Raw genomic sequence first — 453,530 nt, forward strand, 5'->3', positions numbered from 1 at the left:
GGACGCGGTGATCGCGGCGACCAACCTTTTGGTATTTGTATTTGCGACCTCGACCGCGGTGCTGGTCTTCTTTGTCCCGGATGACGCGCAAAACCCGTATATCGATGCGCTCTATTTCACCATGGCGACACTGACGACAACCGGGTTCGGGGATATCACGCTGACAACGCCAGCAGGCAAGCTGTTCTCTGTCTTCATCATGGTGGTCGGTGTGGCGCTGTTCGTGCGTCTGGCCCAGGCGATCTTCATGCCGCAAAAGGTGCGTTACAAATGCCCGAGCTGCGGTCTGTTCCGGCACGACCCGGATGCTGTGCATTGCAAGCATTGCGGCGCGACATTGCGCATCGAAACCGGGGGCGCATCTTAAAGCGATGAGGTCAGCACCAAAAGGAATACAACCTCGGATACCTGTTGAGTGGCGCCCAGAATGTCGCCGGTCTGACCACCGATCTTGATCTTGGCGACGCGCGCCACGATGGTCACGGAGATCAGGGCGCAGAGCATCGGTACGATGGCTGATCCACCCAGCAGCACCAATGACAGTATGAAGGCCAGACTTATACCAGCCAGTACAGCGGGCAGGGGCGGCGCGCCGACCGAATGGCTCAATCCCGATTTGCGGGCATTGGGCAAGGCGCGCATCAAGGCTGGCATCATGGCGCGGGAAAACAGGCAGGCGGCCAGAACGCCCGTCAGCAGACCTGCACCAATCAGGGCAACCACGGCGCTGAGCCGCAGCAGTTGCACAAGCAACAGCGCCAGAACGCCATAGGTGCCGATATGGCTGTCTTTCATGATCTCCAACCGACGCTCGGGCGTGAAACCACCCCAGAGCCCGTCGGCAGTGTCGGCCAGCCCGTCTTCATGCATCGCTCCGGTCGCGATGATCAGCACCGCGATCAGCAGGACAGCGGTCGCGAGCGGGGGCAACTGCGCCCAGATCGCGATCCAGGCAACCCCGCAGGCCAGTGCTCCGACAACGAGTCCCGCCAGTGGATAGGCCCATGCGGCGCGCGACTGCCGGGCAAATGCCGCGTCGGGCAAGCGCGGAAGGGGCAAGCGGGTCAGCAGGACCAGAGCCAGAGGGATATCCCACGCAGAAAACGGGGCGGTGTCGTTTTTGGTCACTCCCAGGCCTTTCAGGGTCTTGTTGCTTTGCCAGCATTGGTTAAACACACACAACCACTCTGATGCAACGAGGCTTTCAATGCTGCCTGAACTCAATGATCTGAACAGTTTCCGCGATGCGCTGACCAGCGCGCCCGGTCCGGACCCCTCTGCTGTGGAGGGCGCGGGCGAGCGCAACGGCCAACTGACCAAGCCGCCCGGCGCGTTGGGTCGGCTTGAGGATCTGGCGATCTGGTATGCGGGCTGGCGCGGGGATGCGCGGCCTCAGATCAATGCGCCTCAGGTCATCGTGTTTGCGGGCAATCATGGTGTCACCGCGCAGGGCGTTTCGGCGTTTCCGCCTGAGGTGACGGTGCAGATGGTCATGAATTTCGAACATGGCGGTGCGGCGATCAACCAATTGGCCAAGGCCGCAGGCGCGAAGATGGACGTGCACGCGCTGGAGCTTGAACGCCCCACCGCAAATTTCACCCAAGGCCCCGCGATGAGCGAAGAGGAGCTTCTGAGCGCCCTGCGCACAGGCTGGCAAGCGGTCGACCCGCAGTCTGATCTGCTTGTGGTCGGAGAGATGGGGATCGGCAACACCACCCCGGCTGCGGCCATTGCCTGCGCGCTTTTCGGCGGAGAAGCGGCGGATTGGACCGGACGTGGGACCGGTGTGGATGACGCGGGGCTGGTCAACAAAACTCGCGTTGTGGCCGAAGGCGTTGCCCTGCACGGTCAGGGCGACGGTCTGCATGTCCTGCGTTGTCTTGGTGGACGCGAGATTGCGGCCATGGCGGGCGCGATTGCCGCCGCGCGGGTGCTGCGCATTCCGGTCATTCTGGACGGGTTCATTTGCACCGCAGCGGCGGCCTGTCTGGCGCAGATTTCCGATACAGCGCTTGACCACAGTGTTGCAGGCCACCAAAGCGCCGAGGGCGCGCATGCGGCCATGTTGGGCAAACTGGGCAAGGAACCGTTGCTGAGCCTCGGTTTGCGCTTGGGCGAAGGTTCAGGTGGGGCGCTGGCGATCAATATCCTGAAAAGCGCAGTGGCCTGCCATTCCGGCATGGCGACCTTCGCCGAGGCCGGAGTCTCGGACGGTTAATCCAGGCGCCTGACCGGGGCAGGGGCCCGGGTCAGGCCGATTTCTTTGCGTGTTCCTCGGCCAACTCCAGCAGGGCCGTTTCCAGATCTTTCTCCAGTTCCTGCGCCCGCTCGATATACTTCTTGTTCTCGGCGGTCGGCATGCCCGGTATCCACAGTTCCGCCAATTGGCGGACTGAGCTGCGATCATGGTGATAGAAGGTTTGCTCTGCCTGTGCCGCTTCGTATTCGCTGAGCCCGATATTCTCCAGAACATACCGACCCGCGCGCAGCGATCCATCGAACATCTCGCGCACGATATCGTTGGCTCCGGCCTGATAGAGTTCGTAGACATGGGTGCGATCACGAGCACGTGCGATGATGTGCAGGTCGGGCCGTTGACGGCGGGCGTAGCCGACGAGCCGGGTCACCTGTTTGTAATCGTCCATCGCGGCCACCAGCACGGCGGCCTTTTCGATGCCGGCCGCGCGCAACAATTCGGGACGTGTGGGATCGCCGAGAAACCCCTTGACCCCGAAGCGGCGCATCAACTGGATGGTTTCGATGTCATGATCCAGAACCACCGTCTTGAACCCGCTGGCTTGCACCAGCCGATTGACGATCTGCCCAAACCGACCGATCCCGGCGATGATGACAGGGCCTTTTTCGTCGATCTGATCGGGCTCGACCTGCGGTTTGCTTTCACCGACAAAGCGCAAAAGCAGGTCGTAGATGATGAACAGAAGCGGCGTGATCAACATGGTCAGGGCGATGATCATCAACAGTTTCTGCGACAGGCCCGGCGGGATCACGTTCTGCTGCGTTGAAAATGCCAGCAGGACAAAGCCAAACTCACCGGCCTGCGCCAGCCCCAGAGTGAACAGCCAGTGATCGCGCCCGCGCAGCTTGAAGGCCCGCCCGACGATGAACAGGATGATTCCCTTGGCCAGAATGACCAGCAAGGCCAGACCGATCAGGTCAAACGGATCGTCGAAGAAATACCCCACGTCGATCCCGGCACCGACTGTGATAAAGAACAGGCCCAGCAACAGCCCCTTGAACGGCTCAAGATCGCTTTCCATTTCGTGCCGGAATTCCGAACTGGCCAGAACCACCCCGGCCAGAAACGCGCCCAGAGCGGGCGACAGGCCGACCAGGGTCATCAGGAACGAGATGCCGACCACGATCATCAGCGCCAGCGCCGTGTACATCTCGCGCAGTCGGGTGGCGTGGATGAAACGGAACAGCGGGCGGGTCAGGTAGATACCTGCCAGCACGACGAAGGCGACCGCACCGATGGTGACAAGCGTAACGGCCCAACCGGGCAGGCCTTCGACCAATGAGAGCGTGGCGTGATAATCCGCGTCCTTGGCGGCACTTACGCCTCGGTTGATCGAACCGTCATCTTCGATGTGGATGCTTGCAGGCAGCGCCAGAAGTGGCAGGAACGCCAATATCGGGATCACCGCGATATCCTGCGTCAGAAGTACCGAGAAGGTGGCCCGCCCGCCGTTGGTTTGCATCAACCCCTTCTCAGACAAGGTTTGCAGCACGATCGCGGTGGAAGACAGCGACAACGTGAGGCCAACCGCCAGAGATACCGACCAGGGTTGGCCGGTATAGAAGGCCACCGCTGCGATGGCGATGGTCGACAGGCCGACTTGCAGCCCGCCAAGACCCAAAAGCTTGTCCCGCATATCCCACAGGGCGCGAGGTTCCAGTTCCAGCCCGATCAGGAACAGCATCATCACGACGCCGAATTCGGCCACGTGCTGCAGGCTTTCGGTCTCGGCGCCGACAAGGCCCAGAATGGGGCCAATGGCGATGCCCGCGGCCAGATAGCCAAGCACCGAGCCCAGCCCCAAACGGGCTGAAAGCGGGACGGCAATCACCGCCGCTGCCAGATAGATCGATGCCTGATAAAGGAACTCGTTCATTATCGTCCTCTTGAAACCGCTCAGGTCGGGAGCGGCGCGTCGCGTTTCAACTGATCCATTACGATCTGGCTTTGCACCCGTGCCACCGCAGGATGCGGCAGGATCACCTGATGAATCAAGCTGTTGAGTGCCGGTAAGTCGTCACAATAGACGTGAAGCAGGTAATCCGCCTCTCCGGTCATCGTCCAGGCGCTGCTGATCTCGGGGCGGGTGTTGACCATGCGGGCGAAACTGGCAGATTGATCGGGGCCATGGGTGCCCAGATGCACCTGAATGAACCCCTGCACCTGCAGGCCCAGCTTCAGCGGATCAAGCCGCGCAGTGTATCCGGTGATGTAGCCTTCGGCCTCCAGCCGCTGTCGGCGACGGCCCGCCTGACTGGCGGACAGGTTCAACATCTCACCCAACTGATGCGCCGTCAGGTGTGCGTCTTTTTGCAAAGCTGACAACAGCCGTGTGTCGGTTGCATCCAGCATGTGCGGAGAATCTCCGGTTTCTGCCCAAATCATGCGGGTTATCCGCGTTTCCTATTAGGTTACACGAAAACAACGCGCAGAAACAGCGTTGTTTAAGGCGTATTTTTGAATCAGCAAAGAAATTCCTGTTTTCCGAGGAGACGCGCCATGGGTCCTTTCCCACACAACGCCCCGAAATCCGTGATCAGCGATGAAAACCCCGCCGGCACCGACGGGTTCGAGTTCGTCGAATTCGCCCATCCCGAGCCGCAGGAGCTGCGTGACCTGTTCGCGCGGATGGGGTTCGACTATGTCGGTTATCACCGCGATACGCCTAAGGTCGAGCTATGGCAGCAAGGCGATGTCACCTATATCCTGAACGCGGACCCCGACAGTTTTGCCGCCAAGTTCGTGGCCGAGCATGGTCCCTGCGCCCCTGCGATGGGTTGGCGCGTGGTGGATGCGCAGAAAGCCTATGAGCACGCCATCGCCAAAGGGGCCGAGCCTTATGACGGTGCCGACAAGACCATGAATGTCCCTGCTATCAAAGGCATCGGCGGTTCGCTGATCTATTTTATCGATCAGTATTACGACACCTCGCCCTATAATGAAGAGTTCGAGTGGCTGGAGCAGTCGAAACCCCGTGGCGACGGGTTCTATTACCTCGATCACCTGACCCATAACGTGTTCAAGGGCAACATGGACAAATGGTTCAAGTTCTACGGCGATCTGTTCAACTTCCGTGAAATCCGTTTCTTCGACATCCAGGGCAAGTTCACCGGGCTTTACAGCCGCGCGCTGACCTCTCCTTGCGGTCGCATCCGCATTCCGATCAACGAAGACCGGGGCGAAACCGGGCAGATCGTGTCCTATCTTAAAAAATACAAGGGCGAGGGCATCCAGCATATCGCCGTGGGCAGCGATGACATCTACAGCTCGACCGACGCGATTGCCGAGAAAGGGCTGAAGTTCATGCCCGGCCCGAACGAGGCCTATTATGACATGTCCTATGATCGCGTGACAGGTCATGACGAACCCAAGCACCGGATGATGAAACACGGTATCCTGATCGATGGCGAAGGCGTTGTCGATGGTGGCGAGACCAAGATCCTGCTGCAGATATTCTCAAAAACCGTGATTGGCCCGATCTTCTTCGAGTTCATTCAGCGCAAGGGCGATGACGGGTTTGGCGAAGGCAACTTCAAAGCGCTGTTCGAATCCATCGAGCGGGAGCAGATTGAATCAGGTGAAATCTCGGCCGCCTGATCACGCCACTGAATCTTTCAAAGCGCCGTGTCTGCCCGACATGGCGCTTTGTCTTTATCCGCGCGGCATCTTGAGCGTGACGTTCTTGCCGCGTTTCTGATAGCGCAACTCACTGTCGCCAATTGCAACAACATTGCCGCCATCAATGCGATCCCCGACCTTCAGCTTTTTGTACCGCCCGCTGGGCAGTCGGACCAAGGCGCGGCGGTTGGCCGGTGTGCCATAGACACCGATCAGGTTGAGCTTGCGCAGGTTGATTGCGTTGTCGATGGTCGCTTGCCGTGCGACCGAAGCAGTTGTCGGGATTTTCGGTTGCACCGCCTTTGGCTGGAATGAACCGGCCTCATCCTCACTGCTGGTAACGTTTGCGGTCGATGCCAGCGGGGCGCTGCCTGTGCTTGGTTTGGGCGTTGCCCGTGCTGTCAGGCTAGCAGGCCGGGTTTTTGGGCGCGGCACGCGCACAACCGCCAGTGCTGTTGGTGTTTCGTCAACCTGCTGGGGCACCTGCAGCGTTTCGGGTCGCAACTTGGGTCGGACCGAAGCCAACTCTTGCAGGGACCGCCCGCCAAGCTGCTGGCGTTCAAACTGGTCGACAAGGTTTTCCGGGCGCGGTCGCGGGCGGATGGCGGCGAGCCGTTCGTCAACCACTTCGACGACGACAGGTTCAGCCTCGAACCGGGTCGGCGGTTCGGGTGGCACCGAAGGTGGGCGGCCCAGATAAACCATCACACCGGCTGGGTTCAGCGTGCCTTCGGTACTCGGCGTTACCAGGCCGCGCTCATCCAGTTCAAACCGCTGCCCGGCCTCACCGGGCAAAGTGATCTGGGCGGGGGGCTCGTCCGTGTCCAGACTGGTGAGCGACGGCAGAGCCACAATGTCGGTTGACAGGTCCGACCGGTCGACCGAGGTCAGATAGAGGTCATCTTCGATTTGTCCGGGTGCTGCGCCAATGTCGGAAGGTTCTGCCGGGGCCGTGCCCGTGAATGCATGAAATTCAGTTCCGTCTTCCAGAGGTTCTGCAATCTCTTCAACCGGTTCCGGCGCGACCTTCAACGCTTCGAGGATGGCCGTATCCGTTGCCGACAGCTCTGGCTCATCCTCTGTTGCGGTGGCTGACGCTTCGGGTTCGGGCGGCAGGTTTGCGACCTGAGTTTCCGGGGCCTCTGGCTGAGTGGTTTCAGGCTCCGCTGCGGCGGTTTGCTCCGGCGGCTCTTCGGTTGCGACTTCTGGTTGCGGTTCCGGCTGTGGATTCAGCGGCTCTGCCACTTCGGCCACTTCCGGTTCTGAGCTGTTGAAGGACCAGACGCCCAACAGCATTCCGACCACAACCGACGCGGCTATCGCGGGAAGAGCAAAGCGTTTCAGGTCAATCCCTGGCTTTGTGGCTGCGGGCAGGGCGTTAGATGCGGGCGCGAAAGCAGGGGCTTCATCCGCGATTGCATGCACAGGGATTTGCGGCGTCTCATCGCTCTCAGGCTCAGGCTCAGGCTCAGGCTCAGGCTCAGGCTCAGGCTGTGGTTCAGGATCGGGCGCCGAGAGCGAAATCTCGGGCGTTTGGGCGGGGGAGGCCACGGTCGTTTCGTCCTGCACGACGGGTATCTCAAAGAACGGCTCGTCCAGCGTGTCTTGACCGGTTGCGCTCAGCCAGAATGCCTCGGGGATAAAACCGTGATCGGTGGCAAATCCGCTGGCCTCATTCAGTGTCTGCTGCGCCACGGCGGCAACGTGGGTCTCAGGGCCATCGACATCTGTGACATAGGCCAGTTCTGACAGTTCATAGGGCGTCGCAGCGGCCAGTGCTTCTTCGACCTTCTGCACCGCTGCGTCACCGTCCAGACCATCGGTTTCAACCGTCAACAGCCGAACCTGATCTGCGGGGATGATCAGCTTGCAGCTTAGATCGTTTTCCAGCGCGAATCCCTGATGGCGCAGGGCCTGGATCTGTTCTTGATGATCGGGCGCATCCAGCGGAACGATACCGATGCAGTACCAGTCTCCGTCCGACTGGTGATGCAGGGCGATACCGCTTTCAGAAAATGATAGCGCAAAGGCGGGTTTCATAATCCGGATGAACCATAATTGTCAGCTTCAATGCAAACGCTTGGATGTCTGCCGTCCGAGATTAGAGCAGGAACCCGCCGAGGGAAAGAAAAAGGCGCGTTTCCCCCTTGCCGTGTATGGGCTGTGATGTCCATCTTGGAGGCAAGTCAACAGGAGGGATCACCTTGAAGACACTTGCTTTTCTGGCTGCGATGACCGCAGCCGTCGCCGCGATGCCAGCCCATGCGGAAGAACGTCGCATCTCGGTCAGTGGCACCGGAACCACCGTGTCTGCCCCCGATATGGCGACGATTACGCTGGGGGTGACGAACCATGACCCACAGGCCTCGGTGGCGATGCAGGCGACTTCGGATGCGGTGGCGCAGATTCTCAAACGGCTTGACGAGATGGGGTTGGAGGCACGCGATGTGCAGACCCGCGATCTGTCACTGTCGCCTGTCTGGTCGGGGCGCAGCAATTCCAGCAATAAGCCCCCCAAGATCACCGGATTTACAGCTTCGAATCGGGTGTTCGTGCGGGTGCGCGATCTGGACAAGCTGGGGCAGATCATGGACGCAGTCATCAAGGACGGCGCGAATGATTTCGGCGGTCTGAGCTTTGGTGTGCAAGAGCCCAAACCGCTTGAAGCCGAAGCGCGGGCCAAAGCGGTTGCGGATGCGACCGCCAAAGCGCAGCAACTGGCGCAGGCCGCCGGGATCACACTTGGCCCGGTGATCTCGATCAACGATCACGGTGGCGGTGTGCGTCCGATGGCCCAGATGCGCGAAATGGCGATGTCCGATGCCGGAGGCGTCCCGGTTGCAGGGGGTGAGATTTCGGTATCGGTCAATATCTCGATGGATTTTGAGATATCCGAGTAACCTCAGACCCGGGCCTGCAGCGATTGACGTTGCTGGCCCGCACCATCGAAATTGTCGGGCGACAGCCACGTCTGAAAGGCCGATTTGATCCGTGGCCACTCACTGTCGAGGATCGAATACCAAGCGGTGTCGCGGTTGCGCCCTTTGTAGTGGGTTGCCTGCCGGAAAATGCCCTCGAAGGTAAAGCCCAAGCGCTCGGCCGCCTGACGAGAGGGTGCATTCAGGGCGTCACATTTCCACTCATAGCGGCGATAGCCCAGCTCGTCGAAGACGCGTTGCATCATCAGGAACATGGTTTCGGTCGCCATGGGCGTGCGCTGCAATAGCGGTGAAAAGTGGATATGCCCCACCTCGATCGATCCTGCCGACGGGGTGACGCGCAGGTAAGAGGCCATGCCGACCGGGGTGCCATCACTGTCGAGAACCGTATGGAACATCGGATCGCCCCCGGTGCAGGTGGCCTGTACCCAGTCAAAGAACTCTGCCTCGGCGGCGAAGGGCCCGTAGGGCAGATAGGTCCAGTTGCGTGCATCCGTGTCGTGGGCAAACGCCCGGAACAATCCGGGCGCATGACGGTTTACGTCCAGGGGCTCGACCGAACAGAACTGGCCCTGCATCGGCGTATAGGGCGGTGTCGGGCGTGGAAAATCGCCCGTCACCGGCAGGCCGATGCGCTGTCCCAGCGCGTTCGTGTGATAGCCCGCAGCCATGGGTCAGGCGCTCGCCTTGGCCAGTGCCTGATCGAGGTCGGCGATCAGATCGTCCGCATCCTCGATCCCGATGGACAGGCGAACCACATTGGGGCTGGCGCCGGCGGCTTCCTGCTGTTCCGGCGTCAGTTGTCGGTGCGTGGTCGAGGCCGAATGGATGATCAACGACCGCGCATCGCCCAGATTGGCCACATGGCTGAAGATCTCCAGCGCGTTGACCAGTTTGATGCAGGCGTCATAGCCGCCCTTGACCGCAAAAGTGAACAGCGCACCCGCGCCGCGCGGGTAATGCGCTTTGACCCGGTCGTAATAAGGCGACGAGGGCAACCCGGCATAGGTCACGTATTCCACCCGGTCATCCGCCTCCAGCCACGCAGCGATCTTCTGCGCGTTTTCAACGTGGCGTTCCATCCGCAGCGACAGGGTTTCGATCCCCATCAGCGTGTAATGCGCCGCCTGCGGATTCATCGTCATGCCCAGATCGCGCAGACCGATGGCGATGCTGTGGAAGGTAAAGGCCAGCGGACCAAAGGTTTCGTGGAATTTCAGCCCGTGATAGGCCGGTTCCGGCGCGCTGAGCGATGGGAACTTGTCATTTGCGGACCAGTCGAACTTGCCCGAATCCACGATGCAGCCGCCGGTGACGGTGCCATTGCCGGTCAGGTATTTGGTGGTCGAATGCACCACCAGCGTCGCGCCCTGTTCGATGGGGCGACACAGATAGGGCGTGGCTGAGGTGTTGTCGACGATCAGCGGAACGCCCGCCGCGTCGGCCACATCCGCCAGCGCGCGAATATCGGTGACATAACCTCCGGGGTTGGCGATGGATTCGCAGAACACCGCGCGGGTGTTTTCGTCGATGGCGTCTTTAACCGCGTCCAGATCGTCGGTGTCCACGAATTTGGCCGACCAGCCGAAGCGTTTGATGGTCTGACTGAACTGCGTGACCGTGCCACCGTACAGACGGGTCGAGGCGACCACGTTGCAGCCCGGCCCCATTAGCGGGAACAGCGCCATGATCTGCGCCGCGTGGCCCGATGAACAGCAAACCGCACCTACGCCGCCTTCCAGTGTGGCTACACGTTCCTGCAGCACCGCAACGGTCGGGTTGGTCAGGCGCGAATAGATAAAGCCCACTTCCTGCAGATTGAACAGCGCGGCGGCGTGGTCAGCATCGCGGAACACATAGGCCGTAGTCTGGTAGATCGGTGTCTGGCGTGCTCCGGTCGCCGGATCGGGGCGGGCCCCGGCGTGAATTTGCAGGGTATCGAAACCGTAGGTGGGGCCGTCTGACATCTTTGAATCTCCAGTTGGAATCTATCCTGCTGAATCTCTAGGACATTGCCGCCGCGCGCACAACTTTGTGATTACCGCAACCACAGCCCCTTGGACTTGATCGTCTTGCGGATGACCTGTTCGCGCGCAGGCAGGTTTTCCCGGTCGAACAGGGCGCGGATCTTGGCGCCCTTGCGCTGGATCACCAGCTTCTTCAGCGGGTCATACCCTTTGAGCACCTTTTTGATCTTGTTCGGGGTCACCACAGTTTCCAGCACCTCGACCACGTGATCGCTTTCGCGGGCATAGAGCATCGGAAACAGGCGATAATGGCAACTGACCGAGCCATCCAGCAAACCGTCGGGCAGAGCGTCGCGCCCGCCGCCGAGGGAATGGATGACCAGAGGCAGGGCGATCTGATCCAGCCAGGGGTCAAGAACCTGCCCGGTCAGTTCGGGAATTTCCTCGTCGCGGATTGTGCAGGCGTAATCCAGAAAGCGTTCGCCAAACAGGCGGGGACATTTGTAGAAGAAGTAGCCTGCGTTGAAATACAGGTAGTGCCGCCAATATCCCGATGGCTGGCCGGGATCGAGCGAGCTTTCGAAATCCAGCCCGAACCGGTCATAAAGCGCGCGCCAGATACCGTCATGGCCGGGACCATAGAGGGTGGGTTTCGGCCACGTCCCCTCGACCCGAAGCGAGGCACCGGGCCGTTCGAAATCGAAGGGAACCTCGCTCAGCTCTCCGGTGATCAGCGTGTCGCTGTCGAAGAAGACAAATGGCTCACCCTCGGGCATTGCCAGCAGGGCTTCGATCTTGTTGCCGTTGGGATAGCTTGCGCCGAATGTGTGTGACTCGAAGGGCAGGATTTCGGCACCCAGATGTTGCAGCGCTTCCAAAACATCGGGGTCCTGAATGCTGGGGTTCTGTGGCCACAGCGGACCGGGCTGCGGCACGCCGACAAACAGCCGCCCCTTAAAGCCGGGCGCGCTGTGGCGCAGCGATGCCGCAAACAAAAGCGCCTCATATTGCAGCCGGTTGTTCTGCCCGATGATGAGGATGTTGAATGTCGCCGGGCTTGCCTGCATCTGGTTGCGCTTTCTGATCGAGCCGATTTTCGGCCTCTGCCTCAACCGGAAGTACAACAAGCGGTGGAGGGCGTCAAAACCCCAAAACCATCCCGGTTTGAAATTCAGATTCCGGGTCCCATCTAATGAGGCAGCAAAGCAGGAGGAATGCAGATGCGGGTCAATGCGGATTTCAGCCAGCGGGTCGCCGTTCACTTTGATCAGACCGAATGGGTGGCGTCGCCAGCCGCCGGGGTCGAACGCAAGATGCTGGACCGTATCGGTGAGGAAGTCGCGCGGGCAACGACCATCGTGCGATTTGCCCCCGGCAGTGCCTTTGCCGCGCATACCCATGACGGCGGCGAAGAGTATCTGGTGCTTGATGGCGTATTTCAGGACGAGACCGGCGATTTCCCGGTGGGCAGCTATGTGCGCAATCCTCCGACCTCATCCCACACGCCCTCGGCCAGCGAAGGGGCGACGATCCTGGTGAAACTGCATCAGTTCGATCCCGATGATCGTACCGAGGTGCGCCGTTCGATCAACGGGGGCGGGGATATCGACCTGTTCAAGGATGCGCACGAGGATGTTCAGGTGCAAAACTGGGCCGCGAGCCAGATCGTCGAGTTGGACGCCAGCAAGGGGCTTGAGGTTTTTGTGATCGAAGGCAGCTTCTCAGAAGCAGGCGAGGATTTCGGCACCTGGGACTGGCTACGGTTGCCGCCGGGATCACGCTCGACCGCCGTTGCGGGCAAAGGTGGAGCCCGCGTCTGGATCAAATCCGGGCATCTGAACGGGATGATCTGACGCAGCGAGGATCGATAAGACTGCAATTATCCTTGAAATCCGGGCCTTTACGTCCGGGTTTTTATTTTTTGACCAGATGATAAAATTTACCAGTTGATAAAAAATGAAATTGTGGCAAGCTGAAGGGTATAACAAACATATCTACAGGGAGTAGAGTGATGGCACAGGGCCAGATGGCACCCGGCATCGTTGCTGGGCGGCTTTCCAGCGATGAGTTGGCATCCAATTTTTCCGATCTGCATCCGCCGCTCGCGCCGCATGAGGCCGCCGTAGCAGCAGATCGTTGTTATTTCTGTTACGACGCACCCTGCGTGACGGCCTGTCCCACGGATATCGATATCCCGCTGTTCTTGCGCCAGATCCAGGCCGGTCAGCCGCAAGCCGCGGCGCGCACGATCTTTGATCAGAACATTCTGGGTGGCATGTGCGCCCGGGTCTGCCCGACCGAAACCTTGTGTGAGGAAGCCTGCGTGCGGGAAACCGCAGAGGGCAAACCGGTCGAGATCGGACGGCTGCAGCGTTACGCGACCGATACGTTGATGGCGACCGGCGAACATCCCTTCGATCGTGCGGCGCCGACGGGCAAAACTGTTGCCGTGATCGGGGCGGGGCCGGCAGGGCTCGCCTGTGCGCATCGTCTGGCGATGTTGGGTCATGACGTGGTGATCCACGAAAGCAAACCCAAGGCGGGCGGTCTGAACGAATACGGCATCGCCGCCTATAAATCGACCAATGATTTTGCACAGGCCGAGGTCGACTGGCTGTTAAAGATCGGCGGGATCACCATTGAGACGGGGTCAGCCTTGGGCGCTGGCGTCTCTTTGGACGGATTGGCTGAAAACTATGACGCGGTCTTCCTGTCCATCGGCCTGGCCGGTGTGAATGCGCTGCGGGCGCAGGGATCCGACAAGGATGGCGTACGCCACGCGGTCGATTTCATTTCGGACGTGCGGCAGGCAGATGATCTGGCGAACCTGCCGGTTGGGCGCAATGTCGTGGTGATCGGTGGTGGCATGACTGCCGTCGACGCGGCGGTGAAGTCCAAGCTGCTGGGCGCGGAACAGGTGACCATCGCTTACCGCCGGGGTCGCGAGGCGATGGGCGCAAGCCGGTATGAACAGGATCTGGCGGCCTCGCACGGGGTGCGCATTCTGACAAATGTTCAACCCGTGGCTGTGCACGGCAACGGATCGGCGGTTGAGATCGAATTGGAATATACTTCAAGCGAAGGGGGCAGCCTGTCCGGAACCGGTGAAACGGTGCGTATCCCGGCCGATCAGGTGCTCAAGGCGATTGGCCAGACTCTGGAAGGCGCGCCCGAAGGGCTGGCGCTGGATGGCAACAAAATCGCCGTGACCGGTGCAGGGCGAACTTCGGTCGCCGGGGTTTGGGCCGGGGGCGACTGCGCCGCCGGTGGCGACGACCTGACCGTGACCGCCGTGGCCGAGGGGCGGGATGCCGCGATGGATATCCATGCCAGCCTGATCGCATGATCCAGCGGTTGCGCCATGAGTATTTGTGAAAAGATGAAGATGCAGAACCGCATCAGGGAGGCCGGATAAATGGCTGATTTGACGACAAACTTTCTGGGAATTTCAAGTCCGAACCCGTATTGGCTGGCCTCGGCGCCGCCCACGGACAAGGAATACAATGTCCGCCGCGCCTTTGAGGCCGGATGGGGCGGTGTCGTTTGGAAGACGCTAGGGGCCGAAGGACCGCCGGTCGTCAACGTGAACGGCCCGCGCTATGGCGCGATTTACGGGGCGGACCGGCGCCTGCTGGGCCTCAACAACATTGAACTGATCACCGACCGCCCGCTGGAGGTGAACCTTGAGGAGATGGCGCGGGTCAAGTCTGACTACCCGGACCGTGCGCTGATCGCCTCGATCATGGTGCCCTGCGAAGAGGCGGCGTGGAAAGCCATCCTGCCGCGCGTGGCCGAAACTGGCGCGGACGGGATTGAGCTGAACTTCGGCTGTCCGCACGGGATGAGCGAACGGGGTATGGGCTCTGCCGTGGGGCAGGTGCCGGAATATATCGAGATGGTGACCCGCTGGTGCAAGCAGTATTACGACCGTCCGGTCATCGTGAAGCTGACGCCGAACATCACCGATATCCGCAAGCCCGCGGCGGCGGCCCGGAATGGCGGTGCGGATGCGGTATCGCTGATCAACACGATCAACTCGATCACCAGCGTCAATCTGGACACGTTCAGCCCCGAGCCTTCGATCGATGGCAAGGGCAGTCATGGTGGCTATTGCGGACCGGCGGTGAAACCTATCGCCCTGTCGATGGTGTCCGAAATTGCCCGGGCCGAAGCGACGCATGGTATGCCGATCTCGGGTATCGGCGGGGTGACCACATGGCGCGACGCGGCGGAATTCATCTCGCTGGGTTGCGGTAATGTGCAGGTCTGTACGGCGGCGATGACCTATGGTTTCAAGATCATCGATGAACTGATCGCAGGTCTGTCGGAATGGATGGACGAGAAGGGCTATACCAGCATCGATCAGGTGATCGGTCGCGCGGTGCCGAATGTCACCGATTGGCAGTATCTGAACCTGAACTACATCGCCAAAGCAAAGATCGATCAGGACCAGTGCATCAAATGCGGGCGTTGCTATGCCGCTTGTGAAGATACCAGCCATCAGGCGATCTCGATGTCGGCCGACCGGGTGTTCGAAGTGATCGATGAGGAATGCGTGGCCTGCAACCTCTGCGTCGATGTTTGCCCGGTCGAGGACTGCATCTCGATGGTGCCGATGGCGGCGGGCGAGGTTGATCCGCGCACCGGGCGCGAGGTTCAGCCGGACTATGCCAACTGGACCACGCATCCGAACAACCCGATGGCCAAGGCAGCCGAATGATCGGAAGATTGCACATCAGGAAGGGGTCGCTTTTGCGGCCCCTTTTTTCAGGGTGTCAACAGCTTGCGATAGAGCAAGTCGACAAAGGGTTCAGCCCCTTCAAACGGATCTTCGTCGCAGAGAATGGCGCGGACCTGAACATCGAAATCGGCATAGTGCTGCGTCAATGCCCAGATCGAGAACATCAGATGATAAGGATGCACCCGGGCGATTTTGCCCTGATCCATCCAACGGGTCAGAATCGCAGATTTGTCATCGACCAGCGCCTTGAGGTCTTCGGACAATGCCGCGTGAATGCGGGGCGCGCCTTGCACCAGCTCATTGGCAAACAGGCGACTTTCGCGGGGCAACTCGCGGCTCATCTGCAGTTTGCGATGGATATAGGCCAGGATTTCTTCCATTGGATCGCCGTCTTCATCCAGCGCATGCAGCGGTGCCAGCCAGATTTCAAGCAGCCCGGACAGAAGAGCGGTGTGAATCGCCTCTTTCGAGGGAAAATAATAGAGCAGGTTCGGCTTGCTCAGACCGGCCTCGGACGCGATCTGATCAACCGTCGCGCCCCGGAAACCATGGGATGAAAACACGTTCAGCGCGGCATCCAGAATGGCAGCGCGGTTCTTTTTCTGAATTCGGGTCGGTGCGCGATCTTTCGGCATGTTTTCAGGTCGTCTCATTCTACGTCAAACGGGCGATGATTATGCTAAAAATTCGGGCTGCGCCACGCAATTTCTTGACTGGTGTAGTCCCCGTGATAGCCTGAGTTTGACCATATGGTCAAATCAAGACACCAAATAGCGAGTTCAATCGCAAGCAACAGGGAACAGTACAATGGCAGCTCCGGCGCAAAATCTCAGGATAAATGGCGACAGGTTGTGGGACAGCCTGATGGAGATGGCGAAGATCGGCCCCGGAATTGCGGGTGGTAACAACCGCCAGACCCTGACCGACGAAGATGCCGAAGGCCGCGCCCTGTTTCAGCGGTGGTGTGAAGAGGCGGGCTGTTCAATGGGGCTGGATCAGATGGGTAACATGTTTGCCCGCCGCGAAGGCACTGACCCCGAGGCGCTGCCGGTCTATGTGGGTTCTCATCTGGATACGCAGCCCACAGGCGGGAAGTATGACGGCGTTCTGGGTGTTCTGGGCGGGTTGGAGATCATTCGCACGCTGAACGATCTTGGGATCAAGACCAAACATCCGATTGTTGCGACCAACTGGACCAACGAGGAAGGCACGCGCTATGCCCCCGCGATGCTGTCTTCGGGCGTGTTTGCCGGGATGCACACGCAGGACTGGGCCTATGACCGTGAAGATGCCGAGGGCAAAAAGTTTGGCGACGAATTGCAGCGCATCGGGTGGCGCGGCGATGAAGAGGTCGGCGCGCGCAAGATGCACGCCTTTTTCGAACTGCATATCGAACAGGGGCCGATCCTTGAGGCCGAGGGCAAGGATATCGGTGTTGTCACCCATGGTCAGGGGCTGAGCTGGACGCAGGTAACGGTGACCGGCAAAGACGCGCATACGGGGTCCACCCCGATGCCGATGCGCAAGAATGCCGGGCTGGCGATGGCGCGTATTCTTGAGAAGGTTGATGAGATTGCATGGTCTCATGCACCGCACGCTGTCGGGGCGGCGGGGCATATCGACGTCTATCCAAACTCGCGCAATGTGATCCCCGGTAAAGTGGTGTTCACGGTCGATTTCCGGTCGCCTGAATTGGACGTGATCACGGATATGGAAAACCGCCTGCGGGTTGCGGCAGAAGATATCGTCAATGAGATGGGTCTTCAGATCGAGTTCGAAAAGGTCGGCGGCTTTGATCCGGTCAAGTTCGACGAGGGCTGCGTGAGTGCCGTGCGCAATGCGGCCGAGCGGCTGGGGTACACGCATACCGACATCATCTCGGGCGCGGGGCATGATGCCTGCTGGATTAACCGGGTGGCGCCAACGGCGATGGTGATGTGTCCTTGTGTCGATGGGCTGAGCCATAACGAGGCCGAAGAGATCAGCAAAGAGTGGGCGGCAGCCGGGGCGGATGTTCTGTTTCATGCAGTCCTCGAGACGGCGGAGATCGTGGGATAGAGGGCGCTGCCCCCGTCGCCCGCAGGGCGACTCCCCCGGGATATTTATAGCCAGATGAAGCAAGCGGCGCAGACCGCATGAGGGAGATTAAAATGAGCACTGTTATCAAGAACGGGACCGTCGTGACCGCCGATTTGTCTTACAAGGCGGATGTGTTGGTCGAAGGTGGGGTGATCACAGAAATCGGGATGGGCCTGAAAGGGGACAAGGAATTGGACGCGACCGGCTGTTACGTGATGCCGGGCGGGATCGATCCGCATACCCATCTTGAGATGCCGTTCATGGGCACCTATTCCAGCGACGATTTTGAAAGCGGCACGCGCGCGGCACTGGCCGGCGGAACCACGATGGTGGTGGATTTCGCGCTGCCCAATCCGGGCGAGAGCCTGCTGGACGCGTTGAAGCGCTGGGATAACAAATCGACGCGGGCGAATTGCGACTACTCGTTCCACATGGCGGTGACCTGGTGGGGCGAGCAGGTGTTCGATGACATCAAGACGGTGATCGAGACGCGCGGGATCAACACATTTAAGCATTTCATGGCTTATAAAGGTGCGTTGATGGTGAATGATGACGAATTGTTCGCCTCGTTCAAGCGTCTGGCCGAGCTGGGCGGCACCGCGCTGGTGCATGCCGAGAATGGCGACGTGGTGGCCGAGCTGAGCGCGAAGCTGCTGGCCGAGGGCAATTCGGGCCCCGAGGCGCATGCCTATTCCCGTCCACCGCAGGTGGAAGGCGAGGCGACCAACCGCGCCATCATGATCGCGGATATGGCGGGTGTGCCGCTTTACGTGGTTCACACATCTTGCGAAGAGGCGCACGAGGCCATTCGACGGGCCAAGATGCAGGGCAAACGGGTTTGGGGGGAACCTCTGATCCAGCATCTGACCTTGGATGAAAGCGAGTATTTCAACCAGGATTGGGATCACGCGGCACGGCGGGTCATGAGCCCTCCGTTCCGGAACAAGCAGCATCAGGACAGCTTGTGGAATGGCCTGCAATCGGGGTCTCTGAGCGTCGTGGCAACGGATCATTGCGCCTTTACGACCGAGCAGAAGCGATATGGCGTGGGTGATTTCACCAAGATCCCGAACGGCACCGGCGGGCTGGAAGACCGGATGCCGATGTTGTGGACGCATGGGGTGAACACCGGTCGGTTGACGCCGAATGAGTTCGTGGCGGTGACATCAACTAATATCGCCAAGATATTGAACTGTTACCCGAAAAAGGGTGCGGTTCTGGTGGGTGCGGATGCGGATCTTGTGGTTTGGGACCCTGAAAAGACCAAGACGATCAGTGCTGACACGCAGCAGTCTTCGATCGATTACAACGTGTTTGAGGGCAAGGAAGTCAAAGGTCTGCCACGCTTTACCCTGACGCGCGGTCATATGGCGGTGCATGATGGAGAAATCCGCACGCAGGAAGGTCATGGGGAGTTTGTCGCGCGCGAGGCCAATACCACCGTGAACAAGGCGCTGAGCACCTGGAAAGAACTGACCGCACCGCGCCCGGTTGAGCGGACAGGTATTCCGGCGACCGGCGTGTGACGCGCCTGAGCCGCCTTCCTGGGCGGCTCCAATCCACTCTTTTCAAGGCGATGGAATGACTACTGAAAGAACGACCCAGCCCGTGATCGAGGCAAGGCAGCTTGACCTGACCTTTCAGACCAATGATGGCCCGGTTCATGCGCTGAAAGATGTGAATCTGACTATCGACAAAGGAGATTTCGTCAGCTTCATCGGCCCCTCGGGCTGCGGGAAGACCACCTTTTTGCGCTGTATTGCGGCGTTGGAAACCCCAACCGGAGGAACGCTGACCGTCAACGGCATGACCCCGGACGAGGCGCGGCGCAAGCGTGCTTATGGCTATGTTTTTCAGGCCGCGGGACTGTATCCGTGGCGGACCATTGCCAAGAATATCAAACTGCCGCTTGAGATCATGGGCTATTCGGCGGCGGAACAGGAAGAGCAGGTTAAGAACGTTCTGAAACTTGTTGATCTTGAAGGATTTGGTGGGAAATTTCCATGGCAGTTGTCTGGTGGTATGCAGCAGCGGGCCAGTATCGCGCGGGCGTTGGCGTTTGATGCCGATATCCTGCTGATGGATGAACCGTTCGGTGCATTGGACGAGATCGTGCGCGATCACCTGAACGAACAGCTTCTGGCCCTTTGGGCGCGGACCGAGAAGACGATCGGATTCGTGACGCATTCGATCCCCGAGGCGGTGTATCTGAGCACGAAGATCGTGGTCATGAGTCCCCGGCCCGGACGGATCACCGATGTGATCGACAGCCCGTTGCCGAAAGAGCGGCCATTGGACATTCGCGATACGCCGGAATTCATCGAGGTCGCGCATCGGGTGCGTGATGGCTTGCGAGCGGGGCATTCCTATGACGACTGATCCGCAAACGCTCGGGATTCGCCGCGCTGTGCCTGACGATGTGTTGGCCTGCGCCGGAGTGGTCCACGCCTGGGCCACCGAAACCGCATGGATGTCCGAAGAACTGCCGGTTGACCTGTTGGCCGCGATGATCGGTGAGGCGTTTGACAGCCGGGAGATCTGGGTCGCGGGTGATCCGGTCGATTGCTACATGTCGGTTGATCCCGCGGAGCAGAAGATCGGTGCGCTGTATTGTCGGCGAACGGGGCAGGGCATTGGCAAGGCGTTTGTCGACAAGGCCAAGGAAAACCGGGATTTTCTATGGCTAACGACGCATGTGCCGAACAGGCCCGCGCAACGGTTCTATCGCCGCGAAGGGTTCGAGGTCACGGCCGAAGAACCCCCGGTTTTGCCGGATACGGTACCGGTCTATCGAATGGAGTGGCGGGCATGAAGCAGTTCCTTTCTGTTATGACCGTTTTGTTTGCCATCGCCGTTTTCTGGTATCTGGCGGTCGCGCCGATGAATATGCGTGTCTCGCTGGATCAGGCGGAACGGGCAGGGGAAACCGTGATGCCCGAGGCGTCGCGTGACCGTCAGCAGGTCTCGGTCTGGGTGCTGATGGTGCAGAACCCCGCGCATATCACCCGCGGTTATGGTCTGGAGCGTCCGCGCCTGCCGACGCCGGTTCAGGTGGGGCAGGAGTTGTGGAAGACCACAGGTGAGATGGCGATGAGAGGTCGGGCGATGTCGAAACGGTCGCTGATCTACCACGGCTGGATCACGCTGCAATCGACGCTTTGGGGCTTTGTGCTGGGCACTGCGGTTGGCATCCTGGGGGCTGTGGCGATTGTCTATTCCCGGGTCGTGGACATGAGCCTGATGCCCTGGGCGATCATCAGCCAGACCGTGCCGATTGTGGCGCTGGCTCCGATGATCATTGTGCTGAGCTCTCAGCTGGGGATCGAAGGGCGCGGGGTGCCCAAGGCGATTATTTCGGCCTATTTATGCTATTTCCCGGTGCTGGTCGGGATGGTCAAAGGACTGCGTTCGCCCGCCGTGTCACAATTGGATCTGCTGAAAACCTATAACGCGACCGGGTTGCAGGCGTTTCTGAAGCTGCGCCTGCCGTCATCGGTGCCTTATCTGTTCACCTCGCTGAAGGTCGGCATCGCGGCGGCGTTGGTCGGGACCATCGTGGGTGAGCTTCCGACGGGTGCGATTTCTGGTCTGGGTGCCCGTATCCTGATCGGGGATCAGTTCGGCACACCGCTGGCTATCTGGGCCGCCTTGTTTGCGGCGGCCATTCTGGCGGGCATTCTGGTGACATTGCTGGATATCCTGCAGCGGGTCACCCTGAAACGTATGGGGATGGGCGCATGAGCTGGGTGATCTTTTCGCTGATCTTCTGGGCCGGGGCCTGGTGGCTGAATGCCTGGCTGGCGCGCTCGATCTATCGCGACTCCAGGGGCATTCGCGTATTTGTCCCCGTGCTGTTCGGCGTCACGCTGTTGATCCTGTGGGAGGGGCTGGTGCGCGGCCTGAATGTCTCGCCGGTCATTCTGCCGCCGCCGTCGATGGTGGCGCAGACGTTTGCGAACTCGACAGATATCCTGTGGCAGGATTTCAAACAGACCGTGTTCAAGGGGGCCTTCACCGGCTTTGCCATCGGCAGCGTTGCGGCCTTTTTGACGGCTGTACTGATCGATCGGTCCGTTTTCCTGACAAGGGGGCTGTTGCCGATCGGCAATTTCGTGGCGGCCCTTCCGATTGTCGGTATCGCGCCTATTCTGGTCAGTTGGTTCGGCTTTGACTGGCAATCCAAAGCGGCCGTCGTGGTGGTGATGGTGTTCTTCCCGATCCTCGTGAATACGGTGCAGGGCCTGCGCGAGGCGGATGCCATGCAGCGCGACCTGATGCGCACATATGCCGCCAGCTACACGCAGACGCTGATCAAGCTGCGCCTGCCTGCTGCGATGCCGTTCATATTCAACGGGCTCAAGATCGCCACGACGCTGGCGCTGATCGGCGCGATTGTGGCCGAATATTTCGGTTCCCCCACGCGCGGTATGGGGTTCCGTATCTCGACCGGGGTGGGCAGCCTGTCCATTGACCTTGTCTGGGCTGAAATCGCCGTGGCGGCTTTGGCCGGAACGGTGTTCTATGCATTGGTGGCGGGGCTCGAAAAATTGGTGACCTTCTGGCACCCCTCGCAGCGCCGACAACGGAATTAACAGACCTCGAAAACGGGGCATCAACAGCAACTAGGAGACTTGAAGATGAAGAAGCTAATCAGCGGGGCGGTCGCCGCCTTCAGCCTGACAGCCACAGCCGCTCTGGCTGCGGATGAGGTGACCTTGCAGCTCAAATGGGTCACTCAGGCGCAGTTTGCGGGTTATTACGTGGCGCAGGACAAAGGGTTCTACGAGGAAGAAGATCTGGATGTGACCATCCTGCCGGGTGGACCCGATATCGCGCCCACGCAGGTGATTGCAGGGGGCGGGGCAGATGTAACGGTCGAATGGATGCCCGCTGCGCTGGCTGCGCGCGAAAAGGGATTGCCGCTGGTCAATATCGCGCAGCCTTTCAAAAGCTCGGGCATGATGCTGACCTGCTGGAAGGATGCCGGGATATCCGCGCCCGAAGACCTGAAGAACCGCACTCTGGGCGTCTGGTTCTTCGGCAACGAGTTCCCGTTCATGAGCTGGATGAGCAGCCTGGGCATCGACACCGGCGGCAAGAGCGAGAATGGCGTCGAGGTGTTGAAGCAAGGCTTCAACGTCGATCCACTGCTGCAGCGACAGGCCGATTGCATCAGCACCATGACCTACAATGAATACTGGCAGGTCATCGATGCGGGCGTCAGCCCGGATGAGCTGGTGACTTTCAAATACGAAGATCAGGGTGTCGCAACGCTTGAGGACGGCCTGTACGTGCTGGAAGACAAGCTGAGCGATGCGGCTTTTGTCGACAAGATGCAGCGTTTCGTGCGCGCCTCGATGAAAGGCTGGAAATATGCCGAAGAGAACCCGGAAGAGGCCGCTCTGATCGTTCTCGACAATGATGCAACCGGTGCGCAGACCGAGGAACACCAAAAACGCATGATGGGCGAGATTGCCAAGCTGACGGCGGGATCGAACGGCGCGCTGGATCCGGCAGATTTTGAACGCACGGTGTCGACGCTGCTGGCTGGTGGGTCCGATCCGGTTATCACCGCCCAGCCCGAGGGCGCATGGACGCACCAGATCACGGACGGTGCTCTGAACTAAGACGGACTACATTTCCGTAGCATCAAGCGCGGCCCTTTTTAGGGCCGCGTTTTTTGTGACGGATGTCGGATTTGTGTCTGTACTTGGCTCGTTGATCGCTTAGTATTTCCCTGTAATTTAGTGCATTTCATGAGGAAATGCAGTCGTACAGGAAAGAAATGCAGGGATTTGCATTAGAATTCAGCAATGCTTTGGGCCTGATCCTGAAAGGGGATGCGGAACTCTGGGCGATTGTGCTGTTGTCCCTGCGGGTTTCGGTCTTCGCGGTGTTGATTTCAGCAGCGATCGGTATGCCAATTGGTGCAGCGCTGGCCGTCGCGCGGTTTCCTGGGCGGCGGGTTCTGATCATCCTCATGAACGCCTTGATGGGGTTTCCGCCGGTTGTTGTCGGATTGCTGGTTTATTTGATGCTGTCGCGCTCGGGCCCATTCGGGGTGCTGGAACTGCTCTACACCCCAACCGCCATGATCATCGCGCAGGTTGTTCTGGTCACGCCCATCGTGGCCGCGCTGACTCGGCAGGTGGTTGAGCTGCTGGCCGAGGAATATTCCGAACAATTGCGGTCTTTGGGCGTCTCCCGTCTGGCGTCGGTTCCGGTGCTGTTGTGGGATGCGCGTCTGGCGCTTGTCACGGCGTTGTTGGCCGGATTCGGTCGCGCCATCGCCGAAGTTGGCGCGGTGATCATCGTGGGGGGCAACATCAACCATGTGACCCGGGTGATGACCACGACGATTGCGCTTGAGACCTCGAAGGGCAATCTGGCGCTGGCCTTGGCGTTGGGGGCGATCCTGATCGGGATTGCCGTTGCGGTAAACGCAATGGTCAGCGCCCTGACCCTGCGGGCCGAGCAGGAGGGGTTGCGCCATGCGTGATGTGGTGGCCGAGATACCGGGTATGATCGAGGCGCGTGATCTGCATATCAGCCGCAAGGGCAAGGTGCTTCTCGATGTGCCTCAGCTTTGTCTTGATGGGCCGGGACCGACCGTCATTCTGGGGCCGAATGGTGCTGGGAAGAGCCTTCTGTTGCGCTGCCTGCACGGGCTGATCGCGCCTGATCGCGGGCGCGTCTGTCAGGATGGGCAGCCATTGGGTGCTGCACAAAAGGCTCGTCAGGCGATGGTGTTTCAAAGCCCGGTTCTGTTGCGGCGTTCGGTTGCGGCCAATCTCGATTTCGTGCTGAAACGCCAGGCCATGCCCCGTGTGCTACGCAAGCAGCGTATCGCAGAATTGCTGGGCGAAGGCGGCCTTGAAGGCAAGGCGCGCCAGTCCGCCCGTTCGCTTTCGGGGGGTGAGGCGCAGCGTCTGGCGATCCTGCGTGCTCTTGCGCTGAAACCCGAGACGCTGTTTCTGGACGAGCCCACCAGCGCGCTGGACCCGAGTGCAACGCAGAAGATCGAACGGATGGTGCTGCGTGCCTCAAAGCGTGGGGTGCGCATTGTGATGGTGACGCACGATATCGGACAGGCCCGTCGGCTGGCTGCGGATATCGTGATGATGCAGGGCGGGCAGGTGGTTGAACACGGGTCCGCAAAACAGGTGCTTGAGGCGCCGCTCAGCGCCGACTCGCGCCGCTATCTGGCTGGCGGGCTGGTAACCTGATTTGAGAAAGATGGAGTTTGGAATGATCCGGAAATTTGTTCTGGCATCGGTGGTTACGCTTGGGCTGACCGTTTCAGCTGCGGCTGAAGAGCCATTCATTGTGGTGCAATCCACCACCTCGACGCAGAACTCGGGTTTGCTGGATTATATCCTGCCGGGATTTGAGGCTGAAACCGGCACCGATGTGCGTGTTGTTGCCGTAGGCACGGGGCAGGCGATCCGGAATGCGGTGAACGGCGATGGCGACGTGCTGCTGGTGCATTCCAAACCTGCGGAAGAGCAGTTTGTGGCCGATGGCTGGGGCGTAGAGCGGTTGGATGTCATGTATAACGACTTTGTACTGGTCGGCCCGACATCTGATCCAGCCGGGGTTGCCGGGGGGGACGACATCGTTGCCGCGCTGACCGCGGTGGCCGAGGCCGAGATGCCCTTTGCCTCACGCGGGGATGACAGCGGTACCCACAAAGCCGAGATGCGTCATTGGGGGGCGACGGGGATCGACCCGACCGAAGCCTCGGGCGATTGGTATCGCGAGACGGGCTCGGGCATGGGGGCAACGCTGAACGTGGCCAGCGGCATGGATGCTTATGTGCTGACCGACCGGGCGACGTGGATGTCCTTTGGGAACCGGGGCAATCTTGATGTGTTGGTCGAAGGTGATCCGCGTCTGTTCAACCAATATGGGGTGATCCTTGTGAACCCCGAAAAGCACCCCGGCGTTCGCGCCGCTGCCGGTCAAAGATTTATCGATTGGCTGACCGGACCCGACGGACAAGCAGCGATTGCGTCCTATGCGCTGGAGGGCGAGCAGTTGTTCTTTCCCAACGCGCAGTAGTTTCGCCTTCGGCGAGAGTATTTGGGAAAAGATGAAGGTTCAGCCGCTGGCACCGTTGTGGTGGATCTGCCCCAGATCTGTGAGGTCATAGCCTCCCAATTCGGCGGCGCGTTCGGCGAAGCGCCCGGATTGCAGGAACTGGATCAGGGTCTGCATCGGCGGTTCAAAGAATGCGCGACGCCAGATGGCGAGGTCCAGACGTTCGGAATGGGTGGGTACATAGCTCAGGCCATAAGGCCGGGCGAGTGCCCCGAGGCCGAAACCGGCCTCGGCCTTGCCGTCGCGCAGGGCGGTGGCCAGCTCTTCCTCGGTACGGGCGCAGATGGGTAGGGGGTTCAGGTCGTCGCGGCTTAGATCGTGTGCGCGCAGTTGTGCATCGAACAGATGTTGGCTGGCGGCGCTGTTCTGACGCAGGATGATGCGTCGGCCTTTCAGGTCGCTGAACCCCGCGATGCCCGAGGTGCCAGGGGCCAGCAGCAAGCCGCGTTGGCGGTGTGCGATCTGATAAAGGATCACAGGTGCGTCGCCGACCGAGTCGCGCAGGGCCTGCGTGTTGAAACCGTCCGGTTCGTGGATATGCAGGGCTGCGGCCTGTGCACTGCGGTCGGCAAGACGGCTGAGCCCGTCGAAGGAGCCGTCATAGTAAGTCGCAAGCTCGGAGCCGCTTTCGCGCAGAGCCCAATCCAGCAGCGGATCATGGCTGCCGGCGACGATCGGGGGCAGGGGCGGTTCAGCCACATGCGGACCAGAACGTGAGGCGTTCAGCCAGGCAATGATTTCGGCCTTGGGGAACAGCAGCTTTCCCATGGCGCGCACGCAGGGAATCTCGCCCGAAGAGGCCAGATCATAGGCCTTCCGCTCGCCAATGCGCAGCAGGTCCGCCAGTTCGCGGGTGGTCAGGTATTGTGACATTCAGTCGAGGCGCACAGCCGAACCAGACGTCGTTTCGGCCGCGCTGAATCCGATCTGTTCCAGAGTATAGGGGGCGGCGACGGTGATCACGACCATCGCGGCGATGGCGGTCAGAAAGGCTTTCATGGTCTCCTCCGGCTCAGTCATGTGCAGCGGTGGCGCGGCGCAGAAACGCGATCAGGTCGATCCGGTCCTGGGGCTGCGTGATCCGCTGCATCGGCATCTTTGACCCCGGAATGTAGTGATCCGGGCCCTCGTCGAAAAGAGCATTTATGGTCTCTTCATTCCAAATGATATCAGAGTCTTGCAGCGTGTCCGAGTATAAATAGCCGGGCAGCTTGCCCGCCGGTCGCCCGAAGATATCGTGCAGGGTGGGACCTGCGCGTCGCTCGCCATCCGGGGTCAGGCTGTGACAGATCGAACATTTCCGCGCGAATTGCCGCTCTCCATTGCTCATCTCGTCGGGGTTTTTCAGAAAGCTCGGCTCGGCGGCGGCCATCTGCTCCTGATCGCCCAGCGAGGAGATCGGCCAACTGTACATCGCCTCGTCAATGCCGCCTGCGTGGATGTTCTGCCCGTCCGACGAAAAAGCCAGTGCCCAGACCGGGCCGCGCAGGGTGGCGCGGAAATCCTGTGCGATGCGCCATTCGTCCGTGTCGATGACCATGATATAGCCCTCGCCATCGCCCACGGCCAGAAGCTTGCGATCAAGGCTGAGCGTCAGGGCGAGGATGGGACGTCGGTCGAGGGTAAAGTCTCGCTCCTCCCCGGTGGTCAGGTTCAGAATGCGGGTCACACCATCAACGGCACCATAGGCGATCCAACCGTCCTGTGGGTTCAGGATCAGCTCGTTGATGCCAAAGCCATGCTCAATCAGGCGATCTATTTCCTGACCGCTGGCGACATCCCATAGGCGCAGCGTGCCATCAACACCCGCCGAATAAAGCTGTTTGCCATCAGGGGTAAAGACCACAGCGTTTACGCCGATGCCGGTAGGGCCAAGCATAGTCGGCTCTGACCCGTCCACCGGCCACAGCCCGATGGTGCCATCCCAACTGGCGGTCGCCACATGGGTTTTCGAGGCTGCGATGCCGACGATCTTGCCTTTGTGGCGACCGACCACGTCGCCTCCGGGCCAGCGGCGCAGGGTGAAATCATCCCCGGCGGAATAGATCGCGGTGCCGTTGAAAGCGACCGAGTTCACCGCCGCCTCGTGCCCCTCAAGCCATTCGGGGGTTTGCCCTGTCCACAGGCCAACTGAATTGTCGAAACTGGCCGTGGCGATGCGCCCGTCCGGGGCGGTCGCGATTCCCATGATCGGTCCGCCATGTCCTTTGAGCGTAAAGAACTCGGACGAGGCGGGCAGGGGGATCAGGGCAAGCGCCAGAGCAAGCCAGCGCATCTATTCAGCAGGCGAGGCCGCCGCCTTGCTGGCCTCTTTTTCCTGGACCTCTTCCAGCCACAGCGAGTGATGCTCGCGCGCCCATTGCTCTTCGACCTCGCCGGTGCCCATGGCGTCGAACGCGCCCTCCATGCCGACCGATCCCAGATAGATATGGGCGATGATGATGGCGATGAAGACGTAGGCAATCATGACGTGCCAGACTTGGGCATACTGCATCTCTTCCTGAGGCGACATCTGTATCGGCAGGTTCAGACCCAGCATCTGCGGAAAGCCGGTGGCGTTGGCGATCTGGAAGGTCTTGGCGAACATCGGCAGTTCAAACGGGAACAGCAGCGACAGGCCCGACAGGCTGATCGAGACGCCCAGCAGGATGCAGGCCCAGAAGATCACTTTTTGACCGGCGTTGAACTTCTTGGCGGGCGGGTGGCTGTTCTTGGTGAACAGACCGCCGCCAGCGGCCAGCCATTTCAGATCAGTCCTGTTGGGGATGTTGTGGGCGATCCAGTTCACCGTGACGATGATAAGCCCCAGCATGAAAGCCCAGGCAAGGTTGTTGTGCAGCCATTTGCAGCCCTGTGCGATGGTGGCAAAGCCATCCTTGCCGAAAATCGGGATCAGGAAATCGCGACCATAGAGCGTCAGCAGCCCGGTCAGGCCGAGGATCAGGAACGATCCGGCAAATAGCCAATGGCCAAAGCGTTCAAAACCGTTGAAGCGGGTGACGGTGCGGCCGGTTTTCTCTCCGTCGATGCGGATTTTGCCGCGGATCAGGAAGAACAGAAGGATGATGCCGACCATCCCGGCAATGATGTAGGTGCCGTATTCGCGCAGCGGCCCGGTGCGAAAATTCAGCCACCACATGCCGCCGTCCTGGATCAGCACATTCGCCGCCGGACCATTGGACGAAACGGTCACGTCCGCCGATCCATAGCGCAGGGCGCGATAAACATCGCTGTCGGATGTTACGCCGCGCGTACCAAGCTGGCCCAGCAGACCCTCGACATTGCCTTGTCCGGTATTGTCAGAGCGATAGCTGTTATCGACCCGCTCTCCGCGCTGGCGGGCGAGGATGTCTTCAAGGGTCGTTGCCCCGCCGGTTTCCACCCTTTCGGGCGCGGCGGTGCCGTCATCGGTTGTTTGGGCCGATGCAGAAAGGGTCAGCCCAAGGGTGAACAGCATTGCGATGAGAAAGCGAAGCATCTGAACCTCGGTCAAATTCCAAGATCGGACAACCCGCACGGGGCGGGTCATCCATTGCTTATGCGAAAGGCGGATCAGCCGTCTTTCTGGTCGTAGGCCGTGCCCCAACCCCATGCGCCCGAGCCAAACCCGCGCGCCACGACGCGTTCGCGGTAGACGGCAGACACCACGTCGCCGTCACCGGCAAGCAGTGCCTTGGTGGAACACATCTCGGCGCAGATGGGCAGCTTGCCCTCGGCGATCCGGTTGCGACCGTATTTGGCGAACTCTGCGGTCGAGTGCGTTTCCTCGGGGCCGCCGGCGCAGAAGGTACATTTGTCCATCTTGCCGCGCGATCCGAAGTTGCCCGCCTGCGGGTATTGCGGCGCACCGAACGGGCACGCATAGAAGCAATAGCCGCAGCCGATGCACAGGTCCTTGGAGTGCAGGACAACCCCTTCTTCGTTCTGATAGAAGCAGTCGACCGGGCACACCGCCATACAGGGCGCATCCGAACAATGCATGCAGGCCACCGAGATTGAGCGTTCGCCCGGGTTGCCGTCATTGATCGTCACCACCCTGCGGCGATTGATGCCCCAGGGCACCTCGTGCTCGTTCTTACACGCGGTCACGCAGGCGTTGCATTCGATGCAGCGTTCAGCGTCGCAGAGAAACTTTGCTCTAGCCATTTATCGTCCTCCTTACGCTGCCGAGATTTTGCAGAGAGTACATTTTGTCTCTTGCATCTGGGTCACTGAATCGTAGCCATATGTCTGCGCGGTGTTGGAACTTTCACCCAGCACATAGGGGTCAGCACCAGCAGGGTATTTCGCCCTGAGGTCCTCACCCTGGAAATGGCCGCCGAAATGGAATGGCATGAAGGCCACCCCGGCACCGACCCTGTTGGTCAGCATCGCCATCACCTTGACCTTGCCGCCTTCGGGACCTTCGACCCAGACCTGTGCCCCGTCACGGATACCAAGGTTGTTGGCATCGCGCGGATTGATCTCGACGAACATGTCCTGTTGAAGCTCGGCCAGCCACGGATTCGACCGGCTTTCCTCGCCGCCGCCTTCATATTCGACCAGACGACCTGACGTGAGGATTATTGGATAATCCTTTGAAAAGTCGTTCTTTTGGATCGAAGCGTAAAGGGTTGGCAGGCGATAGGCCTGACGGTCCTCATAGGTTGGATAGTCCTCCACCAGATCGCGACGGTTGGTGTAAAGCGGCTCGCGATGCAGTGGGATCGGATCCGGGAAGGTCCAGACGACCGCGCGGGCCTTGGCGTTCCCGAAGGGCGCGCAGCCATGCTCGATCGCGACCCGCTGGATACCGCCGGATAGGTCGGTTTTCCAGTTGGTCTCTGGCCCCGCGACAGCGTCGATTGCCGCGCGTTCCTCGGCCGTCAGATCACCGTCCCAGCCTAGGTCCATCAGCATCTGCATCGTGAATTCGGGATAGCCATCCTGAATTTCCGAGCCGACGCTATAGACCCCTTCGGCCAGCAGGTTGTCGCCATCACGCTCCACGCCGAAACGGGCGCGGAAGGTCAGGCCACCTTCGGCCACCGGTTTGGACATGTCATAGAGGTTCGGTGTCCCCGTATGACCCATCTCAGCCGTTCCCCAGCAGGGCCAGGGCAGACCATAATATTCGCCGTCGTTGGGTCCGCCAATGGCTTGCAGCGTGGTTCTGTCGAACGTGTGCTGGTTGGCCATGTGGCTTTTCAGACGTTCCGGCGACTGACCGGTATAGCCGATGGTCCAGAGGCCCGAGTTGAATTCACGCGTGATGCTTTCAACATTCGGGGTTTCGGCGTCTTCCATCTCGATATTGCGGAAGAACCGATCTGCCCAGCCAAACTTGTTGGCGAACTTGGCCATTATGACCTCGTCCGGCAGGCTTTCGAACAGCGGATCAACCACCTTGTCGCGCCATTGCAGCGAGCGGTTCGAGGCCGTGACAGAGCCACGGGTTTCGAACTGCGTACAGGCGGGCAACAGGTAGACGCCATCGGTGCGGTCATGCAGAACGGCGGAAACGGTGGGATACGGGTCGATCACGACCAGCATGTCCAGCTTCTCCATCGCCGTCTTCATCTCCGGTCCCCGCGTTTGCGAGTTCGGAGCGTGACCCCACAGAACCATGGCGCGGACGTTGTTGTCCTGATCCATGTTGGCCGGGTCTTCCAGAACACCGTCGATCCAGCGGGAAACCGGGATGCCGCGTTCATTCATCAGCGGCTTGTCCTTGCCTTCCTTGTCCTTGATCGTGGCGAACTGACCTTTCAGCCAATCGACATCCTCGCCCCAGACACGGCTCCAATGTGCCCAGGCACCGTTGGACAGACCGTAATAGCCGGGCAGGGTGTGGGACAGAACGCCAAGGTCCGTCGCGCCCTGAACGTTGTCATGGCCGCGGAAGATGTTGGTGCCGCCACCCGAGGTGCCCATGTTGCCAAGCGCAAGCTGTAGCACGCAGTAGGCGCGGGTGTTGTTGTTGCCGTTGGTGTGCTGCGTGCCACCCATGCACCAGATCACCGTGCCGGGACGGTTGTTGGCCATGGTGCGCGCTACGCGCTTGAGCTGAGAGCCGGGGGTGCCGGTCACGCGCTCAACTTCTTCAGGAGTCCACTTGGCGACCTCTTCCTGAATCTGGTCCATGCCCCAGACACGGGTGCGGATGAACTCTTTGTCCTCCCAGCCGTTGTCGAAGATGTGCCACAGGATACCCCAGATCAGCGCAACGTCGGTACCGGGGCGGAAGCGGACATATTCATCCGCGTGCGCTGCGGTGCGCGTAAAGCGCGGGTCGCAGACGATCAGCGGCGCGTTGTTCTGCTCTTTCGCGCGCAGAACATGCAGCAGTGAGACGGGGTGCGCCTCGGCCGGATTGCCGCCGATGATAAAGATGGCGCGTGAGTTATGGATGTCATTGTACGAATTGGTCATGGCGCCGTAGCCCCATGTGTTCGCAACACCTGCAACAGTGGTCGAGTGGCAGATACGCGCCTGATGGTCCACGTTGTTCGTGCCCCAATAGGCGGCGAACTTGCGGAACAGATAGGCCTGTTCGTTGTTATGCTTGGCCGAGCCCAGCCAGTACACGCTGTCCGGCCCGGATTCCTCGCGGATGCTCATCATGCCGTCGCCGATCTCGTTGATCGCCTGTTCCCAGCTGATGCGCTTCCACTCGCCGCCTTCCTTTTTCATCGGATATTTCAGGCGGCGCTCGCCATGGGCGTGCTCGCGGACCGAGGCCCCCTTGGCGCAGTGTGCACCCAGGTTGAACGGGCTGTCCCAGCCGGGTTCCTGCCCGACCCAGACGCCGTTCTGCACTTCGGCAACGACGGTACAGCCGACCGAACAGTGGGTGCATACGGATTTGATGTTTTCAACGGCCTGATTGGCCGCTGTCTGGGCGCTGGCTGGCGTCACGGTTCCACCCGTGGCGCTGATCGCGGCAAGTCCGCCGATCGTCAGGCCCGATCCACGCAAAAATGCGCGGCGATCGACGGTTTTCTCGCCGACCTGGGACAGGATACTTGTCCGCTGGGGGCGTCTCGCAACCCCGTTGGTCTTTTTCCTAAGCATTGGTTTCCTCCCTTGCGCGCCGTGTCAGCCACGGCTGGCTTGGTACTTCGAAAAACCGACGTCAGGGCCAATCGCAACCGTCAGTCGGGTGGTGAAGGCGTCCGGTCCTAGAACCGGGTGCTTTCATCGTCACTCAAAAGCGCGTGCTTTCGATGTAGGCGCGTGTATGCGCGGTGTCCTGAATACGGGTCTCATCCGTCGGCAGCTCGGCTGCTTCGGCTTTGCCGGTCAGGCTGGCAGCGGCAACGGCAGCGGGGGCTGCGGTTCCGGCCAGTTTGAGGAAATCCCGGCGTGTGGCGCCGTCTTCCTTGGTCTTGCTCATGGGCTTCTCCTTCCCCATTTGCAGTTTAGCGCCCCAGCGGGCGCTGGCGAATGACAGCGATTCACGCTGCCGTCATTCGGAAGGCTTCACGCTCGATCTCCATGAACACCCGACCGGCTGTCCCGACCGAGGCATAGAGGACCGAGTTTTCGGCACCTTCCAAATCCGAATAGAAATGCGCGGCCCAGGGGCCGATATGCTTGTTCCAGAACGCCCGCTGATCTTCGAGCGATGCAGGTGCGCCGAAACGACCGACGATCATGCCCGCCATCATCTCCATCAAAGATGCGATGTTGTCTTCCGGTTCATACACATTCTGCGCCCGGGTGATGCCGCGCGCGGCCATGTCGTTGCGCAACTGGGCGAGGGGTTTTTCGTTCAGGAACCCGGTCAGGTAGAAGCTGGCATAAGGCAGCAGTTCTCCGCGTCCCAACCCGATGAACAGCGCGTTGAACTCACGCTCGGCGGCGGCGGGTTTGGTCACCTTGGCCACCCGTGCCATCGCCTGAATGGCCTGTCCCAGATCGGTGTCATCCCCGCCAAGCCCGGCCATCTGATCCAGCAGCAATTGATCCGGCGGACCGGCCAGCAGCAGGCCCAGAAAGTTGTAGAAATCAGCGCGCAGGCGATCCTCGGCCGAGATATCAATGGTTTGCGCGTTGTCTGCGGTCATAGAGTTATCCTTCGAATTCAAATTTCATGCGACGCGGGGCCGGGGGAAGGTCGACCTCCTCGGCCTCGTCCACTTCGGCCATCAGCACGGGTTTAGCTTCGGGCTCGGCTGTATTGATCTGTTCGTCATCCGCAGCGATCACCTCGGGCGCATCAAGCTCTGGTTCTGCATCAAGCTCTTCGGTCTCAGCCGCCAGCGCTTCGACATGGGCCAACATGCCTTTGCCAACCTGATAGGCCGTCTGGATGTTTTCGATCACGCAGGCGGCGTCGGTATAATCCTCGCCATAGTCGACCAGCCCGTCGACATTCGCCAGAACGGGGTTCAGCCGCCACAAGCGACGCAGCGCCCGGCGGCGCAAACGGTCCGGCACGGCCTTGGCCATGAAGCCCGAGACATCATCACCGGCTTGCAACGTGTCGGGATCGGGCAGGTTGAATTCGGCCAGAAGCTCGGCGTCGGTCTTTTCTTCCAACTCGGCTTTCTGCGCCGCGATGAACTGTTCTTCAGCGGCCAGCGCTTCGACTTCGGCCTCGGCCTGAACGGCTGCCTTGCGGCGGGACCAGAAATCGCGGGCCCCGCTCATTGCAGCACCCTGCGCGGGGCGCGATAGACATCCGACTCCTGCCGGATGCGGGCGTCGCCTTTGCCGTCTTCCACCAGATCGGTACGCTTCTTGTCGCGGCGGCGTTTCACAAACACCTCGTCGCGGTGATGCTGCAGGGTGAAATCCCGCAGCCATGCGATCAGCCCTTCGGTCATCGGAATTTTTTCGACAATCTCTTCGCCAGTGTCGGCATAGTCCTGCCCCTCGAACGGAGAGGCGGTGATCAGCACCGCGTTCAGCGGCGTGTCGCCCTTCAACTCGTCCCGCAGCACGAGGTAAAGCGACGGCTGACCGTCCGACAGGTTCACCATGTAAGCCTCGGTCTCGTCCGCCCATAATGTCAGGGGCAGGGTGGCGGCGTGGTATTCGACGGCCTCGCCTTCGCGGCGCAACTCCTGCCAGTCGGCCGGTCCGGCCCCCGGCAATAATGCTACTGCGCGCCAGTTCCATCGGGCCCAGCGTGTGAACCCGGGTGTTTTGCGCACGACGACGCCAACCGGCATTTCAATCTGACTTGCGGCCTTGGCCACTGGCTCCTCCCCGAAGGCTCTCCCCTGCCTTCCCTCGATGTACTATGGTACATAAATTGGTGACCTGCCAAGTCCAGTTTGTGCGATGTGTGTCGCAATCACTAACTGTTTATTCGCAAATTTCTTATGCCTGTGCTGGGCACGCAAAGTTGTGATGAATAATAATGCACAAAAATGACCTTTAACCCGGCCTTCACATTGTCACGGCGTGGATTAGGACTAAGGTGCTGACGTGCAGCAAGCAGCGCCGGGAGGGAATATGGCCAGCAAGCTCGTGTTGTGTGATTGCGATGGAACGCAGGCACTAGATGCAGACGGAATTTCTTCTGCCTGTGAGGTGGCGTGCTCGAAAGTCCATACCGCTCTGTGTACGCGGGAATTGGCGGTCGCCGCCGACCTTCTGAAAGCTGATGCGCAGGTGGTGATTGCCTGCGGACAGGAAAGCGCGATTTTCAGCGAACTTGCAGAAGAGCTGGGTGTTGCAGAGCCCGGCTTTGTCGATCTGCGCGACCGGGCAGGGTGGTCCGAGCAAGGCGCGGATGCGATGCCTAAAATGGCAGCATTGGCTGCCGAGGCCCTGTTGCCTCAAGCAATCACCCCCAGTGTTGATGTCATCAGCGAAGGCACCTGCTGCATCATCGGTGCCGGAGAGGTTGCCTATCCACTGGCCGAACAACTGTCCGGCGCGCTGGCCGTGACCGTTATCGTAACGGATGAGGCCGAGCCGCTGAGCCGGGCTTTTGATGTCGCCCGGGCGCGGGTGCGCAATCTGACCGGTGCACTGGGCGGGTTCACCTGGCATCTGGATCAGGTGCAGCAGCTAGAGCCCGGTGGGCGCGGTGGGTTCGGTTGGAGCGCGCCGCGGGATGGCGCAACGTCGCGCTGCGATATCGTCGTTGATCTGACCGTAGGAACGCCCCTGGTCACGGCCCCAGACAAGCGCGAGGGCTATTTGCGGGCCGATCCCCGCGATGCGCTGGCCGTTGCACGTCTTGCCTTCGATGCGGTGCAATTGGTCGGGACGTTTGAAAAGCCGCTCTATGTCCGGCTGGACGAGACGCTTTGCGCGCATTCCCGGGCAGAGCAGACGGGCTGTTCGAATTGTCTGGATATCTGCCCGACCGGCGCGATCACGCCTGCGGGTGATCACGTGGCCATTGATCCGATGATCTGTGCCGGGTGCGGTGAATGCGCGGCCCTGTGCCCGTCGACCGCCATCACCTATGAGGACCCGCCGGTCTCGGCGGTATTGTCGCGGATGCACATTCTGGCCCGCTCGTTCCGGCGCGCAGGCGGCGTAGCGCCGCGCCTGTTGGTGCATGATGCCCATGGGGCGCAGATGATCCGCATGGCGGCCCGGTTTGGACGGGGCCTGCCCGCCGACGTGATTCCACTGGAACTGAACGTGGTTTCAGGCTTTGGCCATGCCGAGATGCTGGCCGGGCTGGCGCATGGTTTTGCCCGCGTCGATGTCCTGATGGGGCCCCGGACGGAACGGGATGCGCTGGATCGGGAACTGGAACTGGCGCGGGCCATCGCGGGCCAAGATGCGCTGAGCCTGATTGATGAGGCTGACCCGGATGCGCTGGCTGATCTGCTTTATGCGCAAGACGTTCCACAGCCTTTGATAGATCCGGTCCTTCCGCTGGGCAACCGACGCCAGATCACGCGTCTGGCGGCACAGGCTTTGAACCCGAACACCGAGGCACCGCTGGCATTGCCCGAAGGCGCGCCCTATGGCGCAGTGGCGGTCAACACCGACACCTGCACCTTGTGCCTCAGCTGCGTATCCCTGTGCCCCTCGGGCGCTCTGATCGACAATCCGGACAAGCCACAGCTGAATTTTCAGCAAGACGCCTGTCTGCAATGTGGAATCTGCCGTACGATCTGCCCCGAGCAGGCGATTACGCTGATGCCTCAGCTTGACCTGAGCGACGCTGCGCTGTCGCAGCAGGTGCTGAATGAGGAAGAACCCTTCGAGTGCGTCGAATGCGGCGCGGCCTTTGGTGTCAAATCGACGGTCGAGCGGATCATCGAGAAACTGTCAGGGACACACCCGATGTTCGCAACCTCGGATCAGGCCAGATTGATTCAGATGTGTGACAATTGCCGTGTGAACGCTCAGTTCCACAGCGTCGACAACCCATTCCAATCGGCCCCCAGACCCCGGGTTGTCACGACGGATGACTATTTCTCGAAACGCAAGGATCACTGAAATTGCAGCGGAGCGCCCAGATCGGCGGCGCGCAGGGCAGCGACAAAGGCCAGAATCGCTTCGAGGTCATCAAGGCTCATCTCGACCGGATGGATGGGCGAGGGGCGCTCGGGCGGGAAAGGCTCGGTCACACCTTCGATCTGTGTGAAGGCGGGATGCGGGTTCAGGGCAAAGAAAGCCTGAAACCTCTCGGACCAGTCGGGCATCGCGCGCAACACGGCAAAAGACGGGGTCGAGCCCAGTCCGTTCATGCGATTCTGCGGGCCGATCACGTGACAGCGGCCACAATGGGTCAACGACAGATCCTCGCCCAGCAGCGCATTGCCGTCGACCTCTGTTTCCTCGGTGATGGCGGCGATTTCGAAACTTGCGCTGAAGGGCGTGCCGTCTGCGGGGGCAAAGCTTTCGACCGTACGTTTTCCGATATCGGATTGCAGCCAGTCGCGGAACCGTGCCTGCCTTGCATTGTCGTCGATGCGCAGGTGATAGATCACCCCATCACGTTCAAAGACCGGATCGCCGGGCGGGGAAGGGGCCAGTGACATGACGCCGCTTTCGTCCGAAACAACACGTATCCCGGTCTTGAGAGAGAAGCGTGGAAGAATATGTTGCAGCAGACCCGAGTCTGTCACCTCATCCGGGGCGGCAAGGCCAAGCGCCTCTTGCGACCAAGAGGGGGTGGCGGTGAGCGTCAGGCTCAGGCACAACAGGACAAAGCGCATGGCCAAGCCTAGCGGCGACAAACCGGATGCGTCAAATAAACAGAAAGAGACGGAGACACATGCAATGAGCGGCGACTACAACCTGTCGATACGCAAGACCCTGAACGCAGGGCTGATCAAGGGAACGATGGCATGAGCATCCGTGACGCGGTTCTGGCGAACCTGAAAAAGATCACAGACCCGGTTTCAGGGCAGGATATCGTCAGCGCGGGCATCGTGCGGGCGCTGAATGTCGAAGGCGATACCGTTCGCTTTGTGCTGGAGATCGACCCCAAGCAAGCCGAAAAGATGGAGCCTGTGCGCGCCACCGCCGAACAGGCGGCGCAGATGGTCGAGGGCGTGTCCAAGGTCTCGGCCATGCTGACGGCGCATTCGGACAAGGCGCCGCCCGATCTGAAGCCGAAACCCAAGCCGTCGCAGACCGGCCCGCAGGCGGTGCCGGGTGTGGACCGGATCATCGCGGTGGCCTCGGGCAAGGGTGGGGTCGGCAAATCGACCGTATCGGCCAACCTCGCCTGCGCTCTGGCGGCTGAGGGGCGGCGTGTGGGCCTGCTGGATGCCGACGTTTATGGCCCGTCGCAGCCCCGGATGCTGGGCGTGTCTGGCCGCCCGGCCAGCCCCGATGGCAAGACCATCCTGCCGCTGCGCAATCATGGCGTCACCATGATGTCGATGGGTCTGATGACCAATGAAGGACAAGCGGTTGTCTGGCGTGGCCCGATGCTGATGGGGGCGTTGCAGCAGATGATGGGGCAGGTGCAATGGGGGGCGCTGGACGTACTGATCGTCGACCTGCCGCCCGGCACAGGCGACGTGCAACTGACGCTGAGCCAGAAATTCAAGGTGGACGGAGCCATTGTGGTATCAACCCCGCAGGACGTGGCCCTGATCGATGCCCGCAAAGGGATCGACATGTTCAACCAGCTCAAGACGCCCATCGTTGGCATGATCGAGAACATGTCGACCCATATCTGCTCGAACTGCGGGCATGAGGAGCATGTTTTCGGTCACGGCGGTGTCAAATCCGAGGCCGAGACGCTGGGCGTTCCGCTGCTGGGGGAAATCCCGCTGCATCTGGATATTCGCGTGGCTGCCGATGGGGGCGCACCGATCGTGGTCAGCAAACCGGACAGCCCGCAGGCCGACGCTTTCCGCAAGATCGCCCGCGACATGATTGCCAAGGGCAACGCATGAACCAGCCGGTCTTCCCGCCTTTGCTGACGGGCCACCCGGCGCAGGGCGGCGAGGACCCGTTCGAACGCGCGCAGGCCATGGCGGCGCTGGGCTGCGATTCAGGTACGGTGGTTTACAACATTCAGGCGGATCGTCTGCGCGTTGCCATCGTCTTTGCGCCTGAGGTTGCGCTGCGGGACGCGATGGCGATGCTGCCGCTCTGCGCGGTCGGGTTCCAGAACGCGCTGGGCGCGCTGGCCCCGCCCGAGGTTGCGGTGCATCTGGGTTGGGACGGGTTGATTTGCGTGAACGGCGCCAAATGCGGGGTGATGAAGGTAGCCGCCGCCTCTGCTGAGCCAGAGACCATTCCCGATTGGCTGATCGTCGGCTGGGATCTGGCGCTGCTGCAAACCAGCGACGCGCCGGGGGACACGCCGGATGTGACCGCGCTTTATGACGAGGGGTGTGCCGAGGTCTCGGCGACTCAACTGGTCGAAAGCTGGTCGCGCCACATGCTGACCTGGCTCAACCGTTGGAGCGAGGATGGCAACGCGCCGCTTCATGCCGAATGGTTGGGGCTGCTGCGCGGCGTCGGAGAACCCGTTGGAGATTTGGGCGTATTTCTGGGCACCGACGAACGGTTCGGGATGTTGATCCGCGACGGTGCCGACACCCATCTGCGCCCGCTAACGGAATTGTTGGAGACCACCTGATGAAACTCGCCCGTGCAATCCATTTCGATGAAAGTGATATGAACGTGTTCCATTCGCCCGCAAGAACCGGCGAATGGTGCATCTCGGGCGGGTTCGAATTCTCGAACTGGGGTGAAGGCGATCTGGAGGGCAAGGCACGTCAGGCCTTCGCCAATGGATGGCTGGGGCTTGAAACCTTCGGGCGCGTGACCTTTGTTGCAGTCACGCAGGTTGAGCTGGCCGAGATTGACCGGATCACGGGGTATCTGGCCGAGCATTTCGTGCAGCTTTATGGTGCGCCATCAGTCGAGGCCGCGATGGAGGTGGCGCAGTCAGAAATCGCGCATATGGCCGAGATGTGCGAGGATCACGCCCCGAACACCTTGCTGACCGTCGCGCGGGAATTGACGGGGGCAGGGGTGCACGAGGCGTTTCGCGTGATCACCCCGCAGGAAACCCAGCTGGAAGCCCTGGCCGTTCACGGATCGCTGGACGATTAAATCAGGTCGGCAAACCCGCCGAATTGTCCGCGCTTGAAGATCAGCCCCTGACCGGGGCGATGCATGACCGTGTCGACCTGACCGACAAGGATCAGGTGATCCCCGGCCTCGTGACGGGCCGATAAACGGCAGTCGAAGCGGGCCAGACATTCCGCAAGATGGGGCCGCCCGGCATCATCTTCCTGCCAATCCGCATGGGAAAAGTCGAAGCCGTTGCGTGCAAACTGCAAGGCCTGATCGTGCTGGTCCTGTGCCATTACATGGATTGCATAATGCTCGCAGGTGCTGAACGCGTCATACCGGTTCGAATTCCGATCCAGACACCACAAGACCAGCGGCGGGTCCAGCGATACGGACGCAAACGAGTTCACCGTGATCGCGGCAGGGCCTTCGGCGGTATTGGTGGTGACGACGGTAACACCGGTGCCGAAACAGCCCAGGGCCTCGCGAAAGGCAAATCTCTGCTCGGGTCCGGGAGTGAAAGTTGTTTCCGTCATCACGCGCTCGTTCAATGGGCCTGTCTCAGGTGCCACGCGGCGCGGGGATTGTCCATGAAAAGCTGATGCAGGTTCTGGAAATTCCGATCAGTTCAGATCTTCCAGCAACCGTCCGTGTTTGCGCGTTTCCACGATGACGTCGCCAAATGTCACCATGCCGCGCGCCGTCAACATTGGGAGCATCCGAACCAGTACCTCGGCGGTGGCGACGGCATCACCCAAAGCCGTGTGTCGCAGGGCTTCGGGGATGGTTATGCCCAACCGCTCGCAGACCGCATCCAGCGTGTGGGTTTCGCTTGCTCCGAACAGCACGGCGGACAGCAGAACGGTGTCGAGAATGGGATGGCTCCACTCCACCTGCATTCGCTCGGCATGGCGGCGCAGGAAGGCCATGTCGAATGGAGCGTTATGCGCAACAATCACCGCATCGCGGGCGAATTGATGAAAGCTGCGACCGGCCTCGGCAATGTCAGGCGCGCCTTGAACCATCCTGTCGCTGACCTTGTGCACCTTGGTCGAGGCGGGCGGGATCGGGATGCCGGGATCGACCAGAGTATCCAGCCGCTCGCCTTCGACGATCTTGCCTTTCACGACGCGCACCGCACCGATCTGCACGATCTCGTCCTTATGCGGCAGAAGGCCCGTAGTTTCGGTATCGAAAACAACAAAGCACAGGTCCAGCAAGGGCTTTTCTTCAAACGCGTCGTCGCCGGACGTATCGAGCAGTTCGAAATCATAAACCAGTGGGCGCGCCTCATTGGGGTCGATCTGGGCAGCGCTGTCATCGAAGACAAGCATATAGCCGGGCGCATCGCCCAGAGGTTTCATCCGGGCCGAATAGGATTGTCGCCCATCGACGCTGGTCAGGGTGCAATGCACGTCCTTTCCGGTCTTGACCAGCTTGGCATAGGAATCCGTCAGGCCCGTCGCTTCGAGATAGTCGAACAGCGAGGCGTTCAGCCGGGGATGCGCGATCTGGGCCAGAACCTCAGCCGCCTGCGCGTCATACAGAACGATCTGGTGCTTGGGACCGGCCAGCAACATGGCAACCGGAATCTCGGTCAACAGCGCCGTGAGCCGTTGCTTTTCCGATGCGAGATGGGCGGTTTCCGCCGCCACCGCCTCGGCCGTGTTCATGGCATTGGCGGCCAGTTGCTCGGCCAGCCCGGCCGCGGCTGGGGCCAGATCGCCCAGATACCGCGCGGCCTGCAGGTCCAGATCGGTGCTGACCCCGGCATGGGCCCGCGCGCGCAGTTGGGCCGAAAGCCGTTCGATCGGTTTTGCGATATTGTCATCGAACAAAAGCCAAACCCCTGCGACCAGCGCCAGCATCCCGAAGGCGATCAGGATCTCGGCAAAGATGAAGGCGTCCATCAGGGCCGGATCACTGGCCCGCTGATAGCCGATCCACAAAGCCAGAGCGCTGATAATCAGCCCTCCCGCCGCCAGCAGCAGGAAGAACAGGAAGATTCTCAGGCGCAGGCTCAGATGGTTCAGCATGGTCAGACCCCGCAGGTGGCCTCGATTACCGGATCATCGGCGTTGGCCTTGATCCAGCTGGCATTCAGCAAGCGCCCGTCATCGGCGAATTCTGCGCCATCGGCCAGATTGGCGCGGCTGTTGTCGGCGCAGTTGACGGCGACTGGTACTTTGGAGACAGGTGCCCAGCGGCCAAAGAAATAGAGATCGACCAGACGCTCATCCGGTACGCTTGAATTGGTGCGCACGGACGCGGCGTCGATGGCGGCAAAGCGGTCGACAAAGGGTACCGCATAGGTCCAGGGGCGATAGAATGTGCGGCTTTCGACCTCCTGCACCACGGTCAGGCTTTCGGGCAGCTGATCACGAGTGCGGTCGTACCAGGAATACTCGCTGGTGATCGTCATCGCGATCATCCCGACACCCGCTGCGACCGGCGCGGCCCATTTGGGCAGGCGGCCTCCGGTCAGCTTGTTTACCACCATCACGACACCCGCAAACGCGAAGCCCGCAAAAATCGTGCCGATCAGTTCCAGAAACATGTGGTTTCTCCGTTCATTCCTGCTGTCTTAGCCCAGCATACCTTTGCCATGTCCGACCGCCGATTGCATCGTTTTTACCACGACAAACGCATCGCGGAGATGACTTCGCTCAAAATCGGACAAATCAGCCGGGGGCAGGTAATTGTCCGGCGCATCACCCGCCTTGACCAGACGGGCCTGATGTTCCAGTCGGGTCTCGGCGATCAGGTCGTAGGCATCCAGCAGATCGCGCGCGCCCGAGGCGCTGAGAACCCCAGCAGCCTCGGCGGCGCTGAGGCGCGCGCGAGTGTTCGCTTCGGTCAGTTGCCCCTGCAGGCTGTAGATGCGGGCCAGGTCCACGATGGGCACGACACCGTTATGCTTGAGGTCCAGCGTATTGCGATGCTCGCCCGACCGGATGGTGGCGAACCCGCGCAGCAGGCCCAGAGGAGGCGTGTGTTTCAGTGAGTTCGAGATCATATGCGCCACGAAGATCGAGTTAGCATTGGCCGCAGCCAGCGTATCGGCCTGCAGATCGGTGAACAGATCGAAAGAGCCACCGATGGGCCGCAGGTCGAACATGACCGACGCCAGCATCTGTGCCTCGGGGTTGGGTTTGGCGATCCAGCCTTTGAAATAGTCGCGCCAGACGCGCACCGGCTGACACCAGCGCGGGTTTGTCGCCATCATGTCGCCGGGGCAATAGAAATATCCGCAGGTGTCCAGCCCGTCCGAGACGAATTTAGCCAGAGCCGCGAAATAGGTCATGTCGTCATCGCTCACGCTGTCATCCAGCATCAGGCAATTGTCCTGATCCGAAACACCGGTCTGTTCCTGCCGTCCCTGTGAACCGCAAGCCAGCCACAGGTAAGGCACCGGCGGCGCACCCAGTTCGGCCTCGGCCAGTGCCAGCAAGCGCCGCGTTGCGGTATCTGCGATGTCGGTGATCAGCCGCGTCACGATCTCGTGCCGGTTGCCGCCCGCGACGAGCTGGACCAGCAGCTGCGGTATCTCGGCGGTGACCGAGGCCATTTCTTCGGCAGTGTCGGCGCGGGCAATCCGGCCCACCAGCTCGGCAGAGTTGACTGCCTGATAGCGGGTGAGATCGGTTTGGGTGACGATACCAACCAGCCGCCCGGCCTCGGATATCGGAATATGGCCGATGCCACGCTCCATCATCACATGCAGCACGTCCGAGCCGATATCGGTGGGCGCCAGCGTGATCGGGTTGGTGGTCATGATGGCCGAAACCGATGTGTCGGCAGGCATCGCCTCGGCGACAAATTTGCCCGAAATATCGCGCAGGGTCGCGATGCCCAGCAGCCGGTCGCCCTCGGTCACGCAAAGCGATGAGATATGGCGGTCGCGCATGATCTGCGCGGCAGTCTGCACCGGCGTGTCGGGCGGGCAGGTAGCGGGGTTATGCGCCATCAACACGTCGACCGCGCTGGTCGCCAGACTGTCTGGTCCGGTCCGGTTGCCACGTGTCCTGTTGAAGAATTTCGAGACCACGTCGTGCCCGTCGATCAACTTACGCACCAGATCAGGGGGCAGAAGGATCAGAACGGAGGGCGTGTGCGCCCGGGCCTTGGTGGCGGCCTTGCCATCTTTCAGCAGCCCACGTTCACCAAAGGAATTCCTGAGCCCGAGATGAGAGACAACGGCGCCGTTCTCATCGGTGATTTCAACCTGTCCTTCATAGATGACGAACACGCCCGGCATTGCATGGCCAAGCTCATAGATCGAGCTGTCCTCATCCAGTTCCCAGACTTCGATCTGTTTTGCCAGATCGTCCAGAACCTGCGCGGGCAGGGCGTCATAGGGGTGTACGGATTTCAGAAACCGGGTGATCTGGTCATGGGACAGGGGCATCAGATATTCCTGCGTCTCTGGGATAAAAATCCCGCCCGGTAGAGTGCCGGGCGGGAGTCGTCGGTCAAAAGACGCGACACATGGGCTTACCCAAGTGCCGCATCATGCTCATTTGTTCTGAGCTGCGCCCGCACCACGGGGAATGCGTACGCTTTCGACCAATTCCACGATCTCCGGCGGAGTCTCTTTGGTCATGCCTGCAACGATGTAGGCAACGCCGAAGTTGATCATCGCACCAATCGCGCCGAACGAGGTCGACTTGATCGGACCCAGCAGAGGATCAGCATCGGTGAACGAGTTGGTGCCCGGAATGAACAGCCAGCCCTTATGCAGGAAGATGTAGACCAGAGTAACGGTCAGACCAGCCAGCATACCAGCAACCGCGCCGGTGTTGTTGATGCGGGTCGAGAAGATCCCCATCATCAGCGCCGGGAAGATCGAAGCTGCCGCCAGACCGAAGGCCAAGGCCACGGTTTGCGCCGCAAAGCCCGGTGGGTTCAGACCCAGATAGGTTGCGACAACGATGGCGACAGCCATTGCGATACGCGCGGCCAGCAGTTCGCCTTTTTCCGAGATCTGCGGGTTGATCGCGCCTTTGACAAGGTCGTGGGACACCGCCGACGAAATCGCCAGCAGCAGGCCCGCAGCGGTCGACAGAGCAGCCGCAAGACCACCGGCAGCGACCAGACCGATCACCCAACCCGGCAGGTTGGCGATCTCGGGGTTGGCCAGAACCAGGATATCGCGGTTGAACTTGGTCAGCTCGTTACCGACCCAGCCTTTTTCTTCCGCGATTGCAGTCATCGCTTCGGACTTGTCGTTGTAGTACTGGATCTTGCCGTCGCCGTTCTTGTCTTCCCAATCCAGCAGACCGGTTTTCTGCCAAGTGGCCATCCAGTCATAGCGCGGATCAGTATCGATTTCCTCGACCGAAACAGCGCCACCTTCGATGCCACCATTAGGCCACATCATGTCGGTGATGTTCAGACGGGCCATTGCGCCAACCGCAGGGGCGGTCAGGTACAGCAGCGCGATGAACACCAGCGCCCAGCCAGCGGACCAACGGGCGTCAGCCACTTTCGGCACGGTGAAGAAGCGCATGATCACGTGCGGCAGACCGGCGGTACCGATCATCAGCGACAGGGTGAACAGCACCATGTTCAACGTGTTCGAGTGGTGGGCCGTATAGTCGTTGAAGCCCAACTCGGTCACGATGGCATCCAGCTTGGTCAGCAGGGGCTCACCGCTGGCGGTGTCACCGAACAGACCCAGCGCCGGAACCGGGGTGCCGGTCAGCTGCAGCGAGATAAAGATGGCCGGGATGGTATAGGCGGTGATCAGCACGCAGTACTGAGCGACCTGAGTGTAGGTCACGCCCTTCATCCCCCCGAACACCGCATAGGCAAACACAACGCCTGCACCGATCAACAGCCCGGTGGTGTTCGATACTTCGAGGAAGCGGCCAAAGGCGACGCCAACGCCGGTCATCTGACCGATAACGTAGGTCACCGATGCCACAATCAGACAGATCACCGCCACGATGCGGGCTGTCTGGCTGTAGAAACGATCGCCGATGAACTCGGACACGGTGAACTTGCCGAACTTGCGCAGGTAAGGTGCAAGCAGCAGCGCCAGCAGAACGTAGCCACCGGTCCAACCCATCAGGAAGGTCGAGTTGTCATAGCCGGTAAAGGCAATCAGGCCCGCCATCGAGATGAACGAGGCCGCGGACATCCAGTCCGCCGCTGTCGCCATACCGTTGGTGACCGGGTGAACGCCGCGCCCGGCGGCGTAGAATTCCGATGTGGAACCCGCACGGGCCCAGATCGCAATGCCGATGTAGAGCGCGAAGGATGCGCCAACAAACAGCAGGTTGATGGTAAACTGGTCCATGGCCGTTACTCCTCGTCCACGCCGTATTCAGCGTCCAGCTTGTTCATGCGCCAGGCGTAGTTGAAGATCAGCACCAAAAAGACCAGGATCGATCCCTGCTGAGCGAACCAAAAGCCCAGATCGGTGCCGCCTACGGCGATGCCGGACAGCAGCGGACGCAGCAGGATGCCGAATCCAAAAGACACCAGCGCCCAGATCGCGAGGCTGATGTAGATGAGGCGCAGGTTGGCCTGCCAATAGCCCTTGTCGGCTTCGGCAGTCTGCGCGGAGTTTGTTGAATGATCCGCCATCGCGGGTTCCTCCTTCGCTTCCTCGTTGGGCGGCCCTGTGCCCAACTCCTCCAGTGCGTCGGGCCGCTTCTCGAATGTGCCGAACGCTCCGTAACGTCAGGCAAAACTTCCCTGTTCCGCCAAGGCGGTCCATTGAAGTATTCTGTTGTGGGGCAGGCCCTTGAGCCTCTCTCCTCCCCTTAATTCATGACTTTGCCCACAAGACCCTGCAGGTCCCGGGCGATGTCGTCGATCTGTCCCATGGCGTCGATGCCGTTCAGCACGCCCTGGCTCTGATAGTAGTCAATCAACGGCGCGGTCTGCGCGTGATAAGCGGCCAGACGCGAGGCGACCGTCTCGGCATTGTCATCGGCGCGGCGCTTGAACTCGGTGTGGCCGCATTTGTCACATTTGCCCTCGACGGCAGGTACCTTGAACGTGTCATGGAACCCTTCGCCGCAGCCCGCGCAGGTGTAGCGGCCTGAGATTCGCGTCACCATTTCAGCGTCTTCAACCTCAAGACTGATGGCTGCGTTGATCTTCTGTTCGGCAGTGGCCAGCAGGCCATCCAGCGCCTCGGCCTGAACCGTGGTTCGCGGGAAGCCGTCCAGAATGACGCCCTTGGCGCAGTCCGGTTCCGCCATCCGGTCCCGCAGGATGTCGATGACGATCCCGTCGCTGACCAGTTCACCGGCCTCCATCACCGCTTTGGCGGCCTTACCGGCTTCGGTGCCCGCGGCGACCGCATCACGCAGCAGATCACCGGTGCTGAGCTGCACCAGCCCGAACTTGTCTTCCAGCATACGTGCCTGCGTTCCCTTCCCGGCGCCCGGAGGGCCGAGAAGGATCAGAACAGCGGGGGTCGTGGTAGTGGCAACGTCCATCACACCCTCACTTATTCGCACGGTTTTCGATCAGGTCTTCGACAACCGACGGATCGGCCAGCGTTGACGTATCGCCCAGCGAGCCGAAATCGTTCTCGGCAATCTTGCGCAGGATACGACGCATGATCTTGCCCGAACGGGTCTTGGGCAGGCCCGGTGCCCACTGGATCACATCCGGGGATGCAATCGGGCCGATCTCGGTCCGGACCCATGTGCGCAGCTCTTTCAGCAGATCATCCGAAGGTTCGCGATCATTCATCAAAGTGACATAGCAATAGATGCCTTGCCCTTTGATTTCATGGGGATATCCCACAACGGCGGCCTCGGCTACGGCGGCATGTGCGACCAGCGCGCTCTCCACCTCGGCTGTGCCCATGCGGTGACCCGAGACGTTGATCACGTCATCCACGCGCCCGGTGATCCAGTAATCGCCATCCTCATCGCGACGGCAGCCGTCGCCAGTGAAGTAATAGCCTTTGTAGTCCGAGAAATAGGTCTTTTCGAACCGCTCATGATCACCCCAGACGGTGCGCATCTGGCCGGGCCAGCTGTCCTTGATGCACAGCACGCCCTCGACGCCGTTGCCGCTGATCTCGACACCCGATTGCGGGTCCAGAACCACCGGTTCGATGCCGAAGAACGGTTTCATCGCCGAGCCGGGTTTCATCGCGTGCGCGCCGGGCAGGGGGGTCATCAGATGGCCGCCAGTTTCAGTCTGCCACCAGGTGTCGACGATGGGGCAGTTGCCGTTGCCAACCACCTCATTGTACCAGTTCCAGGCTTCGGGGTTGATCGGCTCGCCCACGGTTCCCAGCACCTTGAGGTCACTGAGGTCGTGTTTCTCGACCCATTCATTGCCCTGACCCATCAGCGCGCGGATCGCAGTGGGGGCGGTGTAGAATTGGTTGACTTTGTGCTTGGCGCAAACCTCCCAGAAACGGCCTGCATCGGGGTAGGTGGGTACGCCTTCGAACATCAGTGTCGTCGCGCCATTGGCCAGCGGCCCATAGACGATATAGCTGTGGCCCGTGACCCAACCGACATCCGCTGTACACCAATAGATGTCGCCCTCGTGGTAATCGAAGGAAATTTCATGAGTCATCGAGGCATAGACCAGATAGCCGCCGGTCGTATGAACGACGCCTTTGGGCTGACCGGTCGAACCGGAGGTATAGAGGATGAACAAAGGGTCTTCGGCGTTCATCTCAGCCGGGGCGCAGTAATCATCCGCTTCCAGCGCCATTTCGTTATAGTCGTAATCGCGGCCGTCGATCCATGTGGTCTGCCCGCCGGTACGTTTGACGACAAGGCATTTCACACTGTCCTTGCAGTGCAGCAGGGCGGCGTCTGCGTTGGATTTCAGCGGTGTCTTGCGGCCACCACGTGGGGCTTCGTCGGCGGTGATGATTACCTTGGCGTCACAACCATTGACCCGCGCAGCCAGCGCGTCGGGCGAGAAGCCCGCGAAAACGATGGAATGAATGGCACCGATACGGGCACAGGCCAGCATGGCATAGGCCGCTTCGGGGATCATCGGCAGATAGATGACCACGCGGTCGCCTTTGCGCACGCCCATGGATTCCAGAATATTGGCCATGCGGCAGGTGCGGCGGTGCAGCTCTGCATAGGTGATGTGCTGGGCCGAATCCTGCGGATCATCCGGTTCCCAGATGATGGCAGTCTGATCGCCACGGGTTTTCAGATGCCGGTCCAGACAATTGGCCGAAACGTTCAGCGTACCGTCGGAATACCAGTTGATCTTGACCGAGCCGAGATCATAGTTGACGTCTTTGACCTGAGAATAAGGTTTGATCCAGTCTACGCGCTTGCCTTGCTCGTCCCAGAAGGCCTCGGGGTTGTTGATCGAAGCCGCATACATGTCGGCATATTTGCCGGCGTCCACATGCGCACGAGCGACGGTTTCTGCGGATGGCGGATAGGTCTTGGCATCTGCCTGAGCAGCGGTGGTCATTGTTGAGGCTCCTCCCTCTAGAACTGGATTACATTGGATTGATATCGCCGCCGATCAGGCAATGTCGATCCGGTTCCTCCCCACTTCGGATAATACGGGGCTTGGAAAAGAAAGAAATAAATTACGGTAATCCTTGGATTAGTTTGTAAATAAATTTCTGTATCTCTGCAAAATCTGTAAAATAATCCTGCTATGTCATGAATTGCGATGATAAAACAAATAGTAAGCTGTTAGGTGTGATCGCTGAATCGGCAAGGCCGATGTCACTTCTTTCACCTGCCCATAGCGATCTGCATCCGGTCGCCTGTCTGATGCGGGGGTTGGCACATCAGGGACTTAGCGCTAGCTTCCAAATCAAGCGTCTCGTCAAGCGGCGCATCAATGGGAGGATACACTATGAACAAGATGTTGAGCGGTGCGGCCATTGCCGCGCTGAGCCTTGCGTTCGTCACCGAAGCGGCGGCGACCGAGTGGAATGCCTCGGTCTGGGGCAAACGCCGGGCCTTCACCGAACATGTCGAGAAACTGGCCGAACTGGTTAGCGAAAAAACGGGCGGCGATTTCACCATCAATGTCAGCTATGGCGGTCTGTCGAAGCCGCGCGAAAATCTGGACGGAATCGAGATCGGAGCCTTCGAGATGGCGCAGTTCTGCGCGGGCTACCACCGTGACAAGAACCGCGCGATCACCGTGCTGGAACTGCCGTTTTTGGGTGTGAATACGCTGGACGAAGAAGTGGCCGTCAGCCATGCGGTCTATGATCATCCGGCGGTCAAGGACGAGATGGCGCAGTGGAATGCGCGCATCATCATGACCTCGCCAATGCCGCAATACAATCTTGTCGGCACAGGCGATGCGCGCGACAAACTGGCCGATTTCGACGGCATGCGTGTGCGCGCGACCGGTGGTCTGGGGCAAGCTTTTGAGGCCGTTGGTGGCGTACCCACATCCGTTCCCGCAACCGAAGCCTATAACGCGATGGAATCGGGCGTGGTCGACACGGTCGCCTTCGCGCAGCACGCTCATCTGTCCTTCGGCACGATCAACGAGGCCGACTGGTGGACCGCAAACCTCAACCCCGGCACCGTGAATTGTCCCGTTGTCGTCAATATCGATGCCTATGAGGCCCTGCCTGCCGAGCACCGTGAAGCTTTGGACAGCTCAGTCGATGAGGCCATCGCGCATTATCTGGCCAATTACGGCGGGCTGCTGGAACAGTGGGACAGCGTTCTGGAAGAGAAGGGCGTTGCGAAAGTCATGATCGACGACGCCGTGATCGAGGAGTTTCGCGCCAAGGCCGCAGATCCCATTCGCGAGCAATGGATCACGGATATGACAGCGCAGGGCCTGCCGGCTCAGGACCTCTACGATCTCGTCCAGACCACGTTGAAGCAGCAGCGCGGCGGCAACTGATCGGATCAGCCGGGTGCCGTCCGGTGCCCGGCCATACCTGACAGCGAAGGATCACCAGTATGGCAGGACATGCCACTGTGCTGCAGGACGGCAGCCTGATCAGCCGTCTGGACCAGCGTTTGCTAAGGTTGGAACGTTTTCTGGCGCTGATCAGTGGAATGGCGGTGTTCGGGTTGATGGTGCTGGCAGTGATCTCGGTCAGTGGCCGTAACGCTCTGAACGCACCACTGCCGGGTTATGTCGACTGGATCGAGCAGGCCATGCCGCTGATTGCGTTTCTGGGCATCTCCTATGTTCAGCGTGACGGCGGCCATATCCGCATGGATATCGTGATTTCGCGCCTGAAGGGGCGTGCGCTTTGGCTGTTCGAACTGACTTCGGTCCTACTGATCCTGCTGTTGATGCTGGCCCTTGTCTGGGGCAGTTGGTCCCACTTCGACCGATCCTTTGACTTTGGTGCCCCGATGTGGAGCCGCGACAGCTCGATCGATATCGGCATTCCGCTCTGGCCCGCCAAGCTGCTTGCCCCGGTCGCTTTCACGGTCTTGTGCCTGCGTCTGGTCCTGCAAGTCTGGGGCTATGGCCGCGCGCTGATCACGGGGGCAAAGCTGCCGGTCGCTGTGCCGCTGATCCAGGATGCCGCGGCGCAGGCGGCCGCCGAGGCCGAGCAGTACGAAAGGCAGAACTGACCCATGGACACGATCGAAATCGGGCTGTGGGTCACTGCAGGTCTGCTGGTCATGGTCGTTACCGGTATGCGCGTGGCCTTTGCCGCCGGGCTGGCCGGATTGATTGGTCTGATTTGGATATTCTGGGCCAAGTTCGGTTATGATCCCGGCCGGTTCGGCAAGGCCGTCACCGTCGCCGTGAAAACCGCAGGTCAGGTGCCGCACTCGAAAGTGGCGTCTCATACGCTCAGCCTGATCCCGACCTTCATCCTGATCGGCTATCTGGCCTACTACGCCGGATTGACACGCGCCTTGTTCGAAGCCGCCAAGCGCTGGATCGCGTGGGTGCCCGGTGGTCTGGCCGTGTCCACCATCTTCGCCACGGCTGGCTTCGCGGCAGTCTCGGGCGCATCGGTTGCGACCTCGGCGGTGTTTGCCCGCATCGCAATCCCCGAAATGCTGTCTGTCGGCTATAACAAACGCTTTGCGGCAGGCGTTGTTGCCGCTGGTGGCACACTCGCCTCGCTGATCCCGCCCTCAGCGATCCTTGTGATCTACGCCATCATCGTCGAACAGGATGTGGGCAAACTGTTGCTTGCCGGATTTATCCCTGGGGCGTTCTCAGCGGTCGTTTATGGCGTTCTGATCGTTGGAATTGCTGTGGTCTTCAAATCGGTTGGGCCTCCGGTCACCGGGTTTACCTGGAAAGAGCGTTTCACCGCTTTGCCCGGCGCCTTGCCCATTGTCGCGGTGATCCTGATCATCATCTGTTTCGTCTACAATCCGTTTGGCGAAAAAGCGTGGGGCACCCCGACCGAAGGTGGCGCGATCGGTGCGTTCATCGTGTTCTGTTTTGCGCTGTTTCACGGCATGCGCTGGCCCGAGTTCAAATCGGCGCTGTTGGAAACGGCCAAACTGACGGCGATGATTTTTACGATCATCTGGGGTGTTCTGATCTATGTCCGCTTTTTGGGATTTGCGGATTTGCCCGGGGCGTTTTCCGACTGGATCACCTCGCTTGAGATGTCGCCGATGCTGATCCTGATTTGCATCCTGTTGGCCTATGCGGTCTTGGGCATGTTCATGGATGCAATCGGCATGCTGCTGCTGACGCTCCCTGTCGTCTATCCTGCGGTGATGGCGTTGAACGGAGGAGAGACCGTCAGCGCCGCCGACAGTGCTTTCGGCATGTCTGGCCCCATGTGTGCCATCTGGTTCGGCATTTTAGTGGTGAAAATGGCCGAGTTCTGCCTGATCACACCACCCATCGGCCTGAACTGTTTTGTTGTCGCCGGGGTAAGGCCCGACCTGAGTGTTCAGGATGTCTTCAAAGGCGTGACGCCTTTCTTTGTTGCAGATGCGCTGACCATCGCATTGCTGGTGGCTTTTCCTGGAATCGTGCTCTATCTGCCGTCGCTTGCGGGATAGCAGTTTTTTGCGAGGCTCTGCCTCGCGCTCCGGGATATTTTTGGCCAGATGAAGCAAGGGATCCACTCTCCGATTGCAACCGGAGTGCTTCACCTGGTGCGGCCACCGGTACTCCTGCCTGTACCGTACCGTGAGTATCGCAACGAATGGCTAAAGATCCGCTGCTTCATCTGGCTAAAAATATCCCGCGGGGCCGCCGAAGGCGGTGGGGGCAGGGCCCCCTCGGCTGTTTGTCGCTTTCAGGGCGAAATAGACGAATACACGGTCTATTCAGCCCGCATCAGCATTCCGAACAGGTCTCGTGGGTCATCTGGGTCAGCCAGCATATCCAGCGGCTCAAAGAAGTCCGTCCCTGCGATGGCCCGTTTGATGTAGCGCAGGGCAGAAAAATCCTCGATGGCGAAGCCTACACTGTCGAACAAGGTGATTTGGCGGTCATCCGTGCGTCCCTTGGCCTTTCCGGTCATGACCTCCCACATTTCGGTTACGGGATGATCCGGTTCCAGAGCCTGTATTTCGCCTTCGATACGGGTCTGTTCGGGATATTCGACGAAGATATCGGACCGGAGTAGGATGTCGCGATGCAACTCGGTTTTGCCCGGGCAGTCGCCGCCGATGGCGTTGATATGGACACCGGGGCCGACCATGTTGTCGGTCAGGATCGTGGCATATTTTTTGTCTGCGGTGCAGGTCGTGATGATCTGGGCGCCTTCGATTGCGTCTTCCGGTGTCTTGCAGGCGATGACCGTCAGCCCCTTGCCCTGCAGATTGGCTGCGCATTTCGATGTTGCATTCGGATCGGTGTCATAAAGGCGCACGGTGTCGATCCCGCACATGGCCTTGAACGCGAGACACTGAAACTCGGACTGCGCTCCGTTCCCGATCATTGCCATAACGGTTGCGGATTTAGGGGCAAGATAGCTGCCCACCAAAGCCGACGTCGCCGCTGTGCGTAGTGCGGTCAGCATCGTCATCTCAGTCAGCAATGTAGGGTAGCCGGTGTAGACGTCGGCCAGAAGGCCAAAGGCGGTCACCGTCTGCAGCCCCTCGGATGTGTTTTTGGGGTGGCCGTTGACGTATTTAAACCCATAGGCCTCGCCATCCGAGGTGGGCATCAACTCGATCACACCGTGGGGGGAGTGCGCCGGGATGCGGGGCGTTTTGTCGAAACTCTCCCATCGTTTGAAATCGGCTTCGATCTGAGCGGCAATCTGGGTGATCATCTGCTCGACCCCGATATGGTGAATCAGGCGCATCATGTTGTCCACGGATACAAAAGGTACCAGCGCCTTGTCGGAAGGTTGGGTCATCAGAAACTCCGTGTCGGGCGGTCGAAGATGCGGCGCCCCATCAGCGAGGCGGCCAGATCGACCATCAGTTTTGCGGTGCGGCCACGTTCATCAAGAAACGGGTTCAGCTCGACCAGATCCAGCGAGCAGACAAGGCCGCTTTCGTGCAGCAGTTCCATGGCCAGATGCGCCTCACGCTCGGTGGCGCCGCCGGGGACGGTGGTGCCGACCGCAGGCGCGACCGAGGGGTCCAGGAAATCCACATCCAGCGAGACATGCAGGATGCCTTTCGCGGCCCGCACCTTATCGAGGAAGGCCAGAAGCGGCGCTTTGATGCCATGCTCGTCGATACTGCGCATATCAGCCAGCATGGCGTGATCTTTTTCCAGTGCGGCGCGTTCGGCCGGATCGACCGAGCGCAGGCCGATCATACCAACCCGGTCCGTCGGGATGGGCGCGGCGAGGGGCGGGAAGGCCTCGAACCCGGGCTGGCCGGTGACGTAGGCGACGGGTGTGCCGTGCAGGTTGCCGCTGCCGGTGCTGCCGGGCGTGTGAAAGTCGCTGTGCGCATCGAGCCACAGCACAAATAGGGGACGATCAATGCTCTGCGCATGCGCTGCCATGCCCGAGACCGTGCCCATCGAGAGCGCGTGATCGCCACCCATGAATATCGGCAGACCTTGTTGTGCGGCATCCTGTGCCGTCCGGGCCAGCGCTTGCGTCCAGCCCACGCATTCGGGCAGGGCGAACAGATGTGGATGCTCGGCCATATCCACATGGTCCGGTCGAGTGTCGCCAATATCCGTGACCGTGTGGCCCAGATCGGTCAAAGCCTGTGCAAGACCGGCCACGCGATAGGCATCGGGACCCATGCGGCAGCCCTGACGGCGTTTGCCGGAATCCATCGGAGCTCCGGCCAGAATGAGCGTTTTCTTGTCCATATGTTTTTATAGAAATGCGGTACGGGTTGAGAAAAGAGACCAAAATGATCAAACTGGATTGGTGAAATTCGATTTGGAAAGCTCTTATGGACGAACTGGATAACCGATTGCTGAATGCACTGCACCGGGACGCGCGGGCATCGTTGTCGGAACTGGCTGAGGTGCTGGGCGTCACACGGACGACCGTCCGAAGCCGCCTTCAGCGTCTCAAGCAATCGGGTGAGATCGTCGGCTTCACCGTCGTGACCCGTCAGGGCGTGTCGGAAAGCCCGGTGCGCGGACTGATGATGCTTGAGATTGAAGGTCGGGGAACCGAGCGGATCAGATCACGTATCGCGGCGATGCGCGAGGTGGGGGCGGTGCATTCCACCAACGGCAGCTGGGATCTGATCGTCGAGATCGGCACCGACACGCTGGCTGAGTTTGACGACGTGCTGTTTGCAATCCGACGGATGGAGGGCGTCACCCGGTCCGAGACCAACCTGTTGCTGTCGACACGCAAGGGGCGGACATGAATCCGGGCGCAACATGCTTTGACGGCTGGCAATTATATGTAAAGCTTTGACCTGAAACCGAAACCCGCAACAGGGTAGGGATAATCAGAATGACTTCAGAGGCAACAAGCGACGAGTCGCGGGCCCAAAAGCTGGCCGAGCGTGTAACGGGCCTGTTGGAAAAACCTCTGGTTCGGATTGCGGTGCCAGTGGCGATAACGCTGATCGCGTTATTTGTTCTTCACGACCTGTCGGCTCATGTGAAATGGGCGGATGTGAAGACCGACATCGCCGCGACTTCGTGGAAGGTGATGTTTTTCGCGCTGTGCTGGACGGCGGTCAGCTTTCTGTCGCTATCCTTCTATGATGTCCTTGCCGTACAGAGCGTCGCTGAGGGCAAAGTCCCTCTGCCCATCGCAGGCATGGCAGGGGCCAGTGGCTATGCGGTGTCGAATTGTCTGGGCTTTTCCTATATCACCGGCACGGCCATCCGCTATCGCATCTATGCCTCGCTGGGATTGGATCTGGGGCGCGTCGCCGGGGTGATCGCGACCTCTTGGGTGGCGTTCTGGATGGGGCTGATCCTGCTTCTGGGTATACTTCTGACCTTCCATCCCGATGGTATCTCGAAGGTTTTGCCTATCGGAGGGACCACCGAAACCGTCATCGGTCTTTGTCTACTGGCAGGGCTTGTGGCGCTGTTCGTCTGGCTGTCTACCGGGGGGCGGCGATTGGGATACGGCGGGCTTGGCTTTAACCTGCCGGGTGGCAAGCTGGCCAGCCTGCTGACCGTTGCAGCGGTCGGGGATGTATTCGGCGCATCCATGGCGCTTTATGTGCTGATGCCGGATGATCTGGGTGTCGGTTTTCCGTACTTTTTCACCATTTATATCGCGGCCATCGCGGTAGGCATTCTCAGCCACGCGCCGGGCGGGATCGGCGTGTTTGAGGCGACCCTGATCGCAGGTCTGGGGGCCTCGGGGCGTTCGGATGTGATCGCGGCGCTGTTGCTTTATCGGGTCGTCTACACCTTTTGCCCGTTTGGCATAGCAACCCTGTCTATCGCCGGGGCCTCGGCCCTGACACAGCGGGACAAGATCGGAGGGGCGGCGACATGGGTTTACCGCGCCATTCGCCCGATCGTGCCGATGGTCGCCGCAGGTGTCGCGGCGGTGGCCGGGATTGTCCTGCTGGTCTCGGGCGCGTTGCCTTCCAGTTCGCAGAACCTTGGCGTCCTGCGTGAGGTGCTGCCGCTGTCCTTCGTCGAGGCTTCGCATCTGGCGGGCAGCGCGGTAGGGGTGTTGCTGCTGCTGGTCTCTCGCGGTCTGTTCCGCAAGCTGTATCGCGCCTGGGTCGTGGCGATGCTGTTGATGGTGGCGGGGTTCTTTGCCTCGCTCGCCAAAGGTCTGGACACGCATGAGGCGCTTTCTCTGCTCGGCACCATCGCCTTGCTGGCCATGTTCCGTGGTGCCTTCTACCGGGTCAGCGGCGCGTCGATCTTCCGGTTGAACATCCCGTGGCTGGTCAGCGTTATGGCCTTGCTGTTGGTGATCTTCTGGATCGGGTTGTTCGCCTATTCCCATGTCGAATACCAGAACGCGCTGTGGTGGGAGTTTGCCTGGAACGGCGATGCCTCCCGCTTCCTGCGCTCCAGCCTCGTGGTGGCGGTGATCCTTGGGGTGGTGGCGGTGAATTCGCTGTTCGGGCGAGAGATTCCGGCCCCGACCCGGACAGAAATCCCCGAAGTGGTCGAGCGGCTGGTGATGGAATGTGAAGACACCGAGTCCCAGATTTCCCTGACCGGAGACAAGCAGTTCCTGATTTCAGATGATCAGACCGCCTTTCTGGCCTACGCCGATACGGGCAACGCCCTGATCACCAAGGGCGAACCGGTGGGCGACGAAAGGGCCGGGCAACAATTGATCTGGCAACTGCGTGAATTGGCGGATCGCGAAGGCAAGCTATGCGCTTTCTACAGCGTTTCGACCAAGTATCTGCCGACGTTTCTGGACCTCGGCTTGTCGATCCTAAAGATTGGCGAGGTTGCGCGGGTGCCGCTGACCAATTTCTCACTGGACGGCAAGCCGCGCAAACGGTTCCGGCAGGCCAAGAACCGGGCCGAACGCGAAGGCTGTGTGTTCGAGATCATTCCCAAAGAGGAACTGGCCCCGGTGCTGCCGGAACTGCGCAAAATCTCGGACGACTGGCTTGCCAAAAAGGCGGGTGAGGAGAAGGGCTTTGCGCTGGGGGGCTTTGACGAAAAGTACCTGTCCTATTTCGACCATGCGGTTCTGCGGGATGAGAGCGGCAAGATCATGGCCTTTGCCAACCTGTTTCAGGGTGGCAACAAGTCGGAACTGTCACTGGATCTGATGCGCTATGAACCCGACAGCCCCAGCTTTGTCATGGATGCGCTCTTTGCCGAGATGATGTCATGGGGCGCAGAGCAGGGGTTCCACTGGTTCTCATTGGGGGCCGCGCCGTTTTCGGGGATCGAGAACCGGCAACTGGCCTCGCTGTGGAACCGCATTGGCGGCTTTGTCTATGAGCATGGGGAACAGTTTTATCACTTTGAGGGGCTGCGCGGCTTCAAACAGAAGTTCGAACCGGAATGGAGCCCGAACTATTTGGCCAGTCCCGGCGGGTTGGCCGCGCCGCGCATTTTGTACGAAGTGAACATCCTGATCTCGGGCGGGCTGCGCGGGCTGACGAAATAGGGATCAGTTCAGGCTGGCCCCGGTGGGCGTTTTCTGCAGCAGATCCCCCCAATCGGTGCGATAGGCCATCTCGGCCAGCACCGTTTCGGGCAGGAACTCCTGATTTTGTCGGATCTGCCAGCCACCGCCCAAACCTTTGTAGATGGCGACCAGATTTGACGAAACCTCTTGCCGCGCCTCGATCAGGTTCGCCTGCGACCGCAGAAGCGCGGTTTGCGTATTCAGGATGCGCGAGTAACTGGCAATGCCGTCGCGATACTGATCGACGGCAATCTCGGCGGCGCGGCGCGATGCGTCAACGCTGCGTTGATAGAAGGTGACCTGCTTGCGCGCCTGTGCATAAGCGCCCATGGCGCTTTCAACCTCAGAATAGGCGGTCAGGACAGTGTTCTGATAATTCGCTATCAACGCCTGATAGGCGGCGTCCTGCGCGCGGACATTGTTCTTGATGCGGCCATAGTTCAGCACGTTCCAGACAACGCCCGCATTGGCCAGACCCGTGGTGCTGTTGCCGCTGAACAGATCGCGCCCACCCGAGGCCTGCAGGCCGATTGACCCGGACAGAATGAACTGCGGATAGAGATCGGCCAGCGCGATGCCGACCTGGGCCGATTGCGTTGCTGCGGCCAGCTCTGCCGCGCGCACATCCGGGCGGCGTCGCAGCAGTTCTGCGGGTACACCCACGGCCACGTTTGTGCGGGCTGATGGGATACGACCGGACCCGCTCAGCATCCCCGCCATTTGCGCCGGGGTTTTGCCCAGCAGTACCGCCAGCGCATTCTTGGCTTGCAGCAGATCGCTCTCCAACTGGGGCACCAGCGCCCTGGTGTTGTTCAGCAGCGCCGTGGATTCCTGCACGTCCAATTCGGTGGTTACGCCGTTGTTGAAGCGCAACTGGGTCAGGTCCGCCGATACCTGCTGAATCTGGATATTCTCGCGCGCTACGCCCAGGGCCTCCTGCAAGGAGCGGACGTTGATATACAGGGCGGCCACATCGCCGGTGAGCGTTACAAGCGCATCGTCATAATTGGCCACCTGCAGGGCGAGGTTCGACCGCGCCGCCTGTACGCCACGCCGTTGTGCGCCCCATACGTCCAGTTCCCATTGCGCATCGAACCCGACCTGCGAGGTTGAAAACTCGGTATCCAGCGGGATGATCCGCCGAATATCGGAAATCGGGCCAAGGTTGTCGCTGATCTGCCGCCGTTCCAGCGATCCGCCGATGGCTTGCGACTGGGGGTAAAGCTCTCCGAATGCGATACCAAGCTGTGCGCGGGCCTGCAGCACGCGGGCCCCTGCAACCTGCAGGGTCAGGTTCTGGGCATAGGCCTCGGCGATCAGTTTGTTCAATGTAGGATCATTGAACGTCTCCCACCATCGCACCACCGGTGCGCTGCGCGAAGTCAGGCCGCTTTGGCCCGCACTGGGGCTGTTGACCTCGATCCATTGTTTCACGACCGGAGAGTTCGGGCGCACGAAATCCGGCCCTACCGGCGTACAGGCAGCAAGGGTGGCGGCGCAGAGGGCGGTGCCGAGCAGTCGGCGGAGTGTCATGGCGCGCATCCTCAGATATCCAGCGGTCGGATGAAGTTGGCGAAGGAATAGAGGCGGATGTTGATGCGCCTCAGAAACTCGAAGCTTTTGCCCATGCCCGTGTAGATCGCCACCGCCGCGTGGCCGCCAGCGGGGAAGGTATGACCTTCAGGCACATCGACCGAGATTTGTACCGCGATGCGGCCGGGCAGTTTCGGCAGTTCAAACCCGGGCAGGCGGCCCGAGGGCAGATACTGACCTTGACGCGTCGCCCACCAGATCGCCTCGACTTTGCCGGTCAGGATTTCACCGGGATAGAGGTCCAGCGCCACCTCGACCGGCTGGCCGACCTCAACGAATTTCAGGTTCTGCTGCCGGAAGGTGGCGAGGATATAGGGGCTGTCTTCAGTCACGAAGCTTGCAATCGCGCCCAGCCGGATTTCACCCACCACCATGCCCGGACGCGCCTGCTGCGAGACGATCATGCCGTTTTCGGGTGCGTATATCGTTGTGTTATCAAGAAAGTACTCGGCCTCGGCCAGTTGTGACTGGGCCTCGATGATGCCCGTGTTCACACCGTCGACCTGTGAGGCCGCTGCAAGATTGGCCTTCTCCAGATTCGCCTCGGCCTCTTTGACCTTGGCCTGATCCTCGGCCACCTGTTCATTCCAGCGGTCCAACTCGTCCTGCCGCGCGCCACCTGCAGGAACGAGGTTTTCGTACCGGGCCTGTTCTGTCAGGGCATAGGCCAGTTGCGCATTGGCGCGTTCGACGGCTTCGGTCGCGGCAATGACATCCTGTTCCAGGATCAGGGCATTTTGCTGCGCCGCCACCAATTGTGCATTCGCCTTTTCGACGGCCAGCGAAAACACCGTGTCGTCAAAGCGATAAAGCGGCTCTCCCTTCGTGACCCAGGTGTTCGGTTCGACCAGAACCTCGGTCAGAACCGTGGGCTGAGTCAGTCGGGGAACGATCTGGATGGTCGAGCGCACCACGTGACTGTCGGCCGAAAAGGGCTGAAAGAACCGCAAGGCGACAAGGAAGATCAGCAACAGATGCGCCCCGACCCAGAACGAGACGATCCCCCACATGATGTTGAATTTCAGCCATTGCGCCTTGAAGAACACAAACCAGACGAAAATGATGTAAAACAGCGTGATGCCAAGGGCGACTAGCATATGTGTTGATTTCCTCTGACCTTAGCTCTTCTGAGTGTCGTCTGTATCCAGCGGGTCCTGATATTCCGGTTTCACAGTTCCACCCAGCCGCCTGATCTCATCACGAATAGCCTTGCGCTCGTCCTCGGGTCCGCGGCGCATGTCTACGGTGACGCCGTCATGGAAGGCCCAGATGAAGGCGTGCACCCAGGGCACGATGGCCAGAAACCCCATCCATCCCATGATCTTGACCGCCTCAGCGTGGGGGTGGTTGCGCTTGATCGCAATGCGGCCCGGCAAGCCCATGATGAACAGGAACAGCGCCATGACTGCCGCCAATAGCAGGATGAGCGCCACGAATGTCAGATAGTCGTAATAGCCAAGCGGCTGTCCCAGAAGTCCCATTCTCGCGCCTCTCGTCGGGAAGGTTGTCCTATCCTCAGTTGTTGTTGCCCAATTCGTCAATCAGTTTGTAGCTGGTGGGCGGGTCGGCGCAAATGGTCGGCCCGCATTCGATCAGGGTCGACACGGCATTCAGCACCGCCAGAGCGAGTAGGGTGAAGAACGCGGCCTTGGCCAATGTACTGCCGCCGAAACGTGGGCCTCGTTGGCCGTCGCTGACATATTGGCGGTCAAACATCAGCATGACCGAAGTGCCCAGCAGGATCAGAAAGAACCCGATTGCGGCCCAGGTATAATAGTGCAGCCCCAGAACGGGTGAGCCATAATGGCCCGTGCCCGGCACAATATGCAGCAGGATTTGCCGCACGGATACGCTGCCACCATAAAGCGCGGCCAACAGCATCAGCGCGTAGTGTCGCGGACGCGCGCCGTATAGCAGGTTGAGGCCAAGCCCGACGCCCACGGCCACGAATCCAACCCGTTGCAGCAGGCAGAGAGGGCAGGGCAGTTCATCCAGCGTGAACTGATATGCATACGCAAGGATGAGGATGAGGTTGACAGCAAATGCGCCCAGGGCGTTCAGGCTTCGGGACAGGTCTGGTGTCATCATCACGCTCCGCTACAGTTGGATGGTCAAAACGCTGGTGGCGTGAAATTTTAGCCAGTAAACGCTCAACGCCAGCGTGATAAGGAACAAGGTCGTTCCGATACCCGTGCGACCGAAATAGTTCAGCCCCATTGTGACTGTAAGTAGCGAAAACAAAAGCGCGATCATGGCCCGGTACCATCCCTAAAGTGCCTGATGCTGATGATCACAATACTGTCATCTCAAGGGGCATCTGACAAGGTAGAGCAACCAGAAGGTGATAGGCCTCAGGGACATTCGACAATTCGTGTTTGCCAGTCGGTACATCTCGCAGGCAGTTCGTCGGGCAACGGGGCGTCCGAATAAATCACGTCGACATCCGCCAGAGAGGCGATGCGCGCCGGGGCTGTTCGCGCGAATTTGGAATGATCCGCAACAAGACTGGTGTGCCGCGCCTGCGCGATGATGGTTTGGCTGACCAGAACTTCCTGCAGGTCGAAATCCATCAGGTCGCCATCAACATCCAGCGCCGAGCAGCCGATGACCGCGTGGTCAAACTTGAACTGACGAATGGTTGAAACGGCCAGATTCCCGACCAACCCGCTGTCCGACCGGCGCAGCACGCCGCCAGTAACGACGATCTCGCAGTCCGGGTTTTCGGCCAGTATCGAGGCCACGTTCATGTTGTTGGTCACCACCATCAGATTCTTGTGGTGCAACAATTGCCGGGCGACCGCCTCGGTCGAGGTGCCGATGTTCAGGAAAAGCGAACTGCCATCCGGGATGTCAGCCGCGCAGCGTTCGGCAATACGGGTTTTGACCTCGTGATTCAGGGCGCGGCGGTCCTCGTAGCCGATATTCGAAACGCCCGAGCGCAACACGGCCCCGCCGTGTACCCGGTCGAGCATTCCGGCCTCGGACAGGTCGGACAAATCGCGGCGGATGGTCTGGACGGTGACCTGAAAACGGTCTGCCAACCCTTCGACCGTGACGCGGCCGTCTTCCTTGGCGATTTCAAGAATGTCCGATTGGCGGAAGGACAAGGACATGGGTGATCTCCGTCTGCGTGGGTGTTTTCGTTTTTGCTCTTTTTATTCAAAGTGACAAGTTATGACTGATATAATAGCTTATACCATTCGAAAGCGATAAATAACGAAAGCAATTATTGACCAAACGAACATAAATCAGGTTAATGCGCGCAAAGCTGCAGAAATTGGGAATCGCATAACAATGTCATCGGACAGCACTCAGGTAACCGACCTGTTCATCATCGGTGGTGGCATCAACGGCTGCGGTATCGCGCGCGATGCGGCGGGGCGGGGATTGTCCGTGGCGCTGGCCGAGATGAATGATCTGGCCTCGGCCACGTCCTCTGCATCGACCAAACTGTTCCATGGCGGGCTGCGGTATCTGGAGTTCTTCGAGTTTCGTCTGGTTCGCGAGGCGCTGATTGAACGCGAAACATTGCTGCGCGCCATGCCACATATCTCGTGGCCGATGCGCTTTGTGCTGCCGTATCACGCCGACATGCGGTTCGATTCCGAGACGCCGACCTCCAGACTGCTGAGCACGGTCATGCCCTGGATGCGCGGGCGGCGTCCGGCCTGGCTGATCCGGTTGGGCTTGTTTTTGTATGACAATCTCGGCGGGCGAAAAATTCTGCCCGGAACACGGTCGCTGAACCTGCGAAACGGACCTGAAGGTGCCCCGCTGCAGGACAAGTTCGAAACCGCCTATGAATACTCCGATTGCTGGGTCGAGGATTCCCGGCTGGTCGTCCTGAACGCCCGCGATGCCGAGGCGCGCGGTGCGCAGATCATGGTGCGCACCGAGGTTGTCTCGGCCGAGCGGGTCAATGATCTGTGGAAGGTGACCCTGCGCGACCGCGACAGGGATGAAACCAGAATTGTCCACGCAAGGATGCTGATCAATGCGGGCGGGCCGTGGGTGGGCGACATCATCCAGACCAAGATCCGCATGAATTCGCGCGAAGGCGTCCGGCTGGTGCGCGGCAGCCACATCGTGACGCCGAAACTCTATGATCACGACAAATGCTATTTCTTTCAGGGTGAAGACGGGCGGATCATTTTCGCCATCCCGTACGAGCAGGATTACACTTTGATCGGAACCACGGATCAGGATCATTCGGACCCGTCCGAACCCCCGGTCTGTACCGAGGCAGAGCAGGAGTATCTTTGCGCTTTGGCCTCGAAGTATTTCAAGACGCCAGTGACGCGCGCGGATGTCGTCTGGACGTATTCCGGCGTCCGGCCCTTGTACGATGACGGGGCCAGCAGCGCGACGGCGGCAACACGGGATTACACCCTGAAGGTGGATGCCGAGGGCGGCGCGCCCGTGCTGAATGTCTTTGGTGGTAAGATCACGACCTACCGCCGTCTTGCAGAAAGCGCGCTTGAGAAAGTAGGCGAGCATATCCCGGGCGTGTCTGGTCCCTGGACGGCGGGTGTGCCATTGCCGGGAGGGGATTTTCCTGTCGATGGGGTCGATGCTTTGGTGCAAAGCCTGAGGGCCGATTATCCCTTCCTGACGGAACGCTGGGCACATCGTTTGGTGCGCGCTTACGGCACTGAGGCGCGCGCTGTGTTGGGTTCAGCGCAGGAACAATCCGATCTGGGTGAGGATTTCGGGGCCACCCTGACGGCGGCAGAGCTGAACTGGCTGATTGAAAAGGAATATGCCCGCACCGCGGAAGATGTGATCTGGCGACGCAACAAGCTCGGGCTGCGATTGACACCGGAACAGATCACCCGGATCGATAGCTGGATAGCCAATCGCTGAGATCAAAGAGAACGCCCCGCAATTTTGCGGGGCGTTTCTGATTATCCGATCATGCGGCCTCTTCCGAAGGGCCGGGATCATTCTTACTGCCTTTGATCCACTCTCGCAGCCCCTGCATCACGGCATAGAGAACCGGAACAAGGATCACCCCGAACAGCGTCGCGGCGAGCATCCCACCAAAGACGGCAACCCCGATGGCCTTCTGGCTGGCCGCACCGGCACCGTTCGCGGCCAGCAGCGGCACGACGCCCAGCAGGAAGGACAGGGCGGTCATCATCACGGCGCGGAAACGCTGATACGCCGCCTCAGCCGCTGCGTCTTTGATCGACAGGCCTTTGGCCCGCTGCTCCATCGCGAACTCAACGATCAGAATTCCGTTCTTTGAGGCAAGCCCGACCAGCATGATCATCCCGATCTGCGTGTAAAGGTTGATGTCACTGCCCACGATCGCAACCGCTGCGACTGCTCCGAACAAGGCTACAGTCACCGACATCAGGATCGATACAGGCATGGTCCAGCTTTCGTATTGGCCGACAAGGAACAGGTATCCGAACAGGATCGCCAACCCTAGGATCACGACCACCAAATTGCCCGAAGCCAATTGCTGTTGCGCCGTTCCCGTCCATTCGAAGGCATAGCCGGGGGGCAGGGCGGTTGCCGATTCCTCGGTCATGGTGGTGATCGCATCCCCGGTCGAAAGCCCCGGAGCCGGAACAGCGGTCACCGTGGCGGAACGGAACAGGTTGTGCCGTTTCAGAAGCACCGGCCCCAACACGTTCTCGATATCGATCAAAGTGCCCAGCGGCACCATTTCGCCTTTGGTTGAACGCACATAAAGGTCCGAGATGTCATCGACTTTGTTCCGATAGGACCCCTCGGCCTGGATCATCACGCGATAGACCCGCCCAAACAGGTTGAAGTCGTTCACGTAGTACGAGCCGAGCTGCGCCTGCATGGTCTGGAACACCTCGGCGACCGAGACCTGCAGGGTCTTGGCCTTTTCCCGGTCCAGATCGACGAACAGCTGCGGCACGTTTGCGCGGAAGGTGGTGTAAGCCTGCGCAATCTCGGGCCGTTGGTTGGCGGCGTAGACATATGAACCAACCGCCGAGGCCAGATCCTGTGGCGATCCGCCACCGGTTTGCTGAACCTCCATTTCAACGCCCGCAGACATACCCAAACCTTGGATTGGCGGCGGGTTGAAAGCCACGATCGAGGCTGCGGATTCCTGGTTGGCGATGGCCAGCACCTTGCCCAGAATGGCATTGGCGCTGAGGTCGGGTTCCTGCCGTTCTCCCCAGTTTGTAAGGTTGACGAAGATCGCCGCGCCGTTGGTTGTTGTGCCATTCAGCAGAGAGAAGCCGTTCACCAGAACGGTGCTGGCAACGCCCGGTATCTCCTGAATTTGGGCATCGAGGCGGGCCGAGACGGTTTCGGTCCGCTCAAGCGTTGCCGCGTCGGGCAGTTGGATATCGACGAAGAGATAGCCGTTATCCTCAAGCGGAATGAACCCTTGCGAAGTGTTGCCCATGATGGTCCCGGTGCCCATGCCGAAAGCCGCAATGATGCCCAGCGAAATGACAGGCAGGATCAGCAGTTTGCGCACGATTGCCACATACCCGCTGCGTACCGAACCAATGAACTTTTCGAAGACCGCCAGCAAACCCTTGGGCGGGCCCGAGCGCGCCTGAAGTACAAGCCCACATAAGGCCGGGGACAATGTCAGAGCGTTTATCGAAGAGATCACAACAGCGGTCGAGATCGTGACCGCGAACTGCGAATAGAGCCGCCCCGAGATACCGGGCATGAAGGTCACCGGCACGAAGACGGCCAGCAGAACCAGCGTCGTTGCAATCACCGGGCCGGTGATCTGGCCCATCGCCTTACGCGTGGCTTCGGCGGGGGGCAGGCCCTCATCCGCGATGATGCGCTCGACATTTTCGACGACAACGATGGCGTCATCCACCACGATCCCGATGGCCAGCACCAGCGCGAACAGAGAGATCGTGTTCAGAGACATGCCAAAGGCCAGAAGGAAGGCGAATGTCCCGATCAATGACACCGGAATCGCCACCGCCGGAATGATGGTCGCGCGCCAACTGCCAAGGAAGATGAACACGACGGTGATCACCAGAATGAAAGTCAGGATAAGCGTCGAAACCACGTCATTCAGTGATTGTTCAACAAAGTCCGTCGTGTTGAACGGGACAGCGTATTCCACATCCGTCGGGAACGAGCGTGACAGACGCTCAAGCTCGGCCTCGACACGCTCGGACACGGCCAGGGCGTTGGCCCCGGGGGCCTGATAGATGCCGATGACGGTGGCGGGGACGCTTTGGAAATAGCCAGAGGCCGAATAGAACTGCGCGCCGAGTTCGGTGCGTGCGATGTCTTTGACGCGCACAATGGCACCCGCGTCGCCGGTGCGGATTACGATGTTCGAAAACTCTTCAGCCGAGGTCAGGCGGCCCTTGGTTTTGATCGTGTATTGAAAGGTCTGCCCCTCGGGAACAGGCGGTGAGCCGATGGAACCCGCTGATACTTCGATATTCTGCTCGCGGATCGCGTTGATCACATCACCCGGAGAGATCGACAGCGCCGCCATCTTGTCCGGGTCCATCCAGATCCGCATGGCGTATTCCAGATTGGTCAGAACATCCGCCTTGCCAACGCCCTGAACCCGCGCCAGCGCGTCTTTCAGATTGATCGAGGCATAGTTGGACAGAAACACGCTGTCATAGGTGCCATTGGGCGAGGTCAGCGTGACCAGCAACAGCATGTTTGTCGACGCCTTCTGCGTCACAACACCCGACGAGGTGACCTCGGATGGCAGCGACGCCATCGCCTGTGCCACGCGGTTTTGCACGTTCACGGATGCGATATCGGGGTCTGTCCCCACTTCGAACGTAACGTTCAGAGAATACGAACCGTTATCCGATGAGGTCGACGTCATGTAGATCATGTCGTCCACACCGTTGACCTGCGCCTCGATGGGGGCGGCGACGGTGTTCTCGACGGTCTCGGCATTCGCGCCAGTATATGTGGCGGTGACGCTGACGACCGGGGGCGTGATATCGGGGAACTGCGCAACCGGCAGAACCAGATAGCCGATGCCGCCCAGAATGGTCAGCACCAGCGAAATAACAAGCGCCAGCTTGGGCCGGCTGATGAACAGGGCTGAGAACATCGGTTATTCCCCCGGCTGTTCGGCAGCGACAACCGCGTCGACCGCCACGCCCGGGCGCACCCGCTGCAGGCCCTCGACAATCACGCTTTCGCCTTCGCGCAGACCATCCGCGACGATGATGGCCGAGTCGACCGTGTCGCCGGTGGTGATATAGCGTTGTTCGACCATTTGTTTGTCATTGACCACCAGAACGAATTCACCGCGCTGATCGCGCTGCAGAGCCGCCTGCGGAATCAGCACCTGCAGCGTGGGCTCCAGGGCTTCGATCTGGACGTTCAAAAAGGCCCCGTCGATGATCAGCCGGTCGGCGTTGTCGAACTGGGCGCGCAGTGTGATGGCCCCGGTCAACGGATCGATACGGTTGTCGACAAAGATGATCTTGCCGGTTTCATCCAACTCGGTGCCATTGGGCAGCGTCACGTGGACATTCGGGCTTTGATCGCTTTCGGCCAGAGAGGCTGCGCTTTCGCCAACATGTTGAAGAACCGTGGTAAACTGCTTCTCATTGAGTGAGAAGTTCACGTAGATCGGCGCTTCGCTCACCAGATTGACCAGCGGCGGATTGTTCGGGCCGACCACGTCCCCGACGCTTGTCGCAACGCGGCCCAGTCGTCCGGTGAACGGCGCATGGATTTCGGTGTAGCTCAGATCCAGTTGGGCCTGTTGAATAGCGGCGTTCGCGGCCTTGACCTCGGCTTCGGCTACTAGTTCGTTGGCGCGGGCGATGTCGCGTTCGGATTCTGGCGTCGCGTCGCGTTTGTACAGTTCTTCCTTTCGGGCCAGATCGACCTTGGCCAGTTCAAGATTGGCCTCTGCCCGGTCCAGATCGGCCTTGCGCGACTGCAGGGTCGCCTCATACAGGTCCGGTTCGATCTTGAACAGAAGGTCGCCTTCATTCACCAGCGCGCCGTCTTCGACATCCTGACTTTCGAGAAAGCCACTGACGCGCGCGATGATATCGACTTTGTTGATCGCTTCGGCGCGTCCGATAAAGGTCGCCTCTTCCGTGATCTCCTCGGTATAGGCGGCAGCGATCGAAACCTTCGGTGGTGGCGCATCGCCTTGGTCCTGCGCCCACGCGGCCGAGGCCAGCCCGAGGCTGATCAGAAGGGCCAGGGCCCTGAATGATCCGCTGTGGCGATGGATGGACGTAGGAAATGCAAGGGACATGGCGGCGCCTCGTTCGAACTAAGGATTGCCCATCCGGACATGTGCGATGCCGGGACGAGTCGATTGACTTCTCACGCAGGATGGCCGGTTTGCGACAATATCTCAAGCTTCTTGAATGCGAAGCCTGTCGCGACCCGGTCGAGGTTTTTCCCGCAACTCGGCAGACTTAGGGATGCCTGCCAAAGAAAACGGGGGCCAAAACGGCCCCCGTTTGCTGGTGTTCCGAGATGTCGACCGTCAGTCGCGGGTTCCGGCAAAACGGCTTTGCCAGTCCTCGCGCTGTTCGTCGGTGATCTTGGCGAACAGCACGTCAGGCACGGTAAATTCGTGGCCCGCGGGCAGGGCGGCCAATGCAGCGGCCACGTCATCCGGCCAGCTGGTGTCCAGCGTGTTCATCGCGCTCAGCATCCGGGCCGATGTGTCCGGGATAAACGGCGCGCTGAGCACGGCATACAGGCGGATCAGGTTCAGGCCCAAACGTACCTGCGCGGCAGCCTGTTCAGTATCTTCCTTGAAGGTCGACCAGGGCGCTGCGGCCTGCAGGTATTCGTTGCCCGCCACCCAGATCGCGCGCAATTCCTGCGCGGATTTGCGGACATCCATCGCTTCCATATGCGCTTCATAGGCACGGACGCGTTTGGTCAGTTCTTCGATCAGCGCCTGCTCGCGGTCACCGAACGTGCCGCCTTCGGGCACGGCCTCGGCGAATTTCGAACGGCAGAACTTGGTGATCCGGCTGACGAAATTGCCCAGCACATCCGCCAGATCCTTGTTCACCGATTGCTGGAAGTTTTCCCATGTGAACTCACTGTCGCTGCTTTCGGGCGCATGGCTCAGCAGCCACCAGCGCCAGTAATCGGCGGGCAGGATTTCCAGCGCCTGATCCATGAACACGCCACGACCCTGAGAGGTCGAGAATTGGCCGCCGTCATAGTTGAGGTAGTTGAAGGATTTCAGGTGGTCGACCATCTTCCACGGCTCGCCCGAGCCGAGAATGGTGGCCGGGAACGACAGGGTATGGAAGGGCACGTTGTCCTTGCCCATGAACTGGACATAACGCACGTCATCCGCACCTTTGTCAGTACGCCACCAGCGTTCCCAGTCGGCGTCAGACTTGCCATTGGCATCAGCCCATTCTTTGGCGCAGGCGATATACTCGATGGGCGCGTCAAACCAGACATAGAAGACCTTGCCCTCCATCCCCGGCCAGTCCTGGTCACCTTTCTTGACCGGCACACCCCAGTCCAGATCGCGGGTGATGCCACGGTCCTGCAGGCCATCGCCGTCATGCAGCCATTTCTTGGCAATCGAGGTGGTCAGGATCGGCCAGTCTGCCTTGCTGTCGATCCAGGCATCCAGTTGATCTTTCATCGCAGATTGGCGCAGATACAGGTGCTTGGTCTCGCGCACCTCCAGATCGGTCGAGCCACTGATCGCGCTGCGCGGCTCGATCAGGTCAGTCGGGTCCAACTGCTTGGTGCAGTTCTCGCACTGGTCGCCACGTGCGCGGTCATAGCCGCAATTGGGGCAGGTGCCTTCGATATATCGGTCGGGCAGGAACCTTTTATCGGCATTGGAATAGACCTGCTTTTCGCTGACCTCACGGATCAGCCCGGCCTCGTCCAGTTTACCCGCGAAATGCTGTGTCAGCACCTTGTTCTGCTCGCTGGACGAGCGGCCAAAGTGATCGAAGCTGAGCCCGAAGCGCTGCGCAATCTCGGCCTGAACGGCATACATATCCGCGCAGTATTCCGCGACGGGCTTGCCCGCCTTGGCAGCGGCCAGTTCTGCCGGGGTGCCGTGTTCGTCCGTGGCGCACAGGAACATCACCTCGTTCCCCCGGCCACGCTGATAGCGCGCATAAAGATCAGCAGGCAATTGCGAGCCGATCAGATTGCCGAGGTGTTTGATCCCGTTGATGTAGGGGATCGCCGAGGTGATAAGAATCCGAGCCATATTCCGTTTCCGCGTAACTGTCTGCGCGCTCGTCTACATGATGTGACCGCGCAGCAAAAGGCCGGGTTTCGCCTGCATGTCATTTTAGCCACTTGCTGGTCATGTAATCGGACATTCCCGGTGACCGGGATTGTGATTGCGGGACGGGTCAAAATAACCTTGGGTTGAGCTGTGGAATCACAACTTCCTGAATTTTCGTTATGACTACCCATTTATATTGCATACCAAAGTATACAAAAACGGGAACATATCGCTGATGTTCAGCTTTCTGCTTGATGGTGCGTTTGCGCCCTTTACCATTTCACTTGCGCTGCCGTTTGGTCTGCTGGGGCTGGAACTGATCGCGCTGATGTTGGGTGGCAGCCTGTTGGCAGGCGATGGCGAAGCCGATCTGGATATGGCAGATGCCCCCGATCTTGAGGTTGCGGATTTTGATCTGGATCTCGACGCAGATGTCGATCTGGGCGATTTTGAGCTTGCCGAGGTCGAAGCCGAGGTTACCACCAATGCCTCTGCAGGTCCGCTTGGCTGGCTGGGCATCGGCAGGATGCCATTCCTGATCTGGCTTGTGGTTCTGCTGGCAGGCTTTGGGCTGTCCGGTATGGGCCTGCAACTGGCCCTGCGCGATCTGTTGGGCTTTGACCTGCCCGCATGGATGGCCGCGATCCCCGCCGGAGCCTTCGGCATGTGGTTTGCGCGTGGCTTTGGCGGTGTATTCGCCCGGCTGCTGCCCAAGACCGAGACCGAGGCGATGTCCGAGAGAATGCTGTCGCGCCGCCGGGGTTTCATACCGCAAGGAACCGCGTCCCGCGGTCGTCCAGCCGAGGTGCGGGTCATGGATCGCTTTGGCAATGCGCACTACCTGCGGGCAGAGCCGCTGCAAGATAAAGATACGCTTGAGCAGGGCACCGAAGTGCTTGTCCTGCGCGACCGACGGCAGGACCGGTTCGTTCTGGTCGGCCTGTCAGACTAACCAAATTCTAAACCCCAAAAATCGGAGGATTTTGCATGGAACTTGAATTCCTGGCCATCACAGTTGTGACCATTTTAGCAGTCGTCTTATTCATCGGCCTGGTGCTAGGCCGTCTCTATAAACGCGCGACACGCGAGATCAGCCTGGTAAAAACCGGGGCGGGCGGCAAGAAAGTCATCATGGATGGCGGCGTCATCATCGTGCCGCTGCTGCACGAGGTCAGCCCCGTCAACATGAAGACCCTGCGCCTTGAGGTGCAGCGTAGCGGCGAGGCCGCGCTGATCACCAAGGACCGGATGCGCGTCGATGTGGGCGTCGAGTTCTACGTCTCGGTCATGGCCACCGAAGAGGGCATTGCACGCGCCGCACAAACGCTGGGCGACCGTACCTTTGACGTTGAGCAACTGCGCGAGATGATCGAAGGCAAGCTGATCGACGGTCTGCGTGCCGTGGCGGCCCAGATGACCATGGACGGTCTGCATGAAAACCGCGCTGACTTTGTTCAGGAGGTGCAGAATGCGGTCTCCGAGGATCTGCTGAAGAATGGTCTGTCGCTGGAATCGGTCTCGCTGACCGCGCTGGACCAGACACCGTTCGAGGCTCTGGACGAGAACAACGCCTTTAACGCTGTCGGTATGCGCAAGCTGGCCGAGGTTATTGCCGCCTCGAAGAAAGAGCGCGCGCAAATCGATGCGGATGCCGAGGTCGAAGTCCGTCGTGCTGCGATGGAAGCCCAGCGTCAGAAGCTGCTGATCGAGCAGGATGAGGCGCAAGCGCGCATTGAGCAGACCCAGAAGGTCGAAACCCTGCGCGTGGCGCAGGAGGCCGAAATTGCTGCACGGACCGAGGACTCGGTACGCGAAACCGAGCGCGCCCGCATTGCCCGTGAGGAGGCCATCCGCGCAGCCGAGATCGAGCGCGAGCGCAAGATTCGCGATGCCGAAATCGCCAAAGAGCGTGAGATCGAAGTGGCCGAACAGGAACGCCAGATCATCATCGCGCAGAAGTCCGAGGAAGAAAGCCGCGCGCGGGCGTCGGCTGATCTGGCCCGGGCCGAAGCGACCAAGGCGACCGAAGCGGTGGCAACCGCCCGCGAAGTGGCCGAGGCTGAACGTCTCAAGCAGATCGCCCTGATCGAAGCCACGCGTGAGGCCGAACGTCAGGCGACCGCCATCCGTCTGGCCGCGCAGGCCGAGAAAGAGGCCGCCGCCGATCGCGCCGAAGCACGCCGCGAGGAAGCGCAGGCCGAAGCGGATGCGCTGAACATCCGCGCCGAGGCCAAGAAGAACGACATGCTGGCCGAAGCCGAAGGTAAGCGTGCGATTGTCGAGGCCGACAATGCTCTGTCGTCGGCACAGATCCGCATGAAGGTGGATCTGGCGCGGATCGAGACCATGCCCTCGATCATTTCGGAAATGGTCAAACCGGCTGAAAAGATCGACTCGATCAAGATCCATCAGGTTGGTGGTATAGGTGGGTCGACTGGTGGCGGCGCTGCCAACGGTGACAAACCGGTGGTCAATCAGGCGCTGGATTCGATCATGGGTATGGCGGTGCAGATGCCCGCGTTGAAAAAGCTGGGCGAAGAACTGGGCCTGTCGATGGAAAACGGCGTGGCCGGGGTGGTGAACGGCGCGCTAGACGCCTCACCTGAGCCGACAGAGGTCGTCGAAGGGGTGGCGGAAGACACGCCGCCGACCCAGCAATAAGTCAAAGGGCCGGGATTTCCCGGCCCTTTCTTATTCTTCCCGTGAACGTTTCAGCAGCCGCCCGATGGTGAACGAGGTACGAGGTGCGTAGACGTAGTTGGTCCGCTCGTCCGGCGTCGGGCGCGACCGCATCCGTGCCAGGCCGAACACAATCAGAAATACATGCCCCAAGGCGACAAAGGCAAACAACGCGCCGGGGCCAAACTGTTGGATCAGTGTTGAAGAGATATAGGGCGAGGCAATCGCGCCCAGCGCATACCAGAACATCAGAGCTGCCGACAGCTCGACCCGCTGTTCTGCTGTGGCAAAATCGTTGGCGTGGGCCGAGGATACCGAAAAAATCGGGAATGTGGTAAAGCCGAAGAACCAGGCTGCCAGCATGACCCCAAGCGTACCGGTGCCGCTGGCCATCATGGTGATACCGCAGCTCACAACAGCCACTGCAGACAGCCAGATCAGCACCCAGCGCCGGTCGTATTTATCCGCAAGCCACCCCATCGGATATTGCGCCATCGCGCCACCCAGAACGAACGAGGCCAGGAAGAACGCGATCTGATCCACGCCCAGTCCGACCTCTTGCCCGTAAACCGGGCCAACCATTCGGAACGAGGCCGAACTCAGCGCCGCGACAATCACGCCCGCAACGGCCAGGGGCGAACTGCGCCATGCCAGTTTTGGACGCAGGCGCGGTGCATCCGGTGTCTCGGGTTGGCTGGCGCGTGTCAGGGCCAGTGGCAATATCGAGGCGCAGCACATGATGGCCAGCAGATTGTAAGACACATAAGAGGCCGGAGGCAGAACCGCGATGATCAACTGCGCGCAGAGCGATGCACCCATATCCGCAATCCGGTAGGTGCCCATAGCGCGCCCGCGTGTTTCGTTTGTCACCTTCGCGTTCAGCCAGGCCTCGATCACCGTGTAGCATCCGGCGACGCAGGTGCCCGAGGCTATCCGCAGGACGGCCCAGATGCGTGGATCTTCTGTCAATGTGTGCCCCAGCAACCCCATCGCCCCCAACGCGGTACAGACGGCAAAGGCGCGGGAATGACCGACGCTGCCCATCAGGCGCGGGGCCCACCAGCATCCGATGAAGAAGCCAAGGAAATGCGCCGATCCCAAAAGACCGATCTGTTCCGTCGAGAAGTTCAGTGTCAGACCAGATATCGCGTCCAGCGGACCGACGCCGCCGGTGGAAAGCTGCAGCAGAATGACTGAAAGAAACAGGGCGGCGAAGGAAATGATTGTGCGCATAGTGGCTTTAACCTGACGTCATAAGCGAGTTTTTCGCGCGACTATTCGACCTTCGCAAGTCGTTTTTTGTCTTTCTGAGTCAGCTTTCGCGCAGGATCTCGGCATGGATGTTCAGCCCGACGGTGTCCTGCACCAGATCCGGATAGCCCGAGGCACCGAACTCATGCCGGTTCAACGCGCCGACCAGACGTATCGACAAGACATCCAGATCGTCGACGGCGCTTCCGGGTTTCCGGTAGAGGCTGGCCATCAGGGTCACGGGCCGCGTTACGCCGCGCACCGTCAGATCTCCGGTGACCATTGCGCCCTCGGATATGCGACCGGTGGGGCCGAGCTGTATCCTGGTCGAGGTGAAGCGGATCGTCGGGTGGCTTTTGGCATCCAGCACGCTTTGGCCCAGCATCGGACCGCGGGCAAAGGGCAGCTTTGTGCGCGCATCGGCCACGTCCATCACCACATCGACTTGGCTGTTCTGAAGGCGTTTGGTGTCGATCAGAATATCGGCGGACCGGATCGGCATCGTTCCCGATTGCGTCACGCCCGAAAGATCGAAGGTGAATCCGACCGAGGTGCCCTTGGGTGCCAGAACATAAGGAATCAGAGCCGTTTGCGCGACTCCTGCAAGGGGCAGGGCGGCCAGGCCCGCGATCAACGTGCGTCGGGTCAGATTTGTCATGCCATGACCTCTTGTCCTTGGGGGCGCGACCGTTTCAACAGCGTCAGCAGGATGGCGATATTCAGGCCGTTCCATAGGATGCCATTGATAAAGGCCAATTGATAATTTCCGGTTACGTCGTAAATCCAGCCGGACATCCAACCACCCAGCGCCATGCCCATGATGGTCATCATCATGACGAAACCCACCCGCGCGCCCGCCTCTTGCGGGGGCATATATTCGCGCACCACAAGGGCATAGCTGGGCACGATGCCGCCCTGCGCCAGACCGAATAGCATGCTGACGACATAAAGCGAGACCATCCCGTCATATGGCAGGAACAGAAACAGCGCGATGCATTGCAGGACCGAGCCGATCAGCAGGGTGGTCAGACCGCCCAATTTGTCGGCCACAAGGCCCGAGATCACGCGGCTGACCACGCCGCCCAGCAGCATAAGCGACAGCATCTCGGCCCCGACGGCCGGGCCATAACCCAGCCCCACGCAATAAGACACGATATGGACTTGCGGCATCGACATCGCCACGCAGCAACCAATTCCGGCAAGCCCGAGGATGTATTGCAGCGCGCGCGGCGACAGGCCCACGCTCTGCGATCTGATTTGCGCGGCGGCCGCGGCGGTGCTGTGCGCCTCGGTCGGAACTGTACGGCGCAACAGCAGGGACAATGGAATTACAATGACCAGAGTGATCAGCGCCAAAGTCAGGTAGACCTGCTGCCATCCCTCGCGTGCCAGAATGCCCGACAGCAGCGTAGGCCAGATCGCCCCGGACAGGTAGTTGCCACTGGCGACCAGCGCCACCGCGATCCCGCGCCGTCGCATGAACCAGTGCGAGATGTCGGCAATCAGCGGCCCGAACCCGACCGATGTGCCCAACCCAAGCAGCAGATGTGCCAGCGACAGAAGCACCATGTTCGGGGCCAGCGTAGCCAGCAGATAGCTGGTGGCGCTGAGGGCAGCTGCGCCGATCAGCGCTTTGGTGACGCCCAGCCGGTCCACCAATTGCCCCAACCACATGTTACCCAGCGCAAAGCCGATCATCGACAGCACATAGGGCATCGAGGCCTCAGCCCGCCCGGCACCGAACTGCGTCTCGATGGCGGGCATCACCACGATCACGGCCCACATGCCGACATTGACTACCGTGGCAATGGCTAGGGTGATCAGCAGGCGCAGCCAGGAATAGCGGCTATCGTGGATCGCGTGGGTCATCCCGGAACGCTAGGGCGCGACTGCGGTTTTGACCAGTCACAAGTTGCGTGACCGGCCCGCCGTCACTCAGGCGTGTCACTGACCTCGACCCGTTGCAGATGCAGTCTGGTTTGATCTGAAGTCCGCGTCACGATCCAACTGGCAGGCGGTTGCGAGCGGGCGCGGCGGCGGGTCAGGGTCCAGCCTTGGCCCGCGTCGCAATAGGTTGGGGCCAGATGCCAGCGCGTTTCGATCCCTTGCGCGCCTCCGTCATCGGGGGTCAGCAGCAGCCCCAGCGGGGCTTGCCCTGATGCGCCCCCTTGTTCAGCAGCCAGATGCAGGCGCCGGACCGGGGTCAGCCCCGGCGGGCCGGGCAGGTCGCCAATGACCAGCGGGGCTGCACCGCTGCGCAGCGCTTCCTCCATACACCAAAGCAGGTCTTCGGCTTTCGACGGGCGGACCAGCAAAAAGCGCGAGGGATCGGCGAAGGGCAGCATACCTTCGGGATGCAACTGCCCGACCTCCCATTCAGGGCAAATCCACAGCACCGGCCCCTGAGTCTGTCCGGCCAGCCACAGGGCAAAGCTGCGCCGCGCAGGGCCGCAAGCCTCGTGCACGCGGGCCAGTTGCAAGCTGATCTGTGGATGCAGGGCTATCCCGGGCGGGGTACGCGCGGGTTTGCGGCCAAGAAGCTGGGTGGACATGCTGTCAGATTAGCATGTTCTTATTTTGTTCTCAATCGAGGAATGCCGTCAGCGCGACAGAATCAGACGCCCATCGGCAAACTGGATGTTCGAGAAACGATGCAGATACTCCATCCCCAGCAGGGATTGATCCAGCTCACCCTCGGTGATCGAGGCAGGCACATTGCGGTCGGTGATCGGTCCCAGCGCAAGACTGTCCAACCGCACCGGAGCCGTGCGCACCACGCCATTCGCGGTCGCAGCGCGGCCCAGATAGGTCAGCTGCGCGGTATCGATCCCGGCACGCTCGGCGTCCTTGTCGCTCAGGACGATGTCGCTGGCGCCAGTATCAACCAGAAAGGTCACCGCTTTGCCGTTCACCAGCACCGGCAGGTAATAATGACCGTCATAGGACCGAGGCACCTCGATCCGCTGATCGGTCACCGTCAGCTGAGGCGAGGGGCCGACGGTCGAGCGGATATCGTCCCAAAGTCCGATCACAGCGATGACACCGATAAAGATGAATACCCAGGCTGCAGCCTGTTGCATTGTCTTGCCCAGCGATTGGCGGTTCTGGGTGATGAACCACATCAGCAGCGCCGCCGCCAGCAGCACCAGATAAGTCAAGCGCCCGATATTCTCTCCATCCATTCCGTCACCCGAAAATCATTGCTCCACTACATATATGGGGGTTCAGGCGGCGAAGCCAAAGGCCTTGAGCCCATCCAGAATAAACTGCACCGACAGCGCCGCCAGCAACATCCCCAACAGACGGGTCAGCACGTTCAGCCCGGTTTTTCCCAGAATGCGTGCGATTAGTCCCCCGGCCAGAAAGAACGAGAACACCACGACCATGACGGCCAGCATGACGGCACAGGCGGCAGCAATGCCTTGGATGCCCGGGTTCTGGCCCGCCAGCAGGATGATGGTGGCAATCGATCCGGGCCCTGCTATCAGCGGAATGGCCAGAGGGAAGACAGAAGGGTCGGGGTGTTCTTCTTCCTCGGCCCGGTCCTCGCGGCGTTTGGTGCGGCGGTCGAACAGCATGTCCAACGCGGTCAGGAACAGCAGCGCGCCACCGGCGACTTTGAAAGCCTCCATCGAAATTCCGACAAAACCCAGAACCGCTTCACCGAAGGCGGCAAAGGCGATCAGGATGAAAACGGCGGTCAGGCAGCTTCGGATTGCGGTTTTGCGGCGGGTTGCCGCGTCCATGTCCTGCGTCAGTGCGACGAAGATCGGCGTTGTGCCGAACGGGTCGATCACAACGAACATCGTCGTAAATGCGGTGATGAAGAAAGCCAGGTCGATCATGCGGCGTTCTCGGCGTTTTCCAACCGTTCGACAGCGGCGATCCACAGCGCCTCGGCCTTTTGCATCGCTTCGCTCACCTCGGCGAATTTACGGTTCCAGGTTTCCAGATCGTTGATCTTGTCATCCTCGTACAGTGCCGGATCGGACAGCTTGGCCGAGAGTTTCTCGTGCATGTCCGTCAGCTTCTCGATCCGGTCTTCGCATTTGCGTAGATCGGCGCGCAGGGCCAGCATGGTATCGCGCGAGGGGCGTTTGGGCTTTGCCGTGACGGGCTTTTCCTTTGCCGGCTTGTCGCGGGCCAGCAGCTGGGAGCGGTAGGCTTCAAGGTCGCCGTCAAACGGTTTCACCGTGCCGTCCGAGACCAGCCAAAGCCGATCCGCCACCAGAGACAGCAGGTGCATGTCGTGGCTGACCAGAACCACCGCGCCGGAATAGGCGGTCAGCGCCTCGACCAGCGCCTCGCGGCTTTCGATGTCCAGGTGGTTGGTGGGTTCGTCGAGGATCAGCATATGCGGCGCGTCGATGGTGGCGATCAGCAGCGACAGGCGGGCTTTTTGCCCCCCCGACAGGCGCCCGACCAGCGTTTCCGCCTGATCCGCGTTCAGCCCGAACCCGGCCAGACGCGAGCGCCACTTGCCCGGCGCCTCATCCGGACGCAGGCGGCGCAGGTGGTCCAGCGGCGTTTCGTCCACATGCAATTCATCCACCTGATGCTGCGCGAAATAGCCGATGCGCAGCTTGCTGCTGCGGCTCATCTTGCCTGCCATCAGGGGCAGGCGGTCAGACAGCAGTTTCGACAAGGTGGATTTACCCTGACCGTTCTTGCCCAGCAGTGCGATCCGGTCGTCCTGATCGATGCGCAGGTTCAGGCGGCGCAGCACCTCGTTCTCACCATAGCCGGTGATGCCGCCTTCGATCTGGATGATCGGCGGCGACAATTCCTCGGGTTCGGGGAAAGAGAACGCGCGCAGGGCGGCCTCTTGTGGGGTCGAAACCAGTTGGATGCGTTCGATCATCTTCAGGCGCGACTGGGCTTGCACGGCCTTGGATGCTTTATAGCGGAAGCGATCCACAAAGCTCTGTAAATGCGCGATGCGCGCCTTGGCCTTGGCGTTTTCCGATTCTGCCTGTGCCAGTCGTTCCGCGCGACGTTCGGCAAACTTATCGTAAGGAACGGCGTAATAGGTGAGCTTGCGGTCTTCCAGATGCAGGATCGAGCCCACCGCGCGATTCAGCAGGCCCCGGTCGTGGCTGATGATAATGACGGTATGGGGATACTTGGCCAGATAGCTTTCCAGCCACAGCGCGCCTTCGAGGTCCAGATAGTTGGTCGGTTCGTCCAGCAACAGCAAATCAGGTTGCGAAAACAGCACAGCCGCGAGCGCCACGCGCATCCGCCAGCCACCCGAGAAATCCGAGCAGGGCTTTAACTGGTCCTCGTCATCAAACCCCAGACCTTTCAGGATCGAGGCCGCGCGTGCCTCGGCCGACCAGGCGTCGATATCGGCCAGCCGGGTCTGGATCTCGGCAATGCGGGCGGGGTCGGTGGCGCTGTCGGCCTCGGCCATTAGCGCGCTGCGCTCGGTATCGGCCGCCAGTACGGTGTTGATCAGCGAAACTTCGGACGAGGGCACCTCTTGCGCCACCCCGCCAATCCGCGCCCGTTTGGGGACCGCTAAATTACCGGATTCCAGCGACAACTCACCCCGGATCAGGCGGAACAAGGTGGTCTTGCCGGTCCCATTGCGCCCCACAAGGCCAACCTTGTGCCCATCAGGAATGGTAGCACTGGCCCCGTCGAACAGAGGGCGGCCTTCAACGGCATAGGTGATGTCTTCAATCCGTAGCATGAGGCCGCTCTTAGCAGAGCCGGAATGCCGCCGCCAGCGGCTTGGCATGTTCAATGCGCGGGCAATGTGCTAGCGCTGTCTCGTTTGCTTTTCTGAAACGGTTTTCGACATGCGCGCGGCCCGGACGCCCCCTCGTTTGATCACGCTGATCTTTGCCACGGCGCTGTCGGTGCTGTCGCTGAACATGTTTCTACCGTCGCTGGCGCATATGAGCGAGGATTTCGCGGTGGATTACGGCCTCGTGAACCTTTCGGTCGCGGGGTATCTGGCGGTTTCAGCGGTGCTGCAACTGATCATGGGGCCGCTGTCGGACCGGTTCGGGCGCAGGCCGGTCCTGCTGATCTGTTTGACGATCTTTGTCTTCGCTTCGGTCGGCTGTGCTTTGGCCGAGTCGATCTGGCTGTTTCTGGGCTTCCGCCTGTTGCAGGCGGCAGTGGTGGCGGGGTCAGTATTGTCCAGCGCCTCGATCCGGGACCGGTACTCGCCAAATGAAGCCGCCAGCAAGCTGGGTTACATCGCGATGGCCATGGCACTGGCGCCGATGCTGGGGCCGATGTTGGGCGGTACATTGGACATGCTCTTTGGCTGGCGTGCGGGGTTCGTTCTGTACTCGCTGCTGGGGGCAGGGCTGCTGACCCTGCTGTGGTTCGACATGGGCGAGACGAATATCAACCGCGCCTCGACCTTCTCGGCCCAGATGCGCGAGTATCCTCACCTGTTCCGGGCACGACGCTTCTGGGGCTATGCCCTATGCGCGGCCTTTTCGATTGGAGGGTTCTACAGCTTCATCACCGGCGCACCCTTGGTCGCTGCCGCATGGTTCGATCTGAGCCCAGTCATGCTGGGACTAGGCATCGGCATTATCACCGGCGGCTTCATGGTCGGCAACTTCGTCACCGGACGGATCGCGGCACGCACCCGTCTGACCACGATGATCCTGATCGGGCGGATCGTGGCGTCGACCGGGCCGTTTTGCGGGTTGCTTCTGTTCTCGGCCGGCCTGGGCTCGGTCTGGGTATTTTTCGGCTCGGCCATCTGCGTGGGGTTCGGCAACGGTTTGACCAACGCCAATGCGTCCGCTGGGGTCATGTCCGTGCGCCCAAAGCTGGCGGGCAGCGCGGCGGGGCTGTCGGGAGCAATGGTTGTGGCGCTTGGTGCCATCCTGACCTCGATGACGGGCGCTTTGGTCAGCCCTGAAAACGGGCCTTATCTGGTGCTGAGCATGATGTGCGGCAGCAGCTTCATCGGCCTTCTCGCGGTGCTTTATGTCCGTCGCGTGGATCGTCTGGAGCCGCTGCCGGACGCAATCTGATCACCAAAGCGCCGGGCGGGCCATCATTCCACTTTTCATGCGGCAAATACCATGTTAGGCGGCGCGCGATGGATTTCGGCGCATATCCCGCGCCCGACAGAAAAGGAGAGGCCGACATGGCACTGGAACGCACATTCTCGATCATCAAACCTGATGCAACCCGCCGCAACCTGACTGGCAAGATCAACGCCAAGTTCGAAGACGCGGGCCTGCGCGTTGTTGCACAAAAGCGCATCCACATGACCAAAGCTCAGGCTGGCAAGTTCTACGAAGTGCATGCCGAGCGTCCGTTCTATGACGAACTGTGCGAATTCATGTCGTCGGCTCCGGTCGTCGTTCAGGTTCTGGAAGGCGAAGGCGCCATTGCCAAGAACCGCGAAGTTATGGGCGCAACCAACCCCGCAGACGCGGCCCCCGGCACCATCCGCGCCGAGTTCGCTGAATCGGTCGGTGAGAACTCGGTCCACGGTTCGGATGCGCCGGAAACCGCGGCTGTAGAGATCGCCTACTTCTTCTCGGGCATCGAACTGGTCGGCTAAGCCACAGCTTCGGTGAAAAGATTGGGCCGCTCCTGCCGGGGCGGCCTTTTTCGTTTTCAGAGGGGTTTCAGATCAGCCGAAGTCACACGCACGCCCACCGCGTCCAGGTCTGAGATCATCTGGCTTTCGGGCGCGCGGCTGACACCGGCCTTGATCGCATCGAACCGTTTGCGCAGGGCTTTCTTCTCTTCCCCCTTGCAGTCGTTCCACGGACGACCCTGCAGCCCCATCACCAGAACATAATATCCGATGAAATGCGGGCGCGAGCCAGCTTGGAGCAGGCGCGCATAAGCCTCATCCGCACCCAATTCCCGCAATTGCTGCGCAGAATGGATGCCCGCACGGGTGCAGGCCTGCTCGAAGGCGGGTCCAAGATTTCGGATTGAAGAGACCGGATCTGACATGGGCCTTTCTTAGCCTGATCAGCATCCGCTGTCATCCGCGCAGAGTTGTCCGGATGTGTCGCATGCGCTAGGCATGAGATGGACAGGGAGGATGCGATGAGCCGCGTAAGCCATCAATATTTGGTAAAAAATCTGGATCTAACGCACCCGCCGGACGGCTTTGTCGAGGACCCGTTCCCCTTCTATGATGCTTTGCTCGAACATGCGCCGGTGCTGCCGCAGCCCGATGGCTCGGTCCTGTTGTCGCGTCACGCCGATCTGGATCGAATCTATCGCGACACCACGCTTTATTCGTCAGACAAGAAAGCCGCTTTTGGTCCGAAATTCGGCGTGGACTCTCCACTATTCGAGCACCACACGACCTCGCTGGTCTTCTCTGACCCGCCATTGCACACGCGGGTACGCAAGATCATGACCTCGGCCCTGACACCGCGCGCCATTGCGCGGATGGAGCCAGGCCTGATCGAGACCGTGGACGCATTGCTGGATGCCATGGCGGACCGGTATCAGGTGGATTTGATCGAAGATTTCGCCTCGACCATCCCGATCCAGATCATCGGGAATCTGCTGGATGTGCCGATGTCCGAGCGTGGGCCGTTGCGTGACTGGTCATTGGCCATTCTGGGCGCGCTGGAACCGGCGTTGACCGAGGTGCAGTTGGCGACAGGGCACAAGGCGGTGACCGACTTCAAAACCTATCTTGAAGACCTTGTTGCCCGTCGCCGCGCCAATCCGGGCGATCCGGAAACGGATGTGCTGACCCGTCTGATCCGGGGTGAAGGGGCCGATGCGAAGCTTAGCGAAATCGAGTTGCTACAGAACTGCATCTTCATTCTGAACGCGGGACACGAAACCACCACAAACCTGATCGGTAACGGGTTGGCGCTGCTGCATGATCATCCGAATCAGCGGCAGCGTTTGTCCGAGGACGCTGCGTTGATTACTTCGACCGTCGAAGAGGTGCTGCGCTTTCGCTCACCCAACCAGTTCGGCAACCGTGAAACTACGGCGGATGTTGAGTTGGACGGTCTTCACATTGCCAAAGGCACCAACCTGCACCTGTGTATCGGTGCGGCCAACCGGGACCCGGCGGTGTTCGATGATCCGGGGCGGTTCGACATCACGCGCAAACCCAACCGGCATCTGGCTTTCGCCGGGGGGCCGCATGTCTGTGTCGGCCTGACGCTGGCACGGCTGGAGGGACGGGTTGCGCTGGGTCGGTTCTTGCGCAGGTATCCGGATTACAGATTGCTGCCCACGCGCCAACATGGCGGCAGGATCAGGTTCCGGGGATACGCGTCACTTCCGGCTGAGATTTAAAAGCAAATACAATATGTAATGTGGCTTTATTAAACTGCTTTAAGGTTTTCGCGCCAACCTCAGAACAGTCTCAAGCCCCGGCTTGCGGTTCTGCGCGATGAACTTGCCGCCGTGCATGTGCGAGATCGCCGAGACCAGTGCCAGACCGAGGCCCGCGTTGCGCTCGGTGCGGGCGGGATCAAGGGTCACGAATGGCATCTGCAATCGCGGCAGATCGCTATCCGGCACACCGGGACCCCGATCTCGTACGCTCAGCAAGGTAAAGTCGCCATCTTCACGGATATCGATGGTGATCGCGGTGCCCGCAGGGGCATAGCGCATCGCGTTTTCCAGGAGGTTGGACAGCGCCTGTGACAACAGCGGGCGGTGACCCTGGATCGGTTCGGCGCTGCCCTTGACCTCCAGCCGGATGTTCTGATCCGCGGCGACGGGTTCATACAGTTCGACCACATCGCTTACCAATTGCTGCAATTTCACAGGTTCGAACTGCTCACGGCCCAAACCGGCCTCGGCACGCGAGATTTCGGTGAGCTGGCTGAGAACCCGCAGCAGATGATCGATCTCGCCGGTGGCGCGGGCCATGTCGATGTCCCGTTCCTGATCACTTTTTCCCGGCTCGGCCAGCGCTTCGACGCGCTGACGCAGCCGCGACAAGGGCGAGCGCAGATCGTGCGCGATAGAATTCGAGGTCGTGCGCAGATTGCTGATCAGCTCTTCAATCCGGTCCAGCATGTTATTGAGCGTGCCCGAGACCTGATCGAACTCATCCCCGGTGCCGCGCAAGGGCATCCGCAGCGCCAGATCGCCGGAGACGATGTTGTCGGCCGTATCGGCAATATCCTTGAGGCGTGAGAACACCAGACGTGTCAGCAACCATCCGGTCAGCAGGCTGAGCGCCAGTGCGGTGGCAAGCGCCAGAGCGACAGATCGGAACAGGGCGCGGTCGAACTGCTGTCGCGCCAATGCGTCTCGCCCGACCAGCAATCGCTCTCCTCCCGGCAGGCGGAAAGAGGCCGCTGAAATCGGCACGGTCTGGTCGCTGTCCTCGCGACGCAGCTGCAGCTCGACCCAGCCGCTGCCAGGGGTGATTCCGTCTGGCCAATGGGACAGGTTGCCCGCAAGTTTGGTGCCTTGCCGACCGGTCAGCAGATATAGCGCGTCGCGTTGCGCTGCGGTCGGAAGACGGCGGTCAATGGCCGAGATCAACCCAATCATGCCGCGTCGTTCATATTCATCCGCCAGACCGGTAAGCTCGGCCTGAACGACCGAACGCGTCTCGCCCGAGATGGTGCGGTTGGCGGTAAAATAGACTGTCGCCAGCACAGCCGCCGTCAGCAACGTGCTCAGCACCATGCTGGCGATCACCAGCCGGGTGCGTGCGTTCTTCAGCGACAGGCGCAGGTCAGGCATCCGAAACCATGTATCCGGCGCCCCGAACCGTTTCGATCATCGGGTCCGCGCCGTCTTCATCAAGCTGGCGGCGCAGTTTCGAGATATGGACGTCCACCACATTGGTATTCGGGTCAAAGTGATAATCCCACACACCTTCCAGCAACATCGTGCGCGACACGACACGGTTCTTGCGGCGCAGGAAGAATTCCAGAATCTGGAATTCACGCGGCGTCAGTGTAATTTCGCGCCCGCTGCGGGTGACCTTACGGGTCAGCAGGTCCATTTCCAGATCGCGACACGCCAGGGTCGGGGTCTCTTCCGCTTCTTGCGGACGTCGCAATAGCGCTTCGATCCGGGCGTGCAGTTCCTGAAACGAGAAGGGTTTGACCAGATAGTCATCCGCCCCGGCGCGCAATCCCTTGACCCTCTCGTCAACGGCGCTCATCGCGGTCAGCATCAGCACCGGGGTTTTCAGCCCCGCCGCCCGCATCGATTTGATCAGCGATAACCCGTCCAGACCGGGCAGCATCCGATCCAGCACAATGGCGTCGAACCCGCCGTCGGTGGCATGGTACAGACCTTCGCGGCCATCTGATGCGACTTCGACCACATAGCCTTCTTCGCCAAAGCCCTTGGCGATGAAATCCCGGGTCTCCTGGTCATCCTCAACAATCAACAGGCGTCTGCTCATGGTCGGGGCTCCTTTCCCAATCGGATATAAACACAGATACTCTTTGAAAAAAACAGGCCGGGTGCGAGGTCGCACCCGGCTGTCCCAGTGGCGCGTGGACACTTCGCGGCCTCCGGAATAGGCGCACCAGATTTCCCCATCATGTGGCGCGCTTAGGTGTTGTGGTTCAGGCGATCTCGACCGCCACGAAGATCTGGTTGCCGCCGCGATTGATCAGAACCAGCGCCGGATCGGTCTTTTCGCTCTCTAGCGCGCTTTTCAATGCGTCCGGAGTAGCCGTTTCCAGATTGCCAAGACGCACGATCACGTCGCCGCGTTGCAGTCCGGCCTTTGCGGCAGGGCTCTCGGGGTTCAGATCGGTGACGATCACGCCGGTCACGTCCTCTCCGACACCGGTTTCAGCGCGTGCGGTTTCGGTCAGAGGTGCAACGGTCACGCCAAGCGACGTGCCTTTGAATTCCTCTTCCACCACGCTGTCGGTCGCTGCCGAGGTGGCCTGATGCTGACCGATGGTCAGTTCGATCTGTTCTTCCTTGCCGTTGCGAATAACGGTCAGAACGCTGTCAGTGCCCACTTTGGTGGTGCCAACAAGGATCGGCAGATCACTACTGGAATCAACGGGTTCTCCGTTGAAGCTCAGGATGACGTCGCCCTGTTGCAGCACACCATCAGCGGGGCTGTCGGTGACGACATCGGAAACCAGCGCGCCCGCTGCGGTGTCGATCCCCATTGCCGATGCCAGTTCCGGGCTGATATTCTGGATCGAGACGCCCAGCCACCCGCGGCTGACCTGACCGTCATCGCGCAGATCGGTGGTGATGTGATCGACAATGTTCGAGGTCACGGCAAACCCAAGACCCACCGAGCCGCCGCTGGGCGAGTAGATGGCTGAATTCACACCGATGACTTCGCCTTCCATATTGAACAGCGGACCGCCCGAGTTGCCCTTGTTGATGGCCGCATCGGTTTGAATGAACTCGGCATAGGGCCCTTCCGAGATGTTGCGGCCCTTGGCTGAGACGATACCGGTTGTCACGGTCGAACTGAGCCCGAACGGGTTGCCAATGGCCACCACGTCCTCACCCACACGGATTACGTCGCTGTCACCCAACTGAACGGCCTGCAGGTCTTCGCCCGCGTCGATTTTCAAAACGGCGATATCGGTCAGCGGGTCGGTGCCGATGATTTCCGCCTCGAACACACGATCATCATTGAGGCGTACGGTGACCTCGGAGGCGTTGTCGACCACGTGATGGTTGGTGACGATGTATCCGGCCTCATCCAGTACGAATCCCGAACCAAGCCCTTGCGCCGGACCCCGCTGCGGCATCTGGAACCCCTCGGGGCCGCCGAAGCGTTTGAAGAACTCACCAAAGGGCTGGCCCTCGAAATTGAACTCCTGACTCTGCGCCGGGGTCGGTGCCGCATCTTGCTTGGCGATGATGGTGACGACCGACGGCGATACGGTTTCAACCAGATCGGCCAGCGCCTCGTCCGCCATCGCGGGCAAGGCGGTTGTGGCCAACATGGCCGCGCCCAATGTGCAGGCCCCCAGCCAGCTCGATGTGCGGGGGAAAAGCAGTGAGGATTTACGGATGCTCATTTTGACTCCTGTCTGTGTTTGGCGGTTAAGCCCGCGCTTGTGACAGGAGATGCCCCAGCAATCTTGGTGGTTCCTGAGCGAAAAATTAAGAAACCTTAATTTCGCCATTTTCTGGTATTGCTATGCGCCCACCGACTCCGGGCGGATGAGCGGGAATCAGCCAGTCGAAAGCCGCACGAATCGGTGGATTGTTGCCGGTTTTGCCCATGCCGGACCAAAAGCGCCATATTGATTCAGTTTTGTTAACAAACTTAGCGTTCGTGGTGTTGGAGCGCCGATGCTCAGCTTATGGTTGCATGATTGATCAACGCCCTTGCTTCGCGCTGAACAGAGTGACTGTAATAATAACGAAGTCTTACGGTTAGAAAGCTTTTGATGCCGATTTTACCCTGAGTTGCCGCAGGGGAAGTGCAACCTAAGCGGGATTTTTCATTGTTGCATTTTTGCGCAAACGCAAGTCCAATTCCGGGGAAATTTACCATTTCCTCCAATTTTACGTTGTTTGGAAGCATCTGATCGGCGACGATGTAATTGCCCAAGTGAGGGGGGCCCGAGACACTAGGGGGTGTCAAAGGCACATTTCAGTCTCTGAAGCGCAGAGCGGCATGTTAACGAGGGGGTCTTGTTTAGGTTCGGCAGCTGATAGTCAGATAGCCTGTATGGCGATCTGATCGCGCTGGAGAGATTGGTGAAAGTGGTAGTCCTGTTTTTTGGGCAAGCGGCCCGGTCATTTTCGACCGGGCCGCATCTATTTCGGGGGGCGGCTTGATCGCCAGACCGCCCAATCCGATGGGGTATCCAGATCCAGTACGGCGTTTCTGCCCGGCAAGCGCTGCAGGTGCACCTTGTCTTTATTGCGCTTCACCACGTCTTGCGCTCCGCTGTCTCCGCTCAGTTGCGCAAGGTCGCGGAACAGTGTGCGGTCGAAGATCACCGGATGGCCGGGCACGCCATCCCGGGTTGCGCCACGCCAGACCAGATTGTCGGGGTGTTCTGTCACCGAGCGTACCACGGCGTTCAGATCCCCCGATGTCAGGTCAGGCAAATCTGCCAGCAGGATCATGATCGCGGGTGCATCCGCAGGGATCAGGGCCAATGCCCCGCGCAGACTGGCATTCATTCCTTCTGCGGCGTTTTCAATCTCGGCTTCGGTGACACCAAGCCCATCAAGCGCCGCGTACCGGGCATGAGGCTTGGGGGGCAGGGCGGCGATCACCTGACCAACGGCCTGCGCCGTTTGCGCGGATCGGCGCAGCAACGGAATGCCGTCTATCGGCTGCATCAGCTTGTCCACGCCGCCCATGCGGCTGGACTGTCCAGCGGCCAGAAGAATGATCGGAATAGCGCTCATACAGTGACCATGCCGTCTGGCGTAAGCCAAGTCACCCCCGCATTCGGGCACCATCCGCGTCGAACAGGGGTGTGCTGATCACCCGTGCGCTGCGCATCTGACCAAGGATTTCGATCTCGACCGCCTGACCGTCTGTTGCATGTTCGATGGGCAGGAATCCCATGGCGATGGATTTCCGGGCATAGTGAGAATATCCGCCAGAGGTGCAGAAGCCGACCACGTCGCCATCCAGCCAGATCGGCTCATAGGCGTTGACGTCCGCGTCTTCGGCATCAACCTCAAAAGCGACCAGCTTGCGGGTCGCGCATTCAACCTCGGCAGCTTCGCGTCCGATGAACGGGCTGGGCTTCGAGAAGATAATGAACCGGTCCAGACCGGTTTCCGCCGCTGTGTAGTCAGGCGAGAATTCCCGCATCCACGAGCCAAAGAACTTGTCCAGCCGCAGGCTCATCATCGCGCGCATCCCGAAGGGCACCATGCCGTGGGGTTGGCCGGCTTGCCACAAGGTCCACCAAAGCTGCCGCTGCGCCATCGGGTCGCAATAAACCTCATAGCCCAGATCACCGGTATAGCTGACGCGCTGAACGATGCAGTCGGTCATGCCGACCGTCATGCGGCGCACGTCGAGGAAGCGGAGTGTACTGATATCATCGCGCGTGCAACTGGCCAGAACTTCGGCCGCTTTTGGCCCTGCGATCTGGAACCCGTTCAGGCGGTCACTGATATTCTCGACCTCCACACCCTCCTGCGCGTTCTGTTGGAGCCAGCGCATGTGGAAGGCCTGACTGCCGTAAGAGGCGGTCAGCTGGAATTCGGTTTCACTCAGGCACGAGACAGTGAAATCGCCGATCAGCTTGCCCTTCGGCGACAACATCGGTGTCAGCGACAGTCGTCCGGGCTTCGGAATGCGCCCCGCCATGATCCGGTCCAGCCAGGCGCGTGCGTCCGGCCCGGTGATGCGGTACTTGCCGAAATTGTGCACTTCGTTGATGCCGACGCCTTCGCGTACAGCCCGAACTTCGCGCCCTGTGGCGTCAAACGCGTCCGAGCGGCGGAACGAGGGCGTCTCATATCCCGGCTCATCGCCCTGCGCAAAATAGTTCGGCACCTCCAGCCCGTATTGCTGCCCCCAGACCGCGCCCAGATCGTTGAAGATGTCATACATCGGCGTGGTGCGGTTGGGGCGGGCAGCCGGAAGTTCCTCGTTCGGATAGGCGACGCTGAACCGTTTCTGATAGTTCTCGATCACTTTCGGGCGGGTATAGCCGGGGCTGATCCAGTCTCCGAAGCGGGCCACGTCCATCGCAAAGACGTCGCGTTCCGGTTCACCTTCGATCATCCACTGCGCCAGTGTAAGGCCAACACCGCCGCCCTGAGAAAACCCGGCCATCACGCCACAGGCCGACCAATAGTTACGCACGCCCGGCACCGGCCCGACCAGAGGGTTGCCGTCTGGCGCAAAGGTAAACGGCCCGTGGATGACCGATTTAACCCCGGCCTCGGCCAGAACCGGAAAGCGGCGATAGGCGAATTCGATGCTGTCGGTGATCTTGTCATAGTCATCGGGCAGCAGTTCATGGCCGAACTCCCACGGTGTGCCGTCCACGGCCCAGGGCTTGCAGGGCTGTTCGTAGAATCCGATGCACAGGCCGCGTCCTTCCTGCCGCAAATAGCTTTCGCCAGCCGGGTCCATCACGTGCGGATGCTCTCCGCCCGCGTCGATGATCGCTTCGATTTCGGGGATGGCGTCGGTGACCAGATATTGGTGCTCCATGGGGTGGAGCGGGAAGTAGATGCCCGCCATCGCCCCAACTTCGCGCGCCCACAGACCGCCTGCATTAACGATATGTTCCGCGTGAATGGTACCCTTGTCGGTGACCACATCCCATGTGCCGTCCGGGCGCTGATTGGTCTCGCGCACCATGCAGTGGGTTTCGATCGTGGCACCGCCCATCCGCGCGGCTTTGGCATAGGCGTGAGTCGTGCCCGAGGGGTCCAGATGTCCGTCCAGCGGATCGTAGAGCGCGCCGAGGATACCGTCGGTGTTGGTGATCGGGGCGATCTTTTTGATCTCGTCGGGGCCTACGATCTCGGTCTCAAGGCCCATGAAGCGATGCTTGGCGCGTTCGGCCAGCAGCATGTCGAACCGGTCCTGATTGTCGGCCAACGTAACGCCGCCCACATGGTGCAGGCCGCAGGACATGCCGGTGATCTCTTCCAGCTCTTTATACAGCCGGATCGTATAACCCTGCAGCGCGGCCATGTTGGTGTCGCCGTTCAGCGTGTGAAACCCGCCCGCCGCGTGCCAGGTTGAACCGCTGGTCAGTTCGGACCGTTCCAGCAGCATCACGTCCGACCAGCCGAGTTTGGTCAGGTGATAGAGGACCGAACATCCGACAACGCCGCCTCCGATAACTGCGACACGGGTGGTGGTTTTCACGATTGATCTCCCATTATTTGGGGAAAAACTGTCGATCTGATGCAGATATTACTATTCCGTTAGCGACAACAGGTGTCGTATGTCACGTTTTGCACCAGCTTTGGATTTGCAAAGCTTTCTCACGCAACCAAAGTGCATCGAAACCACCGACCAGTCTGTAACCGCGTGAAAACAGATCGGTCGCCTGTGCTTCGTTCAGCGCGACGTTCCCCAGTGGAATTCCAGCCTTGAAGGCAGCTTTTTCCACCTTCTGAACGGCTGAAACAAAGTCCGGGTGATCAAACTGGCCCATCACGCCCAGTTCTGTGCTCAGGTCGAACTGCGCGATGATCAACAGATCGACACCAGGTACAGCGCAAATCGCGTCAATGTTTTCAAGGGCTTCTGCTGTTTCAATCAGTATACAGCAGATCAGTTCCGGCCCAACAGCGCCGGGATAGGTGGCAAGTGTTTCCCCCCAACGCGATTGCGCCAGAAAAGGCCCGAAACCGCGGGTGCCATCGGGAGGATAACGCAGGCTTTCGACGGCGCTCCGGGTATCTTCCACGGTTCGGATCAGCGGGAAAACAATACCTTCTGCGCCCAGATCCAGAGCACGCTTAACATCTGCCGGCTGGTTTTGCGCAACACGCACCAACGGCGCACAGCTTGTTCCCGCGGTTGCTGCGATCATCGCGTGGGCCGAGGCATAGTCGACAGCACCATGTTCAAGATCGATGATCAGTGAGTCGACCCCGCAAGCTGCCAATGCCTGAGTAACGGTTGCCGATGGTATCGTGCACACCACCGAGCTGAGTCGATCTTGTGTGTCCTGCAATTTCTTCTTGAGGCTGGGCATAATCTATTTGTCCTGCAATTCATTGGTATTTTCGATGACAGGCACCCTAGCAGCGCTCGGGTTAATACCGAAAACAAATTGCAGACGTTACAGAGGGCGCACTTTCAGCCCGGTAATCCGGTTCCCCTCGCGCGCGGTGACTTCGAACCGGAAGCCGTGAAACGAGAACACCTGACCGACGATAGGGATCATCTGAGCTTCGTGGATCACCAGACCGGCCAGCGTGTTGGCCTCTTCATCCGGCAACGACCAGTCGAGCGCGCGGTTGGCGTCGCGGATGGTCATCGCGCCTTCGACCAGATACTGGCCGTCGTCGGTGCGGGTGACGGGCACCTCTTCGTCGATGTCGAACTCGTCGGCGATCTCGCCCACGATCTCTTCCAGAATATCCTCGAGCGTGATCAGCCCGCGCAGCGAGCCGTATTCGTCGACAACCAGCGCAAAATGGCTGTGCATCCGAAGAAACTCGCGCATCTGGTCGTCCAGAGTGGTGGTCTCGGGTACGAAGTAAGGATCGTTGGCCACCTTGGCGATGTCGAAATTCTTCAGCCTTTCGGTATCGCCATCCGCGCCGCCGACCTGGGCGTACATTGCGCGAAACAGATCTTTGGCATGGACGACGCCGACGATGTTTTCCTGTTCATCCCGAAACACGGGCAGGCGGGTATGTGGGCTTTCCAGACATTGTTGCAGGATCATTTCGGGCTCGGCATCCGCGTCGATCATCTCGATATTCGAGCGGTGGAGCATGATTTCTTCCACCGCGCGGTCGCCAAGGTCCAGCGCGCCCAGAATACGGTCGCGGTCTTCCTTTTCGACCACGCCTTCGGAATGACCCAACTGCAGGGCGCCGGCGATTTCCTCGCGCACGGCCAGAATGTGGCTGTCCGGGTCGATCTTTACGCCGAACAGGCGCAGGACGCCACGCACCAGCAGCCGTACCGCAGCCACCATTGGTGAGAATACCGTGACCACGATACTGATGACCGGCGCGACCAGTGCCGCGGCTTTTTCGGCATTGGTGATGGCATAGGTCTTGGGCAGCACCTCGGCGAAGATCAGAACCAGAAGGGTCATCACCAGTGTAGCCAGCGCAACGCCGCTTTCGCCGAACAGCCGGGTGAAAAGGGCGGTGGCCAGCGAGGCCGCCAGAATGTTCACAAGATTGTTGCCCAGCAGGACCGAGCCGATCAGACGTTCATTATCGTCGGTGATATCAAGCGCCTTCTGCGCCCCCTTCGATCCCTTGTCTGCCTGTGCCCTCAGCTTGCCGCGCGAGGACGCTGTCAGCGCTGTTTCCGAGCCAGAGAAGAAGCCCGACAGCACGAGCAGAAGAAGAATAGAGCCTGTGGTGATCCAGAAGGCGCCATCAAGCAGAGAAGAGGTGGGTTCCATCGGTCCTTGAATATGTTTGTTGCTGCATTGGTTATGGGGGTGCAGCCCCGTACGATCAAGGGGTTAGTCCTGATCGCCCTTGTCGTCTTTCGCCAATGGATGGTGTTCCAGCACCAGTTCCGACAGGCGTTCGTCCAGCACGTGGGTATAAATCTCGGTCGTTGCCACATCCGCATGGCCCAGCAGCGTCTGGATCGAGCGCAGATCGGCACCGTTGGCCAGCAGATGCGTTGCAAAGGCGTGGCGCAGGGTGTGTGGGGTGACTTTTTCAGGCGAAACGCCGCCCTCGACCGCCAGATCCTTGATCAGCAGAAAGAACATATGCCGGGTCAGATGACCGGATTTCCCGCGTGAGGGAAACAGAAAGCGCGAGGTCTGGCCACCTTTGGCAACAGATTGCTCTTCGGCTTCGTCGCGCTCTGTCAACCATGCGGCCAGCGCATCGCGGGCGTCGGGGGACAGGGGCACCATCCGCTCTTTCCCGCCCTTGCCAAGCACCAGCAGCATGCGCGGGTCGCCACGGGCCGAAGAAACCGGCAGCGAGACCAGTTCGGTCACGCGCATACCCGTGGCATAGAGCAGTTCCATCAGGCAGGTGTTGCGCACCTTGTCGGCTTGCGTCCGGCCGGTTCTGCGTGCCGCCGCCAGAAGCCGGTCAACCTCGGCCACGTCCAGCGTTTTGGGCAGACGTTTGGCGCGGCCCGGACCTTTGATCTGGATCGCCGGGTTGGTTTCGCGCCAACCTTCCTCGAACGCAAAGCGATAGAGCTGCTTGATAGCTGACAATCGTCGCGCCCGCGTCGAGCGGGACAACCCTTGTGCATCGCAATCGATCAGATAGCCTTCGATCCGGTCTCGGTCTGCATCCGCAAAGCTGGCCTTGCGGCGTTCAAGCCAGGCGGAAAAATCCTTCAGGTCGCGCCCATAAGCCAGCAGCGTGTTGGTCGCCGCCCCAAGCTCGGCTGCTTGCGCTTCGAGAAAGGTGGATATCCACAATTCCTGTGAGGCGGGCGCGGCCATGGTCAGGCCCCGTTGAGGATCATCAGCTGCAATGCTGCCCGGCGGGCGGTATCTTCAAGACCCACGCGGCGGAAGGCGGCGATTGCGGCGGTCAGGTCCACCAGATTGCCGCGCGCGCCATGGGCGAACAGTTGCATGGTTTCCAGAATGGCCTCACCCAGCTGATCATTGCTCAGCAGCGCATCGATATCCGACGGGATCGGGGCTGACCAAGCGAACCCTTCCGAAATTGCGTCCGCCAGCGGAGTGGGGGCCTCGGCGCGCCCCGGATCACCCATCGCAAGGGCGGCGAGAAAGGCGTTGGCTTCAAGGCCGTCCGGCACGAATTGCGCGGCCTCTTCGTAGAGTTCGGACAGCAACAAAACCCGCCACCGCAGATTTTCGGCAGACGGGTTCGACAGTGTCAGGGGGGCAAGACGCGGCGCAAACAATTCGGCAAACGCGACCTCTAGGCCGACGGTTTGCATCTGCGACCACGCGGCGGTCAGCGTTTTTGCTATCGCTTCAAGGTTCCCGGTGTTCAGCGTGGTCTCGAACCGCTGGATTGCGGCAACACGGTCCCAAACTGCGCCCGAGGCGGCAGGCGAACGTTCGGTATAGAGACCCAGCAACTGGTTCGGAGTCAGCGCCCCGATCCGGGTCAGACGCTCGGCAGCTTCGATCTGAGCTTTCCAACCGGCGACGTCCCGCAGATCGGCATTGGCAAAAGCCCGGGGCAGCGAGGCGGTGGGCAGGCGCTCCCCAATGGCTTCGAACAGGCGAAATGTCAGCGGATCGGGGTTTTCCGGCTGCGGCAGATATTCGGCGCCTTCAAACAGTTCGGGGCTGAGAAAACGGTCGAGCAGGGCAAGCTCATCATCGGGCAGGACGTGAAGCGCGTGCGCGGCCTCAATCGTCAATGCGGCCGAGGCCCAGTCCCCGCGCCGCGCTTTGCAGAAAATCTGTGCGGCATAGTCCCGTGACAGATGCGGCAGCGCGATCAGCGCGGTGCAACTGCGATCTTCATCTCCGGTCAGCAAAGTGGCATCGAACCAGCGTTTGAACCGGTCCTGCGTGTCGGTTGGCCCGGCCAGTTGCACCAGCGATTGAACCGGGTCCGATGCGCCCAGTTGCATCAGGCGATCCAGCCGCGCATTCAGCAAAACATCCTGCGTTTGTGCGCCTGCGGGCGGGCGTGCCTCGGTCAGCAACAATGTAAACAGCAGCCGCTGCATTGCGGGATTGGCCCTGACCGGAACATGGGCAATCAGGTCCGCAAGCCGCTCGGGCGCACTGCCTTGCCACAAATCGACCGGCAACCCGGTGACCGAGGAGGCCACCAGACCCAATGGGGGCGACAGAGCCTCAAGCGGGGTTACCTGCACGTCGGGTTGCAGCCCGGTCTGTGTGACCGGAGGTTCCAGCAACACGGTGCCCGGCAGATTCTCTGGCGGATCGGTCAGCCAGTCGATGGCCGATAAGGGTTCCGCAGTTTGTGCCTGCGCTGAGCCGGCGAGAAAAAGCGCCAGCAAGGTCGCTCTAGTCAGCATTCAGTGTGACCGGTTCGCGGATTTCGCTTTGAGGCGCAGAGAAGTCTGCGCCAAAGAATGGCCCGACATAGGCATACCCAACCAGCCCGATGAAACACAGGCAAATAAGGTAAATCAGGAACTTGATCAAACGACCCATGGGTGAAGGCTGCCTCAAATTTTGGTTTTGCCCAAGTTATAACTGGCATTTTTTCCAAGATCACGTCATTCACGATGAAATGAGCGAAATTAAGCATAACGCGTCGCGCCCCGGCACCGCCGATCGGTTTCGATTGCACAAAACCGTTGTTTTGGTCGGAATGATGGGCGCAGGAAAGACCGCCGTGGGGCGTGCGCTGGCCGCGCGGCTGGGTGTTCCGTTTCTGGACAGCGATGCCGAGATCGAATCGGCGGCCAACATGACGATCCCGGAAATCTTCGCGCGCGATGGAGAAGTCTTTTTTCGCAGCAAGGAGACTCAGGTCATCGGGCGGTTGCTGGACGAAACGGAGAAGGGCATTCTGTCGACCGGAGGCGGGGCGTTTCTGGCTGCAGGTAATCGCCAGATGATCTCGGACCGCGGGGTCTCGGTTTGGTTGCGGGCCGATCTGAACGTGCTGTGGAACCGGGTCAAGCACAAGGACACTCGGCCCTTGCTGCGCACTGCTGATCCCTATGCGACATTGCGCGATTTGTATAACGCGCGTGTGCCCGTCTATGAACAGGCCGATCTGGTCGCCGATTCGGACGGCGAAACCGCGATCGAGGATATGGTGGGCCGGGTTATCACAGCGCTTGAGACGCGCCCGGATGTTTTGGAACGGAACTAATGCATCAGACCGTACATGTAGACTTGGCCGAGCGTTCCTATGACGTCGAGATCGGACCGAACCTTCTGGCGCAAGCCGGTGCGCGCATCGCCCCATTGCTGCCGCGCCCGCGCGTTGCGGTGCTGACGGATAAGACGGTCGCGGATCTGCATCTGGACGCGTTGCGCGACGGTTTCGCCACATCTGGCATCGAGATGACATCGCTGGCGCTTCCTGCGGGAGAGGCCACCAAAAGCTGGCCGCATTTCGAACGCGCGGTTGAATGGTTGCTGGCCGAGAAGGTCGAGCGCCGTGATGTTGTTGTCGCCTTTGGCGGCGGCGTGATCGGAGATTTGGCGGGTTTTGCAGCTGCTGTGATGCGGCGTGGTGTGCGGTTCGTTCAAATCCCAACCTCTCTGCTGGCGCAGGTCGACAGTTCGGTCGGGGGCAAAACCGGAATCAATGCGCCCCAAGGCAAGAACCTGATCGGGGCGTTCCACCAGCCCTCGCTTGTGCTGGCAGATACTGCCGTGTTGGGGACACTGACCGCGCGCGATTTTCTGGCCGGATATGGCGAAGTGGTGAAATACGGCCTGCTTGGGGATGCCGAATTCTTCGAATGGCTCGAACGTAACGGCCCAAGCCTGTCTTCCGGCGACATGGCGGCGCGTGTTGAGGCCGTGACCAGATCGGTTCAGATGAAGGCCGATATCGTTTCGCGAGATGAGACCGAACAGGGGGATCGGGCCCTGCTGAATCTGGGCCATACCTTCTGCCACGCACTGGAAGCGGCAACTGGATATTCAGACCGTCTGCTGCACGGCGAAGGTGTCGCCATCGGCTGCGCATTGGCGTTTGAACTGTCCGCGCGGCTGGGCCTGTGTTCGCAGGAAGATCCAAGCCGCGTGCGGGCACATCTGCGCGCGATGGGGATGAAAACCGATTTGGCCGACATTCCCGGAGAATTGCCGGGTGCCGAGGCTCTGGTCGATCTGATGGCGCAGGATAAAAAGGTGCTCGACGGTCAGTTGCGATTCATTCTGGCACGCGGCATCGGGCAGGCCTTTGTCACATCGGATGTCCCAAGGGATGCGGTGATATCGGTGCTCGAAGACGCGCTGGAGATGTGTTGATCCGGGCGCTCAACGCCCCTGAATGACCATCAGTTCGCCGATATTCTCGCGGGTGATATATCCGACCATCTTACCGGCCTTGGTGCAAACGGCGATGGCCGGAGCGCCCGAGTGCAACCCTTCGAGCACTTTGTTCAGACTGCTGGTCAGTGAAACCTTCGGAATGCTGGTCTCCATAATCGACACCGCAGGTTCCGATCGTGGGTGATTGCCCGCAAGGGCAGCAAACAGATGATTGCGGGTGACAAAGCCCAGCAGTTCGCCCTCGTGATCCAGCACCGGAAACTCGTGCTGCGTGGTGTGGATGACGGCTTGCGCTGCGGTGGCCAGCGTATCCTCGGGCGAGAGTGCGTGGAATTCGGTGATCATCGCGTCGCGCGCCTGCACCCGCCGCGCGACCGAGCGCATGGCGACATCCTGACTTTCGGCATTGGCCGCGACAAAGACAAAGATCGCGATCAGAACCAATATCGGATTGGCAGACGTCAGCCCGAGGAACCCAAGCCCGACCGCCACCATCTGCCCGGCGACCGCAGCATAGTGAGTCGCCTTGACCCGATCCATCTTCAGGCACAGCAGGGCGCGGAACACACGTCCACCGTCCATCGGAAAGGCCGGTATCATGTTAAAGGCAGCCAGCAGCAGGTTCACATAGGCCAGCCGGGTCAGCAAATCCGAATGTGTCGATTCAATCTGGGCAAAGGTCTCGAGCTGTGTTCCCGCGCCAAGCACCACCAGTATGGCCCAGATCACCACATTCACCGCAGGTCCGGCCAGAGCTACCCAGACCTCTTGCATCGGTTTTTCCGGCATGCGTTCCAACCGGGCTAGCCCGCCGATGGGCAACAGCGTGATGTCGGGGGTACGAATGCCATAGCGCCGCGCCATCAGGGCATGGCCGAACTCATGCGCGACGACACAGGCAAAGAGGGCCAGAACGAACAGAAGATTGTCGATAGCAGCAGGCCAGCCGCCGCGGGAATAGGCGGCGAAACCAACCCATGCCAGCAAAAGAAAGAAGGTGACATGGACCCTCAGTTCCGAACCGAGCAATCGGCCGAGTGAGAAGGACCATGCCATGTTTTATCTCCGTCTGGGTTTAGAACGGAATCTCGTCATCGTCGATTCCGCCGGATGCGGGGGCAGGGGCGCTGGATTGGCCACCATAAGGGTCGCCATATCCACCACCGGCTTGACCACCACCATAGCCTCCGCCGCCGCCACCGCCTTCACCGCGGGCATCCAGCATCACCAGGGTCGAGCCGAACCCCTGCAGCACAACCTCGGTCGAATAGCGGTCCTGGCCGGACTGGTCCTGCCATTTACGCGTCTGCAACTGACCCTCGACATAGATTTTCGAGCCTTTGCGCAGGTATTGCTCGGCCACCCGGACAAGGCCTTCGTTGAAGATCGCGACCGAGTGCCATTCGGTACGTTCGCGGCGCTCACCAGTGTTGCGGTCTTTCCAGGTTTCCGAGGTGGCGATGCGCAGGTTACACACCTTGCCGCCATTCTGAAATGTCCTCACCTCCGGATCGCGCCCCAGATTGCCGACCAGAATCACCTTGTTGACTGAACCCGCCATATATTCCCTCGTTTTTGTTTTGGTGGATCGCGCCCGAATCTGGGCACGCTATGCTGTTGCCGACCCTATACGGGCTGGGTCTTGGTTAAAACATGATTGATGAAGCAACATTGAGTTGGAAAATGTTAGGGCGATCTTTACCAAGCTTTCATTTCTGACTGATTTATCTATAATCTGTCTGGTTATTGAGCGTGCAGGATTGGCTTTAATGCGTTTTCTGGTTGGTGGTCTTTCGATCTTAAGTCTTTGCCTGGTGGCTTCGGTGACACAGGCGCAGACGCTATCCTCCAAGAACCGTAAGGATATCTTCCTCAAGCAATCGAAGGTTCTGGATAACCGCGCGGCGTCGCAATATCGCGGCTCGGAACGGCTCAAACCAAAGACCGAGCGTGGGAAATTCTCGAAACGTTATACCGGTAACTACCGGGGGCAATATCTGGAACATGCACGCAAAGCTGCGCGACAGCACAACGTGCCCGAGGACCTGTTTTTACGTTTGGTACAGCAGGAAAGTGGCTGGAACCCGCACGCCGAATCTCACAAGGGCGCGTTGGGGTTGGCGCAGTTGATGCCACAGACGGCGCGACTGCTAGGTGTAAACCCGCATGATCCGATCCAGAACCTCGAAGGCGGGGCGCGGTATCTGTCGTGGCAATACCGCAAGTTCAAATCCTGGCGTCTTGCGCTTGCGGCTTATAACGCCGGGCCAAAAGCGGTTGAGAAGCATGGCGGTATCCCACCGTATAAAGAGACCCAGAATTACGTGAAGGTGATCTGGGGCGGCTAATCCCACGAAAAAAAGGCCGGTTCAGCACCGGCCTTTTCTTTTGGAGTTCCCGCGATCTATTCCGCCGCGACTTTGATGACCGGTTCCATGCGCGCCAATATGTCTTCTGCCAGATGGCATTTGACCTGATGGCCGTCCGCCAGCGTCTGAACCGGCGGCACATGGGATTCACAGCGCCCGTCGGGCACTTCGGATTTCCACCGGCAGCGGGTCTGGAACGGGCAGCCCGGCGGCGGGTTCATGGCCGAGGGGATGTCGCCTTCCAGAACGATATGCTGTTTTTCAACCGAGGTATCGGCGATGGGAACCGCGCTCAGCAGCGCTTCGGTATAGGGGTGATAGGGCGGGGCAAAGACCTGATCGGTGGTGCCCAACTCGACCACATGGCCCAGATACATCACCATGACCCGGTCACTGAGATAGCGCACAATGGAAAGGTCGTGGCTGATGAACAGCAGCGTGGTCTTCTGCTCTCGCTGGATTTCCATCAGCAGATCGGTCACCGCCGCCTGCACCGATACGTCCAGCGCCGAGACCGGCTCGTCCGCAACAACAATCCGCGCGTCACCGGCAAAGGCGCGGGCGATGCCCACCCGCTGCTTCTGACCACCCGATAGCTGACGCGGCATCCGGTCGGCAAAGGCGCGGGGCAGTTTCACCAGATCAAGCAGTTCCAGCATTCGCTTCTTGCGCTCGGCTTCGGAATTGCCGACGCTGAAGATTTCCAGTGCCCGGATGATCTGACGGCCTACCGTCATCGACGGGTTCAGCGTGTCGAACGGGTTCTGGAATACCATCTGTACTTCGCCCACGGTCTTGGCGTCGCGTTCTTCGATGGGCACGTCTTCGATATTGCGATTGTCCAGCAGAATCTGCCCGTCGGTTGCTGTCTCCAGCCCCATCAGAACCTTGGCAAAGGTGGACTTGCCGCAGCCGGATTCACCCACGATGGCCAGCGTCTCGGATTCGTGCGCCTCGAAACTCAGCGTCTCATTGGCTTTCACAACCTTCTTCTCACCACCACCGAACAGGGCGTTTGCCGCTACTTCATAGTATTTTTTGAGGTTGTCCATCTTCAGAACCGTCCGGCCGATCTCGGCCTTCTCTTTCTGCTCACCCACCGTGATCGGCGCGTTCCAGTCGATCTCCTGGAACTTCAGACAACGCGTGTGGTGCCGGTCGTTGCCGGGCACAGCCTCCATCAGGATATCCTTGGCGTCGCAGCGACCCTCTTCGAAATAGTCGCAGCGCGGGCCGAAGTTGCAGCCCGGCGGACGTTCGTGCGGCAGCGGAAAGTTCCCCGGAATCGCCACCAGCGGACGCGAGTTCTTGTCGGCGCCCGGCAGCGGGATCGACCGGAACAACGCCTGCGTATAGGGGTGCTGCATCTCGTCGAATACATCTTTGATCGAGCCGCGCTCGACCGCTTCACCCGAATACATCACACACAGCCGGTCGCAGGTCTCCAGAACCAGACCAAGGTTGTGCGAGATAAACAGCATCGAGGTGCCGTATTTCTTGCCCAGATCCTTGACCAGTTCGACCACGGCGGCCTCAACCGTCACGTCCAGCGCGGTCGTCGGCTCATCGAGGATCAGCAACGCCGGTTTCGACATCAACGCCATCGCGATCACGATGCGTTGCTGCTGACCACCCGACAACTGGTGCGGGAAGGAATTCAGCATCCGCTCGGGGTCGGGCAGGCGCACATCGGTCACCACTTCCAGCGCGCGCGAATAGGCCTCTTCGGCGCTGACCCCTTCGTGGATCATCGGCACTTCCATCAATTGCTTGCCGATCTTCATCGCTGGGTTCAGCGAGGCCATCGGCTCCTGATAGATCATCGCGATCTCATTGCCGCGCACGTCACGCAGTTCTTCGGTGGTCATCTCGCTCAGATCACGGCCCTTGAACTTGATGGTACCGCCCACGATGCGACCATTTTTGCCCAAATCCTGCATCACACCCAGCGCCACGGTGGATTTGCCACAGCCGGATTCACCGACCAGCCCCACAGCCTCGCCCGGCTGCACGCTGACGGAAAAATCCATCACCGCCGGAATTTCCCTCAGACGTGTGAAAAACGAAATCGAAAGCTTGTCGATCTCCAGAATTGGCCCGTCATAATCCGCCAGTTTATTCATCTTGTTACTCCTCGCGAGAGTCCGGGGGATCCCCTTCATCTGGCTAAAAATATCCCGGGGGTCTGGGGGCAGAGCCCCCAGCCTCGATCTCAATCAGTCCTTCAGACTTTCTTCGCGCAGACCGTCTGCCAGCAGGTTCAGACCCAGAACCAGCGACAACAGCGCCAGCGCGGGCGGCAGGGCGGGGTGCAGATAGATCGACAGCAGCTTGCGCCCCTCGTTGATCGTTGATCCCCAATCCGGGCTTTCCGGTGGCAGGCCCAGCCCGAAGAAACCAAGGGTTCCCAGCAGGATGGTGGTGTAGCCGATGCGCAGACAGAAATCGACGATCAGAGGGCCGCGTGCATTGGGCAGGATTTCCCACAACATGATGTACCACGGACCTTCGCCGCGGGTTTGGGCCGCAGCCACGTAGTCACGGGTTTTGATGTCCAGCGCCAGCCCGCGCACGATGCGGAACACCGTGGGCGAGTTCACGAAGACCACCGAGACAAAGACCACCAGAATACCGCCCGGTATGTCGAACAGATCCAGATAGGTCGGTAGGCCCCAGATGCTGTAGCTGTCGGTGTTAATGACATAGCCATCGGTCGAGATTAGAGACAGGTAGAGCCAGCCCGCAACGCCCAGTACTCCGATCAGCAGCGGCGTCCGGAAGTTCGGTCGCGTGTAGTAGCGCGAGTTCAACAGAACAGCGAGGAAGATGATCGGGAACACGAACAGGATCGCCGCCATATAGTTCGGCACACCGGTCGCAACGATTTCGGGCGTGACCAGCAGATAGAACAGCAGGATCACCGGGAAGGCCAGGATCAGGTTCGCCAGGAACGACAGCAGCGTATCCAGTCGACCGCCATAGTAACCGGCAGGCAGGCCCAGCGTGATGCCGACCATGAAGGCGAACATCGTGGCCAGTGGGGCGATCTGAACAACGATCCATGCCCCTTTGACCATACGGCTGAAAACGTCGCGGGCCAGGTTGTCACCGCCCAGCAGATACCAGGCGTACTGCCCTTCTTCCAGATTGGGCAGTGGTGTACCCGGCACCTTGTTCTTCATGCCCGAGATCTGGGACAGCGGGTCATGCGTCACGATCAGGTCCATGGCGCCGAAGATGCCGGTAAAGACCCAGAACATCACAAGACCAAAGCCAATCATGCCGATGGGGCTGTCATACAGCTTGCCATAAAGGCCCAGCTTGCGTTTGAACGCGATCGACATGGTATAAAGGATGATCAGCGACACCCAGACAGGCAAAAACTGCTGGGAAATGGCTCCGATTATCCCGGCGCTGGTGCCCATCAGGATGCCCAGCACGATATAGGCAACCGCGATCCCGACACTGGCCAGGAAACTATAGCGGAGCGCGGCCTGTATCATCGTCCGCAAGCCCGAGCTTGAGCTTAACGTGCCATCCGGGTTCACCGTCATCTGGTCTTCGGGCAGCACGATGCTGGCCAGCATCCAGACGACAATGGACAAAGCCATCAGCGCAAGCGCCAGTGCAAATAGCGGGTTCAGGAAGGCGATAGAGCCGGTCCAGGTAAGTGGTTCCATGATCTGACCCTCCTTATGAAATGCGAATGCGCGGGTTGAGGTAGACATAGCCGATATCCGATATCAGCTGCGTCACTAGCACCACAAAGACCGACACGACCGAAATCGCCAGCAACAGCTGGATGTCATTGTTGCCTGCCGCCTGAACCAGCGCCCAGCCAAAGCCCTTGTAGTTGAACAGGGTCTCGACGATCACCACGCCGTTCAGCAGCCAGGGGAACTGCAGCATGATGACGGTGAAGGGCGCAATCAGTGCATTGCGCAATGCGTGTTTCATGACGATGTTCGGGAAGGAAACACCTTTCAGCCGGGCGGTCCGGATGTATTGCGCCGTCATCACCTCGGTCATTGAGGCGCGGGTCATCCGGGCGATATAGCCCATCCCATATAGGGCGATGGTCAGAACCGGTAAGAAGAAGTTCTCGAACGTCGGGTTCTCCATCGCCTGCGTGGCGGTGCCCTTGAACCATTTCAAACCGACAGCAGAAGAGGTGAAGATGGCGATAAAGATAACGCCCGAGACGTATTCCGGTGTCGCTGTCGTGGTAATGGCAAAGGTCGAAAGTGTCCGGTCAGTGGCCGATCCTTCTTTCATCCCTGCCAGAATTCCCAGCATCAGCGCGGACGGGACCATCAACAGCATGACCCAGAACATCAGCCGCCCGGTCAGGGCCAGTCGGTTGCCAACAACGGTTGAGACCTCTTCCTTGAAGACAGTAGAATACCCCCAGTACCCCTGCAGAATACCGCAGAAATTCGGAGACTCTTCGGCGGTTTTACCCGGCAGAATGCATCTGCCCTGAACCGTGCCGTCCTCATTCGTGTATCGGAACGAGGGCAGGACACCCAGCCATTCGCCATATTTGATCGGCGTCGACTGGAGGTAGCCGTTTTTCTCCAGATAGCTCTCGACCTGCTCATCCGACATCCGGAAATTGCCCTGCGTTTTCGCAAGCTTTTCCAGGTTCGGATAGAGATTGGTCAGGAAGAAGACCAGGAATGTCAGACATAATGCTGTCAAAAGCATGATGCCGACGCGCCTTAGAATGAAAAGTCCCATATTAGCCCCTGTTGGTCGGCCAGCGTGATTTTCATATGGTTTCACGCATCGCTGTTATTTTTGGTCGCCGCATTTAGGACGAAAAGGCCGCGCCAGAGCGGCGCGGCCTTTGTTTGTTTGGCTCAGGACGTGAGGCCGAACTTGTAAAGTTGCGGCAAGTCCGCGATGTGCTTTTCGACACCCACCATATTGTCGCGGTGGTGACGCATCGCAGTCCGCCAGTACGGCTGGATGATCACGCCTTCGTCGATCATGATCGCCTGCAGCTTGGCCATCACCTCGCGGCGCTGATCCACATCCGCGATCGAGTTCGCCTCGGCCAGCAGCTTGTCGAACTCTTCATTGGCGAAACCGGATTCGTTCCAGGCAACACCCGATTTATAGGCCAGCGCCAGAACCTGAGTGCCCAGCGGGCGGTGGTTCCAGTTGGTCGACGAGTAAGGGTACTTGGTCCAGTCGTTCCAGAAGGTCGAGCCCGGCAGAACCGTGTGCTTGGCCTTGATGCCCGCATCGTTCAGCTGAGCGACAACAGCGGCAGTGGTGTTGCGCCGCCAGTCATCGTCGATCGACTGTACTTCGTGTTCAAAATCGCCCATGCCCGCTTCGTCCATCAGCGCCTTGGCGCCTGCCGGATCATACGGAATGCGGGTCACGGCCGAGTCATGCTCGGGGTGCATGGGACCAACATGGCAGTTGTCAGCCGGAATGCCGTAACCCGACATGCCCAGTTCCAGACACACTTCGTTGTCCACCGCCATGGCCAGAGCCTGACGCACGCGCTTGTCGCCATAGATCTTGTTGCCGTTCTCGTCCTCGGCCAGCTGGTTCGGACGGATAACAATGGTAAAGCCCGACGGGATTTCCGAGCGGACAAGTCCGATGCCGTCGAAGATGTCGACGAATTCGCCAACCGACTCCCAGTTCATGTCGATCTCTTCGGCCTCATAGGCCGCCAGGAACGCCGCCGGATCGGTGCCGTAGTCGATGAATTCGATCCGGTCGATATAGCCGCCTTTGCCGGCCTCATAGCCCCACCAGTCGAAACCTTCGTTGCGGACGAGCACGCCTTTGACCCCAACCTCGTGGCTTTCGGGGATCATGAAGCCGGTGCCAACCGGGTTCGACAATATGTCGTTCGCATCAAAACTGCTGTGGACGATTGCGCCCGGATAGTCGGCCATGCCCGGTATGATGGTGATGTCCGGTGCATTGCACTTCAGTTTCACGGTGTGTGAATCAACAACGGTGATCGCACCGTCTGCCGCTTGCTGGGTGCCTTCGTCGATCAGCGACGCCATGCGCGATGCCATCGAGTTGCCTTCCAGACCGGCATCACACCAACCTGCGATGTTGCGGGCCACATCTTCGGCGGTGAAATCGTCGCCATTGTTCCACTTCACGCCTTTGCGGACGTTCAGAGTGTATTCGGTGGCGTCGTCATTGGCTTCCCAGCTTTCCAGCAACATCGGCTTGAACGAGCCGTCATTGTTGTACTCGACAAGGTATTCCAGCCAACCAGCGGTGAAGGTTGCGATCTGGGTCCAGTCATAAGTCCGCGGATCTTTGAGTGCGCGCACTTCCATCTGATAGCGGATGGTGCCGCCACGCTGCGGTTCTTGTGCCGCTGCGGGCGATTGCAGACCGATCATGCCATAGGCAGCCGGTACCGCCACACCCAGCGCGGTCACGCGGGCCAGGAATTCGCGGCGGCTCAGATTGCCTTCGCGGTATTCCTGAGCGTGCATCTCTGCCGCCCAATGGACCGGTGCTCCGGTAAGGGTTTCTTTGGTCATTAAGGTTTCTCCCTGTGAAACTTGTACGTGTTGAAGAGGATCAGAACCGCTCAGACCGGATCGTGCCGGACAGCAGGTTCTTGGCATTTGTTTTGGACATTGGTCATCCCCATGCCGCTATTCGGCCCCAGAATTCCGGTGACGTCAATGTTCGAAATCGTCATAAGAGGCACAAAAACGACATGACGAGGGGTTGTGAGGCATCCGCCTATCGTTATGGCGAGCCGTCATTCGCCCTTGCTGCAGGCCGGTTTGGATGGATTCGACCACAGGGGAATCGCCGATGTGAATTCAGGCTTAAAATTTCTTTAGAAATTTTTTGTATCATTTTGAGAAATCGACGCGATTCCAGTTTTTCATCCGTGCGCGAAACCATGTGCGTTGCCGCTTCGCAAAGCGCCGGGTTGAGATGGTGGCGCGTTCGCGCGCTTCTTCAAGGCTGATCTCACCGTCCAAATACGACATTAGCTCGGGTACGCCGATTGCCTTGAATGCGGGAAGTGACGGGTCATACCGGCCCCGCATCGCCCTAACCTCATCCAGGGCGCCCGTGTCCAGCATTTGGTCAAAACGACGCTCGATCCGGTCCAGCAACCATGCTTTATCAACATCAAATACGATCGGAACGCTGTCTTCGATCCTCAGAACCGGCGGCGGTGTATCGGCCTGCCACGACAGCAGGCTACGCCCTGTGGCTTGCTGCACCTCCCATGCCCGCTGCACTCGCGCGCGGTTGTTTGTGTCGATATTGGCCAGCGTTTGCGCATCGACGCCTGCGATCAGATCAGGCAAGGGCAACTGGTCCGCACTCAGCCGGACATCGGTCGGGGTCGCGGGGATCTCGGCCATGCCTTGGGTCAGGGCCGTAAAGTACAGGCCCGTCCCGCCAACGATGATCGGGCGTTGCCCGGTAGACAGCAGTGGAATGACCTCGCGCAGCCAATGACCAGTCGAATAAGTCTGATCATAAGCGATATGCCCATAGAGTTTGTGCGCAGCGCGGGATTCCTCTTCGCCGGATGGTCTGGCCGAGATTACCTGCCAGCAGTCATAGACCTGACTGGCATCCGCGTTGACGATGACACCCCCAAAGGTCTCGGCAATCTGCAAGGCAAGTGCGGACTTGCCCGAGGCCGTCGGTCCGGCGATCAGCACCGGTTTGTTATCGGGAATTGGAGGCAGCCGGCCCCAAATCTGTGCTGCTGATCGGTCGGCCATAATCGGAAGCCTCATTCCTTACTATCCGCATTGAACCTGCGGAGCTTTTGCTTCATTTTGCGCCGGAAAATAAACCCGTGCCAGCCCGGAGCGCAACATGAGCCTGACCTCGTCCACCGACATTTCTAAAACCAAGTATGACCGCGTTATGCTGAAGATCTCGGGCGAGGCGCTTATGGGGGATCAGGGATTCGGTCTGCACCCGCCAACCGTTCAGCGCATCGCGCAAGAAGTGAAGTCGGTACATGATCTGGGTGTGGAAATCTGCATGGTGATCGGCGGCGGCAACATCTTCCGGGGCCTCAGCGGTTCGGCGCAGGGGATGGAGCGGACTACGGCGGATTACATGGGCATGCTGGCCACCGTGATGAACGCGCTTGGGATGCAGTCGGCACTGGAAGAGATCGGGGTGTTCACCCGAGTAATCTCGGCCATCCGCATGGATGAAGTGTGCGAGCCCTACATTCGCCGTCGCGCTGTGCGCCACTTGGAAAAGAAACGGGTCTGCATCTTTGCTGCCGGTACCGGCAACCCCTATTTCACCACAGACACGGCGGCGACACTGCGCGCCAATGAAATGGCCTGTCAGGCGATTTTCATGGGCAAGAACGGCGTTGACGGAGTCTATGACAAAGACCCCAAAGAGCACGCGGATGCGGTGCGCTATGACACGGTGACCTATGATGACGTGCTGGCCAAACGCCTGCGGGTCATGGATGCGTCGGCCATTGCGCTTGCACGTGACAACAACTTGCCCCTGATCGTTTTCGGCCTGGACGAGCCCGGTGGCTTCCGGGGAATTCTGGCGGGCGAGGGGACCTATACCAAGGTTCAGGGCTGACGCTTTCCTCACGCAATCGTCAAAAGCCTCGGCCAATCGCCGAGGCTTTTTTAGTTTAAGTTCGGGTTGACCGCCAAAGAGCGTGTTGTCTAAGTATTCTTGCCCTCCGGTCGAAACGACCTGTCTTGTAGGGCTGCCTGCGCTTCGTCATTGCATTGACGACAGCTGCGGCTGGGCTGGAAGACCTGCCATGATTCCTGAGGTGTCCGGAAACATGCGCGGGCATTTCTTTCATTTGAAAAGCATGACTGAGGAGTGAGATGCCATGGCAGCATTGGATATAGATTTCGTGCGGGCTCAGTTCCCGGCTTTTTCCGAGCCCAGTCTGAAGGGGCAGGCGTTTTTTGAGAACGCGGGCGGGTCTTATACCTGCAAGCCTGTCATTGACCGTCTGACGCGGTTCTACACCCAGCGCAAGGTTCAGCCTTACGCGCCCTATACTGCCAGCGAACTGGCCGGAGCAGAGATGGACGAAGCGCGGGCGCGTCTGGCGGCGATACTCGGTGTCGACACGGATGAGCTGAGCTTTGGTCCGTCGACCACGCAGAATACTTACGTTTTGGCGCAGGCGTTTCACCAATGGATGAAGCCCGGCGACGCGGTTGTTGTGACCAATCAGGATCACGAGGCCAATTCAGGCCCGTGGCGGCGCCTTGCCGAAGAGGGGATCGAAGTTCGCGAATGGCAGATTGATCCCGAAAGCGGTTCACTTGATCCAAAGGATCTAGAAAATCTGCTGGATGAACGGGTGCGTCTGGTCTGTTTTCCGCATTGCTCGAACGTGGTAGGTGAGATCAATCCGGTGACCGAGATCACCGCGATTGCCCATGCCGCAGGTGCGTTTGTCTGCGTCGACGGCGTATCCTATGCACCGCACGGATTGCCGAATGTCGGCGATCTGGGGCCGGATATCTATCTGTTCTCGGCTTACAAGACCTATGGGCCGCATCAGGGCTGCATGGTGATCCGGCGCAGTCTGGGAGAGATGCTGCCTAATCAGGCGCACTATTTCAACGCGGATACGCTGTACAAGCGGTTCACCCCGGCAGGACCTGATCATGCTCAGATTGCGGCCAGCGCGGGCATGGCGGACTATCTGGATCAACTTTGTGACCACCATGGCGGGCCTGACGCGGGTGCTGCGGCGCGCGGCGCGTTTGTGCATGACCTGATGCGCGCGCATGAGGTCGCATTGCTGCAACCCTTGCTGGATGCGGTGAAGGATCGCAACACCCTGCGCCTGATCGGCCCGTCAGACGCGGCCCGCCGCGCGCCGACGGTTGCTCTGGCGTTGAACACAGCAGCGGAACCTGTTGCCGCCGAACTGGCCAAGCATGGCGTTATGGCCGGTGGCGGCGATTTCTATGCGGTACGTCCGTTGCAGGCGATGGGGGTTGATCCTGATCAGGGCGTCCTGCGGCTCAGCTTTACGCATTACACGACGCGACAAGAGATTATTCAGCTTTTGGAGGCGCTTGACCGCGTTTTGTGATCCACTATCTGGCCCGTCTCGTAGTTCAGAGAAAACACGGGTCCGATATGGCAACTGAACAGCCAGCAGTCATCTTATGGTTTCGTCGCGACCTCAGGCTCGGCGATCATCCGGCGCTAAGTGCGGCGGCGCAATCCGGCGCGCCTGTTATTCCTGTCTACATACTGGACGATCAAGTACAGATGCTCGGCGCTGCCCCGAAGTGGCGGCTTGAACAGGGCCTGCAGACTTTTTCCCGAATTCTTGAGGATCATGGCAGCCGTCTGATACTGCGTCAGGGAAACGCTCTGGACGTGCTGCACCAGTTGGTGACCGAAACCGGAGCGGTCGCGGTCTACTGGACACGGGCGTACGATCCCGGAGCAATCGCGCGGGATAAGCAGGTCAAATCCACCCTGACCGAGCAGGGGATCGAGGCGCTGTCGTACCCCGGTCACCTCTTGTTCGAACCGTGGACGGTGGCAACCAAGGCCGGTCAGCCCTTTCGGCTCTTTACGCCCATGTGGCGGGCGGTGTTCGGTCGAGATGTGCCGTCGCCCGAGCGAAGCCCCGCACAGATATCGGCACCGCAGGTCTGGCCGCGTTCGGATCGGCTATCCGACTGGCAGCTCGGTCGTCAGATGCAGCGCGGTGCGCGCATCCTCAGCCCACATGTCCGGGCAGGCGAGGGCGCGGCTTTGGATCAGTTGAATAATTTTCTGGATCGCCTCAGCCTCTATCCTGATCAAAGAGATCGACTGGACGCAGCGGGCACCTCAAACCTGTCCGAATATTTGTCACTAGGGGAAATCAGCCCCCGCACGATCTGGCATCGTGTACAGAACGCGACGCAGATGGGGGTCTCAGGGGGCGAACCCTATTTGCGGCAGTTGGTCTGGCGCGAGTTTGCTTATCACCTGATGTTCCATTGGCCGCATCTGCTGAGCGACAATTGGAAACCGGAATGGGATGCCTTTCCCTGGAACACCGATCCGGACAAGCCGGAGGTGCAGGCCTGGAAACAAGCCCGGACCGGAGTGGCCATGGTCGATGCCGGGCTGCGCGAGATGTATGTGACCGGCAGGATGCACAATCGCGCCCGGATGATCGTGGCAAGTTATCTGACCAAGCATCTGGCAACACATTGGAAAATCGGTTTGGACTGGTTCGTCGATTGCCTGATCGACTGGGACCCGGCGGCGAATGCGATGGGGTGGCAATGGGTGGCGGGATCGGGTCCGGACGCAACGCCTTATTTTCGGATCTTCAACCCGGATACGCAACGCGAGCGCTTTGATCCAAATGCCGAATACCTGCGCCGCTGGATCGCCGAAGGGCGAGCAGAACCGTCCGCGACTGCATTGTCTTATTTCGATGCGATACCCCGATCCTGGGGGCTTTCCCCATATGATAATTACCCGGACCCGGTCGTCTCATTGGTCGCAGGTCGCGCCCGCGCGCTCAGCCATTATGAACGCTACAAAAAACCAGTAAGGAACTGAAAACTTGCCAGAAACCGAATCCCGTCCTAGCTTTATCCGGCAACCGCAGAGGGGAGAGCGGATGTTTCTGACGTCCACAGAGGGGCAGGATAACCTGCCGAGATATTTCGCACAGGTCTTCAAGATGCTGCAGCGGATGGAGTCCGGGCGGCTTGACATTGCTTTGCCGGACGGTCGCGTATTCCGTGCGGATGCGCCAAATCCCGGCCCCGTGGCACATGTTGATATTCATGACCCCGAAGTTTTCGCCCGTCTGGTGCGCGAGGGCGAGTTGGGCTTCTCGGACGCATATCTGGAAGGCGACTGGAGCACGCCCGATCTGCGCAGTTTCATGGATCTTGTGCATCTGGGTACAGAAACAGTTTATGATGATTTTACCGGACAGTTTCTGGTTCGCGCCTATGAACGCCTCAGATTCTGGCTGCACCGCAACCACCGGTCTCAGGCAAAAAAGAACATCTCGTACCACTATGATCTGGGGAACGACTTCTATGGAATGTGGCTGGATGACACCATGACCTATTCCAGCGCGATCTTTGAGACCGGGCAGGAGAGCCTGGAGAAGGCGCAGACAGCAAAATACGCCAGTCTCGTGGATGAAATGGGGGCCAAGCCGGGGGATCACATTCTGGAAATCGGCTGCGGCTGGGGCGGGTTCGCCGAATACGCGGCAAAAGAGCGTGGCCTGCGAGTGACCGGCCTGACCATCAGTCAAGAGCAGTTGAAGTTTGCGCAAGATCGTATTGAAAAGGCAGGACTATCCGATCTAGTTGACTTCAAGCTGCAGGATTACCGTGACGAGCAGGGCCAATATGATGGCATCGCGTCGATCGAGATGTTCGAGGCGGTCGGCCAGAAATACTGGCCCGCGTATTTCGACACGGTTCGCGACCGTCTGAAGCCCGGTGCGCAAGCAACGCTGCAGATCATCACCGTCGCCGATCATCGCTGGGATATCTACAAGAACGGCGTTGATTTTATTCAGAAATACATCTTTCCGGGCGGGATGCTTCCGGCGCCGACCATCCTGAATCAACAGATCACCCAAGCGGGGTTGAGCGTGGTTCGGTCAAAGGAGTTCGGCAAAAGCTATGACCTGACGCTGCGGCGCTGGTACGAGACATTCAATTCCAAATGGGACGAGATTTCCGAACTGGGCTTTGATGAGCGTTTCCGCCGCATGTGGAATTATTATTTGACCGCGTGTGGCGCAGCCTTTGACACCGGTAATTGTGATGTGACACAGATCACTGTAGCCAAACCCAGTTGAAGACGGAAAAACCGAATGCCTACAGCCTCACGTCTTGTCGCAGCCTTTTGTCTGCTGGTGGTGGCGTTCATCGTGTCGGGAATGGTGATCTCCAACGGCGAAGAAGGCAGGGATTACGGCTATTTCACTTTTGTGAACATGTTTCTCGGTGTTGTCTGTGGCTGGGTTGTCATGGGTAAACGGGCCGGACGCGGATGGACGGCAGCGGTCAACAACGGTCTGACCGGGGTTACTGCGATGGTGTTCTGGGGCCTTTTTGTCCAGGGGGCGAACGAAATGTTCACCCTTGCCATGCGCCAGCGTTATGGCGGTCCGTTCGAAGCGCTGCTGGCCATCTTCAAGTTGGGAGTTGAAATGGGTGAGCAATTGCTTGTGCCCGAAATACTTCTGACCTTTGCGATCGGTTCGGTCGTCAGCGGTATCTTGACCGAAATCGCAGCGCGCCGCTGGCGCTGAGCCCCTACGATAATACCCGAGTTCCTGAACCATGTCCGATCTGTTTTTCTACGGCACCTTGCGCCATATGCCATTGCTTGAACTGGTGTTGGGGCGGCCTCTGGCCGAATTGACGATTGCCCCGGCCACGTTGAGCGATCATGCAGTATATAGCGTCAAAAACCAGTTTTTCCCCACCATTGCAGCTGAAAAGGGAAGCATTGCCAAGGGGCTGCTGGTTCAGAACCTGAGCATTGAGGACTCGCAAAGGCTGGCCTATTACGAGGGCGGGTTCGACTATGATTTGCGTAACCAACAAGTCGAACGTGCCGACGGCTCGACGGCTGTGGCGCAAGTGTTCCATCCTCAGCACGGTCAGTGGATGCCGGATCAGCCCTGGTCATTGCGGGGTTGGATTGATCGATGGGGTGCAGTCAACCTTCTGGCGGCCGAAGAAGTCATGGCACATTACGGGAAGGTCGAGGCTTCGGTTATTGCCCGCAGTTTCCCGGCCATACGCACGCGGGCTTGGGCAAGGCTGGCGGCCCGGCATCGGGTCGACGGGGGGCAACGCGATCTGGCGCGGGACATAGCCGTTCATCAGTATAGGCGCCCCTATGTCGGCTATTTCGGCATGGATGAGGTTGAACTGCAGCATCGCCAGTATGATGGCTCGATGGGACCGGTTCTGCATCGCAACGGGTTGATGCAAGGCGCGGCCGTCATCGTCCTGCCATACGATCCCGTCCGCGATACGGTCTTGCTGGTTGAACAGTTCCGTACGCCGGTCTTCATGATCGACGACCCGAACCCCTGGCTGTGGGAGCCGGTCGCGGGAATGATCGATCCGGGTGAGACACCGGAACAAGCGGCCCACCGTGAAGCGCTGGAAGAGGCGCAGATCACTCTGAAACATCTGGAAGGTGCCGGAGGTGCCTATTCCTCCAGCGGGTCTTCAACAGAGTATGTTTATCTGTATGTCGGTTTGGCTGATCTGACGGATACGGTCGAAGGCGCAGGGGTCGCCGCCGAAGGTGAGGATATCCGCAGCAAAATCCTGCCCTACGATGCGTTTATGGATCAGGTGGACGCCCATGTTTTCAAGGACCTGCCGCTTTTGACTCTGGCCCATTGGCTGGCACGAAACCGTGATCGCCTGCGGGCATAGCTATCGCGGCTTGTGGTTGTGGCGGGGCGCCTGTAAATCTTCTGCGATACCAAGTGAAAAGAGGGTGCTATGCGCATTGCACGAGACCTTGCCGACGCGGTCGGTAAAACACCTTTGATCCGGCTGCGCCGCATCAGCGACGAAACCGGATGCGAGATTCTGGGCAAGGCCGAGTTCATGAATCCGGGCCAGTCGGTCAAGGATCGCGCGGCGCTCTATATCATCCGCGATGCCATTGCGCGCGGCGATCTGAAACCCGGTGGCACGATTGTCGAAGGTACAGCGGGCAATACCGGGATTGGTCTGGCGCTGGTCGGGGCCTCGATGGGCTTCAAAACCGTGATCGTGATCCCCGAAACCCAGTCGGAAGAGAAAAAGGATATGCTGCGCCTGGCCGGGGCACAGCTGGTGCAGGTGCCCGCCGCGCCCTATCGCAACCCCAACAACTTTGTGCATTATTCACGCCGTCTGGCCGAAGAGCTTGCTCAGACCGAGCCCAACGGTGCCATCTGGGCGAACCAGTTTGACAATGTGGCCAACCGTCAGGCGCATGTGGAAACCACGGGCCCTGAGATTTGGGAGCAGACGGGCGGCAAGGTCGATGGCTTTATCTGCGCCGTCGGTTCGGGCGGGACGCTTGCAGGCGTCGCCGATGCGCTGCAGCCCAAAGGGGTCAAGATCGGTCTCGCCGATCCGATGGGCGCGGGGCTTTATTCCTATTACACCACCGGCGAGATCGCGATGGAGGGGGGCTCGATCGCGGAAGGTATCGGTCAGGTGCGGGTGACGAAGAACCTCGAAGGGTTCACGCCCGATCATTCCTATCAGATCACCGACAACGAAGCGCTGCCCTATATCTTCGATCTGCTGCGCGAAGAGGGGCTGGTCATGGGAGGCTCGACCGCGATCAACATGGCGGGCGCAGTGCGGCTGGCGAAAGAGATGGGGCCGGGACATACGATTGTGACGATCCTGTGCGATTATGGCACCCGCTATCAGTCGAAACTGTTCAATCCTGAATTCCTGCGCGAAAAGGAACTGCCTGTTCCTGACTGGATGACCCAGTCACCGCGCAGCATACCGGGTGTATTCGAGGACGTGTGATGGTGCGACAGGTCCGCCTGTTTCTGATTCTATGCGCCTTGTGCCTGTTTGGGTTGGGCGGGATGGCCTCGGCTCAGCTGACCGACCGGCAGAGCGAATACTATAAGGAATGGATCAGCACAGCGGACCGCGCTGTGTCCGTGATCAGTGCAAATCGGGCGTCGAATGCGGCGCTCGAAAATCTGCGCGCAGAGATCAACGGTTATCGCGAGGACTTCAACAAGGCGCGTGGTGCAAACACGGATCGCATTCAGACGCTGGAAAGTCAGATCAAGGCTCTGGGTGAGCCGCCGGCGGATGGCGAAACGGAACCCGAGGATATTGCGCAGTTGCGCGAGCACCTGGAAACGCAGCTTAACAGTCTGCGGGTTCCGCGCATTATCTCGGAAGAGGCGTTCAGCCGGGCGAACGGTCTGATCAGTGAAATCGACCGGATCATCCGTGACCGTCAGACCAAAGAATTGCTTGAAAGAGGGCCGTCGCCGCTCAATCCGGTCTATTGGGCCCCCGCATGGGTCGATGTCACGGAAGCTGCCCGCAGCCTTATCAACGAGACTACCAAGAATTTCAAAACCGACGTGGTGCGCGAGCGGATCAGTGAACGCAGTCTGGGCATTCTCGCTTTGCTCGCGATTGCGGCGGTATTGCTGCTTTATGGGCGGTACTGGTCCGAGAAGGGCGGCGCGTATCTGCGCTCGCTGGGCGGGCAGGGCAGCGGCGTCTGGACCTTCATCGTCTCACTATTTCGCATATTTCTACCCTGGCTGGGCGTCTGGGCTCTGGTCGAAGCGGTGATGCTGACCGGGGTGCTGGGTCTTCGCGGCACACTTTTGTTCGACAAGATACCCTACTGGGCCGCGATCATTTTCTACTTCGATTGGATCGGCAGACAGATCTATCTGATGGGGGCTGCCCAGAATTTCCAACGCTTGTCTGAAGGCAAGATCAGGGAAATCAGAGTATATATCGATCTGCTGGCAGTCATGCTGATCCTGCACGAATTGGCGCAGTTGTTCGAGCAGATCGAAAATATCTCGGATGCGACAAGGGCTGTGGTTGGTTTCCCGGTCGTTTTGGCGACGGCATTGCTGTTGCTGCGTGTGCGTCAGGTCAGACAGGTTGACCCTGTCGAACAAGACACGCCGCGCCGCGCTGCCGGTTTCAGCCAATTGGTCGAATTCCTGAGACGTGCGCTGTTCCTGCTGGGGATCGCGACGCCTGTACTGGCGGCGTTCGGTTACATCAATGCGGCTGAGGCGATTGTATTCCCGGCGATCAAGACACTAATTCTTATCGCAGCGCTGGTGATCGTGCAGCGATTCTTCAGCATGGTATATGGATGGCTGTCGGGGCAGGGCGAGGCCGCGCGGGATTCCCTGTTTTCGGTGTTGGTCGGGTTTGCGCTGGCCATTCTGGCGCTGCCAATACTGGCTATCTACTGGGGCGCGCGCGAAACCGACCTGCTGGAAGCCTGGTCGCGCCTGCTGCTGGGCTTTGACATTGGCGGCGTCACGATCTCGCCCAGCAACTTCCTGACCTTTGTAGCTGTTTTTGCCATCGGTTACACGCTGACCCGGCTGCTGCAGAGCGGGCTGAGAAACTCGCTGCTGCCCAAAACCAATATCGACCCGGGCGGCCAGAACGCCATCGTTTCAGGCACCGGCTATGTCGGTATCTTCCTGGCTGCGCTGATTGCTATCATGATTGCAGGATTTGATCTGTCCTCGCTTGCGATTGTGGCTGGTGCCTTGTCGGTCGGGATCGGTTTCGGACTGCAGACCATCGTGTCGAACTTTGTGTCGGGCATCATTCTGCTGGTCGAACGTCCGATCTCGAAAGGGGACTGGATCGATGTGAACGGTATGATGGGCTATGTCCGCGATATCTCGGTCCGGTCGACGCGGATCGAGACCTTTGACCGCTCGGATGTGATCGTCCCCAACTCAGACCTGATCAGCGGCGTGGTCACGAACTATACGCGCGGCAACACGATTGGCCGTTTGATTGTGCCGGTCGGTGTGGCCTATGGCACCGATACCCGCAGGGTCGAGACCATTTTGGATGAGATCGCGAATGCGCATCCAATGGTATTGGCGAATCCTGCGCCCAGCGTGGTGTTTCAGGGGTTCGGCGCAGATTCTCTGGACTTCGAAATTCGCGCGATCTTGCGGGATGTGAATTGGGTGCTTTCGGTCAAATCCGACATGAACCACGAGATCAACCGACGCTTTGTCGAAGAAGGCATCGAAATTCCCTTTGCTCAGCGCGATATCTGGCTGCGCAATGCCGAAGTGCTGCGGGCTGGTGGGGGCGCGGAAGAGGTCGGATCACCAGAGTCGGGCACGCCCGCAGAGCGCAGCACGGGCCCGGTTGATCTGACAGAATCCGATCTGGATTCCGCTGACGGGGACGAGCTTTAATTCACCCGTAATCGGGCCTTGCAAATCCGGTTTCGATGGTCCAAATAACGCCGACACGGAGAGGTGGCCGAGTGGTCGAAGGCGCACGCCTGGAAAGTGTGTAGGCGGGAAACCGTCTCCAGGGTTCGAATCCCTGTCTCTCCGCCATATTCCCCAATCGCGCAGCATAATTGTTAATCAACACACCTCTGGCCCTGCCATTTGGCCGGTGTTCTTTCGCCTTATGCGCAAAAAAGTTAACAAAACTGTCAATTTGATATAACCTCATAGTGTTATTGCCACTAATCAGTCGGTTTTGTGTTGTGAGTCAGACGATTTATGAAAAGTATGGTGGCTTCAAAACCATCAGCCGCGTTGTGATGTCATTCTATGAAATGGCATTGGAATCCGATGAGATCGGAGATTATTTCGATGATATCGACTTGCCGCGCCTGATTGATCATCAGACCAAGTTTGTCTCATCCCTGATAGGGGGGCCGGCCTCGTTCAGTGACGACCGGATCGAGGCGGTGCATAGACATCTGAATATTTCACATTCGGACTTTGACGAGATGGCAACGCTGTTCAGCGAGGCCCTAGCCATGCATGGAATGTCCGAGCCGGACATAAATGTGGCGCTGGCCGCGATTGAAGGCAAGCGCGCGATCATCGTAACCCGGAACGCGGCATGAGCATTCTGGCCATCAATGAGCATCTGCTCCGCGCGATTGGCGTAGGTGTCGCCGTTTTGCGCGCGTCGGATCTGACTTTCGTTTTTCACAACAGCCCGTTTGCCGAATGGTTTGGAAAGCCGGAAGAAGGGCAGACGATTTTGGATCTGTTGCCCGATCTCGACCCCAGAGAGCTTGAAGACGTAAAGCAATCCGGTTTGCGCTATTCCGTCGAGCTGCAGATTAAACCCAAGCGGCGCACGTTGATATTCGCAACCACCGTGTCGCTTGCCAACGGGCTTGAGGAACAGGTCCTGGTCGTGGAATGCCAGAACATCACGAAAATCCGCGAATTGGAAAGCATGATCGACAGCTATTCAACCATGGTCGAGCGGAATACGCGTGAACTGGAACGCGAGAAAGAGCGTGTCGAGCGCCTGTTGCTGAATCTGATGCCCAAGGCGGTCTATGAAGAATTCAAAACCTTCGGCGTTGTCACACCGCAATTGTTCAAACAGGTGTCGGTGGTGATGCTTGATTTCGTGGGCTTCACCGATTTCGCGGCCAGAACTGATCCGACGGTCACGCTGAGCGAGTTGAATGACATTTTCACGGCCTTTGACCGGATCGTCGAACAGTTCGGCTGTGAGCGGATCAAGACCATCGGTGATGCTTATCTGGCCGTTTCCGGGATGCCGGATGAGACGCCCGATCATGCCACCGCAGTCGCCCATTGTGCGGTACGGTTCCTGCGATATCTGGAACGTCGAAATGAAAGCCATCCGCATAAATGGCAGGCGCGCATCGGGTTGGGGATGGGGCCTGCTGTCGGCTCGGTCGTGGGTATTCAAAAATACGTCTATGACGTTTTCGGGCCTGCAGTGAATATCGCCTCACGCCTGCAGGTATTTGCCAATCCAATGCGGATCGTGGCGCCAGAAGAGATGAAATATGCGCTGATCGATGAGTTCCAGATCACCGATATCGGGCCGGTCGATATCAAGGGCATGGGGCACATGGACCTGATCAACGTGACATCGCGTTTGAACTCACCCGCAACCAGCCGGGTGTTCTGAACCTTCAGTCGTCCTGCGCCACCAACCCCAGACCCCGTAGATATATGCCGATTCCGGATTCCAGTAGATCCTCGGGCGGAAACGGAGAGCTCGCACCGGTGTTGCGCGCATAAAGTTCGACCACCCCATGGCTCATCGCCCAAATATGTGCGCTGAACATTGATGCAGGTGGGCGTTTTTCTGGTGGAATATGCTGCGACAGATCACTGGCTGCCTTCTCAAGCACGTTTTTGGCGCGGTTGGCCGCAAGGGCAAGCTCGGGCGTCCGGTTGATCGAGATGCCGCTTTCGAACATTGCGATGTAGTGCCCGGGATGTTTGCGGGCAAAAGCCAGATAGGCACGGCCTGTCGCCTCGAACGCGGCGAGGGCCGAGGGTTGCCCTTTGTCATAGGCAAATTGCATCAGGTCGGCGAACATCTCGAATCCTTGGCGCGCGGCCTCGGCGATCAGGTCCTCGCGCCCTTCGTAATGTCGGTAGACGGCGGCCGGCGTGACACCAGCGGTTTTGGCGGCCTCTGACAGCGTGAACCCGGTCGGACCTTTCTGCTCGATCAGCGACAAGGCCGCTTCGATCAGCGCTTGTTTCAGGTTTCCGTGGTGATATCCGCGTTTCGTCATCCCGGCCTCAGGCACGTTTCTTCTTATATATGTATGAGTTGCGTCCGAGACCAGCAGGTTCAGGCATCCCAGATATCAGGCCCGCCACTGATTTTGTCATCGGGTGCGCCAACAACGTCCGTATCCTTCCCCTCATATTCCAGCGCGCCGAGCACCGTGCGAATGGCCGCCAATCGTGCCCGTTTCTTGTCATCCGATCGGATGATCGTCCAGGGACAGTTCTCTGAATGGCTGCGGGTCAGGGTCTCGGCGATGGACTGGCTGTATTCGTCCCACTTGCTGAGACCGGCCACATCGATGGGGCTGAGTTTCCATTGCTTCAGGGGATCCGTCTCGCGGGCGAGGAACCGGTTCAACTGTTCGGCGCGTCCGACATTCAGCCAGAACTTGAACATGTGGATTCCGTCATTCCTGAAACCGGTTTCCAGAGGAAGGACCTGCCGGAAAAACCTCTCACGCTCATCATTGGTGCAAAAGCCAAAGACGTTTTCGACGACACCGCGATTGTACCAGCTGCGGTCAAAAAAAACGACCTCACCAGCCGATGGCAGGTGCGAGATGTAGCGCTGAAAATACCACTGGCTGCGTTCCGCATCCGATGGTTTGCTGAGCGCCACGTTACGTGCGCCGCGAGGGTTAAGGTTTTCGCGGAACCGCTTGATAGTACCGCCTTTTCCGGCAGCGTCACGACCTTCGAACAGGATTGCGACCCGCTGGTCCGTTGCCTTGACCCAGGATTGCATCTTTACCAGCTCGATCTGCAGCGCATCCATCTGCTCGTCATAATCCTTGCCCTTCATCTTTTCAGAATAAGGGTAGGTTGGGTTCAGGATGTCGCCCTTGCGGGAATCCTCAATGGCGGCTCGAACCTCTTTCGGTGCTTCATTCCGGAAATAGCTTTCGATTGCGCCCTGATCTTTTCGGGTCATATAAGCCCTCGCCATAAAATCCAAATCTTACTATGGATTACGGATTGCACTAACGCAAACCCGCGCGTTCTGCGGCGCGGTTTATGGCGGCGGCGACCTCGGCGGCGGCAACGACTTGTGGCATATGTCCGATACCGTCCAGTTCGATCAGTTCCGCGCCCGGGATTTGTTCGATCAGCCGTTCGGAATGCCAACCCAGCCCTACAGTATCATCTGCGGTGCCGTGAACGATTTCCGTCGGGACAGAGATTTCGCCATAGCGCGGCTGAAGTTCGGTCACCTCATCCAGCAGGTTGGCGCGTTGTTTCGCGTTTGCATGCATCGAGGCGCGGCGCATGGTCAGACCCGGGCCGAAATGTTCGGCATACCCCTCGGGCGCTTTCTGCGGCGCAAATACCTTGTCCAAAGCCTTGGTGACATACCAATCAGGTACATAGGCAGCGATCAAGGGCAGGGCCAGCGCATTCCCGGCCGAGGTCGCGCCGATGGTGTTGAACGCATCAAGTGGCGTTTCCCACGGAATGGCAGCTGGGGCGATCAGAACAAGCGCCGAGATATTATCGGGCCGTGTGACAGCCCATGCCAGCGAGACCGATCCGCCATAGCTCTGGCCTGCGACGATGGGCTTTTTCGCCCCGAGTTGCGCCGCCGCTTTCTGAAGGATTTCGGCTTGTTCCACAATGGTTTCACCATCGGGGTTAAAGCTGTCAGAGTACCCAAGGCCCGGCCGGTCGAACACGATAACCCGGTAATTCTCGGCCAGTATCGGTGCCAGTGCAAACGTCATGTCACGGGTATTGCCGCTTGACCCGTGGATCAGCACCACATCGGGGCCTTCACCCATGACGACGGCATGTACCGAGACGCCGTCGACATCGACAATCTGTCCCTCGGGCGGGAACAAGGCTTCGGCCTGTGCTTCGCGCTGCGCGCCGCGCCAAGCGGTGGCCGCAGCGACACCTGCGGCCAGGATGCACAGGGATATCAGCAGCTTACTGGCCAATTTTGTTCAGATCGAACGGGGTTGTCTGGTAAATTGAGTTGATCCAGTTGCCATAAAGCAAGTGCGCATGGCTGCGCCAGCGGTTCTGCGGATCCTGAGTTGGATCGTCGTCCGGGTAATAGTTGATCGGCACATTGATTGGCGTGCCGTTGGCGACGTCACGGTCATATTCCTGCTTGAGCGTATCGCTGTCATATTCGAAGTGATTGAAGATATAGAGCGCGCGATGGTCGGGGTCCTCGACCAGGCAGGGGCCAACGTCGTCGCTGCCCAACAGGGTGATCAGGCCCGGCGCTTCGTCGATCTCGGGCTGGCGCATTTCGGTCCAGCGGCTGACCGGTATGACGCAATCATCAGAAAACCCGCGCAAATATGGCGAAGCAGGTGCCAGATTCCGATGCCGGAAGCAGCCAAACGCCTTGGTGTCCAGCATGTGTTTCCTGACCTCATGGAAATGGTTGATCATCGCCATGCCACCCCAGCAAACGCCAAAGGTCGAATGCACGTTGGTTTGGGTCCAATCAAAGACTTCACGCATTTCGTCCCAATAGGTCACATCGGGGAATTCAAGATGCTCAATCGGGGCACCGGTGATGATCAGGCCGTCGAATTTCTGATCCTTCACCTCCTGAAAGGGGTGATAAAACTCGGCCATATGTTCAGAGGCCGTGTTCTTGGTCTTGTGCTCGGTCATACGGATCAGGGACAGCTCGATCTGCAACGGGGTTGCGCCGATCAGGCGTGCGAACTGGTTTTCCGTCTGAATCTTCTTGGGCATCAGATTTAACAGGCCGATCCGCAAGGGGCGGATGTCTTGCCGTGCAGCCTGATCCTCGGCCATGACCATGACGCCCTCGTTGGTCAGGACATCAAAGGCGGGCAGGTCTGAGGGTATTTTGATAGGCATAAGGTCACGCTGTTGAATCTGCGAAAGAAGTCTGGAACTTAGGTGGGGTTGCGGCGGGTCTCAAGGGTGCGTTCGATCAACTCATCGAAATCACTGCTGTCGCGCACCTTGGCGATGTCATCGGCCGAGATCGTAATACCCCAGTTGCGCGCCATAGCCTCATATCGGGGCTGCCGGTGCGCCAGTGCCTTCGCATAGGTCCAGCGGATGAAGGCGTCTGGGTCGACGTCATCACCGCTGCAGCCCTGTAGCGCCAGATAATCGTCCCAGACACGGGCCAGAAACTCGGCCTGATAGGACATCGGTTTAGGGGCCTTGTCAAAACGGCGGATCAGTTCTTCGGTATGCGCATCGTCGCCCTTGATCCAGATCATCAGGGTCTGACGGGACAGTTCGGACAGGATCTGATCGCCCGGATCGTCGGGTTCGACCCACTCACAGATTGAGCCTCCGGTATCGCAGATGAAATGCGGGTAATGATACAGACGCCGGGCGCGTTCAATAAAGTACTTGGTGTCCAGAAGCGCATGGATTTCAGCCAGCCGAAACTGCTCTTGCCGCATCTGGTATTCAGATATCTCCAGACCGCCCAATTCCGGGTTGCCGGGTTTGCCCAGATAGGCCGAGACCGGGGTCAGGTTTTCAAAGCTGATATTCGATCCGATATAGATCGAGTCCGACAGCAGCAGATCACGCAGGAAGGGAACCTTCATCGCCTCGGCTTTGGCATTGTCGGTGATGTATTCGCCCATGTACCGGGTGCCGATGCGGTAATCTATCGAATAGTGAAACCAATCGCCGGCATCGCGGAGGGTGTTCGAGACATAGGACTTACCCAGTCCGGACATGCCAAAGAACAGCACTTTCTTCCGTTCGGCCTCGCGCCAGTCTTTCGCCGAGCTATAGATCATCGTCCGCCGTCCCTTGTTTTGCCCTAGCTAAAACGGGCGGTTGGCGGCGTCAATCGCGTCTGCGGGATTGGCTGAGGATTAACAGCCCCAATGCCAATATGGCAAAACCGATGAAGGCGCGCGAGGGCAGGGCCTCATCCCGGACCAATGCGCCCAGCAGGATCGAGACCGGCGGGATGATCAACGTCACCAGCAATACATTGCCGCTGCCACCCTGTTGCAGCACGCGGTAGTAGAGCAGATAGGCCCCGGCGGTTGCCACCAGCGCGTAGTAGCCGATGGCGGCCCAGGTCAGGGCAGGAAGGTCAAGTGCAGGAACGCCGTCGATCATCAGGGTGACTGGCAGCATGATGAGCGTCGATGCGGTCAGCATCCCCGCGGCGGCGATTTGTGGCGAGAGGTCGCTGAGATACTTGCGCGCCCAGACAGCAGCGAAGGCATAAGAAAGCGTGCCGGACAGAATGGCCAGTTGCCCCAGATTGCTCAGGTTGAAACTTCCAAACTGTCGAAGGCCGATAGTGACCGATACGCCCAGAAAACCCAGCGCGACGCCCAGAAGGCGCGTCCTGGTCAGGCGTTCATCGCGAAAGAAAATGGCAGCCAGTAATACTCCGAAAATGGCTGTGGTGGCGTTCAGGATCGAGGTCAGTCCGACTTCGACATAAAGCTGCCCCCAGGCCATAAGCGAAAAGGGAAGGACATTGTTCAACACGCCCATCACAAAGAATGCCCCCCAGATGCGTGGATCGCGCGGGATTGGTTGTCTTTGCAGCCAGATAACGACCCAGAGCGCAAGCGATGCCCAGAAGACCCGGTGAAAAACCGAAGTTACGAACGGGATTGTGTCCAATGCGATCCTTATCGCCAGAAAGGATCCGCCCCATATCACGCCCAGCAGGATCAGTTCGGCCCACGCGCGGGGAGAAAGATTTTTTTGATCAGCCATGGCCTGTTCTCGCATCCCGCCAGTGATTGATCGACCCGGAACATGCGAGAAAGCCCCGCCAGACGGGCGAGGCTTTTAAGTTGGTCTTTGGATAGTATCAGTCCAGAGCGTAGGTGATCTGGAAACCAACGCTCCAGGCGCTGTTGCCGGTGAAGGTGGCGCGGTTGTCCGGGCCGGTACCGTTTGCAGTGGCGTCACCGATGTCGGTATAGCGAACGCCGCCCGAAACCTTTGCCTTTTCAAACGAGTAGGTGCCACCAAGTCCGATGCTCCAGAATCCGTCCGTCGGACCTAGGTTGGACACAGAGTTCCCTTGCGAGCTTTCATAGCCCAGCGTGACCGCACCCGAGAATTGTTCCGAGAACTGATATCCCAGGCCGAGCGAATAGGTCCAGGTGGCCTCTTCGTAATCAACCAGATTGATACCTGTCAGGCCGGTATAGACCGGCGGAGCGTAAACCGTCTGCGGCCAGTCGACCCAGCGGACCGAACCGAACAGCAGGGTTTTCGGCGCGACTCCGGTCTGGAAGTCGAGGTTGACCGATTGCGGCGTCACAACCTCGGAGGTTGAGTCTGCGCTTGTGCGGCCAACGGTCGGAATGCCGGGGGGGAAGATGAAACCGTTGACGAAATCATTCGCTTCGGTCTGCGACAGGTCATGGGTGATCTTCGAGTTGTAAGTCAAGGCAACCCGGGCCGCGATATCCGGGCGTTCCCATGCGACACCAACAACATAGCCAAAGTCGATTTCAGCATCTGTTTCGACGCGATACCCGCCTGAGGGGAAAGGCTGGGTGCCCGCACCGGCGATTGGCACCGAGACGCTTGCTTTCAGGCGCTGTGCCCGAACACCGCCGATGACACTGAAGCCGTTATCCAGCTTGTATCGCAATAGCGCAGTGACCGCGTCTGTGTCCGCCTTCGCACGCAAAACATCCGTACTGCCGCCCGGAAATCCAGACAGCAGGTTCTGCGACAGCGGATAGTCGGCATTGTATTCGACATCGGCGCCAAACGGTTGATCGTAAACCAGCGCAAAATCCAGTTTTTCGGTCAAGGCCGTCTTGAAGGCGAGGTGCGGAGTGAAGAAGCTGTTTGCAATATCACCTGAGTCGATGGTTTCACCAAAAGTAGGGCTGACCGGAATCTGGTCTTCCATCGTGCCGCTGACGCTCGGATCCGTATAGCCAAGCCGGAACTGGGCGACGGTGCCTTCCTCAAACAAAATATTGACACCCTGACCGCTTCGGTCAAGACCGCCCGCTTGTGCAGCTGTCGCACCCACACATAGAGCGCACGCTTTGATCAGCGTTTTTTTCATTTATTCCTCCCAAATCCTGTCCTATCGCCTGTTACGTGCACCCTCACATGCACACCCGGCTTCGTTACCGGTTGTTACTGTCTTAATCCTTAAAATAAGGTCAACTGGTGACGGAGCGTTAGTCCGCGTCGGCACGGTGAGCGTGTGTTGCCAAATTGTTACGATTTTCCGACCAGACATTCAGGAAGATGCCCGAGAAAATGACCATTGCGCCCAGCAACGTCCATTTGTCCAGCGGTTCCTGATAGAGGATCATGCCAACAATCGCGATGGTTGGCAGACGTGCGAAATCGAACGGGACAACCACCGTAGCAGGGGCTATGGCCAGCGCGTTGGTGATACAGTAATGCGCCAGCAATCCGGCCAGTCCGATCAGCAGCAGAAACGGGGCAGTGCCAAGCGAAGGCAGAGTTATGTCTCCGTCCAGCCCCGAGGCGACAAGGCCAAGGACCGCTTGCATGACCGTCAGCCAGAGCATGATACAACCGATACTGGCGATGCGCGTCAGGGATTTGGTCGAGATTGTTGTCAACGCAAAGAAAATCGCGCTCAGCGCCGCCGCGATTACGCCGGGACTGATCGAGGCCGCGCCCGGGCGCGCCACGATAAGGATGCCAGCGAATCCGATCAGGGCAGCGGTCAGGCGAATTGCGGTCAGACGTTCCGCCAAGAGCAGTGGCGACAGCAGGATGACCCAGATCGGGTTGGTGAACTCCAGCGCGAAAACCTGCGCCAGAGGGATAACAGTAACTGCATAAAACCAGAGGTTCTGCCCGGTGAAATGCAGCACGTTGCGTATGCCGTGCAATCCCAGCTGCTTGGTCGTGACCTGATGCCAGCTTCGGGTGAGCGACAGCACGAGCGCAACAACGCAGATGCCGACGAGGCTGCGATAGAACATGATCTCGAACGTATCGTGCGTCACGCTCAACTCGCGACCCGCAACAGCCATGGATGAGAACGAGGCAATCGCGCCCGTCATCCAGAGGGCGGCTTTGCCGATCTGAGTTTTGCTCTCATCCATTGATCAATTGCTCTGCCGGGGGTGCAACGCGCTGACTAAAGGGCGTTTTGTGAGGGATTGCAAAACAAAAAAGCCGGGCTGTGACCCGGCCTTTCGTTCATTCCCACTCGATGGTTCCGGGTGGTTTTGAGGTGATGTCGTAAGTGCATCGGTTGATGCCCTTGACCTCGTTGATGATGCGCGTGGCGGTCTCACCCAGAAATTCGTGGCTGAACGGGTAGTAGTCCGCCGTCATGCCATCGACCGAGGTCACCGCGCGCAGGGCGCAGGCATAGTCATATGTGCGCCCGTCGCCCATCACGCCGACGGTGCGCACGGGCAGGATGGCCACGAAGGCCTGCCAGATCTCGTCATACAGGCCGTGCTTGCGAATCTGGTCGATATAGATCGCATCCGCCTCGCGCAGAATCTCAAGCTTTTCGCGGGTAATCTCGCCGGGGCAGCGGATCGCCAGACCAGGTCCGGGGAAGGGGTGGCGACCGATAAAGCTTTGCGGCAGGCCCAGTTCACGGCCCAGGGCGCGCACTTCGTCCTTGAACAGTTCGCGCAGTGGTTCAACCAGTTTGAGGCCCATCTTTTCAGGCAGGCCGCCGACATTGTGGTGGGACTTGATGGTTACCGAAGGGCCGCCCGAGAACGAGACGGACTCGATGACATCCGGGTACAGTGTGCCTTGCGCCAGAAACTCGGCGCCGTCGATGGTGTCGGCATGTTTCTGGAACACGTCGATGAACAGCTTGCCGATGATCTTGCGCTTGGTTTCCGGGTCGCTTTGCCCGCCCAACTCGCCCAGGAACAGGTCGCTTTCATCTGCATGGATCAACTGGATATTGTAGTTGTCGCGGAACATGCCAACGACCTCGGCGGCCTCGTTCTTGCGCAGCAGGCCATGGTCGACAAACACGCAGGTCAGCTGATCGCCAATCGCCTCGTGGATCAGGATCGCCGCGACCGAGCTGTCGACGCCGCCCGAAAGGCCGCAAATAACCTTCTTGTCCCCGACCTGCTCGCGAATTTTGCGGATCATCTCTTCGCGATAGGCGCCCATGGTCCAGTCGCCGGTGAACCCTGCCAGTTTGACAAAGTTCTCATACAGTTTGGCGCCCTTGGGTGTGTGATGCACTTCGGGGTGAAACTGCACAGCATAGAAATGACGCGCAGGGTCGGCGGTGATCGCAAAGGGGGCGTTCGGTGAGGTGCCGAACACCTCAAAGCCCGGGGCGATTTCGCTGACATGGTCGCCATGGCTCATCCAGACCTGCTCGTCGCCGTCCGCGAACCAACCATCAAGGATATCGAGCTTGCTTTGCGGGGTCACGAAGGCGCGGCCAAATTCAGCGGTGCCATGTCCGCTTTCGACCTTGCCGCCCAACTGGTGCATCATCACCTGCTGGCCATAGCAGATGCCAAGGATCGGAACGCCGTAGTCAAAGATCTCTTGCGGGGCGCGGGGTGATCCTTCGCGCGTGACACTGTCCGGCCCGCCCGAGAAGATCACGGCCTTGGGGGCCATTTCCCGGACAAAGTCCATCGTCACGCTTTGATAAGGGTGGATTTCGCAATAGACGTTCAGCTCGCGCAGGCGACGGGCGATCAGCTGGGTTACCTGGCTGCCGAAGTCGATGATCAGAAGGCGGTCGTGGGTGTCTTGGGTCATGACTGGCTATTAGGTCGCAAGCCTTGCTTGTGCAAGCGCAATGACGTCAATTGAGCAAGGAGGCTGACATATGACGACCCTAAAGCTCAGGACTGCCGAAGACGGCGACGCCAAAGCGATACGGGCCTGTATCGCAGACGCCTATGCACCGGCAATGCGTGACATCACCGATCTGCCCGATGTAACGAGCGGGGTCGCCGAAGAAATTGCGGCGCATCAGGTTGTTGTTGCTGAAGAAGCTGGGCGTCTTTTGGGCGTCATTGTCTTTGATCAGCAGGCGGATGCGATGATGATTTTCAACCTTGCCGTTTCGCCAGAGGCGCAGGGCAAGGGCGTCGCGCGACAGCTGCTTGCGGTCGCGGAACTCAGGGCGGCTGAGGCGGGGATTTCGATTCTCCGTTTGCGGACCCATCGGCTGATGCGTGCGACGCGTGCGATGTATACGCATCTGGGCTGGCATGAGGTCCAAACCTCGGGAAACTCGGTCGTGATGCAGAAAAAAGTGACGTAGGGGCCAAACTCAGCAGGGCCGCGATCAGTGGCGGTTCATGTCGCTTTTACCCCTATTGCGCCGTAAACTACCTGCGGCGGTGATTGCCGTTCATGTAACTAATTTACCAAACCAACCAATCACGGGATTTTCTCAATGGCAGAGGCAAACACCCGGCGCAGGGCACGGGGTGGCGGTGGTGCCGCCCGTCGGGCCGAGCGCACGGCGGTCAAGATCGAAACCGCGAAATACATCGAACGCAACATTCCCAATTTCGAGGTTCTCAACGAAGAAGCGTTGCAGATCATCGAAGCCAACGCAGAGACCATATTGGCCGAAGTTGGGGTCAACTTTGTCGACAATCCGGCTGCGCTGGAACGTTGGAAAGATGCCGGTGCCGATGTCGAGGGAGAGCGTGTGCGACTGCCGCGCGGTCTGGCGCGCGAATTGATCAAGACCGCCCCCAGCGAGTTCACCCAGCACGCCCGCAACCCCGAGAAATCGGTGGTCATCGGCGGTCGCAATATGGTTCTGGCCCCGGTCTATGGCCCTCCGTTCGTGCGCGATGCGCAAGGCGGTCGCCGCTATGCGACCATGGACGATTTCAACAAATTCGTGAAGCTGGCCTACATGTCCAAATGGCTGCACCATTCGGGTGGTACCGTTTGCGAGCCGACCGATATCCCGGTGAACAAACGCCATCTGGATATGCTGATGGCGCATATGACCCTGTCGGACAAACCGTTCATGGGCTCGGTCACCGATCCCAGCCGCGCGCAGGATTCGGTCGAGATGTGCGAGATTCTGTTCGGTAAGGAGTTCGTGCAGAACAACACCGTGATGACCTCGCTGACCAACATCAACTCGCCGATGACCTTCGACGATGTGATGATGGGCTCGCTTGAGGTTTATGCTGCCAATAACCAGGCCTGCATCATCTCACCCTTCATCGTGGGCGGCGCGATGGCTCCGGTTTCGGTGGCAGGTACGCTGACGCAGGTTCTGGCCGAAGTCATGGCAGGCGTGGCTTACAGCCAGATCATCCGTCCGGGCGCTCCGGCGATCTTCGGTGCCTTCGTGTCGTCGATCGACATGAACTCGGGCGCGCCGACATTCGGGACCCCCGAGGCGTCGCACGTGACCTATGGCGCAGGCCAGTTGGCGCGGCGGCTGGGGCTGCCGTTCCGTTCGGCTGGATCTTTCTGCGGCTCGAAACTGCCGGACGCGCAGGCCGCTTATGAGACTGCGAATTCGCTGAATATGGGGCTGATGTCGGGCGTGAACTTCATGCTGCATTCCTGCGGCTGGCTCGAAGGCGGTCTGGTGGCGGATTTCGAGAAATTCGTCATGGATGCCGACCAGTTAGGTGTTCTGCACGGATTGGCGAAAGGCGTGGCCTATGACGAGAACGCCCAGGCGATGGACGCCATCCGCGAAGTCGGACCTGGCGGTCACTATCTGGGATGCGACCATACGCAGGCGAACTTCAAAGAGGCGTTCTGGAAGACTGACCTGCTGGACTACAAGCCGTTCGAAACCTGGGAAGAAGAAGGCGCCCGCGATACACGGACGCTGGCTTCGGCGCGGGTTGAGCACTTGCTGGCCAACTACCAGCAGCCGCAGATCGATCCCGATGTGAAGGCCGCACTGGACGCCTACGTGGCCGAGAAAAAGGCATCGATGCCCGACGCCTTTACCTGATCACGGATATCGCGCGGCGCGGCTGGCCTGATACAGCTGCGCCTCGCCAATTACGGCGATCAAAACATCCAGATGACGCACCAGCGAATAGGCTGCGTCATCTTCTTGTCTTTGCTGGTCAATTTCACGTTCCAGTTCCATCAGCCTGATCAAGGCTGATCCTGTTCCCGGTATCGATCCATAGCCCAGAACGCGCTGCAGGTGCCGGTCCCGATTATAATCCTTCGCGCCGATTTTCGCTGCACGGGTCAGCAGGCGCGGACGGCGCAGCGTTGCGATCATGGTCATCAGGTCCTGCATCAGGGCATTCCTTCATTTTTGTTCCGATGCCAAAGATGTTGCACAACCTAAGCGGGTGTTGCCTTGCTGTCACTCACTCCGAACTATGGTTTCACGACTGTTTATCTTTTTGAATCAATTCTGCTCGGTGCCGTCTGTGGTTAACGAACGAGTAACGAAAGCGACTCTAGTTAGATTTGGTTAACTAAGAATCCGACGGCGAAAACTGTCAGTCTGCTTTGTCGACGAGGGCATAGAAATATGGAAAACAGCGTGGCTTTCACCGTACCGGCATGGGTCCCAGAAGGGGCGCAGCGATATCTGGATCATACCGAGGCGGGCCGCTCGATCCGGGATATCGCACGCGCTGCGGGATGCCATGCCTCGACCATTTTGCGGCAGATACGCCGGGTCGAGATGCGTCGCGATGATCCGCTGGTTGACGCCGCGCTGCAATCGTTGGCACAGGATCATTTCGCCCAGAACGGACAAAACGCGCCAATCTATACGACCGATAATTCGCACGATGAGGTCGAAGATCATGTGTTCGAACGCGAAGCCCTGCGGGTGCTGCGCCGCCTGTGTGAATCCGGCTCGGTGCTGGCGGTTGCGGAGGATATGGACAAGGCCGTTGTGGTGCGGGACAACGGCGAAGGTGGCACCACCCGAACCGCCGTGGTGGATTGCAAGATCGCTCAGGCGCTGGCGCTGAAGGACTGGATATCCTGCGACAATCCCGGGCGCATTTCGCGGTACCGGATCACGACCGCAGGACGTTCCGCACTCAGCCACTTGCTGGCCGAGGCCGAGAATGAAGCACGTGCGCAGAATGAGTTCGGCATGGCCGAGGCGCAAACCCCGTTTCAGGCGTTCGGTGCAAAGGCAAGGCCGAAGACTATCGTGCGGGCGCGGTACAGCGCTGCCGAAAGCCCATTGGTTGCCCTAGCGCGCAGGCGGGACCGGGACGGCAGGCCGTTTCTGGACGAAACTCTTGTCGCCGCAGGCGAGCGTTTGCGCGAAGATTTCGAACTGGCGCAGATCGGACCTCAGGTCACGCAGAACTGGGATCGTTTCCTGACTGGCGGCGGCCGCGGGGATTTCGTAGCGGATGCGCAGATCGGGCAGGGCCCATCCGGCGCGCGGGATCGTGTGGCACGAGCGCTTTCGGACCTTGGACCGGGGCTCAGCGATGTCGCATTACGTTGCTGTTGCTATCTTGAGGGGCTGGAACTGGCAGAAAAGCGCATGGGCTGGTCGGCGCGGTCAGGCAAAATTGTGCTGCGGATCGCGCTGCAACGGCTGAAACGGCACTATGAAGAGCAGACCGAGCGTGATCGGATGATTGGCTGATATATCCATCTTGTGGATCTGGTGGTAAGTGATAGTCAAAGGTTATGAATTTCACATTCCGCCAATTGCAGTATTTCCGTGCTGTTGCCGAGCAGCGAAATTTTGGCCGCGCGGCGCAGGTCTGCCATGTCTCGCAGCCTGCGTTATCGGTTCAGATCAAGGCGCTGGAAGAAGCCATGGGCGGGCCGCTGTTTGAACGGCAGGCCCGCGATATTCTGCTGACGCCATTGGGGCGGGATATTCTGGATCGCGCGGATCAGGTCTTGAAAGCGGCTGATCGCTTGGACCGGTTCGCCCGAGACCACTCTGGCGGGCATCGGTCCCTGTCGATTGGCATGATCCCGACCGTGGCGCCCTATCTGTTGCCCGGGGTGCTGGCCGGATTGCGCTCGGGCGATGTTTCGCTGCGGGTTCAGATCCGTGAAGCCCGGACCGAGCGTCTGTTGACGATGCTGCGTGGGGGTGAGATCGACGCAGCGGTGCTGGCGTTGCCTGCCGGGGGCGCTGACCTGCACGAAGAGCCGTTGTTCGAAGATCGTTTTTTGCTGGCGGGCAGTCAGACCCGGCTCAGCCGTCTAACCGTCAGCCCCGAAGCCTTGCGCCCGTTGGACCTGCAGGCGGCGCAGTTGATGCTGCTGGAAGACGGTCACTGTCTGACCGATCAGGCGCTTGAGGTTTGCGGTCAGGACCGGACCAGCGGGCATATCAACATGGGGGCCTCGTCGCTGGCTACATTGTCACGTTTGGTGGCCGAGGGGTTTGGTCTGACCCTGATACCGGAACTGGCAGCAAAGGCTGAGGCGGACGCAGTGCCCGGTCTGCGATTGTTGCGGTTCGCCGCACCGCAACCGGCGCGGACAGTCGGGCTGGTGCGGCGTCTGTCGACCGGCAGCGAAGACTGGTTCGATCGCCTAGCTGAGGTGATCCGGCAGGTTGGGCAGGATGTCGTCGCCCAGACGCGCGCCTGACGAAAGAGGCCCGCCGGTTGGGCGGGCCTTGTCTTGCGATTCAGGATCGGATCAGGCCAGCGCAGGCACGCGCGCCTCATCCAGATGTTTCATCAGGTTTTCGGGTGACGACACGCCATAGGGATCTTCGGGGCAGTTATCCATCAGGCCGGGCTCTTCGAACCATGCCTCGACCACGCCATCATTGACGATGGCTGCATAGCGCCACGAGCGCATGCCGAAACCCAGATTGTCTTTGTCGACCAACATGCCCATTTTGCGCGTGAACTCGCCCGAGCCATCCGGGATCACGTTAACGTTCTGCAGACCCTGATCGGCGGCCCATTTGTTCATGACAAAGCTGTCATTTACCGACATGCAATAGATCGCATCGATGCCTTTGGTGGTGAAATCGGCAAAACCGTTCTCAAATCCCGGCAACTGATAGGTCGAGCAGGTGGGGGTAAATGCACCCGGCAGCGAGAACAGGATGACGCGCTTGCCTGCGAAGTAATCAGCAGTGGTTTTGTCTTCCCAGCGGAACGGGTTCGGGCCCTCGATTGCGGCGTCACGAACGCGGGTGTGGAAGGTCACGTCAGGCAGTTTTGCACCGGTTTTCATCATCAAACTCCTGTGATTCACATTGATTTGAGGCGAGGGTTAAAACGATTCTAAAACGGCTTCAACAATAGATATGCTGCAACTGCCAAATATCTGAAATGCGATTAACCATGTTGGCATTAAACTAGAAAATACTGAAATCGCGCCTGATTTTCTGCGTTTGCGCGGTAGAGGTGCATAGCGGCTATGCGTCGCTGGCCTAACCAGTTCAGTCGGTTTATGTTAGGCGCAAAGCGAATTGACCCGAAGTCAGGAAAGCCAGCCGTGCGTGATCTGAAAATTCCCGAGCAAAGACACCCTGAAAAAGCGCATCGCCCTGACAATGCGGCCCCCCGCAAACCAAAATGGATTCGCGTGAAGGCGCCCGGCGGCGAAGGCTATGCCGAAACCCACAAGATCATGCGTGACAACAATCTGGTCACCGTCTGCGAAGAAGCCGGTTGCCCCAATGTCGGCGAATGCTGGAGCCAGGGCCACGCCACTATGATGATCATGGGCGAGATCTGTACCCGCGGCTGTACCTTCTGCAACATTGCAACTGGTCGACCCGATGAGTTGGATGCGTTTGAACCGGGGCGTGTCGCTCATGCGGTGCAGAAGCTGGGGCTGAACCACGTTGTAATCACCTCGGTTGACCGCGATGACCTTGAAGATGGCGGGGCCGAGCATTTTGCGCAGACCATCCGCGCCGTGCGGCATCGTTCACCCAAGACGACAATTGAAATTCTGACCCCGGATTTCCTCAAATGTGATCCTTCGGTTCTGGAGGTTGTCGTCGAAGCAAAGCCGGATGTGTTCAATCACAACCTCGAAACGGTTCCGGGGCTGTATCCGCAGGTGCGCCCGGGCGCACGCTACTTCCACTCGCTGCGCCTGCTGCAGCGTGTGAAGGAAATGGATCCCTCAATCTTTACCAAATCGGGCATCATGGTCGGCTTGGGCGAAGACGAGCAGCAGGTGCGTCAGGTCATGGATGACATGCGCGCGGCGGATATCGATTTCCTGACGATTGGCCAATACCTGCAGCCAACGCCGAAGCACCATGGCATTGACCGCTTTGTCACCCCGGAAGAGTTTGCGGCTTATGAAAAAGCAGCCTTTGGCAAGGGTTTCCTGATGGTATCGGCCACGCCGCTGACACGATCCTCTTATCACGCGGGGGATGACTTTGCGCGTCTACGTGAAGCACGGCAGCAGAAGCTGGGGCAAGGGTGAGCCCCGAGCTTCAGAACTGGCTTATCGAAAAGCGCCATGAGTTGCATCAGGTGCCCGAGGTTTCAGGTGACGAACGTGGAACAGCTGCCAGCATCGCCAATATGCTGCAGGCCTGCGGACCCGATGCGGTTCTGACCGATATCGGCGGCTACGGGGTCGCCGCAATCTATGACAGTGGCCAACCCGGTCCGACAGTTGGCATCCGGTGCGAGCTGGACGGGTTGCCGATTCAGGAAATCTCGGACGCCACATATGCGTCGCAATACCCCGGCAAGGGGCATCTGTGCGGGCATGACGGTCATATGGCGATGGTGCTGGGCGTGGCTTTCGTGCTGGGTGAAACGCGTCCCGCGCGCGGAAGAGTGGTTCTGATTTTTCAGCCAGCCGAAGAAACCGGGCAGGGGGCCCGCGCCTTTCGCAGCGATGCGAAGTTCGCCGACATCGCACCGGATTATATATTCGCGCTGCACAACCTACCGGGTCTCGAACTTGGAACGGTCGAGATTTGTAGCGGCCCGGCCAACTGCGCCTCGCGCGGGATGCGCGTTGCGCTGACGGGCAAGACGTCTCACGCGGCGGCACCTCAAGATGGGCTGTCTCCTGCGCAGGCGATTTCAGAGCTGTTGCCGGCGCTTGCGGCGCTTGGTGCGGGCGGGACATTGGATGAAAATTATGCGCTGACAACGGTCACGCACGCCCGGCTTGGCGAAGCAACGTTCGGCGTCGCCCCCGGTCAGGCCGAGCTATGGGTGACGCTGCGCACGGTTTCGGATGAGCGGATGGATGGTTTGATCGACGAGGCCGAGCGATTGGTTCACGCGGTTGCGCAGGAACAGGGCCTTGCTGTGGAAATCACCTATGACGACATATTCGAGGCCTGCACCAACGATTCAGAGGCCGCACATATTCTATCAGACGCCTGCGATATACAGAGCGTTTGGCACAGGCTGGCCAAAGATCCGCAGAGGTTCTCAGAAGATTTCGGGCAGTTCGGCAAAAGCGCAAAGTCGGCGATGTTCTGGTTGGGTGCAGGGATGGATCAGCCACAACTGCACAATCCAGACTATGATTTTCCCGACGCGCTGATTCCGGTGGGCACCGGCATTTTCCTGGCTGCGATTGAGCGTACTCTTACGGCCTGAGTTTTCTCGGCTCGCTTCCCGCCCAGTCCGGCCACCAGCCCATAAATTCTATGCCTGCGATCAACAGGCATACCAAGATGGCACCAAAAACCAGCTTCACGCGCCGCTCGGACGGCGGATTGCGCGCCCATAGGGTCATGCGAAGGAAGTGGCGCAGATTCATTTGTGTTGCTATTCGACGAACCGAACCTTGCCGATGAAAGGCAGGTTGCGATTGCGTTGGGCGTAATCGATGCCATAGCCCACAACAAATTCATCCGGAATCTCGAATCCGATCCAGTCGGATCGGAAATCCACTTCGCGGCGGCTGGGTTTGTCCAGCAGCGCGATGGATTTCAATCGCGCGGGTTTGCGGCTTTGCAGCAGCTGGGTGACGTGGTTCAGCGTATGGCCGGTATCGACAATATCCTCGACCACCAGCACATCACGCCCTTCAATTGCGCCGCGCAAGTCTTTGAGAATGCGGACTTCCCGGCTGCTCTCCATTGAATCACCATACGAGGATGCCTCGAGAAAATCGACCTCGATCGGCAGATCAAGCTCGCGTACAAGGTCTGCGATGAACACGAAACTGCCGCGCAATAGGCCCACGACAATCAGTTTGTCGGTGCCGCCGAATTCCTTGGTGATCTCGCGGCACAGCGCCTCGATCCGCGCGGCTATGGCCTTGGCCGAGATCATCTCATCTATCACATATGCGCGGTCGCTCATCGCTGCCCCCTTGATCTTTGGCGCGCAACATACGAAATCACGCGCCATTGTCACCAGTTAATCCCGGATATCATGCCAACCCATTCCGAAACCCGACCGCTGCCTTACACCGCTCAGCAAATGTACGACCTGGTCGCGGATGTGGCGAAGTACCCCGAGTTTCTACCCTGGTGTGCCGCGGCCCGCATCCGCCGCACCTATGCCGCGGGGGAAGGCAAGGTGATGGAGGCCGATCTGGTGATTTCGTTCAAGGTATTCCGCGAACGTTTTGGCAGCCGGGTCACTTTGTTCGATGCGCATAAACGGATTGACACCGAATATCTGGACGGTCCGTTCAAATACATGCGGTCGGACTGGGAGTTCGAGGATACGGAAGAGGGGTGCAACGTTTCGTTTCATGTCGATTTCGAATTCAAGAACGCTGTGCTGCAGGGCATTATCGGCGTTGTGTTCAACGAAGCCATGCACCGGATCGTGCGTGCATTTGAACAGCGCGCCGCAAACCTCTACGGCTGAGGCTTTACGACCCGCCCGCGCGCGCTAGACTGCGTGGCATGAGCAACCTGACCTCCTCGCTTGCCGAATTCGCCGCAGGCCCCGTTTCGACCACGCAACAGGCGCGTATCGTGACTTCGCTGTCCGTTCTGGACTGGATTGCGGTCGGACGCGCGGGGGCCGAGGAGCCGGTCTCACAGATTGTCCGTCAGATGGTGCTGTCCGAAGGCGGGATGGAGCAGGCCCGCCTGTTCGGCGGAGGCGCCGCGCCCTTGCGGGCCGCATCGCTGGCGAATGGCACCATTTCCCACGCGCTGGATTATGACGATACTCATTTCGCCCATATCGGCCATCCTTCGGTAGCCGTTTTGCCTGCAGCGCTGGCCATCGCGGCGTGGGAGGATCGCCCTCTGGTCGATTTCCTCGAGGCTGCGCTGATCGGCATGGAAACCTCGATCCGTGTCGGGCTGTGGTTGGGGCGCGGGCATTATCAGGCCGGGTTTCACCAGACAGCAACCGCCGGAGCCTTCGGGGCCGCCGTCGCTGCCGGGCGCATCATGGGTTTTGACGCGACGCAGATGTCTGCGTTACTGGGTCTGACCGCGACCCGGGCATCGGGCCTTAAGGCGCAGTTCGGAACGATGGGCAAACCTTATAACGCTGGCATTGCAGCATCGAACGGGGTGGAAGCGGCGTTGCTGATCCGCAATGGATTTCTGCCAAACGCAAATGCCCTTGAGGGCGCTTATGGCTTCGGCACCATCCATCTGGGGGCTGACGATGCCGACACTGCGTTGCAGGGCCTAGGTGATGAATGGCTGTTCGAGACTGTCAGCCACAAGTTCCACGCCTGCTGCCATGGCCTTCACGCCGCGTTAGAGGCGGCTCGCGACCTTGATATCGCCGAGCCGGAAGTCGCTGAGATCAAGGTCAAAACCCACCCCAGATGGATGAGTGTCTGCAACCAACCAGAGCCCTCAACGAGGCTCGGTGCCAAATTCTCGTATCGTACCGTTCTGGCGATGCAATCGCTTGGCTATGATACGGCATTGCCGGGCAGCTATTCCGACAAAATCTGCGCCGACCCGCGCCTGCAATCGCTGCGAGACCGGATCACCGTCGATGCGGATGACAGCCTGTCTGAAACACAGGCCCGTCTGTCGCTGCTCCGCCGCGATGGCGCGCGGCTTGAGGCAACACATGATCTGCTGGCCCCGATGTCTCTGTCAGATCGCGAGGATCGTGTGCGGGGCAAGGCGTCGAAATTGATCGGCGGAGATGAGGCTGACGCCATCTGGTCCATGCTGCGCACCGGTGGGCGCGCAGCGGATCTGGCCGACAGACTGGACGATTAAACCACGCGCCAGTGCAGTGGAAAGCCCGGATCGAACACGGTCACGGGCCCATCGCCGGTTTCAATCTTGGACGGGTAGGCGACCGGTTCACCCTTGGTCAGAGTGATCGTCTCATCGTTGACGGGCAGGCCATAGAACGCCGGGCCATTCAGGGAAACAAACCCTTCCAGCTTGTCCAGCGCACCCTCGCGCTCGAACATCTCTGCCACCAGCGACATTGTGTTGGTCGCGGTAAAGCACCCCGCACAGCCACAGGCCATTTCCTTGTTGTCATCGGTGTGCGGCGCGCTGTCGGTGCCCAGGAAATACCGCTTGTCGCCCGAGGTGGCCGCAGCCAGAAGCGCCAGGCGATGCTCCTCGCGCTTGGCGACGGGCAGGCAGTAGTAATGCGGTTTGATCCCGCCGACCAGGATGTGGTTGCGGTTGATGATCAGGTGATGCGCCGTAATCGTCGCGCCAAGGTCGGTGTCGTTGGCTTTGACATAATCCACCCCGTTTGCGGTGGTGATATGCTCCATTACCACCCGCAGACCCGGTGTCGCTTTGCGGATCGGGTCCAGCACGCGGTCGATGAAAACGGCCTCGCGGTCGAAGATATCGATCTCTGAATCGGTCACTTCTCCGTGAACACACAGGGGCAGGCCGATCTCGGCCATCCGCTCCAGCACCGGGCGCACCTTGTCGAAATCGCGCACACCCGAGGCGGAGTTTGTAGTCGCCCCCGCCGGATACAGTTTCACCGCCTTGATCAAACCGCTGGCATGGGCGGCGGCAACGTCGTCGGCATCCGTGTCCTCGGTCAGATACAAGGTCATCAGCGGCTCGAACGACATGCCGTCGGGCAGGGCGGCCATGATGCGATCACGATAGGCCGCGGCCTGATCGCCGCGCACAACCGGTGGCATGAGGTTCGGCATGATGATCGCGCGGGCAAAATGACGCGCGGTTTCGGGCAGGACGGCCTGCAACATGGCGCCATCGCGCAGGTGCAGATGCCAGTCGTCGGGGCGGCGGATCGTGAGGGTATCGGTCATGGCCTCCGGCTAGCACAGCCGGTTCAGAGGGAAAAGCCTTGTCAACCAACCAGATCGTCGTAAATCCCGAAAAAGCCCCGGTCTTGACGCGCGCCCGTTGCCATGACCTGTTGGGCGCAGCGATTGAGGGGGTCACATGACGCAACCAAATTCCATCGACGCGGTGCAGGAAACTCTGGGCGCTCAGGGTTATGTCTGCGGGCGCGCTCTGGCGACTGTCGTGTTTCTGTCGCTGAAACTCGGACGTCCCCTGTTTCTGGAGGGCGAGGCTGGCGTCGGCAAGACTGAGATCGCCAAGGCGCTAGCCGCAGGTCTGAACCGCCGCCTGATCCGGTTGCAATGTTATGAAGGCCTCGACGCATCCTCGGCCGTTTATGAATGGAACTTCCCGGCGCAGATGGTGGCAATCCGTACGGCAGAGGCTTCGGGCGGGGCCGACCGCGCGGCGCTGCAGACCGAGCTTTTCTCGGACGACTATCTGATCGAGCGCCCCCTGCTGCAGGCGATGCGCCCTGATGAAAATGGCGCTCCTGTCCTGCTAATCGACGAATTAGACCGGACCGATGAACCGTTCGAGGCCTTCCTGCTCGAAGCGCTCAGTGACTTTCAGGTCACCATCCCGGAACTCGGCACCGTTAAGGCGCCGGAACCACCCATTGTCATCCTGACCTCGAACCGCACGCGCGAGGTGCATGACGCATTGAAACGCCGCTGCCTCTATCACTGGGTCGACTACCCCGACTTCAACCGCGAAATCGAAATTCTCCACGCCCGCGCGCCCGAAGCTGCCGAGACGCTCAGCCGCGAGGTGGTCGCGTTCGTCCAGCGCTTGCGCACCGAAGATCTGTTCAAGAAACCGGGTGTGGCAGAAACCATCGACTGGGCCAAATGCCTGCTGGCGCTGGATGTGATCAACCTCAGCCCCGAAGTGATCGGCGATACGCTGGGGGCGATCCTGAAATATCAGGACGACATCCAGAAACTGCAGGGGGCCGAGGCCAAACGCCTTCTCGACGAAGCCAGATCCACTCTGGAACCCGCATGAGATTGGGTGGCGTTGAAATTATCAGTCGAGCAACGAGAGCTTCGATGAGGGTGCTATTATCGCTCAGTGTAGCCATATTGCTGGTTCATTACTTGGAAATTGATATCTCAGAAATCACTGTTTTAGGCATCCGATTAAAACTTGATCAAACTGAAGGAGTAATAATATCAGTCCTATTAATCGTATTAGTTTCGCATACCGTCCAATGGTTTGGAGATTTTCTAAGTCTTAGAAATTGGAACGTAGCACTCAAATCTACCGAGGTACAAATTCTTTTCGGTGGTAGAACCACGCTGGTTTCAAAACTAGAGATGTATCTAAAGGATTGGGAAAATCTGAAATCGAACGTTAATGACGACAAATTTGATGTAGTGGAGAAACAAATCGAATCTTTGTTGTCCGAAACTAAGAAACTCAAACGGTTTGTTCTCGGTGATACGTTTTACGCTTGGTTTTACGTCATTTTTTGGAGTTTGGTTTTGCCATTGGGAACTGGAATCTGGGCGTGGAAGGTCGTTTGATGGCCGAAGAACTTCCCCTCGACATCCCCGACAACCCCAAGCTTGCGCAGAACATCACCCATTTCGCCCGAGCCCTGCGCAAGGCGGGCCTGCCCATCGGCACGGGCCGCGTGGTGGATGCGATCCGTGCGGTGCAAGCGGCAGGGTTTACCAAGAAACAGGATTTCTACTGGACCCTACACGCCTGTTTCGTGAACCGCCCGGAACACCGTACGGTTTTTGCTCAGGTGTTCCGGCTCTACTGGCGCGACCCGCGCTATATGGAACACATGATGGCCATGATGCTGCCCGCCATTCGCGGCGTGCAGGAGGAACGCAAGGCGGATGCCGGTGAAAAACGCGCCGCCGAAGCGCTGCTTGATGGCGTCGAACGGGATCAGCCCGAATTGCCCGAACAGGAGGGCGAGACCGAGATCGAGATTGATGCCACCCAGACTGCCTCGTCCGAGGAACGTCTGCGCAATCTGGACTTCGAACAGATGAACACAGAAGAAATGGCGCAGGCCAAGCATCTGCTGGCGCGATTGTCCCTGCCGGTCAAACCCATTGCATCGCGCCGCGCGCAGGCCAGCCATTTGGGCCATCGGATCGACCGGGCGCGCACATTGCGCGCGGCCATGCGTCAGGGCGGAGAACTGCACGAGATCGCCTTACGCAAACCCAAACCGCGCTGGCCGAACCTTGTGGCGCTATGTGATATTTCGGGATCGATGAGCCAGTACAGCCGTGTGATTCTGCATTTCCTGCACACGGTTTCGAACGCCAAGGGGGCGGGGTGGGCCAAGGTGCACGCTTTTACCTTCGGCACACGCCTTACCAATATCACCCGACATCTGCATCAGCGCGATGTCGATGCAGCGCTGGCTGCCGCCGGGGCCGAGGCGCAGGATTGGGAAGGCGGCACGCGGATCGGAGAGTGTCTGCATCAGTTCAACCGCGACTGGTCTCGCCGGGTGATGGGGCAGGGCGCCGTTGTGCTGCTGATCACCGATGGGTTGGAACGCGGTGAACCTGATCAGCTGGAGAAAGAGATCGAGCGTCTCCACCTGTCTTCAAAACGTCTGATCTGGCTGAACCCGTTGCTGCGCTGGGACGGGTTCGCACCCAAAGCACAGGGGGTCAGGATCATGCTACCTCATGTCGACAGCTTCCGCGCCGGGCATTCGATCGCCTCGCTGGAAGATCTGGCCAACGTGATCTCTGCGCCCGACGACCAAGGGCAGAAAGCACGGCTGATGGCCGCGCTTTCCGAAGGGTGATTACGAGAGCTGTTCTTCGTTGCATTTACGCGCCATTTCCATGGCTTTGTAGGTGCCGGTCAGATCGACGGTGAAGGCAAACTCTTTTTCGGGGAACACCACCATGACCTTCTTCTTTGCCAGATCATCGGCGAATTGCGGATCATCCGACAGGACATAACCGCCGGAATAGCCCTTGGTGATATTGCCTTTCATACCCGTGGCTTCGCCAACATAGATGTTGTCACCAATCAGAATGGCGACGCCCTCTTTCTCGCCGCGCTTGATGTTGGTTTTGGCTTTGGTGAAGACGCCAACGTAACCCACGCCGCGGTCCTCGGTCAGACCCATCTGCACCACGTTCTCTGCATCATCGACGGTCTCGATCAAGCAGGACTTCTTCTCCTGATCGATAAATACCTTCCAGCCCTCGACTTCTCCGTATTTCAGAAATGTCTCAGCCCAACCGGCGCTGGCTGTGGCCAGGCCAATAATGGCGCCCAGTGTAAGAATGCGTTTCAACTGTCTGTCTCCGCTTTGAAAATGAAGGGGGATGTTCCGGGTTCAGCCCGGGAACGACGTCAGGCTAAAGGGTGAGGTGGGGACAATCAACATTTTGTGAATGTGAAAATGAAATCGGCTCTTTAGCGCCGGAAACTCTTGTGTCTGACTGCTTTCCAAAGTTGTAAAGCTAACTATGTTGAAGCCGAGCAACGTCGGAGGTCTCGATGGAACGATTCGACAACAGCCCCGAAACTGCATTGCGGTGGTATCGCGCGGGCAAAAAGGCAGCCCTTGCCACCGTGGTCGAGACCTGGGGCAGTGCGCCGCGTCGCGTCGGTGCGCAATTGGTCATCGCGGGCGATGGTCGGATCGAGGGCTCGGTTTCGGGTGGTTGCGTCGAAGGCGCGGTGATCGTGGAAGCGCTGGAGGCAATCGACGAGGGCGAGGCGCGGTTGCTGGAATTTGGCGTCAGCGACGAAGACGCCTTTGCGGTCGGTCTGGCCTGTGGCGGCACCATTCGGGTTCTGGTCGAACCGGTCGGGCAGGTCCTGCCGGAACCCATGCTCGCCGAACTGGTCGCGGCCCGCGCGCGGCGCGAGCCCTTGGCCTATGAGGTGAATGTTGAAACCGGCCATCGTGCCTTGCGCCGCAATGCCTATGCGGAACGGTTGCGGATGGACCGTTCGGGGTTTGAAGAGGACGGGCAAACCTTTGTCGCCGTGCATAACCCGCCGCTGCGGCTGATCGTGGTGGGGGCGGTGCATATCGCGCAGGCATTGGTGCCCATGGCCCGGATCGCGGGCTACGATCCGGCGATCATTGACCCCAGAGATGCCTTTGCGTCGGAGGCCCGGTTCCCAGGCGAGACCATTCTAACGGATTGGCCGGACGAGGCCGTGGCCAAACTGGGTCTGGATTCGCGCACCGCCCTTGTGTTGCTGACCCATGACCCCAAGCTTGACGATCCCGCCTTGCAGGCGGCGCTGGATGCCGGTGTGTTTTATATTGGCGCGCTCGGGTCGACGCGCACGCATGCCAAACGTGTGGAGCGGATGAAGCAGGCCGGATTTTCTGACGCGCAGATCGGGCGGATACACGGTCCGGTCGGGCTCGATATCGGGGCGGCCGGTCCTGCGGAAATCGCGGTTGCCATTCTGGCCCAGATGACCGCCGTTTTGCGGGGCAAGGCGTGAAGTTCGGGCCGGTTCCTCTGTCAGAGGCCAGCGGTGCCATTCTCGCCCATTCGGTCAAAACCGGGGATCAAAAGCTGCGCAAGGGTATCGCGCTGACCCCCGAGCACATCACGCAGTTGACGCAAGCCGGTCTGGACGAGGTCATCGTCGCCCGGCTTGAGCCCGGCGATTGCCACGAGGATGAGGCAGCAACGATGCTGGCCGAGGCGCTGGCCCCCGATCCTGCGGGTGTCAAACTGCGCGTCACTAAGGCCTTTACCGGCAGGGTGAACCTTTTGGCCGATGGGCCGGGTGTCGTTGAACTGGATGTTGAGGCCGTGCAGCGGTTCAATCAGGTTCACCCCATGATCACCGTGGCAACAGTGCCGCAATATCAGCAGATGGGCGCGGGCGGCCTGGTCGCGACCATCAAGGTGATCTCTTACGCCGTGCCGCGGTCCGACGTGCAGCGTGCGGCCGATCTGGCCCGGGGGGCTGTGCAGTTGACTCCACCGAAATTCCGGACGGCGGGCCTGATCGTGACGGATATCGCCGGAGGACCGTCGAACGAAAAAGGGATCGCTGCGATTCGCGGTCGGGTCGAGGCGTTGGGGATGGACCTGAAGGATGTTCAGGTCGTCAGGCACAGGATGGATGATCTTTCGCAAGGGCTTGCGTCTCTGCAAGGCGACGTTGTGATGATCCTGACCGGCTCGGCGACATCCGACGAAAACGATGTCGCACCCGCTGCGGTGCGCCTTGCTGGCGGAAAGGTGGGCAGGTTCGGTATGCCTGTCGATCCTGGCAATCTGCTGTTCCTTGGGGAACTCGGCGCGCGCCCGGTGATCGGATTGCCCGGCTGCGCGCGCTCACCCGCCCTGAACGGGGCCGATTGGGTATTGTCGCGTGTGGCATGTGGAATCGAAACAACCGGATCGGACATCGCCGCAATGGGGGTTGGCGGGTTGTTGAAAGAAATCCCAAGCAGGCCCCAGCCGCGTGCCGCAAAAGTGAAATGACGCAACGGCATCTTTGCCCTTCGCGCGGCGCGCATCATGATTATTGGACTATGTGGCGGGCCATTGAAAAATCGAGCAAATATTTTTGTTCTCAAACAAAATTTCCCGTGTTTAACTCGGGCGCAAAGGAATAATCCAAATAGGGAGGATCTCATGACACAGGTCTCAATGACCGTGAACGGGAAAGCCGTTAGCGGTGACGTGGAAGGGCGGACATTGCTGTCCGGCTTTCTGCGGGATCATTTGTCTTTGACCGGAACGCATGTTGGATGTGACACGGCCCAGTGTGGCGCCTGTGTCGTGCATGTGAATGGCGAGGCGGTGAAATCGTGCAATATGCTCGCGCTTGAAGCGGACGGGGCCGATGTCGACACGATCGAAGGGCAGGCGAACGAAGATGGTTCGCTGAACGTGATCCAGCAGGCATTCCAGGATCATCACGGGCTGCAATGCGGCTTCTGCACGCCGGGTATGGTGATGAGCGCGGCGGCGCTGCTGAAAGACAATCCGCGCCCGACCGAGTCCGAGGTTCGCAAGTATCTGGAAGGCAACCTGTGCCGTTGCACCGGCTATCATAACATCGTGAAGGCGATCATGGCCGCTTCGGGTCAGGACGTTTCCAGCATCGCGGCCGAATAAAACGGCCAACAGGAATTTTCCAGGAAAGTTTTTCCCAGGGAGGAGAACAAGCAATGCCCAAAGACAGCGGCATCGGAGCCAGTTCCAAGCGGCGCGAGGATATGCGCTTTCTGACCGGAGCAGGCAATTATACCGACGACATCAACGTGGCCGGACAGGCCTATGTTTATTTTCTGCGCTCGGATATCGCGCATGGACGGCTGAAGAGTGTTGATACCTCGGCAGCCGAAGGCATGCCGGGTGTGGTCAAGGTTTTCACCGGCAAGGATTTCGAAGGCGTGGGCGGAATGCCCTGCGGCTGGGAGGTGACCGACAAGCACGGCGCGCCCATGCAAGAGCCTCCGCATCCGATTCTGGCGCAGGGCAAGGTCCGTCATGTGGGCGATCCCATCGCCGCCGTTGTGGCAGACAGCCTGGAACAGGCACGCGATGCGGCTGAGGCCATCGATGTGGATATCGAGGAACTGCCCGTCGTGATCGACATGAAGGCCGCCGCGCAAGAGGGCGCGACGCTGGTCCATGACGATCTGAAGAACAACATCTGCTATGACTGGCAACTGGGCGAGACCGACGATGCCAAGGTCGACGAGGTCTTTGCAAGCGCGGCCCATGTGACCACGCTGGAACTGGTCAACAACCGCTTGGTCGCCAACCCGATGGAGCCGCGCGTGGCGGTAGGGGAATACAAGCGTGGCACCGATGAGTACACGCTTTACACCACCTCGCAGAACCCGCATGTGATCCGCCTGCTGATGTGCGCCTTTGTGCTGGGCCTGCCCGAGCATAAAGTGCGCGTGGTGGCCCCGGATGTGGGCGGCGGATTCGGCACCAAGATTTTCCACTATGCGGAAGAGGCGTTCTGTACCTTCGCTGCCAAGGCCTGCAATCGCCCCGTGAAGTGGACGTCCAGCCGGACCGAGGCGTTCATGTCAGACGCCCATGGCCGCGACCATGTCAGCAAGATCGAACTGGCGCTGGATGCGGATAACAACTTCATCGGGCTGCGCACAAACACCTATGCCAATCTGGGGGCGTATCTGTCGACCTTCTCCAGCTCGGTTCCCACCTGGCTGCACGGCACGCTGATGGCGGGCAACTACAAGACGCCGGTCATTCAGGTGAACGTGAAGGCGATGTTCACCAACACGGTGCCGGTGGATGCCTATCGCGGCGCGGGCCGGCCCGAAGCGACGTTCCAACTGGAACGCGTCGTGGACAAGGCTGCGCGCGAGTTGGGTGTGGATCCGATTGCGCTGCGCCGTCAGAACTTTGTCACCCAGTTCCCCTATGACACGCCAGTGGCGCTGACCTATGACACCGGGGATTACAACGGGACCATGGACAAGCTTGAATCTGCCGCCGATATCGCGGGCTTTGCCGCGCGGCGTGCGGAAAGCGAGGCAAATGGCAAGCTGCGCGGTCTGGGTGTCAACTGCTATATCGAGGCTTGCGGCATCGCGCCTTCGAATATTGTTGGCATGTTGGGGGCGCGCGCCGGTCTCTATGATGCCGCGACTGTGCGGGTGAACGCCACCGGTTCGATCAGTGTCATGGTCGGCGCACACAGCCACGGGCAGGGGCACGAGACCGCCTTCCCGCAGGTTGTGGCGGACATGATCGGCATCGACGAGTCGATGGTCGAGATCGTGCATGGCGACACCTCGAAAATCCCGTTTGGCATGGGCACCTATGGCTCGCGGTCTTTGGCGGTCTGTGGCTCGGCCATGGTCAAGGCGACCGAGAAGGTAATCGACAAGGCCAAGAAGATTGCGGCGCACCTGTTGGAGGCGTCCGAGGCCGATATCGAGCTGAAGGACGGTCAGTTCAGCGTCGCGGGCACTGACAAGTCGGTGGCCTGGGGTGATGTCACCCTGACAGCTTATGTGCCGCACAATTTCCCGTTGGAGGTAGAGCCCGGGTTGGAGGAGACGGCGTTCTACGACCCGGCCAACTTTACCTTCCCGGCGGGGGCCTATGCCTGCGAGGTCGAAGTAGACCCCGAAACCGGTCAGGTCACCATCGAAGCCTTCACCGCCGCGGACGACTTTGGCAACATCGTCAATCCGATGATTGTGGATGGTCAGGTTCATGGGGGTATCGGTCAGGGCATCGGTCAGGCGCTGCTGGAGAACTGCGCCTATGACGAGAACGGTCAGTTGCTGAGCGCGTCCTATATGGACTACGCGATGCCGCGCGCCGATGACGTGCCGTTCTATGGCGTCGATCATTCCAGCCAGACACCCTGTACGCATAACCCGTTGGGTGTGAAGGGCTGTGGTGAGGCTGGTGCGATTGGCTCGCCGCCTGCGGTGGTCAACGCGGTTCTGGATGCGTTGAATTCGGGTGGCAAGGCGGTGGATCACATCGACATGCCGGTAAGCCCGTCGCGCGTTTGGGCGGCGATGAACAGCTGAGAGGTTGGGGTGCGAGGGGCCAGCCCCTCGCGCTCCCCGGGATATTTATAGCCAGATGAAGGGCGGATCCGCGCCTTTCGGAAAGGAAATACGAAATGTACAGTTTCGATTTTGAGAAGCCCTCGACCATCGCCGATGCGGTCGCCGCACTGGGGTCCGAGGATGCACAGGCGCTGGGGGGCGGTCAGACGCTGATTCCGACGCTGAAGCAGCGGTTGGCGGCACCATCCAAGCTGGTGTCGGTGAGCGGGATTGCCGAGATGCAAGGGGTTTGCATCGAAGATGACGGCTCGGTTGCAATCGGTGCAGCGACAACGCATGCGACGGTGGCGCGCGAGGCGGCGGGGGCATACCCCGCGCTGGCGGCGCTTGCCGGGCAGATTGGTGATCCGGCGGTGCGCAACCGAGGGACGCTCGGTGGCTCTGTCGCCAATAACGACCCGGCGGCCTGTTATCCGGCGGGCGTCCTGAGCTCGGGCGCAACAATCGTGACCAACACGCGGCAGATTGCGGCGGATGACTTCTTTGAGGGCATGTTCGGCACCGCGCTTGAGGAAGGTGAGATCATCACCTCAATCCGGTTCCCGGTGCCGCAGGCGGCGAGCTATCAGAAGTTCCTGCAACCGGCCTCCCGCTTTGCGCTGGTAGGGGTCTATGTGGCACGCTTTGCTGATGGCGTGCGTGTTGCGGTAACCGGAGCGAGTGAGGATGGAGTGTTCCGCTGGTCCGAGGCCGAAGCGGCGCTGAGCAAGGAGTTCCGGCCGGATGCCCTGATGGGACTGCATATCGACCCGATGAACATGATCGGCGACCTGCATGGCAGTAAGGAATATCGCGCGCATCTGGTCGGTGTGATGACAAAACGGGCGGTCGAAGCCTGTATCTGAGCCGACCCTGTTTGACCTTGGAAAGCCCCGGTCAGTCCGGGGCTTTTTATTTAGTGCGTATTCTGGGTGGTTTGGCGGGTTGCCAATAGGCACCGGTATCTTCCCGCGCTTTTTGGTAACGCTCAACCCGATCGCGCGCGGCGCGTCCGCCGGCGGCAAAGAGATGACTTAATAGAACTTCAAGAACAGCCATGGCGCCGGTGAAGCTGGAGAGGTGGTGCTGTGTTCGGGCACTGATCGGCAGCATGATATCGGGGGTTACGCCGGGGGCGATGACCTCGCTGTCGGACAGCAGGATGATTCTGGCGCCGCGATCACGGGCAAATCGAATGGATTGAATCGTGTCCGAGGAATAAGGGTGCACCGTCAGGGCGAACAGGCAATCATTGTGATCTGCATCCAGAAGGTCGTCGATTGCGGTCCCCATATGACGGGGGATCAACTGAAAGCCCGGATGCGCCATCCGTCCGGCATAATGAAAGTAATAAGCCAGCGCATAGCTGGCCCGTGTTGCGGTGATGAAACAGCGATTGGCTGTGAGCATGTGGTCAATCGCACGCTCGACTTGAACCGGGTCCATCAGACGAAGGGATCGCGACACCACGTTCAACTCATTTTGCACGTATCCTGCCTGCGCCGCGCTGAAGGTATCTCCGGCCCGCATACGGTCCAGCCAATCCTGCCCCAGGCGGTCTTCGCGATCTGTCACCAACGTCTGCCGGAAGGGGACTCGGAACGCGTTGTAGCTGTCAAAACCCAATCGCTGCGCCAATCGGACCAGAACGTTGGAACTGACCCCGATTTTTCCTGCAGTGACACGGATCGGGTCCAGCCCGAAATCTCCGGGGTGATCGATGATGTATTTCGCGGCAGCCTGCATCTGGGGGGGCAGGGTGTCGATTTCCCGGAGCAGGCGCTTGGTCAGGTGGGCGGGGCTGGTTTGCATAGGGTCAGAAAAACATATGTTCTGAAAAATTGGAATTGAAAACGATCAGGCTGACGATAGGTGAGTTGTGCTATTGATGGAATGCTGAAATGAGTGACACAACTTCCTTGTTTAATGCCAGCGACGTCCGGCCGTATGTGCTGGTCGCACCCAATGGAGCGCGGCGCAGGCATGAGGACCATCCGGCGGTGCCGGTCGGGATCGGTGAGATCGTCGAAACGGCGCACGCCTGCCATGCCGCAGGCGCAGATGGAATCCACCTGCATGTTCGAGACGAGGCGGGAAAACACGCGCTGGATGCGGGGCTTTACCGAGAGGCTATTGCGGAACTACGTCAGGCCGTGCCGGGGATGGACGTGCAGATCACCACTGAATCTGCGGGGATATTCGATGTGCAGGCGCAGTATGATTGCCTGCGTTTGGTGCGCCCGGAATGGGCTTCGATCTCCGTGCGCGAGATTGCCCGGTCACCCGATCTGGCCCCCAAGATCTATGCCCTTTGTGCAGAGCACGGGACGCGAGTTCAGCATATCCTATATGATGCGGCGGATGCCGAGCTTTTGACGCGCTGGCAGACAGCCGGTGTCGTGCGCGATAACCAGGTCGACCGCCTGCTGGTTCTGGGACGCTATACCACGGATCAGGAATCAACACCCGACCTTCTGGACACCTTCCCCGAAAGCCCGGCCCCCTGGATGGTCTGCGCCTTTGGTGCGCAGGAGCATCTGTGCCTGCAGCGCGCAGCTCGGCGCGGTGGGGATGTTCGGGTGGGGTTTGAAAACAGCCTGATCAGTGCCGAAGGCACCCGTTGGGCGGACAACGCTGCCTCGGTTTCAGCACTGATTGACCTTCTCAAGAGGACTTGAAAATGAGCCATGTTTTTCCACGCCATACAAAGTCTGCGCTGCCAGTCGCTGCGGGTGGTGACGGCTGTTACCTGATTGATTCAGAGGGGCGGCGCTTTTTGGATTGTGGCGATGCTGCGGTGTCGTGCCTTGGGCATTCGAATGAAGCTGTAATCAAGGCAGTGCAGGATCAGGTGGGTCAGATTGCATTTGCCCATACCGGTTTCATGACTTCTGAACCGGCCGAGGCCTTGGCGGATTTGCTAATCAAAAACGCGCCGGGGGATCTGGATCGGGTTTATTTCGTCTCTGGCGGATCCGAGGCGACCGAGGCTGCCATCAAGCTGGCGCGGCAGTATTTTCTGGAAATCGGACAACCCGAGCGCCGTCACGTGATCGCGCGGCGGCAGAGCTATCATGGCAATACGCTGGGTGCGCTGTCGGCTGGCGGCAATGCGTGGCGGCGGGCGCAATTCGCGCCGATGCTGATCGAGATGACGCATATCGCGCCCTGTTATGAATATGCCGAAAAGCCTGATGGTGAGAGCAGCTTTGAGTATGGCCAGCGCGTTGCCAATGAGTTGGAGGCCGAGATACTGCGCCTTGGGCCTGACACCGTGATGGCCTTTATGGCCGAGCCGGTGGTGGGCGCGACGCTGGGTGCGGTTCCGGCGGTCGAAGGGTATTTCAAACGGATCAGAGAGATCTGCAATCAGTACGGTGTGCTGCTGATCCTTGATGAAGTGATGTGCGGAATGGGTCGTACCGGCCATCTGTTTGCTTGCGATCACGATGGCGTGGCACCGGATATTCTGTGTATCGCCAAGGGGTTGGGGGCCGGATATCAACCTATTGGGGCGATGATGTGTACCGGGAAGATCTATGATGCGATCCGCGATGGCTCGGGTTTCTTCCAGCACGGGCATACCTATATCGGCCACCCGGTTGCGACGGCTGCTGCTTTGGCTGTGGTGCGCGAACTGACCGGGCGTGAACTGCCCGCGCGGGCAGGGGTCATGGGGGACAAGGTGCAATCGGCACTGGTGGCTGCCTTTGGTCAGCACCCACATGTGGGCGATATCAGGGGCCGGGGACTGTTCCGGGGGATCGAGCTTGTGGCTGACCGTGAAACCAAAACGCCATTTGAGCCTAGGTTGGGTATCGCCGCAAAGATCAAAAAGGCTGCCGTCGCCGAAGGGCTGATCTGTTACCCGATGTCCGGCACCCGCGATGGCCGGAATGGCGATCACGTCCTGCTGGCCCCGCCATTTATCATCGAAGATGCGCAGATTGACGAGATGGTGACCAAACTGTCCCGCGCCATCACGGCGGTTATTCCGTAACAGTCATCGCCCGGTGATACAGGGCGTTGAGGGCCATGATCGGATGCTCGGACTGGGATGAGCATGTTTCGTCAACCACAAGGGCGCCATGCGAAATGGCGCCGCTTTGCAACCCGCGTTGAACCGAATCCACGATGGGCGCGTCCTCGGCGAAGGTTGTGGTGCGGTGTTGCAGGATGATTTCGCGTTCGACAGAGTTGGGGGTCGGATGGGGCAGCCACCAGTCAACCTCGATCTTGGTGGTGCCGACCGATAGCGGCTTCCACCGATAGGTGTTCACGATCCCGCCGGGATAGACCTGCAGCGCGAACAAAGGGAAGAACCACCAGGTCAGGAAGCGATCAGTCCGGGCATGGGGGTCGGCCACATAGCCATAGGATTTCTGTCCATCGGGGCGTGCCGGGCTGCAGTGACGGATGCCATAATCGAAGCCTTGAGTGCGGTATTGATGCGGGTCGACAACGCCGGTGGTCAATGTTTTGTGGACCACCGCGCAGTGGTAGCACTCGTTAAAATTCTCGGCCACCACCTTCCAGTTGGCATGGGCCAGCCGTTCGGTGCGGTCGGCCCGGCGGTAGCTGGCCAGATTGGGCGCATAGACCGCAATTTCAGGCGTGGCCAGACGCGCAAGCTCGGCCAGCGGCGGCGCGTTCTGATCCAGATTGATCAGGATCAGCCCGAAGAACAGTTCGATCCGAATGGCGCGCAGTTTGTAGTGGGATGTGTCAAACCCCGGGAACGCACGGGCGTTGGGGGCTGCGCGCAACTGGCCCTGAGTGTCATATGTCCAAGCATGATAAGGGCAGGTCATTTTCTTCGTGCAGCCCTTACCCCGCAGCAATTCGTGCCCCCGGTGGACGCAGACATTGTAGAAGGCCCGAATGCCGCCGTCCTGACCCCGGATGACGATGACCGAGACGTCGTTGACATCCTCGACCACATAATCCCCGAAATTGGGGATATCCGTTGCGTGACCTATCAGATGCCAGGACCGCTGAAAGATGCGGCTTTGCTCCTGGGCGAACACGGTTTCATCGCAATATGCCGAGGCCGGAAGCGAGTGGTACACCCCTCCTGCAAATGCCATCTCACCCATGTCCACCTCGTGGTTTTTCTTCTTTCAGGCTCGGGTTTCACGAAGGTTGAGTCTTGCCTTTTCGCGGCAAGCCACTGTCGAAACCAGAGCGCCCGAAATCGACAGGGCGTCGCTTTCAGACGCCTTTCAGATAAGAAGTAGCAGGGGCCAAGGCCAATCGCGTCGGTTGACGTTCCGGTGAACGAAAAAGCCCTGCCAGAGCGTCTCTGACAGGGCGGTGATCTCTCGATGAGCAGAGGCCTATTTCTGCGGCAGCGGGCCGATCATCATGATCATCTGACGGCCTTCCATCTTCGGCATGTTTTCGACCTTGCCGATATCCTTGATGTCTTCGGCCACGCGTTCCAGCAGCTCACGCCCCAGATTCTGGTGTGCCATCTCGCGGCCGCGGAAGCGCAGAGTGACTTTGACCTTGTCGCCCTTTTCCAGAAACTTGAAGACGTTCTTCATCTTGACGTCATAGTCATGGGTGTCGGTGTTGGGCCGAAATTTGACCTCTTTCACCTCGATGACTTTTTGCTTCTTGCGGGCTTCGCTTTCGCGTTTTTGCTGTTCGTACTTGAACTTGCCAAAATCCATGATCTTGCAGACCGGCGGGTTCGCGTTGGGCGAAATCTCAACCAGATCGAGGCCGGCTTCGGCGGCAAGTTGCATGGCTTTGGCGGGATGAACCACCCCGACATTATCTCCATCAGCGCCAATCAGGCGGATTTCGGGGGCACGGATTCTGTCATTGACGCGCGGGCCGGTATCTCTCTGCGGTGGCGCGTTGTGAGGTCTGCGGGCTATGGGTTCATTCCTTTGATGATTGCAGAATTTCGAGCCCGGAATTTAGACCGGGCTGAGAAGCGTTTCAAGCGGCATAAATCGCAGGCCGCATGAATTTTCCATGAATTCCGGGTGTTTTTGCCGGTCAGGAGGCATTGTGACCCGACCGGCAATGCCGTTTAGCCCACAAAGGCCTTTTCGATCACGAACTCTTTGGGTTCGGAATTTGCACCTTCGCGCAGGCCGAACTCTTCCAGAATGGCCTTGATGTCGTGGTTGAAGGCCAGGCTGCCGCAGACCATGGCGCGGTCAGTGTCGGCGTTGATACCGCCTTCGATGCCCAGATCGGCAAAGACGGTGCCGTCTTTCAGCAGCTCGGTGATGCGACCCATCTTGGGGCTCTGTTCCCGAGTGGTGGTCGGGTAATAGCGGATCTTGTCGCCAAAGCCTTCGCCGATCAGTTCGGCCAGCAACTCGTCCTGCTTGATGCTGTCGATCAGCTCTCGGCCATAATCCAGCTCGGCCACGTCGCGGCAGGTATGCGTGATGATGACCTCGTCGTAATCCTCATAGGTCTGCGGTTCGCGCAGCAGCGAGGCGAAGGGGGCAAAGCCGGTGCCGGTGGCGAAGAACCAGATACGTTTACCGGGCAGCAGCGCGTCATGCACCAGCGTGCCAACCGGCTTGGGACGCAGGATGATCTGATCGCCCTGTTTGATGTGCTGCAGCTTAGAGGTCAGCGGACCGTCCTGCACCTTGATCGAGTAGAATTCCAGCTCTTCGTCCCAGGACGGCGAGGCAATGGAATATGCGCGCAGCAGCGGCTTGCCGTTGTCGCCCAGCAGGCCGATCATAACAAACTCGCCCGAACGAAAGCGCAGCGAGGCGGGGCGCGACACCTTGAACGAGAACAGGCGATCGGTCCAGTGCTTTACCTCGGTGACGGTCTGGGCGTCGGGCAGAACGGGGGCCTTGACGGCGGTTGCTTCACTCACGGATTTCATCTCTGTCATCGTTTCACTGCCGGTCTGCTAAACCGACATCTCCGTTTAATCTTTGATCCAAGTCAGGAAAAGGGGCAGATTGCCCCTTTCATGTCACAAGCTGGCGATTTGCGGGCTCAGCCGCGCAGGCGTGCCTGATAGTTGTTGTCTTGCCAGTTGGCGCGGGCCAGCCATTGATCCTCGGGCTGACGGTTGGCCAGCGTATGATCAATCTCGACCTCGTCAAAGCCGCTGCGCCGGGCCATGGCGTATTGATCGGCCAGCACATGCCCCTTGGCGCGCAGACGTCCGGTATAGCCCTTCAGGCGCAGAACCCGCGCAATGGTAAAGCCACGTCCGTCCGCCGAGGACGGAAAGTCCACACGCACCATCCGGGCGCTGCCCAGCCGTTCGACCAGCTCATCCGGGTCGGTGTCGGATGCGACATCCAGCGCGACCACATCATTCGCGGCATCGTCCAGCGTGACATAGCCGTCAGTCCAATCATCGGGGGCGAACCCCTCGTCGGTTACGATTACGTTCATGTTTTTTCTCCAACGCGGACCATCTTGCCATCGACGAAATGGATGCCGCATTCTTCTTTGTTCTGGTCGCGCCAGCGTCCGGCGCGGGGGTCTTCGCCCTCTTTGACCGGCGAGGTGCAGGGCGCACAGCCGATCGAAGGGTATCCTTTGGCCACCAGCGGGTGCCGGGGCAGGTTGTTCTCGTCCATATAGGTGCGCACATCCTCGGGCGCCCAATGGGCCAGCGGGTTGACCTTGATCCGGCCCGTACCATCCTCGACCTCAAAAAAGTCGAGCGCGGCGCGGGTTCCGGATTGAAACCGTTTGCGCCCGGTAATCCAACCGCAATACCCGGTCAATGCCTGTTGCAGCGGGAAGGTCTTACGCAGTTTACAGCACGCATCTGTGTCGCGCAGACGCAGCGCACCATAGGGATCGTCGCGCTGAATATCCTGATCGTCCGCCCGGATGATATGCACGTTCTTCAGCCCCAGACGCTCGCTCACCTCGTGCTGGTATTCCAGCGTTTCGGCAAACAGCAACTGCGTATCGACGAACAGCACCGGGGTCATCTTGTCGACCACCGCCGCCATGTGCAGCAGCACCACCGATTCCGCACCAAAGCTGGAGACGAGGGCAAGATCCTCGATCTCCTCAAGCGCGCCATGCATGACGTCATGGGCGCTGTGGTGGCGGAAGCGGGTGTTCAGCGCCTCGACCTTTTCGGTCAGTTCGGCGCGGTCAGCCCCCAGTTCCGTCTGGATCAGGTCAAGCGGCATTCGCCCGTGCCTCGGGGTAGAGGGCAGTTTTGAACGGTGCCATGCCGACGCGGCGGTAGGTCTCCAGGAAAGTCTCCTCGGCGCTGTCGCGCTGTTCCAGATAGGTGTCGACGATGCGCTCGACCGCAGGCACGATTTCGTCATAGGCAAAGCCCGGCCCGGTGCGGTCGCCGATGGCTGCGGTCTCGGTGCCGTCGCCACCCAGAGTGATCTGGTAATTCTCGACACCGGCACGATCCAGGCCCAGAATGCCGATGTGACCCACGTGGTGGTGACCACAGGCGTTGATGCAGCCCGAGATTTTGATCTTCAGGTGGCCGATATCATGCTCCAGCTTCAGGTCTTCGAAACGGGTCGCGATTTCCTGCGCAACCGGGATCGAGCGAGCCGTCGCCAGCGCGCAGTAATCCATGCCGGGGCAGGCGATGATATCGCTGATCAGGCCGATATTGGCGGTGGCCAGCTCGTATTCCTTCAGCTTGGCGTGGATCGCGGGCAGGTCCGATTTGTGGACATGCGGCAGGATCACGTTCTGCTCGTGGCTGATGCGCAGTTCGTCATAGGCGAACTCTTCGGCCAGATCGGCCATCACGCGCATCTGCTCGGCAGTCGCATCGCCCGGTGTCTGGCCGTGCTTTTTGATCGAGATCGTGACGATCGCGTGGTCTGCGTTCTTGTGCGGTGCGATGTTGGTGTCGACCCACGACCGGAACACCGGATCGTTGGTATAGGCGCTCTCGAACGACGCAACCGAGCCTTCGCGGAAATCAGGAGCGGCAAAGTGACCCTTGATCTCTTCCAGCAGGTTCATATCCGCGCCTTTGAACTGCGGGCGAACCTGCAGGAAGCGTTCGTTCACCTTGGCGCGGATGGTGTCGATGCCATTCTCGTGCACGGTGATCTTGATGCGCGCCTTGTACTTGTTGTCGCGGCGGCCAATCTGGTTCCACACCGAAACGGTGGCTTCCAGATAAGCCAGCAGGTCGTCAAAGGCGACGAATTCGGACAGCTCTTTGCCGATCATCGGGGTGCGGCCCAGACCCCCACCAACGATAACACGGGCACCAAGAACGCCGTCACGCTCGACCAGCTGCAGGCCGATGTCATGCGCCTTGATCACGGCGCGGTCGTTTTCCGAGCCGGTGATGGCGATCTTGAACTTGCGCGGCATGAACTGGAATTCCGGGTGGTCGGTGGACCACTGGCGCAGCAGTTCGGCATAGGGGCGCGGATCGGCGATCTCGTCCGCAGCGGCACCGGCGAAGTGGTCCGCCGTTACGTTGCGGATAGTGTTGCCGCTGGTCTGAATGGCGTGCATGCCAACCTCGGCCAGCGCGTCCAGCATATCCGGCACGTCATTCAGTTTCGGCCAGTTGTACTGGATGTTCTGACGGGTAGTGAAATGGCCATAGCCCTTGTCCCATTTCTCGGCCAGCAGCGCCAGCTGACGCATCTGCGCGCTGGACAGCGTGCCATAAGGGATCGCCACGCGCAGCATGTAAGCGTGCAGCTGCAGATACAGGCCGTTCATCAGGCGCAGGGGCTTGAACTCGTCCTCAGTCAGCGAGCCGTCAATGCGGCGCTCGACCTGGGCGCGGAATTGTTTGTTGCGCTCTTCCAGAAAAGCTGTGTCGAACTCGGAGTAGCGGTACATGTCTAGCTGTCCTTCATTGCAGCCCCGAAACCGGGGCCTTTAAGGGGAGAAGAGGGCCGTTGATCAGACCCGGGGCTGCGTTGCTGTTTCCTGCTTGCCATGGGCATAGTTGGACGGGCCGGTGCGGCGAAAGTCCTCGCGGAAATGAGTGGGTTCAGGGCCGTTTTCGCCAGCGATGGCATCGGCGAGATAGGCGCCGACGATCTTATCGGCCTGACGCGAGGCATCCAGCAGGCGTACCTGCGCGTGTGCTTCGTCGGTGATTAGCTCGGCCTCGGACAGTTCGCGCGACCAGCGATCATCTTCGGTCAGGTAGATCACATCGCCTTCCAGCAGGTCGTTGGCCGTAACCACTTTGGGTGTAAAAGCACGGGGCATCAGGCAAGTTCCTTGTTAATGACAAGCGTTGGCTCAAAGCCGTCGGGGTTGTTTGACTTGACCTGCAATATAGGAAATATTCCCACCCTAGCGCCATATCCCGCGACAAATAAGGACGTTTGTTTTGGCTGGCGGTGCAATTGGAACCCCTGTTCTGAATAGAGGGAAAAAGTGGAATGTCGGTGCGTATAGATGACACGGATAGGAAAATTCTGGCTGAGCTGCAGCGGGACGCCAGCCAATCACTCGACGAAATCGCGGCCCGTGTCGGCAGTTCGAAGACCCCGGTCTGGAATCGCATTCGCAAACTGAAAGGAGCCGGAGTTATCGGCCAGCAGACCGTTCTGCTGGATGCCGAATCCCTTGGTTTTGAGGCAACTTTCTTTGTGCTGATCCGGACCTCTGAGCATGAGGCCGAGTGGCAAAAACTGTTCCTGAAGGCCCTGCGCGACCGGCCCGAAGTGCAAGAGGCGCATCGGCTGGCAGGCGACATCGATTATATCCTGAAGGTCCGCGTCAAAAACGCCCGCGCTTATGATGCGTTTTATCAGGCGCTGATTTCAGAGGTACGTGTTCACAATGTCACCGCGCTGCTTTCGATGGAAGAGCTCAAGTCGACCACAATGTTGCCATTGAATTCTGCGGGCACCGCTTGATTGGCAACGGCGAGGGGGCTCTGCCTCCGCCGCGGCAAGCCGCGACTCCCCCGAGATATTTTTAGCCAGATGAAGCAGGGGATCCGTTCTTCATCTGGCCTTAACTACTTCTGCCACAGACATTGCGCGGCAGGCGCGATGCGAGCTTCTTAAAGACGTACGGTCAGGTCGGTCAGCCCATGAAAATGATAGCTGTCGGAATAGCTTGGTTTGTCCGCGAGGGTAAGATTCGGGCAGCGGTTGAACAGGATTGGCAGCGCAATCTTCATTTCCAGGCGCGCCAGCGGTGCGCCGACGCAGAAATGCAGGCCACCGCCGAAGCTGGTATTGGCAGAGATCGGACGGGTCGGGTCAAAGGTGTTTGGGCTGCGCCAAACCGCCGGGTCCTGATTGGCGGCACCTAGCAGCAGGGCGACTTGGTCTCCACGACTGAACCGGTGACCCAAGACCTCGACATCTTCATATGCATAGCGCGTGAACATATGCAGAGGTGGGTCGAAGCGCAGGATTTCCTCGACCGCTGTGTCGATGGTTTGGGCGGATTTGACCTGTTCCTGCGTACCGGTTTCCAGAATCGTTTTTGCGCCGTTGCCGATGGCATGGACGGTCGCCTCATGACCGGCGTTGAGCAGCAGGATGCAGGTGGTGATCAGTTCTTCGCGAGAGAGTTTTTCGCCATCTTCCTCGGCGGCAATCAAACGAGTGATCAGATCATCGCGCGGGTCTTTGCGGCGTATCTCGATATAGCTTTCCAGAAAGCGCGTAAACTCTGTTGACGCATTGGCGGCGGCGTCTTCGGTCTGACGCGTGCGGTTGGCCTGATACATGGCCACCATTGCGTGAGACCACTTCAGTAGCTGCGGCGCCATTTCCGACGGCACCCCCAGCAGGCGGCAGATGGTGATTACGGGGACTTGCGTGCAATAGGCCTGCAGAAGGTCGAAAGGCGCGTTCGGAAACCGGTCGATCAGGTCATGGCACAATGTTTCGATCGCAGGTGCAAGCGCCGCGATGGCGCGTGAGGTAAAGGCGCGAAGCACCAGCGCGCGCAGCCGTGTGTGGCGGGGCGGTTCGAGCTCGAGCATCGAATGCGCCTCGACCGCGAGCCACGGGGCGAGGTGATCCGGGCCGGGCTGTGCAAGTTCGGGCGGGATTTCGCGCCCAAAGCGGCGATCTTTCAACAACGCCTGTACCGCGCGGTGGGAGACCGCAGCAACCATGCCGTAGTCCTCCCAGAAGATCAGATCACCGAACGCACGGGCGGTGTCGTAGAACGGGTAGGGGTTTTGTACAAAACCGGGCTGCGTCGGGGATTGGGACAGTGTCTTCATGCGCTGCACACTTGCCACGGGTCGCTGCGAATGCAAGACCCTAAGACATGCAACGGGTTTGGATCATTGCTGGATTTCTGTGTGCGGTTGCCTTGTTGTCGGCGGCAGTCTGGACCTACGGCTATCGTCAGGCGCTGACTCAACTCAGCCAGCAGGCTGAGGCTGACCTGGAGCTGGCGGCCGACCGATTGAGCACTCAGATGCAGGTGTATCAAGAGGTTGCGGCGTTGATGGCGGATCATCCGGCTTTGCGTGAACTTGAGACCTCGACACAGATACAGACCGCGCAATCGGTTCTGTTGGATGTGGCGGACAAGACCGCGGCGGTCAACGTGATCTATCTGGCCCCGGATGGCCGGGTTCTGGCCTCGGCGCAGCCTGTCGCGCAACCGGATATGACCGGTCATCCTGCCTTCGAGCGCGCCATGCAGGGGGCGTTGGGCAGTGCGCATGGGGTCATGCCGGACAGCGGTGATCGCATCTATTCCTATGTGGCTCCGACATTCGGGCCTGCGGGACAGGTAGAGGGTGGGCTGATGGTGGTGGCCGATGTTCAGGATGTCGAGCAGACCTGGCGCGGCAGTACCGAAGCCGTTTTTTTCATTGATGGCAACGGGGTCGTCTTTATCTCGAACCGCTCGGATCTGCTGTTTTGGCAGCGCATCGACGGGCAGGCGGGGCTGATACCTCCGGACGGACAAACCGTCGATTTTGCCTCATCACGGGTTGGCGGGCATGAGGTGTGGCGGCTGGGATGGGGACGCTATTTCCCGCGCCGGGCATTGCATCTGACGCTCACGCTGCCCGTGATCGATATGAGCGCCGAGGTTCTGGTCGATGTCGCTCCGGCACGGCGTCTGGCAGGCTTGCAGGCGGCGGCAGTGGCTGCGATCTGCTTTGCTTTTGGTGCGCTGTTGTTCCTTGCCTCGGAACGGCGCAGAACATTGGCCGAGGCCAATACAGTGCTGGAAAGCCGCGTGGCGCAACGTACGCGTGCGTTGACGGCGGCAAACACGGCGTTGAAACGGGAAGTGATCGAACGGCAAGAGGCAGAAGCGGCCCTGAAGCAGGCGCAGGCGGATCTGGTGCAGGCGGGAAAGTTGAGCGCGCTTGGAAAGATGTCCGCCGGGATCAGTCATGAACTGAACCAGCCTCTGATGGCGATCCGTCAGTTTGCTGATAATGGATCAGCCTTTCTGGAGAGGGGGAAGGGAGAGCGGGCAGGTGAGAACCTGGGCCGTATCTCGGACATGGCGGCGCGTATGGCGCGGATCATCAAGAACCTGCGCGCGTTTGCCCGGAACGAAAGCGAGCCGATGGGCAAGGTTGATCTGGTACAGGTGTTGAACACCGCCGTGGAACTGACCGAAACGCGGTTGCGCGCCGAGGATGTGGCCCTGGATTGGTCGCCGCCGGTTTCGGCGGTCTATGCGTGGGGCGGCGAGGTGCGCCTTGGTCAGGTTTTCGTCAACCTGATCAACAACGCGGCGGATGCGATGATGGATCAGCCGAACCGCCGGATATCGATCCGTCTGATCGAAGGCGAACGAATTCGCGTATCGGTGCGCGATACCGGGCCGGGCATCGAAGATCCGGATCGTGTATTCGAGCCGTTTTACACCACCAAGATGGTTGGAAGCTCGGAAGGTATGGGGCTGGGCCTGTCTATCTCTTATGGCTTGGTGCAAAGTTTCGGAGGCGACATCCGGGGCGCGAACACCGAAGATGGCGCCGAGTTCACGGTCGAACTGGAACCCTATGACGAGGACAAGGCGACATGATCCGTAAGGTTCTTTTGGTGGATGATGATTCTGCTGTGCGCGAAGCTTTGGCTCAAACGCTGGAACTGGCCGAGTATGACCCCATGACCGCAGGGTCCTTTGTGGCGGCCAAGGATCATATTCGGCGTGATTTTGACGGCGTGATCGTCTCGGATATCCGAATGCCGGGGCGTGACGGGTTTCATCTGCTCAACTATGCGCGCGAGGTTGATCCTGAATTGCCGGTGGTATTGCTGACCGGCGAAGGGGATATTCCCATGGCCGTTCAGGCAATGGGGCTGGGTGCTTTTGATTTTCTGGAAAAACCCTGTGCCGCTGCTGATCTGTTGGCGGTACTCGAGCGGGCAATTGCGGCACGTGCCGAAATCCTGTCGTTGCGCCAACAGAAAAGCGAGCTTGAACGCGGTGATCCTGCTGCGCGGATGTTGTTCGGACTGTCGGATCAGGCTGAAGCGTTGCGTGAACGGGTGCGTGTCGTCGCCCCAACCCGGGCCGAGGTATTAGTGACCGGACCGGCAGGTAGTGGGATTTCGAAGGTGGCGGAAGTCGTGCACCTGATGTCGCCGGTCGGGCAGGGACCGTTTGTCAAACGGCCGGCTTCGGGATTGTCGGCGGAGGAGCTGCGGCAAAGCTGTGAAGACGCGTCGGGCGGGTCGTTGTTTCTGGATGAGGTCTCGGCCATGTCTGACGCCACGCAATATGCGGCGCTGGAACTGATCGAGCAGGGCGCGGACGCGCGGATCATTGCAGGAACGACGGCAGACCTGTCCCAGCTTTCGGCGCAGGGACGATTCAATGCGGATTTGTTCTATCGTCTGGATGTAATGCGCGTGCGCATTCCGTCCTTGTCGGAACGGCCCGAGGATATTCCGGTCATCTTCCGGCACTATGTTGCGCAGGCGGCGGAACAGGCCGGGCTCGCCGTTCCTGAGGTGACGCCAGAGCATCTTGCCTCGTTGATGGCGCAGGAATGGCCGGGAAACGCCCGGTCTTTGATGTCGGCCGCCATGCGGTTTGTTCTGGGGATGCCGGATGAGGTGACCGAGGCCGCTGATCTGGGACTGAACGAGCAGCTTGCGCGGGTCGAGCGTTCCCTGTTGATTGCGGCGCTGGGACGTCACAATGGCAAAGCGGCGGATGCGGCAAAGGCGCTGAAACTGCCGCGCAAGACATTCTATGACAAACTGGCACGCTATCAGATTCGCCCCGAGGATTATCGTCGTTAACAAGCGCTCCCGCCTGTTTTGCCAGCATTATCATGCAGTCAAAACAGTTGGGCCGGGCAGTCCGCCTTAGGCGGGCTGCGGTCGCGTGTCAGGTCAGGTCGTACGATTCGGTCAGGATGATTCGTGAGTGTGCGGAAATCCGCACAGGATCGATCCGCGATGTGCGGGAATTCGCACAGAGTTGGAGTGATGCAAGGATGCTGTCTGCGGAAACGTCACTTAAGCGCCAGTAATATATAGATAATTTGAGATATCATAACCACAGAAACAAAACGTTGAGCGAGTGGCGGCGATTCGCTTCACTGCGGTGCAGATGGCGCTGAATGGGCGCCTGATGGAAGTCTCAAGGAAGTCTGGGAGGACGAAACCGATGAAATTCCTGGCAACAGCCGCAACCGCGCTTGCGCTTACTGTGACCGCCACTGCAGGCATGGCCGCCTGTGACGATGGCGAGATCGTGGTCAAGTTCGCGCATGTGACCAATTCCGACAAACACCCCAAGGGCATCGCCGCCTCGCTGCTGGAGCAGCGCGTCAATGACGAGATGAACGGCGTGATGTGCGTGGAAGTCTATCCGAACTCGACCCTTTACAACGACGACAAGGTGCTAGAGGCGATGTTGCAGGGCGACGTGCAACTGGCCGCGCCGTCGCTATCGAAGTTCGAAAAGTTCACCAAGCAGTTCCGCCTGTTTGATCTGCCGTTCATGTTCAAGAACATTGACGCAGTGGACGCGTTCCAGGCTTCGGCTGAAGGTCAGGCGATGAAGGACAGCATGCAGCGACGTGGCCTGCAGGGTCTGGCCTTTTGGCACAACGGTATGAAGCAGATGTCGGCGAACAAGCCTCTGGTCGATCCGGCGGATGCCGAGGGTCTGAAGTTCCGCGTGCAATCCAGCGACGTGCTGGTGGCGCAGATGGAAGCCATCGGTGGCAGCCCGCAGAAAATGGCCTTCTCGGAAGTCTATGGCGCGCTGCAGCAGGGCGTTGTGGACGGGCAGGAAAACACCTGGTCGAACATCTACGGCAAGAAGTTCTTCGAGGTGCAGGACGGCATCACCGAGACCAATCACGGCATCATCGACTATCTGGTCGTGACATCGGTCGACTGGCTGGACAGCCTGGACCCGGAAGTGCGCGATCAGTTCCTGACCATTCTGGCCGAAGTGACCGAGACCCGGAACAAGGAAGCCTTTGCTGTGAACGAAGCGGCCAAAGCCTCGATCACCGATGCGGGCGGTATCATCCGTGACCTGAATCCGGAACAGCGTCAGGCCTGGGTCGATGCGATGAAGCCTGTTTGGGACAAGTTCGCCGACGACGTCGGGCAGGACAAGATTGACGCCGCTCAGGCGATCAACGCCGGGTTCTGATCCCGGACATCAGGCTGCGCGTCCGGGGACTGGGGAGTTATCGACGCGCGTGCCGGGCGGGCCGTTCAAAGGCCCGCCAACCTAATACTCTCATCAAGAAAATGCGGGGACAGAGAAATGTCTGGTGCGAAACCCGGCCCAAGCGGGCTGGCCGACCAAATCGAAGAGACATTGATTGCGCTGCTGTTGGGGCTGATGACGATCATCACCTTTGCCAACGTGATCGCGCGATTTGTGTTCAATTCCAATATTTTGTGGGCGTTGGAGCTGACGGTTTTCACCTTCGGCTGGCTTGTGCTTCTGGGGGCCTCTTATGCGGTGAAGAAACACGCGCATCTGGGGGTAGATGCGATCCTGAACATGCTGGCCCCAGCGCCGCGCCGGATACTGGCGCTGATCGCGGTTGGATGCTGTCTGGTGTTTTCGCTGCTGCTGCTGAAGGGCTCGTATGACTATTGGGCCGTGTTTGCCGACCTGCCGCCCACCTCGGGCCGCTGGTTTCCGACCGGCTTCGACATGAGCGCACGCAGCCAGAGCTTTTATGAAGTCGATGACATTCCCATGGTCGCGCCGCTGCGGTTTCTGGAAGACCTGATCAACTATGGCGAAGGGTACGAGAAACTGCCCAAGGTGGTTCCCTATCTGGTGTTGCCCGTTTCCATGCTGTTGCTCGTGATCCGCTTTACGCAGGTCGGAGTGCAAATCTGGCGCGGTGAGGCGGATCGTCTTGTCGCCAGTCACGAGGTCGAGGACGAGATCGAAGAGGTCCGCGCCCAACAGGGGGAGCATGACTGATGGACGTCGTACTTCTGTTTTCGATGGTTGTTGGCCTGCTGCTGATCGGTGTTCCGATTGCGGTTTCCCTTGGCCTCAGTTCAACTCTGTTCCTGCTGATTTATTCCGACAGCTCTCTGGCCTCGGTCGCGGGCACGCTTTTCGAAGCGTTCGAGGGCCACTTTACCCTGCTGGCGATTCCGTTCTTCATTCTGGCCTCGTCCTTCATGACGACCGGCGGGGTGGCGCGGCGGATCATCCGGTTCTCGATTGCCTGCGTGGGGCATCTGCCCGGTGGTCTGGCGATTGCGGGCGTGTTCGCCTGTATGCTGTTCGCAGCACTGTCTGGCTCGTCCCCGGCAACCGTGGTGGCCATCGGGTCAATCGTCATCGCCGGGATGCGGCAGGTGGGCTATTCCAAGGAATTCGCTGCTGGTGTGATCTGTAACGCCGGTACGCTGGGTATCCTGATCCCGCCCTCGATTGTGATGGTGGTTTATGCCGCCGCTGTCGAGGTCTCGGTCGGGCGGATGTTCCTGGCGGGTGTGATCCCGGGTCTGATGGCCGGTCTGATGCTGATGATCACCATCTACGTCATGGCCAAAGTCAAGAACCTGCCGAAAGGCGAATGGAAAGGCTGGGGCGAGGTCTTTACCTCGGCCCGCGAGGCCGGTTGGGGCCTGTTCCTGATCGTGATCATTCTGGGCGGAATCTACGGTGGTATCTTCACCCCGACCGAGGCCGCCGCGGTGGCCGCTGTCTATGCCTTCCTGATTGCCAGCTTTGTCTACAAGGACATGGGGCCGCTCAGCACCGAAGGCGATGCGCAGAATATCTCGCTGCTTAAGAAGCCCTATGCGCTGGTCACGGCCTTCTTCCACCCGGACACCAAGCACACGCTGTTTGAGGCCGGGAAACTGACCGTCACGCTGCTGTTCGTCATCGCCAACGCGCTGATCCTGAAGCACGTGCTGACCGATGAACAGGTACCCCAGCATATCGCCAGCGCCATGCTGTCGGCGGGTCTGGGGCCGGTCACTTTCCTGATCGTGGTCAACGTGATCCTGCTGATCGGCGGCCAGTTCATGGAGCCTTCGGGCCTGCTGGTCATCGTAGCACCTCTGGTTTTCCCAATCGCCATCGAACTGGGCATCGACCCGATCCACCTGGGCATCATCATGGTGGTGAATATGGAGATCGGGATGATCACGCCTCCGGTCGGGTTGAACCTGTTCGTGACCTCGGGCGTGGCGGGGATGCCGATGATGAGCGTGGTAAAGGCGGCGCTGCCGTTCCTGGCCGTGCTGTTCGTCTTCCTGATCATGGTGACGTACATCCCGTGGATATCGACCTTCCTGCCCAACACCTTCATGGGGCCGGAAATCATAACCAACTAGCGGGCTTGACCCGTATCGCCGGGTGGTTGCAACTGCCCGGCATTTTCATGCCTTGAAACGGCCGCGCGGATGCTTATCTGAAGCGCAGAGGACGACCTCCCCAACACGGGCAGTTCATGCGGGACGACCCGCAATGACAAGGGGTCATCTCATGGCATTGATCATGCTGCTTATTGCCGGAATTCTTGAAGTTGTCTGGGCGGGTGCGATGAAGCAATCCGCTGGATTCACGCGGCTTTTGCCCACTGCGATCATGGGTGTGTCCATGATCGGGTCATTCGGGTTGCTGGCTCTGGCGATGCGGGACCTGCCGCTCAGCACCGCCTACACCATCTGGGTGGGCATCGGTGCTGTGGGGGCTTTCGTGGTGGGGGTCACGCTTTTGGGCGAAGCGTTGACGCCGATGCGTATTCTGGCGGCTCTGCTGATCATTGCAGGGATCGTGACCATGAAGCTGGCCTGATCCGTTGACGGTATGGGCGACATTGGGCAGGCTGTTGGTGAGCGCCCGAACCAAGGATCATTCCTGATGCTGACTGAAACCGACAGCCGCCTGCTGCGTATCGCTTATGATGAAGCAAAAGCCGGGTTTGATGAGGGTGGCTGCCCCATCGGCTCGGTTCTCGCCCGTGGCGGCGAGGTGGTGGCGCGCGGCCGAAACCAGAGGGTTCAGGGCGGCGACCCGATTGCGCATGGCGAGATGGACGCTTTGCGCAAAGCCGGGCGACAGAAAACCTACCGGGATACGGTGCTCTATACGTCTTTGTCGCCCTGCATGATGTGCGCGGGCACCATCGTTCAATTCGGTATCCCGCGTGTTGTGATCGGCGAGAACCGGAACTTCGGTGGCAACGAAGACTTCCTGCGCAGTCGCGGGGTCGAGGTCATTGTCGCGAACGACCCCGATTGTATCGCGTTGATGAAGCGTTTTATCGAAGAAAAGCCTGAGCTTTGGGCCGAGGATATCGCCGAGTAGCGCCGGTTATCAGGCGCCCTCGAGCGCCTGAATAATACCCGAGAAATCGGCGGCCTTCAGGCTTGCGCCGCCCACCAGGGCTCCGTCCACATTCGAAACAGCAAAAATCTCGGCGGCATTGCCGGGTTTCACTGATCCGCCATACAGCAGACGCACCGAGCGACCGACGCCTTCGCCAAAACGCCGTTCCAGACGGGCGCGGATGAAATCATGGACCTCGCCAATCTCTTCCAGCGTCGGAACTTTGCCGGTGCCGATGGCCCAGATCGGCTCATACGCCACGATCAGGTTCTCACCGGTCGACTGATCCGGGATCGAGCCCGACATCTGGCCGCCGATGATATCCAGCGTGTTGGCGGCTTCGCGCTGCTCAAGGCTTTCGCCGACACAGATGATCGCCTTCAGACCGGCATCCATCGCAGCGCGGGCTTTGGCGCGGACATCTTCGTTCTGCTCATCGTGATCCTCGCGGCGCTCGGAATGGCCCAGAATAACCGCGCTTGCCCCGGCATCCACCAACATCCTCGCACTGATATCACCGGTATGCGCGCCCGAGTCCGCCGCGTGACAATCCTGACCGCCCACGGTGATTCCGCTGCCTTCGGTCAGGGCCGCAGCACGGCTCAGCAATGTGGCAGGGGGGCAGATCAGAATATCGATCGACGGGGCAGGGTGATTTGCCGCCAGCGCCTCAAGCTCGCTCAGCGCAGGGCCGGTTCCGTTCATTTTCCAGTTTCCAGCCGCCAGCTTCCGCCGCATGTCCAAATCTCCCAACGTGTTCGGTATGTTGGTGTTCGGATATCATTGTCGGCAAAGGCTGACAATTCGGTTGCGCAGCAGAATCGCTTGTTTCAACCGGGCAGGGCCTTAGGTCCGTGTCGGCAGGCTTTCATCAAACTTGATCGATTCACCGCAGCCGCAGGCATCGACCACATTCGGGTTACGGAACTTGAACCCGGATTCAAGCAGCGAGACCTCATAATCGATCTCGGTTCCGAACAGGAACATCTGTGCCATAGGCGCGATCATCACGCGCGCTCCGTCCTGTTCGACCACCTCGTCATTCGGATCGGCCTGATCGACATAGTCCATGGTGTATTCCATGCCGGCACAGCCGCCTTTTTTCACACCGATGCGCAGACCGGCATGGCCGCCGGACTGCATCAGCCGAACAATCTGTTCAGCGGCTTTTTCTGTCATGGTCACGGCCTGTTTGCCGGGAATGCCAAACATCGTGGGCTCCGTTTTCGCGCGTTGCCCTTAATCTAAGTCCGACAGTCGCCGGGCTCAAGGCATTGCGTGTGCAAATACACTTTCTGATCCGGGTTGTATCCGGGGGTCGCATGCCTTTAGCGTGGCGAGGCGGGCATATCACAGTGAGAGGTCAGAACAGATGGCAGAACGGTGCGGGATCATCAAACCCATAGTGGCAGCCATGATTTGTTGCGGCTTGGCTTACCCGGCGATGGCTGCGGATGATACAAAACGTCATCCGGTCAATTGCGCCGCGGCACCCGGAGATCTGCGTGCGATTGCGGCCGAGAAAAAACATGCCGAGGATCAACAGGTCGAAAGCGTGGTCTCGATTCTGCCCGCAGGTGCCTTGCTGGGCTTGGTTACCGGGACCGAGAACAAGCATCTCAAGATGTTGTCGGGCGACTACATCAAGGAACTGGACGCACGCGCCGCCGAGATCAAATCAACCTGCGGCGTCGAATAGGACGCAAAAAAGACCGCCCTCGGGCAAGGGCGGTCTGAATTCCGGGTCAGATCATTGGGGGACGGTCATCAGTCATTGCCCGGAGCGCAGGCACAGCGGGGACGGCATATGCTTGCGCCGCAAAACTGCCGGTCATTTGTGTCGAAGAACAAACGAAACGATGACAGATAATTAATCGTTTTGCGACGAACCGATGAATATTGTGGATAGAGCAGAGGCTTACATAAAGCCAAGCTCTAGCCGGGCCTCGTCCGACATCATTTCCATGCCCCAGGGTGGTTCCCATGTCAGTTCGACGTCGACTTCCTTGACGCCTGCCACCGGCTCGATGGCCTCAACGATCCAGCCGGGCATTTCACCAGCGACAGGGCAGCCGGGTGCGGTCAGGGTCATGATGACTTTGACGGCGTTCTCGCCGGTGATGTCGATCGTGTAGATCAGGCCAAGGTCGTAGATATTGACCGGAATCTCGGGGTCAAACACCGTCCGGCAGGCTTCGACCACCGTTTCGTACAGCGGATGGTCGATGGTCGAGGGCGCGATCAGAGGGCTGCCTTCGAACTGTTCACTGGGATGGGTCATCTAAGCCTCGGGTCTGTTACCTGAGAAATTATATAGGGAAAGTGCCGGGCAGCGTCCAGAGGGGCCGTGGCGCCAGTTTCGGGCGCCACGCCCGGTCAATCATTTATATCGTGATTGAACGTTTTGACCTGCCCGTGAGGTAGCGCAAACATGCGGCGCAGCACCAGCCATGCGACCAGTGAAAGAACCGCAAAGATCAGCAACAGGACAGGCAGGGATGGCGCAAGGCCGGGGATCAGCAATACCACTCCGGTAATGGCCGCGCCGATGGCGAAGCCAAGGAAGATGAAGCCGGGCAACGCAACTTCGAGGATGGCCAGCGCAAGCGCCCCGGCCAGCCAGATCCACCATGTCAGCCAGAAGGGATCGGCCATCATTTGCCTCCTTTCAGCATGTTAAAGGCATTGCCGAACGCTTCAAGCGCATTTGCGGGCACAACGATGGTCTGCGAGCCGGTGCCATTGCCCAGCGCGTTCAGCGCTTCGACCTGTTTCAGAGCGACCTGATACTGTGCCGCTTCCAAACCGTTGTCCTGAATGGCCTTGGCCACGACCTGAGTCGCATAAGCTTCGGCCTCAGCCGAGATTCGGCGGGCTTTGGCAGTCTGTTCCGCGGCATAGAGCTCGGCATCCGCGTGCAGTTCGACCGCGCGTTTCTGGCCTTCGGCTTCAGTCACCTGCGCGCGGCGGGCACGTTCTGCGTTCAGCTGCTGCAGCATGGCATCACGGGTGGCCTGATCCAGGTTTACGTCCAGAATCTCGGCGCGGGTCACTTCGATACCCCAGTCATCGACAGCGGTCTCGACGCTTTCCTGAATGCGTTCAATCAGTTGTGCGCGGTTCGACTGCACCTCGTCCAGGTCCATCTTGCCGATCTCGGCGCGGACAATACCGGCCACGGTTGTGGCAATCGCTCCGTCCACGTCGCGGATACGGTAGACCGTCTTTTCAGGCTCAAGAATACGATAGAAAACCGATGTATCGATCTGCACCAGCACGTTGTCCTTGGTAATCGCATCCTGCGTTGCATTCGGCAATTGACGTTCAAGGATGGATATCTTGTGGCGCGCAACATCAAGAAAAGGAACGATAAAGTTGATCCCGGGGCCAAGTACCGAATGCAGGCGACCGAAACGTTCGACCACGTATTTCTCGGATTGAGGTACGATCTTGATGCCTTTGAAGATGACAATCGCAACAAGCGCCGCCGCCAGCAGGTAGATGATGTTTGATGTAAGCAGTCCGATAATCTGGTCTTCTGTCATACTGTCCTCATAATTTGTGTACATTGGTATACATTTGGGGATTGAGTCGCCCGATTTCAACTCTGGTATGGATTGTGCGGGTATGAATGCAAGTCTTTGAACGCGTTCATGTCAGCCAGTTTTTCTCTGCTGTGTCCGCTTTGCATCCCGCTGGTGTTTGCGGTATCGGAAGGGATGAAACTGATTATCGATACAGACCCCGGCATCGACGATGCAATGGCCATCGCCTATGCCGCCGCCGCCGATGACATTGACTTGATCGGCCTGACCACCGTGTTCGGCAACACCCATGTGCATCAATCCAGCCGCAACGCGCGCTTTCTGGTGGATAAGCTGGGTTTGGGCATTCCCGTGGCTGAAGGTGCGCCATTTGCGCTTGGAGAGACCACTCATTCCCCCTCAGAGCATGTGCATGGTCCTGAAGGTTTTGGCGATCTGACTGATATTGAAGAGATCGGAGAAAACCACGCTCTGCCCGCCGAAGAGTTTCTGGTCGAAATGGCCCGCGCCCATCGCGGAGAGCTGGTGGTTTGTGCAGTCGGCCCACTTACAAATATCGCAAACGCGATCCGGTTGGACCCCGAGTTTTCGCGCAATCTTGCCAAGCTGGTCATCATGGGCGGGGCTGTGTTCTGTCCGGGCAATATCACCGAGCACGCCGAAGCGAACATTTATCACGATGCCAAAGCGGCGGATGAGGTTTTTGCCGCGCCGCCGCCCACCGTGCTGGTTGGTTTGGATGTCACGCTGAAGACCCTCTATGAGACCGCGGATTTTGAGACTTTGGCCCAACGCTCGCCGAATATGGGGGGCTTCTTGCGGGACATCTCACGCTTCTATCTGAAGTTCTACAAAGAGGTTGGCGGGCTTGAGGGGTGTGGCCTGCACGACTCGACCGCAGTGATCGCCTGTACCCATGAGCCGATGTTCGAAACTGTCAACACCGGCCTGAGCGTGGCGCTTGACGGCCCCGAGATCGGCGCGACGCGACCGGACACTGCGCGCCCTCCGGTTCGGGTATGTCGCGATGTGGATGGGGCAGGGGTTGTGCGCTTGTTTACCGAGCGCGTCGCCTCGCTGCCCTGACGGGTTGCATTGCATCAGCGGATCGGGCAAATCCTGCCCGGTTCAGCGACCCAAGGCGAAATCATGACTCAGCGATTTTCTTTCGACCTGAAAGCCACCGACGGCAAGGCCCGTACCGGCGTGATCAGCACGCCGCGCGGAGACGTGCGCACACCTGCATTCATGCCCGTGGGGACGGCGGCGACGGTCAAGGCGATGATGCCGGAAAGCGTGCGCGCCACCGGGGCGGATATTCTGCTGGGCAACACCTATCACCTGATGCTGCGCCCCACGGCCGAACGGATCGACCGGTTGGGGGGGCTGCACAAGTTCATGAACTGGGAACGCCCCATCCTGACGGATTCCGGCGGGTTCCAGGTGATGTCGCTGGCCGGTCTGCGAAAACTGACCGAGAAGGGTGTGACCTTCAAATCTCATGTGGATGGGTCAAAACATGAACTGACACCGGAACGGTCGATGGAAATCCAGCGGCTGCTGGGCTCGGACATCGTAATGTGTTTCGATGAATGCCCGGCGCTGCCTGCGGATCGGGATCGCATCGCGGAATCCATGCGCCTGTCAATGCGTTGGGCCGAGCGTTCGCGTGAAGCGTTCGGCGACCGCCCGGGACATGCGCTGTTCGGCATCATGCAGGGCGGGTTGGAACGGGACCTGCGCGAAGAAAGCGCCGAGGCGCTGAAACAGATCGGGTTCGAAGGCTATGCCATTGGCGGCCTTGCCGTGGGCGAGGGGCAGGAGGCGATGTTCGATTGCCTCGATTACGCGCCCGAATTCCTGCCGCAGAACAGGCCGCGCTATCTGATGGGGGTCGGCAAGCCCGATGATATCGTCGGCGCCGTCGCGCGTGGCGTGGATATGATGGATTGCGTTTTACCGTCGCGTTCGGGCCGCACGGGGCAGGTGTTCACGCGCTACGGTGTGGTCAATATCAAGAACGCCCGCCACGCCGACGACCCGCGCCCGCTGGATGAGCAATGCAGTTGTCCGGCTTGTTCGAACTATTCCCGCGCTTACCTGCATCATGTGTTCCGCTCGAACGAGATGATCTCGGGCATGTTGCTGACCTGGCACAACCTGCACTATTTCCAGGAAATCATGCAGGGTATGCGCGACGCGATTGCGGCCGGTACGTTCGATGATTGGCAGGCACACTTCCACACGCAGCGCGCGCAGGGCGATATCGACCCGCTCTGAGAGCGGTGACAAACAACGCGTTTTCTGCTATCCTGACGACAGTTTATTTCAATAATTTTCTTGTTTTGTTCAGGAGGGCTTAATGCCTCGTTTCACAGCTATTTTCTTAACATTGTTTCTGGCGTCCGTCGTACAAGCCGATGTTTGGACGTTCGAGACACCATCGGAAAACATTCAGTGCGTTGTGGGAGAGGAACCCGGCACCTCGGACCTGACCTGCACAATTTTCGAACGCTCGGGCGCGCCTGCGTTGCCCAAGCCGGCGAACTGCAATTCGGATTGGGGGCACGATTTCTTCATGACCAATCAAGGTGCGGTTCGCATGTTGTGCCAACCTTTGGTCCGCACCCGCGACGGATTTGACCGCGCGGATTATGGGGTCACCGGACAGTTCGGCGGATTTGTCTGCCACTCGTCCAAAAAGGGGTTGGAGTGCAAAAACGAGGTCGGGCACGGTTTCTTTTTGTCACGCGCCGTCCAAAAGGTGTTCTAGCGCGAGATTGTGTCTCAGGAACCGTCTGTATGGCATACAAACTGCAAAAACGGTGGATATGTTGGCGCGATGCCTTGCAGTCCCTAAATCATCGCGTCATGCTGCCTCACGACAGATGGCGGTAAGGTTGAAATAGGGGAACAGGTGCCCCACCTTTATCGTCCAAGACAGGAGATGGCCGAAGGTTGCCTTGAAAAGGGACCGGTGCCGTCTTGCCAATGATAAGGATAGAGCATGCAAGAGCCTCTGAATTCCTCATACCCCGTTCTGCCGCTGCGCGATATCGTGGTGTTCCCACATATGATCGTGCCGCTGTTCGTGGGCCGTGACAAATCGGTCCGCGCACTGGAAGAGGTGATGCAGGATGACAAGCAAATTCTGTTGTCCAGCCAGATTGATCCCGGTGAGGATGATCCCGAAATCGACGGTATCTACCGCTCGGGCGTTCTGGCCAATGTGCTGCAACTGCTGAAACTGCCCGATGGCACCGTGAAGGTGCTTGTCGAGGGGCAGGCGCGTGTGCAGATCACGGAATTTCTTGAAAACGATCAGTTTTTTGAGGCCCGCGCCGAATATCTGACCGAAATTCCCGGCGACGTCACCACCACCGAAGCGCTGCTGCGCACGGTTGCGGATGAGTTTGAGCGCTATGCCAAAGTGCGCAAGAACATCCCCGAAGAAGCGCTGGCCGCCGTAGGCGAGACAACCGAGCCCGCGAAACTGGCGGATCTTGTGTCAGGTCATCTGGGCATCGAGGTTGAACAGAAGCAGGAATTGCTTGAGACGCTCTCGGTCAGCGAGCGGCTTGAGAAGGTCTATGGCCTGATGCAGGGCGAAATGTCGGTTCTGCAGGTCGAGAAAAAGATCAAGACCCGCGTCAAATCCCAAATGGAGAAGACGCAGCGCGAATACTATCTGAATGAGCAGATGAAAGCCATTCAGAAGGAGCTTGGCGATGGCGAGGACGGCAGCAACGAGGTTGCCGAACTGGAAGCCAAGATCACTGAGACCAAGCTGTCGAAGGAAGCGCGCGAGAAGGCCGAAGGCGAGCTGAAAAAGCTCAAGAACATGTCGCCCATGTCGGCCGAAGCGACCGTTGTGCGCAACTATCTGGACTGGATTCTGTCGTTGCCATGGGGCACCAAATCCCGCGTCAAAAAGGATCTGGGCCGCGCGCAGGATATTCTGGACGCCGATCACTATGGGCTTGAGAAGGTCAAGGAACGGATCGTTGAATATCTGGCGGTTCAGCAGCGCTCGAAAAAGCTGAAAGGCCCGATCTTGTGTCTGGTTGGCCCTCCGGGCGTGGGTAAGACCTCGCTGGGTAAATCCGTTGCGAAAGCGACGGGGCGTGAGTTCATTCGTATTTCGCTGGGTGGCGTGCGCGACGAATCCGAAATTCGTGGACACCGTCGGACGTATATTGGTTCGATGCCCGGCAAGATCATCCAGGCGCTGAAAAAGGCGAAAACCACGAACCCGCTGATCTTGTTGGATGAAATCGACAAGATGGGGCAGGATTTCCGTGGCGACCCGGCCTCGGCAATGCTCGAGGTTCTGGATCCGGAACAGAACAGCACGTTCATGGACCACTATTTGGAGGTCGAATATGACCTGTCCAACGTGATGTTCCTGACCACCTCCAACAGCTACAACATGCCCGGGCCTCTGCTGGACCGGATGGAGATCATCCCGCTGGCTGGTTACACCGAAGAGGAAAAGAGCGAGATCGCTAAGCAGCACCTGATCGACAAACAGGTCAAGAACCATGGTCTGAAAGCCAAGGAGTTTGAGCTGACCGATGAGGCGCTGCAAAAGATCATCCGTACCTATACCCGCGAAGCGGGCGTGCGGAACCTTGAACGCGAAATCGCCAAAGTGGCGCGGAAATCGCTGACCAAGATCATCAAGAAAGAGGCGGAAGAGGTCACTGTTACGCCCGACAATCTGGATGAATTCCTTGGCGTGCCGAAGTTCCGCTATGGCCTTGCCGAACAGGACGATCAGGTCGGTGTTGTCACCGGTCTGGCCTGGACCTCGGTCGGGGGTGACTTGCTGCATATCGAAGCTCTGAAATTGCCCGGCAAAGGGCGGATGAAGACCACCGGTAAGCTGGGCGATGTGATGAAGGAATCCATCGACGCGGCCTCGTCTTATGTGCGGTCGATCTCGCCCCAGATCGGGGTGAAGCCGCCGCAATTCGACAAGATCGACATCCACGTGCACGTGCCCGATGGGGCAACGCCCAAGGATGGCCCCAGCGCCGGTCTGGCGATGGTGACGTCGATCGTCTCGGTTCTGACGGGCATTCCGGTGCGCAAGGACATCGCCATGACGGGTGAGGTTTCGCTGCGCGGCAACGCAATGCCAATCGGCGGATTAAAGGAAAAACTGCTGGCCGCGTTGCGCGGTGGGATCAAGACCGTTCTCATTCCTGAAGAGAACGAGAAGGATCTGGCGGACATCCCCGATAACGTGAAGGAAGGGTTGGAAATCATTGTTGTAAAACATGTTTCCGAAGTTCTGGAGCACGCCCTGATCCGCGAACCGGAGCCGGTGGAATGGGATGAAGCCGCCGAGGAAGCGGCTGCCGCAGCGGCGAAAGCGGCGGAAGGCACAGGGCCATCAGCGACAGCACATTGAAAAGATGAAAAGGCGGGGCACTGACCCCGCCTTTTTCTTTGTGCATCAGTTCATTTCCTCGTCTTTGCTGAAAAAGATGGAAAACGAATGCTGCTCGTAGCACCCTGAATATTCACCAATGTCAGGAGAACGCGAGATGCCCCAGTATAATGACCTGTTTGAGCTGTCGGTTGATGATATGGATCTGATTGAAGAGGCCTTGCGACAGACGATTGCCTCGAAATCCCTGGAATATCCCGATGAAACTGGCGACGACCGGATGACTCGTGAAGATTTCGTCCGCAGAATGCACGAGCTTTTGGGCAGGCTGCATGATCAGAAGATATTCTACCGGCCCAAAACGGGGGTCTATATCGGTGGCTAGAGGCCGGCGACGATGACCGGTGTCGCTTGATTCAAAAAGAAAGAATGGTGGGTGATAAGAGATTTGAACTCCTGACATCTTCGATGTGAACGAAGCGCTCTACCACTGAGCTAATCACCCATGAGGCCGTCTAGTACAGAGACTTTGGGTCGCCCGCAAGGGGGGCGAAAGCAAATTAGCACACCGTGGCTGGCCATCCTGTGTTCCGAGCCGACAGAACGAGGGCGCGTGTTCGAACATGCGCCCCAAAAGCACAGAAATCGGGGGCAGTTAGAGAATGAAATCGTCTGCAGTTAGATTATGCAGACCACTCAACTGGATCATCATCTCGGCAGAACTGTCGGAATCTGTGTCGATGATAACCAGAGTATAGTCATTGTCCTGACCGGGATTGTTCACCCGTTTAAAGTAGATTTCGCCTTCTTCGGACGTACCGGTGCGGGTCTGACCATTGAAAACAAACGCATCATCGTCTTCCGTTGCACTGTTTGCGTCAATCGCACTAAGGTCAATTTTGTCGACGCCAACTTCGAAATCCCTGATAACATCGGTATTCTTCGTTTTCAGAAGCGCGCTGTCTTTTGTAGATCTGAAAACAAAGTGATCAGCGCCATTTCCACCAAACAGGTAGTCTTTTCCGGAGTTACCGATCAGAGTGTCGTCGTCGTTGCCTCCATACAAGCGGTCTGCGCCGCTTCCACCTTGCAGCAGATCATCTCCATTGCCGCCATAGAGTTTGTCGCGACCGCCCTTGCCATGGAGTGTATCTCTGCCTAGGACTCCGCGCAATATATTGGCGCCGCTGGTGCCGCTTAGGTTATCTGATCGGCTACCGCCTTCGACATTCTCGATGTTCAGGATTTTGTCATTACCAGCGGCACCGGTATCTTGTCTGTCCGTTCGGGCGAGATCGACAGTTATTGAGGTATTCCCCGAGAAAACAAGCCAATCGGTGTGATCACCTCCATTAATATGATCGTTGCCATCGCCTTCGGTTACTAGAATCGTATCTTTGCCATTGCCTCCGTAGATCCTGTCGGACCCGAAATCTCCAGATAGCGTATCGTCCTTGTTATGACCTTTGATGAGGTCATCGCCACCGCGGCCATAGATCTTGTCTTCGCCGTTCCTCCCGAACAGTTCGTTGTCGGCGCTGTTACCTTTGATCCGGTCATTGCCCGACCCACCGATGGCATTCTCGATTATAACGCCATTTGCGATCGTAAATCCGCCCTGAATGCCCTTGGCGTAAGAAGGTGAGCCACCCGCGTCGCTTCCACCCAGGTCGGCTGCTTTCAGGTTGATAACAACTTTACGGCTGACACCTTCGGCCGAGATCGTATCTTCACCGTCGGTATCCCAGATCGCTCGCCAGCCGACACCTTCTTGGTTTTGGCCTTTGATATTATAAACGTTGTCACCCGTGTTAAACTGTTTAGAGCCATAAATGGCTTGCAATGCAGCGATGTCCAAGGCCATCGGAGTCGCGGAACTGCCGATGTCGTAGTACATCGGTTCGATCTCAGTGGGATAGCCGCTGTTATAGGACATGATCGTGAACACGCCCTGATTCTGCCCATCTGTTCCGTAGTCGCCGGTGCTGCTGGTAACACCCGGAAAGATTGAGGAAGAACCGCCGTTATCATGTGGATGCGCAAGTCCGAGACCATGCAGGATTTCGTGCATGATCACCTCAAAGCCGAGTCCACCTTTTTGCAGCCCCTCTTCGGAAAAGTATATGCTATCGCCAGCAAATGCCCCGATCAGGGCACCCAACCCAAAACTGTCTTCGAAAAATGGCTCGTCTCCGGGTACCTGATGATATCCCAAACCACCCAAAGCGTCTTCTGTTTCCAATACATAAGTCAGGTTGGCTTGCCTGGGTTGGCCATTGCTTCGCAGGAACCCGACTTCCTGAAAGGTCACCGGGATGTAATTGTCGATAACTTCAAACGCCTTACGTACCGCTTCTTTCATATAACCAGCGAACTTGCGGTTACCCAGCGTTCCATTATCGAACGAGTATGTGATGACACCTTCCGGGCCGCCCTGGTTCGTATCTACATTCCAAGATGTTCCCCAGATCAGGCTATCAACATAAACGTCTCCGGTCGGGTCTTCACCCGGGTAATTCACTGTAACTACTGCCATTTCACTTCGGTACTGTCACTTTTTCTCAGATCATCTCAACGCGCGTGCCGAAGCAGGTCGTGTCGGACGATTTCGTTGGATTTCTTGAGGCAAATTTGGGTCTTCATCCTAAATAAGGATCCTATGGCCGATTCTCAGATTCAATCTTGACCCTTGGAATTGTAAACAGATTCAGCAATGGGTTGCAGCCTGTTTCTCAATGAGAATTGGGGCCGCACCAAGGCAAATAGTGTCGAACTCAACGTTATGTTGCCTTGTTGAAAGGGCTTGAGCATACACTATGCATAAGCCTCAAATAACCTGACTTACTTCGGGCCGTATGAAGTGAATCACAGCATAGTATGGCAACGAACCGCAGCAGGGTAGTTTCAGGGAAAAAACTGCAGTCGATCCAGCAATTTTGAGGATGCAGATAAAAAACTTCAAAACGCCGCTTGACGCTGCCCGAGCGTGGCCATAATACACCCCAACGTTCAGCAACGAACGTGCAGCGGGCGGTTGTAGCTCAGTTGGTTAGAGTACCGGCCTGTCACGCCGGGGGTCGCGGGTTCGAGCCCCGTCAACCGCGCCATCGCTGCAGTCCTTGGTCCAGGATAAAGGCCACGAAAATAGATGCGCGGTTGTAGCTCAGTTGGTTAGAGTACCGGCCTGTCACGCCGGGGGTCGCGGGTTCGAGCCCCGTCAACCGCGCCATTTTCCCCTACAAATTCGAAAATCTGCGCTGACAAGTCGGCAATGTCATGTTGTATTGCCTTCAAAACGACCGAGGGCTGCAGTGACAAGTTTAAACCGGGTGATCATGGCGCGGCGCAGCCGTCAGTGGATTCGCGAGTTGAATCCGTCAAAGCTGGACGCGGTCGAAATTTCTGGTTCGTGGGGCAATCAGTTCGGCTTTCGCAGCTATGAGCAGGCCTGGCGCAATGATCATGACATCTGCACCGGCCCGCTGCTTGATGAGCGGGGGCAGGTGAGGACGTTCGACCTTGTTCTCGCTAATCAGGTCTGGGAGCATCTGGACCGACCATTCGAGGCGACGCTAAACGTGCAAGAGATGCTGCGCCCCGGCGGCTATTTCTGGCTGGCCGTGCCGTTTTTCGTCCCGTTCCATGCGGCCCCTTATGATTGTTCGCGCTGGTCCGAGCGCGGTTTGCGCAATCTGCTGATCGAATGCGGGTTCGATCCCGCTGAAATCCGGGCCGAGCAATGGGGCAACCGGCAGGCAGCGCTGCGAAACCTCGAACCGGACTGGCCTCCGGTCTATGATCCCCAGACGGATGATCTGGAAAATGATCCTGCCTTTCCGATTTGCGCGTGGGCGATCGCGCGCAAATCTGAAGGTTAGCGAGGGATTGACCGAAAATTCGCTTGTTCACACTTTGTTCTAACTTTATGGTTGGAGACTCACCGTCGCTCGCCTATTTCTGAGAGGCGTTGGTTGTTGGGGGCCGAAATGGCTGAGCTGAAGAATATCGAGGTGCGCGGCGCGCGCGAGCATAACCTCAAAAGCATCGATGTGGATATTCCGCGCGATCAGCTGGTGGTGATCACCGGCCTGTCGGGCTCGGGCAAGTCATCGCTGGCGTTTGACACCATCTATGCCGAAGGCCAGCGCCGTTATGTCGAAAGCCTGTCGGCCTATGCCCGGCAGTTTCTGGACATGATGGAAAAGCCCGATGTGGATCACATCAGCGGCCTGTCCCCGGCGATTTCAATCGAACAGAAGACCACCTCGAAGAACCCGCGTTCGACCGTGGGCACCGTTACCGAGATCTATGACTATCTGCGTCTGCTATTCGCGCGCGCCGGAACGCCTTACAGCCCGGCCACCGGCCAGCCGATCGAAGCACAGCAGGTGCAGGACATGGTCGACCGTATTATGACGATGGAGGAGGGCACACGCGGTTATCTGCTGGCCCCCATCGTGCGTGATCGCAAGGGTGAATATCGGAAAGAGTTTCTGGAACTGCGTAAGCAGGGGTTCCAGCGCGTCAAGGTGGATGGTGAGTTCTATGAGCTCGATACGCCGCCCACACTGGACAAGAAGTTCCGCCACGATATCGATGTGGTGGTAGATCGTCTGGTGGTGCGCGAAGGCATGGAAACCCGGCTGGCCGACAGCCTGCGCACCGCGCTGGATCTGGCCGATGGTATCGCCATTCTGGAAACCGCGCCAAAGGAAGGCGACCCTGAGCGGATCACCTTCAGCGAGAATTTTGCCTGTCCGGTCAGTGGCTTCACCATCCCCGAGATCGAACCGCGCCTGTTCTCGTTCAACGCGCCCTTCGGGGCCTGCCCGGATTGTGACGGGCTTGGGGTTGAGCTGTTCTTTGACGAGCGGCTGGTGGTGCCTGATCAGACCTTGAAACTCTATGACGGGGCGCTGGCGCCGTGGCGCAAGGGGAAATCGCCGTATTTCCTGCAAACCATCGAGGCCATCGCGCGGCACTACGAGTTCGACAAGAACACGCCGTGGAAAGGCCTGCCCAAAAAGGTGCAGCAGGTTTTCCTGCGTGGCTCCGGCGATGAGGAAATCCAGTTCCGCTATGACGAGGGTGGGCGGGTCTATCAGGTCACCCGCAGCTTCGAAGGCGTGATTCCCAATATGGAGCGCCGTTATCGCGAGACCGACAGCGCCTGGATTCGTGAAGAGTTCGAGCGCTATCAGAACAATCGCCCCTGCGGCACCTGCGAGGGTTATCGCCTGCGCGCCGAAGCGTTGGCCGTCAAGATTGCGGGTCTGCATGTGGGGCAGGTGGTGCAGATGTCGATCCGCGAAGCGCTGGCCTGGGTCGAGGACGCGCCGAACCATCTGAGCGTGCAGAAGAATGAGATCGCACGGGCCATCCTCAAAGAAATCCGTGAACGCCTCGGGTTCCTGAATAACGTGGGTCTGGAATACCTTACGCTGTCCCGTTCAAGTGGTACCCTGTCAGGTGGCGAGAGCCAGCGTATCCGTCTGGCCAGCCAGATCGGCTCGGGCCTGACGGGGGTGCTGTACGTGCTGGACGAGCCGTCCATCGGTCTGCATCAGCGCGACAATGACCGTTTGTTGGGCACGCTGAAAAACCTGCGTGATCAGGGCAATACGGTGATTGTGGTTGAGCATGACGAAGAAGCCATCCGCGAAGCGGATTACGTCTTTGACATTGGTCCCGGTGCAGGTGTGCATGGCGGGCAGGTGGTCAGCCATGGCACGCCCGAGCATATCGCCGGCGACGCGGCCTCGATAACCGGCCAATACCTGTCGGGTACACGCGAGATCGCTGTCCCTGCCGAGCGGCGCAAGGGCAAGAAGCAGAAGGTTACGGTGGTCAAGGCAACCGGCAACAACCTGAAAAACGTGACGGCTGAATTCCCGTTGGGTAAGTTTGTCTGCGTGACCGGCGTGTCCGGGGGCGGCAAGTCGACTCTGACGATCGAGACGCTGTTTAAAACCGCCTCGATGCGCCTGAACGGGGCGCGGCAGACACCAGCGCCCTGCGAGACGATCAAGGGGCTGGAGCATCTGGACAAGGTGATCGACATCGATCAGCGACCCATCGGACGAACTCCGCGTTCGAATCCAGCGACTTACACCGGGGCTTTCACGCCGATTCGGGACTGGTTTGCCGGGCTGCCAGAGGCCAAGGCGCGGGGGTACAAACCCGGTCGGTTCAGCTTCAACGTCAAGGGCGGCCGGTGCGAGGCGTGTCAGGGCGACGGTGTCATCAAGATCGAGATGCATTTTCTGCCCGACGTTTATGTCACCTGCGAAACTTGTAAAGGCGCGCGCTACAATCGCGAGACGCTTGAGATCAAGTTCAAGGGCAAGTCCATCGCGGATGTGCTTGATATGACTGTGGAAGACGCGCAGGAGTTCTTTAAGGCCGTGCCGTCGATCCGGGATAAGATGGATGCTTTGGCGCGGGTTGGGCTGGGGTATATCAAGGTCGGTCAGCAGGCGACCACTCTGTCAGGCGGCGAAGCGCAGCGGGTGAAACTGTCGAAGGAGCTCAGTAAGCGGTCGACCGGACGCACGCTGTATATCCTTGATGAACCGACCACGGGGCTGCATTTCGAAGATGTGCGCAAGCTGTTGGAAGTGCTGCATGAACTGGTCGATCAGGGCAATACGGTTGTAGTGATCGAACATAATCTGGATGTGGTGAAAACGGCGGATCATATTATCGATATCGGCCCTGAGGGCGGTGACGGGGGCGGTGAAATCGTCGCCGTCGGAACGCCCGAGGATGTGGTTGCAGTCGAACGCAGCCACACCGGGCGTTACCTCAAACCGATGCTGAATGCCGAGCGAGTGGCCGCAGAATAGCGGCCTTAATACAGGATATCGGCAACAGCGCCGATGAGGTTCAGCACTTTGTGAGTTTCGGGATCGATTTTATATACATAGTCGCCCGCGCGCACATAATTGCCACCGCGCCGCAGCCCATAGCGATAAGGATCTTCGATCCAAATGTAGTCATCTAGCCGGTCGCCCGTCCGATAGAGCTTTTTGGCCTGGCCGGGCGGCACACACGGGACTGCCTTTTTGGCCAGACCCGGAGGGCAATGTCCGGCATTGCTACGTGCCACGCCAGATTTCGGCGCGACCCGTTCGACCTGAAAATTAGATTTGTTTTTGCCTTTACCTTTTCCATTGCCGTTCCCGGCCAATGCAACAGCGGGGCTCAATGTGAGCAAAGCAATCATGGAAATGTTGATCAGAGATTTCATAAAGGCGCGCTCCGGCATGTATGTGTTGTCGCGGGTCGACAATACCCAATCACCTAAGGGCGCGCCTCTGGATTTTCCAGAGCTGTGCGGTTTTCCGCCGCAACGAGTTCTAGGAACGGGTGCGTTTCTCAAATCGCGGTAGCATTGCGCTGAAATCCTGGCCCAGTCCGTTTTCTTTCTCGACAAACTGTTCGTAAAGCGCGGTAGCTACCTGACCCATTGGGGTATCGGCATCCGCGCTATCCGCCGCCTGTTGGCTGAGCCGTAGATCCTTGAGCATCAGTTCGGCTGCGAATCCGGGTTGGTAGCCATTGTCTGCCGGGCTTGTCGGGCCGACACCGGGGGCAGGGCAATAGGCGTTCATCGTCCAGCTATAGCCAGAGGACGTGCTGACCACGTCGAACATCTTTTGCCGATCCAGGCCGAGCTTGTCCGCCAGCGCGAAAGCCTCGCAGGTGGCAATCATGGTGACGCCGAGGATCATGTTGTTACAGATCTTCGCGGCCTGACCTGCACCGGCTTCTCCGCAATGCACGGCCTTCTGGCCCATGATGTCAAAGAGGGGGGCGGCCTTGGCGAAGGCGTCGTCCGAGCCTCCGGCCATGAAGGTCAGAGTACCGGCAGCCGCGCCGCCTATGCCGCCCGACACCGGAGCGTCGACGGCCTGAAGTCCTGCGCTTGCCGCTTGCTGCGCGACGGCGCGGGCACTGTCGACATCCACGGTTGAGCAATCGATCAGCACAGCGCCCTCTGTCATGGCCGGGATGATCGCGTCCGCCACGGCGCGCAGGATTTGGCCGTTGGGCAGCATGGTGATGACCGCCTCTGCACCTGACGCTGCCTCGACCCCGGTCGGGGCCATCGTCACGCCATCGACCGATACGTCTGCCATGTCATGGCCGACCACCTCATGCCCGGCTGCTGCCAGATTGGCGGCCATCGGGGCGCCCATATTGCCCAGTCCAATGAATGCGATTTTCATCCCTTACTCCTCTGAAAAGCTCAGCGCGTTGGCACCCAGGGGCTGCAGCATCTTTGAGACTGCTACGGCCGGTACGTTCATATCGGTAAATTGCCATTTGGGGTTGCGGTCCTTGTCGATGATCTGGGCACGGATGCCTTCCAGAAAATCACCGTGTTCCATCGCGCGATAGGTAAAGCGGTATTCCATGTCCAACGCCTTGCGCATCGTAAGGTTGGCCCCCCTCAGCCGGTGCAGCATTTCCACGGTGCAGGCCACCGAAAGCGGAGAGTTGCGTTGCAGGCTGACAAGGGTCTGTTGCGAAAACTCTTCGTCAGAACAGCGCAGGGTATTCAGGATATCGCTCAGGGTTTCGCCGTCGAGCAACGTATCAATCTGCGGTTGGAGATCGGCGAGTTTGCCTTTGGGCGCGGTTTCAGCGTGCTCTTCGATCACCTCTGCGCGGCCTGATGCCTCCAGAAGTTCGATGAGGTCCGGCCAGCGGTCTTGTGGAATGAAATGGTCGGCAAAGCCCGCATAGATCGCGTCTGCGGGGCCCATGCGATAGCCGGTTGTTCCGAGGTATTCGCCCAGACGTCCCGGTGCCAGTGCCAGCATCAATGATCCGCCCACATCCGGGACAAGGCCGATCGAGCATTCCGGCATTGCGATCCTCGAGCTTTCGCCAACGATACGATGACTGCCATGGCAGCCGATGCCTACGCCGCCGCCCATGGTAAAACCCTGTAGAAAGCTGATCACGGGTTTGGGGTATTCGAAGATCAGCGCATTCAGACGGTATTCATCGCGCCAGAACGTGCGGCCATAATCGTAGTTTCCCTTGGTGCCGGTGGCGTAAAGCTCGGCAATGTCGCCTCCGGCGCAAAAGGCTTTTTCCCCTTCGGCGTCAAAGATAATCAGGTCGACCGCATCATCTTCGCGCCAGTTCCGTAGGGCAGTTTCGATGGCCATGCACATCTCATAGCTCATCGCGTTCAGCGCCTTCGGGCGTGTCAGAGTGATGCGCCCGGCGCGTCCGACTGTGCGGATGTCAATGTCAGCCATGAAGTCCTCAGCGGTTGGCAAGCATCTGGCGCGCGACGATGACGCGCATGATCTCGTTCGTGCCTTCAAGTATCTGGTGCACGCGCAAATCACGCACAAGCTTTTCGATGCCATAATCGGCCAGATAGCCGTAACCGCCGTGCAGTTGCAGGCACTGGTCGACCACTTTCGATCCTGTCTCGGTCACGAATTTCTTGGCCATGGCGCAGAACTTGGTGGCATCTGGCGCACCCCGATCCAGCTTCCACGCAGCTTGCCGCAGGAAAGTGCGGGCGGCCTGCATCTCGATCTCCATATCCGCAAGTCGGAATTGCAGCGCCTGGAACTGATCGATGGATTGGCCAAAGGCCTTGCGCTCGGACATGTATTGCAGCGTCATATCCAGCCCGTTCTGCGCGGCCCCCAGCGAGCAAGAGGCGATGTTTAGCCGCCCGCCATCCAACCCCATCATGGCGTATTTGAACCCGTCGCCTTCCGTGCCAACCAGATTGCCAGCCGGGATTTTGCAGTCGTCAAACTGGACCTGCGCGGTGGGCTGGCTTTTCCAACCCATCTTCTGTTCAAGCGCCCCAAAGCTGAGGCCGGCGGTGCCGTCTTCGACATAGACCGTCGAAATCCCTTTGGGGCCATCTTCGCCTGTGCGAACCATGCAGACATAGGCGTCCGAATAACCCCCGCCCGAGATGAAGGCTTTGGACCCGTTCAGGGTATAGCCCTCATTCGTCCGCTCGGCGCGGGTTTTCAAGGCGGCTGCGTCCGACCCGGAGCCGGGTTCCGTCAGGCAATAGCTCAGCACCGTATCGAGGCTGAGAATACCGGGCATGATGCGGGATTTCAGCTCATCGCTGGCAAAGCTGTCCAGCATCTTTGCGCACATGTTGTGGATCGACAGGAAAGCCGCGACCGAGGGGCAGGCCATCGAAAGCGCCTCGAACACCAAGGTGGCGTCAAGGCGGCTCAGCCCCGATCCGCCGCCGTCTTCCGAGACGTATAGCGCGCCGAATCCAAGCTCGCCAATCTTGGGCCAAAGCTCTTTCGGGATGGTGCCGTCAGCTTCCCACTGACGCGCGAAGGGGGCGATATTTTCTTGGCCAAAGGCATAGGCCATGTCGAAGATGGCCGTCTGTTCCTCGGTCAGCGCGAAATCCATGGCTGTGGTCCCTATACTCTGCAGAATTGAACGAGCGTTTTATTCTTCAATCCTTACAGAAATTTTTCAACGGCGGCAAACATTGCGGCCATGTTTGGGGGAATTGAGTGGCTGCGTTATACTGCACGAATTCTACAGATCATTTTTTTGGAGTATTCCGATGGCGTCACACAAACTGGCCGTGGTGGTGATTCACGGTATGGGTAGCCAACATAAGCCGCAGGGCCAGCCTGCATCCACGACCCCGACTTTCTCGAAAGGGCTGAAGCAGCGCGTCTCGAACCGGGTCGGCGCGGATATGAGCGATGTGATCTGGCATGAGGTGGTCTGGGCGCAGATTCTGCAGGGACGGCAGAAAGCCTATCTGAAAAAGATCAAACGCAGTCTGGGATATGACAAGCTGCGCGAATTTGTGGTGTGCAATCTTTCGGATGCAGCGTCGTACCGCCCGACACCGGATGATGGCGACAAGATTTATGAGGCCATACACGAGAAGATCGAGAATGTGATGGGTGTGGTCAAACATCAGGTCGGACCCGAGGGACCGGTTCTGATCCTTGCACATTCGCTGGGTGGACACATCATGTCGAATTACATCTACGACATGCAGCGGCATCTGCGCCCGGGTGGTGGGACCCCGGTGCATCAGACCGATGTCGAGAACATGAAAACAGTGGCTGGGATCGTGACCTTCGGGTGCAATATTCCCATTTTCCTGTTTGCCTATCCCGAGAGTGACATTTTCCCGATCATGGCGCCAAACAGCAAGCTGCCCGCGGCGCTACAATTCCGGACGTGGTGGTACAACTACTACGACAAGCACGATGTTCTGGGCTTTCCGCTGGGCAAGAGCGCTCCACGCTACAAGCAACTGGCCGACAGCCGGGCGCTAAAGGACAAGCCGATCAATGCGGGTAAGATTTTTACCTCGTGGAACCCGTTCTCGCATGGCGGATATTGGACCGACCGTGACCTCTATGAACCCGTAGCCGAGCGGATCAAGGATATTCTGGCGGTTACCTGAGGCTTACAGGTCCGCGTGGAATTCTTCGATCAGGTGTTTCACCACCGCCTGTCCGGGGTCGTCGCCGCGCGCGACGGCTTCGGCATGGGCGCGGCGCTGGCGGGTGGCCGAGGTGCCGCTTTCGGCGATTTGGCGCAGGCGGGCAAGTTCGGTCATGGTGCCCAAGGCTTCGGCATCTTCGGCCAGCATGCCCATCAATTCACCCATCAGTTCGGCCATGGGTTTGATCGACCGGTCGCCGAAATCGATCAGACCCTCGCCCACGCCATAACGTTGCGCGCGCCAGCGGTTTTCGCCGATCAGGAACCTGTCATATTGCCGCCAACGCAAGTTGCGGGCTTTCAGGCGGCACAGCATCCGGGTCAGTGCCTGCACCAGCGCCGCCAGTGACAGAGTGTGCTCCAACCGGGGTTGCACATCCATGATGCGGGTCTCAAGCGTCGGAAAGCGATGCGACGGGCGCAGGTCCCACCAGATCTTCGTTGTATCCTCGATCACGCCCAACTCGACCAAAACGCCCGTTGTACGTTCATACTCGCCCCAGCTTCCGAAGATCGGCGGCAAGCCGGTGCGGGGCAGATTGTCAAACACGGTCAGCCGGTAAGAGGACAGACCGGTATCCTCTCCATTCCAGTAGGGGGACGAGGTCGACAGGGCCAGCAGATGAGGCAGAAAGTAAGACAGTTGCGGCATGAGATCGGCGCGCAGCGCCTGGTCCTGTACCCCCACATGCACATGCATCCCGCAGATCAGCATCCGCCGCGCCACGCCACCCAACGCATGCTGTAACGCATCATAGCGCTCTTTGCGTGTATGATGCTGGTCTTTCCAGTTCGCAAACGGGTGGCATGAGACAGCAATCGGGGCCAGATTGTATTCGGCCGCGCGTTTGGAAACGCAGGATCGCAGGCGTTTCAGATCTTCGCGCGCGGTCTTGACGGTCGCATGCGGGCGGGTGCCCACCTCGATCTGGCATTGCAGGAATTCCGGGCTGACCTGACCTTCGAAATCGGCCTGACAGGTCTCCATCAACGCCTCGGGGGCTTCGGCCAATTGCAGGCTGTCGCGGTCGACCAGAAGATATTCCTCTTCAATACCGATCGTGAATTCCTGCTGCATGGCGGCCCTCGCTGGTCAATTCTCATCAGTGAATACGGAAATTTCCGTTTTGCCAAGGGTTTGACATGCAGGGTTCTTGCGAACGCCCGGCTGGCGCGGGTAAGGAACAAACAGAACCGAATGTGGAGCCTCGCGTGAAACCAAGGAAATTTCCCCAGATCAACGCCGCCCTTGATGAGTTGGGGGTAAAGCTGATCGACAAGGCAACCGAGAATGACGAACGCGCGCGGCTTGAGGCGTTTGAGCGGGCAGGGGGGCTGACCCGTCCGGCCTATGCGCTGTCACCGGGGATGGCCGGGTTCGACATCTCGCAACTGGTTGCGGAGTACGCGCAGCACAAGGCGGCGCTTGACGCGCTGAAAGATCCCGAACGCAACCAGACCGGTTACCAGTTGGGAAATGGCTACTATGACAGCCCGGACGCGGATGCGCTGTATCTGATGATCCGCAGGTTCCAGCCAAAGCGGGTGATCGAAGTGGGCTGCGGCAACTCGACCCGCGTTACGCGGCAGGCCATCATTGATGGCGGGCTGGAGACCGAGATCACCGCGATCGACCCTTATCCCCGCGCCGACATTGCCCATGTCGTGGATCATTTCGAGCAGAAGCGGCTGGAAGACGTAGACCCGTCCCTGTTCGAACAGCTCGAATCTGGGGATGTTCTGTTCATCGATTCCAGCCACGTCGTGCGGATGAGCAACGATGTGGCCCATCTGTTCTGCCGGATCATTCCGACGTTGAAGCCGGGTGTGGTGATCCATGTCCACGATGTTTTTCTGCCCTATGAATACCCCAAGCGGTTCTTTTATGATTGCCCCGGCTGGGGCGAGCAGTACATGCTGCACGTGTTGCTGCAATCTGGTGCATATTCAATGCTTTGGCCGGGGTACTACTTGCAGCAGGACCGCCCGGATGCGGTGGAGGCACTGCCGTTCCTGAAGGATGGCAAGGCGCAGAGCATCTGGGTTCAGCTCAAAGAAAATTGACCTGAATGTGATCCGGGCCGCGCAGTGTCGCGTAACCCTTTCCATAACAAGCTGGAGAGGAGTTAACAGCCATGTTCCGCCGCACATTCATGGGCGCCGCCGCCGCACTTGCACTGGCACTTCCGGTCAAAGCGCAAGCCGCTGACATCGTCGATACGGCCGTTTCTGCCGGATCGTTCAACACTCTGGTCGCCGCGGTGCAGGCCGCGGGTCTGGTCGATACGCTGAAGGGCGATGGCCCGTTCACCGTTTTCGCACCCACGGATGAGGCCTTTGCCGCGCTTCCCGAAGGCACGGTGGAAACGCTGCTGTTGCCTGAGAACAAGGATCAGCTGGTGTCAATTCTGACTTACCACGTGGTTCCAGCAAAGGTCATGTCGGGTGATATCGCTGGCAAACGGGCCAAAGTTCTGACGGTGCAGGGTGACCGCCTGAGTGTCAATGCCAAGAACGGCGTCAAGGTGAATGACGCAAAAGTCGTTCAGGCCGATATCGAAGCCAGCAATGGTGTCATTCATGTTGTTGATGCAGTGATCCTGCCTGAATAAGTCTTCAAGACCCCCGGAAGACAAAGCCCCGGTCCATGTGGCCGGGGCTTCTTGTTGCAAAAGGCAATCTGCTTACAGCAGCCGTACCTGAGTGCCGACCTGCACAAGCGGATACAGCTCTTCCACATGCTGGTTGTAAAGACCGATGCACCCGGATGAACTCTGCCGACCGATTTTCCGAGTGTCATGTGTGCCGTGGACCAGATAGGCGGGCCAGGACAGATACATCGCGCGGGTGCCCAGCGGGTTGCCTGGTTCTCCGCCCTCCATACGGATCGGCAAAGTCGGATCGCGTTCACGCATTGAGGCGGTCGGCGTCCAGCTTGGGTTTTCGCGCTTGCGCACAACCTCGGTATAACCACGCTTGGTCAGTTCTTCGCTCATCGGGACCGAGCTGGGATACAGCTTGTAGGTGCCATCAGCCCCCCAGTAATGCACCGCGCGGCTGGTGATGTCGGCCAACAGGCATCCGACGCCCAGTTCGTCAAAGTGATCCTGCCAGTTCTGTTGTGAGAACGAGGATACATTGCGGCGTACAGGCGCTTGCGTGCTGATCGCCTCTTCATTCTGTGGAAAGGCATCCAGGCTTTGAGCGCGCACCAAAGCGGGTGTCGCAATCACTGATGCAGCCCCCAACAGGGCTGTGCGGCGGGTCATACGGTTTTGGGACAAGGCTGCCTCCGGAAAAATATCAACTGCTCGGTCTTTTGAATTAGCGGTAAAATATTGGTGATTACCTCATTTTTCCAGAGGGGCACCGCTGAATTTCTTGTGAGGTTGGACTTGCGTCAAAACCGGCCTGAAAACTAAAAAACCCGGCCAAATCTGGCCGGGTTTCTGAGAAAGCATCGAAACGATCAATCCATCGCTTTGAAGTTGAACTCGCCACCTTCCTTGATGCCCGAGGGCCAGCGCGCGGTGACGGTTTTGGTGCGGGTATAGAACTTGAAGCTGTCGGGGCCGTGCTGGTTCAGGTCACCGAACATGGATTTCTTCCAGCCACCAAACGTGTGATAAGCCAGCGGTACCGGGATCGGAACGTTGATGCCGACCATGCCGATATTGATCCGGCTGGCAAAGTCGCGCGCGGTGTCACCGTCACGGGTGAAGATCGCGGTACCGTTGCCGTATTCATGGTCCATCGCCAGTTTCAGCGCTTCTTCGTAGGAACCGGCGCGCACGGTCGACAGGACAGGGCCGAAAATCTCTTGTTTGTAGATGTCCATGTCGGGCGTGACATTGTCGAACAGGTGGGGGCCGACGAAGAAGCCGTCCTCATAGCCCTGCAGGCTGAAATCACGGTTGTCGACAACCAGCTTGGCACCCTGTTCGACACCGGAATTGATCAGGCCCAGAATACGCTGTTTCGAGGCTTGGGTGATCACCGGGCCCATATCGACGTCGTCTCCGGCAGTGTAGGGGCCTACCTTCAGCTTTTCGATGCGCGGCACCAGCTTTTCGATCAGCGCGTCTGCGGTATCATCGCCCACCGGTACAGCGACCGAAACCGCCATGCAGCGTTCGCCTGCCGCGCCGAAACCGGCACCGACCAACGCGTCAGCGGCCTGATCCATGTCCGCGTCGGGCATGACGATCATGTGGTTCTTGGCACCGCCAAAGCACTGCGCGCGTTTGCCGTTTGCGGTGGCGCGGGCATAGATATACTGCGCGATCGGGGTCGAGCCGACAAAGCTGACGCCCTGAATGATGTCGCTGTCGAGGATGGTGTCGACCGCTTCTTTGTCGCCGTTCACGACCTGGAACACACCCTTGGGCAGACCGGCCTCGACAAACAGTTCGGCCAGCATCAGCGGCACCGAGGGGTCACGCTCGGACGGTTTCAACACCACGGCGTTGCCACATGCGAGCGCCGGTCCGACATGCCACAGCGGCATCATGGCAGGGAAGTTGAACGGCATGATCGAGCCGACAACGCCCAGCGGCTGGCGCATGGAATACATGTCAATGGCAGGGCCTGCATTGTCGGTGTATTCGCCCTTCAGCATTTGCGGTGCGCCGATGCAGTATTCGATCACTTCCAGACCACGCTGCAGGTCGCCCTTGGCGTCGGGGATGGTTTTGCCGTGCTCGCGGCTCAGCGCTTCGGCCAGCTTGTCCATGTCGCGGTTCATCAGATGAACCATTGCCATCATGACACGCGCGCGTTTCTGCGGGTTGGTGGCGCCCCATGCGGGCTGTGCGGCAGCGGCGGCCTCGATGGCTGCAGTGGTCTCTGCTGCGCTGGCCATCGGGCATTTATACTGCACTTCGCCCGTTGCCGGGTTGTAAACATCATCGAAACGGCCGGACGTGCCCGCAACCATTTCGCCATTCAGAAAGTGGGTCAGATCATTCATCACAAATTCCTCCGCTGAGATTGCGCGCAGAATAGACTTGCAAAAACCCCAAGGACAGAGGCAATGTCTCAAATCTGTTTTGCAAAAATGCAAAGGTTGGGGCTGTGACACCAAACTGGGACGATCTGCGCGTTTTTCTGGCGGTCGCGCGCGAAGAAAGCCTGTCGGCGGCGGGGCGGGTGCTGAAGATCGATCCGGCCACGGTTGGCCGCCGAATTGCAAGGCTCGAGGCCGCATTGGATGCGGTGTTGTTTACCAAATCACAGCAGGGGTATGTGCTGTCGACAGCAGGCCAGCGATTGATGGAGCATGGATTGCAGGCCGAAGAGGCCATGCGCGCGGCGGCGGGTGTCATGACCGGGTCCGCCAAGTCGCTGAGCGGCCAAATCCGCATAGGCGCGCCCGATGGCAGTGCCAACTACCTGTTGCCGCAGGTCTGCGCCCGGATCAGCGACGCCAACCCGGATCTGGATATCCAGATCCTGGCCTTGCCGCGTATCATCAACCTGTCCCGACGCGAGGCGGATATGGCGGTCACCGTCAGCGCGCCAACCGCCGGGCAATTGCTGGTTCAGAAGATCAGCGACTATCGGCTGCATATGGTGGCCAGCCAAAGCTATCTTGATAGCCACCCGCCGATCCATACGATTGCCGATCTGAGCGATCACCGGATGATCGGGTACATCCCCGATATGATCTTTGACCGCGAGTTGGACTATCTCAACGATATCGGCATTGACCGTGTCGCGCTTGCATCAAATTCGGTGTCGGTACAGTTGCGGCAGGTGTCTTTGGGAACCGGTGTCTGCGTGGCGCATGATTTCACCTTGCCGTTTCATCCCGGCCTGCGGAAAATCCTGACGGATCAGGTCAGTCTGACACGCGGGTTCTATCTGGTCCGGCATCAGGGCGATCAGCGAAACGAACGGCTGAACCGCTTTGCCGAGGCGCTGACATCCGGCCTGCGGGACGAAGTAGCGCGGCTTGAGCGCGAAGCTGCATCTTGACACCTTCAGACATTCCGGCAACGCTTTGGAAAACAGTACGTTATACCGGAGGTTTTGCTAATGCTTGTTCAGGCCATTCTTAAATCCAAAGCCACTGACGAGGTGGTGACGGTCGAACCATCAGCAACAGTTTCCCAGGCTGCCGAAATTCTGGCCAGCAAGCGGATCGGTACTGTGGTCATTTCCGAGGATGGCGGGCAAACGGCGGCTGGCATCTTGTCCGAGCGTGATATTGTACGCGAGCTGGCGGACAGCGGCAGCGGCTGTCTGGGCAAACCCGTCAGCGCCTACATGACCAAAGACCTCGTGACGGCGACCCGGCAAGACACGGTTGAGGATATTCTGTCCCGCATGACCGAAGGCCGGTTCCGTCACATGCCGGTCGTGGAAGAGGGCAAATTGATTGGAATCGTCACGCTGGGCGATGCGGTCAAGGCGCAACTGTCTGAACTCGCGATGGAAAAAGACGCGCTGGAAGGCATGATCATGGGTCACTGAGGGGCCGGAATGTATGGCTGACCCTTGCACCTGCGGCAAAGATGTGTTTGCTAGCGCAGAAATATTGTTGCGCAGGAGGCCCTGATGCGGGTTGGATTATATCCCGGAACTTTTGATCCGATCACCATCGGTCATATCGACATTATCCGTCGGGCCTCGGCGCTGGTGGACAAGCTGGTGATCGGTGTTGCGATCAATCGGGACAAGGGGCCGCTGTTTTCGCTGGAAGAGCGTGTGGCGATGATCGAGGCCGAATGCGCTCATCTGTCTGATCAGACCGGCACCGAGATCGTGGCGCATCCGTTCGAAAACCTGCTGATCGACTGCGCCCGCGATGTCGGCGCTCAGATTATTGTGCGCGGTCTGCGGGCGGTTGCCGATTTTGAGTATGAATTCCAGATGGTTGGAATGAATCGAGCATTGGACGATTCAATCGAGACGGTGTTTCTGATGGCCGAAGCACGGCATCAGGCGATTGCATCCAAGCTGGTGAAGGAAATCGCCCGTCTGAACGGGGACGTGTCGAAATTCGTCACGCCCCGCGTCAGAGATGCCTTGCGAGAGCGTTTAGGATAACGCACCCATAGCTGCGGCTGTGTCCAGCATACGGTTCGAGAAACCCCATTCATTGTCATACCAGGCCAGCACGCGCACCAAAGTGCCGTCGGTGACCTTTGTTTCCGCCAGAGAAACGGTTGAGCTGTGGGGGTCGTGATTGAAGTCGACTGAGATCAGCGGACGGGTCTCAGCGGCCAGAACACCCGGGATTTTGGCGGCGGCTTCGACAAACAGGGCGTTAACCTCTTCTTCGGTGGTCGGACGCGAAACTTCGGCCACCAGATCGACGACTGAGACATTGGGAGTAGGCACCCGAATGGCTTGCCCGGTCAACTTCCCGGCCAACTGAGGCAGAACCAGCCCGACGGCCGAAGCCGCACCAGTCGTTGTCGGGATCATCGACAGAGCCGCCGCGCGGGACAGGTATGGGTCTTTGCCCGCTGTATCATGCACCGGCTGGCTGGCCGTATAGGCGTGGACGGTGGTCATGTTGCCGTGCTTGATGCCCAGCCCTGCATCCAAAGCTGCCGCGACGGGCGACAGGCAGTTGGTGGTGCAGGAGGCGTTGGAAACCACGATGTCGCTGGCAGTCAACTCGTGCTCGTTCACACCGAATACCACGGTTTTTACAGCACCATCGCCACGGGCAGGGGCTGAGATCAGAACTTTTTTCGATCCGTTCTTCAGGTGCCGTTCGGCGGCCTCACGGGTGCGGAAGACACCGGTGCATTCCAGAACCACATCCACATCCGACCAATCCAGCGCTTCGGGGTCACGTTCGCTGGTCAGCCGGATCGGGCCGGCACCAACGTCCAGCCCGGCATCGCTGAGCGTGACCGGTTCGGAATAGCGGCCATGAACGCTGTCGAATTCAAACAGATGCGCGTTCATTTCGGGTTTCGCCAGATCGTTGATCGCAACGATTTCGACATCGGTACGACCCGATTCCATAACCGCACGCAGAACACCGCGCCCGATCCGTCCAAATCCATTGATTGCCAGCTTGAGTGTCATGGTGCGCTCCGTCATAGTCGGGTCCAGTAATGGTTAGCGCTAACAATGACAGATTGCGGCGAAAGTCAAGCAAAACCTCTGTCAGCGCCAGAAGGCCAGCCAATCCAGGAAATCATACAGCTTTTTGCCGAGGAACAGCAGGTGTTCGGTGCCGAACAAGGCGACATCCAGCATCAAACCGCCGAGAATGAGTATTCCAAGCCAGATTGCGATTTGATTGGTCATGGATGCGCCCTGAACGAAAATGCCCGCTCAGATAACCTGAGCGGGCATAAGGGTACAAGCGATGTGCGAAGGGTCAGTTAAGGCGGCCCATCGCGACAGCGACGTCGGCCATACGAACCGAGAAGCCCCATTCGTTGTCATACCACGCCAGCACGCGCACCATGCGGTTGTCGACGACACGGGTCTGTTCGGGCGCGAAGATCGAGCTTTCTTCGGTGTGGTTGAAATCGGTCGAGACCAGCGGCGCGGGCTCATAGCCCAATACGCGCTGCATCGGGCCCTTGGCGGCTTCTTCGACGATGGCGTTGACCTCTTCCACGGTGACGTCACGCGACGCGCGGAACGACAGGTCAACCGCCGAGACATTCGGGGTGGGAACACGGATGGCCGAGCCGTCGAGACGGCCTTTGAGGTTCGGCAGAACTTCACCCAGCGCTGCTGCGGCTCCGGTCGAAGTCGGGATCATCGACATGGCAGCGGCACGGGCGCGGTACAGATCGCTGTGACGGCGGTCCAGCGTCGGCTGGTCACCGGTATAGGCGTGGATGGTGGTCATGATGCCATGTTCGATGCCGACACCTTCGTCCAGCACCTTGGCCAGCGGGGCCAGGCAGTTGGTGGTGCACGATCCGTTCGACACCATGTTGTCATTGGCGGCCAGCGTGTTGTGGTTGACGCCGAACACAATGGTTTTGTCCACGTTCTTGCCCGGAGCCGACAGCAGAACCTTGCCTGCACCACGTTCCAGATGTGTTTTGGCCTTCAGACCATCGTTGAACTTGCCAGTGCATTCCAGCACGACGTCGCAGCCTTCCCAGTCCAGCTCGTTCATATCGTAGGTCGAGAACATCTGCATCGGGCCGCGGCCCAGATCCATGGTGTTGCCGTCAATGGTGACATCGCGCGGGAAACGGCCGTGAACGCTGTCATATTTCAGCAGATGCGCCGAGGTTTCCAGCGGGCCGGTGGCATTGACCTTGATCACTTCGATGTCATTGCGGCCCGAGGCGGCAATGTGCGACAGGGTGCAGCGGCCAATGCGGCCAAAACCATTGATACCGACCTTGATGGTCATCTGACGTCTCCAAAATGCGCTTGCGTTGCAGGCCATATAGCCGCGAATATGGAATCTCAAAAGGGCAAAAACGGCATATTTTTAAGGTGTTAGCGCAAACCTCACGCGATTGCGCTAACGCTTGCGCTAGCTGCCGGATCAGGTAGGGTCCCTCTGCGGCGGATGAAAGAAAGGAAGCGCGATGAGTGGTCTGTTGGCCCTGTTGGATGATGTGGCGGGGATTGCCAAGGTCGCGGCGGCATCCGTGGATGATGTCGTGGCGGCGGCGGGAAAGGCCGGGGCCAAGACCGCCGGAGTGATCATCGACGACGCTGCGGTGACGCCGAAATACGTACAGGGCTTTGCCCCGGCGCGGGAATTGCCGATCATCTGGCGTATCGCGCGCGGGTCTATATTCAACAAGATCATCCTGTTGCTGCCGGTTGCCCTGCTGCTGGCCAATTTTGCGCCCTGGCTGATTACTCCGCTGCTGATGCTGGGGGGCTCTTATTTATGTTTCGAAGGGGCCGAGAAGATTTTTCATGTTCTGTTTCCTCATGGCAGCCATGTGATCGAGGAGGATATGAAGAACCGCGATCCCGGCCATCTGGAGGAGCAGAAGGTCAAGGGCGCGATCAAGACCGATTTCATTCTGTCGGCTGAAATCATGACCATCGCGCTGGCAGCCATTGAGGCTCCGAATATCTGGATGCAGGCGGCAACCTTGGCAGTTGTGGGGCTGGGGGTGACTCTGGCCGTTTATGGCTCGGTCGCGCTGATTGTGAAGATGGACGATGTGGGTCTGTTTCTGGCCGGGAACGCGCCGACCCCGGTGGGGCGCGGGCTGGGGCGTGGGCTGGTTCGGGCTATGCCCGTGGTGATGAAACTGCTCTCGACCATTGGGACAGCGGCGATGCTGTGGGTTGGCGGATCGATCATCATTCACGGGCTTGAGGTGTTGGGCTTTGGTGCTTTGCAATATCAGATTTATGACTGGGCCAAGGCGATTGCCTCTTCGGTGCCCGATCAATGGAGCGCTGCGGTCAAATGGCTGTCAAAGGCGACGATGGACGGCATTCTGGGGCTGGCCTGGGGGCTGGTTCTGATCCCGCTGGCGACCAAGGTGTTGATGCCGCTTTTCGGAAAGTCCGCATCGCGTTGATATCCAAATGAAAAGGGCGGCCTAAGCCGCCCTTTGCACGATAAGCTGGGTCTGTTTTACAGCCCCAGCAATTCCTTGACTTTGGCGACGGTCGCCTCGGCGGTGATACCGAAATGCTTGTACAGTTCGCCCGCCGGGGCCGAAGCACCGAAGCTGGACATGCCGATGAATCCGGCCTTGGCCTCACGGCCACGCTCGCCCAGCAACCAGCGATCCCAGCCACCGGCGCGGACTGCGGCTTCGATGCCGACGCGGACCGGACCGGCAGGCAGCACACGCTTGCGGTAAGCCTCGTCCTGTTCGGCGAACAGTTCCATGCAAGGCATTGAGACCACACGGGTGCCGATGCCTTCGGCTTCAAGCATCGCTTTGGCCTCCATCGCCAGCGACACCTCGGATCCGGTGGCGATCAGGATGGCCTGACGTTTGCTTTCGGCATCCGCGAGGACATAGGCGCCCTGCGAGGTCAGGTTTTTACCCTTGTGCTGCGTGCGGACGGTCGGCACGCCCTGACGGGTTAGCGACAGAACCGAGGGGCTGTCCTTAAAGGTCAGCGCCAGTTCCCACGCTTCGGCTGTCTCAACCGTATCTGCGGGGCGGAATACATAGGTGTTCGGTGTCGCGCGCGAGATCGCCAGATGCTCGACCGGCTGGTGGGTCGGGCCATCTTCGCCCAGACCGATCGAGTCGTGGGTCATGACGAACACGCTGGGCACTTTCATCAGCGCGGCCAGACGCATGGACGGACGGGCATAGTCGGTGAACGCCATGAAGGTGCCGCCATAGGGGCGGATACCGCCATGCAGCGCCATGCCGTTCATCGCGGCGGCCATGCCGTGTTCGCGGATGCCGTAATGGATGTAGCGGCCTTTGCGGTTTTCCGGCAGGAACACGCCCATATCGGCCGATTTGGTGTTGTTCGAACCGGTCAGGTCGGCCGAGCCGCCCACGGTCTCGGTCATGATCGGGTTGACGACGTTCAGAACCTTTTCCGACGAAGCGCGGGTGGCCAGTTTCGGCTGATCTTCCGACATCTGTTTCTTGAACGCGCGGATAGCTCCGGCCAGCTTCTTGGGAGCTTCGAACGCATAAGCGCGGTTGAACTCGGCCTGCTTGCGTTCGGATATCTGCGCGAAACGCTCTTCCCACGCAGCGCGTTCGGCGGCACCGCGTGCTCCGATGGCTTCCCAAGCGGATTTGACATTGGCCGGGACCTCGAACGCGTCATGGGGCCAGTCATAGGCCTGTTTCGCCGCTTTCAGCTGATCCTGATCGGTCAGCGCGCCGTGGCCTTTCGAGGTGTCCTGTGCGGCGTGACCCAGCGCGATATGGCTTTCGCAGGCGATCATCGTCGGCTTATTGGATTTCTTGGCCTGCACGATGGCGGCATCAATCGCTTTCGGATCATGGCCGTCAATCTCGATCACATGCCAGCCCGAGGCCGCGAACCGGCGCACCTGATCAGTGCGGTCGGCCATATCAACGGTGCCGTCGATGGTGATGTTGTTGTTGTCCCAGAAAACGATCAGCTTGCTCAGTTCGTGACGACCGGCGAGGGTGATCGCCTCTTGGCTGACGCCCTCCATCAGGCAGCCGTCGCCTGCGATCACATAGGTATAGTGATCAACGATTTTCTTGCCGTAATGCGCGCGTTGGACTTCTTCGGCGATGGCAAAGCCCACAGCGTTCGAGATGCCCTGACCCAGTGGGCCGGTGGTGGTCTCGATCCCGTCGATCAGGAAGTTTTCCGGATGACCGGCGGTCTTCGCGCCCAATTGGCGGAAGTTCTTGATCTCGTCCAGCGTCACATCCGCATGGCCCGTAAGGTACAGCAGCGAATAGACCAGCATCGAGCCATGGCCCGCCGACAGGATGAACCGGTCGCGATCCGGCCAGTTCGGGGCGGATGCGTCGAATTTCAGGTGCTTTTCGAACAGCACGGTCGCGACATCGGCCATGCCCATCGGCATTCCGGAATGGCCGGAATTGGCGGCAGCGACAGCATCAAGGGTCAGGGTGCGGATGGCCGCAGCCTTGTCCCAGTGTTCGGGGTTGGCTTTGCGCAGCGCAGTCAGGTCCACGGGCGTTATTCCTTTGGGTTACGGGCAGATTGGGCGCTGAATACCATCCGCCCGTCAAAGTGCAAGCAGAACCCGGTGTTGGGCCTGTTTGCCGCATGAACTGCGTTCCGCAAGTGGTTGAAACCAAACAGTGGGTATTTTCCGTCACATTCCGTTAGACTAGGGATCAGAACCGCCGCCCTTGATTCGGGCAGGCGCGCAACAAAACGAACCTTGATAAAGAGGTGACAGGGGCATGAGCCAGATCGAAGAATTGCAACGCCGTATCATTGCAGCGATGGAACGGATCGGCAGCGGTGTAGAGGCGCTGCAGACGCCCACGCTGACCGGTGGTGATGACGCCGCATTGCGCACTGCGCTTGAGGAAGAACGTTTGGCCAATGCGCAGTTGGAGGAGCGGATCAAGGCGCTGAATGCGCGGCATGCGCAGGAAATCGATGCACTGCGCGCGCAACCTGCTGCGGATGGTGAGGCAGATGCGCTGCGCGACCAACTGGCCGAGGTCAAGGCGCGGCTTGCGACGGTTGAAGCGGCGCGCGCAGATCTGGCAGAGGCAAAAGCAGCGCTGGAGAGCAATGACGAAATCGCGGCGCTGAGGGCAGAGGTTGAAACGCTGCGGCCTTATGCGGGCGCTGCGGAAGAGGTTGAGTCTCTTCATGCCGAAGTCGAGCAACTGACGCTGGTCGCCGATCGCGCAGAAGAGATGGAAGCAGAGCTTAACAAACTGCGCACTGAACTTGCCGATAGTGAGCGGATGACGGAACTCAGCGCCGAGCTTGAGATGTTACGCGCCGAACGGGCCAGCCATGGCGCGGCGATGTCGCGGCTGGACGACGATCTGCAGCGGTTGCGCAACGCGAATGAGCAGTTGCGCGGCGTTGTTGATGAACTGCGCGCCGCCGCCGAGGATGGCATGACCGACGCAGACATGCTGAACCGGGCAACGGCTGCCGAACTTGAGGCAACGCGCGCTGCGCGGGCCTCGGATGCGGCAGAAGCACATGCTGTTCTGGCCCGGTTGGAGCCGCTGTTGTCCCATGCCAAACTGGCTGAAGGAGAGGTTGAGTAATGCCCGAAGTAACCATTCATATCGGTGGCCGCGGCTTTGATGTCTCGTGCCAGGACGGGGAAGAGGTCTTCCTGCAGGCTGCAGCCAAGCTGCTGGATGACGAGGCGCAGGTGCTGTCGGATCAGATCGGGCGCATGCCTGAATCGCGCATGTTGCTGATGGCGGGCCTGATGTTGGCTGACAAGGCTGCGGCACAGGACGACCGCGTGAAAGTGGCTGAGGCGAAACTGGCCGAAGTTGAAGCTGAACTGAACCGCCTGCGCAATATGCCTCAACCCGCGCCCGAACGCATTGAGGTTGCGGTGGTGCCGCCCTCGGTAACCGACACACTGGCCGAGATGGCGGCGCGCGCCGAAGCGCTAGCCTCTGTCATAGAAGAGAAGACTGCATGATTTCGGGAAAGCGCCTTTCCCTGTGTATCAGCGCGCTGGCCCTGTGGGCACCAGCAGCGTTGGCCGAGATTGATATTCTGTCGGTCACATTCACCTGCGAAAACGCCACCCAAATACCGGTGTCATACTTCAATGCGACGGATGGGACCGGTGCGGCCGCAATGGTCATTGATGGAAAGCTGATCGCGATGCAGCAGGCCGAAAGCGGATCGGGTATTCAGTATGCCTCTGTCGGGGCAGATGGTACCTATACGTTGCGGTCGAAAGGCTGGGAAGCCACGATCAGCTTTCAGGCCGCCGGCGATACAGCCCCCGAACTGGTTTTGTTCAGGGACTGCGTGAGCCGATAGTTTACGCGTTTGCTTCGCGGATTTTGTCGGCCGCTTCCTTGTTGTAGCCGACGCCGTTATCGTCAAACAGCGTGTCCAGTTCGCCCGACAGGGTCATCTCGGTGATGATATCGCAACCGCCGACAAATTCGCCTTTGACGTAAAGCTGGGGCACGGTCGGCCAGTCGGAATAGTCCTTGATGCCCTGACGCACGTCCTCATCTGCCAGTACGTTCACGTCCGTGTATTCCACACCCATATAGTTCAGAACACCGGCCACGCGCGAAGAAAACCCGCATTGCGGCATTTCTTTGGTGCCCTTCATATACAGCACCACGTCGTTGGCTTTGACGGTTTCGTCGATCTGGGTCTTAACGTCGCTCATCTTGCTTTTCCTTTTCATCCGCCTGCGCGGGGGTCTTTCCGTTGTCGGGCAGCTCAGGTGCCCATCCTTCTTCTTCAAGCCTTCGGTGTTCGGCCTGTGCCAGTGTCACCGGATCAAGCCCGTATCGTTCGATGCCGCCAACCTTGCTGAGCTTTTCCGGGTCAGGGCGCATATCCGATAGCCTTCGTTTTCGGTTGCGTTTGACATAGGCTTCGATCAGGGCTGCGGCAATTATCAAAGCCGCGATTGCGCTTATCCAGATCGGCCAGCCGGTCATGTCCGCCGCGCTATCAGATCATCGGTATGGAAGCAGCCCGGCCTCACTCTGGCGCTTTCGTGGTCAACGCCAACGCATGTAACTCGCCAGCGGGGCCGTCCATCTTACCCTTCAGCGCCGCATAGACAGCGCGTTGCTGCTGCACCCGGTTCTTTCCGCGAAAGCTCTCGTCCACGACCATGGCCGACATATGCACGCCATCGCTGCCGCCAACCTGAATTTCCGCATCGGGAAAGGCATCGCGCAGCAGGGTTTCAATCTCGTGGGCGCTCATCGGCATGTAGGTGTACTCCTGAAAGTCTTTCCCAAGATGTAGAGCGATGCGCGGGGGCGTGCAAGATGGGACCGGAGTCTCGAAACGGGAAATCCCGCGCCGGTGTCGGGCGCGGGATTTTCATGCTTGATCCGTGAAAAGGGCAAGCGGTCAGGCAACCGCCGCCGCGAAGCTGGTGCGGAACGTGTCGGCCAGTTCGCTCAGAGGGGCTTCGGACCCGCCGATTTTGACCGCATCACCGGTGAAACGGCCCACCGAGACCAGCGGTACACCCGCCTGACCGGCGGCGATCATTAGCGCCTCGGCCTGATCGAAGTTGCAGGCGACCAGATAGCGGGCCTGATCTTCGCCAAACAGGAACTCGGTCGGGGCGTCGTCGAGGCAGACGCCCACGCCTGCAGCCTCGGCCAGTTCGAACGCGGCCAGTGCAATGCCACCGTCGCCCAGATCGGTGCAGGCCTTGATCATGTCACGGTTGGCGCGGATGAAGTCACCATTGCGTTTCTCAGCTGCCAGATCGACATATGGTGCATCGCCGTCTTCGCGGTTGAACACTTCGGCCAGCAGGGCGGATTGGCCAAGGTGTCCTTTGGTTTCACCGATGATAAGTGCGACGTGACCTTCGCGGACCTCGTTTCCGATGATCTCGTCGGTATGGTTCAGCAGACCGACCGCGCCGATGGTTGGTGTCGGCAGGATCGCCTGACCGTCAGTTTCATTATAAAGCGAGACGTTGCCTGACACGATGGGCATGTCCAGCGCGCCGACAGCTTCGCCAATGCCTTGAATCGCGCCGACGAACTGGCCCATGATCTCGGGCTTTTCTGGGTTGCCGAAGTTCAGGTTGTCGGTGGTGGCCAGCGGTTTGGCCCCGACGGCGGTCAGGTTGCGATAGGCTTCGGCCACAGCTTGTTTGCCGCCTTCGACCGGGTTTGCCCGGACATAGCGCGGGGTCACGTCGCTGGTGAAGGCCAGTACCTTGTCGGTGCCGTGGACGCGCACCATGCCTGCACCCAGACCGGGGGTGCGGGTGCTGTCGGCCATGACCATGGTGTCGTATTGTTCATAGACCCATTGCTTGCCCGCGTAGTTGGGCGAAGCGAGCAGGGCGCGCAACCCGTCGATCGGGTCGATCTGGGGGACATCGTCCAGCGGTGCCGCTTCGGGTGTCGGTTCCCACGGGCGGTCGTATTCCGGTGCGGTTGAGGACAGTTTCGACAGAACCAGATCGGCTTTGACCTCGCCATTGTGCATGATCAGGAAACGGTCTTCGGCGATGGTTTCGCCGACGATGGCAAAGTCCAGATCCCATTTCTCGAACACGGCGCGGGCCTCGGCCTCAAGCTCGGGCTTCAGCACCATCAGCATGCGTTCCTGAGATTCCGACAGCATCATCTCGTACGCGGTCATGTTCTCTTCACGCTGGGGGACGTTTTCCAGATCCAGACGCACGCCCAGACCGCCTTTGTCGCCCATCTCAACAGCCGAGCAGGTCAGACCCGCCGCGCCCATATCCTGGATCGAGATCACCGCGCCGGTCAGCATCAGTTCCAGCGTCGCCTCCATCAGGCGCTTTTCGGTGAAGGGGTCGCCGACCTGAACGGTGGGGCGTTTCTCTTCGATGGTGTCGTCGAATTCGGCCGAAGCCATGGTCGCGCCGCCCACACCATCGCGACCGGTTTTGGCACCCAGATAGACGACCGGCATGCCGACACCAGAGGCTGCCGAGTAGAAAATCTTGTCGCTGTCAGCCAGACCGGCGGCGAAAGCGTTCACAAGGCAGTTGCCGTTATAGGCGGGGTGAAAGCGAACCTCGCCCCCGACACAGGGAACGCCAAAACAGTTGCCATAGCCACCGATGCCTTCGACCACACCATTGACCAGTTGCCGGGTTTTGTGGTGGCCTGGCTCGCCAAAGGACAGGGCGTTCATCGAGGCTATCGGGCGCGCGCCCATGGTGAAGACGTCACGCAGGATGCCGCCAACGCCGGTTGCCGCACCCTGATAGGGCTCGATGTAGGAGGGGTGGTTGTGGCTTTCCATCTTGAACACCACCGCCTGACCGTCGCCGATATCGACCACGCCCGCATTCTCACCCGGGCCGCAGATCACCTGAGGGCCGGATGTGGGCAGGGTGCGCAGCCATTTCTTGGACGATTTATAGGAACAATGTTCGTTCCACATAGCCGAGAAGATGCCCAGTTCGGTAAAAGTCGGTTCATGCCCGATGATCTCGAGGATCATGTCGTATTCCTCGGGCTTGAGCCCGTGTGCGGCAATCAGATCGGGTGTGATGGCGGGCTCTTGCATCTTCTGTCCTGTGTCCAAGTGGGCCGAGATTGCGCGCCTTGTAGGGCAACAGGCGGCCTGAGGAAAGGGCCAAACCCGCGCAGGGGCATTCAGGCAAAGAAAAACGGGACCAGTCTTAAGACCGGTCCCGCCATTTGGTTCGATTACACCTGGTCCAGCCGGCAGGTGGTGCCGACCAAAAACATGCAGGTCAGGCAGGGGCCTCGCCCTTGTTCAACGAGTCCGCAGCAGCTGCGCCAACGGCTGCCTTTTGCTCTTCGGTCAGGTTTTCAGCTTCTTCCAGACCCGGGATCGCAACGCGCACCTCGCGGCGGGCAAAGTCGATGCCGTTTTCCTTGAACGCGGCCTTGACCCGGTTGAAGATTTCCTTGCGCAGGGTGAACTGCTTGCCCGGCTTGGCCATGAACTTGCCGCGGATGATCATGCCGACGTCGTCAAAGTCGAACACGCCCTGCGACTTGAACGGCTGCAGGAAACCATCCTTGTGGATCTCGTCCTCCATCATTTCGGCACCGATCTTCTTGAAGATCTTCTTGACCTTGTTCGGGTCGGTATCGAAGGGCACGGTGAATTTCAGCTTCATGATGACCCAGTCACGGCTGTAGTTGGTCAGCTTCTGAATCTCACCATAAGGAATGGTGTGCACCGGCCCGCGATGGTGGCGCAGCTGCATGGACCGGATCGAGATCTTCTCGACCGTGCCCGTGGTGCCACCCACATCGACATATTCGCCCACCCGGAACGCGTCGTCGATCAGGAAGAAGATACCACCAACAATGTCCGAGACGAGTTTCTGAGCACCGAACCCGATGGCCAGACCCAGAATACCGGCACCGGCCAGCAGCGGGGTGATGTCCAGCCCCAGCGCCCCAAGCGCAAGCAGCAAGAAAATCACCGCAATCGCGACCTGAGCGGTCACCCGCAGCAGCGGCAGAACCGTCGCCAGCCGCGATCCGCCCGAACCGCCACCTTCACCGGCCTCTTCATCGGGGCTTTGATCCGCTGTCATCTCTTGCGCCAGACGACGGTTGATCCAGAGCGAGACGACCTCATTCAGGATGTAACCAATGGCGATGATGATGAAGAACTGGATCACCCGGCTGCCATCTTCCTGACCACCGCCCGCGATCTCTTGCAGGTCCAGATTCCACGCTTTGGCGATCATCAGGATGACCAGAATACCAGCCAGCACGCGGCCAATCCGGATATAGCTGCGCTTGGTCGAGCGATAGGCTTGTTCAGCCACCGGACCTTCACCCAGCATCGGGGGTTGCAAGTGACGCACCAGTCCACGGATCAGGGTGTCAAGCGCCGGAGCGATCAGCAGCCAGAACATGGTGGTGAAATGCGCCCCCTGAACCAGAAGGTACAGCGTTGAGGGGTTGTTCTGCGCCACCAGAAACTCGACCAGCAACCAGGTTGCCGCCGATACGGCGATGGCGAAGTATGGGTAGTAATGCGCGACCTCTTCATCGAATTTGGTGTGATCGGGATCGGTGCCCAGCATCATCTGCGACAGGCCTTCGCGCGCCTTCCATGCGATAACGCCGATATAGATGTGGATCGCCGCGTTCAGCCAGAATCCGATGCGGGTTTCTTCCCCGGTCACTCCGTTCAATGCGTTGAAGCGCACCACAAACAGGGTAATGCCGATCAGGATCAGCAGACCGATCAGGTGGCGGTGCAGATATTGCGCCCAGTGATCGTCAATATTGACCAGACGGTATTCTGCCTTGTTGGGTGCCAGAATAAAGCGCGATGCGGCCGCACCCAGTCGTGGAATCCAGATCAGATAGAATACGAACGGGGCTGCATAGACGATCTGTTCCGGCGTCAATAGCCCGCGCCCGACCGCCCGGATGACAACATAGAAGACGACCAGACCGGCGAGTTCGTTGCAGAAGCGGACAAACAGGTATTTGACTGCGCCCCAAAGATCATTCTCATCTGCGGTGTCAGGCATCGCGTGCCATTTACGCGTCAGGAAGCCAAACAGCTTTTCAGCAATGAAGCCAACGATCAGGACGCCGATCACAAGACCGATCAGGGTCAATGCGCCGCTGCCGCCAAAGGTAGAGACAAAGTTCCCGGCAGCCTTGGCCTGAGCGCTGAATATGTTGGGAACCGTGGTCAGGACATGGGTCCAGGACGCGACCATCTCGGCCCAGATCTCGTTGATCTCGGTGATCGGATCTTCACGCTCTTCCGCTGCGGCTGCGTTTTTTTCGGCGACGGCGTCGAGACGTTCAAGCAGGATGGACCTGACCTGATCATCCGACATCCGCGCGACCAGACCATCGACTTGTTCGGGGGTCAGGTCTTCGGGGATTGAAATCGTCGCGGGGGACGTCGATGATGATGTGGAGGGCACTTGTGCGTGCAAAGGCCCAGCTATCACCACCATAGCGAGAAGCGCCGCAAACAGGCGTAGGGTTTGGAGCATATAACTGTCCTCGATCACGGAAATTTGGTTGATTTTTCGGGATCATATGCACGTATCGCCAGATTTCCCAGCAATTTCGCAACCCAATTTTCAGGCAGTGTGAAAAAAGCCCAAAAAAAAGGCCGAGCACTAAGCTCGGCCATAGTCCAACAGGGAGGTATGAAGATGATAAGCGTTTCAGCATCATCGCCTTCAAGAGCTCATTTAGGGATCACCTTTCGAACGATCAAGGTTTAATCGGGCATCAGGTGGTCATGTCGGCTATGCGGTTGGCGCATAGCTATAGTTTTCCAAGCTGCCTCAGGTGCTTGCGGTGAGCGATGATTTCATCCTGCACAAAGTCCCGAAACGCCGCGATCCGTTTGGAATGGCGCAGCTCTTCGGGATACGCGAGGTAAACCGGGACATCTGCGGTTTCAATATCCGACAGCACCGGAACAAGCTCGGGGAAGTCATCGGTCACATAGTTGGGAAGCACGCCGATCCCAAGGTGATGTATCACGCCCTGAAGTACCCCGAAATAGTTGTTCACCGTCATCAGAGAGCCCGGATTGTAGGTCATCACATGGCGCACCATTGCTGCACTGGCACCGACCTGCGGGGCCGAGGGGGTCTGACAGATCAGCCGATGGTTGGAGATTTCCTCAAGCGACTTTGGTGCGCCTCCGTTCGCCTCAAGATAGGTCGGCGTGGCATAGAGTGTCATTTGAACGGTCATCAGGCGTTTGCGGACCAGATCGGCCTGGCTGGGTTCTTTCATGCGAATGGCGACATCGGCCTCGCGCATGGGCAGGTCGAGAACGCGTTCTTCGAGCATCAGGTCGATATTGAGGTCGGGGTAACGTTCGTAGAGTTTGGGCAGGCGCGGAGCCAGCCAGAGCGTTCCGAAACCAAAGGTCGTGGTTACGCGCAGAACGCCAAAGACCTCATCCTCACTGTCGCGAATGCGCGCGGCGGCAGCGTCCAGACGTTTGGACATGGCCGAGGTTGCGTCAAACAGCAGTTCACCCTGTTCGGTCAGAATCAATCCGCGTGCATGGCGGTGGAACAGGGTGGCATCGAGTGATTCTTCGAGCGCTCGGATCTGGCGGCTCACGGCGGATTGAGACAAATTGAGCTTGTCGCCCGCGTGTGTAAGGCTGCCAGCATCCGCAACCGCGTGAAATATTCTGAGCTTGTCCCAATCCATCGCCGCAACTTTCGTTATCCCCGGGCAGCCCTATATGAAACACATAACAAATTCCACAATCAAACCCGGAAATCGTTACGGAATAGAGTGAATTTACTATACAGGTCAGCAATTGTGACCTAATATACGCAGGTATGAAGCACACTAATCCGACGAGGGGAGACGTCAGATGAGTCAGCCGAAAATATCACTCAATGACCGGTTCGATCTGGATCGGAGCCCGGTTCTGCTGAACGGAACGCAAGCGCTGGTGCGACTGATGCTGATGCAAAAGGCGCGCGATACGGCTGCGGGTCTGAACACCGCAGGTCTGGTCACCGGATATCGGGGGTCGCCCCTTGGCGCGGTGGACCTGCAGATGTCTCGTGCAGAAAAGCAACTGGCTGAAAGCGATGTCACGTTTCAGTTCGGGTTGAATGAAGATCTGGCTGCGACGGCCTTGTGGGGTAGCCAGCAGGCCGGGCTGCGCGGCGATGGCAAGTTCGATGGCGTGTTTGGTCTGTGGTATGGCAAAGGTCCGGGCGTGGACCGGTCCGGCGACGTCATGCGCCACGCGAACATGGCAGGCACAGCGCAGCACGGCGGTGTGCTGATGGCGATGGGCGATGACCACACGGGCGAAAGTTCGACCGTTTTGCATCAGTCCGAATGGTCGCTGGTGGATATGTACATGCCCGTGGTCAGCCCGGCGGGGGTGCAGGAGATACTGGATTACGGCATCTATGGCTTTGCGCTCAGCCGGTTTGCCGGGGTCTGGGTTGGGCTGAAGACGATGAAGGACACGATCGAGGTGACCTCGGTCGTCGATGGCCGCCCGGATCGAATGCAGTTGGTAACTCCGCAGTTCGACATGCCCGAGGGAGGTTTGAACATTCGGCTGGGCGATACGCCGCATCTGCAGGAAACGCGCGTGATCGACCACAAACGCTTTGCGGCCGAGGTATTCTCGCACGTCAACAAGCTGGACAAACGGGTTTGGGGCAAGCCGGGTGCCAAGATCGGATTTGCGGCTGCTGGCAAGAACTGGTTGGACCTGGCGCATGCGATGTCATTGCTGAATATCGACGCGAATGAAGCTGAGCGGCTGGGTATCACCACTTACAAGATCGGCCAGACTTTCCCCTTGGATATGAAGGGCTTCCACGATTGGGCTGAGGGGCTCGATCTGATCGTGATCGTCGAGGAAAAGAGAAAGCTGATCGAAGTGCAGGTCAAAGAGGCCATCTTTGACGACCGGCGCGGGCGCCGTGTCTATGGCTGGTACAAAGGCGGGGCAGGAACGCTGCACCGGGAAGAGCTGTTCCCGACCCGAGGGGCGCTCGACCCCATCATGATTGCCGAGAAGCTGGGCGAGATCCTGATCGAAGAGGGGCGCGATACGGACGGCGTGCGCGCGGGTCTGGCAGCGCTGTCCGAGGCGCGGCGGGCTGACAACGCCCAGGAAATCGCAGCGCGATTGCCGTATTTCTGTTCCGGCTGTCCGCATAACAGCTCGACCAGACTGCCAGAGGGCAGCCGGGCTTATGCGGGGATCGGCTGTCACTACATGGTGCAGTGGATGGACCGTGAGACCACCGGCTTTACCCAGATGGGCGGCGAGGGGGCGAACTGGATTGGCGAGGCTCCGTTCTCGACCACAAAGCACGTGTTCCAGAACCTTGGTGACGGGACCTATAACCACTCGGGCGTGCAGGCCATCCGGGCGGCGCTGGCAGCGGGCACCAACATCACCTTCAAGATCCTCTATAACGATGCCGTTGCGATGACCGGCGGGCAAGAGAATGAAGGCGGGCTGAGCGCCGAGCGTATTGTGGCCGAGGTCAGGGCGATGGGCGTCAGCAACGTGGCCGTTGTCTATGACGAAAAAGAAGATGTGAACTTTGGCGCTTTGCCCTTGGGCGTCGAAACCTTCGAGCGCGCCAAGCTGATGCAGGTTCAGGAAAAATTCCGCGAAACCGAGGGTGTATCGGTCATTGTTTATGTCCAGACATGTGCAGCTGAAAAACGCAGACGACGCAAGCGGGGCACGTTCCCAGACCCGGACAAGCGCGTGTTCATCAACACCGACATCTGCGAGGGCTGCGGCGATTGCGGTATCCAGTCGAACTGCGTGTCCATCGTTCCGAAGGAAACCGAACTCGGCCGCAAGCGGGCGATTGATCAGTCAAGCTGCAACAAGGATTTCTCGTGCCTGAACGGGTTCTGCCCATCCTTCGTGACTGTTGAGGGTGCGAAAATTCGCAAAGAGGCAACGACGGAGATCGACTTGCCGGACTTGCCGGACCCTGTTTTGCCGCAGATTGACGGCACGCATAACGTTGTGATCACCGGCGTTGGTGGTACGGGCGTAGTCACCATAGGCGCGGTTCTGGCGCAAGCGGCCCAGATCGACGGAAAAGGCGCGGGCATGATGGAGATGGCGGGCCTCGCACAAAAAGGCGGGGCGGTTCATATCCACTGCCGTCTGGCCAACCGGCCTGAGGATATCAGCGCCATCCGCGTCGCTACCGGCGAGGCACATGTGCTGATTGGCGGTGATCTGGTGGTTTCGGCAGGGGCAAAGACACTGGGCCTGACGCAGTCCGGTCGAACCGGGGCGGTGGTGAACAGTCATGAGATCATCACCGGAGATTTCACGCGCAATACCGATTTCACCATCCCCAGCGATCAGTTGCAGCTTGCCCTGCAGGCGCGGCTGAAGGACGGGGTGGCTTTGTTCGATGCCACCGATCTGGCGCGCGCGGTGATGGGGGATTCGATCTACTCGAACATGATGGTCTTTGGCGCCGCCTGGCAGCGAGGTCTGTTGCCGATAAGTCATCAGGCGATCTTGGAGGCACTTGAGTTGAACGGCACGGCTGTAGAACGCAACAAGCGCGCGTTCGAAGTTGGCCGCTGGGCCGTGACCCATCCGGACGAGGTTGCAAACATTCTGCGCCCCAACGTGACGGAATTGCCAAAGACGCTTGATCAGGTGATCGATTTCCGCGCTGCGCATCTGACCGATTATCAGGGCAAGCGCCTGGCGAAACGGTATCGCAAGCTGGTTGATAGCACCGAGGATCAAAAGGTTCGTGAGGCGATTGCCAAGGGCTATCATAAACTTTTGTCCTACAAGGATGAATACGAGGTCGCACGGCTGTTGCTGGATACGCGGCAGAAGGCCGAGGCCGAGTTCGATGGCAATTTCAAGATGACCTTCCACCTTGCGCCACCAACGCTGGGCACGAAAGGCGACAATGGGCGCCCGACCAAGAAGGCGTTTGGTGAGTGGTTCCTGGGGCCGTTGAAACTGCTGGCCAGGCTGAAAGGCCTGCGCGGCACCCCTCTGGATGTCTTTGGATACTCGGCTGAACGGAAGATGGAGCGTGCTTTGATCCGTCAATATGAGAAGGACATGAAAGAGGTTCTGCCCAAGCTCACACCCGAGACCCGCGATGCGATTGCGGCACTGGCGGCTCTGCCGTTGGACATTCGCGGCTTTGGCCCGGTGCTGGTGGCGAGCGAAACCAAAGCTGCAAAACGGCGCGAGGAGTTGCTGGCCGTCATCCGCGATGGCGGGCCAGAGTTGAAGGCTGCGGCAGAGTGAAGCTTCACAAGCCTGTCACGTAAGCTATGCAATTTGGTTGTCCGGCCTTATCTAGCAGTCAGCAAACCGGAGGAACCAATGCCCTCGCGCCATCACGTCGCCCGTGACATTTCCTATGCCCATTCCGCGGAAACGCGGAGCGGGCAGATGGTAATCAAGCTGATGGAGAATACGACGGGCCGTATGCGCCTGATCCGCCGTGCCGACGGGTACGAGCAGGAAGTGGCGCAGGGGCGTGATTTCTGGTCCGTGATGGTGGATCGGTATGGGTTGACGTTGGACGTGGCGGGCGGCGCGTTGTCGAACATCCCCAAAGATGGGCCGCTGATCCTGATTGCAAACCACCCCTATGGCATTCTGGATGGGCTGATGATGGGCCATATCCTGTCCCAGACACGCGGAGATTTCCGCATTCTGGCCAACCACGTGTTTCGCATGGCTGAAGATCTGAACCGGATCGTTCTTCCGATCTCGTTCGAGGCCAGCAAAGAGGCGATGAAGCTGAACCTCGACACCCGCAAGACCGCGCTGAACTATCTGGGCGAGGGTGGGGCGATCGGCATTTTCCCAGGTGGCACCGTCAGCACCGCCGCCAAACCATTCTCGCATCCGATGGACCCGGGATGGCGCGGTTTCACCGCCCGGATGGTGGCGAAATCGAGCGCAACCGTGGTGCCGGTGTTCTTTGATGGCCACACCTCGCGCCTGTTCCAGATTGCCAGTCATCTGCACAACACGCTGCGCATGGGTCTGCTGATCAAAGAGTTCAAAAAACGCGTTGATACCCCGGTCCGTGTGGTCGTTGGCGAGCCCATTGGGCGCGACATTCTTGACCCATTGGGCAAGGATACGCGCAAGATGATGGATTTCCTGCGCAAAGCCACGTATGAGCTGTCTCCGAAACCGCTGAAGTCTTATGACTACGGCTATGAATTCGAGGAACGGCATCGCGCCTGAAGGGCAAATGGCAGTAGGTATCTTTGATTCCGGATTGGGTGGTCTGACCGTCCTGAACGCCGCGCAGAAACGTCTGCCCGACGTGGATTTTCTGTATTACGCAGACAGCGCGCACGCGCCCTATGGTGTGCGCGACGCCGAGGATATCTATGAACTGACCCGCGCAGCCGTGCAGAACCTGTGGGATCGCGGATGCAATCTGGTGATTCTGGCCTGCAATACAGCCAGCGCCGCCGCTCTGCGCAGAATGCAGGAGGCTGGCGTACCCGATGGCAAGCGGGTGCTGGGCGTGTTTGTCCCGTTGATCGAGGCGCTGACCGAGCGGCAATGGGGCGACAACTCTCCGCCGCGCGAAGTCGAAGTGCAGCATGTCGCGCTGTTTGCCACACCAGCCACCGTATCCAGCCGGGCCTTTCAGCGCGAATTGGCGTTCCGCGCGATTGGCGTGGATGTCGAGGCGCAGGCCTGCGGCGGTGTGGTCGACGCCATCGAAGAGGGCGACATGATTCTTGCCGAAGCGTTGGTGCGCAGCCATGTGGATGCCCTGAAACGCAAAATGCCGGAACCGCAGGCGGCCATTCTGGGCTGTACCCATTATCCGTTGATGGCAGAGACGTTTCAGCAGGCGCTTGGCGCGAATGTGAAAGTCTACAGCCAGGGCGATCTGGTTGCTGAAAGCTTGTCTGACTACCTGCAGCGCCATCCCAACATGTTGGGTGAAGGCAAGGCCGGGTTTCTGACGACGGGCAAGCCGGGCGTGGTGACGGATCGTGCGACTCAGTTTCTCCGACGACAAATCTCGTTTGAAGCCGCCTGACCTAGGTCAAGGACGGCGCTTTTCCCATTTCGTAATTCGTTGACCGTCACAACGGCGGTCACCCATGTGACACATGAATGAAAGAGGTCTGACATGACCCATAAAATCGCAATTCTGGGTGCTTCCGGCTATACCGGTGCCGAACTTGTGCGGCTGATTGCCGGGCATCCGAATATGGAAATCAAAGCTCTAGCCGCCGAACGTAAGGCCGGGCAGACCATGGCGCAGGTGTTTCCGCATCTGCGGCACATGGATTTGCCGGTGCTGTGCAAGATATCCGAAATCGACTTTTCCCAGATCGACCTGTGTTTCTGCGCCTTGCCGCACAAGACCAGTCAGGAAGTTATCCGCGATCTGCCCAAGACCCTGAAAATCGTCGATCTTTCGGCGGATTTCCGGCTGCGGGATGGTGACGAGTACCAGAAATGGTACGGCAACCCGCATTCCGCGCTCGGGCATCAGGAAGAGGCCGTCTATGGCCTGACAGAATTCTACCGGGATGAGATCCGGTCGGCTCGGCTGGTCGCCGGGACCGGGTGCAATGCCGCGACCGGGCAATATGTGCTGCGGCCTTTGATCTCGGCTGGCGTGATTGATCTGGATGATATCATTCTGGACCTGAAATGCGCGGTTTCGGGCGCGGGTCGGGCACTGAAAGAGAACCTGCTGCACGCAGAGCTGAGCGAAGGCGCGAATGCCTATGCGGTGGGCGGCACTCATCGGCATCTGGGTGAGTTCGATCAGGAGTTCTCGGCAATCGCTGGCCGTACCGTGCACGTGCAATTCACACCGCATCTGATCCCCGCCAACCGGGGCATTCTGGCCACCACTTACGTGAAGGGCGACCCTCAGAGCGTTTATGAAACCCTGCAATCGGCCTATGAGGACGAGCCTTTCATCGAGATGCTGCCTTTTGGTGAAACACCTTCGACCCACCACGTGCGGGGATCGAACTTTTGCCATATCGGCGTGGTCGGAGACCGGATCGAGCGCCGCGCGATCGTGGTCGCGGCATTGGATAACCTGACAAAAGGTAGCAGTGGGCAAGCCTTGCAGAACGCCAACCTGATGTTAGGTGAGGATGAAACCCAGGGGTTGATGATGGCCCCTCTGTTCCCGTGAGGACGGTATGAAAACGCTCAAGAAACGTCGTCGAGTTCAAGTCATTCTGCTGGCTGTCGTGGCCCTTGTGCTGGCGACGGGTCTGATTGGCTATGCAATGCGCGATGGCATCAACTTCTTCCGCTCGCCCAGTCAGGTGATCGCCGAGCCCCCAAAACCGACCGAGGTTTTCCGCATTGGCGGTCTGGTCGAAGAGGGCTCGATCATTCGCGGGCAAGGGGAGACGGTGCATTTTGTTGTCACCGATGGCGGCGAGAGCGTGAAGGTTGCTTTCACCGGTGTTCTGCCTGACCTATTTTCGGAAAATCAGGGTATGGTCGGCACCGGCAGTTATGTGAACGGTGTGTTCGAAGCTACTGAAATTCTTGCCAAACACGATGAGACCTACATGCCCAAAGAAGTGGTGGACGCGCTGAAAGAACAGGGCGTTTACAAGGAGGGCGGCGACAGCTGAATTCAGCTTTGCTGCTTGCCTCCGGCAGAGGTGTTTTTAAACAAAAGAAGCAGGGCGTTGCGTGCGATAGTCGGGCAGCGCCCTTTGATTTGTCGGGGTGTTAATGCCTTTACCTGACCGTTTGGACCATCTGAGCAAGAGGGTGGTTCTATGCAGACGGTTCGACAGATTGCGGATGATATCGTGGCGCGCGAGGGTGGTTTTGTTGATGACCCGGACGATCCCGGTGGTGCGACCAAACATGGTGTGACGATCCACACGATGCGGCGTTTGGGTCTGGATCTGACGGCGGATGGCGTGGTCGACCGCGCGGACGTGCAGGCATTGACCCGGGCGCAGGCGGTCGAGATCTTCCTGAAGCATTATTTCGAGAAGCCTAAGATCGATCTGTTGCCTGAGGCGCTGTGGCCCTCTGTTTTTGATATGTATGTGAACGCCGGTGCGCATGCGGTGCGTATCTTGCAGGAGCTTTTGGGTCAGATGGGCTACGACTTGGATGTTGATGGTATCATTGGCGTCCATACAGCGCGCACCTGCAGCGATGCGGCCAATCCTCAGCCCATAGTGCTGCGGGATGCTTATGGGGTTGCACGCCGAAGCTATTATTTCCAGCTGGCCGACCGCAATGCTGCATTGCGCAAATACGCCCGTACCCGCGCTGGTGGCAAAGGGGGGTGGATCAAGCGTGCCGAGGCGTTCTTGTCACCCGTCTATCATCTGAGCGATGAAGAGTTTCAGCGGAGGATTTCAGAATGGGCCTGATTTCAGGAATTCTTGGGCTACTATTCGGCAGTGGTCGGAACGTCGTTCAGGAAACCGCCGAAGTCTTTCGCGAAAACACCGAGAGCGGGGCCGAGCGTGCGGTGATGTTGCGAGCGGCGGCGATGTCGCAGTTCGGAGCCGAGTTTCAGGCGCCGTCAAAGGGTTACTTCGATCGGTTCATGGACAGTGTGAACCGCCTGCCACGCCCTGCGCTGGCGCTTGGGACTTTGGGTCTGTTTATCGCCGCCATGGTCGATCCTGTTTGGTTCGCGGCACGGATGCAGGGCATATCGCTTGTGCCCGAGCCGCTTTGGTGGCTGTTGGGCGTCATTGTCTCGTTCTATTTCGGCGCCCGCCATCAGATGAAAGCGCAGGATTTCCAGCGTGAAATCAGCACGTCGATGCGCGGAGTTCCGGATGTTATTGCCAATCTCGAAGCGCTGGATGCCCTGCAGCCCAAAGATACCCGCATAGCGGAATCACCGCTTAATCAGGGCGGGGCTCAAGCCGAGGCCAATCCAGCGTTGGACGAATGGAAACGTCTGCGCGCAGGCTGAGGCGCGACACTATGTGCGGTGATCCTTGACGAATGTTAATGGCACATGGCTGGTTGCCGCAGTATAACCGGCCCATGATTACAGAGCTCGGCCATTTCGCACTGATCCTCGCCTTTCTGGTAGCCATCGTTCAGACCGTGGTGCCGCTTGTTGGCGCCGCAAAACGCTGGACCGGATGGATGGTTTTCGCCGAACCGGCGGCCATCACCCAGTTCATTCTGGCAGCATTTGCCTTCGGTGCGTTGATCTGGGCGTTTGTGACCTCGGACTTTTCGCTGCGGGTCGTGGTTGAGAACAGCCATTCCGCAAAACCGATGCTCTACAAGATCAGCGGGACATGGGGGAACCATGAAGGTTCGATGCTGCTGTGGGTTCTGATCGTTGCGATTTTCGGTGCGATGGCGGCTGTGTTCGGGGGCGGATTGCCTCCAACACTGAAAGCGCGGGTGCTGGCGGTTCAGGCGTCGATCGGTGTGGCGTTTTATGCCTTCATTCTGTTCACGTCGAACCCGTTTGACCGGCTTCCGGTTCCTCCGTTTGATGGCCGAGACCTGAACCCGCTATTGCAGGACCCCGGTTTGGCCTTCCATCCGCCTTTCCTGTATCTGGGCTATGTCGGTCTCAGCATGGCGTTCAGCTTTGCAGTTGCCGCGTTGATCGAAGGCCGGGTTGACGCTGCTTGGGGGCGCTGGGTGCGGCCCTGGACGTTGGCGGCCTGGATCTTTCTGACTATCGGCATCGCGCTTGGATCCTGGTGGGCTTATTATGAGCTGGGCTGGGGCGGGTTCTGGTTCTGGGACCCGGTTGAAAATGCCAGCTTCATGCCATGGCTTTTGGCCGCAGCGCTGCTGCATTCGGCCATCGTGGTCGAAAAGCGCGAGGCGCTGAAAAGCTGGACCATCCTGCTGGCCATCATCGCCTTTGGATTCTCGCTGATCGGGACATTCATCGTGCGCTCGGGTCTGCTAACCTCGGTCCATGCGTTCGCCAATGACCCCGAACGCGGGGTGTTCATCCTGTTCATCCTGATCATCTTTACGGGTGGCGCCTTGACCCTGTTTGCCGCGCGCGCGCAGGCGATGGAGGCGAAGGGCGTCTTCGGAATGGTCAGCCGTGAAAGCGCGCTGGTGCTGAACAATATCCTGCTGGCGGTCAGCTGTTTCGTAGTGTTCTTCGGAACGCTCTGGCCGATGGTGGCCGAGATGGCGTTTGACCGGAAGCTTTCGGTTGGTGCGCCCTTCTTCAATGCCGCTTTCACGCCCTTCATGGTGGTGCTTGGAATCGTTCTTCCTGTGGGCGCGATGATCCCATGGAAGCGGGGCAGGTTGGGCAAGGCAGCATGGTCGCTGCGCTATGCCTTCGTTCTGGCCATCGCGCTGGCGATACTAGTCTGGGTCCTGCAGACGGGACGCAGCGCTTTGGGTCCTGTGGGACTGTTCCTTGGCGCGTGGATCACTTTCGGTGCCATTGTAGACTTGTGGAGCCGCACGGGCCGCAAAGGCAGCCTTGGCCGTCTGTTCCGACTGCCGGGTGCCGATTGGGGCAAGGCTGTCGCTCATACCGGATTGGGTGTCACGATGTTCGCCATCGCCGGTCTGACCGCGTGGGAAGTGGAAGATATTCGTGTCGCGCAGCCGGGCCAGCCATTCGAAGTAGGTCAGTTCACGCTGACCCTGCAGGATGTGCGGCGCGTGGAAGGGCCAAATTACTTTTCGACCACCGCTGATGTTGCCGTTGAAAAGAACGGGCGTCAGATCACCACCCTGCACCCCGAGAAGCGCGACTATCCGGTGGCGCGCATGCCCACGACCGAGGCGGCGATTGACTACCGGTTCCTGCGGGATCTGTATGTGGTGATCGGGGATCAGCAAGCAGATGGTGGCTGGGTGATGCGTACATATATCAAACCTCTGGCCAATTGGATCTGGGCGGGATGTATCCTGATGTCTCTGGGCGGCTTGCTCAGCCTGTCGGACCGCCGTTTCCGCGTGGCCGCCGGTGCACGCAAGTCACCAGCAAGCGGAGTGCCTGCGGAATGAAGCGCCTTATTCTGATACTGATGCTGATATCCAGCCCGCTGATGGCGGTGCAACCGGATGAGGTTCTGGACGATCCGGTGCTGGAAGAGCGCGCGCGTGAGCTCAGCACCGGTCTGCGCTGTCTGGTGTGCCGCAATGAAAGCATCGACGAAAGCAACGCAGAGCTTGCGCGCGACCTGCGCATTCTGTTGCGTGAACGTCTGGTGGCGGGAGATACCGATCAGGAAGCGGTGGATTTCATTGTTGCCCGCTATGGCGAGTACGTGCTGCTGAAACCCACAACAACCGGCGCCAATCTGATGTTGTGGCTGGCCGGTCCGATCATGTTGCTGATCGCGGCGGGTCTGGGCTGGAGCTTTTTGCGCAAACGGTCACAGTCGCAGGGGGGCGGGCATACAGACACGCTCAGCGACGAAGAACAGGAACGTTTGCGCCGAATTCTGGAAGACTGACGCGCGGTTCTGCTTTTCCTTCCCTCACATTTGCGTAAGCTTTCGCAAGATGCTGCGCAGGTGAGGTTTTTTAGATGGAATATGAAGCAGTCCAGCTTGAGATTGCAGAAGGTCTGGCGGTTCTGACGCTGAATCGCCCGAACAAAATGAATGCGCTTACGACGCAGATGCGGGCGGAAATCACCTATGCCATGAAAGACGCCGCCCGGAAGGCGCGCGCGATTGTTCTGACCGGGGCAGGGCCGGCGTTCTGCTCGGGCCAGGATCTGGGCGACGCATCGAGTACGGGTTCGATCGATCTGGAACGCGCGTTGCGAGATGAATATGAACCGATGCTCGAAGCGGTCTATGACTGCCCGGTGCCAACCATCGCTGCGGTCAATGGACCGGCTGCCGGGGCAGGGGCCAATCTGGCGCTGTGCGCGGATGTGGTTATCGCGACCGAAAGCGCTTATTTTCTGCAGGCTTTCGCCAGGATCGGCCTGTTGCCAGATGCCGGAGGGACATGGTTCATGCCGCGCCAGATGGGGTTTGCCAAAGCGATGGGTGCGGCACTGTTTGCCGACAAGATCAGCGCGCGGCAGGCAGATGAATGGGGGCTGATCTGGGAAGCCGTGGCGGATGACCAGTTCGACGCGCATTGGCGCAAGCGGGCGGCCTATCTGGCCAATGGCCCGACCGCCGGGTTCCGCGCGATCAAGCAGGCGATCCGGGGGACCTATGACAAGACGCTGCCGCAGCAACTGGCGGCCGAGGCGCATCTGCAGGGGGAATGTGGCCGAACGCGGGATTTTGCGGAAGGCGTCGTTGCATTTCTTGAAAAGCGCCCCGCGAAATTCGAGGGGCGCTGAGTGTCTGATTAAGCCCGGCGACGGCGACGTGCGCGCCGTTCAGGTGCTGCATCGTCCCCGGTTCCATCCGAGGCGGAGGTAAACGGACCAAGCGCGAGCGTGATCTCATCCAAAGTCGGACGGTTACCGCGAGGCCGTGTATCCAGTGCTTTGCGCATCTCCCGCAGGTGCGCTGGCATGGTCCCGCAGCATCCGCCCACGATGGTGGCCCCTGCGTCACGGGCCATCGCCGCGTACTGTCCCATCAATTCGGGCGTACCGTCATAGTGTATGTGACCATTCACATATTTCGGAATGCCTGCATTGCCCTTGGAGATGAGCGGGCGTTCGGTCCCTTGCGCCGCAAACCCCAGAATGGTGCGCAGAATATCCGACGCTCCGGTGCCACAATTGGCCCCGAAGGCCAAAGGTGGATTCTGCAGGGTTTCAACCATCGTCGCCAGATCGGATGAGGTCACGCCCATCATTGTGCGACCGGCGGTGTCAAAGCTCATTGTGCCGCACCAGGGCATATCGGCCAGCGCAAAGGCCTCGGCGGCGGCGCGGAATTCTTCCGGGGCGCTGATGGTTTCCAGCCACAGAACATCTGCGCCGCCCGCCTTCAAGGCGTCCGCCTGTTCGTGGAACATCTCGACCGCTTCGGCATGGGTCAGGCTGCCGACCGGCTCCATGATCTCACCGGTTGGGCCGACCGAACCCGCTACGATCACCGGGCGGCCCGCCTTGTCGGCGACCTCACGGCCCAGCTCGGCACCGATGCGGTTCAGCTCGGCCACGCGATTCTGGGCGTCATGCAGTTTCAGCCGTGCCGCAGTGCCGCCGAACGTGTTGGTCAGAAACAGATCGCTGCCCGCATCGACCGAACCCTGATAGAGCGCGCGAATCTTGTCGGGTGCCTCGACATTCCACAATTCGGGCGCATCGCCGGATTGCAGGCCCATGTTGAACAGGTTGGTGCCAGTCGCGCCATCCGCGAGGATGACATCAACAGTTTCCAGAAGCTTGCTGAGCGCGTTTGTCATTGGGGTATTCCAAAAATAAGGGCCTGAGCCCGTAAAATATGAGACGCCCCGTGTCACACGACCGGGGCGTCAAATCAAACTCATAATTCTCATGAAGATCATGAGTTTTGAATTTCAGGCCATCAGCTTTCGGCTTCCGCCATCACCTGTTCTTTGGCCTCGGCCAGAAGTTCAGCCATTTTCGAACGAATCTTGGCCTCGTCCGCGAGATCGCCAAGATAGCCTTTGACTGCCTCGACAACATCGTCTTCGCTGACATTCTGCAGATCGGCATGGACCAGTTCCTGACCGTATTTCCGTGCCTGTTCAACGGTTTCGCCCTTCAGCGCCGATGCCCATACTGCCATGAACCGGTTGCGGCGCATACGTGCGATGAACTGCATCTTTTCGTCATGGGCGAATTTGCTTTCAAACGCAGCTTCACGTTCGTCGAATGTGGTCATTGGTTGGGGACCCCTTGGATTGCAATCTCTTTCCTGATGATATGACTATACGACGCCTCGGGCGCAAGGTATTTGCGCTGCGTCAAACCCTCTCGGGTCGCTGAACTTGCGGGAAGGCGGGGCTTGCACTATGAGGGCGCCAACGTGAAGGGACTCATTCCCTTTCGCCAGTCTGGAAAGGTCGCTCATGGCGCGTCGCAAGAAGATTTACGAAGGTAAGGCTAAAATTCTGTATGAAGGCCCGGAACCGGGTACGATCGTGCAGTACTTCAAGGACGACGCCACCGCGTTCAACGCCGAAAAGAAAGATGTCATCGACGGTAAAGGTGTTCTGAACAACCGCCTGAGCGAATTCTTCATGACCGGCCTGACACAGATCGGCATTCCCAACCACTTCATCCGCCGCCTCAACATGCGCGAGCAGCTGGTCCGCAATTGCGAGATCGTTCCGCTGGAAGTGATCGTGCGTAACTATGCCGCCGGTTCGATGTCGAAACGTCTGGGCATCGCCGAGGGAACGCAACTGCCACGTCCGATCGTTGAATATTGCTATAAGGATGATGCCTTGGGTGATCCGTTGGTCACCGAAGAACACATCGCCGCCTTCGGTTGGGCCAGCCAGCAGGACATGGACGATATCCTCAGCCTCGCGCTGCGCGTGAATGATTTTATGAGCGGCGTGATGCTGGCGGTCGGCATCCGACTGGTCGATTTCAAGATCGAGATCGGACGGATTTTTGAAGGCGACTATCAGCGCCTCATCGTCGCCGATGAAATCAGCCCCGATAGCTGCCGTCTTTGGGACATCGAAACTGGTCAGAAGCTGGACAAGGACGTGTTCCGCCGCGATCTGGGCAGCCTGACGGATGCCTATTCCGAGGTGGCTCGCCGTCTGGGTGTTCTGCCCAAGACCAACGTGACGAAGCCAACGCTGATCAACTGATCCCGCCCAGTATCGGCGGGGTTGTCCGACAGATCCAAGCGGGATATCCCGCGCGCAATGAAACGGACCGGCTGGCGGTCCTCGACTGGAGTTTTCGACCATGAAGGCACGAGTGCATGTGATGCTCAAGAACGGGGTTCTGGACCCGCAGGGTGAGGCTGTGCGTCACGCATTGGGTGCGATGGGTTTTGATCAGGTCGAAGGCGTGCGTCAGGGTAAGGTGATCGATTTGGAACTCGCCGATGGCGCAACCGAGGCGGATGTGACCGAGATGTGCGAGAAGCTGTTGGCCAACACCGTCATCGAACGCTACGAGATCGAACTGGTCTGAACGGATGCGGGCGGCGCGTCTGATCTCTTATCGACAGCCGCTTGAGGTGACGACGGTTCCCGACCCGGAACCGGCGGAGGACGGCGTGGTCGTTCGGGTTCTGGCCTGTGGCGTTTGCCGGTCAGACTGGCACGCATGGTCCGGTTCGGACCCGGATGTTGTTCTTCCCATAACCCCCGGTCATGAATATTGCGGCGAGGTCGTTGCCGTTGGCCGCCGGGTCAACCGGTGGCGTGTTGGGGATCGGGTCATTGCGCCCTTCATTCTGGCCTGCGGTCACTGCCCGGATTGCGCGCAGGGTCATCAAACGATTTGCGCCGACCAGGTCGTGCCGGGGTTCACCTGCGATGGCGCTTTTGCCGAGTTCATTTCGGTCGCTCACGCTGACGCCAACCTGACCGCTTTGCCTGACACTTTGCCCCCAGAAGTCGCAGCAGCGCTGGGATGCCGGGTGACGACCGCGTGGCAGGCCTTAGTCGGGCGGGCACAGTTGCAGGGCGGAGAATGGCTGGCTGTCTTTGGTGGCGGAGGGGTCGGTATCTCGGCCCTGCTGTTGGGCAAGGCCCTTGGCGCGCGCGTCGTGGTGGTCGATATCGCCGATGACAAGTTGGCCTATGCAGAAAGCCTCGGGGCTGATGCGGTGGTCAATGCGGCCAGCTGCGACGCACCGCAAGCGGTCAGGGATCTGACCTCAGGCGGCGCGCATGTTGCTATCGAGGCCCTGGGTATCGAAGTCACAACCGTCTCGGCCATGCGTTCGTTGCGCAAACTGGGCCGGATGGTGCAGATCGGTATGCCTGCAGGCGATCATGCTACCATGGCGCTGCCCATGGACGTTCTTTATTCCGGCCAGTTAACCGTCTATGGAACGCGCGGTATGCCCAGTTGGCGCTATCCGTCGTTGTTGTCGCTGATCGCGGGCGGAGGCGTTGATCTGAGCCCGCTCGTCACCCGCCAAATCACTCTGAACCAGGCAAGCGCCGAGCTTGCTGCCTTTGACAATCCGACGCCTCCGGGTGTCGCCGTTGTCACCGATTTTGTCTCTTAGGAGGGTCCGCCATGCGCGCAGCCGTCATCGTATTCCCCGGGTCCAACTGTGACCGCGATCTTGCCGTTGCTTTCGAACAGGCCGGGTTCTCGGTTGATATGGTCTGGCACAAGGATGCCACACTGCCCGAGGGCGTCGACATTGTCGGCGTGCCGGGTGGCTTTTCGTATGGTGATTACCTGCGCTGCGGTGCGATTGCTGCGCAATCGCCGATCTGCAAGGCGCTGGCCGCTCATACCGAACGGGGCGGTTATGCTGTTGGCATTTGCAACGGTTTTCAGGTCCTGACAGAAACTGGTATCCTGCCGGGTGCGTTGCTGCGGAATGCCGGTCTGAAATACATCTGCAAGACCATCGGCCTGAAAGTCGAGACCAGCGCCAGCGCCTTTACCGAAGGCTACAATGCCGGGGATGTGATCGATATTCCGATTGCGCATCATGACGGCAATTATTTTGCGGATGATGAGACGCTGGCGGCGCTGAAAGATCAGGACCGCATTGCCTTCACCTATGCCGACAATCCCAACGGTTCGCGCGATGATATTGCGGGTATTTTGTCCCACAACCGACGCGTGTTGGGGATGATGCCACACCCCGAACGGGCGGCGGATTCAGGCCACGGAGGCACGGATGGAACGGCGCTCTTCCGCGCATTGGCCGGGGTGCTGGCGCCAGCGTGACTTGAGGTCATCGGTCGGGACGCGTAGCGTCTGGGCATGAGTGCGGACGATCAATCAAACAGCGCTGGATTTCTGAACCGGCTTCGCGGCTCGCCTATGGGCTGGCGGCTGCGGCTTGCCGTTTTCTTGCTGTTGATCGCAACTGTGGCGACGGTGTGGATCACCAACAGCCTGTTGACCAGTCGTTTCACCGAATCCACCCGCAACCGGGCCGAGCTGCGCCTGGCGTTGTATTCCGGCAACCTGCTGAGTGAATTGCGCCGCAATTCGATTGTCCCGCAACTGCTGTCTCGCGATCCGACGCTGATCTCGGCCCTGCAATCCAGCGACTATACGCTGTCGACCCAGCGCCTGATTTCCTTTGTCGAAGAGATCGGCGCGGCTTCGCTGGTCTTGCTGGACCGTGATGGGTTGACCGTGGCGGCGACTGATCGCAATCGTCTGGGCGAGGGGCATCGCGGCACGCCCTATTTCATCGATGCGATGCGTTCAAACGCGACGATATTCTCAGTCATTCCGCGTGAAGCGGGCGGCTATAGCTTTGTCTATTCGCGCCGGATCGAAGCAAATGCCGAAATTCTTGGCGTGATCGTGGTTGAGGTCGATCTGCAGAAATTCGAACGTGCCTGGGCCGGTATCTCCGATGCGGTGATGGTGAGGGACAGTACCGGTACGATCATTCTGTCGACCGAACCACAATGGCGCGGGCTGGACGAAAGCGGCGCACTTCTGCGGCAGCCGCCACAAGGCGCAATCCAGCGCGCGATCCGGGCCACGACCGATTGGCATGCGCTGCCGCCCGATGCCTATTTGCAGGGCGAGGCCGTGATGCGGATGGAAACGCGCATTCCGTTCCGTGGCTGGCAGATGACGTCGTTCACCACTTATTCTTCGATCCGGGAGAAGGTGAACAGCGTTCTGGCGCTGGAAATCATGGGTTTTGCGATTCTTCTGGCGCTGGCCTTCTATGCGCTCAGCCGCAGGGCCACGTCGCGCATGACTTTGTTCCAACGCGAGTCGGCGGAGCTTCGCGCATTGAACGCAAGACTGCAGCGGGAAATTGCTGAGCGCGAACGGGTTGAAAAGACGCTGGAAGTTGCCGAGCAGACCCTCGCGCAAAGCTCGAAACTGGCCGCGTTGGGCGAGATGTCGGCGGCCGTCAGTCACGAGCTGAATCAGCCTCTGGCGGCGATGAAAACTTATCTGGCGGGTGCCCGCCTGCTGCTGCGCCGGAATCGGCCCGAAGAGGCGCTGGCCAGCTTTGGCCGCATTGACGGGCTGATTGAGCGGATGGGGGCGATCACACGTCAGCTCAAATCCTATGCCCGCAAGGGGGCAGACGCGTTTTCGCCTGTAAATCTTGGCGAAGCATTGGCCTCGAGCCTGTCTATGATGGAACCGCAGCTGCGTCAGCGCCATGTGAAGATCACGCAGATTTTGCCCGAAGAACCTGTTATAGTGATGGGAGATCGGATGCGGATTGAACAGGTTATGGTCAATCTCTTGCGCAATGCGCTGGACGCCACCAAATCTGTACAGGAACCGGATGTCGAGATCATCCTTGCCGCGGGTGAAACCGCAATATTGACCGTGCGCGACAATGGCTACGGGATCGAAGACATCGAAAACCTGTTTGAACCGTTTTACACGACCAAACGCCCAGGAGACGGCGTGGGTCTGGGGCTTGCCATCTCGTCCGGGATCGTGAACGACCATGGCGGACGGCTGACCGCGCGCAACGGCCAACAGGGCGGCGCGGTGTTTGAGATGCAATTGCCCATACTGGGAAGCGACGGCCTTGAGGCCGCGGAATAAAGGAAGTGACTATGGCACAGGCCATGAAAATCGCCATCGTGGATGATGAACAGGACATGCGCCAGTCGATCAGCCAATGGTTGGCTCTGTCGGGATATGACACCGAGACCTTTGCCAGCGCCGAGGATGCGCTGAAGGTGCTTGGGCCGGAATATCCGGGGATCGTAATCTCCGACATCAAGATGCCCGGCATGGACGGCATTCAGTTGCTGAAAAAACTTATGGGCGCAGACAGCACCCTGCCGGTGATCATGATAACCGGGCATGGGGACGTGCCCATGGCGGTTGAAGCGATGCGCGTCGGTGCATTCGATTTCCTGGAGAAGCCCTTCAACCCGGACCGCATGTCCGAACTGGCCAAACGCGCCAGCAATGCCCGCCGATTGACGCTGGACAACCGCGCCCTGCGGCGCGAGCTGTCGGGCGGCACCCAGATCATGAACAAGCTGATCGGGGCCAGCCCGGTGATGGAGCGGCTGCGTGAGGATATTCTGGATCTGGGGCAGGCGGATGGCCATGTCCTGATCGACGGAGAAACCGGGACGGGTAAAACACTGGTCGCGCATGCTCTGCACGCCGTGGGCAGCCGGGCCGGGAAGAAGTTCGTATTGGTCTCATGCGCGGCGCTTGAGGAAGAGGCGTTGTCGAAACGTCTGTTCGGCCCGATGCTGCCCGAGGACACGCAACTGCCCGCCATCGAAGAGGCGCGCGGTGGTACGCTGGTTCTGGAAGATGTCGAGGCGCTGAGCGACACGCTGCAGGCCCGGTTGCTGAGCGTGATGAATGAGCAGGGCACCCCGGCGGAAACACGGATCGTCGCAATCTCGAACCTGCAGGAAGCAGGCAAGACCAGCGAAGACGTGCTCCGCCCCGACCTGTTCTATCGTCTTGCCGCGTTGCGCATCACCATGCCGCCACTGCGTCAGCGAGGCGAGGATATTCTGACCCTGTTCACGCGACTGAGCGAGCAATTTGCCGAAGAATACGGCTGTGACGCGCCGCAGGTCAGCGCGCAGGAAGCGGCGCAATTGTTGCAGGCCCCTTGGCCGGGCAATGTGCGGCAGTTGATCAACATCGCGGAACGGGCTGTGCTGCAGTCACGGCGCGGGTCGGGGACCATCGCTTCGTTGCTGATGTCGGATCACGAGGAAATGCAGCCGGTGATGACGACCGAGGGCAAACCCCTGAAGGAATATGTCGAAGCGTTTGAACGGATGCTGATCGACAACACGATGCGGCGTCATAAGGGCTCGATCGCGTCGGTGATGGATGAGCTTTGCCTGCCGCGCCGGACGCTGAATGAGAAGATGGCCAAATATGGCCTTCAGAGGTCGGACTATCTGTGAGGGCGAGGAGGGGGCCAGCCCCCTCTTGAGCCTTCGGCTCAATTCACCCCCGGGATATTTATAGCCAGATGAAGGGGATCCTGTGGGTCCGGCAGGTGGGGATGCAGTTTGCCCATTGTCTTTTCCACAGGACTGCCTTTATTGTGAGCAGACGGGCCGGGTAAATTGCGCCTGCAAGCCCCGTATTTTTGAGTTTCGCTGCTGAGCCGATGATCAGGAACAATCCCGCGCGGCACGGCAGACCGATTGTGCCCCTAATGGGGCAGATGAACGCCTGAGCCCGCCTGTGCGGGTGAAAGGAATAAATGGGCGGGCCGCGTTCACACGCGCCTGTCGGAGAAGAACCGCGATGACGCGCGCGCAACGATTGAGTATACGGGCAGGGGGCCATGGCGCCAGACCCTGCTGCGCGCCGTCCGATATCGCCCGTACAAGACACCTCCCCAAAAGCGCCTGTCCACCCGGACGGGTCAGGACAACGCGTTTGGCGCGGTGCACCAAGGACACATGGCTAAGAAAATGCTTATCGATGCCACCCACGCGGAGGAAACCCGCGTCGTGGTGGTCGACGGAAACAAGGTTGAGGAATTTGACTTTGAATCCGAAAATAAACGCCAGCTTGCTGGCAACATCTATCTTGCAAAAGTAACACGGGTCGAACCGTCGCTGCAGGCGGCGTTCGTGGATTATGGCGGGAACCGGCATGGTTTCCTGGCATTTTCCGAGATTCATCCCGATTATTATCAGATCCCCGTCGCCGACCGTGAGGCGCTGATGGAGGAAGAACGTGCCTATGCCGAGGCGATGAAGGCGCGTGATGAGGCCGAAGAGGCCAAGCCCAAGAAACGCCGGTCGCGCTCGCGATCGAAGGCGGCTGACGTCAAGACAGACGATCCGGTCGAGACGCTGGAGGTTTCGTCCGAACCGACCGGCATGGAAACCATCGATCTGGATGACGGCGAAGAGACGGAGGTGCCCGAAGGGACATCTCCGATGGAGATCGTTGCCGAGACCCCGGTGGAAGAACCCGATGATGGAGACGCGCCTGTAGCTGAGGATGCGCCAGCCGAAGCGCCTGTTTCAGAAGAGGTATCTCAGGACGAGGAACCCGCTGCTGAGAGCGCCGAGGATTCGGACGAGGACGCTGCCGAAACCGCAGATGACAGCGCGCAAGAGGTCTCTGACGAGGGTGAGGCTGACGCCAAATCCGATGATGAAGAGGCGGCGCCTTCTGACGATGATCAGGACGCGGACGATGACGCCGAAGAGAAAAGCGCCGACGCATCCGCGAAGGATGACACCATCGAATCCGTGGCGGATGAGGATGACAGCGAGGATATCCGTCCTCCGCGCAAACCGCGCCCGCGCCGGTACAAGATTCAGGAAGTCATCAAGGTACGTCAGGTCCTGCTGGTGCAGGTCGTCAAGGAAGAGCGCGGCAACAAGGGTGCTGCGCTGACAACCTATCTGTCTTTGGCCGGTCGCTATTGTGTGCTGATGCCCAATACGGCGCGTGGTGGCGGGATCAGCCGCAAGATCACCAATGCGGCAGACCGGAAGAAGCTGAAAGATATCGCCTCGGAAATCGATGTGCCGACTGGTGCGGGGCTGATTGTGCGCACGGCAGGTGCCAAACGGACGAAATCCGAGATCAAGCGCGACTATGAATACCTGCAGCGCATGTGGGAGCAGATTCGTGAACTGACGCTGCAATCCATTGCGCCCGCGAAGATTTACGAGGAAGGCGATCTGATCAAACGGTCGATCCGCGACCTCTATAACCGCGATATCGATGAAGTTCTGGTTGAAGGCGAGGGCGGGTATCGCATCGCCAAGGACTTCATGAAGATGATCATGCCGTCCCACGCCAAAAACGTGAAACGGTATGAAGACGCGCTGCCGCTGTTCGCGCGCTATCAGGTGGAAAGCTATCTGGCGGGCATGTTTAACCCGACGGTGCAGCTGAAGTCCGGTGGCTATATCGTGATCGGCGTGACTGAGGCGCTTGTGGCGATTGACGTGAACTCAGGCCGGGCGACCAAGGAAGGCTCGATTGAAGAGACGGCACTGAAGACCAATCTGGAGGCTGCCGAAGAGGTGGCGCGCCAGCTGCGTCTGCGCGATCTGGCCGGTCTGATCGTCATCGATTTCATCGATATGGACGAGCGCAAGAACAACGCGGCGGTCGAGAAGCGCCTGAAAGAGAAACTGAAAACCGACCGCGCCCGCATTCAGGTGGGTCGGATTTCGGGCTTTGGCCTGCTCGAGATGAGCCGCCAACGCCTGCGCCCCGGCATGATCGAGGCGACGACTCAGCCGTGCCCTGCCTGTCATGGTACCGGCCTGATCCGCTCGGACGACAACATGGCGCTGTCGATCCTGCGCCAGATCGAAGAGGAAGGCACCCGCCGCCGCTCGCGCGAGGTTCTGGTGCGCTGCCCGGTCAGCATCGCCAACTTCCTGATGAACCAGAAGCGTGAGCATATCGCCCAGATCGAGTCGCGTTATGGCCTGTCGGTGCGGATCGAAGGTGATGTGCATCTGGTCAGCCCCGATTTCTCGATGGAGAAATTCAAGACGGCCAGCCGGGTGGTGCCCGAAGCGACTGCGCCTGTGGTCTCGGTAGATGCAACGCTGATGGATATGGTCGATGCCTCGGAAGAGGAAGAGGCCGTCGAAGAATCCGACGTTCAGACTGAAGATGAGGCGAAGCCCAAGCGCAAGCGGCGTCGGCGTCGTCGTAAGAAGAATGCGGGCAATGCAGAAGCCGCAGAGGGTAGCGCTGAGGCGGCAGAGGGCGACGCGGATGACGCGGCATCGCCGGATGCGGCGAAAGACGATGAAACCGCCGAGGAGAAGCCAGCGGGAGCGGAGCCTGCTGCCGAAGTCGCTGAAGAGGCGGAGAAAGTCGAAAAGCCCAAGAAACGTCGGGCACCGCGTCGTCGAAAGAAGGATGCTGAAGTTGCCGCACCTGTTGAGGCAGAGGCTGTTCAGGCACCTGAGACAGAGGTGGCGGAAGCCGCATCTGATGAGGTGGAACCGATTGCTGATTCTGATGAGGCCGAGGTGACGCAGGAAGCTGAAGCCGAGGGTATAGAAGCCGGAGCGGAGGGTGTTACAGAATCTGAGGCAGTGACTTCCGAAGAAGCCAAAGAAGCTGCCGAACCTGAATCGCAGGTAGAAGAAGTTGCAGAGCCGGTGGCGCAGGAAGAAGAAGCTGCCGGTGAGGCTCCGGCGGAAGAAACCCCGGAACCCGTGCTTGAAACAGTAACGGAAGAGCCTGAACCAGCTCCGGCCAAGCCAAAGCGGCGCGGTTGGTGGTCGCTGGGGCAGTAACACGCGGCAGCGACCCTGCGGGCTTAGCAAACAGGAATTAAGAAAAAGCCAGGCCAATGAATTGGCTTGGCTTTTTCTTTGGCCCGATTACTTCTCAGAATATCTTCGGGGACGACCTATCCAGCGCGGTGTGCGGGCGCAGAAGGATTTGAAAGCGTCGCCATGCTTTTGCAACAGAATGGCTTCTTCCGAACGGATTTGCATCATCGCAGAACTCAGGAACAGCAATACAGAAATGAGGCCCGGAAGTGACGGAACCGACAGAGCTACACCTGTAAGAAGTGCTGCTTGACCCAGAAAGGCCGGGTTTCGAGACAGGGTGTACAGCCCCTCACTGATCAGATCTCCTGTGGCATCCGCGCGAACGCCAACTCTCCACGAAACACCCATCGCAATCTGAGCCGAAAAGGCCAGCATGGCTCCTGCAATGGCGATGAGATGCCCGGGCAAGGCCAGCCATTTAAGGTTTGGGTTCCACAAAGGATCCAGCGCAAACAACGTTGGCACAGTTGCATAAACCAGAGGTCCGCACAGCGTCAGGGCAAAGCTTGCCCGAAATCCGATTGCCGCCAAACGATCCCGCCCACGCGCGCCTGCAAACAACCAGACGGAGTGACCCGCAGCCTTGGCTGCCAAAGTTGAAAAAGCGAAAAACGCAACGAGATACAATGCTACAGTGAGCAGACTTGCAGTTTGAATGACAGACATGAGTGCGTCCAGAGAATGATTTCGTGACCTAAATTAGACTTTAAAAGTTACCGAATTGGGTTAGACCATGCTGTCGAATGCGGGCGCGGCACTTAACCCGTCTTCTGGATCAGATAGACCTGATACCCGCCCGTCGACTCCTGTGAAATCAGCGTATGCCCCGCCTCGCTGCAAAAATGCGGCACGTCGATGATCGCCGCTGGGTCGTCGGCCAGCAGGCGCAGCAACCCTCCGGCGGGCAGGGATTTCAGCCGTTTTCGGGCTTTCAGAACGGGCAGGGGGCATAACAGCCCCAACGCGTCGAGTGTCTCGGTCTCATCTGTCATGTGATTGAGATATTTCCAACACGCGATGCTGTCCAGCATGCAACAGACAGCCACGAGGATGTGACTGAATGGCCCCGTGACGAAACCGACTTGATACCATATGTGCTAATCCATGTTCGGAATAGATATCATCGACGCAGGGCTGCTGCCCGCCATGTTCATCGCCATGCTGGGCGGGTTGATCAGTTTTCTGTCGCCCTGTGTGTTGCCGATTGTACCGCCTTATCTGGCTTATATGAGCGGCGTTTCGATCAATGAAATGAAGGATGAGGCGCGCGCGCGGCGCAAGGCCACACTGGCGGCGTTGTTCTTTGTCATGGGGCTGTCGACGGTTTTCTTGCTGCTCGGCTTTACCGCCTCGGCATTCGGGGCGTTTGTTCTGCAGAATCAGGTGCTTTTCGCCAAGCTGTCCGGTGCCGTGGTAATCGTCTTCGGTCTGCATTTTCTCAACGTCTTTCGCATCCCGCTGCTGGATCGCGAAGCCCGGGTTGAGACCGGAGATTCCGGTGGTTCGATCTTTGGCGCCTATATCCTGGGTCTTGCGTTTGCCTTCGGCTGGACGCCGTGTATCGGGCCCCAATTAGGTGCAATTCTGTCTCTGGCCGCGTCCGAAGCTTCGGTCGCACGGGGCACCTTGCTGCTGGGTGTTTATGCGGCGGGGCTTGGCATTCCTTTCCTGCTGGCGGCCATGTTCCTGAACCGCTCGATGGCGGTGATGAATCGGATCAAACCGCATATGGCGACGATCGAAAAGGTGATGGGCGGGCTGCTCTTGTTCGTAGGCATCATGTTGATCACAGGTCTCTTCACCGAATTCAGCTGGTGGCTGCTTGAAACTTTCCCGGTTCTGGCCACTTTCGGTTAACCCTCTGGCGCTAAACATGGATGTGGCGATGGCGGGTCTTACTCTAGCCATCACTCTGCGCTAATCTACACGGCAGAGGGCCGGGTTAATGAGCAGACAACAAACCTATCCAGAGGTGCGCAGGCGCCGGGTATTCTACATCCCCGGTTACGACCCGTTTCACCCGCGCCGATATCGAGAGCTTTATCGGACCGAAGGGAACGCTCAGGCTGCCATCTCGGGCTATGACATAACCATCCGGGGTCGGACAGGGCGCGACCTTTATGGCTGGCATGTTCGGTCCCAACAGGATGGTGCATTGGTCGAGGCCGAGATTGATGTGCTGGTCTGGTCCGATCTTGTGCGTCAGAGCATGGCGCGTTCGATCCCCGCGACCTATCTGCAGCTTGCCCGAACCGCGTGGATTTATATCTCTACAGGAACGCTCTGGCGTTTGATGCAACTGCGCAAAGGGCCGGTGATCGCGGCGCTATACCCGGTGGGGATGCTGTTGCTGCAACTGATTGCAGCGCTGGGTCTTGCCTGGGTCTTATACGCCTTGTCGCATCCTCTGGTCGGTGGGTGGGGCCTGCCACTCGCGATAGGGGCTGCCTATGCGCTGCTTCATTGGTTTCGAAAGCTCGATAATCGGCTTTTTGCCTATTATTTGATGCATGACTACGCGCATTCTGCCCGGCTGCGTGGGGCATATGCGCCCGAGATGAAGGAACGGCTGGCGCAATTTTCTGATTTGATCTCAGACGCCCTCAGCAGCGATTTGGATGAGGTGTTGGTCGTGGGCCACAGCTCGGGCGCTCATCTGGGCGTCTCGGTTCTGGCAGAGCTGTTGCGACGGCAAAAGGTCCCCGACGGCGGTCCGGTGCTATCTTTCCTGACCTTGGGGCAGGTTGTTCCGATGGTTTCGTTCCTGCCAGCGGCCACCGGCTTACGTGCAGACCTGCGCTATCTGTCAGAGCATCCCGATCTGAGATGGGTGGATGTGTCCGCACCGGGGGATGGCTGCGCCTTTGCCTTGTGCGACCCCGTGTCGGTGAGCGGGGTCGCGAACGCCGACAAACGCGGCCCTCTCGTTTTGTCGGCCGCCTTCACTCAAACCCTGTCAGCCGAGCGTTGGAGGCAACTGCGTTGGCGGTTCTTCCGTCTGCATTTTCAATATCTCTGCGCTTTCAACCAACCCGGAGACTATGACTATTTCCGCATCACCGCCGGGCCCCAAACCTTGGCCAGCCGCTTTCAAGGCCGTGCGCCCTCGCAATCGCGGATCGAAAGGTCGGTATCAAAATACACATCGGTGCGCGCATGAGGCCGCCGAAGCCACAGGCACGCCCGGACAAGGTTTCTTTGTGGCGGTATCTGCGCCTGTTCCGGCAGGACCTGCTATCCGCGCAACCTCAGCGGCTTTATCACGCGTGGATGGCCGAGTTTCGGACGCCGTTCTTTCGGTCATACATGATCAACCAGCCCGATCTGATCCGAACCGTGTTGAAAGACCGGCCAGATGCCTTTCCCAAATCCAACCGTATCAGCGAGGGGCTGCGTCCTTTGCTAGGGAATTCGGTTTTTCTGACCAATGGGGAGACCTGGAAGCGTCAGCGGCGAATTATCGACCCGGCGTTTGAAGGCGGTCGGCTGAAAGACAGTTTTCCGGCCATGGTTGCTGCCGCGCAGGCTTGCGCAGACCGTATGGGCGCACAAACCGGTCAGACGGTGGAATGTGAAGAGATCACCAGTCATGTGGCCGCCGATGTTATCTTCCGCACGCTGTTCTCGGTGCCGATCGACCATGCAGTCGCCGCGCAGGTGTTCGATAAATTCCGTGCATATCAGCGCGCGCAACCACTGTTGAACCTTGCCGCGTTCATTCCGCTGCGGCGATGGATGCCGCGGCTTCATGCCCGCCAAACGCGTCAGACCGCGCAACAAATTCGCGATCTGATCGGTCGACTGACCAGCGAACGCGCGACGGCGATCAAAGCGGGCGAGGCGCCGAATGATCTGGCGACAAAGATCATGACAACGCCGGACCCCGAGACAGGGAAATGCTTTGATACAGAGGAAATGATCGATCAGGTCGCGATCTTCTTCCTGGCCGGGCACGAAACCAGTGCGTCGGCTCTCGCCTGGACTTTGTATCTGATGGCGCTCTACCCCGATTGGCAAGAGAAGGTGGCGGCAGAGGCGCAGGCGCTGGAATTTGCAGAATTCGCGGTGATGTCACAGCTTAAGCTCAGTCGCGATGTGTTCCGCGAAGCGCTGCGCCTTTACCCTCCGGTGCCTATGATGGTGCGAGAAACCACATGCCCGGAACAGTTCCGCAACCGGGACATTCCGCAGGGCGCTCAGATCGTGATCAGCCCTTGGCACCTGCACCGGCACGAGCGTCTGTGGGACAATCCAGACGATTTTGACCCCACCCGCTGGTCCACTGAAAACGGTCGGACTTGCCAGCGAGAGGCGTATATCCCGTTCTCTGCCGGTCCACGGGTCTGCACCGGCGCAGGCTTTGCCATGATCGAGGGGCCGCTGATCCTGTCGATGCTGCTGCGGCGCTATCGCTTTGAAACAATCCGGGGCAAAACGCCCATACCGGTCGCGCACCTGACCGTGCGATCGAAAGATGGCATATGGTTGCGGTTGATTGAGCGCTAACAAACTATCATCGCTCAGCCGCTTGCTGTATGCGGTTGGCAAATGCGGAATCATATTGAACGGGAAAGAGTTATGTCCAAGGCAGAACAGCGCGCGCAGATGTCCGATGGCGCAGGATTTATCGCAGCACTGGACCAGAGCGGCGGTTCAACCCCCAAGGCACTGGCGCTTTATGGCGTTGAGGCATCGGACTACAGCTCGGACGAAGAGATGTTCGGCGAAATCCAGAAAATGCGCGCCCGCATCATTCTGGCGGATGATTTCACCCGTGAAAAAGTGATCGGCGCAATCCTGTTCGAACGTACGCTGGGTGAAGAAATCGCAGGCAAGAAGGTTGCTGATTACCTGTGGTCAGCCAAGCAGATCGTGCCGTTCCTGAAGATCGACAAAGGTCTTGAGGAGCAGGCAAACGGCGTTCAGATGATGAAGCCGATTCCGGGTCTGGCCGAGACACTGGCCAAGGCCGAGGGCGTGTTTGGAACCAAGGAGCGTTCGGTCATTCACGAAGCCAACGCCGAAGGCATCGCCGCGGTTGTCGCGCAACAGTTCGAGGTTGCGCGCGTTGTAACCGATGCGGGCATGGTGCCGATTGTCGAGCCTGAGGTGAACATTCACTCGGAAACCAAGGCCGAGGCCGAGGATATTCTGAAAGCCGAGATCCTGAAGAACCTTGATCAACTGGCCGAAGGGCAGGAGGTTATGCTGAAGCTGACCATCCCGAGCCAGGCGGATTTGTATGATGCGCTGGCCGATCACCCCCGCGTTCTGCGCGTTGTGGCGCTGTCGGGCGGATATTCGACCGAGCAGGCCTGCGATCTGCTGGGTCAGAACGGCAAGATGATCGCTTCGTTCTCGCGCGCTTTGACGGAAGGTCTGTCCAAGCAGCAGTCGGATGCTGAATTCAATGCTGCATTGGGCGGGAATATCGACAAGATCTATCGCGCCTCGGTCTGATCATCAGACAGATTTGGTGAACGAGCGGCGCAACTGCGCCGCTTTTTCACGACCGACACATTCTTCGGCGTGATCATTGATCAGACCCATGGCTTGCATGAAGGCAAATACGGTCGTTGGGCCAACGAATTTCCAGCCCCGTTTCTTCAAATCCTTCGACATGGCGATGGATTCAGCAGAGGTTGAAGCGGTCTGCGGGGGCGGTGGAGTTTCGGGTTCGTATCTCCAGACATAAGCGGCAATTGAACCTTCTTCCGCCACCAGCTCTTGCGCACGGCGGGCGTTGTTGATGACCGCCTCGATCTTTCCGCGATGCCTGATAATGCCGGTATTTTGCAGAAGGCGTTCAACATCTGCTTCCGTAAATGCGGCCATCTTGTTGAAATCAAAGCCGCAAAACGCCGCACGAAAATTCTCGCGCTTGTTGAGAATGGTGCGCCAACTCAGACCGGATTGAAAACTCTCAAGGCACAGTTTTTCAAACAGTCGCCTATCATCCGAAACCGGGTAGCCCCATTCATTGTCATGATAATCAAAGAATTCCGGGGCTGCCTGACACCAGGAACATCGTGGCTGACCGTCCGGACCCAATACCGTTTTGCTCATGAATGTACCCTTTTTGTTCTTGGCGAGGTTACCCGGAAAGAGCTGTGAATGACAACCGTCAATCCTTGTCGCGATACCAGTTCAGAACAAACACGCGAATGGCAGATGCAAGCCCGGTATCCGGGTCGCGATCCACGTCAATTTCAGCGGCCAAAGCGTTGATAGGTCGTTCTTTTTCTTCAGCGATATCGCGAAAAGCGCGCCAAAATTCATCCTCGAGGGATACCGAAGTTCGATGCCCTTTGAGGGTCAGAGAGCGTTTGACAGGCGGCCCGCTCATTCATCCAGCTCATGATTGTCGAGGTCGCGTTTCAGCTTGCCCTGCTGAAATTTAGCAACGTCTTTCTCAGCCTTGGTACGCCCAAAGGCTACAGAGTTCTGGTCTGCACGGGCCTTTTTCTCGGCCCGCGCTTTTTCCTTTCGATACCGGTTCAGATTAACCGGCTTGCCCATCAGTCTTTCGGGCCGATCATCTGTTCAGGGCGAACAACCGCGTCAAAGGTCGCTTCATCTACGAAGCCCAGCGCGATGGCTTCTTCCTTCAGCGTGGTGCCGTTTTTATGCGCCGTCTTGGCGACGGTGGTGGCGTTGTCATAGCCAATGGTCGGTGCCAGCGCGGTGACCAGCATCAGCGATTCCTTCATCAGCTTGTCGATGCGCGGCTCGTTGGCCTGAATGCCCAGCAACATCCGTTCGGTGAAGCTGTCGGCGGCGTCGCCCAGCAATTGAATGGACTGCAGCAAGTTGTAGGACATCATCGGGTTGTAGACGTTCAGTTCAAAATGACCCTGCGACCCAGCGAAAGTCATCGCCGCGTTGTTGCCCATCACATGGGCCGCGACCTGCGTCAACGCTTCGGCCTGAGTCGGGTTCACTTTGCCGGGCATGATCGACGAGCCGGGCTCATTCTCGGGCAGGATCAACTCACCCAGACCCGAACGCGGGCCGGAGCCGAGGAAACGGATATCATTCGCGATCTTGTAGCAGCTGCCCGCAATCGTCGCCAAAGCACCGGACAGGAAGACCATGGCGTCATGGGCAGCCAGCGCCTCGAATTTGTTCGGGGCAGTCACGAAAGGCAGGCCGGTGATTTCGGCCATATGACCCGCTACAGCTTCGCCCCAGCCGTTTTGAGTGTTCAGGCCGGTACCAACGGCCGTACCACCCTGGGCCAGTTCGTAAATTCCCGGCATTGCTGCATGAACACGGGCAATACCCTGACGGATCTGATGCGCATAGCCGCTGAACTCCTGACCCAAAGTCAGAGGTGTGGCGTCCTGCGTATGTGTCCGACCGATCTTGATGATGTCTTTGAACTCGTCGGCCTTCTGTTCCAGCCCCGAGGCCAGCTTTTCAAGGCCCGGCAGCAACACGTCGCGCACGCTGGTTGCGGTGGCGACGTGCATTGCGGTGGGGAACGTGTCGTTCGACGACTGGCCCATGTTGCAGTGATCGTTGGGATGTACCGGGTCTTTCGAACCGATCTCACCGCCCAGAATCTCGATGGCGCGGTTCGCAATCACCTCGTTCGAGTTCATATTCGACTGGGTTCCAGAGCCTGTCTGCCACACGACCAGCGGAAAGTTGTCATCGAACTTGCCTTCGATCACCTCACCGGCCGCCTGAATGATCGCGTCGGCGATTGTGGCGTCCAGTTTGCCGGTGGCCTTGTTTTCCATCGCACAGGCCTTCTTGATCACGCCTAGCGCGCGCACGATGGCCACGGGCTGCTTTTCCCAACCGATGGGGAAATTCATGATCGAACGCTGAGTCTGCGCGCCCCAATACTTATCGGCAGGGACTTCAAGCGGGCCAAAGCTGTCGGATTCGGTGCGGGTCTGAGACATCTGTCACTCCGTCGGGTATGCGATTGTATGCCGTTTAGCCTGAGCGACGCCAGGACGCAATCGGCCAGTTGCGCGCACCTTAAACGCCGCGTGTTCAAAGGTATAGACGAGGCGTTGGTACAAATATTTTCCGTTAGCGAAAACAGTGCCATTGTACGTCAGCGGGTGAAAGCTAAAATAGAAAGGTAACTCGCGTCGGAGGCAGTCATGCGTGTCACTGTAATTGGATCGACCCTTTATGGGGTTTTGTTCGCGCTGGTCGCATCCGCATGGCTGGCCGTGTCGGCGCAACAGGCAGCAGCCAATGCCATCACGCCGTTTGTCGGTGACTATACCGGTTCGGCGGATGTGGTAGATTCCGACGGCACGGCGACCCCCCGGGACATGAGCGTTTCCATTCAGGAACTGAAAGGCGGGTTCAATATCAGCTGGACCACAACCACATATAAATCGGACGGTCGGGTCAAAGAGGGCAAATACTCGGTGGATTTCCAGGCCTCGGACCGCCCGGACGTCTATTCCGCAGCGATGAGGCGCAATGTGTTCGGCCATGAAGTTCCGCTGGATCCGATGAAGGGAGAACCCTTTGTCTGGGGACGGATCGAGGGTGAAACGTTGACCGTATTCTCACTGTTTATTGGTGAGACCGGAGATTATGAACTGCAGCAATTTGACCGGACCCTGGCCGAAGGCGGTCTGGATTTGTCATTCTCTCGGTTCCGAAACGGTGTGAAGTCCCGCTCGGTCGAGACTTTCCTGAAAAAACAGTAAACCCCGCATCAATACGGGGTTTAAGCAGGCTTATTTCCGGAAACTGTCCAGCGACACCACATCGGCATCGTGCTGTGGTTCCGGGTCCTCCTCCGCGTCGACCTCGATCGGGGCTTCGGCGGGCAGATGATCCATCTCGTCCTCGTCTTCGGGGCTTTCGAAGCGCAGACCGAACTCGACCGATGGATCAACAAAGGTTTTGATCGACAGATAGGGGATATAAAGCGGCTCGGGCGCATCCCCGAAGTTCAGCGTGATCGAAAACCCGTCTTCGCCGACCTCAAGGTTTTCGAACCAATGCTGCATGACGATGGTCATCTCATCTGGATACCGTTCACGCAGCCAATCGGCAATTTCGACACCGTCTTGCCGTGTATCGAATGTGATAAAGAAATGATGCGCGCCGGGCAGGCCGGTTTCCGACACGTCCCTCAGGACGGTCTTGATCAGGCCCCGCATGGCCGTGTGCATCAGATTCCCGTAGTCGATGTCTTCCGACATGGTTGATCCTTCGAAAGTGGTTGATCTCAGCATAAGGGATTCGAGCGGAAACGAAAGGCCGTGCTGGGCTGCATTGATTACAAAACCTGCAATCCAATCCCGGCCAGAACCATTATGCACAATGTGGCCGCTAAACCGGATTTCAGACGGAAAATCAACAGCCCGGCCGACAGTGTCAGGATCACGGCGTGGAAATTCAGCGTGCCCGGGTCAGGCAGAGGGATCGAAACCGGTCCCCGGGTCCAGCCAACAATGTCGCCAAACAACACGTTCAGACCAAACCACACGGACAGGTTGAGAATCACCCCAACCACTGCGGCGGTGATTCCATGCATCGCTGCAGACAGGCGCGGTCGGGCGGCAATCCGTTCCAGATGGGGGGCGGCGAGGAAAATCCAGAGGAAACAGGGCACAAAGATCGCCCACAACGCTACCGCTCCGGCTGCCAGGGCCAATGCGGCACCCCCGGCCAACTGGCCGCTCAGCATGGCGACGAACTGTGTCACCAGGATCAAGGGGCCGGGTGTGGTTTCGGCCAGTCCCAGTGCATCGATCATTTGATCGGTGCTGATCCACTGATAAGTCTCGACCACGGTTTGGGTCATGTAAGCCAGGACCGCATACGCACCGCCAAATGTGACCACGGCAAGCTTGGCAAAGAACCAGCCAAGATCGCTGAGCAGTTTCTGATCGCTCAGGTCCAGCAAAACCAGCGGGCCCAGCCATAAAGGCAGCCAGATCAGGCAGGTTCGAATGGGGTTCGACGCCGCAGGCAGCGACTCGGTCGGAGACATCGCAGTGGTTTTCGAGGTGGCGTACCCCCACAGCGCTGCGCACAGGATGATCAGGGGGAAGGGCAGGTTCAGGACAAAGATGCCCAGGAAACCAAGCGCGGCAATCACCTTGTGCTCGGTGTCGGTGAGTGCTTTGCGAGACAGGTTCCGCAGGGCCTGCAAAACGATGATGATGACCGTCGCCTTGACCCCAAGAAAACCGGCCTGAACCAGTGGTAACGTCCCGAATGCAGCATAGAGCGCGACCAGAATCGCGATCACCAGCGCACCGGGCAGGACGAAGAGGGTGCCGGCGATCAATCCTCCGACGACACCGCGCAAACGCCAGCCGGCATAGGTGGCCAGTTGCATCGCCTCGGGGCCGGGCAACAGCATACACAGGGATAGCGCGCGCAGATATGTCTGTTCGTCCAACCATGAGTGACGCTCAACAAGTTCCTGATGCATAAAGGAAATCTGGGCCGCGGGGCCGCCAAAGGACAGCAACCCGATACGGCCGAAAACTCGGATAAGATCGGAAATGCTCGGTGTCATTGCCCGTGTCCAGCAGGCCAGCTGTGGGTTTCCTCGAACCCGTCCCGGGCCCAGCGATAGAGTGCGTCATAGAGATGCAGGCCCGCTTTCAGCTGTTGTTGATCCTCGCGATATTGGCGGGACAATCCGACCGACAGGGCGAGCAACCCGGCAGCTTCGGGTGCCAGATCGTGCCGATCGGTGTCTGCCGCGCGGATCACATTCGCCATGCGGTCCAGCGCGGCAGTACGCAGATTGAATCCGTCCAGCATGGAATCAAACGTGCAGGCATCGCCTTTATGGCTCCATTCGGCACCGTCGATATCGAAAGGCACCGCGCCAAAGTGTTGAACAACGCCCGAGAATTCCGAAGGTGCGACAAACAGGAATCGGGCGCGAGTGTCTACAAATCGGCGGATCAGCCACGGGCAGGCGATTCGGTCAATCTTGGGTCTATGCCGCGTCACCCAGAGCGAACTTTCATCAACTGGAGCAGGCAGGGCCGAGGAGGGCACACTCGGGGCATCCGACAAATCGCGCCACGCGAACATACCGCCTTCCAAGTATTCGGCCTGAAGCCCATCGGCCTGCAGCCATGAGACAACGCCCTGACTTAGCTTTTTGCCTTTCTGGCAGACAACCACGCATTGCGCGCCACCGATACGCTGTCCTATCCCGGCGAGATCCGAATAGCTCAAGCGAATGGCACCCGGGATCAGGTGAGGATCTTCCTCAAAATCCGGGTCGGTGCGAATATCGATGAGAACTGGTGCCTGAGGGGTACCGATCAAGCGGGACAATTGACGGGGTGTAATTGCATTGGGGGCAGCCATAGCATGTTTCCTTTGTGTTTCGGATACATGCGAACTTGGGCTGCCGCCTCACGGGGTGTTCGCAAGCCAACCCCTTGTCCTTCTGCTAGCGTGGAAGGTTGCCATTGGTCAAGGCCCGCATCATGCCCAGTCGAGCCGTTGTCCGGTCATACAGACGGGTAGGGTGTCCTGCGGAAACTGGCCCAATTGCTCAAAGAATGAAATGAAATCAAACTGGTTGTATGCCTCGACCATCTTGTCGTCCTTGAACCGGGCCATGACCTGTCCGGTGACCTCAAGCGGGGCGCCGTTATCGGCGCGGCAGGTGCGGACATGCAGGATTCCGGACACCCAATCTCCGGTTTCGATGATTTTCGGCAGGTCGACCGAGATTTCACCAAGCACATGGCGGAAGGCCATTACCAGATCGCGGAAATCGTCAGCACCGACCTGCATTTCGGGGATCAACCCCTCGGCCAGTGTATCCGGGGCAAAGAACTGATCGATGGCGTCGACGTTGCCCTTTTCCCAAACCTCAGAATACCACGCGCGCAATCTGTCAGATTTCGACATCTCGACCCTCCTGTCTTTCAAGGGGAAGGATGGACCAGAGAGGTGAATAAACTCTGAATCTCAGCTGATTTATGCGCATTAAACAGACATAAGCGGAGAAATGCAGGTTTCTGTTGCCAGGTACCTGCGAACCCCGCCTTACGCGGCTAGGCGCAAGGGCTTAAGTTTCGGTCTTGTTACTGCTTACGCAGCAACTGCAACCGGAGCACGATTGTCGTTTGCAATTGTACTATTTTCGCCGGTAACGGTGGCAGACAGCCGAGACAAAGCTAACCCCTTTAGACGTTCGTCGATCCTGTTTCGGCCCCAAAATCCCCAAACGAAGGATGGTTGGTGGAGCCGCCGGGTACCGCCCCCGGGTCCGATCCGCTTATTACGAGCGCGTTTATGTCCATAGTCCCGAAGGACATCTCATATATAGGTGAGGATCGGGGGCGATGCAAACTCAGATTGGCAATCTGTACCTTTAATCAAACCAATGCTTTACGAAGCTTTGCTCATGTTGGCGAGGATCAACCACAGGGCCAGAACCAATTCGATTCCTCCAAAGGTCAGCGCTTTGACCAGCGGGGGGTTGTCTATCGCCACTGACACGAACCGGCCCAATGCAGCACCGGCATAGACCACGCCCAACATCACGTAAGCCATCGGATTGTTCAGCCATAACACCACGATTCCTGTGACAACAAACAGGCCGCCAACCGACGCGCGCATCTCGCTGAGACCCATGGTGCTGTTCGTGGGGGCCAAATCCAGCGCCGAGGCCGTGTGGGCCGGAGCCAGAAACCCGAAAAGACCAAAGCCAATGGTCAGAACCGCGGCCAGGGCATTCAGTGCATAGATCATATTGCCTCTCCGTCAGGCCGCGTATGCGGCGTCAAAGAAATCACGTTCCAGTTCGATGGCGCGATGAAACAGGCGCGTCACTTCGGCCTGTGCGTCCGCATCCAGCGTCGGCCAGGCCTTGTCCAGTTGCCCGCGCAGATATTCGACCACGCCCTCGAATCCTTCGCCTGCATGTAGCGTAATCCATTCCGCAAACCAGAACGGCAGGTCTTCTTTCGGTGGATTCACCGGGCTGGCCCAGCAAAGATAAGCCCATTCCGCCACCACCAGAACCGCCAGCATATTTTCGTACCGGCCCGAAGCTGCGGCGTGTGCCATCAGGTCTTGAAACGCCTTTGTACTAGGGGCCGGCTCGGTGATGGGGGTCGTGCCCAGCGCCTCCATCGCGCGCAGGAAATAGGTGTTTTCGGGGCCGGTGATCACCGCCAGAAACTGCGCGGCGGGCAGGCTGTCGGCCAGGGTCGGGGCATGAGCGATGGCGCTGGCCAGCAATCGGGCGAACCCGCCGACGAATTGATAATCCTGTTGCAGGTACCAACGCATCTTGTCCTCAGGCAGGGTGCCCTGGGCCAGTTCGCCAGTGAACGCATGGCTGGTGGCGGCCTGCCAATCGACCATCCGGCCTTGTCGCAGCAAATCTGTAGGGCGCGCGGTGTCTGGCATTCGGGAACTCCTGAAATCTGTCCGCTGTCGACAACGCGGCTTTATGGCTGAAATACAAGGTGCTTACAGGAAATTGAAACCTTACAAAGCCGACCACAGGCCCAGAATGCCGACAAGGATCAGGCTGAGCGCCCAGATCACTTCCAGATTGAACCAACTGCGAGACAGGAATTGCAGCCCCAACCAGCGATAGACGGCAAAGGCCAGAAGTCCTCCGCCGAAGATCATCGCCGCAGTATGAAGCGCAGCTACAGCCAGAACGAGGAATCCGTTTGTCGTCATGATTTCAGATATTGCCCTGTGACCGGCATCCAACTCGTCCAGACCACACAGGCCCAGATAGATCGGCACCAGCATCAAGGCGGCGCCATGGGCGAGGGCGACCAGAAAGGACCACAGCGCCAGGCGGCTGGGCGGGATGCGCGACAGGAAACGGGGGTGACTGCGGGTGAGCGCGATGTAGAGGCCCATGGCAATCACGATCAGCGCCGCTCCGATGCGGATCTCTCGCTGATAATCGACCAGCACCGCCATCAGGGCAAAAGGCAGCAACACCCCCAGCATTGCCACGAAATGCCCGCCGGCAAGGGCCGCGAGGGCGCGCCAGAGGGCGGATTGGCGTTGCTCCATCAAGGCGGACGACACCGCCAGCGGCCAACCCATTCCGGGGTTCATCCCGTGATAGGCACCGCTGAGGATAACGGCCAGCCAGAGGCCAGCCGTCGATGTCATCAGAACCTCCAACTCAGACCGATGGGTAGCAGAAGCTGTCGGTAGAACAGTCTCCTCCCTCAAGGCGGATCTGATGGCTGCGATAGCCTTTGGGGAATTCGACCCAGAACTTGGGATCAAGCGTCAGACCGCCGTTTTCGCCCACATCCGCCTTGACCATCGCCGCCCCACCTTCTTCGGGATAGAACTGATCGTCCCATGTGGAATAGAGCGAATTGGTCCAGTAGACGCGCTTGCCGTCTCGACTGATCTCGACCATCTGCGGGCCATAGCCGAAGGTCTGACCATTGGGATGTTTGGTTTTCTTCACGATCCCGCCGATTTCAACCTTGCCGGAAAGCTTGGGATTCATCGGGTCCGACACATCGTACTGGTGCATCTCGCCAATACCCCAGCAGGCGACATAGAGGTATTTGTCATCAAGGCTAAGGTCGATATCCGTGACCAGAGGTGGCACGGCGGCAAAGCCCTTCAGAAGCTCTGGCAGGTCGTCCGGATCAGCGGGTTGGGGATCGATGGTGATGGTTTTCTTGGCCTCAAACGTGCCATCATCATTGCGCCACCACGTGAAAATCGCGCCCTGAAGGTTGGTTGTATCCACGACGACGCCACAGAACCCATGTTGCTTGACCGGGTCGTGAGCAGGCCGGATTTCCAGCGCCATCTGATGGTTTTCACCCAGATCGATGGTCTGGATATTGGTGCGGCTGCGCAGGTTCCAGAAGTGGATGCTGTGGCCGTATTTGTTCGACAGCAAATCCTCGGCCACCAACCCATTCTCGAACTGCGGGGGCAGCGCCCATTCGGAACTGACCATGTAGTCGCGCGGCAGGTTCCACCAGAAATCATAGTGCTTGTCCTGCACACCGCGCTCGATCTCGTACCGGCCGATGATCTCGAAGCTTTCGCAATCCATGATGAAAATACCCGGAGGGCCGTCGGTGCCGTCTGCACCACCGCCGCCAAGCGTGCTGACATAGATACCCTCGGGGCCGCAGTGGATCGTATGGGGGCGAGAATACCCTGTCTTTGCAAAGACTTCCTCGGGTTCGATGATCTTGTGTATCTTGGCCTCAAGCGGGTTTTTCACGTCAATGATGTAGATACGGCTGGACCGGATACCCGGAATGATCAGATACCGGCGCTCCAGAAACGCATGGCCGCTGAGCGGTGATAGTGCCGAAGAACAGGCGTTCCAGCCAAAGTGATGAAATTCATCACCTTTTTCCGGCATGATGACCTGATGAACGATCTTGCCATAGTCATCCGATGTCGGGTCGACGTTCACGACAGCCAGCCCGTCCGGTTGCGAAAAATCGGGGCTGAGCATGAGTGTGAAGGCCAGTGTCTCGGTGGGGCCTTCCATTGCCAGCTTGGCGGATGGGTAAAATGTTGGGTCCGGTCTTTGGTTCATAACGTCCTCCCGTAAGTCATTGATCTTCAATTCATAGTGAGAGTTCCGGTCTTAATGCCGGATGTCATGTAGCCTGCTCGGGGTCCTCTTTGGTTCTTATGCGGGTTTGCGCCGCTGTTCGGCGACATCATGCGCCAGTTGTCTTGTATAGCTTTCCAGTTTGACCAGCGCGGCATCCACGGTCGCCGCATCACCAGCCTCCAGCCCGTCGGCGATGTCGGTGTGCATGGCGATGATCTCTTCGCGCGACCGCGCTGTAAAGGTGATCATGTTCATCAAGGGTTGCATGGCTTCGACTGCACCCGCAAGCTGATAGGACAATACCGGATTGCCCGCCCCATCGACCAGAGCGCGATGAAAGGCCACGTCCGATGCACAGAAGGCCTCATCGGTCAGGCCCGGTTGAGACTGCCGGAAGATCTCGGCCCGCATCGTTGCCAACTGATCTGCGGTGCGGCGCTGCGCCGAGAGTGTTGCACAGGCCCGTTCCAGCGCATAGCGGGCCTCACAGGCCGTATCGAAGCTGACGGCGTTCATCGACAGCAGCAGGGTCGAGGTCGTGATCTGCTGAGAATAGGCGTCCTCAAAGTTCAGCCGGTTCACGAACGCACCGCCCGACGCGCCGCGTTGTGTTCGGATCAGGGACTGCGCCGCAAGCCGTTTCAACGCCTCGCGTACCGTCGAACGCGAAACCTGAAACTGATCGGCGAGCTCTGATTCAGACGGCAGCCTTTCATCCACGATCAACCGGCCAGACATAATTGCATCCCGGATCGCCTGGGCAATTTGGGCCGACAGATCAACAGGTCTTTGCGGGTCGATTTTCATGGTCTTTGTCTGCAGTCGTGAATTTTTATTTGTCTGACATTTAAAAGTCTGACATTTGAAAAGCAAGGGAGTTGAGTCGGGAGAGGCAAGTGAGTCGCTCAGTTTTCCGCAGCGCGCTTTGGTTGGGCTTCTACATCACGATCCTTTGGGCGTGGTGGATGATGTTCAGCATGAGCCGCGATATGGATCTGGACTGGATCGGCAGACCGGGCCCGATGGGGCAGGCCATGGCCGCGATGGACCCGCGCATGGACATGTATATGCCCATGGCCGAATTTGGTCCGCTGTTCTGGATGTGGGCAATCATGATGGCGGCGATGATGCTGCCAACGCTGGTGCCCACCTTGCGCAGCTATGATGACCTGATCCGCAGCGCAAATGGAACGCGGGCAGGGTGGCTGGGCGTGTTGTCCGGTTATTTCATCGTCTGGGTCGGTTTTGCAGCTCTGATCACCGGCCTTCAACTGGCTTTGCTGTTTGGGGGTGCGGTTGACATGCTGGGCATTGCCAAATCACCCTATCTGGCAGGAGGGCTGCTGATTGCGGTCGGCGCATTCCAGTTCACCCGCGCGAAAGAGGTCTGCCATGGGGTTTGCCATGCGCCGATGACCTATTTCCTGGGGCATTGGAAGACCGGTTTCGCGGGCGGCCTGCGTATGGGGCTGGGGCTGGGCGCGTTCTGCGTTGGTTGCTGCTGGGGCTTCATGGCGCTCGGCTTTGTTGGCGGCGTCATGAGCTTGTTGTGGATGGGGCTCGCGACCCTGTTCATGGTGTTGGAGAAGCTTCCCCAAATCGGGCACGCGGTGACGCGGCCGATGGGGTTCGCGCTGATTGCGGGCGGTTTTGGACTGCTGGCGTATCACATTGCATACGGAGGATAAGCCAATGGCAAAAAACAGAAAACCGGAATCGGACAAACTGCCGATCAGTCAGCGGATCGACAGCCGGATGCCAAACCCCAAGCGCCGTGAAATGAGCCCGACCGATTGGGCCATCAAGGGTGAGCTGATCCTGAACTGTTCCTGCGATGTATTCTGTCCCTGCGTGGTGTCGCTGGGCGCGCACCCTCCGACAGAGGGGCATTGCCACGCATGGATGGGTGTCATCATTGATGAGGGCCATTATGAAGGCGAAGACCTGTCGGGCCTGAATGTGGGTTTGCTGGTCGATATCCCGGGCCGTATGGGGGAGGGTCAGTGGAAGGTCGCGGCCTATGTGGACGAGCGCGCAAGCGGCAAGGCCTATAATGGCCTGCTGCAGATATTTAGCGGTCAGGCAGGCGGCACCACCGGTTTGTTCACCATGCTGGTCAGTGAAATCATCGGGGCCGAGCGGGCTCCTGTCGTGATCGAACGTGACGGCACCAAGCGGCGCATCGTGATCGGGCGCAAGATTCAGGGCGAGATCGAGATGCTGGCAGGTAAGGACCCCGAGCATCCGGTGATGGTGTCGAACTCGAAATACTGGATGGGGCCCGATATCATTGTTGCACGCGGCACCAAGTCGAAAGTCCGCGATTATGGCCGGGTGTGGGATTTCGGGGGCAAGTCCGCCGAAATCTGTCCGATCGACTGGCACGGGCCCAAGTGATGATCACCGGGGCCTATGCACGCGAGATGGCCCGCTATGGTCATTGGCAAAACAAGCAGTTGGCGGGATTTCTTCAAGTATTACCCCCCGAGGTTTTGTCTCGGGATCGGGGCGCGTTTTTTGGCTCGATCATGGGGACGGCAAACCACTTGCTATGGGGCGACTGGATCTGGATCTCTCGGTTCGACAAGGGGCAAGGGCCAGGTGGCGGTATTCCCGAGAGTGTCTCGCTCTCCGCTGATCTGGCCGAATGGCTGCCGCTGCGCGACAAGATAGACGCGCGGATCGCTGAATGGGCCGGAACGTTGGGTGACGATCTTCTGACTGGCGATTTCACCTGGTACTCAGCGGCGAAAGATGCTGATGTCACAAAGCCTTACGCGCAATGCGTCATCCACATGTTCAACCACCAGACCCATCACAGGGGCCAGTTGCATCAGATGCTGACCGAAGTCGGCTCGGGCGCGCCGGTGAGTGATCTGGTCTTTTTGCCTCAGGAGGTCTGAGTGCCCCAGATATCGTTATCCCGGCGGTTGCGGCGGACGCCGTTTTCAGATGGCGTAGAAGCGGCCGGTGTCAAAGCTTACACGGTCTATAACCGGATGCTGCTGCCTACCGTGTTTGAAAGCGTCGAGGCGGACTACCGGCATTTGAAAACCGATGTTCAGGTCTGGGATGTGGCCTGCGAGCGACAGGTAGAGTTGCGCGGCCCCGATGCGACGCGCCTGATGCAGATGCTGACCCCGCGCGATCTGCGGGGAATGCTGCCCGGTCAGTGCTTTTATGTGCCCATCGTGGATGAAACCGGGGGGATGCTGAACGATCCGGTTGCGGTGAAATTGTCGGACGACCGGTGGTGGATTTCAATTGCCGACAGCGATTTGCTGCTTTGGGTCAAGGGGGTGGCGAACGGTTATCGTCTGGATGTTCTGGTGGACGAGCCGGACGTCTCTCCGTTGGCGATTCAGGGTCCGAAAGCCGATGATCTGATGGCGCGGGTGTTTGGGGATCGGGTGCGGGACATTCGTTTCTTCAAATTCGATATGTTCCAGTTTGAAGGGCGGGATCTGGCCGTGGCGCGCTCGGGCTATTCGAAACAGGGCGGGTTCGAGATTTATGTCGAGGGCGGCGATATCGGTATGCCGCTCTGGAATGCTCTTTTCGCGCAGGGTGAGGATCTGAACGTGCGCGCCGGATGCCCGAATCTGATCGAGCGGATCGAGGGTGGTTTGTTGTCCTATGGAAACGACATGACCGACGACAACACGCCGCATGAATGTGGCTTGGGCAAGTTTTGCAATACACATACGGCCATCGGCTGCATCGGGCGAGATGCCTTGTTGCGGGTGGCAAAAGAAGGTCCAGTGCAGCAGATCAGGCCGATAGAGATTGCGGGGGACGCCGTGCCCCCCTGCGATCGGCCATGGCCGGTTTATGGCGGCGGGAAACAGGTGGGTCAGGTGACCTCGGCCGCTTGGTCGCCGGATTTCAGCACTAATGTCTCGATTGGGATGGTGCGGCTGAGCCATTGGGACGCGGGCACCGCGCTTGAGGTTGAGACGCCTGATGGGATGCGGAGTGCAGTTGTAAGGGACGGGTTCTGGATTTGACCGGAGGAGGGGGCTCTGCCCCCGTCGCTGCGCGACTCCCCCGAGATATTTTTGGCCAGATGAAGCAGCGGATCTGGTTTTGGGAAACAGGAAGGATGTCAGATGTTTAACGCATTGGTGATGGACAGAGATGAAGAGAGCGGGCTGGCGAGCGCGTCGGTCAGGCAGATCTGCGAGAGCGATCTGCCGTCGGGCGAGGTGACAGTGGCCGTGGAATATTCGACTGTGAATTATAAGGATGGATTGTGCATGTCGCCCAAGGGGGGCGGGTTGGTGCGCAGTTATCCTCATATCCCCGGAATCGATTATGCCGGAACGGTCGAGGCGTCGTCGGATGAACGGTACAATCCCGGCGACAAGGTTGTGCTGACCGGTTGGCGTGTGGGCGAGGCGCATTGGGGTGGCTATTCGCAGAAGGCCAATGCGCGAGCGGATTGGCTGGTGCCTCTGCCGGGTGGTTTGACCGCGCGTCAGGCGATGGCGGTGGGGACCGCCGGTTTTACCGCGATGCTGGCGGTTATGGCGCTGGAGGATCACGGGCTGGAGCCTGGGCATGGTCCCGTCCTGGTAACCGGGGCCGCTGGGGGCGTTGGGTCGGTCGCGACGGCTATTCTGGCGCATCTGGGATATGAGGTTGCTGCGGTTACCGGGCGCCCGGAGACGGCGGAGTACCTCAAGTCTCTGGGGGCGAACACGATTGTACCGCGGGATGAGTTGAATGAGACCACCAAGCGCCCGTTGGAGAGTGAAACCTGGTCAGGCTGTGTGGATGCCGTAGGCGGTGCGATGTTGGCACGTGTCTTGGGGCAGATGAAATATGGCGCATCGGTAGCGGCTGTGGGCTTGGCTGGCGGCGCGGCGCTGCCCGCCACCGTGATTCCCTTCCTGCTGCGTGGAGTGAACCTGCTGGGGATCGACAGTGTGATGCAGCCCTATGACAACCGCGTGCGCGCATGGCAGCGTATCGCGACCGATCTGCCGATGGATAAGCTTGAGGCGATGGTGCATCCGGCGACCCTGTCTGATCTGCCCGGATTGGGGGCTGATATTTTGCAGGGACAGGTCAAGGGGCGGGTTGTCGTCGACGTCAACGCTTGATCAAATACAGACCAAATGCTGGTCAGGCAGTCGCCCTGACCAGCGTTGATAGCAGGGCCAGAGGCGGAATGCAGGAAACAGCTCTGGTCATTGCCACAATTCCTGACCATGATTGCTATACATCCCAATTGTGATGGCTTATGACCCATCTCAACAGCACCTGAATACGGGGAGTGAGCAGCATGTCTGACGATTTCGAACTGGATACCGATGATCTGAAACGCCGCATGGACGGCGCAATGGCCAACCTCAAAACCGAATTTGCCTCGCTTCGCACCGGGCGGGCGTCGGCCTCGATGCTCGAGCCGGTGATGGTTGACGCCTACGGCTCGATGACGCCGATCAATCAGGTTGGAACGGTGAACGTGCCCGAGCCGCGGATGGTGACCGTGAATGTCTGGGACAAGTCGCTGGTGGGCAAGGTTGAAAAGGCGATCCGAGAAAGCGGGCTTGGCATTAACCCGCAGCTGAACGGTACCATTATCATGCTGCCGATCCCTGAATTGAATGAAGAACGCCGGCGCGAGCTTGGCAAGGTTGCCGGACAATATGCCGAAAGCGCACGCGTTTCGATCCGTAATGTCCGGCGCGACGGCATGGATCAGATCAAGAAAGGCAAAGCCGATGGCCTGTCCGAAGATGACCAGAAGCTGTGGGAAGCCGAGGTTCAGGACCTGACTGACTTGATGATCAAGGCGGTTGATGAGGCGCTTGAGACCAAACAAGCCGAGATCATGCAGGTCTGAGCCTGATCATGCCGAAAGATCCTCATACAGCGCTTGAAACAGGGCCGCGCCATGTGGCCATCATCATGGATGGGAATGGCCGTTGGGCGCAGGCACGTGGGCGGCCCCGGCTGTTTGGCCACCATGCGGGCGCACGGCGCGTTCGAGAGGTTGTTGAGGCCTGTCCAGGTTTGGGGATCAAGTATCTGACGGTGTTTGCGTTTTCGACGGAAAACTGGAAACGCACGCAGGTCGAAGTGGCCGGGCTGATGAGTCTGTTTCGCCGCTATATCACCAAAGAAACCAAGACGCTGAAGGATAACGGCATCCGGGTGCGGTTCATTGGGGATCGTGTGCGTCTGGATGCAAAACTGACTGATCTGATGGACTCGCTGGAACGTGAGACACAGGATAACGATCTGGTTCATCTTACTGTTGCGCTGAATTACGGCGGTCGGGATGAGGTAGCGCGCGCCACCAAACGTCTGGCTTGTGACGTGGCTAAGGGGCGTCTGCGGCCCGAAGATGTGGATGAAGAAACCCTGCCTAAGTATCTGGATACACGCGTTCTTCCGGATCCGGATCTGGTAATCCGTACCAGCGGTGAGGCGCGGATTTCAAACTTCCTTCTCTGGCAGTCCGCCTATTCCGAGTATGAATTCATCGACACTCTGTGGCCGGATTTCACGGCTGCCGAGCTTGAACGCCTCTGCCAAAACTATGGTTCCCGCGAGAGGCGGTTCGGAGCGGTTCCGGCATGAGTGACGACCGATGGTCTGATCTGACAACCCGAATTCTGTCGGCTGCGGTTCTTGTTATTGTTGGCTCCGTCGAAGTCTGGCTGGGTGGCCTTTGGTTCGAGATATTCATCGCGTTGGCCTGCGGGCTGATGACATGGGAGCTTGTGCGTATCATCGACCCCGAACGTCAGGGCGTCGCCATTCAACTGGCAATCCTGACGGGGTTTGCGGTCGTCCTTAGCTTTCATCTGCCGCCGCTTTACAAACTGCCATTTTTGCTGGCACCGGCCTTGGTCGGGGCTGGGCAGATGCGGCAGGCGCGTGGTCTTTATGTAGTGTTTGCGTTTTGGATAGCCGCCTCGGGGTTGGGCTTTATCTCGATCCGTGAAAACATGGGGATTGGCTGGATGGTTTGGCTGATCCTTGTGGTGGTCGCCACCGACATAGCCGGGTATTTTGTGGGCAAGACACTGGGCGGCCCGAAATTCTGGCCTAAGGTTAGTCCCAAGAAAACATGGTCCGGTACGGTTGGCGGCTGGGTCGCTGCCGCGTTGGTTGGTACCGTCTTTGCCGTCTACGCAGGGTTTGGGATCGCGTTCGTTCTTGTGTCCGTTCTCGCTTCGATGGCCAGTCAGGCTGGGGATATTGTGGAAAGTGCGGTGAAACGAAAGTTCGGGGTCAAGGACAGTTCGAACCTGATCCCCGGCCACGGAGGATTCCTGGACCGCTTTGACGGCATGATGGGCGCGGCGGTCTTTGTGCTGATCGCAGGTTTGATTTACGCGCCCGGAGGCATGTGATGCGGAAAGTGTCGATATTCGGAGCGACCGGATCGATTGGGCAGAACACCATCGATCTGATCGCAAGGCACCCCGACGCCTATGATGTCGTGGCGCTGACCGGCGGCAGCAATATTGCCCAACTGGCGCAGGACGCCAAGCGGCTGGGCGCAGATATCGCGGTGACTGCATTTGAAGACAGGCTGCACGATCTGCGCACCGCGTTGGCGGGCAGCGATGTGCAGGCTGCAGCCGGGCAGGCGGCCCTGATCGAAGCGGGCGCGCGCCCGGCGGATTGGGTCATGTCGGCCATCGTCGGTGCGGCGGGGTTGGCGCCAGGGATCGAAGCGCTCAAACAGGGCGCGACCCTTGCCTTGGCCAACAAAGAAACTCTGGTCTGTGCCGGGCCATTGGTGTTGGACACCGCCCGAACGCATGGCGCGCGGCTATTGCCAGTCGACAGCGAGCATTCAGCGGTGTTTCAAGCCCTTGCTGGCGAAGACCTCAGCACAGTCGAGCGGATTATCATTACCGCCAGTGGAGGGGCGTTTCGCGATTGGCCGATGGCCGATCTGTCCCGCGCAACAGTCGAACAGGCGTCGAGTCATCCGAACTGGAACATGGGGCAGAGGATCACTATCGACAGCGCTTCGATGTTTAATAAAGCGTTGGAAGTGATAGAAACCAAAGAATACTTTGGCGTCGATCCTGCCCAGATCGAAGTGCTGGTTCATCCTGAATCCATCGTTCATGCGCTGGTCGGGTTTCGGGATGGGGCCTTGATGGCACATTTGGGGGCGCCGGATATGCGCCATGCCATCGGCTATGCACTGCATTGGCCTGAACGGCGCAATCTGCCGGTCGAACGGCTGGACCTCGCCAAACTGGGGCAGTTGCGTTTTGTAACACCGGATGAGGCGCGCTATCCCGCCTTGCGCTTGGCCCGAGAGGTCATGGAGCGTGGCGGCCTGTCAGGTGCCATCTTCAACGCCGCCAAGGAACGGGCACTGGATCACTTCATCAAAGGTCGGATCGGCTTTCTGGACATGGCAGATACGGTGGCCGCGATACTTGATCGTTTTGAGGCCTCGAACGGCCTTATTGATGCCCCTTTGACCCTTGATAACGTACAGCAAACGGACCATCTGACACGGCAATGGGTCGATGAAACCGTATTGCAACGAGCAGGATAAACACCTTTGGATATACTCTCTCTGATTCCGCAATTCGGCAATCTTCTCTATACGATCATTGCTTTTGTTGTGGCCTTGTCCGTGATCGTCGCGGTGCATGAATACGGGCATTACATCGTGGGCCGCTGGACCGGCATCCATGCCGAGGTGTTTTCGCTCGGCTTCGGTCCGGTGCTCTGGAGCCGGGTCGACAAGCGCGGTACCCGTTGGCAGATCGCGCTCTTGCCTTTTGGTGGTTACGTCAAGTTTCTGGGGGATGCCAACGCGGCCTCTGGCAAAGACGAAGAGGCTATGGAAGTGATCGCCGAACGAACCCCGGAAGAGCTGCGGCGGACCATGCATGGCGCCCCGCTTTGGGCGCGCGCGGCAACCGTTGCGGCGGGGCCGGTTTTCAATTTCGCGATGTCCATTCTGGTGTTCGGCCTGATCTATTGGTCTCAGGGTGTCTCGCGTGAACCACTGACCGTTGGTGCGCTGCAACCGCTGCCAGGTACCGAGCAAGGGCTGCAGGAGGGTGATGAGATCATCGCAATCGCCGGCATTCAGACCCCTGATTTCGATGATCAGAGCAATTGGTCGGACTTTATCGATGCTTTGCCCGTACAGCCTGAACTGGATTATACCGTCATCCGTGATGGTGAGACTGTAAATGTTCAGGCACCCTGGCTGTTTCCCCCTCTGATTCAACAGGTTACACCGCGCAGCGCAGCGATGGATATCCAGCTGCAGCAAGGCGATGTGATCACCGCTGTCGACGGTGATCCGATTTTTGCCTTTGGTCAGTTGAAAGAACATGTTGAGGGGTCGGATGGCCGGGCATTGTTACTGACAGTCTGGCGCGACGGGGCGGATCTTGATTTCGCGCTGGCACCACGCCGGACGGATGAGCCGAAACCCGATGGCGGTTTCGTAACCCATTGGCGCATCGGAATCGTCGGCGGAATGATGATCGAGCCTGAAACGGTTCCCGCGGGACTTTGGGATTCGCTGCAGGGTGGAGTGGTTCAGACCGGGCGCATCATTCAGGGCTCACTCTCGGGCATGTGGCATATGATCACCGGCGCGATCAGCACCTGCAACATTTCAGGCCCGATCGGGATCGCCGAGGTATCCGGCGCGATGGCCAGTCAAGGCGCACAAAGCTTTGTTTTCTTCATTGCGGTTTTGTCGACGGCGGTTGGATTGCTGAACCTGTTCCCAATCCCGGCATTGGATGGCGGCCATCTGGTGTTTTATGCCTATGAGGCGGTTTCGGGCAAACCACCCAGCGATAAGGCGCTGCGCGTGCTGATGGGGATTGGGGTAACGCTGATCCTGTCTTTGATGCTGTTCTCAGTCACCAACGATTTGTTCTGCTGAATAAGGCGGAACTGGCACGGTTCGGACGCAATCTTGCCGCAATTCAGGCCTATGCTCTTGGGTGCTTTCGTATGAATGGACTCAAGAGCGATGACCAGAGCGTTACAGAAATCCTATCAGGGCTTCAGCCACCTGTTTCTTTTGAATTGGGATGTCCTGCTTAGCTTCGGGGTGACCGCTTTGGCGCTTGCGGTTGGTGGATATATCGTCGGCTTGTGATTCTTGCAGACTGACAATGACTTCTAAGAACGGCCTGCGGGCCGTTTTTTGCATTTTGCGCTTTTGACATGATGCCACAATCGGGCTACTCAGCACCTAAAGTCTGAAAATTCTGGGTAGTGAAAAAAATGACTGACAGCAGAGGCACGGGCACATACTGCGGCTCACGCGGGCGGCAAAGCAATATTTTGTGGCAGGCACTAGTATTCTTTTTCTTCTTTGCAATCCCGGGCTTGTTGGTTCTTCCACAACCGGTGCTAGCGCAGTCATACACGATCAACAGCTTCGAAGTTGAGGGCAATCGACGGATCCAAACCTCGACGATTATCTCTCGAACAGGAATCGAACCGGGACAGACTGTCACCGCCGGACAACTGAACGACGCCTTTCAGCGTTTGCTTGACAGTGGTGTTTTTGAGACAGTCGAACTGACGCCGCGCGGCAATACTCTGGTCATCGAAGTCGCGGAATACCCTACAATCAACCAGATCAGCATCGAAGGAAACCGCCGCGTCAAGGATGACGTGCTGCTGGATGCGATCTCTTCGGAAACCCGCCGGGTCTTTACCCCTCAGGTCGCCGAGGCCGATGCGGATCTGATTGCCGAGATTTATTCGGCGCAGGGCAGGGTTTCGGCCACGGTTATCCCGCGCATCATCCGCCGCAGCGACAACCGGGTGGATCTGGTGTTTGAAGTCGCCGAAGGGACAACTATCGAAGTTGAGCGTGTCAGCTTTGTCGGTAACCGCGCTTATTCCGACCGTCGCCTGCGTCGCGTGCTGGAAACCAAACAGGCCAACGTTCTGCGCACTTTCCTGCGGGGCGATACCTTCATTGCCGACCGGATCGAATTCGACAAACAGGTGATCCGCGACTTCTATCTGTCGCGCGGCTATGTCGATTTCCGTGTCAACAGCGCCAATGTTGAATTCACCCGCGAACGGGACGCGTTTTTCCTGGTGATGAATATCACCGAAGGTCAGCGCTTCTCATTCGGTCAGATCTCTACGGTGAGTGAGATCCCGGGCGTGGACGCCGCGCCCTATCAGGAAGCGCTTAAGATCAAACCGGGGGTAATCTATTCGCCAACGCTGGTCGAAAACTCGATCGCGCGGATGGAACGTCTGGGGCTGAAGAATGGTGTCGATTTTCTGCGGGTCGAGCCGCGTGTAACGCGCAATCCGCGCGATCTGACGCTGGATGTACAGTTCGTATTGACCCGCGGTCCGCGCATCTTTGTTGAGCGGATCGACATTGAGGGCAACACCACCACGCTGGACCGGGTGATCCGTCGTCAATTCGACACGGTTGAAGGTGACCCGTTCAACCCGCGTGAGATTCGGCAGAGCGCCGAGCGGATCCGCGCACTTGGTTTCTTCTCGGTCGCTGATGTGGACACACGCGAAGGTTCGTCGCCCAGCCAGGTCATCGTTGACGTGGATGTGGAAGAGCAGCCCACCGGCTCGCTCAGCCTTGGTGGTAGCTATTCGGTCTCGGATGGTTTAGGAATCGCGATTGGTCTGAGCGAGTCCAATTTCCTGGGACGGGGCCAGACTCTGGGTGTCACTCTGTCGACCGCACAGGACGCGGAGCAGTATTCAATCAACTTTACCGAGCCATACCTGCTTGGCCGTAAGTTGCGCTTTGATCTTGGGTTGGGGCTGTCTACTACGAATTCAAGCTTCGCCAGCTACGATACGAAAACGGTCTTTTTCAATCCGCAGCTCAGCTATGCGATTGGCGAGCTGTCCTCACTGCGCTTGCGCTATGGCTGGAATCGCAGCGAGATGACGCAGCAAAGCGGTCAGACCAACGGTGCGGTGATCGCATCGGAAATCGATCAGGGAAAACGGACTTCCAGCTCGTTCGGTATCTCTTATGTCTATGATAGCCGTATCGGTGGACTTAACCCGACCGCAGGTGTCTTGTTTGAAGTAGGGGTCGATGCAGCGGGACTGGGTGGTGACAACGAATACATCAAGTCCTCCGCGCGTGCGATTGCGCAGAAGCGGGTCCTGAACGAAGAGGTTGTGCTTCGCGCCAGCTTTGAGATGGGTGCTTTACATTGGACCGGGGATGACTTTAGTCGGACCATCGACCGTTTCGTTCTTGGCCCCAACACCTTCCGTGGCTTCGAACCCGCCGGTATCGGCCCGCGGGATCAGTCGAACGGTCAGGATGATGCTATCGGCGGCAACTACTACTGGGTGGCGCGATTTGAATCGGATTTCCCTTTGGGCCTGCCCGAGGAACTGGGTCTGCGGGGCGGCGTATTCTATGACGTCGGAAACCTCTACAATATCGACAACGTGAATACCTTGGGCGCCGATATCGTTGGAGCGAACGGATCAATTCGCCACGTCATCGGTGTTTCAGTTCTGTGGACCACGCCTTTTGGCCCGCTGCGCTTCAATTTCTCAAAGGCGCTCAAGAAAGAGGAATTTGACAACGAACAGAGCTTTGACCTGACTATTCAGGCTCAGTTCTGATCCGCGAATGAATTTCGGCTTGATAAAACTTCTACAGGGCCCTTTGCGGGCCCTGTGTGTTTTGATTGCTTCGTCGGCACTGCCCGCTGGCGCGCAACAACTGGGCGTGCTGCAGACCGGTGTTCTGACGATTTCCAGCGAGCGTTTGTTTGCGGAATCCGCCTTTGGCCAGCGCGTGTTTCGTGAGATCGAAACGGAAAGTGCATTGTTGGCTCAGGAAAACGAGCGGATCGTCGCCGAACTGAGCAAAGAGGAAAAAGACCTCACCGAACTTCGGGCGACTGTATCTGCTGAGGAATTCCGCCCCCTTGCGCAGGCGTTTGACGAAAAAGTTCAGTCGCATCGAGACAGCCAGCGAGCCAAGCTCGATGTGTTGGCGCGGCGCGGAGAAGAGGCGCGCGGTCAGTTTTTCGAACTGGCGCAGCCGGTGTTGATTGAGTTGTTGCGTGAATCTCAGGCGTCGGTCGTGATCGAACGCTCTACCGTAGTGCTCAGCTCGGACGCCTCGGACATCACCAATGCCGCAATCGAGCGTATCAACGCTGCAATCGGCGACGGGACAAGTCTTGGGGCAGCCAACGGCGACTAGGCTGGCTTGCCCTTACCCAGCGGTATTGCTAACCACGCTTGAAAGAGACATCCAGAACAGGACACCTAAACCATGACCACGGAAACCAAGAGCGCAGACATTCAGCTGATTCAGCGGATATTGCCGCATCGCTATCCGTTTTTGCTGGTCGACAAGGTGGTGGACATTCAGGGCTATCAGTCCGCAGTCGGCATCAAGAACGTGACCATGAACGAGCCGCATTTTCAGGGCCACTTCCCGGGAACACCGATTATGCCGGGTGTCACCATTGTCGAGGCGATGGCCCAGACCGCTGGTGTCATGCTGGGCGTCGGCATGGATGTGATCGACAGCGAGCTGCTGATCTATTTCATGAATATCGACAAATGCAAGTTCCGCCGCAAGGTCGTGCCCGGCGATGTGCTGGAGATGCACGTTGAAACTGTGCGCGGCAAAAAAGGCGGCAAAATCTTCAAGTTCAGCGGTCGTGCAACCGTCGAAGGCGAAGTGGCCGCCGAGGCCGAGTTCTCGGCCTATGTCGATTGGGACATGGAAAAGACGACATGAGCGGCATCCATCCCAGCGCAATTATCGAAGACGGCGCTCAGATCGGGCAGGACTGTACCATCGGTCCGTTCTGTTATGTCGGATCGCAAGTTCGGTTGGGTGACCGGGTCGAGCTGAAATCTCATGTGGTGGTGACCGGCGATACCAGTGTCGGCGAAGAAACCGTGATCTTCAATTTCTCGGTCATCGGAGAAATCCCGCAGGATCTGAAATTCGGCGGCGAGAACACCCGCTTGGAAATCGGCAAACGCAATCGCATCCGTGAACATGTGACGGTCAACACCGGTACCGACGGTGGCGGTGGTGTGACCCGTATCGGCGACGATTGCCTGCTTATGGCCGGTGTCCATGTCGCCCATGACGTGCAGATCGGCAACCGGGTGATCATGGTCAATCATGCCGGCGCGGCTGGTCACTGCATCATCGAAGATGACGTAATCGTTGGCGGCATTTCCGGTCTGCATCAATTTGTGCGTGTTGGTCGCGGTGCGATTATCGGCGCGCTGACAATGGTGGCCAATGATGTGATTCCCTATGGCCTTGTGCAGGCTCCGCGCGGCGAGTTGGATGGTCTGAACCTGGTCGGACTGAAACGGCGTGGCGTGGCGCGCGCCGATATCTCGGCCTTGCGCGCCGCGTTTCGCGAATTGTCCGAAGGTGAGGGCACCTTCATGGATCGGGCCAAGCGGTTGGGAGATGATCACGAAAGCGAATATGTGCGCCGGATCGTCGATTTCGTCACCGGTGAATCCGATCGCTCGTTCCTGACGCCGAGGAAGTAATCCGATGCTGGCTCTGATCGCGGGGACAGGAGTGTTGCCGGATGCGGTTGTCTCGTGCCTGTCCGACCGCCCGCTGATTTGCGCCATGGAGGGGTTCGAACCGGACACTCTGACAGCAGATGTGGTTTTTCCTCTGGAACATCTCGGCAGTTTCATCGCCGACCTCAAAACCCGGGGCGTAACCGAGATCTGCATGGCCGGAGCGGTACGCCGCCCTGTTGTTGACCCGGCGCGGATCGACGCTGCAACGATGCCGCTGGTTCCGGTCCTGCAGCAAGCCATCATGTCCGGAGACGATGGCGCGCTGCGGGCGGTCATCGGCATCTTTGAAGACGCCGGACTGAACGTTCGGGCCGCACATGAGATTGCGCCTGATCTGCTGCCTCCGCTTGGTTGCCTGACCAAAGCACACCCGTCCGAGGCCGATCTGTCTGATGCGGATCGCGCTGCGGGTATCCTGCGCGCGATGGGTGCTGCCGATATCGGCCAGGCTTGTGTGGTTCTGAAGGGGCAGGCACTGGCGGTCGAGAGTATCTTCGGCACCGCATGGATGCTGCAATCCCTGACACAACGGCCCGATGCGGGCGGCGGTGTCCTGTTCAAAGGGCCCAAGCCCGATCAGGACCGGCGCGCGGATATGCCGGCCATCGGCCCCGACACCGTGTCCGGAGCGGTCGCCGCCGGGCTTTCAGGTATCGTGATTGAAAAGGGCGGCGTCATCGTGTTGCAGCGTGATCGTGTCGTCGAGGAATGCAACCGACTGGGCCTGTTCCTTCAGGTCCGAGAGCGCGCGGTCTGATGCGCGTCTTTCTGGTCGCTGGAGAACCTTCGGGCGACCGGTTGGGGGCCGCATTGATGGAGGGGCTGCGCGCGCTGGTTCCCGATGTGGCATTCGACGGTGTTGGTGGCCCCTTGATGCGGGCGCAGGGGCTGAACAGTCGCTTTCCAATGTCCGAGCTTAGCGTCATGGGGTTGGTCGAGGTTCTGCCGAAGTTTTTCCACCTCAAACGCCGGATTACCGAGACCGCTCAGGCAGTGCTTGAGACGCAACCGGATGTTCTGATCACCATCGACAGTCCTGATTTCTCATTGCGGGTCGCCAAACTGGTGAAGGCATCGGGCAATATCCGCACCGTCCACTATGTCGCCCCCAGCGTCTGGGCCTGGCGTCCGGGGCGGGCAGACAAGATGGCGAAGGTGATCGACCATGTCCTTGCCCTGTTGCCGTTCGAGCCGCCCTATATGGAACGCGCCGGGATGGAGTGCGATTTCGTCGGCCATCCGGTTGTGAACGAACCTGTTGCCACAGATCAGGATGTCGTGCAGTTCCGCGCGGATCACGATCTGGGTGATGCGCCGATCCTCCTCGCACTGCCCGGCTCTCGGCGGGGGGAGGTTGAACGGCTGGCCCCGATATTTGGGGACGCTCTCCGGCAATATCTGCAAGACCGCCCGGGCACGCGCGTGGTGGTTCCGACCGTCGCGCATATGGTCGAGGCTGTCACCGAGCAGGTGAAGGATTGGCCGGGGCATCCGGTTATTGTCGATCCGCGGGAATTGCCCACGGATCAGGCTCAGACGCAGAAAAGGGCGGCGTTTGCGGCTGCCGATCTTGCGCTGGCGGCATCGGGCACGGTGTCTCTGGAACTGGCCGCACAGGCGACGCCGATGGTGATTGCCTATAACCTGAACTGGCTGACTACGTTGATCGCGAAACGCATGGTGAAACTGGATACCGTGACGCTGGTCAATCTGGTCTCGGAAACCCGAACGGTGCCCGAATGTTTGCTGGACGACTGCCAACCCGACAGAATCGCCCAGGCGCTAAGACAGGTCGCGGCAACCCCGGATACGCAGCAGCAGGCTATGGCCGAGACGATGGACCGTCTTGGGCGTGGCGGAGAGGCCCCCGGCCTGCGCGCCGCGCGCGCGGTTCTGCAGCGGATGGCGTAGCGACATGTTCGACCACCTCTTGTTTGCCATATCGGCCGGGGTGGCGATGGTGTCGACCAACCTCGACAATCTGGCGGTTTTGCTTGGCCTGATCCTGATCATGGAACAACGCCGCGCCATTGCCGGTTTCGCGATTGCGCAGGCCATTGTCCTGTCGCTTGCCATGACCGTCGCGGTCGGGCTGGACCAAAGTGGCATCCCCGAATGGATCGGCTATCTTGGTCTTGTGCCCTTGATCTTCGGCTTGCGCGGTATCTGGCAGCAAATGCGGGGAACCGAGGCGGAAGATCTCAGCTCCAAAGGGGCCGTCAGCTCGGTCGTCACTCTGTTTCTGAGCCTGTCCATTGACAGCTTTGCGGTAATGACGTCGCTCTTGGCCGATTCTGCGCCCTCATTCCGGTTGGCTGCATTGCTCGGTGCTGCGGGGGCCGCTGCTGCATTGGTCGCGATCGCAACCTGGGGCGCGCCGCGGGCCCAAAGCCTGGGACCTCGGGTGGCGCGAATGGACCGGATCGCGCCCTACATCATGGTCTGTGTCGGGCTTTACATCCTGTTCAATTCGCCTACAGACGCCCTGTAAACCATCCGGCACAATGACCGGATTGTGATCGAACCGCATCTGTCGCAGCACCTTCAGGCATGGGTATGTAAGCCGCGAAGGAGAATGCCTATGACCCGTATCCCGCCTCTGAGCGATGATGACATGACCGACGCAGCCCGCGCGGCCCATACAGCATTGGGTGCCTATGGGCCGTTCGACAACTGGGCACGGGTCGCAGCCTATTGCCCGCCGGTTCTGGAGCATGTCACAGGTATGCTGACGACATTGCGTGCGCAGGAAAACCTGCCGCGCCGGGCGCTGGAGCTGGCAATGGTCACGGTATCGAAACTGAACGCCTGCGACTATTGCGTGTCCCATCATACCCCGTTGCTGACCGTGGCAGGGCTCAGCCCCGAAGGGGCAGCACGCTTGCCGGATGTTGAGGATCATCCCGAGCTCGACGATTGTGACAAGGCGGTGGTGCGCTATGCCGAGGCGGTGACTACCCGTTCAGGCCGGATGCTGGATGCCGAGGTCTCGGGCCTGCGCGAATGGTTCAGCGATGCGCAGATTGTGGAACTGACCTGGCGCATAACGCTCTGCGGTGCGTTCAACCGGTTCAACGATGCCCTGCACATACAAATCGAGGCTGAGATCGAGCCCGTTTCGGCCTAGTAACCGCGCCAGATCCAGCCGCCGCCAAAGATGCGGCTGCCTTCATTCGCATAGAACACACAGGCCTGACCCGGAGAGATACCTTCTTCGGGTGTCAGCAACTCGACCTCGGCGGTGGTGTCGGACAGGGGTCGAATGATCGCTTCGCGCGGGGGGCGGGTCGAGCGGACTTTAACCGACAGGTGCCATTCCTTTTGCGAGGTGAAAGGTTCATCCCCAAGCCAGTTGATCTCGCGTACCGGTACGATGCGGGTGGCCAGCATTTCTTTGGGGCCGACAACGACCTGCTTTTTGTCCACGTCCAGCTTGACCACATACAGCGGCTCGCTAAGGCCGCCGATGCCAAGGCCGCGCCGTTGGCCGATGGTGTAGTGGATCACCCCGTCATGCTGCGCCAATACACGGCCATCGGCATGGACGATCTCGCCCGGTTCCGCCGCGCCGGGGCGCAGCTTTTCAATCACGCTGGCATAGTTGCCATCGGGTACAAAGCAGATGTCCTGACTGTCCGGCTTGTCCGCAACGGCCAGCCCGTATTGCGCGGCCATCTCGCGGGTAGCATCCTTCGAGGGCAGATGGCCAAGTGGGAAGCGCAGGAAATCCAGCTGCTCGGGTGTGGTCGAGAACAGGAAATAGGACTGGTCCCGGTTCGCATCCTCGGCGCTGTGCAGTTCGGCACCGTTCGGCCCCATTTTGCGCTGGATATAGTGTCCGGTGGCCATGCAGTCGGCCTCAAGGTCCTTGGCGGTTTCCAGCAGGTCCTTGAATTTCACCCGTTCGTTGCAGCGGATGCAGGGCACAGGGGTCGCGCCCGCCAGATAGCTGTCGGCAAATTCGTCGATCACTGCATCCTTGAAGATGTTCTCGTAATCCAGAACGTAATGCGGAAACCCACGCTCTTCGGCCACGCGTCGCGCATCATGGATGTCGATGCCTGCACAGCATGCACCCTTCTTGGCCAGCGCCGCGCCGTGGTCATACAGCTGCAGCGTCACGCCCACCACATCGTATCCCTGATCGGCCAGATAAGCGGCCACAACCGAACTGTCCACTCCGCCGGACATCGCGACGACCACCCGTGTTTCCGAGGGCGGTTTGGCAAAGCCAAGCGAGTTCAGCGGGGTCTCGGTATCGAGGGCCATGGGTGGTTCCAGTCCGGGTTAAGAAAGACCGGCAGAATATAGGAAAATTCTACACACTCTCAAGGGGCGGTTTCATGCTGTTTTAAGTAGGCTGGGCGCAGCTTTGTCGCAGTAATAGAAGGTGTGACAGATGTATTTGCACAAAGTCGAAGGGCCAAGGTCGGTTACCTTGCCGGATGGAACTGTTTTGACGCGCGCAGATTTGCCCCCTGCGGATACACGACGCTGGGTTGCCTCGCGGAAGCTGATCGTCGTTCGGGGGGTGCTTTACGGGCTCATTTCTCTCTCGGATGCCAAAAAGCGATATGGGTTGAGCGATGAAGAGTTCAACATTTGGGTCTCGGCTGTTGCCGAGCACGGAACCGACGCCTTAAAGGTCACCGCGCTAAAAAAATATCGACAACTTAAAGGGGAAAGTGAATAAATGAATCAACGGTAACGACAGGTTAACCATTTTTAGCCAGTCTCGATTTGAACCGATGATATTGTACCGAATTGGAGCGGCTGAATGCGTATACTTCTTGTCGAGGATGATCCCACAACGTCCAAAAGCATCGAACTGATGCTGACACATGCTAACCTGAACGTGTATGCGACAGATCTTGGCGAAGAAGGGATCGATCTGGCCAAGCTTTACGACTATGACCTGATCCTGCTGGACCTGAACCTGCCGGATATGAACGGGCATGAGGTGCTGCGGCAGTTGCGCATTGCGCGGGTTGAAACACCCATTCTGATCCTGTCAGGCGCAGATGATACGGAAAGCAAGATCAAGGGGTTCGGCTTCGGCGCCGACGACTATTTGACCAAACCCTTCCATCGCGAAGAACTGGTGGCGCGTATTCACGCGATCATTCGCCGCTCGAAAGGGCATTCGCAATCGGTGATTCATACCGGACAGGTGGCCGTTAACCTGGATGCCAAAACGGTCGAGGTCGGCGGCAAAACCGTCCATCTGACGGGCAAGGAATACCAGATGCTGGAACTTCTGAGCCTGCGCAAGGGGACGACCCTGACGAAAGAAATGTTCCTGAACCACCTTTATGGTGGAATGGATGAACCGGAACTGAAGATTATTGACGTGTTTATTTGCAAGCTGCGCAAAAAACTCAGCAATGCGACGGGGGGAGAGAACTATATCGAGACGGTCTGGGGCCGCGGATATGTTCTGCGTGACCCGCAAGTCGGCAGCGTCGATCAAACGCGAATGGCGGTTGGCGCCTGAAACAATCAACAGATTGCCGCCGTTGGTCCGGGGCGGCATTCCCACTCGCGGCTCAGCACAGCACTGGACCTGACCATGGCCTCGCCCTATCACTGGGGTCCAAGACGACGTGACAGGGCGGGGACATGAGCAAGATCACAGCGGTAGCAGAGTTGAGCGAAGACGAAGCACGGGAAGAACTGGCCCGTCTTGCCGCGGCCCTGCTGCGCGCAAATGAGCTTTATCACGCCAAAGATGCGCCCGAGATTTCGGACGCCGATTACGACGCGCTCAAGCGCCGAAACGCCGAAATCGAAGCCCGTTTCCCAAATCTGAAGCGCGCAGACAGCCCTACGGATCAGGTTGGGGCGCGACCTGCGGACGGCTTTACCAAGGTGGCCCATGCTATGCGCATGATGTCGCTGGGCAATGCGTTTGACGACGAGGATGTCGCCGATTTCGACCGTTCGATTCGTAAGTATCTTGGCCTGAGCGCGGATGCGCCGCTGGCCTACACTGCCGAACCCAAGATTGATGGTCTGTCTCTTTCATTGCGATATGAAAACGGCGCGTTGGTTCAGGCCGCCACCCGAGGAGATGGCGAGGTAGGCGAGAACGTCACCGCCAATGCCCTCACCGTCGCGGACATCCCGCACCACATAGACGGCGCGCCTGACGTGCTTGAGGTTCGGGGCGAGGTCTACATGTCTCATCAGGATTTCAACATATTGAACGCGCGGCAATCCGAGAGGGGCGGCAAAACCTTCGCGAATCCCCGAAATGCGGCGGCGGGCTCTCTGCGGCAACTTGATTCCGAGATCACCCGGGCGCGACCGCTTCGGTTCTTCGCCTATGCGTGGGGCGCGCTTTCCGAGCCTTTGGCGGATACGCAGATGGGAGCAATCGAGAGGCTCAAAGACTTTGGGTTTAAGGTCAATGATCTGACCCGCCTGTGCACCACAACGGATCAAATGCTGGAACACTATCGCAAGATAGAGGCGCAACGGGCGGTCCTGGGCTACGACATCGATGGTGTGGTCTATAAGGTCGATGACCTCGGCTTGCAGGGCCGGTTGGGGTTTCGATCCACGACCCCTCGCTGGGCGATAGCGCATAAATTCCCAGCAGAACTTGCCTGGACACGGCTTGAGGCCATCGACATTCAAGTGGGCCGGACAGGCGCACTCAGCCCGGTTGCGCGATTGCATCCGGTGACGGTTGGCGGTGTCGTGGTTTCGAACGCGACCTTGCACAACGAGGATTACATTGCTGGTCGGGACGCCAAGGGCGGCATGATCCGCAATGGTAAGGACATCCGCGTCGGCGATTGGGTACAAGTCTACCGCGCGGGTGATGTGATCCCCAAGATCTCGGATGTGGACCTGTCAAAGCGGCCCGATGATGCCGAACCATATGATTTTCCATCGAAATGCCCCGAATGTGACAGCGACGCGATCCGGGAAGAAGGCGATGCGGTGCGCCGCTGTACCGGCGGTCTGATTTGCCCGGCACAGGCGGTCGAAAAGCTCAAGCATTTTGTCTCGCGCAAAGCGTTCGACATCGAAGGATTGGGCGCCAAACAGATCGAAATGTTCTATGACGACCCGGTTTTGCCCATCAACACGCCCGCTGACATCTTCACGCTGCAGGACCGTGACGCGGGCAATCTGTCGCGATTGAAGAACCGGGATGGTTGGGGCGATACGTCGGCCAGCAACCTGTTTGCAGCAATCAGCGACAAACGCAGCATCGCCTTCGCAAGATTGCTGTTCGCGCTTGGCATTCGCCATGTGGGCGAAGTCGGCGCGCGCGATCTGGCGCTGTTTTATCGGGATTGGGATGTGATGGCAGCGGCGATTGACACCGCGCGCCCGGCGGCGCTGGCGCAGCGGGCCGCGGATGAGGCGGAGGAAGCCGAACGGATTGCCGCCACTGCCGAGGGTCGGCGTGCAAGGCTTAAGGAATCGCGTGACACTGCGATGTCGCGGCTGGATGTTCCTCCCTCAGCGGCCAGCGCATGGTCCGATCTGATCGGGATTGATGGGATCGGGGCGACTCTGGGCCTGTCGCTGTCTGATGCTTTCGCCAATGCTGACGAACGTAAGGCCTTTGACGATCTGCGCCAATACCTGACGATCATACCGCCCGAGGCCCCGGCCTCGGATAGCCCGGTTGCGGGTAAAACCGTGGTGTTCACGGGGACATTGAAAAAGATGACCCGCGCCGAGGCCAAGGCGCGGGCCGAGGCATTGGGGGCAAAGGTCTCTGGTTCGGTCAGCCAAAAAACCGACCTGCTTGTGGCCGGTCCGGGCGCCGGATCGAAGGCAAAGAAGGCGGCTGATCTGGGGATCGAAACACTGGACGAAGACGGCTGGCTGCAGCTGATCGAGGATGCATGAGCGGCAGACCTGAACAACTCTTTCCACTGTTTGCCGGGCTCGAGACACTGGATGGCGTTGGCCCCAAAACGGCGCAATTGATGGGGCAACTCGGGATCGAGTCGCCGCGCGATGTCTTGTTCGCGTTACCCTATGCGGTGATCGACCGGCGGCGGCGCGATACAATTCAAGGTGCCGACCTGCCGACGACCCTGACGGTCGAGGTGACGGTCGGGACGCATCGTCCGCCTCGGAACAAAGGTGGGGCCTATCGCATTCATGTCGAAGATGCGCAGGCCGATTTCCAGCTGGTGTTTTTTCACGCACGCGGGGAGTACCTGAAGAAAATCCTGCCACAGGGCGCGCGCCGTATTGTGTCGGGCAAGCTGGAGCTGTTCGACGGCATGGCGCAGATGGTGCATCCGGATCATGTCGTTGCACCGGAAAATGCTGGCGAGTTGCCGGAATTTGAGCCGGTGTATCACCTGACTCAGGGTGTCACCCAGAAGACAGCCTATAAAGCCGCGCAAAGCGCATTGGCGCGCGCGCCCGCATTGGCCGAATGGGCGGACCCGGCACAGGTTGCGCAGCAAAGCTGGCCGGATTGGCAGACCGCGATACGGTCAGCGCATCATCCGCAGGGGGCGGATGATGTCGCCCCATTCGCTCCGGCACGCGAGCGGCTGGCTTATGATGAGTTACTGGCCCATCAGCTCACATTGGCCATTGCACGCCAAAGAGAGCGCAAGACACGTGGGATCGTCAGTGTCGGCACAGGTGCGTTGCACTCCAGAGTATTGGCAAGCCTGCCGTACCGTCCGACCGGGGCGCAGACACGTGCGATCGCGGAAATCTCGGCCGATATGGCCTCGGGCAGTCGCATGAATCGTCTGCTGCAGGGGGATGTGGGGGCAGGCAAGACACTTGTGGCATTTATGGCCTTGCTGGTCGCCGTTGAAGCGGGCGGGCAGGGGGTAATGATGGCCCCAACCGAGATTCTGGCGCGCCAGCATCTGGAAGGGTTGCGCCCGCTGGCCGAGGAGGCGGGCGTTGTCCTTGAAATCCTGACGGGACGTGACAAAGGGGCGGAACGGCGCGCCAAGCTGGCGGAATTGAAACAGGGCGACATTCAGATACTGGTCGGCACCCATGCAGTTTTTCAATCCGATGTCGAATTCAACGCCCTGCGGCTTGCCATCGTTGATGAGCAGCACCGCTTTGGTGTCCGCCAGCGGATGGAACTGTCCGAGAAAGGCCAGCGCGCGGATGTTCTGGTGATGACCGCGACGCCAATCCCGCGCAGCCTTGCGCTGGCGCAATATGGGGATATGGATGTCTCGGTTCTGGACGAAAAACCTCCGGGCCGGAAACCGATCAAAACGGCCATCGTCAGTACGCAGCGCATGGATGAAGTTGTGGCCCATTTGCGGGGCGCGATTGATGCGGGCAAGCAATGCTATTGGGTTTGCCCTTTGGTGGACGAATCCGAGGTGTCGGACCTGACAGCCGCCGAGGAGCGGTTTAAACGACTGCGCGCGATACTGGGGGACGGTGTGGTGGGGCTGGTGCATGGACAAATGCCGCCTGCCGAAAAAGACGCGGCCATGGCTGCGTTCCAGTCCGGGCAAACCAAGGTGCTGGTTGCCACAACAGTGATCGAGGTGGGCGTGAATGTGCCCAACGCAACGATTATGGTAATCGAACGGGCCGAGATTTTCGGGCTGGCCCAGTTGCACCAGCTGCGTGGCCGGGTGGGGCGGGGCGAGGATGCCTCGACCTGTTTGCTGATGTACCAGCCACCGCTCAGCGAAGGCGGGCGCAAGCGGTTGGAGGTTCTGCGTGAAACCGAAGACGGGTTTAAAATCGCCGAGACCGATCTGCAGATGCGCGGGGCCGGAGACTTGATTGGTACCGCACAATCCGGGTTGCCAAAGTTTCGCATCGCCGATCTGGAACGGCAGGCCGGACTGATGGCTGTCGCCCAAACGGATGCCCGTGCACTGCTAACTGCGGATCCGAATCTGACAACCGACAGAGGCAAGGCGGCGCGCGTTCTTCTGTGGCTCATGAAACAGGATCAGGCTATCCGTTTGATTTCAGTTGGTTAGCCCCAATAACAGCAAAAAGTTCACGAATGTTCTCATAAAGTTCTTTACTGGTCCGTCGAAATATGAGAACAAAAGGTCAACAAAAGATTAAACCCTGACCGGAGGTGAGACCATGCTGGCCCAGATCAAGACCGCTTTCAGCCGTTCGCAAGCAACGATTTTGCAGGATGCGGTGGGTGCGATTTCGCTGGTTGTCATGCTGCTGGTTGCCCTTCACCTGCCGACGGGGTTTTAAGCTTTTCTGCCTGCGATCTCATGCCGATAACGCCGTGCTTGTTTCCCCATCTCAGTCAAGGGTGACCTGCCTGTCCCAAACCCCTTGAAGGGGCCAGCCTCGGCCCCGCGCGGAAAACCGGACCCTACGTGAGAAACGCATAACCTGCCGCCGCCCTTTCCGCCCGGAAGGCGCGGCGGTTTTTTTTTACAGTTGTCCGGTTTTGATGATCTCGAGCATCGCGGACAGAACGGAATTCACCGCGACCGAAGCCAGAATCATCCCCATGACCCGGCTGATGATGGCAGCCCCGGAATGCCCGATAAGGCGTATGATAGGCTCGGCCAGCAGCATCAGCACAAACGCGATGGCGATCACGGCCAGCATGACCAGCGCCGTTATGCCCTGATCGGCAATGCTGTAGCGGTTGTTGTCAGTCAGGACGACAATGGCCAGCATCGCCCCGGGTGAGGCCAAAGACGGAACCGCCAGCGGAAAGATCGCCGGATTGGTCTTGTGCATCTTGTCATCCAGGTCCTCCTGGGCTTCACGCTGCTCGGTGTCCTGTTTGCTTTCGCCAAAGATCATGGTCAGCGCGAACAGGAACAGGATTATCCCGCCAGCGACTTGAAAGGAATTCAGACCGATATCCAGCGCTTCGATTACCAGCTGTCCGCAGACAAGGAAAAACAGCAGTATGCCAGCACTGACCACGGCCGCCAGAAAGGCCGTTTTGCGGCGGGCAGCTGCCTCAACACTCGCAGTAACTGCGATGAAAACGGGGATCGTGCCAATCGGATCTATGACAACCCAAAGGGTCACAAAATGTTCGAGCAGTTTTTCCACGTCTGAACCTCCCCCGGATTTCGGCAGAGATTACACGGATTTGTCGGAAAATACTACGTTCAGGCGCAGTTTGCCTGTTCTGCCTGTTCCATCGCCTCGGCAGTGGCTTCCAGCGCCAGCAGGATCGACGCATGGCGGTTCTTGTAATCGCGCGCCGGCATCAGCACCTCAAGCCCGTCAAACGGGGCGTCAGGGGCAGGGCCGTCCTTCTTTAGCATCGCTGAAAGCTGATCGCGCGCGGTTTCGACCTGCGCCCGTGTTGCACCAATCACCGCGTTTCCAACCACCGAGGCTGAAGCCTGACCCAGAGCGCAGGCTTTCACATCCTGCCCGAACGCAGAAATCCGCCCATCTTCGACCTGTACATCCACAGTCACCGTCGACCCACAAAGCGGCGCGCGCTTTTTCACGGTCGCATCCGGGTTATCCAGCCGTTCCAGATGAGGGATATCGGCGGCAAGCGCGAGAATGCGCCCGGAATAGAGCTTGATCAGATCGGTTTCGCCGCTCATGGCTTTCCCTCGTTGACTGTTCCCCATACATAGTGGCCATGTTCCGGGATGCAAAAGGTTTTTGCGATGACACAAACTGTCTCGTTCGATCCGTCGACGCTCAAGTATGATCAGGCAGGTCTGGTGCCTGCAATCGCGCAGGACGAAGGCTCCGGCGAGGTGCTGATGATGGCCTGGATGAGCGCGGAATCAGTCAAACGCACGTTAGAGACTGGTCGGGTAACCTATTGGTCAAGGTCGCGACAGGCGTTCTGGGTCAAAGGCGAAAGCTCGGGCCATGTGCAGGAACTGGTGGATTTTCGTGTCGATTGTGATCGGGACTGTCTGCTGGTGCTGGTGCGACAAACCGGGCCGGCCTGTCACACCAATCGGCGCAGCTGTTTCTATACCGCAGTACGTGACGGGACTGAGGTTGAGTTGATGTCGCCCATGGAATGAATGCCGCTGGGCGGTATGCCTTCGGCGAGAGTATTTGGAAAAAGATGAAGCAGGGTCAGAGCCCGATCAGCTTTCGAATCTCGTTGGGCGTGGCGCCTTGCTCTCGGTAAAGCGCGATGGCGCGTGCGTCGTCTCGTTTGGCGAGGCGTTTGCCGTCCTGATCGCGGATCAGGCGATGGTGATGATAGGTTGGCGTCGGCAGTCCGAGCAGGCTTTGCAGCAGGACATGGATCTGCGTCGCTTCGAACAGATCCTCGCCGCGCACGACATGGGTTATGTTCTGATCCGCATCGTCGACAACGACGGACAGGTGGTAGGAACTGCCCATATTCCGGCGCACGAGGATTATGTCGCCCACCGCGCGGATAAGGTGATCAGGACACAGGCGGTGGGTGCCCGAGAATGCTGTTCCGGATTCCTGAAATGACGTAATATCAGCAACTTGAAGCGCTTTGTGCATGTCGAGCCTTAGCACATCATCTTGACCTGCATCTGACAGATTTCTCTGACGGCAAGTACCAGGGTAGATGCGACCATCTGGACCGAACTGAGGTACGCCTTCCTGGGGAGCACCAGCAGCGGCCTCGATATCAGCCCGCTTGCAGGAACAAGGGTAGACTAGCCCTTTGTTCGCCAACGCTTCCAACGCCTTGCGATAGTGCGGAAGCCTGTCCGATTGCCGCATGACAGGCTGCGGCCAGCGCAGGCCAAGCCATGTTAGGTCTTCATAGATCTGGTCTTCCCATTGCGGACGGGATCGGGACTGGTCGATATCTTCGATCCGCAGCAGAAACTGTCCGTTTTCGGCCATAGCCATATCCTGTGCCAAAAGCGCGGAATAGGCGTGCCCCAGATGCAGGGGGCCGGTCGGAGACGGAGCGAAACGGGTGATAAAGGTCAAGCTTTTTCAACAACGTAGACGTCAGATTTCATGTCCATGCCCGGAAGATGGGGGCCGTATTCGCGAAACAACAGCCGCCCGTGTCCCATATCCAGCCAATCGTTCAACCGCGTCGTATACGCTCGATCCGCAAGAGTATAGTCGTTGAATGAAAACGCCAGATATCCGTTGCGGGGCAAGGCGTTCATGAGGAGATCGAACGTTTCTGGTGGTGCCGCGCCTGATCCGATGACTCCGATTGCTGTGATCGCGGTATATGCGCCTGCCTCAATCGGCTTGGGATCGGTAACTTCAAAACCAATGAGGTTGCGGTAAACACCTTTGGCCGCCGCCTGTTCCAGCATCTTCGGCGTTGGGTCCATCCCGTCAATGACACGAAACCCCGCCTTGTGCAGTGCAACGCCCGACAGCCCGGTGCCGCAACCATAATCCAGGATCGGAACCTGATCATCGGGCATATAGGATTTCAGCGCTGCTGCAACGCGATCGGGTGTGACATAGCCATGCTCACCCACCTCGTCGTCATAAGATTCAGCCCATTTTTGATAGTGTTCGCGGGTTTCCCGAGCAGAACTCAGGTCATATGTGTCTTTCAGAAACTTATCGCCCATGGCCTACATGTTAGGCGCTTTGAGAACATAACGTCCAGTCAGCAATGCGTCAGCCACTCGTACCAGGCCGATTTTGCGCGGTCCGTATAGGCTTTGTAGCGATCCTTGCGACCCCGACGGCCGCCTTTCAGACCGTCGACCGGGCGGAACAGCCCGAAATTCACGTTCATGGGCTGGAAGGTCTTTGCCTCCGCTCCACCGGTGATGTGATGGATCAACGCGCCCATGGCGCTGTCTTGCGGGACCTCGGGCAAGGTGCGCCCCTGGATTTCAGCTGCAGCAAGGCGACCGGCCAGCAGACCCATCGCGGCGCTTTCCACATATCCTTCCACCCCGGTGATCTGACCGGCAAAACGGATATGGGGCCGCGACTTCAGTCGCATCTGTTCATCAAGCAAAGTCGGAGAGTTGATGAATGTATTGCGATGAATGCCACCAAGCCGCGCAAAACTGGCGTTTTCCAAGCCAGGAATCATACGAAAAACATCGGTTTGCGCGCCATACTTCATCTTGGTTTGAAATCCCACGATGTTGAACAGCGTGCCCAGCGCGTTATCCCGGCGCAGTTGCACCACGGCATAAGGCTTTACCTCCGGCTGATGCCGGTTGGTCAGGCCGACCGGCTTCATCGGACCATGCCGCAGCGTTTCGCGCCCGCGTTCTGCCATGACCTCGATGGGCAGACAGCCGTCGAAATACCCGGCGGTTTCGCCCTCGTGGAATTCAGTCTTGTCAGCCGCCAGCAGCGCATCGATGAACGCCTCATACTGATCGCGGTCCATGGGGCAGTTCAGATAGGCAGTCCGTTCTTCCTCGGTCTCGCCCTTGTCGTAGCGGGACTGCATCCAGGCCCGGCTCATGTCGATGCTGTCTGCATAAACGATGGGCGCGATTGCATCGAAAAAGGCCAGCGACTCGGCCCCGGTTTCCGTCCGAATGGCATCGCCCAACGCGGGGGAGGTCAGGGGGCCGGTGGCGAAAATCCAGTGCCCGTCAGCAGGTAGCGAGGTGACCTCTTCACCAGTGACCGAAACGCGCGGATGCGCCTTCAACTTGGCCGTCACCGTCTCGGCAAATGGATCACGGTCCACCGCCAACGCGCCGCCAGCGGGCAGACGGTGGGTGTCGGCGGTGGTCATGATCAGCCCGTCGGCGGCACGCATTTCCCAATGCAGCAAGCCCACGGCGTTCTGTTCATCATCGTCTGAGCGGAACGAGTTCGAGCACACCATCTCGGCCAGATTGCCGGACTGGTGCGCAAACGTTCCCACCTGAGGGCGCATTTCGTGGATAACCACATCCACACCCATCTCAGCCGCTTGCCATGCGGCTTCGGACCCGGCCATGCCGCCGCCCACGATATGCAATTTCTCTGTCATGGGCTGCCACATAGGGCACACCGAAGCGCTGCGCAATATGGGTGATTTTCTTAGGGGAGTCTTGGGGTCGCCGCTGCGGGAATGTCAACGCCGGTGAGAGAAACCAGCTTGGAGGGACCTTCCGCCCACGGCGACCCAAAAGTGTATCCAGGCCTCAGCCTTGACCCAGCATTGCCACAGTGTTGCCCTTTTGAAAAGTGCAAAAATGCGAACAGTAGGTAAAAATGCATATAATAATCGCGTTACTGCTGCCAATCTGGCGGACGTTTTTCGATAAATGCGGATATGCCTTCCTCAGTGTCGCGATACATCATATTCTGTGCCATTACTGCGGCGGTATGGGCGTAGGCCTGGTCCGTGGGCATTGGAAGCTGTTGATAAAACGCCTCTTTTCCGATCTTCACGGCTGCGCCAAGTTTAGCCGCCAGTTTTTCAGCCAAAGCATCCGTTTCCTGTTCCAGCTGATCTGTGGGCACAACCCGGTTGATCAAGCCCAATTCCGCCGCACGCTCGGCGCTGATGAAATCACCCGTCGTCAGCATCTCGAACGCCTGTTTGCGCGGGATGTTCCGGCTGAGTGCTACCATAGGGGTTGAGCAGAACAGGCCGATATTCACACCATTGACGCCAAACCGCGTGCCCTCGGCCGCGACGGCCAGATCGCAGGTGGCGACCAGCTGGCACCCGGCAGCAGTGGCGATGCCATGGGCCTGCGCAATGACCGGTTGGGGTAGGGATTGAATGGACATCATCATCTTCGCACAGCGATCGAACAGGTCCTGGAAATAGCCAAGCCCGCCATCCGGCGCTTGCCGCCCCTGAGTCATCTGTTTCAGATCGTGGCCGGCGCAAAATGCCTTGCCCGCGCCGGACAGGATCACCACGCGAATCGATTTGTCCTTACGCAAGGCGTCCAGTTCTGCCTGCAGGGCGGCCAGCATCTCGTCGCTAAGCGCGTTCAGACGCTCTGGCGCGTTCATTTGAAGCCGCGCAATGGCGCCTGTGTCGTTACGTTCCAGAATTGCCATCTTGCCCTCCTGCTGGCTGTTGGGCCAACTCTATGGGGGCAGGGCGATGAGGGGAAGCATGTCGTTAGCATTAAACAAAGAAGAACTGGCCGCATATCTGGCTCAGGTGTTCCCGCAGGTTCATGAGGATTTCGTGGTTGAGGATTTGACCGAGACCACAATCACCATGCGCCTACGGGTCGAGGATCGACACCTGCGCCCCGGCGGTACGGTTTCCGGGCCGTCCATGTTCGGTCTGGCGGATGTGTCTGTCTATGCAATGGTTCTGGCCAGCAAGGGGCGGCAATCGCTGGCGGTCACCACAAGCAGTTCGATGGATTTTCTGCGCAAACCCGAGGGCGGCAGGGATATGGTTGCAAAATGCCGGTTGCTGAAACTCGGTCGGACATTGGCCGTGGGTGATGTGCTGATGTATTCGGAAGGGTCCGACAAACCGGTGGCGCGCGCCAGCATGACCTATTCTATCCCACCTGCAGGCTCCGCTGCGGCGGCCTTCGGATAAAAAAGGCCGGGGTCAGACCCCGGCCAGGAAGAGGTCCCATGAAATGGGACTGGGGATGGCTTATCTCATCCAGAAATAGCGGCTGGATTCAGTGTCCGCCTGAAGGCGGGTCAGACCGACATCCTGCAACAGCCTGTCATCCAGTTTGCCCAGATTTATGCGGCTGCGGCGGCGTTGTTCCCATTGTGTGACCGACGCCGCAAACCGCACGGCCAGCGCAGCGATCAGCGGCAGCCGGGGACTGTCGTTCAGCAGCATGAGGGCGGGGTTGTGCATTGCGCGTGTCATCTTGGGTATCCTTTCAAATTGTATTGACACAAAATAGAAATGCTCGGTATGGTATTTTGATACATTCAGCATTGTGTCAAAATCAAAGGAAGAATTGTAATGGATACAATTTGGCCGGAAGCGTTACCGAAATCCAAGGGGCCAAAGTATACGCTGGTTGCCGACACAATCCGCAAAGCCATAGAAAACAAGACATTAGAAGTTGGCAAGAAACTGCCGCCCGTGCGGGAACTTGCGTATCGCCTGAAGATCACCCCCGGAACGGTCGCGCGTGCGTATACGATTCTGACGGATGAGGGTTTGCTACAAGCCGAGGTCGGACGTGGTACATTCGTAGCCCCTCCGCGCGCGCCCATTCTGGATGACGTCTGGTCGCGCCAATTGCATCTGCGCGACGACAAATATGATGCCAAAGTCAGCCTGTTCAGCCCGCGATTGCCGGACGTCGGGCAGGTGGCCTTGATCCGCGAATGTCTGTCCAAAGTCGCGCAGGGCGATCCGCGCATGTTCATGAATTACCCGACTCGTGACGCTTATCAACCGGTTCGACAGGCCGTTGTGGATTGGCTGTCTGACTTACCGCTGGGGGCGGTCACGGCAGATGACATTGTGCTGACGCATGGCGGTCAGAGCGGGTTGTGTGTCGTGTTCCAGACCGTCCTTAGTGGCGCCAAGCCTGTGGTTCTGGTCGAGGACCTGTCTTATGCAGGATTCCGCCGGGCCGGAGAGCTGATGCGTGCAGACGTAATCGGCGTAAAGATGGATAAATGGGGGATCAGCCCCGAAGCGCTCGATCATATTCTCAGACAGACTCAGGCGCAGGCGATTTGTGTTTCGCCCGAAGTTCAGAACCCGACCGGAGGGCACTCTCCGCTGGAGCGTCGCAAGGAAGTTGTTGAGATTGCACGCAAACACGATCTTCAGATCATCGAGGATGATTGTTATCGCATGGGCGACGCCCGCGCGCCCAGCTATCGTGCGCTGGCTCCCGAAAGGGGCTGGCATGTCTCTTCGATCTCGAAAACATTGACGCCCGCGCTGCGCGTGGGCTTTGCCATTGCACCGAAGGAACGCAGCGTCGATCTGCGCAGGTCTGCGGAATATGGCTATTTCGGACTCGCTCAGCCACTGGCAGAACTGACACGCCTGCTGCTGAGCCACCCATCAGCGCGTCAACTGACCGTAGACGTCCGGTCGAAGATGGGAGAATACGTGCGCGTCGCCGTAAACGCTCTGGGAGGGTTCGAATTGAACTGGGACCGGGATATCCCCTTCCTCTGGCTGAATCTGCCCTCGGGCTGGCGGTCCGCCGCCTTCAGCCGCGCGGCTGAGCGGGAAGGGATCCAACTGCGTTCGGCCGACGAGTTTGCCCTACGCGATGGCCGCGCGCCAAACGCTGTGCGCATCGCCGTGAACGGGCATGTTTCATTGTCCAAATTCGAAGACGCAATGCTGCGGCTGCGGTCGTTGCTGGACAATCCACCAGAACAGATCAGCGTCTGATGGCATTAGCCCAGCGGGGCTGGATCACCAAAGAACCCGGCCAGTTGCGCGATCTTTCCATCTGCACCCAGCCGAATGAAGTCGTGTCCACTCACCATGATCGTTCCGTCCGGCGCAACCATATGCCAGGTAAAGTGTACGACGCCGTGGTGCGAGGTAGGTTCGCTGGTGATCTCAACACGGCCTTGCGTGTCTTCCAACACCGCTCCGATATGGGTTGAGAACTGACTTCTGCCGGACACCTCTGCGGTCGGGTCGACATAGCGTCCGGTCTCGGCGAAACAGCGCGTAAGCAACTTCAGCCGCTGTTCCGGGTCAGTTTCCTGCCATGCCGCGCCATATGCGGCGATGACCTGTTTCAATTCCTGCATGGTCGTCTCCGGCTTTGAATGAATTCGAACTGTAATTTGCACCTAAGCTTCTCAGGGTCGGGTATATTGGGTATTTAGATGGGGTAATATAATACCTAATTTATAAGGCGCTGTTATTGCTATATATAATCTGACTTGTGTGTGTTGACGTGCAATGCGAGTGGGTCTAAACCCCCTCCATCGAATTCGGGCCGCTCTGTCTTGGGGCGGTCTTTCACATCAAACAGGACTATCCTGCCATGAAAACCTTTTCTGCAACACCTGCAGACATCGACAAGAAATGGATCCTGATCGACGCCGAGGGCGTTGTTCTGGGCCGTCTTGCCTCGATCGTCGCCATGCGCCTGCGTGGCAAGCACAAAGCGTCGTTCACCCCGAACATGGATATGGGCGACAACGTCATCGTGATCAACGCTGACAAAATCCAGATGACCGGCAAGAAGCGCGAAGAGAACTTCTACTGGCACACTGGCCACCCGGGCGGCATCAAGTCGCGCACCAAGCAGCAGATCCTCGAAGGTAAATACCCCGAGCGCGTCGTGACCCAGGCGGTCAAGCGCATGCTGCCGGGCAACCGTCTGGCACGTCAGCAGATGACCAACCTGCGCGTTTACGCCGGTGCCGAGCATCCCCACGAGGCGCAAGCGCCCGAAGTTCTGGACGTCAAGTCCATGAACAAGAAAAACACCCGGAGCTAATGACCGATGGCTGATCAGATCAATACTCTCGAAGAGCTGAGCGCCGTCGCAGGCGTTGAAACCGTGGCCGAAGAAGTCATCGTGCGTGAACCCGTACGTGACGAGCTGGGCCGTTCCTATGCCACCGGCAAGCGTAAAGACGCTGTTGCCCGCGTTTGGATCAAGCCGGGTTCCGGCAAGGTCACCGTGAACGGCAAAGATCAGGACAAGTATTTTGCACGTCCTGTTCTGCAGCTGATCCTGCGCCAGCCGTTCCAGGTTGCTGGTGTGGAAGGCGAATTCGACGTTGTCGCAACCGTCAAAGGCGGTGGCCTGACCGGTCAAGCCGGTGCGGTCAAGCACGGCATCTCGAAAGCGCTGCAACTGTACGATCCGTCGCTGCGTGGCGCTCTGAAAGCCGCTGGCTTCCTGACCCGCGACAGCCGCGTTGTGGAGCGTAAGAAATACGGTAAGCGCAAAGCGCGTCGTTCGTTCCAGTTCTCGAAGCGTTAATTCGCTGCGGAATACAAAAAACAAAGGGCTCGCAACTGCGAGCCCTTATTCTTTTTGCGGGTCGAAACGTTTATTCTTCGTAAACCAGCTTCCACGCGCCGTTTTCGACAACGCTGACAAAGACGGTATCAGCCCCCTGATGGTCGTCGGGCCCATAGGTGATCTGGTTGCCGACCAGCTCATCCATATAGTCCAGCGACTCCATCGCGGCGATAAAGCTGTCATGGGTCAGGTCAGGCCCCGCCGCCTCCAGCGCTTTGACCATCATCTCGGCTGCTGAATAGCCAAGCATTGAGAAACCGACCGGATCCTCGCCGGTAGCCTCTTTGTATTCTGCGATAAACGCCGCCGGGGCAGGCTCTTCCGCACGGGCCCACAGGTCCAGCCATGACGCGGCTGCGTAGAAACCATCCGTCACGCCACCCGGAACCTGTGCCACAACAGTCAGGAAACTGGCCGAGGTGCCGAGGAAATTCATGTCGGTCAGGCCCATCTTCTTGGCCGTTCCAACAACGGTGATCGCCTGACGCACGCCCAAAGCCATCGTGACGATATCGCAGCCTTCCTCCTTAAGCTTGCTCAGCGAGCCCACGAAATCTGTCTCGTCCGGCTTGTGGGTGGTCTCTGCGCCAAAGGTGATGCCGGCCTCATCGGCTCCGGCTTTGCTGCCTTCAAGGATTTCCTCGCCGAAATCGGTGGGCAGGTACATGGTGCAGACGGTTTGCGATCCGAACTCAGCGTTCAGATACTTCACCCCGATCCGCGCCTGATCGTAATAGGTCGAGAATGAGGTGAACTTGTTCGTCATCGGCTCTTGCAGCATTTGCCGCGCGGCGGTCAGGGGGGCGACGTTGGGAATTCCCTTCGGATCCAGCAGCTTGAAACCGGCGACATTCATCGGCGTACCCAGCGATTGCAGCATCGCGAACACCTTGTCGCGGTTCAGCAACTTGTTATAGCCCTGCATCGCGCGCGGCATCTGATAGCCGTTATCCTCGACCACAAAACGAATCTTGCGCCCATGAACGCCGCCCTCGGCGTTGACACGGTCGAAGACCACATTCGCACCCTTGGTGGCTGGCACGCCCACGGCGGCGAAGATACCGCTGAGGTCATTCACCGAACCGATGACGATCTCATCATCTGTCACGCCCTGCGTTTGTGCCCAGCCCATCGTGGCGGATGCGGTCACTGCCGTGGCTGCGGCAAGCCCCTTAATCAATTGTTTCATATTTCTCCTCCCTATTGGGTCGCCCCTTAACTAATTGTACATATCTTCAATGAGATGTGCGTGTTTCTTTTCCACCAGACCACGTTTCAGCTTCATCGTCGCGGTCAGTTCCTCATCCTCAGCGGTCAGCAGCACGTCGATCAGGCGGAAATCCTTGATCTGTTCCACCCGCGCAAACTCGTTGTTTACGGCCTTGATTTCCGCTCCGATCAGATCGGTTACCTCCGGTGCGGCACAAAGGGATGCGAAATTCGAGAATGGAATCTTACGCTCCTGCGCGAATTTCTCGACGTTTTCCTGATCGATCATGATCAGCGCGGTCAGATACTTGCGCCTATCCCCGATGATCACGGCATCCGATATGAACTGGCTGAACTTCAACCCGCTTTCGATCTCTGCGGGCGTGATGTTCTTACCGCCAGCGGTGATGATGATGTCCTTGAGGCGGCCCGTAATGGTGACAAAGCCATCCTCGTCGATATGCCCCATGTCCCCGGTGCGCAGCCAGCCGTCGCAGGTAAAGCTTTCGGCGGTTTTGGCATTGTTGCGCCAGTAACCCTGAAAGACGTTCAGACCTTTGACCTGAATTTCTCCGTCCTCCGAGATGCGAATGTCATTGCCCGGAACCGGCTTGCCGATGGTGCCGATCCTGTTGGCCTCAAGCGTGTTCAGCGCGGCGATGCCTGCGGTTTCGGTCATCCCGAACCCTTCGACAATGGGCACACCAATCGCCCAATACCACCGCAGCAAATCAGGTGAGATTGGCGCAGCGCCCGAACCGCCGCGCCGCATCCGGTCCAATCCAAGCATGCGACGCAGGTTCCGTAGGACCAGCCGATCCCAGATCCAGAACCGCAGCCGAACCATCGCGGGAACGGGTTTGCCTGCAAGGATATACTCGGCTCGTGCCATACCTGCGCTGAGCGCCTGCGCGAATGCGAAACGCCCGGTCGGCGTTGCCTCTTTCGCCATGAACATGACCTGCGAGTAAATCTTCTCCCACACGCGCGGGACGGCGGTGAAAGTGGCGGGAGAGACTTCTTGCAGGTTCGCGAACACTGTTTCGGGGCTTTCCGCGAAATTCACGGTGCTTTTCGTCGCCAACGGATAGTAGATCGAAACATCACGTTCGAGGATATGGCAAAGCGGCAGGAAACACAGTTGCTCGTCGGACGCCAGCGACGGCAGGGAATGCGCTCCGGCCTCGATCGCGGCCATGATGTTTTCATGGCTCAGCATCGCGCCTTTGGGGTTGCCGGTGGTACCCGAAGTATAGATGAGCAGGGCGGTGTCTTGCGGCATGGCCAAGGCGATTTCCGCCTCGAATGCGCGGGGATCATCGGCCTCGGCCTGCTGCCCCAAAGCGTACAAGTCCCCTATCATTTTGCAGCGCGGATGGTCGAGATCGTGCAGGCCTTCGTTCTCAAGGATAATGACCATGAGCAGATCTGGCAGGTCCGCTTCGACCTCAAGGAACTTGTCCAACTGCTCTTCGTTTTCAACGATCAGAAAGCGGCTGCCACTGTCATTGACCAGATACTTCAACTGGCTGGCTGAATCCGTGGTGTAGACGCCCGAGGCGATCCCCCCGACACATTGGATGCCCATATCGAACCACGCCCATTCCTTGCGGTCCTCGGACAGGATCGAGACGACCTCACCGCGCTGCAGCCCCAGTTTGCGCAGTGCAAGCCCGATCCATTTGGCGTGTTGCCAGTAATCGGCCCAGGAATAGGATTTCCAGATGCCGAAATCTTTTTCGCGATGCGCGGTGCGCGACCCCAGCGCGGCACAGCGTTTCTGGAACAGCTCGCAAATCGTGACGCAGCCATCAACGCGAAGGGGGCGCTGACCCGGCGTTGCGTTGAACTGAACACCGTTGATGACGGTCTGTGGGGGCAGGGGGCTTGCGTCCATCCGGCTCACCTCCACGTCTTCTTGCGTTTCCAGCGGCGGTTTTCCCGCGCACCTTCTTCCTGAACACCCAGATAGAAATTCTGGATGTCTTCGGATTGCAGCAGCACATCGGCGGTTCCATCCATGACGATCCGCCCGATCTCCATCACATAGCCATGATGGGCGAGTTCCAGCGCGGCATTGGCGTTCTGTTCGACCAGCATCATCGTCATGTTCTGCTCGGCATTGAGGCGCTTTAGGATACCGAAAATCTCCTGCACCAGCAGCGGGGACAGACCCAGAGACGGCTCGTCCAGCAGCATGATGCGCGGGTTGGCCATCAACCCGCGCCCGATTGCAAGCATCTGCTGTTGTCCACCAGACAGGGTTCCGGCCTCTTGCGAGCGACGTTCCTTCAACACAGGGAAATATGAGAAGACCAATTCCCGGTCGTGATCAATCTGGCCTTTATCGGACAGCGTATAGGCCCCGAGGCTCAGGTTCTCATCGACGGTCAGCAGCGGAAAAACCTCGCGCCCCTCGGGCACATGCACGATGCCCTTTTGCACAACCTTATGCGGCTCAGACCCTTGAATCTGCTGCCCGTCAAAAGTGATCGATCCTTTCTCGGGGTCCATCACGCCCGAGACGGTTTTCATCAGCGTTGTCTTGCCCGCGCCATTTGCGCCCAGGATCGAGACGATCTGACCCGGATGCACATCCAGCGACACACCGCGAATGGCCATGATGGGGCCATAGAAGCTCTCGATATTTCGGATGCTGAGGATTGGCTGGCTCATGAGGCTTTGCCCAGATAGGCTTCGACCACTGCTGGATGCGACTGCACCTCTGCCGGTGTGCCAAGCGCCAGCTTCGCGCCATCGGCCATTGCCAGAACCCGGTCGGATACGCCCGAGACCAGTCCCATATCGTGTTCCACCATCAGCACAGTGATCCCCATCTGCCGCCGTATGTCGTCGATCCACCAGCGCATATCGGTGGTCTCTTCCACCGACAGGCCCGAGGCGGGTTCGTCCAGCAGCAGCAGTTTCGGATCGGTGGCCAGCGCGCGGGCGACCTCGACCACCTTGCGCACGCCATATGGCAGGCCCGAGATCATCTTGTCGCGGAACGCCTGAAGGTCGAGAAAATCGATAATTTCCTCGACTTTTTCGCGATTTTCGATCTCTTGCCTGCGCGCGGATGGCGTGAACAGGATTTCCGAGATCAGGTTGGTTTTCCGATGCCGGTGCCGCCCCACCAGAAGGTTCTGCAGAACGGTCGCGTGTTCGAACAGTTCGATGTTCTGAAACGTCCGTGCAACGCCATAGGCCGCAACGGCTGAAGGTTTGACGCGCAGCAGATCATGCCCATCGAACCGGATTGCCCCGGCAAAGGGATCGTAGAAGCGCGAGATCAGATTGAAGACGGTGGACTTGCCCGCGCCATTCGGGCCGACGATGGCGAATACCTCGCCCTCCTGAACATCGAATGACAGATCATCCACCGCGGTCAGCCCGCCGAATTTCAGGGTGACGTTATCAAACTTCAGCAGACTCATCTCAGACGCTCTGTCTTGAGATAGGATTTCTGCCGTTTGAACATGTCCTTGCGGTAGAACGGGAACAGCTCGAACCATGTGCGGATTTTCAGCCAGCGGCCATACAGTCCCATCGGTTCGAACAGGATGAAGGCGATCAGGATCATGCCGAAGATGCCGAATTCCAGCCCCGGGATGGCGACCGTATTGCCGCCGAACAGGGCTGCGGCATATTCCTTTGAGATCGACAGGAATTGCGGCAGGAAGCCGATCACGATCGCGCCCAGAAACGCGCCATGGATCGAGCCCAACCCGCCGATCACGATCATCATCAACAACTGGATCGAGATTACGACACTGAAGGTTTCGTTATTGAAAGCTCCGGCGAACATCCCCATCAGTGCGCCTGCCAGCCCGGTGACAGCGCAGGACAAGGCAAACGAGATCGTTTTGGTCCGCGCGATATCGACGCCCATTGCCTGCGCCGAAACCTCGGAATCGCGCACAGCAATAAAGCTGCGGCCCAGCGGCGCGCGCAGCAGATTGATATAGCCCAGCGTCACAATGACGGCGACCGCCAGAACCAGCCAGAAGAACTGATCCGGCGTGGACCAGCGATCCACCAGATGGCCGAATATTTCGACACCGCCCAGATATTTGCCTGCGACACCTCCGGTAACGGGTTCGGCCAGAACGATGATGTCGTCCATCAGAACAGACAAGGCCAGCGTGAAGATCGCCAGATAGATGCCGTGCAGACGCAGGGCCGGGATGGCGACCGTTGCTCCGACGATGCCAGTCAACAGCCCCGCCAGCGGGAAGGCCAGCAAGAAGGGCACGCCTGCTTCGATCAGGATGACATTGGCATAGCACCCGACCGCCAGAAAGGCGGCATGGCCCAGGCTGGCCTGTCCGGTATGACCGGTCAGGATCATCAGACCCAGCCCCGCAATGGCCCAGATCAGGACATTGGTCAGCTCCCCTAAATAGAAATCATCCAGCCACCAAGGCGCGACGGCCACGACAGCCAGCAGAGCCATGTAGAGGCTGAGCTGATAGCCATCCTTCCAGGGGCGTATGTCCTGCATATAGTTGGTTTTGAACACGATCCGCATGGCGATCAGACCTTTTTGACCCGCACCTGACTGAACAGGCCATGTGGTCGGAAGATCAGAACCGCCAGCAACAACGCGTAAGGTGCAATCTGGCTGTATCCGGCTGCAATGTAGCGGCTGGCAAAGGGTTCAATGACGCCGACGATCAGCCCTCCGGCCAAGGCGCCGGGCAGGCTGCCGAACCCTCCGATCACGGCCGCCGCAAAGGCTTTGATCCCCAGCAATCCCGTCGTGGGATCAACCGAGCCCTTGGCGGCGAATAATATTCCGGCAATTCCGGCGACCACGCCAGCCAGTGCCCAGATAAAACCCTGCACCCGCTTGACAGGTATACCCATGTAATAAGCCGCCAACTGGTTCTGAGACGCGCCCTGCATGGCAAGCCCCAGCTTGGTTTTGCTGAAAAACACGTAAAGACCCCAGGTCAGCAGGACGGTGACGACGATGACAGCCACATCCTCCATCCCCAGCACGAGGCCACCAAAACGCACCTCTTTCCCGGCCAGTGGGTTCTGCAGAGTCTGCGGTTCATGCCCCCAGATCAGCCCGGCGGCAAAACGGATCACAAAGCCCAATGCGATGGTCAGGATCACCACAGCGGTCTGGCTTTCGCCAAACAGGCGGCGGATGATCAGTCGGTCGACCAGATACCCCAATACCCCCATGATCCCCAGCGAGATCGGCAGCGCCAGCCAGAAGGGCAGGCCCATATACTCGGTGTTGGTCAGGCCGATGGTGACAAACGCACCCAGCATCATGAAATCGCCCTGCGCGAAATTCACCGCCTCGGTCGCTTTGTAGATCAGAACAAAGCCGAGTGCGATCAGGCCGTAGACGCAGCCATTCGCCAGCCCGCTGATCAGCAGCTGTGCGTTATCCAATCTCACCCTCCCTCAGCCGGTTTTGTCCGGCGCTTTGATCTACTATGGCGCGATAATCACCTTGCCGTCACTCTTTTTCAGCGCGTCCGCGAGTTTTGGCAGCACCTCCCGCAGGGAAAGCCGGGCAGAGACATCCGTGTGCCAGCGGCCATCCGCGAACCGGGCTTGCACTTCACCGACAACCCGCATCTGGTCGGCAGGGGGCGTATCCATCATCCAGCGGGTCAGCCAGAACCCCTCGATCCGCTTGCTCATGAAGATCAACTGCCCCATCTGAGTCAGCTTCGGCAACTCAGTGCTGAGCTTGCCGTAACACACCCAGCGCGCACCGTTTGGCATGGCGCAGAAAATCTGCTCAGAAAGTTGATCGGCCACGGCATCCAGAAAGACCCGAGGCTTCAGGGCCGAACTGATCTTGTCGAACCTGTCCGAAATCTCCGGGTCGCCGGTCACCAGAACCTCGGCGGCCCCAAGCTCTTTCAACGTGTCTACAGCCTCCGCCCGACGCACTAGGGCGATCGGCTTCAAACCAAGATCACGCCCCAGACTGCACATAAGCTTGCCCAACTGGCTGGTCGCGGCAGAGATGACAAAGGCCTCTCCGGCGTTGTGGGCAATATCCACCATCGCCATTGCGGTCAGCGGGTTCACGATCTGCGCCGCACCATCCTCGTCCGAGATATCGGGCCGCAAAGGGATACACATCAGCGCTTGCGTCACCACATATTCAGCCCATGCGCCCGAGCCAGCGGCGACAAAAGCCACGCGCTGACCCTGCAACGCTTCGGCCCCGCTGCCTGTTGCAACGACATCGCCGCAGCCTTCGAACCCGGCGGCGGCGCCTTTGACACGCGGCTGGCCATATTCGCCCTTGATAAAGTGGATGTCGGACGGGTTTACCGATGCGGTACGCAACCGGATCAAAACCTGTCCGGGTCCCGGTGTGGGGACAGGGATTTCTGCTTCGGCCAGCCAGTCCGAGGCGTCTGCCAAAGTCGGGCCAGAGGCGCTGCCCGAATATCCTTCATGCGTTTGAACAACGGCAAACATAGTCTCGGGCAGGGCTGTCATGTTGCAATCCTTTGTCGCTGATTTGGGCTGCGGAAGCCTCTGTTTAAGCGGGGAAAATCCGTACAGCTTTCAACTCAAGGCAAGCAAAATAAAACATCGAGGTCAATCCGCCAGCTTAATGACGCGGCGGAATCCGCTGGGTCAATGCAACTCGGGCTGGCCGATTTTGGCCAACCCGGTGTTTTCTTATTGCTGCGTCAACAGCGCCCGCAGATCCTGAATTTTCGCTACTATCGTCTCTGGCGATGCCTTGATGTCATCAAGGATCTGAATGACCTGAGTTTTTACGGTGTCTGCCAATGCGCTGTCCTGTACCGAGGCAAGCATCGCATCATAATCGAAATTCTGTGCGGTCAGCATGCCATCCTGTACCCAGGTATTCAGCAAATCCTGTCCCTGCGTCGCCAGCGCTGCAACCTGATCGCCCGCCTGAGCGGCGGCGTCATTTGCCTGTTCCGCCAGAGCGCTGGCAGTGTCGCTGGCCTGTTCTGCGACCGATGACGCCGCCTCGGTCGCCTGATCTGTAAGGGACGATGCCGCCTCAGAGGCCTGTTCGGTCGCCTCATTCACGGCATCTGTCGCGGCTTCCTGCACGGCCGAGGCAGCATCGCCCACCGCTTCGGTGGCGTCTTCCGCAGCGGCCTGCAGCTTTTCAGCCGGGGTCGGCTCGGGTTTGGTTGTGTAATAATAAGCGCCGGCGCCAATGGCGGCGATGGCAACGATAAGTAGTAGGCGTGACATATGAGTCTCCTTTGAATGCTCTGTCGCCGAGATGGGGTAAAACTACACGGGCTCAAAGGGGAAAACCCGTGAAATTGCAGCATAATCCGGGTTTGGGCCATGGCACGCTGATTAACCCCGGATCGGGCGGCGGGTTCACGCCACTGGCAATGGCTGTAGCGCATTTAATAGTTTTGGGACTTGAAGATTATGGCGGAGAGACAGGGATTCGAACCCTGGGTGGGCTTGCACCCACAACGGTTTTCGAGACCGCCCCGTTCGACCACTCCGGCACCTCTCCGCGGGGGTCTGTGAGGGGGGGATTTAGTGAGGAACGCGCAGGGGTGCAAGCAGAAAATTCCGGAATTTACCGATCGCGGGATTTTCCATTGCCAGTGCGCCGAAAACTCCTAGGCTGATAGCTATGACATATCATCTACGCCACCTCGTTTTGTGCCTTGTTCTACCGCTGCTCACCCTTGCCACGGCGGCGCAGGCCGCAAACCGGGATCGGATCGAGGCGTTTCTGACCACAACAGGCTTTGATGTCGCGCTTGAAAGCATCGCACTGGCCTCGGCTTCGGCGCCTCAGATGCTGGGGATTGATCCGGACGGATTCGGCTCGGATTGGACACGACTGACCAAAGAGGTGTTCGACACCGAAAAGATGCATGAAACCGCTGTGACGATTCTGGAACAGACCCTGAGCGACGAAGCGTTGAACCATGCAGTAGAATTCTATGCCTCGGATCTCGGCCAAAGACTGGTTGCAGCCGAGAATGCCGCGCATGTGGATGAGGATGACGAGGGCAAGCAGCGCCAGGGGCAAGAAATCGTGTCCGAGCTGATCAAAAAGGGCTCGACCCGGGTCGAAAGCCTGAAGCGCATGAATCGTGCGGTGGATGCCAGCGGCACGTCCCTGCGGGCACTGCAGGAGATTCAGGTTCGGTTCCTGCTGGCTGCCAGCGCATCCGGCGTTATCGAGCTACAGCTCAACGGCGACGAGCTTCGAGAAAGAATGCGCCAGAACGAGGGCGATATGCGCCGGTCGTTGCAGCTTTCTGCACTGGCAGGTGCGGCTAGTACGTACAAGGATTTCTCGGATGCCGATGTCGACGCATATGTTGAGGCGTTGGAGCAACCGATGATGCAGGAAGTTTACGAACTGCTGAACGCCATCCAGTATGAGATCATGGCCATGCGGTTTGAGGTTCTGGCCGCCCGAATGGCGGAACTGCGCCCGGCGCAGGACATCTGATGCGTTTGCTGGCCGCAGTAACAGCGCTGCTATTGTCGGCAGGTTCGCTGACCGCAGGTGAGCAGGTCGAGCGGCTGTTGCAAGCCATGCATTTGTCCGAGTTTCTGAACATCCTCAGTGATGAGGGTCGGGCGCAGGGGCAATCGTTGAATGAGATGATGTTGGGTGGCTCAGGTGGGAGCTATTTTGAGGCGCAGATCAGCCGTCTCTATGATCCCGACCGGATGCACCTGCAGATGTCAAACGCAGTCGAACGAAATATGTCCGAAGCGCAACTGGAACAGGCAGCCATTTTCTTTGAAAGCGATCTTGGGCAAACCATCGTCTCGCTTGAGAATTCGGCGCGGCGTGCCTTATCCGATGAAACAATCGAGGACATGGCGCGCACGGTATATGAACAAGCGGATCGTGAAGACACGTTTTTTCGACTGGTGGATGAATATGTTCAGGTCAACGATCTGATCGAACAGAATGTCAGGGGCACGATCAGCGCTGATTTCAGTTTCTATCGCGGATTGGCGACCGGGCAGGACGCAGGTGCCAATGAAGAAGCCTGGCTGGCAGAACTGCTCTCGCAGCGAGAGGAGACAAAGAAAGAGACGACGGAATGGATGTACTCTTTCCTTTTGATGGCCTATCAGCCGCTGTCAGAATCCCAGATGCGAGAGAATATCGCCTTTTCCCGCACCGAAACCGGGCGCGCCCTGAACAAGGCTTTGTTTGAAGGGTTCGATCAGATGATCAACGGTATTTCCTTCCAATTGGGTGAGGCGGTGGCTCAGGCGATGCAGGCGTCTGATCTCTGATCCCGGAATTGGGTTGACTTTACCCATGAATGTTTGGATAAGCGCGCATCCCGGCCGGAATCTCCGCGCCGGGTCTCGTTATTATTGACCCAACGGCTGATGCCTTCGGGTCGTCACACAGCCCGAAAAGGGCGCGCTGTTCGAGGTGGCATTTGCCAGCAACGCCCGAGAGGGGACCACAGAACGCGGTTAGACAAAGGAAAGACGCATGTTTGCGGTCCTCAAGACTGGCGGCAAGCAGTACAAGGTTCAGGCGGGCGATATCCTCCGCGTTGAAAAACTGGCTGCCGACGCAGGTGAAAAAGTTCAATTCAACGATGTTCTGATGCTGGGCGGTGACGCACCGGTTGTTGGCGCACCTTTCGTTGAAGGCGCGGGCGTACAGGCCGAAGTGATCGAACAGATCAAAGGTGACAAGGTCATCAAATTCGTCAAACGCCGTCGTAAGCACAGCTCGAAGCGTACCGTTGGCCACCGTCAGAAACTGACCCTGGTCAAAATCACCGACATCCTGTCGTCGGGCGCTGACAAATCGGGCATCAAAGCTGCAACCGGTTCGGTTTCTGCAACTGCTGTTGAAGCGGCTGCACCCAAGAAAGCACCGGCCAAGAAAGCTGCCAAAGCCGAGGCACCCGCTGCCGAAGCTGGCGCGGACGATCTGAAGAAACTGTCCGGTGTTGGTCCGGCGCTTGAGAAGAAACTTCTCGAAGCAGGCATCACCACCTTTGCCCAGATTGCGGCATGGACGGATGAAGACGTTGCTGCTATGGACGAGAAACTGTCGTTCAAAGGCCGGATCGAGCGTGAAGGCTGGATCGAACAGGCCAAAGAACTGGCTAAAGGCTAAGGAGAGAGAGAATGGCACATAAGAAAGCTGGCGGTTCCTCCCGTAACGGTCGCGACTCAGCGGGTCGTCGCCTTGGCGTGAAACTGTATGGTGGTCAGGCCGCCATCGCAGGCAACATCATCGTGCGTCAGCGCGGCACCAAGTTCTGGCCGGGCGAAGGCGTGGGCATGGGCAAAGATCACACCATTTTTGCAACCACCGATGGCGCCGTGAAGTTCCACAAGGGACTCAAGAACCGCACCTTTATTTCGGTCCTGCCAGTGGCGGAGGCCGCAGAGTAAGCCGAAACCCAGAAGGTTTAATAAAAAATTCATGGGGGACCGGCAGAAATTGCCGGTCCCTTTTTCGTTTTAACGCAGTTGTGATCACCCGAACCGATGACCGTCGCGACCACCAGTTTCCTGATTTTTGCCGCCAGCCAGGTCGGCACGCCGGGACCGGCCAACATGGTCCTGCTGGGTACGGGTGCGCGCTATGGCTTTCGGGCGGCGCTGCCCTTTGTGGGCGGCGTCATTCTGGGCAAGCAGTTGATCATCTGGCCGGTTGGTTTCGGTTTGATGCAGGTTGCCGATCAGGCACCACTGGTGTTTGAGGCGCTTAAATACGCTTCAGCCGCCTATATTTGCTGGCTTGCGTGGAAGATCGCCAATCTGCGGTTGTCACGCGGGTCGGCGGATGAGCAGGTGCCGGGTTTCATGGCCGGACTGATCGTGCATCCGCTCAATCCCAAGGCCTGGGCGATGATTATTGCCGGGTTCACGGGGTTTGTCGCCACCGGGACCTCCAGCTTTGACGCGACGCTTACGATCGCTGCGTGTTTGTTACTTTGCCAGGTCATTCTACACCCGGTCTGGACATTTGCCGGAGATCGGATCGCCCATGCGGTTGAAGGTCGGCCTGCGGAAAAATATCTGATGTGGACGTTAGCGAGTTTGACTGTTGCGTCCGTACTTTTTGTGTTGTTCGGAGGAGGAACGCACTCATGAAACTTGAGACGATAATCAATCAGCCGGTCATCGAAACCGAGCGGTTCGACCTGCGCCCTCTGCGTCGGTCGGATATGGGTCTCATTGAACATTATGCAGGCGAAGAGCGCGTGGCGCGCATGACGTCCAGCATACCGCATCCGTTGCCGCCCGGCTCGATCGAGGCGTTTGTGACGCGGGCGATGGCCGAGGACCGGGACGAGGATGTCTGGGCAATGGATGCCACCAAGGATGGCGGGCCAGAGCTGATCGGCGTGATCTCACTGACCCGGTTAGATCGCAATCAGTCCGAAGTTGGCTATTGGGTCGCGCCGCTCTATTGGAACACCGGCATCGCATCGCTGGCGGTTGAAGCGCTGGTGAATGCCAACCCGCTTGAGAACGCCAACATGTTCGCCAGCGTGTTTCAGGACAATCCGGCCTCGGCCCGGGTGCTGACCCATTGCGGATTCCAGTATCTTGGCGATGCGGAAAGCTATTCGGTGGCGCGCGACGCGAATGTGCCCACCTGGACATATACTAAGAAACTCTGACTTGTGGCCGGTGGGGCCTTTGCAGTAGGGGACAGTCATGAAATTTCTCGATCTTGCAAAGGTCTACATCCGGTCCGGGGCCGGAGGTGGCGGTTGCGTCAGCTTTCGGCGCGAAAAATACATCGAATACGGCGGCCCCGATGGCGGGGACGGCGGTAAGGGCGGTTCGGTCTGGGCCGAGGTTGTCGACGGGCTGAACACCCTGATCGACTTCCGCTATCAACAGCATTTCTTCGCCAAAAACGGACAACCCGGTCGCGGTCAGCAGCGCACCGGCAAGGATGGCGATGATATCGTTCTGCGCGTGCCGGTCGGGACCGAGATCCTGGACGAAGACGAAGAGACCGTGATCTGCGACCTGACAGAGGTTGGACAACGGGTGTTGCTGGCCAAAGGTGGCAATGGCGGCTTCGGCAACCTGCATTTCAAATCCGCGACCAATCAGGCCCCGCGCCGCGCCAATCCGGGGCAGGCGGGCATCGACCGCACCATCTGGCTGCGGCTGAAACTGATTGCTGATGTCGGCCTGCTGGGTATGCCCAACGCGGGCAAATCGACCTTTCTGGCCGCCACATCGAATGCGCGCCCCAAGATCGCGGATTATCCGTTCACAACACTGCACCCGAACCTGGGCGTTGTCGGCGTTGACAACGTGGAATTCGTTGTGGCTGACATTCCCGGCCTGATCGAGGGCGCACATGAAGGGCGCGGGATCGGTGACCGTTTCCTCGGACACGTGGAACGCTGCGCGGTGCTGCTGCATCTGGTCGACGGCACCTCGGAAACCGTGGTCCAGGATTATCACACCATCATCACCGAACTCGAAGCCTATGGCGGCGCGTTGGCGGACAAACCGCGCATCACTGTTCTGAACAAGATCGATGCGCTGGACGACGAAGAACGTGACCTGATCAAGTCCGAACTGGAAGAGGCCGTCGGCGGCCCGGTCATGACCATGTCCGGCGTTGCGCATCTGGGCGTGACCGAGGTGTTGCGCGCCTTGCGGGCGCAGATCGACGAAAACCGACTGCGCCAGAAACCCAGCGAGGAGGCCACGCCTTGGCAACCCTGAGCAATGCCCGCCGTCTGGTGGTCAAGATCGGATCGGCCTTGCTGGTCGACCGAAAAACGGGACTGCTCAGATCGGATTGGCTGAAATCGCTGGCGCAGGATGTGGCCTGGCTGAAAGGGCAGGGCACGGATGTTGTACTGGTCTCGTCGGGATCAATCGCGCTGGGCCGAGGCGTTCTTGGCCTGCCGATGCAGAATCTGCCGCTGGAGCAATCGCAGGCAGCCGCAGCGGTCGGTCAAATCCGTCTGGCGCGCGCCTATGAAGAAGCGCTGGCGCCGCATGAGATCAAGACCGCTCAGGTGCTGGTGACTCTGGAAGACAGCGCAGACCGGCGGCGATATCTGAACTCCCGTGCGACATTGGAAACCCTGCTGAGTCTGGGCGTCGTTCCGATTGTCAACGAAAACGACACAGTTGCCACAGATGAGATCCGATATGGCGACAATGACCGGCTGGCCGCTCAGATCGCCGTGACCATCGGGGCGGATCAGTTGATCCTGCTGTCGGATGTCGACGGGTTCTATTCCGGCAACCCCAACGAAGACGCCTCAGCCACCCGTTATGATGTGATCAAACAGATCACCCCCGAGATCGAGGCGATGGCGGGCGATGCAGGATCGGGTCTGTCCAAGGGCGGTATGAAGACCAAACTGCTGGCGGCAAAAATGGCCACGGCAGGCGGGTGCGATATGGCGATCACGGAAGGATCGCCACAGAACCCTTTGAGAACGCTCGATAATGGTGCAAACTGCACATGGTTCACGGCTACACTTGATCCGCATGCGGCCCGGAAACGCTGGATCTCGGCGATGAAACCGCGCGGCGAGATCGTGATCGATGACGGCGCGGCAAAGGCGTTGTCCAATGGCAAGAGCCTGCTGCCCGCTGGTATCGTCGAGGTGACCGGAGATTTTGGCCGTGGTGACCCGGTGGCCATACTGGACGCGCATGCGCGGCGGCTGGCGCAAGGGCTCAGCCGCTATACCGCGCAAGAGGCGGACGCGATCAAGGGACGGAAATCGTCCGAAATCGAGGCGACGCTGGGCTATCCTGGCCGCGCGGCGCTGATCCACCGGGACGATCTGGCGCTGTAATGGCCGGGCCTGATAAACTGAAACCGAAAGGCGCTTGAGATGAAGGATTTCGACAACATTCCCGCAATGATGGCCGACCTTGGTGCACGTGCCAAAGCCGCATCGCAAGAACTGGCTTTCGCCAACGCCGAACGGAAACATGCCGCGCTGATTGCAGCGGCCGAAGCCGTCTGGACCAATCGTGCCGACATCATCGAGGCCAACAAGAAAGATCTGGAATTCGGCCGCGAAAAGGGCCTGAGCCCGGCGATGATGGACCGCCTGATGCTGGATGAGGCACGTGTTCAGGGCATGGTTGACGGGTTGCGCACCGTGGCCGATCAGGCCGATCCGGTGGGTGAGGTGATTGCCGAATGGGACATGGCCTCGGGCCTGAACATTCAGCGTGTGCGCACACCGCTGGGGGTAATTGGCGTGATCTATGAAAGCCGCCCGAACGTGACGGCGGATGCGGGTGCGCTGTGTCTGAAATCCGGCAATGCGGTGATCTTGCGCGGTGGGTCCGAGAGTTTTCATTCCTCAACCGCGATTCACGCCTGTCTGGTCGAGGGGCTGAAAGCGGCCAATCTGCCTGAAGACTCCATTCAATTGGTGCCCACGCGCGACCGTGCAGCGGTGCAGGAATTGTTGACCATGACCGACTTTGTCGATGTCATTGTGCCCCGCGGTGGCAAAGGCCTGGTCGGGCTTGTGCAGCGAGAGGCGCGGGTTCCGGTCTTTGCGCATCTCGAAGGCATCGTCCATATCTATGTCGACAAGGCCGCCGATCCGCAGAAAACGCTGGATGTTGTACTGAATGCCAAAACCCGGCGCACCGGAATCTGCGGCGCGGCGGAATGCCTGCTGATCCATCAGGATGTAGCCGAAACGCTTGGCCACGACCTTGTTGCAGCACTGCAAGCCGCTGGGGTTGAAGTTCATGCACAAGGTGCGCTGGCCACTGAAAACACGGTGGCTGCGACCGAGGATGACTGGGGCAAGGAATACCTCGACAGCATCATTGCGGCGCGACCCGTGGCTGATATCGACGCGGCGATCGCGCATATCCGGCAGTACGGCTCAAACCACACCGATTGCATCATGACCGAAGATCCGGCTGCGGCTGCGCGCTTTTTCGAACGTCTGGACAGCGCCATTCTGATGCACAATGCCTCGACCCAATTTGCGGATGGCGGAGAGTTTGGCATGGGCGCCGAAATCGGGATCGCAACCGGCAAAATGCACGCGCGCGGCCCGGTTGGGGCCGCACAGTTAACCAGTTTCAAATATCTGGTGCGCGGAAATGGAACGACCCGCGCCTAGAACCGTAGCGTGACCCGGGTCGCGGTGGTCTCGGCAGCGACCCGGCGGCCCATGGAGGTCGCCGTTTCGGGCAACAGCGCAAATTGAACCTGCGCCGGGCTGACCATATCGACAAAGCGTCCATTTACGACGCCCTTCCACAAGCCGCTGTCGATGTTCAGCTTGTCGGCGACGCCCGTCACGGTCCAAAAGTTGTCCTGTGTCGAAATCTCGACCTCTCCGCCGAACGGCATCGCACTTTCGCAGCACATCAGGGCCAGAAACGCCAGCTTGACCTGATTGCGCGGCACTGCCTCGGTCAGGTTCCAGCGGATGCGGACCCGGCCTGCGCGTTCCACATCACGCAGAAGCTCACTGACCTCGGTCCGACCCAGCGGCTGGTCGCTGGCAGAGCCAAAGGCCACCCGAAAGAACCGAATACGTGCGCCCGCGCTGCCAACACTGCCCGAGATCAGCTCCATCTCGGGGCCCTGTACGGCGCCCACCATTTCGAGCAGCTCAAGCCCGTTGGTGATGGCCCCGATCGGGCTGATCAGATCATGGCAAATCCGGGATCCGATCAACTCGGCCAGGTTGACGTCTGTTGCACCCATGCGTACCTCCTGCTGCATCTGCCGCAGGAAGCCGGAGCCCCGATATGACAGACCTGAATGCTATTCTTGCACCGGGCATGTATGTCCGCCACCCCGATTTCCCCGATTGGGGCGTTGGACAGGTTCAGTCCAATATCGGAGGCAAGATCACCGTGAACTTTCGCGAGCAGGGGAAAGTGGTAATCGACGGGACACGCATAGCCCTGATGCCGGTCTTTGATCTGTGAAACTGGTTTAGGAATGGTTAACGCCGTTGATCATAAGTGTGACCCGGCGAGAGAATATTGCCTTCGCCCGGAGTCCTGCGTTATCAGCGCAAGACTCTTAGACGGAAATCTCAATGCCAGATACAGGCCCTTCGTTCACAATCAAATTGGCCGAGACCGAGGACGAACTGCGCGCCGCCCAGCGTTTGCGCTATGACGTGTTTGTCCGCGAACTGGGCGGCGGCGGAGAGATGGTTGATCACGAGGCCGGGTTGGAGCGGGATCAGTTCGATCCGTATTTCGACCACATGCTGGCGATAGACAACCAAACCGGGGAAACAATCGGCGTTTACAGGCTGTTACCGGGCGAACGTATGAAAGAACTCGGGCGGTTCTACTCCGAGGATGAGTACGATCTGAGCGTGCTCAAGGACGGCGGGCGAAAGCTGCTGGAACTGGGCCGGTCCTGCCTGCACCCGGATTATCGCGGCGGCACCGCCATGTATCATCTCTGGAACGGGTTGGCCGCCTATGTGGCCGAGCGCGAGATCGAGGTGCTGTTTGGCGTTGCCAGCTTTCACGGCACCGAAGTTCAGAAACTGGCGCAGCCCCTGTCGATGCTGCATCACAACCATCTTGCACCACCGGACCTCAGGGTGCGCGCGCAGCCGGATGTGTATCAATCGATGGATCTGGTCGCGAAGGACGCGTTGGATCGCCGCGCGGCGATGGTGCAGGTGCCCGCATTGATCAAGGCTTACTTGCGGCTGGGAGGGTTCGTGGGCGAGGGGGCTTTTATAGACCACGCCTTCAACACTACCGACGTGTGCCTGATCCTCGACACAGCCCGCATGAACGAGCGGCAGCGCCGCATTTACAGTGGGGCCTGACACGATGAGCGGAACCTCGTGGCAAAGTGACGACGACCCCGATCCGCTGCATCTGGGATTCGTGGGCTGGATCCTGACGGTCCTGCGCGGTCTGCCCCTGGCAATTCTGGTTTTTGGCGGGCTGATCGTGTTGCTGGTTGTCCGGCTGGTCGAAATACCGCTGTTTGGCATGTATCGCCCGGTCACACCGCATATCACCCAGTTTGTATGTCGCAACGCGTTTCGAATATTAGGAATCGGGTTCCGGACCTCGGGGAACCTGATGCAGGAACGTGGGGCTGTTGTGGCCAATCACAGCTCGTGGCTGGACATATTCGCGCTGAATGCCCGCAAGCGGGTCTATTTCGTTTCCAAGGCAGAAGTTGCGAAATGGCCGGGGATTGGTTGGCTGGCGCGTGCAACAGGTACCGTTTTCATCGAGCGCGACCGCAAGAAAGCGCGAGAGCAGACGTTGGTGTTTCAGGAACGCCTTTCGGCAGGCCATAAACTGTTGTTCTTCCCCGAAGGAACATCGACCGATGGATTGCGTGTTTTGCCATTCAAAACAACGCTTTTTGCTGCGTTCTTCACTGATGAGTTGAGGGATTTCATGTATGTACAACCGGTGTCGGTGATCTATCACGCGCCCAAAGGGCAGCCGGGCCGGTTTTATGGCTGGTGGGGCGACATGGATTTCGGCCCCCATCTGCTCAAGACGCTTGGGGCGCGCAGGCAAGGGGCAGTCGAGCTGATATATCACGCACCCGCCAAAGTCAGCGACTTTGCCAATCGCAAAGAGCTGGCCGCGCATTGCGAACAGGCCGTTCGCCACGCACACGCGCTCGCATCGCTTGAAAAATAAGGGCATTTGGCCCTTGCACTGCCTCAAAACCTGCCGTATACGCGCGCCATTCAAACCCGCAGGCGGGGTTTGGCCTTTTTGAGGGAGACATCCTCATTAAGACCGCCGGTTGGAGCATCCGCTTCTTTCACCCCCGCCAAGGCGTAAACCGGAAAAGGAAAATAGCATGGCTCTTCCCGAGTTCACCATGCGTCAGCTGCTGGAAGCTGGCGTTCACTTTGGTCACCAGACACAGCGTTGGAATCCCCGCATGGGCCCGTTCATCTACGGCTCGCGCAATGGTATTCACATCATGGATCTGACCCAGACCGTCCCGATGTTGGATCAGGCTCTGCAGGCGGTCCGCGACACCGTTGCAAAAGGTGGCCGTGTTCTGTTCGTCGGCACCAAGCGTCAGGCAGCTCAGCCGATCGCCGAAGCTGCTGAAAAGTCGGCTCAGTACTATATGAACCACCGCTGGCTGGGCGGCACGCTGACCAACTGGAAGACCGTTTCCCAGTCGATCAACCGTCTGAACCAGATCGACGAAGCCATGGAATCGGGTGCCGAAGGCCTGACCAAGAAAGAGCGTCTGGGCATGGAGCGTGACCAGGCCAAGCTGCAGGCTTCGCTGGGTGGTATCCGCGAAATGGGCGGCGTTCCGGACCTGCTGTTCGTCATCGACGTCAAAAAAGAAGCACTGGCCATCGCCGAAGCCAACAAGCTGGGTATCCCGGTTGTGGCTGTTGTCGACACCAACTGCTCGCCCGATGGTGTTGACTACATCATCCCCGGCAACGACGACGCAGCCCGCGCCATCGCGCTGTACTGCGATCTGGCCGCACGTGCTGCGCTGGACGGCATGACCGCTCAGATGGGTGCAGCAGGCGTTGACATCGGTGCATTCGAAGAAGCCCCGGCTGAGGAAGCCGTGGCAGAAGAGGCCCCCGCCGAAGCAGAAGCCGCTGCAGAAGCGTAAGCTGCCCGTCACGTAAATGACATATGGGGCAGGGTAGACCTGCCCCAATTCCGTTTGAATTGAGGAGAGCCAAAAGATGGCAATCACAGCAGCAATGGTGAAAGAACTGCGCGACTCGACCGGCGCAGGCATGATGGACGCAAAAAAAGCGCTGACCGAAACCGGCGGCAATATGGACGAAGCCGTAGATTGGCTGCGCACCAAGGGTCTGGCCAAAGCGGCGAAGAAATCGGGCCGTACCGCAGCCGAAGGTCTGGTGGCCGTACACGTCAACGGTGGCAACGGTGTTGCTGTCGAAGTGAACTCGGAAACCGACTTTGTTGCGAAGAACGGCGAGTTCCAGGAAATGGTCGGCAAGATCACCTACGCGGCCGAAGGCGTCGACGATGTTGACGCGCTGCTGGCGGCTGATCTGGGTGGTAAAACCGTTGCTGACACGCTGACCGATAAGATCGCCACCATTGGCGAAAACATGTCGGTGCGCCGCATGTCGAAGCTGTCGGGCGACACTGTTGTGTCCTACGTCCACAACGCAGCGACAACCGGCATGGGTAAAATCGGCGTTCTGGTTGCCCTTTCGGGCGGCGACGAAGCCATCGGCAAGCAAGTTGCGATGCACATCGCGGCTGTGAACCCGGCTGCCCTGTCCGAAGCGGACATGGACCCGGCTGTTGTCGAGAAAGAAAAGCAGGTTCAGATGGACATCGCCCGCGAATCCGGCAAGCCGGAGCAGGTGATCGAGAAGATGATCGAAGGTCGCATGAAGAAATTCGTCGCCGAATCGACTCTGCTGAACCAGCAGTTCGTTGTGAACCCCGATCTGACCGTCGAAGCGGCTGCCAAGGAAGCAGGCGCAACCATCACCGGCTTCATCCGCATGGAAGTTGGCGAAGGTATCGTGGTCGAAAAAGAAGACTTCGCAGCAGAAGTTGCCAAAGCCGCACAAGGCTAAGGCAAACCCAAAGCTTAAAAGCAAAGAACCCGGTTGCCGCAGGCAGCCGGGTTTTTCTGTATTGAATCAATGGATTTCGTGCCCGCGCCGAAAAGATAGCCATGTCTGATGATGGAGGTATGAGGGGCCCCGCTATGATGGGGATGGACAGGGCCCCTCAAAAATTCCAACAAAGAGACGTGGACGAATAGACGCCTCAGAGTCAGAGCGATCGGAGAGCTTCGTTATCGCAAAGATCCAATCAAAACGTTCCCTGGCTAAAGCCACCACTCACGGAACACGAATAGGTTGCAATTTTCATGACCGATTGGAAAGTCATGATTTCCTTACCTAGGGTCAATTTGACACAAGTTAGCGTCAATTTAGCATTAGACTTCCATCACAAACATTTGATTCTGAAGAGCGGCCTTCAGAACGGCCTGCGCAGTGGTCTCAACAGAAAGCGCCTCGCGGGCGAGGCGAAGATGCTTTTCGACGGTGGCCGCGGTCAGCCCCATCAGCAACGCGATGTCCTGCGTGGTTTTGCCATCGCCAACCCATTGCAACGCTTCCCGCTGCCTCTTGGTCAGGGCACGGTTTGGGGCGTGATAGGGCAGGGTCAGAATCTTTAAATGGGCGACATTGTTCATCAACAGAATGTCATCGCCGTGCTCTTGCCAGACATCGTTTATCTCATCCTGGCTATGATTGTTCGATGACAGAGAAATCGCGCCTTTCGAGCGCATCGAGACAGAGTTGAAGCTGACGGTATACCCGACTGTAACGCCTCGGGATTTGTTGAACTCGAACACCCGGCGTTCTTCCGGCGACATTGTACCGCTGGACATCATGTCGTGGATCATGCTCCAGCTTGCGGCGCCCTCGTTATTCAGAGCCCATTTCAGCATAGGTGCATGGAAATAAAGACCAGACCGAATGAACCCGTCCAGGTATTCCGAGGAATGGTTGGTCAGTATCACAAAGTCTTCGGGATCGCCCAGCGAAGTCGCCGTACGGTACTGTGTGTAGCCATATAAAATACGGTCGAACCCATATTTTGCCATCTGGCGGCAATGCGCATCCCAAAGTTCTTCGAGCGTTTTGGTATAGCTCAGAAAATTCAGGTAATCCTTGAGGATCATGCCGCACTCTCCTTGCTGAGGTGGGCAGCAAGTGCATCCAGCGCCATAACATAGCTTTGCGCCCCAAACCCGCATATCTGCCCAATCGCAACCAGCGCGATGTAAGAGGTGTGCCGAAACGTCTCGCGCGCGTGGATGTTGGACAGGTGCACCTCAACCACCGGAACCTGAGCCGAGGCGATCGCATCCATCAGAGCGATCGAGGTGTGGGTATAAGCACCCGCATTCAGAACGATTCCATCATGGACGCCACGCGCCGCATGGATTGCGTCGATCAGTGCGCCTTCGTGGTTGGATTGCAGGTGGGTGATATTCACCCCCAGAGTTCGCCCATGGGAAATGCACAAATCCTCTATATCTTTCAACGTCGTATGGCCATAAACCTCAGGCTGCCTTGTGCCCAGTAGATTCAGATTAGGTCCATTCAGAACCAGGATATTGTGCATCTTCAAATTGTCCCCATTTCTTTTTTTCATAGACCCGAAACTGGCGGGCGTCCAGCGGCCAGAATATTGGTGAGTGAGGTTCGTCTATGTATGTTGGCCAATAGCACCAGTCGACGTTGCCGCGCGGGTCACAAATCGTCCATCGCAACCACAACCTTTCCGAGAACGGCACGCTGATTGATCAGATCCAATGCCTCGGCGGCACGGGCCAGAGGGAAGCGCGCTTGAATCCGAGGTGTGATCTTGCCGTCGCTATACATGGCGAACAGTTCGCCCAAGTTCTGCGCATGCCCCTTGGGGTTGCGGAATACCGAAGCCCCCCAGAACACACCCACGATCTGGCACCCTTTCAACAAGGTCAGATTCAACGGAAGGCTTGGAATACCGGCGGGAAAACCAACGACCAGATACCGTCCGGCCCAGGCCATGCTGCGCAGCGCAGGTTCCGCGTAATCGCCGCCAACCGCATCATAGACAACATCAACGCCTTCACCGCCAGCCAGCGACTTGATCTCGGCAGATAACGCCTTTTGCGCCGCACGATCCATCTCGGGCGGGTAGATGAGGGTTTCATCCGCACCGATTTCCCTGCAGAACGCCGCCTTGTCCGCGGACGAGACCGCAGCAATAACACGCGCACCCATCGCCTTGGCCAGCTCAATTGCTGCAGACCCGACACCACCGGCGGCCCCCAGCACCAGCACCGTTTCACCGGATCGCAGCTGCGCCCGATCCTTCAGGGCATGATACGAGGTTCCATAGGTAAAGATAAAACAGGCGGCGTCGTCGAAGGGCATCGCGTCGGGGATTTTCACCGCCGTCGCCGCCCTCAATGCCAGATGGGTGGAAAATCCGCCATGTCCAGTCAGGGCCAATACCCGATCTCCGGGCGCAAATCCACTCACTCCGTCACCAAACGCGATGACCTCACCCGCGACCTCGCCGCCTGGTGCAAAAGGGCGGGGCGGCTTCATTTGGTATAGATCGCGAATGATCAAGGTGTCCGGAAAGTTAACGCCCGCGGCCCGCACACGGATCAGAATCTCGCCCTTGCCGGGCGTCGGGTCGGGCAGAGTGGTCAGTTCCAAAGTCTCGGGGCCGCCAGGTGTGACGCTGAGTAATGTTTGCATGTTTTTCCTTACCCCTTGCTTCGGTGTTCATGAAATCGTTGGATTACAGGCGAGTGTTGTCAAGCAGACAGCCCCACCGCTTCCGCAACGGTAAATGGGTAAGGGAGAACTCATGACGCCCGAAACATTGTTTTCGCTGCACGGCAAAACCGCTTTGGTCACCGGTGGTGCCACCGGCATTGGCCGGATGGCGGCCGAGGCTCTGGTCCGCGCCGGAGCCCGTGTGCTGATCGCCTCGCGCAAGGGTGAGGCCTGTGCGGCCGTGGCCGCAGAACTGAACGCGCTGGACGCCCCTGGTTCTGCCGAAGGGTTTGCCGGAGATATCGGCAGCGAAGAAGGGATCGACGCGTTGGTCGATGAGGTGAAGAAGCGGACGGAAACGCTTGAAATCCTGATGAATAATGCGGGGGTTACCTGGGGCGCTCCGATGGGTCAATTTCCCTATGCGGCATGGGACAAAGTGATGTCGGTTAATGTAGCGGGCATTTTTGATCTGACTCAGAAGCTGTTGCCATTATTGATGAAATCCGCCTCGGACCGGGATCCCGCGCGGGTGGTAAACGTGGGATCGGTGATGGGTGAAACGCCGATGGGCGACGGCGCATACAGCTATTCCGCATCAAAAGCGGCGGTGATTCATCTTTCCAAAATCATGGCCAAAGAGCTGGCGCCGTACCGCGTGACGGTAAATGCTCTTGCACCGGGACCATTTGTGTCGCGCATGACGGCCTTTGCCACAGAAGATGAGGACAAGCGTGAACGCGTGGGCAAGTCTGTCCCGTTGGGCCGTGTCGGGCAGGCCGAGGATATTGCGGGTTGCCTGCTGTTCCTCTGCGGGCGCGGCGGCAGTTATGTCACTGGGGCCGTCGTGCCGGTTTCGGGCGGGATCAATGTGCAGAGCGGAGGGAACATCTTCGCTGACGCACCTTAGCGGCGTTCAACATCTGGAAGACGGATGACTAATCAGGATAATACGTTAGATATAAATGCGGTAGATGCGTATCTTAAGGCGCATTTAACAGGTTATCAGAGCCCGTTAGAGGCTACCAAATTCACGGTTGGGCAATCGAACCCGACTTATCTGTTGCGAACACCTGATCGAAACTACGTGCTGCGCCGCAAACCTCTGGGCGTTCTGCTCAAGTCCGCGCATGCAGTAGACCGTGAGTTTCGGGTTCAGAGCGCTCTGATCGATACGAACGTCCCGGTGCCGCGGATGTACCTACTGTGCGAGGATGACAGCGTCATCGGTTCGGCTTTTTATGTGATGGAACATCTGGACGGCCGCTCTTTCGTGGATCCCGTCATGGAGGGCGAAACCAGCGCCACCCGGACTGCCATTCTGGATGAGATGAACAGGGTTTTGGCGGAACTTCATATGGTCGATATCGATGCCGCAGGTCTGTCGGATTTTGGTCCTCCGGGAAACTATTTCGTGCGACAGATCGGGCGCTGGACCAAACAGTACCGCGCTTCTGAAACCGAAGACATAAGCCAAATGAATAGGTTGATCGACGAACTTGAACTACAAGTGCCTGCTGAAGACGGGCAAAGAACACTGGTTCATGGCGACTATCGCATTGATAATATTCTGTTCGAACGCGATGGAACGGCATGTATTGGCGTATTGGATTGGGAGTTGTCGACAATCGGTCATCCCTATGCGGATTTGGCAGCGGTAATCATGCAGTGGCAACTGCCACCGGGAAAGGAGGGGCGGGGGCTGGCCGGGGTGGATCGGGAAGCGCTTGGGTTGCCCTCGGACCGGGCCTTCGTTGCAGACTACTGCGCGCGGCGCGGCCTGCCCGGGATCGACAATTTTGGTTTCTATCTCGCCTTCAATTTCTTCCGCATGGCCGCTATTCTTCAGGGCGTCTATAAACGGGCGTTGGACGGCAACGCATCAGACCCTGCACGAGCGCGCGCCTTTGGGGCATACGTCCCGGTATTTGCCCAGCATGGTCTGACCGCGCTGGAGGAGTAGATCATGAAGTTTGACCCAACGGCGCTGCCCCGCATTCAGGACTGGATGCAGCGGTATGTGGACGAAAGGAAATACGCCGGTAGCAGTCTGCTGATCCAGCATGACGGGCAAGAGGCATTCTTTCATAGCTGTGGCCGCCGATGCATCGAAAAAGACCTGCCATTTCAGCGTGATAGTCTGGTCCGCATCTATTCCATGACCAAGCCCGTGACCTCGGTTGCCCTGATGATGCTGGTCGAACGCGGGTTGTTCCATCTCGATGCTCCCGTATCCGAATTCCTGCCCGAGTTTCAATCGATGCACGCCCTGATCCCCGGTGCCACGCGTCTGGATCAGACCGAGGCCGCGCCGACGCCAACCTTGCACCAGTTGCTGACCCATACCAGCGGATTGAGCTATCCGTTCAATCCCGGGCTGTTGCCCGAAGCGATGGATGAGCTTGATCTGATTTTCTCTCCGGCACAGGGCGCGCTTGCGGATCGGGTCAAGCTGCTGGCTGGTTTGCCTCTGGCCTTTCAGCCGGGTCATCGCTGGGAATACTCCGTCGGCATCGACGTCATCGGTCGCGTGATCGAGGTCGTCTCGGGTCAGCCATTCGACCGTTTTCTGGCCGAGCACATCTTTGACCCGCTGGGCATGCGCGAAACCGGGTTTTCCGTGCCGACCGGGGCAGGGGACCGGTTTGCCTCGCTTTATACGCCGCTTGCCGGGGATGCGATGGATTTGAATGCGGCCAAAACCGGAGGCGATACGCTGCGCCTTGTCGACTGCGCCGGAGAGTCACCCTTTGAAGCCGCCACCACCTTTTCTGGCGGAGGCGGCCTGATCAGCACGATCGACGATTACGGTCTGTTCGCAGAGATGCTGCGAAACAAGGGCTCGGGCGACGGGGTGCGAATACTGGGACCTAAAACCATAGAATTTATGTTTCGCAATCACTTACCCAGTGACATTGCTTCAATGGGACCGCAAAGCTTTGCCGAACAGCCTATGGAGGGCACCGGGTTCGGCATAGGCGGCGCGGTGGTGCTTGATCCTGCGCGATTGCGGTGCCCGGGCTCGGTCGGAGATTTCGGCTGGGGCGGCATGGCATCCACTTATTTATGGGTGGACCCGGTCAACAATTTCTCGGCAGTTTTCTTCACGCAATTGTCGCCTTCCAGCTCATATCCCTCGCGGGCAGAGTTGAAGGCGCTGGTGCACGGGGCGCTCGTTGAATGATCGTAACGCGGATGATAGCGGGTAGTATCACCGAACCGGAGACCCGCCCATGACCGAAGCTGAACGCGTCCTGCTTGACCTGCTTGATATCGAGGCGCTTGAGGTCGACCTGTTTCGCGGCACCGGTTCAGGTGGTGAAACGCCCACACGCATCTTTGGCGGGCAAGTGATTGCTCAAGCTCTGGCAGCGGCTTACAGAACGGTCGAAGATCGCTTGTGTCATTCTCTGCACGCTTATTTCATTCGACCAGGCGATCCGTCTATTCCGGTTATTTATCAAGTGGATCGCGCACGGGATGGAGGGTCTTTCACCACCCGCCGCGTTGTTGCGATCCAACACGGTAAACAGATCCTGAACCTGTCGGCATCGTTCCACAAGCAGGACGATGGATGGGATCATCAGCACCCGATGCCTGATGTTGAACCGCCAGAGCATCACCCTTCACGCGATGAATTGCGGCAGAAATATCTGACGCGCGTACCAGAATCGCTCAAAACCGAACTGCTGCGCGAACGACCTATCGAAGTCAGAGAGGTCGCGCCGCTGGACATATTCACTCCTGAGAAAGCAGATGATCGGAACCATGTGTGGTTCCGAATGGGGGCCGCAGCGCATGCTGACAGGATCATGCAGCATCTGCTGTTGGCCTATGCCTCTGATATGAGCTTGCTAAGTTCGGGCATGCGCCCGCATGGCCTCAGTTGGTTCACCGGTGAGATTGATGGCGCCAGTCTGGATCACGCGATCTGGTTCCTCGCGCCGGTGCAGTTTCAGAACTGGCACCTGTATGCGATGGAATCGCCATGGACGGGGCAGGGGCGTAGTTTCAATCGTGGATCGATCTTTTCACAAGACGGAACATTGGTCGCGTCGGTCGCTCAGGAAGGGCTGCTTCGGCGACGTCGTTCGCGTTAGGTTTCTCCGTTATACTTCTGATTTAACTTGGACATTCCACTAATCCAACGATCATAATCCGCAGTTTTCAGACGCATATAGTCCAATACCTGCGGATGCGGCAGGATCAGAAACCGTTCCTCGGCCAAGGCCTCGACGCAGGTTTGCGCGACGGATTCGGGCTCGAGCATTCCGTCGATTGCCGCAACCGAATCCTCATGTCCGCGGGTCATGTCCGAACGCACCGCCTGGGGACACAGAACTGACACCCGGATACCTTGATGCGCATAGGTTAACGCGACCCATTCTGCGAACCCGATGGCTGCATGCTTTGTCACGCCGTACGGTGCCGCACCGGGTTGATTAAGCAATCCCGCGGCCGAGGCGGTCGTCATCAGATATCCGCCGCCGCGCGCCACCATACGCGGCAACAAATGCCGCGCTGTCCAGACATGGGACATAACATTGATCTGCCAGATACGGTCCCATTCGTCGTCTGGTACATCAAGCCCGCCAAGCGTGAGAATACCGGCATTCGCGCAAAACAGATCGATCGGAGCCATAGTGCCCTCGACGGTCTCAATCATGTTGCGGATGTCGTTCTCAAGAGAAACATCGCACTGGATCGCTTCACCGCCAATCTCGTCGGAAACGCGCAGCGCACCGACCATGTCGATATCCGCGCAAACCACGCGAGCGCCTTCATGAGCAAAGCGCCTGGCAAGTCCTTCACCAATACCTCCGGCTGCACCGGTCACAACGACGGTCTTATCCTTCAGATGCATATCTGCCTGCGTTCATGGTTCTGCAGATTAGCGTAACAGATTGAAAAACCATCACCAGAGCTGGTTGTGTGCTGCTGGATATATTAACCATAATACCGATTATACGTTTGGTGATTGTGTGGCGGCAAAGCTAAAATGTCACCCATGAGCAAAGCAGAAGTGTCACTCTACCCTCAAAAATCATTGAGGGCGAGCGGACATGGGTTGGGTGATGATGAGCGAGCGCGAGTTGAACCGCGTAGAGGTGTTGGCGCAGGTCGACGATGGTCTGCTGACCGTCGACAATGCGGCGAACATGTTGGACCTGACGCGTCGGCAGATTTTCCGCCTGTTGAAACGCTATCGTCGGGATGGAGCATCGGCGATCCGGCACAAGGCGCGCGGCAAGCCTCCGAACAACCGGATTCACAAAGCCAAGCGCGACTATGCGTTGGCGTTGATCAAAGAAAACTACGCGGATTTCGGGCCGACACTGGCCGCTGAGATGTTGGCTGAGCATCATGGGTTGAAGGTGTCTCGCGAGACGGTTCGTAAGTGGATGCAGGAAGACGGGATTTGGCTGTCGCGCAAACAGCGACGGACCTTCCATCAGCCGCGTCTACGCCGTGAATGCTATGGTGAGTTGATCCAGATTGATGGTTCGGATCACCGATGGTTCGAGGACCGAAGCGACCCCTGCACCCTGCTCGTCTTCATTGATGACGCTACCAGCACGTTGATGGAGTTGCGGTTTGTGACTTCCGAAAGCACGTTCAGCTACTTCGAAGCCTTGGAGCGCTACCTGCTTAAGCATGGCCGTCCCGTCGCTTTCTACAGTGACAAACACACCGTCTTTCGAGTTCCCAAGCCCAACAAACATATGACTGGCATGACACAATTCGGCCGCGCACTGGCGGAACTGAACGTCGAGATCATCTGCGCCAATTCCTCTCAAGCCAAAGGTCGGGTCGAGCGTGCAAACCGGACGCTACAAGATCGGTTGGTCAAAGAACTGCGCATTGCGGGCATCTCAAACATAGATGATGGTAACGTGTTCCTAACCGACTTTGTCGAGCGCTATAACGCCAGGTTCGCCAAAGCTCCGGCTAAGCCAGACAACCTGCACCGCGCTTTGAACATTGAACCGGATCGCCTCGCCGAAGTCTTCTGTCTGCGCGACAAACGCTATGTGACCAGAGACTTGACGCTGAAGTACGACCGCAAGCGCATCAGATTGGAGGTCAATGATCTCTCGCGCGGCCTGGTCGGCAAATATGTCGATACCTACGAGTTCGCAGATGGCCGAATCAAGTGCGCGCAAAAGGCGTTGCCCTGCCCTGCAGCATCTTCGATCCGCACCAGCAGCGCGTCACCCATGCCGCAATCACGGAAAACAAGCGCCTCGGCGCTGTCCTCGCCCATATCAAGGAAGAACAGGAAAGAGGCCCAATCAAAACCACAGTCAAACCAGAAAGCAATCGCAATGGATATCGCAAGAACGGGCGCAGAAACAACGGTTGGAACACACTCGCGGACAGAAAACGCAAAGCCAGCCAGGGCTGCGATATATGAAGTCTCCGCCCTGTCAGGCTTTGCTACCGTAGCGCACTATGGTGACATTCCTGCTTTGCGAACCCGGTGACATTTCTACTTGGTTGCAACATGATTGCACACGAATACACGACCCAAGTACCCGTTCTCTCTAAGCGGATCAGTGGTTAAGATGTGCCAGACTGCACCAAAACTCCACGCCATAACTGATGGCTTCATCATTGAAGTCATATGACGGATTGTGAAGCGGCATCGCTGAGGATCCTTCGACGCCGTTACCCATCAGAATAAATGCACCCGGCCGATAAGCCAGGAACTCTGCAAAATCCTCTGAGAATCCAACGCGCCCATAATCTGCATCTACGGTTCCAACCTCACCGGCGGCCTTTGAGATTATGTCGGTCGCGTTTGCTTCATTGACCAGCGGTCTGAACGAGGTCGAATAGCTGACCTGCGCCTGTGCGCCTTGCGCAGCACATACGCCCTCGACAACTGCGCGCATTCTGCTTTCGATGGTTTTAGACACTTCTTTGGAAAACCCGCGGCAGTCCCCTCGCAAGGTTACGTTGCTTGGCAGAATGTTGCGGGCGCCATCGGTGAGGAACTCGGTTATGGATACCACACCATGTTCGCTTGGCGGCAATGACCGGGAGACGATGGATTGCAACTGCATGACAATTGCAGATCCCGTCACAATTGGATCGATCCCTTTCTCGGGCATCGACGCATGTCCACCCTGCCCCTGAACACTGATTTCGAAATTATCCTCAAAAGCACAGAACGGACCGGACTGTGTTGCGAAGTGACCTAGCTCCATTCCCGGCAAGTTATGCAGCCCAAAAATTGAGGTCATGGGGAAGCGTTCGAACAGGCCGTCGTCGATCATCGCCCTGGCACCATTTCCGTTTTCTTCATCCGGCTGAAAGATGAAGTGAACCGTGCGGTTCAAGGATTGATCAGCCGCCAGCTTTAGCGCGGCACCAAGCAGCATGGTGCTATGGCCATCGTGACCGCAGCCATGAAATTTCCCATCCGTGTTCGAGCGATATGCAAAACTGTTGGCCTCATGTATCGGCAGCGCGTCCATGTCCGCCCGAAAACCTATGGCCGTTTCATCGGAACCGCGACGCAAAGTGGCAACAAGCCCGGTGCGGCCAATTCCACAAACCACATCAAGCCCTGCGCGCTTCAGCTCAGAGGCAATCCGGCGCGGTGTCCTGTCAAGATCGAACCCGATCTCGGGATGGGCGTGCAAATCACGGCGAAATGCGATGAGATCAAGCATCAGGAACGCTCCCTTAGGAATAAGGGATCAACGGCAATTCGGCGTTCTTTGTCAAGTAAATGGAAGGTTTCATTGCCCGGACATATCTGGAGTATTTACGCCTTTGGCCGGCACGTCTGTCTGCATTCAGGTGTGAACGTGCCGGCGGGAAAGCGGCTTAGTAGAACGCCTGCAGCCCGGTCTGTGCCCGCCCAAGGATCAGCGCATGCACGTCATGCGTCCCCTCATAGGTGTTGACCGTTTCCAGATTGATCATGTGGCGCACCACCTGGAACTCGAGCGAGATTCCGTTGCCGCCATGCATGTCCCGAGACATCCGCGCGATATCCAGTGCCTTGCCACAGTTGTTGCGCTTGATGATCGAGATCATTTCGGGCGCGGCTTCGGCTTGATCCATCAAACGCCCAACGCGCAGGCTTGCCTGAAGACCCAAGGCGATTTCCGTCTGCATCTCGGCCAGTTTGCGTTGGAACAATTGTGTCTGCGCCAGTGGACGATTGAATTGCTTACGATCCAGACCATATTGACGCGCCGCATGCCAACAGCTCTCGGCTGCGCCCATAACACCCCAACTGATCCCATAACGTGCGCGGTTCAGACATCCGAACGGCCCTTTCAGACCCTGAACATGCGGCAGCAGCGCCTCTTCGCCAACCTCCACGCCGTCCATAACGATCTCACCAGTGATCGAGGCCCGCAAACTTAGCTTGTTTTCGATCTTCGGCGCGCTCAAACCCTTGGTGTTCTTGTCCAGAATAAAGCCCCTGATCTTGCCGTCATGCGCGTCCGACTTGGCCCACACGACAAAAACATCCGCGATCGGAGAATTAGAAATCCACATCTTGGTACCGGACAGTCGATAGCCGCCATCGATCTTCTCGGCGCGGGTTTTCATCGCGGCGGGATCCGACCCTGCATCCGGTTCGGTCAGACCAAAACAACCAATCCATTCTCCGCTGGCCAGTTTCGGCAGGTATTTCCGGCGCTGTTCTTCGCTGCCATAGGCATAGATCGGATACATCACCAGCGAGCTTTGCACCGACATCATCGAGCGATAGCCGGAATCCACCCGCTCGACCTCGCGCGCGACCAGACCATAGGTCACATATCCGGCGCCAATGCCGCCATATTCCTCGGGGATGGTGGTACCCAACAGACCCATTTCGCCCATCTCGCGGAAAATCTCAGGGTCGGTTTCCTCGTTCTGGAACGCCTGCGTCACCCGCGGCTGCAGTTTTTCCTGCGCATATGCGCGGGCGCTTTCGGCAACCAAACGTTCATCTTCTTGCAACTGATCGGAGAGGCGAAAAGGATCGTCCCAGCTGAAATTGCCCAATTCGGGCGCGTCTTTTGCCCGCAGGACGGGTTTGGTCTCTGGCGCGTTCATGGCGTATCTCCGGTTTAGCGTTTGGCGCATCATAATCTGAGGTTTCCTCAAAAAACAGCGAGACATTTGCACGTTTTCATGACTAAAACGCATAGATGAGCATACGTCGCCCTGTCCTACCTCCAATCTCGGCCCTGCGCGCACTAGAGGCGCTGGACCGGCTTGGCTCGGCCTCGGCGGTGGCCGAAGAAATGGCGCTGACGCAAAGCGCTGTCAGCCGGCAGCTTCAGACACTTGAGACTCATCTGGGCGCAGAACTCGTCAGCCGAAGCCGCAAGCGATTGTCGCTGACGAAGGCCGGACAGGATTACGTGCAAGAGATACGCCCGGCTTTGTCCCAGATCGCGCAGGCAGCGTTGAAGCTGCACGTCTCACCGGTCGGAGGAACGCTGAATCTGGCGATCCTGCCAACCTTCGGGATGCGCTGGCTGGTTCCGCGCCTGCCCGATTTTGCGCGTCTGCATCCAGACATAACTATCAACATGACAACCCGGTTGAGGCCGTTCAATTTCGCATCGGAACCCTTTGATGCCGCATTGCATTTTGGCGAACCGGACTGGCCGGGAACCGAGCGGCTGTTGCTGAAGATGGAACGGGTTTTACCCGTCTGCGCGCCCGAATTGCTGCCGCAGGGAACATTGTCGTCACCGGACGATCTGCTCAAACTGCCCTTGCTGCATATCCAGACGCGCCCGCAGGCCTGGCAAGAGTGGTTCCGGCAAATGGGTGTTGAGCCTCCGCATCCCCTGCCCGGGACGGTGCACGATCAGTTCAACACCATCAATCAGGCCGCGCTGCATGGTCTGGGCGTTGCGTTGTTGCCCAACTATCTGATCGAACAGGACCTTGCGACCGGCAATCTGGTCGCCGCGTTTCCCGATGCCATCGAAACGCTGGGCGCCTATTATCTGGTCTGGCCCCACGACAAGTCGCGTGACCAGTCATTGCGGCAATTCCGTCACTGGCTCGCCTCACAGGCCCAGGCCGAAGAAACGTTACCCCGTTAGCCTAACGCGTACCCTGCCCCGCGCACTGTCCGCACCGGATCGTCGCCGCCATGCTGCGTCAGGGCCTTGCGCAAGCGACCGATATGAACATCCACCGTGCGCGTATCGACATAGATGTCCCGGCCCCAGACCCGGTCGAGCAGTTGCTCACGGCTCCAGACCCGGCCCGGCTTTTCCATGAAGGTGCTGAGCAGGCGAAACTCGGTCGGGCCCAATTTCAACGGTTTGTTGTCCCGGCTGACCTTGTGGGTTTCCGAATCCAGAATGATGTCGTCATATTCCAGTCGGATGCCCACTGTCGCAGGCCGCACGCGCCGCAACTGGGTGCGCACCCGTGCCATCAGCTCAACGACGGAATAAGGCTTGACCACATAGTCGTCCGCACCGGTTTCCAGACCGCGCACCTTGTCCACTTCCTCGGACCGCGCCGACAGCATGATGATCGGGATCGAACGGGTGTCGGGTCGGATCTTGAGACGCCGGCAGACCTCAATCCCGCTGAGGCTGGGCATCATCCAGTCAAGAACGATGATGTCCGGGCGGTCTTCTTCGACCAGCAGCAAGGCCTCCTCCCCGTTGGCTGCGCGCGTAACGCGAAACCCTTCTGCGTCCAGGTTGTAGGCCAGCACTTCGCGCTGCGCCAACTCATCCTCAACCACCAGCACCGTCGGTTGATCAGCGGACATGAGCCTGTCTCCTAGATCGTTTGCGAGGTGTTGTCGGCCTTGGGCCGCGCCTCGGTGGGCCGTTCGCCGGTCACCAGATAGACCACCTGTTCGGCGATGGCGGTAACGTGGTCGCCCATACGCTCGATGTTCTTGGCGATGAAATGCAGATGCATACAGGACGAGATGTTGCGCGGATCTTCGGCCATGAAGGTCAGGAACTCGCGAAACAGCCCGTTATACATCTGGTCGACTTCCAGATCGCGTTCGATCACATCGGTGGCCAGTTCGGCGTCGCGCTGGATATAGGCGTCCAGCGCATCGCGCAGCATCCGCTCAACCTCACGCGCCATGCGGCGCAGGGCAGCGGCACTGCCGCTGATTTCACCGGCATTGACCAGAACCGTGGTCCGTTTGGCGATGTTTTTGGCGTAATCGCCGATCCGCTCCAGATTGCCCGATACTTTCAGCACCGACAGTACCAGCCGCAGATCGCCCGCCGTGGGTGCACGCAACGCGATCAAACGCGCGGTTTCTTCGTCAATCAGCTCTTCCAGCGCGTCGATGGCCTTGTCGCCCTGACGCACTTCCTTGGCCAATTCCTCGTCGCGGGTCTCCAACGACCGGGCGGCGCCCATGATGGCGGCTTCGACCAGCCCGCCCATCTTCATGATATGCGCCTGAATGGTCTCGAGGTCGCGGTCGAACGCGGATGCAATATGTTGTTCGCTCATCGCAATAATCCTGTACTCAGCCGATCCGGCCAGTGATGTAGCTTTCGGTCCTTGGATCTTCGGGGTTGGTGAAGATCTGCCCGGTCTCACCAAATTCAACCAGATTACCCAGATGGAAAAACGCCGTTTTCTGGCTGACCCGCGCAGCCTGCTGCATCGAGTGGGTCACGATCACCACCGAATAGCGCGAGCGCAGCTCGTCAATCAATTCCTCGACCTGCGCGGTTGCAATCGGGTCCAGCGCCGAGCAGGGCTCGTCCATCAACAGAACCTCGGGCTCGGTCGCGACGGCACGGGCGATGCACAGACGCTGCTGCTGACCGCCAGACAGGCCGGTGCCGGGGGCGTCCAGACGATCCTTGACCTCATCCCAGATGGCACCGCGGCGCAGGGATTTCTCAACGATGTCATCCAGCTCCGCCTTATTCTTGGCAAGGCCGTGGATACGCGGGCCATAAGCCACGTTGTCATAAATCGACTTGGGGAACGGGTTCGGTTTCTGGAACACCATGCCCACCTTGGCGCGCAACTGCACCGGGTCGACGCGTTTGTCATAGATATCCTCGCCATCCAGCAGGATATCGCCCTGAACGCGGCAGATATCGATGGTGTCGTTCATTCGGTTGAGACAGCGCAGAAAGGTAGATTTGCCGCAACCCGAGGGGCCGATGAAAGCCGTCACGGTCTTGTCCTCAATGTCGACGCTCACGTCTTTGATGGCGTGGGTTTCGCCGTAATAGACCTGAACCTGCTTGGCGTTGATCTTGATATTCTTGGAGTCCACGGCTCTCTCCACTTGTGTCATGTGGTTCATTTCAGCCCCCTCTTACCAGCGGCGTTCAAAGCGGCGGCGCAGGATGATTGCGATGATATTCATGGTCAGCAGGAACATCAAAAGGATGATGATACCGCCCCAAGCTTTCTCATAGAAACCAACATCGGCGCGCGCGGCCCAGGTATAGATTTGTGCGGGCATGGCAGAGTTCGGCTCGGTGAAACCCGCGACGAATCCATCGGGATAGCCACGGGCGACAAAGCCCACCATGCCGATCAGCAGCAGCGGAGCGGTTTCACCCAGCGCCTGCGCAAGACCGATGATAGTCCCGGTCAGGATACCCGGCGCGGCCAGCGGCAGCACGTGATGGAACACCGCCTGCATTTTTGAGGCCCCTACCCCCAACGCCGCATCGCGGATCGACGGCGGAACCGCCTTCAGCGACGCTCGGGTCGAGATGATGATCGTCGGCAAGGTCATCAGCGTCAGCACCAGACCACCGACCAGCGGCGCCGATTGCGGCAGGTGCATGAACTGGATGAACACCGCCAAACCCAGAATACCGAATACGATCGACGGAACAGCGGCCAGATTCGAGATGTTCACCTCGATCAGATCGGTAAATTTGTTCTGCGGCGCGAATTCTTCCAGATAGATCGATGCGGCGACCCCGATTGGCAGCGACAGGCACAGTACCACCAGCATCATGAAGAACGACCCCACGACCGAGGCACCAATGCCTGCACCGCCGGGGTTATCCACGCCCGAATCCGCTCCGGTAATGAAGGGCCAGTTGAAGGCCTGCCTGATGATGCCCGCCTCTTTCAGCGCGTCCACCAGATCCAGATCGCTGAGCTGCAGGAAACGGCTGTCCTGCAGGGTGTCACGCGACACGCGGCCTTTGAAATAACCATCCACCCGACTTGAGGCCGCCAGATCGAACATGACCGGCTCGCCCAGTTTATTGGGGTTATCGGCATAAAAGCTGCGGATTGTCCCTCCGATTTTGCCCAGAAGACGTTCGATTGCAGCCTCGTCGAAATCAACGGTGATACCGCTTTCAGCCAGTTGCTCATTCAGCTCTGCAATGAACAGGTTGGAATAGGCCTTGGTCTTGAACAGGGTTCCCTCCGCCTCGTCGCGCTGGGCTGGGCTCAGCGTGAATTCGACGCTGACCACAGTGCGCTGAAAGGCCGGAATGCCTTGTGACAGGATCGAGGCAAACAGCACGATCAGAAAGAACAGGCCTGTTGCAATCGCGACGATCCCATAGGCGCGAAAACGCTTTTCTGCAGCGGCACGTTTCTTGGTCCGGGCGTCGGTGGCCGTTAGGGAAACCGAATGGCGGCCTGTTTCGGGGCTTTGCATGCTGGTGTCGGTCATTCGTACTGCTCCCGATACTTGCGCACGATATAAAGGGCGAAGACGTTCAGCCCCAGCGTGAGGATGAACAGGGTCATGCCAAGCGCGAAGGCCACAAGGGCCTCGGGCGACGCGAAATCAGCGTCGCCGGTCAACTGGCTGACGATCTTTGCGGTGACGGTGGTCATGGCCTCGAACGGGTTCAGGTCCAGACGCGCGGCGGCCCCTGCCCCCAAGACCACGATCATGGTCTCACCAATGGCGCGCGAGGCGGCCAGCAGGATTGCACCTACGATGCCGGGCAGCGCTGCGGGCAGAACGACCTGACGAATGGTCTCGGACTGAGTGGCCCCCAGCCCGTAAGAACCGTCACGCATGGCCTGCGGCACCGCGTTGATGATGTCGTCTGACAGCGAGGACACGAACGGGATCAGCATGATGCCCATGACCAGACCGGCCGTCATCACGGCAGTACCGGCCTTCATCCAACCCAATCCGTCGTCGCCAAATACGCTCAGCAACAGCGGACCAACGGTGAGCAAGGCAAACAGGCCGTAAACGATGGTCGGGATACCAGCCAGAACCTCAAGCAGCGGCTTGGCAAAGGAACGGACGCGGGGCGAGGCATATTCGCTGAGGTAGATCGCAGCGAACAGGCCAATCGGTACAGCCACCAGCAGTGCGACCAGCGAGATATAGAACGTACCCCACAGCAGCGGGATGATGCCCAGATCGGACGCGCCGCCCCGCCCCGAGAAACTGGGGGCCCAGGTGGTGCCGAAGAAGAACTCGGATGCCGGGTAGAGCTTGAAGAACTCCCATGTGTTGAAGATCAGCGACAACACAATTCCGACCGTTGTCAGGATCGCGATTGAGGCGGCCGCCAACAACAGCACGCGAATCCCTTGCTCAACAACGTTACGCGCGCGGTAATCGGAGTGCGTCTGGAACCAGCTGAACGCGACACCGGCCAGCGCCACAAGTAGAACCGCAACCGACATGATCGCGTAACCGGTGGAATTCATCGCCCGATAGCTCTGCGCCCCGCGCAACACCGGCTGCGTGATATCCGAGGTCACCACCTGACCGGCGTCCTTAAGCCGCTGGGTAATATCGGAGGTATCCGCGCGCGCATTCTGCGCGAGCTCTTCGGTGAGATGACCCTGTGCCACTGCACTGTCCAGGCCATATGCCGTGCGGCGCACCTCGGCCATGACGAGGCTGAGGGAAGAGCCGTCCTTGACCGCCGTTTCCGGGATCATTCCCGAGACCTGAGAATTTACATAAAGCGGCTGCACCAGCAGCCAGACGATCAGCAGACCAATTGCGGGTACGATCGTTTTAAGCGCCACGTTCGCGCCGTAGAACGATGGAAGCGAATGCAAGGCCCGAATTTCTCCGCCGCCGCTTTGTAAGGCGCGCCTGCGGCCCAACACGTATCCAACGGCAGCAATCGCAAGCACGATCAGAATGAGCCAAAGAATTGGCATGGCACCCCCACAGGTCTTGATCGGGATTTGAGGTAAAAAGCGGGGCGACACCCTGCGCCGCCCCCTGTCATTTTAGATGGGGTCTGGACTTAGCTGCCCGAACCCATGGTCACTTCGTTCGCGATGGCGTCCTGAGTGTTCGCCAACTCGGGGTCAGCAACCAGACCGTAATTGGCCAACGGACCCGAACCACCTGCGATCTCATCATGCGTGAAGAACTGAGCGTATTCTTTCAGGCCGGGGATCACGCCAATATGCGCTTTCTTGACGTAGAAGAACAGCGGGCGCGACACCGGGTACTCACCCGATGCGATGGTCTCGGTCGACGGGGCGACGCCACCCATGGTAGCCACTTTCAGCTTGTCGGTGTTGTTTTCGTAGAACGCCAGACCAAACACGCCGATGCCGTTGGGGTTGGTGTCGATGCGGGCCAGAGTCTCGGTGTAGTCACCGTCGATGTCGACCGACTTGCCATCGGTACGCACGTCCAGACACGCGTCTTCGGCATCGTCTTCGCTCATACCGCCTGCAATCATGGCTTCCATGGCACCGGTTGCTTCACAACCTGCCAGCAGAACCTTGTCTTCGAACACTTCACGGGTGCCGTGCTTGGTGCCGGGGATGAACATCGCGATCTCGACGTCCGGCAGGTCGCCGTTGAACTCGGCCCAGCGGTTGTAGCTGTTGTCGACCAGCGCGCCGTCCTTGATGACTTTTGCGCCGATGGCGTTGTAGATGTCCGCAGGCTGGAAGGCCGAGAAGGCAGGGCCGGACTGCTGGCTTGCAAACACGATGCCGTCATAGCCGATGCGCACTTCGATGATGTCGGTCACACCATTTTCAGCGCAGGCTTTGATCTCTTTTTCGCGGATCGCACGCGACGCGTTTGCGACGTCGATCGTGTGCTCGCCAACGCCTTCGCAGAAACGCTTGAGGCCTGCGGACGAACCGCCCGATTCAACGACCGGTGTGGGGAAGTCGGTATTTTCGCCAAACAGCTCGGCCACGATCGACGCATAAGGCAGAACGGTGGACGAACCGGCAACCTGAATATTGTCACGTGCAGCAGCGGCGGTTGCCGAGACGGTGGCGATTGCCAGCGCAGAAGCCGACAGTTTTACAAAGGACATTTCAGTCTCCTTGACAAGGATGGGTACTGATCACCCCCATGATGATCTGCGCAAAGCCCTAAGAGTCGCGCGTAAGCCTTTTGTGACAGGTATGTAACGGTTTCATGACAAGTCAGGAAATATCCAGAATTTCTTAACTTGACGCGCCGTCAGAGCCCGGACGTCTGCACCAGGTCTGAGCTTAACGGGGCAGTATCACCGTAAATACAGCGCCCTGCCTCTCTTCGCTTTCAACCCGCAGCCGACCGCGATGGCGATTGACGATGTGCTTGACGATGGCCAGTCCCAGACCCGTGCCCCCCAATTCGCGAGAGCGATGGCTGTCGGCCCGATAGAATCGCTCGGTCAGTCGAGGCAGGTGCTTGGCGTCGATTCCCGGTCCTTGGTCTATGACCCGGATACGAACCGCGGCACCGCGCATCGCAGTATCGCGCTCAGACAATGTAACGACCACATTCACCACGCCGCCGCTGCCGCCGTATTTGATCGCATTTTCCACCAGGTTGGTCAGAACCTGACGCAGTTGATCACTATCTCCCGCAATCGTCACCGGATCATCAGGGGCGTCGAGCGACAGTTTTACACCGGCATCATCCGCCAGTGGCCGCAGCGTGTTCAGGGTGGATTGGATCAGGCCCGTCAACTCGACAGGTTCCTTGGGCCTGACCCGCTCTTCGCTTTCTACCCGGTTCAGTGACAGAAGGTCTCCGACCAGCCGGTTCATGCGATTGGCCTCATCCGCCATGATCTGCAAAAATCGCTCGCGGGCTGCCGTATCGTCGCGCGCGGGTCCGCGCAGGGTTTCGATGAAACCCATTAGAGCGGTCAACGGCGTGCGCAGCTCATGGCTGACATTGGCCACGAAATCCCGTCGCATCTGGCCTGCCTGTTCCAGGTGCGTGATATCCTGAAACACCACCAGCGCAACATTTGAACTGGCCATGTACCGGCACTGAACCTCAAAGGTCGTATCCTGCGCGCCATCATTCGAAAGGTGCCGTGCGTTGCTGGGCCGCTTTGACCGCACACATTGTTCAATTGCATCGATGACCAGAGGCTGCCTGAGGATCGTGGCGAAGTGCCGCCCCTCAATCGCCGCCCCCAGCAGGCTCCGCGCGTCGGTATTGGCTGCGGCGATCCGTTCAGCTTCGTCGACCAGCAAGGCGGGCATCGGGATGGCTGTGACCAACTCGGTGAACAAGGGTTCAGGCATGCGGCGTCAGACCGGATTCAGCATTTCACGAAATTTGCGCATGTTGTCCTGATAATGCTGCGCACTGAGGGTCAGGCGCTGCGCCGCCTCCTCGTCCAGCTGCCGGACCACCTTGCCCGGTGTCCCCATGACCAGTGAGTTGTCGGGTATCTCTTTGCCTTCGGTGATCAGCGCCCCAGCCCCGATCAGGCAGTTTTTACCGATCTTTGCCCCGTTGAGAACGATAGCACCCATGCCGATCAGCGTGTTGTCTCCGATCGTGCAGCCGTGCAGCATCACCTTGTGCCCGATGGTGCAATTCGCCCCGATGGTCAGCGGATATCCGGCATCGATATGCATCACGCAGTCTTCCTGCACGTTAGTGCCCGCGCCTACGCGAATTTCTTCATGATCGGCGCGGATGGTGCTGCCGAACCAGACCGAGGCGCCTTGCTCCAGCACCACCTTTCCGATCAGATTGGCATCGGGTGCGACCCAGGTATCCTCGTGAATCTGCGGTTGATGCTCTCCCAATGCATAGATCGTCATGACTGATCCTCGAATTCGGTTTGCAAGGTGCGGATATGGTTCTGCAGGCGCGGCTGCTGAATGCGGCGCATCCGCTCGGCGCTGATGATGGTTTTCAGCTTTTCTTCGGTGGCATCGAGATCGTCGTTGATCAGGACATAATCATAATAGCCCCAATGGCTGATCTCATCCCAGCTTTTCAGCATCCGCTTGGCGATCACGTCGTCGCTGTCCTGCCCACGGCTTTCCAGCCTGCGCCGAAGTTCTGGTATCGAGGGGGGCAGGATGAAGATCGACAAAGCATGCTTGCCCAGATCCGAATTCCGGATCTGCACCTCACCCTGCCAGTCAACATCGAACAATACGTCGCGGCCTTTGTTGATCGACTCGCGGACAGGTTCAGCGGGCGAGCCATAGAAATTGCCGAAGACGTGGGCATGTTCCAGCATCTGGCCCTCTGCGACCTGCTGCTTGAACGCATCCTCGGACAGGAAGTAATATTCGCGCCCATGCTCTTCACCCGGGCGCGGGGCGCGGGTGGTGGCCGAGATCGAGAATTCCAGATCGCTGTCCCACCGCATCAAACGACGCGCCAGCGTGGATTTGCCTGCACCCGAAGGCGAGGACAGGATGATTAATAGACCGCGGCGATCTGCCATGTGTTTGCCCTCGTTCCTATTCCACGTTCTGAACTTGTTCGCGCATCTGATCGATCACTGCCTTCAGTTCAAGCCCGACAGCGGTCAGCTCGGCATTTTGCGATTTTGAACAGAGCGTGTTGGCCTCGCGGTTGAATTCCTGCATCAGGAAATCCAGCTTTCGCCCGACCGGACTGTCCTGATCCAACAGCGCGCGCGCAGCGTCGACATGGGCTGCCAGACGGTCGATTTCTTCGGTGATGTCGGCCTTGACGGCGATCAAGGCCAGCTCTTGCGCGACCCGTTCAGCGTCGACACCTTGCGCATTGTCGACAACACGCGCCAGATTATCCTTGAGCGCTTGCGCCATTTCATCCCGGCGCTGCTCAGCCAGATTTGCGGCTGTGTCTGTCAGTTGCGCAATCTGGTCCAACTGACCGCTGAGGATGCCGGCCAGCGCCTGCCCTTCGGCCTTTCGCATATCCAGAAAGGCGGCCAGCAATCCGGCGAATTCGGATTTCAGTTGCGCGACCAGCGGTGCCGGATCGTCATCTTCGCTGCCCGCCTCCAGCATCCCCTTCAGCGCCAACAGGTCACTGGCCTTCGACCCGGCCAGCTCGATACCGCGCGCGCCTGCCATGGCCTCGGTCTGGGCCAACGCATCCAATGCAGCCTCCATCGCCGCCACGTTCAGTTTGATTTCCGAGGCACTCTCTTCCCGGCTGAGGCGCAGCGACAGGGTCACATTGCCCCGGCTGACCCGCTTCGACAGATCGCCACGCAGCGCGGCCTCGAGCCCGGTCAGCCAATCAGGCACACGCAGTCGCATATCCAGCCCCTTGCCGTTCACGCTGCGCAGTTCCCAACCCCAGCTATGGGGCCCGAACGCCCCTTTGCCCGAGGCGAAACCGGTCATGGATTTGATCATGCCTGCCCTTTCCGTCAAAACCGCTCGCCGCACCTAATGCCATCGGCGGGCGGGGGGCAAGACCCTGCTCATTTCTCGCTGTCGACCAATCGGTTAACCATTCGTTAAAGAATTACTCCAAATTTGTATTAACCCGTGTCAATTTGACAATCGCAGCCGCTGGCGAATTCCGGCTTTGCCCGATAGATGGCATTTTAGGAAAATCGCGATTGAGTGATGGTAGGGTGATGAAATGAAAACCTTTTTTGGTAACGGATCTGGCTCAGGATTTGGAAAGATCGTCGCGATGGACCGATTTGACAGCGGGCGCAGCCTGTCCCCTATCCGTCAGGCCGAGGCTTATTGGACCGCCTTGCTCGGTGGCGACGGCGTGCCGATGCGGTCACAGATCGACCCGCGCGGGCTTGAGAATGTTCTGGAGTATACGTTCATCCTCGAACGCATCGCTCCGGGTCTGGCTCGGTTTCGTCTGGCTGGAAGCCACCTGAACAAGCTGGCCGGGATGGAGGTACGCGGCATGCCGCTGACCGCGTTTTTCGACCCCAGTGCGCGCGATGATGTCAAAACCTATCTGGACCGAGTGTTCACGGCCCCTGCGGTAGTCGAACTCGGGTTGACCTCGAAGGGCAAGATGGGTCGCACCAATCTTGAGGCCAGAATGATCCTGTTGCCGCTGAAAAGCGACCTCGGCGATGTCAGCCGCGTGCTGGGTGTCATGCTCAGCGACGGCACGATCGGGGCCACGCCGCGTCGTTTCTCGATCACCGATCATCGGGTGCGAGAGGTGTCAGAGCTGCGGAAGCCACCCAAACCCGCCGCACATGAGGCCATGGGCTTTGCTGAGCAGCAAAGTGAGTTTACGCCCCGCAAACCGCATTTACGGCTGGTTTCCTCGCGGGACGACTAAGCAAAACGGCGGGCCAATGACCCGCCGTTCAGATTTTCCGCATTCTCGACCCTGATCAACTCGCAGCGCGCTTGACCCTGTCGCGACGCAGATTTGTCAGCTCTTCTGCAACGAGGAAGGCCAGCTCCAATGCTTGCGAGGCGTTCAGACGCGGGTCGCAAGCCGTGTGGTAGCGGTCCGAGAGATCCTCTTCGGTCACTGCCCGCACACCGCCGGTGCATTCGGTGACGTCCAGGCCCGTCATCTCGAAATGCACACCGCCGGGGATGGTGCCCTCGGCCTGATGCACGCCGAAGAAGTCGCGCACTTCGCGCAGGACCGAGTCGAACGGACGCGTCTTGTAGCCCGTCGCCGATTTAATGGTGTTGCCATGCATCGGGTCGCAGACCCAGGTCACTTTCGCGCCCTCTTCCTTCACGGCCTTGACCAGACGCGGCAGATGTTCACCCGCCTTGCCGGCACCGAAACGCGCGATGAGGGTCAGGCGACCCTCTTCATTCTCGGGGTTCAGCTTGGCCATCAGGACCTTCAGATCTTCTGCGGTCGTGGTGGGGCCACATTTCAGACCGATCGGGTTCAGAACGCCGCGGCAGAACTCGACATGCGCACCGTCGGGCTGACGGGTACGGTCGCCGATCCAGATCATGTGGCCGGAACCGGCCAGCCAGTTGCCCGAGGTCGAATCCAGACGGGTCAGCGCCTCTTCGTACTCCAGCAGCAGCCCTTCGTGGCTGGTGTAGAACTCGACCGTCGAGAACTCGTGCGTGGTATCCGCCGTGATCCCGGCAGCGCCCATGAAGTCGATGGTGTCCTGAATACGGTCGGCGATTTCCGAGTATTTCTGAACGTCCTGTTCATCCGTGAAACCCAGCGTCCACGAATGCACCATGCTCATGTCGGCAAAACCACCGGTCGAGAAAGCGCGCAGCAGGTTCAGCGTCGCCGCCGCCTGCGTGTAGGCCTGCAGCATCTTGCCCGGATTCGGGATGCGTGCCTCGGGTGTGAAGGCCAGCTCGTTGATTATGTCACCACGGTAGCTGGGCAGTTCCACACCATCCACCACTTCGGTCGGCGCGCTGCGCGGCTTGGCGAATTGCCCGGCCATGCGACCTACTTTGACAACCGGCACCTTGGCGCCATAGGTCAGAACCATCGCCATCTGCAGCATCACCTTGAAGGTGTCACGAATTGCGTCCGCGCTGAATTGTTCAAAGCTTTCCGCGCAATCCCCGCCCTGCAGCAGGAAGGCCTCGCCGCGACCGGCGGCACCCAGATGTTGCTTGAGACGCCGCGCCTCGCCTGCAAAGACCAGCGGGGGATACTGCGAAAGCTGCGCCTCGACTTTGGCCAGCGCGGCCGCGTCGGTATAGTCTGGCATCTGAACCCGGGGCTTGTTGCGCCAGTTCGTTTTTTGCCATTCGGTCATAGCTTTGATCTCCGCTGAGGTATTTCAGGTGGCCTCTATACAAAATGCAATGATGAGAGACCATATCACATTTGCGCCTCTTGACGCCGGAAACAAGCTTTGAGCATGGTGGCTGGCATATTTGCAACCGGGGAAATCCGGTCTGCACCGAATCAAGGACAGTTCGCCATGCAAGAGCAACGCCAAGTTGTCACCGTGGATCAGGGCGCGGGCAAGCCGCTGAATTTCGTATTTGTGCTGCTGGACAAGTTCTCATTGCTTTCCTTTGCATCGGCCCTCGACAGCCTGCGCATCGCCAACCGGATGGCCAACCGTGAGCTTTATACCTGGACACTGGCCGGTGAAGGCGGGGACATCGTGCATTGTTCAGCCGGCACCACCTTCAAGCTGGATGCAGATCTTGAGGAATTGCAGCGCGACGAAGTGGTCCTGATCTGCGGCGGGGTCGACGTTCAGGCGGCGACCACCAAACGGGTCCTGAACTGGGTGCGCCGTGAGGCGCGCAAGGGTGTGAAGATCGGCGGGCTGTGTACCGCCGCCTACACGCTGGCCAAGGCCGGGTTGCTGGAAGGCAGGCGCGCAACGATTCATTGGGAAAACTCGGACAGCTTCTCGGAAGAGTTCGACACGGTCGAATTGACCAAATCTGTGTTTCAGATCGACGGAAACCGAATGACTACGGCCGGCGGCACCTCGTCGATCGATCTGATGCTCAAGATCATCGCCGATGACTATGGCGAGGATCTGGCGAATGCGGTTGCGGATCAGATGATCTATTCCTCGATCCGCACCGATCAGGACACCCAGCGCCTGTCGACGCCCACGCGCATCGGCGTGCGGCATCCCAAGCTGAGTCAAGTCATCCTGATGATGGAAAAGAACATCGAAGAGCCGATCTCGCCTTCGACTCTGGCTAAGGATGTGGGCATGTCTACACGTCAGCTGGAGCGTCTGTTCCGTCGCTACCTCAGCCGGTCACCCAAACGCTATTACATGGAACTGCGCCTGCACAAAGCACGCAACCTGCTGATGCAGACGGATATGAGTGTGATCAACGTAGCGCTGGCCTGCGGCTTTGCCTCGCCGAGCCATTTCTCGAAATGCTACAGGGCGCATTACAATACCACGCCTTATCGTGAACGTGGTGCGCAAAGCGGGCGGCTTTCGGTCTAACCCTTCGGCGTCATCCGATAAACTGCCCCCTGCCCGACCGAGATGAACCAGATCGCCCCGTCAGGGGCCTCGACGATGTCGCGCACGCGTTCTGTCTCGGGCCCCTTGATTTGTTCCGCTTCACGCAGCGAAGTCCCGGACAGACGAGAAATATAGTCGAACTTGAGCGAACCCACGAACAGATCGCCTTTCCAGCCCGGCCACAGCTTGCCGGAATAGATCATCAAACCCGAAGGCGCGATGGACGGATCCCAATAGTGTTGCGGCTGCTCCATGCCGTCTTTGGTCGTCCCCTCACCGATGGCCTCGCCGGAATAGTGCGTGCCGTATGAAATAACGGGCCAGCCATAGTTCCGGCCCGGTTGGATCAGGTTCACCTCATCCCCGCCCCGCGCGCCGTGTTCGGCCGTCCACAAGCGACCCCGAGCGTCCAGATCGGCCCCTTGCGGGTTGCGATGCCCATAGGTCCAGATTTCAGGCCGAATATCTGCCTGCCCGACAAAGGGATTGTCCGAGGGCACCGAGCCATCGCGATTCACACGGATCACCGTGCCGATGTGGTTTGATCTGTCCTGTGCCTGAGGCCGGTCACCGCGGTCTCCGATTGTGACGAACAATGTGCCGTCATTCGCCTCGACAACCCGTGATCCGAAATGGCGGCCACCCGAGCCTCCGGGGCTGGTCTCGAAAATGACACGCGTCTTGGTCAGGCGCTCGCCATTCTCTGACAGGCGCGCCACCGCAAGCGCCGTACCGGCCTTGCCGCCGCCCTGCGGCTTCGAAAATGTCAGGAAAATCTCGCGCGTTTGGGCAAAGTCCCGCGCGATTGTGACATCCAGCAGACCACCCTGCCCCTTTGCAGCGACTTTCGGCACGCCGCGCACGATCTGAGTCTTGCCCCTTGACACATAAAGCAGTTTCCCATCACGCTCGGTCACCAGAAATTCTCCATCCGGCAATATTCCGACAGCCCAGGGTGTATCGAGCTCTTCGACCATGGGTTCGACCCGCACCGGACCTTTTGAGGTTTCAAGGATATCAGCACGGACCATGCCTGCGGTGAACAGCAGGACCAAAATCGCAAATGTTCTGAACGTCATGATCTCTCCCTTTGGCACACAGCAAATATCATCATGAGAATAAATAGGTTTACAGCTGGCAAAAACACGTTTGCGTTAGGGCTTTTCTTTTTTGCGGGGCTTGCCTAGGGTCATGCCCAGAACAAAGATGTTCGAATGATAATGGGGAGTAACCATATGAAAAAGCTGCTGACTGCAACTGCAGCCACCGCTCTGCTGGCGGGCACCGCAATGGCCGAGGACGTCAAACTGGGCGTGCTGTTCGGCTTTACCGGCCCGATTGAATCGCTGGCTCCGGCCATGGGGTCGGGCGCCGAAATGGCGATGGCCGAAGTCACCGAATCCGGCAAGCTGCTGGACGGCGCATCCGTCACCGGAACCCGCGCTGACACTGGCTGTATCGACAATGGTCTGGCCACCTCGAACGGTGAGCGCATGATCGCCGACGGCGTTGCCGGAATCATCGGCGGCGACTGCTCGGGCGTGACTGGTGCGATCCTGCAGAACGTCGCAATTCCGAATGGTATGGTGATGATTTCACCGTCAGCGACCTCGCCGGGTCTGTCGACCATGGAAGACAATGGCTTGTTCTTCCGCACCGCGCCGTCGGATGCGCGTGAAGGTCAGGTTATGGCCGATATCCTGAACGATCGCGGCATCAGCTCGATCGCTTTGACCTACACCAACAACGACTATGGCAAGGGTCTGGCGGACGCCATCCAGTCGTCCTACGAGGCGTCGGGTGGCGAAGTGACCATCGTGGCCGCGCACGAAGACGGCAAAGCCGATTATTCGGCTGAAGTCGGCGCGCTGGCCTCGGCTGGTGGCGACATTCTGGTTGTAGCTGGCTATCTGGACCAAGGTGGTCTGGGCATCATCCAGTCGGCGCTGGACAGCGGTGCATTTGACACCTTTGGCCTGCCCGGCGGCATGATCGGTGACTCGCTGCCTGCCAATGTTGGTCCCGACCTGAACGGCTCGTTCGGTCAGATCGCCGGTTCGGGTGGCGAAGGTGCCGAGAAGTACTTTGCCATGGCAGAAGCCGCGGGTTTCGACGGCTCGTCGCCCTATTCGCCTGAATCCTATGACGCCGCTGCGCTGTTCATGCTGGCCATGCAGGCTGCAGGCTCGACCAGCCCGGCGGACTATGGTGCGAAGATCATGGATGTTGCCAACGCTCCGGGTGAGAAGATCTATCCGGGTGAACTGGCCAAGGGTCTGGAACTGCTCGCTGCCGGTCAGGAGATCGACTATGTCGGTGCCTCCGGTGTTGAGCTGATCGGCCCCGGTGAAAGCGCCGGTTCGTACCGTGAGATCGAAGTAACCGACGGCGAAAACAAGACCGTCAACTTCCGTTGATCCGGCGTTAACAGTCATAAAATCGAGCAGCCCGGGCCTTGTGTCCGGGCTGTTTCAATGACAAAAGGCCGCACCTCTTATACGGGGATGGGACAATAACGCCGAAAACGGCGGCTAGGGGAAAAGATGATCGTCGTCGAAGACGTGCACAAGCATTTCGGCGGGTTTCATGCGGTGGATGGGGCATCGCTGGAAATCCAAAAGGGCTCGATCACCGGTCTGATCGGACCGAACGGTGCCGGAAAAACCACTCTGTTCAATGTGATTGCGGGCGTTCTGCCCCCAACCAGCGGCAAGGTCCATATGGATGGTGAGGATATCACCGGCCTGCCGCCGCATGAGCTGTTTCACAAGGGCCTTCTGCGGACTTTCCAGATCGCGCATGAGTTTTCCTCGATGTCTTGCCGCGAGAACCTGATGATGGTGCCCGGCGCGCAATCGGGTGAATCGCTGTGGAATACATGGTTCGGACGCAAGCGCATCGCGGATGAGGAGCGTGCATTGCGGGCCAAGGCGGATGAAGTGCTGGAGTTCCTGACCATCGAACATTTGGCCGATCACAAGGCCGGTCAGGTCTCGGGCGGTCAGAAAAAGCTGCTGGAACTGGGCCGCACCATGATGGTCGACGCCAAGATCGTGTTTCTGGACGAGGTCGGCGCCGGTGTGAACCGCACCCTGCTGATGACCATCGCCGACACCATCCTGCGCCTGAACAAGGAACGCGGCTATACTTTTGTCGTCATCGAGCACGACATGGATTTCATCGGCAAGATCTGCGACCCGGTCATCTGCATGGCCGAGGGTAAAGTTCTGGCCGAAGGAACGCTGGACGAAATCAAGGCCAATGAACACGTGATCGAAGCTTACCTAGGCACCGGCCTTAAGAACAAAAACAAGCTGGAGGCGGGCGCATGAGCGACAACCCCTACCAGGACGACAAGGGCAACAAGGACGCCTCAATCACCAACACGCATGGTGTCGGCACAATGACCCCCGCTCATCGCAAAAGCGGCGAGACGCATAAGGTCGAGGGCGGCCCCTTCCTGATCGGCGACACGATGACCGGTGGTTATGGCAAGGGTCCAGACATCCTGCACGATTGCACCATCGCCGTCGACAAAGGTGAGATTGCAGTGATCGTTGGTCCCAACGGTGCAGGTAAATCCACCGCGATGAAGGCTGTGTTCGGGATGCTGGATGTCCGCTCTGGCGCAGTGCGGCTGGATGGCGAGGACATCACCTCGCTTACCCCGCAGGATCGCGTGATGCGTGGGATGGGTTTTGTGCCCCAGACCTCGAATATCTTCACCTCAATGACGGTGGAAGAGAACCTTGAGATGGGCGCATTCATCCGCCGCGACGATTTCTCGGACACGATGGAGCAGGTCTATGACCTCTTCCCCATACTCCGCGACAAGCGCAATCAGGCCGCCGGAGAGCTGTCGGGCGGCCAGCGCCAACAGGTCGCCGTGGGCCGTGCGTTGATGACACAACCCAAGGTTTTGATGCTGGACGAACCCACTGCCGGCGTTTCACCCATCGTGATGGATGAGTTGTTCGACCGGATCATCGAGGTCTCGCGCACCGGGTTGCCGATCCTGATGGTCGAACAGAACGCCCGTCAGGCGCTGGAGATCGCGGACAAGGGATATGTGCTGGTTCAGGGGCGGAACGCCTATACTGGCACAGGCAAGGAACTGTTGGCCGATCCCGAAGTGCGCAAGAGTTTCTTGGGGGGGTGAGGATGAAAACTAGTCTTCTCAGCCTTACTTGTGCGTGCTTCCTGAGTGACGTCGTGTTTGCCGAGGGAACAAAGCTCCAAATGGAACAGCATGCAAGTGGAGTTGTTCTTCATTGTGAGTTTGAGAACAACCGGACGGTGAAGCTATTGTCGGTCGATGATAGAGTTGTTTGGCACGAAAATGGCAAGGAATACCCTACAAGTTCTTGGGCTCATATTCGCATAACGGATGATCCAATCTTGTCCGTGTTCGCCTATGGCATCGGTATTGGGAGTCCAAGGCTCGATATGTATCAGGGCGTCACTCACGCTGAAAAGCCCACCTATGAACTTGGGACAGCAGTCTTGAGCGACACACAGGTTGGCCGCGATAAGCTGCTCATAAGGACCGTCGAAGGCTATTGCCAATCGGAGCAACATAAATAATGGACTTCCTCAACGCCTTTGTGGCGCTCTCCAACTTCGTTCTTGTTCCCGCAATCGCCTATGGCAGTCAGCTGGCGCTGGGGGCGCTTGGCGTAACCTTGATCTACGGCATCCTGCGGTTTTCGAACTTTGCCCATGGCGACACCATGGCCTTTGGCGCGATGATCGCAGTGCTGGTCACATGGGGCCTGCAGGCCGCCGGGGTCAGTTTCGGGCCGTTGCCGACCGCCCTGCTTGCCCTGCCCTTTGCCATTCTGGGCTGTATCATTCTGGTGCTGGTCACCGACAAGCTGGTGTACAGGTTCTATCGCGAGCAAAAGGCCAAACCGGTCATTCTGGTGATCGTATCGATGGGCGTAATGTTCATCATGAACGGGCTGGTGCGCTTCATTATCGGGCCGGATGATCAGCGGTTCTCGGACGGCGCACGGTTTCTGATCAAGGCGCGCGACTTCAAGGCCTGGACGGGGCTGAACGAAGGACTGGCGATCAAGACCTCGCAGGCCATCACGGTCGTGGTTGCGGTGCTTGCCGTGGCCGCCTTGTTCTGGTTCCTCAACAAGACCCGCACCGGCAAGTCGATGCGCGCCTACTCAGACAATGAGGATCTGGCGCTGTTGTCGGGCATCAACCCCGAGCGTGTGGTCATGATCACATGGATCATCGTCGCCGCGCTGGCGACCACCGCAGGTGTTCTCTACGGCCTCGACAAGAGCTTCAAGCCTTTCGTTTATTTCCAGCTTCTGCTGCCGATCTTTGCATCGGCTATTGTGGGCGGCCTCGGAAACCCTCTGGGCGCCATCGCAGGTGGTTTCATCATCGCGTTTTCCGAGGTGACCATCACCTATGCGTGGAAAAAGGTGCTGACTTATCTGGCTCCGGAAATTCTGGAGCCATCCGGATTGGTCCAGTTCCTGTCCACCGATTACAAATTCGCCGTCAGCTTCGCCATCCTGCTGATCGTACTGCTGTTTAAGCCCACCGGCTTGTTCAAGGGAAAAGTGATATGAGCGAGCCCGTCAAAAACACCCTACTCTTTGTAGTCGTTGGTGCGCTGATCCTGCTGACCGGATTTACGCAAAGCTGGAACGCAGCGATCCTGATCCTGAACATGGGCCTGATCTCGGCCATCATGTCCATCGGGGTGAACCTGCAATGGGGATTTGCGGGCCTCTTCAATGTCGGCGTCATGGGCTTTGTCGCGCTGGGCGGGCTGGCGGTTGTGCTGGTCTCGACCCCTCCGACGCCGGGTGCATGGTCTGGTGGTGGATATGGTGTCATCCTTGCACTGTTGCTGGGCGCGGCGACCGTGGTTGCCGCAGTGATGGTTGCGCAGAAAATGCCCAAGGGGCGCATGCAGACGCTGGCCATCATAGGCATCCTCGTGGTTGGATTCTTTGTTTATCGTGCGATCTTTGATCCAAATGTCGCGGCGATTGAGGCGATCAACCCTGCGGTTGCAGGCAATATCGGTGGCCTTAACCTGCCCGTTCTGCTGGCCTGGCCTGCCGGAGGTTTGTTGGCCGCCGGTGCCGCCTGGTTGATCGGCAAGACCGCGCTGGGCCTGCGCTCGGACTATCTGGCGATTGCCACGCTGGGGATTGCCGAAATCATCATCGCGATCATGAAGAATGAGGACTGGCTGGCTCGTGGGGTGAAGAATGTCTACGGCATCCCGCGCCCCTCACCCGTGGTTGGGTATGAGGTCGAACTGCAGCAGGACCCCTCTTTCCTTGCGCGCGCCGAGTGGTTCGGGATTGACCCGGTTACCGCGTCGACGCTGTCGGTCAAGCTGGGCTATTCGCTGCTGTTCCTGATCGTGCTTCTGGTGCTGCTTTGGATGGCTCAGATGGCGCTCAAAAGCCCGTGGGGCCGCATGATGCGCGCCATTCGTGACAACGAAGTTGCCGCCGAGGCGATGGGTAAAGATGTCACCCGCCGCCATCTGCAAATCTTCGTTCTGGGCTCGGCCATCTGCGGTATCGCGGGCGCAATGATGACCACGCTGGACGGGCAGCTGACGCCGGGCACGTATAATCCGCTGCGTTTCACGTTTCTTGTCTGGGTGATGGTGATCGTGGGCGGATCGGGCAACAACTTTGGAGCCGTACTGGGCGCGTTCCTGATCTGGTTCTTGTGGGTGCAGGTCGAACCCATCGGTCTGTGGCTGATGAACCTGATCACCGCCGGAATGCCCGACGGAAGCGCGCTCAAGTCGCATTTGATAGACAGCGCAGCCCATATGCGCTTGTTTACCATGGGCCTGATATTGCTGATTGTTCTCAGGTTCAGTCCAAGAGGCCTGATCCCCGAGAAATAGCCCCGGATCAGACAAAATTTACCGAACCGCGCCCATTGAGTGGCGCGGTTTATTGATTGTTAAACCTTTATTTTGTAGATGCGATTATCACCACCCACTGAAACATCAGGTTCCTAACAAATCCGGTCGGAATTGCGCGGCATACGGCCAATCCGATTTTAACTATTGAAAACAAGGTTGAGGCTAAATGAACAGAACACTCAAGGCCGCCATCGTCATGATCCCGCTTGCGGCAATGCTGACCGCCTGTATCCCGTCGCCAGAAGATCTGGAAACCACCCCGGTTCAGGTACAGACATCCAAAGGCGTCGTGACCTGTCAGCTGTATCGTCATGATCGCGTGACCTGGGACCGTGCGATTAATTTCCCGGCAACCAAGATGTCGGTATCCGAGGCTGACAATTACTGCCGTCAGGAAGGCCAGCGGCGCCTGAAAGGCTAAGCGATGTCGGCGCCCCAATCCGAGGAGCGCCAGCACCATCTCTTAGCGATTGCGGAACAACCCGCCCAGAATGCCGCGCACAATGCGGCGGCCGGTTGTTCCCTTCAATTCCTTGATCACGACTTCGCTCATCGCTGTGGCAAAGGTATCTTTCTTACGTGAAGCACGCGACGAGGAACGCCCGACGCGGCTGCCGGAATAACGGCGGGCCGAAGCGTATTCACGTTCCATGGGACTTTGCTGATCCAGAATCTCGTCAGACTCGGCCTCGGCTGCTGCCTGCGCCGCGGTGTTGGCCCGCGCCTGCAGGATTTCAAACGCCGATTTTCGGTCGACCCGCGTGTCATATTTCGCCTGCATCGCCGAGGCATCCATTACCGCCTTGCGTTGCGCCTTTGTAATCGGCCCAAGCTGAGACCCCGGTGGCCGGATCAGGGTTCGCTCGACCATCCCCGGAACGCCCTTTTTCTGCAGCATTGAGGTCACCGCCTCACCCACGCCGACCTCACGAATGGCGGTTTCAGTGTCGAATGCCGGGTTTTCGCGATAGGTCTCGGCCGCCAGACGCAGGTTCTTGCGGTCCCTTGCGGTAAAGGCGCGCAGGGCATGTTGCACCCGGTTGCCCAGTTGCCCCAGAATATCCTCGGGAATATCCGCCGGGTTCTGCGTGATGAAATAGACGCCAACCCCTTTCGAGCGGATCAGGCGCGCAACCTGTTCGACCTTGTCGACCAGCACTTTGGGTGCGTCTTCGAACAGTAAATGCGCCTCATCAAAGAGAAATACCAGCTTGGGTTTGTCCGGGTCGCCGACCTCGGGCAGTTCCTCAAAAAGCTCGCTCAGAAGCCAAAGAAGGAAAGTCGCATACAGGCGCGGGGCACCCATCAACTTGTCCGATGCAAGGATGTTCACCATCCCCTGCCCGTTTTCATCCGTGCGCATCAAATCCGAAAGTTCAAGCGCCGGTTCGCCAAACAGGTTCGTTCCGCCCTGATTCTCCAGCACCAACAGCCGCCGCTGAATCGCTCCGATCGATGCGGTCGAGACATTGCCGTAGCGCAAGGACAACTGCGCCCGGTTTTCTCCGATCCAGACCAGCAGTGCTTGCAGATCCTTGAGATCCAGCAGGGGCATCCCTTCTTCGTCCGCCACGCGGAAGGCGATGTTCAGGATACCCTCCTGCGCCTCGCTGAGTTCCAGCAGCCGCGACAACAGAAGCGGGCCCATCTCGGTGACGGTGGTGCGCACCGGATGGCCCTGTTCACCAAAGAGATCCCAGAAGGTGACCGGACACGCGCCATATGAAAATGCGTCGAACCCGATCCGGGCTGCACGATCCATGAACGCCTGATGCAGTTTGTGCTCGGTGCTGCCCGGCAGTGCAAGGCCGGACAGATCACCTTTGACGTCGGCCATAAAGACGGGGACGCCCGCCTTCGAAAACCCCTCGGCCAGGATTTGTAGCGTCACGGTTTTGCCAGTACCGGTCGCGCCCGCGATCAACCCGTGGCGGTTAGCGTATTTCAGCGAAAGCCCTTGCGCCTGGCCGTACCCTTCGCCCGCGCCGCCAATAAAGATATCGTTGTCCATTAAGTAACTGTCCCGAATTCTACGATCTGACCCAAGCATACAAAGTTAACCTTTGGCTGCGAGAGTGAATCTCGCTTCATTGCGGTTCTGCTGCGATGCGGCAATTTCCTCCCTGTTGACTGGCCGTGCCTTCGGGCACGGCATTTTTTCAGAATACGGCAAATTTCGCCCTTAAATAGGTTAAATTCTTTGGGTTAGCAGTTGACCCACGGGTTCCCCTTTCGTAACGTCTGCGCATAACTAAGTCGGCCAGTCCGACGGGGAGAAAATTCTATGAAGGGGGCCGCTCCACCGGCTCCCTTCTTATTTGCCCAAAACACGATTTTCCGGACCAACTTCGGCGAAAAAACGTACAAATACCGCCTTGTTCATCGGTTTGACACTGACACCGCCAACGGGTGGTGTTAGACCGGTCAAAAAGCTGGATCAGCAAGATGAGGCATTCATGATCAGGAAACTTCTCCCGCTTAACCTTGTGGCCGCAGCACTGTTGTGTGGCACGGCCTATGCGCAGGACACAACAGAAGCCCCCGAAGCGGAGGCCGAGGTTGGAAGCGATCTGGATCTGGGTCAATCCGGCCCCCGGATCGGCGAGCAATATGTCAAAGAACAAACCGGCGACTGGAACATTTCCTGCATCAAGACCGAAAGTGATGACGATCCCTGTGCCATGGTGCAGATTCTCAACAACCAGCAAGGCGATCCGATTGCCGAAGTGTCGATCGGTAAACTGCCCGAAGGCGGCGCGGCCGTGGCATGGGCGAATGTGGTCGTTCCCCTTGAGACCCTGCTGCAGGCACAGTTGGCTGTTTCAATCGATGGTGCGCCGCGCAAGCTTTATAACTATCACCACTGCGTTCCAGTCGGCTGCATCGCTCAGCTTGGGCTGACCCAGGGTGATATCGATGCAATGAAAGCGGGCTCGAAAGCGGTTCTGTCGCTGGTCCCTGCCCGCCTGCCTGATCAGGTATTGAATATGGACATGTCCCTGAGCGGCTTTACCTCAGCCTTCGACGGGCTGAACGTATCGATCAGATAAACCCCTGACCAAAAGCCAAACAAAGCCGCCGTTTCAAACCGGCGGCTTTCTTATATCCGCTTCAGCGCGAGAACCGCGTTCAGACCGCCAAAGGCAAACGCGTTGCTGAGTGCGACATCGACCTTCGCCTCGCGCGCTTCGTTGGGGACAACATCCAGCGCGCATTCCGGGTCGGGCTCTTCATAACCGATTGTCGGGGCAATCACGCCATCGCGCAACGCCATGATACAGGCCAGCAGCTCGACTGCGCCGGTGCCGCCGATCAGATGACCGTGCATCGATTTGGTCGACGATATCATCAGGTCATCCGCATGCGGCCCGAACACATCCGCAACCGCCGCGCATTCCGTCTTGTCATTGGCCGCCGTACCGGTGCCGTGCGCGTTGATATAGGACACGTCGCTTGCATTCAGGCGCGCATCCCTCAGGGCACCGGCCATCGCGCGCGAGGCGCCCTGTTTGCTCGGCATCACGATATCAGCCGCATCCGAGGACATGGCAAAACCCACAACCTCACACAGGATATCGGCCCCGCGTGCGCGTGCATGTTCATATTCCTCGAACACGAAAATTCCGGCACCTTCGCCCTGAACCATACCATTGCGATTGGCGCTGAAGGGACGGCAGGCGTCCTTGGACATGACCCGTAACCCTTCCCATGCCTTGACCCCGCCAAAGCACAACATGGATTCCGATCCGCCGGTCACCATCGCCGGGGCTGCGCCGCTGCGGACCAACTGAAACGCCTGCGCCATCGCATGGTTCGACGATGCGCATGCGGTCGATACCGTAAAGCTGGGGCCTTTGAGGTTATGCTCCATCGAGACATGACTGGCCGCCGCATTGTTCATCAGTTTCGGCACTACGAACGGATGCACCCGGTTCTTGCCGTCCTCGTAAACCGAACGGTAGTTATCATCCCAGGTCGAAACTCCGCCACCTGCAGTGCCCAGAACCACACCGGACCGCGCCGCCGTGTCACCGGAAAACACGATACCGGATTGGTCGATCGCTTCTTTCGCTGCGGTCAGAGTGAACTGCGTGAAGCGGTCATAAAGGCTCATCTGTTGCCGATTGAATCGGCCTTCGGCCTCAAAGCCGCGCACCTGCCCACCGATCCTGATCGAAAGGCGGTCGACATCGCGGAATTCCAGTTGAGAAATACCGCACCGGCCTTCGCGCATCGCTTCCAGAGTATCGGGCACCGAATGACCCAGCGAGTTGATGGTGCCCGCACCCGTAATGACTACGCGTTTCATAATCCGGCGTCAGACCTTTTCCGCGACAAGCTTTTCAATGCCCGCAATGATTGCAGCGACATCGGTGATGTCGAAATCGCTTGCGGTCGGCTCATTGGCGTTGAAGGGCACCGAGATGTCGAACTCTTCTTCGATGGCAAAGATGCTCTCGACCAGACCAAGGCTGTCGATGCCCAGATCTTCGAGCGTGCTATCGGGCGTCACATCCGAAGGCTCCAGCACTGCCTGTTCGGCAATGATTGCAATGACGCGGTCGCTGATGCTCATATCGGTTCCCTGATTTTCGCGTTGGGGATGATTTAATCGCTCGACGGCTGTTTGAAAACAGCCTTTTTCAACGCTTCGACGTCACGGACCATGCGCGGCAGTCGGCGTTGCGCTTTGTAAATCTCGGTGTGGCTTTCCATCTTGATCCCCGGATAGCCCATGATGACCCGCCCGGCAGGTACGTTCGACAGGATCTTGGTACCGCCACCGGAAATCACGCCATCACCGATGAAGATATTGTCGACAACACCGGTCTGGCCGCCCAGCACGACGTTATTGCCAATCTCGACCGACCCCGACACGCCGGTCTGACCGCATAGCAGACAATCCTGACCGACGCGCGTGTTGTGACCCACATGCACGAGATTATCCAGCTTGGACCCGCTGCCAATCACCGTGTTGCGGATGGTCCCGTTGTCGACGGTACAGTTGGAGCCAACCTCGACATCATCGCCAATCTCAACCGCGCCCAGGGAATGGATTCGCATCCAGCTTTGCGCCTTGGCATCCCCTTGGTCACCCAGGGTTTTTCGGGCATTTTCGGCCCCTGAAACCTCGGGCGTGACATAGCTGAAGCCGTCGCCACCGATCCGGGCCCCCGGCTGGGCGATGAACCGATCACCAATCTTCGCACGCGCCCCGATGCTTACCATTTCGCGCAACAAGGCATTTTCACCCAACACCGCGTCGATCCCGACCACGCAATGTGCCCCGATGACAGACCCAGCCCCGATCTGAGCGCGCGCACTAATGACGGCCAGCGGGCCAATCGAGACATTCGCGCCAATCTCGGCTGTCGGGTCGATCACGGCAGAGGGGTGAATTCCGGGTGCAATCCCCTGCCCCCGATCCAGCATCGAGGTGATCCCGGACATCGCCATCCGCGGACGTTGAACGAATATGGCCGCCTCAAGGCCCAGGGACTGCCAATCGGCACCATCCCAAAGCACGGCGGCGCGGGCAGAGCCATTTTCCAAAGCCTCGGCATATTTCGGAGACATCGCCATCGCCAGATCGGTTGGCCCGGCATCCCCTGGCTCGGCGGCGCGCAGGATGGTCAGGCCGGTCTGACCGGCGGCCTCGGCCCCAATGGCTTTGGCGATTTGCTCAACGGTGAACTGCATGTCGGGCTTCCTTTTGGCAGGACTTGCCCCCGTGATTACCCCTGAACGTCCGGCAGGGCCACCCCTGCCTTTTGCAACGCTTCCCAAATCTTGGCGTCACGGTTGTAGACATCGCGGCGGTACTGAACGTCCCCCTTCGGGCCGATATAGGCGGTGCGATAGATCAGATGCACCGGTACTTTCTTATCCAGTTTCACCGTCGTTTCCTTGCCCGTGTTCAAAACGCGGTGGAAAAATGCCTTGGGATTCTCCTCCTGCCGGGCCAGCAGCGCATAGGCAAACTCGAACGGTTGTGCCAGCCGGATACAGCCATGCGAGAACGCCCGCACCTCGCGCGCGAACAGAGATTTCTGTGGTGTATCATGTAGATAGATGTTGTACTTGTTAGGGAACATGAACTTCACCAGCCCCAGAGCATTGCTTCGGCTGGGGGGTTGGCGCATCGAAAACGGGAAGTTCCGCGCGGTGAACTGAGTGAAATCCACGGCACCGCGATTGACCTGCCGTCCGCTACGGTCCGTAATCTGGATATGCCCGACCGCATTCGGATTGGATTGCAGTTTGGGCAGATATTCCTTGGTGATGATCGAGCGCGGGACATACCAACTGGGGTTGATCACCATATGCTCCATCTCATCCGAGAATTCGGGGCTGCGGCGATCGCTCGTGTTCTTGCCGATCACGGCGCGGGTCTCGAACGTAACTTGCCCGTCATCCACGATCTTGGCCGAAAAATCCGTCTGATTCACAAGGATATGGCGCTGACCACGATCCTCAGGCAGCCAGCGCTCGCGTTCCATTGCGACAAGGACGGCGCGCAGACGGTCCGATGCCGGACGATTGACCTCGGTGATCGTCCCGTTTCCTGCGACACCATCGGGCTCCAACCCATGCGCCGTCTGAAACGCCCTTACAGCTGCAATCAGTGCATCGTCATAAGCCGGGCTGGCCGTTGGTTTCATATATCCCATTGCAACCAGTCGGTTGCGCAGTTTGATCACATTCGGACCGGTATCGCCATGCTCGAGCTTGGTGACCGGAACGGTTGCACCCCATCCACCCTGAGCGATCAGATCTTCCAGCACCCTCTTTTGTTTGATCAACGCGCGGTATTGTGGCGATTGCGGCATCAGCGCCTGGAAATATCCCGCGTCTTCGGACGATGTGAGGCGTTCAAGATGCGCAACGGCCGAGCGCCGCTCGACCTTTCGCACCAGCCCATCATCCACCTGTGATGGCGTAACCGTACCCGATTGCATATCGCGCGCATATTTCACGAACACACGGCTCAGTTCCGCCTCGACCAATCCCAGATCACGGGTGGTCCGGGCCTGCTGCATTTGCGTCAGCAGCGATTGCACGTCATAGCGCGCCGCTGGCAACCCATGCAGATCAGTTGTCGACAAGGCCTTGATCAGAGCCGCACGCCGCGCCTCATGCTCCGCTGTTTCGCCAACCCAGATCGGGTCGAAACCATTGCTGCGGTAATATTCGGCTATTGCCGGGGTCGAAGCCGTGTTCTCGGCAACCGCCATCTGAAAGGCCGTTCCATCCGTGCCAGCATGCGCCAAAGATGCGCCAGAGGCCAGCAGGGCAAACAGCAGAGAACGGGAACGAGAAACAAACGACATGGGATGACCTTGGTTATTCAATAACTTGACGCACACTGCTCGGGCGCGTCAGAAGATAATGTTAAGCCGCTTGGTCAATGTCTATTCACAAATGCATCACCAAGACGCATCTTTTTGCCCGTGGTGCGCGTTTGCATCGGGCCTGACCTAAGCGCGTCAAATTAAAGCATACCTGCATCAGTTGCGCAAAAAACTGCCGAAAATTCCCCCTAGTTTTACCTGCGACCAAAGAATTCTTGGCTGTTGATTCCGGCTGTGCCATAAAATCCGCATCTGGGATGGGAAAAATTAACACCGCGCGCGTAACATCGTGCGCAGGCAGGAACAGTACGGGACGAAACAAAAAATGACCAAGAGCAGTGCATCGGGTTTGACCCGTCGTGCCCTATTGGGTGCATTCGCAGCAACGGCAGTCGTAGCAGCTCCGACCTATTCCAAGGCAGCAGGATTCCTTCGCGGCGGGGGCGATATTCGTCGCATCCGTATGTATTCGGGCCGCACGGGCGAACGTCTCGATATGGTATATTGGGTCGATGGCAAATACATCAAGGACGCCGTCAAAGAAGTGAACTACTTCATGCGCGATTGGCGCAATGATCAGGTCAAACCCATGGACCTGCGCACCATCGACATCATGGCAGCCGCCCACAACATGCTGGACGTCAGCGAACCTTATATGCTGCTCTCGGGCTACCGCTCCCCCAAAACCAACGCCATGCTGCGCTCCAGATCGCGTGGAGTTGCCAAGAACTCGCTGCACATGAAAGGCCAGGCCGCCGATCTGCGCCTGTCGTCGCGCTCGGTTTCACAGATGGCCAAGGCCGCAATGTCCTGCCGTGCGGGCGGCGTCGGGCAATACTATGGCTCGAACTTCGTCCACATGGATTGCGGCGTCATCCGTACCTGGCGCGGCTAATCGCTAAGAACTTCGTTCTGTTGAGTTAACCCCCTCAGCCCATGCTGTTGGGGGTTTTGTTTTGCCTGATCATCTGTATCAGGCGTCGCATCAACACTGAGGAAATGGCGCACTTGGGAGGTCTGCGCTTATCGTTTTCTTTCACAGGTTTTCATTGGAAACAGTTACCCCATCACGGCACAATTTATCGTAATCGGTGCGTCGATCACACGTTTTCGGCGTAATTCCAGGTGCTCAGGTTGTTGATGTCGGATTGTTTGTGCCCGTTTGCGATGGCGGTCAGTGTTCGATTGGGCCAGGCGTGCGGATCGGCGCTGTTCAATTTACAGGTCTCCATCATTGACGCGAGGATTGCCCAGTTCTGTGCTCCGGCCTCATGGCCAGCGAAGAGCGCGTTCATGCGATTCAGGGCAATCGGGCGGATTGTGCGTTCGATGCTGTTGGAATCCAGTTCCACGCGACCATCGTCCATGAACACGGTCAGGTCGTCCCAGCGTTTGGCAATATAGCTCAGGGCTTCGCCGATGGGTGATTTGGCGGAGACGCGAGAGCGCGTTTCCCGGAGCCAAAATTCCATCCGATCAATGATTGGTTTTGAGCGTTCCTGCCGCACTGTGTTCAGGGCGGCCGGGCTTTGGCCTCTGATTTCCTTTTCGATGCGGTAGAGGTCCTGGATCTGCGTGATACCCTCATCCGCATCGAAGTGGCTTTCCCAGCTTTGGCCACGTCAATGAGCTTACGACGGGCATGCGCCCAGCAATGAGCCAATTGGATTGCTCCTTCCTGCCGTTTGAGCAGGCGATTGTATCCGGCATAACCGTCTACTTGCAGCGTGCCGTTGAACCCTGTCAGAATCTGCTTTGCCTATTCATCGGCGCATCCCAGCGCATAGGTGAAAGCCACACCGGGCGGATCAACCCTACCCCATGGCCTGTCATCGCGGGCGAGCGCCCAGAAGTAACCTGTTTTGGTCCTCTTGCGACCGGGTCCAGGACCGGGGCTGCGGTCTCATCCATGAACGGTTTGGTCGAGCGTTTCAAATCAGCCATCAGGGCATCGTAAACAGGGCGCAATTCGAACGCTGCACGACCGACCCACGCCGCCAGGGTCGAGCGATCCAGATCAATCCCTTGCCGGGCGTAAATCTGGGCCTGCCCAAACGGGGGAGATGATCCGCATATTTATGGATGATCGTGCTCTGAGACGCGATTTTCTGGCCATTTGTGATTAGGGTTTTCCGCGACGAATTCCTGGCTGGGAGGAGGAACGGAAGCGATGAAAGCAGCGAGATTTACGGACGCGCAGAAAGCGTTTGTTTTGAAGTAGGTTGAAGAAGATAAGACAGTTGCTGAAGTCTGCCGTGAGGCCGGGAACAGCTCGGCGACATATTTCAATTGGAAGAAGAAGTATTCGGGTATGTTGCCCCCTGACATGCGTCGTCTGCGCGAGTTGGCAGACGAGAACAGTCGCTTGAAAAGGATTGTGGCCGATTTGACGCTGGACCGGGAGATGTTGCAGGACGTCATCAAGCGAACGCTCTGAGGTCGGATCGGAAGCGCGAGCTTATTGACGGTGTCCGGGAAGTCTGGCGGGTGTCTGACAGGCGCGCCTGCAAGGTGTTGCGGTTCGACAGATCGACCTACCAGTATGCTTCCCGCTGCACTGATCCGACCGTCCTGACACGGCGCATCAAAGAGATCTGTGAGACCCGTGTCCGTTATGGATACAGGCGCGTGTACTATGTGTTGCGCCGCGAGGGTTTACCGGTCAACGTCAAGAAAGTTTACAGGATTTACCGCGAGATGGGGCTGCAATTACGGAACAAATCGCCAAAACGGCGGGTGAAGGCCAAGCTGAGGGAGGATCGCTCGGATGCCGCGAGGCCCAATAATGTGTAGGCAATGGACTTCGCTCATGATCAGCTTGCGACTGGCCGTAAACTGCGCGTCCTGACTGTGGTCGATACATTCTCGCGCGTCTCACCCGTCATCAACCTGAAGTTCAGTTACAAGGGCGAGGATGTTGTCGCTACGCTGGATCGAGTGTGTCTGCAGATCGGCTTCCCGGCGACGATACGGGTGGATATTGGAAGCGAGTTCATCTCTCGGGATATGGACTTATGGGCCTATCAAAATGGCGTCACGCTCGACTTCTCACGCCCAGGCAAACCAACCGATAACGCCTTCGTCGAAGCATTTAACTCCAAGTTCAAAGCAGAGTGTCTGAACATGCATTGGTTCCTGTCGCTGGCAGATGCTTGCGAAAAGATGGAGGAGCGGCGTAGATACTACAACAAAGAAAGACCGCACAGCGCCATCGGGAACATCCCACCGGCAATGCTGGCAAACTCACATGACGATACCAGCAAGTCATGATGAGAAAAGGCGGAAAACTCTACGCCCAGGTGGCAGAAGGTTGGGCAGCAGAGCATCGTAAGAAAGCAGCAGACGAGAACTGCTTCTCGATCAGATTGCGCATCATAAGTGCCCACCGCGGGCTTCGGCCCTAAGATGGAACGAATTTATGCTAGGATGAAAGAGCGCGCAGGCAGGAGCGGCGGGGCTGGAACTCTGATATCGTCCTCTCGACCACGCACAGGGGTGCCCCATTGACTTACCTCTTGGATGCGGCTCTGATTACACCGCTTCTCAGCACTTTTTGATCTTCGATTGGCTCAAGTTGATTTCAACTTTTACGGAAATGTGTCCTTCAAGCACACCAATTCCGTTGCTCTGATTCCCCCCCCGCTTGAAGTTCGTCTATTTGAAATTAGGCAGTTTTATGAGTTGGGGAAGCCAGGAATTAGAATAGCGATTGCCAATAAAGCCGATATCTTGCGCAACTGTCTAAGGTTGGATTTCAATTTCTTCTCGCGTTCAAGACAAAACTCTCAAGTAATCCTCAATATGGCCCATGCTCTTTGAAACCTCTGGACCCCTACGACACAGAATGCGTTCTTCCTTGATTGTACGCACACGCATTTTGAACCCGCGAGTACTTGCGATCAGGTGATAATTCGGTCGGATCTTCTTTGCTCCGCCTCGTCTGGGAAGCACGTCCATGCGCAGCCCCTCCAACTCACGAACAAGCACGGCAAGATGCAAGGCAGCACCTTCCTCACCACCGATCCGTTTGGCTGACGCAAAAAGGTCCAACTGCTCAGCCAGCGTCAAATTCTGTGGATGTACCACAGTCCAACCGAGCTCTGGCAGGCGTTCTTCTACTGCCTCAAATCCGATGCGCGTAGGACCACTTGGTAGCTGACTGCGCGACAACCAGATTTTTTTCTTACCACCACCTATCGGACCTCGCCGGGCAAGAAAGTGTGCATGAAGGGGGTGAAATTGGTCGCTGATTTGAAACCCGGCTTCAGGTACGATTACTTTCGAGAATCGGGTCGGTCGGTCAATCAGACACACCCTGCGTTCCAACCCGAGATGTCGGAGCAGATCCATTTGCCAGGGGGTCAGTTCGTCTTGCCCTGGCACAACAGACCAAGCGATCCTCGCACGGCGCCAAACATCAGTGGCCCAAAGGCGCGCCAGCGACTCCAGCAGGAAATGGCCGAAATGGTCATAAAGTGGCCCGGCGTAAATCACAGTACCACTAACACGCGCGGCTGGGATGAACTCTCCGGGAACGGAAATTCGCACGCCGTTTCGGACCAAAAGACTCGATTCCACGCATTTTCCATCCGCCGAATAGACACCTGACCGAGCCAACAGTGCTTCGGGAAATGGCCCATCTTGGCCCGGAACCGTGGCCCAAGGTGCGATCAGCCCATTCCGAACGCTTGTATACGGCAGCCGAGCATTCGTTTCTAAGTCGGATTTCTTAAGCAAATCTAATAAGTACATGACCTGAGCCAATTTTGTTCGCGTTGTTAGACCTCCTATTAAAACTAGACTTTGCGGAATTCCAGCGGATGTACACAACGCACACTGACATAGTAAGACTTCAGACGCATTTGGCTTATGCGGCATGACCAAATGTCGAACCGCAACACGTCGAGCGAATACAAACGTCCACGCACAGGACCCGATCAGGTCAACTTTGTTGTTTCAGATTACCTCTCGGCTTTCTAAGCTTCTGCCACCAACCGCTGCTTGGCCGGGGCTGTTCAGGCTCTGGCATCACAAAGCGCGAAAGCGGAGAGTTCAGGCGGGCAAGCGCCGTGTCAATGACGGGATCAAGTTCTTCCCAGCGCAACTTATGGGCACCCTTTTTGCTGCGACGTTTGAAAAGCTCGATCTCCCCTCGCAACGCGCGTTCGATATGTTCAGGATTGTTGATGTCAGGGCGATTGAATTCCTGGTGCGAGAAAGCATTTATCTTCTTCTGAATCTGCTCGGGATCCATTAGATAACTGAAATGCCAGCCGGCATTTGAAATTGTAGGCTTTCCCTTTGTTATTCTCAAAGAGTTTGGCGAGACTACCATGTGACGTCGGTAGAGTACGCAAGATTTCGACCAGTCGGATCTTCGGAAGTTCAGGTAGAAATAATACATCTTTTGCTGCAGTTCAGATGGTTGTTCGGAGTCAACCTGACGCAGAACTTCGGGCATATTCGGAATTTCGTCGACATCAGAAATCACGACAAGATCGTCCGGCTTCGCATCCACCAATCCGCGCTCGATACAGTTACGTTGAAATTCTTCGCGAATCCAAGGATTTGGCGATGCCGGCATATCCTCTACCTGAATGTAGATGATGCGATCTTTCCACGCCGAAAACCGCTGGATGTGATCTGGCAGGCAAAAATCTCTGGAGCTCCCGGTGAAAGACTCGTTGGCTTCCACAATCACCCAACGATCAACATAATTCTCAGTGAGCGCGAAACGCAACTCAAGAAGATCGACTTCATTATAGAAGGTAAAGCAATCGAATATCATTGCGGCCTATCCCCTTGATGGTTCATCGAATACATCATGCTTTGTAGCGTTGCCATGAAGGTATGCAAGGTGCTGAACTTCTTGAGTTATGCTCTGCTGCCCAACCTTCTGCCACCTGGGCGTAGAGTTTTCCGCCTTTTCTCATCATGACTTGCTGGTATCGTCATGTGAGTTTGCCAGCATTGCCGGTGGGATGTTCCCGATGGCGCTGTGCGGTCTTTCTTTGTTGTAGTATCTACGCCGCTCCTCCATCTTTTCGCAAGCATCTGCCAGCGACAGGAACCAATGCATGTTCAGACACTCTGCTTTGAACTTGGAGTTAAATGCTTCGACGAAGGCGTTATCGATTGGTTTGCCTAGCGTGAGAAGTCGAGCGTGACACCATTGCACATATTATATCGTCATTCTTATACAGCCAAATCTGAACCAGTTCTTCGACATGTGTCACCTAAAGTGTCACCAATCGGAGCGCAATAACCAAGTAAGATATTATTAGAACATACTTTTTTGGACTGTATGGCGCACCTGAGAGGATTCGAACCTCTGGCCTCTGCCTTCGGAGGGCAGCGCTCTATCCAGCTGAGCTACAGGTGCCTTGGCCGTTAGCTACCCTCGTTCCGATCCGGGTGCAACTGCAAATGCGACCGGATCAGGCAAACAGATCATGCGCCAGTTCCAGCGCATCGATCAGAGTGTCGACCTCATCCGTGGTATTATAAAGCGCAAAGCTGGCGCGGCAGGTGGCGGTGACGCCCAGGTGGTCCATCAGCGGCCCGGCGCAATGGTGACCCGCACGCACGGCAACACCTTTTTTATCCAGAATGGTCGAAACGTCATGCGCGTGCCCTGCCCCGTCCAACGTGAAACTGAAGATCGCGGCCTTGTCGGCGGTCGTTCCCTGTACCTGCAGCCAGTTCAGCCCGGTCAGGCGTTGCATGGCATAATCGCGCAGCCCTGCCTCATGCGCGGCAATGTTCTCCATACCCAGATCCATCATGTAATCCAGCGCCACGCCCAGACCGATGGTCTGGACGATACCGGGGGTTCCGGCCTCGAACTTCATGGGCGGATCGTTGTAGATCACCTGATCTTCGGAGACTTCCTTGATCATGTCTCCACCGCCGATGAACGGGCGCATCTCGGCCATGCGGTCCGAACTGATGTAAATCGCACCTGACCCGGATGGACCATAGAGTTTGTGGCCGGTGATCGCATAAAAATCGCAGCCGATATCCTGCACATTGACCGGCATGTGAACCGCGCCCTGACTGCCGTCGACAAGAACCGGCACGCCCTTGGCGTGTGCGCCTTGCGTGATGGCTTTGACATCGACAACAGTCCCTAGCACGTTGGAGCAATGGGTCACCGCGACCAGTTTGGTTCTGGGCCCGATCGCGTCGATCACCGCTTGCGGGTCCAGATGACCCGCAGCATCCACATCCACCCATTTCAACACGACGCCCTGCCGTTCGCGCAGGAAATGCCAGGGCACGATATTGGCGTGATGCTCCATCACGCTCAGGACGATTTCGTCTCCGGCCTGCAGATGCGGCATGGCCCAGCCATAGGCGACCAGATTGATCCCCTCGGTCGTGCCGGAGTTCAATACGATCTCATTCTCGTCCGCAACGCCCAGAAACCGCGCGACTGTGCCCCGTACGGATTCGTATTTTTCGGTTGCAAGGTTGGACAAGTAATGCAGGCCGCGATGCACATTCGAATATTCATGAGCATAGGCCTGTGTGACCGCGTCGATCACCACCTGAGGTTTCTGCGCCGATGCGCCATTATCCAGATAGGTCAGCGGCTTGCCGTTCACCTGTCGTGACAAGATCGGAAAGTCAGCGCGGATTTTCTGCACGTCATACATGAACAGGAATTCCCTATACAGACCCGCCAGGGGTCAACCAAAGAACGAAGGGGATGGCCAGAACGCCTGCGATGAGCATCACCAGAAAGGATTTGCCAAGCGAGTCGAAGCGGTGCACTTCGTTCAGGAAATGCAGGGTGATGTAGAGGCTGAGGCCTAGCATCACCAGACTGGCCGGGAGGAACAGGAAGGGGGCGAAAGACGCGACCACAAGAATAACCGCCTGACCAGCGATCTGCAGTATTTGCAACCAGATCACCAGAGTCGCCACCTCATTGATCTCGCCCGCTCCACCCAGCATGCGGCCGACCAGTTGAAAGGTCACCACGCTGATCACGATGGCTGCGGCGGATACCAACAAGGTGCGCGACATTGGCACGGCCAGTTGCTGCATGTCAGCCGAAATCAGCGGCAGGATGATAGTCGATGCAGAGTGCACCAGCGCATTCAGAATCACCGCCAGAAAAAAAGCCAGCCACAGCACGTCGTTACCAAGCTTCATCGACAACAGACGTCGTGCGGCCCCTGCCGGGTTCGACAGGGTCAGAACGACCATTCTCATCAATAAGGCAGAGCTCATTCGGGCGCCCTTTGCGTTTGTCTCAGCCCCGAGAACCAGAACCAGACGAAAATCGCAACCCAGAACAAGCCGACCAGCGACTGTGTAGGCCCCGGACCGATGAACCCAGCCACCAAACCGTTCAGCAATACCAGGGGCGCCGACGCCAAAAGCGCCCAGAATAGGGCCAGACGAGCTCCATAACTGGTGCCTTTGCCGCCAAAGCCTCGTGCGACCAGATGGGTTACCCATGCCAGCAGGTAAAAGAGTAGCGGCAGAATGAAAACAGAACCCAGCAAGGCACCGCCCATCAGCATGTTCAGCTCTGCCCCTTCCAGATGGGCCTTGCGGGCAAGTCCCGGAAGTTGCGCGATAAAGCCGATCACGCAAAAGGCCATTACAAAGGCCAATGCACGGTCTTCACGTGGCCCCATATCCAACAGACGACGCACAACGCGCCCCGGTCCGCGATATGTGGCCACGATATCGGTTGTGACGGGCATCAGCTTCGGCGCGCCAACCAGCTTTCGAGACGTTCGACGATGACTTCGGCCAGTGCTTTGTCCTCGATCTCTTCCACGGCTTCCGCAAGGAAGGCCAGCGTCAGCATATCAGTCGCGTCCTTGACCGGAACGCCACGAGATCGCAGATAGAACAGCGCCGTTTCATCAATCGCGCCTGATGTTGAGCCGTGTGAACAGGCGACGTCATCGGCGTAGATCTCAAGCTCGGGCTTGGCGAGGAACTGGCTGTCGTCATCCAGCAGCAGAGACTGGCTGATCTGATAGCCATCCGTCTTCTGCGCGCCTTCTTTTACCAGGATCTTGCCCTGGAACACGCCAGTCGCGCCGTTGCGCAGAACCTTTTTGAACACCTGACGGCTTTCGCAGTTCACCGCATCATGAGTGATGAAAACCGTATCGTCATGGTGGAAATCGCCGTCGCCGACACAGGCGCCCGCCACATGCGCCACAGCGTCGTCTCCGGTCAGTTCGATAACCTGCTCATTGCGGGTCAGAACACCGTTCACCGTCAGAGTGAACGATTTATAAACCGACTCGTGCCCCATGCGCGTGAACATATGAGTCGCTGCGCGGCGCTGATGATCACGGCCTTGCGCGCGCACATGGTGCAACTTGCCGCCATCGGCGATGTCGATTTCCATACATTTGTTGAAACGCGACGCTGCGGGACCGTTTTCAAGAATCGTCACCTCAGCCCCGCTTTCGACCCGCACGATGTGGTGCAGGATCGCATCCGAGGTCTCGGATTCATGGCGATAGATCAGGCTGATCGGTTTCGATGGCTTTCCGGTGACGTGAATGGCCACACCGTCCGAGGCGAACGCGGTATTCAATGCCGCCAACGGCCGCTGAACCGGGTGTTGGCCTTTCGCTTCGAGAACGCCGTACAACTCTTTGGCCCAATGGATATCTTTGCAGCAGATATCCTCGAGACGGTCGATTTTCACCCCTTCCAACGAAAGGTCATCAGACTCATCCGGGCTGAACACACCGTCAATGAACACGATCTTGAGGCGATCAAATTCATTGAACATCAGTGGTTCATCATGATGAAATACTGCGGCGGTCGGGGCATCGGCCGTGGTCAGCGAATCCGGGCGGGTGTATTTCCAATACTCATCCCGACGACCGGGCAGACCCATTTCGCGTACACGTGCCAGTGCAGCCTCGCGCGCCTTGCGGGTGCATCCGGCGTCTGGCATCGACATCGATGCCAGCCGTTCCTCGGTTGCTGTCTGTTTTGCTTGGGGCAAAGCCATCAGTTCACCTCGGCCAGAATATCGGCATAACCGTTATGTTCCACTTCCAGCGCCAGCTCGGGGCCGCCGGTTTTCACGATGCGGCCGTCTGCCATAATGTGCACGACATCGGGTTTGATGTGATCCAGCAGGCGCTGATAGTGCGTAATCACAAGGAAGCCGCGCCCCTCGTCACGCAGCGCATTCACGCCTTCCGACACCAGCTTCATAGCATCGACATCCAGACCTGAATCGGTCTCGTCTAGGATGCACATCTTGGGTTCAAGCATCGCCATCTGCAGGATTTCGTTGCGTTTTTTCTCGCCGCCCGAGAAACCCACATTGACCGGGCGCTTCAGCATGTCCGCATCGATCTTCAGGGTCTTGGCCTTGGCACGCACTTCTTTCAGGAAGTCCGTAGCCGACAGTTCCTCCTGTCCGCGTGCCTTGCGTTGCGCGTTCACGGCAGTGCGCAGGAAGGTCATGTTGCCGACGCCCGGGATCTCGACCGGGTATTGGAATGCCAGAAACACACCCGCAGCCGCGCGCTCTTCCGGCTCCATCTCGAGCAGGTCTTCGCCAGCCAGCGTGGCCGAGCCTTCGGTCACCTCATAGCCATCGCGCCCGGACAGAACATAGCTGAGCGTCGACTTGCCCGAGCCGTTTGGCCCCATGATCGCATGCACCTTGCCGGCCTCGACCGTCAGATCGACACCTTTGAGGATTTGCTTGTCTTCTTCCTCAAGTTTTACGTGCAGGTTTTTAATTTCCAGCATTTTTTTACCTCGTAGATTTCGTGTCCATCCGTCGGATGGTTTTGTTCTGTGTTGTCGACAAAGCGCATGCAACGATGTCTGGCGCGGCAGAAAAACAGCCAGCGTCATGACAACTCAGCGATGTCGTGTTTCGGGTATGATTGGGTGCCGCACCCCAGACGCCACGCACCTGGGTGCAAGCGCTCAGTTGAACTCGATCGCAATGTGGAACAGTTGAATACTGTTCGGCACCGTTATTTGCTTTACGAAATCCACCCATTCCGGGCCGTAAACCACTTCGAACGCGTCGGGATAGGCCCACACTGCGTTGTGAAACGTGAAGGTGGTCAAAATCATCGCGAACGCGCTTGCTGACGCGAATTCCTTTTGATTGTTCTTCAACAAAAACGAGATCATGAAGACGACGCCACCGGCCAGCGCCAAGCCGATGAAATCCTGCCCGCCGCCGCCCGACTCGCCCGGAAGCCCGGCCAGTTGCAATTGCAGATAGCGAGACAGAAAGAACGCCCCGATCCCCAGAGCAAAAGCTCCGACGAATGCCAGCGGATAGGAGAGTCGGGTCCAGACCGTGTCGGGCCGTCGCTTTGGTGCCTGTTTTTTGGTTTCCAGAGCCCGCGCATTGATACGTTCGACGCGATCCTGAAAACTCGAAGCCTGCTCTTTGCTCATGGGCGCACTTATAAATTACACAATCGAAATCCTCCTGCTTGCTTAGCAAGGAGAATTTCGAAGGGCAATTCACAATCTCCGGGCGAACGGCATCCCGGGCCACCAAAGGCCCATCGCTGCTGCGCCCAGTGCGCCATGCGTCACCGATTATGATCGAACAGGTCTGCATTTTGCCTTAGCCGACCGAGCCTTCCAGTGAAATCGCCACCAATTGCTGCGCTTCCATGGCGAACTCCATCGGCAGCGCCTGCAGCACGTCCTTGCAGAACCCGTTGACGACCAGCGCCACCGCTTCTTCTTCGTCCATACCGCGCTGACGGCAATAGAACAGCTGATCGTCATCCACCTTGGATGTCGTCGCTTCGTGTTCCACGCGGGATGAGTTGTTCTTGACCTCGATATACGGAACCGTATGCGCGCCGCATTTGTCGCCGATCAACAGGCTGTCACACTGGGTATAGTTGCGGCTGTCCTTGGCCTTGGGGTGCATCGAGACCAGACCGCGATATGTGTTCTGCGCCTTGCCCGCGCTGATACCTTTCGACACGATGCGCGACTTGGTGTTCTTGCCCAGATGCACCATCTTGGTGCCGGTGTCAGCCTGCTGCATGTTGTTCGTGATCGCGATCGAGTAGAACTCACCCTGGCTGTCGTCACCGCGCAGGATGCAGGACGGGTATTTCCACGTCACGGCCGAACCGGTTTCGACCTGAGTCCACATCACCTTGGACCGGTCGCCTCGGCAATCGGCGCGTTTGGTCACGAAGTTATAAATGCCGCCTTTACCGTTCTCATCCCCGGGGAACCAGTTCTGAACGGTCGAATATTTCACCTCGGCATCTTCTTCGATGATGATCTCGACCACCGCCGCATGCAACTGCGCGGTATCGCGCTGCGGTGCGGTGCAGCCCTCCAGATAGGACACGTAAGACCCCTTGTCGGCGATGATCAGGGTGCGTTCGAACTGACCGGTGTTTTCCGCGTTAATGCGGAAATACGTGCTCAGTTCCATCGGGCAGCGCACGCCCGGCGGGATGTAGACGAAGGACCCGTCCGAGAACACGGCCGAATTCAGCGTGGCATAGAAGTTGTCTGATACCGGAACCACAGAGCCCAGATATTTCTTGACCAGTTCGGGATGCTCTCTGATCGCCTCAGAGATTGAGCAGAAAATGACGCCCGCCTTTTTCAGTTCGGCCTGAAAGGTCGTGCCAACCGAAACCGAGTCAAACACCGCGTCGACCGCAACCTTGCGGCCCTCGGCAGGAGCGTCCTCAGCGCCTTCGACGCCTGCCAGGATCATCTGCTCCTTCAGAGGAATGCCCAGCTTTTCATAGGTGGCCAGCAGCTTGGGATCGACCTCGTCCAGCGATTTTGGTTTCTCTTCCATCGATTTCGGGCGCGCATAATAATACTGGTCCTGAAAATCGATCTTGGGATAGCTGACCATGGCCCAGTTCGGCTCTTCCATCTGGGTCCAGCGCTCGAATGCAGCCAGACGCCATTCGGTCATCCATTCAGGTTCTTCATTCTTTTCCGAGATCAGACGAACGATGTCCGGATTCACGCCCTTCGGCGCGTATTCCATCTCGATATCGGTTTCCCAACCGTATTTGTAGGTGCTGACCTCGCGTACCGCATCAACGGTTTCCTGATCGACACCCTCTTTTACCTGGGTCTGGTCCAAAGCGGCCATCTGACACCCTCCGTCTGATCACGCGGCGCGCGCGCGATGCTTTTTCTCTTTTTCCAGCCACGTTTCTGCGAAACGCAACACATCTTCTTCCGTCGTTTGCGGGCCCAGCGAAACGCGGACCGCGCTTGAGGCCACCGCCTCATCAAATCCCATTGCCGTCAGAACCCGACTGGTCTTGACCTTGCCGCTGGAACAAGCGGACCCTGCGCTGATGGCAAAGCCCGACAAATCCATCTGCATTACCTGCGTTTCGCCTTTCCAGCCGGGCGTCGCAAAACACAGGGTATTCGGGAGTCGCTCCTGATCTTTCCCGACAAAAATAGTAGATTTAGAACCAGCCTCAAGAGCGTTTTCTAGAATATTTCTAAGTTCCCTGACATTTTCCCATACACCATCTGCCAGATCACGCTGAGCAGCCTCGGCAGCCGCGCCGAACCCGGCGATACCCACAAGGTTTTCGGTGCCCGATCTGCGCCCCATCTCCTGACCACCGCCGCTGGCCAAAGGCTCGATATCGAGACCTTGCCGTAAGATCAACGCACCCACACCTTTTGTTCCGCCAATCTTATGCGCCGACAGGATCGCCATATCGGCACCACTCCAGGTGAAAGAAAACGGGATACGCCCCACGGCCTGAGTTATGTCCAGCAACAGCCAATCCGCGCGCCGCGCCCCATAGGGCCACTGATTTTCCACCTTTTTGGGCGGCTGGGTAATGATCCCGGTCTCAGAATTCGCAAGCCCCATCGCCAGTGTGTGACCGGGGCCATACGGACGCTCGCCACAATGGGTCAGATCGAAATGCGACCACAGCGCATCGTGAGCAGTGGCATCGACAAACACGTCGCAACCTTCGGGGCGGTTTTCCAGAACCCGCGCGGCCTCGGTCGCGCCCGAGGTGAAAATGACCTCTTGCGGGCGACAGCCGACAGCCTCGGCCACCTGCGCCCTCGCGCGTTCGACGACCGCCTTCGCTGCCCGCCCCTCGGCATGAACCGATGATGGATTGCCCACCACATCCATCGCCGCCATCATGGCAGCCCGGGCCTCGGGCCGCAGCGGTGTTGTGGCGTTATGATCCAGATAAACCCGTTTCATAGATACATCTTTTTCTGTGCGCTCAGCGGTTGGTCGGTTGACGGCTTCATAGGATCAGTCGTCTACGACAGCAAACAGGCTAGGTACAGCCGGACAGGGCGCCAAATCGTTCCGGATCACATCTGACAGGCGGGTCTGGTGCAGGAAGACATAGACATTCGCACTCAGACTTTCCCACAAACGGTTGGTCAACGATTGCGCCCGGCTGCCCGAGGACCCACCCGAAGCACCTGCGCCCTTGTGCAATGCATCTACCGTTTCATCGACGGCTGCCAGAACCTCAACCACTCGAATATCCGACGCGGGGCGCGCCAGACGATACCCGCCGCCCGGCCCGCGCACCGAGCTGACCAGTTCGGCCCGCCGCAGTTTGACGAACAGCTGTTCGAGATAGGGAAGAGAAATATCCTGACGCTCGGATATCTCGCCAAGAGTCACCAGCTTGTCGGAAGACTGAAGTGCAATATCAGCAAGCGCAACCATCGCATAGCGGCCTTTGGTCGACAGCTTCATATCATTCCCTCTCGGCAAGTACGCGCGAAAACATTGACGCCGCTGCAGCCAGTGCGTATCTCCCACTGACAGCGTCTTTACGCGACATAGATGTAATTAGAACCGTTCTAAAGTACCCGACGATTACCGTCAAGATAGTCTCGGGTCAGATACGGCAAAAAACAGGACCAAAGCACACATGCCCGAGGTGATTTTTCCCGGACCCGAAGGCCGCCTGGAAGGCCGCTACCACCCGCAAAAGGAAAAAGACGCACCGATCGCCATCGTGCTGCACCCGCATCCTCAATTCGGCGGGACCATGAACAACAAGGTCGTCTATAACTTGCATTACGCCTTTTACAACATGGGCTTCACCGTCCTGCGCTTTAACTTCCGGGGCGTAGGTCGCAGCCAGGGCGAATATGATCAGGGCGTGGGCGAGCTGAGCGATGCGGCATCGGCGCTGGATTATCTGCAGTCGATGAACAACAACTCAAAACACTGCTGGGTCGCCGGATTTTCGTTTGGCGCGTGGATCGGAATGCAGCTGCTGATGCGCCGCCCCGAAATCACCGGCTTCATCAGCGTGTCGCCGCCCGCCAATATGTATGATTTCTCGTTCCTGGCCCCCTGCCCGTCTTCGGGTCTGATCATCAATGGTTCGGCCGACCGCGTAGCGCCGCCTGCCGACACCACCTCGTTGGTTGGTAAGCTGCACGAGCAGAAAGGCATCACCATCACTCATCACGAGGTCGAAGGTGCGGACCATTTCTTCCAGGATCGTCACATGGACACGCTAATGACCGACGTGACCGATTACGTGAAACGCCGTCTGACTGAGAACACCCGCTGATGTCGAACACCATCGATACCCTTGCGGCCAAATTGGCCGAAGACACGATCAAGGTTATGGATGAAATCGGCGAAGAGCGTTTTTTCGTCGAGGTCGGGGACGTTCTGGCGGCCGCATCGCAATCGCTGGAAGAGGCGTTCCTGACCGAAATCCGCGTCAGGCTGGCCGAGCGTAAGGCACGGCAGTACGTGGTCAAGAAGCTGTCCGAACATCGGTCAAAATTGAAAGCGATCGAAAAGCAATAAGCCAAAAAAAAAGGAGCCCGAGAGCTCCTTTTTCACAATCGTTCGGCGGACGCTTAAACTGGAACCCCGATATACCGATCAACACTTTGGGCTGCATCAATGTCGACGGACCCCCCGTCTGCAAGCCACCCGAGCGCCACGATCATTACCGAAACGATTATGACAGATTTTGCAAAAGTCGTCATTTTTGGAAACTCGTTAAGAAAACACACCATTAAACACGTAAAGTACTACCATGACATGCAATTCTCTGAATAGTCAGGTTTACCTGACCTTTGGTCAATTTAATCCAAATCGCAAACATGTTTCGAAATGCCCTGCCCGCGTCCCGCCGCTTGTGCTCAAACGCAGCCTAAAAACCCCACGAACAAGAGATCCATTTGCGCCCAGGATCTGCCCGATCCCGTCGCTGGCCTGATGGCCAAAACACTCGGTTCAACCGCATTGTAGAGGAGTCTGCAATCACCCGGTTCTGGCCCGCGCTTCCTGTCGTGCCTGGATACGGCTGCACCTTTTATCTTATGGCGCTGACGCACAGGGCCCTGCTGGTCGGGATTGTCTATTCGATCTGGTCCGGTCTTGGGATAGTTCTGATTGGTTTTCTGGTATTCGGACAACGCCTCGACTGGTCCGCGATCCTGGGGCTTAGCATGATTCTGAGTGGGTTTCTGATCATCCACCTGTTTTCCGCCACTGCCAGCCACTGACTGGCGGTTAGGGCTGGTATATTTCGCCGCACCACGTTATGCGCCGGGCAACTTCCCGTTCAAAGGCTGACCTCTCATGGACCTGCGCAATATCGCAATCATCGCTCACGTGGACCACGGCAAAACAACGCTGGTGGATGAGCTGCTCAAACAATCCGGTGCGTTCCGGGAAAATCAGGCCGTGGCGGAACGCGCCATGGACAGCAACGATCTCGAGCGCGAGCGCGGCATTACCATTCTGGCCAAGGCGACCTCGGTCGAGTGGAAAGATACCCGTATCAATATCGTAGACACCCCCGGCCACGCCGATTTCGGGGGTGAGGTGGAACGTATCCTGTCGATGGTCGACGGAGTCGTCCTGCTGGTCGACGCAGCTGAAGGGCCGATGCCACAGACCAAGTTCGTCACCTCCAAGGCGCTGGCACTGGGCCTGCGCCCGATCGTGGTTCTGAACAAGGTCGACAAACCCGATGCCGAGCCCGACCGGGCGCTGGACGAGTGCTTTGATCTCTTCGCCAATCTCGGCGCTGACGACGATCAGCTGGACTTTCCCGCCATGTACGCCTCGGGTCGTTCGGGTTGGGCAGATATGGAACTGGACGGGCCGCGCAAGGACCTGACCGCGCTGTTCGATCTGATCGTCGATCACGTCCCGGCTCCCAAGCAGATCGAGAAAAAGGACGAACCGTTCCGGATGCTCGCCACGACGCTTGGCAGCGATCCGTTCATCGGACGCATCCTGACCGGCCGCGTGGAAAGCGGCACACTGAAGGCAGGCGACAGCCTCAAGGCACTCAGCCGTGATGGCACCCTGATCGAAAACTTCCGCGCCTCGAAGATTCTGGCGTTCCGCGGTCTGGCACAACAGCCCATCGACGTGGCCGAAGCGGGTGACATCGTCACCATCGCCGGCATGAGCAAAGCCACCGTGGCGGATTCACTCGTCTCTCCACAAGTGGATGAGGCCCTGCCCGCCCAGCCCATCGATCCGCCGACCATCACCGTGACCTTCGGCATCAACGACTCGCCGCTGGCGGGCCGTGACGGCAAGAAGGTACAGTCCCGTGTGATCCGCGACCGCCTGATGAAAGAGGCCGAATCGAACGTCGCTATCCGCATCACCGACACCCCCGGTGGCGAGGCCTTCGAGGTTGCGGGCCGTGGCGAATTGCAGATGGGCGTACTGATCGAAAACATGCGCCGCGAAGGGTTCGAGCTCAGCATCTCGCGCCCGCAAGTTCTGTTCCGCGAGGAAGATGGCCAGCGGTTGGAACCCATCGAAGAAGTCACCATCGACGTGGATGACGAATATTCCGGCGCTGTAATCGAGAAAATCACCGGTGCGCGTAAAGGCGAACTGGCCGAGATGCGCCCTGCAGGCGCGGGTAAGACCCGCATCATCGCCCATGTCCCGTCGCGCGGGTTGATCGGCTATCATGGAGAGTTCCTGACCGACACTCGCGGCACCGGCGTTCTGAACCGCGTATTCCATGGCTGGGCCGCTCATAAGGGGCCGATTCCCGGTCGTCGGGCGGGCGTCCTGATCTCGATGGAGAACGGACAAGCTGTCGCCTATGCGCTTTGGAATCTTGAGGAACGTGGACGCATGTTCGTTGCGCCGCAAACGGATGTCTATCAGGGCATGGTGATCGGCGAGCATTCGCGCGACAACGACCTTGAGGTGAATCCGCTGAAGGGCAAAAAGCTGACAAACGTACGCGCCAGCGGCTCGGACGATGCTGTCCGTCTTACCCCGCATGTTCAGTTCTCGCTGGAAGAGGCCATCGCTTATATCGACGATGATGAGCTGGTCGAGGTGACACCGAATGCGGTGCGCCTGCGCAAACGCTACTTGGATCCGCACGAACGTAAAAGAATGTCCAAATCCGCGTAGGCCTTGCAGTAATCTGGTTCACAGTTTGGAAACAATGGCGCAATCGTGGCAATTTTGCGTCATATCCAAACACCTCCACGAAATGAGGGGCAGCCCGCGCATCAGGCTTACCCTTTGTTTTTATTAAATTTATATTTTCTCCTAGATATATCCGAACGAATCCGCCTCGCCTTCTCCTTGCAAAAACGACGGAATATTGATCACTTCATGTTCAAAATATGACGCCGCTTCTGTATATCGCGGTGTAGTTAACGAGTATTCAGGAGTGGCGCCATGCGCATCAAACCCAGACTGTTATCCATTGTTTTTCTTTCGGCGACATTGCCCGTTTTGGCGCCAACTTCAGCCAGCGCAATGTGCACCGTCGCGACCGCCAAACAGTCGGTATCGTCCAACACCCTTTGTGCTTGCGATGTCGTCAGTTCTCGGATGCTGAAATATATCCAGCGCAGGGCTGATTTCGAGTCCATCCTCGAACGGACTCTGCTTGATTGCCCCGGCTTCGCAGCAGTCCTGACGGACTTTCCAACTGCATCTATCGGATTTACGGATCAGCGGTCTGGCGATGGTCCAGCCGATGAAAATCAGCGCGGTGATGATGGAGCTACAAACAGTTCCAATTCAGGCAACGACGATCCGGACGACGATGATAAAGATCCCGGCGCAGACAACGATGGCGGCAAAGGCGGCGGTGGCAAAGGCGACGACGGCAAAGGCGACGACGGCAAAGGCGACGACGGCAAAGGCGACGACGACAAAGGCGACGACGGCAAAGGCGACGACGGCAAAGGCGACGACGGCAAAGGCGACGACGGCAAAGGCGACGACGGCAAAGGCGACGACGGCAAAGGCGACGACGGCAAAGGCGACGACGGCAAAGGCGACGACGGCAAAGGCGACGACGGCAAAGGCGACGACGGCAAAGGCGACGACGGCAAAGGCGACGACGGCAAAGGCGACGACGGCAAAGGCGACGACGGCAAAGGCGACGACGGCAAAGGCGGTGAACCGCAAACCTAGTTCAAGAGCCACGATAGTGCGGCCGAACACAGAAAAAGGCGATCAATCAGATCGCCTTTTTACGTCAATTACCGACGAATCTTGACTTGATGAGCGCTGTTTTTCAGCTTCGTCCGTAAACCCCAACCCAATTGCGCGGCTGCTTCGGATCTTGCATCCGCAGGAACAGATAGCGCGTTTCAGACCAGGGTTTGATCCGATTGGTCAGATTGTCCAGAACCAGATCCCCCTGGCTCGAACGATAGACCAGGACGGCATGAGAGTTTCGGCGCGTATCCAGAACCGTTGCGATCAATAGCTTGCGTGGATCGATGCCAGCCTGGATCAAATCCCGTTTCTTGAGCAACGCAAAATCCTCGCAATCACCACCCAATGACGTAGGGAGCGCCCAAAGTTCGCGGGTTTTGTACTGAATCTGATCGGTCACTTCACGCGTCGATGAATTCACACGACGATTGATCTTCTTGACCAGCTTCATTTCCTGTTCGCTGGGCATCGACGCTGCAGATTTTTGTGCGCAGGCCCAGGTATAATCCCGACACAGTTGGCGCGCACCCGAAGGTGGCGGCGAAGCGGCTCCGCTGGTGATGAATGCTGTGTCACGCGCATCCGCGCTCGACCCGAGCAACATTGAGCTGCACACCATCGCAGCAGCGGCGCAGCCGGCGCCAAACCGAACGATACGATGTCCAACGGTCTTCAATGTCGTTCCTAGCCGCGCCATTCCTGTCCCTCGAGCACTGTTCAAACCAATCGATTGGCGTGACGCAGAACCCTATCTGTTGCTTGGGAAATATCCGTAAACGAGGGGCAGCACGCAATCCTTGTTGAAGCTGGGGGGAAAAAGCGGCGGAAATTCGTCATATTTTGTGACCATTTCCGCGCCAGATCATGGCGCGTTGGTCACAATCAGAAAGCTAAATACAACAAGAACGCCGCATAACACGTTGTAATTATTAACTATAAGAAGATCATTTGCGTGAAAAAATTGAACGCGCAGTCGATGCTGCGCGCCCATAGATCACTTAACTGTCAGGTGTCGACACACCCGAGTGATTCTCATTCGGTGGTTTCGACGACCATCAGCTCGCGCTCGCTGGCGCCACGGGCGTGGTCAAGTGCCTCTTGGTATTCGGGGGAATGATAACAATCCACCGCCGCCTCAAGCGAGGGGAACCGCGCTACGACATTGCGTGGCCGCTCCTTTCCCTCGAGCTGAACGAAGCGCGCGGCGCGGGCGATGAATTCACCACCATGTGCCGCAATCGCCGGACCAGCGAGTTCTGCATACTTTCCATACGCTTCGGCATCCGTCACCGTCACATGTGCGATCCAGAGTGCTGGCATCTTATCCTCCCAAAACCTGTTCGGCGGCCTTGATGGCCGCATCCGCGTTCGATGCGTCTCTGCCGCCCCCCTGTGCCATATCGGGACGGCCCCCGCCGCCTTTACCGCCCAGTTCCGCCACGGCAGCTTTGACCAGATCAACCGCCGACACCTTGTCTGTCAGGTCAGGGGTCACACCCGCAGCGACCGCCGCCTTACCGCCCGTATCGGCGATCAGCAGTACCGCGCCTGTTCCCAGGCGGCTTTTATGTTCATCAATCAGAGCGGGCAGATCCTTGCCGGACACACCGGTCAGAGCCTGCGCCAAAAACGAAACGCCATTCACCTGTCGGGCCTCGGCACCACTGCCCTGCCCCGCGCCACCGGCCATCGCCAGATCACGGCGCAGCTGAGCCACTTCGTTCTGCAGCGCCTTGCGTTCATCCATCAGGGATTTCACACGCGCCACTACGTCGTCCGGCTGCGCCTTCAGCTCAAGCGCAATCGCGCCCAGACGTTGGTCCTGTGCAGAGAGGTATTTGAACGCTTCATCACCGGTCAGCGCTTCGATCCGCCGCACACCTGCACTGCTGGCACTGTCGCCCAGCACCACAAATGTTCCAATATCACCGGTCTGACGGACATGGGTGCCGCCGCACAGTTCAATCGACCAGGTCTCGCCATCCTGCCCTTTGCCGGTGGGGGCCTTGCCCATCGAAACCACACGCACCTCGTCGCCGTATTTCTCGCCAAACAACGCCTGCGCACCCAGCGCACGTGCGTCATCCGGCGTCATGATACGGGTCTCGACGCTGGAATTCTGACGAATGAACGCGTTCACCTCGCGCTCGACCTTCTGAATTTCCTCCAAAGTCAAAGCCTTGGAGTGGCTGAAGTCGAACCGCAGACGCTCAGCGGCATTCAGCGAGCCCCGCTGTGCAACGTGATCGCCAAGCGTTTCGCGCAGCGCTTCATGCAGCAGGTGTGTGGCCGAATGGTTGGCGCGGATGGCCGTGCGGCGGGCATGATCGACCTCAAGTTCAACCGCGTCGCCCTTGGACAGAACGCCCTGATCCACGGTGATCTTGTGCGCATAGACCTTACCATCCGCAAATTTCCGGGTATCTTCGACGCGTGAAACATCCGAACGCTCTTCCAGGCGCCGGATCTCACCTGCGTCGCCGATCTGACCACCCGCCTCGCCATAAAACGGGGTCTGGTTCACGACGACCCATCCGGAACCGCCCTGATCGATCTTGTCCACCAATGCGCCGTCAACGATAAGCGCGGCCACCTGTCCTTCGGCTTTTTCGGTGTCGTACCCCAGGAAATCCGTGGCCCCGGCGGCGTCCAATACGTCGAACCATACAGCCTGGTCAGCCGCTTCCCCGGAACCGGACCATGCGGCGCGGGCCTTGGCCTTCTGCTCGGCCATAGCGGCATCGAACCCATCGGTATCGACGGTCCGGCCCTTTTCACGCAGGGCATCCTGCGTCAGGTCCAGCGGAAAGCCATAGGTGTCGTAGAGCTTGAAGGCCGCATCACCCGGCAAAGCCGCACCTTCGGGAAGGCCCGCAACCTCGTCGTCCAGCAGCTTGAGACCGCGGTCGAGGGTCTGCTTGAAACGCGTTTCCTCAAGCAAAAGCGTCTCTTCGATCAGAGCCTGCGCCTGTCCCAATTCGGAATACTGTGCACCCATCAACTGAACGAGGGATGGCACCAATCGGTGCATCACCGGATCCTTCACGCCCAATAGATGTGCATGGCGCATCGCGCGGCGCATGATGCGGCGCAGGACATAGCCGCGCCCGTCATTGCTGGGCATCACCCCATCCGCAATCAGGAACGAGGTCGAGCGCAGGTGGTCCGCAATCACCCGGTGATGCACATTCTGATCGCCATAAGGATCAACCCCGGTGGCATCCGCCGACGCCTCGATCAGTGTCTTGAACAGGTCGGTGTCATAGTTGTCATGGCTGCCCTGAAGCAGAGCGCCGATCCGCTCCAGCCCCATACCGGTATCGATCGACTGCATGTCGAGTTCAACCATCGAGCCGTCCTCGAATTGCTCGTTCTGCATGAAAACGATGTTCCAGATCTCGATGAACCGGTCCCCGTCTTCCTCGGCCGAGCCCGGAGGGCCACCCCAGATGTGGTCGCCATGGTCATAGAAGATCTCGGTACACGGGCCGCAGGGGCCGGTCGGGCCCATCTGCCAGAAGTTGTCATTGGTGGCGATACGAATGATCCGATCTTCGGGCACGCCGACTTTTTTCCAGATCTCAAAGGCTTCATCATCCGTATGATAGACGGTGGTCAGCAGACGGTCTTTGTCGATGCCGAATTCCTTGGTGATCAGCTCCCACGCGAAAGGGATGGCATCGTGCTTGAAATAGTCTCCGAACGAGAAATTTCCCAGCATTTCAAAGAATGTATGGTGGCGCGCTGTATAACCAACGTTGTCCAGATCGTTGTGCTTGCCGCCAGCGCGCACACATTTCTGCGCCGTAGTGGCACGGCTATAGTCGCGTGTTTCCAGACCCGTAAACAGGTTCTTGAACTGCACCATGCCCGAGTTCACGAACATCAGGGTCGGGTCATTGCGGGGAACAAGCGGGCTGGACGCCACGACTTCATGGCCCTGCTTGGCGAAGTAGTTCAGAAAAGTTGATCGGATATCGTTCAGCGTGGGCATTTGGGCTCTCTCGGCGCACATTCATATGGGTCTGCGAAGGTTTAGCCCTCCACCTCGGGAGTGTCCACAGCGTTGGCCACTCCGATACGAAACAAGGCGGCCCTGATGGACCGCCCTGTTCCAAGTATTCTCAGCACCTCAGGGGGCACCGGGGGATTTCCACTGTTCCCGTCAGCGTTCTTCAGGCTTCGAGGATATCATCCTCTTCCGCCTCGGGCGGCATCTCAAAGTCCAGACCATGCGCGGCGCGGATCTTGTCCTCGATCTCAAGCGCGGCCCGGGTGTTGTCGCGCAGATATTGCTTGGCGTTCTCGCGCCCCTGCCCGATGCGTTCATCGCCATAGCTGAACCACGAGCCAGACTTCTCGACCACACCAGCCTTCACGCCCAGATCCAGCAGCTCGCCCATTTTGCTGATGCCTTCGCCATACATGATGTCGAATTCCACCTGCTTGAACGGCGGTGCCACCTTGTTCTTCACAACCTTCACACGGGTCTGGTTGCCGACCACCTCATCCCGGTCCTTGATCGCACCGATGCGGCGGATGTCCAGTCGAACCGAACTGTAGAATTTCAGCGCATTACCACCGGTGGTGGTTTCCGGGCTGCCGAACATGACACCGATCTTCATCCGAATCTGGTTGATGAAGATCACCATGCAGTTCGAACGGCTGATCGAGCCGGTCAGCTTGCGCATCGCCTGGCTCATCAGTCGCGCCTGTACGCCCACGTTGCTGTCGCCCATGTCGCCCTCAAGCTCGGATTTAGGCGTCAGCGCCGCCACCGAGTCGACCACGACCATGTTCACAGCCCCCGACCGCACCAGCGTATCGGTGATCTCCAACGCCTGCTCACCTGTGTCGGGCTGCGAAATCAGCAACTCATCCAGATCGACACCCAGCTTGCGGGCATATTGCGGGTCCAGCGCATGTTCCGCATCAACGAATGCACAAACGCCGCCGCGTTTCTGCTGTTCTGCAATGCAGTGCAGCGTCAGCGTGGTTTTACCGGAACTTTCCGGTCCGTAAATCTCAACAATCCGGCCCATCGGCAGACCGCCGATCCCCAGCGCGATATCCAGCCCCAGCGAGCCGGTCGAGCTTGCCTCGATATCCTGCTTGGAATCCTCGCCCAGCTTCATGATCGAGCCCTTGCCGAACTGCCGTTCGATCTGTGCCAACGCGCTGTCGAGCGCCTTTTGCTTGTCTGCGTTTTTCTTGTCGCTCATCGTCAGAAGATCCGCCATTGTCCTGTCACTATCCCTTTTGTCACACCCTTTGACGGGCGGCAATCGCTGCTTTGTTCGCCTCTTGTTCCTTATGGGACCAAAAAGAGAACATTTCAACTAAAACTTATGAAACCCACTGTTGGACAATTGTGTTAAAGAGTCGTTTACGACAATCTGCGACACGAAAAGCGTTGAAGAGAAAAGAAAAATGCTTGTGTTTTACAAAGAGCGTCTGGCGCTTTTATCCGTTCCGAAAACCGGCAGTACCGCCTATCAGACCGCTTTGCGCGACCGGGCGGATCTTGTCATCGCGGGTCCGACTGACCTGAAACACGCGAACATGCGCCGCTATGACCGGTTCTTTCAAACCATGTTCCGCAAGATGTTCGATACCGAGATGGAGGTGATGGCCGTTATCCGCGAGCCCATCGATTGGCTGGGAAGCTGGTATCGATATCGCAGCCGCCCCGAACGCGCCGGTCATCCACATGCGACTCAGGGGATGAATTTTGATGCCTTCCTCAACGCCTATTTGCAGTCCCCGCGTCCGGCCTTTGCGGATGTCGGATGCCAGACCGATTTCCTGAAACCGCGCAGCAACGGCGCCGGCGTTGATCATTTGTTCAAGTATGAAAACCAGGATGAGATATTGCGATTCCTACAAGATCGCTTGGGTTGTGGCATTCATCTCGCGCGCGAGAATGTCTCACCCGATCTCCCATTGGACCTGTCGCCCGAAACCGAGCAGCGGTTTAGAACCCTGCACGCCGCTGAATTCGCGCTTCACCAATCGGCGCGCTAGCCAAGCTGCTGGTACACCGCCTCGGTCAGTTGGGTGAGTGAAAAGGGCTTTGGCAGGAACGCCGAGTTTTCAATCTTGGGACCTGTTTCGTTGAATGCCCCTTCGGTATAGCCAGACATAAAGACTACTTTGACATCCGGACGCGTCTGCCGGGCCTGACGTACCCAGGTTGGGCCATCCATACCGGGCATCACCACATCGGTGACAAAGACATCCACCGACAGATCCGGGTCCTCCAGCAATTGCAGAGCGTCTTCGGCTGATTCTGCTTCGAGCACGGTATAGCCTTTCAAACGCAACGCCCGGGTCGCAAAAGCGCGCACCGGAGCTTCGTCTTCAACCAGCAGAACAACGCCTTCCCCCTGTCGTGAGTCATGTTCCTCCAGCGTCACGGGGGCTTCGGGCTCTGCGGGTTCAACCGCAGCACCCACGGGCAGCAGGACGGTAAACTCGGTGCCCTTGCCCTGCACACTATCGACAAAAATAAACCCGCCTGTCTGCTTTACGATTCCATAGACGGTGGAAAGGCCCAGCCCCGTCCCCTCACCCGTGCGCTTGGTGGTGTAGAAAGGCTCGAACACTTTTAGCAGCTTGTCGGCGGGGATGCCGACACCGCTGTCGATCACTTTCACCGTGACGTATTCTCCGGGCTGTACGGTGGCCCGGTCGCGCGTAAGGGGGCGATCCAGGGCCAGGACTTCGGTCTCGATCCGAATCTCTCCACCATCCGGCATCGCATCGCGCGCGTTGACCACGAGGTTCATCAACACCTGTTCGAGTTGCCGTTTATCCGCACAGACGGGTTTGAGCACGGGATCGTGGCTGAGGGTCAGCCGGACCTTCTCGCCCACAAGCCGGTTCAGCAGGTGGATCAGATCTGAGATCGTGTCACGCAGATCCAGCGTTTCGGGCCGCAGGGTCTGTTTGCGTGAAAAGGCCAGCAATTGGCTGACCAGCGCTGCCGCGCGGTTGGCGTTCTGGTTGATCTGGATGAGATCACTGTAGTTCGGATCACTCTGATCATGGCGCAACAGCAGCAGGTCACAATGACCGGAAATCGCGGTCAGAAGGTTGTTGAAATCATGTGCAACACCACCCGCCAATTGCCCCACGGCCTGCATCTTCTGGCCTTGCACGAACTGCGCTTCGAGCGTCTTGAGTTCGGTCGCGTCGTTCAACACGGCAATCAGGCCCGCCTGCCCATCACGTTGCGTACGGGATAGCGTGACCTGAACAAAAACCTCTTTGTCCCGCCGCGTCAGGCGCAGGAATTCAGACCGCGAAGCTGTGTCCTGCGCGATCGTGCGGGTCAACCAATCCCTCAGCGGATGACCGAGGCCTTGCATCAACGCCTCGATATTGGCGTTGCCGGGTTTGATTTCTCCGACCAGCTGTTCCGCCAACGGGTTGGCTTCCAGAATCTCTCCGTCCGGAGACAACCGCATGATGGGCACCGGAAGGTCCGTGAATGAGGCCGCATCAGCGACCGAACCGGTTTCTTCGGCCGGAAGCAACAGCAGATCACGCACCAGGCCGTTTTCCCGCAGGGTCGAGACGATCACAGGCATTTTGCCCTGCGGCGTAATAATCTGTCGAAGGCCGTCTGAACCGCCATCTATAAACACCTGCCCGACAGTCGATGGAGTATCGCCCAGCAATCCCCTGGCACTGTCGTTCAGCCCCAGAATAACGTCATCAAAGCCGACGGTTATGACCGGAACGTTGATATCGGCCCAGGCACTTTCGGTGTCCGCAGTAATGCGCCAGCAAAACCTGTCATGATTCAGCTGCGAAACAAACAATGAAACCGACTGCCCGCGCGTCACGATGTCTTTCCGCGCATACCCCTTCGCCGCTGCTTGTGACTGCAGGCGCAGAAGAACAGAGGCAGGATGCGCGATTACAGATCGGAGGCATATTTCCAACCGATCCCCCACCCTGGCACGAAAGCAGGTTCTGGCAAATGTGTTGGCAACAAGGATATCGCCGTTCGTGTCCGCCACAAGACAGGCCGAATCCTGATGGTCCAGATAGGTGGCCAGATAAGTCTGCACCCGATGCTCTGCCGTCTGAACAAGCCGTTGGTGCACGATCTGAAAGACGCCGACCACCAGAAAGGACAGCCCGACCGCGGCAATCATCAGGCTCCAGGGCGAGGGCACCAGACCGATGGTTGCGCTCAGGCATAAACCAACCGCGATTATCCCCAAAAGGACATAGCGCAGGTTCACGTTGTCCCATCGGCTTTGATCGCTGGGGAAAACATCGGAAAGACAGGACATAAAGCAGCTCTTGTTAACTCAATTTTTGGCCAATATCGGCCTGCAATGGTTAACCCCCGCTTAACGCAAGTGCGGGATGAACTTCTTATAGTTGATTTTATACAATCAGCTTCGCGTCAAGTGACCTGTATAGAATCCATCCGTACCGTGGGAAACCAGCCACGTTTTGCGGAAAACTGAATGCCAGGTGGGGTGATCCAAAAGAAACCCGTCGACCACGGCGTCATTCTCGGCTGTCAGCATCGAACATGTGGCATAAGCCAATACCCCTTTGGCTGCGACCAGTGGTGCGACCTCTTTCAATATGCCCGTCTGAATCTCGGACAGCGCGTTCAAACGTTCAGGCGTCAGCGCCCACTTCCCTGCGGGCGCACGTCGCCAGGAGCCACTGCCTGAACAGGGAACATCCGTCAGCACGACATCAAACGGGGCCTGTTGCGCGAGTTGCTCCGCGGTCAGGATGGTCACTCTGGCCCCTGCCCGCTCAGCCCGCGCAGGCAAATCCCGCATCCGGGCCGGATTGGCGTCATGAGCAAACACCTGCACGCCCTCAACCGCCGCCAAAGCCAGCGTTTTGCCTCCGCCGCCCGCACAAAAGTCCAGAACCCGCATACCGGATCTCAGGTCGAGCGCCGCAACAACCGCCTGGCTTGCCGCATCCTGCAACTCGATAAGCCCCGCCTTATAGCCATTGCTCTGCGCGATCTTACGCTCGCCTTCGATGACCTCAAGCGCGGTGTCGCAGGCTGGATGCGGACATGTCCGAATGCCCTCGGCAGCCAGTCTTTCAACCGCGTCCGACCGCTGGGCCTTTGCGCGGTTTACACGCAGATGCACCGGCGCGCGGGATTGCAATGCCATCGCTGCCTGCTCCGCCTCATCACCCAACGCGCGCTGAAACTCCGGCCAGAGCCATTCGGGAATATCAAGGCGTTCGGCGTCGGTTCGAAAGTCCGAATCCCGATCCTCAGCCTTAACAGGTGATGGCGCGAACTGTTCGCCTGTGAACATGTCTGAAGGGTCTGCGCCCGCCGTGCGGATCGAGCCAATCATCAGGCCCCGGCCCGTCTCGGAACCGCCTCGCGTTGCGAAAGATCGCTTGCAGCGCAACGCCCCGAACACATGATCGCGGATCGCCGCGCGGTCTTTTGACCCGGCGAACCGGCTGCGACGGGCCCATCCGGTCAGCGCCTTTTCGACAGGCACCCCCGTCAGAATCTCATCGAGTAACTCGATCGCGGCCTGCACGCGCGCTGCCGGGGTCATCGCTGTCTCCGATCTCGATCGCTTACATCACCCGGTAATTCGGGCTTTCACGAGTGATCTGAACGTCATGCACATGGCTTTCCTTCAGGCCCGCACCGGTGATTTTGACGAAGTTGCAGTTACGGCGCATCTCATCAACGGTGGCGCATCCGGTATAGCCCATTGCAGCGCGCAGACCGCCGACCAGTTGATGCACAACCGCGCTGGCCGAGCCCTTGTAGGGTACCTGCCCCTCGATCCCTTCGGGCACCAGCTTGTCATTGGCGGCGTCCTTCTGGAAATACCGATCCGCCGAACCGCGCGCCATTGCGCCAAGGCTTCCCATGCCGCGATAGGATTTGAACGACCGGCCCTGATACAGGATCACCTCGCCCGGGCTTTCATCGGTGCCCGCGATCATCGAGCCGACCATGGCGCAGGACGCCCCCGCTGCAATCGCCTTGGCAAAATCGCCCGAGAACTTGATGCCTCCGTCGGCGATCACTGGCACATCGCCTGCTGCTGCCGCGCAATCCATGATCGCGGTCAACTGAGGTACGCCGACCCCCGCAACCATTCGCGTGGTGCAGATCGAGCCCGGCCCGATCCCAACCTTGATTGCATCCGCCCCGGCATCGATCAGCGCCTTGGTTGCTTCGGCCGTCGCTACGTTACCCGCGATGATCTGAACCTCATTCGACAGCGTCTTGGCGCGTTTCACTGCGTCCAGAACCCCTTGCGAATGACCATGTGCAGTATCCACAACAATGATGTCGACACCCGAATCCACCAGTTGCTCGGACCGTTCAAACCCGGCATCCCCGACCGATGTCGCCGCCGCCACCCGCAAGCGACCCAGCCGGTCCTTGCAGGCGGTGGGGTTCAGCACCGCCTGTTCGGTGTCCTTCAGGGTCAGCAGACCGGTCAGCTTGCCAGAGCCATCCACGACCAACAGTTTCTCGATCCGACGGGCGCGCATCAGGCTTTTAGCCTCTTCCAGATCGGCCGGTTCCTGCAGCATCGCCAGATTGTCCGCCGTCATCATCGCGTGGATTGGCGTGTCGTCCGAGGTGGCAAACCGCATGTCCCGATTGGTGACGATACCAACGACGCGCCCGTCGCGGTCAACGACCGGAAAACCGGTGAAGTTGTAACGCTCGACCAATGCCTGCGCATCCGCCAGCGTCTGATCCGCGCGCAGCGTGACCGGGTTATAAACAATGCCGGATTCAAACCGCTTGACGCGCCGTACCTCGCGCGCCTGCTCTTCGACCGACAAGTTCTTGTGGACCACTCCAATGCCGCCCGCCTGCGCCATGGCGATGGCCATACGCGCCTCGGTCACCGTGTCCATCGCCGAGCTGAGCAGCGGGATGTTCATGGTGATCTCGCGCGTCACGCGCGTGCTTGTGTCCGCTGTTGCCGGAAGCACAGAAGATGCGCCCGGAACCAGAAGAACGTCGTCAAAGGTGAGTGCCTCACGAATCTGCATCTGAAAACCCCATGCAAAAGCCCGTTTGACGGTGACCCTATTACATGGATTTTGACCAAGGGAAAGCCCTGAACCCAAGTTGTTTTCCCATGTGGGGTTCTACCGCACCCGAAAACGACGCAAGCGGTGCAAAACGTGCCGCTGAATACCCTTTCGCTTTGCGTTCAAACCCATATGTTCCACCGCATACGCGCGAATACAAAGGCAGGCCATTCATGACCACCGAACCTCTTGTCGTTTTCACCCCGTCCGGCAAACGCGGGCACTTCCCCGTTGGCACACCGATTCTGACCGCAGCCCGCCAGTTGGGCGTCGATCTGGATTCGGTCTGCGGCGGGCGCGGGATCTGTTCGAAATGCCAGATCACCCCCAGCTATGGCGAGTTCCCCAAGCATGGCGTCACCGTCTCCGAAGTCGCGCTGAGCGAGTGGAATGCAGTCGAGCAGCGCTATGACGAAAAGCGCGGGTTGAAACCGGGCCGTCGCCTTGGCTGTCAGGCCTCGGTGCAGGGCGACGTGGTGATCGACGTGCCGCCCGAAAGCCAGGTTCACCGGCAGGTCGTCCGCAAGGCCGCCGCCGCGCGCGCCATCACCATGGACCCGGCGACGCGCCTCTATTTCGTCGTGGTCGAAGAACCCGACATGCACTCGCCCACCGGCGATCTGGAACGGTTGGAGCGCGCCCTGCAGCAGCAATGGAACCTTGACGCGGTCACCGCCGACCTGTCGCTGATGTCCAAGCTGCAGCCGGTGCTGCGCAAGGGCAAGTGGGAAGTCACGGTGGCCGTTCACAAAGGCCACAAGGACAGCGTCGCCCGCATCGTCGAAATCTGGCCCGGGCTGCATGAAAGCGGTCTTTATGGTCTGGCCATCGACCTCGGCTCGACCACCATCGCCGCGCACCTGACCGATCTGGAGACGGGTGAGGTCAAGGCGTCCTCGGGCCTGATGAACCCGCAGATCCGGTTCGGCGAAGACCTGATGAGCCGCGTGTCCTACGCCATGATGAACCCCGGCGGCGATCAGGAAATGACCAAGGCCGTGCGTGAGGCGATCAATGACCTGACAACCTCGATTGCCGAGGAAGCCGGGATCGACGCGGCCCTGATCGTCGAGACGGTCTTTGTGTGTAACCCGGTCATGCACCACCTGCTGCTGGGTCTGGACCCGGTCGAACTGGGGCAGGCCCCGTTTGCGCTGGCCACATCCGAGAGCGTCTCACTGCCCGCGCGCGAGATGGACCTGACAACCATGAACCCGCGCGCACAGGTTTATATCCTGCCGTGCATCGCGGGCCATGTGGGCGCGGACTGCGCCGCCGTGGCGCTGTCGGAAGAACCCGGCAAATCGGAAGACCTCGTACTGATCGTCGATGTGGGTACCAACGCGGAAATCCTGCTGGGCAACACCCAACGTGTGCTGGCCTGTTCCTCTCCCACCGGCCCCGCCTTCGAGGGCGCCCAGATCAGTTCGGGCCAGCGCGCCGCGCCCGGTGCCATTGAACGGATCGAGATCGACCCCGTCACCAAAGAACCCCGCTTTCGTATCATCGGGTCCGAAAAATGGTCTGACGAAGAAGGCTTTGACCTCGATGTCGCCACCACGGGCATCACCGGTATCTGCGGCTCGGGCATCATCGAGGCCGTAGCCGAGATGCGCATCGCCGGATTGCTGGACGAAAGTGGCCTGATCGGGTCCGCCGAGCAGACTGGCACCGCGCGTTGCGTGCCCGAAGGCCGGACACATGCCTATCTGATCCACGACGCCAGCGCCGAGGGCGGTCCGCGCATCACGGTCACGCAGGGCGATATCCGCGCCATCCAACTGGCGAAATCCGCGCTTTATGCCGGCGCCCGCCTGCTGATGGACGTGATGGAGGTCGATCGCGTGGATCGGGTGGTTTTGGCCGGCGCTTTCGGTGCCCATATCTCGACCAAACATGCGATGGTTCTGGGCATGATCCCAGACGCGCCGCTGGACAAGGTCTCTAGCGCTGGCAACGCCGCAGGCACCGGCGCGCGGATCGCGCTGTGCAATATCGGCTCACGGGCTGAAATCGAGCGTGTGGTGCGCGAGATCACCAAGGTTGAAACCGCCATTGAGCCCAAGTTCCAGGATCACTTCGTCGCCGCCAACGCAATCCCGCACAAAACCGATCCGTTCCCCGAACTGGCACAAGTGGTCACCCTGCCCGCGCCGTCCTTCAACACCGGCGGCGGGGATGAGGAAAAATCTGGCCGTCGCCGCCGCAGGAGGTCATAGTCCCCTCACAAGGGGGCAAAGATGCTGACAATCAACGAAGACCAGGAAGAGTTCTGGGGCAAGTCCGAAATGGGCACACGATGGCTGACCTTCGAAGATCAGCTGGACAGCCTGTTCACCCCGGTTCTGGACCTGGTCCTTGATCAAGCCGCGCTTCAACCCGGAATGCGGGTTCTTGATATCGGTTGCGGTACTGGCGCAAGTTCCCTGCGGGCCTCCCGGCAGGTCGGCACTAAAGGTCGCGTGCTGGGCGTTGATATTTCGGAACAGTTTCTGAAACGGGCCCGGGACCGCGCGGCCCGTGACCAGCTTGAGGGGCTGGCGTTCCAATATGCCGACGCGCAGGTCTCGGATCTTGGTGCAGGCCGTTACGATGCCCTGATCTCACGCTTTGGCGTCATGTTCTTTTCAGATCCGGTTGCAGCCTTCACCAATATGGCACGCGCTTTGAAACCCGGCGGGCAAATGACCTTTGCCGCATGGGGCGGATTGTCGGAAAACCCGTGGTTCAAGACGCCTCATGTTGTGGCTGTCAAACGGTTGGGCCAGCCGCCCAAGGTAGACCGAAACGCGCCGGGGCCATTGTCGTTTCACGACCGCGAGAGGGTGGCGGGTCTGATGTCTGCCGCAGGTCTGAGCGATGTGCAGGTCAAGGCGGTTCCGCTGACGCTTACAGGTCCCGCAACCGTCGAAGATGCCGCTTTGTTATGTACTCGGGTCGGACCCGCCGCCCGGGTCGTTGCTCATTTCGAAGGCACGCAAGAGGATGTCGACGCCATCGTCAATGCAGTCGCTTCAGAGTTTAAAACATACCAAACACCCGAAGGTGTGAAGGTTCCTGCCGTAATCAACCTTCTTCAGGCGCGCGCGCCTCGGTGATGTCAGGAAATTGGAGCGGGTAGCGGGAATCGAACCCGCGCGTTCAGCTTGGGAAGCTGACAGGCTACCATTACATCATACCCGCCGCAAAGGCGTGGATAGCATCGCCTGTTGACCGACTGCAAGCGGCATTCAACGCGCTCACTCTGTTCTGGCGCGAATACTGTCGATCAGGGATTGATCCACATCCAGCGCCTTGCGCGCGGCCTCCAACGTGCGCTGATCGAGATGCTGTGGGCTCAGGTCCACGTCTTTTGAGAATGCCTTGACGATGGCCTGCATTGCCGAGATGCGAGCGTATTTCTTGTTGTTGGCAGGGATCACATGCCACGGCGCGGTTTCCGTCGATGTCCGCGCCAGCATCTCATCAACGGCTACCTGAGCCTCGTCCCAACGCTCACGATTGCGGAAATCCTCATAGGTCAGTTTCCAGCGCTTCATCGGATTGCGCAGACGTTCGGTAAAGCGTGCCATCTGTTCGTCTGCAGAAATGTGAAAGAACAGTTTCACGATCCGCGCCCCGTCATCCACCAACATGCGCTCAAAATCATTGATTTCCTGATAAGCCGCGCGCCAGCGCTGTTCCGGCGTCAGGTTTTCCAGCCTTTCGACCAGAACACGGCCATACCAGCTACGATCAAAGGCGGATATGGCCCCTGCGGGGGGCAGCCTCTCCCAAAAGCGCAGCAGATAGTGGCGGTTCAGATAGTAGTTGCGCGGCGCGCCGATGGGCCAGACCTTGAAACTGCGCGGGTCCAGCGCCTGACTGATCCGTCGGATGGTGCCGCCCTTGCCTGCCGCATCCCAGCCCTCAAATACCAGAATGCCCTTGTGGCCGTGAAACAGAAACGCCTGCTGGATCAAGGCCAACTGTGCCTGTAAATCCACCAGCCGATCGAAATACTCTTTCTTTCCAAGCCGTTTCGTCAGATCCGCATCTGAGAGTTTCGGAGGGTGATGAACCATTCTGAGCACCTGCTGCACGCGTTCGGATGCAAACAGTCTTTCCGGTCCGGCCACAAAGGGCCTTGATCCGTGTCAAAACGAAAAAGGCCGGGCGCTGGGCCCGGCCTTTCGGATACAAAGTGATTGGATCAGGCGCGGCGGCGGCGGCCACCGCCACGACGGCCACCTGCAGCGCCGGCTGCACCGGCCTCGTCAGGCGCTTTGTTGAACTTGATCCACGCCCCGCCATGCGGGTCGTTGTTGGTCAGCAGGTTGGCGGCGCGGATGGCCTCCATTTCCTTGCCCGCGCGCGGCTGGGTCGAGCCCAGACCGAACAGCTGGCAGAAGGTCTCATCGTCCATATCCGCAGGCAGCACGATTCCCTTGGCTTCAACCTCTGCCTTTTTCTCGGCCAGTTTCTTGGGTCCGACCGGCAAAGCCACCGGGTTCATGATCGCCGAGGTCATGCCAGCGCCCATCGCCATCGGCAGGAACGCATTGTTGATGCCGTGACGGTTCGGCAGGCCGAACGAGATGTTGGACGCGCCGCAAGTGGTGTTCACGCCCAGCTCTTCGCGCAGGCGACGGACCAGAGCGAACACCTGCTGGCCAGCGGTTGCCATCGCACCGATGGGCATAACCAGCGGGTCAACCACGATGTCATGCGCGGGGATACCGAAATCGGCCGCACGTTCAACGATCTTGCGGGCCACTTCGAACCGAACATCGGGATCTTCCGAGATGCCGGTGTCGTCGTTCGAGATCGCCACGACTGGAACGTTGTATTTCTTGACCAGCGGCAGAACCAATTCCAGACGCTCTTCTTCGCCGGTGACCGAGTTCAGCAGCGGACGGCCCTCGGCGGCCTCAAGACCTGCCTCAAGCGCGCCGGGAACCGACGAGTCGATGCACAGCGGCACATCGACCAGACCCTGCACCAGCTCGACGATCTTGGTCATCAGCGGCGGCTCGGTCTCGTTGGGGTTGGGGTTTGAGTTATAGACAACGCCCGCGTTGATATCCAGAACGGTCGCGCCTGCTGCGACCTGTGCCAGCGCGTCTTTCTCGACGGTCGAGAAATCGCCTGCTTCCAGTTCAGCGGCCAGTTTCTTGCGGCCGGTCGGGTTGATCCGCTCACCGATCACGCAGAACGGTTCGTCAAAGCCCAGGACGGCGGTTTTTGTTTTTGATTCTACGACTGTACGGGTCATGTCCGTTCCTTAGGAGTTTACAGGCTTTGCCGAGGCGCCGCCGTTATTGATTGCCCAGTTGGCATTGGTCTTGATCCCGCCCAGCGGGAAGAAGTGTACTTTGGTGATGTTGAAGTCCGGGTTGGCCGCCTTGTGGTTGGCCAGTTCGGTCAGAACATCGGTCGGCTCATAGGGCAGCAGCAGCTTGGAGACATCCATGGCGCGCTTTTGCAGAACCTTCAGCGACGGGCCAACACCGCAGGCGATGGCGAATTTGATCAGCGTCTGCAGCTTGGCCGGTCCGGCGATACCGATATGGATCGGCAGATCGATGCCCGCCTCTTTCAGGCTGTCAGCCCATGCGATGATCGGCTTGGCGTCAAAGGCAAACTGCGTGGCCAGCGCCATTTCGGCATCGGTGGTTTCGTTGAACTTCTGCTTCCAGCGCAGCGCGTCATCGACGTTTTTGGTGGAGCCGTCGGGATCGATATCCTTGTTGCCCTCGGGGTGTCCGGCCACGTGCAGACGCTTGAAGCCCGCCTTGTCGAACAGACCGGTTTCCATCAGCTGCATCGAGCTGTGGAAATCGCCATGCGGCTTGTCCACACCACCGGCCAGCAGCAGCGCCTGCTCGACGCCTGCTTCGCCCTGATACATGGAAATCCAGTTTTCCAGCGTCGCCGCATCCTTGATGATCCGCGCCGGGAAGTGCGGCATCACAGGATAACCTTCGTCCGCGATGCGTTTGGCGGTCTTGACCATGTCCTCGATCGGGGTGCCCTCGATATGGGCGATGTAGACGCGGGTGCCTTCAGGCAGCAGCGCGCGGAAATCCTCGACCTTTTCGGCGGTGCGGGGCATCACCTCGATCGAATAACCCTGCAAAAAGGCTTCGACGGTCGGATTTACCGGGCCGTTTTCGGCGGCATCACGTTTCTTGAAATTCAGCAAAGCCATAGCGGCCTCCCATAAAGATTTCGGGCTCATGCCCAACCGTCATTGGCGATCAGCGCTTTGATGCGGTCCTGATCGTATTCTGTTTCCAGACGCACGGCTTCGGTCTCGGCAATCTCGGACGGGTCGCCCTCAACCGCGAAAGGCTCGGCCTTGCGCCACTCGGCCAGGTAGGCATCGCTGTCTTTGGCGTTCACCTTCATGGCGGCGCGGTCGATGGCTTGTTCAAACCGCTCTTCCAATTGCCGCTTGGCACCGCGACGGCCTTTGCCGACGATGACTTGGGCGGGAATGTCGCGCCAGTATACGATGGTGACGTCAGGCATCTGCTTTGATTCCTCCTAACCAGATGGGCCGGTTCTAAACATCTATGTGGGGCAAGGTCGGTCGGTTTTCGACACACAGCGCATTCACAGCGACCTTTTTGCCCACGATGGGATACCAAGGCTTTTAGCGCCGAGCACACAAGAATCGAACATCAAAATACTAATGACTTTAATGAGCGTCTTGCGTGATCGAAACGTGCGACCTATGGTCGGGGTAACTCGAAAATCGGAGGGCGTTGAAGATGGCGCCCAAGCGTCCCAAAGGTGCGGGCGCGTTCCCGAAAGCGGTCGAAAGCCCCGCGCCGGCAAGACCCGATCCGGATGCATTATATGCGGCACTGGATCTGGGGACCAATAGCTGCCGCATGTTGATAGCCCAGCCCAAGGGCAGCGGGTTCCATGTGGTGGACAGCTTTTCCAAATCCGTGCAACTGGGCGCGGGTCTGGAACGCACGGGACGTTTGTCGCGGGCGTCTATGTCGCGTACCGTTCAGGCATTGAGGATTTGTCAGCAGAAACTAAAGCGCAACAGGGTCAAGCGCATGCGCCTGATCGCGACCGAGGCCTGCCGCCGCGCCAAGAACTCGCGCGATTTCATAAGACAAGTGAAGCGCGAAACCGGCCTGACGCTGGAAATCATCCAACCCGAGGAAGAGGCGCGCCTGGCCGTCATCTCTTGCGCACCGCTGGTATCCACCAAGACCGAACAATTGCTGGTCGTCGATATCGGTGGCGGCTCGACCGAACTGGTGTGGATCGACATATCCTCGGTTCCACGCCGCGACCGTCCTGCCGCGATCATGCGATTGCATAATGGCTTTCACACCGCCGACAGCCCCTTCCCCGCCGCCAAGGTGGTGGACTGGATCAGCGTTCCGCTGGGCGTTGCGACGCTGCGCGATCAGTTCCACGATGTCGAGGACGACTCGGCCCGGTTCGCACTGATGAGCTGGTTCTTCGAGGAAAACCTGGCCGATTTTGCCCCCTACAAGGACGAGCAGGCGCGCGAGGGTTTCCAGATCGTCGGTACCAGCGGTACCGTCACCACCGTCGCGGCCTCGCATCTGGGTCTAAAGCGGTATGATCGGACCAAGGTCGACGGTTTGCGCATGACCAGCGATCAGATTGACAAAGTCATACGCGGGTATCTAGAACTCGGCCCTCATGGCCGCCGCCGCGACCCCCGTATCGGGGATGACCGGCAGGCGCTGATCATGTCCGGCTCGGCGATATTGCAGGCGCTGCTAAGATGCTGGCCCACCGACCGCCTCTCAGTGGCGGACCGGGGCCTGCGCGAGGGTCTGCTTTATGCACAGATGAGCGCGGACGGCGTATTGGAAGACGGACCGTTCTGATGGCGAAGACACCGACTGGGAAAAGCAACTCGGGCCGCGGACAGCGCGACCTGAAGGTCAAGGTGAAAACCGCGCGCGGGCGCAAGCTCAGCTCGACCCGCTGGCTGGAACGGCAGTTGAACGACCCTTATGTCAAGCGCGCGAATGCCGAAGGCTATCGCGGTCGCGCAGCGTTCAAGATATTGGAACTGGACGACAAATTCCGCTTTCTGGTGCCCGGCGCGCGTGTGGTCGATCTGGGCTGTGCCCCCGGTGGCTGGCTGCAGGTGGCGGTCAAACGGGTCAATGCCTTGGGTGAGAAAAGCGGCAAGCGCATCGGCACCGTTCTGGGCGTCGACCTGCAAGAGGTCGAACCGGTTGCAGGTGCCACCGCCCATGTGCTGGATTTCATGGAGGACGACGCTGACCAGAAGGTCAAGGACTGGCTGGGCGGCAAGGCCGATGTGGTTATGTCGGACATGGCCGCAGCCTCATCAGGGCACAAGCAGACCGACCATTTGCGCATCATGGCACTGTGCGAAACCGCCGCCTATTTCGCCTTTGACGTGCTGGAAGAAGGCGGCACCTTCGTGGCCAAGGTTCTGGCCGGTGGCGCCGAGGGGGACCTGCAGAAGCTGCTAAAGCAGAAATTCACCAAAGTGTCGAACGTCAAACCACCGGCATCGCGCTCGGACAGTTCCGAGAAATTCGTGGTCGCCACCGGGTTCCGGGGCTAAGCATCAGTCAAGCTCGATCCTGTCTTGCACCAGATGTTGCTTGCGCAATGAAGCGGTCGCGATGCCTTGCAGCAGCAACGCTTCACCATGGTTGATATACGTGGGCTTGCGCGTCCGTAGTTCCTCGATCCGATGATCAAGCGATGTTGTCCGCGTGCCGGTCAATGGCGGCAGATGCGTTGCTGAACGGTCCGACATGGTTCACCTTTTGATTTCGCTGGTGAGCCTAGCGGAACAATAGGCCCAGAACGTGACGCGAATCTGCCGGTTCGGTGCCGGATTGTGAAGCAGTTGAACAGGCATCGGCTACATGCATCAGATCGGGTTCCGGAAATCAAAAGCGGTAGTCGCGCGACCCGGTGGCAAGAACATATCCACTAGCGCCTTGCCTGTACCGCCGCAGCCCGACAATCATTTTGATGGCACTGACGACGGCGTCATCTGTTTTCTGCATTTTGCAGGTCGATGAGCGCCCCGTTGTATTCCGCGCCGAGGATCAGCATCGCCGAGCAGAGATACAGGAAAATCAACGCCGCCATCGCGCCCGCCAGCCCGGCATAGGTCGCGCTGTATGTTGCAAACTGAGCGATATAGACCGAAAATCCCCAACCGCCCGCCGTCCACAGGGCCAGTGTCAGCAACACGCCCGGCAAAATCTGCGCCAGACTGTGCCGCCGTGTCGGCAGGACCAGATGCGCCAGAAGGACGGTCCCTGCCGGAACGGCCACGGTAAAGGTCCAGCGCAAACGGTCAACCGACAGCCAGTCGTCTACATCCACCGCCGTCGTTTCCGCGACCAGACGTGTATAGACCGGCAAAACCACCTCGACCGCCGCGATGGCCAGGATGGCTGCGCCGCCCAGGATGACCAGCGCAAAACACAGCAGCCGCGTTTTCCAGAACGGCCAGCTGTCCTTGTCGTGATAGGCCTGCGTCATCGCCTTACGGACAGCCGCGACACCGTTCGACGCAAAATAGATCGCCAACAAGCCGCCCAGAGTGATCACACCTGATCCGGCCCCGGCCAGAACCGCGCGCAGCTCGGCAATGATCGGGTCCGCAACATCCTTGGGCCATGCGCCAAAGAGCAGGTCGATCAGTTCGTCCGTCACATAGCCCTGCGACAAGGCCCCGGCCAATGCCACAGTGAACAGGACAAACGGAAACAGCGCCATCATCAGCGACATGGCGACATGGCTGCTCATGACAAAACCGTTCTTGTTGTTGAACCGCCGCAAGGCCAGCCAGAGGCCGCGTATCAATTGGCTGGAAGATGGAATCGCACTGCGTGACATAGCCCGACCCTATCCTGCCTTGCGGCATCACAGAACCGCCAATCCGACAACCGTCGTGAATTCCGACGCCTAAGCGCCTGCACGGATTGCATAAACCGGCCAGCCCGTGCAGGATCGGCATCAACACCAATCGAGGTGATCCCATGAAGCCTGATGTCAGCGATAGCCAGACCCAACCACGCCCTCAACTGAGTGTGCTGCGGGATGTCGTCATTGTCGCCACGTTGGGCGTGCTGGGGCTTTATGCGGGGGTCAATTTTCTGGTACCCCTTACCATGGCACTTCTGATCAACGTGTTGATCATCGCGCTCAGTGACCGCGTCATCGCGCTCACCCGTGCTCCGGTCTGGCTGGCCAATATCGCCGGGGTGACCGTCGTGCTGGCCGGTTTGTTCATGATCATGTACATTCTGGGCAGTCAGGCCACCCAGTTTGCGCGCTCGATCAACACCTATGAAAGCCAGTTCGACAATGCGGTGAACCGGATTACCGGCCTTGTGGGCAATGATGTGACCAGCTTTATCCGCGACAATCTGGTCAGCATCGATATGTCCTATGTCGCACGCCTGCTGCTGGGCAGTGCAACGTCCCTACTGAACCAGTTCTTCCTGATCAGCCTTTATGTAGCCTTCCTGATGGCCGAGCGTTTGGCCTTTCGCAAGAAGATCCAACTGGCCGCAGGCAGTCCACAGCTTGGTGCGGATCTGGCTTCGGTGCTGGATGCCATTTCGTATAGCCTGCAACGTTACGTGGGCGTGAAGACCCTGATCAGCCTGATCACGGCCACCATCAGCTATACCATCTTCAAGGTTCTGGGTCTGGAATACGCGGAAACCTGGGCTGTTCTGACCTTTGCCCTGAACTTCATCCCGTCGATCGGGTCGATCATCGCCGTGATCTTCCCGGCGATGATCGCGCTGGTGCAATTCGAGAGCATCGGGCCGTTTCTTGTCATCGTGCTGGGCTGCGGGACCATTCAGTTCGTGATCGGCAATTTCCTGGACCCGGCAATGCTGGGGCGGTCTCTGAACATGTCGACCTTCCTTGTGATACTGGCGCTGACTTTCTGGACCACCGTCTGGGGCCTGATTGGAGCGTTCCTGAGCGTGCCCTTGACCGTCTGTATCCTTATCATTTTCAGCCACATTCCGGCCTTGCGGCCTGTCGCAATCCTGATGTCTCTGGACGGGCGATTGGGTGAGGATGACCACACAGAAAAAGTTCATTCAGGGTGACCCCAGCTTTGACAGGGTGAGTTTAGCGCACCCAACCGATCGCTTTGCAGATCAACTTCAACCCAGAATACAGCCCTGCTGCGGAAAACCCGGAAGGCGCATTTGCCCTGCCGGAACCGGTCACCGCAGGCAACAGGATTAGAAAGGTGGGATTATCGTTGATATAGCCAATGACAAGTCACGCATCTACACTGGGACAAACTGAATAAACCCGGACGGTTACGCATCGATGTGGACACTGCTTGTTTCGCTTTTTGTATTTGCTCTTTATTGCGTGGCTGTCGTTTTTGCGGTGCGGGCGGCCCAGACGGCGCGCACGCCACAGGGCGCGGTGGGCTGGGTGGTGTTTCTGGTATCCGCACCGGTCTTCGCCGTCCCTCTCTATCTGTTTCTGGGTCACCATCGGTTTCGCGGCTACCGCATCGCCCGGCAGGAAAGCGAGCGTGTCGTTGAAGGGATCAAGACCTTTGCCGATTTCTCGAAACCCGATCCCGAAACATTACGGATCAATCCCCGCCCGTTCGAGGCACTTGCCCATCTACCCGTTTCGCGCGGGAACGGTGCCGAGCTGCTGATCAACGGAGAAGCGACCTTTGCCGCCATTCTGGACGCCATCGACAAGGCCAAATCCTATGTGCTGATCCAGTTCTACATCGTGCGCGACGACGAACTTGGACGAAAGGTGCAAGATCATCTGATCGCGGCCGTCAAACGCGGCCTGCATGTACGGTTTATGACGGATGCGGTGGGCAGCTATGGTCTGCCAACCAGCTATCTTGACGCCCTGCGCGCCGGTGGGGTCGATGTTGCCGACCCGCGCAAGCAACGGGGGCCGAATTTCCGGTTTCAGCTGAACTATCGAAATCATCGTAAAACGGTAATCATCGACGGAGAGACCGGATTTATCGGCGGGCATAACATCGGGGTGGAGTATCTCGGCCAGAGCCCCCGGTTCGGGCATTGGCGGGATACGCATATCAGGATGACCGGCCACGTCGTGCGCCAATTGCAACTGATCTTCACCGAAGACTGGCACTGGGCACGGGGTGAGGACCTGATCGATCAACTCGACTGGGCGGGCAGCGAATCCGATCAGGACATGAACGCTTTGCTGGTGGCAACAGGTCCGGGTGATGAGACGGAAACCGGCGCGATGATGTTTTTTGCCGCCATCACCGAAGCGAAAAAGCGACTGTGGATCGCCTCACCTTATTTTGTGCCCGACATCGACATCATGACCGCCTTGCAACACGCCGCACTGCGCGGCGTTGATGTGCGCATTCTGGTGCCCGACGTAATTGATCATCGTCTGCCATGGCTGGCCGCCTTTGCCTATTTCGACGAGATCCGCGACTGTGGCGCTCGCGTGTTTCGCTATACCGACGGGTTCATGCACCAAAAGGCCTTCGTCGTCGATGATACGCTGGCCGCGGTGGGCACCACCAATCTGGACAACCGCTCATTCCGGCTGAATTTCGAGGCGATGGCCCTGTTCTTCGATCCGCGCGCGGCAGACGCGGTGGCGCAAATGCTGCAGACCGATTTCGAATCAAGTTACGAGCTGACGCGAAATCTGCCGCAACAACCGATACATATCCGCTTTGGCGCCCCGCTTGCGCGGCTATTCGCGCCGATCCTCTAACGCAGGAACCGTTCTTCGAAGACACGGGTCATCAGGGCTACAAGGAAGGCGGTTGAAAGTCCGAAGGCCAGCAACCCGGTGACCGATGCGAAGGCTCCGAAAATCCGCAGCCCCTCGCCCAGCACGATATCGCCATAGCCCAGCGTCGTGAACGTCACCAACGAGAAATACAGAGCCGAATTCCAGTCGGGCAGCACATCCCCCATTACCCAGACAATGGCCCAGATCCAGACCTGTACGGTATGGGTCAGCACGATGAACAACAGCGCCACGGTAATGGGCCCGGCGGTCGCCAGCGTCGTGCTGCGGGTTTCCCATTTCTCGACCAGTCTGCGGATGACGACGACGCAGAGGGTCAACAGGACGATTTCGATCAGAAAGCAAACGCCCAGATAGAGGCTGCCCCAAAGGATTTGCTGTGACAAAGTCATGAAACGGCTTTGGCCCCCTACGCTGACGTTGATTGCAGCATGGGGCTTTCTGTGGCGGTGAACAACCCTTGCCTCGCGCGCGAGACCTGCGGCGAATGGAAACGAATTCCGCTCTGGACACTGCCGGTTGGCGTTGCACATTGTGACCCAACCACAAGAGGTCACGCATGCTGCTGTCGATTGATCACGTCCGGAAATCCTACCCCGGTGGGCGCCCTGTCCTCAGTGACGTCTCGTTGTCCCTGGAACAGGGACAGACGCTGGCGCTGACCGGCGAAAGCGGCAGTGGCAAAAGCACATTGTTGCATCTGGTTGCGGCGCTGGATGGGTTTGACGCCGGAGAGATCACCCTGGACGGGCAGCCATTGTCGCCGCTGAGCGATGCAGGCCGCGCCGCGCTTCGGCGAGACAGCCTGTCGCTGGTGTTTCAGCAATTCAACCTGTTCCCCTCGCTGACCGTCGGACAGAACCTGTCAATCCATGCGCGCCTTGCCGGGCGGGATGATCCAGATTGGACCGGACTTCTGGCTGAAAGGCTTGGGTTGTCTGAGTTGCAAGACCGATACCCGGAAAATCTTTCGGGTGGCCAGCAGCAGCGCGTGGCCATCGGGCGGGCGATGGCCACGCGACCGAAATTGCTGCTTGCGGATGAGCCCACCGGCAATCTGGATGAAACCGCCAGCGCCGTGGTGCTGGACCTGATGTTGTCGCTGGTGGCCGATACCGGTGCCGCATTGCTGCTGGTTACCCATTCGGCCGAGATCGCCTCGCGTCTGGACCGTCGCGCACATCTGTCGGGCGGTCAAATCGCATGATTTGCCCTGCCACCCAATCTCTGCTGTCCCATTGGCGCGCCCATCCGCTGCAACTGGTGACTTTATTGACCGGGATTGCGCTGGCCACCTGCCTGTGGTCGGCCGTACAGGCGATCAACGCCGAGGCCCGGGCCAGCTATGCACGCGCCAATGCCCAACTTGCGATCGGGCAGTTCGATGAGCTTCAGAACCCCGGCGGCGCGATCACCATTCAGCAATATGCCAAGCTCAGACGCGCGGGCTGGCAGGTGGCCGCAGTTCTGGAAGGGGCACTACGCGTCGGAGATCGCCGCCTGCGCCTGATGGGGGTGGATATGATCGCCTACCCGGCCCTTCCTGCAATCGCCGAAGTCAATGAAAGTGCAGCACCGCCCGATCCATCCAATGTTCTGACCGCACCGGGCCGGTTGCTGATGGCTCCCGAACTGCTCCCGCACTTTGAGTCGACAGATGATTTTCCACCCGCCATCGAAACCACCGCCCTGCCCCCCGATCTGGTCCTCACCGATATCGCGGTGGCCGAGCGACTGCTGAATCGACCGGGCCAAATCTCACGACTGGTGATCCTGCCCCTTCAGCCGCGAGCGGTGCCACCTTTGTCCGACATCGTACCCGAGCTGAAACGTATCAGCCCATCGGCGCAGATGGACACGGCGCAGCTGACCGACAGTTTTCACCTGAACCTCACAGCGTTCGGATTGCTCTCGTTCGCGGTCGGGCTGTTCATTGTTCACGGCACGGTCGGGCTGGCCTTTGCCCAAAGGCGCGCCATGATCCGAACCCTGCGGGCGCTTGGACTGCCGCTGCAACAGCTCGTCTGCCTCATGCTGGGCGAATTGCTCTTCATCGCTCTGATCGGAGGCCTCCTTGGCCTTATGTTGGGTTATTTCCTCGCAGGTGCGCTGCTGCCCGACGTAGCCGCCACGTTGCGCGGGCTTTATGGCGCACCCGTAGATGGTCAGATGACCCTGCGTCCGCAATGGATCGCAGCCGGGCTTGCCATGGCGGTCGGGGGCACTCTGGCGGCCAGCGGTCACGCCCTCTGGCGGTTGTCGCGCATGTCGATACTCGCTGGCCCCGGTCTGCAGGCCTGGCGCGGCCAGGGGGCAGAGCGATTCGGAGGCGCGGCAGGTCTGGGCCTGATCGCAGCCGGAATCGTCCTATTCTTTGCCACCGATGGTCTTCTGGCCGGTTTTGCCCTGCTGGCCGGAATACTCACGGGCGCAGCCCTGATCCTGCCCGCGCTACTGTCTGCGCTTCTCACCCTGTTCGCACGCCGGGCGCACGGGCCTCTGGCACAATGGGTCTGGGCCGATATGCGTGCGCAATTGCCGGGCCTGTCGCTGGCGCTGATGGCACTGCTGTTGGCGCTGGCCACAAATATCGGCGTCGGCACGATGGTTTCGAGCTTCCGGCTCACCTTCACCGGCTGGCTAGACCAGCGCCTGACATCCGAACTCTACGTGACTGCGCAGGACAAGGCACAAGCTACCGAGATCACTGAATGGTTAGCCCCTCAAGTCTCGGCCATCCTGCCCATCCGCAGCACGGAACTGCCGCATGAAACAGGGTCGCTGTTCCTGTATGGTATCGTCGATGACGATACCTACCGGCAAAACTGGCCCTTGATCGCCAGTGGTCCCGAGGTCTGGGATGACGTCCTGCTGCGCGGTGGCGTGCTGGTCAACGAACAACTCGCCCGGCGTGCCGACCTGTGGCCCGGTGATACGCTGTCGCTTTCACCGACCCATGATCTGATCATCGCCGGGGTGTATTCAGATTATGGCAACCCGACCGGGCAGGCGATTGTCGCGATGCCCGTGATGGACCAGATTGCGCCGGATACCACCACCTTGCGCTTTGGCATCAGGATTGAACCCGAACGCGCAACCGATCTGGCGCGGCGCCTGCGCGCGCATTTCGATCTTCCCGCCCGGGCGGTTGTCCATCAGGCCGCGATGAAAGCACAATCGCTGGCGATATTCGAAAAAACCTTCGTGGTGACATCGGCCCTGAATGTGCTGACGCTCGGCGTTGCGGGTTTTGCGATCCTGACCAGCCTGCTGACACTGTGGACACAACGCCTGCCGCAGGTCGCCCCCGTCTGGGCGCTGGGCCTTACACGGGCGCAACTGGCGCGGCTGGAGCTTTTGCGCAGCGTGTTGCTGGCCGCCCTGACCGCCTGTCTGGCGCTGCCGCTTGGGCTGGTGCTCGCCTGGGTGCTGCTGACCGTCATCAATGTACAGGCGTTCGGGTGGCGGCTGCCAATGCACCTTTTCCCCGGCGACTGGATCGGCCTGTTCGTGTTGACCCTGATCGCCGCAGCCGTCGCGGCGGCATTGCCCGCGTGGCGCTTGCTCCGCCTGCCCCCGGCTGCTTTGCTGAGAGTTTTTGCTAATGAACGCTAAAACCTTCATGTTCTTCCTGCTGCTCCCGGTCACCGTCTGGGCGCAGGGCTACGCCGGACTCGGCGGCAGCGCCGAAGGGTTCGACCGACCCGTTTCGGGATACAGCTTCCAGTTCCCCCGCGATCATGGCCCACATCCGACCTACCGGATCGAATGGTGGTACCTGACGGCCAATCTTACCGGCGAGGATGGGCGCGATTACGGCATCCAGTGGACCCTATTCCGGTCGGCGTTGAAACCCTCGGAAGCCGACGGATGGCAGAGCCCCCAGATCTGGATGGGCCACGCCGCCATCACCACGCCCGACACGCATTATTTTACCGAACGCCTGTCGCGCGGCGGTGTCGGTCAGGCCGGTGTCACCGCAGAACCATTCGAAGCGTGGATTGATGAATGGCACATGCGCGGAGACATTATGGACGCGTTAAGTCTGACTGCCGGCGGGCAAGATTTCAGCTATGATCTGAACCTGCAGGCACAAGGTCCATTGGTGTTCCATGGCAAGGACGGATACTCGGTCAAATCCGCCGATGGTCAGGCGAGCTATTACTACTCGCAACCTTTCTTCAGCGTCACGGGCACCCTGCACCTTCCCGACGGCGAAGTCGCCGTAACCGGTCAGGGTTGGCTGGATCGCGAGTGGTCCTCGCAACCATTGGCCGAAGATCAGAGCGGCTGGGACTGGTTCTCGCTCAGCTTCGATGGCGGAGACAAATTGATGGCCTTCCGCCTGCGCGGCGCGCGCGGCGATTTTACTGCCGCAACATGGATTAACGCAGACGGCCGGACTGAGGCGCTGCCAGATGGCTCGGTCATTTTCTCGGCCTTGGACACAAGTCAGATCGCACAACGCGACGTACCGACACATTGGCGCGTCGAGCTTCCAGACCGGGCACTTGATATCAAAGTGTCCGCCCTGACCCCTCAATCCTGGATGGGCACAAGTTTTGAATATTGGGAAGGCCCGATCACGATCTCGGGCAGCCATACCGGACGCGGCTATCTGGAAATGACCGGGTATTAGAGCCTGATCGACGGGACAACTGCATTATCGACCGTGAATCTCTGAGAGAGAGGCTGGAAATTACCCCCTCGCCAGCCCCTCTCACGCTACCACTCACCCTGTTTCGCCAGTGAGACGGCGGCGTTTCGTCTTGTCGGCAGCGTCATCAAGAGCCTTGTTTGCGCAGAATGTTCCAGAACAGCAATTTAGGCGCCGCCCGCGTCGGTTTGCGCAACAGCAATCATTCAGTGACAAAACCAACATAATTGAGTTTTCGGAACCACACCACCGAAGCGCAGACAGAGATTACCTATCCTGATGCGCGGGCCGGAGGTGAAATGAGCGACGCAAGCCGCTCATTAACAGCTTCCAACCCAGTTGGCGTTACCGGCCTTCAAACTTGTCAAGGGCCGAAGGATAGTTCCTGTCGTTTCTCGACGCACCATTCGTACTCTTTGACGAGCTGGTACCGCCGGAAAAGCTGCCAGCATTTGTCGTATCTGGTCCATTGCCCCAGCCATTGTCACCTTTTTTGGTTTCTGATGGTGGATCCGGGTCGTCAACCTCCTCTACGGCATACACAGGCGCAGAAAAAGCCAACGTGGCAGCAACAAAGCTGATGATGGCAAACTTGGTATTTTGCATAATAGTCCCCCAAAAATTAGTTCCTAAAATGTAGCCTGAAACATCAGGTCACAAACTCAGTCTATCCAAATTCAGTTGAACCGAATTAAAACAAGCCATTCACATAACGTTAATTTTCATAATTTTTTTCTTTTTTTCATCACCTTATGATCATCGCGAACACACCCGTCGCGCGCTGGCAGTCTCGGACTACTGGCGATAGAAACCAGTATCGCCTGTGTTTTTGACAAGCCTCAAAGTGCATCAATTTCTCAGTAAGACTCATGAGCTTATGCCCCGCTCATGCGTCAGGAGGTACGCACGGAGTCCGTGTTCTCGTGCATATTTAGTCTAAAGGGTTTGATGTGGTGCCCAAGGAGAGCTTCTGGGACTCAAATCGACACGGCGAATACCCAATGAAATAAGGCGTTTAAGCGGGGTTGAAAAGCCCCCATTTTCAATTTGTGTGTCAGGCAGGCCCCGATTTGTGTGTCAGGTAGATACAGTCAGTATCAATGGTGACATGGTGGCGGTCACCAGTGACTTTTCGAAGACTGTGATAAGCACCTTTCATGATGAGTTTTCGTGTCTGAATAGGTACCAATTAGGGCTTTCCGGGACCGCATGCTTCTGCCTATGTTCATCTTCAAGAAGCAGCAGGTAAAGCAATGAGATTAAAAAGAATTGAAGTGAACAACTTTCCCCCAATTCAACATTTCCTCGCAGACAACCTTTCCGATTTGGTAGTCATTGCGGGTGCAAACGGTGCTGGAAAGACCCGGCTAGTATCCCAAGTCCTTCAGGCATTCCAGAATGCGAACCAACAGAATGTCAAGTTCACGGTCGAGGCGACCAATCAAGGTGAGGTTCAGAGTTTTGGTAGGCGCGAAATAAATTCGGAAGACCCCCAGCAAAGGCAAAGAGTTCAGCAACTATTGCAGCAAAACCGACAACGGAGAAACTACCGAAGTGGTATCCTCTACTTCGAGAGCGACCGAACAGTATCTCAAGTAAAACCACTTACTTTTCAGTTCGAGTTCAATGACCCGGATACCGAAGCCGTTAGTTGGCAAGTCCCAATGCAGCCTCTCAAAGGGCGTTGGACTGATACACAACATGCGATTTTCAAGAAAGTATTCTCACTTCGTAGTCAATTGGGAAGCCGGGCGATGAACCTCAAACGTGAGGGAAAGGAAGAAATGACCCTTGGCTTCTCAGACCCGCTACAGCCCTTCAAAGACGCCTTCTCAAAGCTTCTTTGGCCCAAGACTTTGGTCGAACCCTTCTGGTGATTATCCTTTACCTTCAGATTGAGGTACATCTGAGCGGCATCCTGAAGGGTCGCTTTGGGTGGTTCTGCTTTGGGGTTGAGCAGGGCTTTTACGACGAGCGGGTCGGCCTCTCGCTTTTTCAGTTCATCGCCGATCATGCCGCGCGCTTCATGCTCATCTAGGCCCGTAACGCCCTCTAGAAGCCCTTCCGCCTCTAATAACGCCTCTTGCCACTTAGCGACCGGACTACGGCTGTCTGAGCCCCTCAGGCGCTGTCTGGCATCATCGACCAACCGGTCGAACTCACGAAGCACCGCCTCGTATTCGATCTGCATCTTAACGCCTTCGCGATTTTTTAGCGTGACCTCCATCGGTGCTTTGCCAAGAATTTCTTCGCAGTCCTTAGGAAATCGCCTCCTGAAGCGCAGAGCGCCGCTTTTTCTGGGGTCAATATGCTTCAATTTCACGGTAAGACTCATGGGCTTGTGTCCTGCTTGTGTGTCCAAATGTGTGTCAGGAGGCAAGCCCAGAACCCTTATTTTCAAGCATATATAGCTCTAAAGGGTTTGATGTGGTGCCCAAGGAGAGACTCGAACTCTCACGATGTTGCCATCGGGGGATTTTGAAACCTCGGACAAAAATTAGTCGTTGTTTTTGTTGTGTTTTTTCAACCTCAAGTCACCAGTTAGTGCCAATAAGTCACCAGTGACCCACTCAAGTCAGCACATTCGATCAACAACCTGACGCAGAGTCACTACGTATCCCCAGCAACAACTAAAGAGTCAGCTTACAAATGTACTACGATCGGGTCGATGCTTCAGCCGAAACACAACAGAATGGGATTTTGTGGTGCCCTTCCCCGGACTCGAACCGGGACGCCGTTGCCGGCAAGAGATTTTGAATCTCTCGTGTCTACCATTCCACCAGAAGGGCACAGTTGCTTCGTTTATGTGAGAGGCTGAGGGCCGTCAATAGGTACTTTGAAATCTAAAACTAACTCAGAAAGAGATTGTATAGTGTACCTCCTACTTGTGTGAACAACCACACTGCTATGCCACCCAATATAACGCGATGCTTGAGCGCTCGGTCGTTGTTGTCGTCCAACACATTCACCGGGAAGGCCCATTTTGCGTATGTTACTAAGCCCCTATAAAATAGAAGGCTTAGGCCAACGAAGTAAGCAAAAAGCGGCCATCTAAAGAGCTCATAAGTGCTGCCCTCCGGAATCAATCGGTTCATGTAGTAAGCGGAAAAATACAACGAAATAGGCATGGCAACGAACCAAAGACCAAAGTCGTACGTGAAGTTGCGGTGAATACGCGAATACCAAGTCTTATGACCTAAAAGTTTTTGCTCTACAGTCCTTACTACCGAACGAAAGAAACTCACGTCTTCTGATTTCACCCAAACCCCACTGCTGTTCGGGGTTTCAGCGGAGACTAGCGGGTTCGGATCAAACACGTCCGGTTTGTCAAAATCTAGCGTCACTGAAATGGTGTTTCTCGGCTCCGTACCGTTTGCTTCTCGCTTAAACGCGGTAGAGTTGGTAAAAAAGATTGACTTGATGGGAGTGGGAAGCTCCGGATCGTCAAAAACGTCAACCGTTTCTCCGTAGAGCTGTTGATCTTGCATTCCGGTTATTGTGACGGTTAGACGAAACGCACGTTCGAGCAGGATTTGCTTGTATTCGTGCCACGCTTCTTCTGTCTGCGCAGGGTCCTTTCGGAGTGTGCTTATTAATTGCTCCCCGAAAGACTTGTTGGTAGCGTCCAACTCTCGATAAAGGTTCTTGATTTTTTCAAGCGATAGCCTGCACCCTCGAACGGGAATGTCTTCCTCAAACCACTTTATGGGTGCACGTTCCGTCACGACTAGAGCGTCGTCTGTCATTACTTCCTCGAATTTGATCTAGTATGTCGTTCCCAACCTATTTGTTTGACGCACAAGTACAATAGGTTGACCAATCACTAGAGCTGCAAACCAAATACAAGATTAGACATAACGATCAACAAGCCCTCTGCGGTTCGGTGCCTAAAGAGGTGACGGGCTGTAACGGAACTTTCCCGCAATAGGGGACAAATTTGATCTATTTGAATCAGGCACTTACGGGGTTGAAGCCGCAACATTGAATGTAGAAAATGTTCCCGCAGGTGACAAAGATTGCGATTTTGAATCCCCTGCGTCTACCATTCCGCCACTTGGGCCACGCCCTTGGATTAGCCTTCAACCGACAGAAGGTCCAGAGGCAAAAATCAACCATTGCGTGGTTTGTTTCCATGGCAGAGCTTGACCCCTTGGCAGGTGCATGATTTGGCTTGGCCCAACAGTTGCCGGGATATTTGTACCTTATGTTGCGATCACTTTATGACTGGACCATTCGTCTGGCCGAGCATCCGCATGCGCTTTGGGCGCTGGCCATCGTCGCCTTTGTCGAAAGCTCGTTTTTTCCAATCCCGCCCGATGTTCTTATGATTCCCATGATCCTGGCGCGGCCCTCGCGCGCCTGGCTGATCGCCACGGTCGCACTGGTCGCCTCGGTATTGGGGGGGATGCTGGGATATGCAATCGGTGCCTTCTTCTATGAAAGCCTCGGACAGCCGGTTCTGGAGGCCATGGGCAAGGCAAACGCCATGGAAGAGTTCAACACCCGCTTCAACGATTTCGGCTTCTGGGCCGTTCTGGCCGCCGGGGTCACGCCGTTCCCCTACAAGGTGATCACCATCATGTCGGGCTGGACCGGAATGCCATTGGGCACGTTCGTCGCGACCTCGATCCTGGCGCGGGCTTTGCGGTTCTTTGTCGTGGCCGGTTTGCTTTGGGGATTTGGCGAACCGATCCGGGGCTTTATTGAGAAACGACTGGGATTGGTGTTCACGCTGTTTATCATCCTGCTGATCGGAGGATTCGTTCTGGTGCGTTACCTATGACACGGAAAACATTGAACCTGCTGGCGGCATCCGGGTCAGCTGCCTTGCTTCTGGGCGCCTGGGCGTTTCAATATATCGGCGGCCTTGCGCCCTGCAATATGTGCATCTGGCAGCGTTACCCGCATGGTATCGCGGTGATCCTGGGCGTGCTGGCCTTCGCCTTTCCGGGCATCCGCCCCCTACCCTTGTTGGGCGCGCTGGCGGCAGCTACCACTGCCGGTATCGGATTTTTCCATGCGGGCGTCGAACAAGGCTGGTGGGAGGGTCCTTCGACCTGCACATCCGGCCCCATCGGCGGGTTGAGCGCCGAGGAACTGCTGGATCAGATCATGTCCGCCCCGCTGGTGCGATGCGACGATATCCCGTGGGAGATGTTCGGAGTTTCGATGGCGGGCTGGAACGCGTTGTTGTCCAGTGGCCTCGTCCTGATCTGGATCGCGGTCTGGCGCGCGAGCTAGAGTCTACTGCTGATCCAGTTCCGCATCCCAATAGAGGAAATCGATCCAGCTGTCGTGCAGATGGTTGGGCGGAAATTTGCGGCCGATGTTGCGAAGCGTTTCAGCATCCGGCTGGCGCGGTGGTTTGTTCAGCGACATTCTGGCTTGCCGCAGCGATTTAGACCCCTTGCGCAGGTTGCACGGGCTGCAGGCCGCAACCACGTTCTGCCAGCTTGTAACTCCACCAGCCGCGCGCGGCACCACGTGGTCAAAAGTCAGGTTATCGCGGCTGCCGCAATACTGGCATTTGAATTCATCCCGCAGAAATAAATTAAAGCGCGTGAAGGCCACGCGCTTCCTGGGTTTCACATAATCTTTGAGGACTACGACCGAGGGTATTCGGATCTCGGTACTGGGACTGCGGACAACCTCGTCATATTCCGCAACGATATCCACCCTGTCCAGCCAGGCGGCCTTTATCGCTTCCTGCCAGGGCCACAATGACAGGGGATAATAAGAAAGCGGGCGATAATCGGCGTTCAAAACCAATGCCGGATGATGCTTGAGCGCACCGGTTTCCCTGACAAATTCGGTCCTGAAGTCTCCGTCCATAACAGAATCGCTCCTCGCTCTGTACTGCCCGTTTGTGACATCAGAGCGGGGAACACCCGCCCCGGCCTTAACTTAACTATATCTCGTGTTAAAACTCTGACAAGTGCCGAGTTCACACAACATCTCGGGTATTTGTTATGTTGGATCCGTAACAGATAAGTGACACTTATCCACAGGTTGCGCAGATGTGGCCCGAACGCTATGGCGGGGACATGTCCTGGTTCATCCGTTTCAACAAACCCTATGATGTGCTGCCGCAGTTTACGGACCGCGCCAACGCCGACTCGCCACGCCGCACTTTGTCGGATTACATCGACCTGCCCGGAGTCTATCCCGCCGGGCGGCTGGACCGGGACAGCGAGGGCCTGATGCTGCTGACCGACAACGGGCGGTTGCAGGCTCAGATATCCGACCCCAAACACAAGATGGCCAAGACATATTGGGTTCAGGTCGAAGGCATCCCCGATGTATCGGCGCTGAAGGCGCTACGCGAAGGAGTGGAGTTAAAGGATGGTTTGACCCGCCCCGCCAAGGGGCGCCTGATCGACGAGCCAGATGATCTGTGGCCGCGCACGCCGCCGATCCGCGTCCGTCAGACAGTGCCGGACAGTTGGATCGAACTGACGATCCGTGAAGGCCGCAAACGTCAGGTACGCCGTATGACCGCAGCCGTCGGCCACCCCACCCTGCGCCTGATCCGCGCCCGGATCGGCGACTGGTCTCTGGAGGACCTCGATCCCGGCACGTGGGAAAGCCTGCCCATGCCAGCGATCGAAGCAGCACCGCACCGCAAACGGGACCGCCGCCCGCGCCGGTGACAAAAACCGCGTGATGTGATAGGCTTAAGGCATGAAAGTCACACCGGACATTCCTGCCCCATCAGCCATTCTGGAAGCCGCGCTTTATGTCGACGATCTGGACGTGGCCGAGGAGTTCTATGGCCAGATACTGGCGCTGGAGAAAATCCAGCGCGTCACCGATCGTCACGTATTCTACCGGATCGGCGAGTCGGTTTTATTGCTGTTCAACGCCGACGAGACCGAGAAACCGCCGGGCAACCCCAACCTGCCCGTCCCGCCGCATGGCGCGCGCGGGCCCGGCCATGTCTGCCTTGTCCTGACCCGCGACGAAATCGCCGTGATGCGCAAACATCTTCTGGACTGGAACGTCCCCATCGACGCCGAGTTCGACTGGCCCAACGGCGCCCGGTCGCTTTATGTGCGCGACCCGGCGGGCAATTCGGTTGAGTTCACTGAATCGCACTTGTGGGATTGAAATCCCGAAGCCGACGCACCGGTGTTACAGGCTCAGCTTATCCCGCATAAAAGCCAGCGCCACGCTCAGACCATCTGGAGCAATCCCGTGGCCTGTGCCTTTCATCACATGCGCGTAAACCTCTTTGAAGCCAGCGGCCTGCAGCGCCTCGGCCGCCTCGGGCAGCGATTGCGGCGGCACGACGTCATCGACATCTCCGTGGACCAGCAGGATCGGCATGCGGCTGACGGTCTCATCCGGAAGCAGGTCAGGTTCCACTAACCGGCCTGATATGGCAACAATCCCGGCAACCGGATCTTCGCGACGCGGAGCGACGTGCAGGCTCATCATCGTGCCCTGACTGAACCCGAACAGAACGACCTGTTCGGGCAGGACATCCTCGTCCACCATCAACGCATCCAGAAAGGCGTTGAAATCCTCGACGGCCATTTCCATGCCACGACGCGCCTCTTCCTCGGATGAACCGTCGATCCACGGGATCGGAAACCACTGAAAACCGTTGGGCATGCCGGGAATCTGCTCGGGCGCATCGGGGGCGACGAACAGCGTATCCGGCAGGTGTTCCCCCAGCGGATCAGCCAGCCCCAGCAGATCGGCCCCGTTGGCGCCATAGCCATGCACGAACACCACGACCGAGCGTGTATCGCCCGAAACAGGCTCTTTCCTCAGCGCATTCAAAACCCGTGTCATCTGATCCCTTCTCTGTCTTTTGCGACCCGGTAATAGGCCCACAGCACCCGCGCCGCAACCGATCGCCAGGGCGACCATGCTTCGGCCATCTGGCGCAACTCTTTGTCTTTCGGCCGTTCTGGCAGATCGTAGAGGATGCGTGCGGCCTCTTGCAGGGCCAGATCGCCGGGTGCAATGACGTCGGCACGGCCCAGCGAGAACATGGCGTATATCTCGGCGGTCCAGACGCCTATGCCCGGCACCTCGGTCAGGACCGCGACCACCTCGTCATCCGGGGCATCACGAAGTGCTTTGTAGTCGATCCGCGCTTCGGCCAAGGCTCGGGCATAACGGATTTTCTGACGGCTGAGACCCACCGCCCGCAGATCATCATCCGTGGCCCAAATGATCTTGCGCGGGCCGGTCAGTTTTGCGTCCTGCAATCGCTTCCAGATCGCATTGGCCGAGGCCACGCTGACCTGCTGGCTGACAATCGCGCTGAGCAGTTGGGCAAACCCATCCGGCTTGCGCCGCAGCGGCAATGGACCTGTTTGCTCCATCGCATAGGCCATCCGTGGGCAAGCCGCAGCCAGCCATTCGGCCCCTTCACTCACGCAGTCCGGGGTATCGATGATGCGTCCGACGGACATGCGCTCTCCGACAAGTGATCCTCGTCCGCACGTTAGGCGGATGTGCCGCATATGCAAGCCGCTTGTGCCTGATCTCAATCGTAGATAACCATTCGCCCATGACCATGATCGCTGCCACCTCCGACGACAGTCAGGCCAGACGCAACGTCGCCGTATTGGTGGCGGCGCAGGCAGTTCTGGGGGCGCAGATGCCGATGATGTTCATCGTCGGCGGGTTGGCCGGGCAATCGCTGGCCAGCAATGCCTGCCTTGCAACACTGCCGATTTCATTGATCGTTCTGGGCTCGATGCTGGCGGCCACGCCGATCTCGGCCATCATGCAGCACTGGGGACGCCGCGCCGGGTTCCTTGTGGGGTCAACCGCAGGCGCTGCGGGTGGGGTCATCGGGGCCTACGGCCTCTATCTCGGCTCATTTCAGGTCTTCCTGTTGGGCAGCTTTCTGACCGGCATCTACATGAGCGCGCATGGCTTCTATCGCTTTGCCGCTGCCGATATAGCGTCCGACACGTTCCGACCCAAAGCGATATCCTATGTCATGGCCGGGGGGCTTGCGGCGGCGATCATCGGCCCTCAGATCGTCAAGCTGACCTCACAAGCCTACGTGATCCCCTTTTTGGGCACCTATCTGGCCGTGATCGCGATCAACGTACTCGGCTCGTCCCTGTTTTTCTTTCTCGACATCCCCACACCATCCAAGCCCGCCGAGGACGAGCCCAAAGGCCGCACGCGGCTGGAGCTGCTGAAAACCCCGCGCATTGCGGTGGCGATCATTTGCGCCATGGTCTCCTACGCGCTGATGAACCTTGTGATGACGTCGACACCGCTGGCCGTTGTCGGGTGCGGATTTTCTGAAGGCGATGCGGCCGATATCGTAACCAGCCACGTACTGGCGATGTATATCCCCAGTTTCTTCACCGGCCATCTGATCGCGCGGTTCGGCGTCGAAAAGATCGTAGCCCTTGGTCTGGCCATCCTCGGCGGCGCAGGCATCGTCGCCTTGCAGGGCGTGGAACTGGGAAATTTCTTCGTCGCCCTGATCCTGCTGGGCATCGGCTGGAATTTCGGCTTCATCGGCGCCACCAGCATGCTGGCCGACTCGCACGAAGTGCATGAGCGTGGGCGGATGCAGGGCTTGAATGACCTGCTGGTCTTTGGGGGCGTCACTTTTGCCTCGCTGGCCTCCGGCGGGCTGATGAACTGCTCGGGCGGCTCAGCGGTCGAGGGCTGGACTGCCGTCAACCTTGCCATGATCCCGCTGCTGACCCTGGCGGGCGGTGCGCTGTTGTGGCTGGTTCTGAGGCCGTCCGACACCCAAACCGCCTGAGCTCACCATCCTCCGGTCGCCGCTGCCTTCATCAGGGAAAATCGGCGGCGGATTTCACCTTGCACCAATGCCCCTACGGCCACGCGGTCTGGCTGGGCCAAAGCTGTCCGCAGCACCCATTCCGCCTGCCACCCCGCGTAAAGAGCGGGTCGCGCCTGTGCTGAAACCTCTGTACGCGCGGATCGCGCGCGCGCCATCCGGTCCAGCGCCTTTTGTGCCAACGCCCGAACTCCATCCTGCGTGCCATCAAGCAGAGGAATACGGCCCCGCGCCTCAAGCTCGGGAATGGCCCGCAGCCAGTTTGCAATTCCAACCGCATAGCCAAAATCGCGCAGAACGGCCTCGTCTGCCGAACCCAAAGCCTGCGCGGCCACCACCATCAGGGTTCCGGCGCTGTGATTGATATAGGCGTCAAAGTGGTCTTCATCCTCGAACGGATCACGATAGATATCCCAACGCCTTACGGCGACATATTCATCCAACTGCGCCGCCAGATGCGGTGAAAGAACGCGCGACAAAGGCGTGACAACCTCGTGCCGTCGAACGGTTGGACCTTCGGCAATCTCCTGCAATGCATCTCGCCACCATTGCAGTCGCATTTCGGCGATCATGCTTTCCTGCGTGACCCACGGTGCGCGCGCCACCTCGACGTTCAACGCGTAGATCGGGAACAGAATTGCCCGCGCCGCCACAGGCGCAGCCATGGCCGCCATGAAGCGATCCGGATCGGCCCGATGCACCAGCGCCGCGCAGGATTTGATGTCGTTGTCGAACTCCACGCTATTCAGCAGCCGCCGAGCGCGGGGCGCAATCGGTCACAAGTTTCCACTGGATCGCATCCAGCAGAGCCTCGAACGAGGCATCGATTATGTTCGCACTGACGCCAACAGTGGACCAGCGCCGCCCCTGCCCATCTTCGCTGTCGATGATCACACGGGTCACCGCTTCGGTACCGCCTTGAGTGATGCGCACCTTGAAATCGACCAGCCGCATATCCGACAATATCTGCGAATACTGCCCCAGATCCTTGGCCAGAGCCTTGGCCAGCGCGTTCACGGGGCCGCGGTCGCTGCCGCTTTCATCCAGCGATTCACTGACCGATAGTTTCTTTTCGCCATCCACCTTCACGACAACAACCGCCTCGGACAGGCTGACCATCTTGTTGTATTTGTTCTTCCGACGCTCAACGGTGACCTTGTAGCGTTTGACCTCGAAGAACTCGGGCAACTGCCCCAACTCGTCCCGCGCCAGCAGCTCAAAGCTGGCCTGCGCGGTGTCATAGGAATACCCTTCCGCCTCGCGCCGCTTGATCCGTTCCAGGATATGCCCCAGCGCCGGATCACCCGCTTCGACCGACAATCCCGCGTCGGTCAGACGTTTACGCAGGTTCGATTGTCCGGCCTGGTTCGACATCGGGATGATGCGCGCATTTCCCACGCTTGCAGGTTCGATATGCTCATAGGTCGATGGATCCTTGAGGATCGCGCTGGCATGCAGACCGGCCTTGTGCGCAAAGGCCGACGCGCCGACATAAGCGCTTTGCTTGCTGGGCACACGGTTCAGGATATCGTCCAGCATCCGGCTGATCCGCGTCAGCCCGGCCAGCGCCTCGGGCCTCACCCCGATCTCATAGCGCGAGGCATAGGGCTGTTTCAGCATCAATGTCGGGATCAGAGCAGTCAGGTTCGCATTGCCGCAACGCTCACCCAACCCGTTCAGCGTGCCCTGAATCTGCCGCGCCCCTGCATCGACCGCAGCCAGCGAGCACGCCACAGCGTTCTCGGTATCATTATGCGTATGAATTCCCAGCCGATCCCCCGGCAGACCTGCCGCAATCACCTCGGATACGATCCGCCCAACCTCGGCAGGCAGCGCACCGCCATTGGTGTCGCACAGCACAACCCACCGCGCACCCGCGTCCAAAGCCGCGCGGCAGACCTCAACCGCATATTCGGGGTTGTCCTTGTAGCCATCAAAAAAGTGTTCAGCATCGAACAGAGCCTCGCGCCCCTGCGCCACGATATGCGCGACCGAGGCGCGCACGTTCTCGGTATTCTCCTCCAACGCAATGCCAAGCGCATGGGTAACGTGATAATCATGCGATTTGCCGACCAGACACACGGCTGGCGTTCCGGCGTTCATTACCGCGGCCAGAACGTCATCATTCTCGGCCGACCGACCCGCGCGCTTGGTCATCCCGAACGCGGTCAGACAGGCCGAAGATTTGGGCGCGGCCTCAAAAAACGCACTGTCCGTCGGATTCGCCCCCGGCCAGCCGCCTTCAATATAATCCACCCCCAACGCATCGAGCGCCTGTGCGATTTGCACTTTCTCAGCGGTCGAGAACTGCACACCCTGCGTCTGCTGCCCGTCGCGCAAGGTGGTGTCGTAGAGGTAGAGGCGTTCCTTGGTCATTTGACCTCCTCCAGCTTTGCTGCATCGAAACCAGAGCCGGGCACCAGTTCCACACCCTTTTTGCTCATCCGAACTTCAAGCCCGGCTGCGATATAGGCCGCCTTGAGGCGATCAACCTCCGAGAAATCCTTGCTCTGCATCGCAAGCGTCCGCGCATCTGCCAGTTTATTGGCGTGAGACGACAGATCAGCAGAGTCTGCTTCCGCCCAGCCTCCCATACCATCCTCCAGCAGCCCGATTACCGTCGCGCTCGCCAACAAAGACGCAGCTTCCCCGTCTGCAGCCAAACGGTGGAGTTCCGCGATAGCACCTGCGGTGTTCAGATCGTCCGCAAGCGCATCGATGACCGCAGGTGCCGCGGTGGCGGCGGGCTCGATGCCCGCTGTCAGCGCCCGCCACTTGCGCAACGTTGCCTCGGCCTCACGTGCCTTTTTCTCGGTCCAGTCCATCGGCTTGCGGTAATGAGTCTGCAGGAAGACAAACCGGATCACTTCACCCGGCACGCCTTGTTCCAACAGGTCATGGACGGTGAAGAAATTGCCCAGCGATTTGGACATCTTCTTACCTTCGACCTGCAGCATCTCATTGTGCAGCCAGACGCGTGCAAATTCGCCCTGCTGATGCGCGCAGCAGCTCTGCGCTATCTCGTTCTCATGATGCGGGAACATCAGATCGTTGCCGCCGCCATGAATGTCAAAGCTCTCGCCCAGCAGTTCATAGCTCATGGCCGAGCATTCGATGTGCCAGCCCGGGCGCCCCCGGCCCCATGGGCTGTCCCAGCCGGGCAGCTCATCGGTCGAGGGTTTCCATAGAACAAAGTCCATCGGGTTTTTCTTGTAAGGCGCGACCTCTACCCGCGCTCCGGCGATCATGTCATCGACCGACCGGCCCGAAAGCGCGCCGTACTGGTCTTTCCAACTGTCTACCGCAAACAGAACATGACCCTCGGCAGCATAGGCATGCCCTTTAGCGATCAGGTCCTCGATCATCGCAATCATTTGCGCGATATATTCCGTGGCGCGCGGCATTGCGTTGGGCTCCAACGCCCCCAGCGCACCCATGTCGTGCCGATACCAGCCGATGGTTTCGTCCGAACGTTCCTGCACCAACTGCTCCAGTGAACCCTCGGCCCCGGCCTGTTTGCGCGCCAAAGCAGTGGCGTTGATCTTGTCATCCACGTCGGTGAAGTTGCGCACGTAAGTCACATGATCGGCACCATAAACGTGCCGCAACAGACGATAGAGCACGTCGAATACAACCACAGGCCGCGCATTGCCCAGATGGGCGCGGTCATAGACCGTCGGGCCACAGACATACATCCGCACATTGTCGGGATCGATCGGCGCGAAATCCTCTTTCGTCCGTGTCCTTGTGTTGTGCAGTTTGATCGTCGTCATCGGGTTGTGCTCCTGAAACAGCATATACGTCACGCGTTGGCGCGGGCTTAGCAACTTGTCTCAGGGATGAAAACGAAAGAAACCGGCCCGCTTGATAAATCAGCAGGTAATGCAGCAGATAATGATGCAGGTTTTCCGGTTCATGCGCTTTGCCTAGCACGGGATCGGTGCTAAGCCAAGCCTTGAGTTTTGCCCTCCGCAGCGTCACTCTGCCCGCCATGACCCGCGACTACGTCAATTCCGTATTCGCCGAGTTGCCCGGCGCCGAGCTCTCCGATCCATGGGGCGGAGGCCATGATACGTGGAAGGTGGGAGGCAAGATGTTTGCCTGTGTCGGTACGGTCGGGGATGGGGTTTCGGTCAAAACACCTGACGTCGAGACAGCGCAGATGCTGATCGATGCCGGGATCGGCACCAAAGCCCCCTATTTCCACCGCAGCTGGGTTCACCTGCCGTGGGAAACAGAACCGGACGAGATGCAGCACCGCCTGATCGCCTCATACGATATTGTCCGCGCATCGCTGACCAAGAAGGTCCAGGCAAACCTGCCGTCCCGAAGCTGATATTCAGATCCGGCGATGACACATTGAGAAAGATGTTGGGTGCGCCGCGACACGGCTCCCCCCCTTGTCCAAGGGCGTTGCAGCTATCACCGTCTGATGTCCGGATCAGAAACGAAAGGTTGTCCGCAGATTGAAGACATTAGCATCCAGCCCACGGCCCGCGCTTGGGATGTCATCGAAATCCTGCCGCAACGCCTCACCGCTGATGACGAATCGATCCCCCAGAGGATAGGCAACACCGATGCCGTAGACGGCAGCCGTGTCGCTGTCACCCGATGTGCTTGCCCGGGCAGTACCGACCACCACATAGCCAAGCGCCGGGCCAAAATCATATCCACCGCGCAGTTTCAGACGAGACATGCTGTCGAGGCTCCCCTCCGAGCTGCCGAGGTCGAGGTTCAGGCGGTTATATTCAAGCTCTCCCCCCAGCACAAAAGTTCCGAAATCGTAATCATAGCCGATATGAGGGCCAAAGCTGCCATTACTGCCACCTGCATCACCAGATCCATCGACATCGGCATAACCAAAGCTGAATCCGGCATAGGCGCCTGTCCAATCCTCGGCAACAACAGGTCCAGCCACCACGAACAGGGCTGTGACAACAAAGGCCTTCATCGATTTCATTCAGACCTCCGAACCTAAGGTGCCGGTCTGGGCGGATTGATTGGCTGCGCAGCAGCGATTACGACTTAAACTTTCAGACTTTGATTAATTAACTATGCACAGAGTAACAGATTTCTATCCCAACGGGAAAAAACATTTTCTCACGCATTCGTTGCGCGCCCGTAAGACAGTCAACGACAATTATCCACCTCAAAGTCGCAAACGGGACAGATTGTGTCGTCACAAATTGAAAGACTTCGCGTACCAAGCTGAGGCGACACATGCAAAATGATGTCTGGAAAATACACCTGATCAGCCGCACCATCGGTGCGGATCGGGGGCGTGCGGCGCGAGGCAGACCAGCGGTGCGCTGATTCTGCTCGAACACACTCACGACCCTCAGAACCGGACTCTCTTCATGAACGATCACTCCCGTACCTCCTCTCGCAGCGGTGGGCGCGCTGCGCGTCGCGCTGCCCGCGCCAGCGCCCTGCCCGACCATCTTCGCCCCGTGCGCCCGGGGATGGAGGGCGGCGTCCTCAACGTCCTGACTCAAGCCCAGATCGAACGCATACACGAAGCCGCGCTAACGGCGCTGGAAACCATCGGGTTGGCGGATGCGCCACAAAGCGGTATCGACTATCTGACCGCTGCGGGGTGCACATTGGGCGACGATGGCCGCATCCGCTTCCCCCGCGCTCTGGTGGAAGACACGATTGCAAAGGCCAACCGCTCGGTCACGCTCTATAGCCGAGATGGTAAAACCGACTTGGAACTGGCAGGCACCAAGGTTCACTATGGCACCGCCGGGGCCGCAGTCAGCATGGTTGATGTCCATGGGAAGGAATACCGGGACTCAACCGTTCAGGACCTGCACGATGCCGCGCGCATCTGTGAACAGCTTGAAAACATTCACTTTGTTCAACGTCCGATGGTCTGCCGTGATATCCCCGATAACCTCGAGATGGACCTGAACACGATCTATGCCGCCTGTTCGGGCACCTTCAAACACATCGGTACATCCTTCACCGAACCCAGCCACGTGGCTCCGGCAATGGAAATGATCTATATGATCGCTGGCGGCGAGGACAAATACCGTGAGCGGCCATTTGTGTCGAACTCGAACTGCTTTGTTGTTCCACCGATGAAATTCGCCACCGAAAGCTGCGAGGTGATGGAGGAATGCATCAAGGCCGGGATGCCTGTCCTGCTGCTGTCTGCGGGCATGGCCGGGGCCACCGCGCCGTCGACCATCGCCGGAGCGATCATGCAAGCCACCGCAGAATGTCTGGCCGGATTGGTTTATGTAAACGCCGTAAGCCCCGGAGCACCTGCGATTTTTGGCACCTGGCCCTTTGGCCTTGACCTGCGGACAGGCGCGATGTCCATCGGTTCGGGTGAGCAAGCCTTGCTGACCGCGGGTTGTGCCCAGATGCATCGGTTTTACAACCTGCCGGGCGGTGCCGCAGCAGGCGCATCGGATTCGAAACTGCCCGACATGCAGGCCGGGTGGGAACAGATGTGCTCGAACGTGATGGCAGGCCTGTCTGGCCTGAACATGGTGTATGAAGCGGCCGGGATGCACGCTTCTCTGCTGGGTTTTTGTCACGAAAGCCTCATCCTAAGCGATGATCTGATCGGTCAGGCGCAGCGCTGCGTGAGAGGTATCGAGGTCAGCGATGAAACGCTGGCACTGGACCAGATCGCCGAGGTCTGCATGGGCGGACCCGGGCACTATCTGGGAACGGATGCGACGCTCAGCCGGATGCAGGCGGATTATGTTTATCCGACCCTGGGCGACCGGACCTCGCCCAAGGAATGGGCGGAACTGGGTAAGCCGGATCTGATCGAAAAGGCCATCGCCCGGAAACAAGAGATCCTGTCCACACCATCCAGCGCCCGGTTCGATCCGCTGCTTGACGCTGAGCTGCGCGCCAAATTCAACATTCACTTACCCGCGTAACACATTGAAAAACGGCCCGAGTTAAACTCGGGCCGCCTCCTTCCCATTGCGGTCAGCCGTTGCTGGGGGGCAGCAGGCCGGCTTCTTGCGCAATGGCGACTTCATCCGCATCCAGCGATCCGTCCCCATTTGCATCCATGACCGAGAATGTATCCGCGTCGACTTCGGGTAAGATGACCTGCACCTCTTCGATAGTCAGAACGCCATCCCCGTTTGCATCCGCGCTGGATTGTGCCAGTGCGATGGCCGGGGCCGCAAATGCGATTGCCGAAAGAGCGGCCAGTTTCTGCAGTTTCATGATAGTGCCTCCTGAGTGGTGTTTTGCGTGTTTTCGTCCGGACAGATGCAACAAACACCCTGCGCACAGGTGCTGTCACCCGCATGGGGCGATCCGAGAAGAAACGCGCCAATCTCCGCGTGTTTGGCCGAGTCGCATTCGCAAACGCCCGCTGGGTAAAACCGTCAAAACCTGTTTCGGCGGTTCTTGCCCCATTGGATCAGGGTGATCCGGCAGGCCTCTGCTCATTCCGTGCGAACAATCCGCAAAAAGAAAGGGGGCCGAAGCCCCCTGTCAGTTTCGCCTTCCAGGCTCATTTCGTTGACCGCCCGGTGTTTTTTTGCCTGCGGCCTGGACTGCGCATGGGACGAGCGCACCCGCCCCGTGAGAGAGTGGGAGGGAGCAAATATTCCGCCCCACCCTGTTCCCGGCCAACACGGGCATGTCGGCCGAGTGGACCAAGGCATCGATGGTAAGTCTCAGCGCCTTGCTCCGTATTCGTCGGGGTCGGTACCTGTGGCAGCTATCCGACCCCTGCACCCCGGGTTGCCGGGGCGCTAAACTCAGCTACACCCGCTTGTCGCGCCGCAGGTGTTGCACTTCATGCAGGTGCCGTTGCGCACCAGCGTGTAGTTTCCGCATTCGCCGCAAGGGTCACCCTCATAGCCTTGCATTTTGGCCTTGGTGCGGGCGTCCATTCCGGTCGCGACCGCCGTTTCTGCCGGCGCCTCGAATGAGGCTGCGGTTTCCGCCATGCCGGTCACGTCAGCCTGACCGCCGTTGAAGACCATCAAGTCTTGCGGCAGACGTTTGCGCAGATAACCGGTCGAGCTGATTTGTTTCAGCACTTCCAAGGATTTGGTCGCCGCGCTTTCACTGATTTCCGAGACGTTGGACAGTCCGTCTTCTTCGCCCCGGCCCAGATCGTCGAAGGTTGCGCCTTCGGGCTTCACATGGGCCAGATCGGTGCGGTCCAGATAGGACACGGCCAGTTCACGGAAGATGTAGTCCAGGATCGACGTCGCGTTCTTGATCGAGTCGTTGCCCTGCACCATCCCCGCCGGTTCGAACTTGGTGAAGGTGAAGGCGTCGACGAATTCCTCCAGCGGCACGCCGTATTGCAGGCCGACTGACACGGCGATGGCAAAATTGTTCATCATCGCCCGAAAGCCAGCGCCTTCCTTGTGCATGTCGATGAAGATCTCGCCCAGTTTGCCGTCTTCGAACTCACCGGTGCGCAGATAGACCTTGTGGCCGCCAACGATCGCCTTTTGGGTATAGCCCTTGCGGCGATGCGGCAGTTTCTCGCGATGGCTGCGGATCATTTCCTTGACCACAACCTTCTCAATCACCTTCTCTGCCAGAACGACGGCTTTCTCCTGCGCCGAACCGCTTTCCAGCACTTCTGCCGCCTCGTCGTCATCCTCAACCAGCGCCGCGGCCAGCGGCTGCGACAGTTTCGAGCCGTCACGGTATAGCGCGTTGGCCTTTACACCCAGCGACCAGCTGAGTTCATAAGCCTTCTGGCAATCCTCGATGGTCGCATCATTCGGCATGTTGATCGTCTTCGAGATCGCACCCGAGATGAAGCTCTGCGCCGCCGCCATCATGGTGATGTGGCTATCAACCCCAAGGAAACGCTTGCCTTTCTTGCCACACGGGTTGGCGCAGTCGAAGATCGAATAATGCTCTTCCTTCAGATGCGGAGCCCCTTCCAGCGTCATGGTTCCGCAGACATGATCGTTCGCCGCGTCGATATCCGCCTTGGTAAAGCCCAGATGGCGCAGCAAGTCGAAGGTCGGGTCATTCAGCTTGGTCGCCGGGATGCCCAGAACGCCGGTGCAGAAATCTTCGCCCAGTGTCCACTGGTTGAAGACAAAGCGAATATCAAAGGCGCTTTCCAGCGCGGCATCCACCTTGGCCAGTTCGTTCGGGCCAAAGCCGTGACCGGTCAGCGAGGTATGGTTAATCCCCGGCGCGTTGCCGATGGTGCCGTGGCCAACCGCGTAGCCCACGATCTCTTCGATCTGAGCCGAGGAATAGCCCAGTTTCTCAAGCGCCGACGGCACCGAGCGGTTGATGATCTTGAAGTAACCGCCACCGGCCAGCTTCTTGAACTTGACCAGCGCAAAGTCAGGCTCGATCCCGGTGGTGTCGCAATCCATCACCAGACCGATGGTGCCAGTGGGCGCGATCACAGTGGCCTGCGCGTTGCGATAGCCGTTCTGCTCACCAAGGCTCAGCGCTTCGTCCCAAGCCGACATAGCCAGATCGACCAGACGCTTGTCCGGGCAGTTGCCGTGATCCAGAGGCACCGGCTTCACCGCCAGTTTCTCATATCCATTGGTCACGCCCTGCGCCGCCCGGCGGTGGTTGCGGATGACGCGCAGCATGTGGTCGGCATTGCGCTCATACCCTTTGAACGGACCCAACTCACCGGCAATTTCGGCCGAGGTCGCATAGGCCACACCGGTCATGATCGCGGTCAGCGCACCACAGATCGCCCGGCCCTCATCCGAGTCATAGCTGTAGCCCATATTCATCAGCAGACCGCCGATATTGGCATATCCCAGACCCAGCGTGCGGAAGTCATAGGACAGCTGCGCGATTTCCTTCGACGGGAACTGCGCCATCGTTACCGAGATTTCCAGCGTCAGGGTCCACAGGCGCGAGGCATGCATGAAGTCCGCCGCCTGGAACTCACCATCCTTCAGGAAGGTCAGCAGATTCATCGACGCCAGGTTGCAGGCCGTGTCATCGAGGAACATGTACTCCGAACACGGGTTCGAGCCGCGAATTTCACCATCTTCGGGGCATGTGTGCCATTCATTGACCGTATCGTGGAACTGGATGCCCGGATCGGCGCAGGCCCAAGCGGCGTGGCCGACCTTCTCCCACAGATCACGCGCCTTGACGGTGCGGGCGACCTTGCCATCTGTGCGGTTGATCAGTTCCCAATCGGCGTCTTTCTCGACCGCAGTCAGGAACGCATTAGTCACGCGGATCGAGTTGTTCGAGTTCTGGCCCGAGACCGAGCTGTAAGCTTCCGAATCCCAGTCTGTGTCATAGGTCGGGAATTCGATACTGTCGTGACCCTGCCGCGCATAGTCCAGCACGCGCTTGATGTAAGTCTCAGGGATCGCAACCTTTTTGGCTTCGCGAACCGCTTTCTTCAGGCTGTCATTCTTGTTGGGGTCATACGCGTCATCCGCCGCACCGTCCCAGCTGCGGATGGCCTCGAAAATGCCATTCAGCATCTTCTCGTGCATCTTCGATCCGGCAACGATCGAGGCCACCTTCTGCTCTTCGATCACCTTCCATTCGATGAATTGCTCGATGTCCGGGTGATCCGCATCGACGATCACCATCTTTGCTGCCCGACGGGTTGTCCCGCCTGATTTGATCGCGCCAGCGGCGCGGTCGCCGATCTTGAGAAAGCCCATCAGGCCCGAGGACTTGCCGCCACCCGACAGCGCCTCACCCTCTGCACGCAGATGGCTGAAATTGGTGCCGGTGCCCGAGCCGTATTTGAACAGGCGCGCCTCGCGCACCCACAGATCCATGATGCCTCCTTCGTTCACCAGATCGTCATCGACGGACTGGATGAAGCAGGCATGCGGCTGTGGATGCTCATAAGCCGATTTCGATTTGGTCAGCTTGCCGGTATTATAGTCGACGTAATGATGCCCCTGCGCCGGCCCATCGATTCCATACGCCCAGTGCAAACCGGTGTTGAACCATTGCGGCGAGTTCGGCGCGGCGCGCTGGGTTGCCAGCATATAACGCATCTCGTCGAAATAGGCGCGCGCGTCTTCCTCGGTCGAGAAATAGCCGCCCTTCCAGCCCCAATAGGCCCAAGCGCCAGCCAGACGATCGAATACCTGCTTGGACGAGGTCTCGCCCGTGAACTCTGCACCCTCGGCCGGGACCGAGCGCCACAGGAACTCGGGCACGTCTTTCTCTTTGACCTTCTTCAGCGCAGACGGAACACCCGCCTTGCGGAAGTATTTCTGCGCGATCACGTCGCTGGCCACCTGGCTCCACTTCGCGGGAACCTCAATCTCGTCCAGACGAAAGACGATGGTGCCGTCCGGATTGCGAATCTCAGAGGTCGCGGACACAAAATCCAGATCGGCATATGCATCCTGTCCAGGTTTGGTGAATTTTCTTTCAATCTTCATGTCCGCTGCCCCAGCTTCGCGTTGTCCAAAATTCTCGTCTCCGGCACCAAATCTTGTGTTGCGGGGTGCCGCCCGCAGTGCCGATTCTTCAGAGACGCAAAAGCCCGGGCGCTGTCCGTCACAGCGCAAAACCGCAAGTGCGGTTACACTTCAGATTGCTTTGTTATCCGTCCCTTGCCCGATGCCTGCTTCCGGTCATTACCTACCAGATTTAGTGGCTCGCGTATCGGCCCATACAATCTGACGTATACAGCCATAGTTGGTCAACGGACTTTTTCGCTCATTTTTGAAATCTTTTGGCTTGACCCTATGCGCCAGACCAGCAGGAAATCGCCGGTCCACGATTCCTCCACAGCCGTCATGTGGACATCCGTTCGATCGGCAGCCCAAGTCCCAATGTGATTTCTCGTTTTGAACGCCATAGTTACAGGCGACAGATCAAGCAGGGCCACATTAAGGACAATGTCAGAGAATCATCGTCGCAACCGCAGAAGGCATGTCATAGTCAGCGCAGAGTGATTTTCTGTACGGGATTGTTTTCAGCCATGCGCCTGCTCTTGCTGCTGCCCCTACTGGCCCTGATCGTGTCCTGTACAGCACAAGAGACGCCGCTGCCATCACGCAGTGCGCAGTTTCCCGAATACCCGCAAAGCTTGTTCAATACCTTCAAGACGGACTGCGCCGGACCCGGCGACAGCTATATCAAGGCGGGCTCCAACAGTTTCGAATGCCGCGAGACCCTGTCGCCCGAGGCAACCGCTTATCTGATTCTCAGCTTTGACGGATACCCGCAGAAACTGCCTCAGATCGTGACCCGCCTGAGTTCGTTCAAGAACCAGCAAGGCTATCGCGTCGATGCGGAACTGTATTTTCTCGTACCGCAGAAAAACGGCACTACGCTCAGAATACCGATTGAAAGCGAAGATCTGGATCGGGATTTTTCACGGCTTTACGCCGATTTCGGCGGCACCCCCGTGTAGAGGAAGAAGTGGTCGGGGCGGCAGGATTCGAACCTACGACCCCCTGTACCCAAAACAGGTGCGCTACCAGACTGCGCCACGCCCCGGACCGTGCGCCTTCCTAAACGCGCTGATTTGATTTGAAAAGCCCTAACAGGGCCAAATTGCAGGACCTTGCGAAAAAACTTCGTGGCGCATCTGGGTTCCGGGCCGGATACCATAGCGCGCGGCCAGACCCGCGTTGATTTCCAAAACCGCAAAGACCGAATCGCCACCCTCTATCGGGGTCAGGTCGCCGGGAATGGCGCCTTCATGCACACGCGTCACCGTTCCGGCACGATCAACGAAAATCATGTCGAGCGGGATCAGAGTGTTCTTCATCCAAAACGCCACCGGCTGTGGCGGGTCGAAGATAAACAGCATCCCCGACCGGCTTGGCATGTTCTCGCGGAACATCAACCCACGCGAGCGCTCCTGTGGTGTCACGGCCAGTTCAATATCGAACCGCACCTGTGCCGTATCATTTCGCAACTCAACCCGGTCGGCACGACACTCCGCCCAAGCGGGCCCAGAGCATAGAACCGTCAGAGCCACCAGAGCTGTCGCGAGTTTCTTCATGCGTTGCTTAGCTTGTCAGTGCCGCTTCCCAAGCCAGGACCTGAGCCGCCATGCGTCCGCGCTTGCCATCGATGACCCGCATCGCCAGTGCCTCGCCCGGTTGCAAATCGGCAAGACCCGAGCGGCGCAAAACTTCGATATGCAGGAACACGTCTTCGTTGCTGCCAAACACATTGGCAAAGCCAAACCCCTTGCCCTTGTCGAACCACTTGACCCGCGCTGCCTCAAGCGGAGCACTGCCGATCACCTCGGGATCAAGCTCGGCGAAGTCGGCCAGCATCATTGTCTCGGCCCGTACCGGGGGATCCACGCTGATGACTTCGACCGCCTGAACGCCACGGTCGGTTTTGTGAGTCATGATCTCGATCCCGGCCCCATCTGCGACCGAGCTTTGACCGAAATTCCGCAAGACATTGACGTGCAACAGAATATCCGGCCCGCCTTCGTCGGACACAACAAATCCGTATCCCTTGGCGGGATCGAACCATTTTACGTGTCCTCGGACGCGGTACATGCTGTTCAGATCTTCTGGCACTGTTTTCCCATCACGAAGATTACCAAGTCGTTAAGGGTTTGTTGTTTATGGTATTGGCCCGTAATTTCAAGTTGAAAAAACCCTTTACTTACGGACTGTTGCATTTCACGACACGCGAACGTCATGGATTTAGCCTCTGCACCTGCCAGTCTGAATCGGCACTGTCACGTTTCCACTGAAACCGGTCGTGCAGACGAAAGGCCCCGTCAGCCCAAAATTCGATCTCAACAGGCGTTAATCTGTACCCGCCCCAGAACTTAGGGCGCGGCGGATTGGTTCCCAGCTTGGCGGTCAATTTTGCGACTTCAGCCATCAAAGACGCACGACTCTCAAGCGGTTGCGACTGATGCGAGGCCCACGCGCCCAGCCGACTTTTGAGCGAACGCGAGGCATAGTATTCATCTGCCTGCGGGCCGTCTTCCCGGGTGATTGTACCACGAACACGAATTTGACGCCGCAAAGATTTCCAGTGCATCACAAAGGCCGCCTGCCCCTGATCATCCAGTTCCTGCGCTTTGGCGCTGTGATAGTTTGTATAGAAAACAAACGCGTCTTTTTCGATTTCCTTCAGCAACACCATCCGGACATTGGGCAATCCCCCATCATCCACGGTTGCCAGCGCAATCGCGTTCGGATCGTTTGATTCCGTCTTTTCTGCCTCGGCCAGCCACCGCGCCGCTATTTCAAACGGATCGGCTCCGGCAAAGATGCCACTACGCTCGTTCATTTCCATCCCCTGGAAACAATTGTCCTCGACCCTAAGGCGAGAACCCGCTGCGGGCAAGAGCGCATGGCCTTGAAGCAGACCAATCAATGGCATAAACCAACCGAACACAACGCGACGACATGCGGAGAACCGAAGATGTCAAATCAGTTGATGGCCGGAAAACGCGGCCTCATCATGGGACTGGCCAATGACAAATCAATCGCATGGGGAATCGCCCGCGCCTTGTCCGATGCCGGGGCCGAACTGGCCTTTTCCTATCAGGGGGATGCCCTGAAAAAACGCGTCGACCCTCTGGCCGCGCAACTGGGCAGTGAAATTGTCCTGCCCTGCGATGTCAGTGACGAAGAGTCGATTGACGGGCTGTTCGCAGCGCTCGAACAGAAATGGGGAAAGCTGGACTTCGTCGTGCACGCCATCGGCTTTTCCGACAAGAACGAGCTGCGCGGGCGTTACGTCGATACCAGCCGTGCGAATTTCAAGCTGACCATGGATGTTTCGGTTTATTCCTTCACCGCCGTCATGCAGCGGGCTGAAAAGCTGATGACCGAAGGCGGCTCTGCCGTCACCCTGACCTATTACGGTGCCGAGCAGGTGATGCCGCACTATAATGTCATGGGGGTCGCCAAGGCGGCGCTGGAAGCATCGGTGAAGTATCTGGCAGAAGATCTGGGCAGGGACGACATTCGCGTCAACGCGATTTCGGCCGGTCCGATCAAGACGCTGGCGGCCAGCGGCATCGGCGATTTCCGCTATATCATGAAGTGGAACGAGTATAACTCGCCCCTGCGCCGCAACGTGACCATCGACGATGTGGGCAATTCGGCGCTCTATCTTCTGTCAGACCTCAGCAGTGGCGTGACCGGAGAGAATCTGCACGTGGATTCGGGTTATCACATCGTTGGCATGAAGGCCGTCGACGCGCCGGATGTGGAAAAAGGATAAGAAGACATGAGCGCCAAGGACCGTCTGCCCCACGAAAAAGGCTTTCACATCAGCTGGGACCAGATTCACCGCGATTCTCGCGCGCTGGCCTGGCGGCTTGATGGGCAAGGCCCCGACGACGGCGCCTGGCGTGCCGTGGTGGCCATCACCCGCGGCGGCATGGCGCCCGCGATGATCGTCAGCCGCGAGCTGGACATTCGTACCGTCGACACCGTCAGCGTGAAATCCTATCACCATCAGGCACAGGGTGAGGCCGAAGTGCTCAAGGCCCCTAATGCCGATCTGATGGGCGACGGAACGGGTGTTCTGATCATCGACGATCTGGTCGACAGCGGTAAAACGCTGGAACTGGTGCGCGAAATGTATCCCAACGCGCATTTCGCCACCGTCTACGCCAAACCCAAGGGCCGCCCGATGGTTGACACCTTCATCACCGAGGTCAGCCAGGACACGTGGATTTTCTTCCCGTGGGACATGGCGTTGCAATATGTCGAACCCTATCGGGGAACAGACTGAACTCTGCCCTCTGTTCAAATACATCACAGAGCGCGAGGCAGAGCCTCGGATAAGGACGGTCATGCCATGGCTCAAACACGCACCAGTGCCACATTTCCTCCTCCGGTAATGGAGGCACGGCGCTGGCTCGAAGGTGTTGCGTTTACCGATGACCGGCCCTTGATCAATGTCAGTCAGGCCGCTCCGGTTGACCCGCCCCCGCTGGCGCTGAGGCAGGCCATGGCTGACTTCGCGGTGTCGCAGGACAGTGCACATCTCTACGGCCCGGTATTAGGCAATGATGACCTGCGGACCGAGCTTGCCGCTCAGATCAGCACCCATTACGCAGCGCAGGTCGTGGCCAATCAGGTCGCCATAACCTCTGGCTGCAATCAGGCCTTCTCGGCTGTGATCTCCGCCATCACTGATCAAGGGGATGAGGTCATCCTGCCAACCCCTTGGTATTTCAATCATAAAATGTGGCTGGATATGGCCGGCGTTGCGTCTGTCGACCTGCCCACAGGCGATGACCTTTTGCCTGATCCTGACAAGGCCCGCGCCCTGATAACCGACAGAACCCGCGCAATTGCGCTGGTCACGCCGAACAATCCGGGCGGTGTGGAATACCCCGCCGAGCTGGTGCGCGCCTTCTATGACCTTGCGCGGGAATTCGGCCTGCATTTGCTGGTCGATGAAACCTATCGCGATTTTGACAGCCGCAGCGGCCCGCCGCATGAGCTGTTTCAGCAGGACGGCTGGGATGCCACGCTTGTCCACCTCTATTCTTTCTCGAAGGCCTACCGCCTGACCGGCCACCGCGTCGGTGCGATTGCGACCAGCCCTGCGTTGCTGGCCGAGATCGAAAAGTTCCTCGACACCGTCGCCATTTGCCCCGGTCAGATCGGCCAGTTCGCAGCGCTTTGGGGCATGCAGAACCTGTCGCAATGGGTGGCGGGTGAACGGGATGAAATCCTCGACCGCCGCGCGGCGATTGCCGAAGGGATGCCGCGCCTGTCCGACAAGGGATGGCGATTGCTTGGATTGGGCGCTTACTTTGCCTATCTCGAACATCCGTTCGACATTCCCTCAGACGAATTGGCCAAACGACTGGTGGCTGAGGCCGGGGTTCTGCTGCTGCCCGGCACCATGTTCATGCCCGCGCATGACCCTGCCGGAAAGCGGCAGGTGCGCGTTGCGTTTGCCAATCTCGACCGGGCCGGGATTACGCAATTGTTCGACCGGTTGCAGGGCCTGTCCATCTGAGCTTGCCCCCCGGCGGTGTGCAGCGTATTCAGGGCCGCAACCGACAGGGCAGACACTTGCCGACATAATCAAGAGGGCACCATGGCCGCAGGCATGAAAAACCTATCCAAGACCTTTGTGTGGATTCTCATGGGTCTTCTGATGCTGGGCCTTGCGGGCTTTGGTGCGACCAGCCTGACGGGCACCGTGCGCACCGTGGCGCAGGTCGGGGATGAGAGTGTTTCGGTCGATGAATATTTCCGCGAGTTGCAGCGCGAAATCCGCGCTGTTGAGGCTCAGACCCGTCAGCCCCTGCAAATCTCGCAAGCGGTTGATCTGGGTCTGGACCAGCGCGCCCTGTCCCGGCTGATCGCACTGGCGGCCCTGGATAATGAGGTCGGGCAGCTTGGCATTTCGATCGGCGATGAGAACCTGCAGAACGAGATCGTGCAAATCCCCGCGTTTCAGGGTGTCGATGGCACGTTCGACCGCGAAGCCTATCGCTTTCAGCTGGATCAGGTCGGCATGTCGGATGCCGAGTTCGAATCAGACCTGCGCAAGGAATCCGCCCGCACCATCGTTCAGGGCGCAGTCATGAGCGGGGTCGAAATGCCCCCGACCATGACCGAGGCGCTGGCGAACTACGTGCTGGCCCGCCGCAGCTTTACTGTCGCCACCCTGTCCGCCGATGCTCTTGAAACCCCGGTTGCCGAACCGACGGATGAGCAGGTGCAGGCCTATTACGACGAAAATGGCGACCGCTTTACCCTGCCCCGCACCAAACGCCTGACCTATGCCATTCTCTCGCCCGAGATGCTGCTGGACACGGTTGAGGTGGACGAAGATTCTCTGCGCCGTCTCTACGATCAGCGCACAGATCAGTACCAGCAGCCCGAGCGTCGTCTGGTCGAACGCCTGACCTATCCTAGCGAAGAGGCCGCGACCGAGGCGCTGGCGCAGTTGGAAGTCGGCGGCGCGGATTTTGAGCAACTGGTACGGGATCGCCAACTGGAACTCAGCGACGTCGATCTGGGGGATGTGACCCGCGAAGACCTGGGCGAAGCCGCCGATGCCATCTTCGCCGCCGAGATCGACGATGTGGTCGGCCCCCTGCCGTCTACCTTTGGCCCCGCCCTGTTCCGCGTCAACGGCTCGCTGGCCGCAAACAGCGTGACCTTCGAAGAGGCCGAGCCCGAGCTGCGCGATGAACTGGCCGCCGACCGCGCGCGCCGTCAGATCGAAGCGCAGGCCGAAGACATCAACGACCTGCTTGCAGGCGGTGCGACACTGGAAGAACTGGTGGGTGAAACAGAAATGGAACTGGGTCAGATCGACTGGACTCAGCTCAGCGATGAAGGTGTCGCCGCTTATGACGGGTTCCGCGACGCTGCAGTTGCGGTACAGGACGGCGATTTCCCCGAGGTTGCGTTCCTCGAAGACGGCTCGATCTTTGCCCTGCGTCTGGATGAAGTTCTGCCCGAACGCCCCGAGCCGCTAGACAGCGCGCGCCCACGGGTCGCAGGCGCCTGGGTACAGGACGAGATCGCCAAAGCTCTGCAAAATCAGGCCAATTCGATCCTGACGCAGCTGGCGACCGACGGCGATTTCACCGCCACAGGCCTGCCCTTCCGCGTCGAAAACGCTTTGACCCGCACCGCGTTTCTTGAGGACGTCCCGGTGGATTTCATGGCTCAGGTCTTCGAAATGGACCCCGGTGAATTGCGCGTCATCCCCGGGAATGGCACCGCCCTGATCGTGCGGCTGGACGAAGAACTGCCCCCGGCGGAAACCGACGAACAGCGTCAGATGCAGGATGCGCTGGCTGCACAGCTCAGTCAGGCGCTGGCGCAAAACATTTTTGACATCTATGTGCGTGACGCCCGGACGCGCGCGCGGCCTGTGCTGGATCAGCAAGCGCTGAACGCGGTACAGTCGAGCTACTAAAAGAGACTTCAGATGGCCCTGACCCCGGATTTCGACAGTTTCGCGCGCGCCTATGACGCGGGTGAAAATCAGGTCGTCTATACTCGCCTCGCAGCCGATCTGGACACTCCGGTTTCGCTGATGCTCAAGCTGACGGGGGCGCAGAAAGACGCCTTCATGCTTGAATCGGTGACCGGGGGTGAGGTGCGCGGACGCTACTCGATCATCGGTATGAAACCCGATCTGATCTGGCGTTGTCACGGAGAGGCTTCGGCCCTGAACCGCTCGGCCCGGTTCGACCCCGAGGCGTTCGAGCCGCAGGACGGTAATCCGATGGACAACCTGCGCGACCTGCTGGCCGAAAGCCGCATCGCGCTGCCGGATGACCTGCCGCAGGCGGCCGCCGGGCTGTTCGGTTATCTAGGCTATGACATGGTGCGGCTGGTGGAGTACCTGCCGGATGTGAACCCCGACCCGCTGGGCCTGCCCGATGCGATCATGCTGCGCCCGTCGGTCATAGCGGTACTGGATGGCGTCAAAGGCGAGGTCACCGTGGTATCGCCCGCATGGGTGAGCGAGGGCCAGACCGCCAAAGCTGCCTATGCGCAAGCGGCCGAGCGTGTGATGGACGCCGTGCGCGATCTAGAACGCGCCATGCCTGCCGAAACCCGCGATCTGGGCGACGCGATCGAGGTTGGCCCGCCGGTATCGAACTTCACCAAATCCGGCTATATGGAGGCCGTCGAGAGGGCCAAGGAATACATACGCGCGGGCGATATCTTTCAGGTCGTTCCGGCGCAACGCTGGACACAGGATTTCCCACAGCCGCCCTTTGCACTGTACCGGTCCTTGCGGCGCACGAATCCGTCGCCCTTCATGTTCTATTTCAACTTCGGCGGCTTTCAGGTTGTAGGCGCGAGCCCCGAAATCCTTGTGCGTGTCTTCGGGAACGAGGTCACCATCCGCCCCATCGCGGGCACCCGCCCGCGCGGCGCAACGCCCGAAGAGGACAAGGCCAACGAGGTCGACTTGCTGGCCGACAAGAAAGAACTGGCCGAGCATCTGATGCTGCTGGATCTGGGCCGCAACGATACCGGTCGTGTCGCCAAGATCGGCACCGTGCGTCCCACCGAAGAGTTCATTATCGAACGCTACAGCCACGTGATGCACATTGTCTCGAACGTGGTTGGCGAGCTGGCCGAAGACAAGGACGCGCTGGATGCGTTCTTTGCCGGGATGCCTGCAGGCACCGTCTCAGGCGCGCCCAAGGTACGCGCGATGGAGATTATCGACGAATTAGAACCCGAAAAGCGCGGTGTCTATGGCGGCGGGGTTGGGTATTTCAGCGCCGGTGGCGACATGGATATGTGTATCGCGTTGCGCACAGCCATCGTGAAGGACCAGAAGCTATACATTCAGGCGGGCGGCGGCGTTGTCTATGACAGCGACCCCGAGGCAGAATATATGGAGACCGTCCACAAATCCAACGCGATCCGCCGGGCGGCGGCGGATGCGGCGCGCTTTACCGGAAACGGGAACAGCTAAGGGGGCGGCAGCAGATCACTGCTGCCGTCTTGTCCTTACGACCCGGAATCGTCTTCCTGAACCTCTTTCATCATGACGGCAGAGATCGGGGCCATTGCCACCCGGCTGCCGCGATCTTCAAGCCCCCACAACAACAGCGCCGATATGGTTTCGGGGCGCAGGCGGCCCATCATCACCACGGCACCCTCCTGCCCGGCACGGAACGCTGCCTGATCCAGGAAACGCCGCATGATCATGGGGTCCTGATTGGCCCCGTCGAAATCCCGGAACACAACGCTGGACGGCACACCGTTACGCGCGGCCAGCTTCTGCACCGTGTTCAGGCCATTGTCCTGCGTCACCAGTCCGCGCCCGGTATCCCCGGCAATCGCTGCGATCTGATCGGCCAGCTTGCGGTTACCTTGTATGCCCGAGCCCACGCCTTCAAGAATACCAACCGTATGGGGCAACTCCTCCAGCCAGACGGACAGGGAAACCTCGGCATCCTGCGCGTTCGAGGCTTCGTGCATATCGATCAGGGCCAGCACCTCAAACCCGGCCTCGCGATGGCGGGCCATTTTCTCGGCGGCATCGGGGTCAGTCGGGCTGATGGCAAAGCTGAGCGGATATGGGAAATCCTGCAGCGCCTCGGCCCCGAAGGCCCCTTCATCATCGATCAGAATGATCGACATCAACGGCTTGGCATCGGGATTCTCAAAACTGGCCGCGTGCTCCTCGATCGGTTTCCGGGCGGTCTCAACCGCTTCTTCCGTTGTCTCGGCAGGCGGGTCGTCGCGATCGGTCAACGGCACAACGCGCTTGCCGGCTAGCGTACCGGCGTTGACCGGCCCATCTCCTCCGATCTGAGGCAGTGTGCGTACCCGGGGCTTAGAGACCTGACGTGTGTCCTCCTCTCCCTCTACCGCGATGGGATTGTCCTGAGGAGTTTCCGGCTCCGCGCTCTCAGGGGTCTCTGACACCTCTGGCTGCAAGGCTGCGATCTGAGGTTCTTCTTCTGGCTCTTCCTCAACCACTTCTGGTTCAGGGGTCACCTCGGGTTCGGGCGCAGGCGGAGCTTCTGCGATGACCTCTGGTGCGGTCTCCGACTCGGGCAAGGCGGGCAGCTCTGCGGGTGCCTGCGGTGCGGTTGGCGCATCAGTCTGCACCGTCACTGTGGTGGTCGAAACCGCTGCGGGGGCTTCAGAATCGGACTGAACCTCGGGCACCGTCGGAGGCTGCTCCGGTTGCAATTCGATCCCTGTCAACGCATCCAGCGAATCTGACCCGGCCTTTGGGCTGTCCGGTCCCGAAGGCGGCAACTCAACCAGATCCGCGTCCACACCGGTGTCTTCAACCTTAACAGCCTGTGCAGGTTCAGGGGCCGCGGCCACTTCCGGTGCCTCGGCTGTCACTTCCGGTTTGCGTGACAAAGGCGTTGTCAGCGACAAGACGACACCCAAAGCCAGCACAGACACCGCCCCGGCGCTCAGTCCACCGTAAAATCCGCCCATCGAAATCTCGCCTCTCGCGTTGTTTCGTGCCTCAACCGCCCCTGCGCCATCTTCTGCGGCGCTCACCTGCAGGCCGCCAAGTTGGGTATGTCCTCTTGACGCTGCCGCACAAGCCTGAGCATGTATGTTCCGACATCATACCGTGGCTAAGGGTTGCATCGCCAGCCTGAAATGCCCTTAGGAAGATAAGTGCCCAAATGCTGCTGCTGATCGACAACTATGACTCGTTTACCTACAACCTCGTTCACTATCTGGGTGAGCTTGGGGCCGAGATGGTCGTGCGCCGCAATGACGCGCTGGATGTGCAGGAAGCGATGGCGATGAACCCGGCGGGAATCCTGCTCAGTCCCGGCCCCTGCGACCCGGATCAGGCAGGCATCTGCCTGGCCCTGACCGAAGCCGCCGCCGAGACACAGACGCCGCTGATGGGGGTTTGCCTTGGCCATCAGACCATCGGTCAGGCCTTTGGCGGCAAGGTCGTGCGTTGCCATGAAATCGTGCATGGCAAGATGGGCACGATGAAACACATCGGAAAAGGCGTGTTCGCCGGTTTACCCTCGCCGTTCGAGGCCACCCGCTATCATTCGCTGGTTGTCAAGCGTGAAAGCCTGCCCGATTGTCTTGAGATTACGGCAGAGCTGGAAGATGGCACCATCATGGGCCTGCAGCACAAAGAACTGCCGATCCACGGTGTTCAGTTCCACCCGGAATCCATCGCCTCCGAACATGGGCATGCCCTGCTCAAGAATTTCCTGAATGAAATGAAAGTCCCCGCATGAGCGACGCTCTGAAACCGCTGATCGGTGCTGCGGCCGATCGACCTCTGACCCGTGCCGAGGCTGAAGAGGCCTTTGGTATCCTGTTTGACGGTGCCGCGACACCCAGCCAGATCGGCGGACTGCTGATGGCCATGCGCACGCGGGGCGAGACGGTGGATGAATACGCCGCCGCCGCCGCTGTGATGCGCGCAAAGTGTAATGCAGTGAAGGCCCCGACAGGTGCGATGGATATCGTCGGCACCGGTGGCGACGGCAAGGGCACCCTGAACATCTCGACCGCGACGGCCTTTGTGACGGCAGGCGCCGGGGTAACGGTTGCCAAGCACGGAAACCGGAACCTGAGTTCGAAATCCGGCGCGGCAGATGCGCTTGGCCAGTTGGGTATCAACGTGATGGTCGGGCCGGAAGTGGTTGAAAAGGCGCTGCAAGAGGTCGGCATCGGTTTCATGATGGCCCCGATGCATCACCCGGCGATTGCCCATGTCATGCCCTCGCGGCAAGAGCTTGGGACGCGCACGATTTTTAACATTCTGGGCCCGCTCACCAATCCGGCTGGCGTGAAACGCCAACTGACCGGCGCTTTCAGCCGCGATCTGATCCGCCCGATGGCCGAAACACTGGGCCTGCTGGGCGCGGAACACGCCTGGCTGGTGCATGGATCGGATGGCACTGATGAACTGACGATCACCGGCATCAGCTGGGTCGCCTCAGTCGAAGATGGTGTTGTAAAAGAGGTCGAGATTCACCCCGAAGACGCAGGGCTGCCGGTGCATCCGTTCGAGGCCATAATCGGTGGTACACCCGAAGAAAACGCAGTGGCATTCCGCGCCTTGCTGGATGGACAACCCTCGGCCTACCGTGACGCGGTGCTACTGAACTCTGCCGCCGCCCTTGTCGTCGCCGATGCAGCCAGCGATCTGCGTGAAGGCGTCGCCATGGCACGCGACAGCATCGACAGCGGCAAGGCCCGTGAAAAGATCAACGCGCTGGCACGCATTACACAGGAAGCCGCATGACCGAGACCGTTCTGGACAGGATCAAAGCCTACAAACTGGAAGAAGTTGCTTCAGACAAGGCCCACAAGTCTCTGGAAACATTGGAATCCGAGGCCCGGAATGCACCGGAAGTGCGCGGGTTCGCCAATGCTCTGCACGACGCCACGCGCAACGGTTATGGCCTGATCGCCGAGGTGAAGAAGGCCAGCCCCTCCAAAGGTCTGATCCGCGCCGATTTCAACCCGCCTGCTTTGGCACAGGCCTATGAAGAGGGCGGCGCAGCCTGTCTGTCGGTTCTGACCGATACACCCAGTTTTCAGGGCGCAAAAGAGTTTTTGACCGTGGCGCGCGCAGCCTGTTCGCTGCCCGCGTTGCGCAAGGATTTCATGTATGACCCCTATCAGGTGGTCGAGGCGCGTGCGTTGGGTGCGGATTGTATCCTGATCATCATGGCGTCGGTCGAGGATGCACAGGCAGCAGAGCTTGAGCAGACCGCCTTTGACTGGGGTATGGACGTGCTGATCGAGGTCCATGACGCTGATGAACTTGAGCGCGCGACGCAGCTCAAAAGCCCGCTGATCGGGATAAACAACCGCAATCTCAAGACCTTCGAGACCACTCTTGATACAACACGTCATCTGTCGAAACTGGTTCCCGCAGATCGCACCATCGTGTGCGAAAGCGGTCTGAGCACGCCTGCCGATCTGGCCGATATTGCCCGCTATGGTGCGCGGTGTTTCCTGATCGGCGAAAGCCTGATGCGACAGGACGATGTGGCCCACGCCACCCGAACCCTGCTGGCAAACCCGCTCATCCCCGGAGTGATGTGATGCCGCTGACTCATTTCGATGCTCAAGGTCAGGCGCATATGGTCGATGTCTCGGACAAGGCCGTCACCGACCGGGTGGCGGTCGCGGCTGGTTACATTAAGATGGCACGGGAAACCTTTGATCTTATTTCAGAAGGTCGTGCCAAGAAGGGTGACGTTCTTGGCGTGGCTCGGCTTGCAGGAATCATGGGCGCGAAGAAAACGCCCGATCTGATCCCGCTTTGCCACCCGCTACCGGTTACTAAAGTGGCGGTGGAATTGACATTGGACCCGGACCTGCCGGGCGTACGGATTGAGGCAACCGTCAAAACCTCAGGCCAGACCGGGGTTGAGATGGAGGCGCTGACCGCTGTGTCTACCGCCGCCCTGACCGTGTATGACATGACCAAGGCCGTGGATAAGGCCATGGAGATCGGCGGCATTCGCGTTCTTCTGAAAGATGGCGGAAAATCAGGGCGTTACGAAGCGACATGATCTCAGTCGAAGACGCCCGCGCCCTTCTGTTCGACCTGGTTTCGCCGTTGCCCGCCGAAACTGTTCCTCTGATCGAAGCCGCGGGACGTGTCTTGGCGCAAGACGTCTCGGCCACGCGCGATCAACCGCCCTTTGCGGCCTCGTCTATGGATGGATATGCGGTCAAAGCAGCCGAAGTCGAGCTGCATGCCATGTTCAAACTGGTTGGCGAAGCGGCCGCAGGCAGGCGTTTTGATGGTACCGTCGGGCCGGGTCAGGCTGTCCGCATCTTCACCGGCGCACCCGTGCCCGAAGGCGCAGATTTTGTCGTCATACAGGAAGATGTCGACCGGCGCGGCGATCTGATCACCATCACCGACACGCCCGGCCCGAAATCCAACATTCGACCGGCTGGTGTGGATTTTTCCGTTGGCGCACAAATCACCGCGCCACGACGGCTCCGCCCCGAAGATGTTGCGTTGATGGCGGCGATGAACATCGCCTCGGTCCCGGTGGCGCGGAAACCGGTGGTCGCGTTGATTTCGACCGGAGATGAACTGGTGATGCCCGGAGAAGACCCCGGCCCCGACCAGATCATTGCCTCAAACACCTTTGGTCTCAAGGCGTTGCTGGAAGAAGCTGGCGCGCAGGTGCGAGTGCTTCCCATCGCGCAGGACACTGTCGCCTCGCTGCAAACGGCCTTTGGTCTGGCGCAGGGCGCGGATCTGGTTGTGACGATCGGCGGTGCCTCGGTCGGAGAATACGATCTGGTTGCAGATGTGTCCGAGGCATTGGGGATGGAGCGGTCATTCTACAAAATCCGCATGCGCCCCGGTAAGCCGTTGATGGCAGGTCGTCTGGGGGATGCAGCGATGGTCGGTCTGCCGGGAAATCCCGTCAGTGCCATGGTCTGCGGCTATCTGTTCCTGATCCCGATGGTGCGCCGCATGTTGGGGATCGAACAGGTTCTGAACCCGTTCCAATCTGCCCGCCTCTCCGCGCCGCTGACCAAGAACGGCCCGCGCGAACACTATATGCGGGCGGTTCTGGATGACACCGGCATTCGCGCCTGTGACGATCAGGACAGCTCGCTTCTGAGTGTTCTGGCGCAGGCCAATGCCCTGCTGGTGCGACAACCGCATGATCCCGCGCGCGATGCAGGGGATGAGGTTCTCTACCTGCCGATCTAGCAAATCCGTTGACACAAAACGTGAACATGCGTAGAACAAAAGAAAACGCATGAGCGATGAGGTGCGAGCGATGCTGACCAAGAAACAATTGGATTTGCTGGAATTCATCCATAAACGCGTTCAGGCGGACGGTGTTCCGCCCAGTTTTGATGAGATGAAGGCCGCGCTGGATTTGCGATCGAAGTCCGGGATTCACCGGCTGATCACCGCACTCGAGGAACGCGGATTTATCCGTCGCCTCGCCCACCGGGCGCGTGCGATTGAGATTGTGAAACTGCCCGAAAGCCTGGGTGGAGAGCCGACTGCAGCCTTCAAACCCCGCGTGATCGAAGGCGACCGCCCCGAAGGCCCGCGCCCGGCCAATTTTGAACCGGTCACGGTGGATGCGATGGAACTGCCGGTCATGGGCCGCATCGCTGCCGGTGTGCCGATTGAAGCGATCAGCCATGTCTCGCACCGGGTTGCGGTGCCGGGCACGATGATTTCCGGAAAGGGTGAACACTATGCGCTTGAAGTGCGCGGGGATTCGATGATCGACGCGGGCATCAACGATGGCGATGTGGTGGTGATCCGGGAAACTTCGGCCGCGGACAATGGCGATATCGTGGTGGCTCTGGTCGAAGATCAGGAAGCGACCTTAAAACGTTTCTTCCGCCGGGGTCACGCCATTGCGCTTGAGGCTGCGAACCCGGCTTATGAGACACGCGTATTGCCCGAGGACAAGGTCAAGGTGCAGGGCCGGCTGGTCGGTCTGATCCGCAGCTACTGACGAAGAATGGGCGACCACAACCGGTCGCCCGTAACCTCGGCGCTGCTCAGCAGCCGTCCGTTCGAAAATGCCAGGCTGCCGGTGACACCAAGCTTGTCCAGATCATAGACAACGCAGTCGCCACTAAGGTCCAGCGCAACCGGAGCAATGACGATCTGCCCGCGCCCGCATTCTTCAAACGCAAGCGCGGCGCGTTTTCCGGTGAGGTGAACCAGCTCTTTGTCTCCGATCAGGTACCGCTGCACGCCACGCGAGGCATTTGGCCAGCGCCCTGCCGCGTTCAGCTGATCGGCAGAATCACCATCATTCTCCAACCAGACCGACGCCACAAAGCCACCGCCCTTCTCTTTGCTCAGGGCGCGACCCTGTTCGGTCATCACGCCGACAAGCCCCCCAGTCTGGGCGATCAGGGCCTCGGGCCGATGCCCCTGCCCCCACATCGCCAATGCGACGCAAACCGGCACAACACCCAGCCACCGTGCACGGCCTTGCCAGAGGATGAGCCACAGTAGCGACACCGCCAGAACCGGCAGCACCACAACCGGTGGGCTGGCAACATGACTCTGAGCTCCGTCGAGTCCCGAAACCCATTCGGCCACCCAAAGGATCCAGCGCAATCCCAGCCCCATGGCCTGAAGCGGCAGAGCGTCCAACCCGAAGGGTGCCAAAAGCGCCGCGACAACTGCGGCCGGAACTACCAGCGTTCCCATGACCGGCACCGACAGAAGGTTTGCCAACAGGCCGTAATGGGAAAGTGAATTGAAGTGCGCGGCTCCGATCGGGGCCGTCGCCAGCCCGGCTACACCGGACGAAATCAACAACGCCCAGACCGGTCCCAGCCATTTAGGCCCGGGAAGCGGACCATGGTCACGCAACGCGCCGAACACAGCCACGAGCGCCACGGTGGCCGCGAAAGACATCTGGAAGCCCGGACCCAGAAGAGTCGCGGGTCGCAGCACCAAAACGATCAGCGCGGCCACGGCCACAGCCCGCAGCGAAATCGCGCGCCGGTCCAGAAGCACCGCGCCGAGCATGACGCAGACCATCACGAAGGCACGCTCGGTCGCGACATTGCCGCCGGATAAAAACAGATAGATGGTCGCAGCGCACAAGGCACAGATCGCCGCGAGTTTGCGGACAGGCAATCGCAAGGCAATGGTGGGAACGCAGGAAAGCCCCATCCGACAGGCAACAAACACAAACCCTGTCAGCAACCCCATATGCAGTCCGGAAATCGCCAGCAGATGTGCCAGATTCGAAGCGCGCAGCCTATCCAGCGAAGCCTGCCCCATCCCGCTGCGGTCCCCGGTGGTGACAGCGGCTGCAAATCCGCCAACCTCACCGGGCAGCACCCGGCGCACATGATCCGATATCGCCATGCGCCATGCGGTGATCCGAACGCCTTCGACGCCCTGATCAGCGGGTGCGATTGTCAAAACCGGAACGCGGGTATAGCCAACAGCACCCAGCCTCTGAAACCACGCGTGACGGCGGAAATCGAAGCCCCCGGGTTCGACCGGGCCTTGTGGTGGCGACAGATGCGCCGTGGTCATCACCCTTTGCCCCGGCGACAGATGCGCCGGATCGCCAAGCAAGGATAGCCGAACGCGCCGGGGCCTCTGATCCGCAGGAACGTCCCCGATCCGCACCTGATCCAGAGTGACCCTCGGCGCGTCCGACGCAGAGCGGTCCAGCGCCACGACCCTCCCCTCAACCGGGCCATAGTAGCGCCATTGCAGAACCGGCTCTGCAACGGTGTGTGCCCGCGCCCCCGCAAGCAGGAAACCTGCCGCCACAAGAGCAACACCAATAAGCAACGGCGACCAAGCCGCCTGCATCCACCGAGCGGTTGTCGTGCAAACCAGCACCAGAACCGCCAGCCCGGCATAAAGCCCGGCATCCGGTTCGAATCGCAGGCTGAAGTACCAGCCGATCCCGACCGCCAGACAGACCGGAGCCCATGGAAACAGATACCCGCGCTGGGTCAGTAACGCGGCCTCGGCCTGTGCCAGAACACGCATGGTTGCCCCCGTCCTTCGGGCTGGGTAGATAGGCGCCAAACTATGCCCGCTACGGTTACCAAAAGGTTAATCCACACAATGTCCGATCAGGTCGTCACCCGTTTTGCCCCCTCTCCCACCGGTTTCCTGCATATCGGTGGCGCGCGCACCGCGTTGTTCAACTGGCTCTTTGCGCGCGGGCGTGGCGGTAAGTTCCTGCTGCGGATCGAGGATACGGACCGCGAACGCTCGACCCCCGAAGCGACGGCGGCGATTCTGCAAGGTATGGAATGGCTGGGGCTGGACCATGATGGAGACGTGATCAGCCAATTCGAAGGCGCCGCGCGCCACGCCGAGGTAGCGCATCTGTTGCTGGCCGAGGGCAAGGCCTACAAGTGTTTCTCGACCCAGGATGAGATTGCCGCATTCCGGGATCAGGCGCGGGCCGAGGGTAAATCGACCCTGTTCCGCAGCCCGTGGCGCGACGCCGATGCCTCGACCCATCCGGACGCGCCTTTCGTAATCCGCATCAAGGCCCCGCAGGACGGCGCCACCCTGATCCGTGATCAGGTGCAGGGCGACGTGACCATCCGCAACAATCAGTTGGACGACATGGTCCTGCTGCGCTCGGATGGCACTCCGGTCTACATGCTGGCCGTTGTGGTGGACGACCACGACATGGGCGTGACCCATGTGATCCGGGGCGACGATCACCTCAACAACGCCGCGCGTCAGATGATGATCTATGAGGCGATGGGCTGGGACGTGCCGGTCTGGGCCCATATTCCGCTGATTCACGGGCCGGATGGCAAGAAACTGTCGAAACGACACGGAGCGCTTGGCGCACAGGAATATCAGGCGATGGGCTATCCGGCTGCCGGTATGCGCAATTATCTGGCGCGACTGGGCTGGAGTCATGGCGACGATGAGTTCTTCACCGATACCCAGGCGCTGGAATGGTTCGATCTGGGCGGGATCGGCAAAAGCCCGGCGCGGTTCGATCTGAAGAAGCTGGAAAACCTCTGCGGTCAGCATATTGCCATTTCGGATGATGCTGCGCTGCGGCAAGAGATCGAGGCATATCTGGCTGCGGCGGCTCTGCCCGCTCTCACTCAAGCACAATCAGGTGATCTGGAACGTGCGATGTATTGCCTCAAGGATCGGGCGCGGACTTTCCCGGAACTTCTTGAAAAAGCACATTTTGCACTCACATCACGCCCGGTAGAACCCGATGAGAAAGCGGCAAAGGCACTGTCGACTGTATCCGACGGTATACTGGAAGAATTGACGCCGCACTTGCAAAATGCTAGCTGGTCTCGGAACGAACTGGAGGAGACCCTGAATTCCTTCGCGGAAGCGAATGGGATTAAGTTCGGCAAACTGGCAGGTCCGCTGCGTGCGGTACTGGCAGGTCGGGCGGTCACACCTTCGGTTTTTGACATGATGCTTGTGCTTGGGCGGGATGAAACCCTTGCACGGCTTTCTGATGCAGCGACCTGATCCCGGCTTCACATTCGGGTAACGCTGCTCCGTTAAGACCCGGACTGCGCCACCGCGCGCAGCCGTTGCCCGATTTGTCGGACAGCGAACCGACAAACGCACGAATGAGGAAGGGACATAAATGACCGATAGCCAAAAAACAGCGACCCTGACTGTCCACGGCAACACCTATGAATTGCCGATTCACTCACCCACCGCTGGCCCCGATGTCATCGACATCCGCAAGCTTTATAGCCAGGCCGATGTGTTCACCTACGATCCCGGCTTCACCTCGACCGCCAGCTGCGACAGCACCATCACCTATATCGATGGCGAAAAGGGCGAATTGCTGCATCGCGGTTATCCAATCGATCAACTGGCCGAAAAGTCCCACTTCCTCGAAGTTTGCTATCTGCTGCTGTACGGAGAGCTGCCGGCGGCGAAAGATCTGGAGCAGTTTGAAACCACGATCACCCGCCACACCATGCTGCACGAGCAGATGCAGTATTTCTATCGCGGTTTCCGCCGCGACGCCCATCCGATGGCGATTATGGTCGGTGTGGTTGGTGCGATGTCGGCCTTCTATCACGATTCAACCGATATTGCGGACCCGCATCAGCGCGAGGTCGCCTCGCATCGCCTGATCGCCAAGATGCCGACCATCGCGGCCTGGGCTTATAAGTACCACATCGGTCAGCCCTTCATCTATCCGCGCAACGATCTGGACTATGCCTCGAACTTCCTGCGCATGTGCTTTGCCGTGCCTGCGGAAGACTACGAGGTGAACCCGATCCTCAGCCGCGCGATGGACCGCATCTTTACCCTGCATGCCGATCACGAGCAGAACGCGTCGACTTCGACCGTGCGTCTGGCGTCGTCTTCGGGGGCGAACCCGTTCGCCTGTATTGCCGCCGGCATTGCCTGTCTCTGGGGTCCGGCCCATGGCGGCGCGAACCAGGCGTGCCTTGAAATGCTGGAAGAGATTGGCAGCGTCGACCGTATCCCCGAATACATCGCGCGCGCCAAAGACAAGAACGATCCGTTCCGCCTGATGGGCTTTGGACACCGCGTCTATAAGAACTTTGACCCGCGTGCGAAGGTGATGAAGCAGTCAGCGGACGAAGTTCTGGACCTGCTGGGGATCGAGAACAATCCAAAGCTGCAAGTCGCCAAGGCGCTGGAAAAGCAGGCTCTGGAAGATCCGTATTTCGCCGAGAAGAAGCTGTTCCCGAACGTGGATTTCTATTCGGGCATCATCCTCGAGGCGATGGGCTTCCCGACCTCGATGTTCACTCCGATCTTCGCGCTGTCGCGCACCGTTGGCTGGGTCAGCCAGTGGAAAGAGATGATCGCCGATCCGCAGAACAAGATCGGTCGTCCGCGCCAATTGTATCTGGGCGAAACCACCCGGGATTACGTGGATATCGAAAAGCGCTGAGCCGTCCTGCGGCTTACACCACAGAACCATGCGACAAGGCCCCGATTTTCGGGGCCTTTTTGCTGTGGTGTTACCGAAATGTAGCCCTCGACTCGAAACTCGCACAAACGCGGTGCGCCTGCCTTTGCAGCGGGGATCACTCTGCCTAATGTCCAGCACAGCTTTTGATAGGCCGTTGGATTCATGCGCATACCCGTATTCTGTCTCGCTCTGCTGTTTGGCACCCCTGTGGCTGCGCAAACCCTGCTGGAAAACGCCTTCAAGAACGCCCAACGTGAATACGCGGCGGGCTCGCTGGCGGTTCTCAGCCTGGTGGGCATTCCCGATGACTCGGCCAGCGCGATCTCATTGCAATCCAACACCGGTGATCGCGAGTATGATTTCAAATCGGCGCAACTGGGCGGCGGGTTTCGCCTGAGCGAGGGAATCCCGCTCTATCTTGAGGGCTATATCGGGTATGCCCGCTATGACCCGGTGTTTACCTTCGGCGATACGGGCGAAACGACCGCCGTACCGCTGAAATGGACCAGTCTCGCCGTCACCGGCGGTGTGGGTTATCAGTTCGATCTGGGCGAACGTTGGAAGCTTACGCCGATGGCACATATCTCGGTGGGGCGCACGCAATCCGATGCCTCGGTCGGGGCGCAGGTCATCGCCAACCGGCTGGGACTGGAGCGTGATTTCGTCGAAAGCGGTGGTCTGTGGGCCGGTGGTGCCGGTGGCTCACTGACCGTGGATTATGACCTGCCGCTTGAAAACGACCGCGAATTCGAGGCCAGCCTGCGATATACGCATATCGAGTACTGGCCCATCGGAGATGATGAGGACCTGCTGATCGAATCCACCGCCGCCAATGCGGTTCTATGGGCCCGGTATCGTTTTCCCACCGGCAAACAGATGTTCGGGCGACCGGTGCGCTGGGTTGGCGATCTGTCCTTTTCCTATCTGCTGGGCGATCAGGCCATCGTGCTTGGCACCGACTGGCTGGCGCGTGTCGGCGGCGGGGTTGAGGTTGATCTGTCCGACACCTGGGTGCCGTGGGTCACCACAACCCGGCTTATGGTCCGTTACTATGGCAGCGATACAGTGAATGGCTTCACGGTTGGACTGGGGATCAGTTTCTAGAACAGCGACAGCTGATCACCCGGCTGCGGTGGCGGCGCAAAATGTGCGGTACTGAGCGGCTGTGACTTGATCGCAAGGCCCAGTCTTTTGCAGGCGGCCTTGAACCGCTGGGCTATCATCTGAGCATAGGTGCCCTCGCCCCGCATCCGGTGCCCCCATCGCGGGTCATAATCCCTGCCCCCGTGCATCTCGCGCAATCGCGCCATAACCTTCGCGGCGCGCGCTGGTTCATGTTCGTCCAGCCAGTCTTGCCACAGGGCCGACACCTCGCGCGGCAGGCGCAGCATGATCCAACTGGCGGCATCCGCGCCAGCCTGCTGGCCTGCTTCAAGCAACTGCTCAAGCTCATGATCCGTCAACCCGGGTATAATGGGCGAGGTCATGACCCGCACCGGCACCCCCGCTTCGGTCAACCGGCGGATCATCCGCAACCGGCGCAGCGGAGACGGCGCGCGCGGCTCCATCCTGCGCGACAACCCGGCATCCAGCGTGGTGAGGGAAATACCGACCCTCACCAGATTATTGCGGGCCATGGGGGCCAGGATATCCAGATCACGTTCAATAAGCGCGCCCTTGGTGACGATCCCGACCGGGTGCTGAAAGTCGCTGAGAACCTGCAGACAGGCCCTTGTGATTTCACGGTTTTTCTCGATTGGTTGGTAGGGATCGGTATTGGTCCCCAGCGCGATTGTCGCCACTTTGTAGCGACGCGCCGACAGCTCTCGCCGCAGGACTTCCGCAGCGTTCGGGCGAGCGACAAGGCGCGTTTCAAAATCAAGCCCCGGCGACAAACCCAGATAAGCGTGGCTCGGGCGGGCAAAGCAATAGACACATCCGTGCTCGCACCCGCGATAGGGATTGATCGAGCGGTCGAATGGCAAATCCGGTGATTTGTTGTAGGTGATGAGAGTCCGCGCAACCTCGTCCCTGACCTCGGTTCGCAACGGCGGCAGATCCTCGGGCAAGTCCCAGCCGTCATCCGTGGATTCGGTCGCAAACCGTTCGAACCGGCCAGCGTCGTTCGACGCCACCCCTCGCCCCTGATGCTTTGGCTGAGTCAACATTTGTTCACCTTATGTTCTTAACCAATGATTAGCTGACCGCGCACGGGCTGGCAAGGCATACAAAGATCAGGGTTATGCGACCAATCCGGCTTCAACAGCGAACAAATCGGGACTTAGCCGCCAGAAAATGAATGGACTGCAGGATGATCTTGCAAAAAAATCGGTCGCCCGGAGTCACATTTCAACATATAGGTCGGTCTCAGAACGGCCAAGGTCGCAATCGTCACAGTACATCTGCGACGAAATCGCCAAACAGGAAAAAATTGCCACCACGGGCCACAAGCCCGCCAAGCTCAGGGAAACGCCCCATGTCCGATGAAGAAGACATCGTACTGTCCGAACTCAACGACGACGAACTTGTCGAACAGATGTTCGATGACCTCTATGACGGTCTGAAAGAGGAAATCGAAGAAGGCACCAACATCCTTCTCGAGCGCGGCTGGACGCCTTACGACATCCTGACCAAAGCACTGGTCGGCGGTATGACCATCGTGGGCCACGACTTCCGCGACGGCATTCTGTTCGTGCCCGAAGTTCTGCTGGCTGCAAACGCGATGAAGGGCGGCATGGCTATCCTCAAGCCGCTGCTGGCCGAAACCGGCGCGCCGCGCGTTGGCAAGATGGTCATCGGCACCGTAAAAGGTGACATCCACGACATCGGCAAGAACCTTGTGTCGATGATGATGGAAGGCGCAGGCTTCGAGGTTGTCGATCTTGGTATCAACAACCCGGTCGAAAACTACCTGGAAGCGCTGGAAAACGAAAAGCCCGATATTCTGGGCATGTCCGCCCTGCTGACCACCACCATGCCTTACATGAAGGTCGTGATCGACACGATGGTCGAGCAAGGCCTGCGTGAAGAATACGTCGTTCTGGTCGGTGGCGCGCCGCTGAACGAAGAATTCGGCAAGGCCATTGGTGCAGACGGCTACTGCCGTGACGCCGCTGTGGCCGTGGAAATGGCCAAGGACTTCATGTCGCGTCGGCACAACCAACTGGCCGGCTAAGGCACAGACTATACTGTGAAGCAGGCCGTCCTAACCAGGGCGGCCTTTTTCGTCTCAAAGGTCGCGTACCTATATATCATGTAGCCAGGTGGAGAGATCAGATGACCGACGCACCATTGCCAGATGATGACAGCCTGACCCGCGAAGGCTATGTCGCCCCGCGCGTGACCGAATCCATCCTTCTGATCGCCTGTGGCGCGTTGGCGCGCGAGATACTGGACCTGAAGGAGAGAAACGGCTGGGATCACATCGCGCTGACCTGCCTGCCCGCCATCCTGCACATCCACCCCGAAAGGATCACGCAAGCGGTTGAGGATGCCGTTGCCAAACATCGCGACAGCTACGACCGGATTTATGTCGTCTATGCCGATTGCGGCACCGGGGGCTTGCTGCAGGCCGCATGCGAAAAGCTGGGCGTCGAGATGATCCAGGGCCCCCACTGTTATTCTTTCTTCGAGGGTAATCAGGCCTTTGCCGCCCATGGCGATGACGAAACAACCGCGTTTTACCTGACCGACTTTCTCGCCCGGCAGTTCGACGCTTTTGTTTGGAAGCCTCTGGGTCTGGATCGTCATCCAGAGCTGCGGGATATGTATTTCGGCAACTATACCAAGCTGGTCTATCAGGCGCAGACCGACGATCCCGACCTGACACGCCGCGCGCAGGACTGCGCCGACCGTATGGGGCTGGCGTTCGAACGCCGCCTGACCGGCTATGGCGATCTTGAAGTCACGTTGTCGGAATGGGCCGCGCGCGGGAAATCCGGCTGACGGTCAGGCGCTGGCCAGCGCAACCTCGCGAATACGCTCGATCATCGACCGTAGCCCGTTCGAGCGTTGCGCCGAAAGGTGATCGTGCAGACCCAGCCGCGCCAACTCACCACCTGCATCCACTTTGCTGACGTCTGCGACGGGCAGCCCATTGTAAAGCTTGCGCAACACCGCGATCAGGCCACGCACGATCAGCGCGTCGCTGTCACCGTCAAAGTGAAACTGGCCATTCGCGATGGTCGGGTGCAGCCAGACCTGACTGGCGCAGCCGGTCACTTTGGTCGCCGGCACCTTCAGCGCCTCGTCCAGAGGTTCCATCGCTTTGCCCTGCTCGATCACATGGCGATAGCGGTCTTCCCAGTCCTCCAGGAATTCGAAATCCTCGACAATCTCTTCAAAGGCGGGCGTTGCCATGGTGGGCTGTCCTTGCGTTACGCGATCACAAATGTGAACTATGCCCGGCTTTCCCCGCTGTCCAGTCCCTTGCGTGCCTTTTCAAGACACAGAATTTGCGCTAACCCCTTGGGTGTAAAGTTGCGCAAAGTGTTGGGTCCATGCACAAAACTCTGTCTGTACTATTGGTCGCTGCGATGTCTGTTTCTGCCTGCAGTGGTTGGAGTAATTCCCGGGCAAACCCGTCGAACTGGTTTGGCAGCAGCACCCCGGCCCCGACCGAGGTTTCAGCCGATGACGCAAACGCCCTTGTCCCGCAACAGAGCGATGCACGTGGGCTGTTCGCGCGGCCCGAAGCTGAAGACAACAGCGTACCAATCGCCGTGATCGATGAACTGCGCATCGATCCAACTACGACGGGCGCGATCATCTACGCCTCGGGAACAGCGATCCGGCAAGGGGCATTCAACGCTCAACTTGCACGCGTGCGGTCAGAAGAGCTGAGCAAAAATGGGGTGATGGAGTTCACCTTCCGCGTGGATTATCCGGAATACGCCACGGCTCAGGGCAGCGCGCGTTCGCGCATGGTGTCCGAGGCCGTCACCGTAAGCACGCAGGATCTGGAAGGTATTCGGTTGGTTCGGGTCGTGGGCGCGCAAAACGCGCTGGAATCGCGGCGGCGCTAAAGCGATACGACGCGCACCGTCTGACCTTTGGCGGCCAGGGCGATCTTGCCGTCGCACAGTTTCAGCGCGTCTTCCCCGAATACCTCGAACCGCCAACCAGATAGCGCAGGCACTTCACGCTCACCCGCGGCGATCTGATCCAGATCCGCGCTCGAGGCGATCAGCTTCGCCGCAACCCCAGCACTTTCGGTCTTGGATTTCAGCAGTACCCGCAGCAGATCGGCCAGTGCCGGGTTGACCTTCAGCTTGTCGCGGCTGATATCCACCTTGGGCAACTTGTCTGGCGGGCAATTCACACCGCGTTTCACCGCCGCCAGTATTCCATCCGCAATCGCACCCTTCCGCGCCTCGCGCAACAACATGCGTGAACCGCCCAGATCCGATGGGGTTTTGGGTTTGATCGAGGCCATCTCGATCAACGCGTCATCCTTGAACACCCGGCTGCGCGGGACGTTGTTCTGCTGCGCATAGGCTTCGCGGAACTCAGCCAATTCCCGCACCACCGCCAAAAACTTGGCCGAGTTGGTGCGCGTCTTGACCCGGCGCCAGGCTTCCTCGGGGCGGATATCGTAGGTCTCGACACGGGTCAGGATACGCAACTCTTCCGCCACCCAATGATCCCGCCGGGTCTTCTCCAGCTCAGCGGCCAGATATTCGTAGATCTTCCGCAGATGCGTCACGTCCGCCAGCGCATAGGATTTTTGCGCATCGGTCAGCGGACGCCGCGACCAGTCTGTGAACCGAGAGGTCTTGTCGACCCCCTCCTTGCAGATCTTGCGGACAAGCGTCTCGTATCCGACCTGCTCGCCAAATCCGCAGACCATGGCCGCCACCTGAGTATCGAACAGGGGCGTCGGGAAAACACCGGCATCGACCCAGAAAATCTCAAGATCCTGCCGGGCGGCGTGGAAAACCTTGACCACGTTTTCGTTGCGGAACAGCTCATAAAGTGGTTCCAGCGACAGGCCCTCGGCCAGCGGATCAACCAGCACCGCGCTGTCCTCGTCTTCGGACGGTACCGCAAGTTGCACCAGACAGAGTTTTGAATAGTAGGTCCGTTCGCGCAGAAATTCGGTATCTACGGTGACGTAGGGATAGTCCGCAGCAGCCGCACAGAATGCAGTCAGCTCTTGCGTCGTTGTCAGGGTTTTCATGCGCCGTACTATTCTTGCTTTTATGGTTCTTGTGACTGCCCGTTTGGTCCTCGTCCCGAGCGATATGCGACCATAAGACGAATATTCAGCGCATGTAAATCACCCCGGCAGGTCAGGGCAAAAGAACCGGTTCGGTGTTGCCCTGAGAATACCGCCGCAGAACTGCAGGATAAAGCTTGTGTTCCCATTCCAGCACACGCGTGGCCAGCGTTTCGGGCGTGTCACCGGCTTCGATTACGACGCGCGCCTGACCCAGAATCGGGCCGTCATCCAGCGCGGCTGTCACTTCGTGAACAGTGCATCCATGCTCGGAATCCCCCGCCTCGATGGCGCGGGCATGGGTGTTCAGACCCTTGTATTTGGGCAGCAGTGAGGGGTGGATGTTCAGCATCCGCCCCTGAAAGCGCGAGACGAAATCCCCGGTCAGAACCCGCATGAACCCGGCAAGACAGACGATATCGGGTTCGGCCTGCAACAAAGGTTTCAGCAATTCAGCCTCAAACGCCGCCCGATCCTTGCCAAAAGGCCGGTGATCAACGGCGGCAGTCGGAATTCCAAGGGCGGCCGCCTTTTTCAGGCCGCCTGCCTTGGCATCATTGGACATGACCAGACAGGGCCGCGCGGGATGGTCGCCGGTCATGCTGTCGACCAGAGACAGCATGTTCGAACCGCCACCGGAAATCAAGATGGCGACGCGCTTATGGCTCACAGCAGCTTGCCCGAATAAACGACGCCCGCCGCATCGGTGACGGTCCCGATCCGCGAGACGGTTTCACCTGCGTCTGCCAGCAATGCCTCCAGCGCTTCGGCCTGATCCGGCGCGCAAACAACGATCATGCCGATGCCGCAGTTGAAGGTCTTGAGCATCTCTGCCTCGGCAATCCCACCGGTTTCCGCCATCCAGCGGAAGACGGGCGGCAAATCCCATGCACTCAGATCGATCTGAGCGCCCAGCCCTTCGGACAGCACACGCGGCAGGTTTTCGGTCAGACCGCCGCCGGTGATATGTGCCAGCGCGTGAACGCCCCCTGCACGGATCGCGGCCAACGCGGGTTGTACATAAAGACGTGTTGGGGTCAGCAGTGCCTCACCCAGCGAGCCGCCACCGAAGGGTGACGCCGCATCCCAGCCAAGCCCGGACATCTCGACCAGCTTGCGCACCAGCGAATAACCGTTGGAATGCACCCCGTTCGAGGCCAGCCCCAGCAGAACATCGCCCTGCTGCACCCCCTCTGGCAGTGCCGTTCCACGCTCCATCGCGCCGACCGAGAACCCGGCCAGGTCGAAATCTCCATCCGGGTACATGCCCGGCATCTCGGCGGTTTCGCCACCGATCAAGGCGCAGCCGGACTGCACGCAGCCCTCGGCGATACCTTCGATGATCCGCGCAGCAGTGTCGGTGTCTAGCTTTCCGGTGGCGAAATAATCCAGAAAAAACAGCGGCTCGGCACCCTGACAGATCAGGTCGTTGACGCACATCGCCACCAGATCGATACCCACACCATCGACAACGCCAGTATCGATGGCAATCCGCAGCTTGGTGCCGACACCATCGGTCGCGCCCACCAAAATCGGATCTTCGTACCCGGCCGCCTTGAGGTCGAACAGAGCGCCAAAACCGCCCAGACCACTCATCACCCCTGATCGGTTGGTGCGCTTGGCTGCAGGCTTGATCCGGTCGACCAATGCGTTCCCCGCATCGATATCGACACCCGCATCGGCGTAGGTGATTCCGTTCTTGCCCGCTGTCATGGTCAATCCCTCATGAGTGCTTTGCGCGCGGGTTATTCGATTGTGGCCGATGTTGCAACGGTCAGGCTTGACGCGGGCCCTGATCGTGGTACCCAAGGCGTCATGGCGGGCCTGTAGCTCAATTGGTTAGAGCAGAGCGCTCATAACGCTTTGGTTGCGGGTTCAAGTCCTGCCGGGCCTACCAAATCACCGCCCTATGACAATATCCGCGCATAACCCACCCAGCTTTTTGCTGCTGCCCAGCCGCAAGGTGCCGCCATGCACGCGGGCGATATCGGCGACTATGGCCAGGCCAAGACCGACGCCGCTGCCCTGATTCTGATTTCGCGCGGGGTCAAGCCGGGTAAAGGGCCGCACCGCTTCGGTGCGCTGTTCGGGCGGGATGCCGGGGCCGTCATCCTCGACCCGGATGCGCAGGGATTTTGGTGTCAACGAAAGGCTGACCTCGGCCTTGCTCCCGTAGCGGATCGCATTCCCGATCAGGTTTTCAACCGCCCGGCGCATGGCGGTCGGGCGCAGCATGGCACTGCCCTGCCCTTCGACGGACACCAGTTCAACCTGCTGACCAGCGCGCTGCGCGTCATCGACGATCTGGCTCAGCCAGGTTTCGGGCGTAACCGACTCGGGTGCGCTTTCAGCTGTTCCGCGCGAGAAATCAAGGAACGCATCCAGCAGGGATTGCATCTCATCGACGTCCTGCAGCAACGGCGCCGCCTCATCCTCGGGCAAGAAAGACAGGCCCAGCTTGAGCCGCGTCAGCGGGGTGCGCAAATCATGGCTGACCCCCGACAGCATCAGGGTACGCTGCTCGATTTGCCGCTCGATCCGGGCGCGCATGTCGACAAACGCGCTGCCTGCGGCCCGCACCTCGATGGCGCCGCCGGGGGTGTAGGGCACGCTGCGACCACGTCCAAAGGCCTGCGCCGCATCGGCCAGACGCGTGATCGGGCGCAACTGATTGCGCATATAAAGAAACGAAATCGACGTCATCAGACCGGCAAAGAACACCATCGTCACGATCAACTGATGTGGAGCTGTCGGTGACAACCGCCGCCTGTCAAAACCCAGCTCGAGCGTTCCCAGATCAGTCGCCAGATACAACCGGACCTCTTGTCCGTTGGGCAGCTCGATCTCCTCAACCTCGGGAATGCGCGCGTGCAGTTCGGCATCCACCTGCGACGCAACGAAATCATACCAGCGCCGGGTCCCATTCTGCGGCATTTCGTTAAGGTCCAGAAAACGGGCTGACATATCCAGAACCGATAGGTCCTTTCGCACTGCAGCCAAAGCCTGCTGCTGGGTTTCCGCCCCCTTCATTCCATCCATCACCAGCAAGACTTCGCGCGCGGTGGTGCGGGTCATCTGGGCGGTGACTTCCTCAAGATGTTTCTGCAGAAAGGCGATGGCGACCACCAACAAGACAACGATGACCGGGAGCACCAGAATCAATGCGGCGCGCGCATAAAGGCTGCGCGGCATATAAGGTTTGAGCCATTGCAACAACATGCGCTAAACCTAGCGGGCTGCCCGGGTAAGAGGAAGAGGTCACGATGCAAGCCCCCGACGATTTCAACCCTGCGCCAGGGCAAGTTCACGCGCTGTCACCGGGCCTGCGCCGGGTCCTGGCCCCCAACCCCTCGCCAATGACCTATCGCGGGACAAATACCTATCTGTTGGGGAACTGCGACATTGCCGTGATCGATCCGGGGCCGCTGAGCGATGCGCATCTGCAAGCCATCCTTGACGCCCTGCAGCCCGGCCAGCGGATAAGCCACATCTTTGTCACCCATACCCATCTGGATCATTCACCGCTGGCTGCGCCGCTTTCAGCCCGCACCGGTGCGCCCGTTCTGGCCTTTGGTGGCCCGCAGGCCGGTCGCAGCGACGTCATGTCCACGCTGGCCCAGAACGGGCTGGCGGGCGGTGGCGAGGGAATCGATGCCGATTTCCGCCCTGATATCGAACTCGAAGACGGCGCGCATGTTTCGGCTGATGGCTGGCAGCTTGAGGTCATCCACACGCCCGGTCATCTGGGCAACCATATCGCGCTGGCATGGGACGATATCTGCTTTACGGCTGATCACGTCATGGGCTGGGCCAGTTCGCTGGTCTCGCCCCCCGACGGGGACCTGACCGATTTCATGGCCGCCTGCCACCGCCTGCGCGCGCGGGAGTGGTCGGTTTTTCACCCCGGCCACGGCGCGCCTGTCACCAATCCCGCCGGGCGTCTGGATTGGTTGATTGACCACAGATTGCAAAGAGAAGCGCAAATTCTGGGCGTTCTGGAACAATGTCCCGCGACACCGTCAGAGCTTGCGCAGCGAATCTATACCGAAACCCCCGCCGCCTTGCTGCGCGCGGCCGAGCGGAACGTCTTTGCCCATCTGGTCGACCTGACCGGCCGGTCCCGGGTTGCGCCCGAAGGTGACCTTTCCGAAAGCGCTCGTTTCTGGCGCATCGCTTGAACAGAAATTTTTTTCCGGGCCATGCGCTTCGCCTCTGGACGGCGAAAATCCGGGTTGTTATATGCGCCTCAGTTCCGGCGTAGCTCAGCGGTAGAGCAGTTGACTGTTAATCAATTGGTCGTAGGTTCGATCCCTACCGCCGGAGCCAAATCACCCTAAATTCAGCCAAATTCGCGCCTTGGGCGACCGTCGATTTCTGCGTGGAATATTTCGATGAAAAAACTCCACGATCCCTCTGGACGTCGCAGAAACAGGTTGCTATACGGCGCGAACCGTTCCGGCGTAGCTCAGCGGTAGAGCAGTTGACTGTTAATCAATTGGTCGTAGGTTCGATCCCTACCGCCGGAGCCATTCTTCCCAGATTGGCACTTACCCCATCAGCGCATCGCTGAAATCGGCGCGCAGGTTGCGTTTCAGGACCTTTCCGGTCGCGTTCAGCGGCAGCGCATCGACGAATACAACCTTGTCCGGCACCTGCCATTTGGCGATTTTACCGTCAAAGAATGACAACAAATCCTGTTCGGTCGGCTCTTCGCCTTCTGCTTTCACGGCAACCAGCAGGGGCCGTTCATCCCATTTCGGATGTGGCACCCCCACAACGGCAGCGGTCGCCAGTTGCGGATGCGCGACAGCGATATTCTCCAACTCGACCGAGCTGATCCATTCGCCGCCTGATTTGATGATGTCCTTCGACCGGTCGCGGATGGTCATGTACCCGTCCGGGTCCAATGTCGCCACGTCGCCGGTTGCGAACCAGCCCTCCTGCAGCAAGGCCTCATCCTGCATGTGGAAATAGCTGTCCAGCACCCAGTGGCCGCGCACCATCAGATCGCCCTGTGTCTCTCCGTCATGGGGAAGATCGTTGCCGTCATCGTCAACGATTTTCAGTTCAACCCCAAAGGGCGGACGACCCTGGCTTTCACGCAGCTTGTGCTGGGCCTCGACGGGCATGTCCAGATGTTTGGCCATCGGGTAGTTCGTTGTGCCAAGCGGACTCATCTCGCTCATCCCCCAGGCGTGGACAGTATCCACGCCATAGGTCTCGCGGAAGGTTTCGATCATCGAGGGTGGACATGCAGCACCGCCGATCACGGTACGATTAAGGCTTTCCAGCTTCGTTCCGCATTTCGCAGCATGGGCCAGCAGGCCCTGCCAGATCGTCGGCACGCCCATTGCCAGCGTCACACCATATGTATCGATCAGATTGACCAGCGCTTCGCCATGCAGGCCCGGCCCCGGCAACACCATGCGCGAGCCGGACATGGCACTAGCATAGGGCGAGCCCCAGGCGTTGACGTGGAACATCGGCACCACCGGCATCACCACATCCATGGCGGAATAGCCGATCACGTCGCGCGTGTTCGATGCGAAGCTGTGCAGAACTGTAGACCGATGCGAATAAAGAACACCCTTGGGGTTGCCCGTCGTGCCGGAGGTGTAGCAGAGGCTGGAGGCGGTGTTCTCATCAAAGCTGGGCCACGCGTAATCCACATCACCGGTTTCAATCAGCTCGTCATAGAAAAGAAGCCCCGGCACCTGAGACAGCGCGGCCTCATCCCGCGCGCCCATCAGCACGAAATGCTGCACCTCGGTCAGATGCTCTTGCAGCGCAGCAACTAACGGCAGGAAAGTTGCATCAAAGAACAGAACCCGATCCTGTGCATGGTTGATGATATAGGTCAGCTGTTCTGGGAACAGGCGGGGGTTGATCGTGTGGCAAACAAAGCCCGCGCCCGAAACCGCATAGTAAATCTCAAGATGGCGACGGTTGTTCCACGCCAGCGTGCCTACGCGATCCTGCGGCTGCAGCCCCAGCTTTACCAGCGCCGAACCCATCCGATGGGCGTTCCGCGCAATCCCGGCCCAGTTGGTTTCGGTCACGGTTCCGTCGGTCTCGACCGAGATGATCTCGGTCTGGCCGTGATAGCGTTTGGCGTGATCAATCAGCGACGAAATCAGCAAAGGCTGCGTCATCATCTGTCCCAGCATGGACGTCCCTCCCATCGTCGGCGCCAGACTGCGCCTTTGTTTCTTGGCAACAACCCTGCCAAGAATTCAATTGTCTGACAATAAGAGAGTGCGACCGGGTGTCGCGTCAATCGCGATGACGCAAGGCGAATTCAACCAGCGCGGCGGTGGAGCCGTCCTTGCCCTCGGTCCCGACCTCGCCATCGACAATCGGCCCCAGAGACGTCGCCAGTTCCTTGCCCAGCTCAACGCCCCATTGATCGAACGAGTTGATGCCCAGCAACACCCCTTCGACAAACACACGATGCTCATAGAGCGCGATGATCTGGCCCAGCACGAAGGGCGTCAGTTGCGGGTAAATCAATGTGGTCGATGGCCGGTTGCCGGGAAAGACGCGGTGTCTTGCCTGACGTTCCAACTCACCTCCGGTCAGGCCCTTGTCTGCCATGCGCGACCGGGCCTCCTCCAGCGAACGACCCCGCATCAGCGCCTCGGACTGGGCCAGACAATTGGCCAGCAGCAGCCGGTGATGATGGGCCAGTTCAGGCTCGTGCCCTTCGGCAGCCACCATGAACTCACACGGGATCACGTCGGTGCCCTGATGGATCAGTTGATAGAACGCATGCTGCCCGTTGGTTCCGGGCTCCCCCCAGACCACCGGGCCTGATGGCAGGGTCAGATCGCTGCCATCCATCGCAACGGATTTGCCGTTCGATTCCATCTCAAGCTGCTGGAAATAGGCCGGAAGGCGCAGCAGGCGCTGATCATAGGGCAGCACCGCGCGGCTGGCGTGGCCCAGCACCTGACGATGCCAGACACCCACAAGCGCCAGCATCACCGGCATGTTCTCGGCCCATTCCGCCGCGCGGAAATGCAGGTCCATCGCCTGCCCGCCCCGCAGGAACGCATCGAACGCGTTCGAGCCCACGGCAATCATCACCGGCAGGCCGACCGGTCCCCAGACCGAATAGCGACCGCCCACCCAGTCGGCAAATCCGAACACGCGTGCCTCGGGGATGCCAAAGGCGGCGGTTTTGTCGACGGCGCTTGAGACGGCTGCGAATTGTTGCGACGGATCGCCCCCGCCCTCCGCCATCCATGCCCGCGCAGTGCGCGCGTTGGTCATGGTTTCGATCGTCGTGAAGGTTTTTGAGGCCACAATGATCAGCGTGCGCGTCGGATCAAGTGTGCGCAACGTATCCGCGATATGCGCGCCATCCACGTTTGAGACATAGTGCAACCGCGGCCCATCATGATACGGCGACAGCGCATGGGTCGCCATGACGGGCCCCAGATCCGAGCCGCCGATGCCGATATTCACCACATCGGTAAAACTGCCCCCTGCCCCCTGAATCGCGCCTCCGCGCACTTCCTCGGCGAAGACACGCATCCGCTGTAACGTGGTGAGCACCTCGGGCATCACATCCTGCCCGTCAACCGCGACCGGCCCGCCATCGAGGTTGCGCAGCGCCGTGTGCAGAACGGCACGATCCTCGGTCTCGTTGATCTTCTGACCGGAGAACATGGCCTCGCGACGCGCGGCCAGTCCGGCCCGGTCGCAAAGCGCAATCAACTCTGACCGGATCGGCGCGTCGATCTGCGTTTTCGAATAGTCAAACAGCAGATCGCCCGTGGAGGCCGAAAAACTCTGCGCCCGCGCCGGGTCGGTCTTGAACAGATCTTCGATGCGATGATCTCGTGTCAATGCAGCATAGGTTTTGAGGCTCTCCAATTCCATCGCCCCTACTCCGCCCAATGCACGGTCATGCCGCTCAGTACGGCGGCAATCGGGGCGTCTTCGGGGGGCAAGGTCATCGCCCGTTCCAGCGCATCGCGTTTGGCGGTGCCAAAGATGATCAGGTGTTTTGACAATGCGCCGTCCAGAACCGGGGCGGTCAGCGTGATGCGTGCTTCGGGCTGTACATCGGTGCGGGCGACGGCCAGCGTGGGCGCATGGCTGTTTAAGGCAGCCTCCAGCCCCGCCATCCCCGGAAACAGTGAGGCGGTGTGCATGTCCTCTCCCATCCCAAGCACCAGAACCGAAAGCGGCAGAACCGGGTTTATCAGGCTTTCGATCTCGGGCAGAACGTCCTCGGGCTCGTGCCCCTCAACGTAAAGCGGTACGTATTGCGCGACCGAGGCGCGGCTGGTCAGCAAACGTTCCCGGATCAAACGTTCGTTCGAACGCTCACTATCCCCGGGAACACATCGCTCATCCGTGGGCAAAACACGCACCCGATCCCATTCCAGATCGGCAGCGCAAAGGCCATCAAAGACCGGCCCCGGCGTTGTGCCACCAGGAACCGCAAGCGAGACCATATCATGGTGCAGCAAGGCGGATTCGAGGTCTCCGGCCAGATCATTGGCGACATCGATCGCCAGCATGTCACGGTCGGCATATTCTTTGATATTCATGGGTTAATCCCTTGCCAGCGGCGACCATCTCGTTTCATCAGCAATTCGGCGTCGCCGGGGCCGGTGCTGCCACTTTCATAGGGTTTGGGCACATCGCCGCGCGCTTCCCACCCGGCGATGATCGGGTCGGTCCAGGCCCAGGCAGCCTCGACCTCATCGCCCCGCATGAACAGGGTCTGGTTGCCGCGAATGACATCCATGACCAGCCGTTCATAAGCATCGGGCGGATTCTGGCTTTCGGGCCCCAGCGCCTCGGCAAAGCTCATGTCCAGCGGCACGTCAACCAGTCGCATTCCACCCTGTCCGGGTTCCTTGATCGTCACTTTCAGCGTGATGCCTTCGTTGGGCTGAAGGCGGATCGAAAGCGCGTTGGCATGGCGCCCGGCCTCTTCCCCGAAAATCGAATGCGGCGCGTCCTTGAACATCACATTGATGACCGACGACCGCGCCACCAGTTCCTTTCCCGTGCGCAGATAGAACGGTGTGCCTGCCCATCGCCAATTGCTGATATGGGCGCGCAGGGCCACGTAGCTTTCCGTGGTCGAGCGCGGATTTCCGACTACTTCGCGATATCCCCGACCCGCAGCGCCTCCGGCAAACTGGCCGCGTACGATATGGTGCGGCTCGACCGAATCCAGCGCCCGGATCACCTTGAGTTTTTCATCCCGCACTGCGTCGGGATCGAATTTCGCGGGCGGCTCCATCGCGATCAGGCACAAAAGCTGCATCAGGTGGTTCTGCATCATGTCGCGCATGGCACCTGCGCGCTCATAGTATTCCTCACGCCCGTCAATGCCGACCGTTTCGGCCACCGTGATCTGAATATGGTCGACATACTGGCTGTTCCAGAGCGGCTCGAACAGCATATTGCCAAAGCGGACGGCCATCAGATTCTGAACCGTCTCTTTGCCCAGATAGTGATCGATCCGGTAAATCTGACCCTCGTCAAAATGTGCGGCCAGCGTTGCATTCAATGCCCGGGCACTTTCCAGATCGCGGCCAAACGGTTTCTCAACCACAATCCGCGTCTGATCGGTCGATAGATCATGCGCCTTGATCTGCTCGGCCAGCGGACCGAACAGGCCCGGCCCGACCGAGAAATAGAAGGCCCGCACGCGATCCGTCTGCAACTTGCCAGCCAATTCTGCCCACCCGTCATCAGACAGGGCGTCCAGCGAGACATAGTCAACCCGCTGCATGAAACCTTGAAGCGCCTCGGCATCCCCGGCCTGCACCAGCACATGCTGATGCAGCGATTCGGAGATCATATTGCGAAACGCCTCACGCCGCAGATCCCCGCGCGCGGCACCGATGATCTGCGTGCCTTCCGGCCATTGACCGGCACAATAGCGTCGGAACAGCGCCGGAACGATCTTGCGCTGCGCCAGATCGCCGGTTGCACCGAATATGACCAGATCGAACGGGTCAACAGGTATGACACGAGAAACCATGGGTTTTCCTTACCTTGCCGCTCGGGTCATGTCCAATGTTAGCGCAATCATGAGTCAATAATCTTTCATCATCAAAACTCCGTCAGCAACGGTCCATCGCACTTAACTCTCATGACACAAGAGGTTAAGTCAGTTCGGCAATTGCACAGAACCGGATACCGGAATGAAAGACAACGCCCCTCAGGTCGCCAATATCGGCAAGTTTCAAAACAGCTTGGTGACAGCAGACGGTCAGACCCGCGCGTCGGTTGCGCTGACCCACCCCGAGACGTTGTGGTTCAACACCGGCACCTTGTGCAACATCGAATGCGTGAATTGTTACATCGCCAGTAGCCCCACCAACGATGCCCTGGTCTATATCTCCGCGGATGAGGTGCGCGACTATCTGGATCAGATTGACGCGCGCAACTGGCCCATCCGCGAAATCGGCTTTACCGGCGGCGAACCTTTCATGAACCCCGAGATGATCGACATGACGCGCGCCGCGCTGGAACGGGGGTATGAGGTTCTGATCCTGACCAATGCGATGCTCCCGATGATGCGCCGCAAGATGCGCGACGGGTTGCTGGAGCTGCAGCAAACCTATGGCGACAAGCTGACCCTACGCGTTTCGGTCGACCATTATCGACCCGAACTTCATGACGAGGAACGCGGCGCGGGCAGTTTTGACAAGACCGTCGCGGGGATGCGGTGGCTGCGCGATAATGGCTTCAGGATGGCCATCGCCGGTCGTACCGTCTGGGGCGATACCGACGCCGAAAGCCGCGCCGGGTATGCTGCATTCTTTGCCGAACACGGGTTTGACATTGATGCCGGGAACCTGGGTCAGACTGTCCTGTTCCCGGAAATGGACGAAACGGTTGAAGTGCCCGAAATCACCACCGCCTGCTGGGGTATTCTGGACAAGTCCCCCGATGCGGTGATGTGCGCCAGCTCGCGCATGGTGGTGAAACGCAAAGGCGCGCATAGCCCCGCCGTACTGGCCTGCACCCTGTTGCCCTATGCGCCGGAATTCGAATTGGGCACGACACTGGCCGAGGCCGAGGCCGAGGTGCACCTGAACCACCCGCACTGCGCCAAATTCTGTGTCTTGGGCGGGGCAAGCTGTTCAGCCTGAAGGTCAGTTGACCCGGAACTCCCCCACCATGTTGCGCCATTCCCCCGGCGCGATCATCTTGCGATGCGTGAAGCGGACCGAATGCAGCGGTCCCTCAATCTCTTTTTGCCAGAATTCCACGAACTCAAACAGCTTCGGATGATCCGGAGCGAGGTCGTAATCCTGCCAGATGAACGTGTTCAGAACGTGAATATAGTCGGGCATGTGATAGAAGAATTCCGCCGTCGTCAGCCCGTACCCTTTGAGCATCAATTCGGTTTCATTTTGCGTCATGCAGACCTCCAAACTTGTTGCAAGGTCTCTTCAGGGTAACACGGAACTCTCCTAATACTTAGATAACAATATGTTACCCTCGTGTTACCGCGGTATTTTTCGCGAAATGATCAGCTTGCTTGCACCTTATGTGCCGGGTCTGATAAGGTGCATCCACAAGATATAGACCCAAAACAAGATACGGGCAGTTTACGTGAGCGATACGCCAGAAACCCCAGAAAACATGGACGAAACCCCGCCCGAGCGCCCGGCATATGACGGCCCGACGGTCTCCATCGAATCCGAGATGCGCACATCGTATCTCGATTACGCGATGTCCGTCATCGTCAGCCGCGCGATCCCCGATCTGCGCGACGGGCTGAAGCCGGTGCACCGGCGGATTCTGTACGCCATGCACGAGACGGGGAATACCCACGACAAGGCCTACCGCAAATCGGCCCGCCCGGTCGGCGATGTGATGGGTAAATACCACCCGCATGGTGACTCAGCCATCTATGACGCGCTGGTGCGGATGGCGCAGGATTTCTCGATGTCGCTGCCGCTGCTGGACGGTCAGGGCAACTTTGGCTCGATGGACGGGGATAACCCGGCGGCCATGCGGTATACCGAAGTGCGCATGGACAAGCCCGCCGCCGCCCTGCTGGCCGATATCGAAAAAGAAACGGTCGATTTTCAGGACAATTACGACGGCAAGGACAAGGAACCGACCGTCCTGCCCGCCCGGTTCCCGAACATGCTGGTCAATGGGGCCGGTGGTATCGCTGTGGGTATGGCCACGAACATCCCGCCGCACAATCTGGGCGAAGTCGTCGATGCCACGCTGGCGTTGATCGATGACCCGGACCTGACCTCAGAACAACTGATCGAATACGTCCCCGGCCCCGACTTCCCGACCGGCGGCGTGATGCTGGGTCGGTCTGGTGCGCGCAAAGCCTATCTGGAGGGTCGCGGCAGCGTCATCATTCGCGCCAAGACCCGAGTCGAAGAGATCCGCAAGGACCGATACGCGATTGTCGTGGACGAGATCCCCTATCAGGTAAACAAGGCCTCGATGATCGAAAAGATCGCCGAGGCAGTGCGTGAAAAGCGCATCGAAGGTGTAAGCCACGTGCAGGACGAATCCGACCGCAACGGCGTGCGTGTCGTGGTCGAACTGAAACGCGATGCAACGCCCGAAGTGGTGTTGAACCAGCTCTATCGCTTCTCGCCGATGCAGACGTCCTTCGGCTGCAACATGCTGGCCCTGAACGGTGGCCGACCCGAGCAGTTGACCCTGCGCCGATTCCTGACCTCGTTCATCGACTTCCGCGAGGATGTCGTGGCCCGCCGTACCGCATACGATCTGCGCAAAGCGCGCGAACGCAGCCACATCCTGTGTGGTCTGGCCGTGGCCGTCTCGAATGTGGATGAAGTGGTTGCCACCATCCGCTCATCGGCAGATGCTGCCGAGGCGCGTGAAAAGCTGATGACCCGCCGCTGGCCCGCCGCCGAGATCGAGGGCTATCTGCGCCTGATCGACGATCCTCTGTCCAAGATGAACGATGACGGCACCTATAACCTGACCGAAGTACAGGCCCGTGCCATCCTCGACCTGCGTCTGCAGCGCCTGACCCAACTGGGTGTCAAGGAGGT

General features: G+C 58.9%; 434 protein-coding genes, 12 tRNA genes, 1 other RNA gene and 5 pseudogenes (2 of these 452 running past the window's edge). 221 read left to right on the forward strand and 231 right to left on the reverse strand.

The window, feature by feature from the left end; all coding sequences use genetic code 11:
- A protein-coding gene (locus tag ACR3E4_RS14940; RefSeq protein ID WP_480532947.1) for an ion channel crosses the window boundary here: on the forward strand, positions 1–367 show its final stretch. 395 nt of this gene lie to the left of the window's left edge; 367 of the gene's 762 nt are visible here — the last part of the coding sequence; its start codon lies off the left edge, out of view; its stop codon occupies positions 365–367.
- Here ACR3E4_RS14940 and cobS read toward each other — a convergent pair.
- On the reverse strand, positions 364–1,128 hold the full coding sequence (gene cobS / locus ACR3E4_RS14945; RefSeq protein ID WP_480532945.1) for an adenosylcobinamide-GDP ribazoletransferase: 765 nt from the start codon (positions 1,126–1,128) through the stop codon (positions 364–366). The genes ACR3E4_RS14940 and cobS overlap by 4 nt on opposite strands.
- 79 nt (positions 1,129–1,207) lie before the next feature.
- Between cobS and cobT the strand changes: the two genes are divergently transcribed.
- Positions 1,208–2,218, forward strand: a complete 1,011-nt coding sequence (gene cobT / locus ACR3E4_RS14950; protein WP_480532943.1) for a nicotinate-nucleotide--dimethylbenzimidazole phosphoribosyltransferase — start codon at positions 1,208–1,210, stop codon at positions 2,216–2,218.
- 31 nt (positions 2,219–2,249) lie between these two features.
- On the opposite strand, the gene ACR3E4_RS14955 is transcribed toward cobT, so the two are convergent.
- Both ACR3E4_RS14955 and ACR3E4_RS14960 read right to left on the reverse strand, forming a co-directional pair.
- A complete protein-coding gene (locus tag ACR3E4_RS14955) occupies positions 2,250–4,133 on the reverse strand; it encodes a cation:proton antiporter domain-containing protein (protein ID WP_480532941.1) in 1,884 nt (627 codons plus the stop codon).
- 20 nt (positions 4,134–4,153) lie between these two features.
- Positions 4,154–4,609 (reverse strand): Lrp/AsnC family transcriptional regulator, encoded by a 456-nt coding sequence (locus tag ACR3E4_RS14960; RefSeq protein ID WP_480533142.1) that lies wholly within the window; start codon positions 4,607–4,609, stop codon positions 4,154–4,156.
- Between the two features lie 147 nt (positions 4,610–4,756).
- Here ACR3E4_RS14960 and hppD point away from each other — a divergent pair, with 147 nt between their 5' ends.
- Positions 4,757–5,854: a 4-hydroxyphenylpyruvate dioxygenase gene (gene hppD / locus ACR3E4_RS14965; protein ID WP_480532939.1), complete on the forward strand. Its 1,098-nt coding sequence runs from the start codon at positions 4,757–4,759 to the stop codon at positions 5,852–5,854.
- A 54-nt stretch (positions 5,855–5,908) separates the two neighbouring features.
- On the opposite strand, the gene ACR3E4_RS14970 is transcribed toward hppD, so the two are convergent.
- Positions 5,909–7,915 (reverse strand): hypothetical protein, encoded by a 2,007-nt coding sequence (locus ACR3E4_RS14970; RefSeq protein ID WP_480532937.1) that lies wholly within the window; start codon positions 7,913–7,915, stop codon positions 5,909–5,911.
- 164 nt (positions 7,916–8,079) lie between these two features.
- Between ACR3E4_RS14970 and ACR3E4_RS14975 the strand changes: the two genes are divergently transcribed.
- Complete coding sequence (locus tag ACR3E4_RS14975; protein ID WP_480532935.1) at positions 8,080–8,775, forward strand: SIMPL domain-containing protein; 696 nt, start codon at positions 8,080–8,082, stop codon at positions 8,773–8,775.
- A 2-nt stretch (positions 8,776–8,777) separates the two neighbouring features.
- Here ACR3E4_RS14975 and ACR3E4_RS14980 read toward each other — a convergent pair whose 3' ends face one another.
- The 3 genes from ACR3E4_RS14980 to ACR3E4_RS14990 all read right to left on the reverse strand — a co-directional run bounded on the left by ACR3E4_RS14980 (position 8,778) and on the right by ACR3E4_RS14990 (position 11,848).
- The gene (locus ACR3E4_RS14980) at positions 8,778–9,485 is read right to left on the reverse strand and encodes a GNAT family N-acetyltransferase (RefSeq protein WP_480532933.1); all 708 of its coding nucleotides are present in this window, start codon (positions 9,483–9,485) and stop codon (positions 8,778–8,780) included.
- 3 nt (positions 9,486–9,488) lie between these two features.
- Positions 9,489–10,781 carry an O-acetylhomoserine aminocarboxypropyltransferase/cysteine synthase family protein gene (locus ACR3E4_RS14985; RefSeq protein WP_480532931.1) on the reverse strand — a complete coding sequence of 431 codons (1,293 nt, stop codon included), beginning with the start codon at positions 10,779–10,781 and terminating at the stop codon, positions 9,489–9,491.
- A 71-nt stretch (positions 10,782–10,852) separates the two neighbouring features.
- Positions 10,853–11,848, reverse strand: coding sequence for a hypothetical protein (locus ACR3E4_RS14990; RefSeq protein WP_480532929.1), 996 nt, complete (start codon positions 11,846–11,848; stop codon positions 10,853–10,855).
- 153 nt (positions 11,849–12,001) lie between these two features.
- Here ACR3E4_RS14990 and ACR3E4_RS14995 point away from each other — a divergent pair, with 153 nt between their 5' ends.
- From ACR3E4_RS14995 to preA, 3 genes are all read left to right on the forward strand, one after another.
- The gene (locus tag ACR3E4_RS14995) at positions 12,002–12,634 is read left to right on the forward strand and encodes a cupin domain-containing protein (protein WP_480532927.1); all 633 of its coding nucleotides are present in this window, start codon (positions 12,002–12,004) and stop codon (positions 12,632–12,634) included.
- A gap of 158 nt (positions 12,635–12,792) precedes the next feature.
- Positions 12,793–14,127 (forward strand): NAD(P)-dependent oxidoreductase, encoded by a 1,335-nt coding sequence (locus ACR3E4_RS15000; RefSeq protein ID WP_480532925.1) that lies wholly within the window; start codon positions 12,793–12,795, stop codon positions 14,125–14,127.
- A 69-nt stretch (positions 14,128–14,196) separates the two neighbouring features.
- Positions 14,197–15,501, forward strand: a complete 1,305-nt coding sequence (preA, locus tag ACR3E4_RS15005; RefSeq protein ID WP_480532923.1) for an NAD-dependent dihydropyrimidine dehydrogenase subunit PreA — start codon at positions 14,197–14,199, stop codon at positions 15,499–15,501.
- A gap of 47 nt (positions 15,502–15,548) precedes the next feature.
- Here the strand turns inward: preA and ACR3E4_RS15010 are convergent, their stop codons facing one another.
- Complete coding sequence (locus ACR3E4_RS15010; RefSeq protein ID WP_480532921.1) at positions 15,549–16,157, reverse strand: TetR family transcriptional regulator C-terminal domain-containing protein; 609 nt, start codon at positions 16,155–16,157, stop codon at positions 15,549–15,551.
- Positions 16,158–16,329: 172 nt separating this feature from the next.
- Between ACR3E4_RS15010 and ACR3E4_RS15015 the strand changes: the two genes are divergently transcribed.
- From ACR3E4_RS15015 to ACR3E4_RS15060, 10 genes are all read left to right on the forward strand, one after another.
- Positions 16,330–17,580 (forward strand): Zn-dependent hydrolase, encoded by a 1,251-nt coding sequence (locus ACR3E4_RS15015; RefSeq protein WP_480532919.1) that lies wholly within the window; start codon positions 16,330–16,332, stop codon positions 17,578–17,580.
- A 92-nt stretch (positions 17,581–17,672) separates the two neighbouring features.
- Positions 17,673–19,127 carry a dihydropyrimidinase gene (hydA, locus tag ACR3E4_RS15020; RefSeq protein ID WP_480532917.1) on the forward strand — a complete coding sequence of 485 codons (1,455 nt, stop codon included), beginning with the start codon at positions 17,673–17,675 and terminating at the stop codon, positions 19,125–19,127.
- Between the two features lie 55 nt (positions 19,128–19,182).
- On the forward strand, positions 19,183–19,980 hold the full coding sequence (locus ACR3E4_RS15025) for an ABC transporter ATP-binding protein (protein ID WP_480532915.1): 798 nt from the start codon (positions 19,183–19,185) through the stop codon (positions 19,978–19,980).
- A complete protein-coding gene (locus tag ACR3E4_RS15030) occupies positions 19,970–20,413 on the forward strand; it encodes a GNAT family N-acetyltransferase (RefSeq protein WP_480532913.1) in 444 nt (147 codons plus the stop codon). The genes ACR3E4_RS15025 and ACR3E4_RS15030 overlap by 11 nt, the downstream gene beginning before the upstream one ends.
- Positions 20,410–21,342 (forward strand): ABC transporter permease, encoded by a 933-nt coding sequence (locus ACR3E4_RS15035; protein ID WP_480532911.1) that lies wholly within the window; start codon positions 20,410–20,412, stop codon positions 21,340–21,342. The genes ACR3E4_RS15030 and ACR3E4_RS15035 overlap by 4 nt, the downstream gene beginning before the upstream one ends.
- Complete coding sequence (locus ACR3E4_RS15040; protein WP_480532909.1) at positions 21,339–22,193, forward strand: ABC transporter permease; 855 nt, start codon at positions 21,339–21,341, stop codon at positions 22,191–22,193. The genes ACR3E4_RS15035 and ACR3E4_RS15040 overlap by 4 nt, the downstream gene beginning before the upstream one ends.
- Positions 22,194–22,238: 45 nt before the next feature.
- The gene (locus ACR3E4_RS15045; RefSeq protein WP_480532907.1) at positions 22,239–23,228 is read left to right on the forward strand and encodes an ABC transporter substrate-binding protein; all 990 of its coding nucleotides are present in this window, start codon (positions 22,239–22,241) and stop codon (positions 23,226–23,228) included.
- A gap of 158 nt (positions 23,229–23,386) precedes the next feature.
- On the forward strand, positions 23,387–24,100 hold the full coding sequence (locus ACR3E4_RS15050; protein WP_480532905.1) for an ABC transporter permease: 714 nt from the start codon (positions 23,387–23,389) through the stop codon (positions 24,098–24,100).
- A complete protein-coding gene (locus tag ACR3E4_RS15055) occupies positions 24,093–24,827 on the forward strand; it encodes an ATP-binding cassette domain-containing protein (protein WP_480532903.1) in 735 nt (244 codons plus the stop codon). Before ACR3E4_RS15050 ends, ACR3E4_RS15055 begins: the two co-directional genes overlap by 8 nt.
- A 22-nt stretch (positions 24,828–24,849) precedes the next feature.
- Positions 24,850–25,662, forward strand: coding sequence for an ABC transporter substrate-binding protein (locus tag ACR3E4_RS15060; protein WP_480532901.1), 813 nt, complete (start codon positions 24,850–24,852; stop codon positions 25,660–25,662).
- Positions 25,663–25,701: 39 nt separating this feature from the next.
- On the opposite strand, the gene ACR3E4_RS15065 is transcribed toward ACR3E4_RS15060, so the two are convergent.
- The 10 genes from ACR3E4_RS15065 to ACR3E4_RS15110 form a co-directional block, all read right to left on the reverse strand.
- Positions 25,702–26,574: a substrate-binding domain-containing protein gene (locus tag ACR3E4_RS15065; RefSeq protein WP_480532899.1), complete on the reverse strand. Its 873-nt coding sequence runs from the start codon at positions 26,572–26,574 to the stop codon at positions 25,702–25,704.
- Positions 26,575–26,700, reverse strand: a complete 126-nt coding sequence (locus ACR3E4_RS15070) for a hypothetical protein (protein ID WP_480532897.1) — start codon at positions 26,698–26,700, stop codon at positions 26,575–26,577. It abuts the gene before it with no gap.
- A gap of 13 nt (positions 26,701–26,713) precedes the next feature.
- Positions 26,714–27,976 carry a c-type cytochrome gene (locus ACR3E4_RS15075; RefSeq protein ID WP_480532895.1) on the reverse strand — a complete coding sequence of 421 codons (1,263 nt, stop codon included), beginning with the start codon at positions 27,974–27,976 and terminating at the stop codon, positions 26,714–26,716.
- Positions 27,977–29,179, reverse strand: a complete 1,203-nt coding sequence (locus ACR3E4_RS15080) for a formate dehydrogenase subunit gamma (protein ID WP_480532893.1) — start codon at positions 29,177–29,179, stop codon at positions 27,977–27,979.
- A 74-nt stretch (positions 29,180–29,253) separates the two neighbouring features.
- Entirely contained in the window at positions 29,254–29,847 is a 594-nt protein-coding gene (gene fdh3B / locus ACR3E4_RS15085; protein ID WP_010439472.1) for a formate dehydrogenase FDH3 subunit beta, read from the reverse strand.
- Positions 29,848–29,859: 12 nt separating this feature from the next.
- Positions 29,860–32,754 carry a formate dehydrogenase subunit alpha gene (locus tag ACR3E4_RS15090; RefSeq protein ID WP_480532891.1) on the reverse strand — a complete coding sequence of 965 codons (2,895 nt, stop codon included), beginning with the start codon at positions 32,752–32,754 and terminating at the stop codon, positions 29,860–29,862.
- Positions 32,755–32,887: 133 nt separating this feature from the next.
- Positions 32,888–33,076 carry a ubiquinol-cytochrome c reductase iron-sulfur subunit N-terminal domain-containing protein gene (locus tag ACR3E4_RS15095; protein WP_480532889.1) on the reverse strand — a complete coding sequence of 63 codons (189 nt, stop codon included), beginning with the start codon at positions 33,074–33,076 and terminating at the stop codon, positions 32,888–32,890.
- Between the two features lie 61 nt (positions 33,077–33,137).
- The gene (locus ACR3E4_RS15100; RefSeq protein WP_480532887.1) at positions 33,138–33,749 is read right to left on the reverse strand and encodes a TorD/DmsD family molecular chaperone; all 612 of its coding nucleotides are present in this window, start codon (positions 33,747–33,749) and stop codon (positions 33,138–33,140) included.
- Between the two features lie 4 nt (positions 33,750–33,753).
- A complete protein-coding gene (locus ACR3E4_RS15105) occupies positions 33,754–34,335 on the reverse strand; it encodes a DUF3306 domain-containing protein (RefSeq protein ID WP_480532885.1) in 582 nt (193 codons plus the stop codon).
- On the reverse strand, positions 34,332–34,886 hold the full coding sequence (locus ACR3E4_RS15110) for a DUF3305 domain-containing protein (RefSeq protein ID WP_480532883.1): 555 nt from the start codon (positions 34,884–34,886) through the stop codon (positions 34,332–34,334). Before ACR3E4_RS15110 ends, ACR3E4_RS15105 begins: the two co-directional genes overlap by 4 nt.
- 259 nt (positions 34,887–35,145) lie before the next feature.
- Between ACR3E4_RS15110 and ACR3E4_RS15115 the strand changes: the two genes are divergently transcribed.
- On the forward strand, positions 35,146–37,101 hold the full coding sequence (locus ACR3E4_RS15115) for a 4Fe-4S dicluster domain-containing protein (protein ID WP_480532882.1): 1,956 nt from the start codon (positions 35,146–35,148) through the stop codon (positions 37,099–37,101).
- On the opposite strand, the gene ACR3E4_RS15120 is transcribed toward ACR3E4_RS15115, so the two are convergent.
- Complete coding sequence (locus ACR3E4_RS15120; RefSeq protein ID WP_480532881.1) at positions 37,095–37,823, reverse strand: hypothetical protein; 729 nt, start codon at positions 37,821–37,823, stop codon at positions 37,095–37,097. The two genes, ACR3E4_RS15115 and ACR3E4_RS15120, sit on opposite strands and share 7 nt — an antisense overlap.
- On the opposite strand from ACR3E4_RS15120, the gene ACR3E4_RS15125 reads away from it, so the two are divergent.
- The 4 genes from ACR3E4_RS15125 to ACR3E4_RS15140 are packed head-to-tail and all read left to right on the forward strand — an operon-like array spanning position 37,822 to position 40,188.
- A complete protein-coding gene (locus ACR3E4_RS15125) occupies positions 37,822–37,959 on the forward strand; it encodes a hypothetical protein (protein WP_480532879.1) in 138 nt (45 codons plus the stop codon). The two genes, ACR3E4_RS15120 and ACR3E4_RS15125, sit on opposite strands and share 2 nt — an antisense overlap.
- On the forward strand, positions 37,956–39,017 hold the full coding sequence (locus ACR3E4_RS15130; RefSeq protein ID WP_480532877.1) for an Mrp/NBP35 family ATP-binding protein: 1,062 nt from the start codon (positions 37,956–37,958) through the stop codon (positions 39,015–39,017). Before ACR3E4_RS15125 ends, ACR3E4_RS15130 begins: the two co-directional genes overlap by 4 nt.
- Positions 39,014–39,709 (forward strand): biotin/lipoate--protein ligase family protein, encoded by a 696-nt coding sequence (locus ACR3E4_RS15135; protein ID WP_480532875.1) that lies wholly within the window; start codon positions 39,014–39,016, stop codon positions 39,707–39,709. The genes ACR3E4_RS15130 and ACR3E4_RS15135 overlap by 4 nt, the downstream gene beginning before the upstream one ends.
- A complete protein-coding gene (locus ACR3E4_RS15140; protein WP_480532873.1) occupies positions 39,709–40,188 on the forward strand; it encodes a DUF6505 family protein in 480 nt (159 codons plus the stop codon). The genes ACR3E4_RS15135 and ACR3E4_RS15140 overlap by 1 nt, the downstream gene beginning before the upstream one ends.
- Here ACR3E4_RS15140 and ACR3E4_RS15145 read toward each other — a convergent pair.
- The 8 genes from ACR3E4_RS15145 to acs all read right to left on the reverse strand — a co-directional run bounded on the left by ACR3E4_RS15145 (position 40,185) and on the right by acs (position 49,575).
- Positions 40,185–40,685, reverse strand: coding sequence for a flavin reductase family protein (locus ACR3E4_RS15145; protein WP_480532871.1), 501 nt, complete (start codon positions 40,683–40,685; stop codon positions 40,185–40,187). The genes ACR3E4_RS15140 and ACR3E4_RS15145 overlap by 4 nt on opposite strands.
- 87 nt (positions 40,686–40,772) lie before the next feature.
- Positions 40,773–42,185, reverse strand: a complete 1,413-nt coding sequence (locus tag ACR3E4_RS15150; RefSeq protein ID WP_480532869.1) for a 3'-5' exonuclease — start codon at positions 42,183–42,185, stop codon at positions 40,773–40,775.
- A gap of 2 nt (positions 42,186–42,187) precedes the next feature.
- Positions 42,188–42,706 (reverse strand): hypothetical protein, encoded by a 519-nt coding sequence (locus tag ACR3E4_RS15155; RefSeq protein WP_480532867.1) that lies wholly within the window; start codon positions 42,704–42,706, stop codon positions 42,188–42,190.
- 27 nt (positions 42,707–42,733) lie between these two features.
- Positions 42,734–44,557, reverse strand: a complete 1,824-nt coding sequence (locus ACR3E4_RS15160; RefSeq protein WP_480532865.1) for a DUF294 nucleotidyltransferase-like domain-containing protein — start codon at positions 44,555–44,557, stop codon at positions 42,734–42,736.
- A gap of 108 nt (positions 44,558–44,665) precedes the next feature.
- Positions 44,666–46,450 (reverse strand): sodium:solute symporter family protein, encoded by a 1,785-nt coding sequence (locus tag ACR3E4_RS15165; protein WP_480532863.1) that lies wholly within the window; start codon positions 46,448–46,450, stop codon positions 44,666–44,668.
- A gap of 5 nt (positions 46,451–46,455) precedes the next feature.
- The gene (locus ACR3E4_RS15170; protein WP_480532861.1) at positions 46,456–46,740 is read right to left on the reverse strand and encodes a DUF4212 domain-containing protein; all 285 of its coding nucleotides are present in this window, start codon (positions 46,738–46,740) and stop codon (positions 46,456–46,458) included.
- Between the two features lie 179 nt (positions 46,741–46,919).
- A complete protein-coding gene (locus ACR3E4_RS15175; RefSeq protein ID WP_480532859.1) occupies positions 46,920–47,603 on the reverse strand; it encodes an adenylate kinase in 684 nt (227 codons plus the stop codon).
- A 7-nt stretch (positions 47,604–47,610) separates the two neighbouring features.
- Positions 47,611–49,575 (reverse strand): acetate--CoA ligase, encoded by a 1,965-nt coding sequence (acs, locus tag ACR3E4_RS15180; protein WP_480532857.1) that lies wholly within the window; start codon positions 49,573–49,575, stop codon positions 47,611–47,613.
- Between the two features lie 396 nt (positions 49,576–49,971).
- On the opposite strand from acs, the gene ACR3E4_RS15185 reads away from it, so the two are divergent.
- The 3 genes from ACR3E4_RS15185 to ACR3E4_RS15195 are packed head-to-tail and all read left to right on the forward strand — an operon-like array spanning position 49,972 to position 53,084.
- Entirely contained in the window at positions 49,972–50,988 is a 1,017-nt protein-coding gene (locus ACR3E4_RS15185; protein ID WP_480532855.1) for a C4-dicarboxylate TRAP transporter substrate-binding protein, read from the forward strand.
- A 59-nt stretch (positions 50,989–51,047) separates the two neighbouring features.
- A complete protein-coding gene (locus tag ACR3E4_RS15190) occupies positions 51,048–51,677 on the forward strand; it encodes a TRAP transporter small permease subunit (protein ID WP_480532853.1) in 630 nt (209 codons plus the stop codon).
- 3 nt (positions 51,678–51,680) lie between these two features.
- The gene (locus tag ACR3E4_RS15195; RefSeq protein WP_480532851.1) at positions 51,681–53,084 is read left to right on the forward strand and encodes a TRAP transporter large permease; all 1,404 of its coding nucleotides are present in this window, start codon (positions 51,681–51,683) and stop codon (positions 53,082–53,084) included.
- A gap of 266 nt (positions 53,085–53,350) precedes the next feature.
- Here ACR3E4_RS15195 and ACR3E4_RS15200 read toward each other — a convergent pair whose 3' ends face one another.
- Positions 53,351–54,394 (reverse strand): ornithine cyclodeaminase, encoded by a 1,044-nt coding sequence (locus ACR3E4_RS15200; protein ID WP_480532849.1) that lies wholly within the window; start codon positions 54,392–54,394, stop codon positions 53,351–53,353.
- Complete coding sequence (gene rocF / locus ACR3E4_RS15205; protein WP_480532847.1) at positions 54,394–55,314, reverse strand: arginase; 921 nt, start codon at positions 55,312–55,314, stop codon at positions 54,394–54,396. The genes ACR3E4_RS15200 and rocF overlap by 1 nt, the downstream gene beginning before the upstream one ends.
- 86 nt (positions 55,315–55,400) lie before the next feature.
- On the opposite strand from rocF, the gene ACR3E4_RS15210 reads away from it, so the two are divergent.
- Together ACR3E4_RS15210 and mprF are read left to right on the forward strand one after the other, a co-directional pair.
- Positions 55,401–55,829: an Lrp/AsnC family transcriptional regulator gene (locus ACR3E4_RS15210; RefSeq protein WP_480532845.1), complete on the forward strand. Its 429-nt coding sequence runs from the start codon at positions 55,401–55,403 to the stop codon at positions 55,827–55,829.
- Between the two features lie 89 nt (positions 55,830–55,918).
- On the forward strand, positions 55,919–58,525 hold the full coding sequence (mprF, locus tag ACR3E4_RS15215) for a bifunctional lysylphosphatidylglycerol flippase/synthetase MprF (protein ID WP_480532843.1): 2,607 nt from the start codon (positions 55,919–55,921) through the stop codon (positions 58,523–58,525).
- A gap of 3 nt (positions 58,526–58,528) precedes the next feature.
- On the opposite strand, the gene ACR3E4_RS15220 is transcribed toward mprF, so the two are convergent.
- The 6 genes from ACR3E4_RS15220 to ACR3E4_RS15245 form a co-directional block, all read right to left on the reverse strand.
- Positions 58,529–60,079: an efflux transporter outer membrane subunit gene (locus tag ACR3E4_RS15220; protein ID WP_480532841.1), complete on the reverse strand. Its 1,551-nt coding sequence runs from the start codon at positions 60,077–60,079 to the stop codon at positions 58,529–58,531.
- 11 nt (positions 60,080–60,090) lie between these two features.
- Positions 60,091–61,236, reverse strand: a complete 1,146-nt coding sequence (locus ACR3E4_RS15225) for an HlyD family secretion protein (RefSeq protein WP_480532839.1) — start codon at positions 61,234–61,236, stop codon at positions 60,091–60,093.
- A 21-nt stretch (positions 61,237–61,257) separates the two neighbouring features.
- A complete protein-coding gene (locus ACR3E4_RS15230; protein ID WP_480532837.1) occupies positions 61,258–61,620 on the reverse strand; it encodes a DUF3302 domain-containing protein in 363 nt (120 codons plus the stop codon).
- A 34-nt stretch (positions 61,621–61,654) separates the two neighbouring features.
- Positions 61,655–62,224 carry a disulfide bond formation protein B gene (locus tag ACR3E4_RS15235; RefSeq protein ID WP_480532835.1) on the reverse strand — a complete coding sequence of 190 codons (570 nt, stop codon included), beginning with the start codon at positions 62,222–62,224 and terminating at the stop codon, positions 61,655–61,657.
- A gap of 12 nt (positions 62,225–62,236) precedes the next feature.
- A complete protein-coding gene (locus ACR3E4_RS15240) occupies positions 62,237–62,392 on the reverse strand; it encodes a DUF5993 family protein (protein WP_480532833.1) in 156 nt (51 codons plus the stop codon).
- Positions 62,393–62,490: 98 nt separating this feature from the next.
- A complete protein-coding gene (locus ACR3E4_RS15245) occupies positions 62,491–63,252 on the reverse strand; it encodes a DeoR/GlpR family DNA-binding transcription regulator (RefSeq protein ID WP_480532831.1) in 762 nt (253 codons plus the stop codon).
- Positions 63,253–63,433: 181 nt separating this feature from the next.
- Here ACR3E4_RS15245 and glpD point away from each other — a divergent pair, with 181 nt between their 5' ends.
- Entirely contained in the window at positions 63,434–65,002 is a 1,569-nt protein-coding gene (glpD, locus tag ACR3E4_RS15250) for a glycerol-3-phosphate dehydrogenase (RefSeq protein WP_480532829.1), read from the forward strand.
- Positions 65,003–65,051: 49 nt separating this feature from the next.
- Here the strand turns inward: glpD and ACR3E4_RS15255 are convergent, their stop codons facing one another.
- The 3 genes from ACR3E4_RS15255 to metG all read right to left on the reverse strand — a co-directional run bounded on the left by ACR3E4_RS15255 (position 65,052) and on the right by metG (position 71,315).
- Positions 65,052–68,189, reverse strand: a complete 3,138-nt coding sequence (locus ACR3E4_RS15255) for an efflux RND transporter permease subunit (protein WP_480532827.1) — start codon at positions 68,187–68,189, stop codon at positions 65,052–65,054.
- A 3-nt stretch (positions 68,190–68,192) separates the two neighbouring features.
- Complete coding sequence (locus ACR3E4_RS15260) at positions 68,193–69,359, reverse strand: efflux RND transporter periplasmic adaptor subunit (protein WP_480532825.1); 1,167 nt, start codon at positions 69,357–69,359, stop codon at positions 68,193–68,195.
- Between the two features lie 237 nt (positions 69,360–69,596).
- The gene (metG, locus tag ACR3E4_RS15265) at positions 69,597–71,315 is read right to left on the reverse strand and encodes a methionine--tRNA ligase (protein ID WP_480532823.1); all 1,719 of its coding nucleotides are present in this window, start codon (positions 71,313–71,315) and stop codon (positions 69,597–69,599) included.
- Positions 71,316–71,571: 256 nt separating this feature from the next.
- Here metG and ACR3E4_RS15270 point away from each other — a divergent pair, with 256 nt between their 5' ends.
- Together ACR3E4_RS15270 and ACR3E4_RS15275 are read left to right on the forward strand one after the other, a co-directional pair.
- On the forward strand, positions 71,572–72,288 hold the full coding sequence (locus ACR3E4_RS15270; RefSeq protein WP_480532821.1) for an OB-fold-containig protein: 717 nt from the start codon (positions 71,572–71,574) through the stop codon (positions 72,286–72,288).
- 35 nt (positions 72,289–72,323) lie between these two features.
- Complete coding sequence (locus tag ACR3E4_RS15275; protein WP_480532819.1) at positions 72,324–73,997, forward strand: flotillin family protein; 1,674 nt, start codon at positions 72,324–72,326, stop codon at positions 73,995–73,997.
- Positions 73,998–74,027: 30 nt separating this feature from the next.
- Here the strand turns inward: ACR3E4_RS15275 and ACR3E4_RS15280 are convergent, their stop codons facing one another.
- The 7 genes from ACR3E4_RS15280 to ACR3E4_RS15310 form a co-directional block, all read right to left on the reverse strand.
- Positions 74,028–75,248, reverse strand: a complete 1,221-nt coding sequence (locus ACR3E4_RS15280; protein WP_480532817.1) for an MFS transporter — start codon at positions 75,246–75,248, stop codon at positions 74,028–74,030.
- Positions 75,249–75,327: 79 nt separating this feature from the next.
- Positions 75,328–75,924 carry a YceI family protein gene (locus ACR3E4_RS15285; protein WP_480532815.1) on the reverse strand — a complete coding sequence of 199 codons (597 nt, stop codon included), beginning with the start codon at positions 75,922–75,924 and terminating at the stop codon, positions 75,328–75,330.
- The gene (locus ACR3E4_RS15290; RefSeq protein ID WP_480532813.1) at positions 75,921–77,135 is read right to left on the reverse strand and encodes an MFS transporter; all 1,215 of its coding nucleotides are present in this window, start codon (positions 77,133–77,135) and stop codon (positions 75,921–75,923) included. Before ACR3E4_RS15290 ends, ACR3E4_RS15285 begins: the two co-directional genes overlap by 4 nt.
- A 62-nt stretch (positions 77,136–77,197) precedes the next feature.
- Positions 77,198–77,818: an ImuA family protein gene (locus ACR3E4_RS15295; protein WP_480532811.1), complete on the reverse strand. Its 621-nt coding sequence runs from the start codon at positions 77,816–77,818 to the stop codon at positions 77,198–77,200.
- Positions 77,819–77,866: 48 nt separating this feature from the next.
- Positions 77,867–78,448 (reverse strand): retropepsin-like aspartic protease family protein, encoded by a 582-nt coding sequence (locus tag ACR3E4_RS15300; RefSeq protein ID WP_480532809.1) that lies wholly within the window; start codon positions 78,446–78,448, stop codon positions 77,867–77,869.
- 42 nt (positions 78,449–78,490) lie between these two features.
- Positions 78,491–79,111 (reverse strand): MarC family protein, encoded by a 621-nt coding sequence (locus ACR3E4_RS15305; protein WP_480532807.1) that lies wholly within the window; start codon positions 79,109–79,111, stop codon positions 78,491–78,493.
- Complete coding sequence (locus ACR3E4_RS15310; protein ID WP_480532805.1) at positions 79,108–80,961, reverse strand: ABC-F family ATP-binding cassette domain-containing protein; 1,854 nt, start codon at positions 80,959–80,961, stop codon at positions 79,108–79,110. The genes ACR3E4_RS15305 and ACR3E4_RS15310 overlap by 4 nt, the downstream gene beginning before the upstream one ends.
- Before the next feature lie 109 nt (positions 80,962–81,070).
- On the opposite strand from ACR3E4_RS15310, the gene ACR3E4_RS15315 reads away from it, so the two are divergent.
- Together ACR3E4_RS15315 and ndk are read left to right on the forward strand one after the other, a co-directional pair.
- Positions 81,071–82,273 carry a multidrug effflux MFS transporter gene (locus ACR3E4_RS15315; RefSeq protein WP_480532803.1) on the forward strand — a complete coding sequence of 401 codons (1,203 nt, stop codon included), beginning with the start codon at positions 81,071–81,073 and terminating at the stop codon, positions 82,271–82,273.
- Between the two features lie 116 nt (positions 82,274–82,389).
- Entirely contained in the window at positions 82,390–82,812 is a 423-nt protein-coding gene (gene ndk / locus ACR3E4_RS15320) for a nucleoside-diphosphate kinase (RefSeq protein WP_372575233.1), read from the forward strand.
- A 56-nt stretch (positions 82,813–82,868) separates the two neighbouring features.
- On the opposite strand, the gene ACR3E4_RS15325 is transcribed toward ndk, so the two are convergent.
- A complete protein-coding gene (locus ACR3E4_RS15325) occupies positions 82,869–83,216 on the reverse strand; it encodes a TfoX/Sxy family protein (protein ID WP_480532801.1) in 348 nt (115 codons plus the stop codon).
- A 96-nt stretch (positions 83,217–83,312) separates the two neighbouring features.
- Between ACR3E4_RS15325 and ACR3E4_RS15330 the strand changes: the two genes are divergently transcribed.
- A complete protein-coding gene (locus ACR3E4_RS15330; RefSeq protein ID WP_480532799.1) occupies positions 83,313–84,536 on the forward strand; it encodes a cytochrome P450 in 1,224 nt (407 codons plus the stop codon).
- Between the two features lie 39 nt (positions 84,537–84,575).
- Here the strand turns inward: ACR3E4_RS15330 and ACR3E4_RS15335 are convergent, their stop codons facing one another.
- The 10 genes from ACR3E4_RS15335 to ACR3E4_RS15380 all read right to left on the reverse strand — a co-directional run bounded on the left by ACR3E4_RS15335 (position 84,576) and on the right by ACR3E4_RS15380 (position 96,934).
- Positions 84,576–85,946, reverse strand: a complete 1,371-nt coding sequence (locus tag ACR3E4_RS15335; protein WP_480532797.1) for a sensor histidine kinase — start codon at positions 85,944–85,946, stop codon at positions 84,576–84,578.
- Positions 85,939–86,619, reverse strand: coding sequence for a response regulator transcription factor (locus ACR3E4_RS15340; protein WP_480532795.1), 681 nt, complete (start codon positions 86,617–86,619; stop codon positions 85,939–85,941). The genes ACR3E4_RS15335 and ACR3E4_RS15340 overlap by 8 nt, the downstream gene beginning before the upstream one ends.
- 166 nt (positions 86,620–86,785) lie before the next feature.
- Positions 86,786–88,222 carry a Do family serine endopeptidase gene (locus tag ACR3E4_RS15345; protein ID WP_480532793.1) on the reverse strand — a complete coding sequence of 479 codons (1,437 nt, stop codon included), beginning with the start codon at positions 88,220–88,222 and terminating at the stop codon, positions 86,786–86,788.
- Between the two features lie 748 nt (positions 88,223–88,970).
- Complete coding sequence (locus ACR3E4_RS15350) at positions 88,971–89,573, reverse strand: nucleotidyltransferase family protein (RefSeq protein WP_480532791.1); 603 nt, start codon at positions 89,571–89,573, stop codon at positions 88,971–88,973.
- 31 nt (positions 89,574–89,604) lie between these two features.
- Positions 89,605–92,013, reverse strand: a complete 2,409-nt coding sequence (locus ACR3E4_RS15355; RefSeq protein ID WP_480532789.1) for a GcvT family protein — start codon at positions 92,011–92,013, stop codon at positions 89,605–89,607.
- 82 nt (positions 92,014–92,095) lie between these two features.
- Positions 92,096–92,851 (reverse strand): HpcH/HpaI aldolase family protein, encoded by a 756-nt coding sequence (locus tag ACR3E4_RS15360; RefSeq protein WP_480532787.1) that lies wholly within the window; start codon positions 92,849–92,851, stop codon positions 92,096–92,098.
- Between the two features lie 87 nt (positions 92,852–92,938).
- On the reverse strand, positions 92,939–94,246 hold the full coding sequence (locus ACR3E4_RS15365; RefSeq protein ID WP_480532785.1) for an HlyC/CorC family transporter: 1,308 nt from the start codon (positions 94,244–94,246) through the stop codon (positions 92,939–92,941).
- Positions 94,247–94,309: 63 nt separating this feature from the next.
- Positions 94,310–95,266 (reverse strand): site-specific tyrosine recombinase XerD, encoded by a 957-nt coding sequence (locus ACR3E4_RS15370; RefSeq protein WP_480532783.1) that lies wholly within the window; start codon positions 95,264–95,266, stop codon positions 94,310–94,312.
- Between the two features lie 2 nt (positions 95,267–95,268).
- On the reverse strand, positions 95,269–96,795 hold the full coding sequence (locus ACR3E4_RS15375; RefSeq protein WP_480532781.1) for a hypothetical protein: 1,527 nt from the start codon (positions 96,793–96,795) through the stop codon (positions 95,269–95,271).
- Positions 96,785–96,934: a hypothetical protein gene (locus ACR3E4_RS15380; RefSeq protein ID WP_480532779.1), complete on the reverse strand. Its 150-nt coding sequence runs from the start codon at positions 96,932–96,934 to the stop codon at positions 96,785–96,787. Before ACR3E4_RS15380 ends, ACR3E4_RS15375 begins: the two co-directional genes overlap by 11 nt.
- Positions 96,935–97,013: 79 nt before the next feature.
- On the opposite strand from ACR3E4_RS15380, the gene ACR3E4_RS15385 reads away from it, so the two are divergent.
- Positions 97,014–97,604 (forward strand): shikimate kinase, encoded by a 591-nt coding sequence (locus ACR3E4_RS15385; RefSeq protein WP_480532777.1) that lies wholly within the window; start codon positions 97,014–97,016, stop codon positions 97,602–97,604.
- Positions 97,604–98,716 carry a 3-dehydroquinate synthase gene (gene aroB, locus ACR3E4_RS15390; RefSeq protein WP_480532775.1) on the forward strand — a complete coding sequence of 371 codons (1,113 nt, stop codon included), beginning with the start codon at positions 97,604–97,606 and terminating at the stop codon, positions 98,714–98,716. The genes ACR3E4_RS15385 and aroB overlap by 1 nt, the downstream gene beginning before the upstream one ends.
- A gap of 9 nt (positions 98,717–98,725) precedes the next feature.
- On the opposite strand, the gene ACR3E4_RS15395 is transcribed toward aroB, so the two are convergent.
- Positions 98,726–99,796 (reverse strand): site-2 protease family protein, encoded by a 1,071-nt coding sequence (locus ACR3E4_RS15395; RefSeq protein WP_480532773.1) that lies wholly within the window; start codon positions 99,794–99,796, stop codon positions 98,726–98,728.
- Between the two features lie 19 nt (positions 99,797–99,815).
- Entirely contained in the window at positions 99,816–100,301 is a 486-nt protein-coding gene (gene ssb / locus ACR3E4_RS15400; protein WP_480532771.1) for a single-stranded DNA-binding protein, read from the reverse strand.
- A gap of 208 nt (positions 100,302–100,509) precedes the next feature.
- Here ssb and ACR3E4_RS15405 point away from each other — a divergent pair, with 208 nt between their 5' ends.
- Positions 100,510–101,088: a lytic transglycosylase domain-containing protein gene (locus tag ACR3E4_RS15405; RefSeq protein ID WP_480532769.1), complete on the forward strand. Its 579-nt coding sequence runs from the start codon at positions 100,510–100,512 to the stop codon at positions 101,086–101,088.
- A 56-nt stretch (positions 101,089–101,144) separates the two neighbouring features.
- On the opposite strand, the gene ACR3E4_RS15410 is transcribed toward ACR3E4_RS15405, so the two are convergent.
- The 5 genes from ACR3E4_RS15410 to miaA all read right to left on the reverse strand — a co-directional run bounded on the left by ACR3E4_RS15410 (position 101,145) and on the right by miaA (position 108,875).
- Complete coding sequence (locus ACR3E4_RS15410; protein ID WP_480532767.1) at positions 101,145–103,232, reverse strand: dipeptide ABC transporter ATP-binding protein; 2,088 nt, start codon at positions 103,230–103,232, stop codon at positions 101,145–101,147.
- A gap of 93 nt (positions 103,233–103,325) precedes the next feature.
- Positions 103,326–104,789, reverse strand: coding sequence for an ABC transporter permease (locus ACR3E4_RS15415; RefSeq protein WP_480532765.1), 1,464 nt, complete (start codon positions 104,787–104,789; stop codon positions 103,326–103,328).
- Positions 104,790–104,802: 13 nt separating this feature from the next.
- Positions 104,803–105,849: an ABC transporter permease gene (locus tag ACR3E4_RS15420; RefSeq protein ID WP_480532763.1), complete on the reverse strand. Its 1,047-nt coding sequence runs from the start codon at positions 105,847–105,849 to the stop codon at positions 104,803–104,805.
- A gap of 122 nt (positions 105,850–105,971) precedes the next feature.
- Positions 105,972–107,642 carry an ABC transporter substrate-binding protein gene (locus tag ACR3E4_RS15425; RefSeq protein ID WP_480532761.1) on the reverse strand — a complete coding sequence of 557 codons (1,671 nt, stop codon included), beginning with the start codon at positions 107,640–107,642 and terminating at the stop codon, positions 105,972–105,974.
- Between the two features lie 324 nt (positions 107,643–107,966).
- The gene (gene miaA / locus ACR3E4_RS15430) at positions 107,967–108,875 is read right to left on the reverse strand and encodes a tRNA (adenosine(37)-N6)-dimethylallyltransferase MiaA (RefSeq protein WP_480532759.1); all 909 of its coding nucleotides are present in this window, start codon (positions 108,873–108,875) and stop codon (positions 107,967–107,969) included.
- Positions 108,876–108,957: 82 nt separating this feature from the next.
- Between miaA and pyrH the strand changes: the two genes are divergently transcribed.
- From pyrH to ACR3E4_RS15485, 11 genes are all read left to right on the forward strand, one after another.
- Positions 108,958–109,701: a UMP kinase gene (gene pyrH / locus ACR3E4_RS15435; RefSeq protein WP_480532757.1), complete on the forward strand. Its 744-nt coding sequence runs from the start codon at positions 108,958–108,960 to the stop codon at positions 109,699–109,701.
- A 265-nt stretch (positions 109,702–109,966) separates the two neighbouring features.
- On the forward strand, positions 109,967–111,193 hold the full coding sequence (locus tag ACR3E4_RS15440) for an aminotransferase class V-fold PLP-dependent enzyme (protein ID WP_480532755.1): 1,227 nt from the start codon (positions 109,967–109,969) through the stop codon (positions 111,191–111,193).
- 47 nt (positions 111,194–111,240) lie between these two features.
- Entirely contained in the window at positions 111,241–112,674 is a 1,434-nt protein-coding gene (locus tag ACR3E4_RS15445; RefSeq protein WP_480532753.1) for a cryptochrome/photolyase family protein, read from the forward strand.
- A gap of 61 nt (positions 112,675–112,735) precedes the next feature.
- Positions 112,736–113,944 carry a class I SAM-dependent methyltransferase gene (locus tag ACR3E4_RS15450; RefSeq protein ID WP_480532751.1) on the forward strand — a complete coding sequence of 403 codons (1,209 nt, stop codon included), beginning with the start codon at positions 112,736–112,738 and terminating at the stop codon, positions 113,942–113,944.
- Between the two features lie 15 nt (positions 113,945–113,959).
- Complete coding sequence (locus ACR3E4_RS15455; protein WP_480532749.1) at positions 113,960–114,400, forward strand: TrgA family protein; 441 nt, start codon at positions 113,960–113,962, stop codon at positions 114,398–114,400.
- Between the two features lie 31 nt (positions 114,401–114,431).
- Complete coding sequence (locus ACR3E4_RS15460) at positions 114,432–115,547, forward strand: NUDIX domain-containing protein (RefSeq protein WP_480532747.1); 1,116 nt, start codon at positions 114,432–114,434, stop codon at positions 115,545–115,547.
- Positions 115,548–115,616: 69 nt separating this feature from the next.
- Complete coding sequence (locus tag ACR3E4_RS15465) at positions 115,617–116,651, forward strand: cysteine synthase A (RefSeq protein ID WP_480532745.1); 1,035 nt, start codon at positions 115,617–115,619, stop codon at positions 116,649–116,651.
- Complete coding sequence (locus ACR3E4_RS15470; protein WP_480532743.1) at positions 116,651–119,071, forward strand: DUF3772 domain-containing protein; 2,421 nt, start codon at positions 116,651–116,653, stop codon at positions 119,069–119,071. The genes ACR3E4_RS15465 and ACR3E4_RS15470 overlap by 1 nt, the downstream gene beginning before the upstream one ends.
- A 57-nt stretch (positions 119,072–119,128) precedes the next feature.
- A tRNA-Ser gene (locus ACR3E4_RS15475) sits at positions 119,129–119,218 on the forward strand.
- Between the two features lie 155 nt (positions 119,219–119,373).
- Entirely contained in the window at positions 119,374–119,742 is a 369-nt protein-coding gene (locus ACR3E4_RS15480) for a group I truncated hemoglobin (RefSeq protein ID WP_480532741.1), read from the forward strand.
- Positions 119,739–120,797, forward strand: coding sequence for an adenylate/guanylate cyclase domain-containing protein (locus ACR3E4_RS15485; protein WP_480532739.1), 1,059 nt, complete (start codon positions 119,739–119,741; stop codon positions 120,795–120,797). Before ACR3E4_RS15480 ends, ACR3E4_RS15485 begins: the two co-directional genes overlap by 4 nt.
- Positions 120,798–120,801: 4 nt before the next feature.
- On the opposite strand, the gene ACR3E4_RS15490 is transcribed toward ACR3E4_RS15485, so the two are convergent.
- From ACR3E4_RS15490 to guaA, 9 genes are all read right to left on the reverse strand, one after another.
- Positions 120,802–121,416, reverse strand: a complete 615-nt coding sequence (locus ACR3E4_RS15490; RefSeq protein ID WP_480532737.1) for a TetR/AcrR family transcriptional regulator — start codon at positions 121,414–121,416, stop codon at positions 120,802–120,804.
- A 59-nt stretch (positions 121,417–121,475) separates the two neighbouring features.
- The gene (ppk2, locus tag ACR3E4_RS15495) at positions 121,476–122,345 is read right to left on the reverse strand and encodes a polyphosphate kinase 2 (RefSeq protein WP_480532735.1); all 870 of its coding nucleotides are present in this window, start codon (positions 122,343–122,345) and stop codon (positions 121,476–121,478) included.
- Between the two features lie 49 nt (positions 122,346–122,394).
- A complete protein-coding gene (locus ACR3E4_RS15500) occupies positions 122,395–123,348 on the reverse strand; it encodes an alpha/beta fold hydrolase (protein WP_480532733.1) in 954 nt (317 codons plus the stop codon).
- On the reverse strand, positions 123,338–124,255 hold the full coding sequence (gene metA / locus ACR3E4_RS15505; RefSeq protein ID WP_480532731.1) for a homoserine O-acetyltransferase MetA: 918 nt from the start codon (positions 124,253–124,255) through the stop codon (positions 123,338–123,340). The genes ACR3E4_RS15500 and metA overlap by 11 nt, the downstream gene beginning before the upstream one ends.
- 38 nt (positions 124,256–124,293) lie before the next feature.
- Positions 124,294–125,166 (reverse strand): ATPase, encoded by an 873-nt coding sequence (locus ACR3E4_RS15510; protein ID WP_480532729.1) that lies wholly within the window; start codon positions 125,164–125,166, stop codon positions 124,294–124,296.
- A gap of 49 nt (positions 125,167–125,215) precedes the next feature.
- Positions 125,216–126,112 carry a DMT family transporter gene (locus ACR3E4_RS15515; protein ID WP_480532727.1) on the reverse strand — a complete coding sequence of 299 codons (897 nt, stop codon included), beginning with the start codon at positions 126,110–126,112 and terminating at the stop codon, positions 125,216–125,218.
- A 97-nt stretch (positions 126,113–126,209) separates the two neighbouring features.
- Positions 126,210–127,433: an OmpP1/FadL family transporter gene (locus ACR3E4_RS15520; protein ID WP_480532725.1), complete on the reverse strand. Its 1,224-nt coding sequence runs from the start codon at positions 127,431–127,433 to the stop codon at positions 126,210–126,212.
- A gap of 118 nt (positions 127,434–127,551) precedes the next feature.
- The gene (locus tag ACR3E4_RS15525; RefSeq protein WP_480532723.1) at positions 127,552–128,457 is read right to left on the reverse strand and encodes a DMT family transporter; all 906 of its coding nucleotides are present in this window, start codon (positions 128,455–128,457) and stop codon (positions 127,552–127,554) included.
- 97 nt (positions 128,458–128,554) lie between these two features.
- A complete protein-coding gene (gene guaA, locus ACR3E4_RS15530) occupies positions 128,555–130,114 on the reverse strand; it encodes a glutamine-hydrolyzing GMP synthase (protein WP_480532721.1) in 1,560 nt (519 codons plus the stop codon).
- A 70-nt stretch (positions 130,115–130,184) separates the two neighbouring features.
- Between guaA and ACR3E4_RS15535 the strand changes: the two genes are divergently transcribed.
- Together ACR3E4_RS15535 and ACR3E4_RS15540 are read left to right on the forward strand one after the other, a co-directional pair.
- A complete protein-coding gene (locus ACR3E4_RS15535; RefSeq protein WP_480469985.1) occupies positions 130,185–130,625 on the forward strand; it encodes a GNAT family N-acetyltransferase in 441 nt (146 codons plus the stop codon).
- Between the two features lie 135 nt (positions 130,626–130,760).
- Positions 130,761–132,305 carry a trimethylamine methyltransferase family protein gene (locus tag ACR3E4_RS15540; protein WP_480532719.1) on the forward strand — a complete coding sequence of 515 codons (1,545 nt, stop codon included), beginning with the start codon at positions 130,761–130,763 and terminating at the stop codon, positions 132,303–132,305.
- On the opposite strand, the gene ACR3E4_RS15545 is transcribed toward ACR3E4_RS15540, so the two are convergent.
- The gene (locus ACR3E4_RS15545) at positions 132,306–132,605 is read right to left on the reverse strand and encodes a DUF6477 family protein (protein WP_480532717.1); all 300 of its coding nucleotides are present in this window, start codon (positions 132,603–132,605) and stop codon (positions 132,306–132,308) included. It lies immediately after the preceding gene.
- A 240-nt stretch (positions 132,606–132,845) separates the two neighbouring features.
- On the opposite strand from ACR3E4_RS15545, the gene ACR3E4_RS15550 reads away from it, so the two are divergent.
- The gene (locus ACR3E4_RS15550) at positions 132,846–133,934 is read left to right on the forward strand and encodes a DUF6456 domain-containing protein (protein WP_480532715.1); all 1,089 of its coding nucleotides are present in this window, start codon (positions 132,846–132,848) and stop codon (positions 133,932–133,934) included.
- Between the two features lie 44 nt (positions 133,935–133,978).
- Positions 133,979–134,902: a hydrogen peroxide-inducible genes activator gene (locus ACR3E4_RS15555; protein ID WP_480532713.1), complete on the forward strand. Its 924-nt coding sequence runs from the start codon at positions 133,979–133,981 to the stop codon at positions 134,900–134,902.
- A 51-nt stretch (positions 134,903–134,953) separates the two neighbouring features.
- Here the strand turns inward: ACR3E4_RS15555 and ACR3E4_RS15560 are convergent, their stop codons facing one another.
- Positions 134,954–135,502, reverse strand: coding sequence for a redoxin family protein (locus ACR3E4_RS15560; RefSeq protein ID WP_480532711.1), 549 nt, complete (start codon positions 135,500–135,502; stop codon positions 134,954–134,956).
- Between the two features lie 264 nt (positions 135,503–135,766).
- On the opposite strand from ACR3E4_RS15560, the gene lipA reads away from it, so the two are divergent.
- Complete coding sequence (gene lipA, locus ACR3E4_RS15565; protein ID WP_480532709.1) at positions 135,767–136,717, forward strand: lipoyl synthase; 951 nt, start codon at positions 135,767–135,769, stop codon at positions 136,715–136,717.
- Entirely contained in the window at positions 136,714–137,859 is a 1,146-nt protein-coding gene (locus ACR3E4_RS15570; protein ID WP_480532707.1) for an amidohydrolase, read from the forward strand. The genes lipA and ACR3E4_RS15570 overlap by 4 nt, the downstream gene beginning before the upstream one ends.
- Positions 137,860–138,030: 171 nt before the next feature.
- On the opposite strand, the gene hpt is transcribed toward ACR3E4_RS15570, so the two are convergent.
- A complete protein-coding gene (gene hpt, locus ACR3E4_RS15575) occupies positions 138,031–138,570 on the reverse strand; it encodes a hypoxanthine phosphoribosyltransferase (protein ID WP_480532705.1) in 540 nt (179 codons plus the stop codon).
- A gap of 72 nt (positions 138,571–138,642) precedes the next feature.
- Between hpt and ACR3E4_RS15580 the strand changes: the two genes are divergently transcribed.
- Positions 138,643–139,086, forward strand: a complete 444-nt coding sequence (locus tag ACR3E4_RS15580) for a type II toxin-antitoxin system RatA family toxin (protein ID WP_480532703.1) — start codon at positions 138,643–138,645, stop codon at positions 139,084–139,086.
- Between the two features lie 38 nt (positions 139,087–139,124).
- Positions 139,125–140,420: an MmgE/PrpD family protein gene (locus ACR3E4_RS15585; RefSeq protein WP_480532701.1), complete on the forward strand. Its 1,296-nt coding sequence runs from the start codon at positions 139,125–139,127 to the stop codon at positions 140,418–140,420.
- Here ACR3E4_RS15585 and pyrC read toward each other — a convergent pair.
- A complete protein-coding gene (gene pyrC, locus ACR3E4_RS15590) occupies positions 140,417–141,454 on the reverse strand; it encodes a dihydroorotase (RefSeq protein ID WP_480532699.1) in 1,038 nt (345 codons plus the stop codon). The genes ACR3E4_RS15585 and pyrC overlap by 4 nt on opposite strands.
- Positions 141,455–141,590: 136 nt before the next feature.
- Here pyrC and ACR3E4_RS15595 point away from each other — a divergent pair, with 136 nt between their 5' ends.
- The 3 genes from ACR3E4_RS15595 to ACR3E4_RS15605 are packed head-to-tail and all read left to right on the forward strand — an operon-like array spanning position 141,591 to position 144,279.
- Positions 141,591–142,499, forward strand: coding sequence for an AAA family ATPase (locus ACR3E4_RS15595; RefSeq protein WP_480532697.1), 909 nt, complete (start codon positions 141,591–141,593; stop codon positions 142,497–142,499).
- Positions 142,496–143,020 (forward strand): hypothetical protein, encoded by a 525-nt coding sequence (locus ACR3E4_RS15600; RefSeq protein ID WP_480532695.1) that lies wholly within the window; start codon positions 142,496–142,498, stop codon positions 143,018–143,020. The genes ACR3E4_RS15595 and ACR3E4_RS15600 overlap by 4 nt, the downstream gene beginning before the upstream one ends.
- A complete protein-coding gene (locus tag ACR3E4_RS15605; protein ID WP_480532693.1) occupies positions 143,020–144,279 on the forward strand; it encodes a vWA domain-containing protein in 1,260 nt (419 codons plus the stop codon). The genes ACR3E4_RS15600 and ACR3E4_RS15605 overlap by 1 nt, the downstream gene beginning before the upstream one ends.
- On the opposite strand, the gene ACR3E4_RS15610 is transcribed toward ACR3E4_RS15605, so the two are convergent.
- Positions 144,280–144,780 carry a hypothetical protein gene (locus ACR3E4_RS15610; RefSeq protein WP_480532691.1) on the reverse strand — a complete coding sequence of 167 codons (501 nt, stop codon included), beginning with the start codon at positions 144,778–144,780 and terminating at the stop codon, positions 144,280–144,282. It lies immediately after the preceding gene.
- A gap of 206 nt (positions 144,781–144,986) precedes the next feature.
- Between ACR3E4_RS15610 and ACR3E4_RS15615 the strand changes: the two genes are divergently transcribed.
- From ACR3E4_RS15615 to ACR3E4_RS15635, 5 genes are all read left to right on the forward strand, one after another.
- Positions 144,987–145,955, forward strand: a complete 969-nt coding sequence (locus tag ACR3E4_RS15615) for an XdhC family protein (protein WP_480532689.1) — start codon at positions 144,987–144,989, stop codon at positions 145,953–145,955.
- On the forward strand, positions 145,952–146,953 hold the full coding sequence (locus tag ACR3E4_RS15620) for a molybdopterin-binding protein (RefSeq protein WP_480532687.1): 1,002 nt from the start codon (positions 145,952–145,954) through the stop codon (positions 146,951–146,953). Before ACR3E4_RS15615 ends, ACR3E4_RS15620 begins: the two co-directional genes overlap by 4 nt.
- 153 nt (positions 146,954–147,106) lie before the next feature.
- A complete protein-coding gene (locus ACR3E4_RS15625; protein ID WP_480532685.1) occupies positions 147,107–147,592 on the forward strand; it encodes a (2Fe-2S)-binding protein in 486 nt (161 codons plus the stop codon).
- 53 nt (positions 147,593–147,645) lie between these two features.
- Positions 147,646–150,006, forward strand: a complete 2,361-nt coding sequence (locus ACR3E4_RS15630; RefSeq protein ID WP_480532683.1) for a xanthine dehydrogenase family protein molybdopterin-binding subunit — start codon at positions 147,646–147,648, stop codon at positions 150,004–150,006.
- 95 nt (positions 150,007–150,101) lie between these two features.
- Positions 150,102–150,893 (forward strand): FAD binding domain-containing protein, encoded by a 792-nt coding sequence (locus tag ACR3E4_RS15635; RefSeq protein ID WP_480532681.1) that lies wholly within the window; start codon positions 150,102–150,104, stop codon positions 150,891–150,893.
- A gap of 46 nt (positions 150,894–150,939) precedes the next feature.
- Here ACR3E4_RS15635 and ACR3E4_RS15640 read toward each other — a convergent pair whose 3' ends face one another.
- Entirely contained in the window at positions 150,940–151,839 is a 900-nt protein-coding gene (locus ACR3E4_RS15640; RefSeq protein WP_480532679.1) for a MurR/RpiR family transcriptional regulator, read from the reverse strand.
- 89 nt (positions 151,840–151,928) lie between these two features.
- On the opposite strand from ACR3E4_RS15640, the gene ACR3E4_RS15645 reads away from it, so the two are divergent.
- The gene (locus ACR3E4_RS15645; protein ID WP_480532677.1) at positions 151,929–152,705 is read left to right on the forward strand and encodes a beta-keto acid cleavage family enzyme; all 777 of its coding nucleotides are present in this window, start codon (positions 151,929–151,931) and stop codon (positions 152,703–152,705) included.
- 2 nt (positions 152,706–152,707) lie between these two features.
- Positions 152,708–154,027, forward strand: a complete 1,320-nt coding sequence (locus ACR3E4_RS15650; RefSeq protein WP_480532675.1) for an aspartate aminotransferase family protein — start codon at positions 152,708–152,710, stop codon at positions 154,025–154,027.
- Here the strand turns inward: ACR3E4_RS15650 and ACR3E4_RS15655 are convergent.
- The 7 genes from ACR3E4_RS15655 to ACR3E4_RS15685 all read right to left on the reverse strand — a co-directional run bounded on the left by ACR3E4_RS15655 (position 154,017) and on the right by ACR3E4_RS15685 (position 160,209).
- Entirely contained in the window at positions 154,017–155,123 is a 1,107-nt protein-coding gene (locus ACR3E4_RS15655; RefSeq protein WP_480532673.1) for an aromatic ring-hydroxylating oxygenase subunit alpha, read from the reverse strand. The two genes, ACR3E4_RS15650 and ACR3E4_RS15655, sit on opposite strands and share 11 nt — an antisense overlap.
- Positions 155,124–155,363: 240 nt before the next feature.
- On the reverse strand, positions 155,364–155,954 hold the full coding sequence (gene infC / locus ACR3E4_RS15660) for a translation initiation factor IF-3 (protein ID WP_480567110.1): 591 nt from the start codon (positions 155,952–155,954) through the stop codon (positions 155,364–155,366).
- Positions 155,955–156,070: 116 nt separating this feature from the next.
- The gene (locus ACR3E4_RS15665; RefSeq protein ID WP_480532671.1) at positions 156,071–156,904 is read right to left on the reverse strand and encodes a ferredoxin--NADP reductase; all 834 of its coding nucleotides are present in this window, start codon (positions 156,902–156,904) and stop codon (positions 156,071–156,073) included.
- Positions 156,905–157,011: 107 nt separating this feature from the next.
- Positions 157,012–157,419 carry a DUF934 domain-containing protein gene (locus ACR3E4_RS15670; RefSeq protein ID WP_480532669.1) on the reverse strand — a complete coding sequence of 136 codons (408 nt, stop codon included), beginning with the start codon at positions 157,417–157,419 and terminating at the stop codon, positions 157,012–157,014.
- Positions 157,416–158,177, reverse strand: a complete 762-nt coding sequence (locus ACR3E4_RS15675; protein WP_480532667.1) for a phosphoadenylyl-sulfate reductase — start codon at positions 158,175–158,177, stop codon at positions 157,416–157,418. The genes ACR3E4_RS15670 and ACR3E4_RS15675 overlap by 4 nt, the downstream gene beginning before the upstream one ends.
- Complete coding sequence (locus ACR3E4_RS15680) at positions 158,167–159,831, reverse strand: nitrite/sulfite reductase (protein ID WP_480532665.1); 1,665 nt, start codon at positions 159,829–159,831, stop codon at positions 158,167–158,169. Before ACR3E4_RS15680 ends, ACR3E4_RS15675 begins: the two co-directional genes overlap by 11 nt.
- A gap of 63 nt (positions 159,832–159,894) precedes the next feature.
- Positions 159,895–160,209: a DUF2849 domain-containing protein gene (locus ACR3E4_RS15685; RefSeq protein WP_480532663.1), complete on the reverse strand. Its 315-nt coding sequence runs from the start codon at positions 160,207–160,209 to the stop codon at positions 159,895–159,897.
- Between the two features lie 176 nt (positions 160,210–160,385).
- Here ACR3E4_RS15685 and ACR3E4_RS15690 point away from each other — a divergent pair, with 176 nt between their 5' ends.
- On the forward strand, positions 160,386–160,865 hold the full coding sequence (locus ACR3E4_RS15690) for an Lrp/AsnC family transcriptional regulator (protein ID WP_480532661.1): 480 nt from the start codon (positions 160,386–160,388) through the stop codon (positions 160,863–160,865).
- Between the two features lie 149 nt (positions 160,866–161,014).
- On the opposite strand, the gene ACR3E4_RS15695 is transcribed toward ACR3E4_RS15690, so the two are convergent.
- Positions 161,015–162,196 (reverse strand): cytochrome P450, encoded by a 1,182-nt coding sequence (locus tag ACR3E4_RS15695; RefSeq protein ID WP_480532659.1) that lies wholly within the window; start codon positions 162,194–162,196, stop codon positions 161,015–161,017.
- A 47-nt stretch (positions 162,197–162,243) separates the two neighbouring features.
- On the opposite strand from ACR3E4_RS15695, the gene ACR3E4_RS15700 reads away from it, so the two are divergent.
- The 7 genes from ACR3E4_RS15700 (at position 162,244) to ACR3E4_RS15730 (ending at position 169,722) form a co-directional block, all read left to right on the forward strand.
- The gene (locus ACR3E4_RS15700) at positions 162,244–163,977 is read left to right on the forward strand and encodes a sensor histidine kinase (RefSeq protein WP_480532657.1); all 1,734 of its coding nucleotides are present in this window, start codon (positions 162,244–162,246) and stop codon (positions 163,975–163,977) included.
- Positions 163,974–165,203, forward strand: a complete 1,230-nt coding sequence (locus ACR3E4_RS15705) for a sigma-54-dependent transcriptional regulator (RefSeq protein WP_480532655.1) — start codon at positions 163,974–163,976, stop codon at positions 165,201–165,203. Before ACR3E4_RS15700 ends, ACR3E4_RS15705 begins: the two co-directional genes overlap by 4 nt.
- A 370-nt stretch (positions 165,204–165,573) precedes the next feature.
- Positions 165,574–166,575, forward strand: a complete 1,002-nt coding sequence (locus ACR3E4_RS15710) for a DctP family TRAP transporter solute-binding subunit (RefSeq protein WP_480532653.1) — start codon at positions 165,574–165,576, stop codon at positions 166,573–166,575.
- A 117-nt stretch (positions 166,576–166,692) separates the two neighbouring features.
- Positions 166,693–167,370, forward strand: coding sequence for a TRAP transporter small permease (locus ACR3E4_RS15715; RefSeq protein WP_480532651.1), 678 nt, complete (start codon positions 166,693–166,695; stop codon positions 167,368–167,370).
- Complete coding sequence (locus ACR3E4_RS15720) at positions 167,370–168,746, forward strand: TRAP transporter large permease (RefSeq protein ID WP_480532649.1); 1,377 nt, start codon at positions 167,370–167,372, stop codon at positions 168,744–168,746. Before ACR3E4_RS15715 ends, ACR3E4_RS15720 begins: the two co-directional genes overlap by 1 nt.
- Positions 168,747–168,897: 151 nt before the next feature.
- Positions 168,898–169,209: a DMT family transporter gene (locus ACR3E4_RS15725; RefSeq protein ID WP_480532647.1), complete on the forward strand. Its 312-nt coding sequence runs from the start codon at positions 168,898–168,900 to the stop codon at positions 169,207–169,209.
- A 66-nt stretch (positions 169,210–169,275) separates the two neighbouring features.
- Positions 169,276–169,722 (forward strand): nucleoside deaminase, encoded by a 447-nt coding sequence (locus ACR3E4_RS15730; protein WP_480532645.1) that lies wholly within the window; start codon positions 169,276–169,278, stop codon positions 169,720–169,722.
- Between the two features lie 9 nt (positions 169,723–169,731).
- Here ACR3E4_RS15730 and tpiA read toward each other — a convergent pair whose 3' ends face one another.
- Complete coding sequence (tpiA, locus tag ACR3E4_RS15735; RefSeq protein WP_480532643.1) at positions 169,732–170,481, reverse strand: triose-phosphate isomerase; 750 nt, start codon at positions 170,479–170,481, stop codon at positions 169,732–169,734.
- A 108-nt stretch (positions 170,482–170,589) separates the two neighbouring features.
- Entirely contained in the window at positions 170,590–170,955 is a 366-nt protein-coding gene (locus ACR3E4_RS15740; protein ID WP_480532641.1) for a HesB/IscA family protein, read from the reverse strand.
- Between the two features lie 160 nt (positions 170,956–171,115).
- Here ACR3E4_RS15740 and ACR3E4_RS15745 point away from each other — a divergent pair, with 160 nt between their 5' ends.
- Positions 171,116–171,442, forward strand: a complete 327-nt coding sequence (locus ACR3E4_RS15745; RefSeq protein ID WP_480532639.1) for a hypothetical protein — start codon at positions 171,116–171,118, stop codon at positions 171,440–171,442.
- A gap of 219 nt (positions 171,443–171,661) precedes the next feature.
- Here ACR3E4_RS15745 and ACR3E4_RS15750 read toward each other — a convergent pair whose 3' ends face one another.
- The 3 genes from ACR3E4_RS15750 to ACR3E4_RS15760 all read right to left on the reverse strand — a co-directional run bounded on the left by ACR3E4_RS15750 (position 171,662) and on the right by ACR3E4_RS15760 (position 173,288).
- Positions 171,662–172,024: an SUF system Fe-S cluster assembly protein gene (locus ACR3E4_RS15750; RefSeq protein WP_480532637.1), complete on the reverse strand. Its 363-nt coding sequence runs from the start codon at positions 172,022–172,024 to the stop codon at positions 171,662–171,664.
- Between the two features lie 95 nt (positions 172,025–172,119).
- Positions 172,120–172,398 (reverse strand): NfeD family protein, encoded by a 279-nt coding sequence (locus ACR3E4_RS15755; RefSeq protein ID WP_480532635.1) that lies wholly within the window; start codon positions 172,396–172,398, stop codon positions 172,120–172,122.
- Positions 172,398–173,288, reverse strand: a complete 891-nt coding sequence (locus tag ACR3E4_RS15760) for an SPFH domain-containing protein (RefSeq protein ID WP_480532633.1) — start codon at positions 173,286–173,288, stop codon at positions 172,398–172,400. Before ACR3E4_RS15760 ends, ACR3E4_RS15755 begins: the two co-directional genes overlap by 1 nt.
- A gap of 174 nt (positions 173,289–173,462) precedes the next feature.
- On the opposite strand from ACR3E4_RS15760, the gene ACR3E4_RS15765 reads away from it, so the two are divergent.
- The 5 genes from ACR3E4_RS15765 (at position 173,463) to ACR3E4_RS15785 (ending at position 179,068) form a co-directional block, all read left to right on the forward strand.
- Positions 173,463–174,374, forward strand: a complete 912-nt coding sequence (locus ACR3E4_RS15765; RefSeq protein WP_480533138.1) for a nucleoside hydrolase — start codon at positions 173,463–173,465, stop codon at positions 174,372–174,374.
- Between the two features lie 63 nt (positions 174,375–174,437).
- The gene (tgt, locus tag ACR3E4_RS15770; protein WP_480532631.1) at positions 174,438–175,568 is read left to right on the forward strand and encodes a tRNA guanosine(34) transglycosylase Tgt; all 1,131 of its coding nucleotides are present in this window, start codon (positions 174,438–174,440) and stop codon (positions 175,566–175,568) included.
- 82 nt (positions 175,569–175,650) lie between these two features.
- Positions 175,651–176,061, forward strand: a complete 411-nt coding sequence (locus tag ACR3E4_RS15775) for a DUF6636 domain-containing protein (RefSeq protein ID WP_480532629.1) — start codon at positions 175,651–175,653, stop codon at positions 176,059–176,061.
- Positions 176,062–176,295: 234 nt separating this feature from the next.
- On the forward strand, positions 176,296–178,704 hold the full coding sequence (lon, locus tag ACR3E4_RS15780) for an endopeptidase La (protein ID WP_480532627.1): 2,409 nt from the start codon (positions 176,296–176,298) through the stop codon (positions 178,702–178,704).
- 136 nt (positions 178,705–178,840) lie between these two features.
- Positions 178,841–179,068: a hypothetical protein gene (locus tag ACR3E4_RS15785; RefSeq protein WP_480532625.1), complete on the forward strand. Its 228-nt coding sequence runs from the start codon at positions 178,841–178,843 to the stop codon at positions 179,066–179,068.
- Between the two features lie 45 nt (positions 179,069–179,113).
- Here ACR3E4_RS15785 and ACR3E4_RS15790 read toward each other — a convergent pair.
- Positions 179,114–179,188, reverse strand: a tRNA-Val gene (locus ACR3E4_RS15790).
- 150 nt (positions 179,189–179,338) lie between these two features.
- A complete protein-coding gene (locus ACR3E4_RS15795; RefSeq protein ID WP_480532623.1) occupies positions 179,339–181,219 on the reverse strand; it encodes a M10 family metallopeptidase C-terminal domain-containing protein in 1,881 nt (626 codons plus the stop codon).
- A gap of 494 nt (positions 181,220–181,713) precedes the next feature.
- On the opposite strand from ACR3E4_RS15795, the gene ACR3E4_RS15800 reads away from it, so the two are divergent.
- From ACR3E4_RS15800 to uvrA, 4 genes are all read left to right on the forward strand, one after another.
- A tRNA-Asp gene (locus tag ACR3E4_RS15800) sits at positions 181,714–181,790 on the forward strand.
- Positions 181,791–181,835: 45 nt separating this feature from the next.
- Positions 181,836–181,912, forward strand: a tRNA-Asp gene (locus ACR3E4_RS15805).
- 82 nt (positions 181,913–181,994) lie between these two features.
- Positions 181,995–182,561: a methyltransferase domain-containing protein gene (locus ACR3E4_RS15810; RefSeq protein ID WP_480532621.1), complete on the forward strand. Its 567-nt coding sequence runs from the start codon at positions 181,995–181,997 to the stop codon at positions 182,559–182,561.
- Between the two features lie 108 nt (positions 182,562–182,669).
- On the forward strand, positions 182,670–185,528 hold the full coding sequence (gene uvrA, locus ACR3E4_RS15815; protein WP_480532619.1) for an excinuclease ABC subunit UvrA: 2,859 nt from the start codon (positions 182,670–182,672) through the stop codon (positions 185,526–185,528).
- Between the two features lie 5 nt (positions 185,529–185,533).
- Here the strand turns inward: uvrA and ACR3E4_RS15820 are convergent, their stop codons facing one another.
- From ACR3E4_RS15820 to ACR3E4_RS15835, 4 genes are all read right to left on the reverse strand, one after another.
- Positions 185,534–185,974 carry a hypothetical protein gene (locus ACR3E4_RS15820; RefSeq protein WP_480532617.1) on the reverse strand — a complete coding sequence of 147 codons (441 nt, stop codon included), beginning with the start codon at positions 185,972–185,974 and terminating at the stop codon, positions 185,534–185,536.
- Positions 185,975–186,041: 67 nt separating this feature from the next.
- Entirely contained in the window at positions 186,042–186,914 is an 873-nt protein-coding gene (gene mmsB, locus ACR3E4_RS15825; RefSeq protein WP_480532615.1) for a 3-hydroxyisobutyrate dehydrogenase, read from the reverse strand.
- A 3-nt stretch (positions 186,915–186,917) separates the two neighbouring features.
- A complete protein-coding gene (locus ACR3E4_RS15830; protein ID WP_480532613.1) occupies positions 186,918–187,958 on the reverse strand; it encodes an enoyl-CoA hydratase/isomerase family protein in 1,041 nt (346 codons plus the stop codon).
- A 7-nt stretch (positions 187,959–187,965) separates the two neighbouring features.
- Positions 187,966–189,108 (reverse strand): acyl-CoA dehydrogenase family protein, encoded by a 1,143-nt coding sequence (locus ACR3E4_RS15835; protein WP_480532611.1) that lies wholly within the window; start codon positions 189,106–189,108, stop codon positions 187,966–187,968.
- A gap of 160 nt (positions 189,109–189,268) precedes the next feature.
- Between ACR3E4_RS15835 and ACR3E4_RS15840 the strand changes: the two genes are divergently transcribed.
- Positions 189,269–190,132 carry a hypothetical protein gene (locus ACR3E4_RS15840; protein WP_480532609.1) on the forward strand — a complete coding sequence of 288 codons (864 nt, stop codon included), beginning with the start codon at positions 189,269–189,271 and terminating at the stop codon, positions 190,130–190,132.
- A gap of 3 nt (positions 190,133–190,135) precedes the next feature.
- On the opposite strand, the gene ACR3E4_RS15845 is transcribed toward ACR3E4_RS15840, so the two are convergent.
- Complete coding sequence (locus ACR3E4_RS15845; RefSeq protein WP_480532607.1) at positions 190,136–191,251, reverse strand: carboxylate-amine ligase; 1,116 nt, start codon at positions 191,249–191,251, stop codon at positions 190,136–190,138.
- A 134-nt stretch (positions 191,252–191,385) separates the two neighbouring features.
- Between ACR3E4_RS15845 and ACR3E4_RS15850 the strand changes: the two genes are divergently transcribed.
- Both ACR3E4_RS15850 and ACR3E4_RS15855 read left to right on the forward strand, forming a co-directional pair.
- Positions 191,386–192,237: a class I SAM-dependent methyltransferase gene (locus ACR3E4_RS15850; RefSeq protein ID WP_480532605.1), complete on the forward strand. Its 852-nt coding sequence runs from the start codon at positions 191,386–191,388 to the stop codon at positions 192,235–192,237.
- 71 nt (positions 192,238–192,308) lie between these two features.
- Positions 192,309–192,785, forward strand: a complete 477-nt coding sequence (locus ACR3E4_RS15855; RefSeq protein ID WP_480532603.1) for a fasciclin domain-containing protein — start codon at positions 192,309–192,311, stop codon at positions 192,783–192,785.
- 72 nt (positions 192,786–192,857) lie between these two features.
- Here the strand turns inward: ACR3E4_RS15855 and ACR3E4_RS15860 are convergent, their stop codons facing one another.
- Positions 192,858–193,442, reverse strand: coding sequence for a L,D-transpeptidase (locus tag ACR3E4_RS15860; protein WP_480533136.1), 585 nt, complete (start codon positions 193,440–193,442; stop codon positions 192,858–192,860).
- Between the two features lie 200 nt (positions 193,443–193,642).
- On the reverse strand, positions 193,643–195,142 hold the full coding sequence (locus ACR3E4_RS15865; protein WP_480532601.1) for a CoA-acylating methylmalonate-semialdehyde dehydrogenase: 1,500 nt from the start codon (positions 195,140–195,142) through the stop codon (positions 193,643–193,645).
- 104 nt (positions 195,143–195,246) lie between these two features.
- Here ACR3E4_RS15865 and ACR3E4_RS15870 point away from each other — a divergent pair, with 104 nt between their 5' ends.
- From ACR3E4_RS15870 to coaD, 3 genes are all read left to right on the forward strand, one after another.
- Positions 195,247–196,149, forward strand: a complete 903-nt coding sequence (locus tag ACR3E4_RS15870) for a LysR family transcriptional regulator (RefSeq protein WP_480532599.1) — start codon at positions 195,247–195,249, stop codon at positions 196,147–196,149.
- Positions 196,150–196,209: 60 nt separating this feature from the next.
- Positions 196,210–196,647, forward strand: coding sequence for a CBS domain-containing protein (locus ACR3E4_RS15875; protein ID WP_480532597.1), 438 nt, complete (start codon positions 196,210–196,212; stop codon positions 196,645–196,647).
- An 84-nt stretch (positions 196,648–196,731) separates the two neighbouring features.
- Entirely contained in the window at positions 196,732–197,223 is a 492-nt protein-coding gene (gene coaD, locus ACR3E4_RS15880) for a pantetheine-phosphate adenylyltransferase (RefSeq protein WP_480532595.1), read from the forward strand.
- On the opposite strand, the gene gap (ACR3E4_RS15885) is transcribed toward coaD, so the two are convergent.
- The 3 genes from gap (ACR3E4_RS15885) to gap (ACR3E4_RS15895) form a co-directional block, all read right to left on the reverse strand.
- The gene (gene gap, locus ACR3E4_RS15885; RefSeq protein WP_480532593.1) at positions 197,215–198,219 is read right to left on the reverse strand and encodes a type I glyceraldehyde-3-phosphate dehydrogenase; all 1,005 of its coding nucleotides are present in this window, start codon (positions 198,217–198,219) and stop codon (positions 197,215–197,217) included. The genes coaD and gap (ACR3E4_RS15885) overlap by 9 nt on opposite strands.
- Before the next feature lie 81 nt (positions 198,220–198,300).
- Positions 198,301–198,444 carry a hypothetical protein gene (locus ACR3E4_RS15890; protein WP_010439846.1) on the reverse strand — a complete coding sequence of 48 codons (144 nt, stop codon included), beginning with the start codon at positions 198,442–198,444 and terminating at the stop codon, positions 198,301–198,303.
- A 73-nt stretch (positions 198,445–198,517) separates the two neighbouring features.
- Entirely contained in the window at positions 198,518–199,519 is a 1,002-nt protein-coding gene (gene gap / locus ACR3E4_RS15895; RefSeq protein WP_480532591.1) for a type I glyceraldehyde-3-phosphate dehydrogenase, read from the reverse strand.
- A gap of 181 nt (positions 199,520–199,700) precedes the next feature.
- Between gap (ACR3E4_RS15895) and ACR3E4_RS15900 the strand changes: the two genes are divergently transcribed.
- The gene (locus tag ACR3E4_RS15900; RefSeq protein WP_480532589.1) at positions 199,701–200,660 is read left to right on the forward strand and encodes a DUF808 domain-containing protein; all 960 of its coding nucleotides are present in this window, start codon (positions 199,701–199,703) and stop codon (positions 200,658–200,660) included.
- Positions 200,661–200,716: 56 nt separating this feature from the next.
- On the opposite strand, the gene tkt is transcribed toward ACR3E4_RS15900, so the two are convergent.
- Positions 200,717–202,741 carry a transketolase gene (gene tkt, locus ACR3E4_RS15905; RefSeq protein WP_480532587.1) on the reverse strand — a complete coding sequence of 675 codons (2,025 nt, stop codon included), beginning with the start codon at positions 202,739–202,741 and terminating at the stop codon, positions 200,717–200,719.
- A 235-nt stretch (positions 202,742–202,976) separates the two neighbouring features.
- Between tkt and ACR3E4_RS15910 the strand changes: the two genes are divergently transcribed.
- From ACR3E4_RS15910 to ACR3E4_RS15920, 3 genes are read left to right on the forward strand one after another with little or no spacing between them, the layout of a single operon-like run.
- On the forward strand, positions 202,977–203,810 hold the full coding sequence (locus tag ACR3E4_RS15910; protein WP_480532585.1) for a hypothetical protein: 834 nt from the start codon (positions 202,977–202,979) through the stop codon (positions 203,808–203,810).
- Positions 203,810–204,202 (forward strand): cell division protein ZapA, encoded by a 393-nt coding sequence (locus ACR3E4_RS15915; protein ID WP_480532583.1) that lies wholly within the window; start codon positions 203,810–203,812, stop codon positions 204,200–204,202. The genes ACR3E4_RS15910 and ACR3E4_RS15915 overlap by 1 nt, the downstream gene beginning before the upstream one ends.
- Complete coding sequence (locus ACR3E4_RS15920) at positions 204,199–204,552, forward strand: MliC family protein (protein ID WP_480532581.1); 354 nt, start codon at positions 204,199–204,201, stop codon at positions 204,550–204,552. The genes ACR3E4_RS15915 and ACR3E4_RS15920 overlap by 4 nt, the downstream gene beginning before the upstream one ends.
- 1 nt (position 204,553) lies before the next feature.
- On the opposite strand, the gene grxD is transcribed toward ACR3E4_RS15920, so the two are convergent.
- From grxD to ACR3E4_RS15950, 6 genes are all read right to left on the reverse strand, one after another.
- A complete protein-coding gene (gene grxD, locus ACR3E4_RS15925) occupies positions 204,554–204,916 on the reverse strand; it encodes a Grx4 family monothiol glutaredoxin (protein WP_480532579.1) in 363 nt (120 codons plus the stop codon).
- Positions 204,903–205,193 (reverse strand): hypothetical protein, encoded by a 291-nt coding sequence (locus ACR3E4_RS15930; protein ID WP_480532577.1) that lies wholly within the window; start codon positions 205,191–205,193, stop codon positions 204,903–204,905. Before ACR3E4_RS15930 ends, grxD begins: the two co-directional genes overlap by 14 nt.
- Before the next feature lie 43 nt (positions 205,194–205,236).
- The gene (locus ACR3E4_RS15935; protein WP_480532575.1) at positions 205,237–205,473 is read right to left on the reverse strand and encodes a BolA/IbaG family iron-sulfur metabolism protein; all 237 of its coding nucleotides are present in this window, start codon (positions 205,471–205,473) and stop codon (positions 205,237–205,239) included.
- A gap of 144 nt (positions 205,474–205,617) precedes the next feature.
- Entirely contained in the window at positions 205,618–207,777 is a 2,160-nt protein-coding gene (gene purL, locus ACR3E4_RS15940; protein WP_480532573.1) for a phosphoribosylformylglycinamidine synthase subunit PurL, read from the reverse strand.
- A gap of 190 nt (positions 207,778–207,967) precedes the next feature.
- Positions 207,968–210,220, reverse strand: coding sequence for a mechanosensitive ion channel family protein (locus ACR3E4_RS15945; protein ID WP_480532571.1), 2,253 nt, complete (start codon positions 210,218–210,220; stop codon positions 207,968–207,970).
- Between the two features lie 280 nt (positions 210,221–210,500).
- Complete coding sequence (locus tag ACR3E4_RS15950) at positions 210,501–211,409, reverse strand: LysR family transcriptional regulator (RefSeq protein WP_480532569.1); 909 nt, start codon at positions 211,407–211,409, stop codon at positions 210,501–210,503.
- Between the two features lie 169 nt (positions 211,410–211,578).
- Here ACR3E4_RS15950 and ACR3E4_RS15955 point away from each other — a divergent pair, with 169 nt between their 5' ends.
- From ACR3E4_RS15955 to ACR3E4_RS16000, 10 genes are all read left to right on the forward strand, one after another.
- A complete protein-coding gene (locus ACR3E4_RS15955) occupies positions 211,579–214,998 on the forward strand; it encodes an indolepyruvate ferredoxin oxidoreductase family protein (RefSeq protein WP_480532567.1) in 3,420 nt (1,139 codons plus the stop codon).
- Positions 214,999–215,076: 78 nt separating this feature from the next.
- Positions 215,077–215,955, forward strand: a complete 879-nt coding sequence (locus ACR3E4_RS15960) for a lysophospholipid acyltransferase family protein (protein ID WP_480532565.1) — start codon at positions 215,077–215,079, stop codon at positions 215,953–215,955.
- A 7-nt stretch (positions 215,956–215,962) separates the two neighbouring features.
- Positions 215,963–216,772 (forward strand): glutamate racemase, encoded by an 810-nt coding sequence (gene murI / locus ACR3E4_RS15965; RefSeq protein ID WP_480532563.1) that lies wholly within the window; start codon positions 215,963–215,965, stop codon positions 216,770–216,772.
- A 93-nt stretch (positions 216,773–216,865) separates the two neighbouring features.
- On the forward strand, positions 216,866–217,894 hold the full coding sequence (gene argC / locus ACR3E4_RS15970; RefSeq protein WP_480532561.1) for an N-acetyl-gamma-glutamyl-phosphate reductase: 1,029 nt from the start codon (positions 216,866–216,868) through the stop codon (positions 217,892–217,894).
- A 7-nt stretch (positions 217,895–217,901) separates the two neighbouring features.
- Complete coding sequence (gene ccmE, locus ACR3E4_RS15975) at positions 217,902–218,348, forward strand: cytochrome c maturation protein CcmE (RefSeq protein WP_480532559.1); 447 nt, start codon at positions 217,902–217,904, stop codon at positions 218,346–218,348.
- A gap of 150 nt (positions 218,349–218,498) precedes the next feature.
- Entirely contained in the window at positions 218,499–219,110 is a 612-nt protein-coding gene (locus ACR3E4_RS15980) for a holin-associated N-acetylmuramidase (RefSeq protein ID WP_480532557.1), read from the forward strand.
- Positions 219,101–219,667 carry a holin family protein gene (locus ACR3E4_RS15985; protein ID WP_480532555.1) on the forward strand — a complete coding sequence of 189 codons (567 nt, stop codon included), beginning with the start codon at positions 219,101–219,103 and terminating at the stop codon, positions 219,665–219,667. Before ACR3E4_RS15980 ends, ACR3E4_RS15985 begins: the two co-directional genes overlap by 10 nt.
- A gap of 74 nt (positions 219,668–219,741) precedes the next feature.
- Positions 219,742–221,706 carry a heme lyase CcmF/NrfE family subunit gene (locus ACR3E4_RS15990; protein ID WP_480532553.1) on the forward strand — a complete coding sequence of 655 codons (1,965 nt, stop codon included), beginning with the start codon at positions 219,742–219,744 and terminating at the stop codon, positions 221,704–221,706.
- Positions 221,703–222,158 (forward strand): cytochrome c-type biogenesis protein, encoded by a 456-nt coding sequence (locus tag ACR3E4_RS15995; RefSeq protein ID WP_480532551.1) that lies wholly within the window; start codon positions 221,703–221,705, stop codon positions 222,156–222,158. Before ACR3E4_RS15990 ends, ACR3E4_RS15995 begins: the two co-directional genes overlap by 4 nt.
- 74 nt (positions 222,159–222,232) lie before the next feature.
- Positions 222,233–223,009 carry an enoyl-CoA hydratase-related protein gene (locus tag ACR3E4_RS16000; protein ID WP_480532549.1) on the forward strand — a complete coding sequence of 259 codons (777 nt, stop codon included), beginning with the start codon at positions 222,233–222,235 and terminating at the stop codon, positions 223,007–223,009.
- 8 nt (positions 223,010–223,017) lie between these two features.
- Here the strand turns inward: ACR3E4_RS16000 and bmt are convergent, their stop codons facing one another.
- A complete protein-coding gene (gene bmt / locus ACR3E4_RS16005; protein WP_480532547.1) occupies positions 223,018–224,031 on the reverse strand; it encodes a betaine--homocysteine S-methyltransferase in 1,014 nt (337 codons plus the stop codon).
- 122 nt (positions 224,032–224,153) lie between these two features.
- Entirely contained in the window at positions 224,154–224,474 is a 321-nt protein-coding gene (locus ACR3E4_RS16010) for a DUF1476 domain-containing protein (RefSeq protein ID WP_480532546.1), read from the reverse strand.
- A 187-nt stretch (positions 224,475–224,661) separates the two neighbouring features.
- Here ACR3E4_RS16010 and purC point away from each other — a divergent pair, with 187 nt between their 5' ends.
- The 7 genes from purC to ACR3E4_RS16045 all read left to right on the forward strand — a co-directional run bounded on the left by purC (position 224,662) and on the right by ACR3E4_RS16045 (position 233,973).
- On the forward strand, positions 224,662–225,417 hold the full coding sequence (gene purC / locus ACR3E4_RS16015) for a phosphoribosylaminoimidazolesuccinocarboxamide synthase (RefSeq protein ID WP_480532545.1): 756 nt from the start codon (positions 224,662–224,664) through the stop codon (positions 225,415–225,417).
- 100 nt (positions 225,418–225,517) lie between these two features.
- A complete protein-coding gene (gene purS, locus ACR3E4_RS16020) occupies positions 225,518–225,748 on the forward strand; it encodes a phosphoribosylformylglycinamidine synthase subunit PurS (RefSeq protein WP_117872765.1) in 231 nt (76 codons plus the stop codon).
- A 4-nt stretch (positions 225,749–225,752) separates the two neighbouring features.
- Complete coding sequence (locus ACR3E4_RS16025) at positions 225,753–226,796, forward strand: zinc-dependent alcohol dehydrogenase family protein (protein ID WP_480532543.1); 1,044 nt, start codon at positions 225,753–225,755, stop codon at positions 226,794–226,796.
- A gap of 11 nt (positions 226,797–226,807) precedes the next feature.
- The gene (purQ, locus tag ACR3E4_RS16030) at positions 226,808–227,476 is read left to right on the forward strand and encodes a phosphoribosylformylglycinamidine synthase subunit PurQ (RefSeq protein ID WP_480532541.1); all 669 of its coding nucleotides are present in this window, start codon (positions 226,808–226,810) and stop codon (positions 227,474–227,476) included.
- 36 nt (positions 227,477–227,512) lie between these two features.
- Entirely contained in the window at positions 227,513–229,291 is a 1,779-nt protein-coding gene (locus tag ACR3E4_RS16035; RefSeq protein WP_480532539.1) for a sensor histidine kinase, read from the forward strand.
- 11 nt (positions 229,292–229,302) lie between these two features.
- The gene (locus ACR3E4_RS16040) at positions 229,303–230,637 is read left to right on the forward strand and encodes a sigma-54-dependent transcriptional regulator (RefSeq protein ID WP_480532537.1); all 1,335 of its coding nucleotides are present in this window, start codon (positions 229,303–229,305) and stop codon (positions 230,635–230,637) included.
- Positions 230,638–231,144: 507 nt separating this feature from the next.
- On the forward strand, positions 231,145–233,973 hold the full coding sequence (locus tag ACR3E4_RS16045; protein ID WP_480532535.1) for an Rne/Rng family ribonuclease: 2,829 nt from the start codon (positions 231,145–231,147) through the stop codon (positions 233,971–233,973).
- Between the two features lie 87 nt (positions 233,974–234,060).
- Here the strand turns inward: ACR3E4_RS16045 and ACR3E4_RS16050 are convergent, their stop codons facing one another.
- Entirely contained in the window at positions 234,061–234,681 is a 621-nt protein-coding gene (locus ACR3E4_RS16050; protein WP_480532533.1) for a methyltransferase family protein, read from the reverse strand.
- A 92-nt stretch (positions 234,682–234,773) separates the two neighbouring features.
- Positions 234,774–235,007, reverse strand: coding sequence for a sulfurtransferase TusA family protein (locus ACR3E4_RS16055; protein ID WP_480532531.1), 234 nt, complete (start codon positions 235,005–235,007; stop codon positions 234,774–234,776).
- A gap of 112 nt (positions 235,008–235,119) precedes the next feature.
- On the opposite strand from ACR3E4_RS16055, the gene ACR3E4_RS16060 reads away from it, so the two are divergent.
- From ACR3E4_RS16060 to ACR3E4_RS16075, 4 genes are all read left to right on the forward strand, one after another.
- Positions 235,120–235,872: a cytochrome c biogenesis CcdA family protein gene (locus tag ACR3E4_RS16060; RefSeq protein ID WP_480532529.1), complete on the forward strand. Its 753-nt coding sequence runs from the start codon at positions 235,120–235,122 to the stop codon at positions 235,870–235,872.
- Positions 235,873–235,960: 88 nt separating this feature from the next.
- Positions 235,961–237,175, forward strand: a complete 1,215-nt coding sequence (locus tag ACR3E4_RS16065) for a hypothetical protein (protein ID WP_480532527.1) — start codon at positions 235,961–235,963, stop codon at positions 237,173–237,175.
- Complete coding sequence (locus tag ACR3E4_RS16070; RefSeq protein WP_480532525.1) at positions 237,172–238,521, forward strand: cytochrome P450; 1,350 nt, start codon at positions 237,172–237,174, stop codon at positions 238,519–238,521. The genes ACR3E4_RS16065 and ACR3E4_RS16070 overlap by 4 nt, the downstream gene beginning before the upstream one ends.
- 72 nt (positions 238,522–238,593) lie before the next feature.
- Positions 238,594–239,475: a fructose bisphosphate aldolase gene (locus ACR3E4_RS16075; protein WP_480532523.1), complete on the forward strand. Its 882-nt coding sequence runs from the start codon at positions 238,594–238,596 to the stop codon at positions 239,473–239,475.
- A gap of 3 nt (positions 239,476–239,478) precedes the next feature.
- Here ACR3E4_RS16075 and ACR3E4_RS16080 read toward each other — a convergent pair whose 3' ends face one another.
- From ACR3E4_RS16080 to fumC, 4 genes are read right to left on the reverse strand one after another with little or no spacing between them, the layout of a single operon-like run.
- Entirely contained in the window at positions 239,479–240,081 is a 603-nt protein-coding gene (locus tag ACR3E4_RS16080; RefSeq protein WP_480532521.1) for a DNA-3-methyladenine glycosylase I, read from the reverse strand.
- Positions 240,082–240,139: 58 nt separating this feature from the next.
- Positions 240,140–240,361: a ribbon-helix-helix domain-containing protein gene (locus ACR3E4_RS16085; protein ID WP_480532519.1), complete on the reverse strand. Its 222-nt coding sequence runs from the start codon at positions 240,359–240,361 to the stop codon at positions 240,140–240,142.
- A complete protein-coding gene (locus tag ACR3E4_RS16090) occupies positions 240,358–240,534 on the reverse strand; it encodes a DUF4169 family protein (protein WP_480532517.1) in 177 nt (58 codons plus the stop codon). Before ACR3E4_RS16090 ends, ACR3E4_RS16085 begins: the two co-directional genes overlap by 4 nt.
- The gene (gene fumC / locus ACR3E4_RS16095) at positions 240,534–241,928 is read right to left on the reverse strand and encodes a class II fumarate hydratase (protein ID WP_480532515.1); all 1,395 of its coding nucleotides are present in this window, start codon (positions 241,926–241,928) and stop codon (positions 240,534–240,536) included. Before fumC ends, ACR3E4_RS16090 begins: the two co-directional genes overlap by 1 nt.
- A gap of 207 nt (positions 241,929–242,135) precedes the next feature.
- On the opposite strand from fumC, the gene ACR3E4_RS16100 reads away from it, so the two are divergent.
- Positions 242,136–242,699: a hypothetical protein gene (locus ACR3E4_RS16100; RefSeq protein ID WP_480532513.1), complete on the forward strand. Its 564-nt coding sequence runs from the start codon at positions 242,136–242,138 to the stop codon at positions 242,697–242,699.
- A gap of 30 nt (positions 242,700–242,729) precedes the next feature.
- Here the strand turns inward: ACR3E4_RS16100 and ACR3E4_RS16105 are convergent, their stop codons facing one another.
- The 10 genes from ACR3E4_RS16105 to ACR3E4_RS16150 form a co-directional block, all read right to left on the reverse strand.
- Positions 242,730–243,200, reverse strand: a complete 471-nt coding sequence (locus tag ACR3E4_RS16105) for an SspB family protein (protein ID WP_480532511.1) — start codon at positions 243,198–243,200, stop codon at positions 242,730–242,732.
- A gap of 77 nt (positions 243,201–243,277) precedes the next feature.
- Positions 243,278–244,528 carry a chromate efflux transporter gene (gene chrA, locus ACR3E4_RS16110; RefSeq protein WP_480532509.1) on the reverse strand — a complete coding sequence of 417 codons (1,251 nt, stop codon included), beginning with the start codon at positions 244,526–244,528 and terminating at the stop codon, positions 243,278–243,280.
- Entirely contained in the window at positions 244,525–245,340 is an 816-nt protein-coding gene (locus ACR3E4_RS16115) for a chromate resistance protein ChrB domain-containing protein (RefSeq protein WP_480532507.1), read from the reverse strand. Before ACR3E4_RS16115 ends, chrA begins: the two co-directional genes overlap by 4 nt.
- A 120-nt stretch (positions 245,341–245,460) precedes the next feature.
- A complete protein-coding gene (locus ACR3E4_RS16120; protein ID WP_480532505.1) occupies positions 245,461–245,892 on the reverse strand; it encodes an ester cyclase in 432 nt (143 codons plus the stop codon).
- 99 nt (positions 245,893–245,991) lie between these two features.
- Positions 245,992–246,339, reverse strand: a transfer-messenger RNA (tmRNA) gene (gene ssrA, locus ACR3E4_RS16125).
- Between the two features lie 36 nt (positions 246,340–246,375).
- Entirely contained in the window at positions 246,376–246,738 is a 363-nt protein-coding gene (locus ACR3E4_RS16130; protein WP_480532503.1) for a DUF4345 family protein, read from the reverse strand.
- A gap of 12 nt (positions 246,739–246,750) precedes the next feature.
- The gene (locus tag ACR3E4_RS16135; protein WP_480532501.1) at positions 246,751–247,401 is read right to left on the reverse strand and encodes a TenA family protein; all 651 of its coding nucleotides are present in this window, start codon (positions 247,399–247,401) and stop codon (positions 246,751–246,753) included.
- 81 nt (positions 247,402–247,482) lie between these two features.
- The gene (locus ACR3E4_RS16140) at positions 247,483–248,133 is read right to left on the reverse strand and encodes a hypothetical protein (protein ID WP_480532499.1); all 651 of its coding nucleotides are present in this window, start codon (positions 248,131–248,133) and stop codon (positions 247,483–247,485) included.
- Positions 248,134–248,146: 13 nt separating this feature from the next.
- On the reverse strand, positions 248,147–249,547 hold the full coding sequence (locus tag ACR3E4_RS16145) for a selenium-binding protein SBP56-related protein (protein ID WP_480532497.1): 1,401 nt from the start codon (positions 249,545–249,547) through the stop codon (positions 248,147–248,149).
- A 96-nt stretch (positions 249,548–249,643) separates the two neighbouring features.
- Positions 249,644–250,375, reverse strand: coding sequence for a FadR/GntR family transcriptional regulator (locus ACR3E4_RS16150; protein ID WP_480532495.1), 732 nt, complete (start codon positions 250,373–250,375; stop codon positions 249,644–249,646).
- A gap of 89 nt (positions 250,376–250,464) precedes the next feature.
- On the opposite strand from ACR3E4_RS16150, the gene ACR3E4_RS16155 reads away from it, so the two are divergent.
- The 19 genes from ACR3E4_RS16155 to ACR3E4_RS16245 all read left to right on the forward strand — a co-directional run bounded on the left by ACR3E4_RS16155 (position 250,465) and on the right by ACR3E4_RS16245 (position 267,263).
- Entirely contained in the window at positions 250,465–251,256 is a 792-nt protein-coding gene (locus ACR3E4_RS16155) for a DUF2182 domain-containing protein (protein ID WP_480532493.1), read from the forward strand.
- A gap of 4 nt (positions 251,257–251,260) precedes the next feature.
- On the forward strand, positions 251,261–251,965 hold the full coding sequence (locus tag ACR3E4_RS16160) for a DUF1326 domain-containing protein (RefSeq protein WP_480532491.1): 705 nt from the start codon (positions 251,261–251,263) through the stop codon (positions 251,963–251,965).
- Complete coding sequence (locus ACR3E4_RS16165; RefSeq protein ID WP_480532489.1) at positions 251,965–252,471, forward strand: DinB family protein; 507 nt, start codon at positions 251,965–251,967, stop codon at positions 252,469–252,471. The genes ACR3E4_RS16160 and ACR3E4_RS16165 overlap by 1 nt, the downstream gene beginning before the upstream one ends.
- Positions 252,472–253,575, forward strand: a complete 1,104-nt coding sequence (locus ACR3E4_RS16170) for a dimethylsulfoniopropionate demethylase (RefSeq protein ID WP_480532487.1) — start codon at positions 252,472–252,474, stop codon at positions 253,573–253,575.
- A 102-nt stretch (positions 253,576–253,677) separates the two neighbouring features.
- Positions 253,678–254,673, forward strand: coding sequence for an acryloyl-CoA reductase (gene acuI, locus ACR3E4_RS16175; RefSeq protein ID WP_480532485.1), 996 nt, complete (start codon positions 253,678–253,680; stop codon positions 254,671–254,673).
- Between the two features lie 182 nt (positions 254,674–254,855).
- Positions 254,856–255,419, forward strand: a complete 564-nt coding sequence (gene frr, locus ACR3E4_RS16180; protein WP_480532483.1) for a ribosome recycling factor — start codon at positions 254,856–254,858, stop codon at positions 255,417–255,419.
- 8 nt (positions 255,420–255,427) lie between these two features.
- On the forward strand, positions 255,428–256,159 hold the full coding sequence (locus ACR3E4_RS16185; protein ID WP_480532481.1) for an isoprenyl transferase: 732 nt from the start codon (positions 255,428–255,430) through the stop codon (positions 256,157–256,159).
- A complete protein-coding gene (locus ACR3E4_RS16190) occupies positions 256,156–256,938 on the forward strand; it encodes a phosphatidate cytidylyltransferase (protein WP_480532479.1) in 783 nt (260 codons plus the stop codon). Before ACR3E4_RS16185 ends, ACR3E4_RS16190 begins: the two co-directional genes overlap by 4 nt.
- On the forward strand, positions 256,938–258,110 hold the full coding sequence (gene dxr, locus ACR3E4_RS16195) for a 1-deoxy-D-xylulose-5-phosphate reductoisomerase (protein ID WP_480532477.1): 1,173 nt from the start codon (positions 256,938–256,940) through the stop codon (positions 258,108–258,110). The genes ACR3E4_RS16190 and dxr overlap by 1 nt, the downstream gene beginning before the upstream one ends.
- Before the next feature lie 6 nt (positions 258,111–258,116).
- Positions 258,117–259,469, forward strand: a complete 1,353-nt coding sequence (gene rseP / locus ACR3E4_RS16200) for an RIP metalloprotease RseP (RefSeq protein WP_480532475.1) — start codon at positions 258,117–258,119, stop codon at positions 259,467–259,469.
- A gap of 90 nt (positions 259,470–259,559) precedes the next feature.
- Positions 259,560–259,688, forward strand: a complete 129-nt coding sequence (locus ACR3E4_RS16205) for a hypothetical protein (protein ID WP_480532473.1) — start codon at positions 259,560–259,562, stop codon at positions 259,686–259,688.
- Positions 259,689–259,816: 128 nt separating this feature from the next.
- Complete coding sequence (gene bamA, locus ACR3E4_RS16210) at positions 259,817–262,177, forward strand: outer membrane protein assembly factor BamA (RefSeq protein ID WP_480532471.1); 2,361 nt, start codon at positions 259,817–259,819, stop codon at positions 262,175–262,177.
- Positions 262,178–262,196: 19 nt separating this feature from the next.
- Positions 262,197–262,766, forward strand: a complete 570-nt coding sequence (locus tag ACR3E4_RS16215; protein ID WP_480532469.1) for an OmpH family outer membrane protein — start codon at positions 262,197–262,199, stop codon at positions 262,764–262,766.
- Between the two features lie 72 nt (positions 262,767–262,838).
- The gene (fabZ, locus tag ACR3E4_RS16220; protein ID WP_480469859.1) at positions 262,839–263,312 is read left to right on the forward strand and encodes a 3-hydroxyacyl-ACP dehydratase FabZ; all 474 of its coding nucleotides are present in this window, start codon (positions 262,839–262,841) and stop codon (positions 263,310–263,312) included.
- Positions 263,309–264,094 carry an acyl-ACP--UDP-N-acetylglucosamine O-acyltransferase gene (gene lpxA, locus ACR3E4_RS16225; RefSeq protein ID WP_480532467.1) on the forward strand — a complete coding sequence of 262 codons (786 nt, stop codon included), beginning with the start codon at positions 263,309–263,311 and terminating at the stop codon, positions 264,092–264,094. The genes fabZ and lpxA overlap by 4 nt, the downstream gene beginning before the upstream one ends.
- A gap of 4 nt (positions 264,095–264,098) precedes the next feature.
- Positions 264,099–264,893 carry an LpxI family protein gene (locus ACR3E4_RS16230; protein ID WP_480532465.1) on the forward strand — a complete coding sequence of 265 codons (795 nt, stop codon included), beginning with the start codon at positions 264,099–264,101 and terminating at the stop codon, positions 264,891–264,893.
- Entirely contained in the window at positions 264,893–266,047 is a 1,155-nt protein-coding gene (gene lpxB / locus ACR3E4_RS16235) for a lipid-A-disaccharide synthase (protein ID WP_480532463.1), read from the forward strand. Before ACR3E4_RS16230 ends, lpxB begins: the two co-directional genes overlap by 1 nt.
- Positions 266,048–266,051: 4 nt before the next feature.
- Positions 266,052–266,627, forward strand: a complete 576-nt coding sequence (locus tag ACR3E4_RS16240; protein WP_480532461.1) for a hypothetical protein — start codon at positions 266,052–266,054, stop codon at positions 266,625–266,627.
- Positions 266,628–266,717: 90 nt separating this feature from the next.
- Complete coding sequence (locus ACR3E4_RS16245; protein WP_480532459.1) at positions 266,718–267,263, forward strand: carboxymuconolactone decarboxylase family protein; 546 nt, start codon at positions 266,718–266,720, stop codon at positions 267,261–267,263.
- On the opposite strand, the gene mnmA is transcribed toward ACR3E4_RS16245, so the two are convergent.
- A complete protein-coding gene (gene mnmA / locus ACR3E4_RS16250; protein ID WP_480532458.1) occupies positions 267,260–268,405 on the reverse strand; it encodes a tRNA 2-thiouridine(34) synthase MnmA in 1,146 nt (381 codons plus the stop codon). The genes ACR3E4_RS16245 and mnmA overlap by 4 nt on opposite strands.
- A gap of 130 nt (positions 268,406–268,535) precedes the next feature.
- On the opposite strand from mnmA, the gene sciP reads away from it, so the two are divergent.
- From sciP to ACR3E4_RS16275, 5 genes are all read left to right on the forward strand, one after another.
- Complete coding sequence (gene sciP / locus ACR3E4_RS16255; RefSeq protein WP_480532456.1) at positions 268,536–268,829, forward strand: CtrA inhibitor SciP; 294 nt, start codon at positions 268,536–268,538, stop codon at positions 268,827–268,829.
- 84 nt (positions 268,830–268,913) lie between these two features.
- On the forward strand, positions 268,914–269,630 hold the full coding sequence (gene ctrA, locus ACR3E4_RS16260; protein ID WP_480532454.1) for a response regulator transcription factor CtrA: 717 nt from the start codon (positions 268,914–268,916) through the stop codon (positions 269,628–269,630).
- Positions 269,631–269,755: 125 nt separating this feature from the next.
- Positions 269,756–272,008: an NAD-dependent DNA ligase LigA gene (gene ligA, locus ACR3E4_RS16265; protein WP_480532452.1), complete on the forward strand. Its 2,253-nt coding sequence runs from the start codon at positions 269,756–269,758 to the stop codon at positions 272,006–272,008.
- Positions 272,005–274,095: an ATP-dependent DNA helicase RecG gene (recG, locus tag ACR3E4_RS16270; protein ID WP_480532450.1), complete on the forward strand. Its 2,091-nt coding sequence runs from the start codon at positions 272,005–272,007 to the stop codon at positions 274,093–274,095. The genes ligA and recG overlap by 4 nt, the downstream gene beginning before the upstream one ends.
- Positions 274,096–274,207: 112 nt before the next feature.
- Entirely contained in the window at positions 274,208–274,330 is a 123-nt protein-coding gene (locus ACR3E4_RS16275) for a hypothetical protein (protein ID WP_480532448.1), read from the forward strand.
- Between the two features lie 186 nt (positions 274,331–274,516).
- Here the strand turns inward: ACR3E4_RS16275 and ACR3E4_RS16280 are convergent, their stop codons facing one another.
- Positions 274,517–275,155 carry a MarC family protein gene (locus ACR3E4_RS16280; protein ID WP_480532446.1) on the reverse strand — a complete coding sequence of 213 codons (639 nt, stop codon included), beginning with the start codon at positions 275,153–275,155 and terminating at the stop codon, positions 274,517–274,519.
- Positions 275,156–275,214: 59 nt separating this feature from the next.
- The gene (locus ACR3E4_RS16285; RefSeq protein WP_480532444.1) at positions 275,215–275,667 is read right to left on the reverse strand and encodes an iron-sulfur cluster assembly scaffold protein; all 453 of its coding nucleotides are present in this window, start codon (positions 275,665–275,667) and stop codon (positions 275,215–275,217) included.
- 48 nt (positions 275,668–275,715) lie between these two features.
- Here ACR3E4_RS16285 and hisI point away from each other — a divergent pair, with 48 nt between their 5' ends.
- Complete coding sequence (gene hisI, locus ACR3E4_RS16290) at positions 275,716–276,105, forward strand: phosphoribosyl-AMP cyclohydrolase (protein WP_480532442.1); 390 nt, start codon at positions 275,716–275,718, stop codon at positions 276,103–276,105.
- A 55-nt stretch (positions 276,106–276,160) separates the two neighbouring features.
- On the opposite strand, the gene gluQRS is transcribed toward hisI, so the two are convergent.
- From gluQRS to ACR3E4_RS16310, 4 genes and pseudogenes are all read right to left on the reverse strand, one after another.
- Positions 276,161–277,006 (reverse strand): tRNA glutamyl-Q(34) synthetase GluQRS, encoded by an 846-nt coding sequence (gene gluQRS, locus ACR3E4_RS16295; RefSeq protein WP_480532440.1) that lies wholly within the window; start codon positions 277,004–277,006, stop codon positions 276,161–276,163.
- The gene (locus tag ACR3E4_RS16300) at positions 277,003–277,617 is read right to left on the reverse strand and encodes a class I SAM-dependent DNA methyltransferase (RefSeq protein WP_480532438.1); all 615 of its coding nucleotides are present in this window, start codon (positions 277,615–277,617) and stop codon (positions 277,003–277,005) included. The genes gluQRS and ACR3E4_RS16300 overlap by 4 nt, the downstream gene beginning before the upstream one ends.
- A gap of 38 nt (positions 277,618–277,655) precedes the next feature.
- Complete coding sequence (gene trmFO, locus ACR3E4_RS16305; protein WP_480532437.1) at positions 277,656–278,996, reverse strand: methylenetetrahydrofolate--tRNA-(uracil(54)-C(5))-methyltransferase (FADH(2)-oxidizing) TrmFO; 1,341 nt, start codon at positions 278,994–278,996, stop codon at positions 277,656–277,658.
- A gap of 242 nt (positions 278,997–279,238) precedes the next feature.
- Positions 279,239–280,033 (reverse strand): annotated as a pseudogene (locus tag ACR3E4_RS16310) (enoyl-CoA hydratase); the annotation flags it as partial.
- 49 nt (positions 280,034–280,082) lie between these two features.
- On the opposite strand from ACR3E4_RS16310, the gene ACR3E4_RS16315 reads away from it, so the two are divergent.
- Complete coding sequence (locus ACR3E4_RS16315; RefSeq protein WP_480532435.1) at positions 280,083–280,526, forward strand: PaaI family thioesterase; 444 nt, start codon at positions 280,083–280,085, stop codon at positions 280,524–280,526.
- Between the two features lie 60 nt (positions 280,527–280,586).
- Here ACR3E4_RS16315 and ACR3E4_RS16320 read toward each other — a convergent pair whose 3' ends face one another.
- A complete protein-coding gene (locus tag ACR3E4_RS16320; RefSeq protein WP_480532433.1) occupies positions 280,587–280,814 on the reverse strand; it encodes a DUF1127 domain-containing protein in 228 nt (75 codons plus the stop codon).
- A gap of 99 nt (positions 280,815–280,913) precedes the next feature.
- Between ACR3E4_RS16320 and ACR3E4_RS16325 the strand changes: the two genes are divergently transcribed.
- Entirely contained in the window at positions 280,914–282,317 is a 1,404-nt protein-coding gene (locus tag ACR3E4_RS16325) for an aminotransferase-like domain-containing protein (protein ID WP_480532431.1), read from the forward strand.
- A 5-nt stretch (positions 282,318–282,322) separates the two neighbouring features.
- On the opposite strand, the gene ACR3E4_RS16330 is transcribed toward ACR3E4_RS16325, so the two are convergent.
- Positions 282,323–282,688 (reverse strand): nuclear transport factor 2 family protein, encoded by a 366-nt coding sequence (locus ACR3E4_RS16330; protein ID WP_480532429.1) that lies wholly within the window; start codon positions 282,686–282,688, stop codon positions 282,323–282,325.
- Positions 282,689–282,927: 239 nt separating this feature from the next.
- Between ACR3E4_RS16330 and rplM the strand changes: the two genes are divergently transcribed.
- The gene (rplM, locus tag ACR3E4_RS16335; RefSeq protein ID WP_298383233.1) at positions 282,928–283,386 is read left to right on the forward strand and encodes a 50S ribosomal protein L13; all 459 of its coding nucleotides are present in this window, start codon (positions 282,928–282,930) and stop codon (positions 283,384–283,386) included.
- 6 nt (positions 283,387–283,392) lie between these two features.
- Positions 283,393–283,878, forward strand: a complete 486-nt coding sequence (gene rpsI, locus ACR3E4_RS16340) for a 30S ribosomal protein S9 (protein WP_039535473.1) — start codon at positions 283,393–283,395, stop codon at positions 283,876–283,878.
- 70 nt (positions 283,879–283,948) lie between these two features.
- Here the strand turns inward: rpsI and ACR3E4_RS16345 are convergent, their stop codons facing one another.
- From ACR3E4_RS16345 to ACR3E4_RS16385, 9 genes are all read right to left on the reverse strand, one after another.
- On the reverse strand, positions 283,949–285,109 hold the full coding sequence (locus ACR3E4_RS16345; RefSeq protein WP_480532426.1) for an ABC transporter substrate-binding protein: 1,161 nt from the start codon (positions 285,107–285,109) through the stop codon (positions 283,949–283,951).
- A gap of 30 nt (positions 285,110–285,139) precedes the next feature.
- Positions 285,140–287,026, reverse strand: coding sequence for an AMP-dependent synthetase/ligase (locus tag ACR3E4_RS16350; protein ID WP_480532424.1), 1,887 nt, complete (start codon positions 287,024–287,026; stop codon positions 285,140–285,142).
- A gap of 5 nt (positions 287,027–287,031) precedes the next feature.
- Positions 287,032–287,805, reverse strand: coding sequence for an ABC transporter ATP-binding protein (locus tag ACR3E4_RS16355; protein ID WP_480532422.1), 774 nt, complete (start codon positions 287,803–287,805; stop codon positions 287,032–287,034).
- Entirely contained in the window at positions 287,802–288,566 is a 765-nt protein-coding gene (locus ACR3E4_RS16360; RefSeq protein ID WP_480532420.1) for an ABC transporter ATP-binding protein, read from the reverse strand. Before ACR3E4_RS16360 ends, ACR3E4_RS16355 begins: the two co-directional genes overlap by 4 nt.
- Positions 288,563–289,660 (reverse strand): branched-chain amino acid ABC transporter permease, encoded by a 1,098-nt coding sequence (locus ACR3E4_RS16365; protein WP_480532418.1) that lies wholly within the window; start codon positions 289,658–289,660, stop codon positions 288,563–288,565. Before ACR3E4_RS16365 ends, ACR3E4_RS16360 begins: the two co-directional genes overlap by 4 nt.
- 5 nt (positions 289,661–289,665) lie before the next feature.
- The gene (locus tag ACR3E4_RS16370) at positions 289,666–290,541 is read right to left on the reverse strand and encodes a branched-chain amino acid ABC transporter permease (RefSeq protein ID WP_480532416.1); all 876 of its coding nucleotides are present in this window, start codon (positions 290,539–290,541) and stop codon (positions 289,666–289,668) included.
- 42 nt (positions 290,542–290,583) lie between these two features.
- Positions 290,584–291,612 (reverse strand): alcohol dehydrogenase catalytic domain-containing protein, encoded by a 1,029-nt coding sequence (locus ACR3E4_RS16375; protein WP_480532414.1) that lies wholly within the window; start codon positions 291,610–291,612, stop codon positions 290,584–290,586.
- 186 nt (positions 291,613–291,798) lie between these two features.
- Positions 291,799–292,353: a hypothetical protein gene (locus ACR3E4_RS16380; RefSeq protein ID WP_480532412.1), complete on the reverse strand. Its 555-nt coding sequence runs from the start codon at positions 292,351–292,353 to the stop codon at positions 291,799–291,801.
- Between the two features lie 190 nt (positions 292,354–292,543).
- Positions 292,544–292,633 (reverse strand) — tRNA-Ser (locus tag ACR3E4_RS16385).
- A gap of 123 nt (positions 292,634–292,756) precedes the next feature.
- Between ACR3E4_RS16385 and ACR3E4_RS16390 the strand changes: the two genes are divergently transcribed.
- The 9 genes from ACR3E4_RS16390 to ACR3E4_RS16430 all read left to right on the forward strand — a co-directional run bounded on the left by ACR3E4_RS16390 (position 292,757) and on the right by ACR3E4_RS16430 (position 300,230).
- Positions 292,757–293,590, forward strand: a complete 834-nt coding sequence (locus ACR3E4_RS16390) for a DUF2059 domain-containing protein (protein ID WP_480532410.1) — start codon at positions 292,757–292,759, stop codon at positions 293,588–293,590.
- The gene (locus ACR3E4_RS16395) at positions 293,590–294,396 is read left to right on the forward strand and encodes a DUF2059 domain-containing protein (protein ID WP_480532408.1); all 807 of its coding nucleotides are present in this window, start codon (positions 293,590–293,592) and stop codon (positions 294,394–294,396) included. Before ACR3E4_RS16390 ends, ACR3E4_RS16395 begins: the two co-directional genes overlap by 1 nt.
- Positions 294,397–294,604: 208 nt before the next feature.
- Positions 294,605–295,243, forward strand: a complete 639-nt coding sequence (locus ACR3E4_RS16400) for a 50S ribosomal protein L21 (protein ID WP_480532406.1) — start codon at positions 294,605–294,607, stop codon at positions 295,241–295,243.
- Positions 295,244–295,254: 11 nt separating this feature from the next.
- Positions 295,255–295,524: a 50S ribosomal protein L27 gene (gene rpmA / locus ACR3E4_RS16405; protein WP_039535512.1), complete on the forward strand. Its 270-nt coding sequence runs from the start codon at positions 295,255–295,257 to the stop codon at positions 295,522–295,524.
- A 96-nt stretch (positions 295,525–295,620) separates the two neighbouring features.
- Positions 295,621–296,229, forward strand: a complete 609-nt coding sequence (locus tag ACR3E4_RS16410) for a LysE family translocator (protein ID WP_480532404.1) — start codon at positions 295,621–295,623, stop codon at positions 296,227–296,229.
- A complete protein-coding gene (locus tag ACR3E4_RS16415) occupies positions 296,226–296,762 on the forward strand; it encodes a GNAT family N-acetyltransferase (protein ID WP_480532402.1) in 537 nt (178 codons plus the stop codon). The genes ACR3E4_RS16410 and ACR3E4_RS16415 overlap by 4 nt, the downstream gene beginning before the upstream one ends.
- Positions 296,763–296,799: 37 nt before the next feature.
- The gene (gene obgE / locus ACR3E4_RS16420) at positions 296,800–297,834 is read left to right on the forward strand and encodes a GTPase ObgE (protein ID WP_480532400.1); all 1,035 of its coding nucleotides are present in this window, start codon (positions 296,800–296,802) and stop codon (positions 297,832–297,834) included.
- Positions 297,822–298,928, forward strand: a complete 1,107-nt coding sequence (gene proB / locus ACR3E4_RS16425; protein WP_480532398.1) for a glutamate 5-kinase — start codon at positions 297,822–297,824, stop codon at positions 298,926–298,928. Before obgE ends, proB begins: the two co-directional genes overlap by 13 nt.
- Before the next feature lie 39 nt (positions 298,929–298,967).
- Positions 298,968–300,230, forward strand: coding sequence for a glutamate-5-semialdehyde dehydrogenase (locus ACR3E4_RS16430; RefSeq protein ID WP_480532396.1), 1,263 nt, complete (start codon positions 298,968–298,970; stop codon positions 300,228–300,230).
- On the opposite strand, the gene ACR3E4_RS16435 is transcribed toward ACR3E4_RS16430, so the two are convergent.
- Positions 300,227–300,823, reverse strand: coding sequence for a histidine phosphotransferase family protein (locus ACR3E4_RS16435; protein WP_480532394.1), 597 nt, complete (start codon positions 300,821–300,823; stop codon positions 300,227–300,229). The genes ACR3E4_RS16430 and ACR3E4_RS16435 overlap by 4 nt on opposite strands.
- A 44-nt stretch (positions 300,824–300,867) precedes the next feature.
- Between ACR3E4_RS16435 and ACR3E4_RS16440 the strand changes: the two genes are divergently transcribed.
- The 5 genes from ACR3E4_RS16440 to tsf all read left to right on the forward strand — a co-directional run bounded on the left by ACR3E4_RS16440 (position 300,868) and on the right by tsf (position 304,670).
- Complete coding sequence (locus ACR3E4_RS16440; protein ID WP_039535521.1) at positions 300,868–301,050, forward strand: DUF3553 domain-containing protein; 183 nt, start codon at positions 300,868–300,870, stop codon at positions 301,048–301,050.
- 113 nt (positions 301,051–301,163) lie between these two features.
- Positions 301,164–301,919 (forward strand): L-ornithine N(alpha)-acyltransferase, encoded by a 756-nt coding sequence (gene olsB, locus ACR3E4_RS16445; protein WP_480532392.1) that lies wholly within the window; start codon positions 301,164–301,166, stop codon positions 301,917–301,919.
- Between the two features lie 4 nt (positions 301,920–301,923).
- On the forward strand, positions 301,924–302,760 hold the full coding sequence (olsA, locus tag ACR3E4_RS16450) for a lyso-ornithine lipid O-acyltransferase (protein WP_480532390.1): 837 nt from the start codon (positions 301,924–301,926) through the stop codon (positions 302,758–302,760).
- 166 nt (positions 302,761–302,926) lie between these two features.
- Positions 302,927–303,718, forward strand: a complete 792-nt coding sequence (gene rpsB, locus ACR3E4_RS16455; RefSeq protein WP_480532388.1) for a 30S ribosomal protein S2 — start codon at positions 302,927–302,929, stop codon at positions 303,716–303,718.
- A 76-nt stretch (positions 303,719–303,794) separates the two neighbouring features.
- Positions 303,795–304,670, forward strand: coding sequence for a translation elongation factor Ts (gene tsf, locus ACR3E4_RS16460; protein WP_480532386.1), 876 nt, complete (start codon positions 303,795–303,797; stop codon positions 304,668–304,670).
- Between the two features lie 368 nt (positions 304,671–305,038).
- Here the strand turns inward: tsf and ACR3E4_RS16465 are convergent, their stop codons facing one another.
- The 3 genes from ACR3E4_RS16465 to ACR3E4_RS16475 form a co-directional block, all read right to left on the reverse strand.
- A complete protein-coding gene (locus tag ACR3E4_RS16465; protein ID WP_480532384.1) occupies positions 305,039–305,791 on the reverse strand; it encodes an autoinducer binding domain-containing protein in 753 nt (250 codons plus the stop codon).
- On the reverse strand, positions 305,788–306,237 hold the full coding sequence (aroQ, locus tag ACR3E4_RS16470) for a type II 3-dehydroquinate dehydratase (RefSeq protein ID WP_480532382.1): 450 nt from the start codon (positions 306,235–306,237) through the stop codon (positions 305,788–305,790). The genes ACR3E4_RS16465 and aroQ overlap by 4 nt, the downstream gene beginning before the upstream one ends.
- Positions 306,238–306,365: 128 nt before the next feature.
- Positions 306,366–307,367, reverse strand: coding sequence for an NADPH:quinone oxidoreductase family protein (locus tag ACR3E4_RS16475; RefSeq protein WP_480532380.1), 1,002 nt, complete (start codon positions 307,365–307,367; stop codon positions 306,366–306,368).
- A 112-nt stretch (positions 307,368–307,479) separates the two neighbouring features.
- Here ACR3E4_RS16475 and ACR3E4_RS16480 point away from each other — a divergent pair, with 112 nt between their 5' ends.
- From ACR3E4_RS16480 to ACR3E4_RS16495, 4 genes are read left to right on the forward strand one after another with little or no spacing between them, the layout of a single operon-like run.
- Positions 307,480–308,298: an SDR family NAD(P)-dependent oxidoreductase gene (locus ACR3E4_RS16480; protein ID WP_480532378.1), complete on the forward strand. Its 819-nt coding sequence runs from the start codon at positions 307,480–307,482 to the stop codon at positions 308,296–308,298.
- 24 nt (positions 308,299–308,322) lie between these two features.
- A complete protein-coding gene (locus ACR3E4_RS16485) occupies positions 308,323–309,351 on the forward strand; it encodes a phosphotransferase (protein WP_480532376.1) in 1,029 nt (342 codons plus the stop codon).
- Positions 309,352–309,354: 3 nt separating this feature from the next.
- The gene (locus ACR3E4_RS16490) at positions 309,355–310,572 is read left to right on the forward strand and encodes a serine hydrolase domain-containing protein (protein ID WP_480532374.1); all 1,218 of its coding nucleotides are present in this window, start codon (positions 309,355–309,357) and stop codon (positions 310,570–310,572) included.
- Positions 310,573–310,621: 49 nt separating this feature from the next.
- Complete coding sequence (locus ACR3E4_RS16495) at positions 310,622–311,488, forward strand: acyl-CoA thioesterase (RefSeq protein WP_480532372.1); 867 nt, start codon at positions 310,622–310,624, stop codon at positions 311,486–311,488.
- Here the strand turns inward: ACR3E4_RS16495 and ACR3E4_RS16500 are convergent.
- Positions 311,485–312,252 (reverse strand): SDR family oxidoreductase, encoded by a 768-nt coding sequence (locus tag ACR3E4_RS16500; RefSeq protein WP_480532370.1) that lies wholly within the window; start codon positions 312,250–312,252, stop codon positions 311,485–311,487. The two genes, ACR3E4_RS16495 and ACR3E4_RS16500, sit on opposite strands and share 4 nt — an antisense overlap.
- A gap of 199 nt (positions 312,253–312,451) precedes the next feature.
- Between ACR3E4_RS16500 and ACR3E4_RS16505 the strand changes: the two are divergent.
- A pseudogene (locus tag ACR3E4_RS16505) lies at positions 312,452–313,803 on the forward strand (ISNCY family transposase).
- A gap of 139 nt (positions 313,804–313,942) precedes the next feature.
- On the opposite strand, the gene ACR3E4_RS16510 reads toward ACR3E4_RS16505, so the two are convergent.
- A complete protein-coding gene (locus ACR3E4_RS16510) occupies positions 313,943–315,067 on the reverse strand; it encodes an amidohydrolase (protein ID WP_480536343.1) in 1,125 nt (374 codons plus the stop codon).
- Between the two features lie 157 nt (positions 315,068–315,224).
- Positions 315,225–316,454 carry an acyl-CoA dehydrogenase gene (locus ACR3E4_RS16515; RefSeq protein WP_480536342.1) on the reverse strand — a complete coding sequence of 410 codons (1,230 nt, stop codon included), beginning with the start codon at positions 316,452–316,454 and terminating at the stop codon, positions 315,225–315,227.
- A 95-nt stretch (positions 316,455–316,549) separates the two neighbouring features.
- On the opposite strand from ACR3E4_RS16515, the gene ACR3E4_RS16520 reads away from it, so the two are divergent.
- Entirely contained in the window at positions 316,550–317,461 is a 912-nt protein-coding gene (locus tag ACR3E4_RS16520) for a LysR substrate-binding domain-containing protein (protein WP_480536340.1), read from the forward strand.
- Here ACR3E4_RS16520 and phoB read toward each other — a convergent pair.
- The 10 genes from phoB to ACR3E4_RS16570 form a co-directional block, all read right to left on the reverse strand.
- Entirely contained in the window at positions 317,458–318,147 is a 690-nt protein-coding gene (phoB, locus tag ACR3E4_RS16525; protein ID WP_480536338.1) for a phosphate regulon transcriptional regulator PhoB, read from the reverse strand. The genes ACR3E4_RS16520 and phoB overlap by 4 nt on opposite strands.
- A gap of 11 nt (positions 318,148–318,158) precedes the next feature.
- Positions 318,159–318,860 carry a phosphate signaling complex protein PhoU gene (gene phoU / locus ACR3E4_RS16530; RefSeq protein ID WP_480536337.1) on the reverse strand — a complete coding sequence of 234 codons (702 nt, stop codon included), beginning with the start codon at positions 318,858–318,860 and terminating at the stop codon, positions 318,159–318,161.
- Between the two features lie 16 nt (positions 318,861–318,876).
- Positions 318,877–319,644, reverse strand: coding sequence for a phosphate ABC transporter ATP-binding protein PstB (gene pstB / locus ACR3E4_RS16535; RefSeq protein ID WP_480567093.1), 768 nt, complete (start codon positions 319,642–319,644; stop codon positions 318,877–318,879).
- 42 nt (positions 319,645–319,686) lie between these two features.
- Positions 319,687–321,018: a phosphate ABC transporter permease PstA gene (gene pstA / locus ACR3E4_RS16540; protein ID WP_480536334.1), complete on the reverse strand. Its 1,332-nt coding sequence runs from the start codon at positions 321,016–321,018 to the stop codon at positions 319,687–319,689.
- The gene (gene pstC, locus ACR3E4_RS16545; protein ID WP_480536333.1) at positions 321,015–322,487 is read right to left on the reverse strand and encodes a phosphate ABC transporter permease subunit PstC; all 1,473 of its coding nucleotides are present in this window, start codon (positions 322,485–322,487) and stop codon (positions 321,015–321,017) included. Before pstC ends, pstA begins: the two co-directional genes overlap by 4 nt.
- A gap of 89 nt (positions 322,488–322,576) precedes the next feature.
- A complete protein-coding gene (locus tag ACR3E4_RS16550) occupies positions 322,577–323,617 on the reverse strand; it encodes a substrate-binding domain-containing protein (RefSeq protein WP_480536332.1) in 1,041 nt (346 codons plus the stop codon).
- Positions 323,618–323,798: 181 nt separating this feature from the next.
- A complete protein-coding gene (locus tag ACR3E4_RS16555; RefSeq protein ID WP_480536331.1) occupies positions 323,799–324,830 on the reverse strand; it encodes a sensor histidine kinase in 1,032 nt (343 codons plus the stop codon).
- Positions 324,831–324,836: 6 nt separating this feature from the next.
- Entirely contained in the window at positions 324,837–325,358 is a 522-nt protein-coding gene (locus ACR3E4_RS16560) for a gamma carbonic anhydrase family protein (RefSeq protein WP_480536330.1), read from the reverse strand.
- A complete protein-coding gene (gmk, locus tag ACR3E4_RS16565; RefSeq protein ID WP_480536328.1) occupies positions 325,355–325,996 on the reverse strand; it encodes a guanylate kinase in 642 nt (213 codons plus the stop codon). The genes ACR3E4_RS16560 and gmk overlap by 4 nt, the downstream gene beginning before the upstream one ends.
- A 16-nt stretch (positions 325,997–326,012) precedes the next feature.
- A complete protein-coding gene (locus ACR3E4_RS16570; RefSeq protein ID WP_480536326.1) occupies positions 326,013–326,903 on the reverse strand; it encodes a YicC/YloC family endoribonuclease in 891 nt (296 codons plus the stop codon).
- A 232-nt stretch (positions 326,904–327,135) separates the two neighbouring features.
- Here ACR3E4_RS16570 and ACR3E4_RS16575 point away from each other — a divergent pair, with 232 nt between their 5' ends.
- Positions 327,136–327,810 (forward strand): PAS domain-containing protein, encoded by a 675-nt coding sequence (locus tag ACR3E4_RS16575; RefSeq protein ID WP_480567094.1) that lies wholly within the window; start codon positions 327,136–327,138, stop codon positions 327,808–327,810.
- A 55-nt stretch (positions 327,811–327,865) separates the two neighbouring features.
- Here ACR3E4_RS16575 and ACR3E4_RS16580 read toward each other — a convergent pair whose 3' ends face one another.
- A complete protein-coding gene (locus tag ACR3E4_RS16580) occupies positions 327,866–329,236 on the reverse strand; it encodes a class II 3-deoxy-7-phosphoheptulonate synthase (RefSeq protein WP_480536324.1) in 1,371 nt (456 codons plus the stop codon).
- 168 nt (positions 329,237–329,404) lie between these two features.
- Between ACR3E4_RS16580 and ACR3E4_RS16585 the strand changes: the two genes are divergently transcribed.
- Positions 329,405–330,409, forward strand: coding sequence for a GlxA family transcriptional regulator (locus tag ACR3E4_RS16585; RefSeq protein ID WP_480536323.1), 1,005 nt, complete (start codon positions 329,405–329,407; stop codon positions 330,407–330,409).
- Here ACR3E4_RS16585 and ACR3E4_RS16590 read toward each other — a convergent pair.
- On the reverse strand, positions 330,406–331,509 hold the full coding sequence (locus ACR3E4_RS16590) for a PQQ-dependent sugar dehydrogenase (RefSeq protein WP_480536322.1): 1,104 nt from the start codon (positions 331,507–331,509) through the stop codon (positions 330,406–330,408). The genes ACR3E4_RS16585 and ACR3E4_RS16590 overlap by 4 nt on opposite strands.
- Positions 331,510–331,665: 156 nt before the next feature.
- Between ACR3E4_RS16590 and ACR3E4_RS16595 the strand changes: the two genes are divergently transcribed.
- The 7 genes from ACR3E4_RS16595 to ACR3E4_RS16625 all read left to right on the forward strand — a co-directional run bounded on the left by ACR3E4_RS16595 (position 331,666) and on the right by ACR3E4_RS16625 (position 337,776).
- A complete protein-coding gene (locus ACR3E4_RS16595) occupies positions 331,666–332,847 on the forward strand; it encodes an ABC transporter substrate-binding protein (protein WP_480536321.1) in 1,182 nt (393 codons plus the stop codon).
- A gap of 126 nt (positions 332,848–332,973) precedes the next feature.
- Entirely contained in the window at positions 332,974–333,762 is a 789-nt protein-coding gene (locus ACR3E4_RS16600) for an ABC transporter ATP-binding protein (RefSeq protein ID WP_480536320.1), read from the forward strand.
- Positions 333,759–334,589 carry an ABC transporter ATP-binding protein gene (locus ACR3E4_RS16605; protein ID WP_480536319.1) on the forward strand — a complete coding sequence of 277 codons (831 nt, stop codon included), beginning with the start codon at positions 333,759–333,761 and terminating at the stop codon, positions 334,587–334,589. Before ACR3E4_RS16600 ends, ACR3E4_RS16605 begins: the two co-directional genes overlap by 4 nt.
- An 80-nt stretch (positions 334,590–334,669) precedes the next feature.
- Positions 334,670–335,014 (forward strand): hypothetical protein, encoded by a 345-nt coding sequence (locus ACR3E4_RS16610; protein WP_480567095.1) that lies wholly within the window; start codon positions 334,670–334,672, stop codon positions 335,012–335,014.
- Positions 335,014–336,024: a branched-chain amino acid ABC transporter permease gene (locus ACR3E4_RS16615; RefSeq protein WP_480536317.1), complete on the forward strand. Its 1,011-nt coding sequence runs from the start codon at positions 335,014–335,016 to the stop codon at positions 336,022–336,024. The genes ACR3E4_RS16610 and ACR3E4_RS16615 overlap by 1 nt, the downstream gene beginning before the upstream one ends.
- Positions 336,021–337,334 (forward strand): branched-chain amino acid ABC transporter permease, encoded by a 1,314-nt coding sequence (locus ACR3E4_RS16620; RefSeq protein ID WP_480536316.1) that lies wholly within the window; start codon positions 336,021–336,023, stop codon positions 337,332–337,334. Before ACR3E4_RS16615 ends, ACR3E4_RS16620 begins: the two co-directional genes overlap by 4 nt.
- Positions 337,335–337,521: 187 nt before the next feature.
- The gene (locus ACR3E4_RS16625) at positions 337,522–337,776 is read left to right on the forward strand and encodes a hypothetical protein (protein WP_480536314.1); all 255 of its coding nucleotides are present in this window, start codon (positions 337,522–337,524) and stop codon (positions 337,774–337,776) included.
- Positions 337,777–337,818: 42 nt separating this feature from the next.
- Here the strand turns inward: ACR3E4_RS16625 and ACR3E4_RS16630 are convergent, their stop codons facing one another.
- Positions 337,819–339,366 carry a helicase HerA-like domain-containing protein gene (locus ACR3E4_RS16630; RefSeq protein ID WP_480536313.1) on the reverse strand — a complete coding sequence of 516 codons (1,548 nt, stop codon included), beginning with the start codon at positions 339,364–339,366 and terminating at the stop codon, positions 337,819–337,821.
- A gap of 445 nt (positions 339,367–339,811) precedes the next feature.
- Between ACR3E4_RS16630 and ACR3E4_RS16635 the strand changes: the two genes are divergently transcribed.
- Positions 339,812–340,405: an invasion associated locus B family protein gene (locus ACR3E4_RS16635; RefSeq protein WP_480536311.1), complete on the forward strand. Its 594-nt coding sequence runs from the start codon at positions 339,812–339,814 to the stop codon at positions 340,403–340,405.
- 50 nt (positions 340,406–340,455) lie between these two features.
- Here the strand turns inward: ACR3E4_RS16635 and ACR3E4_RS16640 are convergent, their stop codons facing one another.
- Genes ACR3E4_RS16640 through ACR3E4_RS16655 form a run of 4 tightly spaced genes read right to left on the reverse strand, consistent with a single transcriptional unit; the run spans position 340,456 to position 344,686 of the window.
- Complete coding sequence (locus ACR3E4_RS16640; RefSeq protein ID WP_480536310.1) at positions 340,456–341,664, reverse strand: beta-ketoacyl-[acyl-carrier-protein] synthase family protein; 1,209 nt, start codon at positions 341,662–341,664, stop codon at positions 340,456–340,458.
- Between the two features lie 9 nt (positions 341,665–341,673).
- Positions 341,674–341,931 (reverse strand): acyl carrier protein, encoded by a 258-nt coding sequence (locus ACR3E4_RS16645; RefSeq protein ID WP_480536308.1) that lies wholly within the window; start codon positions 341,929–341,931, stop codon positions 341,674–341,676.
- Between the two features lie 32 nt (positions 341,932–341,963).
- Positions 341,964–343,055 (reverse strand): UDP-3-O-(3-hydroxymyristoyl)glucosamine N-acyltransferase, encoded by a 1,092-nt coding sequence (lpxD, locus tag ACR3E4_RS16650; RefSeq protein ID WP_480536306.1) that lies wholly within the window; start codon positions 343,053–343,055, stop codon positions 341,964–341,966.
- Between the two features lie 35 nt (positions 343,056–343,090).
- The gene (locus ACR3E4_RS16655) at positions 343,091–344,686 is read right to left on the reverse strand and encodes a L,D-transpeptidase family protein (RefSeq protein ID WP_480536305.1); all 1,596 of its coding nucleotides are present in this window, start codon (positions 344,684–344,686) and stop codon (positions 343,091–343,093) included.
- A gap of 346 nt (positions 344,687–345,032) precedes the next feature.
- Between ACR3E4_RS16655 and mepK the strand changes: the two genes are divergently transcribed.
- Positions 345,033–345,602, forward strand: coding sequence for a peptidoglycan L,D-endopeptidase MepK (gene mepK / locus ACR3E4_RS16660; RefSeq protein ID WP_480536304.1), 570 nt, complete (start codon positions 345,033–345,035; stop codon positions 345,600–345,602).
- A gap of 205 nt (positions 345,603–345,807) precedes the next feature.
- Here the strand turns inward: mepK and tnpC are convergent.
- A pseudogene (gene tnpC / locus ACR3E4_RS16665) lies at positions 345,808–346,794 on the reverse strand (IS66 family transposase); the annotation flags it as partial.
- 83 nt (positions 346,795–346,877) lie between these two features.
- Here tnpC and ACR3E4_RS16670 point away from each other — a divergent pair.
- A pseudogene (locus tag ACR3E4_RS16670) lies at positions 346,878–347,977 on the forward strand (IS3 family transposase).
- Between the two features lie 501 nt (positions 347,978–348,478).
- Here the strand turns inward: ACR3E4_RS16670 and ACR3E4_RS16675 are convergent.
- The 13 genes and pseudogenes from ACR3E4_RS16675 to iscR all read right to left on the reverse strand — a co-directional run bounded on the left by ACR3E4_RS16675 (position 348,479) and on the right by iscR (position 359,438).
- Positions 348,479–349,471, reverse strand: coding sequence for a glycosyltransferase family 61 protein (locus tag ACR3E4_RS16675; RefSeq protein WP_480536671.1), 993 nt, complete (start codon positions 349,469–349,471; stop codon positions 348,479–348,481).
- A gap of 178 nt (positions 349,472–349,649) precedes the next feature.
- Entirely contained in the window at positions 349,650–350,495 is an 846-nt protein-coding gene (locus tag ACR3E4_RS16680; protein WP_480536673.1) for a glycosyltransferase family 17 protein, read from the reverse strand.
- Positions 350,496–350,639: 144 nt separating this feature from the next.
- Positions 350,640–350,878: pseudogene (locus ACR3E4_RS16685) on the reverse strand (integrase core domain-containing protein); the annotation flags it as partial.
- A 134-nt stretch (positions 350,879–351,012) separates the two neighbouring features.
- Positions 351,013–351,089, reverse strand: a tRNA-Arg gene (locus ACR3E4_RS16690).
- 55 nt (positions 351,090–351,144) lie between these two features.
- Positions 351,145–352,365, reverse strand: a complete 1,221-nt coding sequence (locus ACR3E4_RS16695) for a cysteine desulfurase (protein WP_480536569.1) — start codon at positions 352,363–352,365, stop codon at positions 351,145–351,147.
- Between the two features lie 13 nt (positions 352,366–352,378).
- Positions 352,379–352,945 (reverse strand): Yip1 family protein, encoded by a 567-nt coding sequence (locus tag ACR3E4_RS16700; protein WP_480536568.1) that lies wholly within the window; start codon positions 352,943–352,945, stop codon positions 352,379–352,381.
- Entirely contained in the window at positions 352,942–353,427 is a 486-nt protein-coding gene (locus ACR3E4_RS16705) for a YIP1 family protein (RefSeq protein WP_480536566.1), read from the reverse strand. Before ACR3E4_RS16705 ends, ACR3E4_RS16700 begins: the two co-directional genes overlap by 4 nt.
- Entirely contained in the window at positions 353,427–354,707 is a 1,281-nt protein-coding gene (sufD, locus tag ACR3E4_RS16710) for a Fe-S cluster assembly protein SufD (protein WP_480536565.1), read from the reverse strand. The genes ACR3E4_RS16705 and sufD overlap by 1 nt, the downstream gene beginning before the upstream one ends.
- Positions 354,707–355,462, reverse strand: a complete 756-nt coding sequence (sufC, locus tag ACR3E4_RS16715; RefSeq protein WP_480536564.1) for a Fe-S cluster assembly ATPase SufC — start codon at positions 355,460–355,462, stop codon at positions 354,707–354,709. Before sufC ends, sufD begins: the two co-directional genes overlap by 1 nt.
- A 183-nt stretch (positions 355,463–355,645) precedes the next feature.
- Positions 355,646–356,131 (reverse strand): hypothetical protein, encoded by a 486-nt coding sequence (locus ACR3E4_RS16720; RefSeq protein ID WP_480536562.1) that lies wholly within the window; start codon positions 356,129–356,131, stop codon positions 355,646–355,648.
- Between the two features lie 175 nt (positions 356,132–356,306).
- On the reverse strand, positions 356,307–357,827 hold the full coding sequence (gene sufB / locus ACR3E4_RS16725; RefSeq protein ID WP_480536561.1) for a Fe-S cluster assembly protein SufB: 1,521 nt from the start codon (positions 357,825–357,827) through the stop codon (positions 356,307–356,309).
- Positions 357,828–357,845: 18 nt separating this feature from the next.
- Positions 357,846–358,925 (reverse strand): cysteine desulfurase family protein, encoded by a 1,080-nt coding sequence (locus ACR3E4_RS16730; RefSeq protein ID WP_480536560.1) that lies wholly within the window; start codon positions 358,923–358,925, stop codon positions 357,846–357,848.
- A 54-nt stretch (positions 358,926–358,979) separates the two neighbouring features.
- Positions 358,980–359,438, reverse strand: a complete 459-nt coding sequence (gene iscR / locus ACR3E4_RS16735) for a Fe-S cluster assembly transcriptional regulator IscR (RefSeq protein WP_480536558.1) — start codon at positions 359,436–359,438, stop codon at positions 358,980–358,982.
- A gap of 178 nt (positions 359,439–359,616) precedes the next feature.
- Here iscR and ACR3E4_RS16740 point away from each other — a divergent pair, with 178 nt between their 5' ends.
- The 4 genes from ACR3E4_RS16740 (at position 359,617) to typA (ending at position 363,116) form a co-directional block, all read left to right on the forward strand.
- Positions 359,617–360,270, forward strand: coding sequence for an alpha/beta hydrolase (locus ACR3E4_RS16740; protein ID WP_480469767.1), 654 nt, complete (start codon positions 359,617–359,619; stop codon positions 360,268–360,270).
- Positions 360,270–360,515, forward strand: coding sequence for a hypothetical protein (locus ACR3E4_RS16745; protein ID WP_480536557.1), 246 nt, complete (start codon positions 360,270–360,272; stop codon positions 360,513–360,515). The genes ACR3E4_RS16740 and ACR3E4_RS16745 overlap by 1 nt, the downstream gene beginning before the upstream one ends.
- A 380-nt stretch (positions 360,516–360,895) precedes the next feature.
- Positions 360,896–361,222, forward strand: a complete 327-nt coding sequence (locus tag ACR3E4_RS16750) for an SMR family transporter (protein ID WP_480536555.1) — start codon at positions 360,896–360,898, stop codon at positions 361,220–361,222.
- 76 nt (positions 361,223–361,298) lie between these two features.
- Positions 361,299–363,116 (forward strand): translational GTPase TypA, encoded by a 1,818-nt coding sequence (gene typA / locus ACR3E4_RS16755; RefSeq protein ID WP_480536554.1) that lies wholly within the window; start codon positions 361,299–361,301, stop codon positions 363,114–363,116.
- A gap of 248 nt (positions 363,117–363,364) precedes the next feature.
- Here typA and ACR3E4_RS16760 read toward each other — a convergent pair whose 3' ends face one another.
- The 6 genes from ACR3E4_RS16760 to recA all read right to left on the reverse strand — a co-directional run bounded on the left by ACR3E4_RS16760 (position 363,365) and on the right by recA (position 369,403).
- A complete protein-coding gene (locus ACR3E4_RS16760; RefSeq protein WP_480567096.1) occupies positions 363,365–363,586 on the reverse strand; it encodes a hypothetical protein in 222 nt (73 codons plus the stop codon).
- Positions 363,587–363,737: 151 nt separating this feature from the next.
- The gene (locus ACR3E4_RS16765) at positions 363,738–364,148 is read right to left on the reverse strand and encodes a hypothetical protein (protein ID WP_480567097.1); all 411 of its coding nucleotides are present in this window, start codon (positions 364,146–364,148) and stop codon (positions 363,738–363,740) included.
- A gap of 91 nt (positions 364,149–364,239) precedes the next feature.
- Complete coding sequence (locus tag ACR3E4_RS16770; protein ID WP_480532338.1) at positions 364,240–364,767, reverse strand: transglutaminase-like cysteine peptidase; 528 nt, start codon at positions 364,765–364,767, stop codon at positions 364,240–364,242.
- A gap of 428 nt (positions 364,768–365,195) precedes the next feature.
- Positions 365,196–365,483, reverse strand: a complete 288-nt coding sequence (locus ACR3E4_RS16775; RefSeq protein WP_480532336.1) for a DUF1330 domain-containing protein — start codon at positions 365,481–365,483, stop codon at positions 365,196–365,198.
- A 1-nt stretch (position 365,484) separates the two neighbouring features.
- Positions 365,485–368,157: an alanine--tRNA ligase gene (gene alaS, locus ACR3E4_RS16780; RefSeq protein WP_480532334.1), complete on the reverse strand. Its 2,673-nt coding sequence runs from the start codon at positions 368,155–368,157 to the stop codon at positions 365,485–365,487.
- 181 nt (positions 368,158–368,338) lie between these two features.
- Complete coding sequence (recA, locus tag ACR3E4_RS16785) at positions 368,339–369,403, reverse strand: recombinase RecA (RefSeq protein ID WP_480520511.1); 1,065 nt, start codon at positions 369,401–369,403, stop codon at positions 368,339–368,341.
- Between the two features lie 190 nt (positions 369,404–369,593).
- On the opposite strand from recA, the gene ACR3E4_RS16790 reads away from it, so the two are divergent.
- Positions 369,594–370,187, forward strand: coding sequence for a gamma-glutamyl kinase (locus ACR3E4_RS16790; RefSeq protein WP_480532332.1), 594 nt, complete (start codon positions 369,594–369,596; stop codon positions 370,185–370,187).
- Here the strand turns inward: ACR3E4_RS16790 and ACR3E4_RS16795 are convergent.
- The 3 genes from ACR3E4_RS16795 to guaB form a co-directional block, all read right to left on the reverse strand.
- Entirely contained in the window at positions 370,184–372,469 is a 2,286-nt protein-coding gene (locus ACR3E4_RS16795; protein ID WP_480532330.1) for an ATP-binding protein, read from the reverse strand. The two genes, ACR3E4_RS16790 and ACR3E4_RS16795, sit on opposite strands and share 4 nt — an antisense overlap.
- Positions 372,470–372,574: 105 nt before the next feature.
- Complete coding sequence (locus tag ACR3E4_RS16800; RefSeq protein WP_480532328.1) at positions 372,575–373,735, reverse strand: RsmB/NOP family class I SAM-dependent RNA methyltransferase; 1,161 nt, start codon at positions 373,733–373,735, stop codon at positions 372,575–372,577.
- Between the two features lie 22 nt (positions 373,736–373,757).
- On the reverse strand, positions 373,758–375,206 hold the full coding sequence (guaB, locus tag ACR3E4_RS16805) for an IMP dehydrogenase (RefSeq protein WP_480532326.1): 1,449 nt from the start codon (positions 375,204–375,206) through the stop codon (positions 373,758–373,760).
- Between the two features lie 215 nt (positions 375,207–375,421).
- On the opposite strand from guaB, the gene ACR3E4_RS16810 reads away from it, so the two are divergent.
- Both ACR3E4_RS16810 and ACR3E4_RS16815 read left to right on the forward strand, forming a co-directional pair.
- Positions 375,422–377,467 carry an ASKHA domain-containing protein gene (locus ACR3E4_RS16810; protein WP_480532324.1) on the forward strand — a complete coding sequence of 682 codons (2,046 nt, stop codon included), beginning with the start codon at positions 375,422–375,424 and terminating at the stop codon, positions 377,465–377,467.
- Between the two features lie 21 nt (positions 377,468–377,488).
- The gene (locus tag ACR3E4_RS16815; protein ID WP_480532322.1) at positions 377,489–378,346 is read left to right on the forward strand and encodes a class I SAM-dependent methyltransferase; all 858 of its coding nucleotides are present in this window, start codon (positions 377,489–377,491) and stop codon (positions 378,344–378,346) included.
- An 11-nt stretch (positions 378,347–378,357) separates the two neighbouring features.
- On the opposite strand, the gene ACR3E4_RS16820 is transcribed toward ACR3E4_RS16815, so the two are convergent.
- The 5 genes from ACR3E4_RS16820 to ACR3E4_RS16840 all read right to left on the reverse strand — a co-directional run bounded on the left by ACR3E4_RS16820 (position 378,358) and on the right by ACR3E4_RS16840 (position 381,761).
- A tRNA-Gly gene (locus ACR3E4_RS16820) sits at positions 378,358–378,431 on the reverse strand.
- 56 nt (positions 378,432–378,487) lie between these two features.
- Positions 378,488–379,312, reverse strand: a complete 825-nt coding sequence (locus ACR3E4_RS16825) for a polyphosphate kinase 2 family protein (RefSeq protein WP_480532320.1) — start codon at positions 379,310–379,312, stop codon at positions 378,488–378,490.
- Positions 379,313–379,440: 128 nt separating this feature from the next.
- Positions 379,441–380,502, reverse strand: a complete 1,062-nt coding sequence (locus ACR3E4_RS16830; RefSeq protein ID WP_480532318.1) for a methyltetrahydrofolate cobalamin methyltransferase — start codon at positions 380,500–380,502, stop codon at positions 379,441–379,443.
- A gap of 9 nt (positions 380,503–380,511) precedes the next feature.
- A complete protein-coding gene (locus ACR3E4_RS16835; protein ID WP_480532316.1) occupies positions 380,512–381,438 on the reverse strand; it encodes a methylenetetrahydrofolate reductase in 927 nt (308 codons plus the stop codon).
- A gap of 26 nt (positions 381,439–381,464) precedes the next feature.
- Positions 381,465–381,761 (reverse strand): virulence factor, encoded by a 297-nt coding sequence (locus tag ACR3E4_RS16840; protein WP_480532314.1) that lies wholly within the window; start codon positions 381,759–381,761, stop codon positions 381,465–381,467.
- Between the two features lie 242 nt (positions 381,762–382,003).
- Here ACR3E4_RS16840 and ACR3E4_RS16845 point away from each other — a divergent pair, with 242 nt between their 5' ends.
- On the forward strand, positions 382,004–383,116 hold the full coding sequence (locus ACR3E4_RS16845; protein WP_480532312.1) for a Ppx/GppA phosphatase family protein: 1,113 nt from the start codon (positions 382,004–382,006) through the stop codon (positions 383,114–383,116).
- On the forward strand, positions 383,116–383,832 hold the full coding sequence (locus ACR3E4_RS16850) for an RlmE family RNA methyltransferase (protein WP_480532310.1): 717 nt from the start codon (positions 383,116–383,118) through the stop codon (positions 383,830–383,832). The genes ACR3E4_RS16845 and ACR3E4_RS16850 overlap by 1 nt, the downstream gene beginning before the upstream one ends.
- 3 nt (positions 383,833–383,835) lie before the next feature.
- Here ACR3E4_RS16850 and ACR3E4_RS16855 read toward each other — a convergent pair whose 3' ends face one another.
- Both ACR3E4_RS16855 and ACR3E4_RS16860 read right to left on the reverse strand, forming a co-directional pair.
- Positions 383,836–384,030, reverse strand: coding sequence for a hypothetical protein (locus tag ACR3E4_RS16855; protein WP_480532308.1), 195 nt, complete (start codon positions 384,028–384,030; stop codon positions 383,836–383,838).
- Between the two features lie 239 nt (positions 384,031–384,269).
- Positions 384,270–385,127, reverse strand: coding sequence for a YihY/virulence factor BrkB family protein (locus ACR3E4_RS16860; protein ID WP_480532306.1), 858 nt, complete (start codon positions 385,125–385,127; stop codon positions 384,270–384,272).
- 143 nt (positions 385,128–385,270) lie between these two features.
- Here ACR3E4_RS16860 and ACR3E4_RS16865 point away from each other — a divergent pair, with 143 nt between their 5' ends.
- On the forward strand, positions 385,271–386,362 hold the full coding sequence (locus tag ACR3E4_RS16865; protein WP_480532304.1) for an AI-2E family transporter: 1,092 nt from the start codon (positions 385,271–385,273) through the stop codon (positions 386,360–386,362).
- A 229-nt stretch (positions 386,363–386,591) separates the two neighbouring features.
- A complete protein-coding gene (gene cls / locus ACR3E4_RS16870; RefSeq protein WP_480532302.1) occupies positions 386,592–388,004 on the forward strand; it encodes a cardiolipin synthase in 1,413 nt (470 codons plus the stop codon).
- Here cls and ACR3E4_RS16875 read toward each other — a convergent pair.
- A complete protein-coding gene (locus ACR3E4_RS16875) occupies positions 388,001–388,435 on the reverse strand; it encodes an ion channel (RefSeq protein ID WP_480532300.1) in 435 nt (144 codons plus the stop codon). The genes cls and ACR3E4_RS16875 overlap by 4 nt on opposite strands.
- A gap of 167 nt (positions 388,436–388,602) precedes the next feature.
- Here ACR3E4_RS16875 and ACR3E4_RS16880 point away from each other — a divergent pair, with 167 nt between their 5' ends.
- The 3 genes from ACR3E4_RS16880 to ACR3E4_RS16890 are packed head-to-tail and all read left to right on the forward strand — an operon-like array spanning position 388,603 to position 392,682.
- Complete coding sequence (locus tag ACR3E4_RS16880; protein WP_480532298.1) at positions 388,603–389,250, forward strand: ABC transporter ATP-binding protein; 648 nt, start codon at positions 388,603–388,605, stop codon at positions 389,248–389,250.
- Positions 389,247–391,658 carry an ABC transporter permease gene (locus tag ACR3E4_RS16885; RefSeq protein WP_480532296.1) on the forward strand — a complete coding sequence of 804 codons (2,412 nt, stop codon included), beginning with the start codon at positions 389,247–389,249 and terminating at the stop codon, positions 391,656–391,658. The genes ACR3E4_RS16880 and ACR3E4_RS16885 overlap by 4 nt, the downstream gene beginning before the upstream one ends.
- Positions 391,648–392,682 carry a lipocalin-like domain-containing protein gene (locus tag ACR3E4_RS16890; protein WP_480532294.1) on the forward strand — a complete coding sequence of 345 codons (1,035 nt, stop codon included), beginning with the start codon at positions 391,648–391,650 and terminating at the stop codon, positions 392,680–392,682. The genes ACR3E4_RS16885 and ACR3E4_RS16890 overlap by 11 nt, the downstream gene beginning before the upstream one ends.
- A 363-nt stretch (positions 392,683–393,045) precedes the next feature.
- Here ACR3E4_RS16890 and ACR3E4_RS16895 read toward each other — a convergent pair whose 3' ends face one another.
- The 4 genes from ACR3E4_RS16895 to ACR3E4_RS16910 form a co-directional block, all read right to left on the reverse strand.
- Positions 393,046–393,306 carry a hypothetical protein gene (locus tag ACR3E4_RS16895; protein ID WP_480532292.1) on the reverse strand — a complete coding sequence of 87 codons (261 nt, stop codon included), beginning with the start codon at positions 393,304–393,306 and terminating at the stop codon, positions 393,046–393,048.
- Positions 393,307–394,435: 1,129 nt separating this feature from the next.
- A complete protein-coding gene (locus tag ACR3E4_RS16900) occupies positions 394,436–395,035 on the reverse strand; it encodes a hypothetical protein (protein WP_480532290.1) in 600 nt (199 codons plus the stop codon).
- Between the two features lie 368 nt (positions 395,036–395,403).
- Positions 395,404–395,489 (reverse strand) — tRNA-Leu (locus ACR3E4_RS16905).
- Between the two features lie 60 nt (positions 395,490–395,549).
- Positions 395,550–396,446: a hypothetical protein gene (locus ACR3E4_RS16910; RefSeq protein WP_480532288.1), complete on the reverse strand. Its 897-nt coding sequence runs from the start codon at positions 396,444–396,446 to the stop codon at positions 395,550–395,552.
- A 458-nt stretch (positions 396,447–396,904) separates the two neighbouring features.
- On the opposite strand from ACR3E4_RS16910, the gene ACR3E4_RS16915 reads away from it, so the two are divergent.
- Positions 396,905–397,483: a YqaA family protein gene (locus ACR3E4_RS16915; protein ID WP_480532286.1), complete on the forward strand. Its 579-nt coding sequence runs from the start codon at positions 396,905–396,907 to the stop codon at positions 397,481–397,483.
- Positions 397,480–397,941, forward strand: coding sequence for a disulfide bond formation protein B (locus ACR3E4_RS16920; protein ID WP_480532284.1), 462 nt, complete (start codon positions 397,480–397,482; stop codon positions 397,939–397,941). The genes ACR3E4_RS16915 and ACR3E4_RS16920 overlap by 4 nt, the downstream gene beginning before the upstream one ends.
- A 3-nt stretch (positions 397,942–397,944) precedes the next feature.
- Here ACR3E4_RS16920 and ACR3E4_RS16925 read toward each other — a convergent pair whose 3' ends face one another.
- A complete protein-coding gene (locus ACR3E4_RS16925) occupies positions 397,945–398,532 on the reverse strand; it encodes an HNH endonuclease (RefSeq protein WP_480532282.1) in 588 nt (195 codons plus the stop codon).
- A gap of 212 nt (positions 398,533–398,744) precedes the next feature.
- Between ACR3E4_RS16925 and ACR3E4_RS16930 the strand changes: the two genes are divergently transcribed.
- Together ACR3E4_RS16930 and ACR3E4_RS16935 are read left to right on the forward strand one after the other, a co-directional pair.
- The gene (locus ACR3E4_RS16930; RefSeq protein WP_480532367.1) at positions 398,745–399,350 is read left to right on the forward strand and encodes a pseudouridine synthase; all 606 of its coding nucleotides are present in this window, start codon (positions 398,745–398,747) and stop codon (positions 399,348–399,350) included.
- Positions 399,351–399,381: 31 nt separating this feature from the next.
- On the forward strand, positions 399,382–399,807 hold the full coding sequence (locus ACR3E4_RS16935; RefSeq protein ID WP_480532280.1) for a VOC family protein: 426 nt from the start codon (positions 399,382–399,384) through the stop codon (positions 399,805–399,807).
- 24 nt (positions 399,808–399,831) lie between these two features.
- On the opposite strand, the gene ACR3E4_RS16940 is transcribed toward ACR3E4_RS16935, so the two are convergent.
- Together ACR3E4_RS16940 and ACR3E4_RS16945 are read right to left on the reverse strand one after the other, a co-directional pair.
- Positions 399,832–400,497: an alpha/beta hydrolase gene (locus ACR3E4_RS16940; protein WP_480532278.1), complete on the reverse strand. Its 666-nt coding sequence runs from the start codon at positions 400,495–400,497 to the stop codon at positions 399,832–399,834.
- Positions 400,494–401,126: a DNA-3-methyladenine glycosylase family protein gene (locus ACR3E4_RS16945; protein WP_480532276.1), complete on the reverse strand. Its 633-nt coding sequence runs from the start codon at positions 401,124–401,126 to the stop codon at positions 400,494–400,496. The genes ACR3E4_RS16940 and ACR3E4_RS16945 overlap by 4 nt, the downstream gene beginning before the upstream one ends.
- A gap of 98 nt (positions 401,127–401,224) precedes the next feature.
- Here ACR3E4_RS16945 and ACR3E4_RS16950 point away from each other — a divergent pair, with 98 nt between their 5' ends.
- Positions 401,225–402,451, forward strand: coding sequence for an MFS transporter (locus tag ACR3E4_RS16950; protein WP_480532274.1), 1,227 nt, complete (start codon positions 401,225–401,227; stop codon positions 402,449–402,451).
- Positions 402,452–402,453: 2 nt separating this feature from the next.
- Here the strand turns inward: ACR3E4_RS16950 and ACR3E4_RS16955 are convergent, their stop codons facing one another.
- The 3 genes from ACR3E4_RS16955 to cysS are packed head-to-tail and all read right to left on the reverse strand — an operon-like array spanning position 402,454 to position 406,263.
- Positions 402,454–403,230: a squalene/phytoene synthase family protein gene (locus tag ACR3E4_RS16955; protein WP_480532272.1), complete on the reverse strand. Its 777-nt coding sequence runs from the start codon at positions 403,228–403,230 to the stop codon at positions 402,454–402,456.
- Between the two features lies 1 nt (position 403,231).
- Entirely contained in the window at positions 403,232–404,866 is a 1,635-nt protein-coding gene (cimA, locus tag ACR3E4_RS16960) for a citramalate synthase (protein WP_480532270.1), read from the reverse strand.
- Positions 404,863–406,263 carry a cysteine--tRNA ligase gene (gene cysS, locus ACR3E4_RS16965; protein WP_480532268.1) on the reverse strand — a complete coding sequence of 467 codons (1,401 nt, stop codon included), beginning with the start codon at positions 406,261–406,263 and terminating at the stop codon, positions 404,863–404,865. The genes cimA and cysS overlap by 4 nt, the downstream gene beginning before the upstream one ends.
- 218 nt (positions 406,264–406,481) lie before the next feature.
- On the opposite strand from cysS, the gene ACR3E4_RS16970 reads away from it, so the two are divergent.
- Positions 406,482–406,826 (forward strand): MmcQ/YjbR family DNA-binding protein, encoded by a 345-nt coding sequence (locus ACR3E4_RS16970; RefSeq protein WP_480532365.1) that lies wholly within the window; start codon positions 406,482–406,484, stop codon positions 406,824–406,826.
- Between the two features lie 105 nt (positions 406,827–406,931).
- On the opposite strand, the gene ACR3E4_RS16975 is transcribed toward ACR3E4_RS16970, so the two are convergent.
- On the reverse strand, positions 406,932–407,450 hold the full coding sequence (locus ACR3E4_RS16975) for an outer membrane protein (RefSeq protein WP_480532266.1): 519 nt from the start codon (positions 407,448–407,450) through the stop codon (positions 406,932–406,934).
- A gap of 397 nt (positions 407,451–407,847) precedes the next feature.
- On the opposite strand from ACR3E4_RS16975, the gene ACR3E4_RS16980 reads away from it, so the two are divergent.
- Positions 407,848–409,392, forward strand: a complete 1,545-nt coding sequence (locus tag ACR3E4_RS16980) for a trimethylamine methyltransferase family protein (RefSeq protein ID WP_480532264.1) — start codon at positions 407,848–407,850, stop codon at positions 409,390–409,392.
- Between the two features lie 52 nt (positions 409,393–409,444).
- Here ACR3E4_RS16980 and ACR3E4_RS16985 read toward each other — a convergent pair whose 3' ends face one another.
- Positions 409,445–409,690, reverse strand: a complete 246-nt coding sequence (locus tag ACR3E4_RS16985; RefSeq protein ID WP_480532262.1) for an EF-hand domain-containing protein — start codon at positions 409,688–409,690, stop codon at positions 409,445–409,447.
- A gap of 542 nt (positions 409,691–410,232) precedes the next feature.
- Positions 410,233–413,850, reverse strand: a complete 3,618-nt coding sequence (locus ACR3E4_RS16990) for a vitamin B12-dependent ribonucleotide reductase (protein WP_480532260.1) — start codon at positions 413,848–413,850, stop codon at positions 410,233–410,235.
- A gap of 545 nt (positions 413,851–414,395) precedes the next feature.
- Between ACR3E4_RS16990 and ACR3E4_RS16995 the strand changes: the two genes are divergently transcribed.
- Positions 414,396–414,830, forward strand: a complete 435-nt coding sequence (locus ACR3E4_RS16995) for a hypothetical protein (RefSeq protein ID WP_480532258.1) — start codon at positions 414,396–414,398, stop codon at positions 414,828–414,830.
- A gap of 9 nt (positions 414,831–414,839) precedes the next feature.
- Here ACR3E4_RS16995 and ACR3E4_RS17000 read toward each other — a convergent pair.
- The 4 genes from ACR3E4_RS17000 to pdxH all read right to left on the reverse strand — a co-directional run bounded on the left by ACR3E4_RS17000 (position 414,840) and on the right by pdxH (position 416,689).
- Positions 414,840–414,916 (reverse strand) — tRNA-Pro (locus ACR3E4_RS17000).
- Between the two features lie 43 nt (positions 414,917–414,959).
- A complete protein-coding gene (locus tag ACR3E4_RS17005; RefSeq protein ID WP_480532256.1) occupies positions 414,960–415,427 on the reverse strand; it encodes a DUF192 domain-containing protein in 468 nt (155 codons plus the stop codon).
- Positions 415,428–415,434: 7 nt separating this feature from the next.
- Entirely contained in the window at positions 415,435–415,962 is a 528-nt protein-coding gene (locus tag ACR3E4_RS17010; protein WP_480532254.1) for a cold-shock protein, read from the reverse strand.
- Between the two features lie 121 nt (positions 415,963–416,083).
- Positions 416,084–416,689 carry a pyridoxamine 5'-phosphate oxidase gene (gene pdxH / locus ACR3E4_RS17015; protein ID WP_480532252.1) on the reverse strand — a complete coding sequence of 202 codons (606 nt, stop codon included), beginning with the start codon at positions 416,687–416,689 and terminating at the stop codon, positions 416,084–416,086.
- 135 nt (positions 416,690–416,824) lie between these two features.
- On the opposite strand from pdxH, the gene fabI reads away from it, so the two are divergent.
- From fabI to trpE, 5 genes are all read left to right on the forward strand, one after another.
- Positions 416,825–417,631 (forward strand): enoyl-ACP reductase FabI, encoded by an 807-nt coding sequence (gene fabI, locus ACR3E4_RS17020; RefSeq protein WP_480532250.1) that lies wholly within the window; start codon positions 416,825–416,827, stop codon positions 417,629–417,631.
- 6 nt (positions 417,632–417,637) lie between these two features.
- Positions 417,638–418,147, forward strand: a complete 510-nt coding sequence (gene gpt / locus ACR3E4_RS17025; RefSeq protein ID WP_480532248.1) for a xanthine phosphoribosyltransferase — start codon at positions 417,638–417,640, stop codon at positions 418,145–418,147.
- Positions 418,148–418,213: 66 nt separating this feature from the next.
- On the forward strand, positions 418,214–419,389 hold the full coding sequence (locus tag ACR3E4_RS17030; RefSeq protein WP_480532246.1) for an aminotransferase: 1,176 nt from the start codon (positions 418,214–418,216) through the stop codon (positions 419,387–419,389).
- Positions 419,390–419,470: 81 nt separating this feature from the next.
- Positions 419,471–421,312, forward strand: a complete 1,842-nt coding sequence (locus ACR3E4_RS17035; RefSeq protein ID WP_480532244.1) for a peptidyl-prolyl cis-trans isomerase — start codon at positions 419,471–419,473, stop codon at positions 421,310–421,312.
- A gap of 12 nt (positions 421,313–421,324) precedes the next feature.
- Positions 421,325–422,836 carry an anthranilate synthase component I gene (gene trpE / locus ACR3E4_RS17040; protein ID WP_480532242.1) on the forward strand — a complete coding sequence of 504 codons (1,512 nt, stop codon included), beginning with the start codon at positions 421,325–421,327 and terminating at the stop codon, positions 422,834–422,836.
- 35 nt (positions 422,837–422,871) lie between these two features.
- On the opposite strand, the gene ACR3E4_RS17045 is transcribed toward trpE, so the two are convergent.
- A complete protein-coding gene (locus ACR3E4_RS17045) occupies positions 422,872–424,392 on the reverse strand; it encodes a divergent polysaccharide deacetylase family protein (protein ID WP_480532240.1) in 1,521 nt (506 codons plus the stop codon).
- A gap of 131 nt (positions 424,393–424,523) precedes the next feature.
- Between ACR3E4_RS17045 and ACR3E4_RS17050 the strand changes: the two genes are divergently transcribed.
- The 6 genes from ACR3E4_RS17050 (at position 424,524) to lexA (ending at position 429,341) form a co-directional block, all read left to right on the forward strand.
- Positions 424,524–425,105 (forward strand): anthranilate synthase component II, encoded by a 582-nt coding sequence (locus ACR3E4_RS17050; RefSeq protein WP_480532238.1) that lies wholly within the window; start codon positions 424,524–424,526, stop codon positions 425,103–425,105.
- A complete protein-coding gene (gene trpD, locus ACR3E4_RS17055; protein WP_480532236.1) occupies positions 425,102–426,121 on the forward strand; it encodes an anthranilate phosphoribosyltransferase in 1,020 nt (339 codons plus the stop codon). The genes ACR3E4_RS17050 and trpD overlap by 4 nt, the downstream gene beginning before the upstream one ends.
- A complete protein-coding gene (gene trpC / locus ACR3E4_RS17060; protein WP_480532234.1) occupies positions 426,118–426,930 on the forward strand; it encodes an indole-3-glycerol phosphate synthase TrpC in 813 nt (270 codons plus the stop codon). The genes trpD and trpC overlap by 4 nt, the downstream gene beginning before the upstream one ends.
- A complete protein-coding gene (gene moaC, locus ACR3E4_RS17065) occupies positions 426,930–427,403 on the forward strand; it encodes a cyclic pyranopterin monophosphate synthase MoaC (RefSeq protein WP_480532232.1) in 474 nt (157 codons plus the stop codon). Before trpC ends, moaC begins: the two co-directional genes overlap by 1 nt.
- Positions 427,400–428,572, forward strand: a complete 1,173-nt coding sequence (locus tag ACR3E4_RS17070) for a molybdopterin molybdotransferase MoeA (protein ID WP_480532230.1) — start codon at positions 427,400–427,402, stop codon at positions 428,570–428,572. Before moaC ends, ACR3E4_RS17070 begins: the two co-directional genes overlap by 4 nt.
- Positions 428,573–428,642: 70 nt before the next feature.
- Entirely contained in the window at positions 428,643–429,341 is a 699-nt protein-coding gene (gene lexA / locus ACR3E4_RS17075) for a transcriptional repressor LexA (RefSeq protein ID WP_480532363.1), read from the forward strand.
- On the opposite strand, the gene ACR3E4_RS17080 is transcribed toward lexA, so the two are convergent.
- Positions 429,335–431,362: a ComEC/Rec2 family competence protein gene (locus tag ACR3E4_RS17080; RefSeq protein ID WP_480532228.1), complete on the reverse strand. Its 2,028-nt coding sequence runs from the start codon at positions 431,360–431,362 to the stop codon at positions 429,335–429,337. The two genes, lexA and ACR3E4_RS17080, sit on opposite strands and share 7 nt — an antisense overlap.
- A 78-nt stretch (positions 431,363–431,440) precedes the next feature.
- Between ACR3E4_RS17080 and gltX the strand changes: the two genes are divergently transcribed.
- The 3 genes from gltX to ACR3E4_RS17095 all read left to right on the forward strand — a co-directional run bounded on the left by gltX (position 431,441) and on the right by ACR3E4_RS17095 (position 435,383).
- Entirely contained in the window at positions 431,441–432,841 is a 1,401-nt protein-coding gene (gene gltX / locus ACR3E4_RS17085) for a glutamate--tRNA ligase (RefSeq protein ID WP_480532226.1), read from the forward strand.
- Positions 432,842–432,962: 121 nt separating this feature from the next.
- On the forward strand, positions 432,963–434,258 hold the full coding sequence (gene gltA / locus ACR3E4_RS17090) for a citrate synthase (RefSeq protein ID WP_480532224.1): 1,296 nt from the start codon (positions 432,963–432,965) through the stop codon (positions 434,256–434,258).
- A 183-nt stretch (positions 434,259–434,441) separates the two neighbouring features.
- Positions 434,442–435,383: an autotransporter outer membrane beta-barrel domain-containing protein gene (locus ACR3E4_RS17095; protein WP_480532222.1), complete on the forward strand. Its 942-nt coding sequence runs from the start codon at positions 434,442–434,444 to the stop codon at positions 435,381–435,383.
- Here the strand turns inward: ACR3E4_RS17095 and ACR3E4_RS17100 are convergent.
- Positions 435,380–436,447: a PA0069 family radical SAM protein gene (locus ACR3E4_RS17100; protein ID WP_480532220.1), complete on the reverse strand. Its 1,068-nt coding sequence runs from the start codon at positions 436,445–436,447 to the stop codon at positions 435,380–435,382. The genes ACR3E4_RS17095 and ACR3E4_RS17100 overlap by 4 nt on opposite strands.
- Before the next feature lie 308 nt (positions 436,448–436,755).
- Between ACR3E4_RS17100 and ACR3E4_RS17105 the strand changes: the two genes are divergently transcribed.
- Together ACR3E4_RS17105 and ACR3E4_RS17110 are read left to right on the forward strand one after the other, a co-directional pair.
- On the forward strand, positions 436,756–437,454 hold the full coding sequence (locus ACR3E4_RS17105; RefSeq protein WP_480532218.1) for a corrinoid protein: 699 nt from the start codon (positions 436,756–436,758) through the stop codon (positions 437,452–437,454).
- 101 nt (positions 437,455–437,555) lie between these two features.
- Positions 437,556–438,224 (forward strand): DUF1638 domain-containing protein, encoded by a 669-nt coding sequence (locus ACR3E4_RS17110; protein ID WP_480532216.1) that lies wholly within the window; start codon positions 437,556–437,558, stop codon positions 438,222–438,224.
- A 3-nt stretch (positions 438,225–438,227) separates the two neighbouring features.
- Here ACR3E4_RS17110 and ACR3E4_RS17115 read toward each other — a convergent pair whose 3' ends face one another.
- On the reverse strand, positions 438,228–438,638 hold the full coding sequence (locus ACR3E4_RS17115) for a SufE family protein (protein ID WP_480532214.1): 411 nt from the start codon (positions 438,636–438,638) through the stop codon (positions 438,228–438,230).
- A gap of 176 nt (positions 438,639–438,814) precedes the next feature.
- On the opposite strand from ACR3E4_RS17115, the gene ACR3E4_RS17120 reads away from it, so the two are divergent.
- Positions 438,815–439,303 carry a hypothetical protein gene (locus ACR3E4_RS17120; RefSeq protein WP_480567098.1) on the forward strand — a complete coding sequence of 163 codons (489 nt, stop codon included), beginning with the start codon at positions 438,815–438,817 and terminating at the stop codon, positions 439,301–439,303.
- Here ACR3E4_RS17120 and rnd read toward each other — a convergent pair.
- The 3 genes from rnd to purM form a co-directional block, all read right to left on the reverse strand.
- Positions 439,300–440,457 carry a ribonuclease D gene (gene rnd, locus ACR3E4_RS17125; protein WP_480532210.1) on the reverse strand — a complete coding sequence of 386 codons (1,158 nt, stop codon included), beginning with the start codon at positions 440,455–440,457 and terminating at the stop codon, positions 439,300–439,302. The genes ACR3E4_RS17120 and rnd overlap by 4 nt on opposite strands.
- A gap of 112 nt (positions 440,458–440,569) precedes the next feature.
- Complete coding sequence (gene purN / locus ACR3E4_RS17130) at positions 440,570–441,166, reverse strand: phosphoribosylglycinamide formyltransferase (RefSeq protein ID WP_480532208.1); 597 nt, start codon at positions 441,164–441,166, stop codon at positions 440,570–440,572.
- Positions 441,163–442,209 (reverse strand): phosphoribosylformylglycinamidine cyclo-ligase, encoded by a 1,047-nt coding sequence (gene purM / locus ACR3E4_RS17135; RefSeq protein ID WP_480532206.1) that lies wholly within the window; start codon positions 442,207–442,209, stop codon positions 441,163–441,165. Before purM ends, purN begins: the two co-directional genes overlap by 4 nt.
- Positions 442,210–442,316: 107 nt before the next feature.
- On the opposite strand from purM, the gene ACR3E4_RS17140 reads away from it, so the two are divergent.
- Positions 442,317–442,393: transfer RNA gene (locus ACR3E4_RS17140), tRNA-Ile, on the forward strand.
- Between the two features lie 2 nt (positions 442,394–442,395).
- Here ACR3E4_RS17140 and ACR3E4_RS17145 read toward each other — a convergent pair.
- Positions 442,396–443,715 carry an ATP-binding protein gene (locus ACR3E4_RS17145; protein ID WP_480532204.1) on the reverse strand — a complete coding sequence of 440 codons (1,320 nt, stop codon included), beginning with the start codon at positions 443,713–443,715 and terminating at the stop codon, positions 442,396–442,398.
- Positions 443,716–443,759: 44 nt separating this feature from the next.
- Between ACR3E4_RS17145 and ACR3E4_RS17150 the strand changes: the two genes are divergently transcribed.
- The 3 genes from ACR3E4_RS17150 to ACR3E4_RS17160 all read left to right on the forward strand — a co-directional run bounded on the left by ACR3E4_RS17150 (position 443,760) and on the right by ACR3E4_RS17160 (position 445,025).
- Entirely contained in the window at positions 443,760–444,674 is a 915-nt protein-coding gene (locus ACR3E4_RS17150; protein WP_480532202.1) for an MBL fold metallo-hydrolase, read from the forward strand.
- Positions 444,675–444,747: 73 nt separating this feature from the next.
- Positions 444,748–444,822, forward strand: a tRNA-Asn gene (locus ACR3E4_RS17155).
- A 128-nt stretch (positions 444,823–444,950) separates the two neighbouring features.
- Positions 444,951–445,025 (forward strand) — tRNA-Asn (locus ACR3E4_RS17160).
- Between the two features lie 18 nt (positions 445,026–445,043).
- Here the strand turns inward: ACR3E4_RS17160 and ACR3E4_RS17165 are convergent.
- The 4 genes from ACR3E4_RS17165 to zwf all read right to left on the reverse strand — a co-directional run bounded on the left by ACR3E4_RS17165 (position 445,044) and on the right by zwf (position 450,508).
- Positions 445,044–446,663 (reverse strand): long-chain-fatty-acid--CoA ligase, encoded by a 1,620-nt coding sequence (locus ACR3E4_RS17165; protein ID WP_480532200.1) that lies wholly within the window; start codon positions 446,661–446,663, stop codon positions 445,044–445,046.
- A gap of 106 nt (positions 446,664–446,769) precedes the next feature.
- Complete coding sequence (gene pgi, locus ACR3E4_RS17170; protein WP_480532198.1) at positions 446,770–448,380, reverse strand: glucose-6-phosphate isomerase; 1,611 nt, start codon at positions 448,378–448,380, stop codon at positions 446,770–446,772.
- Positions 448,381–448,385: 5 nt separating this feature from the next.
- Positions 448,386–449,057, reverse strand: coding sequence for a 6-phosphogluconolactonase (gene pgl, locus ACR3E4_RS17175; protein ID WP_480532196.1), 672 nt, complete (start codon positions 449,055–449,057; stop codon positions 448,386–448,388).
- Positions 449,054–450,508 carry a glucose-6-phosphate dehydrogenase gene (zwf, locus tag ACR3E4_RS17180; RefSeq protein WP_480532194.1) on the reverse strand — a complete coding sequence of 485 codons (1,455 nt, stop codon included), beginning with the start codon at positions 450,506–450,508 and terminating at the stop codon, positions 449,054–449,056. Before zwf ends, pgl begins: the two co-directional genes overlap by 4 nt.
- A gap of 163 nt (positions 450,509–450,671) precedes the next feature.
- Here zwf and ACR3E4_RS17185 point away from each other — a divergent pair, with 163 nt between their 5' ends.
- Complete coding sequence (locus tag ACR3E4_RS17185; RefSeq protein WP_480532192.1) at positions 450,672–451,625, forward strand: radical SAM protein; 954 nt, start codon at positions 450,672–450,674, stop codon at positions 451,623–451,625.
- Positions 451,626–451,628: 3 nt separating this feature from the next.
- Here the strand turns inward: ACR3E4_RS17185 and ACR3E4_RS17190 are convergent, their stop codons facing one another.
- Complete coding sequence (locus tag ACR3E4_RS17190; protein WP_480532190.1) at positions 451,629–451,898, reverse strand: usg protein; 270 nt, start codon at positions 451,896–451,898, stop codon at positions 451,629–451,631.
- A gap of 223 nt (positions 451,899–452,121) precedes the next feature.
- On the opposite strand from ACR3E4_RS17190, the gene gyrA reads away from it, so the two are divergent.
- Positions 452,122–453,530 carry the 5' portion of a DNA gyrase subunit A gene (gyrA, locus tag ACR3E4_RS17195; protein ID WP_480532361.1) on the forward strand. Its footprint extends 1,297 nt past the window's final position, so only the first 1,409 of its 2,706 coding nucleotides appear in the window; the start codon lies at positions 452,122–452,124; its stop codon lies off the right edge, out of view.

The sequence above is a fragment of the Ruegeria sp. AP11 genome, from assembly GCF_056535865.1.

Excerpts from the sequence above, each read along its gene's own strand:
- cobT (WP_480532943.1), top strand. The coding sequence starts at position 1,208 with ATGCTGCCTGAACTCAATGATCTGAACAGTTTCCGCGATGCGCTGACC.
- ACR3E4_RS14955 (WP_480532941.1), bottom strand. The coding sequence starts at position 4,133 with ATGAACGAGTTCCTTTATCAGGCATCGATCTATCTGGCAGCGGCGGTG.
- ACR3E4_RS14960 (WP_480533142.1), bottom strand. The coding sequence starts at position 4,609 with ATGCTGGATGCAACCGACACACGGCTGTTGTCAGCTTTGCAAAAAGAC.
- hppD (WP_480532939.1), top strand. The coding sequence starts at position 4,757 with ATGGGTCCTTTCCCACACAACGCCCCGAAATCCGTGATCAGCGATGAA.
- ACR3E4_RS14970 (WP_480532937.1), bottom strand. The coding sequence starts at position 7,915 with ATGAAACCCGCCTTTGCGCTATCATTTTCTGAAAGCGGTATCGCCCTG.
- ACR3E4_RS14980 (WP_480532933.1), bottom strand. The coding sequence starts at position 9,485 with ATGGCTGCGGGCTATCACACGAACGCGCTGGGACAGCGCATCGGCCTG.
- ACR3E4_RS14985 (WP_480532931.1), bottom strand. The coding sequence starts at position 10,781 with ATGTCAGACGGCCCCACCTACGGTTTCGATACCCTGCAAATTCACGCC.
- ACR3E4_RS14990 (WP_480532929.1), bottom strand. The coding sequence starts at position 11,848 with ATGCAGGCAAGCCCGGCGACATTCAACATCCTCATCATCGGGCAGAAC.
- ACR3E4_RS14995 (WP_480532927.1), top strand. The coding sequence starts at position 12,002 with ATGCGGGTCAATGCGGATTTCAGCCAGCGGGTCGCCGTTCACTTTGAT.
- ACR3E4_RS15000 (WP_480532925.1), top strand. The coding sequence starts at position 12,793 with ATGGCACAGGGCCAGATGGCACCCGGCATCGTTGCTGGGCGGCTTTCC.
- preA (WP_480532923.1), top strand. The coding sequence starts at position 14,197 with ATGGCTGATTTGACGACAAACTTTCTGGGAATTTCAAGTCCGAACCCG.
- ACR3E4_RS15010 (WP_480532921.1), bottom strand. The coding sequence starts at position 16,157 with ATGCCGAAAGATCGCGCACCGACCCGAATTCAGAAAAAGAACCGCGCT.
- ACR3E4_RS15015 (WP_480532919.1), top strand. The coding sequence starts at position 16,330 with ATGGCAGCTCCGGCGCAAAATCTCAGGATAAATGGCGACAGGTTGTGG.
- hydA (WP_480532917.1), top strand. The coding sequence starts at position 17,673 with ATGAGCACTGTTATCAAGAACGGGACCGTCGTGACCGCCGATTTGTCT.
- ACR3E4_RS15025 (WP_480532915.1), top strand. The coding sequence starts at position 19,183 with ATGACTACTGAAAGAACGACCCAGCCCGTGATCGAGGCAAGGCAGCTT.
- ACR3E4_RS15030 (WP_480532913.1), top strand. The coding sequence starts at position 19,970 with ATGACGACTGATCCGCAAACGCTCGGGATTCGCCGCGCTGTGCCTGAC.
- ACR3E4_RS15035 (WP_480532911.1), top strand. The coding sequence starts at position 20,410 with ATGAAGCAGTTCCTTTCTGTTATGACCGTTTTGTTTGCCATCGCCGTT.
- ACR3E4_RS15040 (WP_480532909.1), top strand. The coding sequence starts at position 21,339 with ATGAGCTGGGTGATCTTTTCGCTGATCTTCTGGGCCGGGGCCTGGTGG.
- ACR3E4_RS15045 (WP_480532907.1), top strand. The coding sequence starts at position 22,239 with ATGAAGAAGCTAATCAGCGGGGCGGTCGCCGCCTTCAGCCTGACAGCC.
- ACR3E4_RS15050 (WP_480532905.1), top strand. The coding sequence starts at position 23,387 with ATGCAGGGATTTGCATTAGAATTCAGCAATGCTTTGGGCCTGATCCTG.
- ACR3E4_RS15055 (WP_480532903.1), top strand. The coding sequence starts at position 24,093 with ATGCGTGATGTGGTGGCCGAGATACCGGGTATGATCGAGGCGCGTGAT.
- ACR3E4_RS15060 (WP_480532901.1), top strand. The coding sequence starts at position 24,850 with ATGATCCGGAAATTTGTTCTGGCATCGGTGGTTACGCTTGGGCTGACC.
- ACR3E4_RS15065 (WP_480532899.1), bottom strand. The coding sequence starts at position 26,574 with ATGTCACAATACCTGACCACCCGCGAACTGGCGGACCTGCTGCGCATT.
- ACR3E4_RS15070 (WP_480532897.1), bottom strand. The coding sequence starts at position 26,700 with ATGAAAGCCTTTCTGACCGCCATCGCCGCGATGGTCGTGATCACCGTC.
- ACR3E4_RS15075 (WP_480532895.1), bottom strand. The coding sequence starts at position 27,976 with ATGCGCTGGCTTGCTCTGGCGCTTGCCCTGATCCCCCTGCCCGCCTCG.
- ACR3E4_RS15080 (WP_480532893.1), bottom strand. The coding sequence starts at position 29,179 with ATGCTTCGCTTTCTCATCGCAATGCTGTTCACCCTTGGGCTGACCCTT.
- fdh3B (WP_010439472.1), bottom strand. The coding sequence starts at position 29,847 with ATGGCTAGAGCAAAGTTTCTCTGCGACGCTGAACGCTGCATCGAATGC.
- ACR3E4_RS15090 (WP_480532891.1), bottom strand. The coding sequence starts at position 32,754 with ATGCTTAGGAAAAAGACCAACGGGGTTGCGAGACGCCCCCAGCGGACA.
- ACR3E4_RS15095 (WP_480532889.1), bottom strand. The coding sequence starts at position 33,076 with ATGAGCAAGACCAAGGAAGACGGCGCCACACGCCGGGATTTCCTCAAA.
- ACR3E4_RS15100 (WP_480532887.1), bottom strand. The coding sequence starts at position 33,749 with ATGACCGCAGACAACGCGCAAACCATTGATATCTCGGCCGAGGATCGC.
- ACR3E4_RS15105 (WP_480532885.1), bottom strand. The coding sequence starts at position 34,335 with ATGAGCGGGGCCCGCGATTTCTGGTCCCGCCGCAAGGCAGCCGTTCAG.
- ACR3E4_RS15115 (WP_480532882.1), top strand. The coding sequence starts at position 35,146 with ATGGCCAGCAAGCTCGTGTTGTGTGATTGCGATGGAACGCAGGCACTA.
- ACR3E4_RS15125 (WP_480532879.1), top strand. The coding sequence starts at position 37,822 with ATGGCCAAGCCTAGCGGCGACAAACCGGATGCGTCAAATAAACAGAAA.
- ACR3E4_RS15120 (WP_480532881.1), bottom strand. The coding sequence starts at position 37,823 with ATGCGCTTTGTCCTGTTGTGCCTGAGCCTGACGCTCACCGCCACCCCC.
- ACR3E4_RS15130 (WP_480532877.1), top strand. The coding sequence starts at position 37,956 with ATGAGCATCCGTGACGCGGTTCTGGCGAACCTGAAAAAGATCACAGAC.
- ACR3E4_RS15135 (WP_480532875.1), top strand. The coding sequence starts at position 39,014 with ATGAACCAGCCGGTCTTCCCGCCTTTGCTGACGGGCCACCCGGCGCAG.
- ACR3E4_RS15140 (WP_480532873.1), top strand. The coding sequence starts at position 39,709 with ATGAAACTCGCCCGTGCAATCCATTTCGATGAAAGTGATATGAACGTG.
- ACR3E4_RS15145 (WP_480532871.1), bottom strand. The coding sequence starts at position 40,685 with ATGACGGAAACAACTTTCACTCCCGGACCCGAGCAGAGATTTGCCTTT.
- ACR3E4_RS15150 (WP_480532869.1), bottom strand. The coding sequence starts at position 42,185 with ATGCTGAACCATCTGAGCCTGCGCCTGAGAATCTTCCTGTTCTTCCTG.
- ACR3E4_RS15155 (WP_480532867.1), bottom strand. The coding sequence starts at position 42,706 with ATGTTTCTGGAACTGATCGGCACGATTTTTGCGGGCTTCGCGTTTGCG.
- ACR3E4_RS15160 (WP_480532865.1), bottom strand. The coding sequence starts at position 44,557 with ATGCCCCTGTCCCATGACCAGATCACCCGGTTTCTGAAATCCGTACAC.
- ACR3E4_RS15165 (WP_480532863.1), bottom strand. The coding sequence starts at position 46,450 with ATGGACCAGTTTACCATCAACCTGCTGTTTGTTGGCGCATCCTTCGCG.
- ACR3E4_RS15170 (WP_480532861.1), bottom strand. The coding sequence starts at position 46,740 with ATGGCGGATCATTCAACAAACTCCGCGCAGACTGCCGAAGCCGACAAG.
- ACR3E4_RS15175 (WP_480532859.1), bottom strand. The coding sequence starts at position 47,603 with ATGGACGTTGCCACTACCACGACCCCCGCTGTTCTGATCCTTCTCGGC.
- acs (WP_480532857.1), bottom strand. The coding sequence starts at position 49,575 with ATGACCACCGCTGCTCAGGCAGATGCCAAGACCTATCCGCCATCCGCA.
- ACR3E4_RS15185 (WP_480532855.1), top strand. The coding sequence starts at position 49,972 with ATGAACAAGATGTTGAGCGGTGCGGCCATTGCCGCGCTGAGCCTTGCG.
- ACR3E4_RS15190 (WP_480532853.1), top strand. The coding sequence starts at position 51,048 with ATGGCAGGACATGCCACTGTGCTGCAGGACGGCAGCCTGATCAGCCGT.
- ACR3E4_RS15195 (WP_480532851.1), top strand. The coding sequence starts at position 51,681 with ATGGACACGATCGAAATCGGGCTGTGGGTCACTGCAGGTCTGCTGGTC.
- ACR3E4_RS15200 (WP_480532849.1), bottom strand. The coding sequence starts at position 54,394 with ATGACCCAACCTTCCGACAAGGCGCTGGTACCTTTTGTATCCGTGGAC.
- rocF (WP_480532847.1), bottom strand. The coding sequence starts at position 55,314 with ATGGACAAGAAAACGCTCATTCTGGCCGGAGCTCCGATGGATTCCGGC.
- ACR3E4_RS15210 (WP_480532845.1), top strand. The coding sequence starts at position 55,401 with ATGGACGAACTGGATAACCGATTGCTGAATGCACTGCACCGGGACGCG.
- mprF (WP_480532843.1), top strand. The coding sequence starts at position 55,919 with ATGACTTCAGAGGCAACAAGCGACGAGTCGCGGGCCCAAAAGCTGGCC.
- ACR3E4_RS15220 (WP_480532841.1), bottom strand. The coding sequence starts at position 60,079 with ATGACACTCCGCCGACTGCTCGGCACCGCCCTCTGCGCCGCCACCCTT.
- ACR3E4_RS15225 (WP_480532839.1), bottom strand. The coding sequence starts at position 61,236 with ATGCTAGTCGCCCTTGGCATCACGCTGTTTTACATCATTTTCGTCTGG.
- ACR3E4_RS15230 (WP_480532837.1), bottom strand. The coding sequence starts at position 61,620 with ATGGGACTTCTGGGACAGCCGCTTGGCTATTACGACTATCTGACATTC.
- ACR3E4_RS15235 (WP_480532835.1), bottom strand. The coding sequence starts at position 62,224 with ATGACACCAGACCTGTCCCGAAGCCTGAACGCCCTGGGCGCATTTGCT.
- ACR3E4_RS15240 (WP_480532833.1), bottom strand. The coding sequence starts at position 62,392 with ATGATCGCGCTTTTGTTTTCGCTACTTACAGTCACAATGGGGCTGAAC.
- ACR3E4_RS15245 (WP_480532831.1), bottom strand. The coding sequence starts at position 63,252 with ATGTCCTTGTCCTTCCGCCAATCGGACATTCTTGAAATCGCCAAGGAA.
- glpD (WP_480532829.1), top strand. The coding sequence starts at position 63,434 with ATGTCATCGGACAGCACTCAGGTAACCGACCTGTTCATCATCGGTGGT.
- ACR3E4_RS15255 (WP_480532827.1), bottom strand. The coding sequence starts at position 68,189 with ATGTTCTCAGCCCTGTTCATCAGCCGGCCCAAGCTGGCGCTTGTTATT.
- ACR3E4_RS15260 (WP_480532825.1), bottom strand. The coding sequence starts at position 69,359 with ATGTCCCTTGCATTTCCTACGTCCATCCATCGCCACAGCGGATCATTC.
- metG (WP_480532823.1), bottom strand. The coding sequence starts at position 71,315 with ATGGCTCGGATTCTTATCACCTCGGCGATCCCCTACATCAACGGGATC.
- ACR3E4_RS15270 (WP_480532821.1), top strand. The coding sequence starts at position 71,572 with ATGTTCAGCTTTCTGCTTGATGGTGCGTTTGCGCCCTTTACCATTTCA.
- ACR3E4_RS15275 (WP_480532819.1), top strand. The coding sequence starts at position 72,324 with ATGGAACTTGAATTCCTGGCCATCACAGTTGTGACCATTTTAGCAGTC.
- ACR3E4_RS15280 (WP_480532817.1), bottom strand. The coding sequence starts at position 75,248 with ATGCGCACAATCATTTCCTTCGCCGCCCTGTTTCTTTCAGTCATTCTG.
- ACR3E4_RS15285 (WP_480532815.1), bottom strand. The coding sequence starts at position 75,924 with ATGACAAATCTGACCCGACGCACGTTGATCGCGGGCCTGGCCGCCCTG.
- ACR3E4_RS15290 (WP_480532813.1), bottom strand. The coding sequence starts at position 77,135 with ATGACCCACGCGATCCACGATAGCCGCTATTCCTGGCTGCGCCTGCTG.
- ACR3E4_RS15295 (WP_480532811.1), bottom strand. The coding sequence starts at position 77,818 with ATGTCCACCCAGCTTCTTGGCCGCAAACCCGCGCGTACCCCGCCCGGG.
- ACR3E4_RS15300 (WP_480532809.1), bottom strand. The coding sequence starts at position 78,448 with ATGGATGGAGAGAATATCGGGCGCTTGACTTATCTGGTGCTGCTGGCG.
- ACR3E4_RS15305 (WP_480532807.1), bottom strand. The coding sequence starts at position 79,111 with ATGATCGACCTGGCTTTCTTCATCACCGCATTTACGACGATGTTCGTT.
- ACR3E4_RS15310 (WP_480532805.1), bottom strand. The coding sequence starts at position 80,961 with ATGCTACGGATTGAAGACATCACCTATGCCGTTGAAGGCCGCCCTCTG.
- ACR3E4_RS15315 (WP_480532803.1), top strand. The coding sequence starts at position 81,071 with ATGCGCGCGGCCCGGACGCCCCCTCGTTTGATCACGCTGATCTTTGCC.
- ndk (WP_372575233.1), top strand. The coding sequence starts at position 82,390 with ATGGCACTGGAACGCACATTCTCGATCATCAAACCTGATGCAACCCGC.
- ACR3E4_RS15325 (WP_480532801.1), bottom strand. The coding sequence starts at position 83,216 with ATGTCAGATCCGGTCTCTTCAATCCGAAATCTTGGACCCGCCTTCGAG.
- ACR3E4_RS15330 (WP_480532799.1), top strand. The coding sequence starts at position 83,313 with ATGAGCCGCGTAAGCCATCAATATTTGGTAAAAAATCTGGATCTAACG.
- ACR3E4_RS15335 (WP_480532797.1), bottom strand. The coding sequence starts at position 85,946 with ATGCCTGACCTGCGCCTGTCGCTGAAGAACGCACGCACCCGGCTGGTG.
- ACR3E4_RS15340 (WP_480532795.1), bottom strand. The coding sequence starts at position 86,619 with ATGAGCAGACGCCTGTTGATTGTTGAGGATGACCAGGAGACCCGGGAT.
- ACR3E4_RS15345 (WP_480532793.1), bottom strand. The coding sequence starts at position 88,222 with ATGAGCATCCGTAAATCCTCACTGCTTTTCCCCCGCACATCGAGCTGG.
- ACR3E4_RS15350 (WP_480532791.1), bottom strand. The coding sequence starts at position 89,573 with ATGAGCGCTATTCCGATCATTCTTCTGGCCGCTGGACAGTCCAGCCGC.
- ACR3E4_RS15360 (WP_480532787.1), bottom strand. The coding sequence starts at position 92,851 with ATGCCCAGCCTCAAGAAGAAATTGCAGGACACACAAGATCGACTCAGC.
- ACR3E4_RS15365 (WP_480532785.1), bottom strand. The coding sequence starts at position 94,246 with ATGGAACCCACCTCTTCTCTGCTTGATGGCGCCTTCTGGATCACCACA.
- ACR3E4_RS15370 (WP_480532783.1), bottom strand. The coding sequence starts at position 95,266 with ATGGCCGCGCCCGCCTCACAGGAATTGTGGATATCCACCTTTCTCGAA.
- ACR3E4_RS15375 (WP_480532781.1), bottom strand. The coding sequence starts at position 96,795 with ATGCTGACTAGAGCGACCTTGCTGGCGCTTTTTCTCGCCGGCTCAGCG.
- ACR3E4_RS15380 (WP_480532779.1), bottom strand. The coding sequence starts at position 96,934 with ATGGGTCGTTTGATCAAGTTCCTGATTTACCTTATTTGCCTGTGTTTC.
- ACR3E4_RS15385 (WP_480532777.1), top strand. The coding sequence starts at position 97,014 with ATGAGCGAAATTAAGCATAACGCGTCGCGCCCCGGCACCGCCGATCGG.
- aroB (WP_480532775.1), top strand. The coding sequence starts at position 97,604 with ATGCATCAGACCGTACATGTAGACTTGGCCGAGCGTTCCTATGACGTC.
- ACR3E4_RS15395 (WP_480532773.1), bottom strand. The coding sequence starts at position 99,796 with ATGGCATGGTCCTTCTCACTCGGCCGATTGCTCGGTTCGGAACTGAGG.
- ssb (WP_480532771.1), bottom strand. The coding sequence starts at position 100,301 with ATGGCGGGTTCAGTCAACAAGGTGATTCTGGTCGGCAATCTGGGGCGC.
- ACR3E4_RS15405 (WP_480532769.1), top strand. The coding sequence starts at position 100,510 with ATGCGTTTTCTGGTTGGTGGTCTTTCGATCTTAAGTCTTTGCCTGGTG.
- ACR3E4_RS15410 (WP_480532767.1), bottom strand. The coding sequence starts at position 103,232 with ATGAATAAACTGGCGGATTATGACGGGCCAATTCTGGAGATCGACAAG.
- ACR3E4_RS15415 (WP_480532765.1), bottom strand. The coding sequence starts at position 104,789 with ATGGAACCACTTACCTGGACCGGCTCTATCGCCTTCCTGAACCCGCTA.
- ACR3E4_RS15420 (WP_480532763.1), bottom strand. The coding sequence starts at position 105,849 with ATGGGACTTTTCATTCTAAGGCGCGTCGGCATCATGCTTTTGACAGCA.
- ACR3E4_RS15425 (WP_480532761.1), bottom strand. The coding sequence starts at position 107,642 with ATGACCAAAGAAACCCTTACCGGAGCACCGGTCCATTGGGCGGCAGAG.
- miaA (WP_480532759.1), bottom strand. The coding sequence starts at position 108,875 with ATGAGGCTTCCGATTATGGCCGACCGATCAGCAGCACAGATTTGGGGC.
- pyrH (WP_480532757.1), top strand. The coding sequence starts at position 108,958 with ATGAGCCTGACCTCGTCCACCGACATTTCTAAAACCAAGTATGACCGC.
- ACR3E4_RS15440 (WP_480532755.1), top strand. The coding sequence starts at position 109,967 with ATGGCAGCATTGGATATAGATTTCGTGCGGGCTCAGTTCCCGGCTTTT.
- ACR3E4_RS15445 (WP_480532753.1), top strand. The coding sequence starts at position 111,241 with ATGGCAACTGAACAGCCAGCAGTCATCTTATGGTTTCGTCGCGACCTC.
- ACR3E4_RS15450 (WP_480532751.1), top strand. The coding sequence starts at position 112,736 with ATGTTTCTGACGTCCACAGAGGGGCAGGATAACCTGCCGAGATATTTC.
- ACR3E4_RS15455 (WP_480532749.1), top strand. The coding sequence starts at position 113,960 with ATGCCTACAGCCTCACGTCTTGTCGCAGCCTTTTGTCTGCTGGTGGTG.
- ACR3E4_RS15460 (WP_480532747.1), top strand. The coding sequence starts at position 114,432 with ATGTCCGATCTGTTTTTCTACGGCACCTTGCGCCATATGCCATTGCTT.
- ACR3E4_RS15465 (WP_480532745.1), top strand. The coding sequence starts at position 115,617 with ATGCGCATTGCACGAGACCTTGCCGACGCGGTCGGTAAAACACCTTTG.
- ACR3E4_RS15470 (WP_480532743.1), top strand. The coding sequence starts at position 116,651 with ATGGTGCGACAGGTCCGCCTGTTTCTGATTCTATGCGCCTTGTGCCTG.
- ACR3E4_RS15485 (WP_480532739.1), top strand. The coding sequence starts at position 119,739 with ATGAGCATTCTGGCCATCAATGAGCATCTGCTCCGCGCGATTGGCGTA.
- ACR3E4_RS15490 (WP_480532737.1), bottom strand. The coding sequence starts at position 121,416 with ATGACGAAACGCGGATATCACCACGGAAACCTGAAACAAGCGCTGATC.
- ppk2 (WP_480532735.1), bottom strand. The coding sequence starts at position 122,345 with ATGACCCGAAAAGATCAGGGCGCAATCGAAAGCTATTTCCGGAATGAA.
- metA (WP_480532731.1), bottom strand. The coding sequence starts at position 124,255 with ATGCCTATCAAAATACCCTCAGACCTGCCCGCCTTTGATGTCCTGACC.
- ACR3E4_RS15510 (WP_480532729.1), bottom strand. The coding sequence starts at position 125,166 with ATGATCTATAGCTCGGCGAAAGACTGGCGCGAGGCCGAACGGAAGAAA.
- ACR3E4_RS15515 (WP_480532727.1), bottom strand. The coding sequence starts at position 126,112 with ATGGCTGATCAAAAAAATCTTTCTCCCCGCGCGTGGGCCGAACTGATC.
- ACR3E4_RS15520 (WP_480532725.1), bottom strand. The coding sequence starts at position 127,433 with ATGAAAAAAACGCTGATCAAAGCGTGCGCTCTATGTGTGGGTGCGACA.
- ACR3E4_RS15525 (WP_480532723.1), bottom strand. The coding sequence starts at position 128,457 with ATGGATGAGAGCAAAACTCAGATCGGCAAAGCCGCCCTCTGGATGACG.
- guaA (WP_480532721.1), bottom strand. The coding sequence starts at position 130,114 with ATGACCCAAGACACCCACGACCGCCTTCTGATCATCGACTTCGGCAGC.
- ACR3E4_RS15535 (WP_480469985.1), top strand. The coding sequence starts at position 130,185 with ATGACGACCCTAAAGCTCAGGACTGCCGAAGACGGCGACGCCAAAGCG.
- ACR3E4_RS15540 (WP_480532719.1), top strand. The coding sequence starts at position 130,761 with ATGGCAGAGGCAAACACCCGGCGCAGGGCACGGGGTGGCGGTGGTGCC.
- ACR3E4_RS15545 (WP_480532717.1), bottom strand. The coding sequence starts at position 132,605 with ATGCAGGACCTGATGACCATGATCGCAACGCTGCGCCGTCCGCGCCTG.
- ACR3E4_RS15550 (WP_480532715.1), top strand. The coding sequence starts at position 132,846 with ATGGAAAACAGCGTGGCTTTCACCGTACCGGCATGGGTCCCAGAAGGG.
- ACR3E4_RS15555 (WP_480532713.1), top strand. The coding sequence starts at position 133,979 with ATGAATTTCACATTCCGCCAATTGCAGTATTTCCGTGCTGTTGCCGAG.
- ACR3E4_RS15560 (WP_480532711.1), bottom strand. The coding sequence starts at position 135,502 with ATGAAAACCGGTGCAAAACTGCCTGACGTGACCTTCCACACCCGCGTT.
- hpt (WP_480532705.1), bottom strand. The coding sequence starts at position 138,570 with ATGAGCGACCGCGCATATGTGATAGATGAGATGATCTCGGCCAAGGCC.
- ACR3E4_RS15580 (WP_480532703.1), top strand. The coding sequence starts at position 138,643 with ATGCCAACCCATTCCGAAACCCGACCGCTGCCTTACACCGCTCAGCAA.
- ACR3E4_RS15585 (WP_480532701.1), top strand. The coding sequence starts at position 139,125 with ATGAGCAACCTGACCTCCTCGCTTGCCGAATTCGCCGCAGGCCCCGTT.
- pyrC (WP_480532699.1), bottom strand. The coding sequence starts at position 141,454 with ATGACCGATACCCTCACGATCCGCCGCCCCGACGACTGGCATCTGCAC.
- ACR3E4_RS15595 (WP_480532697.1), top strand. The coding sequence starts at position 141,591 with ATGACGCAACCAAATTCCATCGACGCGGTGCAGGAAACTCTGGGCGCT.
- ACR3E4_RS15600 (WP_480532695.1), top strand. The coding sequence starts at position 142,496 with ATGAGATTGGGTGGCGTTGAAATTATCAGTCGAGCAACGAGAGCTTCG.
- ACR3E4_RS15605 (WP_480532693.1), top strand. The coding sequence starts at position 143,020 with ATGGCCGAAGAACTTCCCCTCGACATCCCCGACAACCCCAAGCTTGCG.
- ACR3E4_RS15615 (WP_480532689.1), top strand. The coding sequence starts at position 144,987 with ATGGAACGATTCGACAACAGCCCCGAAACTGCATTGCGGTGGTATCGC.
- ACR3E4_RS15625 (WP_480532685.1), top strand. The coding sequence starts at position 147,107 with ATGACACAGGTCTCAATGACCGTGAACGGGAAAGCCGTTAGCGGTGAC.
- ACR3E4_RS15630 (WP_480532683.1), top strand. The coding sequence starts at position 147,646 with ATGCCCAAAGACAGCGGCATCGGAGCCAGTTCCAAGCGGCGCGAGGAT.
- ACR3E4_RS15635 (WP_480532681.1), top strand. The coding sequence starts at position 150,102 with ATGTACAGTTTCGATTTTGAGAAGCCCTCGACCATCGCCGATGCGGTC.
- ACR3E4_RS15640 (WP_480532679.1), bottom strand. The coding sequence starts at position 151,839 with ATGCAAACCAGCCCCGCCCACCTGACCAAGCGCCTGCTCCGGGAAATC.
- ACR3E4_RS15645 (WP_480532677.1), top strand. The coding sequence starts at position 151,929 with ATGAGTGACACAACTTCCTTGTTTAATGCCAGCGACGTCCGGCCGTAT.
- ACR3E4_RS15650 (WP_480532675.1), top strand. The coding sequence starts at position 152,708 with ATGAGCCATGTTTTTCCACGCCATACAAAGTCTGCGCTGCCAGTCGCT.
- ACR3E4_RS15655 (WP_480532673.1), bottom strand. The coding sequence starts at position 155,123 with ATGGGTGAGATGGCATTTGCAGGAGGGGTGTACCACTCGCTTCCGGCC.
- ACR3E4_RS15665 (WP_480532671.1), bottom strand. The coding sequence starts at position 156,904 with ATGACAGAGATGAAATCCGTGAGTGAAGCAACCGCCGTCAAGGCCCCC.
- ACR3E4_RS15670 (WP_480532669.1), bottom strand. The coding sequence starts at position 157,419 with ATGAACGTAATCGTAACCGACGAGGGGTTCGCCCCCGATGATTGGACT.
- ACR3E4_RS15675 (WP_480532667.1), bottom strand. The coding sequence starts at position 158,177 with ATGCCGCTTGACCTGATCCAGACGGAACTGGGGGCTGACCGCGCCGAA.
- ACR3E4_RS15680 (WP_480532665.1), bottom strand. The coding sequence starts at position 159,831 with ATGTACCGCTACTCCGAGTTCGACACAGCTTTTCTGGAAGAGCGCAAC.
- ACR3E4_RS15685 (WP_480532663.1), bottom strand. The coding sequence starts at position 160,209 with ATGCCCCGTGCTTTTACACCCAAAGTGGTTACGGCCAACGACCTGCTG.
- ACR3E4_RS15690 (WP_480532661.1), top strand. The coding sequence starts at position 160,386 with ATGTCGGTGCGTATAGATGACACGGATAGGAAAATTCTGGCTGAGCTG.
- ACR3E4_RS15695 (WP_480532659.1), bottom strand. The coding sequence starts at position 162,196 with ATGAAGACACTGTCCCAATCCCCGACGCAGCCCGGTTTTGTACAAAAC.
- ACR3E4_RS15700 (WP_480532657.1), top strand. The coding sequence starts at position 162,244 with ATGCAACGGGTTTGGATCATTGCTGGATTTCTGTGTGCGGTTGCCTTG.
- ACR3E4_RS15705 (WP_480532655.1), top strand. The coding sequence starts at position 163,974 with ATGATCCGTAAGGTTCTTTTGGTGGATGATGATTCTGCTGTGCGCGAA.
- ACR3E4_RS15710 (WP_480532653.1), top strand. The coding sequence starts at position 165,574 with ATGAAATTCCTGGCAACAGCCGCAACCGCGCTTGCGCTTACTGTGACC.
- ACR3E4_RS15715 (WP_480532651.1), top strand. The coding sequence starts at position 166,693 with ATGTCTGGTGCGAAACCCGGCCCAAGCGGGCTGGCCGACCAAATCGAA.
- ACR3E4_RS15720 (WP_480532649.1), top strand. The coding sequence starts at position 167,370 with ATGGACGTCGTACTTCTGTTTTCGATGGTTGTTGGCCTGCTGCTGATC.
- ACR3E4_RS15725 (WP_480532647.1), top strand. The coding sequence starts at position 168,898 with ATGGCATTGATCATGCTGCTTATTGCCGGAATTCTTGAAGTTGTCTGG.
- ACR3E4_RS15730 (WP_480532645.1), top strand. The coding sequence starts at position 169,276 with ATGCTGACTGAAACCGACAGCCGCCTGCTGCGTATCGCTTATGATGAA.
- tpiA (WP_480532643.1), bottom strand. The coding sequence starts at position 170,481 with ATGCGGCGGAAGCTGGCGGCTGGAAACTGGAAAATGAACGGAACCGGC.
- ACR3E4_RS15740 (WP_480532641.1), bottom strand. The coding sequence starts at position 170,955 with ATGTTTGGCATTCCCGGCAAACAGGCCGTGACCATGACAGAAAAAGCC.
- ACR3E4_RS15745 (WP_480532639.1), top strand. The coding sequence starts at position 171,116 with ATGGCAGAACGGTGCGGGATCATCAAACCCATAGTGGCAGCCATGATT.
- ACR3E4_RS15750 (WP_480532637.1), bottom strand. The coding sequence starts at position 172,024 with ATGACCCATCCCAGTGAACAGTTCGAAGGCAGCCCTCTGATCGCGCCC.
- ACR3E4_RS15755 (WP_480532635.1), bottom strand. The coding sequence starts at position 172,398 with ATGGCCGATCCCTTCTGGCTGACATGGTGGATCTGGCTGGCCGGGGCG.
- ACR3E4_RS15760 (WP_480532633.1), bottom strand. The coding sequence starts at position 173,288 with ATGACAGAAGACCAGATTATCGGACTGCTTACATCAAACATCATCTAC.
- ACR3E4_RS15765 (WP_480533138.1), top strand. The coding sequence starts at position 173,463 with ATGAAACTGATTATCGATACAGACCCCGGCATCGACGATGCAATGGCC.
- tgt (WP_480532631.1), top strand. The coding sequence starts at position 174,438 with ATGACTCAGCGATTTTCTTTCGACCTGAAAGCCACCGACGGCAAGGCC.
- ACR3E4_RS15775 (WP_480532629.1), top strand. The coding sequence starts at position 175,651 with ATGCCTCGTTTCACAGCTATTTTCTTAACATTGTTTCTGGCGTCCGTC.
- lon (WP_480532627.1), top strand. The coding sequence starts at position 176,296 with ATGCAAGAGCCTCTGAATTCCTCATACCCCGTTCTGCCGCTGCGCGAT.
- ACR3E4_RS15785 (WP_480532625.1), top strand. The coding sequence starts at position 178,841 with ATGCCCCAGTATAATGACCTGTTTGAGCTGTCGGTTGATGATATGGAT.
- ACR3E4_RS15795 (WP_480532623.1), bottom strand. The coding sequence starts at position 181,219 with ATGGCAGTAGTTACAGTGAATTACCCGGGTGAAGACCCGACCGGAGAC.
- uvrA (WP_480532619.1), top strand. The coding sequence starts at position 182,670 with ATGGCTGAGCTGAAGAATATCGAGGTGCGCGGCGCGCGCGAGCATAAC.
- mmsB (WP_480532615.1), bottom strand. The coding sequence starts at position 186,914 with ATGAAAATCGCATTCATTGGACTGGGCAATATGGGCGCCCCGATGGCC.
- ACR3E4_RS15830 (WP_480532613.1), bottom strand. The coding sequence starts at position 187,958 with ATGGCTGACATTGACATCCGCACAGTCGGACGCGCCGGGCGCATCACT.
- ACR3E4_RS15835 (WP_480532611.1), bottom strand. The coding sequence starts at position 189,108 with ATGGATTTCGCGCTGACCGAGGAACAGACGGCCATCTTCGACATGGCC.
- ACR3E4_RS15840 (WP_480532609.1), top strand. The coding sequence starts at position 189,269 with ATGGCGTCACACAAACTGGCCGTGGTGGTGATTCACGGTATGGGTAGC.
- ACR3E4_RS15845 (WP_480532607.1), bottom strand. The coding sequence starts at position 191,251 with ATGCAGCAGGAATTCACGATCGGTATTGAAGAGGAATATCTTCTGGTC.
- ACR3E4_RS15855 (WP_480532603.1), top strand. The coding sequence starts at position 192,309 with ATGTTCCGCCGCACATTCATGGGCGCCGCCGCCGCACTTGCACTGGCA.
- ACR3E4_RS15860 (WP_480533136.1), bottom strand. The coding sequence starts at position 193,442 with ATGACCCGCCGCACAGCCCTGTTGGGGGCTGCATCAGTGATTGCGACA.
- ACR3E4_RS15865 (WP_480532601.1), bottom strand. The coding sequence starts at position 195,142 with ATGAATGATCTGACCCACTTTCTGAATGGCGAAATGGTTGCGGGCACG.
- ACR3E4_RS15875 (WP_480532597.1), top strand. The coding sequence starts at position 196,210 with ATGCTTGTTCAGGCCATTCTTAAATCCAAAGCCACTGACGAGGTGGTG.
- coaD (WP_480532595.1), top strand. The coding sequence starts at position 196,732 with ATGCGGGTTGGATTATATCCCGGAACTTTTGATCCGATCACCATCGGT.
- gap (WP_480532593.1), bottom strand. The coding sequence starts at position 198,219 with ATGACACTCAAGCTGGCAATCAATGGATTTGGACGGATCGGGCGCGGT.
- ACR3E4_RS15890 (WP_010439846.1), bottom strand. The coding sequence starts at position 198,444 with ATGACCAATCAAATCGCAATCTGGCTTGGAATACTCATTCTCGGCGGT.
- gap (WP_480532591.1), bottom strand. The coding sequence starts at position 199,519 with ATGACCATCAAGGTCGGTATCAATGGTTTTGGCCGCATTGGCCGCTGC.
- ACR3E4_RS15900 (WP_480532589.1), top strand. The coding sequence starts at position 199,701 with ATGAGTGGTCTGTTGGCCCTGTTGGATGATGTGGCGGGGATTGCCAAG.
- ACR3E4_RS15910 (WP_480532585.1), top strand. The coding sequence starts at position 202,977 with ATGAGCCAGATCGAAGAATTGCAACGCCGTATCATTGCAGCGATGGAA.
- ACR3E4_RS15915 (WP_480532583.1), top strand. The coding sequence starts at position 203,810 with ATGCCCGAAGTAACCATTCATATCGGTGGCCGCGGCTTTGATGTCTCG.
- ACR3E4_RS15920 (WP_480532581.1), top strand. The coding sequence starts at position 204,199 with ATGATTTCGGGAAAGCGCCTTTCCCTGTGTATCAGCGCGCTGGCCCTG.
- grxD (WP_480532579.1), bottom strand. The coding sequence starts at position 204,916 with ATGAGCGACGTTAAGACCCAGATCGACGAAACCGTCAAAGCCAACGAC.
- ACR3E4_RS15930 (WP_480532577.1), bottom strand. The coding sequence starts at position 205,193 with ATGACCGGCTGGCCGATCTGGATAAGCGCAATCGCGGCTTTGATAATT.
- ACR3E4_RS15935 (WP_480532575.1), bottom strand. The coding sequence starts at position 205,473 with ATGCCGATGAGCGCCCACGAGATTGAAACCCTGCTGCGCGATGCCTTT.
- purL (WP_480532573.1), bottom strand. The coding sequence starts at position 207,777 with ATGCAAGAGCCCGCCATCACACCCGATCTGATTGCCGCACACGGGCTC.
- ACR3E4_RS15945 (WP_480532571.1), bottom strand. The coding sequence starts at position 210,220 with ATGCTCCAAACCCTACGCCTGTTTGCGGCGCTTCTCGCTATGGTGGTG.
- ACR3E4_RS15950 (WP_480532569.1), bottom strand. The coding sequence starts at position 211,409 with ATGGATTGGGACAAGCTCAGAATATTTCACGCGGTTGCGGATGCTGGC.
- ACR3E4_RS15955 (WP_480532567.1), top strand. The coding sequence starts at position 211,579 with ATGAGTCAGCCGAAAATATCACTCAATGACCGGTTCGATCTGGATCGG.
- ACR3E4_RS15960 (WP_480532565.1), top strand. The coding sequence starts at position 215,077 with ATGCCCTCGCGCCATCACGTCGCCCGTGACATTTCCTATGCCCATTCC.
- murI (WP_480532563.1), top strand. The coding sequence starts at position 215,963 with ATGGCAGTAGGTATCTTTGATTCCGGATTGGGTGGTCTGACCGTCCTG.
- argC (WP_480532561.1), top strand. The coding sequence starts at position 216,866 with ATGACCCATAAAATCGCAATTCTGGGTGCTTCCGGCTATACCGGTGCC.
- ccmE (WP_480532559.1), top strand. The coding sequence starts at position 217,902 with ATGAAAACGCTCAAGAAACGTCGTCGAGTTCAAGTCATTCTGCTGGCT.
- ACR3E4_RS15980 (WP_480532557.1), top strand. The coding sequence starts at position 218,499 with ATGCAGACGGTTCGACAGATTGCGGATGATATCGTGGCGCGCGAGGGT.
- ACR3E4_RS15985 (WP_480532555.1), top strand. The coding sequence starts at position 219,101 with ATGGGCCTGATTTCAGGAATTCTTGGGCTACTATTCGGCAGTGGTCGG.
- ACR3E4_RS15990 (WP_480532553.1), top strand. The coding sequence starts at position 219,742 with ATGATTACAGAGCTCGGCCATTTCGCACTGATCCTCGCCTTTCTGGTA.
- ACR3E4_RS15995 (WP_480532551.1), top strand. The coding sequence starts at position 221,703 with ATGAAGCGCCTTATTCTGATACTGATGCTGATATCCAGCCCGCTGATG.
- ACR3E4_RS16000 (WP_480532549.1), top strand. The coding sequence starts at position 222,233 with ATGGAATATGAAGCAGTCCAGCTTGAGATTGCAGAAGGTCTGGCGGTT.
- bmt (WP_480532547.1), bottom strand. The coding sequence starts at position 224,031 with ATGACAAACGCGCTCAGCAAGCTTCTGGAAACTGTTGATGTCATCCTC.
- ACR3E4_RS16010 (WP_480532546.1), bottom strand. The coding sequence starts at position 224,474 with ATGACCACATTCGACGAACGTGAAGCTGCGTTTGAAAGCAAATTCGCC.
- purC (WP_480532545.1), top strand. The coding sequence starts at position 224,662 with ATGGCGCGTCGCAAGAAGATTTACGAAGGTAAGGCTAAAATTCTGTAT.
- purS (WP_117872765.1), top strand. The coding sequence starts at position 225,518 with ATGAAGGCACGAGTGCATGTGATGCTCAAGAACGGGGTTCTGGACCCG.
- ACR3E4_RS16025 (WP_480532543.1), top strand. The coding sequence starts at position 225,753 with ATGCGGGCGGCGCGTCTGATCTCTTATCGACAGCCGCTTGAGGTGACG.
- purQ (WP_480532541.1), top strand. The coding sequence starts at position 226,808 with ATGCGCGCAGCCGTCATCGTATTCCCCGGGTCCAACTGTGACCGCGAT.
- ACR3E4_RS16035 (WP_480532539.1), top strand. The coding sequence starts at position 227,513 with ATGAGTGCGGACGATCAATCAAACAGCGCTGGATTTCTGAACCGGCTT.
- ACR3E4_RS16040 (WP_480532537.1), top strand. The coding sequence starts at position 229,303 with ATGGCACAGGCCATGAAAATCGCCATCGTGGATGATGAACAGGACATG.
- ACR3E4_RS16045 (WP_480532535.1), top strand. The coding sequence starts at position 231,145 with ATGGCTAAGAAAATGCTTATCGATGCCACCCACGCGGAGGAAACCCGC.
- ACR3E4_RS16050 (WP_480532533.1), bottom strand. The coding sequence starts at position 234,681 with ATGTCTGTCATTCAAACTGCAAGTCTGCTCACTGTAGCATTGTATCTC.
- ACR3E4_RS16055 (WP_480532531.1), bottom strand. The coding sequence starts at position 235,007 with ATGACAGATGAGACCGAGACACTCGACGCGTTGGGGCTGTTATGCCCC.
- ACR3E4_RS16060 (WP_480532529.1), top strand. The coding sequence starts at position 235,120 with ATGTTCGGAATAGATATCATCGACGCAGGGCTGCTGCCCGCCATGTTC.
- ACR3E4_RS16065 (WP_480532527.1), top strand. The coding sequence starts at position 235,961 with ATGAGCAGACAACAAACCTATCCAGAGGTGCGCAGGCGCCGGGTATTC.
- ACR3E4_RS16070 (WP_480532525.1), top strand. The coding sequence starts at position 237,172 with ATGAGGCCGCCGAAGCCACAGGCACGCCCGGACAAGGTTTCTTTGTGG.
- ACR3E4_RS16075 (WP_480532523.1), top strand. The coding sequence starts at position 238,594 with ATGTCCAAGGCAGAACAGCGCGCGCAGATGTCCGATGGCGCAGGATTT.
- ACR3E4_RS16080 (WP_480532521.1), bottom strand. The coding sequence starts at position 240,081 with ATGAGCAAAACGGTATTGGGTCCGGACGGTCAGCCACGATGTTCCTGG.
- ACR3E4_RS16085 (WP_480532519.1), bottom strand. The coding sequence starts at position 240,361 with ATGAGCGGGCCGCCTGTCAAACGCTCTCTGACCCTCAAAGGGCATCGA.
- ACR3E4_RS16090 (WP_480532517.1), bottom strand. The coding sequence starts at position 240,534 with ATGGGCAAGCCGGTTAATCTGAACCGGTATCGAAAGGAAAAAGCGCGG.
- fumC (WP_480532515.1), bottom strand. The coding sequence starts at position 241,928 with ATGTCTCAGACCCGCACCGAATCCGACAGCTTTGGCCCGCTTGAAGTC.
- ACR3E4_RS16100 (WP_480532513.1), top strand. The coding sequence starts at position 242,136 with ATGCGTGTCACTGTAATTGGATCGACCCTTTATGGGGTTTTGTTCGCG.
- ACR3E4_RS16105 (WP_480532511.1), bottom strand. The coding sequence starts at position 243,200 with ATGTCGGAAGACATCGACTACGGGAATCTGATGCACACGGCCATGCGG.
- chrA (WP_480532509.1), bottom strand. The coding sequence starts at position 244,528 with ATGACACCGAGCATTTCCGATCTTATCCGAGTTTTCGGCCGTATCGGG.
- ACR3E4_RS16115 (WP_480532507.1), bottom strand. The coding sequence starts at position 245,340 with ATGGCTGCCCCCAATGCAATTACACCCCGTCAATTGTCCCGCTTGATC.
- ACR3E4_RS16120 (WP_480532505.1), bottom strand. The coding sequence starts at position 245,892 with ATGTCGAAATCTGACAGATTGCGCGCGTGGTATTCTGAGGTTTGGGAA.
- ACR3E4_RS16130 (WP_480532503.1), bottom strand. The coding sequence starts at position 246,738 with ATGATCTATGCACTGAATGCCCTGGCCGCGGTTCTGACCATTGGCTTT.
- ACR3E4_RS16135 (WP_480532501.1), bottom strand. The coding sequence starts at position 247,401 with ATGCCAGACACCGCGCGCCCTACAGATTTGCTGCGACAAGGCCGGATG.
- ACR3E4_RS16140 (WP_480532499.1), bottom strand. The coding sequence starts at position 248,133 with ATGACATCGACGGCTGGCCTCTGGCTGGCCGTTATCCTCAGCGGTGCC.
- ACR3E4_RS16145 (WP_480532497.1), bottom strand. The coding sequence starts at position 249,547 with ATGAACCAAAGACCGGACCCAACATTTTACCCATCCGCCAAGCTGGCA.
- ACR3E4_RS16150 (WP_480532495.1), bottom strand. The coding sequence starts at position 250,375 with ATGAAAATCGACCCGCAAAGACCTGTTGATCTGTCGGCCCAAATTGCC.
- ACR3E4_RS16160 (WP_480532491.1), top strand. The coding sequence starts at position 251,261 with ATGGCAAAAAACAGAAAACCGGAATCGGACAAACTGCCGATCAGTCAG.
- ACR3E4_RS16165 (WP_480532489.1), top strand. The coding sequence starts at position 251,965 with ATGATCACCGGGGCCTATGCACGCGAGATGGCCCGCTATGGTCATTGG.
- acuI (WP_480532485.1), top strand. The coding sequence starts at position 253,678 with ATGTTTAACGCATTGGTGATGGACAGAGATGAAGAGAGCGGGCTGGCG.
- frr (WP_480532483.1), top strand. The coding sequence starts at position 254,856 with ATGTCTGACGATTTCGAACTGGATACCGATGATCTGAAACGCCGCATG.
- ACR3E4_RS16185 (WP_480532481.1), top strand. The coding sequence starts at position 255,428 with ATGCCGAAAGATCCTCATACAGCGCTTGAAACAGGGCCGCGCCATGTG.
- ACR3E4_RS16190 (WP_480532479.1), top strand. The coding sequence starts at position 256,156 with ATGAGTGACGACCGATGGTCTGATCTGACAACCCGAATTCTGTCGGCT.
- dxr (WP_480532477.1), top strand. The coding sequence starts at position 256,938 with ATGCGGAAAGTGTCGATATTCGGAGCGACCGGATCGATTGGGCAGAAC.
- ACR3E4_RS16205 (WP_480532473.1), top strand. The coding sequence starts at position 259,560 with ATGACCAGAGCGTTACAGAAATCCTATCAGGGCTTCAGCCACCTGTTT.
- bamA (WP_480532471.1), top strand. The coding sequence starts at position 259,817 with ATGACTGACAGCAGAGGCACGGGCACATACTGCGGCTCACGCGGGCGG.
- fabZ (WP_480469859.1), top strand. The coding sequence starts at position 262,839 with ATGACCACGGAAACCAAGAGCGCAGACATTCAGCTGATTCAGCGGATA.
- lpxA (WP_480532467.1), top strand. The coding sequence starts at position 263,309 with ATGAGCGGCATCCATCCCAGCGCAATTATCGAAGACGGCGCTCAGATC.
- ACR3E4_RS16230 (WP_480532465.1), top strand. The coding sequence starts at position 264,099 with ATGCTGGCTCTGATCGCGGGGACAGGAGTGTTGCCGGATGCGGTTGTC.
- lpxB (WP_480532463.1), top strand. The coding sequence starts at position 264,893 with ATGCGCGTCTTTCTGGTCGCTGGAGAACCTTCGGGCGACCGGTTGGGG.
- ACR3E4_RS16240 (WP_480532461.1), top strand. The coding sequence starts at position 266,052 with ATGTTCGACCACCTCTTGTTTGCCATATCGGCCGGGGTGGCGATGGTG.
- ACR3E4_RS16245 (WP_480532459.1), top strand. The coding sequence starts at position 266,718 with ATGACCCGTATCCCGCCTCTGAGCGATGATGACATGACCGACGCAGCC.
- mnmA (WP_480532458.1), bottom strand. The coding sequence starts at position 268,405 with ATGGCCCTCGATACCGAGACCCCGCTGAACTCGCTTGGCTTTGCCAAA.
- sciP (WP_480532456.1), top strand. The coding sequence starts at position 268,536 with ATGTATTTGCACAAAGTCGAAGGGCCAAGGTCGGTTACCTTGCCGGAT.
- ctrA (WP_480532454.1), top strand. The coding sequence starts at position 268,914 with ATGCGTATACTTCTTGTCGAGGATGATCCCACAACGTCCAAAAGCATC.
- ligA (WP_480532452.1), top strand. The coding sequence starts at position 269,756 with ATGAGCAAGATCACAGCGGTAGCAGAGTTGAGCGAAGACGAAGCACGG.
- recG (WP_480532450.1), top strand. The coding sequence starts at position 272,005 with ATGAGCGGCAGACCTGAACAACTCTTTCCACTGTTTGCCGGGCTCGAG.
- ACR3E4_RS16275 (WP_480532448.1), top strand. The coding sequence starts at position 274,208 with ATGCTGGCCCAGATCAAGACCGCTTTCAGCCGTTCGCAAGCAACGATT.
- ACR3E4_RS16285 (WP_480532444.1), bottom strand. The coding sequence starts at position 275,667 with ATGAGCGGCGAAACCGATCTGATCAAGCTCTATTCCGGGCGCATTCTC.
- hisI (WP_480532442.1), top strand. The coding sequence starts at position 275,716 with ATGCAAAAGGTTTTTGCGATGACACAAACTGTCTCGTTCGATCCGTCG.
- ACR3E4_RS16300 (WP_480532438.1), bottom strand. The coding sequence starts at position 277,617 with ATGGGCGATAAGTTTCTGAAAGACACATATGACCTGAGTTCTGCTCGG.
- trmFO (WP_480532437.1), bottom strand. The coding sequence starts at position 278,996 with ATGACAGAGAAATTGCATATCGTGGGCGGCGGCATGGCCGGGTCCGAA.
- ACR3E4_RS16315 (WP_480532435.1), top strand. The coding sequence starts at position 280,083 with ATGTCGTTAGCATTAAACAAAGAAGAACTGGCCGCATATCTGGCTCAG.
- ACR3E4_RS16320 (WP_480532433.1), bottom strand. The coding sequence starts at position 280,814 with ATGACACGCGCAATGCACAACCCCGCCCTCATGCTGCTGAACGACAGT.
- ACR3E4_RS16325 (WP_480532431.1), top strand. The coding sequence starts at position 280,914 with ATGGATACAATTTGGCCGGAAGCGTTACCGAAATCCAAGGGGCCAAAG.
- ACR3E4_RS16330 (WP_480532429.1), bottom strand. The coding sequence starts at position 282,688 with ATGCAGGAATTGAAACAGGTCATCGCCGCATATGGCGCGGCATGGCAG.
- rplM (WP_298383233.1), top strand. The coding sequence starts at position 282,928 with ATGAAAACCTTTTCTGCAACACCTGCAGACATCGACAAGAAATGGATC.
- rpsI (WP_039535473.1), top strand. The coding sequence starts at position 283,393 with ATGGCTGATCAGATCAATACTCTCGAAGAGCTGAGCGCCGTCGCAGGC.
- ACR3E4_RS16345 (WP_480532426.1), bottom strand. The coding sequence starts at position 285,109 with ATGAAACAATTGATTAAGGGGCTTGCCGCAGCCACGGCAGTGACCGCA.
- ACR3E4_RS16350 (WP_480532424.1), bottom strand. The coding sequence starts at position 287,026 with ATGGACGCAAGCCCCCTGCCCCCACAGACCGTCATCAACGGTGTTCAG.
- ACR3E4_RS16355 (WP_480532422.1), bottom strand. The coding sequence starts at position 287,805 with ATGAGCCAGCCAATCCTCAGCATCCGAAATATCGAGAGCTTCTATGGC.
- ACR3E4_RS16360 (WP_480532420.1), bottom strand. The coding sequence starts at position 288,566 with ATGAGTCTGCTGAAGTTTGATAACGTCACCCTGAAATTCGGCGGGCTG.
- ACR3E4_RS16365 (WP_480532418.1), bottom strand. The coding sequence starts at position 289,660 with ATGCGGATCGTGTTCAAAACCAACTATATGCAGGACATACGCCCCTGG.
- ACR3E4_RS16375 (WP_480532414.1), bottom strand. The coding sequence starts at position 291,612 with ATGACAGCCCTGCCCGAGACTATGTTTGCCGTTGTTCAAACGCATGAA.
- ACR3E4_RS16380 (WP_480532412.1), bottom strand. The coding sequence starts at position 292,353 with ATGTCACGCCTACTACTTATCGTTGCCATCGCCGCCATTGGCGCCGGC.
- ACR3E4_RS16390 (WP_480532410.1), top strand. The coding sequence starts at position 292,757 with ATGACATATCATCTACGCCACCTCGTTTTGTGCCTTGTTCTACCGCTG.
- ACR3E4_RS16395 (WP_480532408.1), top strand. The coding sequence starts at position 293,590 with ATGCGTTTGCTGGCCGCAGTAACAGCGCTGCTATTGTCGGCAGGTTCG.
- ACR3E4_RS16400 (WP_480532406.1), top strand. The coding sequence starts at position 294,605 with ATGTTTGCGGTCCTCAAGACTGGCGGCAAGCAGTACAAGGTTCAGGCG.
- rpmA (WP_039535512.1), top strand. The coding sequence starts at position 295,255 with ATGGCACATAAGAAAGCTGGCGGTTCCTCCCGTAACGGTCGCGACTCA.
- ACR3E4_RS16410 (WP_480532404.1), top strand. The coding sequence starts at position 295,621 with ATGACCGTCGCGACCACCAGTTTCCTGATTTTTGCCGCCAGCCAGGTC.
- ACR3E4_RS16415 (WP_480532402.1), top strand. The coding sequence starts at position 296,226 with ATGAAACTTGAGACGATAATCAATCAGCCGGTCATCGAAACCGAGCGG.
- obgE (WP_480532400.1), top strand. The coding sequence starts at position 296,800 with ATGAAATTTCTCGATCTTGCAAAGGTCTACATCCGGTCCGGGGCCGGA.
- ACR3E4_RS16430 (WP_480532396.1), top strand. The coding sequence starts at position 298,968 with ATGAAGGATTTCGACAACATTCCCGCAATGATGGCCGACCTTGGTGCA.
- ACR3E4_RS16435 (WP_480532394.1), bottom strand. The coding sequence starts at position 300,823 with ATGGGTGCAACAGACGTCAACCTGGCCGAGTTGATCGGATCCCGGATT.
- ACR3E4_RS16440 (WP_039535521.1), top strand. The coding sequence starts at position 300,868 with ATGACAGACCTGAATGCTATTCTTGCACCGGGCATGTATGTCCGCCAC.
- olsB (WP_480532392.1), top strand. The coding sequence starts at position 301,164 with ATGCCAGATACAGGCCCTTCGTTCACAATCAAATTGGCCGAGACCGAG.
- olsA (WP_480532390.1), top strand. The coding sequence starts at position 301,924 with ATGAGCGGAACCTCGTGGCAAAGTGACGACGACCCCGATCCGCTGCAT.
- rpsB (WP_480532388.1), top strand. The coding sequence starts at position 302,927 with ATGGCTCTTCCCGAGTTCACCATGCGTCAGCTGCTGGAAGCTGGCGTT.
- tsf (WP_480532386.1), top strand. The coding sequence starts at position 303,795 with ATGGCAATCACAGCAGCAATGGTGAAAGAACTGCGCGACTCGACCGGC.
- ACR3E4_RS16465 (WP_480532384.1), bottom strand. The coding sequence starts at position 305,791 with ATGATCCTCAAGGATTACCTGAATTTTCTGAGCTATACCAAAACGCTC.
- aroQ (WP_480532382.1), bottom strand. The coding sequence starts at position 306,237 with ATGCACAATATCCTGGTTCTGAATGGACCTAATCTGAATCTACTGGGC.
- ACR3E4_RS16475 (WP_480532380.1), bottom strand. The coding sequence starts at position 307,367 with ATGCAAACATTACTCAGCGTCACACCTGGCGGCCCCGAGACTTTGGAA.
- ACR3E4_RS16480 (WP_480532378.1), top strand. The coding sequence starts at position 307,480 with ATGACGCCCGAAACATTGTTTTCGCTGCACGGCAAAACCGCTTTGGTC.
- ACR3E4_RS16485 (WP_480532376.1), top strand. The coding sequence starts at position 308,323 with ATGACTAATCAGGATAATACGTTAGATATAAATGCGGTAGATGCGTAT.
- ACR3E4_RS16490 (WP_480532374.1), top strand. The coding sequence starts at position 309,355 with ATGAAGTTTGACCCAACGGCGCTGCCCCGCATTCAGGACTGGATGCAG.
- ACR3E4_RS16495 (WP_480532372.1), top strand. The coding sequence starts at position 310,622 with ATGACCGAAGCTGAACGCGTCCTGCTTGACCTGCTTGATATCGAGGCG.
- ACR3E4_RS16500 (WP_480532370.1), bottom strand. The coding sequence starts at position 312,252 with ATGCATCTGAAGGATAAGACCGTCGTTGTGACCGGTGCAGCCGGAGGT.
- ACR3E4_RS16510 (WP_480536343.1), bottom strand. The coding sequence starts at position 315,067 with ATGCTTGATCTCATCGCATTTCGCCGTGATTTGCACGCCCATCCCGAG.
- ACR3E4_RS16515 (WP_480536342.1), bottom strand. The coding sequence starts at position 316,454 with ATGAACGCGCCAGAGACCAAACCCGTCCTGCGGGCAAAAGACGCGCCC.
- ACR3E4_RS16520 (WP_480536340.1), top strand. The coding sequence starts at position 316,550 with ATGAGCATACGTCGCCCTGTCCTACCTCCAATCTCGGCCCTGCGCGCA.
- phoB (WP_480536338.1), bottom strand. The coding sequence starts at position 318,147 with ATGTCCGCTGATCAACCGACGGTGCTGGTGGTTGAGGATGAGTTGGCG.
- phoU (WP_480536337.1), bottom strand. The coding sequence starts at position 318,860 with ATGAGCGAACAACATATTGCATCCGCGTTCGACCGCGACCTCGAGACC.
- pstA (WP_480536334.1), bottom strand. The coding sequence starts at position 321,018 with ATGACCGACACCAGCATGCAAAGCCCCGAAACAGGCCGCCATTCGGTT.
- pstC (WP_480536333.1), bottom strand. The coding sequence starts at position 322,487 with ATGCCAATTCTTTGGCTCATTCTGATCGTGCTTGCGATTGCTGCCGTT.
- ACR3E4_RS16550 (WP_480536332.1), bottom strand. The coding sequence starts at position 323,617 with ATGTCCTTTGTAAAACTGTCGGCTTCTGCGCTGGCAATCGCCACCGTC.
- ACR3E4_RS16555 (WP_480536331.1), bottom strand. The coding sequence starts at position 324,830 with ATGCCTGAACCCTTGTTCACCGAGTTGGTCACAGCCATCCCGATGCCC.
- ACR3E4_RS16560 (WP_480536330.1), bottom strand. The coding sequence starts at position 325,358 with ATGACGATCTATGCATTGGGAGAGCATCAACCGCAGATTCACGAGGAT.
- gmk (WP_480536328.1), bottom strand. The coding sequence starts at position 325,996 with ATGGCAGATCGCCGCGGTCTATTAATCATCCTGTCCTCGCCTTCGGGT.
- ACR3E4_RS16570 (WP_480536326.1), bottom strand. The coding sequence starts at position 326,903 with ATGATCAAATCCATGACCGGTTTCGCCTCGGGCAAAGGGGCGTTCGGG.
- ACR3E4_RS16575 (WP_480567094.1), top strand. The coding sequence starts at position 327,136 with ATGAAAACCTTTTTTGGTAACGGATCTGGCTCAGGATTTGGAAAGATC.
- ACR3E4_RS16580 (WP_480536324.1), bottom strand. The coding sequence starts at position 329,236 with ATGACCGAATGGCAAAAAACGAACTGGCGCAACAAGCCCCGGGTTCAG.
- ACR3E4_RS16585 (WP_480536323.1), top strand. The coding sequence starts at position 329,405 with ATGCAAGAGCAACGCCAAGTTGTCACCGTGGATCAGGGCGCGGGCAAG.
- ACR3E4_RS16590 (WP_480536322.1), bottom strand. The coding sequence starts at position 331,509 with ATGACGTTCAGAACATTTGCGATTTTGGTCCTGCTGTTCACCGCAGGC.
- ACR3E4_RS16595 (WP_480536321.1), top strand. The coding sequence starts at position 331,666 with ATGAAAAAGCTGCTGACTGCAACTGCAGCCACCGCTCTGCTGGCGGGC.
- ACR3E4_RS16600 (WP_480536320.1), top strand. The coding sequence starts at position 332,974 with ATGATCGTCGTCGAAGACGTGCACAAGCATTTCGGCGGGTTTCATGCG.
- ACR3E4_RS16605 (WP_480536319.1), top strand. The coding sequence starts at position 333,759 with ATGAGCGACAACCCCTACCAGGACGACAAGGGCAACAAGGACGCCTCA.
- ACR3E4_RS16610 (WP_480567095.1), top strand. The coding sequence starts at position 334,670 with ATGGAACAGCATGCAAGTGGAGTTGTTCTTCATTGTGAGTTTGAGAAC.
- ACR3E4_RS16615 (WP_480536317.1), top strand. The coding sequence starts at position 335,014 with ATGGACTTCCTCAACGCCTTTGTGGCGCTCTCCAACTTCGTTCTTGTT.
- ACR3E4_RS16620 (WP_480536316.1), top strand. The coding sequence starts at position 336,021 with ATGAGCGAGCCCGTCAAAAACACCCTACTCTTTGTAGTCGTTGGTGCG.
- ACR3E4_RS16625 (WP_480536314.1), top strand. The coding sequence starts at position 337,522 with ATGAACAGAACACTCAAGGCCGCCATCGTCATGATCCCGCTTGCGGCA.
- ACR3E4_RS16630 (WP_480536313.1), bottom strand. The coding sequence starts at position 339,366 with ATGGACAACGATATCTTTATTGGCGGCGCGGGCGAAGGGTACGGCCAG.
- ACR3E4_RS16635 (WP_480536311.1), top strand. The coding sequence starts at position 339,812 with ATGATCAGGAAACTTCTCCCGCTTAACCTTGTGGCCGCAGCACTGTTG.
- ACR3E4_RS16640 (WP_480536310.1), bottom strand. The coding sequence starts at position 341,664 with ATGAAACGCGTAGTCATTACGGGTGCGGGCACCATCAACTCGCTGGGT.
- ACR3E4_RS16645 (WP_480536308.1), bottom strand. The coding sequence starts at position 341,931 with ATGAGCATCAGCGACCGCGTCATTGCAATCATTGCCGAACAGGCAGTG.
- lpxD (WP_480536306.1), bottom strand. The coding sequence starts at position 343,055 with ATGCAGTTCACCGTTGAGCAAATCGCCAAAGCCATTGGGGCCGAGGCC.
- ACR3E4_RS16655 (WP_480536305.1), bottom strand. The coding sequence starts at position 344,686 with ATGTCGTTTGTTTCTCGTTCCCGTTCTCTGCTGTTTGCCCTGCTGGCC.
- mepK (WP_480536304.1), top strand. The coding sequence starts at position 345,033 with ATGACCAAGAGCAGTGCATCGGGTTTGACCCGTCGTGCCCTATTGGGT.
- ACR3E4_RS16680 (WP_480536673.1), bottom strand. The coding sequence starts at position 350,495 with ATGATATTCGATTGCTTTACCTTCTATAATGAAGTCGATCTTCTTGAG.
- ACR3E4_RS16695 (WP_480536569.1), bottom strand. The coding sequence starts at position 352,365 with ATGTATGACGTGCAGAAAATCCGCGCTGACTTTCCGATCTTGTCACGA.
- ACR3E4_RS16700 (WP_480536568.1), bottom strand. The coding sequence starts at position 352,945 with ATGAGCTCTGCCTTATTGATGAGAATGGTCGTTCTGACCCTGTCGAAC.
- ACR3E4_RS16705 (WP_480536566.1), bottom strand. The coding sequence starts at position 353,427 with ATGCCCGTCACAACCGATATCGTGGCCACATATCGCGGACCGGGGCGC.
- sufD (WP_480536565.1), bottom strand. The coding sequence starts at position 354,707 with ATGGCTTTGCCCCAAGCAAAACAGACAGCAACCGAGGAACGGCTGGCA.
- sufC (WP_480536564.1), bottom strand. The coding sequence starts at position 355,462 with ATGCTGGAAATTAAAAACCTGCACGTAAAACTTGAGGAAGAAGACAAG.
- ACR3E4_RS16720 (WP_480536562.1), bottom strand. The coding sequence starts at position 356,131 with ATGAGCAAAGAGCAGGCTTCGAGTTTTCAGGATCGCGTCGAACGTATC.
- sufB (WP_480536561.1), bottom strand. The coding sequence starts at position 357,827 with ATGGCCGCTTTGGACCAGACCCAGGTAAAAGAGGGTGTCGATCAGGAA.
- ACR3E4_RS16730 (WP_480536560.1), bottom strand. The coding sequence starts at position 358,925 with ATGAAACGGGTTTATCTGGATCATAACGCCACAACACCGCTGCGGCCC.
- iscR (WP_480536558.1), bottom strand. The coding sequence starts at position 359,438 with ATGAAGCTGTCGACCAAAGGCCGCTATGCGATGGTTGCGCTTGCTGAT.
- ACR3E4_RS16740 (WP_480469767.1), top strand. The coding sequence starts at position 359,617 with ATGCCCGAGGTGATTTTTCCCGGACCCGAAGGCCGCCTGGAAGGCCGC.
- ACR3E4_RS16745 (WP_480536557.1), top strand. The coding sequence starts at position 360,270 with ATGTCGAACACCATCGATACCCTTGCGGCCAAATTGGCCGAAGACACG.
- typA (WP_480536554.1), top strand. The coding sequence starts at position 361,299 with ATGGACCTGCGCAATATCGCAATCATCGCTCACGTGGACCACGGCAAA.
- ACR3E4_RS16760 (WP_480567096.1), bottom strand. The coding sequence starts at position 363,586 with ATGGACTCGAAATCAGCCCTGCGCTGGATATATTTCAGCATCCGAGAA.
- ACR3E4_RS16770 (WP_480532338.1), bottom strand. The coding sequence starts at position 364,767 with ATGTTGCTCGGGTCGAGCGCGGATGCGCGTGACACAGCATTCATCACC.
- ACR3E4_RS16775 (WP_480532336.1), bottom strand. The coding sequence starts at position 365,483 with ATGCCAGCACTCTGGATCGCACATGTGACGGTGACGGATGCCGAAGCG.
- alaS (WP_480532334.1), bottom strand. The coding sequence starts at position 368,157 with ATGCCCACGCTGAACGATATCCGATCAACTTTTCTGAACTACTTCGCC.
- recA (WP_480520511.1), bottom strand. The coding sequence starts at position 369,403 with ATGGCGGATCTTCTGACGATGAGCGACAAGAAAAACGCAGACAAGCAA.
- ACR3E4_RS16790 (WP_480532332.1), top strand. The coding sequence starts at position 369,594 with ATGCTTGTGTTTTACAAAGAGCGTCTGGCGCTTTTATCCGTTCCGAAA.
- ACR3E4_RS16795 (WP_480532330.1), bottom strand. The coding sequence starts at position 372,469 with ATGTCCTGTCTTTCCGATGTTTTCCCCAGCGATCAAAGCCGATGGGAC.
- ACR3E4_RS16800 (WP_480532328.1), bottom strand. The coding sequence starts at position 373,735 with ATGACCCCGGCAGCGCGCGTGCAGGCCGCGATCGAGTTACTCGATGAG.
- guaB (WP_480532326.1), bottom strand. The coding sequence starts at position 375,206 with ATGCAGATTCGTGAGGCACTCACCTTTGACGACGTTCTTCTGGTTCCG.
- ACR3E4_RS16810 (WP_480532324.1), top strand. The coding sequence starts at position 375,422 with ATGACCACCGAACCTCTTGTCGTTTTCACCCCGTCCGGCAAACGCGGG.
- ACR3E4_RS16815 (WP_480532322.1), top strand. The coding sequence starts at position 377,489 with ATGCTGACAATCAACGAAGACCAGGAAGAGTTCTGGGGCAAGTCCGAA.
- ACR3E4_RS16825 (WP_480532320.1), bottom strand. The coding sequence starts at position 379,312 with ATGGTTCATCACCCTCCGAAACTCTCAGATGCGGATCTGACGAAACGG.
- ACR3E4_RS16830 (WP_480532318.1), bottom strand. The coding sequence starts at position 380,502 with ATGACCCGTACAGTCGTAGAATCAAAAACAAAAACCGCCGTCCTGGGC.
- ACR3E4_RS16835 (WP_480532316.1), bottom strand. The coding sequence starts at position 381,438 with ATGGCTTTGCTGAATTTCAAGAAACGTGATGCCGCCGAAAACGGCCCG.
- ACR3E4_RS16840 (WP_480532314.1), bottom strand. The coding sequence starts at position 381,761 with ATGCCTGACGTCACCATCGTATACTGGCGCGACATTCCCGCCCAAGTC.
- ACR3E4_RS16845 (WP_480532312.1), top strand. The coding sequence starts at position 382,004 with ATGGCGCCCAAGCGTCCCAAAGGTGCGGGCGCGTTCCCGAAAGCGGTC.
- ACR3E4_RS16850 (WP_480532310.1), top strand. The coding sequence starts at position 383,116 with ATGGCGAAGACACCGACTGGGAAAAGCAACTCGGGCCGCGGACAGCGC.
- ACR3E4_RS16855 (WP_480532308.1), bottom strand. The coding sequence starts at position 384,030 with ATGTCGGACCGTTCAGCAACGCATCTGCCGCCATTGACCGGCACGCGG.
- ACR3E4_RS16860 (WP_480532306.1), bottom strand. The coding sequence starts at position 385,127 with ATGTCACGCAGTGCGATTCCATCTTCCAGCCAATTGATACGCGGCCTC.
- ACR3E4_RS16865 (WP_480532304.1), top strand. The coding sequence starts at position 385,271 with ATGAAGCCTGATGTCAGCGATAGCCAGACCCAACCACGCCCTCAACTG.
- cls (WP_480532302.1), top strand. The coding sequence starts at position 386,592 with ATGTGGACACTGCTTGTTTCGCTTTTTGTATTTGCTCTTTATTGCGTG.
- ACR3E4_RS16875 (WP_480532300.1), bottom strand. The coding sequence starts at position 388,435 with ATGACTTTGTCACAGCAAATCCTTTGGGGCAGCCTCTATCTGGGCGTT.
- ACR3E4_RS16880 (WP_480532298.1), top strand. The coding sequence starts at position 388,603 with ATGCTGCTGTCGATTGATCACGTCCGGAAATCCTACCCCGGTGGGCGC.
- ACR3E4_RS16885 (WP_480532296.1), top strand. The coding sequence starts at position 389,247 with ATGATTTGCCCTGCCACCCAATCTCTGCTGTCCCATTGGCGCGCCCAT.
- ACR3E4_RS16890 (WP_480532294.1), top strand. The coding sequence starts at position 391,648 with ATGAACGCTAAAACCTTCATGTTCTTCCTGCTGCTCCCGGTCACCGTC.
- ACR3E4_RS16895 (WP_480532292.1), bottom strand. The coding sequence starts at position 393,306 with ATGCAAAATACCAAGTTTGCCATCATCAGCTTTGTTGCTGCCACGTTG.
- ACR3E4_RS16900 (WP_480532290.1), bottom strand. The coding sequence starts at position 395,035 with ATGAGTCTTACCGTGAAATTGAAGCATATTGACCCCAGAAAAAGCGGC.
- ACR3E4_RS16910 (WP_480532288.1), bottom strand. The coding sequence starts at position 396,446 with ATGACAGACGACGCTCTAGTCGTGACGGAACGTGCACCCATAAAGTGG.
- ACR3E4_RS16915 (WP_480532286.1), top strand. The coding sequence starts at position 396,905 with ATGTTGCGATCACTTTATGACTGGACCATTCGTCTGGCCGAGCATCCG.
- ACR3E4_RS16920 (WP_480532284.1), top strand. The coding sequence starts at position 397,480 with ATGACACGGAAAACATTGAACCTGCTGGCGGCATCCGGGTCAGCTGCC.
- ACR3E4_RS16925 (WP_480532282.1), bottom strand. The coding sequence starts at position 398,532 with ATGGACGGAGACTTCAGGACCGAATTTGTCAGGGAAACCGGTGCGCTC.
- ACR3E4_RS16930 (WP_480532367.1), top strand. The coding sequence starts at position 398,745 with ATGTCCTGGTTCATCCGTTTCAACAAACCCTATGATGTGCTGCCGCAG.
- ACR3E4_RS16935 (WP_480532280.1), top strand. The coding sequence starts at position 399,382 with ATGAAAGTCACACCGGACATTCCTGCCCCATCAGCCATTCTGGAAGCC.
- ACR3E4_RS16940 (WP_480532278.1), bottom strand. The coding sequence starts at position 400,497 with ATGACACGGGTTTTGAATGCGCTGAGGAAAGAGCCTGTTTCGGGCGAT.
- ACR3E4_RS16945 (WP_480532276.1), bottom strand. The coding sequence starts at position 401,126 with ATGTCCGTCGGACGCATCATCGATACCCCGGACTGCGTGAGTGAAGGG.
- ACR3E4_RS16950 (WP_480532274.1), top strand. The coding sequence starts at position 401,225 with ATGACCATGATCGCTGCCACCTCCGACGACAGTCAGGCCAGACGCAAC.
- cimA (WP_480532270.1), bottom strand. The coding sequence starts at position 404,866 with ATGACCAAGGAACGCCTCTACCTCTACGACACCACCTTGCGCGACGGG.
- cysS (WP_480532268.1), bottom strand. The coding sequence starts at position 406,263 with ATGACGACGATCAAACTGCACAACACAAGGACACGGACGAAAGAGGAT.
- ACR3E4_RS16970 (WP_480532365.1), top strand. The coding sequence starts at position 406,482 with ATGACCCGCGACTACGTCAATTCCGTATTCGCCGAGTTGCCCGGCGCC.
- ACR3E4_RS16975 (WP_480532266.1), bottom strand. The coding sequence starts at position 407,450 with ATGAAATCGATGAAGGCCTTTGTTGTCACAGCCCTGTTCGTGGTGGCT.
- ACR3E4_RS16980 (WP_480532264.1), top strand. The coding sequence starts at position 407,848 with ATGAACGATCACTCCCGTACCTCCTCTCGCAGCGGTGGGCGCGCTGCG.
- ACR3E4_RS16985 (WP_480532262.1), bottom strand. The coding sequence starts at position 409,690 with ATGAAACTGCAGAAACTGGCCGCTCTTTCGGCAATCGCATTTGCGGCC.
- ACR3E4_RS16990 (WP_480532260.1), bottom strand. The coding sequence starts at position 413,850 with ATGAAGATTGAAAGAAAATTCACCAAACCTGGACAGGATGCATATGCC.
- ACR3E4_RS16995 (WP_480532258.1), top strand. The coding sequence starts at position 414,396 with ATGCGCCTGCTCTTGCTGCTGCCCCTACTGGCCCTGATCGTGTCCTGT.
- ACR3E4_RS17005 (WP_480532256.1), bottom strand. The coding sequence starts at position 415,427 with ATGAAGAAACTCGCGACAGCTCTGGTGGCTCTGACGGTTCTATGCTCT.
- pdxH (WP_480532252.1), bottom strand. The coding sequence starts at position 416,689 with ATGAACGAGCGTAGTGGCATCTTTGCCGGAGCCGATCCGTTTGAAATA.
- fabI (WP_480532250.1), top strand. The coding sequence starts at position 416,825 with ATGTCAAATCAGTTGATGGCCGGAAAACGCGGCCTCATCATGGGACTG.
- gpt (WP_480532248.1), top strand. The coding sequence starts at position 417,638 with ATGAGCGCCAAGGACCGTCTGCCCCACGAAAAAGGCTTTCACATCAGC.
- ACR3E4_RS17030 (WP_480532246.1), top strand. The coding sequence starts at position 418,214 with ATGGCTCAAACACGCACCAGTGCCACATTTCCTCCTCCGGTAATGGAG.
- ACR3E4_RS17035 (WP_480532244.1), top strand. The coding sequence starts at position 419,471 with ATGGCCGCAGGCATGAAAAACCTATCCAAGACCTTTGTGTGGATTCTC.
- trpE (WP_480532242.1), top strand. The coding sequence starts at position 421,325 with ATGGCCCTGACCCCGGATTTCGACAGTTTCGCGCGCGCCTATGACGCG.
- ACR3E4_RS17050 (WP_480532238.1), top strand. The coding sequence starts at position 424,524 with ATGCTGCTGCTGATCGACAACTATGACTCGTTTACCTACAACCTCGTT.
- trpD (WP_480532236.1), top strand. The coding sequence starts at position 425,102 with ATGAGCGACGCTCTGAAACCGCTGATCGGTGCTGCGGCCGATCGACCT.
- trpC (WP_480532234.1), top strand. The coding sequence starts at position 426,118 with ATGACCGAGACCGTTCTGGACAGGATCAAAGCCTACAAACTGGAAGAA.
- moaC (WP_480532232.1), top strand. The coding sequence starts at position 426,930 with ATGCCGCTGACTCATTTCGATGCTCAAGGTCAGGCGCATATGGTCGAT.
- ACR3E4_RS17070 (WP_480532230.1), top strand. The coding sequence starts at position 427,400 with ATGATCTCAGTCGAAGACGCCCGCGCCCTTCTGTTCGACCTGGTTTCG.
- lexA (WP_480532363.1), top strand. The coding sequence starts at position 428,643 with ATGCTGACCAAGAAACAATTGGATTTGCTGGAATTCATCCATAAACGC.
- ACR3E4_RS17080 (WP_480532228.1), bottom strand. The coding sequence starts at position 431,362 with ATGCGTGTTCTGGCACAGGCCGAGGCCGCGTTACTGACCCAGCGCGGG.
- gltX (WP_480532226.1), top strand. The coding sequence starts at position 431,441 with ATGTCCGATCAGGTCGTCACCCGTTTTGCCCCCTCTCCCACCGGTTTC.
- gltA (WP_480532224.1), top strand. The coding sequence starts at position 432,963 with ATGACCGATAGCCAAAAAACAGCGACCCTGACTGTCCACGGCAACACC.
- ACR3E4_RS17095 (WP_480532222.1), top strand. The coding sequence starts at position 434,442 with ATGCGCATACCCGTATTCTGTCTCGCTCTGCTGTTTGGCACCCCTGTG.
- ACR3E4_RS17100 (WP_480532220.1), bottom strand. The coding sequence starts at position 436,447 with ATGTTGACTCAGCCAAAGCATCAGGGGCGAGGGGTGGCGTCGAACGAC.
- ACR3E4_RS17105 (WP_480532218.1), top strand. The coding sequence starts at position 436,756 with ATGTCCGATGAAGAAGACATCGTACTGTCCGAACTCAACGACGACGAA.
- ACR3E4_RS17110 (WP_480532216.1), top strand. The coding sequence starts at position 437,556 with ATGACCGACGCACCATTGCCAGATGATGACAGCCTGACCCGCGAAGGC.
- ACR3E4_RS17115 (WP_480532214.1), bottom strand. The coding sequence starts at position 438,638 with ATGGCAACGCCCGCCTTTGAAGAGATTGTCGAGGATTTCGAATTCCTG.
- ACR3E4_RS17120 (WP_480567098.1), top strand. The coding sequence starts at position 438,815 with ATGTCTGTTTCTGCCTGCAGTGGTTGGAGTAATTCCCGGGCAAACCCG.
- rnd (WP_480532210.1), bottom strand. The coding sequence starts at position 440,457 with ATGAAAACCCTGACAACGACGCAAGAGCTGACTGCATTCTGTGCGGCT.
- purM (WP_480532206.1), bottom strand. The coding sequence starts at position 442,209 with ATGACAGCGGGCAAGAACGGAATCACCTACGCCGATGCGGGTGTCGAT.
- ACR3E4_RS17145 (WP_480532204.1), bottom strand. The coding sequence starts at position 443,715 with ATGTTGTTGCAATGGCTCAAACCTTATATGCCGCGCAGCCTTTATGCG.
- ACR3E4_RS17150 (WP_480532202.1), top strand. The coding sequence starts at position 443,760 with ATGCAAGCCCCCGACGATTTCAACCCTGCGCCAGGGCAAGTTCACGCG.
- ACR3E4_RS17165 (WP_480532200.1), bottom strand. The coding sequence starts at position 446,663 with ATGCTGGGACAGATGATGACGCAGCCTTTGCTGATTTCGTCGCTGATT.
- pgi (WP_480532198.1), bottom strand. The coding sequence starts at position 448,380 with ATGGAATTGGAGAGCCTCAAAACCTATGCTGCATTGACACGAGATCAT.
- pgl (WP_480532196.1), bottom strand. The coding sequence starts at position 449,057 with ATGAATATCAAAGAATATGCCGACCGTGACATGCTGGCGATCGATGTC.
- zwf (WP_480532194.1), bottom strand. The coding sequence starts at position 450,508 with ATGGTTTCTCGTGTCATACCTGTTGACCCGTTCGATCTGGTCATATTC.
- ACR3E4_RS17185 (WP_480532192.1), top strand. The coding sequence starts at position 450,672 with ATGAAAGACAACGCCCCTCAGGTCGCCAATATCGGCAAGTTTCAAAAC.
- ACR3E4_RS17190 (WP_480532190.1), bottom strand. The coding sequence starts at position 451,898 with ATGACGCAAAATGAAACCGAATTGATGCTCAAAGGGTACGGGCTGACG.